Genomic DNA, 345,737 nt, shown 5'->3' on the forward strand with positions numbered 1-345,737 from the left:
CGCTGTCTGCTGGACCGGCTCGCCGCCGACCTGGACGCCGACGCGGTCATGCTCTACGCCCGGCTGCCCTCCGGCGGTCTGGAACTGGTCGGGCACGCGGGGATCGACGAGACGCTCGCCCTCCAGTGGGGCCGGGTGCCGCCGCTGGCCGGGATCGCCGCGCTGGACGCCCTGAGCGCCGGAGAGGCCCGCTGGCTGGAGGACCCGGCGGCGGACCGCAGGCGGTACCTGCTGATCGGGGACCCGTCCGGGCAGTGGGGCTCACGCGCCTGGCTGCCCGTGGGCACCGGGGAGCCGGCCGAGGTCGCGCTCGGCGTGCTGCGCCACCGCGCGGGTCCGTTCCCGGCCGCCGTCCGCGAGCATCTGCTGGCCGTCGCCCGGCTCTGCGCGGGCCCGCTGCACACGTTCGGGGTCCGCCGGGAACCCGCCGTCGGCGCCGCCGCGGACGCCGTGCAGACGGTGTTCGACCGGCTGCCGGTCGCCGCGGTGCTGCTCACCCCGGTGCGCGGACCCTCCGGTGCCGTCGAGGACTTCCGGATCGAGGCCGTGGCCGCCGGGACCTCCGACGCCGTCGGCCGCGTCGGCCGGGACCTGCTCGGGCTGCGCTTCCTGGAGTGCTGGCCCACGGCCGTGGACGAGCCGCTGTGGCAGGGGTGCCTGAAGGCGCTGGAGGGCGAGGAGCCGTACGAGAGCGAGCCGTTCGCCCGGCAGCAGAGCGTGGCCGGGGTCAGTGAACTGGCCACCTACGTGGCGCGGGTGGCACGGCTGGGCGACGGACTGGTCGTCAGCTGGGTGCGGCACGACCCCTCGGACCGCCAGGAGCAGCGGCTGGCGGAGGTGCAGCGGCTGGGCCGGCTCGGCTGGGCCACCTGGAACCTGGCCACCGGCGAGGGCAACTGGTCCGCCCAGGTCTACGCCCTCCTCGAACGCGACCCCGCGCACGGGCCGGTCCCGCTCACCCGGCTGCCCGGTTTCGCCCTGCCCGAGGACGTGCCCGCGCTGGCCCGTGCCGTCGGCGAGCTGGTGCGCGAAGGGCGGCCGTGCGACGTGCCGTTCCGGGTCGCCGCCCGGGACGGCGTCCGCCATCTGCGGGTGGTCGCCGAGGCGGTGACGGACGCCGAAGGCACCCCCGTCGAGGCGCACGGCTTCCTCCAGGACGTCAGCGCCCAGCGCAGCGCCGAACTCGCCCTGCTCGCCAGCGAACGCGCGATGCTCACCCAGCAGGGCGTGCTGACGGCGGAGCGCACCGTGGCGGCCCGGCTCCAGGACGCGCTGCTGCCGCTGCCGAAGCAGCCGGTACGGCTGGCCGGACTGCGCGTCGACATCGCCTATCTGCCCGCGCAGTCGGGGCTCAACGTGGGCGGCGACTGGTTCAGCGCCATCGAACTGCCGGACGGCGACGCCCTGTTCGTGGTGGGCGACGTCACCGGGCACGGCCTGGACGCCGTCGCCTCGATGGCCCTGCTGCGGTTCACCGCCAAGGGCATGGTCATCACCGGTTCCTCGCTGACCGGCGCGCTCGCCCGCCTCAACGCCCTCCTGCTGCACTCCCGTGACCCGCACGGCACGGCGACCATGGTCCTGGCCCGCTACAGCCCGGACGGGCGACGACTGGTGTGGGCGCAGGCCGGGCATCCCCCGCCGCTGCTGCTGCGCTCCGGCGAGGCCCGCTACCTCGAACGGCCGCACGGCATGCTGCTCGGCGCGTGCGACACCCCGCGCTACGCGGAGGCGGAGTGCCGGCTCACCCCGGGTGACCGGCTGGTGCTGTACACCGACGGCCTGGTGGAACGGCCCGGGGAGAGCATCGACCGGGGCCTGGAGCGGCTCGCCCGCGCCGCGTCGGCACCCCACCCCGGCGGACCGGTGCCGCTGGAGCGCCTGCTCGGCGCGCTACCGGAGCCGGAGGGCCGGGACGACGTGTGCGTAGTGGACATCCAGGTGCCCCTGGACAGCCCGTCGGTGTCATCCGCGTCATCCGCCGGTTCGTGACTCCAGTGCCTCGCGGGTGTCGTCGCCGTACACGCCGTCCTCGTCGCCGCGGATGCCGTACCAGAGCTGGAAGCGGGCCACGGCCTCCGTGAGGGTGGCGTTGTACTGACCGTCGGTGGCTCCGTCGCGGTACACGTCGGGGATCTTCAGCAGCCGCTGCTGGAGGTCGGTCACCTCGGGGCCGCTGTCGCCCTCGCGCAGGGTGCCGGCGCCGTCGGGGTCGGCGGACGGCGAGGTGGTCTCCGGCTGGGTGGCGCTCGGCTGCGGCTGCACGGTCTCCGCCGCCGCCTCACCGCCGCGGCCCGGCACCAGGAGGGCACCGGCGAAGCCGACGAGCGCCGCGGCGCACACGCCGATCGTGATGGCGGCCCGGCGCAGCCCGTTGCCGGACCCCTCGTCGTCGCGCCCCCGCGCGCCACGCGGAGCGGACGCCGCCGGATACGCGCCGCTCGGACGCCGGCCGGCGCGGGTGCGCCCCGGAGGGGGGCCGTGGGGGCGGCCGGCGGGTCGGCCGGGGCGGGATCCGTACGGGGCCCGCTCAGCCGGACCCGACGAGGCCGGGGCAAAGGCGTGCTCGCCCCACCCGGGCCGGGGCGCGGTGTCCTGCCCCGCGGCGGACTCGTGGACGTGCCCGTGAACGTGCTCGCCCCACCCCGCAGGAGCTGCGGCGTCCCCGCTCTGGGCGGGCCCGTGGGCCTTGGGACCGTCCCAGTCCGCGGCGGGCTCGTACGGGGGCTGTGCGTCCGCCCAGTCCTGGCCGACGGCCGGTTCCGGCGCCGGTCCGGCGGGATCGTGACCGTCCGCCCGGTGGCCGTCGGCGTCGGGCGCGGGGACGGTGTCGGTCCAGTGCCCCACCGGGGGGAGTTGCTCCGTCGCCGCCTCGTCGGTGGCGCCCGGCAGTCCCTGCATCGGGATCGACTCGTAGGAGACGGGCTCCTTGGTCAGTTCGGTCATCTCGCGGAACAGATCCGCCAGGGCGTCGGTGTTGCGGGGCCTGAGGACCCGGATGGGCTCCACGACCTTGCGCTCCTGCGGCTGTCCGGGTTCGGCCGGTATCGGCACCCTGGTCTCCCTCCGTTCCGTGTCCCCGGGGAGAGATACGGGCGGACGGGCGGACGGGTTCAGCCGGTCAGGAAGCGGCGCAGGGAACGCGTGGTCGCGGCCACGAAGGCGTCCCGTCCGCCGTCGTCGAGGACGTCCAGGGAGAGATAGGGGTTGAGGTCCTCCAGTTCGACGAGGAGCAGCTCACCGCCGGGGGCGCGGCAGGCGTCGACGCGCTGGATGCCGTACGCCAGCGTGTTCCAGTCGATGAAGCGGCGGGCGAACTCCAGGTCGGCGGGGGTGGGGTCGTACGGCTGGAGCTCCCAGCGGCGGGCGGGGTCCGGGGCGTACAGGGCGTACTGGAAGTCGTGGTCGACGAAGTAGAAGGAGACCTCGTAGGCGAAGTCGACGCACGGCTGGACGAGGACGGCACCGTCGGCCAGGGCGGGCAGCTCGTCCGCGGTGACGATCCTGAGGCCCAGGGAGTCCGCGCCCAGCTTGGGCTTGACGACGTACCGGCCGGTCTCGGGGAGCCGGTGCAGGTCCTCGGCGCGGTCGACCGTGGGGATCACCGGATACCCCTCGGCGCCGAGGTCCAGGAGGTACTGCTTGCCGGCCATGTCGGCGCGCCCGGTGAGCGGGTTGTAGACCCGGACGCCGTCCCGCAGGGCGCGCTCGCGGAAGGCGTCGTAGGCGTCCTGGTAGCCGAGGACGGGCCCGCTGTTGCGGACGACCACGGCGTCGAAGCCGTCCATCAGGGCCGCCGCGTCCAGGGGGTGGCACAGGGCGAGGTCGAAGTCGGCGCGCAGCCGGGAGGTGAGCAGGACGTCCTCGTCGCCGTAGCGCCGGCCGCGGGCCGGGTAGGCCAGGTCGGTGACGTAGAGGAGACGGGGGCGGGCGGACGGCACGGAGGGCTCCTCGGGCTGGCGGCGGTGCGGAAAGGTTACGCCGGGGCGGTGGGTGCTCCTGCGGGGAGGGTGACGGAGGGGTCGTACGATGACAGGACCGTCGTTTCTCTCCCGAAGGGCTCGTCCACTCCGTGACCACCGCAACTCTTCTCGACGGCAAGGCCGCCGCGGCCGACATCAAGAACGAACTCGCCCTCCGCGTCCAGGCGCTGAAGGAGCGCGGCATCACCCCCGGTCTGGGCACGATCCTCGTCGGCGACGACGCCGGCAGCCGTTCCTACGTGGGTGGCAAGCACCGGGACTGCGCTCAGGTCGGCATCGCCTCGATCCGGGTGGAGCTGCCCGCCGACGCCTCCCAGGCCGATGTCGAGGCCGCGGTGCTGCGGCTGAACGCCGACCCGGCGTGCACCGGCTTCATCGTGCAGCTGCCGCTGCCCGCCCACATCGACACCCATGCCGTGCTGGAGCTGATCGACCCGGTCAAGGACGCCGACGGGCTGCACCCGACGAACCTGGGCCGGCTCGTGCTGGGCATTCCCGGGCCGCTGCCGTGCACCCCGCGCGGCATCATCGATCTGCTGCGCCGCAACAACGTGGCGATCACCGGGCAGCAGTTCTGCGTCATCGGCTGCGGGGTGACGGTCGGCCGTCCGCTGGGCCTGATGCTGACCCGTGCCACCGAGCACGCCACGGTGACCCTGTGCCACGAGGCGACCCAGGACACCGCCGCGCACGCCCGGGAGGCGGACGTGGTGGTGGCCGCCGCCGGGGTGGCCCATCTGGTGCGGCCGGACTGGATCAAGCCGGGCGCGACCGTGCTGTCCGTGGGCCTGACCCGCACGGTCGAGGGCGTCCTCGGTGACGTCCACCCCGATGTCGGCGATGTCGCCGGCTCCTTCGCCCCGCCGATCGGCGGCGTCGGCCCGATGACGCGGGCGATGCTGCTGACGAACGTCGTCGAGGCGGCCGAGCGGCTCTGAGCCCCCGCTTTCTCCCGGCACTCCGTGCCAGGTACTCAGTTCCCCGCTCGGAGGGAACTGAGTGCCATCGGAGGGTCTCAGGTGTTACGTTCCCGCCCATGAGCGCCACTGAGAAGGCGGAGGCCAAGCCGCCCATGCGGGACGCCCTGGTCGCGGCGGCTTTCCAGCTGTTCCTGGAGCGGGGCTACGAGCAGACCACGGTCGACGACATCGTGGCCCTCGCGGGCGTCGGCCGGCGGTCGTTCTTCCGGTACTTCCCCTCCAAGGAGGACGTGGTCTTCCCCGACCACGAGCGGTGCCTGGCCGACATGACCGCCTTCCTCGCCGCGAGCGAGGCGGACGCGGAGCCGGTGCGGCGCGTGTGCGACGGCGCCCGGCTCGTCCTCAGGATGTACGCCGAGAACCCCTCCTTCTCGGTGCAGCGCTACCGGCTCACCAAGAAGGTGCCGGGGCTGCGCGCGTACGAGCTGTCGGTGGTGTGGCGCTACGAGCGCGCCCTCGCCGAGTATCTGCGGGGCCGCTTCACCGGCGGGTCCGACGGCAGTCTGCGGGCCGATGTGATCGCCTCGGCCGTGGTCGCCGCGCACAACAACGCCCTGCGGTCCTGGCTGCGTTCGGACGGCGAGGGCGACGCGACGGCCACCGTGGACCATGCGCTGGGCTATGTGCAGGCGGCGTTCGGAGCGGCGCCCGCGCCCCCGGCCGACGAGCACCCCGAGGACGTGGTCGTGGTGGTCTCGCGGCGCGGGGCGCCGCTGTGGCGGGTGGTGCAGGAGATCGAGACGACGCTCGGCCGGAGCTGAATCCGCTCCACATTGGGGGTACGCAGTACCTTTACCGCTGGCACTGAGTGCCATACGCTGAGCCCGTGCACGGTGGCACGGTGACCGGGCACGTCCGTGCACGGGTGAGCCGCGCACGGGGGATTCCGGCCCGGGGCAGGGAGTTGACCAGCGTGTACCACCACTCAGGAAGCGCCGTTCAGCGGGCCGCCGGCTCCTCCGCGGGGCTGCTCGACCGCGCGAAGGCCGACGGTGAGGCGATCCTCTTCCAGCGCTGCACCTGGTGCGGCACCGCCATGTACCACCGGCTGCTGTGTCCGGTGTGCCAGGGCAGCGAGCTGCGGACGGAGCGCAGCGAGGGCATCGGGACGGTCCGCCACGCCACCGTCGTCCACCGCAACACGCCCTCCGCGCGCAATGTGTCGCTGGTCGAGATGGCCGAGGGGTTCGTCGTGCGCGGCCGGGTCATGGGCCCCCTCATCGGCATCCACAGCGGTGACCGCGTCCGCCTCTCCACGGTGAAGGACCCGGTACGCGGCGAGCCGGTGTTCCAGCTGGTCGACGAGCCGTACCGGGGCTGGCACCGCTAGACACCCCCGGACGTCGCATCCGATGGCTCAATTCCGGTCATTCGCGGGCCGATTCGATCGTCACAGGCAACCCACAGGTCCCTGATCGCCTCCTTCGAGGCGTGAGGTGCTCCCGGTACGGACGGGGCGCCCACGCGCGAAGTGTGAGGAGGGACCCTTGTTCCATGCCCGGCGCATAGGTGTCACCGCCGTGGCCGTGCTCGCGGCACTGGCGGGAACACCCGGGCTGGCCCAGGCCCAGCAGCCGTCCGGTACATCGGCGTCGGCCGCTTCCGACGGCGGACTGCCACCGGGATGGCGCGTCACCGGCGAGGGCGCGTCACGTCAGCTGGTGTGGCGCGCGGACCGGACCGTGCCCATGGGGGACGCCCGGGTGGAGTTCCACGCGGGCGGCCGGCTGCTCGGTGTGCCGAAGGCGGCCAAGGACGGCCGTACCTTCCGGCTCCCCTTCGACCGGGCCACGTCGCTGACGGACCTCCAGGTCCTCGCGGCCGGACGCCGGCTGGACGAGGCCGGCGCGGACTCCGGTGCGCCGTCGAGGAGTTCCCTGGCGGCCGCGCGGCCACCGGCCGCGCTCCCGGCGAACTCCGTGGACCCCGGCAGGCCCGGCGCGTACCGCACGGTCACCGGTGAGTACGACCTCGCCCCGGTGAAGCTGCCCGGCTTCGCCCAGCCGGTCGAGATGCAGGCCGTGGTGGTCGCGCCGAAGGGCGCCACCGGCAAGCGCCCGTTGGCGCTGTTCCTGCACGGCCGGCACGCCACCTGCTACAAGCCGGGCGGCGGTGACGACGGCGTGACCGGCGACTGGCCCTGCCCCGCGGGACTCAAGGCGATCCCGAGCTACCAGGGCTATCTCCAGGACCAGAAGCTGCTGGCCTCGCAGGGCTATGTGACGGTGTCGATCTCGGCGAACGGCATCAACGGCCAGGACTGGGCGGCCGAGGACGGCGGCGCACAGGCCCGTTCCTCGCTGGTGCGGCAGCACCTCGCGAAGTGGGCCGGCTGGACCGCGCACCCCGGCGACGCACCGGCGGCCGTACGGAACGCGAAGGCCGACCTGAACCGCGTCCTGCTCGTCGGCCACTCGCGCGGCGGCGAGGGCGTCGACCGGGCCGCGATGGACAGCCTCTACCCGGCGCCCGCCGCGCAGGACGGCTACCGGGGCCCGGTCCGCTGGAAGATCCGCGGCACCGTCCTCATCGGCCCGACGGTCTTCGGCCAGAACCCGGTCGCCGACGTCCCGTCCGCGACGATCCTGCCCGGCTGCGACGGCGACGTCTCCGACCTCCAGGGCGAGGTGTACGCCGACGGCACGCGCGGCGTCAGCAAGGGCGCCGCCCTGCACAGCGCCGTGTACGTGGTGGGCGCGAACCACAACTTCTTCAACACGGAGTGGACGCCGGGCAAGGCCCAGGCGCCCGCGAACGACGACTTCTGGGACGACCCGGAGAGCACGGACCGCGACCCGGTGTGCTCCACGGGCACCCGCACCCGGCTGACCGCCGACCAGCAGCACCGGGCCGGCGCCACCTACATCGCCGCGGCCGCCCGGCTGTTCGTGGCCGGCGACGACCGGGTGCGCCCGCTGCTCGACGGCACCGGCCGGCGCGCGCCCTCGGCCGACCCGGCCCGGGTGCTGACCCACGCCGTCGGCGCCCGCCGTACCGGCGGTTTCCTGCCGGACGCCGGGGTGAAGGTGTCCGGCGCCAGGCTGTGCGCGGCGGTCGACCCGGCCCCGGCCAGGGCCTGTCTGGGCGCGGCCGCCCACGGCTCCTCCCCGCACTTCGCCACGTGGGCCCTGGAGAAGGAGGCCGGCCGCAGCGCGGTCGCGCTGAAGTGGTCGGCGCCCGGCAGGGCGACGAAGGTCACCCCCGCCAAGCCGCTCTCCCTGTCCGGCGCCAGGAACCTGACGCTGCGGGTCTTCGTGCCGCCGAACACCACCGGCACCAAGCTGGACGTGTCGCTCACCGACTCCGCCGGTCACCGCGCCACGCTCGGCCGGGTGAAGGTCGACGGGCTGCCCGGCACCGAGCGCACCGCCTCCTACTGGGCGCGCGAGGTACGGGTGCCGCTGACCGCGGCCACCCGCGCCGGATTCGACCTCAAGCACGTCAAGTCGCTGGAACTGACCCCGCGTTCACGCTCCGGGCGCGCCTGGCTGATGGACGCCTGGGGCTGGGCCCCCGGCACCCCGGCGGTCACGGCGGCCCGGCTGCCGCGCGTCGACATCGGCCGGCTGTCGGTCGACGAGGGCGACTCCGGCACCCGCACCTACCGCATCCCGGTCGAGGTCTCCGGACACGGCACCGGCAAGGTCCGCTTCACCGTCCTGGACCCGGACACCGGCCGGACCGTGGACAAGCTGGTCACGGTCCGGCCCGGGTCGACGCCCGTCGACGTGCCGGTCGTGGTGAAGGGTGACACCCGCTTCGGCTACGACAAGCAGTACGACCTCGTCGCCAAGGCGGTCCGCGGTGCCGTCGTCGGCTCGTACCTGGGCGGCGTCATCGCCCGCAACGACGACCCGGCGCCGACGGCGTCGCTCACGCCGATCGCCGACCGGGTGACCGAGGGCGGCTCGCTGAGCTGGCGGATCTCGCTGTCCGAGGCGGCCGGCGTGGACATCTGGACGCCGGTGCGGGTGCTGCCGGTGACCGAGGGCACCGAGCTGTCCACCAAGGACGTGGACCCGCAGTGGCTGGCGGACCACGCCGACGGCCCCGCCGACCCGGAGCGCCCGCTGTCCCAGGCGGACGTGTGGGCGTGGATGAACATCCCGGCCGGGGCGACCACCGTCGACTTCACCGTGCCCACGGTGAAGGACCAGGTGGCCGAGCCCGCCGAGTCGATGCGGCTGGCGCTGACCGACGAGAACGGCGAACCGGTTCCCGGCCAGCAGGCGCTGACGGGGACGGTCGTGGACACGCCGTAGGACGGGGAACAACCATCAAGAGGGGGGCGTGGGCCGTGCGGTCCACGCCCCCCTCTCCGTGCTCACAGCGTGATGCGGATCCCGACCGTCCCGTCCAGCCCGCGCCGCAGCCGGCTGCCCAGGAGCGTCAGCCGCCCGAGGATCCCGTACTTGCGGGCGAGCAGCGTGCGGTAGCGGGCGGTGGTCGGCGCGTCGCAGATCTCGGCGGTGGCCGGGACCGGCTCGCCGGTGGGATTGCCGCGTACGTCACAGGGGCCGACGAGGACGTCACCGCGGGCCCGGATCCGCTTCACCTTCCAGGCGTCGGCGGCCGACCAGGCCCCGAGCGTGTCCCCGTCGCGCACCACCCACACCGGGGTCGCGACCCCGGTGCCGTTCTTGCGATAGCTGGTGATCAGCAGGTACTTGCCCGCTCCGAGCCGGTCGAGCGCGTTGTCGTCCATGCCCGCAGTCTAGGCACGGGGATCACCACCTCGGCAGCCTCGGCTCGTCGTCGGGGTCTCCCCCGTCCAGGCGGTGCCGGGGTCCAGGCGCAGGGGCCGGCCGGGGAAGGCCTCCAGCCAGCACGCGGTCTCGACGGCGGAGGTGTCCAGCCGCGTTCGTGGGAGCCGGGCACGGTCGGCAGCAGCAGGGCTTCGTGGACGCCGTTGGAGTTGAGCAGCGGCGGGTCGGCGAAGGCGATGGCGGTGACGACGCGTGCGCGGATCCGGGTGCTCGTGCGGCGACCGCCTCCCGCGTTCATATCGGTGGTTCAGCGCAGGGCGGCCGCCATCCGGCGCACCCCCTCGGTGAGGATCTCCGGCGAGGTGGCGAGATTCAGCCGTACGTGCCCGGCTCCCCCGGTGCCGAAGTCGGGTCCGTGGCTCAGCGCCACCCGGCCGCGCTTCAGGAAGACCGCGGCCGGGTCGTCCCCGAGACCCAGGGCGCGGCAGTCCAGCCAGGCCAGGTACGTGCTCTCCCCCGGCCGGTACCGGACCCCGGGGAGGTGCTCGGCCAGCAGCTCCGCGAGCAGCAGCCGGTGTGCGTCGAGCGCCGCCAGCAGCGCGTCCAGCCAGGCCGTCCCCTCGCTCAGCGCGGCGGTGTGGGCGAGCACGCCGACGTGGCTCGGGCCGTGGGAGACCTCCTCGGGCAGCCGGGCCAGCTCGGCGGCGGCCCCGGGGCCCGCCACGGCCAGGGCCGCCTTGAGACCGGCCAGGTTCCACGCCTTCGAGGCCGACATCAGCGACAGCCCGGACCCCGCGCCCGGCACGCTCAGATACGGGACGAAGTCCACGCCGGCGGCGGTCAGCGGGGCGTGGATCTCGTCGGCGACCACGCGCACGCCGTACCGCTCGGCGAGGGCGGCGACGGCAGCCAGTTCCTCGGCGGTGTGCACGGTGCCGGTCGGGTTGTGCGGGCTGCACAGCAGATGCGCGGCCCGCCCGCCTCCGGCGACCGCCCGCCGGTACGCCTCCTCCAGGACCCCGAGGTCGAGCCGTCCGTCCGCGCCGAGCGGCGCCTGCGCGATCCGGCGGTCCATATGGGCGAGGAACTGGAAGAACGGCGGATACACCGGCGGGTTCACGACGACCGGGTCGCCGGGCCCGGTCACCAGCCTGACCATCTCGACGACACCCATCATCACGTCCGGCACGATCGCGCACCGCTCGACCGCGAGCCCGTGCCAGCCCCAGCGCTCGGCGGCGAACCGGGCCAGCGCCCGCGCGTAGGCCGTGCCCGCCGGATAGCCGGTGTCGCCGAGCGCCAGGGCGTCCGTGACCGCGCGGACGACGGGCTCGGCGAGCGGCACGTCCATCTCCGCGACCCACAGCGGAAGGACGTCGGCCGGATAGGTGCGCCATTTCATGCTCGTACGGCGGCGCAGCCGGTCCAGGGTGACGGACCGAAAAGGGTTTGGCTCACCGGACGTTTCGTGCGGGATCCTGTTCATGGGGCACAAGATAGGGGGCCGTGGAGTGACCTGGGATCGGGTGAACGGGACATCCCTGGAAGTGGCGTGCGACGAGTCCGGTTCGGACGGCGAGAATCTCACCGGCGGCAACACGGATGTGTTCGCGCACGCCAGTGTGCGGCTCACGGAGGAATGCGCCGCCGCGCAGGTACGGGAGATCCGTGGCCGCATCCGCTCCCCCGCCGAGCAGTACAAGGCGAACCACCTTCTGCGGGAGAAACACCGGACGGTCCTGGAATGGCTGCTGTCGGAATCCGGGCCGCTCTTCGGGCACGCCCATGTGCATCTGGTGGAGAAGACGTTCTACGTGGTGGACCGCACCGCGGACCTGCTGCTGGGTGATCCCGGGGCGGCCGGCGCGCTCTTCCGTGCGGGGCCCCGCACCTTCACGGAGGAGGAATGGCGGGAATTCCTCACGGCGGCCAACCGATTGCTGCGCGTACGGTCCGCGGAAGGCCCCGAGGAGCCCGTGGCGGGGTTTTTCCGCACGGTCGACGGACTGCTGCGGGCGTATTCCGGAACGCCCGCGGCGGACGTTCTGGCGCGACTGGCGACCGAGCGGCCCCGGGCGGTCGCCTATCGGGACGGAATCGATTCCGCGGGGCCCCCGCTCGTCCCCCTCCTCAATCCGCTGCTCCCTTCCGTCGTGCGCACGGCGGCGCACTGGAGCCGCGGCGGACGGCCGGTCCGGCTCGCCCACGACCGGCAGAACATGCTCACACCGGAGCGGATCGCCTGGATCGAGCGCACGGCGCGGCGGCAGGGCGTCGGACTCGCCGGGCTGCGTCTCGTCGTCTCCCGGTACGACGCCCGGGTGCAGCTCGCCGACTTCCTCGCCGGGATCGCCCGCAGCATCGCCTCCGACGAACTGAACGGCCGCGGCGACCCTGCGCTCGCCGCACTCCTGCGCCCCTACACCGGTGCCTCGGCGGTGTGGGGCGACGCGCGCAGCTGGGCCCGGCTCAGCCCCGCGGCGATGGAATCCGGGCATCCCGCCATGGATTCCGCGGGTCCCGCCACGGGTGTCAACTCTCCTGCATAGATTGCTTGTTGATCGCGCACATGCCCCCTTCCGCCCCCTCCTGCCGTCGGAGCCGGACCCATGACATCCCTGACACCCACGCCAGAGAACTCCCGTATCGACATCACCCAGCCGCACACCGCCCGCATCTGGAACTACTGGCTGGGCGGCAAGGACAACTACGAGGTCGACCGGGCCGCCGGCGACCGGATCCGGGAGTTACACCCGGACATCGGTGAGTACGCCCGCGCCGACCGGCTCTTCCTGGGCCGTGCCGTCACGCATCTGGTGACCGGGGCCGGGATCCGCCAGTTCCTCGACATCGGCACCGGGCTGCCCACCGCCGACAACACCCACGAGGTGGCCCAGCGGCTGGCCCCGGACGCCCGGATCGTCTACGTCGACAACGACCCGCTGGTCCTCGCGCACGCCCGGGCCCTGCTCACCAGCACGCCCGAGGGCCGCACCGACTACCTCGACGAGGACCTGCGCCACACCGACGCCATTCTGGAACACGCCGGTAAGACCCTGGACCTCACGGAGCCGGTCGCGCTGATGCTGCTCGGCGTGGTCATCTTCGTCGGCGACGACGAGGACCCGTACGGGCTGGTGCGGCGGCTGCTGGACCGGCTGCCGCCGGGCAGCCATCTGGTGCTGTCGCACACCGTCACCACCCCGGCGATGCCGGACGTGGACGAGGCCGTGCGGTTCTGGAACGAGCACGGCACCCCGAAGCTGACCCAGCGCACCCCCGAGCGGGTGGCCCGTTTCTTCGACGGTCTGGAGCTGCTGGAGCCGGGCGTGGTGTCGTGCTCGCGGTGGCGGCCCGAGCCGCGGGGCTCCGGCCGGCCGGAGCCGGCGGAGGTCGCGATGTTCGGCGGAGTGGCGCGCAAACCCTGACGCCCGGCGCGACAGCGCGGTGCACGGTGGCTCGAAAGGGCTGGGGCGGCGGCGGATCCGCGAGGTGATCACTTCCGGGCTGAACATGACCGGGCCCCCGCACGTATGGGGGTGAGGGCACTCAACGACCGGAGCGCCCCGCGGTGTTGGAGCCGCACAACCGGGGTTTTCGGGAGCTGGGCATGAGGCACGCACGACGACGGATCGTCCGGCGAGTGACACGGCTGGCGGCAGTCGGCGGACTCCTCCTGGGCGGGACCATGGTCACCCAGGCGGCCATGGCCACCGAGACGCCCGCCACCTCGGCGACGCCGCGCACCACACCGGAGTCCGTGGTCACCAACCCCGGTACGGCGCTGGTCAAGGAACTCGGCACCGCGCGCACCGCGGGGACCTGGCTCGACGACGAGGGGCGCCCGGTCGTGGCGGTCACCGACGACAGGTCGGCCGCCACCGTGCGCAAGGCGGGCGCCGAGCCGAAGCTCGTGGACCACAGCATGAACGAGTTGAAGTCGGCTGCGGCGACCCTGCGTTCGGCCCCCAAGGTGCCCGGCACGGCGTGGGTGACGGACTACAAGACCAACGAGGTCATCGTGCAGGCCGACAGCACGGTGTCGGCCTCCGACTGGGCGAGCCTGACGAAGACCGCGACGGGCATCGGCAGTTACGTCCGGATGGAGCGCACCGCGGGTAAGTTCACCACCCGGCTCAACGGCGCCCAGCCGATCCTGTCGACCGGCGGGCGCTGTTCGGCCGGGTTCAACGTGACCAACGGGACGAACGACTTCATCCTCACCGCCGGGCACTGCGGGCCGACCGGGTCGACCTGGTTCGCCGACAACACGGCGAAGCAGCAGGTGGGCCAGACCGTCCAGCAGAGCTTCCCGGTCAACGACTTCTCGCTGGTGCAGTACGCGAGCGGCAAGGCCGGCGACGGCGCCGACGTCGTGGCGGTCGGCAACGGCAACGGGGTGCGCATCACGGGCACGGGAGACGCGGCGGTCGGTCAGCGGGTGTTCCGCAGCGGCAGCACCACGGGGCTGAAGGACGGGCAGGTCACCGGGCTCGACGCGACGGTGAACTACCCGGAGGGCACGGTCAGCGGGCTGATCGAGACGAACGTGTGCGCCGAGCCCGGCGACAGCGGCGGGCCGATGTTCTCGGAGGGCATCGCGCTCGGCATCACCTCGGGCGGCAGCGGTGACTGCACGACGGGCGGTACGACGTTCTTCCAGCCGGTGACGCGGGCGCTGGCGCAGCTGGGCGTGACGCTCATCGTGGCCGCCCCCTCGGGCAACGGGCAGGGCGGCGGCACCTCGCCGTCCGGTGCCCCCCAGCCGTCCCTGTCCCCCACCCAGGCGGCGATCGCGCCGGGTTCGACCTCGCCGGGCTCGACGACCCCGGTGACGGGCATCGGCGGCGGGACGTCCCTCGCCGCCCGGCTCACCGACCCGAACGCCATCGGCCCCGGTCTGCTGGTCATCGGCGGCAGTCTGATCGCCCTGGTCGCCACCCGCTACATCCGCGCCGAACAGGACCGCAAGGCCTACCGCGAGTACTACTCGGCGACCTGGGGCTGAGCGGGGCAAACGAAAAGGGCACCCGGTCGGGGTGCCCGCTTCGGTCTACGAGGCTCAGACCGCGTTCAGCGGCTGCGGGGCCGCGGCGGCCCACTCCAGGACGAGGCGCTGGTACTCCGCGCGCTGCTCGACACTCAGTGTCCCGCCCGACCGCAGCCACAGGGCCCGGATCTCCTCGTTGACCTCGTCAGCCGAGCGATCGGAAACGGTTTCAACAGTGGTGGACATGGTGTGAAGCATACGGCTCCCGAGGTGAAGGCCGCGTGAGTAAGTACGGATAATTCGGGCATTCTGTACCGTGTTACTGATCACGTCCCCTTGTCCACCCCCATCTGTCAACCCCCATCGGTCAGTTCACCCCTCCCGGCCCCCAACACCAGTACCTGGATGGCCAGAACGGCGGCACCGCGCGCCCAGTCGTGGAAGTCGGACACCTTGGTCTCCAGGTCGACGGGGGCGGCCAGCGGATGCCGGTGGGAGCGGACGGTCTCCTCGACCGTGACGCCGGCCACCTCCATGAGGCCGACCCCTTCGCCGGCCAGGAGGATCTTCTGCGGCATGGCGAAGTTGGCGATCTGGGCCACCAGCGTGCCCAGGGCGCGGGCCGCCTCCTCGACGACCCGGGCGGGCAGGGGCTCGCCCTCGGCGGCGCGGGCGAGGATCTCCTCGTACGTCCACGTGCGGCCGGTGGCGGCCTGGACCTGGTAGCGGATACTCGGGATGGTCAGCAGCGAGACCGCGCTGCCGCGTTCGCCGTCGGGGGTGAGCGGCCCGTGGGGGTTCACGATCCAGTGGCGGCCGAAGCCGCGGTCCTCCTCGGCGCACGGGACCCGTCGGCCGCCGAGGACCAGTCCGTAGCCGAGGCCGGCACCGATGGTCAGGACGGCGAAGCGGTCGAGATCGCGGCCCGCGCCGAACCAGGTCTCGGCCTCGACCAGGGCGGCGACGTCGTTCTCGACGACCACCGGCAGACCGGTGCGCTCCTCGGTGAGCGCGGCGAGCGGCACGTCCCGCCAGCCGAGGAAGACCGACTCGCCGACCACGGCGCGGTCCCGGACAAACCCGCCGACCCCGATGCCGATACCCGCGATCCCGGGGTGCGCGCGGGTCAGCTCCTCGGTCATCTCGCCGAGGAGGGCGACCACCTCGGCGGGCTCATGACGGGTGAGCGTGCGGTCGTGGCGGGCGACGATGTCGCTCCTGAGGGTGGTGACGACGCCGTACACCATGTCCGCGGTGATCTTGAAGCCCAGGAAGGAGCGGGAGCCCGCGACCACGTCGAGCGGCTGCGAGGGGCGCCCCTGCCGCACCTCGGCCGGGGCTCCCGCTTCGGCCACCTCGACGAGCAGACCCGACTCGATCAGCGGCTTGGTCAGCCGGGTGAGGCTGCCGGCGGAGAGGTTCAGCCGGTGCGCGAGATCGGTGCGGGACAGCGGCCCGTGGACGAGCACCTCGATCGCGACCGAGCGCTCTCCGGGGCTCAGCGGCAGCCAGCTGGCGGTACGTGCGGTCATGCGGGTCAGTCTCCCCCAGGGCCGGAGGCGGGATCTTTCTTTCGCTGCAAAAGTATCAGGCCCTCCTCGACTGCGGGGCCGCCCCCCGGAAGGGCACAGAATCAACCCCCTTGACGACTCGATTCTTCTGCAACGAAAGTAAGTAAGCCCAGCCTCCCCCGACCCGCTCCCCAGTGAAGGGCACCCCTCCCATGACGTTCTCGCTCGGCATCGTCGGCGCCGGCCAGTTCTCCGGCCAGTTCGCGACACTGTTCCAGGCCCACCCCGACGTCGGTGACGTGTACGTCACCGATCTGCTGCCCGAGCGGGCCGAGCAGCTCGCCTCCGCGCAGGGGCTGGCCGGCACCTTTCCCTCGTACGAGGCGATGCTGGAGTCCCCGGCGGTGGACGCCGTCGCGATCTTCACCCAGCGCTGGACCCACGGCCCCCTGGTGCTCCAGGGCCTGAACGCCGCCAAGCACGTCTACTCCGCCGTCCCCATGGCGATCAGCACGGAGGAGATCGCGGCGATCATCGACGCGGTCAGGGCGACCGGGCTGACGTACATGATGGGCGAGACCAGCCAGTACAACCCGGCGACCGTGCACGCCCGCAACCAGATCGCCGAGGGCGCCTTCGGGCGGCTCTTCTACGCCGAGGGCGACTACGTCCACGACATGGATCTGGGGTTCTACGAGGCGTACCGGTACAGCGGCGGCGAGAACTGGAAGGCCACCGCCAGCTATCCGCCCCTGCTGTACCCGACGCACTCGGTGGGCGGGGTGCTCGGCGCCTGGCGGACGCACGCGGTGAGCGTCTCGGCGATCGGGGTGGTGGACGGGCGCGGCGACGGCGTGTTCGACAAGGACGTCAGCCAGTTCGGGAACGACGTCTCCAACGCGACCGCGCTGTTCGAGGTGGCGGGCGGCGGCTCGTTCCGTACCAACGAGTTCCGGCGGGTGGGCTACCCCTCGCACATCCGGGAGTCCCGGTTCCGCTTCTTCGGTACGGAGGCGAGCATGGAGCAGCTCGCCACGGTGGCGCTCTGGCAGGACAAAAAGGGCGTCAAGGACATCAGTGAGCTGCTGGAGCCCAAGCCCACCCTGTCCCCCGACGATCCGTCGCTCCAGCACATCGCGCCGGATCTGCGGGCCGCCTTCACCTCCGGATCGGCGCCCGTACACGACCGCTCACGGCTGCCGCGGGAGTTCGACCACCTGCACAACGGGCACGAGGGCAGCCATCACTTCCTGGTGGACGACTTCGTGACCGCCGTCACCACCCGCACCCTGCCCTCGGTGAACGCCTGGGTCGCGGCCCGCTACACCCTGCCGGGCATCGTCGCGCACGAGTCGGCACGGCAGGGCGGGGTACGGCTGGAGATCCCGGACTTCGGAGACGCGCCGGAGAGCTGAGCCGGCGGCCGGGTGCCGTCAGGTGCCCGGCTTGCGGCCGTAGACGAAGACGTCGTCGCCGTTCTTCAGCAGCGACCAGTACTTCTTGGCGGTGGTCGTGGTCATGTTGACGCAGCCGTGGGAGCCCGGCGGGTTCCACATGCTGAGGTTGACCGAGTGGAAGGCCTGACCGCCGTCGAAGAACTGGCTGTAGGGCATCGGCACGTTGTAGATGTTCGACACGTGGTCGATGTCACGCCAGTAGATCTTCTTCAGCCCGGTGCGGGTCTCGTACCCGTTGCGGCCCGTGCGGACCGGGACGGGACCGTAGACGAGCCGGCTGCCGTCCTGGATCCAGCTGAGCTGGAGGGTGAGGTTGACGCAGGCGATCCGGCCCTTGTTGGTGGGGCACCGGCCGGCCGCGTTGGGGTGGTTGCCCACCGCCTTCTGCTTGTTCATGAGGTCCATCACGCCCCAGGTGACGGAACCCGCGTAGCCGATGTTCGGGGTGATGCCGTGCTTGTTCTGGAAGGCCTGGATGGCCCGGCAGTCGGCGGCCGACTGCCTGCCGTCGACGGGCCGGCCGAGGAACTTCTCGACCTGCTTCTGGTACGGCCCGGCCTGCGTGGTACAGGTGGCGGCCTGGGCCGGCGCGGCGCCCAGCACGAGCGTCAGCGGGGCGAGCAGCCCCGTGACCCCGAGCGCGACGGCTCCTCTTCTGCGTATGTCCCCCATGGGTGCCCTCTTTCCGGCGCGGTTGCGATCTCGACAACCTAGACCGGTGGGCGGGGTCCGTGGTTGTGGTCCGGGGCAGGCTGTGACGAATCAGTGAAGTACACCGGGTCAACGAAATGGAGTTCGTTCACGTATGTCCGATTTCATCCAGCAACTTCCCGCTCTCATAGGTGTGGTGATCGGTGCCCTCGGCTCGTATCTGGCGGTCGTGCGCAGCGACCGGGCCCGGTTCGGGCGGGAGCAGGCGGCGCGGTGGGAGGAGCGGCGGCTGTCGGTGTACGCCGACTACGCGCAGGCGTTGAAGAGGTCGGTGAACCTGACGTACCGCGTCGCCGCGCACCTCGGCAACGACCCGCATCCGCATCCGCTGGCGCCGACGGAGGCCGAGCCGCTGCTGGCCGAGGCCTCCGACGGGCGGGACCCGGCCGGGGAGGCGCTGATCATGCTGGGCAGCCGGCAGGTGGTGGACCGGGCCCGGGTGTGGGTGCGGGTGGTGATGGACATGGAGGCGTTCCTGCGGGCGGGGACCGTGGACGCCGAGGCCTGGCAGGGCCTGCTGGAGCGGCAGCGCGCCGGCCGTGAGGGCTACTACACGGCGGTGCGCGAGGACCTGGCGCTGCCGCCGGGGCATCCGGCGCGCTGGCCCTCGATGCCGGTCTCGGGCGGGTGAGGGGTCAGCGGTAGCCCGTCACGTCCGCCGGCTTCCCCGCGTCCTGGACCTCCACCAGATAGCGCCAGGCGTCGGGGCGGCTGCCGTCGAGGTCGGTGTAGCCGTAGACCGGGGCGAGGCCCCCGCTGGAGAGGGACCGGCCGTTGAAGCGGGCCACGTCGGGGTCGGCGGCGAGGGCGGCGACGGCCCGGCCGACATAGCGGGGTGTCTCGGAGATCGCGAAGTGGGGTTCGGCGGCCAGCGCGTCGCGCCAGGTGTCCTCGGTGACGCCGAACGCGTCGAGCATGATCTCCGAGCGCATCCAGCCGGGGGTGAGGGCGACCGCGGTGGCGCCGCGCGGGCCGAGTTCATGGCCGAGGGAGAACGCCATGCGCAGCACGGACGTCTTGGCCAGGTCGTAGAAGAAGCTGTTGCGGTAGGTGTCGCGGTTGTACTCGGCGGTGCCGTCGGTCATCTCCACGACCAGGCCCCCGGGGTGCCGCAGCAGGAGCGGGAGGGCGTGGTGGCTGGTGATCGCGTGGGTCTCGACGGCGAGGCGGAGCAGCCGGAGGCCCTTGGCGAGGTCGTGCTCCCAGACGGGGGTGTCCCACGCGAAGAGGTGCTCGGCGCCCCAGATGTCGTTGACGAGGACGTCCAGCCGGCCCTGCTCGGTGTCGATGCGCTCGACGAGCGCCCCGACCCGGTCGGGTTCGAGATGGTCCGTGGGGACGGCGATGCCCTGCCCGCCGGCCTCGGTGACCAGGTCGGCGGTGTCCTCGAGGGTCTCGGGGCGGTCGTACTCGGAGCGGCGGTCGCGGGTGGTGCGTCCCGTCACGTAGACGATGGCCCCGGCCGCGCCCAGTTCGACGGCGACGCCCCGTCCGGCGCCCCGCGTCGCCCCCGCCACCAGTGCGACCCTGCCCTCCAGCGGACCTGACATGTCCGGCCTCCTCGTGTGTTCCCCGGTGTGGATTCGAGGCTCGCGTGGAAGCCGGACATCTTCTGTCGCCTTTTCCGGCGGGTTCGCCGGCGGTCACCCGGTGGGGCGCAGCCGTTCCGCCAGTTCGCCCTCGTCGGCCACGAACCAGAGCTGGCGGCCCCGGTTCGACTCGTACACGAAGTCACGGAGCGCGGAGCTGTCGGCCAGGTGCCGGGAGATGTCGCCGACGACGGCCAGCCGCAACCGGTAGTTCGCGAACTTCTGCACCACCGCGCCCGCGACCCCCGACCGCAGCCGGAAGAACTCCGTCCCGCACCGCTCGGCGGGGACCGCGACCAGCTCCGCGTCCTGTCCCATCGCGTCACCGACGAGATCGAGCGCGGCGCGCTCCCCGTCCAGCGCCGGCCCCTCGGGGGCGCAGCGCAGGACGCGGGTGGCGTGCAGGGTCGTGAGCGTGCTGGCTGTGGTCATGGGCGTGATCGTAGGCGTGGCGTACGGCCGTGGGCTCGCCCTTTTCCGCCTTCCGTCGGCGCGGGGTCAGTGACCGCGCGCGATCCACTCCTCCAGGTGGGGTGCCTCCGCGCCGATGGTCGTGGCGTCGCCGTGGCCGGTGAGCACCTTGGTCTCGGGCGGGAGGGAGAGCAGCCTCTCGCGGATCGAGGTGATGATCGTCGGGAAGTGGGAGTAGGAGCGGCCGGTGGCGCCGGGGCCGCCCTGGAAGAGGGTGTCGCCGGTGAACAGGACGCCGAGCCCGGCGTCGTACAGGCAGACCGCGCCGGGCGCGTGCCCGGGGGTGTGCAGGACGGTGAGGTCGGTGCCGGCGGCCTCGATGACCTGGCCGTCGGCCAGATGGGCGTCGGGCTCGCGGTCCGGGTGGGTGAGCTTCCACAGCGGCAGGTCGTCCGGGTGCAGCCAGATGGTCGCGCCGGTCAGCTCCGCGAGGGCGGGGGCCGCGCCGATGTGGTCGTTGTGGGCGTGGGTGCACACGATGGCGGTGAGCCGGCGGTCACCGACGGCCTCGGCGATGGCGGCGGCGTCATGGGCGGCGTCGATGACGATCGCCTCGTGGTCGTCGCCGACGATCCAGACGTTGTTGTCCACGTCCCAGGTGCCGCCGTCGAGGCTGAACTGCCCCGAGGTGACGAGTCGTTCGATACGCGCGGCCATCACAGCACCACCACCGAGCGCAGGACGTCGCCGTGGTGCATCCGCTCGAACGCCTGCTCCACCTCGTCGAGGGCGATGGTCTCGGTGACGAACGCGCCGAGGTCCAGGCGGCCCTGCTGGTGCAGGTCGATCAGCATCGGGAAGTCGCGGGAGGGCAGGCAGTCGCCGTACCAGGAGGACTTCAGGGAGCCGCCGCGGCCGAAGACGTCCAGGAGCGGGAGTTCGAGCTTCATCTCCGGGGTGGGGACGCCGACCAGGACGACCGTGCCGGCCAGGTCGCGGGCGTAGAAGGCCTGCTGGTACGTCTCCGGGCGGCCGACCGCCTCGATGACCACGTCCGCGCCGAAGCCGCCGGTCAGCTCGCGGATCGCCTCGACGGCGTCGGTCTCCTTGGAGTTGACCGTGTGGGTGGCGCCCATCTTCTTCGCGGTCCGAAGCTTGCGGTCGTCGATGTCGACGGCGATGATCCTCGCCGCACCGGCGAGGTTCGCCCCGGCGATCGCCGCGTCACCCACGCCACCGCAGCCGATCACGGCGACCGTGTCCCCGCGGCCCACGTTGCCGGTGTTGATCGCGGCGCCGATGCCCGCCATCACACCGCAGCCGAGCAGCCCGGCCACGGCGGGCGACACCGACGGGTCGACCTTGGTGCACTGTCCGGCCGCCACCAGCGTCTTCTCCGCGAAGGCACCGATGCCGAGCGCCGGGGACAGCTCGGTGCCGTCGGTGAGGGTCATCCGCTGCTTCGCGTTGTGGGTGTCGAAGCAGTACCAGGGGCGCCCGCGCAGACAGGCCCGGCACTGGCCGCACACCGCACGCCAGTTCAGGATGACGAAGTCGCCCGGCGCGACGTCCGTGACGCCCTCGCCCACGGACTCCACCACGCCCGCCGCCTCGTGGCCGAGCAGGAAGGGGAACTCGTCGTTGATTCCGCCCTGCTTGTAGTGCAGGTCGGTATGGCACACGCCACAGGCCTGGATCTGCACGACGGCCTCGCCGGGGCCGGGGTCCGGGATCACGATCGTCTCCACGCGCACCGGCTCGTTCCTGCCCGGCGCGATCACTCCGCGTACTTCCTGCGGCATGGTGCTGCCCCTTTCTTCGGCGGTCATCCGTCCCAGGTCCGACCCTACGTGTGACGGAGCGGTTAGGGCACGGCCGACTGCCCCGGAACCCCTCCTTCCGGCCACGCTCGGCGACCGCCGCCGTAGCCTGAGGGCTCCGTTCCAGCGCCGAGGAGCCCCGTGAGCAACGCAGAGACAGCCGGCATACGACCCCCGTGGCGGCTGCTGCTCGACTATGTACGACCACACCGCTGGACCCTGCTGGCGGGGGCGGTGCTGTCACTCGTCACCGGGGCGACCGGGCTGCTGCTGCCGCTCGTGGCACGGGGGTTGATCGAGGACCTGTCCCACGACCGCGCGATCAGCGGGGCGTTGCTCACCCTGACGGGCCTGGTCGTCGCCAACGCGGCCGTGGGGGCGCTGGGTTCGTATGTGCTGCGGCGCACCGCCGAGTCCGTGGTGCTGGGTGCGCGGCGGGCGCTGTCGTCGTATCTGCTGCGGCTGCGGATCCCGGCCGTGGACCGCAGCGAGCCCGGCGACCTGATGGCCCGGGTCACCTCCGACACCACCCTGCTGCGCGAGGTCACCACCGACTCGCTGGTGGGCCTCGGCACCGGAGGGCTCACCCTGGCCGCGACGGTCGTGATGATGGCGCTGGTCGATCCGGTGCTGCTGGGGGTGACCCTGGCCGTGATCCTGGTCGCGGGGGCGATCCTCGGGGTGATCGTGCCGCGGATCAACCGGGCCAGCCGGCAGGCGCAGGACGCGGTCGGGGTGATGGGGGCCTCGCTGGAGCGGGTGCTGGGCGCGCTGCGCACCGTGAAGGCGTCCGGCGCCGAGCCCCGCGAGGAGGAGACGCTGCACGCGGCGGCCGAGGAGTCCTGGCGGCAGAGCGTGCGCGCGGCCAAGTGGTCGGCGGCGGCCGGGAACACGGCCGGGCTCGCGATGCAGAGCGCGTTCATCACCGTGCTGGCGGTGGGCGGGGCGCGGGTCGCCACGGGCGCGATCGGCGTCGGCACCCTGGTGGCGTTCCTGCTGTACGTCTTCTATCTGATGGCGCCGATCCAGCAGGTCGTGGGGGCGATCACCCAGTACCAGACGGGCGCGGCCGCCCTCGGCCGGATCCAGGAGGCGCTGGCGCTGCCCGCCGAGCCGGCGGCCCGGCCCGCCCCGCTGCCCTCCCCCGCCGCCGAACCGGCCTCTCTCTCCTTCACCGACGTCCGCTTCCGGTACGCCGACGATCTGCCGTACGTCCACCACGGGGTGACGTTCGACGTCCCGGCGCGGGGCATGACGGCGTTCGTCGGCCCGTCGGGCGCGGGCAAGACCACGGTGTTCTCGCTCATCGAGCGGTTCTACGACCCCGAGTCCGGCACCATCAGCCTCGACGGGCGCGCCCTCGCCGACTGGGAGCTGCCGCTGCTGCGGTCGTCCATCGGGTACGTCGAGCAGGACGCGCCCGTGCTGTCGGGCTCGCTGCGCGCCAATCTGCTGCTGGGCAACCCGGAGGCGGACGACGACACCGTACGGCGGGTGCTGAAGACGACCCGGCTGGACGGGCTGGCCGACCGGCTGCCGCAGGGCCTGGAGACACGGGTCGGGCACCGGGGGACGAAGCTGTCCGGCGGGGAGCGGCAGCGGGTGGCCATCGCCCGCGCCCTGCTGCGCCGGCCCCGGCTGCTGCTGCTCGACGAGGCGACCTCGCAGCTGGACGCGGTGAACGAGGCGGCGTTGCGGGACACGGTGGCCGATGTCGCCCGGACGACGACGGTGCTGGTCGTCGCGCACCGGCTGTCGACGGTGACGACGGCCGACCGGATCGTCGTCATGGACTCGGGCCGGGTGCGGGCGGTGGGGACGCACCGCGAGCTGGTGACGGGCGATCCGCTCTACGCCGAGCTGGCGGCGACCCAGTTCCTGGCGACGGCCGAGTGAGACGAGGGGGACGACGCCGAAAGGGGCCGTCGCCCGGCGGGAAGCTCCGGGCGGCGGCCCCCTCTTTCGTGGGGCAGCCGGCGGCTCAGGTCTGGATCGCGGGGAGCAGCCCGGTGACGGGGGCGGCGAGGTCGGTGACCTGGTGCAGTTCGTTCAGCTTGTTGAGCTGGTGCACGTTGTTCAGCTCGGCGAGCTGGCGGGAGACCGGCGGCAGCTCGGCCCGGTGCTCCGCCGGGATCCCGTCGGCGACCAGCGAGTCGATCATGGTCATCGGGTGGATCCGGCCGTCGGACGGGGCTTCGGCCGCGTTCGCCAGGGGCGCGGCGAGGCCCGTGACCCCGGCGGCGAGGGCGGCGAGGGCGGCGATGCGTCGAGTGGAGATCATGCCTTCAGCAACGCGGCGGGCGCCGTCACGGACACGGGTGGCGGACCCGGCTCACTCAAGAGGCGGAGCCGCGGCTGCTGCGCTTGCCGAGGCCCGCGGGGCGGAGGACGCTCGAAGGTGAGGGACCGGCGGCCCGGCTCTCCACGGTCCGCGGCCCTCCTAGGAGGTCACCATGGGCACCGCGGCAAGTTCCGGCTTCTCCACCGACACCCTGCGCAGGGGGGTCGAGGGATCGACCGCCTCGGATCTGTTGTCCCTCTACGCGGACGACGCGCAGCTGCGCATCGTCGACCGCAACACCCAGCCCAGCAGCCCCCGGGTGCTGCACGGCAGGGCGGAGATCGGCGAGCTGCTGCAGGACGTGTACAGCCGCGACATCAAGACGCACAAGGTGGACGAGTGCATCGTGCAGGGCGACCGTGCCGCCTTCACCGAGTCCTGCGAGTACGCGGACGGTGTGCGGGTCCTCGCCGAGTCGATGATCACTTTGCGGGACGGCAAGATCGTCGACCAGACGATGATCCAGGCATGGGACGAGTAGGGAGGAAGGTCGGAGGGGTCCAGGTCACCTCCCGGCTGACCTGGACCTTCTCGGCCCGGCTGGGGCGGTCGCGGGGCCACCGTTCCGCCCTGCCGGGGCCGGCGTCGGCGGCGGGCCGGAAGCTCTCCGTCGCCCTGCTGCGCACGGTCCTGGGGGCGGCGCGCCGGCCTCGCCCGCTTCCTCCCGCGCACCGGCATGCGCCGCGCGTACGGCGCCGCCGGAGCCCGTGACGTCCGGCCGGACGGTCAGCCGGTCAGCCGGTCAGCCGGTCGGCAGGTAGCGGGCCGGGACGGTGTGCCAGTCGGGGGTGATGCCGTTCGTGTCGGAGGGCTGGGTGTCACCGGTGTAGGTGTAGAGGGGGCCGCCGTCGTAGGTGAGCTGGAGGCTGCCGTCGTCGGGGCGCAGAAGGGTGCCGAGGGTGCCGTCGATGCCCGGGGGCAGGGTCGGGAGGGTGTCGGCGCCGGTGCGCAGGGGGTGGCGGGTGTCGGTGCAGGGGCCGGTGCACAGGGCGCCGTCGTGGACGTAGAGGGTCTGTCCGGCGGTGTCGGTCAGGACGTGGCCCTGGGTCTCGGTGGAACCGACCAGGACCGTGGGGGCCGGGGCGGCGGCGAGACAGGCCAGGGCGGCCGTGACGGCGAGCAGGGATGTCGTCGGGGTGCGCATGGGAGTTCCTCGGGGTGCCTCAGTAACCGATCCTGACGCCGGTCACGGTGTGGGTGTCCGTCCGGGTGCCGGTGGCGCCGGAGAAGCCGACGAGCACGTTCGGCGGCAGGGTCACCGCCCGGTCGATGACCTGGGTGCCGTCGACGCTGACGACCAGGTGCCCGGCGTCGGTCACGTTCGCGTCGATCGTGTGCGAGCCGGCGCGCAGGGCGGGGACGGCGGTGGAGGTGGCGATGTAGGCCGGCCGGCCGCCGGTGCTGCCGTCGGCGATGCCCACGAAGTTCGCGGACGGCTCGGTGCCGTTCTTGTAGGTGTCCAGGGCGACGGCGAGGCCGGGCAGTCCGGCGTAGCCCAGGCCCATGCCGCCCCCGCCGAGCGCGGTCGCGGTGGTCTTCGAGGCGTCGAGGAGCAGCAGGGCGAGGCCGTCGGCGCCGGTGCCGCCGCCCAGGGTGGCGGTGAAGCGGGCGCGCAGCCGGGCGGACGGGACGGCGGTGCTCTGGAGGCTGCTGCCCCGGCGGTCGGCGAGGGCGGGTGTCAGCACCAGATCGGTGCGGTTGTAGAGGATCGTGGAGCCGTTGTAGCGCCAGCCGTTGGGGCCGGGCGGCGGTACGGCGTAGGAGGTGGCGGTGACGGCGACGTCCCGGACGGTGTGGATGTCGGTGCGTGAGCCGGTGCCGCCGGTGAAGGCGGCGAACGCGGTCGGCGGGAGGGCCGGCACGGTGGTCCGCAGGAGTTGCGCGCCGTCCATCGACACGGTGATCGTCCGGCCGGAGACGGACAGGGCCACGGCGTGCGGGCCGGTGCGCAGGTCGGGCACGGCGGTCGTGGTGGCGGCGTACGTGATCGACGAGCCGCTGCCGGTGAGGGCGACGCCGACGAAGTTGGCGGAGGGGTCGCTGCCGTTGCGGTAGGTGTCGACGGCGACCGCGATGCCCGGCAGCCCGGTCCAGCCGAGGCCGCCGCCGGTGCCGCCGAGGGCGGTCGGGGTGGCCCCGGCGGGGTCGACGAGGGCGAAGGTGAGGCCGTCGGCGCCGGTGCCGCCGCCGATGACGGTGGTGAAGGTGGCGTTCAGGCCGTCGGTGAGGACCGGCACCGGGAAGACCGCCGAGCCGGCCTGGCCGGGGGTGGCCTGGGTGAGCTGGAGGTCGTCGCCGGAGAGGGCGGCGGAGCCGTTCAGCTGCCAGCCGCCGACGCCCGGGGCGGGGAGGGTGACTCCGCTGCCCGTGGTGCCGGTGCCGGTGAGGGCCTCGTTGTGGGCGCCGCTGCCGTCGTCGGAGGTGATCTCGTAGATGCCGCTGACCGCGCCGACGGAGGTCGGGGAGAAGGTGACGGACTGGTGGACGACGTCCTCGGGGCCGATGACCTGGCCCTCGCCGATCGGGTTGCTGACGTGGAACGGGGGAGCGGGGGCCTTGGCCTTGGTGATGGTCAGCGGGATGTTGCCGGTGTTGGCGATGTCGAAGGTCCGGGTGACGGACCGGCCGACCCCGACCTGCCCGAAGTCGGTGGAGGTGGGGGTGATCGTCAGCTGGGCCTCACCGGTGACGGCGGAGCCGGTCAGCTCCACGGTGACGGTGCCGTGCAGCCCGGTGACGGAGAGGGCCGAGGTGTCGTCACCGGCCTCGGTGGGCGCGTAGGTGACCTGGACGGTGACGGACTGCTTGGGCTGGACGACCGTGCCGTCGGCGGGCAGTCCCCCGGCTGTGAAGGGGGAGTCCGGGGCGTCGGTGGCGGTGATCGTCTCGGGCTGGGTGCCGGTGTTGGTGAAGGTGACGCCGAGGGTCTTGGCGGTGGTGGTGGGCACGGTGTCGAAGGCCAGGGAGGGCGGGGAGGCGAGCAGGCCGTCGCGGGTGGCGTAGCCGGTCAGGCCGAGGCCCGTGGTGCCGAGGTCGGTGGCGAGGCTCAGTACGGCGTTGTCCGGTCCGGGCGATGTCGGCGCGTAGCTCACCGGGACGGAGTAGGTGTCGCCGGTGTGCAGGGTGCGGGGCAGTCCGGTGGCCGCGGCGGAGAAGGCTCCGCCGGGCGGGGTGGTGACGGCGTCGATCCTGACGTCGCGGGTGGCGGTGACGGTGGCGGTGGCGTGCCCGGTGCCGCCGACCGGTACGTCGCCGAGGTCGACGGTGTCGCCGATGAGGGCCGCGTTGGAGGGTCGGCCGAAGGCGAGGACATGGCCGTCGCGGGTGCCGACGTAGATGCGACCGCCGTCGGTGGCGGGCACGGAGAACTTGGCGGCGACGCCGATCGGGGCCGACCACAGCTTCTTCAGGGTGCCGTTCACCGGGGTGGCGCTGTAGGCGCGCAGCTGCCCGCCCGTGCCGCCGGCGCCGTCGGAGTACACCGCCCAGACGACCGCCGAGCCGGGGGTGGTGCCGGTGGAGGTGATCACCGGGGAGCCGGAGGTGTAGCCGAAGGTCTCCGTGGAGCGGCCGGTGTTGGTCAGCGCGGGCAGCCCGGCGCCGGTGACGCCGTACTGGAACACCCGCAGCGGGCCCCGGCTGCCGGTCGTGTAGACATGGCCGCCCTCGCCGCCGTAGACACCGGGATGACCCCAGACACCCTCGTAGGGGCCGAAGGTGCCCACGACCTTGTCGGTGCCGCCCGGGCCCTGGCTGCGCCCGCCGAGGTCGTCGCGGTCGAGGAGGAAGAGCCGGCCGTCCTTGCCGATCTGCACCAGGAGGTGGGGGTGCTGGGCGGTGCCGAACGCGTTGTCCGGGAGGGCGACCGGGCCGCCGGAGCCGAGGTCGGTGTCGTTCTGGTCCAGGGTGGGGGCGTTGACGGGGCTGAAGAAGTCCTGTGCGGACATGGTGCCGTCGCTGTTGACGCCGATCCGGACGACGGCCTCGGCGAGCTGGCCCGGGGGCCTGGAACCCGGGCCCGGGGCCGGGGAGATGCCGTTGCCGGTGGAGAACAGGATGCGGCCGGGCCCGTCGGAGACCAGCCCGCCGCCGCTCATCCAGATGCCCGCCATGCCGTTGGCGGAGGAGTTCTCGGTGGCCCACAGGGTCTGCTTGCGGGTGGCGGTGTCGACGCGCAGGACGTGACCGACGTACGGCGTGTGGTCGCAGTGGGAGGCGAAGCCCGCGTAGACCGCGCCGCCCATCAGCAGCAGTCCGGGGCGCTGCATCGCGGTGTAGGCGTTGAAGGGGCGGCCCGGGTCGTTGACGGGGGCGCCGGCCACCTTGACCGGCCAGCCGGCGCGTTCGGCGCCGGTGGTGACGTTCAGGGCGTGGACGTACCAGCTGGGGTGCTGGGGGTCGGCGCCGTCGTCGACCTTGGAGGTGAGGTAGGCGGTGCCGGTCGCGGCGTCGTACACGGGCGTCCCGGTCACCCCGATGTCCGGGACGAGGTCGCCGCAGCCGATGGCGGACGCGGGCCAGGCGGCGCCGAGGTTCCGGGTCCAGGTCTGTGCGCCGGTGGCCGAGTTCAGGCCGTAGACCTTGTTGTTCTCCGTGGCGACGACGAGCGTTCTCCCCACGACGAGGGGCTGGGCGTAGACCTGTCCGTCGACGGTGGCGGAGAACTGCTGTCCGAAGTCGGAGCTGGCGACCTGGTCGGGGGCGAGGCCGGGTTCGTTGTCGTCCCAGCCGGTGCGGTAGGTGTCCCGGGAGACGGTGGTGACGTCGGCGGCGCGGGCGCGCCGGTCGTCGGGGGCGGCCAGGGCGGGCGCGGAGAGGGTGCCGGTCAGCAGACAGGCCGTCACCAGCGGGGCCAGGAAACCGAACCTGCTCTGCATGCGGCGCTCCGCCCGGGTCGTGAGGGGGCGGGCGTGTCCCGCCGATCGTCATGATCGGCGGGACAGTGTGATCTCCATACTATTTTGTGCGGGTGGCGGTGCCCGATCCACCCGTACGGGGGGACGGAGGGGCCGTCAGTTCAGTGACCAGCTCTGGTTGTCGGCACCGCCGCACGACCACAGCACCAGTACGGAGCGGTTGGCGGTGGCCGCCCCGTTGACGTCGAGGCACAGGCCCGCGTTGACGTTGGTGATGGTGCCGTCGCCGTTGACGTTCCACTTCTGGTTGTTCTGGCCGTTGCAGTCCCAGATGACGACCTTGGTGCCGTTGGCGGTGCCCTGGTTGTAGGCGTCCAGGCACTTGTTGCCGTACACCACGAGTTCCTTGCGGGAGGTGTACGTCCAGGACTGGTTCTGGCCGCCGTTGCAGTCCCAGATCTCCGCCTGGGTGCCGTTGGTGATGGTGTTGTTGTAGACGTCCAGGCAGCGGCCGGACTGCTTGCCGACGACCTGGGTGCCGTTCACTCCCGCCAGGGGTTTGACGGTGATGTCGGCGAGGGTCGGGGCGTTGCTGAAGGTCAGGGTGTTGGCCGAGCCCTTGGACAGGCCCACCAGGAGGCTGATCGTGCCCTGGCTGGAGCCGGTCGGCGGGAAGGAGACCGTGGTGGTGCCCTGGCCGTTGACCTTCAGGGTCGCGGTCTTGGCCGTCGAGGCGGTGTTGGTGTAGGCGACGTCCACGATCTTGGTGCCGGTGGCGCCCGCGACCACGCCGGAGAAGCTCGACGTACCGGTGTAGGTGCTGCCGGAGGCCTCGGTGCCGCCGGTGACGGTGAGCATCACCGAGCCGCCCGCCGGGACGCTCTGGGTGTAGCCGGTGCTGTACGAGCCGACGTCGGACCGGGACCACAGGTCACGCACGGTCGCGGAGGCGCCGGTCAGACCCAGGTCGGACCAGCGGACGGTGATGTTCGCGGCGGCGGAGGTCCGGTTGAGCAGGACGACGGCCCGCTTGCCGGTGCCGGAGAGGACCTTGCCGTACACCTGGAGCCCGGTGGTGTCCTCGGCGACCTTGACGCCCTGGAGTCCGCGCGCGTCCTGGTCGACGGCGATGACCTCGGGGTTCTTGAGGATGTTCGCGGTCTCGGTGGTCATGGTGGTGAGGTCGTTGCCGGCCAGCAGCGGGGCGCCGGAGACGGCCCAGAGGTTCATATGGGTGCGGTTCTGGGCGGCGGTGAAGCCGCTCATGCCGACCATCAGCATGTCCGGGTCGTTGTAGGAGCCGGTGTGCTGGGCGAGCGGGTGCAGGCCCTGGTCGAAGTTGGACAGCAGGTTCGTCATCGACGGCGAGTTGCCGTAGTAGATGATGTCGGTGCTGGTCCGGTACATGGGGGCGAGACCCGGGGCCCAGTTCCAGGTGTTCTGGTAGCCCCAGTTGCAGATCGAGAGGGTGAGCGGACGGCCGGTGGCGGCGGTGGCCTTCGTGACCGCCGCGCTGATCGCCGTGTACGCCGTCGCCGCGTCGAGGCCCTCGGCGTCACCGCCGCACCAGTCGACCTTCACGAAGTCGAAGCCCCACTGCGAGAACTGGAGCATGTCCTGGTCGTAGTGGCCCTCGCTGCCGCTGCCCGGCGCGGCGGGGCGGCCGGTCGGGTAGTAGTAGCCGCAACCGTCCTTGCCGGCGTCCGTGTAGATGCCGGCCTTGAGGCCCTTGCTGTGGATGTAGTCGGCGATGGCGCTCATACCGCCGGGCCACTCGGACTCGTCGACCGTGATGTTGCCCGCGCTGTCGCGGGTGCCCTGCCACCAGCCCTCGTCGATGTTGACGTACTGGTATCCGGCCGCCGGCAGGCCCGCCGCGACGAACGCGTCGACCTGCCCCTTGATGACGCTGTAGTCGATCTTCGCGGCGAAGCTGTTCCAGGACGCCCAGCCCATCGGGGCGGTGGGCACCGCGATCTGACGAGTCGTCGCCGCCTGGGCGGGGGCGGGGCCGGCGAACAGGAGAGCGGCTGTCGCGGTCAGCGCCAGGGCGAGGAAGCGCACGGCTGCGGTTCTGCAGCGCCTGAGAAGGCTTGAGCGCGGTGGGGGATACATGCGGCGACTCCGAGGGGATTCGATATCTCGAACGAGGATCGGCAAACCGAACGGTTGCGGGCCCGAAAGTAGAGCCGCCGGAGGGGCAAGTCAACGGCTGCGACAGAAGTCATGTGACCGGTCTCAGGAGTGAAGTGACCCCGCCCCCGGGATCGTTGGCCCCGCTCCGGTCCGGACGCCGCCATACTGTCCGACGTGCGAGTGGCGATCATGACGGCGGGATCCCGGGGCGATGTCGCCCCCTTCACCGGCCTGGGGCACGCCCTGGTGCGCGCGGGCCACGAGGTCACCCTGGTCACCCATGAGCGGTTCGCACCGCTGGTGACCGGCTCCGGGGTGGCTTTCCATCCACTCCCGGTCGACCCGCGGGCCGAACTGGAGTCGGAGCGCGGCCGGGGGCTGCACCACAGCGCCAGCGGGCCGGGCAAGCTGCTGCGGGCGATCCGGCTGGCGCGGGCGGTGGTCGGCGACATGACCGACGGTCTCCTGAGCGCCGCGCGCCATGCCGACGCCCTGCTGGCGGCGGCCCCGCTCGCTCCTCTGGCACACACCATCGCCGAGGGACTCTCCCTGCCGATCCTCGGCCTCCACCTCCAGCCCATCGCGCCCACGCGGGAGTTCGCCCCGCCCATGCTCGGCGGCGGCTCCTGGGGCGCCCTCGGCAACCGCCTCGCCGGGCACGGCGTCGAACGGGCCGTCGACCAGGTCTTCGCCCCGGTCCTGCCCGCCGTCCGCGCCCGGCTGGACCTCCCGGCCAGGGGCCCGCGCTCACGCGACCGCCGGATCCCCTCGGTGCTGCACGGATTCAGCCCCCTCCTGGTGCCCCGGCCCCACGACTGGCGACCGGGGCTCGACATCACCGGCTACTGGTGGCCATACGAGCGCGAGCAGCAACTCCCCTCCGCCCTGCGGGAGTTCCTGGACGCGGGACCACCGCCGGTCTTCGTCGGCCTGGGCAGCGCGACGGTACCCGATCCCCATCGGCTGAGCGCCGAGATCGTACGGGCACTGCGGCTGGCGGGGCTGCGTGGGGTGATCCAGCGCGGCTGGGCGGGTCTCGCGGCCGACGGCGACGACATCCTGACCGTCGACGAGGTGCCGCACTCCCTGCTCTTCCCCGAGACGGCCGCGGTGGTCCACCACTGCGGCGCGGGCACCACGGCGGCCGGGGTCCGCGCAGGCGTCCCGGCCGTACCGGTCCCGATCCAGTTCGACGAGGGCTTCTGGGCCGACCGCCTCGTGACGGCGGGGGTGGCTCCAGGGACGGTCCCCCTGCGCCGACTGACCGCCGAGCCCCTGGCAGCGGCCCTCACCCGCGCCACCCACGAGCCCCGATACACCGAGCGGGCCAGGGAGTTGGGCGCACGAGTGCGGGCGGAGGACGGGGCGGGGCGGGCGGTGGAGGCGGTGAACCGGATGGAGTGAGGAAGGCCCGGACGCCCAGCACACCGAGCCCGTGCCCACCGACGGGGACGGCCCACCGGGACAGCCCCCTACGCCGACTGACCGCCGAGCCCCTGACAGCGGCCCTCACCCGCGCCACCCACGAGCCCCGATACACCGAGCGGGCCGGCGAACTAGGCGCACAGGTGCGGGCGGTGGAGGCGGTGAACCGGATGGAGTGAGGAAGGCCCGGACGCCGCGGTATACCGAGTCCGTGCCCACCGACGGGGACGGCCCCCGGCATACCGAGCCCGTGCCCACCGACGGCGACACGCTCCGCCGGACAGGCCCTAACGCCCCTCCGGCACCCACCCCGGTGGGCGCAGTATGCCCAGCAGTTGGCGGACCAGTTCGTCGACCACCTCGTCGAGGGTGGCGTCGACCCAGCCGGCGGTCCAGTCGTGGAGGAGGCCGTTGACGCTGCCGATGAAGGCCGTGGCGGCGAGGCGGTAGTCGCGGGGGGCCGCCTCGCCGCGTTCGACGGCGGCCGTGGCCTCGGCGCAGATCAGCTCGATCCAGCGGGCACGGCGGGCCAGGCGCTGCTCCTCCAGACGGGGACTGACACCGACGATCTCGACGAAGGTGATCCGGATCCGGCTCGGGTCCGCGGTGACGTTGCCCGCGTAGGCACGGAAGATCACGGTGACCCGTTCGGCCAGCGGCAGGCCCGCCGCCGCCGCGGCGAAGGCGGCCACGACCGCCTCCTCCGCCCAGTCGTTGACCCGGAGGTGGAGGGCCGCGAGGACGTCCTCGAGGGTGCGGAACTCCTCGTAGAACTGACGCGTCGACAGCCCCGCGGCCTCGCAGAGCGCCGCGACCGTCGTGCCCCGGTAGCCGGGGGTGCCCCCGAACAGCTTCAGCGCCGCGTCGAGGAACCTCCCGCGCCGCTCCGCCTGCCGCTCAGCCGCGGTCTTGCCGCCGTACCGGCCGGTCGGCGCCCTGAGCCTGCCCGTCACTGCACCCTCCCGAGTCGCTCCGTGCTCCCCCGTGGCCAATTTTGTCGTGCACGGAGTCTTGTGGCGAAGGGCACCCCTTCCTTACTTTCCAGTAAGTACAGTCTGAACGCAGCCGTGTTCAGATTCGGGCTTCTTCGAGCCGCTCAGCCCTGCCCCACCCGTTTCCCCACTCCGGAGGAGTGAGCACTCATGGCCGCCTTCAGACCCGGGCACCTCTGTGCCGTAGCCGCAGCCCTCGTCCTGTCCGTCACCGCCCCCGCGACCACGGCCCAGGCCGCGTCCGGCGCCGCACTGCGCGAGGTGCTGTTCGTCGGCAACAACTGGGAGGGCACCGCGGACGTCATCAAGTCCACCGGTGACTTCGCGAAGGTCGGCCGGATCAATGTGATCCCCGACAAGGACGCGCGGATGGCGGAGATCAACGCCGACCCGATCAAGTGGATCTACTTCATGGCCATCCGCAACGGCGTCGGCGAGGGCCACGACCAGTTCGTGGACGACATGTACTCCACGCCGGACGGGAAGTCCGTGGTCGTCTCGCGCCCCAGCTTCGCCGACGTCGTCTCCATCAACCTCTCCACCGGCGCCATCAACTGGCGCTTCCCGGTGTCCGGTTACCGCTCCGACCACATGGCCGTCTCCCCCGACGGCACCCGGGTCGCGGTCTCCGCGTCGACCGCCAACACGGTGCACGTCCTGGACATCAACACGGGCAAGCAGGTGGGATCGTTCGCCACCGGCGACAAGCCGCACGAGAACATCTTCACCAAGGACGGCAAGTACATCTACAACATGGCGATCGGTGACGTGAACACCTCTCTCGACGCCCCGTGGCTGGACTGGACGAAGGGCGACCGGCACATCACGGTCGTCGACGCGACCACCTACAAGCAGGTCAAGATCATCGACATGCGGGCGAAGCTGGACGCGATCGGCCTCACCGACTACTCGGACGCGGTGCGCCCGGCGGTGTTCTCGCCGGACGAGTCCAAGCTGTACTTCCAGGTGTCGTTCTTCAACGGCTTCTTCGAGTACGACCTCGCCAGCGACAGCATCACCCGTACCAAGACCCTGCCGAAGAACCCGGCGACGAGCGACGACCGCACCACGTTCGTCAACGACTCCCGCCACCACGGCCTGTCGATGAGCCCGGACGGCAGCAAGCTGTGCGTCGCGGGGACCATGGACGACTACGCGACGGTCGTCAACCGCAGCACCCTCCAGGAGGGCCCGCTGGTCACCGCGTCCAAGCCGTACTGGGCCACGGTCAGCGGCGACGGCAAGGACTGTGTGATCTCCGAGAGCGGTGCCGACCAGGTCACCGCGATCGACTTCGCCACCGGCCAGAAGGTCCTGTCGATCCCGGTGGGCGACCACCCGCAGCGGGTGCGGCTCGGCCATGTCGCCACCGACTGGACGGGCACCGGCAGCTGACCCGACCGGCGACCGGCAGACAAGGAGAAAGGGGGAGGGGGGCGGGCGCCGGGCGCCCGCCCCCCTCCCCCCTTTTTCGTCATCCGATCTTCGAGGCCACCCACGCCGCCAGTTCGCTGCGGGCCGCGGCCAGCAGGGTGGCGGACGGCGAGGTCGCGCCGTTGGTCACCAGCGCGTAGTGCAGGACGCCGGAGTCGGTGGTGCCGAGCAGCAGTCGGCGGCTGCCGGTCCCACCCGGTTCCACGGCGGCGGCGATCTTCGTGGAGGAGGTGTAGGCCGGCGGTCCGTACACCGCGCCCAGGTCGGAGACGACCGTGGTGGACGCGGTCGGGAAGGACGCGGGCAGATGCAGCTCGGTCGGCGCGGTGCCCCCGTTGGAACGCCACACCAGGACGCTGTACTGGCCGGAGCCGACCAGCGAGGCCACGTTCGGCAGGCTGCTGGGGACCGGGTTCCAGGTGAGCGTGGTGGAGCCGTCCCGGGAGCGGTCCTCGTAGGTGAAGGCGACGGTGGAGCCCGACGTGGCGCTCGGGTACACCCGGTCCAGGAGGCGGGCATCCTGACGGAGCGTCACCACACCGCTGTCGTCGAGGCGTACGGCCGAGAGGTCCTCGTCGTTCCAGGCGTCGCCGGAGGTCTTCACCTTGTCGGCGTTGCCGTTCATCAGCTCGTGGTGCCGGCCGTTGTAGATGTCCCACTGCCACTGCGAACCGGACAGGACCGGGCCCGAAGTGGCGGGGGTGGTCCACCAGTTGGCGCCCTTCACCCGTGAGTCCAGGGCCTGGTACATCGCCTTCAGCACGGTCGGCGCCTTGCCGGCGGTGCTGCCGTTCAGCGGGTGGCCGAACTCGCTGACGATCGCCGTCGTGCCGAGGGCCGAGGCGCGGTCGCGGGCCGTGCCGAAGTCGCTCACGTACTGGCCGTCCTCGGCGTTGCCCCACATCAGGATCCCGGAGATCGCCTTCTGGTCGTAGAAGTGGGTGTTGAAGACGTACCGGGACCCGAGCGTGCCGGCGTCGAGCAGGCCGCCCTCCTCCTTGCTGACGTTGCCGTTCCAGAAGAGGTTCGGCTCGACGAAGGCGGGCTTGTCGGTCCAGCCGGCCGCGTCCATCCGGGCCCGGAACTTCACATAGAAGGGCCACAGCAGGTCGCGTTCCCAGGTGCGGCTGGCCTGACCGGAGTCATAGGTGCCGGCGTAGGGCTCGTTGTAGGGGTCGAAGCCGAGGACGCCGGTGAACTCCTCGGTGGTGAGGTTCGCCTTGATGTACGCCATGGTCTTCTGGGCGGTGGCCAGGAAGTAGTCCTGGAGGCCGTAGTTGTTGTGCCAGAAGTCGTACTGGGCCTTCGTCACCGCGCTGTTCTGGGTGATGTTCTGGCCCCACATGAAGCAGATGCCGCAGGACTCGGTGGGGTAGCCGCCGAGCGCGACCGCCCACGCGGGGGCGCCGTCGCCGGTGTACCAGCTGCCCGAGTTGAACAGGTAGCGGGAGTACAGGTCCTGGTGGAAGTCGGGGTAGACCCGGATGCCCGCGTCGAGGAAGGCCTGCATCTGGGCGGTGGCGGAGGCCAGGTAGGCGGTGTCGACCTGGCCCTTCACCGGTTCGGCGTAGGCCCAGGAGAGCAGGAAGCGCACGGAGTTGCCGCCCCCGAGGGCGCGCAGGGCCGTAGCCGACTTCTTGGCGTCGGCGACCGAGGCGAAGGGCAGGCCCTTGTTCTCGGCGAGTTTCGTCTCACCGGAGACGTTGTAGCCGCGCAGTACCACCTCACGGCCGTTCGCGTCGACGAAGCGGCCGTTCGACACGGTGAGCGCCGTGCCGTCGAACGAGAGGGAGTCGGGGACGGTGGCCGCGGCGGCGGGCGTGCCCGCCGCCGTCAGGAAACCGCAGAGTCCGCAGAGGACAACCAGAACAGCGAGCAGACGTGCCCGGACATTCGGCATGTCCACTACAGTCGGGCGCTTTCCGGACACCGTCAATACATCTGACTCACCAGTAAGGTTGAACGTTGTTCACCTCTTGCGTCCGTCGCTCACCTCTGGCGTACGCCGCTCCCCTCAGACGCCCGTCCGGCCGGTCACGTTCAGGAGGTACTCCTTCCTGTCGAGCGGGTTGAGATCGGTGCGCGGCCGCTCGGGGACCGTGCCGTGCAGCACGGGCGCGTAGTGGTCGAAGGCGCTCTCCCACTCCCCCTCGCCCCTGGTCAGCCCGGGGATACGCTGCTCCAGGCCGTGCACCCGGGCGGCCGGCACCGCTCCCTGGAGCAGACACCGGCCACCCCGGCTGTCCGTCGACCCCGGTACGGCCCGCAGCGCGGCCAGCACCGGCAGCAGCGCGCCCAGGGTGTCCGCCGGTACCTCCAGCCGGAAGCGGTGCATGGGCTCGTACACCCGGGTGCCCGCCCGGCGCAGCGCCTCGACCAGGACCAGCGGGGTCAGGCCCCGGAAGTCGTACCCGGTGCTGGACATGCTCTTGTCGAAGCCCTGGTGGGCATGGCTCTGGCGGGGCCAGTAGCCGGAGTGGGTCATGGTGACCGCGCAGTCGGTGACCTGCCAGCCGTGCAGGCCCTGGCCGAGGGTGGCACGTACGGTGTCCTCCACCGCCTTGAAGAAGGCGTACGGCATCGCCCCCAGCTCCACCTCCAGGCCGAAGGCGACACCGGTGCCGGGCGGGGCGGGGTCGACGCGCAGGCCCACCGTGGCGAGGAACGGGTTGGCGTCCTTCTTGATGAACTCGGCGGCGGCCCCGGTCCCGGCCGGGCGTTCCACGCACAGCGGTGTCGTCCCGCGGAAGGTGACCTGAAGGCCGTAGTCGTCGGCGAGGGTCGCCTGGACGACCTCCTTCTGCACCTCCCCGTACAGGGACACCGAGGTCTCCTGGCGGACCTCGTCGTGGCGCAGGCCGATCAGCGGGTCCTGTTCGGCCAGCTGGGTGAGGGCCAGGTGCAGGGAACGCCGGTCGGTGTCCGGTCCCGGTACGACGACCGTCTCCAGGGTCGGGGGTGCGAACACCTGGCCGTGCTCCCGGTGCGGTACGCCGAGGCTGTCGCCGATGCGGATGTCGGTCAGTCCCCACAGCCGGGCGATACGGCCCGCCGCGACCGCCTCCTCGCGCACGTCGGTGCCGTGGTCGAAGACGCTGATCGCGGTGACCTTGCCCGTGGTGTCCCCGTACGGCACCCGGTCGCGGGTGTGCAGGGTGCCGCAGAACACGCGGGCGTAGGCGATCTTCTCGCCGGCCGGTCCCCGCTCCACCTTGAAGACCGATCCGGACAGCGGACCGTCGGGGTCCCCCTCCGCGCGGGGCAGCAACTCCTTGATGCCGGCGATGAGTTCGGGCGCCCCGGCGCCCGTCGCGGCGGAGCCGAACCAGACCGGGTGGACCAGCGCGCGGCGCGTCCGGTCGAGGAGGGCGGCGTGGATCCGCCCGGGGGTGAGGGTGCCGTCGACATACGCGGTGAGCAGGTCGTCGTCGTGCTCGGTGAGGACGTCCACCGGCACCGGGGCGGGGTGGAAGGCGGCCTCGCGCGTCCCGATCCCGCTCACGGTCCCCATCGGGACCACGGGCACCGCCAGCCGCTCGGTGAGTTCCCGCAGCACACCGTCCTCGCGGGCGCCCCGCCGGTCGATCTTGTTGACGAAGACGAGCGTGGGGATGCGCAGCCGGCGCAGGGTGCGCAGGAGGATCCTGGTCTGCGCCTGGACACCCTCGACGGCGGACACCACGAGAACGGCCCCGTCGAGAACACCGAGGACCCGCTCCACCTCGGCGATGAAGTCGGGGTGGCCCGGGGTGTCGATGAGGTTGACGGTGACGTCGCCGACCGGGAAGGAGACGACGGCGGACTTGATGGTGATGCCGCGCTGCCGCTCCAGCGCGAGGGTGTCCGTCCGGGTGCTGCCGTCGTCGACGCTGCCGAGCTCGTCGATGATCCCGGCGGAGTGCAGCAGCCGCTCGGTGAGGCTGGTCTTACCGGCGTCGACGTGGGCGAGGATCCCGAGGTTGAGCAGATGCACGAGGTGTCATGTCCTTTGGAGTGGGGGTCGTTCCTTCCGTGGTGGACATGAACGCAGTGCGCATCTCTCGCTCCTGATCCTTCGGGGCCGTTACCCGCGCAGTGCACCAGAGCGGCGGGCGGGTCGGCAACGGATTAACGTGCACACGTGCGCGAGATTCTGCCGGTGCTGAGCGGGTGGTACGGCGCCGGTGTGCCGTTCGGGCTCGCGACCGTGGTCGCGGTCAGCCGCAGCGCGCCGCGGGCGCCGGGGGCGGCGATGGCGGTGGGGCCGGACGAGGAGGTCGTGGGCAGTGTGTCCGGGGGCTGTGTGGAGGGTGCGGTGTTCGAGCTCGCCCGGGAGGTCGTGGCGACCGGGACGGCCCGCCTGGAGACGTTCGGGTACAGCGACACCGACGCGTTCGCGGTGGGGCTGACCTGCGGCGGGGAGCTCACCGTGCTGGTACGGCCGGTCACTCCCTCACGGGATCCGGCCTTCGGCACGCTCGCCGCCTCGGTCGCCGCGGGCGAACCGGTGACGCTGGCGACCGTGACCGACGGCCCGGCCGCGCTCGGTGCCGCCCTCGCGGTCCGGCCGGACCGTGTCGCGGGCTCGCTCGGTACGGCGGGCCTGGACGCGGCGGTCACCGCCGACGCACGCGGGGAGCTCGCCCTCGGCGCCACCGGCCTGCGGCACTACGGGCCGCGCGGGCAGCGGCGCGAGGACGCGGTCACGGTGTTCCTGCACTCCTTCGCCCCGCCGCCGCGCATGCTGGTGTTCGGGGCGATCGACTACGCGGCGGCCGTGGCCCGCATCGGTGACTTCCTCGGCTACCGGGTCACGGTGTGCGACGCGCGCCCCGTGTTCGCGACCCCGAGCCGCTTCCCGGAGGGCGTCGAGGTGGTCGTGGACTGGCCGCACCGCTATCTGCGCGGCACCCGGACGGACGAGCGCACGGTGATCTGCGTCCTCACCCACGACCCGAAGTTCGACGTGCCGCTCCTCGAGGAGGCGCTGCGCCGGCCGGCCGCGTACATCGGGGCGATGGGCAGCCGGCGCACCCACGGCGACCGTCGGCGGCGGCTGGTCGAGGCGGGGCTGGGCGAGCCCGAGCTGGCCCGGCTGCGCTCCCCGGTCGGGCTCGACCTCGGCGCCCGTACGCCCGAGGAGGTCGCGGTGTCGGTGGCCGCCGAGATCGTCGCGCTGCGCTGGGGCGGCACGGGCGCCCCGCTGACGGGGACGGCGGGGGCGATCCACGGCCACCCCCCGGAAAATCGGTCAAATTATCCTTAAATGGGGTGTGTGGGACACGGGGAGGGTGGGTAGTGGCTCTTTCATCCATCCCCGCAAGGGAAGGAGGTCCGTGAAGCACAGCAGACTCACAGCAGCCGGGCCGCCTCCGACCGTTTCGGCCGGGCGCGGCCCGGTTCCCGTGTTCAGCGGGGCGGCAGCCGGTGCAGGACGACGTCCGTGAGCCTGCCGTCGGCCACCGTGGCGGTGAGGTAGGTGCAGTGCGGCTGCCGGCGGCGGTCGGTCGGGGAGCCCGGGTTGAGCAGGCGCAGTCCACCGGGGGCGGTGCTGTCCCAGGGGATGTGGCTGTGGCCGAAGACGAGGACGTCGAGCTCGGGGAAGCGGGCGGCGCAGCGGGCCTCGCGCCCCTGGGCGGGGCCGGTCTCGTGGATCACGCCGAAGCGCAGCCCGCCGAGGTCGGCACGGGCCACCTCGGGCAGCCGGGCGCGCAGACCGGGGCCGTCGTTGTTGCCGTACACCCCGATCAGCCGACGGCTGCGGCTCTCCAGCAGATCGAGGGTGGCGGTGTCGACCCAGTCGCCGGCGTGCACGACGACATCGGCCTCGGGAAGCGCGGCGAGCAGCGGGGCGGGGAGTTCCCTGGCGCGCTTGGGCAGGTGGGTGTCGGACATCAGCAGCAGTCGCACGGGGCCAGGCTACGCGCGGCCGGGCCGCGCCTGACCCGACCGGACCAAGGCCGGAATCCGGCTCTGCGGCCCCTCGACCCCGCAACCGGCGGGCATCGGCGGGCAACGGCTCATGAACGCTCGGGAACAGGACAGGTGGCCGAGGGGCCGCGGAGTTAGAGTCGGGGCCACGCGCATCCGCCCTACGGCACAGATCCACGGCACAGATCCAAAGGGGGCCAGGAGCCCGATGCCGGTCAAGGTCAGCGTCATCGTCCCCGTCTACAACCCCGGTCCCTACATCGAGGACTGTGTCGCGTCGCTGCTCAGGCAGTCGCTGCCGCCCGACGCATACGAAGTGATCTTCGTGGACGACGGCTCCACCGACGCCACCCCCGCCCGTCTCGACGCGCTCGCCGCCGAGGATCCCCGGGTGCGGGTCATCCACCAGGAGAACTCCGGCTGGTCGGGCAAGCCCCGCAACGTCGGCATCGACGCCGCCCGCGGCGAGTACGTCATGTTCGTCGACAACGACGACCACCTCGGCGACGAGGCCCTGGAGCGGATGTACGCGTACGGGGTCGCCAACGACGCCGACGTCGTCGTGGGGAAGATGGTCGGCCGGGGCCGCGGGGTGCCGGTGGAGCTGTTCCGGGTGAACCGGCCGAAGGCGAGCGTCGAGAACGCGCCGCTGATCGACAGTCTCACCCCGCACAAGATGGTCCGCCGTGCGTTCCTGGAACGCACCGGGCTGCGCTTCCCGGAGGGGCGGCGGCGCCTGGAGGACCATGTCTTCGTCACCGAGGCCTATCTGCGCGCGGACAACGTCTCGGTGCTCGGCGACTACGTCTGCTACTACCACGTACGGCGCGACGACGACGCGAACGCGGGCTTCCAGCGCTTCGACCCGGCCGGGTACTTCAAGAACCTCCGTGAGGCCCTCGACGTCGTCGAGAGGTACACCGAGCCCGGCCCGCTGCGCGACCGGCTCTTCCGGCGCTGGCTGCGCGTGGAGATGGTGGAGCGGCTGCGCGGCCGACGGTTCCTGAACCTGCCCGAGGGCTACCGCAAGGAACTCTTCGAGGAGATCCACGCGGTGGTCGTCGAGCGGTTCGGACCGGGCGTGGCGGCACCGCTCCAGCCCACCCAGCGGGTGGTCGCCGCACTGGTGACGGACGGGCGTTACGACGAGGTCGTCGCGTTCGCCGAGTGGGAGTCCGGGGTCGCGCTCACCGTGGACCCGGAGGACGTCCGCTGGCAGGACGGGGTGCTGCGGATCGCGTTCGCCGCGGAGCTGACGCACGACGGCGGGCCGATGACGTTCCCGGCCTCCGGGGGCTCCCCGCAGTGGCCGCCGAAGGACGTCGGCGAGGCGGTGCGGTGGCTGGGCGAGGACACGGTCGGCCGCTTCGGCAGGGCCAGACCGGATCTGCTGCTGCGCGACCGGGCCAGCGCCGCGCAGTACTTCCATCCGGTCGAGGTGGTCCGCGAGACGGTCCCGGCCGGGGACGGCAGCCGGGTGCGGCTGGTGCTGCGGGGGACGGCCACCGTCGATCCCGCGGACCGCGCGGTGCTGCCGGGCGACGGTCTCTGGGACGCGTACGTACGGGTCGGGCTCGGCGGCTGGACGAAGGAGCTGCGGCTCGGCCCGGCGCCCCGCCACGACCGCCCGGAGCCGCCGGCCGCCGTCGTCGCGGGCCGCGTGGTGCTGCCGTACTGGACCGACCGGCACACCAGTCTCGCGCTGGACATCGGCCGGGCGGGCAAGCGGCTGGGCCTCGGCCGACCGGTGCCCGGGGACGTCACGGTCGCCGGGGAGCGGATCGGGGTGGACCTGCGGCTGCATGTGCCCGTGCGCACCGGGGTGCTGCTGCGGCTGAGCGGGCCGGGTTCCCACGACGTGCCCGCAGTGCTGCTGCCCGGCGGGCGGCTGGAGGCCTCGCTGCCCGTCGCCGACCTCGCCGGCCGCACCTGGCGCACGGCGCTGTGTCTCACCCCGGACGGGCCGCAGGCCCGGTTCCATCCGCTGGCGGTGGCGCTGCGGGTCGGGGCGGACGGGGTGCGGGCCGTACCGGCGCCGCGGCCCGGCGGGCTGCGGAGGCTGGGGCGCCGGGTGCGGCGTGCGGTGCATCGGGTGCTCGGACGGGTGGTGCGGGGCGGGGGGCGCGGGGGGCGCTGAGGCGTCGTCCGGCTGCGGCTGCGTCGTGGCTGGTCGCGCAGTGCCCCGCGCCCCTTGAAAGCAGCGCACCTTGAAAGCAGCGCCCGTTGAGAGCAAGGGTCAGTGGCCGACCGACACCTGGGCCAGCGCGCCCCGCAGCGCGTCCCAGCCTCGGCCGCGGGACAGGCCACGGTTGCGGGCCCGGGTCAGGGGACGCCAGAAGCCGGCCTCCAGCAGGGTCTCCGGCGGGACCGCGCGGACGCGGTCGAGGACGGTCTCCGGGACCTTCTGCGGGTCGGGCACGTCGAACTCGGCGAGGATCTCGTCGTAGCGCTGACTCAGTACCCGGCTGCGCGGGTCCGCGCCGAAGACGAGGAGCTGGCCGGTGGGCTCGGTGTCGACGAGGACGGTCACGAGGTCGGGGCGGTACCGGTCCAGGATCTCGGTGATCTTGAAGACGTCCCCGGTCCAGGCGGTGGTGTGGCGTTCGCGGGCCGCCTCGTCGACGTTGCGCGGCAGCATGTCGTCGAAGACGATCACGCTCGCCCAGTCGGAGTGCCGCTCGACGTTGATGAAGTCGCGCAGCGCGTACTCGAACAGGTGCATGCCGTCGATGAAGGAGAGGTCGAGGGCGGGGCGCCGCCAGTGGCCGAGGGCCGGGCGGCCGCGGCGGAGGTTGCGCCAGGGGTGACGGCCGCCCCTGAGGTGCTGGAGGGGGTTGTCGCGGGCGAAGAAGTCGTCGCTGGTGGCCTTCACCAGATGGACGTCGCAGCGGATCTCGGAGGTCACCTTGAACGCGGGATCGACGGCGATGCTGGGCACTCGGGACAGCCGCAGGCTGCGGCCGTCGTTGACGCCGATCTCCAGGTAGGTGCGGTTGGCGGTGACCTTGTGCAGTTCCCGGAGGAACTCATGGCGTTTCACGAACGGACTCCTTGGGTCTCCTTGCGGATCAGCGGCAATGCTGTGTGCAGCGCGGCGCGCCAGTCCCGCAGCGGGCGCAGGCCCGTCTCCCGCCAGCGGGCGTGGCCGAGCACGCTGTAGGCGGGGCGCGGGGCGGGCCGGGGGAAGGCGTCGCTGGTGGTGGGGCGCACCCGGTCGGGGTCGGCGCCGATCAGCCGGAGGATCTCCCGGGTCAGCTCGTACCAGCTCGCCTCGCCGGCGGCGGTGGCGTGCAGGATCCCGGTGGCCGTGCGGCCGGTGCGCGGTCCCAGGTCGGCGATGCGGGCGGCGACGTCGGCGCTCCAGGTGGGCTGGCCGCGCTGGTCGTCGACGACGTCGAGGGTGTCGCGGCGGGCCTGGAGACCCAGCATCGTACGGACGAAGCTGGGGCCGTGGACGCCGTAGAGCCAGGCCGTGCGCAGGACGACGCAGGCGTCCGGGAGTTCGGTGAGGACGGCGCGTTCCCCGGCGAGTTTGGTGCGGCCGTAGGCGGTGCGCGGGGCCGGGGGGTGGTCCTCCGGGTAGGGGACGGTGGCGTCGCCCGCGAAGACGTAGTCGGTGGAGACATGGATCAGCCGGGCGCCGTGCGCGGCGCAGGCCCGGGCGAGCAGGCGGGGGCCGTCGCCGTTGATCCGCAGCGCCCTGGCCTCGTCGGTCTCGGCGTCGTCGACGGCGGTGTACGCGGCGCAGTTGACGACGAGGTCGGGCCGGTGCGCGGCGACGGCCCGCTCCACCTGGTCCGGGCGGGTGATGTCCAGGGCCGCGTGGTCGAGGCCGGTCACCTCCTCGCCGCGCCGGGCCAGTTCCGTGACGGTGTCGCGGCCGAGCAGGCCGGCGGCGCCGGTGACGAGCCATCTCATACGGTCCGCGCTCCCCGCTTCAGCGGCTCCCACCAGTCACGGTGGTCCCGGTACCAGGCCACGGTGTCGGCGAGGCCGGCCGTGAAGTCGTGCCGGGGCCGGTAGCCGAGTTCGGTGCGGGCCTTGGTCCAGTCGACGCTGTAGCGCAGGTCGTGGCCCTTGCGGTCGGGCACGTGGTCGACGCGGTCCCAGTCGGCGTCGCAGGCCTCGAGCAGCAGCCCGGTCAGCTCCCGGTTGCTGAGCTCGGTGCCGCCGCCGATGTTGTAGACCTCACCGGGGCGTCCCTTGGCGCGCACGAGGTCGACGCCCCGGCAGTGGTCCTCGACGTGCAGCCAGTCGCGGACGTTGCGTCCGTCGCCGTAGAGGGGGACCCGCTCGCCGTCGAGGAGGTGGGTGACGAACAGCGGGATGACCTTCTCGGGGAACTGGTGCGGGCCGTAGTTGTTGGAGCAGCGGGTGACCCGCACGTCCAGGCCGTGGGTGCGGTGGAAAGCCAGCGCGATCAGGTCGGAGGACGCCTTGGACGCGGAGTACGGGGAGGTGGGGCCGAGCGGGTGGTCCTCGGGCCAGGAGCCGGTCTCGATGGAGCCGTAGACCTCGTCGGTGGAGACGTGCACGAACGGTCCGACGCCGTGCCGCAGGGCCGCGTCGAGCAGCGTCTGCGTGCCGAGCACATTGGTGCGTACGAACGTCCCGGCGCCCTCGATGGAGCGGTCCACGTGGGACTCTGCGGCGAAGTGCACGATCTGGTCGGCGCCGGCGGCCAGCTTGTCGACGAGGTCGGCGTCGCAGATGTCGCCCTGCACGAACTCCAGGCGGGGGTGGCCGACCGGCAGGTTGGTGAGGGTGCCCGCGTAGGTCAGCTTGTCCAGGACGGTGATGTCGAGAGCGGTGTCGCGGGCGAGGAGGCCGCGGACGTACGTGGAGCCGATGAAGCCGGCGGCTCCGGTGACGAGGAGGTTCATGTGTGGATCTGTACCTTGCTGTGGTCGCCGAGGACGAGACGGTGGGCACTCGGCACGCCGGGCGCCGGGGTGACTTCCACGTGTCGGCCGATCAGGGAGTTCTCGATGCGGCCCACCCCGTCGATGGAGGAGTCGCGCAGCACGATGGAGAACTCCAGCTCGCTGTCGGTGATCCGGCAGTTCTCCGCGACGGAGGTGAACGGTCCGACGTAGGAGTCGCGGACCTCGGTGCCCGCGCCGATGACGACGGGGCCGACGACGCGTGAGTTGACGATCCTGGCGCCCGCCTCGACGACCACCCGGCCGACGGTCTCGGAGGCCTCGTCGACCTCGCCGTCGATCCGGGGTTCGAGGCCCTCCAGGACGGTCCGGTTGACCTCCAGCATGTCGACGACGTTCCCGGTGTCCTTCCAGTAGCCCTTGATGATCGTGGAGCGGACGTCGGCGCCGTCGTCGATCAGCCGCTGGATGGCGTGGGTGATCTCCAGCTCGCCGCGCCGGGAGGGCCGGATCGTGTGCACGGCGGCGTGGATCGCGGGGGTGAACAGGTAGACGCCGACCAGGGCGAGGTCGCTCTTGGGCCGGTCGGGTTTCTCCTCCAGGCCGACGACCTGTCCGTCCGCGTCGAGTTCGGCGACGCCGAAGGCGCGCGGGTCGGGGACCCGGGTGAGGAGGATCTGGGCGGCGGGGCGGGTCCTGCGGAACTCGTCGACGAGGTCGGTGATGCCGCCGACGATGAAGTTGTCGCCCAGGTACATGACGAAGTCGTCGTCGCCGAGGTAGTCGCGGGCCACCATGACCGCGTGGGCGAGGCCGAGGGGCCGGTCCTGCGGGATGTAGGTGACGGCGAGGCCGAAGCGGGAGCCGTCGCCGACGGCTGCGCGGATCTCGTCGGCGGTGTCGCCGACGATCACCCCGACCTCGGTGACGCCCGCCGCGGCGATGGCCTCCAGGCCGTAGAAGAGCACGGCCTTGTTGGCCACGGGGACGAGCTGTTTGGCCGAGGTGTGGGTGATCGGCCGGAGTCGGGTACCGGCGCCGCCGGACAGCACGAGAGCCTTCATCGCCTCACCTCGGCCTCCGGAGCCCCGGATGCCTGGATCGTGGTGGTCGGGTGTCTTTCGGTCCTCACCCCTGACGATGTTCCATTCCGGGCCGGAGCGCATCCCGGGCGCCGGGTACCCGCCCGCGCCGCGTGGACGCACCCGGCGGTCAGCGGTCCAGGGGCCCTTCGGCCCACACCTGTTTGCCGCCGCTGACCGGGAGCGTGCCCCAGGTCTCGGAGACGGCCTCCACGAGGAGGATGCCGCGGCCGCCGGTGGCCTCCCAGCCCACGTTGGGTTTGACGGGGGTGCGGGGCGAGGCGTCGGTGACGGCCACCCGCAGCCGGTTGTTGACCAGGGTGAGGTCGAGGCGGACCCGGCCGTCGGTGTGCACCAGGGCGTTGGTGACGAGTTCGGAGACCACCAGCAGGGCCGTGTCCATGGCGTCCCCGGACACGGCCCAGGAGCGCAGCGTGCGCCGGGTGAACCGGCGGGCCTGGCGGGCGGCCTCGGGCACACGCCACACGGTCCAGCCCTCGCGCAGGGGTTTGACGGCCATGCCGTCGTAGCGCATCAGCAGCAGGGCCACGTCGTCGGCGCGGTGGGCGCCGGCCAGCAGCGCGTCGGCGACGAGGCCCAGGTCGGCGGGGTCGGAGACGGACAGTTCATGGGCGAGCCGGGCCAGTCCGGTGTCGATGTCGAGCTGGGCGGACTCCACCAGGCCGTCCGTGGTCAGCGCGATCACCGTGCCGGGCAGCAGTCTGAGCGCGGTCATCGGGAACTCGGCCCGGTCGAGCACGCCGAGCGGCGGGCCGCCCTCGCCCTCGGCGACTTCGGTTGCGCCGTCCGGGTGGCGCAGCACCGGTGGCGGGTGTCCGGCGCGTACGCACCAGCCGGTGCCGGACTCCATGTCGACGTCGACATAGGCGCAGGTGGCGAACAGGTCGGTCTCGAGCTCCGTCAGCAGCCGGTTGGAGTGGGAGACGACCACGTCCGGCGGGTGGCCCTCGGCGGCGTAGGCGCGCAGGGCGGTGCGCATCTGGCCCATCAGGGTGGCGGCGGCGGCGCTGTGGCCCTGGACGTCGCCGATGACGAGGGCCACGTGATGGTCGGGCAGCGGGATCACGTCGTACCAGTCGCCGCCGACCTCCAGCCCTGCGGTGGCGGGCAGATAGCGGGCGACGGCGACCCCGCCGGGGAGCGCGGGCAGCCGGCGCGGGAGCAGCTGGCGCTGGAGCATGCCGACGAGTTCGTGCTCGGCGTCGAAGGCGTGGGCGCGCAGCAGGGCCTGTCCGGCGAGCCCGGCGGAGGCGGTGAGCAGGGCGCGTTCGTCGGGGCCGAAGTCGTGCGGGCTGTCCCAGCCGATGAGACAGGCGCCCGCCATCCGGCCGGCGGCGGGCAGCGGCAGGACCGCGAGGCCGCCGGGGCCGACCTCGGCGAGGGCGGGTTCCAGGACGTCGCTGCCGGCCGGCCAGATCCGGGCACGGCCCTCGCGCAGCGCGGCGGCGAGGGTGGGCATGGCGCGCACGGGTGCGTCGGGCCATTCGCCGCGCCATTCCGACCGCCACAGCTCGGGCCAGGCCTCGGGGTCGGGCGGGTCGAGGACGATGACCACGAGCCGGTCGTTCTCCAGCTCCGCGAGGGCGATCCGGTCGGCGCGCAGCGGCTCGCGCAGGGCGGTGACGACGGCCTGGCTGACGTCCCGTACGGTGCCGGCGGTGGCGAGGGCGGCGGCCAGTCGCTGGACCCGGGCCACGTCGGTGACCTCGGTGCGCAGGCTGGAGGCGTCGGCGACGGTGCCGACGAGCCGGGGCGGCCGGTCCTCCCCGCCGGGCAGCAGCCGGCCGCGCAGCCGCAGCCAGCGGGGCGGGCCGTCGGGCCGGAGCACCCGGAACTCCAGCTCGCGGTCGCCGATCGACATGTGGTCGGCCTCGACGACGGACATCAGCGAGGGCAGGTCCTCGGGGACGGTGCGGGCGAGCAGGGTCTCCACACGGCCGTCGAAGTCCTCCCGGTCCATGCCGAACAGGTCCAGGAGCGCGTCGCCGACCTCGACCCGGCCGGTGTCCATGGCGAGGCCGAAGGAGCCGGTGCCGGGTTCGCCCTCCGGGGCGGGGGCGGGGGGTGCGGGCGCGGCGAGGGCCTCCGCGACAAGGGCGAGACAGGCGCGGTCGTCGCCGTCGAAGCCGGCGGGACGCTCGCCGACGGCCAGCAGCAGACGTCCCCCTTCGCCGGGTACCGGCAGCGCGGCCAGCTGGACGTCCCGGACGGACATCCGCCACTCCGGGGCGGCCTCGGCGAGGTGCTCCGGGCCGAGCCACACCGGCCGACCGGTGCGGTGGGCGTCGGCGACCGGGGAGCTTCCGTCGGCGGGGTAGCTCTCGCGCAGCCCGTACAGGGCCCCGGGCACGCCCGCGGACTCGGTCAGCCGGAGCGGTCCGTCGTCCTCGCCGGGCGCGTACACGGCCGCGAGGGACGCCCCCGTGAAGACGAGCGCCTGTTCCAGGACCCGCCGTACCCGGTCCGGGGCGGCGGGATCGGCCGTGATCGTCTTGAGGGCGACTTCGGCGCGCACGGGTCCCGCTCTGCGCCCCGCAGCACCCTCACTGACCACGTCCGCAATTACAGCGCGTATGAGACCTCGGCGCAGCCCCTCCGCGCGGCGGAGCCGTCCGCGCCCCCGCCGCGCCGCGTTCGCCGTGCGCCCTCGCCCGGTAGGGGGCAGATTTGGAGCCGGAACCCGGGGTGGCCGGTGGGCCGAGGAGGTGGGCGCCGTGTCCGACGGGACGCAGGCCGGTCAGACGGCGGCCGCCGTGCGGACGCCGGTCGGCAGGCCGCTGCTGTCCCTGGCGCTGACCTCGATGATGGACGCGGTCGGCGCGCACTCGGGTGCGGTCTACCTGCGGCCGGGCGAGGAGCCGGTGCTCCAGATGGCGGTGACGGCCGGGCTGCCCCGCGCGTTCTCGGCGCCCTGGGAGCGGGTCGGGCTGAACGCGCCGATCCCGGTGGCGGAGGCGGTCCGGGAGCGGCGGCTGGTGTGGGTCGGCGGGGAGGAGGACATGGCCCGCCGCTATCCGCGGATCGCGGTCGTCCTGCCGTATCCCTTCGCACTGGCGGCGCTGCCGGTGGCGACGGAGTCGCGGGTGTACGGCGCGGTGTACGTGACCTGGCCCGGTTCGCATCCGCCGGAGCTGTCCGAGCGGGAGCGCGAGGAGCTGACGGCGGGCTGCGAGCGGCTGGCGGCACGGCTGGAGCGGGCGGCGGCGGAGAACCTCACCCTGCGGGTCGAGTCCGATCTGATGGACGCGTGGTCGATCGGCGGGACCGCGGACACCCTCGGCACGGTGGAGGCGGCGCGGATGGTGACCCGGCTGCCGTACGGACTGTGTTCGCTGGACCTGAGCGGCCGGGTGGGCTTCGCCAACACGGCGGCGGCGGATCTGCTCGGGGTGCCGGTGCGGCGGCTGCTGGGGGCGCAGCTGTGGGCCGCGGTGCCCTGGCTCAACGACCCCTCGTACGAGGAGCGCTACCGGGCGGCGCTGATCGGGCAGGCGCCCGTGTCGTTCGTGGCGCTGCGGCCGCCCTCGGACTGGCTGTCGTTCCGGCTGTACCCGAGCACCACCGGCATCAGCGTCCGGATCACCCGGGCCCGGAACGTGTCGGAGCCGAAGCCCTCGCCGGCCCGGCCGGGGGACGCGCCGACCCGGCTGGTGTCGATGTCGCAGGCGCTGAGCCTGGCGGGGGCGCTCACCGAGACGGTGACCGTGCAGGACGTGGTGGGGCTGGTCGCGGACGAGATCGCGCCGACCGTGGGCAGTCAGGCGCTGGCGCTGCTCGGGGCGCGGGCCGGACGGCTGCATGTGCTGGGCCAGCACGGCTATCCCGACCCGCACGTGGTGGAGCGGTACGACGGGATGCCGCTGTCGGCCGCGTCGCCGGGCGCGCACGCCGTCGCGCACGTCGTCCCGTCGTTCTTCGCGTCCCGGCGGCAGCTGGAGCGGCTGTATCCGGCCGAGCGTTCCGCCCCGGACGGCTTCGCGGCCTGGGCGTATCTGCCGCTGATCGCCTCGGGGCGCCCGGTGGGCGCCTGTGTGCTGGCGTACGCCCGGCCGCGCGAGTTCTCCACGCACGAGCGGGCGGTGCTGGCCAGTATGGCCGGGCTGATCGCGCAGGCCCTGGACCGGGCGCTGCTGTACGACGTCAAGCACCAGCTCGCCCACGGTCTCCAGGCAGCGCTCCTCCCCCACTCGCTGCCGCGGCTGCCCGGGGTGCAGGCGGCCGCCCGTTATCTGCCGGCCACCCGGGGCATGGAGATCGGCGGCGACTTCTACGACCTGGTGCCGTCCCGGCCGCTGGCGGCGGCGGTGATCGGGGACGTGCAGGGCCACAACGTGACGGCGGCGGGGCTGATGGGGCAGCTCCGTACGGCCGTACGGGCGTACACGACGGTCGGGCAGGAGCCGGCGGAGGTGATGCGCAGCACCAACCGGCTGCTGATCGACCTGGGGTCCGATCTGTTCGCGAGCTGTCTGTATCTGCGGCTGGACCCGGCGCACGGGCGGGCGGTGATGGCGCGGGCCGGGCATCCGCCGCCGCTGCTGCGCCGGGCCGACGGACAGGTGCGGGTGCTCGACCTCGCGGGCGGTCCGCTGCTGGGCATCGACGCGTCGGCGGCGTATCCGACGACGGAGGTGGAGCTCTCTCCCGGCTGTGTGCTCGCCCTGTACACGGACGGGCTGATCGAGTCGCCCGGCGTGGACATCGAGGACGCGGTCGCCGAGCTGGGCCGGCGGCTGGGCGAGGGCGGTGACCGTCCGCTGGAGGAGCTGGCCGACGACCTGGTGGGGCCGTACGCGGCGGCGGAGCAACGGATCGACGACGTGGCGCTGCTGTTGCTGCGGGCCGGGGATTCGGATTCCTGACGACACGAGATGACATGAGATGACATGAACGGTCCGGCCCCCGCCGGAGGGCCGGACCGTTCAGTCGGTGCCGGTGATCGGCTGCTGCCGATGCGGTGTCAGTGGGACTCGGTCACGCCCGAGCCGCCCTCGAGACCGTTGTCGTTCTGCTCCTGGGCGCCGTTGTCGTTCTGCTCCTGGGCGCCGTTCTGGTCGTCGGCTCCGTTGCCGGCCTCGTCACCGGCGCCGGCCTGCTGGCCGTTGCCGTTGATGGCCTCGCCGGTCTGGTCGTCGATGCCGTCGCCGTTCTCGTCGACCGCGCCGGCGCCCTGGCCGTTGCCGTTGCCGTTGCCGTTGATGGCCTCGCCGGTCTGGTCGTCGATGCCGTCGCCGTTCTCGTCCACGGCACCGGCGCCCTGGCCGTTGTCGCCGACGCCGTCGTCGGCGCCCACGCCGCCGCCGTCACCGAGGGTCGCGCCGGTCGCCTGCAGGGCGGTGGTCACCGGCTGGAAGAAGGTCTCGCCGCCGGCGGTGCAGTCACCGCTGCCGCCGGAGGTCAGACCGACCGCGAGGCCGTCCTGGGTGAACAGGGAGCCGCCGCTGTCGCCGGGCTCGGCGCAGACGTCGGTCTGGATGAGACCGGTGACGGTGCCCTCGGGGTAGTTGACCGTGGCGTCGAGGGCGAGCACGGTGCCGTCGTTGAGGCCGGTGGTGCTGCCCATCCGGAAGACCTGGGTGCCCACGACCGCGTCGGCGGCCTGCGAGATCGCGACGGTCTGCTGGCCGACATTGACCTCGCTCGGCGCCTGGGTGTTCGGGTCGTCGTACTTCACGAGTGCGAAGTCGCCGTCGCCGGGGAAGGTCGCCTGGTCGACGGTGGCGATCGGCTGGCCGTCCTCGGAGTCGGACCACTGCTCGGCGGCGACGCCGCAGTGACCGGCCGTCAGGAAGGCGGGCGAGCCGTCCTGGGCGGTGACGTTGAAGCCGAGGGAGCAGCGGGCCCCGCCGCCGAAGATGGCGTCGCCGCCGGAGACCTTGGTGGAGAAGGTGCCGGTGGACTTCTTGACGGTCGCCATGCCCGAGCCGAGGCTCTGGACGGTGGACTCCAGCTGGTCCCACTTGGCGCCGGTGACGGTGGAGTCGGCGGTGACCAGGATCTGGTTCGTCCGCGGGTCGACGGCCCACGCGGTGCCCGCGATGGTCGCCTTGGTCTTCAGGGTCTTCGCGGCCGCCTCGAGCTCGGCCGCGCTGTTCTCGACCTCGCGCACCTTCGCGCCGGCCTTCTCGGCCTGGACGACGACGTTGTTCTTGTCGCCGGAGACGTTGACGACGTTGACCACCAGCTGCTGCTGGCCGGAGTCGTAGTAGGAGCCGGCGAAGGCGTCACCGAGCAGCTCCTGGAGCTGTGCGGCGAGGTCCGAGGCGTCGCCCGCCTTCAGGGCCTTCACCGAGGCGGCGTTGTTGGAGCCGTCCTGGGAGGCGTTGGCCTGGGGAAGGAGGATGGCCGCCGCTCCGAGCGCCGCGACACCACCGACCGCGATGATGGCCTTGCGCTTCGTAACTCGCTTGTGACTCAAAAAACTCGACCTCCTGGGGGACGGGGTCTGGCTGCCGGTCGTCGGCAGCTCCGTACAGCGGCGCCTGGTTGGCCTTGAGTACGCGGGGGGCGCGGGATGCGTTCAATCGCGTTTGCCAACTTCCTTTGCGCAATGCGGAATCGGCCATGACCGTGCCCTGACCGGGCCAGGGGGAGAGAAGCGCCCATACCGCGACGACCACCGCTGAAGCGGACGGGATCCTTCCAGGACACGGGCGTCGAAATCCCGCCAGGCGCACAGCCGCCCCACAGTCACCCGGCGGATCGGATGTCTCGATCGCAGCAGTTCCGGTCACCCCGCGGGACGCACCGTCGGTGAGCGTGCCGTCACGGCGCGCACCCGTCGGAGAATCTGCACATCGATTGCCCAAGGGAGTCACCGGAGGCGGGGATTCTGCACAACTCCCGGGCGCCGCTCACGTCATTGGGGCGAGAGTGTCGGATTCGCCGTGACGGCCCCCGCCGCTCATCCGAGCGAATCCGGCCCGAGTCGTGAAGGAGTCGGCGACAAGTCGTGCGCGCGCCTGCACGGTTCACCCCTCCCGTGCCGCAAGTTCCCAGGTGAGGGCGGTGATTGAGTGGAACCGCGCCCGGCGGACCTGCTTTCATCCATCGCACCGCAGGGCTCGGACGCCTCCCGGAAACGGGTGGTCCGGCCCTCACGGTCGCGGCCGTCATCTGTCCCCAGAGGGGGCCGCTCCCCCCCTTGTGAGATATCCATATGAAGGGAAGTTCCCCCATGAACTCCACCCCCCAGGTTGAGACCGTCGAGATCTCCGACGCGGACCTCGACAACGTCTCCGGCGGTCTGTCCGTGAACGCCCTCGGCACCGTCACCGGCCTGGTGGACGGCGTCGCCCCGGTCTCCGGCCTGGTCGACACGGTCGTCGGCACCGTCGAGGGTGTCACCGGCCTGAACACCGCCCCGGTCACCAACCTGGTCGCCGGTCTCTGATCGCACCCCGTGTGACCTTCTGAGTCCCGGAGCCCTCACCCGGCTCCGGGACTCGTCGGCGTCCCGACCCCCGGAAGAAGCCCGTGCAGTTCCGCCAACAGGCCCTCACCAAGCTCCAGTCACCGGAGGAACTCGACCTCCCGGTACGTTTCGCGCGCCCTCAGGGCCGGCTGGTGCTGGCCGTGACCGTCGCCGTCATGGCGGCCGCCTCCGGGTGGGCGGTGACCGGCTCGGTCGCCTCCACGGTGAGCGCGCCCGCCGTGCTGACCCACGGCGAGGGCAGCTACATCCTCCAGAGCCCGGCGGCCGGCCAGGTCACCGCCGTCCTCGCGAAGGAGGGCGAGCGGCTGCCCGCCGACTCCCCCGTGCTGAAGGTCCGTACGGCCGACGGCGAGACCGTGGTCCGCACGGTCGCCGCGGGCCGGATCACCGCGCTGGCCGCCGCCCTCGGGCAGATCATCGCCACCGGCGCGAACGTCGCCGCCGTGGAGAAGGTCGCCGGCGCCGACGATCCGCTGTACGCCACCGTGTACGTGCCGGCCGAGAACGCCGCGTCGATCCCCGAGAACGCGGCCGTCGACCTCACCGTGCAGACCGTGCCCGCCCAGGAGTATGGCGTGCTGCGCGGCCATGTGAAGTCGGTCGACCGCACGGCCCAGTCGGCGCAGCAGATCTCCGCGTTCCTCGGCGACAGCGGGCTCGGCGAGCAGTTCACCGAGCACGGGCGTCCGGTCGCGGTGCTCGTGCGGCTCGACAGGTCGGCGTCCACGAAGAGCGGTTACCGGTGGTCCTCCGCCGACGGGCCGCCGTACAGGCTCAGTTCCCTGACCATGGCCACGGGTGCGATCCGGCTGGCCGACCAGCGTCCCGTCGATTGGCTGCTTCCGTGACCGCCGCCGAGCAGACCCGGGGCCGGAGGCGAGCGGCGCCGCCCCGGCGCACGGTCCCCCGGGCCGGGGCGAAGAGCGTCCGCACCCCCACGGTCCTTCAGATGGAGGCCGTGGAGTGCGGCGCCGCCTCCCTCGCGATGGTCCTCGGCCACTACGGCCGGCACGTCCCGCTGGAGGAGCTGCGGATCGCGTGCGGGGTCTCGCGGGACGGCTCGCGGGCCGGCAACCTGCTGAAGGCGGCGCGCGGTTACGGCCTCACCGCCAAGGGCATGCAGATGGATCTGGCGGCCCTCGCCGAGGTGAAGGCGCCCGCCATCCTCTTCTGGGAGTTCAACCACTACGTCGTCTACGACGGCATGGGCCGCCGCTTCGGCCGCCGCGGCGTGTTCGTCAACGACCCCGGCAAGGGGCGGCGGTTCGTGCCGATGGAGGACTTCGACGGCAGCTTCACCGGGGTCGTGCTGGTGCTGGAACCCGGCGAGGGGTTCGAGCGGGGCGGGCGCCGGCCGGGGGTGCTGGGCGCCCTGCCGGCCCGGCTGCGCGGCACGGCGGGCACCCTGCCGGCCGCCGTGCTGGCGAGTCTGCTGCTGGTGCTGGTCGGTGCCGCCGTCCCGGCGCTGAGCCGGACCTACATCGACATGTTCCTGATCGGCGGTCAGACCTCGCTGCTGGAGGTGCTGTTCACGGCCATGGGCGCCTGCGTGCTGCTGACCGTGGCGCTGACCTGGCTCCAGCAGGCCAACCTCCACCACGGCCGCATCATCTCCTCCACCCTCTCCAGCGCCCGCTTCCTGCGCCATCTGCTGCGGCTGCCGGTGACCTTCTTCTCCCAGCGCAGCCCGGCCGACCTGGTGCAGCGGCTCCAGTCGAACGACGCCGTCGCCGAGACCCTGGCCCGCGATCTGGCCTCGGCGGGCGTGGACGCGATCGTCGTCGTCCTGTACGCCGTCCTCCTCTACACCTACGACCCGCAGCTGACGTTCGTCGGCATCGGGGTGGCGCTGCTGAACATCGTCGCCATGCGGGTCGTCGTCCGGCTGCGCGCGACGCGTACGGCGAAGCTGCGGGCGGACACCGCGCGGCTCACCAACACGGCGTACACCGGGCTCCAGTTGATCGAGACGATGAAGGCGACCGGCGGAGAGGACGGCTACTTCCGCAAGTGGGCCGGGCAGCACGCCACCACGCTGGAGGAACAGCAGCGGCTCGGGGTGCCGAGCGCCTGGCTGGGCGTGGTCGCGCCGACGCTCGCCACCCTCAACAGCGCGCTGATCCTGTGGATCGGCGGGATGCGGGCCATCGAGGGCCACCTCTCCGTGGGTCTGCTGGTCGCCTTCCAGGCGCTGGTCGTCCGTTTCACGGCCCCGCTGACCCGGCTGAACGGCGTGGCGGGCCGGATCCAGGACTTCGCGGCCGACGTGGCCCGGCTCAAGGACGTGGAGAGCTTCCGCGCCGACCCGCTCTACGACCGCCGCACCGGCGCCGACTCCACGCGCCGGCTCCGGGGGCACGTCGAGCTGGAGAACATCGCCTTCGGCTACAGCCCGCTGGACCAGCCCCTGCTGTCGGGCTTCGACCTGACCGTCGGCCCCGGGCAGCAGGTGGCGCTGGTCGGCGGCTCGGGCAGCGGGAAGTCGACGGTCTCCCGGCTGCTGTCGGGCCTGTACACGCCGTGGGAGGGCGTGATCCGGATCGACGGACAGCGGCTGGAGGACATCCCGCGCGGGGCGCTCGCCTCGTCCGTCTCCTTCGTCGACCAGGAGGTGTTCCTCTTCGAGGGCACGGTCCGCGACAACGTGGCGCTGTGGGACCCGTCGATCCCGGACGAGGCGGTGATCGAGGCGCTGCGGGACGCGGCGCTGTACGACGTCGTCATGCGCCGGCCCGGTGGCATCGCCGGGCGGGTCGAGCAGGACGGCCGCAACTTCTCCGGCGGTCAGCGGCAACGCCTGGAGATCGCCCGGGCGTTGGTGCGCCGGCCCAGCGTCCTGGTCCTGGACGAGGTGACCAGCGCGCTGGACGCGGAGACCGAGCTGGCCGTGATGGACAACCTGCGCCGGCGCGGCTGTGCCTGTGTGGTGATCGCCCACCGGCTGAGCACGGTCCGCGACAGCGACGAGATCGTGGTGCTCGAGCACGGCACGATCGTGGAGCGGGGACGGCACGGGGAACTCGTCGCGCGCGGCGGCGCGTACGCGGCGCTGGTCAGGGAGCGGTGACACCCGTGAACGACGGTGATGTCGTCCTCGCCGCGCTCGGACGGATGGGCGGGCGGATCGACTGCGCGGGCTTCGGGCGGCTGGACCTCGAAGGTCCGCAGGTGCTGTGGCTGGTGGCGTCCGGCGCGCTGGACCTGTTCGCGGTGGACGCCGAACAGCAGGGCCACTGGCACCACTTGGGCCGACTGGAGGCGGGCACGCTGCTGCTCGGCCCGGTGACCGGATCTCAGCACACGCTGGTGGCCCGGCCGCTGCGGGACTGCGTGGTGCACCGCATCGGCCTGCTCGAGCTGTACCAGCCGGCCGGCACCGAGACCTGGTCCTACGACGCGTACGGCAACCCCCAGTACGTGCCGCCGACTTCGAGCCCGCTGGAGTACGCGCTCGCCCTCGGCGTGGGCCGCGGCCTGTCCGTCCTCTTCCAGGCGCCGATGGCGACGGAGAAGCCCGCCGAAGTCACCGACGACGACGTGTTCTGGATGCAGGTGCCGCCGGGCAGTGTGCAGTACGGCTCGCTGTACGGGGCGGAGGCGGCCGCCGATCTGCTGATGGACCCGGCGGTGTGGCAGTCGATGGTCGATCAGCAGTACCGGCTGCTGACCACGCTGGACCGCTGGATCGAGCAGCTGGAGCGGACCCACGAGACCCGGACGGCCGCCGGAATCAAGGCCGGTGAGGCGGTGCGCGCCCAGGCCGACCGGAGCCTGCTGGCGTCGATCGGCCGCAAGCCGGGCCGGCGCACCACGTCGGCCGACGCGGACGCCACCTTCGCCGTGTGCCGGCTCGTCGCGCAGGCGGCGGGCATCACGCTCGCCGAGCCCGCGCACCTGGGCGCCGGCGACGACCGGCTGGACCCGGTCGAGCAGGTGGCCCTGGCCTCCCGGGTGCGGACCCGCGCGGTACGGCTCGACGGGCGCTGGTGGCGGGACGACGTGGGTCCGCTGGTCGGTCGGCGGGCGCTGTCCGGGGCACCGGTCGCGTTGCTGTGGCGGCGCGGCGGTTATGTCGCCGTACACCCGTCGACGGGGCGGGAGAGCCCGGTCGAGAAGGCGAACGCCGAGGAGTTCGAACCACGGGCCGTGATGTTCTACCGGCCGCTGCCGGAACACACGCCGAGCCCGCTGGGTCTGCTGCGGTTCAGCATGCGCGGCACCGGCGGCGATCTGACGCACCTGCTGCTGAGCGGGCTGGTGACGGTGGCGATCGGGGCGCTGGTGCCGATCGCCACGGGCAAGGTGCTCGGCGAGTACGTGCCGAAGGCGCAGTCGGGGCTGATCGTGCAGGTATGTCTGGCCGTGATGGCCGGCGGCGTGGTCGCGGCGGCGTTCACGCTGCTCCAGAACCTCACCATCCTGCGGCTGGAGGGCCGGATCGAGTCGGCCCTCCAGCCGGCCGTGTGGGACCGGCTGCTGAGACTGCCGACGAGGTTCTTCGCCGAGCGGTCCACGGGTGAGCTGGCCAGTGCCGCCATGGGCATCAGCGCGATCCGCCGGCTGCTGGCGGGGCTCGGTCCCTCGGTGGCGCAGTCGGTGACCGTCGGCGCGATGAACCTGGGGCTGCTGCTCTGGTACAGCGTGCCGATGGCGCTCGCGGCGATCGGCATGCTCGTCGTCGTCGCCGGGGTGTTCCTGGGGCTCGGGCTGTGGCAGGTGCGCTGGCAGCGGCGGCTGGTGGTGCTCTCCAACAAGCTGAACAACCAGGCGTTCCAGACCCTGCGGGGCCTGCCGAAGCTGCGCGTGGCGGCCGCCGAGAACTACGCCTACGCGGCCTGGGCGGAGCAGTTCGCGCGCAGCCGTGAGCTCCAGCGGCGCCTCGGCCGGATCAAGAACCTCACCACGGTGCTGGGCGCGGTGTATCTGCCGCTGTGCTCGCTGCTGATGTTCATGCTGCTGGCCGGTCCGGCGCGGGGCGCGCTGTCGGCGGCGGACTTCCTCACCTTCAACACGTCGATGACGATGCTGCTCACCTCGGTCGCCTCGCTGACCGGTGCCTTCGTCTCCGCGGTGGCGGCGCTGCCGCTGTTCGAGGAGATCCGCCCGGTGCTGGAGGCGACACCGGAGGTCCGATCGGCGAGCACCCGTCCGGGCCCGCTCTCCGGCGCCCTGGAGGCCCGCCGGCTCTCCTTCCGCTACTCCGACGACGGCCCGCTCGTCCTCGACGACGTGTCCTTCGAGGTCCGGCCGGGCGAGTTCGTGGCGGTCGTGGGCCCGAGCGGCTGTGGCAAGTCGACCCTGCTGCGCCTGCTCATCGGCTTCGACAGACCGGTCTCGGGCCAGGTCCTCTACGACGGCCAGGACCTCGCCGCGCTCGACCGGTCCGCCGTGCGCCGGCAGTGCGGGGTCGTGCTCCAGCACGCCCAGCCGTTCACCGGCTCGATCCTGGACGTCATCTGCGGCACCGGGGCCCACACCCCGGAGGAGGCGATGGCCGCCGCCGAACTGGCGGGGCTCGCGGAGGACATCCGGCGGATGCCGATGGGGCTGCACACCATCGTCTCCGGCAGCGGCTCGGTCTCCGGCGGCCAGCGCCAGCGGCTGATGATCGCCCAGGCGCTGATCCGCCGGCCGCGCGTCCTCTTCTTCGACGAGGCGACCAGCGCCCTCGACAACGACACCCAGCGCACGGTCATCGAGAGCACCCGCAAGCTGAACGCCACCCGGGTCGTCATCGCCCACCGGCTGTCGACGGTGCTGGACGCCGACCGGGTCGTCGTGATGGAGAACGGCAGGATCACCCAGCAGGGGCCGCCCGCCCAGCTCCTCGCGGACACGGGCGGACGGCTGCACGAACTGGTGCGGCGGCAGCTGACCTGACCCCGGGGTGCCCGGTCAGGACCGTCCGGGCACCGGCGCGCCGGACGGGAAGCCCGCCTCGACGCAGGCCAGGTAGGAGGACTCCCAGGAACGGGTGGCGCCGTTCGGCGGGGCCGGCGGGCCGCCCGCCGCCCGGGTGTCCAGTGCGGCCAGGCACACCTCCCAGCCCGCGGCGTTGCGCGCCGCGGTGTCGGCGCTCTCCAGGACGTCGGTGAGGGTGAGCCGGGTGCGTTCGTCGCCGTCGGGTTGGAGATCGAAGCGGAGTTCGTCGCCGCCCCAGGCGAAGGACAGATGGCTGAGCGCGTCCACCGCCAGGACCCGGCCGGTCGACTCCGGCAGACGCGGATCGCCGCTGAAGTGGATCGTGCCGCCGGGGCGCAGATCCATCGCCACCCGGGACGGGAACCAGTGGGCCAGTTCGGCCGGGTCGGTGACGAACCGCCAGACCCGGGCGACCGGATGGTCGTAGGTGCGGATGAAGCGGACGGCGGTCCGGCCGTCGTCCAGGGTCACAGGGGCCCCCGTGAGATCGGAGGGGTCCACGCCGCGCCGCTCCCTGCAACAGAGGTGGAGTGGGATGCCGTCGGGGTCGGCGAAGACCAGCAGCCGTCCCGGGGGCGCCTCGACGACCGGGGAGTGCGGGACGCCGAGCGCGTCGAGGTGGGCGGCCCAGGCGTCGACGGCGGCCCGGTCGCGCACCGCGAAGCTCACGGGGTCGAAGTCCCGGCAGCCGCGCACCGCCTCCGGGGCGACCCGCAGGGCGAGCAGGGTGTCCCCGAGGCCCGGGACCGGGCCGCCGACTCCGCGCAGCGCGCCCTCGGCGTCGGCGAACTCGTGCGTGACCTCGAGGCCGAGGACCCGGCCGTACCAGTCGCGGGCCCGGTCGAGGTCGGTGACGGGGATCTTCACCTGGTGGATTCCGGCGAGTTCCGGCATGAGGTCCACGGTACGACCGGCCCCGTGACCCCCCTAACGAAACTTTGCCGTTTCGCTCGAAGTGGTCTAGCCTCGATGTGTACGAAACCGTTTCGTTTACGCCCTCTTTACCTATCTCCCTGCTCCACCGCACCGATCTCCCTGGAGTGGTTCCCCATGTCCTCGAAGACCTTGACGGACGGCGCCCGCACGGGCACCGAGCCGGCGCCGCCCGCCTCCGCCAGGAAGTGGTGGATCCTCGCGGTCGTCGCCCTGGCCCAGCTGATGGTGGTGCTGGACGCCACCATCGTGAACATCGCCCTGCCCTCGGCCCAGGCCGACCTCGGGTTCTCCGACGGCAACCGGCAGTGGATCGTCACCGCCTACGCGCTGGCGTTCGCCTCGCTGCTGCTGCTCGGCGGCCGCACAGCCGACCTCTTCGGCCGCAAGACCGCCTTCCTCGTCGGGGTCGTCGGCTTCGCCGCGGTCTCCGCGCTGGGCGGCGCCGCCACCAACTTCGAGATGCTGGTCACCGCCCGCGCCCTCCAGGGCGCCTTCGGCGCGCTGCTCGCCCCGGCCGCGCTCTCCCTGCTCAACACCACGTTCACCGACGCCAAGGAACGGGCCAAGGCGTTCAGCGTCTACGGCGCCATCGCCGGCGCGGGCGGCGCGGTGGGCCTGCTGCTCGGCGGCGTCCTGACCGACGCGCTGGACTGGCGCTGGACCCTCTACGTCAACGTGGTCATCGCCGTCCTCGCCTTCGCGGGCGGCTGGATCCTGCTGACCAACCACCGCGACGCGGGGAACTCCAAGCTCGACGTCCCCGGCACCGTACTGGTCGCCGCCGGACTGTTCTCCCTGGTCTACGGCTTCTCCAACGCCGAGACGCACGACTGGGGCTCCCCCGCGACCTGGGGCTTCCTGATCGCGGGCGGGGTGCTGCTGGTGGCCTTCGCCTGGTGGCAGACCCGCGCCGAGCACCCGCTGCTGCCGCTGCGCATCCTGCTCGACCGCAACCGCGCCGCCTCGTTCTTCGCCGTGCTGATCTCCGGCGCGGGCATGTTCGGCGTCTTCCTCTTCCTCACCTACTACCTCCAGCTCAACCTGGGCTTCAGCCCGACGAAGACCGGTGTGGCGTTCCTGCCGATGGTCGGCGCGCTGATGGTGGCGGCCCAGCTCGGCACGACGGTCCTGGTACCCCGGATGGGCCCGAAGGCGGTCATCCCGCTGGGCTTCGCGATCGCCGCCGTCGGCATGGCCTGGCTGACCGGGATCGGCGTCGGCTCGGACTACGTGAGCACGGTGCTGCCGCAGCTGGTCGTCATCGGCATCGGACTCGGCCTGGTCATGCCGCCCGCCATGCAGATGGCCACCGGCGGGGTCGCCGCCGAGGACGCCGGGGTGGCGTCCGCGACGGTCAACGCCATGCAGCAGGTCGGCGGTTCGATCGGTACGGCGCTGCTCAACACCCTCGCCGCGAGCGCCGCGACCGACTACCTGGCCGGCCGGGACGCCACCAGCAAGCTGGTCCAGGCGCAGGCGACCATCGAGAGCTACACCACCGCCTTCTGGTGGTCGGCCGGCCTCTTCGCGGCGGGCGCGGTGATCGCGTTCCTGCTCTTCCGCCGCGGGGTGCCGCAGCAGGACGCGCACGCCGCACCGGTCGTCCACATGTGAGTCCGGTCGATCCGCGCCGGGAACGCCGGGGAACGGGGAACACCGGGAAGCGAGGAGCCACCGTCCGTCGCCGGACGGTGGCTCCTTTCGTACGGCGTCCGGCGTAGGGAATCGGCCCTCTGGGTACGCGCCGGGCCATGAGAATCAGCGTGCTGGACGTGGGGTCGAACACGGTACGGCTGGTGGTGGCGGACGCCGAGGGCGGGGTGCCGCTCCCGGTGCACACGGAGAAGTGGCGGCTGCGGCTCTCCGAACAGGTCGGTCCGGGCGCGCCCGTCCCGGAGGAGGCCGTGGAACGGCTGGTGACCGCGGTCGCCGCGGCGGCCCGGACCGCGGACCGGTGGCGGGCGGCGGGCCCGCTGGCCTTCGCGACCGCCGTGGTGCGCGCCGCCCCCAACCGTACGGAGGTGCTGCGGGCGGTCCGCACCCGGACCGGGGTCGCGCTGTGCACCATGCCGGGCGAGCTGGAGGCGGAGCTGACCTTCCTCGGCGCCCGCCGCTGGATGGGCTGGCGCTCCGGGCCGCTCGCGCTGCTGGACATCGGCGGCGGCTCGTTCGAGGTGGCGTTCGGCCGGGGCCGGCTGCCGGACTTCGTGGCCTCGCTGCCGCTCGGGGCGAACCGGCTGACCCATGACTTCTTCCTCGGCCAGGACCCGCCGTCCGCCGACCTGGTCCGGGCGCTGCGGCGCAGGGTCCGCCATCAGCTCAGGGACGTGGCCGCCCGGATCCGCTGGGAGGGCCCGCACACCGCGGTGGCCACCTCCCGCACCTTCCAGCAGCTCGGCCGGCTGTGCGGGGCCCTGCCGGGCCGGCACGGCCCGTTCGTGGACCGCACCCTGCACCGCCGTGATCTGCGGACCGCGATCGAACGGCTGGCCGAGCTGCCGGCGGCGGAACGCGCCCGGCTGCCCGGCATCTCCGCACCCCGTGCCGCGCAGAGCCTGGCCGGGGCGGTGGTGGGGCACACCGCGATGAAGCTGACCGGGCTGCGCAGGGTCACGGTCTGTCCCTGGGCCATCCGCGAGGGCGTCATGCTGCGGCACATCGAGGACGGCGCGTCCTGGTGGGCGCAGGTCAGCAGCCTCACCGACGGGGCCCCCGGCCCCCCGGAGCCGGTGCCGCTGCGCGTCGCGCGACACTGAAGGGCCCGAAGACGCCCGACCCGAGGAGCCGGCCATGTCCGACGACCGCGAACCGCCCGCGACCGCGCCCGAGACCGCGCTCGAGGCGGTCCTGCGGGAGATAGAGGACGCCGAGGCCCACGCCGACGAGCTCGACCACTTCGAAGACCACCCCGAAGACCACCCCGGACGTCATCTCAGAGCTCCGACGACAAGCGATGTGCCGGAAATTCACTGGGACGAGTGAACTAGATCTTGCGCCCGGCCGTGCAGGGATGCTCTGCGCCCCGACGGGGTAGCTACCGGCTCCGAAGGCGGTTCCCGCGAGCCGCCCGAAAGCCCCCTGCCGAGGTGGAGCGGACATGACGCCACCGGCCAATCCCCACGCCCGTACTCGTGTCAACGGCCCCTGCACCGTGGTGGAGCTGACGGGCGAGATAGACCTGGCGACGGCCGGGTTCGTCGCGGACCAGCTCGACGCGGTGACGGCCGCGGCGGCCGTCGACGTCCTGGTCGATCTGCGCGGGGTGGGGTTCTTCGACTGTTCGGGGCTGCGGGTGCTGTGCCGGGCTCAGGACCGGGCGGTACGCGGCGGCGGCCGCCTGCGGGTCGTCTGCGACCAGCCGTCTCTGCACCGGCTGTTCCGCGCGACCGGCCTGCTGGGCCGCTTCCCGCCGCTCGCCTCGCTCCCCGACGGTGTCACGGACAACCGTACGGAATGACCCCAGGGGCCGGCGGGCGGCCCCACTCCGCCCGTCCGGCCCCTGGGTTACGAGATCACGGTCGTCCCGTGTCCATTGGCCCGCACTCCCCACGTCACGGGCCGGTCACTGCGTCCACGGGAGCCACGCGATCCCGGTCTCAGAAGGCGAAGAGACTGCTCCCGGCAGCGTTCTTCACACATTCGTTGGCGAAGGTGCGCTCATAGGCGACCCGCCTGCCCTGCCACACTCCGTCGACGGTGACGACGACCGGGGAGTACTGCTTGGTGCACATCGCATCGCCCGGGCCCGCGAGGGCGTCCAGGTCGCCGCCGGCGGCGCGCAGTTCCGCACAGGCGAGCGCGGCCGCGGGGTGGGTGCCGGAGGGTCCCGGCGCACAGCTCAGGGTGACCGCACGGGCGGCACCCACCGTGGCGGCGCTCTCGCCGTGGGCCAGGGTCAGCACCAGGGCGGACGGGGCGTAGAGCGAGGCGGGGGCGGCGGCCGGGGCGGCGAGCGCGGCCCCGGTCAGGGGTGCGCAGACGGTGGCGGCCGTGAGGCCGAGGGTCGCCGCCCAGCGCGCGGTGTTCCGCATTGTGTGCATCCTTCCGCTCGATTTCGGGGGTGTGCCGGCCGGCCCGATCGGAGCCGAACCCGGCGACCGCGAGTCTGCCGAGTCCGCCGCCGAAACTCACATCGACCCCATGCGTTTCAGTAACCTTGCGTATTGAATCAGTGGCGTGAAGTCACGGAATTCGAACGTTCCAACCCCGGAAGCAAGCGCTTCATGATTTCTACGGCCGGCCAGATGGCCGGTTCCGATGGGTTCGTTAATCGGCCTGAAACATTCCGCTCCTGCCCTCTTTCCGCTCTCGGCTGACCCCTTCGCGACCCCTTGTGTTCATGGACCAGCAGAGTAATCGTCATTACATGATTACTTCGGAGCAGAGGGACAAGCTGAGGGGCTGGTTCGCCGGGCGGCTGCCCGACGACCTGTTCGAGGAACTCGTCGAGGTCGTCGTGGACCGCGAGGAGATCACCGTGATCGGCCGGGTGGCCGCGCCACGGCTCGCCGGGGACGCCCCGGCCGCCGAGCGGGAGGCCGCCGTCACGGCCCGGATCCAGGAGTTCCGGGAGCGCACGCGCGAGGCCCGGATGGCCGTGGCCCGGGACGCCGAGCACCGGTTCCGCCGCAAGGTGGCGTGGGGTGTGGTGTGCGACGGGGAGCGCGCCCTCTTCACGCATGTCGCGGCGCCGGTGATGACCCGGCTGCGCCAGCCCGAGCGGCAGGTCCTGGACACGCTGATCGCCGGGGGCGTGGCGCGCAGCCGCAGCGACGCGCTCGCCTGGTGCGTCCGGCTGGTCCAGCGGCACACCGACGACTGGCTCACCGAACTGCGCGAGTCGCTGGAGCACGTGCAGCGGGTACGGGCCCAGGGGCCGGACACGGGGGAGGCGGCGGACACCCAGGACGATTCATCCGCTCGGGACCAGGAAGAAGGATGATCCGCCCACGTCGCCCGGTGTTCCCGCGTCTGTCGCGGGTGCAGGCGACCGTGCTGGTCGGTGGGCTGCCGATCGCGTGCCTCCTCATCGGCCGGTTCGGCCCGGACCCCGTACGGTCCATCCCCACCCGGCCCTGCCGCGGCTGTCCCCCGAGCCCCCAGCGCTGTACGGCCCCGAGGGCGCGGCGGGTGCCGGAGGGGCGTTGTCAGACCCTGCCTCTACCGTGCGGGCATGACTCATTTCGTGCTGGTGGCAGGTGCGTTCCTCGGTGGGTGGGCCTGGGACGAGGTGGCGGCGGAGTTGCGCGCCGCCGGGGACGAGGCCCATCCCCTGACGCTGTCCGGGCTCGCCGAGCGGGCCGCGGAGCCCGCGGGGCAGCGGACGCATGTGCGGGACGTCGTGGCCGAGGTGGAGCGCCTCGGCCTGCGGGACGTGGTGCTGGTCGGGCACAGCTACTCGGGGATCCCGGTGGGCCAGGCGGCCGAGCGGATCGGCGACCGGCTCCGAAGGGTCGTGTACGTGGACGCGAGTGTGCCCTTCGACGGGGAGTCCTTCCTGTCGAGCTGGCCGAGCGACCACGTCCGTGCGTCGATCGAGGCGAACGACGGCAGCTGGCCCCCGCCCGGCGCCGACGACTACGCGGGCCAGGAACTGACCGACGAGCAGATCGCCGGGATACTCGCCCGGGGCACCGCCCACCCCGGCGCCACCCTCACCGAAGGGGCGGAGCTGAAGGGTTCCGCGGGCGATCTCCCCTCGACGTACATCAAGTGCCTGCTCGACGGGGACGCCCCGCCGCCGGCCGTGGCGGAACTCCTCAAGGGCGAGAACTGGGAGCTGGTGGAGCTGGACACCGGCCACTGGCCGATGTTCTCCCGCCCCCGTGAACTGGCCCGGATCCTGCGCGAGTCGGCCGCCGGTCACCAGGGCCTGTCCCAGCCCTCCTCCTAGGCGTATCGGCCCGTCTACGGCCTCGGCCCGGACGGACGGCCCGGCGTCGAGCACGTCGTCCGCTGTCCGCCGGCCGAGTTCGGCCTCACGCCGGCCCCTCGACCGCCCTCAGGCCGTCCCCTCCTCCAGGCCCACCGGCTGGGCCGACGGAGGGGCGTCCGTGCCGGTGACGGCGAGGGAGCCGGGGGTGGCGGCGGCCGTGTCGGGGAGCCAGCGCTGCGCGTCGGAGCGGTCGCGGACCTTCACCACCACATCGGCGCCCGCCTCGGTGCCGGCGGCGGTCAGGGCGAGGGAGTCGTCCCAGTGGGGCAGCAACTCGCCCTGGACGGTGAAGTCGTAGCGGACGTCGTCCGCCCGGGCGTCCCCCGCGTCCGCACAGGCGCCGAGGATGACCACACCGGCGTCGGCGTGGGAGTCCACGCACAGGTCGGGCTGCGCCGCGCTGCGCAGCTGGCCGTCCTCGGCGTAGGACCACTGCTGGCCGGCCCCGGTGCCGCACGCGGCGAGTTCGAGGGCCGCGCCGGCCTCGGCCTCGCCCCGGATGTCCAGGCAGAGGTCGGCGTCGGCCTCGCGCAGCCTGGTCCGCTGGGGTGCGGTGGGCAGTTGGACGGTGCCGGGGGTGGTCGGGGAGGCACCGGCGGCCGGGGTGTCGGTGCCCGGGACGACACCGCTGGTGGAGGCGGCCGGGTCGGCGCCGCCGTCGTCCAGCCACATCCCGGCGGCGAGCAGACCGGTCAGCAGCCCGGCGGAGGCGAGCCCCACACCCGTGAACAGGGCGCGCGGGGAGCGCGCTTCGCCGGATGCGCGGCGGCGCGGCGAGGGGATGCGGGAGAGCAGGGTCCCGCCGCGCGGCCGGCCACCCCGGTGCCGGGCGGAGCCCCTCAGCCGTACGGGCTGCTGGGCCCGGCCGGGGCGGGAGTCGTGGTAGCGGCGGGCGCCCCAGCCGAGGACGGCCTCGGCGAGCAGCACGCCGAGCGCGTTCTCGAAGTGCCCGAGCTGTTCGGCGGCGGCACGGCAGTAACGGCACTCGTCGAGGTGCCTGCGGACGTCCGGCAGCAGTTCGCCGCCGCGCCGGATGGGCACGTCGAGAAGGCGGTTGTAGAAGCGGCACTCCTTGCTCGGGGCGAGTTCCCGGTGGGCGCGGACCAGACCCTCGCGGAGCTTGTCCCGGGCCTGTTCGTAGGCGCCGGTGACCATCTCGGTGTCCATGCCGAGCAGTCCGGCGGCCGCCGGGATCGACTCCGCCTCGACCTCCACGTGCCACAGGACGCAACGGGCGACCGCGGGCAGGCTCTGGAAGGAGCGCTCGGCGAGCACCCGGTTGTCCGGGGTCATCGACTTCGCGGCGCGCATGCCCCGGGCTCCGGCGGGCTTCGTCAGCACGGGCAGCACGCCGGATATGTTCTCGTCGGCGGCCCAGAGCCGGGCCATGTCCCGCACGGTCACCAGCAGCCGGGGCCGCAGCGCGGTGCCCGGCTCGCCCAGCTTCAGCCGGTCGAAGACCTGGTGGACGGCGGCCGCGGTGAGCATGTTCGAGACATTCCCGGAGGACGCGAGGCAGATCACCGCGTACTCGTGGACCGGCCGCCAGTGCCGGGCGATCAGCACCGCGGTGGACTGGGCGACCTCGCTGTCCGTGCCGCCACGGATCCCTGCGGCGAGGGACTCGTCGGATTCTCCGGGGCCACCGCCGGGCGGCGGGTAGGGAGGGCGAGGCGGCTGGGCGGTCGGCACTGAGCGGTTCCTTTGGTACGTACCTGATGGCGCGACGGGGAGCGTGTACTCGCCCCACAGGCGTCACACAGAGACCCGGCCGTCACCCCCCGCTCGGAAGGTTCACCATTGCACAACTGAGTCGTGCGCAACAAGGCGCGGCGACATCCTGCCCGTTGTTGAAAAAATGTCGACGACAAGGGCACGTGAATGCCCCGCGGCACGCCTTTCGTCCGTTCTTGCGCCCCGTGTGAACCAGACACACGCGCCGGCCTCCCGCGCACCTTCCCGGGGAGTGCGGCGCAGTAGTGGACTGGAACCCGGCCACTTCCTCGGAGGCCCCGCGCAGGACGGCGGCTCTTCTGCGCGCCCCGGCCGCCGGCCCTGTTCCTCCCGCCCTGGGCCGGCGGCCCACAACCGTGCGGTACGGCTATATCTGCCAGGACCGCAGCCGGTCCGCCGCGCCGTACACATCGGTCTTGCCGTCGATGAGGTCACGGGCGAGGTCGACGAGCGCGCCGTAGGGCGGGTCGATGCCGACGCCGCTGACGAACATGTAGGCCACCGCGGTCGCGCAGGCGAACCGGGCGTTGGCCGACGGCAGGGGCTTGAGCAGGGCGAGGGTGTGCAGCAGGGCGGCGGCCCGCCAGGCCGGGTCGGAGTCGACGCCGAGCCGGGGCGGATCCACCCGGTGCCGGGCGACGGCCGCGACCAGGGCGGAGAAGTCGTTGACGGTGGGCTGGTCCGGCAGGACCTCTTCGTGGCGCTGGAGCAGCCAGGGCACGTCGATGTGGATGACGGGTGTCATCGGTCAGGCGACCCGCCCCTCGCCCTTGACGGCGGGTTCGTCGTCCGGGAACGCGGCCGCGAACTCGTCGGCGTGCGCGGAGAAGAACCGGCGGAACGCCTCCGCGCCCTCCTGGAGCGCCCGGTGCCGCGCGATGTCGGCGGCGGCCGCCTCCCGCACGAGTGCCTTCATCGACGTACCGCGTTCCTTGGCGATCTGCCGCAGGTCCTCCAGCTCGCGATCGCTGAACTCCACATTGAGGGCTGGCATGCCCTCACGGTACCGCCCGGGTACTTACTCGTAAATATCCCCAGGTCAAGTGAGTGTCCGGGCGGTACCAAAGGGGTGTCCGGGCTATGCCTGGCCCTGGTCCGCCACGAAGGACGCCAGCCGGGCCAGAGCCGCGTTCCAGTTGATCGCGGTCTCGTTCGTGGACCAGGACTGGATGTCGTCGATGTAGCAGAACTGGCCGACGCACCCCTGGAGTTTGCTCTGCGCGTAGGGGTCCTGGATGCTCGAGTTCGCGCCGCCCGCGAGGGTGCCCTTCGGCGGCTCCGGGAGGTTCGGGTCGAGCTGGTGGGCGTACCAGCGGCTGTGCTGGTGGTGGGAGGCGACCTCGCCGTAGCCGGTGACGTAGGAGAGGTTGAGCGCGTTGCGGCCGAGGACGTAGTCCATGCTCTCGACGGCTCCGTCGCGGTACTTCGAGGCGCCGGTGAGGTCGTAGGCGGTGGCGATGACGACCGCGTTGTTCAGCACCTGGTGGCTGGAGCCCCAGTCGTAGCGGTTGCCGTCGGGGGCGTAGGGCATGCCGTACGGCTGTGCGGCGAGCGTGGCCAGGTAGGTTTCGGCACCCCGCACCACGGACCTGCGCACCTTGTCGCGGCCGGGCAGCCGGTTGGGGACGAGCGCGAGGTCGAGGCGGCCGGCGGCGGCCGTGCGGGACCAGTCGAAGCCGGCCGGGACGAAGATGTCGGCGGTGTGCACCGGGGAGCCGAGGACGTGGTCGGCGAACTGCTTCTCGCCGGTGGTGAGGTACAGCTCGGCGGCCGCCCAGTAGAACTCGTCGGTCGCGTTGCCGTCGTCGTAGGTGCCGCCGCCGTTGCCGTCGTCGGGACTGGCGTGGACATCGGGGTGCGCCAGGGCCGCCGCCCAGGCCTTGCGGGCCACCGTCAGGGCCTTCGCCGCGAACTCCTTGTCGTAGGGCCGGTAGAGGCGGGCCGCCTGGGCGGCCGTGGCGGCGAGGTTGAGGGTGGCCGTGGTGGTCGGCGGGTGCAGTTCGCGCTTCTGCGGGTCGGCACTCGGCAGCAGGGGCAGGCCGGTCCACTGCTCGTCGTGGACCTTGTGGTGGGCCATTCCGGCGAGGGGCTGTCCGTCCGGTACCTGCATCCTCAGCAGGAACTCCAGTTCCCAGCGGGCCTCGTCGAGGATGTCCGGGACCTTGTTGCCGCTCTCGGGGAGGGCGAGGGTGCCGTCGCCCAGCGTCGAGGGCCGGCCGGTGCGGGCGTGCAGGGAGCGCTCGTAGGTGCTGAGCAGCTCCCAGGTGGCTATCCCGCCGTTGACGACGTACTTGCCGTGGTCGCCCGCGTCGTACCAGCCGCCGCTGACGTCGAGGTCGTAGGCGCAGACTCCCGGCTGGCAGGGAACGCTCGTGTCGCCCTGGTTGGGCGCGACGCCGACATGGCCGGCCGCCCTGCCGTAGCCGGGGCGCAGGTCGTCCCGGATCGCGATGCCGCTGCGCTGGGTGTAGTAGTACTTCACGGCGTCCAGCCGCAGCTGCTCGTAGGCGGCCGTGCCGATGTCGAACGGGCGGCTGGTCTCGCCGTCGGCGACCAGCGTGAGGCCCGTGCCGCGCCCCCGGTAGGCGCCGAAGTCGATGGAGTGGACGTGCTGCCCGGAGGAGACGTCGAGGCCGCGCGGCACGGTCCAGCCGTGGGCGACCGTCGCCCCGGCGGCGTTCTTCAGCTGCCAGGGCAGCTTCGCGGTCGCCTCGGTGACGAGCGTGGCGTTCTTCGGCCCGGCGGGCAGATAGGCGACCTGGTTGACGCGCACCCGCGGCCCGGTGTCCGGCTCGTAGACCTCCGGGGGCACCCCGCCGAGCAGCGACACGTCGTCCAGACAGAACCGCCACGGCTCGGCGCTGCCCCCGACCTGGAAGGCGACCTGCCCCTGGGTGGAGTCGACCGGCGAGGTGAAGGTGTAGGCGTACGAGTCGCCGGACGCGCTCAGCACCGGCGTCGCCTCGTACCAGGTGTCGTACGGGGAGACCCCGAGCCCCACGATCGCCCGCACCGTATGGCCCTCGGGCACCCCGGAGGCGGCGAAGGAGAAGCGGTACGAGGACCCCTTGACCAGGGTGATCGCGTTCTGCCCGAGCGCGGAGTCCCAGCGGTTGACGGTGCCGCCGGGGACGTCCGCGCAGAGGCGTCCGCCGGACAGGCCGGCGGTGACGTTGCTGGTCCACCAGGGGTCGGCGGTGGTGTCGAAGCCGCCGTTCCTGACCTGCTCGACCTCGTCGGCACCCGCCTGCCGCACGGGCAGCGCGGTGAGGGCGGCGCCCAGCAGGGCCGCGAGGGACAGCAGGGCGGTTCTGCGTCGTTTCACGTCCGGCTCCTCGATCCATGTCATGGGAGCGCTCCCAAACAGGCGCGGGGAATATGCTTGTCCCAGTCATGACACCGCGTCAACGGTCCGGACGAGAACGGAAAGCCCTCCCCCGCCCGGACCGCGGTCCCGGTTACGCCTCCAGCTTGCTGATCCGTACCGCCCCTTGGACCGTGCCGGGAGCGGCGCTGGTGAGCGTCAGCCGCACCCGGGAGCCGCGCACCGCGTCGAAGGTGACGACGGTCGGGGCGTCCGAGTCGGCGGCCCACTCCACGGCCGCCCCGGTGACCGGTGTGTACCGCTGCCCGTCGCCCACCGCGACCTCGACCGCCGCGGGCAGGCTGTGCGTGGCGTCCACGGTGAAGGAGACCGCCACCCGGTCGATGTCCCGGGTGCGCCCCCAGTCGACCGAGACCCAGTCCGTCGGCCGGGCCCCGCTGAAAGCGGGCAGCAGCGCGGTGGCCGGCTTGACGAAGGCGTTGGACCAGCCGGTGGCCGGGTTCCCGTCCAGCATCGCGGCGGGCAGGGTGTCGGTCCGGCCCGAGTAACTGGCGTCCGCGTAGGGGTGGTTCACGGGCTCGGGGTACGCGGGCGGGAACTCGGCGGCGGGCGTGGCGGCCACCGAGCGGGCGCGGGTGGTGCGCACGGTGGCGGTGCCCTCGCGCAGTCCGTCCACGCGCGCGGTCACCTTCAGCGGTCCCGCGTCGGTGCCCGAGCGCACGATCGCGAGCGCCTTGCCGTGGAAGGCGGTCCGGGTGCTCGCCTGGTACCGCTCGGCGCTCTCCTCACGCCCGTTGTCGAGCCCGGCCAGCGAACCGCCGCTCACCGCGAAGGAGATGAGGTGCTCGGCGTCCGGGACGACGACCCCGTGGGCGTCGACGACATCGGCGGTGACGAAGACGAGGGAACGCCCGTCCGCCGGAAGGGACGCGCGGTCGGGGGTGAGACGCACGGCGTGCGGGGCGCCGGCCGTGCGCAGGACGTCGGTGGCGACCACCTTGCCGCCGCGCCGCGCCACCGCCTTGAGCACCCCCGGTTCATAGGCGACCTCCCACGTCAGGTGCAGTTTGCCCGCGCTTCCGTTGGGGCTGGTGTAACTGCCCGGCCAGGGACCGGTGGTGAAGGTCCTGTCGTCGCCGGTGGCCTCGGTGGTCTCCAGGTAGGCGCGGCCGTCGACGGTCGTCTTGGTGTCGAACCTCCGCACGCCCAGCGACTTTCCGTTGAGATACAGCTCGACGGTGTCGACGTTGGCGTACGCCCACACCTCGACCGTGTCGCCCCGCTCGTGGTTCCAGGTGGCCGGCAGCAGATGGACCATCGGCTCGTCCGTCCACTGGCTCCTGAACAGGTGGTACATGTCCTTGGGGAAGCCGGCCGTGTCGACCGCGCCGAAGAAGGAGGCCTTCACCGGGAAGACGTTGTACGGGGTCGGCTCACCGATGTAGTCGATGCCGGACCACAGGAACTGCCCGGCGAACCACTTCCGGTCCCGGTCCTTCTTGTGGCCGTACTCGCCGCTCATCGTCCAGGAGGCGAGGTTGTTGTCGTAGGACGAGGTGGCCCGCTTGCCGGGGGTGTGGTTCTCGCCGGTGTTCAGGTGCTCCGGTTCCTGGTACGTCCCTCGGGTGGAGGTCTCCGAGGAGGACTCGGACTCGAAGAGGAACAGGTGCGGATAGGCGGCGTGCAGCACGTCCACGCTCTTCGCGGTGTTGTAGTTGAGGCCGAGGCCGTCGAGCCTGGCCAGCATCAGATCGGCGGCGGATCCCCTGGCGGGCGGGTTGCGGTACTTGTCGGAGCCGATGACCAGCGGGCGGGTGTCGTCGGCTGCCCTGATCGCGGCGATGATCCGGTCGGCCATGGCGAGACCGGCGGTGGAGGTGGAGTCGGTGATCTCGTTGCCGATGGACCAGAGCACCACGGCGGGCGAGTTGCGGGCGGCGCGGACCATCTCACCGGCGTCCTTCTCGCACCACTCGTCGAAGAACCGGCCGTAGTCGTAGCGCGTCTTTCCGGTCCGCCAGCAGTCGAAGGCCTCCACCATCATCACGATGCCCAGGTCCTCGCAGACCTCGGTCATCTCGGGCGAGGGCGGGTTGTGGGAGGTGCGGAAGGCGTTGACCCCCATCGACTTCATGATCGCCATCTGACGGCGGATCGCGTCCTTGTTCACCGCCGCGCCGAGGGCGCCCAGGTCGTGGTGGAGGTCCACCCCCTTGATCTTGGAGTGCCTGCCGTTGAGGAAGAAGCCCTCGTCCGGGTCGAAGCGGAAGGTGCGGATGCCGAAGGAGGTGCGGTAGGTGTCGGTGACCCGGCCGGCGACCCTCAGCTCGGTCTGCAGGGCGTAGCGGTGGGGCGCCGTGAAGTCCCACAGCCTCGGGTGGTCCACGGTGAGCCGGTGGGTCTCGGTGGCCCGCTCGCCCACGGTGACCGTGGAGGCGGTACGGGCGACCGTGCGGCCGTTCGGCGCGACGATCCGGGAGACGACCTCCACCTCCGCGTCCGCGCCGGAGGTGTTCTCGACGGCGGTCGCCACCTGGACGAGGGCGCGCTCGCCGGTGACCTCGGGGGTGGTGACGTACGTGCCCCAGCGGGCGACGTGCACCGGTTCCGTGACGACCAGACGGGCCTCGCGGTAGATACCGCTGCCGGAGTACCAGCGGCTGCTGGGGAGACGGTTCTGCACCTTGACCGCGATCACGTTCTCGGTGCTGCCGTCGGTGTGCAGCAGCCCGGTCAGGTCGAAGGCGAAGCCGGTGTAGCCGTAGGGGTGGCGGCCGGCCTCGGTGCCGTTGCAGTAGACGTAGGCGTCCATGTAGACGCCGTCGAACTCGACCGAGATCCGCTTGCCGGCGTGGGCGGGCGGCAGCGTGAAGGCGAGGCGGTACCAGCCGAGGCCGCCGGGGAAGAAGCCGGTGCCGCTGGTGGTGCCGTGCTCGGTGGTGGGGGTCTGCTCGATGCTCCAGTCGTGCGGGACCGCCACCTCGCGCCAGGCCGAGTCGTCGTAGCCGGGGGTGGCCGCGTCCGCGTACGCGCCGGTCGGGTCGGTGATCCCGCCCGGATTGACCAGCGCGAAGCGCCAGCCGTCGCGCAGGGCGACCGTGTGGCGGCCGGTGGTGTGCGCGGCAGCCCGAGCCGCCTCGGCCGGGCTGCCGAGGAGCGCTCCGGCGGCCGGGGCGCCCGCGGAGGCGATCAAGACGGATCTGCGAGTGACTGTCACTGGCGGCTCTCCCTCTCAGGACCCAGAAGTACTCACAACTGATCTGACAACTGATCGTGACCAAACAGAATCTGACGACGAGCCCCTCCTGCCCGTCAAGGGGCCGGAGGCGCCTTGACGCACCACGGGTGACCGCTGCATCCGGCGGGCCGGTTCGGCCGGAATTGACCCTTGACCTCGACCGGAACGCGACCGGCCGGCCCCCCGAGGGGGTTCCCGTCCGCGCGCGGGCGGGACGGACTAGGCTGGAACGGATGTGGCGCGCCTGTTCACTGTGAGTGTCCGCGATGGAGTGGCGACGATGAGCCCGGAGTATCCGTTCGACGAGGCCGCGACGGCCCGGGTGGTCGTCGACGACACCGGCACGGTCGTCGGCTGGAACGAGGGTGCCCGCTCCCTGCTGGGCTGGGCACCGCCCGAGGTCGTGGGCCGGCCCGTCGGCGAGCTGCTGGCCGGGGGAAGGCCTCCGGCGCCCACCGGGCCCCGCTGGGACGGCACACTCGCCCTGCGCCACCGGGACGGCCGGACCGTACGGGTGTGGCTGCTCGCCCACCACCGCCCGGCCCTCCACGACACCCCGGGCACCTGGCTCGTCGTGACGCCGCTCGCCTCGGACGGTCACCGCACCTCCGACGCCCCCCTGGACACGGCCGCGCTGGCCCAGGTGCCGTGCGCCGTGGCCGTCTACGACGAGCGGCTGCGGCTGGTCCGGGTCAACGACGCGATGGCCGCGGCGATCGGCCTGCCCGAGGAACGCATCCGGGGGCTCCGGCTCTCCGAGATCGGCGGCCGGCCGCAGAGCGCCGAGCTGGAGACGCACATGATCCGGGTGCTCGCCAACGGGCGGGCGGAGGACGTCCAGATCTACACCCGCACCGGCGGCGAGGAGCGGGCGCACGCCTGGCTGGCACGGTTCAAGCCGGTCATCGACGCCCGGGGCCGGGTGCGGGGCGTGTGCCTCGCCGCGCACGACTTCACCGAGAACTACCTCGCCCGCGAGCGGCTGCGGCTGGTCAACGAGGCCAGCGTGCGGATCGGCAGCACCCTCGACGTCACCCGGACGGCTCAGGAGCTGGCCGAGGTGTGCGTGCCCGCGCTCGCCGACTTCGTCAGCGTCGATCTGCTGGACCCCCACGACGGCGGGGATCCGCCGGCCCGGCTCGTCGCCCCGCTGGAGCTGCGCCGGGCCGCGCACCACTCCGTCAACCCCGGCAACCCGATGGCCGTGGCCAAGCCCGGGGACGTCCTGCTCTATCCGGCCGGCTCGCCGCAGGCCGACTCGCTGATCGCGGGCCGCACCATCGTCGCCTCCGTGGACGAGCTGAACGCCTGGCTGGCCTGGGACACCCTGCGCGGCGAGCGGGTGCGCGAGTTCGGCATCCACTCCACGATGTCGGTGCCGATCCGGGCCCGGGGGGCGACCCTGGGCGTCGCGGTCCTCACCCGCTACCGGCGGCCGGACCCCTTCACCCCGGACGACGTGCTGCTCGCCGAGGAGATCACCGCCCGGGCGGCCGTCTGCGTCGACAACGCCCGCCGCTTCTCCCGCGAGCGCGACACGGCCCTCGCCCTCCAGCGCAGCCTGCTCCCGCGGTCCCTGCCCGAGACGGTCGCCGTCGACGCCGCCTCCCGCTATCTGCCGGCCGCGCGCGCCGGGGTGGGCGGCGACTGGTTCGACGTCATCCCGCTGTCGGGGATGCGGGTCGCCATGGTGGTCGGGGACGTGGTCGGCCAGGGCATCCAGGCCTCGGCGACCATGGGCCGGCTGCGGACCGCCGTGCGCACCCTCGCCGACATCGACCTGGCCCCCGACGAGCTGCTCACCCACCTCGACGATCTCGTCGTACGGCTGTCCGAGGAGGCCGGCGGCGAGGGCAGCCCCGGCGAGGTCGGCGCGAGCTGTCTGTACGCGGTGTACGACCCGGTGTCCCGGCGGTGCACGATGGCCCGGGCCGGACACCCCCCGCCGCTGCTGCTGCGGCCGGGCGGCACACCGCACCGGATCGATCTGCCCGCCGGTCCCGCGCTGGGCGTCGGTGGGCTGCCGTTCGAGTCGGCCGAGCTGGAACTGGCCGAGGGCAGTGTGCTCGCGTTCTACACGGACGGGCTGCTCGCGTCCGGCGAGCGGGACGCGGAGGCCGGTCACCGGCTGCTCAGCGAGGCCCTCGCCGTGTACTCGGACTCCCTGGACGAGACCTGCGACCGGGTGCTGCACGCCCTGCTGCCGGCCGGGGGCGTCGCCGACGACGTGGCGCTGCTGCTGGCACGCACCCGGGGGCTGCCCGCGGCGCAGGTCGCGACCTGGGACATTCCCGCCGACCCGGCGCTGGTCGCGCCGATCCGCAAGCAGGTCGTCGAGCAGCTCGCGCGCTGGGAGATGAGTGAGGCGTCGTTCACGGCCGAGCTGGTGGTGAGCGAGCTGGTCACCAACGCGATCCGGTACGGGGCCCATCCGATACGGCTGCGGCTGATCCACGACGCCACGACGTTGATCTGTGAGGTGTCCGACACCAGTCACACCGCGCCGCATCTGCGGCGGGCGAAGACATGGGACGAGGGTGGGCGGGGATTGTTGCTGGTCGCGCAGCTCACGCAGCGGTGGGGCAGTCGGCACACCGCGGAGGGGAAGACGATCTGGGCGGAGCTGGGGCTCTTCGAGGAGGAATAGGGCGTACGTGGTGGTGGGTTAGGTTGGACGGCGCGTGCGGGCCCTCTCGGGCTGGTCGCGCCCGCGCGGCGGAGCCGCACATTCCCTGCGGCCCCGCGCCCCTTGGTGGGTGGACGGGCCCTGAACCGTCATCCGACCGTCCTCCGGAGTTTTGCCCTGAACACCCCGCTCGCCGAAATTCTGTCCGCCGCGCTGCTCGTCGCCTCCCTCGCGTGGGCCGTCCTGCGTCCTGCCGGGCGGTCGGAGGCGTTCGTCGCCGTTCCGGCCGCTGTCGTGGCCGTGGGGCTGGGGGCGATCTCGCCGGGGCATGCGCTGGCGGAGGCCGAGCGGCTGGGGCCGGTCGTCGGGTTTCTCGCGGCGGTGCTGGTGCTGGCGCACCTGTGTGATGTCGAGGGGCTCTTCACGGCGTGCGGGGCGTGGATGGCGAGGCGGGCGGCGGGGCGGCCCCGGCGGCTGCTGACCGCGGTGTTCGTGCTGGCCTCCGTCATCACGGCCGTGCTCAGTCTGGACGCGACGGTGGTGCTGCTGACACCGGTGGTGTTCGCCACGGCCGCCCGGATGGGGGTGCGCTCCAAGCCGCACGTCTACGCCTGCGCGCATCTGTCCAACACGGCCTCCCTGCTGCTGCCGGTGTCGAATCTGACGAACCTGCTGGCGTTCACCGCGAGCGGGCTGAGCTTCACCCGGTTCGCGGCGCTGATGGCGCTGCCGTGGCTGGTCGCGGTGAGCCTGGAGTACGCGGTCTTCCGGCGCTTCTTCGCCGACGACCTGCCCGCCGAGCCGTCCGACGCCGTGTCCGACGCCGTGTCCGACGCCGGTCCGGCGCCCGAGCTGCCGCTGTTCGCGCTGGTCACGGTGGGGTGCACGCTGGCCGGGTTCGTGGTGGCCTCGGCGCTCGGGATCGAACCGGCGTGGGCGGCGCTCGCGGGCGCGCTGGTGATGGCCGGGCGGGCGCTGGCGCGGCGGCGGGTGACGCCGGTGGCGGTGGTGCGGTCGGCGGCGCCCGGTTTCCTGGCGTTCGTGCTCGCGCTCGGGATCGTCGTCCGGGCGGTCGTCGACAACGGGCTCGCCGAGGCGCTGCGGCACGCCCTGCCGGACGGCTCGGGGCTGCTCGCGCTGCTCGGCGCGGCCGCGGTGGCCGCCGTGCTCGCCAACCTGATCAACAATCTGCCGGCGGTCCTGGTGCTGGTCCCGCTGGCGGCCCCGGCCGGGACCGGGGCCGTCCTCGCGGTGCTCCTCGGGGTGAACATCGGCCCCAACCTGACGTACGCCGGCTCACTCGCGACCCTGCTGTGGCGGCGGGTGGTGCAGGAGCGCGCGGAGCACGTCGAGGTCGGGGAGTTCACACGGCTGGGCCTGCTCACCGTGCCGGTCACGCTGGGTGCGGCGGTCGTGGCGCTGTGGGCGTCCCTCCAGGTGGTCTGAGACGGCCGCGGCCGGTGTCAGCGGCGTCCGCCGCCGCCGGAGTAACCGTTGCCGGAGCCGTACCCGCCGCTCCCGTAGCCGCCGCTCCCGTACCCGCCGCTCCCGTAGCCGCCGCTCCCGTAGCCGGAGCCGCCGTAGCCGTATCCGGAGCCGCCGTCCTTGCCGCCCCAGGTGCAGTAGTACCAGGAGGAGTACGAGCAGGAGGTGCCCGAGGGGGAGCTGCCCGACGAGGAGGTGCCCGAGGAGCTCTTCGTCGTCGGGGTGGCCGAGGGGGTCGGGTCGGCCGACTTGGGCGTGGCCGCCTTGGGGGTCGGCGTCGGGCCGGCGGACCCGGCGTCGTCGGCGCCCCAGTTGACGAACTCCATCTGCGGGTCGGGCTGTGAGGTGTCGATCACCCAGCGCTGGGAGGTGCCGTTCGCGCGGTTCTTCAGGACCAGGGCTCCCGAGCCGTCGGTGGCGGCGGGGGCGAGGGCCAGGTTCTGGTCGGAGCGCGGGACGAGCGTGCCCTGGAGGGTGAAGTCGTACCGGACGTTCTTGGCGGTTCCCGCGGAGGAGTCCGAGCACTCGCCGAGCCGCACGGCGTAGCCGAGGTGGGAGTCGAGGCACAGGTTCGGGTCGGCGGCGCTGCGCAGCAGTCCGTCGGTCTCGTACGTCCACTGCTGGCCGGCGTCGGAGGAGCAGGCGGCCAGCTCGGTGTCGGCGCCCTTGGCCGCCTTGCCGCCGGCGATCCCGATGCACAGCCCGGAGGCGACGTTGTGCAGCCGGCCGTGCAGGGTGCCCTGGGTCTCCTGGTCGGCGATCCAGGACGGGCTGTCGGTGGCGGTGTCGGTGCCCGCCGAGGGGGTCTTCGTGCCCTCGCCCGCGGTCGGGCCGGTGCCGCCGTCGGAGCCGAGGGCGGCCCACACCACGAGCGGGAGGACGACCATGCCGCTGACCGTCAGGACGGCGGCGGTGAGGTTGCGGCGGCGGACCCGGCGGGCCGCCTTCCGGTCCGAGCGGCGGGACGCGGGACGGAGCGCGAGCTCGGCCCCGGAGCCGGGACCGGCCGCCGGCCGGGGCGTCCCGGCCCCGCCCTGCGCACCGGACGCGAGGCCCTGAGCCGGGGCCTCGGCGGGCATCCGGGGCGTGGCCGGTTCGCCGTCGAAGGCCTCGCCGACGGCGCCCGGGTGGCGCTCCCGCGCGGGCGCCGCCGTCCGTTCGCGTCCGTCCGCGGTGGCCCGGCCCTCCAGGTAGGCGCCGGCCGCCCAGCCCAGGATGCCCTCGGCCAGGGCGACGCCGAGGAGGCCCTCGAACTGCAGGAGCTGGTCGGCGGTGTGCGCACAGTGCCGGCACTGCTCGGTGTGGCCGCGCAGGTCGGGGTCGATGTCCATGCCGCCACGGCGGCAGGTGACGTCCAGCAGGCGGTGGTAGCGGTGGCACGCGTCGTCGGTGGCCTGCTCGCGGTGGACCTGGAGGACCTCCTCGCGCAGCCGCTCGCGGGAGCGGCGCAGTTCGACGTGGGCGCCCTCCTCGTCGAGGCCGAGCAGCCCGGCGGGGATCGCGAGGGGTTCGGCCTCGGCCTCGGTGTGCCAGAGCAGACAGCGGGCCGACTGGGGCAGCCGGTGGAAGGCGCGGGCGATCATGCGCCGGTTGGCCGGCGGGAGCAGCCGGGCGGCGACCGGGGTGTCGTCGGCGTCCTGGACGCGCAGGGCGGGGTGGAGCAGGTCACGGCGGCCGTCGGCGTCCCACTCGGCGGCCAGCCGGCGGACGGTGGCCAGCAGATGGGGGCGCCAGGCGGCGGTCGGTCCGTCCTGGTGCTGGGTCGCGCCGAACAGCCGGGTGAAGGCGGCGGTGGTGAGCATGCCGGCCGCGCGTTCGCCGTCGGTGCACAGCCGTGCGTAGGCGAAGACCGCCTCCCAGTGCCGGTCCAGCAACTCACCGACGGGGTGCAGTGCGGGCGACTCCCCCGTCCACTGGGTCAGTTCCGCGCTCAGCTGTTCGTCCGTCGCGTCGAGGCGGCGAGCCGAAGGGGAATTCGACAGGCCTGCGTCATTCACGGCTGCATTCCTCCTGGAGGCATGTCCGGGGGGAACGGGACATGCGGCAATAGGCAGGGTTCGACACCTGTGAGGTCAGCGGAGGAGCTGGCTCTTGTGAAGCGTGGGGGTGTGACGGAACACAGGGGCCTCGCGCGCACAGAGGAGAAAACGTTGTCCGTGCGCCGACACGCCACACCTTCGCACAGCCGGACCTGGAGGAACAAGAGATCTCGCGGTTTCGTGCGCCGTGTGCGGGGCCCAGGAATTGACGAAACGTCAAGGCACTGGAGGAGTTCGGGAGGGTCCCGGCATCGGTGTCCCCTTTTGCCGTCGTATTCAGGGTCGGTTTCCCGGGACGTCCATTGTGGAGCGTATTCCGTCCCGGTACGCGCCCGGCGGACTGCCGTAGCGGGCGCGGAACACCCGGGTGAAGTGGAAGGGGCTCACGAATCCGGAGGCCGCCGCGACGCGTTCCACGGGGAGGTCGGTGCCCTCCAGCAGCCGGGCGGCGTGCCGCAGCCGTGCCTCGCGCAGGGCCCGCATCGGGGACTGGCCGGTCTGCTCGGTGAAGAGGTGGGACAGCCGGGAGGGGGACAGCGCGACCCGGGCGGCGAGCGAGTCGACGGTGTGCGGGGCGCCGGGGTCGGCGGCGAGGAGCGCCTGGACCCGCCGGACACGCTCGTCGAGGCCGGGCGGCGGGAGGGGCGCACGGGCGGCGGCCGTGGTGAGCAGGACGGCCTCCTCCAGTGCGCACAGGGCGAGTTCACGCGCGGTGGTGCCGTGTGCCACGACGATGCCGGAGCCCTCCGGTGCCTCCTCGGCTCCCCCGGTCCAGCCGGCATCGGCGTACAGGCGCCGGAACGCTGCCTCGACGCGCGGGTGCAGGGCCTCCGGTACGGGGGTCACGGCGTACAGGCCGTCGTCGGTGCCGTACGGGCGCAGCCAGGGCGTCCAGGAGGGGCGGGCCTGGCAGTGCGCCCACCAGAACCGCCAGTGGGGGGCCCCGGGTTCGACGGCGTAACCGTGCGGGACACCCGGTGCGAGGACGACCAGATCACCGGCACCGGCCCGGACCTCGCTCGTGCCCTGTCGCAGCCGGCCCCGGCCGCCGGTCGTCCAGGTGAACAGCCAACTGTCCGATCCCCCGGGCCGGTCGACGCCGTACCCGGGGCCCTCGTCGAAGTGGGCCGCCACCACCAGACCGGGCGGCGGCGAGGGGTCCCCGGTCCCGGCAGCGGTGGGCAGGTCGTCAGCAGGCATGGGCATCCTCCGGTGGGCCGGGTCCGCCTCACCATAAGGGGACCCGATCGAGGAGGACACACATGCTGCGGCAGTACGAGGAGGACGGCTTCACCGTGGTCCGGGGGCTGTTCGGACCCGACGAAGTGGAGCGCCTGCGGGCGGAGTTCGCGGGGCTCCAGGCGGCGGGGCGGGCGGTGCCGGGGCACTTCGAGCCGCGCTCCGGGGACGATCCGCTGGACCGGTTCCCGAGGGTGATGCATCCGCACGAGATCAGTGCGCTCGCCCGGCGGGTGCTGCTGGACGGGCGGTTGCGGGAGGTGCTGGAGACGCTGCTGGGCGAGGAGGTGCTGGCCGCGCAGAGCATGTTCTACTTCAAGCCGCCGGGGGCGCGGGGGCAGGCGCTGCACCAGGACAACTTCTATCTGCGGGTGGAGCCGGGCACCTGTGTGGCGGCCTGGCTGGCGTGCGACGAGATCGATCGTGGGAACGGGGGGCTGGAAGTCGTTCCCGGTACGCATCGGATGGAGGTGTTCTGTCCGGAGGAGGCGGATGCGGAGGTGTCGTTCGCGCGGGAGTATGTGGCGCCGCCGGCCGGGCTGGCGCCCGTGCCGGTCGATATGGCGCCGGGGGATGTGCTGTTCTTCAACGGGAGTCTGGTGCACGGGTCTCCGCCGAACCGCAGCGGGGATCGGTTCCGGCGGTCGTTCATCGGGCATTACGTGGGGCGGTCGGCGGAGCGGATCGGGCGGTATTACCGGACCATGTCCATGAGTGGGGCGCGGGTTCCCTTGGAGGAGAGTGAGGGGGCGGGGCCCTGCGGGACGGAGTTCGCGTCGCCGATGGGGCCGCATTAGTGGTGTGGCGGGTGCGGGTCCGTGGGGCCGGCCGCGCCCACGCGGCGGAGCCGCACATCGATACAGCCCCGCGCCCCTGAAGGGGCGCTTCAGTGGCCGGCGATCGGATGGGGGCTGTAGGGGCGCTCCAGTTCCTCCCGTTCCTCCTCGGTCAGCTGCAGTTGCACCGCCGCCACCGCGTCCTCGATGTGCCGGGGCTTCGAGGCGCCGATGATCGGGGCCGTCACCTGGGGCTGGTGGAGGAGCCAGGAAAGGGCCACCTGCGCGCGGGGGACGCCCCGGTCGGCCGCGATACGGGAGACCGCCTCGACGATGGTGTGGTCGCCCTCGAGGTAGAGGGTGCTGCCGAAGGTGTCCGTGGCGCTGCGCTCGGTGGGGACTCCCCAGTCGCGGGTGAGGCGGCCCCGGGCCAGGGGACTCCAGGGCAGGACGCCCACGCCCTGGTCGGCGCAGAGCGGCAGCATCTCGCGCTCCTCCTCGCGGTAGAGGAGGTTGTAGTGGTTCTGCATGGAGACGAATGTCGTCCAGCCGTGCCGCTCGGCGGTGTACTGCATCTTGGAGAACTGCCAGGCGTACATCGAACTCGCTCCGATGTAGCGGACCTTGCCCGCCTTGACGACGTCGTGCAGCGCCTCCATCGTCTCCTCGACCGGGGTGTAGGGGTCGTAACGGTGGATCTGGTAGAGGTCGACGTGGTCCGTGCCCAGGCGGGTCAGGCTGTGGTCGAGTTCGGACAGGACAGCCTTGCGGGACAGCCCGCCGCCGTTGGGGCCTGGGCGCATCCGGCCGTGCACCTTCGTGGCGAGGACGATCTCGTCGCGGCGGGCGAAGTCGCGCAGCGCCCGGCCGACGATCTCCTCGCTGGTGCCGTCGGAGTAGACGTTCGCGGTGTCGAAGAAGGTGATGCCGGCGTCCAGCGCCTGGCGGATCAGCGGACGCGAGGCCTCCTCGTCGAGGGTCCACTCGTGCGCGCCCCGGTCGGGAAGGCCGTAGGTCATGCAGCCCAGACAGATCCGCGACACGTCCAGGCCCGTCGAACCGAGCTTCACGTACTGCATCGATGCTGCTCCTGACTCGGTGGGGAGTACGAAGGGGAGCCTACGTCGGCGCGGGCCGCTCCCCCGGGTGACTCACTCCACCAGGTCCAGCGCCCGTTCCCAGCCGAACTCCCCGCCCTGGTGGGGAGGTCCGAAGCGGACGCCCGTACCGCGCAGCCGTATGAGGCTGTCCCGGTAGGCGGGGTGGGCGGCGAGGCCGGCGGAGACGCAGGTCAGGACGCCGACCGGGACGCCCTGGCCGGTCACCTCGCACAGGGTGCCGAGGGCGAGGGTGTCGGCGATGCCGGCCGCCCACTTGTTGACCGTGTTGAAGGTGGCCGGGGCGACGACGACCGCGTCCGGGTCGGGGAAGGGGCGCGGGTCCCCCGGGCTGCGCCAGGCGGAGCGGATCGGCCGGCCGGTCTGTGCCTCGACGGCGGCCGTGTCGAAGAAGCCGTTCATGGCGTGCGGGGTGGCGATGACCCCGACCTGCCATTCCCGCTCCTGGGCTGCGGTGATCAGCGTGCCGACGCCCGAGGCGATACCGGCGGCGCAGACGACGACGTAGAGGAAGGGCGGCTTCTCGTCCGGTGCGGTCACCCGGGAACCCTATGCGAGCGGGAAGGACAGCCCTCGCTCGGACTCGGGGCGCGGGCCGTGGAAGCGGCGGTCCCCCTCGTCGATCCGTACGTCGTGGATGCCGGCCTCCCGGCGGGTCATCAGGCCGCGCTCGTCGAACTCCCAGAGTTCGTTGCCGTAGGAGCGCCACCAGTGGCCGTCGGCGTCCCGCGACTCGTACTGGAAGCGGACGGCGATGCGGTTCCCGTCGAACGCCCACAGGTCCTTGCGCAGGGCGTACTCGCGCTCGCGGGCCCACTTGGCGGTCAGGAAGTCGACGATCGCGGCGCGGCCGGTGAGGAAGGTGTCGCGGTTGCGCCAGACGGAGTCCTCGGAGTAGGCGAGCGCCACGCGGTGCGGGTCGCGGGTGTTCCAGGCGTCCTCGGCGGCCTGGACCTTCTGTGCGGCGGTCTCCCGGGTGAAGGGCGGGAAGGGCGGACGGGGGTCGGACATGGGGCTCCTCCTGGGGGTGCGGCTGCGGCGGCACGCGGAGAACGTGCGTTCTCCGGTACGCTGCCAACGTAGAGAACGGGCGTTCTCCCCGTCAAGGAGGACCCGGCGAGGAGGATCAGGAGCACGGTGATGGTGGCCATGGACGGCGCGACGGCCCGTGAACAGGCGCTCGACGCCGCGGAGATGCTGTTCTACGGGCGGGGTGTGCAGTCCGTGGGAATGGACGAGGTGCGGGCCGCCTCGGGGGTCTCGCTCAAGCGGCTGTATCAGCTGTTCCCCGCGAAGGAACTGCTGGTGGATGCCTATCTGGAGCGCCGGGACCTGCGCTGGCGGGGGCGGCTCGCGGAGTTCGTGGCACGGCGGGAGGAGCCCCGGGAGCGCATCCTCGCGGTGTTCGACTGGCTGGCGCAGTGGTTCGCCGAGCCGGACTTCCGGGGCTGCGCGTGGGTCAACGCGTACGGCGAACTGGGCGCGACCTCCGAGCGGGTGGCGGAGCGGGTACGGGCGCACAAGCGGGCGTTCCGGGAGTATCTCGGCGCGCTGGTCGCCGACGCCGGGCTGCCCGGCGCCCTGACCGGGCCGTTGTTCCTGCTGGCCGAGGGCGCGATGGTGACGGCCGGGATCGACGGGGCGGCGGCACCGGCCGCCGAGGCGCGGGAGGCGGCCCGGTTGCTGCTGGGGTGAGGGTCAGGCGAGGGGCAGGGGATCGCGCAGGTCGACCGTGAATCCGGCGCGGTCGAGGACGCCGGCGCCGAGCACGCTCACCAGTGCCGGTACGAGGCGCCGGCCGTCGCCGGGCAGCGGTACGGCCTCCGTCGTACCGGCGACCGCCTCCAGGTCGGCCGGCCCACGCCCCGCCGGGAGTGCGATGCGGGCCTCGAACACGGGTCGTCCCTCCACCGCGGCGAGGGTGAGGACGGGGTGGGGTGCGGTGCGCAGCCCCGCCTGTGCGGCGAAGGCGCGCTCCCGGGCGTCCTCGCCGACGAACACGCATGCGTCGGCCGGCACCGCCGGGCCCCCGTCGCGGGCGGTGGCCGCGACGGCCCTTTCGAAGATCGCCGGGCTGTTCTTCGCACCCCAGAGCACCAGCGCCTCGTCGGGGAAGCGGCCCGGGAACGCGGCGTGCAGGGCGGCCCCGGCCCGGGCGACGGCGTCTTCGCCCGGGCCGGGGTTGGACACGATCCCCTTGCGCGTCCGGGCGAAGGCGTCGAGCACGGCCAGGACGCGCGGCCGGGGCCGGAGAGTCAGGGAGCCGTCGGCCTCGACGGCCGCGTCCGCGAGGGTCGCTCCGATGTCGAAGAAGAGCACGGGCATGTCGGGGCCTCCGCACGGTGATCCGGTTCCCCCGTCGACCCTGGCCCACTGGGCCGTGTGCAGCAACCCGGGCGGCGATCCGCCCGGGGCGCACGGAGGCTTGCCTTCTTGGCCGTTCACTCCCGGGAGCCCCCATGCCGCTGCCTTCCGCACCCGCCCGCCGCACCCCGCTCCGGCGGCGGCCGCGGGCCCTGTCCGTCCTCGCCGTCTGCCTGGGCGCGCTGGCCCCGGCCGCCGTGGCCGACCCGGCCGGTGCCGCCTCGGGGACCCCGGACGACCGTACGCTGCAGCGCCGGCTGGCGGCGTTCGTCGACGGTCCCGGTGGGCCGCCGGGGGCGATCGCCGTGCTGCGCGGGGACGGGAGGACACGGGTCGTCCGGGCGGGTGTCGCCGACCTCGGCACGGGCCGGGCACCCCGGACGACCGACCACATGCGGATCGCCAGCACGGCCAAGGCGTTCAGCGGGGCGGTGGCGCTGAGCCTGGTGGACCGTCACCGGCTGCGGCTGGACGACACCCTGCGCGCACGTCTCCCCCAACTCCCTGCCGCCTGGGGCAAGGTGACACTCCGGCAGCTCCTCAACCACACCAGCGGGCTGCCGGACTACACGGAGTCCCCCGTGTTCCGCGCCCAGGTGCAGGCCGACCCGCACCGCCGCTTCGACCCGCACCACCTGCTCGACTACGTGGCCGGCCGGCCCCTGCGCTTCTCGCCCGGGAGCCGGTACCACTACTCCAACTCCGACAACATCGCCGTCGCGCTGATGGCGGAGGCGGTCACCGGGACGCCGTACGAGAAGCTGCTGCGCACGCTGGTGTACCGGCCGCTGGGGCTGCGCCACACCAGCCTGCCGCAGGGCTACCGGCTGCCCGTGCCCCATCTCCACGGGTACGACGTCTCCCCGCCCGGGCCGCCGGTGGACGTCAGCGAGCTGCTGAGCGCCTCCGGTGCCTGGGCGTCCGGCGGGATCGTCTCCACGCCCGCCGACGCGACCCGGTTCGTCCGCGGCTACGCCGGGGGCGCGCTGTACGGCGAGAAGGTCGTGCGGGAGCAGCGGCGGTGGCGGTCCGGGGCCTCGGAGCCGGCCGGGCCGGGACGCAACAGCACCGGCCTGGGCATCTTCCGCTACCAGACGCGCTGCGGTGTGGTGCTCGGGCACACCGGCAACTTCCCCGGGTACACCCAGCTGATGGCCGCGACCCCGGACGGCCGCCGCTCCCTGACGTTCTCGGTGACACGTCAGATCAACGCGGCCCAGACGCCCGCCGTGCTGGTGCGGATGCGCGCCCTCCAGGAGGACTTCGTCTGCGCCCTGCTGCGGGGCAGGGGCTGACCCGGGGGCTCCTGCGGGCCACCCGGCCGGTCACCCCTCCGGTCCGGGCACCTTGATCGCGCCGACCGGACAGGCCCGCGCGGCCTCCCGGACCATCGGGTCCCCGGCGCCGTCCTCCCGGCCGGGCAGCAGCACGCTGAAGCCGTCGTCGTCCTGGGTGAAGACGCCCGGTGCGGCCAGCGCGCACTGGCCGGCCCCGATACAGACGTCCCGGTCGACGCGGATGTGCCCGCGGGTGGGTGTGTCGCCGTGCATGGCGGTGCCTCTCACCAGGTCACGGGGAGTTCGAGCATCCCCTGGATGGTGTCGCCGGGTTTCCAGCGGGCGTCCTCGGCCGGGATCGCGAGCCGCAGGCCGGGCAGGCGCGCGAAGAGGGTGCCGAGCGCGATCTCCAGCTCGGCGCGGGCCAGGTTCTGGCCGAGGCACTGGTGGATGCCGAAGCCGAACGCCACGTGGTGGCGGGCGGAGCGGTGCCAGTCGAGGGTGTCGGGTTCGGGGTAGGCGGTCTCGTCGCGGTTGATGACCGAGGTGGAGAAGACCACGCCGTCCCCGGCCCGGATGGTGGTGCCGCCCACCTCGATGTCCTCGGTGGCCAGCCGCAGCAGCCCGTCCGCGATGGACAGCATCCGCATCAGCTCCTCGACGGCGGCCGGCAGCAGCGCGGGGTCGGCGCGCAGTTCGGCCAGCCGGTCGGGGTGCCGGAGCAGGGTGTACGTGCCGAGGGAGATCATGTTGGCGGTCGTCTCGTGTCCCGCGACCAGCAGGATGACGGCCAGGGCGATCGCGCCCTCGCGGTCCACGGTGCCGTCGCGCAGCCGCTCGTGGACCAGGACGTCGAGGACGCCGTCGCCGGGCGGGCCGGCCGCCTTGCGGTCGATCAGCGCGCCGAGGTACACGTCGAGCCGCTCCCGGGCGTCGACCACCTCCTCGGGCACCCGGCTGCGCAGCATCCGCCGGGACTGCTCCTCGAAGAACTCGTGATCGGCGTACGGCACTCCGAGCAGCTCGCAGATCACCGTGGACGGCACCGGCAGCGCGAAGGCGGAGACCAGCTCGGCGGACGGGCCCTGGGCGAGCATCGCGTCGATCCGCTCGTCGACGATCCGCTGGATGGCGGGGCGCAGCGCGGCGGCGCGTTTCAGTGTGAAGTTCGCGACCAGCATCCGGCGCTGGGCGTGGTGTTCGGGGTCGTCGACGTTGAGGAGGGCGGCCCGGCGGTCGAGCAGCGCCGCGAAGCGCGGGGAGGTCGCCGGGTAGCCGGGCCGGGTGCGGTCGGTGGACAGCCGGGGGTCCGCGAGCAGGGCGCGGGCCGTGTCGTGGCCGGTGACCGCCCAGGCGGTGCGGCCGTCGTAGAGGGTGACGCGGGACAGCGGGCGGGCGGTGCGCAGGGGGTCGTAGGCCGTGGGCGGGTGGAAGGGACAGGTGCGGTCCTGGGGGAAGGCGACCGGCTTCGACAGTGGGGGGAGTTCCGACAGTTCCGTCATGAGAGACCTCGCAGACGAAGGGCGCGTCGTACCGATCTTCATTAGATGCCCTGGGCATCTATAGAACGACAGGGAGTTCGGCCAGATCGGCGAAAGGGACAAGATGGCCGGAACCGTCCACTCCGCTGGGCTCTGCGGGGGCTCTGCGGGGGCTCTGCGGAGGCTCTGCGGAGGCTCTGCGGAGGCTCTGCGGGGCGTGCGCCCGCCTCGCGACGGGAAAACCGCTTGCCGGCGGGTGGGGGTGGGGCGCAGGATCCGGCCATGTCTCGATACGCCGTTCCCCTGCCGCTGACGTCCGACGCCGTCCTTCCGGCACGGCTCCAGCAGCAGCCCGGCCGTCCCCGGAGGCCCGATCCCGCGCGTCCGTGACGGCCGCGCTCGTCGCGGGCCTGATCGCGGGCTACGGCATCGCCGTACCCGTCGGGGCCGTCGCGACCTATCTCGTCTCCCTCACCGCCCGCACCTCCCTGCGCACCGGCGCGTGCGCCGCGCTCGGCGTCGCCACCGCCGACGGGCTCTACGCCCTCCTGGCCACGGTCGGCGGGTCCGCGCTCGCCGCCGCGCTGCGGCCGGTGCTGGTGCCGCTGCGCTGGGCCTCGGCCCTGGTGCTGCTGGCCCTCGCGGCGCGCGGCGCCCTGACGGCCGTACGCCACTACCGGGCCCACCGGCTCGCCACCCGCTCCGTACCCACCCCACCCACCGCCGCCCGGGCCTACCTCGCTCTGCTCGGCATCACGCTGCTCAACCCGACCACCGTCGTCTACTTCGCCGCGCTGGTGCTCGGCACCGGCGGCACGGACGCCGTACACCCCCTGGAACAGGGCGTGTTCGTGCTCGCCGCCTTCGCCGCGTCCGCGAGCTGGCAACTGCTGCTGGCCGGCGGCGGCGCCCTGCTCGGCCGGACCCTGACCGGCCACCGCGGCCGCCTGGCGACCGCGCTCGTGTCGAGCGGGGTGATGACCGTGCTGGCCGTCGGGATGATGGTGTAGGCCCGGGTGGGTCAGGGGGTGAAGGCCCGCGCGACGGCCAGGCTGTCCTCGTAGACGTGGTGGCGGACGACCAGGCCGTCGGCGACGGAGAGGTGCAGGGCGAATCCGGCCCGGTAGGAGCGTCCGGTGGGGGCGGCGGTCTGACGGATCTCGCCCAGCACCACCGCGTCGGCACCGTCGACGAGGACGCGCTCCACGCGCGTGTCCGCCGCCCCGGGCGTGTGGTGGGCGGCCAGGGCCCGGAAGTGGTCGGCCGCCTCGGCGCCGGTGGCACGGTGGCGGATCCAGGGCGTCTCGGCGCGGCCGTGCTCGTCCTCGGGCCAGGACAGCCGCCAGTCGACGCCGTCGGCGTACAGGGCGGCGATCCGCTCCGGGTCGCCCTCGCCGATACGGCGCAGCAGCTCCTCGATCACGGCACGGGTGTCCGTCGTCTTCGTCATGGCTCCGAGTGTGCCGGTGGGGTGCGGACCGCGCGATGACCCGTGAGGTAAGGGGGTGCGGATGAATCGAGGGGGCGCCGGTGTTGAAGGGGTCAGCCGGTCGCGAACGACCATGTGACGAAGGGACGGATGCCATGCCCCTCAAAGGTGAGTACGAGCCCAGCCCGACCCAGTGGGTGCGCGAGCAGGTGGAGCTGTACGAGAGCTCCGGCGGCACCGAGGGGACGACACTGCAGGAGACGGGGCTCCCGGTCATCCTGCTGACCACCCGGGGCGCCCGCAGCGGCAAGCTCCGCAAGACCCCGCTGATGCGGGTCGAGCACGACGGACGGTACGCGCTCGTCGCCTCCCAGGGCGGGGCACCCACCCACCCGGTCTGGTACCACAACCTCAGGGCCGACCCGGAGGTGGAGCTCCAGGACGGTCCCGAGAAGCAGGACATGACGGTCCGTGAGATCAGCGGTGCGGAGAAGGCCCAGTGGTGGGAGCGTGCCGTCGCCGCGTATCCGCCGTACGCCGACTACCAGGAGAAGACCGACCGGGAGATTCCCGTGTTCGTCGCCGAGCCGCAGACCGGCTGACCCCACGGCGGCGGCGAACGCGTAGAAAAATCTGCCGCCGGGCCGCATGAACCGGCCCGCACCGGGCACCCGACAGTCAGGCCCCGCCGCGCTCCCCCGTCGCGGCGGGGCCCCTGCCTGCCCCGGGGACCGCGTCGCCGACGGCCGGGGCTCAGCCGGCCACCAGCCACTCCCCGTCCCGCATCACCTCGCACTCCCCGGTCTCCTCCTCGCGGGTCCGCCAGGAACGGATCCGCTGCGGACGGATGAGGAAGTACAGGTGGGGCGCGGCCAGTTCACGGGGGTCGAAACCGGTCTTGCCGGCGAAGATCTCGGCGTCCTCCTCCGGGAGGTCGGCGGGCGGGACGGCGACCGCCACGCCCTCGATCATGACCACGTCGTCGGCCGGGCCGACGGCGAGGCGTGCCACACCGGTGTCGTGCAGGGCACGGCCGGTGGGGGTGGTGACCGGAGCGGCGACCAGCAGGACGGCGCCGTCCCAGACGTAGGAGAGCGGGGCCAGCTGGGGGGCGCCGCCGTCCTCGGCGGCCGTGGCGACCCAGACGTCGACGTCGTGTTCCAGCCGGTGGAGCGTGTCGTGCTTGCGCTGCTGCGCGGTGCGTGCCGGTGCTCGGGTCATGTCTCCAGTGTGGCCACGGCCCGCACCCCCGCACCCCGGGACGGCCCCGGCCCCGCCCCTCGACGTCACACCCCCCTGGACTTCCTGGACAGGTGTCCGGTTATAGTGGACACCTGTCCAGGAAGTTGAGGGAGATCATGGAAATTCTGGCCGATGTGCTGGTCGCGCTGGTGGCGGTGCTGCATCTCTACATCCTCGTGATGGAGATGTTCCTGTGGCAGAAGAAGCCGGGGATGGGCTTCCACGGGTTCGACGCGGAGATGGCGCGGCGCACGGCCCCGATGGCCGCCAACCAGGGGCTGTACAACGGGTTTCTGGCGGCGGGACTGGTGTGGGGGCTCGTCGCCGGGGATCCGACCGGGTTCGCGGCACAGGTGTTCTTCCTGTCGTGCGTGATCGTCGCGGGCGTGTACGGCGCGGTCACCGCCAACCGGCGGATCCTGGTCGCCCAGGCCCTGCCCGGCGCGCTCGCCCTGGCCGCCGTGCTCGTCGCGCGGTGATCCGGGCGGAGGCCGAGGACCCGAGGGCGGCCCGGACGCGGGCCCGGTTGCGGGCCGCGCTGCTGGCGGAGTGCGCGGAGCGGCCGCTGGAGGAGGTGGGCGTGGCGGCGCTGGTGCGGCGGGCCGGTGTCGGCCGGGCCACCTTCTACGTGCACTACCCCGACCTCGAGGCCCTGGCCGTCGACGCGTGCGCGGATGTCGTACGCGAGGCCGTGGAGGCGTTGCACGCCTGGCAGGGGCGGCCGGACCCGGTGCGGGCGCCGGCCGCCCTGGCGGAGTTCTTCGCCTCGCTCACCCCGCACGCCCCGCTCTACCGCACCCTGCTCGCGCCGGGCGGCGGCGGTCCGCTCGGCCGGGTACTGCACCGGGACCTGCGGGCCTACAGCCTGCGGGAGCGTGAACGGGCGGGCGCGGCCGACGCCCCGCTGGTGGCCTCGGCCGTCGCCGCCACCTTCGCCGGCGTGCTGGCCGACTGGCTGCACGGCGACCTCGGCGGCTCCCCCGGTGAGATCGCCGACCAGGTCTGGCAGTTGCTGGTCGCGCTGCACGCCAGCCGCTGAACGGCGGTCACTTGCAGGCGATCGGCTCCTTCGCCAGCGGCCAGGCCTCGACGCCGTCGGAGGTGCGGACGTAGGCCGTCGTACGGTCCTTCGTCAGCCACAACCGCCAGTGGCCGTAGCGGTATCCGGTGTCCTGGGCGTCGGCCGGCATCCGGACGTCGTCGTCGTACGGGGTGGTGAGCAGGACGGACGCGAGCACACCGTCGGGGTCGCGGACGTACTGCCGATAGCCCTCGCCCCGGGCGATCCCCAGGAAGTGCGCCGTCTCCCAGCCGCAGTGCTCCGCCCCGGCGTAGCTGGTCAGGGTGGTGGTCGGGACGCGTTTCCCGGCACTGTCGGTCCAGATCTCGAGGCCGAGGGAGTCGGTGTAGCTCGCGGGGAGTTCGGCCGGGTCGCAGGAGGCGTTCGTCTCCGGGCCCCAGCCCGGTCTGCCCTTCTGGTCCTCGGCGACCACGACCGCGACCTTCGTCCGGCCGCCGACGTCGTACGAGTACAGGACCCGGCCGTCCGCCGAGCGCTCCACCCGGTAACCGGAGCGCGGCATCTGCGGATCGAACATGTCGAAGAAGAGCCGGAGCCCGTCCTCCGGGGAGTCACCGCCGTCGCCGCCGCTCCAGCCGTCGGGGCCGCCGCCGTCGTAGATCTCGCCGTCGCACTCCAGCGCCCGCCCCGCGGCACCGGACTCGGCGAGCAGGGCCTGCGGGGTGTACGTGTCGCGGGTCGTCGTCGCGATGTCCAGCGGTCCGGCGTACGGCGTCGCCGGCGGCGATCCCTCGACGACCAGGTCCGCCTTCTCCCCCGCCCCGCAGCCCACGGCCGCCACCAGTGCCGCCGTCACCGCCGCCAGCCCTCTGCGCATGCGCGTCCCCGTCCCTCCGGCCGATCCCGTGTCCCTACGACGCCGGAGCGGGCCGGTACGTTCAGCGGGCCGTCTGGAACGTTCGGCGGTAGGCCTGCGGCGAGACCCCGATCGCCGCGTGGAGGTGCTGGCGCAGCGAGGCGCCGGTGGCGAAGCCGACCCGGCCGGCGATCTGGTCCACCGGGAGGTCGCTGGCCTCCGGCAGGTGCCGGGCGTGCACCACCCGCTGCTGGATCAGCCAGCGGCCGGGGCTGACGCCCACCTCGTCCTGGAAGCGGCGGGCGAAGGTACGCAGGCTCATCCGGGCGTGCGTGGCGAGGTCGGCGAGGGTGAGGGGTTCACCCAGGTGCTCCAGGGCCCAGGCCCGGGTGGCCGCCGTGCTCGCCGGACCGGCCTCGGGCACCGGCTGTTCGATGTACTTCGCCTGACCGCCGTCACGGAACGGCGGCACCACACAGCGGCGGGCCACCTTGTTGGCGAGTTCGCTGCCGTGGTCCTTGCGGATCAGATGCAGACAGATGTCGACGCCGGAGGCGGCGCGGGTCGTGGTGTCGATCCTGCCGACGGGGTCGCGGGAGCTCGAGGAGGAGGCCGAGCGGCTCGGGGTGCGCGCGGTGCGGATGCTCGTGGACGCCGACCGGGCCGGGATGCGGACGATCGCCGAGCTGGTGGAGACGGGGCGGTTGCGCGCGACGATCGCGGGGACCTTCCCGCTGGCCGATGCCGCCGAGGCGCACCGGCTCGGCGACACCGGCCGGACCACCGGGAAGCTGGTCCTGACGGTGGACTGACGGCCCCTCGAAGGGGCACGTCCGTCAGAAGGTCAGCACCGGCTTGATGGTCTTGCCCGAGGTCATGTCCTGGACCGCCTGGCCGATGTCCTCGAAGGCGTAGGTGCCGATCAGCCGGTCCAGCGGGAGCCGCCCCGCCTTGACCAGCTCCACCAGGGCGGGGATGAAGGTCTGCGTCTCACTGTCGCCGAGGGTGAGGCCGACGACCCGCTTGCCGCCGAGCAACCCGTTGACGTCCAGGGCGACTTCGCTGCCGAACGGCGGTGCGCCCACGACGACCAGGGTGCCGCGGGCGGCGAGCGCGTCGACTCCCTGGCGCAGCACGGCCGTACTGCCCGTGGTCTCCACGATGCCGTCGGCACCCCGGCCGCCGGTGATCTCGGCGACGGCCTCGCCGAGCGTGGCCTGTCCGGCGTCCACGGTGTGGGTGGCGCCCAACTCCTTGGCGAGGGCCAGTCGTTCGGCGACCCGGTCGACGGCGATGATCGTGGTGGCGGGGCCGAGGGCGGCGGCCATGACGGCGGACAGGCCGACGGCTCCGGCGCCGAGGACGACGACCGTGTCACCGGCGGTGGGCTTCAGTACGTTCCAGACGGCGCCGACCCCCGTCTGCACACCGCAGCCCAGCGGGGCGATGGACGTCAGGGGTACGTCGGGGTCGACCTTGACCAGGCTGCGCTCGTCGACCAGGGCCCGCTCCGCGAAGGAGGACTGGCCGAAGAAGTGACCGCCGAGCGGCTCACCGTCACGGCTGATGGTGCTGCTGCCGTCGGCGCGGCGGCCCCCGATGAGGTTCAGCGGCAGCCAGGTCGCGCAGTAGGCGGGGTGGCCGCCGTGGCAGTTGCGGCACGCGCCGCAGGAGGTGAAGGACAGGACGACGTGGTCGCCGGGGGCCACCCCGGTGACGGCGGCTCCGACCGCCTCCACGACCCCCGCGCCCTCGTGGCCGAGGACACCCGGCAGCGGGAAGGGCAGCCCGCCGCTCTGCACGCCCAGGTCGGTGTGGCACAGGCCGGCCGCCACCAGCCGGACGACCGCCTCGTTCGGGCCGGGCTCGTCCAGGACGACCTCGGAGAGAGTGAACGGCGCTCCCGCGGACTCTACGACGGCCGCGCGTGTGGTGATGGACATCGGTGGAACTCCCTTTGCTGTACGGCGCGTTCAGTCGAGCGAGACGACGACGGACTTGACCTTGGTGTACGAGGCGAGAGCCTCGGGGCCGTATTCGCGCCCGAAGCCGGAGTCCTTGACCCCGCCGAACGGGACGGCCGGGTCGAGCATGGCCCAGTCGTTGACCCAGACGATGCCGGCCTGGAGGCGGTCGGCGACCCGGTGGGCGCGGGCCAGGTTGCCGGTCTGCACACCCGAAGCCAGGCCGTACGGCGTGGAGTTGGCGAGGGCGACGGCCTCGTCCTCGTCGTCGAAGGGCTGGACGGTGAGGACCGGGCCGAAGATCTCCTCCTGGATGACACGGGAGTCGCCCGGGAGGTCGGCGATGACGGTGGGCCGGTAGTAGTAGCCGCCGTCGAGGTCGAGACGCTCACCGCCGCAGACGATGCGGGCGCCCTCCTTGCGGGCGAGGTCGACGTACTCCTCGACCTTGCGCAGGTGCTTCTCCCCCGCCATGGGTCCGACGACGGTCTCCGCCGCGCGCGGGTCGCCCACGGGCACACCGGGGACGGCCTCGGCGAGGATGTTCAGCAGGGTGCTGTAGACCGGGCGGGCCACCAGCAGGCGTGGGCCGCCCATGCAGAACTGGCCGGTGTTGAAGACGAAGCCCTTGATGACCGCGCCGACGGCCTTCTCCAGGTCGGCGTCCTCGAAGACGAGGTGCGCGGCGTTGCCGCCGAGTTCCATGGTGACCTGCTTGAGGTTCTCGCCGGCGATGCCCGCGACGTGCCGGCCGATCGCGGTGGAGCCGGTGAAGGCGATCTTGTCGACGCCGGGGTGCCGCAGCAGCGCCTCGCCGGCGACCGGGCCGGTGCCGGTGACGACGTTGACGACGCCGTCGGGCACACCGGCCCGCTGGAGCAGGCCCGCCATGTACAGGGCGCTCAGCGGGGTCTCGTCGGCGGGCTTGTGGACGACGGTGTTGCCCGCGGCGAGGGCCGGAGCGAGCTTCGAACCGGCCAGGATCAGGGGGAAGTTGAAGGGGGTGATGGCGGCGACGACGCCGATCGGGCCGCGCTGGGTGTAGGCGAGGGCGTTCATCGGGGTGTCGCGGTTGCCGCCCTCCAGGGAGAAGGCGAGGGTGGCGTAGTACTCGTAGTCGTTGGCCGCGTTGGTGACGTCGACCGCGTGGGCCAGGGTGATCGGCTTGCCGACGTCCAGGCTCTCCAGCCGGGCGATCTCGTCGGCCTCCTCGCGGATCAGCTGGGCCACCCGCAGCAGGACCCGCCCGCGCTCACGCCCGCTGAGCCCGGACCACCGGCCGGAGTCGAAGGCCTCGCGGGCGGCCCGCACCGCGGCGTCCACGTCGGCGGCGCCCGCCTCCGCGACGGTGGTGACGACCGCGCCCCGGGACGGGTCGACCACCTCGGTCCGCGCTCCGTCCGCGGCCTCGCGCCACTGTCCCCCGATGAACAGTCGACCGGGGTCGATCTCGAAGGTGGTCATCGCCACTCCTCAGCATCGTCGCCAAGATTTCAACTAACAGGATTCCTGTTGGTCCGCAGTCTCATTACAGACAGGTTTCCTGTCAATGGTCTACGCTCGGACTCATGGCCGGCACCCAGACGACCCAGGCGGCGACTCCCGCGCGTCCGCCCCACAAGGCTCCCCCGTCCCTGCTCTACATGGTGAAGCAGGTGGAGCTCGTCGTGCGATCCCGGCTGGACGAACTCGTCAAGCCGTCCGGCATCACCGCCCTGCAGTACACGGCGCTGACCGTGCTGGAGCGGCACGACGGACTGTCCGCCGCCCAGCTGGCCAGGGACTCCTTCGTGACCGCCCAGTCCATCGCCGATCTGGTGCGCTCACTGGAGAACCGTGGCCTGATCCGCCGCGAGCGCAATCCGCGCAACCGGCGCGAGCTGCTGATCCTGCTGACCGACGAGGCGCGCACCCTGCTGGAGCAGTGCGCGCAGCCCGTGCGGGAGCTGGAGGAGCGGATGGTGCGGGAGCTCACGGCCCACCAGACGGAGCAGTTCCGGACAGCCCTGTCCAAGGCATGGCAGGCCCTCTCGTAAGCTTCTCGCACCCCTTCGCTCACGGCGCGAAAAAACTCGCTCAAGACACGCCCGAATTTCGAAGACATATGTCAATCGAACATGCTGAAATTCACTCTATCGGGGGTACCTTGCTGGGGCGGGGAAGTGCCGTGCGCTGCCCCGCCGTTGGAGGCTCCCGACCGGTGGAGCGGGTTGGAGGCGATGTCGTCGTGCAGCAGGAACCCGCCGCGGACACCCCGCACCTGTGCGTCCGGCAGGAGCGGGGGTACACGGTGCTGGAGTTCCACGGCGAGATCGACATCGTCGCGGCGACGGAGATCGGTCCGCGGCTCGACGAGGCGACCGCCGGGCCCGCGCCCCGGGTGGTCATCGACCTGTCGCTGATCGACTTCTTCGACTGCTCCGGGCTCCGCCTGCTGTACCGGGCCCGCAGCCGGGTGCTCGACCAGGACGGCGAGCTCCGTCTGGTCTGCACCCACCCGCTGGCCCTGCGCGTCCTCAAGGCCACCGGACTGCACCGGTTACTGCCGCCCGCCAGCACGCTGGACGCGGCCCTGGGGCAGCCCGAGGCCACGTCCGGCACCTTATGACCGCGCTCCGCGGCCACCCGACGGCCGTCGCGGCCGAGCGCCACCCGGCGGTTCCCGCTCCCGGCCCTACCGGACGATCTTCGTCACCTGTCCGGCCCCCACGGTCCGCCCGCCCTCGCGGATGGCGAACTTCAGCCCCTCCTCCATCGCGATCGGCTGGATCAGTTCCACGAGCATGGTGGTGTTGTCGCCCGGCATGACCATCTCGGTGCCCTCCGGCAGGGTCACCACGCCCGTCACGTCCGTCGTACGGAAGTAGAACTGCGGGCGGTAGTTCTGGAAGAACGGCGTGTGCCGGCCCCCCTCGTCCTTGGACAGGATGTACGCCCGTGCCTCGAACCGGGTGTGCGGGGTGACCGAGCCCGGTTCGATCACCACCTGGCCCCGCTCCACCTCGTCCCGTTTGACCCCCCGCAGCAGCAGGCCGACGTTCTCCCCGGCCCGGCCCTCGTCGAGGAGCTTGCGGAACATCTCCACACCGGTGACCGTGCTCCTGGTCTTCTGCCGGTGGATGCCGATGATCTCCACCTCGCTGTTGACCCGCAGCGTGCCGCGCTCGATGCGGCCGGTGACGACCGTCCCGCGCCCGGTGATGGTGAAGACGTCCTCGATCGGCATCAGGAACGGCCTGTCCACGTCCCGCTGCGGTTCCGGCACCGCCTCGTCGACCGCGTCCAGCAGGTCCAGCACCGACTGCGTCCACCGCGGGTCGCCCTCCAGGGCCCGCAGCGCGGAGATCCGTACGACGGGCACCTCGTCGCCCGGGAACTCGTACTCGGTGAGCAGTTCGCGCACCTCCAGCTCGACCAGCTCCAGGATCTCCTCGTCGTCGACCATGTCGGTCTTGTTGAGGGCGACGACGATGTACGGCACACCCACCTGCCGGGCCAGCAGCACATGCTCCTTGGTCTGCGGCATCGGCCCGTCCGTACCCGCGACCACCAGGATCGCGCCGTCCATCTGGGCCGCGCCGGTGATCATGTTCTTGATGTAGTCGGCGTGACCGGGGCAGTCCACGTGCGCGTAGTGCCGGCGCTCGGTCTGGTACTCCACATGGGCGATGGAGATGGTGATGCCGCGCTGCCGCTCCTCGGGCGCCTTGTCGATCTGGTCGAACGGGGTGAAGGGGTTGAGCTGGGGGAACTTGTCGTGCAGCACCTTGGTGATGGCCGCCGTGAGGGTCGTCTTGCCGTGGTCGATGTGCCCGATGGTGCCGATGTTGACATGGGGTTTGGTCCGCTCGAACTTCGCCTTCGCCACTGCGAGCCCTCCCTGGTCACATGGGTGACGACATGCGCGTATCCACTCCTTCCTGTCTATTCGCTGCGGGCCGCGTCGAACAGGGCGCTGACGGACTCACCGTTGTGAATACGGCGCACGGCCTCGGCCAGGGCGGGGGCGATGGACAGGATCCGCAGCTTGTCGGTGTGCTCCTCGGAGGGCACCGGCACGGTGTTGGTGCAGACGATCTCCAGGACGTCGGGCTGCTCGCTGAGCCGCTTGAGGGCCCCCGCCGCGAACAGGCCGTGCGTGCACGCCACCCGGATCGAGCGCGGCTGAAGCTCCCGCAGCCGGTCGAGGAGTTCGAGGACGGTACTGCCCTTGGCGATCTCGTCGTCGAGGACGATGACGTCCCGCCCGGTGACCTCGCCGATCACGGAGTTGATGCTCACCCGGTCGTCGGCGTAGCGCTGCTTGGCGCCGGCCGCCACCTGGGCGCCGATCATCCGGGCGAAGGCGGCGGCCTCCTTGGCGTTGCCGAGGTCGGGCGAGACGACCGTGGTGGAGGTCAGGTCGTAGCGGCGGAAGTGGGCGGCCAGCTCACGGCGGGCGTGCAGATGGTCCACGGGCATCGAGAAGAAGCCGTGCACCTGCGGTGAGTGCAGGGTCATGGCGAGGACCCGGTGGACCCCGGCCGCCGCCATCAGATCGGCGACCAGACGGCCGCCCAGGGAGATCCGGGGCGCGTCCTTCTTGTCGGAGCGGGCGTAGGAGTAGTGCGGCATGACCACGGTGATCCGGCCGGCGGAGGCGCCGCGGGCCGCGTCGCACATCAGCAGCAGCTCCACGAGGTGCTCCTGCACGGGCTTCACCAGGGGCTGGACCAGGAAGACGTCCCTCTCCCGGCAGTTGGCCTGGAGCTGGACCTCCAGGCAGTCGTTGGCGAACCTGCTGAGCCGGGTCGGGCTCAACGGCACACCCAGATGGGAACAGACCTCGGCGGCCAGCTCGGGGTGGGCGCTGCCGCTGAACACGGAGATGTCTCGCACGAAAGGACTCCTCGACCAGGCCCGACTGGAGGGGATCTCTCACGGGATCTCTCATGCTACGGACCCCGCCCGTTCCGCCCACCCTCAGGAGCCCCTCGGGCACCGCGGGCACCGCCGCCGGACGCCCGGGAATCCGGTCCCCGGCCGCCGGTGCGCCTCGCCGTGCCGTGCGGCCCGCCGACTGGGCCGGCCGGGTGAGGACGGCCGGGTGAGGACGGCCCGGTGAGGACCGCCTCCGTGATCGCGAAGACCCCGGCGGGCCGGGTGATCGTGGCCCACGGCCTCGCGTTCTGTCACAGGTCGTCAACAAGGGCGTCCGCCAAGGGCTTTGACGGGAATCGACGGGAATCCGTCCTGACAGGAAGGAGGGCCGTCGCCATGACGACTCCCGTCAAGCGCCTTCAGGGGCGCATACCCGGCTGGGCCAAGGTGCTCATCGCGGTCGTGGTCGTGCTCACCGTGATGTTCGCCGGGATCCGGCTCAGCCTGCTGCCCGGGCTGCGCGAGTTCTTCGGCACCGAGACCAAGGACCGCTCGGGCCCCGCCCTGCTCAAGTCCATCCAGGACATGAGCCGTTACGACGCCGCCTCCGGCAACTTCCAGGTCGTCGTGGACCTGGAGAAGGACGCCAAATACCTCCCGGACGCCCTCCGCGGCACCCGCACCCTGTACGTGGGGGCGGGCACCGTGGACGCCTATGTCGACCTCGGCAGGCTGGGCGACGACGACGTGACGGTCGACGGCGACCGTACGTCGGCCACGCTGCGGCTGCCGCACGCCCGGCTCGGCAAGCCGGCACTCGACCCGGACCGCTCCTACGCGGTCTCCAAGCAGCGCGGTCTCCTGGACCGCCTCGGCGATCTCTTCTCGGACAACCCCAACAGCGAGCAGGCCGTCCAGAAGCTCGCCGTGAAGCACATCGGCGAGGCGGCGAAGGACAGCGAGCTGACCGCGCGCGCCGAGACCAACACCACCGACATGCTGGAGGGCCTGCTGCACTCCCTCGGCTTCAAGGAGGTCAAGGTCACCTACGCGTCCTGACCGGCCGAGCGGGGTTCCCACGGGCCGTGCGCATCCTCGGGTCCTCAGCGGGTAACCGCTTTACGACGCAGGTAAGTTGCCGACTGGAGGACAGCATGGCCCGTGCAGCCTCACGCCCACGCACCGTGTTCCGCCTGCGCCCGCCCAGGGGCGAACAGCCGCCCGGCCCGGCCGCAGCCGAGACAAGGGCGGCCCCTGAGAAGAAGGCCGCGTCCGGGAAAAAGGCGGCACCCCGAGAGAAGACGGCCCCCCGGAAGAAGGCCGCGTCCGGCAAGAAGACCGCACCCGAGAACAAGGCCACACCCGAGAAGAAGAAGGAACCGGCGCGTTCCGGCCCCCGGCCGCTGCCCTTCCCACTGCGGCTCCTCGCGATGCTGTTCGCCTTCGCCTTCATGGTGGGGTTCGCCGTCGTGCTGGCACGGCTGACACTGGAGCCCTCGCCCGCCTCCGAGGCGCTCGTGCACTCCAACCTGCACCCGGGGCGGTCGCTGCGGGCCTATCTGGACCAGCCCGCGCTGCGCGACGCGGTCAAGCAGATCGGCGGGAACGTGCTGCTCGGGGTGCCCTTCGGCATCCTCGTGCCGGTGCTCGCGCCCAAGGCGCGCGGGGTGCTGCGCGTGCTGGTGCTGACGGCGTCCGTGATGCTGCTGGTGGAGTTCGCGCAGGGCGCGCTCATCACCGGGCGCGCCTTCGACATCGACGACGTCATCCTCAACACGACCGGCGCGCTCGTCGGATACCTGCTGCTCGGACGCCGTATGAGCCGCGCGGTGCACGCTCCCCGGCCCCGGCGGGGTGTCTCCTAGGGCGTGTGTCGAAAGTGGCGTCGTCCGTCCGGAGGCCAGACGGGACTTTCGACACACGCCCTAGGGGCGCGGCCTCCAGGTGTACTTGTCGCCGCCCACCCACCGCACGACATTGGGGTCGTCGAGGTCGTGGACGATGATGCCGAACGCGGCGGCCGTCTCCAGGACGTCGGTGAGGGTATGCGCCGAACCGACCACTTCGCCGTCGATTTCCACGATCCGGAACGGGGGTCTGCCCGGCTGCACCCCGAGCACGATGATCCGTGGCTGGTTCATAAAGGGGCTCGCGACTTCGGTCATGCCATAGAGCGTAAATCGCAACCGGTCGGTACGGATCGTCGGAAAACGACCACCGGGGCGTCCGTCGTGCGTCGGACGCCGTGCTGGGCAACGCTGGAGCCAGGAGGTGCCGATGGATCCCCTCGAGGCCCTGGACCGGATCGCCTTCCTGCTGGAGCGGTCCCTGGCGCCGACGTACCGCGTGAAGGCGTTCCGTACCGCCGCCCGGGTGCTGGCGGGGCTGCCCGAGGGCGAGGTGGCCGGACGGGCCGGGGCCGGCACGCTGGAGTCGCTGAAGGGCGTGGGGCCGAAGACGGCCCAGGTCGTGCGCGAGGCGCTGGCCGGCGAGGTGCCGTCCTACCTGCGGAAACTCCAGGACGAGGTGGGGCGGCCGCTCACCGACGGCGCCGGGGAGCAGCTGCGGGAGCTGCTGCGCGGCGACTGCCATCTGCACTCCGACTGGTCGGACGGCGGCAGCCCGATCGACGAGATGGGCCGGACGGCTGCCGCCCTCGGCCATGAATGGGCCGTCCTGACCGACCACTCGCCACGGCTGACGGTGGCCCGGGGGCTGTCGCCGGAGCGGCTGCGCGCCCAACTGGAGGTGGTCGAGGAGCTGAACGCGGCCTGGGCGCCGTTCCGGCTGCTGACCGGTATCGAGTGCGACATCCTGGAGGACGGCTCCCTGGACCAGGAGCCCGGGCTGCTCGACCGGCTGGACGTGGTCGTGGTGTCCGTGCACTCCACACTGCGGATGGAGAAGCGGGCGATGACCCGGCGCATGCTGAAGGCCGTACGGGATCCGCACGCGAACGTCCTCGGGCACTGCACGGGGCGGCTGGTGCGGGGGCGGGAGCGGCCGGAGTCGGAGTTCGACGCGGACGAGGTGTTCGCGGCGTGCGCCGCCGCGGGCACGGCCGTGGAGATCAACAGCAGGCCCGAGCGGCTGGACCCGCCCCGGCGGCTGCTGCGGCGGGCGGTCGGGGCGGGGGTGCTGTTCTCGGTCGACACCGACGCGCACGCGCCCGGCCAGCTGGACTGGCAGATCCTCGGCTGCGCGCGGGCCGAGGAGTGCGGGGTGCCCGCCGACCGGATCGTGACGACCTGGCCGGTGGACCGGCTGCTGGAGTGGTCCCGGAAGGACGCCTCCGCTTGACTTCGAGCGCACTCCAATTCGTAGCGTTTCGGACATGAGCAACAGCGACATGACCAACGGCAACACCGCACAGCACAAGATCGGCTCGGGCTTCGGCGCCACGAGCACCGCCGACGACGTCCTGCGGGGCATCGATCTGGGCGGACGCCTGGCGATCGTGACGGGCGGCTACTCCGGAATCGGCCTGGAGACCACCCGTGCGCTGGTGAAGGCCGGCGCCCGGGTCGTCGTCCCGGCGCGGCGCCCGCAGACGGCACGGGAGAACCTCGACGGCATCGAGAACGTCGAGGTGGACGAGCTCGACCTCGGTGACCTGGACAGCGTGCGCGCCTTCGCCGACCGCTTCCTCGCCTCGGGCCGCACACTCGACCTCGTGATCGACAACGCCGGCATCATGGCCTGCCCGGAGACGCGGGTCGGACCGGGCTGGGAGGCGCAGTTCGCCACGAACCACCTCGGTCACTTCGCCCTGGTGAACCGGCTGTGGCCGGCGATCGAGCCCGGCGGGGCGCGGGTGGTGTCGGTGTCCTCGCGCGGCCACCACTTCTCCGGCATCCGCTGGGACGACGTCCACTGGCGGCGGGACTACGACAAGTGGCTGGCGTACGGGCAGGCCAAGACGGCGAACGTGCTGTTCGCCGTGCACCTCGACGCGCTCGCCCGGGACCGCGGCGTACGGGCCTTCGCGCTCCACCCGGGTGGCATCCTCACGCCCCTCCAGCGGTATCTGCCGAGGGAGGAGATGATGGCGAACGGCTGGATCGACGAGGACGGCAACCCGATCCCGCAGCCGGGCTTCAAGACGCCGGAGCAGGGCGCGGCCACCCAGGTGTGGGCGGCGACCTCCCCGCAGCTGGACGGCATGGGCGGCGTCTATCTGGAGGACTGCGACATCGCCGAACCCGCTCCGGAGAACGGCGAGCGGACCGGCGTGAAGGGCTGGGCGACGGACCGCGAGCAGGCGTCCCGGCTGTGGGAGCTGTCGGCCGAGCTGACCGGGGTGAACGCGTTCGCCCCCTAGGGCGTGTGTCGAAAGTGGCGTCGTCCGCCCGGAGAGCGGGGCCCGCGGCGTCCGGTGCACTCCACGGCGTCCTCCCGCAGCTCGGCGAGCGCCTGCTCCGGGTTCACCCGAGGCGGGAGCAGCAGGCCGGGAGCCGCCCGGGCGTGCTCCTCCCATCGGTCCTGCCGGCACTCCACCGTCCAGCCGGGCCGGCGCGCGCCCATCTCCCCGGCCTCCGCCGCCGCGCTCATGGTCCACCAGCCGACCCGGCGCCGAACCGGGTCGAGGTGGACACCGGCCCCGGCCGCCACGGTGCAGCGGCCGTGGTCATGGGCGTCCGCGGGCCGGTCGAGGAGGGCCGGGCCCTCGGTCACCGGGTGGTCGTCGATCGCCGCCAGCAGGTGGCGGCGGCGGTCGCCGACCGTGACGGCGGTGACGAGCGGATCGCGTTCCAGGAACTCCTCGTCGTCCGGGCCGAGGGAGGGGGCCGGGTACACCTTGCGGTCCCGCTCGCGCACCTCGGCCGGGTCCAGGCCGAGGCGGCGGCGCGGGTCGGCGGGGCCGTCGTAGGTCCACCGCAGGTCCCAGCCGGGCCAGGCGCGGGCGATCGCCCGCCAGGTGACGGCGCGGTGCCGGAACTCCGTGACCGGGCCCTCGCTCGCGCGGAGCACAGCAGGAGGCGGCGGCGCAGGTCGAACAGGGCCGCCGCCTCGCACATCCAGTCCCCGCGCCACTCGTCCACGCGGCGGCGGGCGCGTACGGCCGGCAGGACGACATCGGGGCCGGCCAGCAGGTCGTGGTCGATGCCCACCGCTCCGAAACGCGCCTCGTCCACCTCGTGTGCGGCGTCGTGCGGCACCACGACGTACGTCGCCCACTTAGCCATGCGGCGATGGTCGCATCCGGGCCGGCGGCGCCGCACCCGTGTCTCGGCTCAGTCGGACGGCTCGTCGGGGACCGGCTGCCCCGGGCGGACGCCGGCCGGGCGGGGGGCGCCCCGGCGGCCGGTGCCGGCCTCGTCGGTGTCGGGGAGTTCGGTGTCGGGCAGATCGGGGGCGGTGACGTCCCAGGGGTCCTCGCCCGGGCGGGTCTGCTGGTCGGGCAGGTCTCGGGGGATCGGAGGGCCGGTCTCGCCGGGGCTCTCCTCGCGGTGGGCGGCCACGGTGTGCTCCCTTCGGGGGGGGCGGTGGCGGGTACCTCGGCCGCGGCCGGCGAAACCTCAGTGCGGGGTGCGCTCCTCCAGGGCCGTGTGCCAGGCCGGCCGGGGGAGATCGGGCCGCGGTTCGGGGCGTCGGCCGCCGTGCGCGAAGAAGTCCGCGAGCGGGAGGATCGCCGCGCCCACGGTGACCGCGTCGGGGCCGAGCCTGCCGAGGTCCACGGTGACCCTGCGGGCGGGGTGGCCGAGGGCGTAGGCGGTGGCGTGGCGGCGTACGGCGGGCAGCAGGCGGGCGCCCAGCTGGAGGCCCGCCCAGCCGCCGATGAGGATGCGCTCGGGCTGGAAGAGATTGATCAGGTCGGAGAGGCCGGCGCCCACGTACTCGGCGGTCTCCTCCAGGACGGCGCGGGCGACCGGGTCGCCCTCGGTGCCGTCGTCCGGGTGGGCGGCGGCGAGCATCGCGGCGAGCGCGCTCTCCTCGTCCGTGTCCGCGGGCGGCCGGCCGCCCTCCTCGCGCCAGCGGTCGAGGAGCGCCTCGGCCCCCGCGTACGCCTCCAGACAGCCGAGGGCGCCGCACCGGCAGCGGCGGCCCCGGACCCGCACCGTCAGGTGCCCCCATTCGAGGGCCCGGCCCTGTTCCGCCTCGGGGGTGACGAGGCTGGCGCCGACGCCGGAGCCGAAGAGGACCACGACGGCGTTGCGGGCCCCGCGTCCGGCGCCGAACCACATCTCGGCCTGACCGAGGGTCCTGGCGCCGTTGTCGATGAAGTACGGGACGGTGCCGGGCAGCGGGGAGCCCTCGCGCAGCAGCGCCTCCAGCGGGACGGCGTCCCAGCCGATCGTCTGTCCGTGCACGACGGCGCCGCCGTCCGGGGTGTGCTCGACGATGCCGGGGACGCCGATGCCGACGCCCAGGAGCCGTCCGGGGGCGAGGCCGGCTGTCGCGAGCACCTCGGCGACACCGTCCCGGATGTGGCCGACGATCCCCTCGACCTCGTATCGCTGCGCCTCCAACGGGCGCTCCGCGCGGGCGAGTTCGGTGAGGGTGAGGTCGAACAGCTCGATCCTCACCCGGGTCTCGCCGACGTCCACGCCGATCATGTGGCCGCTGCCGGGGGCCACGCGCAGCAGGATGCGGGGGCGGCCGCCGTCGGAGTCGACGCTGCCGGCCTCCTCGACCAGTCCGTCGGCGACCAGGTCGGCGACGACGTTGCTGATGGAGCCGGAGCTGAGGCCGGTGGCGGGGCCCAGCTCGAAGCGGCTGAGGGGGCCGTCGAAGTAGAGCCGTTGCAGGACGGCCGTGCGGTTGGCCCGCCTGAGATCGCGTACCGTACGCCCGTTCCGCCCCGTCATGACGCTCCTTTCGCACCCCTGCCCGATCTGCAACATACCCTCAGGGACGGGCCGGGCGCGACTTCCTCCAACCCTTAGTTCATGATGCGAGACAAGAGTGCGGGCTGCCGCTGCGGTGCGGTGCGGTGAGGCATGGCGCAACAACTGCCTTTCGCCGTAAGGGCGTACGGGATGTGGCGGGAGATCTCCGCCCGCTCCGGGTTACTAGGCTGGCCCGATGACCCCCACCCCGGACGTGCTGTCGATCGCCCTGGACGAGACATCGGATCCGCCGCTGCGGCCCCTGCCGGCGGGCGTCGCCGGGCTGCTCGGCGACCTCGGGGCGCCGCCCCGGCTGGTCGCCCATCTGCGGGCGGTGCACGAGGTCGCCGCCCAGCTCGTGGCGTGGATCGGGGAACACCGTCCGGAACTGGCCGTGGACGGGGCGGCGGTGCTGTTCGGCGCGGCCACGCACGACATCGGCAAGGTGCTGCACCCCGGCGAGCTGTCCGGTCCGGGCGCCCGGCACGAGGAGGCGGGGCGGGAGCTGCTGCTGGCGCGCGGGGTGGCTCCCGGGCTGGCGCGCTTCGCGGGCAGTCACGCCTCCTGGCAGGCGCCGGGCGTCGAGGTCGAGGATCTGCTGGTGAGCCTCGCCGACAAGGTGTGGAAGGACAACCGGGTGGCCGACCTGGAGGACCTGGTGGTGGCGGAGCTGTCGCGGGCGGGCGGCCGGCCGGTCTGGGAGGAGTTCCTGGCGCTGGACGAGTTCCTCACCGCTGTCGGCGCGGGCGCGCAGCGCCGGCTGGCCTGGCAGGCGGCCCATCCCGTCGGCTGAGGGCGGGCGTTCCCTGGCCGAGGAGACCGACGGTGTACGGCCATGTCCTGCGCCGCCCGGGAGACCGGCCTATGCGCCGGGCGCACTGGCGACGGGGGTGTGGCCACCCGAGCCCGGTGCTCCCGTCGGCGGCGTGCGGGGCCGGGTGGTGTCGGCCAGGTGGCGGGCGACGGCACCCTCGGCCGTCTCGGCCGTGCCCGCACCCCGGGGTGCGCCGAAGCGGGCGAGGGTGTGCCAGACCATCTTGAGGTCCTGCGGGGCGGCCCGTCCGTCGCGGACCGCGTCGCCGATCACGCGCGGGTCGACCACCGCGTCCTCGGCGATCCGGGCACCCAGCTCGGCGTACGCACGGCCCCGGTACTCGGCGCACCGGTACAGCTCGGCGACGGTGATGCGGTAGCCGGGGTGCCACTCGACCGGGCAGGGCAGGGCGCCGGCCGCCTCCTCGACCGGGGTGCCGCGGTAACTCGGGTCCAGGACCAGGGCCTCGACGTCCCGGGCGAGATCGACGCCCCCGTGGACATGGGCCTCGACGTAGTCGTTGAGGGCGTCCCGCTCGTCGGCCTCGGCCAGGGCGATCAGGGGCATCGCGGCGGCGACGCCGAAGTCCTCGGGCTCGGCCGCGCTGTCCGGGTAGCAGAAGGTGGCACGGGTGAGCGCGCCCGGGCGCAGCCGCAGGTGCGAGGAGCCGAACCTCGGTGCGGCGCCGACGACTTGGCGGCGGAAGTCGAGCGCGCCGTACACCGGTCGCTCGCGTGGGTCCGCGTCGTCGTACGCCCCGCCGAAGATCCGGCTCTCCCAGCGCCAGCGGTCACCGCCGGGGTGTGCGGTGAGGCCGCCGTTGCTCGTGCCGGTGACGAACTGCGAGCGGTAGGCGCCGTCCCGGGCGAGCGCGGCGAGGACCGGCAGACCGTCGGCCTCCCGGTCCGGGTGGAAGTTCAGGGTGATCCGCAGGTCCGGGCCGAGGGCGGGGCCGGTGGAGCGGGCGGCGACATGCCGCAGGGCCGTCCGGGCGCGCGGCGACGGAGGGACGTCCTGGAAATCCACTGGCTCTCCTCGGTGAGGCTATTTACCCTAGGCCAAAACCTAGGGTTCCTAGGTTGTTGTTCACGGACAGGCACCACAGGAGGCTCCCCCATGAGGTCGCTCACCGAAAGCGATATCCGCACCTCGTTCGTCAACTGCTCGAAGGGAGAGGCGCAACGGCTGTCCGTACCCCGGGACCTCGGTCAACTCCCCTGGGCCGACCTGGACTTCCTGGGCTGGCGCGATCCGGGGGCGCCCGACCGCAGCTGTCTGGTCGCCGAGTGGCGGGGCGGGCTCCTGGGCGTGACCCTGCGTTTCCCGCCTTCGCGGCGCGGGCTGCGGCACCGCAGCATGTGCTCGCTGTGTCTGACCACCCACCCCGGCGGCGGGGTCTCGCTGATGACGGCCCGCAAGGCGGGCGCGGCCGGCCGCGAGGGCAACTCGGTCGGCCTGTACCTGTGCACGGACCTGGCCTGCTCCCTGTACGTGCGCGGCAGGAAGGTCCCGGAGTCGGGCGGCCGGCTGGAGGAAAGCCTCACCCTGGACCAGCAGATCGCCCGTACGACGGGCCATCTGTCGGCCTTCCTGGACAAGCTGTACGCGTGAACCGGCGGGGAGCGGTCCGCCGGTGGCCCCGCGGCCGGGCCGCCGGCAGCCGGCCGCGGGCCGGTTCACCGCCGGACCGCAGGCCGACGGCGTGGTCGCGGTACCCCACCCGGGTCGGGCGTCGCCCCGTCGGTGCCGGGGCCGGCGGCCCGGACGGTGGTCGGCGACGCACCGGGTGACCTTCGACCGGATGGCGGAACACCCGGTCCTCGAGGACGACGCGCTCGTGCGAGCCGTGGGCCGCCTCCCCGAGCCCGACGACACGGGCGTCGCCGGTCATCCGGTCGACGGGCGGGCGCGGGCACGGGCCGCGGGGGCCGCGGCGGTGACGGTCGAGGCCGTGGTGACGCAGAGCAGGGAGAGGACGACGGGGATACCGAGTCGGATGGTGTGGTCTCATGAACCGAGCGTCGCCCCGCGGCACCCGTGGAAACCATCCTGGGGGCCGCCGTCCCGGGGGTGCGGATGCCCCGAGGAGTGGGACGGGGAATTCCCCGCACCGTGTTCCCGACGGCACCCTGGGGTACAGAAGAAACGTTCGAGCACCGTGGGGAAGGGGAACTGGTCCGGGAATGCGAGAGGCAAGTCAGCGAGCGGCGCCGTTCGTACGGTTTCTGCGGCGTCATCGGGAACCCGCGGTGGTCCAGGCGTTCCGCTCCGCCGCGGCGGCGACGATCGCGTATGTCGTCGCCCTGCGGCTCAGCCCCGAGGCGGCCCCCCTCACCGCACCCCTGACCGCGCTGCTGGTCGTCCAGGTCACCCTGTTCGCCACGCTCACCAACGGCGTCCGGCGGGTCAACTCGGTGGTGGCCGGCGTCCTGGTCGCCATCGCCTTCAGCCAGCTGGTCGGCCTGACCTGGTGGAGCCTCGCGCTGCTGATCGTGGCCTCGCTGGCGGTCGGGAACCTGGTCCGGGTCGACGAGTACGTGCCGGAGGTGGCGATCAGCGCCATGCTGGTGCTGGGCGTGACCACCGTCGGCGACACCGCCTGGGCGCGGATCGTGGAGACCCTGATCGGCGCGGTCGTCGGCCTCGCCATCAATCTGCTGCTGCCGCCCCCGGTGTGGATCGAGGAGGCCGGTGAGTCGATCGAGGGACTGGCCCGCCGGCTGCGGCAGCTGATGCTGCGGATCGGCGAGGAGGCGGCCGGCCGCCCGGCGGTCGAGGAGGCGGCCGCCCGGCTGCACGAGGCACGCCGGCTCGACCACGACATCGTGGAGGTGGACGCGGCGCTGCGGCAGGCCGAGGACAGCCTGCGGCTCAACCCCCGGGTCCGGGAGGGCCTGCTGCACCGGGTGGTGCTGCGCACCGGTCTGGACACCCTGGAGATCTGCACGGTCGTCCTGCGGGTGCTGGCGCGCACACTGACCGACCTCGCCAAGGAGCGCGAGCCCGATCCGCTGTTCCCGGAGGAGACCGGCGAGGTCGTGGAGCGACTGCTGTCGGAGCTCGCCGACGCGGTGGTCAGCTTCGCGGTGCTGGTCACCACGCATGTCAGCCTCAACGCGGACGCCGCCGAGGCCCGGCTCACCGCGGAGCTGCGGCAGGCTGTGGCCACCCGCGACAAGCTCGCCCAGCTGCTGCTGGAGCGGCTCCAGCGCGACGCCCGGCAGTGGCAGCTGCACGGCGCCCTGCTCACCGAGGTGAACCGGATGCTCGACGAGCTCGACACCGAGCACCGCTCGCGCCGGCTCCTGGAGGAACTGGACCGGGTCTCCTCCGAGCAGCGCGCGCGGATGCCGCGGCTCACCCGGCTGCGGGAGCGCCTCGGCATTCAGGAGGAACTGTGGCGGAACCGTACGGGGATCGGCCGGCGTTCTCTCTGAGGGAGCGCCGGGACGGGGCCGGCGCCGGATGCGAGGGAGCGCGCCTGTGGCCGGCACCGCCGTACGGATCGACGGGGACACACTGAGGCTGCCGGGCGGGGTGGCCGTGCGGTTCATGCGGACCCTGCGGCTGCCGGAGAGCGGCGAGCACGACCTGCCGCCCGGGCTGGGCACGTTCCCGCTCCGCCGGGTCGCCGACCACCGGGACACCGTGCCCGCCGAGTGGCTGGCGCGCGGTGGCGTGATGCTGCCGATGTATCTCCGCGAGGCGATGTGGCTGGGCTTCGCGGGCTCCACGCGGCCGGCCGCGCTCCAGGTCGGGGCGGGCAAGGTGTGCGCGGTCTCCGGCAAGGCGTGGAGCGACCGGCTCTCCCGCGACCCGCAGAACTACCTCGCGCTGCCGCGTCAGCCCTGGCTGGACGGCATCAACTCCGGGAAGGGCACGGTCCGCCAGTTCGTGGCGGTGCCGCTCGGCCTGGGCGCGACCGTGGAGGGCCAGGTCACCGGCGAGGAGGTGTGGGGCGGGATCCAGCTCCAGTCCTTCCCGCTGAACGAGGAGAAGCACGCGGAGTGGGAGGAGGCGCAGCGGGTCCTCTCCCTGGAGACGCGGAGCGTGAAGTCGGTCGGGGGCGGGTTCGGCGCCGTGCCCGCGGCCCCCGGGGCGATGCCCCCGCAGACGGCGATGCCCATGATGCCCGCCGCGGTCCCCGCCCCGGGTGGCGCGCCCCGGGCCGCCGCGGCGATGGGCCTGGGCGTGGGCGGTTCGATGCGGCAGGAGGTCTACCGGGACACCCGCCCGGTCGAGGACTACACGCGGGAACCCGGCGCGCGGGTCTTCGTGCACCTGGTCACTCCCCCGGAGTGGCGCCGCATCACGGGCGAGGAGCCCCCGCCCTCCCCGGTGGACCGCGCCGCGTACACCAAGGCCGGGCTGCCCTGGTTCGACTACTACGACGAGGGCGCGCAGGACCTCGCCCCGAGCGACACCCTGTCCGGGGTCGAGCCGGTCGGCGACTGGCTCGGCGACGACCTGGACCCCTGGCAGCAGCCGGCGCCCGGCCAGGTGCACCAGCTCAAGGACGCACCGGGGACGCCGGTGCAGGACGGCGACTGGTAGCCCGGCCGGGGCTCGCCGCTTTTGCATTCGAGGGTCTTTCCGCGTCAAGGTGCTGTGGACGACGGGGTGCGGGACGACCTGAGGTGCACGGCATGAACGGTGGGACGGCAGGGGCTCGCGGCAACTGGAGCAGGCGGCGGTTCGTCGCGGTGCTCGGCGGCGCGGCGGTGGCACCGGCCGTGGCGGGCTGCGACGGCGACGGCTCGTCCGGGGCGGCGCGGGAGGCACAGGAGGCACAGGAGACCGCGACGCCCCCGCGGCCCTCGTCGTCCACGTCCGCCTCGCCCGAGCCCGCGCCGAGCCCCTCCGGCCCCCGGCCCCTCTACCTGGGCACCTACACCTCCGCCGAGGGCGGCGGGAAGGGCATCGGTGTCGCCTCGTACGACCCCTCGTCGGGCCGGATCACCGGCCGGGGCACGATCACCGGCGTCCCCGATCCGTCGTACCTCGCGATCCACCCGGACGGCGGCACCCTGTACGCGGTGAACGAGCGGGCGAAGGGCACGGTGACCGCCGTACGGCTGTCCGACCGGAAGGTGCTCGGGAGCCGGGCGACCGGTGGGGCGCACCCGTGTCATCTGTCGGTGCATCCGGGCGGGCGCTGGCTGCTGAGCGCCGACTACGGCTCGGGCACGGTGGCCGTGCACCCCGTCGAGGCCTCGGGGGCCCTGGGCGAGCGCACCGCGACGGTCCGGCACAACCGTCCCTCGCCGGGCCCGGGGCAGCAGGGACCGCACGCGCACCAGTTCATCACCGCGCCGGACGGCGGGCACGTCCTCGCCGTGGACCTCGGCACGGACACGGTGTACAGCTACCGCCTGGACGAGCGGAAGGGCACGCTCACCGAGGTCGCGCAGGCGCACACCCGGGCGGGCGCGGGGCCGCGCCACCTCACCTTCCACCCCGGCGGGCGGTACGCCTATCTCGCGAACGAGGCCGACGACTCGGTCGCGGTCTGCGCGTACGACGCCGGCAGCGGCCGTGTGACGGTCGGCGCGCCGCAGTCGACGGGCGCGAAGGCGGACCCCAGCTATCCGGCGCAGTTCGCGGTCACACCGGACGGCGCGTACGCGTTCCTGGCCAACCGGGGCGACAACACCCTCGCCCGGTACGCGGTGGAGGCGGACGGGGCCCGGCTGCGGCTGCTCGGCACGGTCCCGGTGCACGGGGACTTCCCCCGGCAGATCGCCCTCTCGCCGGACGGTGGTCTGCTGTTCGCGGCGAACCAGCGCTCCGGCACGGTCAGTGTCTTCGAGGTGGACGCCGGCAGCGGTGCACTGCGGCTCGCGGGCGAGCCCTTCGGGTCACCCGTCGCCGTCTGTGCGCTGCCGCTGTAGGGGGCGCGGGCAGGACGCGGTACCCGCCCGGGTGAGCAGGACGTGCATGCGCTCGGTGAGCTGGCCGACGTCGTCGGCGGGCGTGTGGAAGGGCAGCCGTACGTCGCCGTGGGCGCGGGCGCGTTCGATGCGCAGCGTCAGTCCGTGCCGGTCGACGGCGAGCGGCTGGACCCGTACGGCACCGTGCAGGCTCTCGTGCCGGACCAGGCGGGTGAGCCGCTCGACGGCGTCGGGGTGGGCGTCGGCGAGATGGGTGAGCAGCTGGGCCTCGGCGGTGGCGAGAGGGTCGGGGCGGGCCTCGGCGAACTCGTCGAGGCCGACGACGACCGCTGCGGTGGCCTGTTTGAGGACGACCCGGGTGGCGTGGAAGACGAGGTGGTCGTCCTCGGGGGCGAACCAGCCGGCGAGCCAGAGCCGGCCCCGGATACGGTTGCGCACGGGGACGGGCGCCACGTCGGCGAACTCCAGGACGGCGGACGGCTCGCCGCGGGGGGCGCAGATGGCCGCCGTGAGCAGGGCGCTGTCGTCGGGCACATGGAGGTGCACCCGGCCGTCCTCGTCGACGGTGTGCGCGCCGAGGAACTCCTCGCGTCCGCCGTCGGCGGTCACCGCGCAGGACCACGAGGCGGCCAGCACCGACCGGGCCCGCTCGGCCGCACCGGGCACCGCCGTCCAGCCGTGCCCGTCACGCATGTGCCCGTCACGCATGTGCCCCTCACGCATGTGGCCGTCACCCATGTGGCTGTCCCCCATGTGGCTGTCACCCATCCCAGAACCTCCTTAGGTAAGCCTTACCTAACCTATCGGAGATCGGGGCGCACGCCAACCGGCACAGGTGATCTTTCGCGACGACCGTGCGACCGTCAGCGCGCGATGACCCCGAGCAGCGCCCGCGCACACAGGTCCCGGACCTGCTCCCTCGTCAGATCGGGGCCCCGCAGCCACTCCAGGCAGACGGCCGTGGTGAACGCCAGCCAGCCGCGCACCGCGAGCCGGACGTCGGCGCGCTCCTCGAAGAGCGGACCGAACTCCGGGTCGGCGCCGAGGGCGGCCAGGATCTGCTTCTCCTGCGCCGCGAGGGCCCGCCGGTAGACCCGGCGCACGGTCCGGTCCCCGGCCGCGTCGGCGCGGTGGAAGGCCCGGTAGCCGTGCGCATGGGTCTCGACGTACTCCAGATACGTGCCGAGGCCCGCGGTGAGCTGCTCGCGGACCGGGACACCCGGCACCGCCGCCGTCATCCGCAGCATCCGCTCGCTCTCGCGCTCGACGACCGCCGCGAAGAAGTCCCGCTTGGTCGGGAAGTAGTGGTAGAGCAGCCCGCGCGAGACCCCGGCGATCTCGGCCACCCGCTCGATGCGGACCTCGTCGTACGGACTCTCCGAGAACAGACGCGCGCCCACCGACAGCAGCTGCTCCCTGCGCTCCTCGGTACTGAGTCGGCGCCGGGTGCGCTCCCCCTGGTTCGCGGCCATGCCCGCACTTTACTTGACGCCGGTTCAACGGCCGGACGAGACTGGGCGCGCTATTGAACGCACGTACAACAGGTCCAACCTGCCGCTGGATCAAGGGAGATCGCGTCATGGCGGAGACGGTGTCGACGACGACCGGGGACGTCCTGCCCAAGGGCTTCCGCAGCGCCGAGCTGGGCTGGCCCGAACTGCGGCGCATCCCGCACCCCCCGCACCGGATCCCGCTGCTCGGCGACCTCCTGGGCGCCAGCCGGCGCACTCCCCTCCAGGACTCCCTGCGGTACGCCCGGCAGCTGGGCCCGATCTTCCGGCGCAAGGCCTTCGGCCGGGAGTTCGTGTTCGTGTGGGGTGCGGAGCTGGCCGCCGACATGGCGGACGAGTCGCGGTTCGCCAAGCACGTGGGGCTGGGCATCGCCAACCTGCGGCCGGTGGTCGGGGACGCGCTGTTCACGGCGTACAACCACGAGCCCAACTGGCAGCTCGCGCACGACGTCCTGGCGCCCGGGTTCAGCCGGGAGGCCATGGCGGCCTACCACCCGATGATGCTGGACGTCGCCGGGCGGCTCACCGCGCACTGGGACGGGGAGGCCGCCGCCGGACGCCCGGTCGACGTGCCCGGGGACATGACCAAGCTGACCCTGGAGACGATCGCCCGCACCGGGTTCGGGCACGACTTCGGCTCGTTCGAGCGGGCGCGGCTGCATCCCTTCGTGACGGCGATGGTGGGCACCCTCACCTACGCCCAGCGTCTCAACACCCTGCCCTTCCCGGGGCTGTTGAGGGAGGCCGCGCGGCGGAACGAGGCCGACATCGCCTATCTCAACCGTACGGTCGACGCGCTCGTGCACCGGCGGCGCGCCGGGGGCGGCGGGCAGGGGGACCTGCTCGACCGGATGCTCGACACCGCGCACCCCGGGACCGGTGAGCGGCTGTCCGTCGAGAACGTACGGCGGCAGGTCATCACCTTCCTCGTCGCGGGCCACGAGACCACCTCCGGCGCGCTCTCCTTCGCCCTGCACTACCTCTCCCTGAACCCGGGCATCGCCGCCCGGGCCCGGGCCGAGGTGGACCGGGTGTGGGGCGACACGGCGGTGCCCGGGTACGACCAGGTGGCGAAGCTGCGCCATGTACGCCGCGTCCTCGACGAGGCGCTGCGGCTGTGGCCGACGGCGCCCGGATTCGCCCGGGAGGCCCGCGAGGACACGGTGCTGGGCGGGGAGCATCCGATGCGGCGGGGCGCCTGGGCGCTGGTCCTGACGGCCATGCTGCACCGGGACCCCGAGGTGTGGGGCGAGGACGCCGAACGGTTCGACCCGGACCGCTTCGACGCGGCGGCCGTCCGGGGACGCGCCCCGCACGCCTTCAAGCCGTTCGGCACGGGCGCCCGCGCCTGTATCGGACGCCAGTTCGCCCTGCACGAGGCCACCCTCGTCCTCGGCCTGCTCCTGCGCCGCTACGACCTGCGCCCCGACCCGGCCTACCGGCTGCGGGTCACGGAGCGGCTGACGCTGATGCCGGAGGGGCTGCGGATGGGCCTGGAGCGGCGTGCCGCGGCCGGAGCACCGAAGGAGCCGACGGAGGCGCCGGCAGCGCCGGCAGAGGCGCCGGCTCCGGAGCAGGACGCCTCAGCGCCCCGCTGTCCAGTGCACCGGGCGGGTGACTGAGCCCGGGAGTCGGGTGCCCGCGCCGCCCCGGGCCGCGGTCACCTGGGGCTGGGTGAGGAAGAAGGCGCCGGTGAGGTCGGCGTCGGTGAGGTCGGTGTCCCGCAGGTCGGCCCCGATCAGATCCGCGCCGCGCAGATCGGCGCCGGTGAGGTCGGCGGCGATCAGACAGGCCCCGCGCAGATTCGCCCCGCGCAGATCGGCGCCCTTGAGCCGGGCGCCCATCAGATCGGCGCCGCGGCGGTCCTTCCCGCGGCCGCGGACACCGGCACGGGCCAGCTCGCTGGTCCTCAGCAGCAGGACGTTGACCTCCTGGCGGTGGGCCGGGACGTCCAGGGCGGCCAGCTCCCCGGGGGTCTGCCGGGTGAGCGCCTCGGTCCGCTCCAGGGCCCGGCGCAGCTCCGGGTGGACCGGGCGGGCGGCGGGCAGGCCGAGCGCCTCGGTGAGGTACCAGAGCAGTTCGTGCAGCTGGCGGACCACCGGGAACACCTCGAACATCGCCCGGGAGTGCTCGGCGGGGGCGCCCCGCCAGTCCCGCCCGCCGAAGGTGACCCGCGAGACCTGCTGGCCGGCGCCGAAGCAGTCGTAGACGGTGCAGCCGGTGAAGCCCTTGCGCCGCAGCCGGTCGTGGATGCCGCACCGGTGGTCCTCCGCCAGGTTGGGGCAGGCCCGCCCCGCGGGCTTGTCGAGCGCGAAGTCCGCGGAGCGGGCGAAGGGCAGGGCCACACAGCACAGGCCGAAGCAGTTCGCGCAGTCGCCGCGCAGTCCGTCCCGGTCCACGGTCTTCTCTCCCATGCCCTCCACCCTACTGACCTGCGCTCACAGCCCTTCCGGCACGTCCAGGGCGGCCACCCGCTCCGGGTCGGCCAGGATGTGCAGGGCGACGATCCGGCCGTCGGCGACCGTGATGCCCATGACCGAGCGCACCTCGCCCTCGGGACCGTTGAGGATCCCGACCGCGCCGCCCACCAGCGCCAGCCGCCCGGCCGGCGCGAACTGCCGGAAGAGCACGGCCTGTTCGGCCACCGCCTTCGCCCCGTGCACGATCTTGGAGGCCGCCGCGCCGCGCACCAGCGCCCCGGAGTCGGCCCGCAGCACCACATCGGGGTGGAGGACGGAGACCAGCGCCTCGAAGTCCCCGGCGCGGGCGGCGGCCAGGAACGCGGAGACCACCTCGCGCTGCCTGCCGAGGTCCGGCTCCGCCGACGGCGTGGCCCCCTGGACCCGGCGGCGGGCCCGGCTGGCGAGCTGCCGGGTCGCGGCCGGGGTGCGCTCGACGATCGGCGCGATGTCGTCGAACGGCACCGCGAACATGTCGTGCAGCACGAACGCGAGCCGCTCGTCGGGCTCCAGGGTCTCCAGCACGATCAGCAGGGCGAGCCCCACCGCGTCGGCCTGGAGCACCTCCTGCTCGGGGTCGGTCCGGGACAGGGGCGCGATCACCGGATCGGGGACGAAGGCGGCGTACCCCTCGTACCCCTCGTCCATCGGCAGTTCACGGCGGGCGGTGCGCGAGCGGAGCAGGTCCAGACAGACCCGGCCGGTCACGGTGGTCAGCCAGCCGCCCAGGTTGCGCACCTCGTCGACGTCGCTGCGGCCGAGTCTCAGCCAGGTCTCCTGCACGGCGTCCTCGGCCTCGGCGAGCGAGCCGAGCATCCGGTAGGCCACGGCCTTGAGATGGGCGCGGTACTCCTCGAAGCGTTGCGCGAGTACGTCGGTGTCGGTCATCACGCCACTCCCCCTCGGGCGTCGGTGTCCCTCGCCGTCGAACGGCGTCGATCGGCGTCTATCGGCGTCTATCGGCGTCTATCGTTGGAAGAGCTCGAAGGCGACCGCCGGCCGGCCGCCGAAGCGCTCCCCGACGGAGTGCGCCACCCCGGTCAGGAAGCCGCGCACATACGTCTCCGGGTCCTCGTCGGTGAGGGCCTCGATATAGGCGCGGTGTTCGAGCAGCGAGCCCACCGCCCGCTCCAGGCCCGCCGAGGCGTCCACGGCGTGGGTGGGCGTGGCGGATCCGGCGACCGCGACCCAGCGCACGCCGTTCCAGGGCTGGAGGCCCTGTTCGGCCAGTTCGGGGAAGATCCAGCGGTTGCCGGCGTCCCCGGCGGCGTCGAGCGTGGCCCGGCCCACCGCGACATGGTCGGGGGTGTTCCAGGCGACGCCGCCCCAGGTGTCGCGGTGGTTGAGGGTGATGACCAGTTCCGGGCGGTGTCTGCGGATCGCGGCGGCGATGTCGCGGCGCAGGGCCGGACCGTACTCGATCACCCCGTCGTGGTGGTCGAGGAACTCCACCGCGGTGACGCCCACGACGGCCGCGCTCGCCCGCTGCTCCCGCTCCCGCAACGGGCCGCACTCGGCGGGCGCGATGGTGTCGATGCCCGCCTCGCCGCGGGTCGCCAGGACATAGGCGATCTCGCGGCCGGCGTCGGTCCAGCCGGCGACGGCCGCGGAACAGCCGTACTCCAGGTCGTCCGGGTGTGCCACGACGGCCAGGGCCCGTCGCCAGTCCTCGGGCATGGGCTGGAGCTGAGGGATCGCCGGCACGGTCATGCCCGAAGACTAATCGGTGACACCGACATCACGCTTCGTCACGGACGAGGGCGAGCAGCCGGTCCAGGACGCGGGGGCCGCCGGCCCGGACGCCGTCGTGCTCGAACTCGTCGGTGACCCAGGTGCGCAGGCCCCGGATGGCGCGGGCGGTGCGCAGGGAGTGGGCGGTGTCGACGTAGAGGTCGTCGTGGTAGATCGCGGCCGCCACCGGGACCTCGTTGGCGGCGAGGCGGGCGGGGTCGTACAGGGGCGTCCAGTCGGTGCGGGCGGCGAGGAGTTCGGCGGTCTCGCGCAGGGGGCGCAGCGCGGGGTCGGTGTCGAACATCCAGGGGTGGATCGTTTCGCCGGTGAGCAGCAGCGGTCCGTCGCCGGTGAGCGTCTTCGCGGCGTCGAACTGCGGGAACTCGGCGCGCACCCGTTCCGCCGACCAGGCGGTGGGGCGGTGGTCCTGGCCGTAGATCGCCTCGTGGACGAGGGCGTAGAGGGGGTGCCCGGCGAAGGAGAGCTGGTGCTGGAGCTGCTCCTGGAAGGCGTCGGACAGCTCGGGGCCGTGCGGGGTGGGGACGAAGGCGTCCTCGAGGAGGTGGTGCAGGCGGTGGCTGCCGTCGCCGGTGCCGAGCAGGATGCCGAGGGTCTGGAACGCCTCGACCGTGAGCCGGTGGCCGCCGGGGAGGGTGACCTCGTGCTGGAGGAGGTGGTCGGCGATCCGGCGGACCCGCTCGACGTCCTGCGGGTAGCGGGCGTAGTGCGCGGCGTTCTTGCGCTCCATGCGCGGGTAGGCGGCGCGGTAGACGTCGTCGGCGTGGGCGTCGAGGGCGGGCAGACCGCCGGTGAGCAGGGCGGCGGACAGGCCCTCGGGGGCGAGGGAGAGATAGCTGACCGTGCAGAAGCCGCCGAAGCTCTGGCCGAGGACGGTCCAGGGGGCGCCGCCGGTGACCTCGCGGCGGACGGCCTCGCAGTCGCGGACGATCGAGTCGGCGCGGAAGTGCGTGAGGTAGTCGGCCTGGGCCGCGGGGCCGCCGCGCAGCGGGAGGGTCTGGCGGTTGGCGGGCGTGGAGGCGCCGGTGCCGCGCTGGTCCAGCAGGAGGACGCGGTACTCCTTCAGGGCGCGGCCGAGCCAGGCCGGTCTGCCGACGAACCGGTTGGCGCCGAAGCCGGGGCCGCCCTGGAGATAGAGCAGCCAGGGCAGGTCCTGGCCGGCCTTCTCGCTCGCGACGACCTCACGGGCGTACAGCTCGATCGTCTCCCCGGCCGGGTCGGCGTGGTCGAGGGGGACGGTGAAACGGCGGTCGGTGAGTACGACGCCGGGCTGGCGGTAGCTGAGGGACAACAGGGGTCTCCTGGGACGCTCGGTGTACGGGCCGCGTCCCAGTTCAGCACATGTCCGGGCGGGCGTGGAGCCCGGGGGATCATGAACGGCTACTGAACGGCGGCTCAGCGGGCGGAAAGGCTGGAACGCCGCACCACCAGCTCGGGCTGGAGCACGACCCTGCGGTGCTCGTGCCGTCTGCCGCTGCCCTCCTCGGTTTCCTCCAGCAACATCTCGGCGGCCAGGGCGCCCATGGTGACGGCGGGCTGGCGGACCGAGGTGAGCGGGACGGCGGCCGCGGCGGCGAACTCGATGTCGTCGTAGCCGACGATGGCGAGGTCGTCGGGGACCCCGACGCCGGCCGCGTACATGGCCTGGAGCACGCCGAGGGCGAGCAGGTCGTTGGCGCAGAACACGGCGGTGGGGCGGTCGGCGAGGCCGAGCAGCCGGGCGCCCGCGTCGCGTCCGGCGGCCACGTCGAGCCGCTCGGTGGGCAGCTCGCGCAGGCGGTCGGGGCCGAGGCCGGCCTCGGCGAGCGCGTTCAGGGCGCCGGTGCGGCGGTCGCGGACCTGGTTGAAGCCGGGCGGGCCGCTGACGTACGCGAGGGAGCGGTGCCCGGCGTCTATGAGATGCCGGACGGCGAGCGCGCCGCCCGCGACGTCGTCCACGGACACCGAGCACTCGGTGGTGCCCTCGGAGACCCGGTCGACCAGGACGAACGGGATGCCGTGGCGGCGGAAGGACTCGATGTTGCGGCCGGTCGCGTCGGCGGGGGTGAGCAGCACGCCCCGCACCCGCTGTTCGGCGAAGAGCGAGAGGTACTCGGCCTCCTCGCCGACGCTCTCGGCGCTGTTGCAGACCATCACTCCGAGCCCGGCGTCGCGGGCGGCCCGCTCGGCGCCGCGCGCGACGTCCACGAAGAACGGGTTGCCCATGTCGAGGACGAGCAGCCCCATGATCCGGCTGCGCCCGGCCCGCAGCTGGCGCGCGGACTCGCTGCGGACATAGCCGAGCCGGTCGATCGCGGACAGCACTCGGGCCCGGGTCTCCGTGGCGACGGTGTCCGGGCGGTTGATGACGTTGGAGACCGTGCCGACGGAGACTCCGGCGGCACGGGCGACGTCCTTGATTCCCACCGGCTGGGCCATCAGGCGGGGACCTCCAGGTGAACGGGGTACGGCGGGACGGGCTTCACATTACCGTCACGCCGTCCCCTGGCCGTTCTTGTCATGCGGGCAGTGCGAAGTCGATGACGTGGAGCGCCGAGGGGGTCGTCCCGCTCGACTTCTCCTGGTACATGAACGACAGCGTGTTGTCGGCCTTGACGCGCGCTTCGTCGAGGACGACCTCGCCGAAGGCGTTCAGTCCGCTGCCGTCGAAGAGCACGGTCCAGTCGGTGTATCCGGAGGACTTCGAGGCACCGGCGATCCGCCCGAAGGGGAAGATCGCGTAGGCGTTGTCGTACGCGTCCAGGATCAGCTTGGTGCGCTGGCTGGAGCCGAGGACGACGGGGATCTCCGTCTTCTGCCAGGTGCCCGAGGAGTTCTTGCGGACGTGGAAGGCGCGGCCGTTGGCGGTGCGGTCGCTGACGTAGTTGGTGGTGCACTGGCCGAAGCGGCCGGGGACGTAGCTGATGATCGCGTGCGGCAGGCCGGCGGAGTCGGTGGTCTGGCTCTCCTGGTTCATCAGGGAGTGATCGGGGTTGAGCGAGTCGACGACGAGCCCCGCGTCGGTGACGGCGACCGTGTCCGAGCTGCCGGTGGTGCCCACGAGCGTGCCCGCGTTGTTGCGCCAGGTCCGGCCGCGGTCGTCGGAGTACACATAGCCGGTGTCGTGGTTGGTGATGCCGCCGCTGCTGCACATGACGGCCGCGGACTGCTCGCGCCAGGTGAAGAACGAGTGCAGCCGTCCGTTGACGTCGTAGTCGATGCCGTGCAGGTACATGTTGCGGGCGGTGCTGGAGCCGTGCGAGCTGGTGTAGGTGCCGGTGGAGCTGCTCCACTCCCCGAGCGCGGTCCAGGCCGAACCGTCGTACTCGGCGAGGGCGTTGCGCCCGTTGCCGGAGATCCCGACCCGGTAGCTCAGCTGGAGCCTGCCCTCCGGCGTGGAGACGAACTGCGGGTAGGTGAACTGCGAGGTGAGCGCGAGCCCGTCGAGGCTGGTCTGCACGGCGCCGAAGACGGAGGAGGTCCAGGAGGTGGAGGCCGGGCTGTCCAGGAGCCCGGCGACGGACTTCACGTAGAAGAAGCCGTCGCTGTGGGAGTCCATGTTGAGGTGGAGGCGGCCGTCGACCTTGGAGACGCCCATGGAGATGACGTTGTGGGAGTCGCTGTACTTGAGGACGTGCGACAGGGTGACCGTGGACCACGTGGTGCCGCCGAGGACGCGGCGGGCGACGACCGCGTTGCCGGTGGAGGTGTACCAGGCGGCGTACTGGTAGCCCTTGTAGGTCAACAGGCCGTTCTTCTGGAAGGAGTTGTTGTTGACCAGGCCGTCGTAGGACACGAAGAACAGGGCGGTGGCGTCCAGTTGCGTGGTGCCGTTGGCGGTCACGGACGGACCGGGGTCGGCGGCGCGGGCGGTGCCGGCGGCGAGGACGGGGCTCGCCGCGGCACTGAGGAGGGCGCCGGCCAACAGGGTGCGTCGTCTCATCTCGGGGGACTCCGTTGTCGTACGAGAGGGGCTACGGGGTGGTGTCAGGCGAGGTGGAACACTTCGGTGAGGGGCTTCATGGCCTCGTCGGGCCGGGCGCCGTCCAGGGACTCGAAGAACGGTGCCATCTCGGCCTGCCAGCGGGCGTTGACCTCGGCGGCCTCCATCCCGGCCTGGGCGGCCGCGAAGTCCTCGGTCTCCAGGTAGCCGACGAGCAGGCCGTCGTCTCTGAGGAACAGGGAGTAGTTGTGCCACCCGGTGGCCGAGAGAGCTTCGAGCATCTCCGGCCACACGGCGGCATGCCGTTCGCGGTACTCGGCGAGTCGGTCCTCACGGACCTTGAGCAGGAAACAGACGCGCTGCATGGACGTACCGCTCCCGGTGGGTGGGGGGATGGGGCGTGGGGGTCAGAAGTTGAACTGGTCGATGTTCTTGGCGTCGAACACGGTCGGCTTGCCGAGGCTGATCACCCCGTCCTTGCCGATGGTGTACGACGTCCCGCCGGCCGTGAAGGTCTCGCCCTCCTTGCCGGTGATCTGGCCGGAGACCAGCGCCACGGCGGTCTGTGCGGCGAGGGCGCCGAGCTTGGCCGGGTCCCACAGCTCGAAGCCGTCGACGGTGCCGTTCTTGACGTACTTGCGCATGTCGTTGGGGGTGCCGAGGCCGGTCAGCTTGACCTTGCCCTTGTACTTCGAGCCCGAGAGGTACTGGGCGGCCGCCTTGATGCCGACGGTGGTCGGGGAGATGATCCCCTTCAGGTTCGGGTACTCCTGGAGCAGGCCCTGGGTCTGCTGGAAGGACTGCTGGGCGTCGTCGTTGCCGTACGCGACCTTGACGAGCTTGATGTCCTTGTACTTGGCGTCCTTGAGTTCGTCCTTCATGAACTCGATCCAGGTGTTCTGGTTGGTCGCGGTCTGCGCGGCGGACAGGATCGCGATCTCGCCCTTGTAGCCGATCTGCTCGGCGAGCAGCTGCACCTCGGTGCGGCCGAGGTCCTCGGCGGAGGCCTGCGAGACGAAGGCGTTGCGGCACTCGGGGTTGGTGTCGGAGTCGTAGGTGACGACCTTGATCTTGTTGCTCATGGCCTGCTTGAGCGCGGTGCACAGGGCACCCGGGTCCTGCGCCGACACGGCGATCCCGTCGACCTGCTGCTGGGTGAGGGTGTTGACGTACGACACCTGCCCGGAGGTGTCGGTCGCGCTGGACGGACCGACCTCCTTGTAGCTGGAGCCCAGCTCCTTCAGCGCGGCCTCGCCGCCCTTGTCGGCGGAGGTGAAGTACGGGTTGTTGACCTGCTTCGGCAGGAAGCCGACGGTCAGGCCCTTCTTGGTGGCCGCGTTCGGGTCGGCCTTGCCGGCGGAGGCGGCCGAGCCGGTGCTCTCGTTCTTCACGTCCTCCTTGGTGGTGCCGCCGCAGGCGGTGGCGGCGAGGGCGAGGGAGGAGACGGCGGCGAGGGCCGCGCAGGCACGACGGAGGGATGACTTGCGCATGGTGGTGTGGGTCCTTCTACGAGGAGGGCTGTTTCTCAGGCCGTCGAGGTCGAGGCGGCGGATCTACGGCCTGCCCTCGCGACGGAGATCTGGCGTGCGACCCGGGGGCCGAGCACGGAGACGACGAGCAGGACGCCGGTGACGACGATCTGCGACTGTGCGGACACGTCCTGGAGGCTCATCACGTTCTGCGCCGCGCCGAGCAGGAAGACTCCCGCGATCGCGCCGCCGAGCGTGCCCTTGCCGCCGTCGAAGTCGATGCCGCCCAGGAGGACGGACGCGATGACGGAGAGTTCGAGGCCGGTGGCGTTGTCGTAGCGGGCGCTGGCGTAGTGCAGGGCCCAGAAGACGCCGGTGAGGGAGGCCATCAGGCCGGTCACGGTGAACAGGATCAGCTTCTGCCGCTTGACGCGGATGCCGGCGAACCGGGCGGCCTCCTCACTGGCGCCGATCGCGAACAGCGAGCGCCCGAACGGCGTGGCGTGCAGGACCACGAAGGCGATGGCGAGGAGCACGACGAAGGGCAGGAAGGCCTGCGGGAGGAAGCTGTCCCCGATCCGGCCGGCCGCGAAGTCCAGGTACTGGGTGGGGAAGTCGGTGACCGCGTCGGAGCCGAGCACGATCTGCGCGATGCCCCGGTAGGCGGCCAGGGTGCCGATGGTGACGGCCAGGGACGGCAGCCCGAGCCGGGTGACGAGCAGGCCGTTGACGAGCCCGCAGACGACACCGAGCAGCAGGCAGATGGGGATGATCGCCTCGATCGTCAGGCCCTGGTTCCACAGGGCGCCCATCACCGCGCCGGACAGGCCGGCCGTGGAGGCGACGGACAGGTCGATCTCCCCGGAGACCACCAGCAGGGTCATCGGCAGGGCGACCAGCGCGACGGGGAGGGTGTTGCCGATCAGGAACGACAGGTTCAGCGCGTTGCCGAAGCCGTCCACGGAGGTGAAGGAGAACAGCAGCAGGACGATCAGGAGGGCGCCGACGACAGTGTCCCAGCGGATCGCCCGGTTGAGGGACTCAGGCACGAGCCTCCCCCTTCTCTACGGCCGGCTTGGCGGACGCCGACTTCTTCTTCAGGGCGGTCGCCACCCGCAGGCCCACGATCCGGTCCACGGCGATCGCGAGGAGGAGCAGGACGCCGTTGATGGCGAGCACCCACACCGAGCTGACGCCGAGGGCGGGCAGGGCGCTGTTGATGGAGGTCAGCAGCAGCGCGCCGAGGGCGGCGCCGTAGACGCTGCCGGAGCCGCCGGTGAAGACGACACCGCCGACCACGACCGCGCTGACGACGGTCATCTCGTAGCCGTTGCCCGTGCTGGAGTCGACGTTGCCGAACCGGGCCAGGTACATCGCGCCGGCGAGTCCGGCGAGTCCGCCGCAGAAGGTGTACGCGGCGAGGATCCGCTTGCGCACGGGGATGCCGGCGAGGCGGGCGGCCTCCGGGTTGGAGCCGAGGGCGTACAGCTCCCGGCCGCTGCCGAAGTGCTTGAGGTAGTACGCCGTGGCGATCAGCACCGCCAGGGCGATGAGCGCGAGGTACGGCACGGCGGAGAGGCCGCCGGAGCCGAAGTCGACGAAGCCGCCGGGCAGGTCGGCCGCGGTGATCTGCCGGGAGCCGACCCAGATGGAGTCGATGCCGCGGATGATGTACAGCGTGCCGAGGGTGACGACGAGGGCGGGCACCTGGCCGAGGCTGACCAGCAGGCCGTTCAGCAGCCCGAAGCCGACGCCGAGCAGGACGGCCAGGACGATCGCGATCACCGGGTTGCCGCCGCCGTGCAGATAGGTGCCGGCGGCGAAGGCGCTGATGCCGAGGGTGGAGCCGACCGACAGGTCGACGTTCCTCGTGATCACCACCAGGGACTGGCCGGTGGCGACCAGCACCAGGATGGTCGCGTTCAGCAGCAGGTCCTTGATGCCCTGCTCGGAGAGGAACTCGCTGTTGCCGGCCTGGGTGACGGCGATCATCACCAGGAAGACGGCCAGGATGGCGAGTTCGCGCATCTTGAAGACGCGGTCGACGAGCCGGGTGCCGCTGGACTGGGGCGCCTCGGCGAGGGGGGCCTGTTCAGGAGTGGCGACCGTCATGCGGCGGCCCTCCCGGTGGCTGCGGCCATCACGGTTTCCTCGGTGGCGTCGGAGCGGGGGATCTCGGCGGTGAGCCGGCCCTCGTGCATCACCAGCACGCGGTCGGCCATGCCGAGGATCTCGGGCAGGTCGGAGGAGATCATCAGGACGGCGACCCCGTCGGCGGCCAGCTCGCTGAGCAGCCGGTGCACCTCGGCCTTGGTGCCGACGTCGATGCCGCGCGTGGGCTCGTCGACGATCAGCACCTTGGGAGCGGTGGCCAGCCACTTGGCGAGGACGACCTTCTGCTGGTTGCCGCCGGAGAGCGTGTTGACGGTGTCGGCGATCCGGGCGTACTTCACCTGGAGCTTGACCGCCCAGTCCAGGGACCGGCTGCGCTCGGCGCCCCGGTCCATCAGGCCGGCCTTCACGGTCGTCCGCAGACCCGTGAGGCCGATGTTGCGCTCGATGGACATGTCCATCACCAGGCCTTGGGCGCGCCGGTCCTCCGGGACCAGGGCGAGGCCCGCGGACATCGCGGTGGAGGGAGCGCCGTTGACCAGCGCCTTGCCGTCCACGGTGACGTCACCGGCGTCCCAGCGGTCGATCCCGAAGACCGCGCGGGCCACTTCGGTGCGCCCGGCGCCGACCAGTCCGGCCAGGCCGACGATCTCGCCGCGCCGTACGTCGAAGGAGACGTCGGTGAAGACGCCCTCACGGGTCAGCCGGCGCACACTCAGGGCGACCTCGCCCGGGGTGACGTCCTGCTTGGGGTAGAGCTCGTCGAGGTCGCGGCCGACCATACGGCGGACCAGGTCGTCCTCGGTCATGCCGGCGAGGGGCTCGCTGGCGATCCAGGCGCCGTCGCGCAGGGTCGTCACCCGCTGGCAGATCTCGAAGATCTCCTCCAGCCGGTGGGAGATGAAGAGGACGGCCGCGCCCTGTTCGCGCAGGGTGCGCACGACTCCGAAGAGGCGGGCGACCTCGCTGCCGGTGAGGGCGGCGGTCGGCTCGTCCATGATCAGGACGCGGGCGTCGAAGGAGAGCGCCTTGGCGATCTCCACGATCTGCTGGTCGGCGATGGACAGTCCGCGGGCCGGGCGGTCCGGGTCGAGGTCGACACCGAGCCGGGACATCAGGGCCGCGGTCGCCGCGTGGGTGGCCTTGTGGTCGATCCGGCCGAGGGCGCGCCGGGGCTGGCGGCCCATGAAGATGTTCTCGGCGATCGAAAGGTCGGGGAAGAGCGTCGGTTCCTGGTAGATCACGGCGATACCGGCGTCGCGGGCGTCGCCTGGTCCGTGGAAGACAACGGGCTCGCCGTCGAGCAGCACCCGGCCGGTGTCCGGCCGGTGCACCCCCGCGAGGGTCTTGATCAGGGTCGACTTGCCCGCGCCGTTCTCCCCGGCGAGGGCGTGTACCTCGCCGGGGAACAGCTCCAGGGAGACGCCCCGCAGGGCGCGTACGGCACCGAAGGACTTGGCGACGTCCTTGAGCGCCAGCACCGGGGCCGGTCCCGGGTCGGACGGGTGGGTCATGGGTGGCTCCTCGACGAACGTCCGCGGCGGTGCCCCTGGGGCCCGTCACGGCGTCGTGAAAGGTTTCAACTGGATTGCCGGGACGTTAGGCACGCCGGGCATGTCGCGTCAATGGGTCCGTCTCGAAAAGTTTTCGATAGCCGAAGGTCACGCGGCGGTCACGAAAAGGGGGCGCGGTCGAAAGGGTTGACACTGCCTTCGCGGCCTCATAGCTTCCCGTTCTGAATCGTTTCATCCGGGCCTGGTCCCGGACCGATGTCACAGGAGCCCGAAGTGACCGACCTCGCCGCGGTGAAGGCCGCGCTGAAGACCCAGGCCGTCGAGACACCGTCGTGGGCGTACGGGAACTCGGGGACCCGCTTCAAGGTGTTCGCCCAGCAGGGCGTTCCGCGCACCCCGCAGGAGAAGCTGGACGACGCGGCACAGGTGCACGCGGTCACCGGCGTGGCCCCGACCGTGGCGCTGCACATCCCCTGGGACAAGGTGGACGACTACGCGGCGCTGGCCAAGCACGCCGAGGACCGGGGGGTGAAGCTGGGGACGATCAACTCCAACACCTTCCAGGACGACGACTACAAGCTGGGCAGCATCTGCCATCCCGAGGCGGCGGTGCGCCGCAAGGCCGTCGGCCATCTGCTGGAGTGCGTCGACATCATGGACGCGACGGGATCCACCGATCTCAAGCTGTGGTTCGCGGACGGGACGAACTATCCCGGCCAGGACGACATACGAGCACGGCAGGACCGGCTGGCGGAGGGGCTGGCCGAGGTGTACGAGCGGCTCGGGGACGGGCAGCGGATGCTGCTGGAGTACAAGTTCTTCGAGCCGGCGTTCTACACCACCGATGTCCCGGACTGGGGCACGGCGTACGCGCACTGTCTGAAGCTGGGGCCGAAGGCACAGGTCGTGGTGGACACCGGGCATCACGCGCCGGGGACCAACATCGAGTTCATCGTGGCCACGCTGCTGCGGGAGGGGAAGCTCGGCGGGTTCGACTTCAACTCGCGGTTCTACGCGGACGACGACCTGATGGTCGGGGCCGCGGATCCCTTCCAGCTGTTCCGGATCATGTACGAGGTCGTGCGCGGGGGCGGGTTCACCTCCGAGGTGGCGTTCATGCTGGATCAGTGCCACAACATCGAGGCGAAGATCCCGGCGATCGTCCGCTCCGTGATGAACGTGCAGGAGGCCACGGCGAAGGCGCTGCTGGTCGACCGGGGCGCGCTGGCCGCCGCTCAGGCCGCCGGGGATGTGCTCGAGGCGAATGCCGTGCTGATGGACGCGTACAACACGGATGTGCGGCCGCTGCTTCGTGAGGTGCGGGAGGAGATGGGGCTGGACCCCGACCCCATCGCTGCCTACCGGGCGTCCGGGTGGGCCGAGAAGGTGGTCGCCGAGCGTGTCGGGGGGGAGCAGGCGGGGTGGGGGGCCTAGGACGTGCTTCGGCAGTGGCGTCGTCCGCCCGGAGGGCGGGGCCCGCGGCGTCCGGTGCGGTGCGTCGCACGGCGCAGGGTCGTCCGCGTACTGGGCGTACGCGGACGATCCCGACAACGCGGCGAGGCGCCGTGCCAGGCGTCGCGGGCCGGACGGGACTTTCGACACACACCCTGAGCGTCTGCCTGGTTCCGTCGTCCGCGGGGCGCGGGCCCGTCGTGACCGGTCGCGCCCACGGGGCGGAGCCGCGTGTCGATGCGGTTCCGCGCCCCCAAGGGAATGCACTCACCCTCTCTTTGAAAGTAAGGAATCTCCATGTCCACCCATCCCGAAGCCGCCGCGTTGCTTGCTCGGTCCCATCGGCTCGGTGCTGACCCCCGCAATACGAACTACGCCGGCGGCAACGCGTCCGCCAAGGGCACCGACACCGACCCCGTCACCGGGGGGGACGTCGAGCTGATGTGGGTGAAGGGGTCGGGAGGCGACCTCGGCACGCTCACCGAGAGCGGGCTGGCCGCGTTGCGGCTGGACCGGCTGCGCGGGCTCGTCGACGTCTATCCGGGGGTCGAGCGCGAGGACGAGATGGTCGCCGCGTTCGACTACTGCCTGCACGGCAAGGGCGGGGCGGCGCCGTCCATCGACACCGCCATGCACGGACTCGTCGACGCCGCTCATGTGGATCATCTGCACCCGGACTCGGGGATCGCGCTCGCCTGTGCGGCGGACGGGGAGAAGCTGACCGCCGAGTGCTTCGGGGACACGGTGGCGTGGGTGCCGTGGCGGCGGCCCGGGTTCCAGCTGGGGCTGGACATCGCCGCGATCAAGGCCGCCAACCCGCAGGCCGTCGGGGTGATCCTGGGCGGGCACGGGATCACCGCCTGGGGGGACAGCGCCGAGGAGTGCGAGCGCAACTCGCTGCACATCATCCGCACCGCCGAGAAGTTCCTCGCCGAGCGGGGGAAGGCCGAGCCCTTCGGGCCCGTCGTCGAGGGGTACGAGGCGCTGGCCGAGGGCGAGCGCAGGGAGCGGGCCGCCGCGCTCGCGCCGTATGTGCGGGCGATCGCCTCGCAGGACCGGCCGCAGGTCGGGCACTTCGCCGACCCGGACGTCGTCCTCGACTTCGTGGCGCGGGCCGAGCACCCCCGGCTCGCCGCGCTGGGGACGTCCTGCCCGGACCACTTCCTGCGGACCAAGGTGCGACCGCTGGTCCTCGACCTGCCGCCCACCGCTCCGCTGGAGGAGGCCGTCGCGCGGCTGAAGGAACTGCACGCCGCGTACCGGGAGGAGTACGCCGCCTACTACCGGCGGCACGCCGAGCCCGACTCCCCCGCCCTGCGCGGCGCCGACCCGGCCATCGTGCTGGTGCCCGGCGTGGGCATGTTCTCCTTCGGCAAGGACAAGCAGACCGCCCGGGTCGCCGGCGAGTTCTACGTCAACGCCATCAATGTGATGCGGGGCGCCGAGGCGGTGTCCTCGTACGCGCCGATCGAGGAGCGGGAGAAGTTCCGCATCGAGTACTGGGCGCTGGAGGAGGCCAAGCTCCGGCGGATGCCGAAGCCGAAGGCGCTGGCCACGCGGGTGGCGCTGGTGACGGGCGCGGGCAGCGGGATCGGAAAGGCCATCGCGCACCGGCTGGTCGCCGAGGGGGCGTGTGTCGTCGTCGCCGATCTGAACGGGGAGAACGCCGCCCAGGTGGCGGAGGAGCTGGGCGGGGCCGACAAGGCCGTGGCCGTGACCGTCGACGTGACGGACGAGGAGCAGATCGCCGGGGCCTTCAAGGCCGCCGCGCTCGCCTTCGGCGGTGTCGACCTCGTCGTCAACAACGCCGGCATCTCCATCTCCAAGCCGCTGCTGGAGACCTCGGCCAGGGACTGGGACCTCCAGCACGACATCATGGCCCGGGGATCGTTCCTGGTGTCGCGGGAAGCGGCCCGGGTGATGATCGCGCAGGGGCTCGGCGGGGACATCGTCTACATCGCCTCGAAGAACGCCGTGTTCGCCGGGCCGAACAACATCGCCTACTCCGCCACCAAGGCCGACCAGGCCCACCAGGTGCGGCTGCTCGCCGCCGAGCTGGGCGAGCACGGGATCCGCGTCAACGGTGTCAATCCGGACGGTGTGGTGCGGGGATCGGGGATCTTCGCCGGCGGGTGGGGGGCCCAGCGCGCCGCGACCTACGGCATCGAGGAGGAGAAGCTGGGCGAGTTCTACGCCCAGCGGACCATCCTCAAGCGGGAGGTGCTGCCCGAGCATGTCGCGAACGCGGTGTTCGCGCTGACGGGCGGGGAGCTGACCCACACCACCGGGCTGCATGTGCCCGTCGACGCGGGTGTGGCAGCCGCGTTCCTCCGGTGACCGGGGTGCGGTCGTACGCCGCGGTCGACCTCGGCGCGTCCAGCGGGCGCGTCATGGTCGGCCGGGTCGGACCCGACTCCCTGGAGCTGGCGGAGGCGCACCGGTTCGCGAACCGGCCGGTGCGGGTGCCGGAGGGGCTGCGCTGGGACGTGCTGTCCCTGTACGCCGGCGTCCTGGACGGGCTGCGCGCCGCGGGTGCCCAGTGCGAGGGAGGACTCGACTCCGTCGGCATCGACAGCTGGGCCGTGGACTACGGGCTGCTGGACGGTGACGGGGCGCTGCTCGGCAACCCGGTGCACTACCGGGACGCGCGGACCGACGGGGTCGCGGAGAAGGTGTGGGCCGGTGTGCCGGCCGCGGAGCTGTACGCGGCGACCGGCTTGCAGTACGCGCCCTTCAACACCCTGTACCAGCTCGTCGCCGCCCGCGAGACGCGTCAGTTCGCCCATGCCGAGCGGTTGCTGCTCATTCCCGATCTGCTGGCGTACTGGCTGACCGGGGAGCAGGGCACCGAGCTGACCAACGCCTCCACGACCCAGCTGATCGATCCCCGGACGCGGACGTGGTCGTACGACCTCGCCGCCCGGCTGGGCATCGGCCTGGAGCTGTTCGCGCCGCTGCGCCAGCCGGGCGATCCGGCCGGGGTGCTGCGCGCCGAGGTGCTGGAGGAGACCGGGCTGACCGGGCCGGTGCCGGTGACCGCCGTCGGGTCGCACGACACCGCCTCCGCGGTGGCGGCCGTGCCGGCGACCGGGGAGCGGTTCGCCTACATCTGCACCGGCACCTGGTCCCTGGCCGGGCTGGAGCTGGCGGCGCCCGTGCTCACCGAGGAGAGCCGGGCCGCCAACTTCACCAACGAGCTGGGGCTGGACGGGACGGTCCGCTACCTGCGCAACATCATGGGGCTCTGGCTGCTCCAGGAGTGCGTACGGGCCTGGGGGGACCCCGATCTGGGGGTGCTGCTGCGGGAGGCGGCCGCCGTGCCCGCGCTGCGGTCGGTCGTGGACGCGGGGGACGCCGTGTTCCTCGCGCCCGGGCGGATGCCGGAGCGGATCGCCGAGGCGTGCCGGGCCACCGGACAGCCGGTGCCCGGGACCCGCGGCGAGATCACCCGCTGCATCCTCGACTCGCTCGCCCTCGCCCACCGGCGGGCGGTCGAGGACGCCCAGCGGCTCGCCGGGCATCCGGTCGACGTGGTGCACATCGTGGGGGGCGGCACCCGTAACGCGCTGCTGTGCCAGCTCACCGCCGACGCCTGCGGGCTGCCGGTGGTGGCCGGGCCGACGGAGGCCGCCGCGCTCGGCAACGTCCTGGTGCAGGCGCGGGCCCACGGACTGGTCGGCGACCGCGCCGACATGCGGCGGCTGCTCGCCCGCACCCAGCCGCTGACGCGCTACGAGCCGCAGGGCGGCACCGAGCGGTGGCGGGAGGCGCAGGCCCGGCTCGCCACCCGGTGAGCCGGGGTCTCCCCAGCGGCCCTGTGCCGGACTACTCTGCACTCATCCGATGACCAACCCCCAAGGAGCCGCGATGCGTGTCGCCCTGTTCCTGACCTGTGTCAACGACACGCTCTATCCGGAAACCGGCCGGTCTGTGGTGAAACTGCTGACCAGGCTGGGTGTCGAGGTCGACTTCCCGATGGCTCAGACCTGCTGCGGACAGGCTCACTACAACACCGGCTACCGCCATGAGGCCGAGCCGCTCGCCCGGCATTTCTCCGATGTCTTCGGGGAGTACGAGGCGATCGTCACGCCGTCGGGGTCGTGCGGGGCGATGGTGCGGGAGCTGTATCCGCGGATGGGCGAGCGGGCGCGGGCGGAGGGGCGCGGCGGGGGTCTCGCGGCCACCCTGGCGCCGGTGGTCCCGAAGACGTACGAGCTGACCGAGTTCCTGGTGGACGTGCTCGGGGTGACGGACGTCGGCGCCTACTACCCGCACACGGTGACCTACCACCCGACCTGTCACGGGCTGCGCGGACTCGGGCTCGGGGACCGGCCGAGGCGGCTGCTTCAGGCGGTCCGGGGCCTCGAACTGGTGGAGCTGCCGGGCGCGGAGGAGTGCTGCGGCTTCGGCGGCACGTTCGCGCTGAAGAACGCCGACGTCTCGGCGGCGATGGGCGCGGACAAGGTGCGCAACGCCGCCTCGACGGGGGCCGAGGTGCTGTGCGCGGCCGACAACTCGTGTCTGATGCACATCGGCGGGACCATGACCCGGCTGAAGGCGGGCATCCGTCCGGTGCACATCGCGGAGATCCTGGCGAGCACGGAGGAGGAACCGGCCGTATGAACGGGACGTTCGTGGGCATGCCCGCGTTTCCGCAGGCTGCCCGGGAGGCCGTCGCCGACGCGACCCTGCGGGGCAATCTGCGGCACGCCACCCACACCATCCGCGCCAAGCGGGCCAAGGCGGTCGCCGAGGTGTCCGACTGGGCCGAGCTGCGGGAGGCCGGCAAGCGGATCAAGGACCATACGCTCCGTCATCTCGACCGCTATCTCGTGCAGCTGGAGGAGTCGGTCACGGCGGCGGGCGGGACCGTGCACTGGGCGGCCGACGCCGAGGAGGCCAACCGGATCGTCGCCCGACTCGTCAAGGAGACCGGCGAGTCGGAGGTCGTGAAGGTCAAGTCCATGGCCACCCAGGAGATCGGGCTGAACGAGGCCCTCCTCGAGGAGGGCATCCACGCCTACGAGACCGATCTCGCCGAGCTGATCGTGCAGCTGGGCAAGGACCGGCCCTCGCACATCCTCGTCCCGGCCATCCACCGCAACCGGGGCGAGATCCGGGACATCTTCCGCCAGGAGATGGGCGAGTGGGGGCGCGCGGCACCCGAGGGGCTCACCGACACGCCCGCCGAGCTGGCGGAGGCGGCCCGGCTGCATCTGCGGGAGAAGTTCCTGCGGGCCAGGGTGGGCGTCTCCGGCGCCAACTTCATGGTCGCCGAGACGGGCACCCTGGTGGTCGTGGAGTCCGAGGGCAACGGGCGGATGTGCCTGACCCTGCCCGAGACCCTGATCTCCGTCGTGGGCATCGAGAAGATCGTGCCGACCTGGCGGGACCTGGAGGTGTTCCTCCAGACCCTGCCCCGCTCCTCGACCGCCGAGCGCATGAACCCGTACACCTCGACCTGGACGGGTACGACGGACGGCGACGGACCGAGGACCTTCCATCTGGTGCTGCTGGACAACGGCCGCACCGACACCCTCGCCGACGAGGTCGGCCGCCAGGCCCTGCGCTGCATCCGCTGCTCGGCCTGTCTGAACGTCTGCCCGGTCTACGAGCGGGCCGGCGGACACGCCTACGGCTCGGTCTACCCGGGCCCGATCGGCGCCATCCTCAGTCCCCAGCTGCGGGGCACGCAGAGCGAGATCGACGCCTCGCTGCCGTACGCCTCCTCACTGTGCGGTGCCTGCTACGAGGTGTGCCCGGTCGCCATCGACATCCCCGAGGTGCTGGTGCATCTGCGGGAGCGGGTCGTCGAGGGCGGGCCGGTGGTCCGGGACGGCAACCGGGTGGTGCTGAAGCCCGCCAAGGGGCACGCCGCCGAGCGGGCGGCCATGCGGGCGGCGCGCTGGGCGTTCGCCCGCCCCGGCGCCCTGCGCACCGGGCAGCGGCTCGCCTCCCGGACGCGCCGGCTGCACCCTCGTACGCTCCCCGGACCGGGGAAGGCGTGGAGCGCCAGCCGGGACCTGCCGGCCGTACCGGCGGAACCCTTCCGTGACTGGTGGCAGCGGACGAACGGCGGGAACACCGGCGAAGGGAGCGCGAAGTGAACAGCAGGGAACGGATCCTGGGACGGGTGCGGCGCGCACTGGCCGACGCGCCCGAGGACGACAAGCCGGTCGAGCGCGGCTATCTGCGCGTGCACGGAGACCGCGGCGCCGAGGAGACGGTGGAGCTGCTCGCGGAGAACCTGGCCGACTACCGGGCGCTCGTGCACCGCTGCTCGCAGGACGAACTGCCGTCCGTGATCGGCCGGTTGCTGGCCGAGCGCGGGGCGAAGTCGGTGATCGTGCCGCCGGGGCTGGACGCGGCGTGGCTGTCGGCGACCGAGGCCGACCGGGTCGAGGACACCGCCCGGAGCACCCCGTACGAGCTGGACCGGGTCGACAGCGTGGTCACGGCCTGCGCGGTGGCGATCGCCGAGACCGGGACGATCGTGCTGGACGGCGGGCCGGACCAGGGACGGCGCCGGATCACCCTCGTCCCGGACCACCATGTGTGCGTGGTGCGGGTGCCGGGGCAGGTCGTGTCGTCCGTGCCGCAGGCCCTCGAACGGCTGGACCCCGCGCGGCCGTTGACCTGGATCTCCGGCCCCTCGGCGACGAGCGACATCGAACTGGACCGGGTGGAGGGCGTGCACGGTCCGCGCACCCTCGAGGTGATCCTGGTCGGCTGAGCGGGGCCCCACGCGGGTATGGGCCTGGTGCCGTGCGCGGACCCAGGGGGCTCCCATGCAGTTCATCGAGGTGACCGGCCTGGCCGGGGTGCGCTCCGCCGTGATCCGGTTCACCGGACCCGGAACGGGCCTGTCCTTCCTGCTCTTCCCGATGATCCACCTCGGGGAGCCGGCCTTCTACCGGGAGGTGGCGGACCGGCTGCGCCGCTGCGACCTGGTGCTCGCCGAGGGCGTCGGCCGCAAGACGCGCTCCCCCGGCGCGGAGGCCCTGGTCGCGTCGTACGAGCAGCTGGAGTACAACGAGCGGCTGGGGCTGGTCGTCCAGGACATCGACTACCGGGCGCTCGGGGTGCCGGTGGTGTGCCCGGACATGTCGGGCGGGGAGTTCGAGTCCGGCTTCCGGCGGCTGCCGCTGCGCGAGCGCCTGCTGATCGCCACGCTGGTGCCGGCGATCAGCGCGGGCATGCGCATGTTCGGCACCCGCCGCTATCTGGCCCGGCACATGGCCACCGAGGATCTGGTGAGCGACACCGAGCAGGCGGTGGCGGACGGTATGCCCGGCCTGGACGACCTGGTGATGCGCCGCCGCGACCGGCTGCTCGTGCGCGTGCTCACCGAGTTCCACCAGGCGTACACGAGCCGCACCGGGCCGTTCACGGTCGCCGTGGTCTACGGCGCCGAGCACATGCGGGCGGCCTCGGAGGCCCTGGTCGGGCTGGGCTATCACGCGGCGGACGCGGAGTGGCTGACGGTGTTCCTGGTGGAGCCCGCTCAGGAGTAGGTCATCGGGCAGCGGTGGCGCAGCGCGTACTGGGCGGCGCGCAGATACAGCGCCGTGAAGAACGCGGTGTCGAGGCCGTCGGCCCAGGGGCCGGGGCGGGTCGCGGCGGCCTTCTCCGCGTCACCGTCCAGGAACCAGGCGCCGAGTGCGTGCGGGCCGGAGGGCTCCGGTACCAGGTCGAGCGGCAGACGCAGGGCGGCGGCGAGCCGCTCGGCGAGGGCGAGGACGCAGGGCGCTCCGACGACCAGGGTCTCGGTGTCGTGGGTGTTCTCCAGCGGCAGCAGGACGGGCTCCTCCAGCGTGCAGGGGACCAGGAACGACCAGCCGAGGAGGGTGTGCCGCTCCTCGGGGGTCAGACGGGCCCGGCACAGCGCGTCGAAGCCGTCCATCGGCGGGCTCGTCTTCTCCGCGAACCGGCCCGGCTCCGGCGGCCGGCCCGGCCGGTACGGCGGCAGGCCGCGCCACGCCAGCCGCTCGGCCAGGGCGGAGGCGACATCGCCGTAGCCGTCCTCACCGGGAACCGACCAGTCCTCCGGAGTGACGCTCACGAGATACATCCCCATGGGCACAAGGTATCCGGCGCCACCGACAACATCGACAAGGTGGGTGAACAAGCGCTTAGATATGTGCTCGGACCTGTCCGTCCTCGACCGATCCCCGGAGGGCCCGTTGTTCACGTCCGTCGACGACGTCTCCGCCCGACTCGCCGAGACCGGCTATCTTGCCGCTCCCGCGGTCGCCACGACCGTGTTCCTCGCCGACCGGCTCGGCAAGCCGCTGCTCGTGGAGGGCCCGGCCGGGGTCGGCAAGACGGAACTCGCCAAGGCCGTCGCCCAGGTGGCCGGGGCGCGGCTGGTACGGCTCCAGTGCTACGAGGGCGTGGACGAGTCCCGCGCGCTGTACGAGTGGAACCACGCCAAGCAGCTGCTGCGCATCAGCGCGGGCCGCGACGAGACCTGGGACGAGACCCGCACCGACATCTTCAGCGAGGAGTTCCTGCTCCCCCGCCCGCTGCTGACCGCGATCCGCGGCGACGAGCCGACGGTGCTGCTGATCGACGAGACCGACAAGGCCGACGTCGAGGTGGAGGGGCTGCTGCTGGAGGTGCTCAGCGACTTCCAGGTCACCGTCCCGGAGCTGGGCACGATCACCGCGAGCCGCCGGCCGTTCGTCGTCCTCACCTCCAACGCCACCCGCGAGCTGTCGGAGGCACTGCGCCGCCGCTGTCTCTTCCTGCACCTCGGCTTCCCCGACGAGGAGCTGGAGCGGCGGATCGTCCGGCTGAAGGTGCCCGGTCTGGACACGGCGCTCACCGAGTCGGTGGTCCGGGTGGTGGCCGCGCTGCGCGCGATGGACCTGCGCAAGGTGCCGTCCGTCGCCGAGACCATCGACTGGGCGCGCACCCTGCTCGCGCTGGGCGCCACCACCCTGGACGAGACCGTGGTACGCGACAGTCTGGGCGTGATCCTCAAGCACCAGGACGACATCCTGAAGGCCGGGGCGAAGCTCGACCTGGACGCCGTGTGAGCGGCGACGCCGCCGAGCGGCTGACCGGGTTCGTGGCCGCGCTGCGCGCGCACGGCGTCCGGATCGGCACCGGCGAGACCGTGGACGCGGCCGAGGCGGTGGCCGCGCTCGGGTTCGCCGACCGGGGGCTGCTGCGCGAAGGGCTGGCCGCCACCCTGCTGCACACACCGGACCAACGGCGGCTGTTCGACACGGTCTTCGACCTGTACTTCCCCTACGGCGTCGGCGCGCCCGCGGGCGATCCCGGCGACCGGGACTCCCTGCGCGACCGGCTCGCGGACGCCCTGGCCGCCGGCGACCGTGCCCTGCTCGGCCAGTTGGCGATCGAGGCGGTCGACGGGCTGGGCGGATACGGGAGTTCTCCGGGGGCTGACGGCTGGTCGTCGTACCAGACCCTGGACCGGCTGCGCCCGCAGACGCTGCTGGCCCGGGTCCGGGACGAGATGCGGCGGCAGGGCGGCGGATCCGGTTTCGCGGGGCGGCTGCTGGAGGACGAGATCCGGCGGCGCATCGAGGAGTTCCGGGGGCTGGTGGCGGCGGAGGCCCGGCGCCGGGTGGCGGAGCGGCGGGGCCGGGACGAGATCGCGCGGCGGGCGGTGGCGCCGACCGCGGACCGGGTGGACTTCCTGTACGCGGGGCGCGACCGGCTGGCCGAACTGCGGCGGACCGTACAGCCGTTGGCGCGCAAGCTGGCCACCCGGCTGGCCGCGCGCCGCCGCCGTGCCACGCGCGGCACGATCGATCTGCGCCGCACTCTGCGCGGCTCGCTGTCCACGGGCGGGGTGCCGATGCGGCCGGTGCTGCGCCGCCGACGGCCGGCCCGTCCCGAACTGGTCCTGCTGTGCGATGTGTCGGGCTCGGTGTCCGGCTTCTCCGACTTCACGATGCTGCTGGTGCAGGCGCTGCACGACCAGTTCAGCAAGGTGCGGGTGTTCGCCTTCGTCAACCGGATCGACGAGGTCACGGGGCTGCTCGAGCACGGCCGGGCCGATCCCGAGGGGCTGGGCTCCCGGATCCGGGCCGAGGCGCGGCTGACGGGCTATCACGGCAGCAGTGACTACGGCGTCGCGCTGGGCGAGTTCGCGCAGCGGTACGGCGCCGCCGTGGGCCCGCGCACGACGGTGTTCGTGCTGGGGGACGCGCGCACGAACATGAGCGACCCGAACCTGGCGGCCCTCCGGGAGATCTCCGCCCGGGCCCGCCGTCTGTACTGGTTGAACCCGGAGCCCCGCCCGCTGTGGGGCACGGGCGACTCGGCCGCCCCCGAGTACGCCGGGCTGGTCGCGATGCACGAGTGCCGCAACGCGCACCAACTCGGCGCACTGGTGGGGCGGTTGCTCCCGATCTGAGCTCTGCTCACCGGCTCATGCGCGGAAGTAGTGCCCCTTCTCCAGGTCCTCCAGGAGTCCCGGCCGCAGGGGGCGCCAGTCGAGGAGTTCGCGGGTGAGGGCGCTGGAGGCGGGGAGGTCCTGGCCGATGAGGCCGGCCAGCCAGGTGAAGTGGGCCGGGGCGTCCTCGGGGGCGATCGGGGCCGTCGGGACGTCCAGATGGCGGCCTATCACCTCCGCCACGGCGCGGATCTCGACGCCCTCGTCGGCGACGCCGTGCAGCACGGTCGCGGCCGGCGCGCGCTCCACCGCCAGCCGGAACAGCCGGGCCGCGTCGAGGCGGTGGACGGCGGGCCAGCGGTTGGCGCCGTCGCCGAGGTAGCCGGAGACGCCCTTGGTGCGGGCGAGGGCGACGAGGGACGCCATGAACCCGGCGTCCCCGTCGCCGTGGCAGGTCGGCGAGAGCCGTACCACCGACGAGCGCACACCCCGCGCGGCCGCGTCCAGCACCGCGGCGGCGGTGGCGGCGCGGCCGGACAGCGCCGAGTCGTCGGCCGTCGGCATGTCCCGCTCGGTCGCGGGGCGCCCCGGGGGGAAGCCCATGAACCCGCCCGCGACGGCCAGGGGACGCCCGCTGCCCGCCAGCGCGTCGACGAGGGTGTCGACCGCCCGGCGGTCGGCCCGCGCGGCGCCCGCGAAGTCGCCGGTGAAGGCGATGTCGTGCTTGAAGGCGAGATGGACCACGCCGTCCGACGCGGCGGCGGCCGTGCCGAGGACGTCGAGGTCGTCGATGGTGCCCCGCACCACGGCGGCCCCGGCGCCAGAGAGCGCGGCGGCGGAGGTGTCGGAGCGGGCGAGGCCGGTGACCTGGTGTCCCGCGTCGAGGAGATCGGGGACGAGGGCGGAACCGAGCCAGCCGGAAGCGCCGGTGACGAAGATGCGCATGGGAGTACCTCGGACGACTAGTGAGTCGAATGCCGTCGGGCGGCATCGAGTGATGTCAGTGACTGTCGTCATCGACGCTAGCACTGATGTCAGGGACTGTCATCGCGTAGGATCCGGCCATGGGCAGATGGGAGCCGAACACACGGGAGCGCCTGGCGCGGGCCGCGCTGGAACTGTTCGGCGAGCGCGGATACGAACAGACCACGGTGGCGGAGATCGCCCGGCGGGCCGGGCTCACCGAGCGCACCTACTTCCGGCACTACGCCGACAAGCGCGAGGTGTTGTTCGGCGGTTCGGACGTGCTGCGGAAGGTGTTCGCGACGGCGGTCGCCGAGGCGCCCGCGTCCGACGCGCCGATCGACGTCGTGGCGGCGGGGCTGGAGGCGGTCGCGGCGGTGTTCCCGGGGCGCGAGACCGCCCGGCAGCGGCAGTCCGTCGTCGGCTCGCACCCGGAACTCCAGGAACGCGAACTGATCAAACTCGCCACGCTCTCCGCCGCCGTGACCGAGGCCCTGCACGCCCGAGGCGTCGCGGACCCCACCGCGGCCCTCGCCGCCGAGGCCGGGATCGCCGTCTTCAAGATCGGCTACGAACGCTGGATCGCCCCCGCCGAACACCGCGAACTGGCCGACCTGCTGCACGCGTCACTGACCGAACTCAAAGCCGTGACGGCGGGGAGCCGGTGACCGGGGAGCAGGCCTCAGGGCCGGAGCCGGGCCGTCGCACGGCGACGCGCCCAGGTCCTCCGGCCCTGCTCCGACGACAGATCTCCGACTCGGGTCGCTGGTGCCGCTGCAGGCGACGTTCGCCCCGTCGCGACGCCCGGCACGCACTCTCGCCGCACCGGACGCCGCTCCTTGACGGGCAAACGTTGCCTGGCGCGGCACTAGTCGGCCTTCGCGTACTCCTTGGCCATCGCCCCCGCGAAGTCGTAGACCACGCACTGCTCGTCCCCCACGACCCAGGCGTCGTGTCCGGGTGAGATCACGAAGACGTCGCCGGGGCCCACCTCGGTCTCGCCGCCCTCGTCCATGGTGATGTGCATCCGTCCGCTGACCACATAGCCGTTGTGGTGGATCTGGCAGGTCTCGGTGCCCGCCAGCGGTGCCACCGACTCCGTCCAGCGCCATCCGGGCTCGAACGTCGCCATGGCGAAGTCGAGCCCGCTCATGTGGACGGCCTCCAGGTGGCCCCGGGGGAAGTCGCGCCGCTCGTCCGGCTTGTCGAGTGTCTTCACTTCCAGCATGGCGTCCTCCTTCCGGCCGCGCTGCACCACGGCCGGGGCCGGTCTCCCCGGCGGCCCGGGACGTCACCGGTGGGGGCCGCACCCCACACCTCCATCGTCCGCCCCGCCACCGGGGTACGCCATTCGGCGGACCGGGCGTCAGGCACCGCCCGCGCACAGCTCGGCGAAGCGGCCGGTGTCGATGTTGCCGCCGGAGACGATCACCCCGACACGGCGGCCCGGCGCGCCGGCCCGGCCCGCGAGCAGGGCGGCCAGCGGGGTGGCCCCGCTCGGCTCCACGACGATCTTCAGACGCTCGAAGGCGAAGCGCATGGCGGCGCGGATCTCTTCGTCGGAGACGAGGGCGATCTCGTCCACGAGGCGCCGGTTCACCGAGAAGGTCAGCTCCCCGGGCGTGGACAGCGCCTGGCCGTCGGCGATGGTGCGCGGCACCGGGATCGCGATCCGCCGGCCGGCCTCCAGGGAGCGCCTGGTGTCGTCCCCGGCCTCCGGTTCGACGCCGACGATCCGGATGCCGGGCCGCAGCCCCTTCGCCGCGGTGGCGCTGCCGGCGATCAGCCCACCCCCGCCGACCGGGGCGAGGAGAGAGTCCAACTCCCCTACCTCGTCGAGGAGTTCGAGCGCGGCGGTGCCCTGGCCCGCCATGACGTGCGGATGGTCGTAGGGCGGGATCAGGGCGAGGCCCCGCTCGGCGGCCAGGGCCTGGGCGACGGCCTCCCGGTCGCCGGTGTAGCGGTCGTACGTCACGATCTCGGCGCCGTAGCCCTCCGTGGCCGCCCGTTTGGAGCGCGGGGCGTCCTCGGGCATCACGATCACCGCGGTGGTGCCCAGTTCCCGGGCGGCCAGGGCGACGGCCTGGGCGTGGTTGCCGGAGGAGTAGGCGGCGATGCCCCGGGCGAGCTGTCCGGGGGTCAGCCGGGAGGCCGCGTGGTAGGCGCCACGGAACTTGAAGGCGCCGACCCGCTGGAAGTTCTCGCACTTCAGGAACACCTCGGCACCGACGGCCGCGTCCAGGGTGCGCGAGCGCAGCACGGGGGTGCGTCGGGCGACCCCCTTCAGCCCGGCGGCCGCGTCACGGACGTCGTCGAGGGTGATCGGCGGGGGTGCGGTGGTCACGGAGGGGCTCCCTCGGAAGAGTCGGTGGGCGTGGCCCTCGCCTGCGCCAGATAGTGGTAGGCGGAGGCGCGGGAGATGCCGAGGCGGGCGGCGACCTGTTCGACGGCTCGGCGTACGGCGAAGACGCCCCGTTCGTCCAGGCCGCGGAAGAGTGCCAGGCGGCGGGTCCGGTCGAGGCCGGGCCAGGTCTGGTCCTGGCGCCGCAGATGCTCGTCGAGCAGGGCGTCCACGACGGAGTCGATGTCGTCGCCGAAGGTGGTCACCGGGGCCTGGGACGGTCCGGCGGCGGCGGTGCCCGCGAGCGCGGCAAGCAGACCCTGGACGCGGTCGACCTCGGTGACGTCCACGTTGACGCAGAGGGCGCCGAACACCGCGCCGGTGGAGTCGCGCAGCACCATCGTGGACGACTTCACCCGTCTGCCGGTGCCGGTGCGGGTGACGTAGTTCAGCTCGCCGCGGGCCTCGTCGCCGCGGGCCAGGACGCGCAGGCCGATCTCACTCATCGCCCCGCCGACCGTCCGCCCGGTCACCGACCCGGCGACGGCGACCACGGACTTCTCCGGCCGTCGGTAGTCGTGCAGGACGGCCTCGCACACCGGCCCGAAGGTGGCCGCGATCCCGTCCACGACGGGGGCGAGCGCCCGCAGGATCGCGTCCCGCTCCGCTTCCCTCTCCCTGGATCCCATACCCACGATTAGACCATACGTCCAGCCACTGGATCACCGGTCCAAGTCCGGCTTGGTGCGCCCACTCCCGCCGGGCGACCGGTCGATCAAGGGGTGGCGTCGCCAATCACCGTTTCCCTAGGATGTGTTACCGACCGCGACGACGCGGCCACGGCCGGGAGCTGGGGGAAAAGACATGCAGTCCGGGAAGCCTCTGTCCACGGAGATCGACGCCACGGTCCCGACAGCCGCGCGCATGTACGACCACTATCTCGGCGGCAAGGACAACTACGCGGCCGACCGGGCCGCCTGCGCCGAGCTCGACAAGGTCGTCCCGAGCACCCGCGTCCTCGCGCTGAACAACCGCCGCTTCCTCCAGCGGGTCGTGAAGACCCTGACGCAGGAGTACGGCATCCGGCAGTTCCTGGACCACGGCTCAGGCCTGCCCACCCAGGACAACGTCCACCAGGTCGCCCAGCGGATCGACCCGACGGCCCACGTCGTCTACGTCGACAACGACCCGATGGTCCTCGTGCACGGCCGCGCCCTGCTGGAGCAGGACGAGCGCACCACCGTGATCCACGCCGACATGCGCGAGACCGAGGCCATCTTCGCCCACCCCGACACGGAGCGGCTGATCGACTTCTCCCGGCCGGTGGCCGTGCTGTTCAACTCGGTCTTCCACTGCATCCCCGACAGCGAGACCGACGGCCCGCCCGCCGTGGTCCGCCGGGTGGCCGAACGCCTGGCCCCCGGAAGCTATCTGGTGATGTGTCAGCTGGTCAGCGAGGACCCCGCGGTACGGGAGTTCGTGACGGACTTCATGGACAAGGCCACCCAGGGGCACTGGGGCCGGGTGCGGGAGCAGAAGGACGTCGCCGGGTGGTTCGAGGGGCTCCAGATCCTCGAACCGGGGCTGGTGGAGGTCTCCACCTGGCGGCCCGACACCGAGGTCGCACCCCGCCAACTCACCCAGGAGTGGATCGAGTTCGGCGGCGTGGGACGCCTGGGCTGACCGGGCCCCGGCCCGGCCGTCAGGCGTAACGCTGCCGGATGGTCCCTTCGAGCATCCTGAGCGACTCGCGCGGCTGGAGCGCCTGGTCGGCCAGCCGGTCCAGGGCGACCCGGTACTCCTCCGTCTCGTCCCGGTCCTCCAGGAAGGTGGCGCTCCTGATCTGCTCCAGATAGACGATGTCGGGCAGATCGGCGCCGCCGAACCGCAGATACGTGACGGGAATGGCCGGCGCCGAGGCGTGCGTGACGTCCAACGGGACGACCTGCACGGTGACATGGGGCAGCCGGGCCAGCTCCACGAGATGGGCGAGCTGCTCCCGCATCACCTCGCGGCTGCCGAGCACCCGCAGCAGCACCGACTCGTCGAGGATCGCCCACACCCGCGGGGCGTCGGCGCGGTGCAGCAGCTCGGTCCGCCGGGTGCGCAGCTCCACCCGGCGCTCCACCTCCCGCGGCGAGGCCGAGGGCAGTCCGCGCTCCACGACGGCCCGGGTGTAGGCGGGGGTCTGGAGCAGACCCGGCACGTACTGGATCTCGAAGGTACGGATCGCGGTGGCCGCCTCCTGAAGTCCGACCAGCCGATCGAACCACTCGGGCATCAGCCGTTTGTCGTACCGCTGCCACCAGCCGGGCTCCCCCGCCTGCCGCAGCAGTTCCAGCAGCACCGAGGCCTCGTGCTCCTCGGCGCCGTACAGCGTCAGCAGCGCGCGGACGTCGCCCTCCGTCGGAGGGCGGCGCCCCTTGCCCGCCTCGATGCGCGACAGCTTCGCCGGGCTGAACCGCACCGCACGCGCGGCCTGGTCCTGGGCGAGCCCGGCGTCCTCCCGCATACCCGTGAGCTGAACCCCGACCAGCATTTTGAGCAAGGTCGGGGCGGGCTCCGCGCGGTTCAGATACGGTTCGAGGCGGGAGACTCGAGGCGACTCGGCAGACATGCTGTGACTCCCCACGGACCGGCAGACGACAGACCCCAGTATCGCATCGGACGGCCTACGACCGTATGGAGCACGGGAATTGAAGAGGGTGCCGGGTCCGACGGCACCCTCCCGCCGGACGCGTTCACAGCAGGTGGTCGAACTCCCCGTCCTTCGCCCCCGCCAGGAACGCCGCCACCTCGGCCGGCGTGTAGACCAGGGCCGGGCCGTCGGGGTCCCGGGAGTTGCGCATCGCCACGCCACCCCCGTCCAGCGCCGCGACCTCGACGCAGTTGCCCTCCGCGTTGCTGTGACTGCTCTTGATCCAGCGGACGCCCAGCGAGCTCGCCCGTACTCCGTTCGACACCGATCCGGTTTCTGACGACACGGCAACTCTCCTCGCTTCGTACGCGCAATTTCCCGTGAAATTGCACGAGGACATCGTCAGCGTGGATAATAACCATGCCGTCAACCGCACTTCCGGCAACCCGTCCTGACCTCGCCTCAGGGAGATGCCCCGTGTCATCACCTGCGCAGTTCCGGAGCCACGAGTCCGTCCTCGACTCGTCCAGCACCGCAAGCCTGCACCTCGGGGGCGACCGGGAGGGATTCGTCGAGGCACGGGACTTCACCCGCCGCACGCTCGGCGGCTGGTCCCTGGACCACCGCACGGACGACGCGCTCACCGTCGTCACCGAACTCGCCTCCAACGCCGTCCTGCACGGCCTGCCGCACCTCCCGACGGATCACTTCGACGTACGGCTCAGACTCACCCTGCGCCGCTCGCACCTGATGTGCGCCGTCACCGACCCCAGCGACAGCCCGCCCCTCTACCCGCACCCAGGCGACGACCTGCTGGAGCACGGCCGCGGACTGCACATCGTCGAAGCCCTCTCGGAGCACTGGGGCTGGACCCGCCGCTCCCCGGTGGGCAAGACCGTCTGGGCCATGCTGCCGACCCGCACCTCCATGACATGACCGCCACGAAGAGAACCCCGCCCCTCAAGGACCTGGGACATGTGCCCTGGCCCGAGATCCAGGACACCACCGGATCCGCCGCCGGCATCCCCGCCCTGCTCACCACCGTCGCCCGCGGCGACGCCGAGACCGCCCAGAGCGCGCTCGGGCAACTGCGCCGCCGTATCTGCCGGTACGGCTTCGTGGTGGACCAGGCGACCGCGGCCACGGTGCCGTTCCTCTGGGAACTCGCGCGGCTCCCGCAGGTCACCTGCCGGGTGGCGATACTGCGTCTGCTGAAGAGCATCGCCGACGCCCGCCAGTGGGAGACCACGGCCGCCGCCTACCCCAAGCTGCTGCGCCACCCGGACAACCACGTGGCCTGGGAACGCGAGGCCCGCCACGCCGTCCGGGCCCAACGCGGCCTCCTGGAGGACCTCCTCACGGACCGGGACAGCGAGATCGCCGAGGCCGGCCGGGAGCTCGCGGCGACGCTGAACGACTGAAGAACAGGCGGCGAGTCGGCCCGTCCGGGGTACCCGGCCGCTAGGTTGACCGCATGAGCAACCTTGACCGCGCGCCCGTGCCGAGCGTGTGCGGCGGGCGTGGATTCGTCGTCGCCGAACCCGTCCGCGAGCTGCTGAGCCCCCGCAAGGTGAAGCTCGGCGAGTCGACCGAGGTACGCCGGCTGCTGCCGAACCTCGGCCGGCGCATGATCGGCGCCTGGGCCTTCGTCGACCACTACGGGCCCGACGACATCGCCGACGAACCCGGTATGCAGGTGCCGCCGCACCCGCACATGGGGCTCCAGACCGTCAGCTGGCTGCACGAGGGCGAGGTGCTGCACCGCGACTCCACGGGCAGCCTGCGGACCATCCGCCCCAGGGAACTCGGGCTCATGACCTCGGGGCGCGCCATCAGCCACTCCGAGGAGAGCCCGAGGACCCACGCGCGCTTCCTCCACGGCGCCCAGCTCTGGGTGGCCCTCCCCGACGCCCACCGCCACACCGAGCCCCACTTCGAACACCACGCCGCGCTGCCCACGGTCACCGCCCCCGGCCTCACGGCCACCCTCGTCCTCGGCGAACTCGACGGCTCCCGCTCCCCCGGGACGACGTACACCCCGATCGTGGGCGCGGACCTCGCCCTCGCCCACGGCACGGACGTACGCCTGCCGCTCGTCCCCGACTTCGAGTACGGCGTCCTGTCGATGTCCGGCGAGGTCCACGTCGACGGCGTCCCGGTCCTCCCGGGCTCCCTCCTCTACCTCGGCTGCGGCCGCACCGAACTCCCCCTGCGCGCCGCCTCCGACGCGGCCCTGATGCTCCTCGGCGGCGAGCCCTTCGAGGAGGAGCTGATCATGTGGTGGAACTTCGTCGCCCGCACCCAGGAGGAGATCGAACAGGCCCGACAGGACTGGACCCACGGCACCCGCTTCGGCGAGGTGCACGGCTACGACGGATCCCCCCTCCCCGCCCCCGACCTGCCCCCGACTCCCCTGAAGCCACGGGGGAGGGTGCGCTGACCCGGGCGAAGGGGAGCGACCACCGAAGGACCCGTGCCACCCCTGTCCGGTCCGGACGGGGCGGGGTCCTCCGCAGGCGCAGTCCGGTCGACGGAAGGCCGGGGCGTGCGTCGGGGGCGGCCCAGGGTGACACCGGACAGGACCAGGGCGAGGCCGGCCAGTTGCTGGACGGTCAGGGCCTCGCCGGCGATCGCCGTGCCGAGCAGTACGCCGGTCACCGGGTTGAGCAGGCCGATCAGGCCGACCGTGCCCGCGGGCAGGTGCCGTAGACCCGTGAACCAGGCGACGAAGGCCAGGGCCGTGGCGATGAGGGAGACGTACGCGAAGGCGAGGAGGGTCGGGGTGGAGGCGGCGGGTGGAGGGCCCTCCACCGCTGCCGCGGCCGGGAGCAGGAAGAGGCCTCCGGCCGTGAGCTGCCAGGCCGTCGACGCGAGCACGTCCGTGCCGGCGCTCCAGCGTTTGGCGAGGATGTGGCCGAAGGACGACACCAGCAGGGCGGCGGCCGAGGCGAGGATCCCCGGCACGCTCACCGCCTCCGCCCCCGTGAGCAGCATGAGGCAGACCCCGACCAGTCCGGTCGCGGCGCCGGCCAGGTGCGTGGCCCGGGGCCGCTCGGACACCAGGGGCCAGGCGATGAGCATCATCGTGAGCGGGGACAGTGCCATCACCGTCGAGGCGACGCTCGTCGCAAGGAGCTGGGAAGCGGTGTAGACGAGGACGAAGAACACGCTCATGTTGAGCAGCCCGAGCACGGCGGAACGCCACCACCACGCGGCGTGCGGCCGGCGTCGGCACACGGCCAGCAGGACCAGCCCGGCGGGCAGCGCCCGCAGGGCGGCTCCCCAGAGCGGGCGGTCGGCGGGCAGGAACTCGTGCGTGACGAAGTAGTTGGCGCCCCAGGCCACCGGCGCGACCGCGGTCAGAGCCGTCAGGGCCACCCGGCGCACATTGGCTTCCATGGAAGCCAATATAGCTTCCCGGGAAGCTAATATGGGCGCATGGAGCAGACCGGTGAACCGCTGGACCGCGTGGCCCGCATCCAGGCCGACTGGCGCCGGGAGCGCCCCGACGTGGACGTGAGCCCCCAGGGAGTGATCGGCCGGCTGCACCGGCTGGCCGGCCGGCTCACGGAGGAACTCTGCCTCGTCTACGGCCGCTACGGCCTCGGCGAGGGGGAATTCGACGTGCTGTGCGCGCTGCGCCGCGCCGGGGAGCCGTATGAGCGGGCGCCCGGTGAGCTCGCCGCGCACACCATGGTCACCACCGGCGCGATGACGAAGCGGATCGACCGGCTGGAGCGGGCCGGGCTCGTCACCCGCCGCCGTTCCGCCGACGACCAGCGCGGCCGGATCGTCGCCCTCACCGGGCCCGGCCGCGAACTGATCGACCGGGCCTTCACCGACCACATGCACAACGAAGGCCGGCTGCTGGACCTGCTGACGCCCGCCGAGGCCGCGTCGCTCGAAGCACTGCTCACCGCGTGGCTGGGCCGGATGGAGCACCCGGGCGCCGCCGGAGCCGGGTGACGGGATCCGCGCACGGGTCAGTTCCGGGCGGACGGGTCAGTTCCGGGCGGACGGGGCCGTGGCGGGGGGCGAGGGGCGAGGGGCGGGCGGATAGTAGCCAAGTAATCTATCGGCCATGAGCAAGGGTTCCGAACGGGCCACGCCCGGCTTCCTGGTGTGGCGGCTGTCGACGAAGTGGCGGGTGGCGGTGGACCGGGCGACCGCCCCGCTCGGGCTCACCCACGCGCAGTACTCCCTGGTGTCGTCGCTGTACGGCATGCAGCGCGCCGGCGAACGCCCCAGCCAGCGCCGGCTCGCCGACCACACCGGTCTCGAGCCGCTCTACGTCTCGAAGCTCGCCCGCGCCCTGGAGTCCGCCGGCCTGATCGAGCGGACCCGGGACCCCCGCGATCCGCGCGCGGTGCAACTGGCGCTCACCGGGCGGGGCGAGGAGGTCACCCTGGAGGCCGTCAAGGTCGTACAGGGGCTGCTGGAGCAGTTGCTGGAGCCGCTCGGCGGGCTGGACGGCGAGCGGACGCGGGCGTTCGGCGAGGAACTCGCGCTGCTGCTCGACGTACCGCTCGGACCGGGCGAACCCGGCACCGAAGGGTAGTGGAATATTCAACCACTACCCCCGGTTGACGGCCTCGAAGGAGGTCACGAGTGAACATGACATACGGCACGGGGTACGACGCGACGAGCGAGTCCGCGTACTACGCCCACGGGACCCCGGCCGAGCGCTGGGAGCGCGCGCAGCTGTTCTTCGACGCACGGGACTACACCGCCGCGGCGCGGGTGCTGGCGCCGCTGGTCGACGAGGTGCCGGAGCAGACCGGACCGCGGCTGCTGCTGGCCCGCGCCTACTACCACTCGGCCCAACTGCGCCGCGCCGAGAACGAGTTGCGGCTGATCGTGGAGCGCGACCCGGTGGAGCACTACGCCCGGCTGATGCTGGGCCGCACCCTGGAGCGGCAGGGGCGGCACACGGAGGCGGAACCGCATCTGCGGATCGCCTCGGCGCTGGCCGGCGACTTCCCAACGGACTGATCCGGCCCAGGACACGGGAGCGGCCCGGCGGTGGACCTCACCGCCGGGCCGCTCCCGTGCGCGCATGGGCTCAGGCCTGCGCCGTCGCCTTCGTCTGCCGTCGGTGGGCCAGCTCGCCGAGGATGACGTCCACCACCAGGAACCCGGCGAGCGGGATGCCGAGGAGCGGGACGAAGTAGCCGAGCACGGCGACCGCCGCCATCAGCGGGACCAGGACGTACGGCGGGACCTGCGCCCAGGCTCCGCGCGGGATCGGGCGGCCGAAGGCGGAACCGCGGCCGCGCTGCCACCACATGCGGTAGCCCCACACGATCAGCAGGATCAGGGAGAGCGCGAGCAGCATCAGCGCGATCTGGTTGACCAGCCCGAACAGGGTGCCGGTGTGCAGGTCGATGCCCCAGCGGGTCAGCTTGGCGAGCACCGGGTAGTCGGCGAACCGCACGGTGTCGGTGACCTCGCCGGTCGCCGGGTCGATCGCGACGGCGTCCTGCTTCTCGGGCCAGCTGCGCTGCACCTGCTTCACGATGTACGCCGAGGAGGCGTCGGCGGGCGGGACGATCTCGACGGGGTCGCCCAGCCCCTCGGCGCGCGCGGCGGCGAGGACCTTGTCCAGGCCGACGCCGTGCTCGCCGTCGCCGCCCGAACCGGAGGCCGCTTCATGGCCGGCGTGCTCGCCGCCGCCGCTCACCGCGGCCGAGACGGACGGGGTGGCCTGCTTGAGGGAGGTGCGCAGCTCGTCGATGTTGGCGCCGGCGTAGGTGGACCAGGTCAGTCCGGTCGCGGACAGGAAGAAGAACCCCGCGGCGGCCCAGACGCCGACCGTGCCGTGCAGTCCGAGGGTGCGGCGACGGCCGCTGGTGCCGCGGACCTTGCGCAGCGCGCGGCGGCGGGAGAACCACAGCGCGATGCCGCCGGCCGCGATCACCCAGAGCCAGCTCGCGGCGAACTCGCTGTAGAGACGGCCGGTTTCGCCGAGGTGGAGGTTGCGGTGGAGCCCGGAGATCCAGGTGCGCACCGGCAGGGCGCCCGTCGAGCCGTACTGCTCCAGCGCGCCGCGCACCTTGGCGGTGTACGGGTCGACGAAGACGGCGAGGGTGTGCTCGGGGTCGACTCCCTCGACGCCGGAGAGCATCACGCGGGTGGTGCCGTCGTCCTGCGGGGAGGGCCGCACGGCCGAGACGGTGCCTTCGGGGTGGGCCTTGCGGGCGGCGGCCACCTGCTCGGATATCGGCAGCTCGGTGTCGCCGACGGGCACGGTCATCTCGTGCGCGTAGAGGAGCTTCTCGGCCTGGAACGAGCCCGCGTACAGGAGGCCGGTGACGGCGGCGACCAGCAGGAACGGCGCGACGAGGACACCCGCGTAGAAGTGCAGGCGCAGGACCAGGGGGCGCAACGGGGCCCACAGGCCCGGGGACTTGGACGCCGGGGCCGGGGCTGCCTCGGGGGCCTCGTCCGTGGTCGTCGAGGGAGCGGTGGTCATCGGCGGGCTACTCCGGGGTCGGGGGGACGTGTTGAGCCGGGACGGTCCAGTAGTCGGATCGCGCACAGGCCGAGTTCCCGCGAGTTCTCGTGACCTGCGTCACACGGGCGTCGCTCGTGTCATGCTGGCCCGATGGCAGCTCCCAGTCCCCGTACGCCCCTTGCCGACCGCATCGAGGAACTCCTCGCCCCCGGCGGCCCGTTGCCGATCGTCGCGGCCGGCGACCCGGTCCTGCGCGCCGGCACCGAGCGCTACGACGGTCAGCTCGGCCCGGCCCTTCTGGCCCGGTTCGTCGAGGCGTTGCGCGTCACGATGCACGCGGCACCCGGTGTCGGGCTGGCCGCGCCGCAGGTCGGCGTGGGGCTGCGGATCGCGGTGATCGAGGACCCGGCGCCGGTACCGGAGGAGGTGCGGGTGACCCGCGGCCGGGTGCCGCTGCCGTTCCGGGTCCTGGTCAACCCGGCGTACGAGCCGGTCGGTCCGGCCCGTGCCGCGTTCTTCGAGGGCTGTCTGAGCGTGCCCGGCTACCAGGCGGTGGTGACCCGGGCCGCCGAGGTGCGGCTGACCGGCGAGGACGAGCACGGGCGGCCGCTGGACGAGGTGTTCGGCGGATGGCCCGCCCGGATCGTCCAGCACGAGACGGACCACCTCGACGGCATCCTGTACCTCGACCGGGCCGAACCGCGCTCGCTGTCCGCCAACCAGGCGGTGCTGGAGCGGTGGGCCCAGCCGACTCCGTCGGAGGCGGCCAGGGCCCTGAACTTCGAGCTGCCGTAGATCAGTTGTCCCGGAACGCCTCCAGCAGGCGCAGCCAGACCTCACTGAGGGTCGGGTAGGACGGGACCGCGTGCCACAGGCGGGAGACGGGGACGCGGCCGGCGACGGCGATCGTGGCGGAGTGGATCAGTTCGCCGACGCCCGCGCCGACGAAGGTGACCCCGCGCAGGATCTCCTCCTCCAGGTCGACGACCATCCGGGCGCGGCCTTTGTAGCCCTCGCCGTACAGGCCCGCCCCGGACACCGAGGACATGTCGACGTCGACGGCGCGCACCCGGTACCCGGCCTGTTCGGCCTCGGCGAGCGAGAGGCCGACCGCGGCCGCCTCCGGGTCGGCGAAGACGACCTGGGGGACGGTCTCGTGGTCGGCCGTCGCGGCGTGCGCGCTCCACGGGTCGGCGCCGTCCAGAAGGGTGCCGGCGGCGCGCGCGGCGATCGCGGCGCCCGCGATCCGGGCCTGGTACTTGCCCTGGTGGGTGAGCAGGGCGCGGTGGTTGACGTCGCCGGTCGCGTACAGCCAGTCGGTGCCGGTGACGCGCAGGCTGTCGTCGACGGTGAGCCAGGAGCCGGGTTCCAGGCCGATGGTGTCGAGGCCGATGTCGTCGGTGCGCGGGGCGCGGCCGGTGGCGAAGAGGATCTCGTCGGCCTCGATCCGGTCGCCGGCGCCGGTGACGACCGTGACGGTGCCGTCCGCGCGGGTCACCGACTCCACCGACGTCCCGGTCCGGACGTCCGCGCCGGCCTCGGTGAGCGCCTCGGCGACGAGTTCGCCGGCGAAGGGCTCCATGCGGTTCAGCAGGCCCTTGCCGCGCACCAGGACGGTGACCCGGGAGCCGAGGGCCTGGTAGGCGGTGGCCATCTCGGTGGCGACGACCCCGCCGCCGACCACGACGAGCCGGCCGGGCACGGTCTGGGAGCTGGTGGCCTCGCGGCTGGTCCAGGGCCGTACCTCGGCGAGGCCGGGCAGCGGCGGCAGGACGGCGCGGGTGCCGGTGGAGACGACCACGGCGTGCCGGGCGGTGAGCGTCCGGTCCCCGACGGTCACCGTGCGCGGGCCGGCCAGTCTGCCGTGGCCCCGGTACAGATCGGCGCCGATGCCGGCGAGCCAGTCGGCCTGGCCGTCGTCCGTCCAGTCGCCGGTGAACCAGTTGCGGCGGGCGAAGACAGCGTCCGCGTCCAGCGGGCCCTGGACGGCCTGGCGCAGGCCGGGCAGCCGGCGGGCGTCGGCCCGGGCGATGACCGGGCGCAGCAGGGCCTTGCTGGGCATGCAGGCCCAGTACGAGCACTCGCCGCCGATCAGCTCGCTCTCCACGACCGCGGTGGTGAGGCCGGCCGCGCGGGTGCGGTCGGCCACGTTCTCCCCCACGGGCCCGGCCCCGAGCACCACGACGTCGTAGGCGATGGTTTCCGATTCCGTCATGGGGTCAGTCTGGTGGGTGGTGTGCGCGGTGGCCACACGGGTAGGGGCGCGGAATACGCGATCGTCCGGCCGTGTTGTGCGGACGGTTTCACCCGACACCGGGAAGCCCCACACCAGGAAGAAGGTTTCAGGCCATGAGCAGCACCGTGGAGCTCACCAAGGAGAACTTCGACCAGACGGTCACGGACAACGACTTCGTCCTGATCGACTTCTGGGCGGCCTGGTGCGGCCCGTGCCGTCAGTTCGCGCCGGTGTACGAGAAGGCCGCGCAGGACAACCCGGACCTGGTGTTCGGCAAGGTGGACACCGAGGCGCAGCCGGAGCTGGCCGCGGCCTTCGGTATCCAGTCGATCCCCACACTGATGATCGTCCGTGACCGGGTCGCCGTGTTCGCCCAGCCGGGCGCGCTGCCCGAGGCCGCCCTCGCGGACGTGATCGGGCAGGCGCGCAAGCTCGACATGGACGAGGTCCGCAAGTCGGTGGCGGAGCAGCAGGCGGCCAAGGCCGACCAGTAGGCCTCAGAACGGGTAGGGCGCCACGTCGCCGCGCACCGTCGTCCAGCGCAGGTCGGTGAAGGCCTCCACGTTGGCCTCGCCGCCGAAGCGGGCGCCGGTGCCGGAGGCGGCGACACCTCCGAAGGGGGCCACGGCCTCGTCGTTCACCGTCTGGTCGTTGATGTGGACGATGCCGGTGGGGATGCGTTCGGCGAGGTCCAGGCCACGGGCGGCGTCACGGGTGACGATGCCCAGGGAGAGGCCGTAGGCGCTGTGGGCGGCGAGCGCGGCGGCCTCGTCGGGGGTGGTGAAGGAGCGGACGGGGGCAACGGGGCCGAAGACCTCCTCCGCGTAGGCGGGGGTCGTCTCGTCGACGCCGGCGAGGACGGTCGGCCGGTAGAAGAGGTCCTCGTGGGTGCCGCCCGCGGCGAGTTTCGCACCGGCGGCCGTGCTGGCCTCCACCAGGCCGTGCACCTTGGTGAGCTGGCCCCGGTCGATGAGCGGACCGAGGTGGACCTGGGCGCGGTGCGGGTCGCCGACGGCCAGGGACTCGGCCTTGGCGGCGAGCCGTTCGACGTACTCCTCGTAGAGCGAGGCGTGGACCAGGTGACGGCCGGTGGTCATGCAGATCTGGCCCTGGTGGAAGAACGAGCCCCAGGCGGCGGTGGAGATCACCGCGTCGAGGTCGGCGTCCTCCAGCACGATCAGGGCGGAGTTCCCGCCGAGTTCCAGATGGGCGCGCTTGAGGTGGCGTCCGGCGGCCTCGCCGACCGCGCGGCCCGCGGCGGTGGAGCCGGTGAAGGAGATGACCGGCACGCGCGGGTCGGCGACCAGGGCGGCGCCCGTCTCGGCGCCGCCGGGCAGCACCTGGAGGAGGCCCGCCGGAAGGCCCGCCTCGGCGAAGACGGCGGCCAGCGAGAGCCCACCGCAGACCGCCGTGCGCGGGTCGGGCTTGAGGACGACCCCGTTGCCGAGCGCGAGGGCGGGCGCGACGGAGCGGATGGAGAGGATCAGCGGGGCGTTGAACGGGGAGATCACGCCGACCACGCCGACCGGGATCCGCCGGGTGTACGACAGCCTGGGCGCCTCGCTGGGCAGCACCTGGCCGGCCGGACGGGAGGCGAGGGCGGCGGCCTCGTAGCACTCCTGGGCGGCGACGTGCAGTTCGAAGTCGGCCTTGCCCGGGATGGAGCCGGACTCGCGGACGAGCCAGTCGCGCAGCTCGTCGGCGTGCGCGGCGAACAGGTCGCCGGCCCTGCGCAGCACCCCGGCGCGGACGAAGTGCGGGAGGCGGGCCCATTCGCCCTGGGCGGCGCGGGCGGCCTCGGCGGCCGGGGCCACGTCGGCGGCGGAGGCCAGCACGACGGTGCCGAGCGGGTCACCGGTGGCGGGCTCGGTGACGGTGTGCCGCGGGCCCGTCAGGGCGCGGGACTGCGAACTCTGCCAGGTCTGGGGGTCGAGCAGCGGCATGGATGGCTCTCCGATCGGTGACCCGCGGGACGCACTGCTCAGGGGGCGCACACGTCCCATCTAGTTGAGCATTTAACAGCCAGTTCCGCTCGGGCGCACCCTCCACGGATCAACTGGACTCGCGGTGCACCACAGTTGCGCCGGACAGGGGGTGCGACTCGGGCTCCGCGCCGGGGTTGCGCACCGCCCGGTCGACCAGTGCCGCGAGTTCGCTGCCGGAGGGCAGCGCGATGCGCACGGTGCTCAGCGTAGGCCGCAGCAGCCGGCCCAGCATCAGGTCGTCGGCGCCGATGACGGCCGTGTCCTCGGGGATCCGCACCCCCGCGTCCGTCAGGGCCCGCATCAGCAGCATCGCGTACTCGTCGTTGTAGGCGAACACGGCGTCCAGGCCCAGGTCGGCCCAGCGGGCGGCGAGGGCGGCGGCGGACTTCTGGGTGTAGGCGAGGCGCAGTTCGACGACGGTGGCGTCGGTGCCGCGCAGGGCCTCGCGGGCGCCGGTCAGCCGGGGCCCGGAGAAGATCTCCATGCCGGGCTCCTCGGGCACGACGACGCCGATCCGCCGTCTGCCCCGCGCGTGCAGATGCTCGGCGGCGCTCTGGCCGACGCGGGCATGGTCCAGGAGCAGCGCGTGGGCGCCCTCGACGGGCACGGGACTCAGGGTGACCACGGCCCGCGCACCGGACCGTTTGAGGACGGCGACGCCCTCCGGACCGATGCCGGGGGTGGGCACGAGCACGGCGACCGGCCGCAGTTCGGCCCAGGCCCGGGCCGCGTCGTCGCCGCGCAGTCCGGAGGTGCCGTACTGGACGACGGTGTAGTCGAGGCGGCTGAGGGCGCCCTGGAAGTCGTGCACGAACTGGCTGTAGAGGGGGCCGGCCGGGACGGGCAGGGTGGGCATCAGGACGACCCGGCTGTGTCCGGCGCGCAGGCTGCGGGCGGCCGCGTGCGGCACGTACCCCAGTTCCCTCGCGGCCTCGTGGACCCGGCGGCGGGTGGGCTCACTGATGCGTACGGCGCTGGTGTTGTTCAGCACGTAGGAGACGGTCGCGCGCGAGACTCCGGCCAGACGGGCCACGTCGGCGCTCGTGGGCACGGGGCGCGGCGCCGGCGGCTTCGTCGGCGCGGGCGTGTTGGGTATCTGCACCATGACGTACGGCATCTTGGCAGAAGCTGTGGACGGGCTTTCGGGCGGGGGATGCCCCATTTTGATGCAGCATCAAATAATTGCAGGGGCCATCGGTACGAGCCGCAGCCGACCGAACATGTTCATCACGAACTTGTTCGCAACGAACATGTTCGTTACGCTCGACGCGTGACAGCACGCCCCGACACCCCCCGCAGCCGCCGCGAACGGCCCGCCAAGCCCGCCCTGAGCAGGGAGGGCATCGTCGCCGCCGCGGTGGCGGTGCTGCGCGCCGAAGGCCTGGAGAAGGTGACCATGCGGCGCCTGGCCCAGGAGCTCGACACCGGCCCGGCCTCGCTGTACGTGTACGTCCGCAACACCGCCGAACTGCACGCGGCGGTGCTGGACGAACTGCTGGGCACGGTCGGGCCGGCCACCGGGGAGGGGAGCTGGCGGGAGCGGCTGGAGCAGGTGCTCATGGCCTACGCCCGCATGCTCTTCGCGCACCCGAGCCTCGCCCGCTCGGCGCTCACCGCCCGGCCGAGCGGCCCGCACTATCTGCATCTGATCGAGACCCTGCTGGCCCTGCTCGCCGAGGGCGGGGTGCCGCCCGCACAGGCCGCCTGGGGCGTCGACGTGCTGCTGCAACTGCCCACCGCGACGGCCGCCGAGCATGTCGACGAGGCGCCCGAGGAGGACTGGGACGCCCTGCGCCGCGCCGTGTCCGAGGCGTCGGCACACGATCGCCCGCACCTCGCCGCGCACGCCGGGCACCTGCTGTCGGGCGGCTCGCCCGAGGACCGGCTGTCGTGGGCGCTCCGGGTGCTGATCACCGGCATCGAGCGGACCGCCGTACCCGCGTGACCCCGAGGAGTTCACCATGACCACCCACCACCCCGTCGCGGTCGTCGGCGCCGGCCTCGGCGGCCTCACCCTGGCCCGTGTCCTGCACGTGCACGGCGTCCGGGCGGCCGTCTTCGACCTGGACGCCTCCCCCGCCGCCCGCACCCAGGGCGGCATGCTCGACATCCACGACGACTCCGGCCAGGAGGCCCTGCGCGCCGCCGGTCTGCACGAGGCGTTCCGCTCGCTCACCCACCGGGGCGGCGAGGCCCTGCGCGTCCTCGACCAGGACGCGGTGGTGCGCATGGAGCAGACGGACGACGGCGGCGGCCGCCCCGAGATCGACCGCGGCGACCTGCGCGCCCTGCTGCTCGGCTCCCTGCCCGAGGGCGCGGTCCGCTGGGGCGCCAAGGTCACCGGCGCCCGCCCGCTGGGCGACGGCCGGCACGAGGTGACGCTCGCCGACGGGCGCACCTTCACCACGGATCTGCTGGTCGGCGCCGACGGGGCCTGGTCGAGGATCCGCCCGCTGCTCTCCGACGCCCGGCCCGTCTACACCGGCGTCTCGTTCGTCGAGGCCGATCTCCGGGAGGCGGACGTACGGCATCCGGTCAGCGCCGGGGTCGTCGGCGGCGGCATGCTGTTCGCGCTCGGCGCCGGCCGCGGCTTCCTCGCGCACCGCGAGACCGACGGCGGCCTCCATGTGTACGCCGCGATCGAGGCCCCCGAGGACTGGCTCGACGGCATCGACTTCACCGACACCGAGGCGGCGCGGGAAGCGGTCCTGGAGCACTTCACGGACTGGGACGAGAGCCTGCGGGCGCTGGTCGCGGACGCCGACGGCCCCCTCGTGCCGCGCCGCATCCACGCCCTGCCGGCCGGGCACCGCTGGCAGCGCGTCCCGGGCGTCACCCTCCTCGGCGACGCCGCGCACCTGATGTCGCCGTTCGCGGGCGAGGGCGCCAACCTCGCCCTGCTCGACGGGGCCGAACTGGGCCTCGCGCTCGTGGCCCACCCCGGCGACACCGAGGCCGCGCTCACCGCCTACGAGGAGAAGCTGTTCCCGCGCAGCGAGCGCTCGGCCACCGAGTCGGCCCGCGGCGGTGTCCTGCTGTTCCGCGCGGACGCCCCGCAGGGCCTGGTCGAGGCGTTCGCCGCGTTCGGCTGAGCCGCCACCGGAACGCGGCTCAGGCTGCCGTGATCCGGTCCACCAGATCGTTCCACCCGTTCTCCAGCCGGGCCATGGGCACCCCGCACTGCCGGGTCAGATGGTGGACCAGGACCGGGTTGAGGTAGCCCATCAGGGTGTGGGCCAGGAGTTCGTGGTCGGCATGGGGCAGTGTCTGGCGCAGCAGCAGCACCACATGGCTGTGCTGGACGCGACGGGCGGGCACCGCGTAGCGGCGGTCCGCGGCGGCCTCGGCCGCCAGTTGCAGGTCCAGTTCACCGGCGAGGCGGCGCAGCAGGGCGATACCGAAGGCCCGCAGCCGCTCCACGGGCGGCGCGCCCGGTCCGAGCGGCGGGGGCCCGCCGAGGAACGCGGCCTGCATCTTCTGCTCCGCGTGGTCGAGCAGCGCCATCAGCAGACCGGTGCGGTCGCCGAAGCGCCGGAAGACCGTGCCCTTGCCCACGTTGGCGGCCGCGGCCACCGCCTCCATCGTCACCCCGGCCGCGCCGTGCTCGGCGATCAGCCGGGCGGCGGCGTCCAGCAGCCGCGCACGGTTGCGGGCCGCGTCCGCGCGCAGACACGGCTCGTCGCCGGCGGCCCCCAGCTGGATCAGTTGCTGGGGCTCTCCGATCTTCTCCTCGGGTTCCGGACAGGGCGGCAGAAGGCTGGACATGAACTCAGCGTAAAGCACCGGAATGAAACTGGACCACGGTCCGTTTAGGGTGCTAGAACTTAAGCGGACCTAGGTCCGGATCGTAAACGCCATGTTTCAGCCCCTGGGAGTTCCCATGTCTGTCCGCATCCTCGCGCTCGTCGGCAGCCTCCGCGCCGGTTCGACCAACCGCCAGCTCGCCGAGGCGGCCGTCAAGGTCGCTCCCGAGGGCGCCGAGGTCGAGCTCTTCGAGGGTCTGGCCGAGATCCCCTTCTACAACGAGGACCTCGACGTCGAGGGCAGCGTCCCGGCCGCCGCCGCCAAGCTGCGTGAGGCCGCCCAGGCCGCCGACGCGTTCCTGCTCTTCTCCCCCGAGTACAACGGCACGATCCCGGCCGTCCTGAAGAACGCCATCGACTGGCTGTCCCGCCCGTACGGCGCCGGCGCCTTCGGCGGCAAGCCCGTCGCCGTGGTCGGCACCGCGTTCGGCCAGTTCGGCGGCGTATGGGCGCAGGACGAGGCCCGCAAGGCCGTGGGCATCGCCGGCGGCAAGGTCCTCGAGGACGTCAAGCTCTCCATCCCGGGCTCGCTGACCCGCTTCGCCGAGACCCACCCGTCCGACGACGCCGAGGTCGCCGCCCAGCTGACCGAGGTCGTGGCCCGGCTGCACGGCACCGCGGGCGAGGTCGCCGCCTGATCACGGGGACGAACCCCGGCGCAGGACACGCCACCAGGGGGCCGCGGCACGGTTGCCGCGGCCCCTCGCCGTGTCCCCCGAGTTTCCGGTACGTCCGTGTTTCCGGTACGTCGCCACCGCGTCCAAAGTCGTTCAACCCGCAGACCGCCGCCCGTACGGTCTGATAAGGCTGGAGGATGCAGACCCTTTTTCGACGACTGCTCCGGCTGATGCCCCATGTGGGTGTTCAGGTGACCGATCTCGGCCCGGGGGCGGCGGTGGTGTCCCGGCGGGGCGGACCCTACGAGGTGACCGACGTGGACGCGGGCACGAAGGTCCTCTCCCGGCGCGGCGGCCCGTACCGGGTGACCGGTGTCGACAAGGACACCTGGGTCCTGCGGCGCACCCGCGGCGGCGCGCGGACGGCGGTCGCCGAGCAGGGGGTCGTACCGCTCGGCGACACCGGGGCCGTGCTCCTGATAGAGGACCCGGAGCACCAGGACGAGCGCAGGATCCAGCTTTCCGCTGCCGAATACCTGTGCGTCCAGCATGTGACCGCCATGCTCGAGCTGTACGGCGTGAACTGCGTCTTCGACGTCGGCGCCAACACCGGCCAGTACGCCAAGCGGCTGCGCAAGGCCGGGTACACCGGCCGGATCGTGTCCTTCGAACCGACCTCGGAGACGTTCGCCCGGCTGGCGAAGGCCGCCGAGAACGACCCCGACTGGCAGGTCCACCAGTGCGGACTGGGCCGCGAGGAGACGACCGCGGAGATCCACAAGAGCTGGCTGACCATGAACTCCCTGCTGCCGCCCAGCGACTACGGCAAGGGCCGCTACAGCCGGTTCAAGAAGTCCGACACCGAGGAGATCCGCATCCGCCGGCTCGACGAGGTGATGGACGAGGCGCTGGCGGGTCTCGCCGACCCCGTCCCGTACCTGAAGATGGACACCCAGGGCTACGACCTGGAGGTGTTCGCCGGGGCCGGCAAGCGCGTCGCGGACTTCGTGGGCATGCAGTCCGAGGTCGCCTGCCTGCGGCTGTACGAGGGCAGCCCCACGATGAGCGAGGCCGTCGCCGCGTACGAGGCGGAGGGCTTCGGCATCACCGGCATGTACCCGGTGACCCGCGAGGCGACCACCGGCCGCGTGATCGAGTTCGACTGCGTGATGATGCGCGCGACGTCGGCCCCCGAGGGGGCCGCCTAGGCCGTGGCCGGCGGGTGCGGCTGCACGGCGGAGGAGGGTGTCGACGCGATGCGGTCCCCTCCCGCGCGAACGCAGCCGCGCACGGGGAGTCGGCAACCGACCACACCGCCGCGGCCGCCCGCAGGCTGCTGATCGTCGTGATCGTGAGGACGAGCACGATGAAGCCGAGGGAGAACGGGATGCCGATCTCGGGGACGTGCACCCCGGACTCGCGCAGTGCGTGCAGCACCAGCGCCGTCAGCACGCCCACCATGAGCACCCGCTGCTGGTACTGCGAGGGCACCGCGAACTTCCCCATGATCAGGACGAAGACGAAGAGGTTGTCGACGCTCAGCGACTTCTCCGTGATGTACCCGGCGAAGAACTGGCCGGTAGGCCCGCCCCCGCCGAACAGGAACAGCCCGAGACCGAACAGACAGGCCAGGACGACCCAGACGATCGTCCAGGTCCCGGCCTCCTTCACCGAGACGTCATGGGGCGTGCGTCCGACGAGGAAGTCCACGCCGACCAGGGCGCAGAGGGCCGCGAGGGTCAGCAGCCAGACGGCGAGAGAGACGTTCACGGTGGTACTCCTGGTGCCTGTGGGGTCCCGACATCGTTGTCTCCCTCAGGGCGCCGGGGCCGTGGAGTGTGTCACCCGCCGGATGGCGGGGAGGTTCCGCCGGACGGCGGTGCTCCTGACGGCGGCGGACGGCTGAATCATGTCCCCATGAGCCGCCGCGTTCTCTTGTGAGGAGAAGCCATGACATCCGTTCCGCCGCCGTTCGACCCCGAGCTCGCCGCCGCGCTGGAGCTGATCAAGGAGGTGATCCAGCCCGGGATGGCCCCCGAGGACATCGAGACCGTCCGTCAGGGGCCGGGCATCGCGCTGCTCGCCGACCTGGACCTGACCGCGGGCGGGGCCTTCGAGGTCGAGGACCGGTCCGTGCCGGGACCCGAGGGCGCCCCCGAGATCTCGCTGCTGATCTGCCGCCCGACCGCTCCGGCCCCCGACCGGCCGCGGCCGGTCGTCTATCACGTGCACGGCGGCGGCATGGTCATCGGCAACAACCGGGTCGGCGTCGACGTGGCCCTGGACTGGGCGCGGGAACTGGACCTGGTCGTGGTGTCCGTGGAGTACCGGCTGGCGCCGGAGCACCCGCACCCGGCGCCCGTCGAGGACGTGTACGCCGGCCTGCTGTGGACGGCGGAGCACGCCAAGGAGCTGGGCGGGGACCCGGAGCGGATCGTGATCGCCGGCACCAGCGCGGGCGGCGGGCTCAGCGCGGCGCTCGCCCTGCTGCTGCGCGACCGGGGCGGCCCGCGGCCGATCGGCCAGCTGCTGTTGTGCCCGATGCTGGACGACCGCAACGACACGGTCTCCTCCCACCAGATGGCGGGCCTCGGCGTGTGGGACCGCACGGCCAACGAGACCGGCTGGGGCGCCCTGCTCGGCGAGCAGCGCGGCGGCCCGGACGTCTCCCCGTACGCCGCGCCGGCCCGCGCCGAGGACCTGTCCGGGCTGCCCCCGGCCTTCCTCGACGTCGGCTCCGCGGAGACCTTCCGGGACGAGGTCGTCGCCTACGCCTCGCGGATCTGGCAGGCGGGCGGAGTGGCCGAGCTGCATGTGTGGCCGGGCGGCTTCCACGGCTTCGACGGCTTCGCCCCCCAGGCGACGCTGTCCAGGTCGGCCCGGGCGGCCCACCTGGACTGGCTGCGACGGCTCCTCGCCGAGTAGACCTGCTCCGGGCCGAGGGGGCGGGCGCCAAGGCCGAACGGACCCGCTCCAGCACCGAATGAGCCGACGCCGGAGCCGAGCGAGTGGAGGGGGGCTGGCACGACGCGCAGCAAGCCCGAAAGAACGGCCAGCTCGCCGGTACCGAACGGCTGCTGCTGCGCATCCTGTCGCTCGCCGCCCTGCACGACCGGCCGCAGACGGTCCAGCAGACCCTGGAGGAACTGGAAACCCTGCACGAGGAGGCAGCCACACCCATGACCCACGAAGCCCTCCTCCTCGCACGCGGCATCGCACATCACGACGCGGACAGCGCGCTGACCGCCCACCGCTCGATCCAGCACCGGGGCGACGTCCACCTGAGCGTCATCTCCGGCCTGTGCCTGACGCACCTCGCCGACGACCCCCGGCGCTGGCTGACCGAAGCCATACGCAACGCCCACACCCTCGGCCTGGGGCGCCCCTTCCGCACCGCCGTCACCCGTGCCGCACAGCACCGCGACATCCCCGTACCGAGACTCCGCCAAGCCCGCAGGGAGCTGACCGAACTCGACATCAGACTCGTGCGCAGGGTCAGTGACGGCGCGAGCAACCGGCAGATCGCCGCAGAACTCGCCTGCAGCCCCAAAACCGTGGAACAGCGCCTGACACGACTGTTCCAGCGCACCGGTTCCCGCTCCCGCAGGGAACTCGCCGCCGCCTGGCTCAACGGAAGCCTCACCCGGAACGCCTCCGGCCCGGACGACCACTGACCCCGCGGACACCAACCCGTGCTCCCGAGCCGACCCACACTGCCCTGTTCGGGCGCACAGCGGCCCGCGCGGGTGGCGTCGGGGCCGCAGCTCTCCTGACCGGTCATAGCCCGCACCTCGATCAGCCAGGTCACACCCCGACAGTGTCTCCTCCGGCGGGGCGCCGCGTCATCGGCGGATCGGCGGCCGTCTACGGGAGCGCACCCTTCTCCAGCATGCTCGCGCGGACCGTGAGCGAGGCCGTATTCATGTGCGTCCGGTGTGCGACCTCGACGGGACCCGCGCGGCGCCCGACCTCGACAGGACCGGCGCGTGGACCGACCTCGACGGGACCGGCGCGTGGATCGATGCCGCCGGTCCCGTCCCGGGCGCCGTGCTCCTCGACGTGCCGGATCGCCTTCGCCGCCCGGTCGGCGGAGCCGAGGCCGACGACGCGCCGGCGATGGATGACGCCGGCCACATGCGTCGGGGCCGTGGCCTTCTCGCCCCTCTCCCCGCGCGAACGGATCCGACCGGCCATGCGCGATCTTGATCACGAGCGGCGGTCCCGCGCTCCTCGGCTCTCCTCACCGGCGTGCGCGTGGCGCATGATGGCCGTATGAAAGAGCTGGCCGGGCGCCTGACCGCGCTGGACCCGGACGCGGGTGCCGCCGTGCGGGTGATCGCCTACTTCGACCGGCTGGCCGAGGCCCGGGCCGGGGTGGAGGCGCTGGTGCGCGGGGCCGCCGTACTCGCCGGGGTGCCCGCGCGGCTGGTCGACGCCGAGCGGCGGGTACGGGTACGGGTCGAGGCGGACGGCACCCGACGGGACTCGGACCTGCCGCCGGACCCGGAGTGGCCGTCCGCGGCGCTGACGGCCGAGGGCGCGCCCGCGCTGTGGCTGGAACGCGCGGGGGCGGCGCCCAGCGTGGTCGACGCGGTGATCCTGGAGCGGGCCGCCGGAGCGGCGCGGCTGGTCCTCGACCGCACCCGGGGGCGGGCCCCGCTCGACGATCCCGCCCTGGTCGAGACGCTGCTGGACGCCACGGCCGGCGAACCGGCCCGGCTGCACGCGGCCCGGCGGCTCGGCCTCGACCCGCTGGCCGCCGCCCGCGCCCTCGCCACACCGTCCGGACGGCCCCGGGTGATCGCCGCCGAGGGCCCGGTCACGGAGGCCGCGGGCCTGCGGACCGGCGTCGGCTCCGCCGTCCCCGTCCTGGACCTCCCCCGCTCCTGGGCCGCCGCCCGCACCGCACTGAGGTTCACCGCCGAGGGAACGGCGCAGGATCCCGGGCCCCGGGTGGTGTACGCCGACGAACTGGGCGGGATCGCCCTGCTCGCCGATGTCGTCCTGCCGGGGGCCGAACCGCCACCGGACGTCCAGACGCTGGAGGCGGCCGCCGCGGACGCGCCCTGGCTGCTCACCACGCTGTACGCCGTCGTCGCGACGGCGAGTCTGCGGGCGGCCGCCGCCGAGGCGAACGTGCACCACTCCACGCTCCAGGACCGGCTGACCCACGCCGAGCATCTGCTGGGCTGGCCGGTGCGCACCCCACAGGGCCGGCTCCGGCTGCACCTCGCGCTGACGACACGGCGCCTGACACGGTCGTAGAGCCACTCCTGTCCCCACTCCTCTCCGAGCGCGTTCAACCGATCGGTTGAACGCGGGTTCCATCGGACGCCCGGCATCGGGGCCGTCCGGACGACGCGCCGCGCTGCCGGTGCGGCGCAGAATCGGGATCGACCGCGGCGCCCGGTCCCCACCCCCCTCAGAGATCAGAGAGGTCTGAGCATCATGCCCAGCTCCCCCAGCAGAAGGCGTCTCCTCACGACCGGCGCGGGTGCCGCCCTCGGCCTCGGCGCCCTCGGCGCCTCCCCCGCCTCCGCCACCCCCGCCGCCGCCCCCACCGCCACGCGGACCGGCTCCGGGGCCGAGGAGACGCGGTCGCTCGACGAGCTGTACCGGGACGCCCTCGCGGAGGGCGGCAGACTCGTCGTGTACGCGGGCGGGGACACCCCGACCCAGCAGGACGGCACCAAGGCCGCCTTCCTCAAGCGCTTCCCGGACATCGACCTGAAGCTGATCGTGGACTACAGCAAGTACCACGACGTCCGGATCGACAACCAGTTCGCCACCGGCACCCTCGTCCCCGACGTCGTCCAGTTGCAGACGCTCCAGGACTTCGTCCGCTGGAAGTCGCAGGGCCGGCTGCTGCACTACCGGCCCGCCGGATTCGCGAAGGTCCACGAGAAGTTCAAGGACCCGCAGGGCGCCTGGGTCGCGATCGCCGCGATCGGATTCAGCTTCATGTACGGCCCCAACGCGGTCGGCGCCGACGCGCCGCGCACCCCGCTGGACCTGCTCGACGCCCGCTGGAAGGGGCGGATCGCGTCCTCCTTCCCGCACGACGACGACGCGGTCCTCTACCTCTACTCGCTGTACGTCAAGCACTACGGCTGGGACTTCGTGGCCCGGCTGGCCGCGCAGGACGTCCGGTTCGCGCGCGGCAGCAACTCCCCCGGTGACGCGGTGCGCGCCGGACAGTACGCGATCGGCGTCGGCGGCTCGGGCGCGCACCTGGCCACCGGCCCGGTGAAGTGGGTGCTGCCGGAGAGCGCCCCGTTCATGGCCTGGGGCCAGCGGGCGGCGATCCTCAAGGCGGCCGCGAACACCACGGCGGCGAAGCTGTACCTCAACTGGCAGCTGTCGACGGCCACGCAGCAGAACGCGTTCAACGGCTGGTCGGTGCGCACCGACATCACTCCCCCGGCCGGGCTGAAGCCGGTCTGGGAGTACCGCAACGCCCACATCGACGGCTTCCCCCGCTTCATGTCCGACCGCGCCGAGGTGGAGCGGCTGAAGCAGACCTTCGCCCTGTACTTCGGCGAGGTGAAGGGCGATCCGACGCCGGGCTCCCTCGGGCTGCGCCCGGGCGCCTGACAGCGCTCGCCGAGCATCCTCACCTCGCCCCTACAGCCGCCGGATAGACTCGGCTCCCCTGTTCGAACGGATCATCGTCCAAGGGGATTTCGTGTCCGACCGCGCTCCCGTCCGTACCGCTGTGAGAGCCGTCCTCGGGAGCCGGCCCGGTCTGGGCCACCTCACCCATCTGACGTTCTTCCTGGTCGTCGGGGCGGGTCTGGTGAGATTCGCGCGGCTGGGGGTCGGGCCGTGCTGGGACGTGATGACGGTCAGCACCCTGCTGGCCGTCGGCTATGCGGGCGGGCTCGCCGCCGGGGACCGGCTCGGGCGCTCCGGGCACTGGGGCCGGTACGGCCGGCATGTGTGGGTCGCGGCGCTGCTCGGGCTGTGGGCCCTGCTGATGCATCTCGCCCCCGCGCTCGTCTCCACCTACACCTGGTGTGCCGTCCCGCTGGCCTGCGCGGCGCTGCGGGTGCTCGGCCGACGGGCGGCCGGGGTGGCGGTGGGCGCGCTGACCCTCGTACTCGTCGCCCAACTCGCCTACGGCACCGGGCCGTTCGATCCGGAGGTCGTACTGATCCCGGTGGCGGCCGTGTGGGGCACGGTCGCGCTCTACCGCACCCAGCAGCGGGACGCCGCCGAACGGCTGCGGCTGGTGGAGGAGTTGCGGGGCACCCGGGACGTCCTGGCCCGGCAGCAGCGGCAGGCGGGGGTGCTGGCCGAGCGGGCCAGGATCGCCCGGGATCTGCACGACACACTGGCCCAGGAGCTCTCCGGCGGTGTCCTGCTGCTCCAGGCCGCCGAGCGGGACTGGGACGCACGCGCGGACGTGGCCCGCACCCGGGTGCGGGCCGTCGCGGACGGGCTGCACACCACGCTCGCCGAGACCCGGCGGATCATCCGCGATCTGACGCCGTCGGCCGTGGACGAGGCCGGGCTGGAGGGCGCGCTGCGCCTGCTGTGCGCACGGGCCGAGGCGGAGGGCGCGGCGGCACGGGTCCGGTTCCGCACGGCGGGCGGACGCGGGACGGCCCTCGACGGGCAGGCCGCCGCGACGCTGTTCCGGGTCGCGCAGAGCACGCTGGCCAATGTGCGTGAGCACGCGCACGCGGTGAACGTGCAGGTCACCCTGCGGACCGGGGCGGACCGGGTGGAGCTCGAAGTGCGGGACGACGGCGCCGGGTTCGAGCCCGGCCGGGTCACCGGCCCCTCCCCGGCGGGCCGGGGGCTGGGGCTGCCGGCCGCCCGCGCCCGGTTGCGGGAGTGCGGCGGCGAGCTCGCCGTCGGCAGCACTCCGGGCCACGGCACCTGTGTGCGGGCCACGGTCCCCACGGCCTCCTCGGGCCGCCCGGCGCCGGTGGCCGCGCGATGAGCGGTGGGCCGTTGCGGGTACTCCTCGCCGACGACCACGCCGTCGTACGGGCCGGGTTGCGGGCGCTGCTGGAGGGGGAGCCGGACGTCGAGGTGGTGGCGGAGGCGGGCAGCGGGGAGGAGGCCGTGGGGCTCGCGGCGCGGCTGCGGCCCGATGTGGTGCTGATGGATCTGCGGTTCGGGGGCGGGGGCGGCGTCGACGGGATCGAGGCGGTGCGCCGGCTCGCGGCCGAGGCGCCCGGGGTGCCGGCGGTGATGCTGACGAGTTACTCGGGCCGGGCGGACGTGGTGCGCGCGCTGGAGGCCGGGGCACGGGGTTACGTGCTGAAGGCGGGGCCGCCCGAGGAGCTGTTCCGGGCGGTGCGCGGCGCGGCCGCCGGGGCGTTGGGGCTCGCGCCGGAGGTCATGAACGAGCTGGTGGGCCAAGTGGTGGCGCCCGAGCGGGAGTTGAGCGGTCGGGAGGTGGAGGTGGTGCGGCTGCTGGCCGAAGGGCTGAGCAACCGGGGCATCGCCGAGGCGCTGTTCCTGAGCGAGGCCACCGTCAAGACGCATCTGGTGCGCCTCTACCGCAAGCTCGGCGCGGACAACCGCGCGGCGGCGGTGTCGGAGGCGGTGCGGCGGGGGGTGCTGGACCTGGGGTGACGCGAGGGGCGCCCGGTGGAGGGGCGCCCCTCGGGGTGGGTCAGACCTTGGCGGGCTGCTCCGGCTCGGTGGCCGGGTCCGTCGTCTCCTGGCCGGCGGCCGCGGCGCGGGCGGCCGGGATGACGGCGGCGATGGCGCCGGAGATCAGGGCGAGACCGCCGCCGACGAGGAGCGCGGTGCGGAAGCCGTCCTCGGAGGCGAAGGTGTAGCCGCCCATGGTGGTGGTCATCTGGGAGAGGATCACCCCGATGACGGCGGAGCCGATCGAGGTGCCGAGCGAGCGCATCAGGGTGTTGAAGGCGTTCGCGGCGGCGGTCTCGGTCAGCGGCACCGAGCTCATGATCAGCGCGGGCATGGCGCCGTAGGCGAGGCCGACGCCGCTGCTGATGATGACGGTGGCGAGCATGACGCCCCAGGCGGAGCCGATCAGGGCCAGGGAGGCGAAGTAGCCGGCGGCCAGCACCAGGGCGCCGCAGATCAGGGTGGACTTCGGGCCGCGGGCGTTGGTGAGCTTCCCGCCGAGCGGCGAGACCACCATCATCATCAGACCGCCGGGGGCCATCCACAGACCGGCGGCGAGCATCGACTGGCCGAGGCCGTAGCCGGTGGCCTCGGGGAACTGCAGCAGCTGGGGCATCACCAGCATGCTCGCGTACATGCCGAAGCCGATGAAGACCGAGGCGAGGTTGGTGAGCAGCACGCGGGGGCGGGCGGTGGTACGCAGGTCGATCAGCGGGTCGGTGGTGCGGATCTCCCAGAATCCCCAGCCGAGCACCACCACGAGGGCGGCGGCGAACAGCCCGAGCGTGGTGCCCGAGGCCCAGCCCCAGTCGGCGCCCTTGGAGACCGCGAGCAGCAGGCAGACCAGGCCGACGCCGAGGCCGATCGCGCCGGGCAGGTCGAAGCGCTGGCCCTTGGCACCGGCGGGGACGTCCGGGACGAGCAGGTAGATCAGGACGGCGACGACGGCGGCCAGCGCCGCCGAGCCCCAGAACAGGGTGCGCCAGTCGGCGTACTGCGCCACGGCGGCGGCCAGCGGCAGTCCGATGGCGCCGCCGATGCCCATGGAGGCGCTGACCAGCGCGATGGAACCGCTGAGCTTCTCGGCCGGTACGACGTCCCGCAGCAGCGCGATGCCGAGCGGCACCATGCCCATGCCCATGCCCTGGAGGCCACGTCCGACGATCATCGTCACGACGTCGGAGGCGAACGCGCACACCACCGAGCCGACGACCAGCGGCACGGAACAGGCGAGCAGCATGCGCCGCTTGCCCACCAGGTCGCCGAGACGGCCGACGACCGGGACGCACACCGCCGCCACCAGCAGCGTGACCGTGATCACCCAGGCCGCGTTCGAGGACGAGGTGCCGAGGATCTGGGGCAGCTCGGCGATGAGGGGCGTGACCAGCGTCTGCATGATCGCCGCCGTGGTGCCGGCGAAGGCCAGCGTGGCGATCACGGCTCCTGGGCGGGCCGTGGGCTGGGGAACGGGGGCGTCCATGGAGGGACTCCTCGACTTTCCGAAGGTGTGGGTGAGTGTGGGTGAAGACCCGGCAAGGATGTGCATCGTACATGCCATATGTATCAAGCACATGCTGTGGCTGATACATAGCCGTATGCCAGGATGGAAGCATGGACACGCCCACCCATGAGGTCGAGTACGAGCAGCTGCTGCTCAGCCGTCATACGTTCCTGAACCAGCGGGGCGGCCGCCGCAAGAACAGCCTCCTGGAGCGCAGCGCGTACATCCTGCTGAGCCGGATCCAGGTCCAGGGGCCGATGTCGATCGGAGAGCTCAGCGACGCCTTCGGCCTGGACGCCTCCACGCTGAACCGGCAGACGGCGGCGGCGATGCGGGCGGGCCTGATCGAGCGCATCCCCGACCCCGCGGGCGGCATGGCCCGCAAGTTCCGGCTCACCGACGAGGGGCTGCGGCTGGTGGACGCGGAGCGGGAGGGGATCGTCGACATCCTGGACCAGGTGATGCACGACTGGTCGGAGGACGACATCGCCGCCTTCGCGGGCTATCTGCGCCGCTTCAACCACGGCATCGAGGCCATCGGCGGCCGCCCCTGGCCACGCCCGTAGAGCGCTTCCCCCAGGTTGGCCGCGGGTTCCTCGCTCTGCCATCATGAGCAAACGGAACGGCGTCTCGCTTGATGGACCCGGATACGGACCCGGATGTGGAGGCAGGGCGCGGTGAACGACGGCGAGGGCGGCACGGGGCAGGCGGGGCGGCCGCAGCGGGCGGACGCACGGCGCAACAAGGAGAGCCTGCTCGACGCGGCGGCCGCGATCTTCGTGGAGTCGGGCGTGGAGGCGCCGGTGCGCGACATCGCGGCGAAGGCGGGCGTCGGCACGGCCACGATCTACCGTCACTTCCCGACCCGGGCCGATCTGATCATCGCGGTCTACCGGCACCAGGTCGAGGCCTGCGCCGAGGCGGGCCCGGCGCTGCTGGCGGCCGGCCCGACCCCGTACGCGGCGCTGGGCCGGTGGATCGACCTCTTCACCGACTTCCTGGTCACCAAGCACGGGCTCGCGGCCGTGCTCCAGTCCGACGAGGCCGGCTTCGAGGGCCTGCACCGCTATTTCCTCGACCGGCTGATGCCCGTGTGCACCCGGCTGATCGAGGCCGCCGTCGCCTCCGGCGAGATCCGCTCCGGCATCACCGCCTACGAACTCATGCGCGGCGTCGGCAATCTCTGCATCGGCGCGGAGCACGACTCCCGTTACGACGCCCGCCGCCTGGTCGCCCTCCTCGTCGCGGGACTGCGCGAGCCGCAGTGACCTCCGGCCGCTCCCCGGGCCCGGAGGACCCCGGCGGGACGGTACGGCCGCTCGGCGAGAGACCCACCGAGCAGACCGTCACCGTCAGCCTCTCCCTGGCCCGCGGCTACGGCGTGGACGGCACCGGCCGACGGGCGCTCAGGCCCAGGCCGTCACCGGGGTGAAGGAGCTGTCCTGCCGGAACAGGTCCGTCCCGTCCGACGCCACCACGCTCAGCTGGTAGTTGTAGTGCCGCAGGTAGTAGCCCGGATAGTTGTACGACTCGAAGCGCACCGAGCCGCTCGCCGTGCCGGTACGCGCGATGAACGTGGCGTCCTTGGCGAAGGTCGTCGTACCGTCGTTGGCGTCGAAGCGGGCACGGAAGTTGTAGTGCCGCAGGTAGTTGCCCGAGGAGTCACGGAACGAGTAGCCGGCCGAATCGGCGAGGCCCGCGACGACCGTGAAGGTGGACGCCGTCTTCTCGCCGCTGGTGCTGGAGCTGGTCACCACCGGGAGGTTGAGCAGCGAGGACTGGGTCTGCCAGTACCGCGTCGTGTAGTTGGCGGACTGGAAGGAGCGGGTGGCGTTCTTCGTGATGCTCGGGCCGCCGGACACCGTCTCCTTGATGACGGTGAAGTGGCGGGCGGTGCCCGAGATCGCCGGCAGGGCCTTGGGCGTGCTCCAGGTGGCGAAGGAGTCGGTGCTGTCGCTGTAGTAGTAGTTGCCGTCGCCGTAGCCGTCGAAGAAGATCCGCCAGGTGCCGTTGTCGAGCTGGATCACCGAGGGGCCCTCGCGGTAGCTGCCCCAGCCGGCCCAGTCGCCGGTCCTGGAGATCGTGTAGGGCCCGGCGAGGCTGCTCGCGGTGGCGTACTCGATGTACTTCGTCGTCTCGTTCTTGGTGAAGGCGTGGTAGGTCGAGCCGCCCTTCACGATGTACGTGTCGATGTGGTTGGAGCCGATGCCGGACAGGGCGACCGGTGAACTCCAGGCCGTCAGGGCCGTGTTGGTGGCCTTCAGCAGATACGGGGTGAAGATCCACTCGTCGCTGGTCAGCGAGCAGGACACGATGACGTTGACGCTGCCGTCGCTGTCCACGAACCACTCCGGCGCCCAGGCCCGGGAGAGGTTGGTGATCGGGACCGTGTAGTCGTACAGGAACGTCCAGGTGACCCGGTCGGAGCTGCGGGCGAAGCCGATCGTGGTGCTGACGTCCTGCCAGGTGTGCGTGGTGTAGGTGAGGTAGTAGTAGCCGTCGGTGTGCTTGAAGACGCTCGCGTCGCGGATGCGGTTCGCGGGCGGGGTGTAGGCGGAGGACTGCACCAGCCGGAAGTCGGTGGCGTCGTCGGACTGGTAGACGTTGACCGTGCCGTCGTTGCTGTTGAGGAACGGCACGATGGTGTACCGGGTGGCGGAGCCGGCGGCCGGGGCGGCGGCGAGGGCGGTACCGAGCAGGCCTGGCAGCTCGCCGAGGACGAGTGCCGAGGCGGGCAGGACGGCCATCGCGCGCAGCAGGGCTCGGCGGGACGGGGACGCGGCGGGGCGGGGTGAGGTCATGGTCGGCTCTCTTCACTACGGCTCAGTAGTCCGACATACCGAACAAGGTTCGGAAAGTCGGTCAGAAGCTAGGCGTGAGACAGGAACACGTCAATGCTTTGCGCAGGAACGGGCGATGCCTGTGTTGCCGCTGTGACGGCCCGTCAAGCGCCGCTCCCCGCGCGCCGTTCCGCCATCCGCCCCCGAGACGTTACCGTTCGGTAGTGTCAGACGACGTCGTCCCGGAGGTGCCCGTATGACGCCCGACCGTGCATCCGGCCTCGCCGAGACCGCCCGGGCGCTGGCCGCGGGCGAGGTCTCCTCGCGCACGCTGGTCGAACAGACCCTGGCCCGGATCGAGGCCACCCAGGGCACCCTCAACGCCTTCCGGATCGTCCGCGCCGAGGCGGCTCTCGCCGAGGCCGAGGCCGCCGACCGGGAGCTGGCGGCCGGATCGCGCAGGCCGCTGCTGGGGGTGCCGGTCGCCGTCAAGGACGACATGGACGTGGCGGGTTCACCGACCGCGTTCGGCTGCGCCGGCGAGCACCCGCCGGCCGCCCGGGACGGTGAGGCGGTACGGCGGCTGCGCGCGGCCGGGGCCGTCGTCGTCGGCAAGACCAACACCTGTGAGCTGGGGCAGTGGCCGTTCACCGAGGGCCCGGCCTTCGGCGCGACCCGCAACCCGTGGAGCACCGACCACACCCCGGGCGGCTCCTCGGGCGGCTCGGCGGCCGCGGTGGCGGCGGGCCTGGTACCGGCCGCCCTGGGTTCGGACGGGGCCGGTTCGGTCCGCATCCCCGCCTCCTGGACCCATCTCGTCGGCGTCAAGCCGCAGCGGGGCCGGGTCTCCACCTGGCCGCGCGGCGAGTCCTTCCAGGGCATCACCGTCAACGGCACCCTCGCCCGCACGGTCGCCGACGCCGCCCTGCTCCTCGACGCGGCGAGCGGCAACCACGACCTCGATCCGCACCGGCCCGCCGCGATCGACGCCTCGGCGGCCGTGCGCCGCGACCCCGGCCGGCTGCGGATCGCGCTCTCGCTGAAGCCGCCGTTCACCGCGGTGCCCGCACGGCTGACGCCCGAGGTGCGGGCTCGGGTCGTCGAGCTGGCCGGGCACCTCGCCGACCTGGGACACGAGGTCGAGGAAGCCGACCCGCCGTACGGGCGGATCGGGCTCACCTTCGTGCCCCGGGCGACCGCGGGCATCGCCGAGTGGGTGGCCGACGCCCCCTTCCCCGCGCTCCTCGACCCCCGCACCCGGGACGCCGCACGGCTCGGCCGGCTGCTCGGCGGCGCCCCGCTCAGGGCGGCCCGGCGCGCGGAGGCGGTCCTGCACCGCCGTATCGGCGGCTTCTTCGCCTCGTACGACGTCGTCCTCGCGCCGACCACGGCCGCGCCCCCGCCGCGCATCGGCGCCATGCTCCACCTGAGCGGGTTCGCCACCGACCGCGCGATGATCGCCGCCTGCCCCTACGCCTGGCCGTGGAACGTGCTGGGCTGGCCCGGTGTGAACGTCCCCGCCGGCTTCACGCCCGGCGGGCTGCCGGTCGGCGCGCAGTTGCTCGGCCCGGCGCACAGCGAGCCGCTGCTGCTCTCCCTCGCGGCCCGGCTGGAGGCGGAGCTGCGCTGGCACGAGCACTGGCCCGAGCCGCTCGCGGCGGACTCCCCGGCCGCGTGACCCTGCCGTTCCCGCCGACCTGCGGCCCTTCCGCCCGTACGCTGTGACCATGGACGATGCGTCGATGGTCGGGCTGATGGGGCGGGTCACCGGGACGATCGGGCCCGGGCTCGTCGGCGAGGTGATCGTCCGGGTGCGCGGCGGGGCCGAGCACTTCCTCGCCTACGCCGCGGACGGCACCGGCCGGATCGAGCGCGGCAGGGTGGTCATGGTGGTGGAGTACCTGGCCCCGAGGACCGTCTACGTCACGGAGGCGTACGACAGTTGAGCCGGCTGCGGCGCAGGTGAGAGCGGTGACGGCCATGTGTGCGTCAAGATTGCAACAAGGATTCGCCTGTGTCTTCACCAGGGGCGCGCACAGGCGCAGACTCCCTTCGTTCGGTGCCGAAAGGGCACCATGCAAAGGGGGCGTATGCCGATGGTTGTCGGCGTCGTTGCGGGGATGGCGGTTGCCGCCGTTCTCGTTCTGATCGGTCTGTTCAAGTTGATGTGGCGGGTCGCGGAACCCAACGAGGCACTCGTCATCTCCGGCTCCAAGCACCGTGTGGAGGGGCTGGAGGAGGGCATGGGCTTCCGCATCGTCACGGGGCGCGGCACGCTGGTGATGCCCGGTGTGCAGGTGGTGCGCAAGCTGTCGCTCGACCTGAACGAGACCGAACTGCACGTGGACTGCGTGACGCACCAGGGCATTCCGCTGAAGGTGCGGGGCGTGGTCATCTTCAAGGTGGGCGACGACTTCGTGTCGATCGCCAACGCCGCCCGGCGCTTCCTCGACCAGCAGAAGATGATGTCGGAGCGGGTGCACAACGTGTTCGCCGGTCATCTCCGCTCCATCGTGGGCGGGTTGACGGTCGAGGACATGATCCGGGACCGGGAGAAGCTCACGGGGCAGACCCGCGCCGCCTGCGGCACGGAGATGGAGAAGCTCGGTCTGATCGTGGACTCCCTCCAGATCCACGAGATCGAGGACCCGACCGGGTACATCCAGAACCTGGCGATGCCGCACGCGGCGGCCGTGCAGCGGGACGCCCGCATCGCGCAGGCGGAGGCGAACCGGCTCGCCACGGAGGCCGAGCAGGCCTCGTTCGCCCGGATGGCCGAGGCCACCCGGGACAGCGAGATCCTCCAGGCCGGCTACCAGGCCGAACGGGACAAGGCCGCCGCCAAGGCCCGCCAGGCGGGTCCGCACGCCGAGGCGGCGGCCCGCCAGGAGGTCGTCGTCCAGGAGACCCGGGTCGCCGAACTGGAGGCGCACCGGCGCGAACAGCAGCTCCAGGCCGACGTCCGCAAGCCGGCGGACGCGAAGGCGTACGAGAAGCGCACGCTGGCCGAGGCCGAGCGCGACGCGCGGATCTCGGCGGCCGAGGCGAAGGCGAAGGAGACCGAACTCGCGGCCGCCGCCGAGGCGACCCGGGTGAAGGCCGCCGCCGGCGCCGAGGCCGAGGCCACCAAGGCCCGGGGTGCGGCCAGCGCGGCGGCGACCCGGGCGACCGGTGAGGCCGAGGCGGCCGCCGCCCAAGCCCGGGGTCTGGCGGAGGCCGAGGCGACGAAGGCGCAGGGTCTCGCCGAGGCGGAGGCCATCGCGGCACGGGCCTCGGCCCTCGCCGAGAACCAGGAGGCCGTCGTCGCCCAGCAACTCGCGGAGAAGTGGCCGGAGATCGTCCAGGCGGGCGCGTCCGCGTTCGGCAACGTCGACAACATGGTGCTGCTCAACGGTGCCGACGGCATGGCCGAACTGTTCGCGAAGGCGCTCACCATGGGCGGCACCGGGCTCGGGCTCGCGCGTCAGCTGCTGGCGTCCATGAACCAGAACGGGCAGGCCCCGGCCGGGACTTCGCCCCTGAACGGGTCCGTGGCACCGCCGTCGCAGAAGGTGCCGGTCGAAGGGAACTGACCCGCAGGTGAGCGGCTCACGGGGGCACCGCTTAGGGTGCCCCCGTGACCGCTTTCACCGATGAGAACGTCCCGGGCCGCTTCGGCCCCTCCGCCACCACCGAGGCCGACCCGCGCGAGGTGGGCCGGGTCCGCACCGAGTACTCCCCCGCGCACGACGGCGACCCGGACCCCGGTGAGATCGTCTGGACCTGGGTGCCCTTCGAGGAGAACGACGGCCGGGGCAAGGACCGCCCGGTGCTCGTCGTCGCCCGCGAGGCGGCCGGCACCTTCCTCGCGGTCCAGCTCTCCAGCAAGCGCCACGACAACGACCGGGAGTGGGTCGGGATCGGCAGCGGCCCCTGGGACCGCACCGGACGGGACTCCTGGGTGGACGTCGACCGCGTCCTGCGGCTCCACGAGGACGGCATGCGCCGCGAGGCCTGCGCGCTGGACCGAGGCCGGTTCAACCTGGTGCGTCAGCGGCTGCACGAGCGCTACGGCTGGACCTGAGCCTTACGGCCCCCGTTCTCGAACACCCGCTCGAAGGCGGCCCGCACCACAGCCCCCGGCGTACGGTCCAGCACCCCGAACACCACCTGCTCGAACGTCCGCTCGAAGGGCCCGCCGGGGCCGAGCAGCGCCCGGAACGCCCCCGCCACCTGCGCGGGGTCGTTGCGGAACACCCCACAGCCCCACGCCCCCAGCACCAGCCGCCGGTAGCCGTGCGCGGCGGCCGTCTGCAGGACCCGCTCGGCACGGACCGCGAGGGCGCCCGGCAGCTCCGGCGCCCGCCCGGGCACCGTCCGCAGCACGACGCCCGCGTTCGGCGCGGCGGAGGTCAGGAACCCGGCGGTGAACGGCTCGTCCAGCAGCCCGCCCCGGTCGTCGCGGAAGACGGGCACGGCCGGCGAGTGGATGACCCGATCCGTGTAGAACGGATCACGGTGGGCGCGGTGGTGCTCGTAGAACGCACGGGCCTCGAGCAGGCAGGTGTACAGCGCGGAGGCACGGCACAGGGCCTCCTCCTGCGCCTGGGCGCCGTTCAGATAGCCGCCGCCGGGGTTGCGGGCGGAGGCGAAGTTGAGGACGGCGACCGGTGCGCCGGCGAGGCGGCGGGCGGCCTCGGTGCTGCTCTCGCCGGTGACCTCGACGGAGGTGACCACGGAGGGTGCCCGCGGGACCGGAACCGGCTCCGGTCCCACCATGCGGGTCCCGGCCCGGGCGGTCTCGATCAGCGCCGCCAGCTCCACCTCGCGTCCGCCGGGCGAGCGATAGCACCCGGCCGCGACGATCTCCTCGGTCTCACGGGCGATGCCGCGCAGGCGCGCGCTCATGGCGCCACCCCCGTGGACGCCATGACCGTGCGTGATTCCCCCGTCGCCGTGCTCATGTAGGCATCGTGGGCGACGGCGGACCGGCCGTGCAACGAAATTTTCCGGCACCGGGAACACCCGGGGAATTTCCAGGTAACACCCCGCATCCGGCACGGAATCGAAGGCTCCCTGAGTTTTATGCACCGTTTTGCACCCTTGTGCGTTTCGAATCGAGGGTCTTGGCTGGGACAGATGTGATGCCGGTCCGGCGGCCCCGACACCGGTCCGGTGGCATGGTGGAACCTCAGGAGGATCCCGACATGTCCGATTCGGTCAGCGACTGTACCGACAGCCCAGACAGCCCCACCGACTGTACGGAGCACCGCGACAGCCTCTCCGAAGCCGAGGTGGAGGCCCTGGTCAGGGGCATCTGCTTCAAGACCGGCCCGCCCAGGACGGTCGGCGTCGAACTCGAATGGCTCATCCACGAGCTGCGCGCCCCGCGGCTCCCCGTGACACCCGAACGACTCGCGGCGGCCTACGCCGCACTGGAGAACGTGCCCCTGCGGTCGGCGCTCACCGTCGAGCCCGGCGGCCAGCTGGAGCTCAGCTCCCCGCCCGCCGCCTCCCTGACCGAGTGCGTGGGCATCCTCTCCGCCGACCTGGACGCCGTCCGCGCGGTCCTGCGCGAGCACGAGCTCGTCCTCGCCGGCCTCGGCACCGATCCCTGGCACACGCCCCGCCGGTTCCTCCACGAGCCTCGCTACGACGCCATGGAGGCCTGTCTCGACCGCACCGGCCCGGCCGGCCGCGCCATGATGTGCACCTCGGCCTCCGTGCAGGTCTGCCTGGACGCCGGCTACGAGGGGTCCGGCCCGCTGGGACACGGACGCCGCTGGTGGCTCGCGCACACCCTGGGCGCGGTCCTGGTGGCGGCCTTCGCCAACTCCCCGCTGCTGCGCGGTGACCCGACCGGCTGGCGCTCCACCCGGCAGCTGCTGTGGATGGAGATCGGCGCGGGCCGCGCGGGCGCCCCCGCCCTGGACGGCGAACCCCGGGACGCCTGGGCCCGCCATGTGCTGGACGCGCCGGTGATGTGCGTACGGCGCGACAGCGGGCCGTGGGACGTGCCCGAGCGGATGACGTTCCGTGAGTGGACCCGGACCGGGCGGCCGACCCGGGCCGACCTCGACTACCACCTGACCACGCTGTTCCCGCCGGTCAGACCGCGTGGCCACCTGGAGCTGCGCATGATCGACGCACAGCCCGGCGACGACGGCTGGATCGTGCCGGTCGCCGTGACGACGGCCCTGTTCGACGACCCGGAGGCCGCCGAGGCCGCCCGCCGGGCCGTGGAGCCCCTGGCCCCGCGGGGTCTGCCGCAGCCCGCCCCGCACAATCCGCTGTGGATCGAGGCGGCCCGGTACGGCCTGGCCGACCCCGGACTGCACACGGCCGCCGTCGCCTGCTTCGCCGCGGCCCTGCGCGCCCTGCCCCGGCTCGGCGCCCCCGCCGCGATCGTGGACGCCGTCGCGGAGTACCGGGACCGCTATGTGCTCAAGGGCCGCACCCCCGCCGACGACCAGCTCGACAGCCTGCGCGGCACGGACACCCGCGCGTACGGGAAGGACCCGCGCCCATGACCACCGAGCACCTCCCGGACGCCGACACGCTCCGCGAGCGCGCGCTGGCCACCCTGACCACCGCCCGGGACCGCACCACCCTGCTGACCTCCTGCGTCGAGGACCCGGACCTCACCGCCCAGCACTCCCCGCTGATGTCCCCGCTGGTGTGGGACCTCGCGCACATCGGCAACCAGGAGGAGCTCTGGCTGCTCCGCACGGTGGGCGGGCTGGAGCCGATGCGCCCCGAGATCGACGGCCTGTACGACGCCTTCGAGCACCCGCGTTCCGCACGCCCCTCGCTGCCGCTGCTGCCGCCCGCGGAGGCCCGCGCCTACGCGGCGGAGGTGCGCGGGCGGGTGACGGACGTGCTGGAGTCGGCCGACTTCCACGGCACCCGGCTCACCGAGGCGGGGTTCGCCTTCGGGATGATCGCCCAGCACGAACAGCAGCACGACGAGACCATGCTGATCACCCATCAGCTGCGGCTGGGCCCGCAGGTCCTCACCGCTCCCGACCCGGAGCCGGCGCCGCTGTTCACCGGCCCGCCCGAAGTCCTCGTCCCCGGCGGCCCGTTCACCATGGGCACCTCCGCCGAGCCCTGGGCGCTGGACAACGAACGCCCCGCGCACCGGCGCGAGGTGGCGCCCTTCCACATCGACACCACCCCGGTCACCAACGCCGCCTACCAGGCGTTCATCGACGACGGCGGCTATGACGACCGGCGCTGGTGGACGAAGGAGGGCTGGGCCCACATCCGCCGGCACGGCATCCACGCCCCGCTGTTCTGGCACCGCGACGGCGGCCAGTGGCTGCGCCGCCGGTTCGGGACCACCGAGGTCGTCCCGCCGGACGAGCCGGTCCTGCACGTGTGCTGGTACGAGGCCGACGCCTACGCCCGCTGGGCCGGGCGCCGGCTGCCCACCGAGACGGAGTGGGAGAAGGCGGCCCGCTTCGACCCGGCGACCGGCGGCTCGACGCGCTACCCCTGGGGCGACGCCGACCCCGCGCCCGAGCACGCCAACCTGGGCCAGCGCCATCTGCGCCCCGCCCCCGCCGGCAGCTACCCCGCGGGCGCGTCCCCGCTCGGCGTACGCCAGTTGATCGGCGATGTCTGGGAGTGGACGGCGAGCGACTTCCTCCCCTACCCCAGCTTCAGCGCCTTCCCCTACAAGGAGTACTCGGAGGTGTTCTTCGGGCCCGAGTACAAGGTGCTGCGCGGCGGTTCGTTCGCGGTGGACCCGGTGGCCTGCCGGGGCACGTTCCGCAACTGGGACTACCCGATCCGGCGGCAGATCTTCTCCGGCTTCCGCACCGCCCGCTCAGGGGCCGTCTGATGTGCCGCCATCTCGCCTGCCTGGGGCCCCCGGAGCCGCTCGGCCGGACCCTCGTGGACCCCCCGCACGGTCTGTACCGGCAGTCGTGGGCGCCCAGAAGGCAGCGGTTCGGGACGGTGAACGCCGACGGTTTCGGCGTGGGGTGGTACGCCGAGGGCGATCCGGTCCCGGCCCGCTACCGACGCGCCGGGCCGATCTGGGCCGACCTGTCCTTCGCCGACCTGGCGCGCGTGGTGCGCTCCGGCGCGCTGCTGGCCGCCGTACGGGACGCGACGCTCGCCGGGGCCGACGCGGAGGCCGCCGCGGCGCCGTTCGCGGGCGGGCCCTGGCTGTTCAGCCACAACGGGGCGGTGACGGGCTGGCCCGACTCCCTCGCGGTCCTCGCGCACACCCTGCCCGCGGCCGATCTGCTGTCGATGGAGGCCCGGACCGACTCCGCGTTCGTCTGGGCGCTGGTCCTGGCCCGGCTGCGGGCCGGCGATCCCGGTGGGCAGGCCCTGGCCGACACCGTCCCGGAGATCGCCGCGGCGGCCCCCGGCTCCCGGCTCAACCTGCTGCTCACCGACGGCGCGACCATCACCGCCACCGCCTGGGGCGACTCCCTCTGGTACCGCACCGACCCCGGCCGGCGCACGGTCGTGGCCTCCGAACCGTACGACGACGACCCGCACTGGCTGGAGGTCCCCGACCGCACCCTCCTCACCGCGAACCGCACCGAGGTCCTCCTCACCCCGCTCAAGGACCCGGTATCCGCACCACCCAAGGAGCCCCGCACGTGAGTCCGTTCCAGATCTCCCGCACCCTCCCCGAGGACGCCACGGACGCGGCCCTGCGGGCCGACGTCCTGCGAGGCCTGACCACCACCCCGAAGACGCTCCCGCCCAAGTGGTTCTACGACGCCCGCGGCAGCGAGCTGTTCGAGCGCATCACCGAACTGCCGGAGTACTACCCGACGCGCGCCGAGCGCGAGATCCTCGTGGACCGGGCCGGTGACATCGCCCGCGCGGCCGACGCCCGCACGCTCGTCGAACTCGGCTCGGGATCCTCGGAGAAGACCCGCCTTCTCCTCGACGCGCTGACCGGCCTGCACACCTACGTGCCCGTCGATGTCAGCGAGAGCGCGCTCGCCCAGGCCGGGCACGCCCTGATCGCCGAGCGGCCCGGGCTGGACGTGCACGCCCTGATCGCCGACTTCACCAAGGAGGTCGCCCTGCCCGGCACGCCGGGCCCGCGTCTGCTGGCGTTCCTCGGCGGCACGATCGGCAATCTGCTGCCGTCCGAGCGCGCGGTGTTCCTGGGCTCACTGCGCGCCCTGCTGTCCCCGGGCGACACGCTGCTGCTCGGCACGGACCTCGTCAAGGACGAGGAGACGCTGGTCCGGGCGTACGACGACGCGGCCGGGGTGACGGCCTTGTTCAACAAGAACGTCCTGGCCGTCGTCAACCGCGAGCTGGGCGCGGACTTCGATCCCGGGGCCTTCGACCACGTCGCCCTGTGGGACGCGCGCAACGAGTGGATCGAGATGCGGCTGCGCTCGCGCGCCGAGCAGACCGTGAAGATCCCCGCGCTGGGCCTGGCCGTGGACTTCGCCCCCGGCGAGGAACTGCGCACCGAGGTGTCGGCGAAGTTCCGCGAGGACGGCGTACGGGCCGAACTGGCCGCCGCAGGGCTTGAGTTGACCCACTGGTGGACGGACGGCGCGGGACGGTTCGCGCTGTCCCTGAGCACCGTCCGCTGACCTCACGGCATCACGCGGGCGGAGGCGTCTGCGCCGGGGCCGAGGGCGGGCTCGCGGTTCCGGCCGGACCGGTGGGCGCCGTCCCGGGGCCCGCCGGTGCCGCTGATTCCGCAGGGGCCGCAGGGGCCGCAGGCGGGGCGTCGTCAGGCGCCTCCGGGGCGCGGGCCGGTGCCGGGTCGGTGGTGCCGGCTCCGTCCAGGCAGTCGACGAAGCTGACGAAACCGGGCTTCGCGGTGCCGTCGGTGACGGCGAACTCCTCCTGCGGATGGCTGCGCAGCAGACACATGTCGTAGCGGGCGACGGTCGGCAGGGAGTCGCGCGCGCCGTCCGTGCGGTACTCGTGCCGGCCCACCAACTGGCAGGAGTCGTACCGGATCAGCGGCCCGCGCGGTCCCACGACATAGCGGTGCGGCCGCACTTCGGGCGCGAAGTCCTTGAAGGCCAGCCCGGTGTCGTCGCAGTCGCTGAAGTGGACCGTGCCGCTCTTCCACACGCAGTCGATGACCCGCGCGTCCGGGTTGCGCACCTCGAACCGGATGTCCTGGGCGTGGAAGCGCTGCACCGAGTCGTGGTGCTGGGCGACGGGGAACCGGAAGAACGTGCTCGTCGTGCCGTACTCCTGGCTCTGCGGCCGGGTGCCGGTGATGATGTACGAGCCGCCGCGGCAGGTGATGGAGCCCCCGTAGGGGAACTCCAGGAAGTTGCCCCAGTCGTACTCGACCTTCATGTCGGTGAACCAGTAGTTGAGGAACTGGTCCTGGTCGTTGGGCTGCTGCCGGCGGCCGGTGAGGCCCGAGTAGAGGAACGCCCTGCGGTAGGCGCCGCCGACCCGGCACGCCTCCCAGCGCATCTCGGAGTTGGTGTCGGTGCCGTCCAGGGCGATGCCGTACTCCCACTCCCCCATCCACTCGCACTCCGAGAACCGGTAGTCCTGCGCCTGGCCGGTGGAAGTGGAACTGAAGAAGGAGGCGCCCGGGGTCGCCGAGCGGAACTGGATGCGCTCGAAGGACAGGTTGGACCAGATGTCCTCGTTGCGGCACAGATAGGAGCCGGGGCCGACGGGCGGGCGGAAGACGAGGGTGGTCATGCGCTTGCCCGAGCCGGAGAAGCGCAGCCCGTTGGCCGGGCGCAGCGGTGCGGCCCCGTTCAGGAGGGCGTTCGGGCGGGTGATGAGGAACTCACCGGGCGGGATCTCGATCACCGTGCGGCCGATGCCCCGGGAGACCCGGGCGGCGGCGAGCGCGTAGGCGTACTCGAACGCCGCGGTGTCGTCGGCACGTCCGTCGCCCACCGCGCCGAGGTCGCGGACGTTGATCACCCGGGAGAGCAGACCGGCGGAGGCCGGCGCCCGCACCGCACCGGCGGGGCCGACCGGGGCGCCGGGGCCGCTTCCCGGTCCCGACGCGGCGGACGCGCTGTGGCCGGTGAGGACCGTCGCGCCCAGCAGGGTCACCCCGCCACGCAGAAGCTGCCGACGGCTCACACGGGACATCCCGCCTCCCCGCTCTGCCATAATTGCCTTCTTTCCAGAGATTTGTAAGTCATTCGGTCAATTTGCATGAATAGATATAAATAAGGAGGGAAATGGCCGAGTTCGTCGAGGTTCTCAGGCATCTGTCGGCGGCACAGAAGCCCGCGAAGGGGGTCTCGCTCTACACCCGGTTCGTCAACCGCCCGGCCGGGCGGGTCCTGGCCGCGCTGGCCTATCAGGCGGGGGCGACGCCCAATCAGCTGACCGTCCTCGGCGCCCTGTTCACCTTCCCGGCGCTGGCCGCGGTGGCCCTGCTGCCGCCCACGCCGTCGATGGCGGCCTGCGTGGGCGCGGCCCTGGCCGTGGGGTTCTTCCTGGACTCGGCGGACGGTCAGCTGGCGCGGGGCCAGCGGTCGGGGAGTCCGTCGGGCGAGTGGCTCGACCATGTCCTGGACTGCGTCAAGATCCTCGCCCTGCACCTCGTGGTACTGGTGTCGTTCTACCGGTTCTTCGCCCTGCCCAGCCCGCTCTGGCTGCTGGCGCCGATGGTCTTCCAGCTCGCGGCCGTGGTGATCTTCTTCGCCGGGATCCTGACGGAGAAGCTGAAGCGGCGGACACCGGGCGAGGTTCCGCCCGGTGCGCCCCCGGCCTTCAGGGCCGTCCTGCTGCTGCCCGTCGACTACGGCCTGACCTGCCTCGCCTTCCTAGTCCTGGGCAGTCAGGACGTCTTCCTTGCGGTGTACTGCGCGCTGCTGCTGGCACACGTCCTGTTCATGGCCGCCTTCCTGGTGAAGTGGTTCCGGGAGCTGCGCTGAGGGGATCGACGGCGGCTCGTGGGCGGCCAGCATCCTGAGGGCACTGCGCAGCAGGGTGCTGGAGGTGTGCATGGTGTACGGGAAGTAGACGACCTCCACGCCGACCTCCCCGAACCGCCGCTCGTACTCCAGCCACTTGGGGGTCCCGCGCCAGTCGTCGCCCTTGAAGATGACGTGGAAGCCGACCCGCTTCCAGGTGATGAGCTTGTCGACCTCCGTCTCCACGATGGCGTCGTCGACGTACTTCACACTGCGGACGATGTCGAGCCGTTCGGCGAGCGGGACGACCGGGACCTTGCCCTTCAGCCGCGCCGTCATCTCGTCGGAGCTCACCCCCGCGACGAGACGGTCGCAGTGCCGCCGGGCCTCACGGAGGATGTTGAGGTGGCCGATGTGGAACAGGTCGTAGACGCCCGGGGCGAATCCGATGCGGGTCATCCCCTGCCACCTCCTCGTCGGTGCGCCGGCTGGGCCGTCGGCGCTGTCTGTGCCGTCTGCGCGCCCTGAGCGGGGGCGCCCTGAGCCGGCTTGGCCGGTGCGCTCGTGGTCTGCGCCGGCTTCCTGGGCACGTTCACGGTCAGGGAACGGGACCTGGCCGCGCTGTTGGTGCCGTCCGTGACCTCGATGGCGTACTGGTGGCGGGAGCCGGCCGGTACCGAGTCGGTCCAGGTCATCTTCGGGCGGTCCCAGAAGGCGGAGGACTTCGCCTTGCTCACGACGAGCTTGCCGTCGCGGTAGATCCGGTACGTCAGCACGGCGTCGTCGCGGTCCCAGGCGGCCCGCCAGGCGAGGGTGACCTTGCCGGGCTCGGACGCCGCCAGGGACAGGGTGGGCGGCTCCTCCGGAGCGCCGGTGTCCTTGTCGCCGAAGCGGGTGAGGCCCTGCTGGGGCGCCTCGTTGACCTCGGTGAACTCACCGCCCGCCCACAGGACGCCCCGCGACACCGCCAGGACGCGGGGGCCGACCTGCTCGCCGAGGCCGCCGTCGGTGTCGGGGAACCAGTGCAGGATCCTGCGGTCGTCGACCCGCTGGGCCAGGAAGTGCTGGCGGTCGCCCCGGTCGGGGAAGCCGCCGGGCGTCTCGTTGCAGTCGTGGGCGTGCGAGGCGCTGTAGAGCACGCCGTTGTAGGGCAGGACGGACTGGGTGGCGCCGCGGCAGGTGTCGTTCCACACCATGAGGCCGGTGGCGGTCCGGCCCGCGATCCGGCCGTCGTAGATGCCCGGCCCGTGGCCCTCGGCGCCCACGAAGAAGCGGGAGTTGTCCTGGGCGATCGTCTTCACCGACGACTGGCTCGGGAACCAGCCCGGGTAGGCGAGCACCGTGGCACCGGTGACGGGGTTCAGGGTGACCAGGGAGCGGGCCGACTGTCCGTTGACCCGCTCGAAGTCGCCGCCGACGAAGAGGCGCCCCTGCGCGATCGCGGCCGACAGGGCGCGCACCGGCTGGTCGAGTTCGGCCCTGAAGGGCAGCAGCGCGCCCTTGGGCGTGACGGCGGCGATACGGCTCCTGGTCTCGCCGGAGACCCGGCCGAAGTCACCGCCGAGGTAGATCGCCCGGTCCGTGGGCTCGACGGCCCGCACGGTCGAGGACACGGTCGGCTTGAACTCCCTGCGCACCGAGCAGTCGGCGGTGTTGAGCGCGACCACGTTGGCCGCCTTCTCGGATCCGACGGTGTCGAAGGACCCGCCGATGTACAGCACCCGGCCGTCCGCGGAGGCCTTCATGGCCCGCACGGTGTGGTTGTGCCCGGTGAAGGACGGGGCGCAGGGCAGGAGTTTGCCGGTCACGGCGTCGAACGCGGCGAAGTTGCGGCGGGCCACCAGCTTCCGGCCCGGCGCCGCACCCGGCGGGCGGACCGCCTCGAAGGATCCTCCGACGTAGACGACGCCGTTCGCGGCGGCCATCGACCAGACGATGCCTTCGGTCTGCCAGGTCGGCAGCGCATCGGCGGAGAACGTCTTCGGGCCGCTGTCGGCGGCCGCGGCGAGGGAGGCGTCGAGCAGGGCGGCGGAGCACACGAGGGCGGTGACGGCGACCCTGGTGACCGGCTTCGAACGGAGCTTTCTCAGGTGCAAGGGAACCCCGGGTGGCAGTGGTGGGAGTGGTTCGGAGTCGGAGGACGCCCGACGAGTGGGCCGGAACGCTGCGGCCGGGGCCGGCCTCATGCTGCGCGGCGGCGCAGCACTCCGGCCAGCTCGTTCACTCTCAGCGACGTCCGATATCGCCACAAACTAATAGCAAATACACACATTCCCAAGACCATCCCCACGGCGAGTCCTGATGGAGTGTCACCTTCCCTCGTACGGGCGGCTCCCAGCACCACGGAGACGGTCAGGGCGACGCCGAGGGCGGTGGCATAGCCGCGGTCCACGGTGGTGAAGCCGAGGCGCCACCGGATCAGCAGGGCCGCCGCGAGGTTCTCCACGACGATGGCCGCGCCCCAGGACACGGCGGCGCCGCGCACGCCCCAGGCCGGGACGGCGAGCACACCGACGGTCAGCTGCACCGTGAACGCGACCGCGGTGACGGCTAGATGCCAGGAGCTGCGGCCGGCCATCAGCAGCACGGTCTGGGCGTTGCCGACCGCGACGTTGACCATGGCGGCGGCGCACAGCACGACCAGGGCGGGGGCGCCGCGGACGAACTCCGGCCCGAAGGCGGACAGGAAGGTCTCGGGGAAGGCCGCGAGGAGGGCGAACAGCGGCCAGGAGAACAGCACGATCCAGCAGGTCGACACACGGTGCAGGGAGTGCGCCTCGGTGTCCTCGCCGAGGGCGAGCAGCCGGCTGACCTCCGGGGCGACGGCGAGCCGTACGGCGAGCTGGAGGAGCGTGCCCGCGGTGACGACCCGGCCGATCGCGGTGTAGACGCCGGCCTCCCCCGCGGTGGCCATGGCCGACAGCAGGATGACGCCGACCCACACGGCGCTGATGTCGAAGACGGAGGAGACCGCGCGGGGCGCGGCGAAGCCCCAGAACGTCCGCCAGGACACGGACCCGCCCTCGGCCGGGGGCGTCGGGCCCCGGCCCGCCCGGCAGCGGCGCAGGGCGAACCAGGCGGCCACGGAACCGGCCAGCGCCGGCAGCAGCCATGCCGAGGCCAGTGCCGTCAGACTGGGCAGCAGGAAGGCGACCGGGAGGGCGATCAGCAGCCGCAGCACCGGCTTGCCGATCTGCTCCACGGCGACGAACGGGACGACGGTGCCGTAGGCCCGGGTGGCGCCGAGCAGGACCATGCCCACGGTGGCGACGGGCAGGAAGACGCCGAAGAGCCGGACCAGTGAGACGGCGTCCGCCGGGGGCAGTTGGGGCAGCAGCAGACGGGCCGCGGTGGACGACAGCAGCAGGGGCGCGGCGGCCGCGGTGGAGACCACGGCGGCGGGCAGTACGGCCATGCGCAGCAGGTCGGGGACCGAGCGGCCGTCGTGCAGGGCGAGGTCCCGGGGGACGAAACGAATCAGCCCGGCGTCGGCGCCGAGCTTGCAGGTGTTGCTGAGGATGGTGAACAGGGCGACGCCGGTGAAGACCACGCCCGAGCCGTCCGCGCCCACGGCACGGGTGAACAGGCCGACCAGCAGGAAGGAGAAGACCGCGTTGGCGGCGGAACCCGCCATCCCCCACCATCCGCCCCGGGCGACCGCCGCCACCGCGCGCGGGGCCTTGGCCCCGGCGCGGAGGGGAGCGGTCGTGTCGGCAGCGGTCACCGCCGGGAGACGGAGAAGGTGCCGTCCTGCACGGGAAGTTCCATCGGCGCGGCGGGGTGCGACGCCGGACGGTACTTCGGGCGGCGGCGCGGCAGCCGCAGGCGCCGGCGGGGCCGGGCCGCGTCGAGGACGGTGCCGAGGAGCCGTCCGCCGGAGCAGTCGACCAGTTCCTGCACCTGGCGGAGGTCGTCCTGCCGGGTGGCGCCGAGGCCGACGACCAGCAGGACGCCGTCGACGCGCTGGGCCACGGCGAGCGCGTCGGCGTGCGTGAGGAACGGCCCGGTCACGACGACGGTGGTGGACTCGGCACCGGGCCGCAGCCGGTTGGCCTCGGTCGACAGGCTCGAGCGGGTGTGCGCAGCGATCCCGCCGCCGGAGCGGAAGGCCAGCCGTCCGCAGACGTCGGCGTCGACGAGCACGCTCCCGCTGGGCAGGAACGCCTCCTCCAGGGTGGGTGCCTCGTACGGCATCAGCGGCAGCCGGTCCGAGAGCCCGGAGGCGTCGGAGTCGGCGTCGACCAGCAGGACCTCTCCGCCGTACTCGGCGAGGGCCGCGGCCAGGTTGGCGGCGACCTCCTCGGCGGCCTCGGCGTCGCGCGGGGCGACGACGAGCACCTGGCCGGGGCCCGAGGGGCCGTCGGCCTTGCGCAGCCGGAAGGCCAGGGCGCGGAACGCCTCCGCTCGGACGCCGCCGGTGCGGCCGACCTTCAGCAGGTCGTCGCGGGTGTCCTCGTCGTCGGGCAGGATGCCGAGGACCGGGGTGCGCAGCGCGCCGCGCAGTTCGCCGACCGAGCGGATCCGGGAGTCCAGGGCGGAGCGCAGCCAGGCCAGCACCACGCCGAGGAGCAGCCCGCAGACCAGGCCGAGGGCGAGCAGGGTCCGCAGGCCGGGGCCGACCGGCATGTGGGGGGCAGAGGCCCGGCGGACGACGTCGCCGGCGTCGGTGTCCCGGGACTTGATGTCCAGGACGCGCTTCTGGAGGGTGTAGAGCTGGCTCTGCGCGGCGGTCTTGGTGTCCTGCCGCTCCAGCTGGTCCTTGGCGAGCTGCTGGTTGAGCACCTGGATCTGCTGGCCGAGGGCGTCGGTGGCGCGCCGGACGGCGGCGTCGTTGCGGCCCTTGCGGTCGGCGAGGTAGGCCTCGGCGAAGGCGTTGGCGCCCTCCGCCGTGCGCTGGGGGCTGCCGGCGGTGAACTCGAAGCGCAGCACCCGGGACTTCATCGGGTTGGTGACCCGCAGCCGGGAGGCGAGTCCGTTCGCCTGGCTCTCGGGCAGGCGCAGGGTGCGGGCCACGCGGCGGGCGACCTCGGCGCTGGTGGCGACCTGCTGCTCGGTGGTCATGCTGACCTGGTTGTCGGCGGAGACCCCGACCGCGCCGAACGGGTCGGCGGTGGAGCGCACCAGGACCTCAGCCGTGGCGGAGTAGGTGTGCGCGCGGTACTCGGCCAGCGCCAGCCCGCCGAGCAGTCCCAGGACCAGGCCGAGCGCGATCAGGGCGCGATGGCGAAGGATGCGGCGCAGTTGGTCGCGTAGTTGGTCCGGCTCGTCGTACCGGTCGTCGAGATGGATGGGGCCGGTCACGGGTGCCCTCCTGTTCCGGGGATCGATGCGTGACGGGGGGATGCGGCCGGCATCGCCGATGAGCGGAACCGGGATGCCCGGGCGACGGGGGTGGTGATGAGCAGCGGTACGGCCACCAGCAGGGTCAGCGGACCCGCGATGGCGAGCAGGCTGCCGCGCAGGAAGACCATCTGGTAGAAGGCGAACGCGGGGACGAGCAGGGCGGCGAGGGCGCCGGGGCTCTCGCGCAGCCGGTGGCGGATGTCGTCCACGCGCCGGCCGAACGCGCCGAGCAGGAGGAAGACGAGGATCACCGCGAGGGGGCCGGCCCACAGGTAACTCTCGATCCACAGGGGCGCGGAGAGGTTGTGGAACTCGTATCCGGCGTACTCGGCCAGGGAGATGCCGGTGTCCTCGGGCTTCTCCGGCCACATCGCGCGCGGCACCATGAACAGCGGCGGGCCGAGGACGTTCTGCGGGGAGAACCCGTGGTCGTGGGCGTAGTCGACGCCGGTCTGCATCTGCTGGAAGGCGTCGTAGTCGCCGTTGGAGGTGAACTGGTCGGCGAGGGAGGCGACGGTGAGGGTCTCCCGGTCGCTGTAGCGGAAGTAGTCGCTGTAGGGGAAGACGAACAGCAGTGCGGCGAGGATCGCGGCCGAGGTGACGCGGAAGGCCCGGGGCCGGCACAGCCGGGGCACCGAGAACACCAGGGTCAGCAGGACCATGCCGGCCCAGAACCGCGGCTTGCTGATGGGGTTGTTGACGACCACGTTGAGGGCGAGCAGCACCGGCAGCAGCAGCCAGCGCACCGCGCGCAGCCAGCGGTCGCCGCCGGGGCGGCACGGCACCCTCAGCAGTCCGAGCAGGGCCCAGAACGCGGGCACCGACAGCGACCAGCTGAGCAGGGAGCGCAGCGAGGCGTCCTCCCCGCCGGCCTCGGTGATGGCCTGCCGGCTGGTGAAGTACGCGCCCAGTCGGCCGGGTTGGCCGGCGATCAGCACGGCGGCGAGGCCGAGGGCGAGGCCGCACAGGGCGAGCAGACGCCAGGGCGCGACTCGGCGGGCGAGGACGCGTTCCAGGCGCCCTGGCGGGGCGGCGTCCCCGCGGGCGCGTTCCCGGCGGGCGGCGAGGGCCGCTCCCGCGCTGTGGGCGAGGAGGCCGAGTTCGACGAGGGCCACGGCCACGAGCGCGGTGGTCTCGTCGGTCCGGTACGGCCAGGGGTACGCGTCGGCGGCGAGCATCGCCAGGCCCGCCAGCCCCAGCCAGATGTAGGCGAAGACCCAGAAGCCGAGGGCGACGAACCGTACCCGGGACGCGGTGAGCACCCGGGCGAGCGCGCCGCCGCTGTGCGCCACGACGACGCACTGCAGGACGAGCGCGGCCGACGGGTGCGCACCGTGCGACTGGAGGATCAGCCCCGGCAGCAGGACCGTCAGCACCACGGCCCAGAGGGAGACCGCAGCCACACTGCGGACGCGACCGTCCTGCATCCCGGCCTCTCCGTCGAGCGAATATTTAGGCTGAAACATCACTGAAGGATATATAGCGCTTAGATCGCCCTAATCAGACCAGGCGCGCAGAAATCAAGAAATTCTCGGCGTGCCAATTACCCCAAATCATGACAAGTCTGCATAGCTTATCGGCCATCAGATCTCCCGGATCACAGAGGAGTTGTGCATGAGCCAGCAGGTAGACGTAGTCGTCGCCGGGGGCGGGGGATTCATCGGCGGTCACCTGGTGGGCGACCTGCTCGCCCAGGGACTGACCGTCCGTTCCGTCGACATCAAGCCGCGCCAGGACTGGTACCAGGTCCACCCCGACGCCGAGAACGTGGTCGCCGACCTCTCGCTCCTGGACAGCGCCCGCGCGGGCGTCCGGGGGGCGCGCCAGGTGTACATGCTGGCCGCCGACATGGGCGGCATGGGCTTCATCGAGAACAACAAGGCCGCCTGCATGATGTCGGTGCTCACCAGCACCCACATGCTCCAGGCGGCCCATGAAGCCGGTGTGGAGCGCTACTTCTACTCCTCCTCCGCCTGCGTGTACGCCGCCGCCAAGCAGACCGACCCGGACCTCACCGCCCTCAAGGAGGAGGACGCCTACCCCGCGCAGCCCGAGGACGGCTACGGCTGGGAGAAGCTGTTCTCCGAGCGCATGTGCCGGCACTACGCCGAGGACTACGGATTCGTCACCCGCGTCGCCCGCTACCACAACGTGTACGGCCCGCACGGCACCTGGACCGGCGGGCGGGAGAAGGCGCCGGCCGCGGTGTGCCGGAAGGTGGCCGAGGCCGTCCTCAGCGGCGACCACCGGATCCAGATCTGGGGCGACGGACTCCAGAGCCGTTCGTTCATGTACATCGACGACTGCGTGCACGGCAGCCAGATGATCCTGAACGGCGACAGCGGGATCCCGGTCAACCTCGGCTCCTCGGAACTGGTCACCATCAACCAGCTCGTCGACCTCGTCGAGGAGATCGCCGGTGTCCGCTGCGAGCGCGCGTACCGCCTCGACGCCCCGCAGGGGGTGCGCGGCCGCAACTCCGACAACACGCTCATCCAGGAGATCCACGGCTGGGAGCCGTCGGTGACCCTGCTCGACGGTCTGGAGACGACCTACGCCTGGGTCTACGACCAGGTCAAGCGCTCCCAGCAGTGAGCCGCGGGCGAGCAGAGGAGACGGTGAACCCATGAGGATCCTCGTCCACGACTACAGCGGCCACCCCTTCCAGGCCCAGCTCAGCCGTGAACTGGCGCGCCGCGGTCACGACGTCGTCCACTCGACCTGCACGGCCTACGTCTCCGGCAAGGGCAACCTCGCCGGGGACACCCCCGGGCTGCGCTTCGTCACCATCGGCGACGGCACCGCGCTGCGCAAGGACGCCTACTTCCGCCGGCTGCGCCAGGAGACCCTGCTGGGCCTCGAACTGGCCCAGCAGGTACGGCGGGAGAAGCCCGACGTGGCGCTGCTGTCGAACATGCCGATCCCGGTGCTGGTGGTCGCGGCGGGGGTGCTGCGGCGGATGGGCGTCCCCTGGGTGCTGTGGCACCAGGACGTCACGGCCGAGGCGCTGAAGAGTTTCGCCGCCGAGAAGGTCGCGCGGTCCATGGGCGTCGCCGCGAAGGTGTTCGGGGCCGGCGAGAAGTGGTCGGCGCGGCAGGCCGCGGCCGTCGTGGTGATCGCCGAGTCGTTCCTGCGTGTGCACCGCGAGTGGGGCACGGCCGACAAGGTCACCGTCATCCCCAACTGGGCGCCGCTGGACGAGATCGTGCCGGTGGACCGGGCCAACGCGTGGTCGGCGGAGCAGGGCCTGGACGGTGTACGGACGGTGCTGTACTCCGGCACCCTGGGCCTGAAGCACAACCCGGAGCTGCTGGTGCGGCTGGCCGAGCGGCTGGGCGCGCGGGGCACCCCGGTGCGGCTGGTCGTCGTCAACGACGGCCCGGCGGTGCCGGTACTGCGCAGGGCGGCGGCCGAGCGGGGTGTCGACCTGACCCTGCTGCCCTTCCAGCCGTACGGGCGGCTGCCCGAGGTGCTGGGCTCGGGCGATCTCCTCGTGGTGCTGCTGGGCGCGGACGCCGGGGAGTTCTCGGTGCCGTCGAAGACCCTGTCGTACCTGTGCGCGGGGCGCCCCGTGCTCGGTCTGATGCCGGCCGGCAACCTGGCGGCGCAGCTGCTGCGCCGGGCGGGGTCGGCGGTGTTCCCGCCGGAGGAGATCTCGCTCGACGAGGCCGCCTCCTGGGCGCGGGAGATCCTGTCCGACCCGGCGCGCGCCGAGGCGCTGGGCAAGGAGAGCCGGGCCCTGGCCGAGCGGGAGTTCGCCCTGGAGGACTGTGCCTCGCGCTTCGAGGACATCCTCCGTACGGCGAGCCGCGCGCGGCGGCGCTGAACCGGCGGCGGTTCGGCCGCGCCCGGCGGCCGAACCGCTTCCGTCACCCTTCCCGGTACAGCTTCTCCAGCCGGTCCACGACCGCGCGGATGGAGAAGACCTCGTCGATCGCCCGCCGGCCGGCCTCGGCGAGCCGGTGCCTCAGCTCCGGGTCGGCGAGCAGCCGGCCCACCGCGTCGGCCAGCGCCTCCGGGCTGCCGTCGGTGACCAACGCCGCTTCCCTGCGGGCCAGTTCGGCCGCGATGCCGTTGCTGTCCGTGCACACGACCGGCGTTCCCTCGGCGAGCGCCTCCAGGACCGTCATCGGGAACGGCTCCTGCACACTCGGCAGGACGTACACCGCCGCCCTGCGGTACGCCGCCAGGGCCGCCGCGTGGTCGAGCGCGCCGCCGTAGGAGACGACGTGGCCGATCCCCCGGTCCTCGATCAGCCGGCGTACCGCGGGCAGCGAGCCCTCGTCGGCGCCGTAGAGCGTGAAGCGGGCCTCGTCGGACTCCTTGTGGACCAGGGCGGCCATCTCGACGAACGCCTCGGGGCGTTTGCGCGGGTGCAGTCTGGCCAGGAAGACCACGTCGTGGCCGGTGCGCGTCCGGTCGGCGTCCGTCACGGTGGACACCCGCAGGCCGTTGGGCAGGTCGACCAGCGGGGGGCCGTCCGGGCCGAGGACCGCGCAGAGTTCGCGGCGCTCCCGCTCGGTGAGCACGAGACAGGCGCGGGCGCCGCGCAGCAGGGGCACGAACAGCCGGTCGAAGACCCGCGCCACGGGAGCGGTGCGGGGCTCGACCATGCCGTGGGTCTGTGTGACGTAGTCCCTGCCCCGCAGCCGGGCCACGGCGAGCGCGGCGAGGGAGACGAGGTCGCGGCCCGCGTGCAGATGCACGGCGTCGGCACGGCCGGTCTCCCGCCACAGGTCCCACAGCAGCAGCGGGTGCATGAGCCCGAGACAGCCCCGGCCGGGGACGAGGCGCCGGGCCGGGCGGGAGACGAAGGGGACGGTCCCGACCCGCCGCGGGGCCGGGGCCGCGCCCTTGCCCCGCCACAGCGACACCAGCCGGACGTCGTGGCCGCGGGCGGCGCACTCCTCGAGCTGGGCGGCCGCCACGCTCGTGGGGCCGCCGAAGGCCCCGTCGTCGCTGACGAGCGTGACCACATGGAGCAGTCTCATGCGGCCCCTCCCCTCGCGGGCGCCGCGCCCGTCGTCAGCACCGCGCCGGCCGCGAGGTCCTGGTGGGCGACGGCGCCCGCGCCGACCACGGCGCCCCGGCCGACGGTGACCCCGCGCAGCACGACCGCGCGGGCCGCGACCCAGCTGCCCGGCTCCAGCCGGATGGGGCCGTTGTCGAACTCGAAGGTGGCGCTGCGGCGGCGGTGGCTGCCGGTGCACAGCAGGGCGCTCTGGGAGACACAGCAGTCGTGGCCGATGGTGACCGGTTCGAGGTTGAGGATCCAGGCGTCCTCGCCGATCCAGACGTCGTCGCCGACGTCCAGTTTCCACGGCCAGTGGACGCGTACCCCGCGCCGGATCAGCACTCGCCGGCCGACCCGGGCGCCGAAGGCGCGCAGCAGCGGCGGCCGCCAGCGGGCGGGGAACCACCACTGGGTGAACAGCAGATGCTGGGCGGCGTACCAGGCGGCCTGCACCAGCGGGGGGCGGCCCTTGTCGTATCCGGCTCCGGTGAAGCCGCGCAGCCGGCGGGCCACGACGGGCCGGTGCGCCGGGTCCGCGACGGAAGTGGTCTGTACCATGACGCGATCCTTCACGGCGGCGGGGACGAAGGAGCCGCGCCGGCCGCGTGTTGGCGGCAGACCTGCCCGGATGGCGGACGCGGCCCCCGGCCGGAACCCGGGGACCGCGTCCGTTGTTGCCGAACTTCCTGACGGACGCCCTTCTAGTAGGCGCCCTGGCCGTTCAGGACGGCGCGGACGGTGCGGGCCATCACGTTGACGTCGCCGGACAGCGACCAGTTGTCGACGTAGCGCAGGTCGAGCGCGACCGTCTCGCGCCAGGACAGGTCCGAGCGTCCGCTGACCTGCCACAGGCCGGTCAGGCCCGGTCGGACGTTCAGCCGGCGCATCTCGACGCCGTTGTACTTGACGACCTCCTCGGGCAGTGGCGGGCGGGGGCCCACCAGGGACATGTGGCCGAAGAGGATGTTGAAGAGCTGGGGCAGCTCGTCCAGGGAGTAGCGGCGCAGGACGCGTCCGACCGGGGTGACCCGGGGGTCGCGGCGCATCTTGAACATGTGCCCGTCGTTCTCGTTCTGCTGCTCCAGCCCGCCCTTGAGCCGGTCCGCGTCGACCACCATGGTGCGGAACTTCCACATGGCGAACCGCATTCCGTGCCGGCCGACCCTGGTCTGGCGGTAGAGGACCGGGCCCGGTGAGCCGAGCCGGACGGCCAGCGCCAGCAGGAGCAGCAGCGGTGAGAGCAGCAGGAGCAGCAGCAGGGCGCCGGTCCGGTCCACCACCGTCTTGGCGGCGGTGTGCGCACCGCGCTGGAGGGGCGGGGCGATGTGCAGCAGCGTGAGACCGGCCGCCGAGGTCAGCCGCACCCGGCGGCGGGCCACGTCGGTGATGCCGGGCAGCACCATGAGCGAGCGGCCCCGGTCGTACAGCGCCCAGGACAGCCGGCGCATCCGCTCGCCGTTCAGGTGCGGGCCGGGCGCCACGAAGACCAGGTCGGCGCCGAGTTCGTCGGCCGCGCCGAGGACGACGGCGGCGTCCGCGTCGGGTGCGTCGGGTGCCTCACGGGTCAGCTGCGCGCACACGGGGACGCCCGAGGTCACCTCGTCCTCACCCACCGGGCAGGCGCCGACGATGACGTACTCGTGGTCCGTGCGCTGGGCGAGCTGTCCGACCACGGCGTCGAGGGCCGAGGCCTCGCCGACGACCAGGACGTGGCGCAGGGCGCGGGCGTCGCGGCGGGCGGCCAGCAGATGACGGTGGATCAGCTTCTGGCAGACGCCGGTGGCCACCAGGGCGGGGATGAGCGCGGTGAACGCCTCGGCGGGCACGCTCTCCAGTCCGCAGACCACCCGCAGCGTCGCCAGGGCGCCGACCAGGACCAGCCAGTCCCGGGCCACGGCGCGCAGCCCGCCTCCGTCGCCCCAGGCGACGGGGGTGTACCGCTTGCTCGCCACCCCGATGAGCGGCCACAGCAGGGCCGCGGCGGCCGCCAGCCGCAGGGGGTGGGGCTCATGGACCTCCACGATCGTCGCGGCGACCGGCAGGGCCGCGGCGGCCAGGTCGACGCAGACGGAGAACGGGCCGTACCAGCGGGCCCGGGGCCGTACACGCCGGACGGGGTGGCGCGCCACGGGCATCGGCGCCTGCCGGGACATCGCGATTCTGAACCGGCGCATGGTTTCCTTCGAACCCCCACTCGCGGATCGCATTCCTCACATGATCCTTATATCACCGCATGGGTAAGAAAATAGGCTTTTATCGAGTGGTGTGGCATGGCGGTGCGTCGCGGGTTGGGGCACGGTGGAATGACGACGCGACAGCCGTGACGACCCCGTCACGGCCGAGAGGAGCACCCGATGTCGAACCACACCTACCGGGTCACGGAGATCGTCGGCACCTCGCCCGACGGCGTCGACCAGGCCATCCGCAACGGCATCGGCCGCGCCTCGCAGACACTGCACAACCTGGACTGGTTCGAGGTCACCCAGGTGCGCGGGCAGCTCGAGAACGGCGACATCGCGCACTGGCAGGTGGGGCTGAAGGTCGGCTTCCGCCTGGACGAGTCGGACTGACGCGCCCGTCAGGTACGGCCCTCCCCCTCCTGCGCTTCGCGCAGTACCGGCGACGGCGCGCTCCAGCGTGCGAGAACGACCCGGAATCCCGCCCGTTCGGCGTCGTCGCACACCAGCGCGTCGTCGTCCACCAGCATCCGCACCCGGCGGGACCGGGCGAGCCGGCGCAGGATCTCCAGCTTGGTGCGGCGGGCGGGCCTGCGGTCGTCGTTGCGCCGCATGTACACCCGCCCCTCGGGCAGCCCCTGGGCGGCGAGCCATTCCAGCGTGTCCCGTCGGCAGCGCTCCGGCCGGCCGGTGAGGTAGACGACCTCGCACTCCTCGGCCTGCGCCAGCGCCAGGGCGACGCCCTGCGGGATCGGCGGGTCCTCGGGCGCGGCGGCGAAGAACGCGTCCCAGTCGCGCGGCCTGCTCTCCAGGAACCGCTGGCGATGGGCCGTGTCGGCGAGGGTGTTGTCCAGGTCGAACACGGCGATCGGCCGTCCGCTGCTGTCGATCATGACAGCATTTTCCCGGGAATCCCGTGGGCCGTCAGGCGTTGAACGAGGTATGAGCTCCGTGATCGCCTCGGCCCGCTTCTCCGTCCTCGACCGGTCCCGGATCCGCGAGGGCCACACCGCGGCGGAGGCGCTGCGGGACACCGTGTCGCTGGCGCGGGAGGCCGAGAGGCTCGGCTTCCACCGGTTCTGGGTCTCCGAGCACCACGGTGTCCCCGGCGTCGCGGGCTCGGCGCCCACCGTCCTCGCGGCCGCCGTCGCGGGAGCGACCCGCACCATCCGGGTCGGCACCGGCGGGGTGATGCTGCCCAACCACCGGCCCCTGGTGGTCGCCGAGCAGTTCGGTGTCCTGGAGTCCCTCTTCCCGGGCCGGATCGACATGGGGCTGGGCCGGTCCGTGGGCTTCACCGACGGGGTGCGCAGGGCGCTCGGCCGCGACAAGGACGACGCCGGCGACTTCGCCACCCAGCTCGGGGAACTCCTCGGCTGGTTCCGCGGCACCTCGCCGACCCGGGTGCACGCCTACCCGGCCGAGGGGCTGACGGTGCCGCCGTTCGTGCTGGCCATGGGCGAGGGCGCGGCGATCGCGGCCCGCGCGGGCCTGCCCCTGGTGATCGGCGACCTCGGGAACCGCGAGAGGCTGCGGCGCGGCATCGACACCTACCGTGCGCTGTTCCGCCCCTCCCCCTGGGCGCCCGAACCGTACGTCGTCGTCTCCGGCACGGTCGCCGTGGCCGCGGGCCCCGCGGAGGCCCGGCGGCTGCTGCTCCCGGAGGCCTGGTCGATGGCGTACTCCCGCACCCACGGCACCTTCCCGCCGCTCCCGCCCGCCGAGACGGTCGAGACGCGCAGGATGACCGCGAAGGAACGCGGCTTCTACGAGTCCGGCCTGACCGGCCACATCGCCGGCACCGAGGAGCAGGTGACGCACGAGCTGGAAACCCTGTTGAAGGAGACCGGCGCGCAGGAGATCCTCGTCACGACCAGCACGTACGACCGTACGGCGCTGCTGGACTCCCACCGGCGACTGGCCGGGATCGTGAACCGGGGGAAGAACACCGAGTGACCGTCGCGGAACTGCTGTCCGCCCACGACGGGCAACTGCGCGGCCGGGTACCCCCGGACCTGCGCTGGGGCACCGTCGCCGTGGAGGACGGGCCGGTGGCGCGCGTGCACCACGGCACGCATGCCGTCGTGGAGCACCGGGAGCTCACCGGTGCGGACCTGCCGGACCTGGTCCGCCGGCAGCAGGAGGAATGCGCGGCGCGGGTCGAGCCGCTGGAGTGGAAGGTGTACTCCCACGACACCCCGCGGCTCGCACGGGCCCTGGCCGAGGCCGGGTTCACCGCGGGCCCGGCCCGCAGCCTGCTGGTGGCCGAGACCGCGGGCCTGCCCGCCCCGCAGCCTCCTTCGTCCGTACGACAGAACTGGCTGGGCCGCTCCGCCGCCGAACGCGAGACGATCCGCCGGCTGGCCGCCGCCGCTCCCGGGCAGCGCAGGCCGCTGAGCGAGTTGGTGGCCGACGGGGTCGGGCGGGTGATCGGGGCCGAGATGAACGTCCTGGTCCTGGAACGGCACGGGCGGCTCGTCGACGAGGTCTGGCTGGAGCGTGTGCCCGGCACGGACTTCGCCTCGGTCGGCGGGATCACCGGTCCCCGCCCCGAGCTGCTGCACGCGGCCGGGCAGTGGGCGGCCCGGGGACCGTGGGGCCGGCAGGCGGCCCGGTACCTCGTGGCCGAGGCGGGCGGCGAGCTGGTCGACGCCCATCTGGCGGCCGGTTTCCAGGAGATCGCCGAGGTGACGACGTACCGCTGGGCCCCGCCCGGCGAACCGGCCCGGGAACGGCCGGCCGCGCAGTTGCTGAGCGACCCGGAGCACGACGAGATCTGGGAACGGTTCAAGAAGCGCTTCGAGGTCACGTACGAGACCGCCTACGACGGGATCGCCGAACCGCCGGGCTCGGTCACCTGGTACATGGCCGCGGTCGACCACACGCGGCGCGACCCGCTGCTCGCCGAGGTGGAGGAGGTGATCACGCGCGGGCTGCGGGCCTGCGGACGCCCCGGGGACCGGCTGTACCGACTGAAGTGGTACATCAGCGGCTCGCGCTGCGACCCCACCCGGGTCGGCGGCCCCGGACAGCCCCGGTGGCCGGGGTACTCCTACCTCGTCGACGAGAACGTCATCCAGGTCACCGCCGATCTGCGCATGGGCACCCACGGGAACTTCGTGGAGGAGTCCCTCTGTGTCTTCGGCGCCGATCTCGTCGCCGAGGTCGAGGAGGACCTCACCGCCCTGCTGGGCACGGTCCTGCGGCGGGACGGCAGACCGGTGGGGAACGTGTGGAGCTTCGGCCCCTAGGACGCGGCCGGCCGGCGGCGCCGCTGCTCGCTCCAGGACCGGTGGTGGTCCAGGAGGGTCTCCTCGATCGGGCGGTAGACGAGGCCCAGTTCCTCGGTGCTCCTGCGGTTGTCGACGCGGAAGCGGATGCCCAGATGCTTGCGGATGTAGTCCTGGGAGAGGCCGAACGCGGGGCCCAGGACACGGACCGGCCAGTGCGGCAGGGCGGTGCGGGGCAGGCGCAGATCGCGCGGGTGGTGCCTGCGGAGCAGCTGCGCCATCTGGTGGAAGGAGGTCATCTCCTCGGCCGCGAGGATGTACCGGCCGTGGGCGTCCGGGTGTTCGGCGGCGGCGATGTGGGCGGCCGCCACGTCCCGGACGTCGACCGTGGTGAAGCTGAAGTCGGGGGCGCCGTAGAAGAAGTAGCCCTTGAACAGCTCGTCGAGGAGGAACAGGCTGCCCGAGTCGGAGGCGGGGGTGAGGGAGGGGCCGAGGATCAGGCCGGGGTTGAGAGAGACCATCCGCCAGCGGCTCTGCGCGGCCTCGGCGTCCCAGGCGGCCTGCTCGGCGACCGTCTTGGCGTAGTGGTACGGGTTGTTCTCCACCGTGCTGGTGGTGTTGACGTACTTCTCCGACAGGACCCGCCCGTCCATGTGGTCGACGTCCGCGTAGTCGCCGAAGATCGCGCCCACGGTGGAGGTGAACACCAGGCGTTCCACCGTCTCCGTGCGGTCGACCGCCCCGACGACGTTACGGGTGCCGTGCAGGGCCGGGTCCACGACGTCCCGCTGCCCGTCCTTGATCTTCTCCGGCATCAGGAAGGGCGAGGCCACGTGGAAGACGACCGAGCAGCCCTTCGCCGGCTCGTCGAAGGAGCCTTCCCGCAGCAGGTCCGCCTCGAAGACGTCGAGCCGGCCGGGGTGGGCGTCCTGGAGGGCGCGCAGCGGGGCGAGCTTCGCCGGGTTCGCCGGACCGCGGACCGTCGTGCGCACCCGGTGGCCGCGCTCGAGGAGCTGCCGCACCAGGTGCGCCGCGACGAAGCCGCTGCCTCCGGTGACCAGGACCGTTCTGCCGGGCGGGCTGGTGCTCACGCGCGTGCTCCCCTCAGGTCGTCGGAACGCGCGCCATGATCCCATCCCGTACGCCCGACGGCCCCCCGCTTGCGGGGAATTCATGGGCCGCGCGACGGTCTTCGTGGGACCTGCGCCGATGCTCGTGGGGACCGGCCAGGACCCGCGCCGCGGCCGCCGACGCGAGCGCCTTGCGGTCGGCGGCGCCGCCCGGTGCGAGCAGCGGAAGCACCTCGACCTCCGCGACCAGACCGCGCGCCGAGGTCACCCGCCACAGCGAGGCGAGCAGCGAGTCGTCGCCGACGTAGGCGGGCGCGGTGCTGGCCGCCCCGGCGGCGTCCCGGTAGCGGATCCGGACCGGCTGGACCGGGACCTCCGCGTCCAGCGCGGCCTGGAAGACCGCGCGCCGGAAGTGTCCCTGGGCGCGACCGCACCAGGTGCTGCCCTCCGGGAACACCGCGACCGCCTGCCCGGACCGCAGCACCCCGGCGATGGTGGCGACCGTGCCCGGCAGGGCGCGCAGCCGGTCCCGGTCGATGAACAGGGCGCCGTTCGCGGCCATCGCTCCCACGACCGGCCACGCGCGGATCTCCTTCTTGGCGAGCATCCGGGCCGGGCGGACCCCGGCCAGCAGCGGGATGTCCAGCCAGGAGACGTGGTTGGCGACCAGGAGCAGTCCGCCGGTGGCGGGCGCGCTCTCGCCGGTCACCCTGATCCGCACCCCGGCCGCCCGTACGACGGCCCGGCTCCACCGCCGTATCGCGCCCGCCGGGATCCGCCGCCCGAGCGGGGACAGGGCGACCCCGGCCAGCACCAGGACGACCACCGCGACGAGCCGCGGCACGGCCCGCGGCAGGGCCGTCCAGGACGCCGTACCCTCCACGCACGCCCGCGGGGTGCAGGGCGCGCCGGGCAGCCAGACGCTCATCAGGCGCTCGGCACGAGGGAGAGGAAGTGCCGCAGGTAGCGCGAGTCGACCCGGCGCATCGACAGCAGCACGAACAGGTCGGCGACACCGAAGTCCGGGTCGTGCGCGGGCTCGCCGCACACCCAGGCGCCGAGGCGGACGTAACCGCGCAGCAGGGCGGGCAGTTCGGTGCGGGCGGCCGGGGCGGCGGCCTCCTTCGGCACCCACGGCAGCAGCGGGCGCACCCGGAACTCCTCGGGGGCCAGGTACTTCTCACGGGCCCGGTCCCAGGTCGCGGCCGCGAGGGCGCCGCCGTCGGCGAGCGGGACCGAGCAGCAGCCGGCCAGCCACTCGTGGCCGCGGTCCACCATGTAGCGGGCGATGCCGGCCCAGATCAGGCCGATGACGGTGCCGTCGCGGTGGTCGGGGTGGACGCAGGAGCGGCCGACCTCGACCAGGCCGGGCCGGATCGCGTCGAGCCGGCTCAGGTCGAACTCGGCGTCCGAGTAGAGTCGCCCGGCGACCGAGGCGCGCTCGGGGGGCAGCAGCCGGTAGGTGCCGACGACCTGGCCGGTCTCCGTGTCGCGCACCAGCAGGTGGTCGCAGTAGGTGTCGAACGGGTCGGCGTCGAGGCCCGGCTGCGGGGAGGACAGCAGGGCGCCCATCTCCCCGGCGAACACCTCGTGCCGCAGCCGCTGCGCGGCCCGTACGTCGGCCTCGTCGCGGGCCAGGGTGACGGTGTAGCGGACGGGTGCCGTGGACTGCTGGGGACGGTCGAGGGTGGAAACGCCGGTCATGGCTCACTCCTGGGCACGGGCCACATCGGGGACGGTGGCGCTCCCCCTGTTTCTCCCGACCCCGGTTGGCGTGTACGTGTCCGGTGCCGGGAGCAGGGATGTGGGAATGTTGAATGCCAGGCGCTCCGGCGCTGTTCGGGGTGTTACCGCTTGACCTTCCGCGCGGCTCGCAGCCACTCCTTGTTCATCGCGGTGATGGACACCAGCGGAATCCCCTTCGGACAGGCGGTGGCGCACTCCCCCGCCAGCGTGCAGCCGCCGAACCCCTCCTCGTCCATCTGCGCCACCATGTCCAGCACCCGCGTCTCCCGCTCGGGCGCCCCCTGCGGCAGCACGTTGAGATGGTTGACCTTGGCGGAGGTGAACAGCATCGCGGCCCCGTTGGGGCACGCGGCGACGCACGCCCCGCAGCCGATGCACTCCGCGTGCTCGAACGCGAGGTCCGCGTCCGGCTTCGGCACCGGCGTCGCATGCGCCTCGGGCGCGGCCCCGGTGGGCGCGGTGATGTAGCCGCCGGCCTGGATGATCCGGTCGAAGGCGCTCCGGTCGACCACCAGGTCCTTGATCACCGGGAACGCCGACGCCCGCCACGGCTCGACGTCGATCGTGTCGCCGTCCGCGAAGGACCGCATGTGCAGCTGGCAGGTGGTGGTGCGCTCGGGCCCGTGCGCATCGCCGTTGATCACGAGGGAGCAGGCGCCGCAGATGCCCTCGCGGCAGTCGTGGTCGAAGGCGACCGGGTCCTCACCGCGCAGGATGAGGTCCTCGTTGAGGGTGTCGAGCATCTCCAGGAACGACATGTCGGGCGAGACGCCGTCCACCTCGTACGTGGACATGGCGCCGTCGGCTTCGGCGGTGCGCTGCCGCCAGACGCGCAGGGTGAGCTTCATGCGTAGCTCCGCTGGGTGGGGTGGACGTACTCGAAGACCAGGTCTTCCTTGTGCAGGGCGGGGGCCTCGCCGGTGGCGGTGAACTCCCAGGCGGCGGCGTACGCGAACTCCTCGTCCCGGCGCGCCGCCTCGCCGTCCGGGGTCTGGGACTCCTCGCGGAAGTGGCCGCCGCAGGACTCGGCGCGGTGCAGCGCGTCGAGGCACATCAGCTCGGCGAGCTCCAGGTAGTCGACGACCCGGTTGGCCTTCTCCAGGGACTGGTTGAACTCCTCGCCGGTGCCGGGGACCTTGACGCGGCGCCAGAACTCCTCGCGGATCTGCGGGATGCGCTCCAGTGCCTTGCGCAGTCCCGCGTCGGTGCGGGCCATGCCGCAGAACTCCCACATCAGCTCGCCGACCTCGCGGTGGAAGGAGTCGGGGGTGCGGTCGCCGTCCACGGACAGCAGCAGGTTCAGCCGGTCCTGGGTCTCGGCCAGCACCTCCTGCGCGGCCGGGTGGTCGTCGGTCACCTCGTCCTGCTTCGGGTTGCGGGCGAGGTAGTCGTTGATGGTGGCCGGGAGGACGAAGTAGCCGTCGGCCAGGCCCTGCATCAGCGCGGAGGCGCCGAGCCGGTTCGCCCCGTGGTCGGAGAAGTTGGCCTCGCCGATCGCGAAGAGGCCGGGGATCGTGGTCTGGAGGTCGTAGTCGACCCAGAGGCCGCCCATCGTGTAGTGCACGGCCGGGTAGATCCGCATCGGCACCTGGTACGGATCCTCGTCGGTGATCCGCTGGTACATGTCGAAGAGGTTGCCGTACTTCGCCTCTACGGCTTCGCGCCCCATCCGCCGGATCGCGTCGGCGAAGTCCAGGTAGACGCCCTGCCCGCCGGGACCCACGCCCCGGCCCTCGTCGCAGACGTTCTTCGCGGCGCGGGAGGCGATGTCACGCGGGACCAGGTTGCCGAAGGACGGGTAGATGCGCTCCAGGTAGTAGTCGCGCTCGTCCTCGGGGATCTGGTGCGCGGGCCGGGTGTCGCCCTTGGCCCGGGGGACCCAGATCCGGCCGTCGTTGCGCAGCGACTCGCTCATCAGCGTCAGCTTGGACTGGTGGTCGCCGGTGCGCGGGATGCAGGTGGGGTGGATCTGGGTGAAGCAGGGGTTGGCGAACCAGGCGCCGCGCCGGTGCGCCCGCCAGATGGCGGTGGCGTTGGAGTTCATGGCGTTCGTCGACAGGTAGAAGACGTTGCCGTAGCCGCCGCTGGCGAGGACGACGGCGTCCGCGTAGTACGTGTCGATCTTCCCCGTGATCAGGTCCCGGGCGACGATCCCGCGCGCCCGGCCGTCGACGACGATCAGGTCGAGCATCTCGGTCCGCGGGTGCATCTCGATGTTCCCGGCGGCGATCTGCCGGCTGAGTGCCTGGTAGGCGCCGAGGAGGAGCTGCTGGCCCGTCTGGCCGCGGGCGTAGAACGTACGCGACACCTGGACGCCGCCGAAGGAGCGGGTGTCGAGCAGGCCGCCGTACTCCCGGGCGAAGGGCACGCCCTGCGCCACGCACTGGTCGATGATCTCGACGGAGATCTGCGCGAGCCGGTGGACGTTGGACTCCCGCGCCCGGAAGTCGCCGCCCTTGACGGTGTCGTAGAACAGCCGGTGGACGGAGTCGCCGTCGTTGCGGTAGTTCTTCGCCGCGTTGATACCGCCCTGCGCGGCGATGGAGTGGGCGCGGCGCGGCGAGTCCTGGTAGCAGAACTGGACGACGTGGTAGCCCTGTTCGGCGAGGGTCGCGCCCGCCGAACCGCCGGCGAGGCCGGTGCCGACGACGATCACCGTGTGCTTGCGCCGGTTGGCCGGGTTGACCAGCTTGGCCTCGAAGCGGCGCGTGTCCCAGCGGTCGGCGATCGGTCCCGCGGGGGACTTGGTGTCGGCGACGGGCTCGCCGGCCGTGTAGTCGGTGTAGGTCATCTTCAGCTCACCACTCCGGTCATGACGCCCACGGGTACGGCGATGAAGCCGGCCGTGAGCAGCAGCGCGAGGACGTTGGCCGTGGTCTTCAGGGCGCGGTCGCGGGTCCGGCTGCCGGCGCCGAGGGTCTGGGCGGCGGCCCAGAAGCCGTGCCGGACGTGCAGGCCGAGGGCGAGCATCGCGACGATGTAGATGACGTTGCCGTACCAGGTGGAGAAGGTGTCCACGACGTTCTGGTACGGGTGGCCCTCCTGGAAGCCGCCGCTGTGCACGGTGCCGGTCGTCAGGTCCAGGATGTGCCAGACGATGAAGAGGCCGAGGATGATCCCGCCCCAGCGCATGGTGCGCGTCGCGTAGCTCGCCCGGGGCTTCTTGTGCGCGTACTTGCTGGGCCTCGCCCTGATGTCGCGCCGGCTCAGCTGGTAGGCGGAGGTGGCATGGGCGACGACGGCGACCACCAGCGCGACGCGGATCAGCCACAGCGTCCACTCGTAGTGCATGAACGGTTCGCCGACGATGCGCAGCCAGTGCGCGTAGTGGTTGAACTCGCCCGGCCCGAAGAAGATCTTCAGGTTTCCGATCATGTGGACGACCAGGTACAGCAGCATGATCAGGCCGCTGACGGCCATCACTGTCTTCTTGCCGACGGAGGAGTCCCACACGGTGCGCGCCATCGACGGCCGTCGGTCCGTCCGTGTTGCCAGAGCCATGCCTCCAGACGCTAGGGCCGTTCGGCCCCATCGGTCCAAGACATGAAACGGCTCGTTTCGATAGGCAGCTTCTATCGGGACGCCTATCCTGGGGGGATGCAGTTCCAGCAGCTCCAGTACTTCGTGGCGGTGGCCGAGACCCGGCACTTCACCCGGGCCGCCGAGCTGGTCCATGTCGCACAGCCCTCGCTGTCGCAGCAGATCAGGGCGCTGGAGCGGGAGTTGGGGGCGGATCTGTTCCTGCGGGCGCGCGGCAACATCACGCTCACCGACGCGGGCGAGGCGCTGCTGCCGCTGGCCCGGCGGATCCTCGCGGACACCGAGACCGCGCGGTACGAGGTGCAGGAGCTGGTGCAGCTGCGCAGCGGGCGGGTGCGGCTCGGGGCCACCCCGAGTCTGTGCACCGGTCTGCTGCCGGACGTGCTGCACGCCTTCCACGACCGCTACCCGGGCATCCGGCTGCTGATCGAGGAAGGCGGTTCGCACGATCTCGTACGACAGCTCGCTCGCGGTGCCCTCGACCTCGCCCTCGTCGTGCTGCCCCTGCCGACGCCCTCCCCCGCGCTGACCACGGTCGAGCTGCTGCGCGAGGACCTGGTCGTGGTGTCCTCCCCCGAGGCGCCGAAACCGGGCGACGGGCGGCGCACGGTCAGGATCGCCGATCTGGAGGGCGAGCGTCTGGTGATGTTCCGGCACGGCTACGACCTGCGGGAACTGACCGTGGCCGCCTGCCGGGCGGAGGGGTTCGAGCCGGATTTCGCGGTCGAGGGCGGGGAGATGGACGCGGTCCTCGGCTTCGTCCGCGCCGGTCTCGGGGTGGCCGTCGTGCCCCGGATGGTGGCCGCCCGGTCCGGCCGGGGCCTGCGGGTCACCCCGCTCGCCCGGCCCGGTCTGCGCCGGACGATCGCCCTCGCGCACCGCAGCGACGTGGCACCGCCGCGGGCGGCGCGCGAGTTGCAGCGGATGCTGCTGGAGCGATGAGTCCCGGCTCAGCCCTGGAGGGCGGCCGGCCGGAACACCTCCTCGCACCACTGGCGGAAGCCCGTGGGCGCGGTGTCGGGGGTGCTGGGCTGCGCGACGCCGTAGAGGCCCTGCGTGTTCTGGGCGTCGACCATGTCGGCGAAGGCCTGCACCCATGCCTCGGTGGCGCCGAGACGGATCCACCGCGCCGCGAGCTCCGCGGGGGTGGTGAACTCCACGCGGACAGGACGGTCGAGCACCTCGGAGAGGACGCCGGCCATGCCTTCGGGGGTCAGGTCGTCGGGACTGGCCAGCGGAACGTCCTCCTGCCCGCTCCAGGAGTCGTCGAGCAGCAGGCGGGCGGCCGTGGCACCGACGTCGCGCGTGGCGCACAGGCGCAGCACACGGTCGGGAACGAGCGACGTGGAGAAGACACCCGCGTCGCGGATCGAGGCCAGCTGGCGGAGTTCGTTCTCCATCAGTGAGGGCGGGCACAGTGCCCGGTAGTGGACCCCCGTGGCGGCGATCGCCTCGTCCATGGCCAGCCCCGCGGAGATCAGCCCGGCGTTTCTGGCGACACCACGGCCCAGGGTGGAGACGGCCACGACCCGCTCCAGGCCCTGCGCCCCGATCACCTCGCACAGCGGCTCGGTGAAGGCCCGGAAGTGTCCTTCGACACTGTCGGCGGCGGGGTTCGGCGGGACCAGCCAGAACACCCGGTCGGCGCCCTGGCAGGCCTCCTTCAGCACCGCCGGGTCCGCGTGCGACCCCTGGACGACCTCCACGCGCTCCCGCACGTCGGGGGCGAGGGCGGCCGGGTCGCGGACGATCACCCGGACCGGTGCGGAGCCCTCGGGGGCGTCGAGGAGGCGGGCGACGACCTCACGGCCGATCTGCCCGGTCGGAGTGGTGACCACGATCATGAACTACTCCTGGAAGAAGACTCGCCTGGACACAGCTGAGCCTGCCGCCACGGTCCGGTGAACTGAAGGTCCGCTTCGCTCGGGCTTGTTACCCTCAGGGCAATACCGGTCGTCGGGGTCGCAGAGGAGCGCAGGCCGCCATGGAGTCCCGTCCGCTGCGTTACTTCGTCGCCGTCGCCGAGGAGCTCAACTTCGCCCGGGCCGCGGAGCGGTTGGGCATCTCGCCGCCGCCGCTGTCGCGGGCGATCCGCGCGCTGGAGGAGGAGCTGGGGGCCGTACTCCTCGAACGCACCACGCACAGCGTGACGTTGACACCGGCGGGTGAGGTCCTGCTGCCGGAGGCCCGGTTCGCGCTGGAGGCGCTGGAGGCCGCCGGGCGGCGGGCCCGGCGTGCGGCCGCCGCCGGGCCGCAGCTGGCGCTGGCCGTGAAGGCCGACGGCGACGGCGGGCTGCTGGAGCCGATCCTCGCGCGGTACGCCGCCGACCCTGCCGCGGTGCCGGTCTCCGTCCGGCTGTGCGCCTGGCACGAGCAGTCCCGGCTGCTGCGGCGGGGCGAGGCCGACGTCGCCCTGGTCTACGAGCCGTACGACCGTGCCGGTCTCGACGCGGAGGAGCTGGCCGTCGAACCGCGTATCGCCGCCCTCGCCGCGAGCCATCCGCTGGCCGGGCGGGCCGGACTGTGCCTGGCCGACCTGGGGCTGCGCGCCGACACGGTGTACGCGTACATCGACGCGGTCCGCGGCAAGGGCGCCGACCTCGCGCAGCTCCTCACGCTCGTCGCCCTCGGCGAGGCCGTCCCCCTGCTGCCCGCGTCCGTCGCCGGCCGCTACCCCCGCCCCGGTGTCGTCTACCGCCCGGTCCGTGACGCGCCCCCGGCCGTCCTGGCCGTCGCCTGGCCCCAGCAGTCCCGCTCCACGGCGACGGCGGCGCTGGTACGGGCGGCGGTGGCGGTGGCGGACGAGCGCGGGGCACGGGCGGCGGGGTGAGCGGTGTCCCTCGGGGGGAGTCCTTCTGCTCGGCGCGGACCTCGGTGACCAGGTCGCGGTGGCGACCCCGACGGGGGACGGAACGCCTCGGCGGCGGTGTCCCGGGTCCGGTCGGGGTCGGTGCCCGGCCGGAGGCGGGCGAGCAGGAGCCGGCGGGCGCCGGCCCGGCGGGCGTACTCGCCGATCAGACCCGCGGTCGGCAGGTACGGGGCGTCGGCGGCCGGCACCCGGTGGAGGTACGCGGCCTCCGACGGGAACAGGTCGGCGTCGCGGGCGAGCTGCTCGAGGTCCGGGCGGGGCCCGATCGAACCACTCACCGGGGCGGAACTCGTGGAGGCGGCAGGCGGGCGCGAGCATGGCGGGCTTGTCGAGGGCGAGGACGGCGTCCAGCGCGCCGTGCGGGGCGTACACGGGCAGCGCGCGGGGCGTACACGGGCAGCGCGGGCGGCGGGTCGTCGCTCAGTCACGACCACGGAGAACGGTCGGTCACCCTGGGTCCTGCCGGAAGCAGGGCGGGTGTCGGCTGTTCGTCGGGAACGGGCTGCGGGGGGCCGATCGGGCGTGGGCCCCCCGTCTCCCTTCCGGGGCGGTCAGCCCGTCGCGTCCGCCAACGCCAGTTCGTGGAGGCGTTCCGGTGGGCCCGGGCGGGCGTAGTACCAGCCCTGGGCGGTGTCGCAGCCGAGTATGCGCAGTTGTTCGGCCTGGGCGCCGGTCTCCACGCCCTCGACGGTGACCGCGAGGTCGAGGCTGTGGGCGAGCGAGACGATCCCCTCGACGATCTTGAGGTCGACGGGGTCGGCCGGGAACTGCTGCATGCCCTGGGTGAAGGAGCGGTCCAGCTTGAGCACGCTCACCGGCAGCCGGCGCAGGTTGGCGAGGTTGGAGTAGCCGGTGCCGAAGTCGTCCAGGGCGATGTCGATGCCCATCTCCGCCAGTCGGCGCAGCGGTTTGAGCAGGTCGTCGTCGGCCCCGATCAGGGCGGACTCGGTGACCTCCAGGCACAGGGCCTGCGGTTCGACACCCGCGCGTTCCAGGATGTCGACCGTGTCCTGCACCAGCCCGGGATGGGTGAGCTGGCACGGCGAGAGGTTGACGTTGATGCGCACCGGGTCCGTGTCCCCGCCCCGTTCCCGCCAGGCGCGGGCCTGCCGTACGGACTGTTCCAGGACCCAGCGGCCGAGGGGCACGATCAGCCCGGTGTGTTCGGCGAGCGGGATGAACCGGTCGGGGCCGAGCACCCCGTGCTGCGGGTGCAGCCAGCGGACGAGGGCCTCCGCGCCGCGGACGCTGCCGTCGCCGAGGTGGACCAGCGGCTGGTACTCGATGAAGAACTCGCCGCGTTCCAGGGCGGCCGGCAGCGCGGTGGTGAGCCCGTGGCGGGTGATCGCGCGGGCGTCGGCCTCCGGGTCGGCGAGCTCGAAGCGGTTGCCGCCCGCCGACTTGGCCCGGTACATGGTGATGTCGGCACTGCGCAGCACCTCCGCCGCGTTGTGCTCGCCCGCCCGCCCCTCCACGATGCCGATGCTGCCGCGCACGGTCAGCTCCCGGCCGTCGATGCGCACCGGCGCGACCAGGGCGTTCTGGATGCGCGTGGCGAGTTCGTCGACCTCGTCGCGGGTCTCGGTGCCGGTGGTCAGCGCCACGAACTCGTCGCCGCCGAGGCGGGCCACCATCTCACCGGGCGCGGTCGCGCAGGACTGGAGCCGGTCGGCGACCTCGACGAGCAGCTGGTCGCCGGCCGCGTGACCGAGGCTGTCGTTGATGGTCTTGAAGCCGTCCAGGTCGAGGTAGCACAGCCCGAAGCCCTGCTTCTCGCCCGCGCCCAGCACCTTCTCCAGACGCTCGAAGAACAGCGTGCGGTTGGGCAGGCCGGTGAGGGCGTCGTGGGTGGCCTCGTAGCGCAGCCGCAGGTTGAGCAGCCGGCGCTCGGTGGTGTCCTCCATCAGGGCCAGCTGGTACTGCGGTTCGCCGTCGGCGTCCCGGAGCAGGGACACCGTGAGGTTGGTCCACAGGACCGTCCCGTCGGGGCGGTAGAACGCCTTTTCGAGGTGGTAGTGCTCGCGTTCGCCGCGGACGAGTTCGTCGTAGAGCTTCCAGGTCTGCGGGGCGTCCTCGGGGTGCGTCCACTCCCTGACGTTACGGCCGTGCATGGTCTGCTCGGAGATGCCGAACATGCGCAGCAGCGCGCCGTTGACCTGGAGGACGTTGCCGTCGAGGTCGGCCATGCCGATCCCTATCGCGGCGCCTTCGAAGACCGTGCGGAAGCGGGCCTCGCTCGCGTGCAGCGCCTGCGCCACCACGCCCTGGGCCCGGAGTGCGGCCTGGGCGATGGCCTCCTGCTCGGCGAGCGTGCGCTCGCGCAGGGCCTGCGCGTATCCGGCGGCCATGGCGTGCTGGAGCCGGGACGCCCGGGTGCGCAGCTCCTCCTGGGGGCCGTCCTCGCCGCAGTAGAGCACCAGATAGGCGTCGACGCAGTCGAGGGCGCGGCTGAGCGCCTCGGGGTCGGTGCAGTGCGCCTCGACGAGGGCCGCGCCGACCGCTCTGCCGGTGTCCGCGTCGAAGGCCCTCGCCAGCAGAGCCTCCCGCAACCGCCGGGCCGACGGGAGGAGTTGCTCCTCGAACTCCGGCCGGGTCAGCGACGTCGACGTCACCGGGAACACGGCCCGGCTCCAGATCGTCGCGAACCGGCGCAGTCTGTCCTCCGGCCCGTCCGGCGCGGCCATCACGCGGTACGCCCCACGCCGGCGAACCCGCAGAACGCGTACGGATCCTCGTCCCGGGGGTCCGTCTCCGGCCGCCAGCGTGGCATCGGCACCAGTCCCGGTTCCACCATGTCGTACCCCTCGAAGAACCGCGCGACCTCGTCACGCGTGCGCATGATCAACGGGAGGCGGATGTCCTCGTACACGTCCACCATCGCCTCGGTCTGTTCGCGGGCCACCGGCATTCCCTCGTACGAGGCATGGGTCAGGACGAGCACACTGCCGGGCGCCAGCGCCTCGGTCAGCTCGGCCACCGCCGCGTACGGGTCGTCCGCGTCCTCCACGAAGTGCAGTATCGCAACCAGCAGCAGCGCCACCGGCCGGTCCAGGTCGAGCAGGCTCCGCACCTCGGAACTGCCCAGGATCTCCTGCGGCTTGCACAGGTCGGCGGCGACCACGCCCGCGTCCTCGTCGCCCTCCAGGACGGCCTGGCCGTGCGACACGGCCACCGGGTCGTGGTCGACGTAGACGACCCGGGCGCCGGGGCTCGCGGCCCGGGCGACCTCGTGGACGTTGCCGAAGGTGGGGATGCCCGAGCCGACGTCGAGGAACTGGGTGATGCCCTCGCCGGCCGCCCAGCGCACCGCGCGCCGCATGAACGCCCGGTTGGCCTGCATGATCTTCGGCAGTCCGGGGGTGAACTCCATCGCCCTGCGGGCCGCTTCCCGGTCGACCTCGAAGTTGTGCGAACCGCCCAGGAAGTAGTCGTAGATCCGCGAGACGCTCGGCACCGAGATGTCGATGCTCCGAGGGGCCCAGGCGGGACGCTCCATCTCTCTCTCCAAGGCGTAGGCGATCCGGTGTTCGAGCTGAGGCTACTGATCGCCCGCCAAAGGGGCGAGTGGAAACGGAAATTGACCGTCCGTTCCCGGTCACTGCCTGCGGCACGTGCCGGATCGGCCGCTCGAAGGGCGGCGAAAGTCTACGCATAGGCGGCATGAACGGGGAAACGGCGATCCGCCCCCTCCGTGCGGCGTGGAGGGGGCGGACCTGTGGTCGGACGCGCGTTCAGCAGGTGCGGGGATCAGCCCTGGGGAGGTGATCTCTACTGCTTGGGCGCGCCGACCAGATCTCCGTTCGGGGCCACGGCGTACCAGGTGCCGCCGACGCCCTGACCGTTGATGTCCCCGGGGGACTTGTCACCGGAGAAGGTGTAGATCGGGAAGCAGTTGATGGTCTGCTGCTTGTCGCCGTCGGACCGGGTGAAGTTCATGTAGCCCTTCTCCTGGATCCCCTTGGTCTGGGAGAAGTCCACCGGGTCGACGATGGGCCACTTGTCACGGCAGGCGTCGTTGCAGTTCGACACCGGCTTGGGCCACGCCTTGTCCTTGACGAAGCGGTAGACCGTCATGCCGTTCTTGTCGACGACGATCTTGCCCAGGTTGGGGTCGTTGCGGACGGAGAGTCCCGCCGAGGCCGACTCCGCCTTGGCCTTCTTGCCGTCGGGGGCCAGCACGAACCACTTGTTGCCCACGCCCTGGCCGGTGATGTCACCGGGGTTGGCGTCCTTGGCGTAGTGGTAGACAGGCCAGCCGTCGACGGTGAGCTGCTTGGTGCCGTCGGACCGGGTGACCTCGCCGAGCAGCGACTTGTCGATGCCGTCGCCCGCGGAGACGTCGTCGGCGGAGACCGGCGGCCAGGTGGTGGCGCAGTCGCCGTCGCAGTTCGACTTCGGCGGTTCGGCGGTGTCCGCGTCGAAGCGGTAGAGGGTCATCCCCTTCGAGTCGGTCAGGATATTGCCGAGTTCGGCGTTCGTGCTGATCGCCAGCTCGCCCGCGGTGGCGCCCTGGGCGCCGGCGCCGGCTCCGGCTCCGGCCGCGTCGGTCGCACTCGCGCTCGCCGAGGCACCCGTACCGGTACCGACGCCGCCGATGCCGCTGCCGACACCCGCGATACCGCCGGCCTGGGCCGTCGCGCCCACGTTCTGGCTGGACGCGGACGTGCCGCTTTCCTGACCGCACGCCGTCGTCAGCGCCAGTACGCTCACAGCGCACGCCACGAGTGAGGCGCTCCGCCAGGAGGTCTTCATCGTCAACAACTCCCCGATAGTCCTAAGGATGTTGCAGCGCCCTGCTGCGCCGCCGCACGGCACTGGGTACGCATGGCGGCGGTCGTTGTGTTCAAACGCGGCACAAAAATCTTTCCGGCGCCTGTGGTCGGGCGGTCCGTGGGCCGCTTCGCGCCGGACGCCGGCACCGGTCACGGAGTCGTACATCTGTACCTGGGGTGGACGCGCGAACACCCGCTCGCCAAACCTTCGGGCGCGGACTTCCCCCGTTCGGGGCAATCCCGGCCATCGGGTGCGTAGGGGGACGCGGCGGACCGCATGATCTCGGTCGTGCATGGACCCGAACCGACCCGATCCGCCCTCGTCACCCGGGCGTTGTCCCTGACGGCGGCGGCCTGGATCCTCGCGGCCGCGCCGGCCGGGGTGGCCGCGGCCGACGCGTGCGCGTACGCCTCCACGGGCCAGGGCGGCACCTCGGCGGTGGCGGTCGCGGGAGGCCGAGGCCACTCCTGGCCGACGCCGCCGACGTCACCGGACTTCCCGGAATCACCGGACTTCCCGAAAGCGCCGACGTTCCCGAAGCCCGCGATGCCCACGGCGTGCCCGGTCCCGACGCCGACGCCCCCTCCCCCGCCTCCTCCTCCGCCTCCTCCCCCGCCGAAGCCCAAGCCCACCCCGACGCCGAAACCGACACCCAGGCCGACCCCGCCCCCGAAGCCGAGCCTCGGACCGAGGCCCGCACCGACGCCCCCGCCGCCCGCACCCGCGGCACCTCCGCCCAGGCCGGCCCCCACGCCGAAGCCGAAACCGACACCGGCCAGGCCCACCCCGCGCCCCTCGGTGACCCCCGTGAGCTACCCGGAGTACCACTCGAAGCCGCGCCCGCGACCGGCCGGTGACCGCACCCCTCCGGTCACCTACGTCCTGCTCATCACCGTGCCCGCGCTGGCCGCCGTCGCCGCGCTGCGGCCGCGCTAGTGCCGCCCCAGGAGGCATGTCTTGCCGGAATGGCTTGTTCTCACCCTCGCGATGCTCGCCGCCTGCGCGGTCGTCGTCGCCGTGACCTTTCTGCGGCACCGCTCGGCCGCCGAGGACGAGGACCCGTCCGAGACCCCGGACGTCATCGAGTACATGACGATGTGGATCGGCGTGGTGTACGCCATCGTCCTGGGCCTGGCCATCGCCGGGGTCTGGGACGCGCGGGGCGGCGCCGAGGACCACGTCCAGGCGGAGGCCCAGGCGCTGCACGAGATCTCGGAGCGGGTGCGGGTGTACCCGCCCGATGTCCGCGACCGGATTCGGGCGGATGTCAACGCCTATGTCGGACACGTCGTCACCACGGAGTGGAAGGCGATGGCCGACAAGGGCGAGGTGACCGAGCGCGGGGACGCGCTCCTGCAGAAGGTCCGGGTCGACGTCACCGACTACCGGCCCGCGAACGACTTCCAGGCGCAGGCCTACCAGCCGGTCCTGGACCAGATGGCCGCCGCGGACCAGGCGCGCAACGCCCGGGCCGGCTCGACCGGGGCGACCATGCCCGGGGTGGTGTGGTTCGGGCTGCTGGCCGGCGGGATCATCACCATCGGCATGGTCTTCGCGCTGCAGATCCGGCGGACGCCCCGGGAACTGGTCCTGGCCGGGCTGTTCTCCGCCCTGATCGCCTTCCTGCTCTTCCTCATCTGGGACTTCGACGCGCCCTACAGCCGGGGCATCGCGGCATCCGCCGAACCCTTCCTGCACCTGTTCCCCCACGCCGGGGGCTGACGCACCGCCGGGGGGACGGATCCGGCCGCCACGCCGGAGCCGTCCCCCGCCAGCGGGAACGGCTGTCCCCTGGTCGGCCCACATCCGTGCCCCATTCGCGCTGCTGCGATCGCGCGGGCGCACACCCGTTCCTAGCGTTTCGGTCATCGAGGTGCATTCACGGCACGAGCGGAACAGGTCCGCCGCGGCTCCTCGAAGACCGGAGGAACCACCATGCGCGCGATACGCGTCGCTTCGGCCGCTCTGCTGGGCCTGACCGCCCTGACCCTCACCGTCCCGGCCGCCGTCGCGAGCGACGACGGCCACTACGTCATGTCCGAGGGATACCGGGTGCTTCCCTCCACCGTCGCGGCGGGCGGCCAGGTCACGCTGCTGGTGGACCGCGAGGTCAGCGGCTGCAAGGGCTCGGTGACGGTCACCTCGGGTGTGTTCGACGCGGTCACCGTCCCCCGGGGGTCCTCGTCGGCGGTGACGCTGGTCGACCGGGACGCGAAGCCCGGGGCGGTGTACCGGGTGACGTTCACCTGCGGCGGTCTCAGCGCCGTCAAGGAGCTGACCATCGCCGCCGGTCACGGGCCCCTTCCGACGCCCTTCCCGCTCCCCCACGGCGTCCAGGCCGGGGAGGGCGGCACCGTCGCCGGGTTCGACCTGAAGCAGATCGGGCTGGGGGCCGCGCTGATCGCGGGATCGGTCGGGACGGCGTACCACCTCGCGCGCCGCCGCAAGGGCGCGGACACGGCCTGACGGCACCGCCCGGGTGGGCGGTGCCGTCACGGACCCTGTGCGCCACGGTGTGTGAGCGCGCCTCAGATACGGCGTTCGGCCCGGCGGCGCATCCAGAACACCCCGCCGCCGGCCACCGCGGCGGCGACCAGCCCGCCGCCGATGGCGATGTCGGTGGGCGTGGCACCGGTGGAGCTGCTGCCGCCGAGGCCGCCGCGGACACCGCCGAGCACGGTGAAGGCGCGCGGGCTGACCAGGGTGCGGCCCGAGCAGGTCACGGTGAGGTCGTAGCTGCCGGGGCGGGCGTTGTCGCTGATGGTCGCGGTGCCCCGGGCGCTCTGGTTGGTGCCGCTGATCGAGGTGAGGGTGGCCGTCCCGAAGGCGTCCGAGGTCATGGTGCCGCCCTGCGGGCAGCCGTCGACGGTCACCGTGATCTGGCCGCCCCGGGCGATCACGCTGGGCTGCACGACGATATTGCTCGGGCTGACGTTCATGCCGTCGCGCGCGACGGCCACGGGGGCGGCGAGGCCCAGGGCGGCGACCGCGGCGGCCGAGACCGCCGCGGCCGTCAGAAGACGAGTGGTGCGCATGTGATCCTCCGCGGAAGGCGCCCCGGGTCCCGTCCCCGGTCTGTCGGCGAGAGAACGCCTCCCGGAACGACCCTCAGATGCCGTGCACGCGCCCGCATTTCGGGAATGGTCCGTCCTGGTGAGCGGACACGCCGGGGGAAAAGCGCGTGATCACCCATCGCCGCAGGTCACGGACCGTCAGAAAAATCCTCCGGGCGGCGACCCGGATGGCGCACCGAACGGCGCGCCGGACACCCGTTCGCCCGTGAGCCGTCGCCGGTTTCCGGTACGGGACTTAGCGTTCTGATATGCGCGAAAGGGACGCGGCGACGGCCGTGTCGAAAGGGGATGCGGCATGTCCGGTTACGACCTGTCCGAGCGGGCGGAAGAGGAGGAACGGCAGCGGAAGCGTGCCCCCTGGGGGGTGATAGCGCTTGTTCTGCTGACCGGTCTCGCGCTCATCCGGAACGGTTCGGGGGAATTCGACATCGGCCCGCCACAGCCCGCCGCGGCGGCGGCTCCGGACAGCCGCACCACCGCCGGCACCTTCGGCCGGACCCCGGCCGCGCTGCCGTTCGCCCAGCCGGACCGGGTCGTGATCCCCGCCATCTCGGTGAACGCCCCGGTGATGCCGGTCGGGCTGGACGCGGACGGCTGGGTGGGGGCCCCGCCGCCGGAGGACCCCCACCTGGCCGGCTGGTTCACGGGGGGCGTGTCGCCGGGCGAGAAGGGGACGGCGGTCGTGGTCGGCCACGTCGACAACAAGCTGGGCCCGGCCGTGTTCTACGGACTGGGCGCCCTGAAGAAGGGGAATCGCGTCGAGGTCACGCGCCAGGACGGGAAGACGGCGGTCTTCGAGATCTACGGCATCGAGGTCTTCGCGAAGAACAATTTCCCCGGCGACCGTGTCTACGCCTCCAAGGGCGCCCCCGAACTGCGGGTCATCACCTGCGGGGGCGGTTTCTCGAAGGCGAACGGGTACGACGGGAACGTCGTCGCCTTCGCCCGCCTGGTCGAGGTCCGCTGAGCGGTCCCGGCCGGGCGGGCGGCCCGGTTCAGGTGTGCTGCCGCCGGGGGACGGTGATCTGGTAGCCGGAGTCCAGCAGCTGGGGCAGGTAGCGGCGCAGGGCCTTGACGCTCTGGGTGCGGTCGCCGCCGGCGTCGTGCGAGAGGATCACGACCCCGGGGGCGGCGCCCTCCCGGACCCGGTCGACGATGCTGCGGGTGCCGGGGGTGGTCCAGTCGAGGGTGTCGACGGTCCAGGCGAGGGGTTCCATGCCGAGTTCGGAGCCCAGTTGGAAGGCGGCGCGGTTCCAGGCGCCGTAGGGGGCGCGGAACCAGCGGGGGCGCTCTCCGTAGCCGGTCTCGATGACGTCGCTGGTGCGGGTCATCTCGGAGCGGATCCGGCGCCGGGAGAGGGTGGTGAGCAGGGGGTGGGACCAGGTGTGGTTGCCCACGACGTGGCCCTCGTCGGCCATCCGGGCCAGCAGGTCCTGGTGGTCGACGGCCATCTCCCCGCACACGAAGAACATCGCGCGGACGTCGTAGCGGCCGAGGGTGTCGAGGATCTGCGGCGTGTAACGGGGGTCGGGGCCGTCGTCGAAGGTCAGCACCATGCTGCGGCCACGCCCGGACAGGCTCATCAGCGGTTCGCGGCGGACCGGGACCCGGTCGGGTGCGGCGCTCGGGGGGCCGTATCCGGTGAGGGGCTGGAGACGGTACGCGGAGGCCTTCCTCGCGGACCGGGCCGGGGCGCCGGCCGCCGGACCCGCTGCGCCGCCGGCCGGTTCGTCGTCCCCCGGGGCGAGCAGTCCGGCGGCTCCGGCCGCCCCGGCCGCGGCGGTGGCGCCGACGAGCAGGATCCGGCGCCGTGTGAACAACTGATCCTTCTTCATGCAGTCATCAGTCGCCCGTCCGGCCCCGCGCGCACCGCACCGGTCACACGATTCCACCCTCCGGCGCAGCGCCGGTCAGTCCCGGGCGTCGCGGTGGCGCACCGGGCACGAAGGAGAGCGGGGTGAGGAGGCGTCCGTCCTCGCTCTGGGCCTCGACGAGGAGACAGTCGCCGTCGGCGGGGTCGCCGAGGCGGTCCAGGGCCATGGAGGAGGTCGCGAAGCCTCGGGCGTCCGGCCGGGGAAGCGGTCCGCGGGCCGTCGTATCGGGCCCGTGGAGTCCTTGGCCGTGGCGCTGTCCACGGTGGCGCTCATGTACCGACGGCAGGAAGACCGGGGTGGGGCCGCCCGTCGAGCGGGCGGTGCGCGGGCCGGGCGGTGGGCGGATCCGGCGGTTCCGATAGCCTCGGGCCGTGACGGAACAGCATGCGCAGCAGCCTTCGCGGGAGCCCTCGCAGCGGTTCGAGCGGGGCACCGACGGCCCCAAGGTCGTCCTGGTGGGGGTCGACGGCTCGGAATCCTCCCTGCGGGCCGCGGCCTACGCGGGCGGTCTGGCCCGCCGCCAGCACGCGCTGCTCGCCGTGGTGTACGTGCAGCCGGTGATGGCGGCGGGGGCGGCCTTCGGGGTGCCGGTCGCGGAGACGACCGGGGAGATCGCCGAGGACCTGGTCGCGCAGATCCGGGAGGCCGCCGAGCGCACGCGCGGGATATTCGACGTGCGCTGGGAGTTCCACACCTTCCACGGCGACCCGTACACCGGTCTGGTGAAGGCCGCCGACGAGCTGAAGGCCGACGCGGTGGTGGTGGGCGCCTCCGAGCAGGCCGGGCACCGGATCGTGGGTTCGGTCGCGGTACGGCTGGTGAAGGCGGGGCGCTGGCCGGTGACGGTCGTCCCGTAGCGGTCCGGCTCAGAGGGACTTCAGGAAGTTCCTGATCGCCGCGGTGAACTCCGCCGGCTTCTCCATGTTCAGGTAGTGCCCTGTGTCGTCGATGAGTTCGGCGCGCCCGTGCCGGGCCTCGTCGGCCAGCCGCTGTGCCGAGGCGATCACGTCGGCGGTGTCGAGGGCTCCGTTCAGGGTGAGGAGCGGGACGTCGATCTTCGGTACGCGGGACCAGGTGTCGGTCACCGGCACGAGCCAGTCCTTCTCGCCGGGCGTGTGCTTGGAGAGGGTGTGGAGGGCCATCTCGCGCAGTCGGCGCGGGATGTCCGGGTCGACGTCGTCGAGGGTGCGGTGGGGGCCGGGCACGTAGCGGAGGAAGGCCTTGAGCCAGCCTTCGAGGTCCCCGACCGCGAGGGCGCGGGCGATCTCGGCCTGGATCTCCCGGTGCCAGGGGTCGGAGTCCTGGAAGTCACCGGTCGAGGCACCGCAGACGACGGCGGCCCGGACCAGTTCCGGATGTTCCAGCAGGGTGTCGCTGACGACGCGACCGCCCATCGAGACGCCGACGAGCACGGCGGGGCCCGCGTCGAGGTGGCGGAGCAGTTCGGCGACGTCGTCGGCCCAGCGGAACGGCCCGGTCGCGTTGGCGGAGGCGCCGTGGCCGCGCACGTCGGCCGCGATCACCCGGTGGGTCTCGGCGAGGGCGGGGATCTGGGCGTCGAAGACACGGTGGTCGACGAATCCCGAGTGGACGAGGACCACGAGGTCGCCCGCGCCCGCCTCGTGGTACGCGAGGTCGCCGTCGGAGGACGTGAAGAACTTCGGTTCCGTAACAGCAGTCATGACAACCAAGGTGTCATCTTCGCGCGATTTTGACAACCCGGTTGTCATGCCGTCGGGCGTGCATGATGTGGGGATGAACGACGCGCCCCTCCCGCCCGATGAACTCGGCCACCGCCTCACCGAGGTCTTCGACCTCGTCGGACCTCTGTACCGGCGCGCCCTGCGCAAGGTGGAGCAGGGCGAGGCGGTGGAGGGGGCGTCCGTGGGGGTGCGCTCGGTGCTGGACCTGCTGCGCAGGAAGGGGGACATGACCGTCCCGCAGATGGCCCGCGTCATGGCGCTCAGCCGGCAGTTCGTCCAGCGCATGGTCAACGACGCGGCGGAGCGGGGGTGGGTGGAGGGCGTCCCGAACCCCGCGCACCAGCGCTCGTCCCTGATCCGGCTCACCGAGGAGGGCCAGCGGCTCGTCACCCTCGTCCTCGGCCGCGAGCACATGCTGAACCGCCAGGTCGGCGGAGACCTCACCGAGGCCGAGGTAGAGGCCTGTGTGCGGGTACTGCGGGAGATGCTGAAGACCTTCGACCACGTCGACGTCGAGGACTGACGCCCACCGGCACCGCGGGCGTCGGCTACTCCCCCATCACCAGCCCGTCCTTGGCCGCGCCCCGGCTGAGGACGACGTCCCGGATCCGGTCGCGCACGCCCTGCACCCCGGCGCCCCGGGCGAGCGCCTTGTTGAGGTTCACCACCCGGCCCGCGTCGACGTCGAACATCTGCGGCAGGAACTCCGCCCTGGCCACCTCCCAGCGGCCGCCGGGCTTCGCGGGCGGGGCGAAGGTGAAGCGGGCGACGGTCGACTCGTTGCCGCGCGGATCCTCGACGCCCTGGGGGTTGACCATCTCACCGGCGATCTGGTCGCCCATGCCGTACACGACCCAGGTGCCGTTGACCTTCTCGTACGCCTGCGGGACAGGGGCGTGGGCGCCGAGGAGGAGGTCGATGTCGGGGCGGCCCGCGGTACGGGAGGCGGTGAGGGCGCGGGCCAGGGCGAGTTGGCGGTCGTCCGGGGCGTCCTGCCATTCCGTGCCCCCGTGCACGGAGACGACGACCACGTCGGCGCCCGCCTTCCGGGCGGCTCGGGCGTCGGCGAGGATGCGGTGCTCGTCGACGAGGCCGACGCTCCAGGGCTGCTCCGCGGGCACCGGGGAGTCGGTGCCGTAGGTGTAGGAGAGATGGGCGACCTCGGCGGAGCCGGCGTGCAGCAGGGCGACCGCGTCGGCTTCGGCCTCGGCCTGGGAGCGGGCGGTGCCCGCGTGGCGTACGCCGGCGCCGTCGAGGGCGTCCAGGGTGCGCCGCACTCCGGCGGCGCCGTCGTCGAGGCTGTGGTCGGAGGCGGTGGCGCAGCCGTCGTAGCCGGTGGCGGCGAGGGCCTGGGCGATCTCGGGCGGGGACCTGAAGACGGGGGAGCCGCTGTAGAGGCCGTTCGCGCCGTACACGGTCCCCAGGTGGCACAGGGCCAGATCGGCCCGGGAGACGACGGGCGCGATGTCCGCGAACATGGGGCGGAAGTCGTAACCGGTGCCACCGGCGTCGAACTGGGCGCGTTCGATGACCGAGCTGTGCGGCAGGATGTCGCCGGAGGCCACGAGGGTGAAGCCGCGGGCGGCGGAGGCGGCCGGGGGTCCGGGACGCTGGGGGTGCTGCCGCTCCCGCTCATGGGCCTGACATGCGGCGCCGGCGGCGAGGAGGGCGGTCACCGCCAGGGCCACCGCGTGCCTGCGTGCGACGAGCATGGGTCACCCCACTTCGGATGGATTGTCATATTTACGCACGCCCCACTCCTAGCGCATGCCCCCGGACGAACCGCTCCGCCGCTCCCTACGGGCCGCCCGATCGGCGTAGCCCCGACCGTTCGTCGAACCGTTCGTCGACGCGATCGACCGTCCGCCGCAGAGCCGTGTCCGCGCCCTGTCCCGAACCGGTGCCTTGCGGTGCCATACGCCCATGACCGCCGGAACCGCCCTCGCCGCCACGAAGACGACCGCCGAACACGAACTCGCCGCGCTCCAGCGGGAACACGGCCGGCCGCTCTTCGCGCTGCTGCTGCGGCTCTGCGACGGCGACCGCCAGCGCGCCGAGGACCTCGTCCAGGAGACCCTCGTCCGCGCCTGGCAGCATCCCGAGGCCCTGCGCACCGACGCCTTCGACTCCGTACGGCCCTGGCTGCTCACCGTCGGCCGGCGGCTCGCGATCGACGCGCGGCGGGCCCGGCAGGCGAGGCCGCCGGAGGTCGGGGACGCGGTGCTGGAGAACGCGCCGGTCTGCGCCGACCACGCCGAACGGGCCGCCGCGGCCCTCGATGTGCGCGAGGCTGTGAAGACACTCACTCCCGAACACCGCGAAGTCCTGGTGCTCGTGTACTTCCAGGGGGCCAGTGTGGCGGAGGCCGCCGAAGCCCTCGGCATCCCGCCCGGTACCGTGAAGTCCCGCGCGTACTACGCGCTGCGCGCCCTGCGCCGGGTGCTTCCCGGATACGCGCCCGACCTGGGCTGAAACCCACGGCTGAGTCAAGCCTTCGCAAAGCGCCTTGCCGAGGACCCCGGTTGAGTAATCGGGTGTCCTTATCCGTGTTCCGGTCTGGGGGCCGGCCACCGGACTCCAGGGGCCCGGCGACGGGCTGCGCGCACGCACCGGAGGAAGGCAGGAAGGGATGCTGCACAGAGGTCATCAGAGCACGGACGGCGCCGACGGCGGTGAACTCACCGTCCCCATGGCCTGGTTGTACGCCGAGTACATCGCCGACGAACTGCTGCGGACCGGCGATCTCATGCCGCCGACGTCCTTCGAGTTCCGCGCCGGGCGCGACGCCCTGGCGCTCACCATCTTCCTGTCCGACACCGACGGCGAACTCCCCGGCATCCGGGTCGTCACCCAACTCGAGACCTGGCTTTCGCTCACGGCGTACGACCAGCCGTGGCAGGACTGGGTCGACGACCGTATGTCCCAACTGAGCGCCGAGGCGAAGCAGTCGGACGGCCCCTCGCCCGACCTCGAACTGGCCGAGGCCGCCTGGCGCTGGCTGGAGGAGACCGAGCTGCTCGCCCCCGACCTCAACGCGGTCCCGGGTGGCGCTCCGGGGGGCGGCGAGGACGAGGGACCCAAGGTCTGGACGCCCGCGTGGCAGCTCGGACTGCCCCTCGGACACCTCGCGATCCATCTTTTCTAGAATCCGACCAATCCGCGAGCCCGGCCGCTCCGAACATCTGGGTCACGATTCGGTACGCGCCTTGAGTGATTCGTGTGCCTGGTCCGTACCGGTGGGAGCAAGGAGTAACCCCACTGGCACTCAACGGCACGAGGTTTCGGCATGAGGTCCCTGGAGAGGCATCGCGACGTCGGCGCGTACGCGCTCGGCGTGCTGGACGAGGCGGAGGCCTTCCGCTTCGAGGACCACCTCATGGAGTGTCCTCAATGCGCGGCACAGGTCACCGAGTTCGGCCCCACCGCTCGGCAGATGATGCTCTACCGGCGGGCCACCCCGCGCAGCGTGCACCCGTTCGCGGGTCCCGGGCCGCGGATGCTGGACAAGCTGCTCGCCGAGGTGGCGGTCCGGCACCGGGCCGCCCGCCGGCGGGTGATGTTCGCCCTGGCGGCCTCCGTGGTGATCGCGCTCGTCGGCCCCGCGGTCGCGATGATGGCGGGCGGCGGTGACGACGGCCAGGACGCGGTACGGGTCACGGCCACCGACGAGAAGTCGGGCGTGTGGGCGCAGGTGACCATCGAGGACGAGGCCTGGGGCAGCGACATCGAGCTGAAGGTGAAGGACGGCGCGGGCCCCCGTGACTGCCGGCTGATCGCCGTCGGCCACGACGGCTCCGAGCAGACCGTCACGAGCTGGAACGTTCCGCTGCACGACGCCCGGCCCAACACCATGAAGGGCGGCACCGCCTACCACCCCGAGGAGGTCGCCCGCTACGAGCTGCGCACCGCCGAGGGCGAGCATCTGGTCACCCTGCCCTCCAGCTGATTCCGGCCCGAAGTGAGTTCAGGTCACTTCGGTGTCGAATTCAACCTCATTCCCGGACAGTGATTCCAGCGCCTTTCCCGGCAGATAAATCGCTGCGATATCGCGATTTGCGACGGCGCGCGTTTCGGTAGAAAATGTTATCGAGACGTGGAGCCACCGATGGAAAAGACTTTGCGAATCCTCCTGTCCGAGGAGGGCGCGGGGGCCGAGGACATCGCGGAACTGACCGGCTTTCTGCGCGAAGAACTGCTGCAGCTCGACGTCGACGACGTCAGGGCGGTCACCGGCGAGGAGGCACTCCCACCGGGTGCCCGCGCCGTGGACATCACCACGATCGGAGCCCTGCTGGTCAGCCTGGGCAGCTCCGCCACCGGACTGTCCCAGGTCATGAACGCCATCCGGGAATGGCGCGGCCGCTGCCGGGGCACCCGCCCCACCCTGCGACTGACCCTGGACAACGACCAGCTGGAGATCTCCGAGGCGACGACCGAGCAGGTGTCGGAGGCGTTCGACCTGTTCGTCCAGCGCCATTCCCCCATCGAGGCGTGAGCCATGACCACCACCCGGCATGCGCTGATCATCGCCAATGACCGGTACGACGACCAGGGCCTCGGACAATTGCGGGCACCGGCGCAGGACGCCGTGTCCCTCGCGGAAGTCCTGGGCGATCCCGAGGTCGGCGATTTCGATGTGGAAGTGTTGAGAAACGAACGGGTGGACGCCATCCGGCGCGGCATCGAGCGCTTCTTTTCCGAGGGCGGGCGCGAGGACACACTGATGCTGCACTTCTCGTGCCACGGCCTCAAAAGCGAATCCGGATCCCTGTATTTCGCGGCCCGGGACACCGAACCCCGGCTGCTGGAGGCGACGGCGGTCTCGGCGCAGTTCGTCCGGCACTGCATGTTCCGCACCCGGGCCAGGCGGACCGTGCTGTTCCTCGACTGCTGCTACGGCGGCGCGTTCTCCCGGGGTGCGTCCTCGGTCCGTGCCGCGGGGGACGTCCATGTGCTGGAGTCGTTCGCCGGGGAGAAGCTCGGCGGCGGACGGGGCTGGGCCGTGATCACCGCCTCCAACTCCATGGAGTACGCCTTCGAGGGCTCCCAGCTCACCCGGACCGCCGCACCACGGCCCTCCGTGTTCACCCACGCGGTCGTGGAGGGGCTGACCACCGGCGACGCCGACCTCGACGCGGACGGCGAGGTGTCCCTGGACGAGCTCTACGAGTACGTCTTCGACCATGTCCGGCAGCAGAGCCCGCACCAGACGCCGGGCCGCACCGTCGACATGCAGGGCGACATGTACCTCGCGCACAGCCGGCGCCGGCGCATCGTGGCCAAGCCGGTGCCGCCCGCCCTGCGCAAGGCCATGGAGGCCGCCAACTTCTACACCCGGCTGGGTGCCGTGGCGGAGCTGCGCGCCTGGATGGAGAGCACCGATCTCGCCAAGGCGCTGGGCGCGTGCGACGCCCTGGAGGAGATCGTCCAGAACGACATCCGGGTGGTCTCGGACGAGGCGCGCAAGGCGTTGGCCGACGCCGAACTGCGGCCCGATCCGGTGCGGATGGACTTCGGCCGGGTGCCGCAGGACTCCGAGACCCCGCACCGGCCGGTCCATCTGCTCGGCCCGCCCCTGGCCCGCGCCTGCACCCCCCATCCCGCCCCCGAGGCGAGCGGCTGGCTGCGGGCCGAGGAGTCGCCCGAGGGCCTGGACATCAGCGTCGACACCTCCAGGCCGGGCCGGCTGAGCGGGGAGCTGCTGCTGAAGGGCGTCCTCACCAGCGAGGTGACCCTCCACGTGGAGGCGGAGATCGTACCGGCCCCGGCCCCGCTGCCGGCGCCCGAGCCGGAGCAGCCGCCGCCACCACCGCCTCCGCCGTCGGCGATGCGACGGCCGCGGGAGAAGACCCGGCCTGCCGAGCAGGAGGAGCGGGAGCGGGGCGACGGGCGGAGCGGGATCCACACGGCGCCCGAGGTCACCGGGGTGTCGGAGGGCGCCGGTACCGGCCAGGTCGTGCCGGAGGGCACCGCGGAGGGCGGGCACCCGGCCGTTTCGGACAGCCTCGGCACGGCCGGAATCCCCACGGCCCCGGGGACCGGCGGCGGGGCCGGGCTCCATGCCCCGCCTAAGAGCGGTGCCGCCCAGAGCCGTCCGGGTGCGGCCGCCACGCCGGTCCACGCGACCCCGCCCCTGCGCGAACCCGCGCCGGTGCCCGGGCCCGCGCGCGTGCCGGAGCTTTCGTCCGGCCCCGCGGAACCCGCCACCCGGCGCGCACCCGTGGCCGAGAAGTCCCGGCCCCCGGTACCGGCCGGCACCGGGGGCCGGGAGCGGGGGCAGCCCCCGCAGCGGGCGCCGGTGCTCGCCGGGGTCGCGCTGGTGCTGGCCGTCGCCTCGGTGGGCACCGCGGCGCGGGCCGTGTACAAGGCGAAGACGGCGGTGCAGGCGCTGCACGACGTGAAGGGCGACCTCGGACAGCACATCAGCGACTCGGGCATGCTCCCCGCGCTCGTCGTCTCGCTGGTCACGGCGGCGATGGCGCTGCTGCTGTGCACCCTCGCCCGGCGTGACCTGACGGCCCGCCCCCGCCGCTACCCGGCGTCCACGGAGAGCACCACGACATCCATGGTCTGGACGGCGCGGCTGCTGGCCGTCCCGGCGCTGGTCGTGGGCGTGATCATGGCGATCGCGTATCCGATCGGCAACAGCATCTGGTGAGCCGTGTCCTGCCACCGCCCCGTGTCACTTCAGCAGCCGTGTCACTTCAGCAGCCGTGACATCCGCCGGTCGGCGAGCGGCTTGCCGCCGGTCTGGCAGGTGGGGCAGTACTGGAGCGAGGAGTCGCTGAAGGAGACCTCGCGGATGGTGTCGCCGCACACCGGACAGGCCTCGCCGGTGCGCCCGTGGACCCGCAGCCCGCTCTTCTTCTCGGCCTTCAGCCGCCCGGCGGCCAGCCCCCGCGACCGCTCGACCGCCTCGGTGAGGGTGGTGCGCAGGGCCTCGTACAGGGTGTGGATCTCCGGCGGGGTCAGCGAGGCGGCGAGTTTGAACGGGGACATCCTCGCCGCGTGCAGGATCTCGTCGCTGTAGGCGTTGCCGACGCCCGCGAGCAGGCTCTGGTCGCGCAACGCGCCCTTGAGCTGCCGGCGTTCACCCGTGAGGAGCCCGGCGAGGCGGGACTCGTCGAAGTCGGCGGCGAGCGGGTCGGGGCCCAGCCGGGCGACCCCGGGGACCTGCCGCGGATCGTGGACGACGTACACCGCGAGCCGCTTCTGGGTGCCGGCCTCGGTGAGGTCGAAGCCCTCGCCCGTCTCCAGGGCGACCCGCAGGGCGAGGGGGCCCCTGCCGGGCTTGGGCGGGCCGTCGGGGAGGCGGTCCTTCCAGTGCAGCCAGCCGGCCCGGGCCAGGTGGGTGACGAGATGGAGGCCGGCGTCCGTCCCCAGGTCGAGGAACTTGCCGTACCGGCGCACCGCGGTGACCTCGTGCCCCTCGACGGCGGTGACGGGTGGGTCGTACGTCTTCAGGACGCTGACGGCGACCGGCAGGACGCGCACGATCTCATGCCCGACGACGTGCTCCGTCAGGAAGTCCTTCAGCGCTTCGACCTCGGGAAGTTCCGGCATGGGTCCAGGGTGCCACGCGAGGTCAGTCGCGCTCGCGCACGACGAACTCGCACCACACGCACTTGCCGCCGCCGCGCGCCTCCACGCCCCACACGTCGGCGAGCAGGTCCACCAGGAGCAGCCCGCGTCCGGAGACCCCGTTCTCTCCTGCCTCGCGGCGGCGCGGCAGGGCGCTGGAGGAGTCCTCGACCTCGACGCGCAGCCGCCGGTCGCCGCCGGTGAGGACCCGCAGGGTGACGATCGCGGCGCCCTCGGTGTGCATCAGGGCGTTGGTGATCAGTTCGTCGGCGACGAGTTCGATCTCGTCGGCGCGGTCACGGGCGCCCCAGGCGCGCACGGCGGCCCGGATCATGTGCCGGGCGGCGGTGAGCGCCTCCGGGTCGCCGGGCGCGACATGCTGCTGGAGCCGTCCGCCGGTCTGCGGGGTGTCGAGTCCGCGCCGGCGCAGCAGGAGCAGCGCCACGTCGTCGTCCCCGCCGCGCTCCTCGGCGACGTCGATCAGCTGGTCGGCGAGTTTGCGCACGTCGTCGGGGCCTGCGGCGACGAGGGCGGCGAGGCCCCGCATGCCGTCGTCGAGGTCGGTGCCGGGCTGTTCGACCAGGCCGTCGGTGCACAGCAGCAGGGTGTGGCCGGGGTCGAGCTCGATGGTGCCGACGGGGTACTCGAGGCTGCCGAACTCGGCGGACAGCCCGAGCGGCAGCCCGCCCGGGACGTGGACGCGACGGCAGCTGCCGTCGGCGGCGCGCAGCAGGGGGTCGATGTGCCCGGCGCGGACCAGTTGGACGACGCCGGTGGACAGGTCGGCCTCCGCGTACAGGCAGGTGGCGAAGCGGTCGGTGTCGAGTTCGTGCAGGAAGACGGAGGCGCGGGCCATGACGGTGGCCGGGGTGTGGCCCTCGGCGGCGTAGGCCCTGAGGACGATGCGGAGCTGGCCCATGACGGCGGCGGCGTGCGTGTCGTGGCCCTGGACGTCCCCGATGACGGCGCCGACCCGGCCGCCGGGCAGCGGGATCAGGTCGTACCAGTCGCCGCCGATGTCCCGGCCGAGGGTGCCGCCGATGGTGGCGGCGCGGTAGCGGACGGCGACGTCGGCGCCGGGCACACTGGGGATGGTGCGGGGCAGCATGGCCTGCTGGAGGCCCTGGGCGATGTCCTTCTCCTGCTCGTAGAACATCGCGCGCTGGAGGCTCTGGGCGATGCTGCTGCCGAGGGCGACGAGGATGTTGCGCTCCTCCTGGGTGAAGCCCTCGCGGTTGCTGTAGAGCAGGCCCATGGCACCGATCGGGCGGGCCTGGACGATCAGCGGCAGATAGGCCGCCGAGGTGATCCTGAGGTCGGTGATGTGCGGCCACAGCACGGGGTAGCCGGCCGCGAACTCGTCCGCCGACTCGATGAAACGGGGCGTGAGGGTGCGCACGACCTCGCTCATCGGATACGGCTCGTCGATGCGGGTGACCAGGGTGCCGGGGACGAAGCTGCCCTCGGGGCCCTCGGCGACCAGCCGGATCCGCCCGGCCTCGACGAGGCCCATGACGAGGCTGGTGGCGCCGAGGTGGGTGAGGCCCTGGGTGTCCTTCAGGACGTCGATGACGTCCTGCACCGTCCGGGCGTGCGCGAGGGCGGCCGTGGTGAGCTGGACGACGTTGGTCTGCTCGCGGCGGGCGTCGTCGAGGGCGGCGGCCTCGTCACGGACGGCGAGGTCGCTCAGCTCGTCGGTGGCGTCCCGGACGATGCCGACGATCCGGCGGGGGCGGCCGGTGTCGTCGCGGCGGATGTAGCCCTGGGTGTGGGTCCAGCGGAGGGTGCCGTCGCGCAGCCGCATCCGGAAGTAGGCGCCGTAGTTCTCGCTGCCGTCCTTGATGGCCTGGGAGACCAGCTCGTCCAGCCGGATGCCCTCGTTCGGGGGCACCCGGATCGCGAGGGAGGCGGGGTCGCCGTCGTATTCGTCGGGCCGCAGGTCGAAGATCTCGTGGGCCCGGGCGTCCATGTGGAACAGCCCCGAGTCCAGGTCCCAGTCGAAGCTGCCCATGCGGTTGAGCGCCAGGATCGGATCCGGGTGGGCGGGCCAGTCGTCCGGGAGTGACAGGGCGCTCGCTCCCCGATCAACCATGGGGCCACCTTGCCAGGATTCGGCCGATTCTTCGACCGGGGAGGGGTGGACCGGGCGGCCGGGTCAGTTCAGGGCGACGCCGTCGACCAGTTCGGTGGTGTCGGACTCGTCGAGCCCGTCCGGGACCAGCCCGCCGCCGTCGGGCAGGTCGGGGATCTCGGGGACGGTCTCGGGCCCGATGTCCTCGACGGAACCCTGGTCCGGCTGGACGACTCCGGCGTCCGGCGATGTGCCGCTCTCCTCCGCCTCCCCCGCACCGGCACGGCCGGTGACGAGGAGCACGGCCGAGAGCGCGCAGGCGGTGACGGTCGCGACGGGTACTCGCACCTCGTGCCTCCTCCATGACAGGGTCATTTCGCCACCATTGTCTGCTTCACTCACGGGGGTGACGCAAACGGAGCCGGGGGCCACGCACCGTCACGACGACCGCGACGGAAGAGAGCGCAGGAGAGCGCAGGAGAACGGAAGAGAACGAGGGACACCGAAGGAGCGCACCGCCGTGGACTGGTTCACCGCACCCGAATACTGGCTGAGCCGGCTGCTGTTCCAGCGGGCGCTGGCCGGTGTGTATCTGGTCGCGTTCCTGACGGCGGTCCTTCAGTTCCGTGCGCTGCTGGGCGAGCGCGGGATGCTGCCGGTCCCCCGTTACGTCGAGCGGGTGCCGTTCCGGGCGGCGCCCAGCCTGTTCCAGTGGCGTTACTCCGACCGGCTGTTCGCGGGCTGCGCCTGGGCGGGGTGCGCGGTGTCGGCGGCGCTGCTGGCGGGGCTCGACGGGCTGCTCCCGCTCTGGGCGGGGATGCTGCTGTGGCTGGTGCCGTGGGCGCTGTATCTGTCGATCGTGAACGTCGGCCAGACCTGGTACTCGTTCGGCTGGGAGTCGCTGCTGCTGGAGACCGGTTTCCTCGCGGTGTTCCTCGGCAACGACGAGGTGGACCCGCCGGTCGTGGTGCTCTTCCTGGTGCGCTGGCTGCTGTTCCGGGTGGAGTTCGGGGCGGGGCTGATCAAGATGCGGGGCGACGCGTGCTGGCGGAAGCTGACCTGTCTCTACCACCACCACGAGACCCAGCCGATGCCCGGTCCGCTGAGCTGGTTCTTCCATCATCTGCCCAGGCCGCTGCACCAGGTGGAGGCGGCCGCCAACCACCTCACCCAACTCGTGGTGCCGTTCCTGCTGTTCGCGCCCCAGCCGGTGGCCACGGCGGCCGCGTCGCTGATGATCCTGACCCAGCTGTGGCTGATCCTGTCGGGCAACTTCGCCTGGCTGAACTGGATCACGGTGGTGCTGGCCGTGCCCGCCCTGGACCTGCCCACCGGCCACCGGCGGTCGGCCGGCCCACCGCTCTGGTACGAGGTGGTGGTCCTCGCCGCGGCGGCGCTGATCGTCCTCCTGAGCTACCACCCGGTGGTCAACATGGTCTCCCGCCGCCAGGTGATGAACCGCTCCTTCGACCCGCTGCACCTGGTCAACACCTACGGCGCGTTCGGCAGCGTGAGCCGGATCCGCTACGAGGTGGTGGTCGAGGGCACGCGGGACGACGTCCCCCGCGAGGACTCGGACTGGCGGGAGTACGAGTTCAAGGGCAAGCCGGGTGATCCCCGGCGCTGGCCGCGCCAGTTCGCCCCCTGCCATCTGCGGCTGGACTGGCTGATGTGGTTCGCGGCGCTCTCCCCGGCGTACGCCGGACCATGGTTCGGCGCGCTGGTGGAACGGCTGCTGGAGGAGGACCGCGACACGCTGAGACTGCTGCGCCGCTCGCCCTTCCCGCCCGGTGAGCCGCCGCGGTACGTCCGCGCCCGTCTCTTCCGCTACCGGTACACCACCTGGCGGGAGCTGCGGGAGACGGGCGCGTGCTGGGACCGCACCTACGTACGGGAGTACCTGCCGCCGACCCGGCTGACGGCGACGGTTCAGGCGCCGTGACCGGAGGGGGGATCCGACGGCCGGCCGCGGTTCTCCTTCCCCGGCGCGTACGCCCCGGCGAAGCCGTCGTGGTCGTTCAGCCGGGCAGCCGCTGGTCGAGGCCGTAGACGCGCAGGGCGGTGCTCTCGAGGAGCTGCCCGCGTTCGGAGGGGCTCACCAGCTCGGCCGTGACGGCGACGACGTCCTCGTACGGGGCCGCGAGCGTGCACACCGGCCAGTCCGAGCCGAACATCAGCCGGTCCGGGCCGAAGGCGTCGAGGACGGTGTCGGCGTACGGGCGCAGGTCGTCCGCCGTCCGGTGGGCGGGGTCGGCCTCGGTGAGCAGGCCGGAGAGCTTGCAGACGGTGTTGGGGAGGGCGGCGAGGGCGCGGATGCCGGAGGCCCAGGGTTCCAGGGCGCCGGAGGCGACGGGGGGTTTGCCCAGGTGGTCGAGGACGAAGGTGAGCTGCGGCAGGGCGGCGGCGGCCTTGGCGCAGGCGGGCAGCTGGTGCGGGAGGACCACCAGGTCGTAGACCAGGCCCGCCGCCGCCACGGCGGCCAGGCCCCGCTGCACGTCCGGGCGCAGCAGCCAGCCGGGGTCGGGTTCGCCCTGGACCTGGTGGCGGACGCCCTTGAGGTAGCGGCCGCCGGGGAGTCCGCGCAGCCGGGCGAGTTCGTCGGCGGTGTCCGGGCGGGTGAGGTCGGTCCAGCCGACGACGCCCGCGATCAGCGGGTGCGTGGCGGCGAGCGCGAGGAACTCGGGGGTCTCCTCGGCCACGGTGACCGTCTGGACGAGGACCGTGCGGTCGACTCCGGCGGCGCGGGCCCCGGGTTCCAGGTCCGCGAGGGTGAAGTCGCGGCGGAGCGGGCTGCCCGCCTCGATCCAGTCCTGGTCCCGTACGGACAGGTCCCACACATGGTGGTGGGCGTCCACGGTCACGGCAGCTCCCCTACGACGGGCAGGGCGGTGTCGGCGCCCTGGCGGGTGTGCGGGGCGACCCTCATGCCCCCTCCTCCGGCGGCAGCAGTCCGCTGTCCCGCAGCTCCTGCCAGAAGGCGGCGGGGACCGGGGTGGCGAACTGCTCCGCGCAGTCGTCGGCCTCCGCCGCCGAGCGGGCGCCGACCAGGACGCTCGCGACCGCCGGGTGGGCGGCGCAGAAGGCCAGGGCGGCGGCGCGCAGTGTGATGCCGTGCCGCTCCGCCACCGCCTTCATGCGCCGCGCCTTGTCGAGCAACTCGGGCGGGGCGGGCGCGTAGTTGTACGTGGCGGAGGGGCCGGGGTCGGCGAGCAGCCCGGAGTTGAAGGCGCCGCCGATGACGACGGACACGCCCCTCTCGACGGCCGCCGGCAGCAGCTCGGCGGCGGCGCGCTGGTCGAGCAGGGTGTGGCGGCCCGCGCAGAGCACCACGTCGACGTCCGTCTCGCGGACGAACCGGGTGAGCATCTCGGCCTGGTTCATGCCCGCGCCGATGGCCCCGACCAGGCCCTCGGAGCGGAGCTTCTCCAGGGCGGGGTAGCCCTCGCGGAAGGCCTGTTCGGCGTGGTCGTCGGGGTCGTGCAGATAGACGACGTCGACGCGGTCGAGGCCGAGGCGTTCGAGGGAGGCGTCCAGGGAGCGCCGTACACCGTCGGCGCTGAAGTCCCAGACGCGGCGGTGGGTGGCGGGCACCGCGAAGCCGTTGGCCAGGTCGTCGCCGCCGTCCGCAGAGGGCTCCAGGAGGCGGCCCACCTTGGTGGACACCGTGTACGCGGTGCGCGGGTGGGCGCGCAGGGCGGCGCCGAGGCGGCGCTCGGAGAGGCCCAGTCCGTAGTGCGGTGCGGTGTCGAAGTAGCGCACGCCGTGGCGCCAGGCGGCGGCGACGGTGGCGTGGGCCTGTTCCTCGGACACCTCGGTGTAGAGGTTGGCGAGGGGGGCGGTGCCGAGGGCCAGGCCGGTGACCTGGACGGGGCTGCGGCCGAGGGCGGTCACCGGGTCGCCGCCGGGCGCAGGCGCAGCCCCTGCATGCCGCCGTCCACGGCGAGGGCGGTGCCGGTGGTGGCGCCGGAGAGGGGGCTCGCCAGATAGGCGACGGCGCCGGCGACCTCGGCGGCGCTGACGAGGCGGCCGCTGGGCTGGCGGGCCTCCAGGGCGGCGCGTTCGGCGGCCGGGTCGGCGGCCGCGTCCAGCAGCCGGCCGATCCACGGGGTGTCGGCGGTGCCGGGGTTGACGCAGTTGACCCGGACGCCCTCGCGGACGTGGTCGGCGGCCATGGCGAGGGTGAGCGAGAGGACGGCCCCCTTGGTCGCGCTGTAGAGCGCCCGTTGGGGCAGGCCCGCGGTGGCGGCGATGGAGCAGGTGTTGACGATCGCGGCGTGTTCCGACTGCCGGAGGTGGGGCAGGGCGGCGCGGGCCACCCGGACCATGCCGACCACGTTGACGTCGAGGACGCGGTGCCATTCGGCGTCGTCGTTGTCCTCGACGGTGCCCTGGGCGCCGATGCCCGCGTTGTTGACCAGGACGTCCAGCCCGCCGAGGTCGGCGACGGCCGCCGCGACCGCCGCGCGGACGGAGGTGTCGTCGGTGACGTCGGCGCGGTACCCGAGGAGGGGCTTGTCGACGCCGGAGGGGTCCAGGTCGAGGACGGCGACCCGGGCGCCGCGCTCGGCCAGCAGTGCGGCGGTGGCCCGGCCGATGCCGGACGCGCCCCCGGTCACCAGGGCACTCAGCCCCGCGAAGTCGCTCACGCCTCGTTCTCCTTCCGTGCAGCGAGATCGGCGGCCCAGAAGGTGCCGCCCGGGTAGGTGTAGCGCTCGATCGACTCGGGGCGCATGGCCGCCGAGAACCCCGGCGCGGTGGGCGCCGCGTAGTGCCCCGCCCGCATCACCACCGGGTCGAGGAAGTGGTCGTGCAGATGGTCGACGTATTCGATGACGCGGTCCTCGGTGGTGCCGGTGAGGGCGACGTGGTCGAACATCGACAGGTGCTGGACGAGTTCGCACAGGCCGACGCCGCCCGCGTGCGGGCAGACCGGGACGCCGAACTTGGCGGCGAGCAGCAGGATCGCGAGGTTCTCGTTGACGCCGCCGACGCGGGCGGCGTCGAGCTGGAGGACGTCGAGGGCGCCGGCCTGGAGGAGCTGCTTGAAGACGACGCGGTTGTGGACGTGTTCGCCGGTGGCCACCTTGACCGGGGCGACGGCCCGGCGGACGGCGGCGTGGCCCAGGATGTCGTCGGGGCTGGTGGGTTCCTCGATCCAGTAGGGGTCGAACTCGGCGAGGGCGCGGGTCCAGCGGATCGCCTCGTCGACGTCCCAGCGCTGGTTGGCGTCGATCGCGAGCCGGATCCCGGGGCCGACGGCGGCACGGGCGGCACGGCAGCGCCGTACGTCGTCGGCGAGGTCCGCGCCGACCTTCAGCTTGATCTGCCGGAAGCCGTCGGCGACGGCCCGGACGGCGAGCCGGGTCAGCTTCTCGTCGTCGTAGCCGAGCCAGCCGGCGGAGGTGGTGTAGGCGGGGTAGCCGCGCTCCAGCAGGTGCGCGGTGCGCTCGGCGGCGCCCTCCCTGCCGTGCACCAGCAGGGCCAGGGCCTCGTCGGGGGTGAGGGCGTCGGTGAGGTAACGGAAGTCGATCTGGCTCACGAGCCAGGCGGGGTCGGCCTCGGCGAGCAGCCGCCACAGCGGTTTGTCCGCGCGCTTGGCGGCGAGGTCCCAGGCGGCGTTGACGACCGCGCCGATCGCCATGTGCATCACGCCCTTCTCGGGGCCGAGCCAGCGCAGCTGGCTGTCACCGATCAGGTCGCGGCTCAGGGTGCCGGGGTCGGCGCAGAGCGCGTCGACGGACCGGCCGACCACATGGGCGCGCAGGGCCTCGATGGCGGCGACCTGCACGTCGTTCCCCCGGCCGATGGTGAAGGTGAAGCCGTGCCCCTCGTGGCCGTCGGCGGCGTCGGTGCGCAGCACGACATAGGCGGCCGAGTAGTCGGGGTCCGGGTTCATCGCGTCGGAGCCGTCGAGGTCGCGCGAGGTGGGGAAGCGGATGTCGTGGGTCTCGACCGCGGTGACACGGGCGGTGGTCGGCGGCGCCATCGGCCGGCTCCTCATCTGGCGTGCTTCGTGCGACAGCAGCTGACGTGCTTGGTGCGACAGCCGCAATATTTATCAGACCACTTCGGCCCCGCAACAGCCCCCGACCGGGGCCAAGGGGCGGTATTGACCCAAGTGGTCCGACCACATCCATGGTTAGACTGCGCGGCACCGGCGAGGAGGAGAGTGCACGTGGACGAGCCGCGGCAGGGCGGGGGCGCCGCCCCCAAGGGCACGGTGACGCAGCGCGCCATCGAGCGGATCAAGGCGATGATCGGCGAGGGGCTGCTGGAGCCGGGCCAGCGACTGCCGACCGAGCGTGATCTCGCGGCCCAGCTGGGGATCTCCCGCAGTTCGATGCGGGAGGCGATCCGGGCGCTGACGGTCCTCGGCGTGCTGGAGGCGCGGCACGGCTCCGGGATCTACGTCACCCAGCTCCAGGCCGGTGATCTGCTGGAGACGTTCGGGGTGGTCGCCGATCTCTCGCGCGGGCCGCGGCTGGTGGAGCTGCTGGAGGTGCGGCGGATCCTGGAGTCGACGGCGACCGCGCTGGCCGCCGCTCGGATCACCCCCGCCCAACTGGCCGTGGTGGAGGGCCACTTGGCGGCGATGAACGCGACGGAGGACCCGGAGGAGATCCTCGCCCACGACCTCGCCTTCCACCGGGCGATCGCCGAGGCCGCGGGCAACGAGACGATGGCGGCGATCCTGGAGGGCCTGTCCTCGCGCACGTTCAGGGCCCGGGTGTGGCGCGGCTACCGCGAGGAGGGGGCGTTCGACCGCACCCGGCGCGAGCACGCCGCGATCCACCGCGCCCTCGCCGCGCACGATCCGGAGGCGGCCCGCGCGGCGGCGGCCGCGCATGTCGGCGAGGTGGAGGAGTGGCTCCGGGCGCAGGTGGGTTCCTGACCGATTCCCCGGCGGCCTCTCGACTCGGGCCGCCGGGCCGGGCATGGTTTCTCCCTACGTACTCACCAGTAGCACCAAGGAGTCGCCGTGACCACCTGGGTCGGCAGGACCGCCGTCGAGATCGCCGCCGCCGTGCGGGAGAAGCGGGTCACCCCGCGTGAGGTGGTGGCGGAGCACCTCGCCCGGATCGCACGCCTGGACGGCCGGATCGGGGCGTTCCGGGTGGTGCGGGCCGAGGCCGCGCTCACCGAGGCGGACGAGGTGGCGGCCCGCTCCGATCTGGCCGAACTGCCGCTGGCCGGGGTGCCGGTGGCGGTCAAGGACAATCTGGCGGTGCGGGGCGAGTCGACCCGGGTCGGCTCGGCCGCGACCCCGGACACGCCGGCCGGTGCCGACCATGTGACCGTGGCCCGGCTGCGGGAGGCCGGTGCGGTGGTCGTGGGGCTGACGAACGTGCCGGAGCTGTGTGTCTTCGGCACCACCGAGGGCGTGCACGGCACGGCCCGCAACCCCTGGGACACCTCGCGCACGGCGGGCGGCTCGTCCGGCGGCAGCGCGGCGGCGGTGGCCGCGGGGATGGTGCCGATCGCGCTCGGCAACGACGGCATGGGCTCCCTGCGCATACCCGCCGCCAACTGCGGTCTGGTGACCATCAAGCCGGGGCACGGGGTGGTGCCCGCGGGCATAGGCGACGGCGACTGGTTCGGGATGTCGGAGAACGGCCCGCTGGCCACGACGGTCGAGGACGCCCGGCTGATGCTGTCGGTCCTGGCGGACGACACGGGGGCCGTACGGCAGGACGACGAGCCCGGCGCGCTGCGGATCGCGGTGTCGGTGCGCAGTCCGCTGGCGGGGGTCACGGTGAGCGCCCCGTACGCGGCCGCGGCGCGGGACGCGGCCGGGGTGCTGATGAAGGCGGGCCATCAGGTACGGCGGGCCGACCCGAGCTTCCCGCTGTCGCTGGGCGTGACCTCGCTGGCCCACTGGACGGCGGGCACGGCCGTGGACGCGGCGCCCCTGGACGCCCGGCTGCTGACCCGGCGCACCCGGGTGCACGCGGCGCTCGGCCGGCGCTTTCTGAACGGGGTGCGGGGCGGCTCGGCGCGGGAGGAGCTGCGCCGGCGCCTGGAGCCGTTCTTCGAGGAGTACGACGTCCTGCTCACGCCGGCGCTGGCGCGGCGTTCGCCGAGGTCACAGCCGTGGCACGAGCGGGGCTGGCTGCGCAATGTGCTGGCCAACACGAACTACTCGCCGCTCACGCCGCCGTGGAACCTGACCGGGTGGCCCGCGATGGCGGTGCCGTTCGGCACGCTGCCCTCGGGGGCGCCGGCCGCCGTGCAGCTGGTGGGGCGGCCCGGGTCCGAGGCGGAGCTGCTGCGGGTCGCGGAGCAGCTGGAGGGGCTGCGCCCATGGACGCGGACGGCGCCGCTCGACTGAGCGCGAGCGGCCGGGGCCGCATGGGCGTGGCCCGCGGAGTGCCACGTCCATGCGGTCGGCGGATCGCGAGGGTGGGCCGGGCGGCTCAGTCCACGCTGGGCAGGATGTGGTCCTCGGCGAGGTCGTCCTCGTAGCCGGCCAGGCGGATCGGGGCGGAGCGCGCCCACACGTCGAGGCTGCCGATCTCGCCGGGCCTGCGGCCGGCGCGCTCCGTGCGTTCCTTGGGGCGTTGTTCGCGATTCGTCTTCTCCGGTGTCACCGCGCACTCCTTATGTGTCGGGTCACCCTCGGGGCGTGCCGGCCAGTCTGCGGTCCGGCGCTTAACGCTCCCTCGGGTCGGGCTGGAGTCGATGGCGACGCGGTGGTGCCGGTGACTCCCAGGAGAGCTGGCCGTTGTGAACCGGCGCGTCCCAGACGGACGGTGGGTGTGGGTGGCACTCCGTCCTGCTGTCCGTCGATACAGACTAACCAAATGAGCGGGGTGCCGCTCGATAGCGCCGAAAATTTGAGGTAACCATGGCGTGTCACCTACGGCACCGTGTAGGTGAATTGAACCCTTTTCGGTGGTTTCGCACCTGTCGAGTTCACCCGTCCGGCGTAGGCGGCCCCGTCCGGGCGACGGTCGGCCGCGTCGTTCAAGTGCCGTTCGCCCCGTCGCAAGCACGCCATGATCTGCTGAGGTACCGAACGGCTGTCTCGCGGGAGGACTGACGCATGGAGCTGCGCAGCGTCGAGGAGCTGATGGACCTGCTGTACGCGTGCCGGGGCGTGCCCGAGTCCCCGGGCGGGCCGGCCCACGGGGTCGACCTGCACGACCACGCGCTCCAGACGGCGGCGCTGCTGCGCCGAAGTCGGCCCGCGGACAAGGAACTCCAGCTGACCGGCCTGGTCCACCCCATCGGCCGCCTCCTGCGCCCCGCGGACCCCACCGGCCGCGCCGAGCGCACCGCCAAGGCCGTACGCCCCCTGCTCGGCCCCCGCGTCGCCCATCTGCTCCGGCTGCACCCCTGGCGCGGCACCGACGACGACCTGGCCCGTCTCCACCAGGCCGACGAGGACGGCCGCTCCCCCGGCGTCGACGCGGGGGTCCTGGAGGACTGGCGCACGGTGCTGGAGCTGATCGCGGCCCGCAACTCCCGTCTCGGGGCTGTCGATTGAGCGCCCGCCGTGAGACCGTACCCCGATGACCTCGTCGTACGGCTTGCACGGCAGGGCCGCCGTCGTCACGGGCGCCACCCGGGGCATCGGCCGGGCGGTGGCACGGACCCTGGCGGAGGCGGGGGCGCAGGTCTGCGTGAGCGCCCGGAACCCCGACGAGGTCCGGCGGACCGCCCGTGAGCTGGGCGGGGTGGGCCTGCCCGGGAGCATCGCGGACCCCGGGCACCCCGAGGCGCTCACCGACCTGTGCCTGAGCACGTTCGGCCGCCTGGACGTCCTGGTCAACAACGCGGCGACGAACCAGCCGTACGGCCCCCTCATGGACGCGGACCCGGCCCTGTGGCGCGAGGCCTTCACCGTCAACGTCGAGGCTCCGCTACGACTCGTGCAGTGCGCCTGGCACGGCTGGATGCGCGAACACGGCGGAACCGTGATCAACATCTGCACGGAGGGCGCGGGCCACGTGGGCCCCGGCGTCGGCGCCTACGGCACCAGCAAGGCGGCCCTCCTCCACCTCACCCAACAGCTCGCGGGCGAACTCGGGCCGGCGGTCCGGGTCAACTCGGTCTCCCCCGGCCTGGTACGGACGGAGATGGCACGGTTCGTGTGGGAGCCGGGGGAGGACGAGATCGCGGCGGGCCTGCCGCTGGAGCGCATCGGCGAGCCGGAGGACGTGGCCGGAGCGGTCCTCTGGCTGGCCTCGGACGCCGCAGCGTGGATCACCGGAGCAGACGTGCTGGTGGACGGCGGTACGCGTGTGAGAAGGGCACGCACAGCACCCCCCACGACCCGCACCACTCACCACTTGCCCGGCGCGTAATCCTTCAGGAAGACCCCGTACACGTCCTCACCGGCCTCACCCCGCACCACCGGGTCGTACACCCGGGCCGCCCCGTCGACCAGGTCCAGCGGCGCGTGGAACCCCTCCTCGGCGAGCCGCAGCTTGTCGAAGTGGGGCCGCTCGTCGGTGATCCACCCGGTGTCGACGGAGGTCATCAGGATCCCGTCGGTCTGGAACATCTCCTGCGCGCTGGTCCGCGTGACCATGTTCATCGCGGCCTTGGCGGCGTTGGTGTTCGGATGCCCCGCGCCCTTGTAGCCACGGCCGAAGACGCCCTCCATCGCCGAGACGTTCACGACGTACGACCGCCCGCTCCCCGCCCGCCGGGCCGCCTCGGCCATCGCCGGCCGCAGCTTGCTGATCAGGATGAACGGCGAGGTGTAGTTGCACAGCTGGGTCTCCAGCAGCTCCACCGGGGAGATCTGCTCGATGGTCTGCACCCAGGTGTTGCTCTCGACGACGTCCGGGACCAGCCCGCCCGCGTCGATGGCGGTGCCGTCGAGGTGCCGGGCGACGCTGGCGTTGCCCGCGACCAGGGCGAGGTCGGCGACCTTCTGCGCGTCCAGGCCGCTGGTGCCGACGGGCAGCGCGGCCAGTCCGTCGACCGCGCCGGAGTTGAAGGCCCCGATGACATGGTGGGCGGGCAGCTCACCGGCGGGCAGCGGGGCGCTCTCGCCGTCGACCAGCGCGGCGTAGGCGGTCGGCAGGCGCCGTACGGTCTGCGTGGCGTTGTTGATCAGGACGTCCAGCGGACCCGCGGCGCCGACCTGGTCGGCGAGGGCCACGGCCTGCGCCGGGTCGCGCAGGTCGATGCCGACGACCTCCAGCCGGTGGATCCAGTCGGCGGAGTCGTCCATGGCCGTGAAGCGGCGGATGGCGTCCTTGGGGAAGCGCGTGGTGATCGTGGTGTGCGCGCCGTCGCGCAGCAGCCGGAGCGCGATGTACATGCCGATCTTGGCGCGGCCGCCGGTGAGCAGGGCCCGCTTGCCGGTGAGGTCGGCGCGGGCGTCGCGCTTGGCACGGTTCAGCCCGGCGCAGTCGGGACAGAGCTGGTGGTAGAAGTAGTCGACCTCGACGTACCGGGTCTTGCAGGTGTAGCAGGAGCGCGGGCGCTGGAGTATCCCGGCGATCCGGCCCTCCTCGGTGACGGACGACGGCAGGATGCCCTCGGTCTCGTCGTCGATGCGCTGCGCGGAGCCGGTCGCGGTGGCCTCGGTGACCGCCTTGTCGTGGGCGGTCTTGGAGGCCCGGCGCTCCTGGCGGCGGCGCTGCTTCACCGTGCGGTAGATGCCGGCGGTGGCCCGGCGCACGGCGATCGCGTCCGGGTGGTCGACCTCCAGCTTGTCGAGTTCCTCGAGCACGCCGAGGCAGACGGCCAGCCGCTCGGGGTCGATGCCGGGGCCGTACACCATCTCCTCGGTGGCGGCCGATCCGTCCTCTGTCACCGTCATCGCGCTGCTGTTCCCTGCTGAGAAGTGCGGCGCTCCGACCGCGCCCGCTTTCGAACGGGGAAGTCTACGGAGCGCCGGGCCTCTCCTCCAAACCCGTTCCGGTCAGGAACCGCAGGCCGTGATGAGTGTCTCCACCTCGGTGATCAGCGCGTGCGCGAACCGGTCGAGGTCGGGGACGGCCGCGCCGTCGGCGACCAGCCCGTAGTGGACCCGGCCGCGGTACGTCGAGACGGCGACCGCCAGGGACTGGCCGCGGGCCAGCGGGGCGTACGGGAACACCTCGGTGACCGGGTTCCCGCCGAGCTTCAGACCGAGGCTGGGCAGCGGGACGCTGGTGACGAGGATGTCGAACCAGAGCCGGGCGGCCTGGCTGACCAGCGGTCCGCCGAGCCGGTGGCCGAGCGCCGGGACATGGTCGGCGAGCAGGGCGACGGCGCCCGCGCCCCGGCCGGGCCCGGCGTCCTTGTTGGCGTCCATGGCGGTGCGGACCTGGGCGAGCCGGCCGAGCGGGTCGGGGTCGTCGACCGGAAGCCGTATCAGGTACCCGGAGAGCCGGTTGCCCTGCGGGTGCGCGGTGCGCGGGCGGCGCTTGGAGACCGGGATCAGCGCCCGGGGGCGTACGCCCTCGCTGCCGTCGCCGCGCTCGTCCAGCCAGCTGCGCAGCGCCCCGGCAACCACGGCGATCAGGACGTCGTTGACGGTGCCGCCGACGACCTTGCGGACGCGGTGCACGTCGTCGAGGTCGAGGACCACCCCGGCGGTGCGGCGGGTGCCGGTGGGTGGGGCGGCGAGCGCGGGGGTGGACCGTACGCCCAGCCGCGACACGGCGACGGAGGCGCCGATGTCGAGGGCGCGCCCCACGTCGGAGACGGCGCCGCGCAGCATCCCGGGGAGTCTGCGCACATCGGGGATCAGACCCCGCGCGGGCTCGGCGGGGCGCGGCCGGGACGCGGGCAGGTCCATGGGGTCCAGGACGGCGGCGGCGAGCGCCAGGGCGCGCAGTCCGTCGGCGAGGGCGTGGTGGAACTTGAACAGCACCGCGAAGGACAGGCCGTCCTCGCCCGGCAGGACGTGCGCCTCCCAGGGCGGGCGGTCGCGCTCCAGGGGGCGCTCCATGAGCCGGCCGGCCGCGGTCTGGAAGTCGGCCGTGGCGGCGTGCAGCCGGACGTGCCGGTGGGGGTCGAAGTCCGGGTCGGCCTCACGCACCGCACCGCCCAGGGCGAGCGGGCGGCGCAGATCGAGCGGCAGGACGGGGTCGAAGGGCCGCCACACGTCCCGGATCCGCATGCGCAGCCCGGGGACGGCCGCCGCGCGCGCGGCGAGCAGGTCGGCCCCGTGGGCGCCCGCGCTGGGCGACTGCGCGGCGAAGACCCCGAGAGCACCGAGGTGCATCGGGTGCTCGGGGGACTCGATGTTCCAGAACGCCAGGTCGAGCGGTGCCAGGAGATCATCAGCAGACAAGGGCTTGCCTCGCGTCGTCGACGGGTGAGGCAGCAGTCAACCCCTTGGAGGTGATTACGGTCAAGCATGTCCAGGCTACGTACAGTTAACAGCCGATTAAGTTCATGACACCCGCTGTCCCTTCCCGAGGGCGATGACCCCGTTCTCGGACACGGTGTACAGCTCTCCGTCACGCTCGGGGTTGACCCCGATGGTCGCGCCGGGCGGGACCTCCACGTTCTTGTCCAGGACCGCGCCGCGCACCACCGCGCCCCGCCCGATGTGGACGTTGTCGTGCAGGATCGAGCCCTGGACGACCGCTCCCGGGTCGACCCGGACACCGGGCGAGAGCACGGACCGGGTGACCTGGCCGCGGATCAGGCAGCCCGCGCTGATGATCGACTCGCTGGCCATGCCGCCCGCGTTGAAGCGGGCCGGCGAGAGCTGGTAGGAGTGGGTGTAGATGGGCCAGCTGCGGTTGTACAGGTTGAAGGCGGGCCGCTCGGCGATCAGGTCCATATGGGCGTCGTAGTACGCGTCGAGCGTGCCGACGTCCCGCCAGTAGCCCTGGTCGCGGGTGGTCTCGCCGGGGATGTGGTTGGCGCTGAAGTCGTACAGCTGGGCCTCGCCCCGCCGGGTGAGCTGGGGCAGGATCGAGCCGCCCATGTCGTGCACCGAGTCCTCCTCCTCGGCGTCCCGCTGGAGGGCCTCGATGAGGGCCTTGGTGGTGAAGAGGTAGTTGCCCATGGAGGCGAACACGGTGTCGGGGTCGTCGCGCAGACCGGGCGGGTCGGCGGGCTTCTCCAGGAAGTTCTCGATCGTCTGGCCGTCCGAGCCGGGGGTGATCACCCCGAAGGAGGACGACTCGCCGCGCGGCACCCGGATCCCGGCCACCGTGACCCCGGCGCCGCTGTCGATGTGCTGGGTGAGCATCTGGCGCGGGTCCATGCGGTACACGTGGTCGGCGCCGAACACGGCGACGTACTCGGGCCGCTCGTCGTAGACCAGGTTCAGCGACTGGAGGAGGGCGTCGGCGCTGCCCAGGTACCAGCGCTTGCCGAGCCGCTGCTGGGCGGGTACCGGGGTGACGTAGTTGCCGAGCAGGCTGGACATCCGCCAGGTGGTGGTGATGTGCCGGTCCAGCGAGTGCGACTTGTACTGCGTGAGCACACAGATGCGCAGGATGTCGGCGTTGACGAGGTTGGACAGTACGAAGTCGACGAGCCGGTAGGTGCCGCCGAACGTGACGGCGGGTTTGGCCCGGTCCGCGGTCAGGGGCATCAGTCGCTTGCCCTCGCCGCCCGCCAGCACGATGCCGAGCACAGAAGGTCCACCACGACGCATTGGTCGCTCCCCTCACCCTGGTTGGTACCCATGGATGCCCCGCCGCGGGGCCCGCTACGCCTGTTTGAGGATCTCCTCGTACAGCCGGACCGTCCGCCGGGCCACCGCGTCCCAGCCGAACTCGTCCACCGCGCGCACCCGCCCGGCTTCCCCCATCCGGCGTCCGGCCCCCGGATCGCCGAGGACCGCGTCCAGCGCCCGGGCGAGTCCCGCCTCGAACACGGCGTCCTCCTCGTCGACCGGTACGAGGACACCGGTCACCCCGTCCTCGACGACCTCCGGTATCCCGCCGACCCGGGAGGCGACCACGGGGGTGCCGCAGGCCATCGCCTCCAGATTGACGATACCGAGCGGCTCGTACACCGAAGGGCAGACGAACACGGCCGCGTGGGTGAGGAGTTGGATCACCTCGGGGCGCGGGAGCATACGCGGGATCCAGTGCACGCCGTCGCGGGCGCGGCTCAGTCCGGCGAACAGGTCGCGGAACTCCTGGTCGATCTCCGGGGTGTCGGGGGCGCCCGCGCAGAGCACCACCTGGGCGGCCGGGTCGATGTCCCGTACGGCACGCAGGAGATGGGGCACGCCCTTCTGGCGGGTGATGCGGCCGACGAACAGCACGTAGGGGCGGTCCGGGTCCAGTCCGATCCTGGCCAGGGCGTCGGTGCCGTGGTCCGGGCGGTAGAGGCCGGTGTCGATGCCGTTGTGCACCACGTGCACCAGCTCCGGGGCGAGCGCGGGGTAGCAGGTGAGGATGTCCTCGCGCATCGCCGCCGATACGGCGATCACCGCGTCGGCGGCCTCCAGCGCGGTCCGCTCGGCCCAGCTCGACAGGGCGTAGCCGCCACCGAGTTGCTCGGCCTTCCAGGGGCGCAGGGGCTCCAGGGAGTGCGCGGTCACCACGTGCGGGACGCCGTGCAGCTCCTTGGCGAGATGGCCGGCGAGGTTGGCGTACCAGGTGTGCGAGTGGACGAGTTCGCGGCCTTCGAGGGCGGCGGCCATGGCGAGGTCCACGGAGAAGGTGCGCAGCGCGTCGTTGGCGCCGTCCAGGGCGGACCAGGGGCGGTGGCGCTGGACGCCCTCCGCGCGTTCCCGCAGGGAGCTCTCGCCCCAGCAGTGCACGTCGAGGTCGACGAGCCGGTGCAACTCCCGGGCGAGGAACTCGACATGGACGCCCGCGCCGCCGTACACGTCCGGGGGGTACTCCCGGGTCAGCAGTCCCACTCGCACCCGGAACCCCCCATTCTCAACGGCTGGTTCCCTTCATGGTCACCCAGACGGGGCGCGCGGGGAAGAGCGCGGGGGTCGTGTGAAGCAACAGTCGCCGCAGACTCCGCCGCCGGGCACCCGGTAGTAGAGACAGCAGCTGCTGCGGCGGAAGGCGGTGCCGGCCGGGGTGCCGGTGCGGATGCCGGTGTCCGCGAGGAGCGGGTGGGTGAACAGTTCGGCGGTGAGGGCACGCGCGCGTGCGGCGGTCCCGGGCCGGCCGTGCGTGTGGGCCCACTGCTCCAGTTGCCGGGCGGCGCCGGCCAGGGCGGAGGCGGCGTTGCCCCGCAGCAGGCCGGGTGCGACCCGGTGGTGGGCGCGCAGGGCCGCCGACAGCGGTTCGAGATGACCGTCCAGTACGACGGCGGCGAGGGTCGCGGCGTCCGCGGGCAGCGCCCCGACCTCGGTCAGCCAGAGGTCGTCGGGGGCGCTGCCGTCCGGGTCCCAGCGCAGCAGCCGCGGATCCAGGTCGGGGAGCGCGCCGTACAGGACGGCACAGCCGAGGGCCGCCGACCACAGCCGGGCCGCGAGCCCCTGCTGGGCCACGGAGGCCCCGATCCGCTCCTCGGGGGCCCGCAGTGCCCGGTTCACCTTCCGGACCCGGAAAGTCAGGGAATTCCCGTAAACATCCGACGACAGGTTTTCGTAGGTGTGCGCGAGGGTCGGCAGCGGGCGCGGCGGTTCTGCGGCCACGCGTAGGAGGAAGAAGCCGCCGAGCGGGCGCAGCGCGGCGAGTTCGGGGTCGAGGTCCACGACGTGCAGTAGTACCAAGGGCGGCCGTAGCGGAGATCAGGGGGATCCCTCAGACGTCACCCGTCTGAGGGAGGACGGTGGTCCCGTCGTACTCCATCGGCAGTAGGAGGCATTGAGTGCTCAGGTACGACGACGGGAACAGATCGCCAAGGCATCGTGTTGGTTATGAGAGCCCACCGTTCGCCGCGCCGGGTCCCGGGCCCCGGCCTCACGCAGAGGAGCAGCTCATGAGCGCCCTCGCGTTGTCCGTGGTCCTGTCGCTGGTCTCCGCCGTGGCGTACGCCTCCGGCGCGATCGTGCAGGAGCAGGTCGCGGTGTCGTCGCCGGACGGGGAGTACGCGCCGCTGCGCCGCCCCGGCTGGTGGGCGGCGGTCGTGCTGAACGGGCTCGGCGGGCTGCTGCACGTGGTGGCGCTGGCCTACGGCCCGCTGAGCCTGGTGCAGCCGCTGGGCGCGCTGACCATCGTGTTCGCGCTGCCGATGGCGGCGCTGTTCGTCGGCCGCAGGGCCGGGGCGACGGCCTGGCGGGGCGCGATCATGGCGACGGTGGGTCTGGCCGGTCTGCTCTCCCTGGTCGGCGCCTCCGACGCGCAGTCGCTGAGCACCGCGCAGCGGGTGGGCGTGGCCCTGGTGACTGCCGGTGCGGTGGTGGCCCTGATGGCGGCCGGGCGGGCCGCGCACCGGCATCCGGCGGTGCGCAGCATGCTGCTGGCGACCGCGTCCGGCATAGCCTTCGGCATGTCGTCCGTCTTCACCAAGACCGTCGCGGTCGACTGGACCGGCGGTGTCTCGACGGCCGACGTGCCCTCCCTCGCCGTGATCGGCGTACTGGCCACGGCGGGCATGCTGCTGTCGCAGGCCGCCTACCGGGGCGCGGGCCTCGCGGCGCCGCTGGCCACACTGACCGTGGTCAACCCGGTGGTGGCCGCCGCGGTCGGCATCACGATGTTCGGCGAGACGTTCCGGTACGGCACGACGGGCACCGTGCTCGCCCTGGGCTGTGGAGTGGTGGCGGCGGGTGGGCTCATCCTGCTGACCACCGAGCGTCTTCAAGGAGGATCCGCTGTGGCCGGGGCTGTGGCCGCACCGGCACAACCGGCGGGGCCGGCCCTGACGGCGGCGGACACCGCGTCGGCACCGCTCATGGCGGACCTGCCGGAGGAGCTGCTGGCCGCCGTGGAGATGCGGGACGGCATGCGGCAGGAGCGGCTCGAGAAGCCGCTCGTACCGGTCCAGGCCGGGGAGCCCCTCGACGACCTCGACGACGACCTCGACCAGGCGCCGGACCCGGCCGGCCGGCCGATGGTGTTCCTCCAGAGCCCGCTCTGGAGCGCGACGTACATCCCGATGCCGGCCGTCGACCGGCACCGGGTGCGTGTCAAATCCTGACGCCGCCGGCCCGCAGATAGGCCAGCGGGTCGACGTCCGAGCCGAAACCGGGCCCCGTCCGCACCTCGAAGTGCAGATGCGGGCCCGTGCTGTTGCCGGTGGAGCCGGAGCGCCCGATGCGCTGCCCGCCGCCCACCGACTGCCCGTCCCGCACGGAGATCGCGGACAGATGGGCGTACTGGGTGTAGCGGCCGTCGGCGTGCCGGATGACCACCTGGTAGCCGAAGGACCCGCCCCAGCCCGCGCTGACGACCGTGCCCGCGGCGACCGCCTTCACGGAGGTCCCGGTGGGGACGGGGAAGTCGACGCCGGTGTGGTAGCCCTTCGACCAGGAGGAGCCGGTCGCGTGGTACGGGGTCCCGGTGGCCGCGGCGACGGGGGCGACCAGGGAATGGCCGGTCTGCGCCTTGTCGTCGGCGTCGGATTCCTTCTCGGTACGGGATCTGGACGTGCTCGGGCTCGTCGTGGGGGCCTTCGTGCCGGCCGGAGCGCGCAGTTTCAGCCGCTGGCCCGGCAGGATCAGGTCGGGATCGGCGCCGATCGTGGTCCGGTTCGCGGCGTAGAGCCGCCGCCAGCCGCCCTGGACGTCCTCGGTGTCGGCGATGCCGGAGAGGGTGTCGCCGCGGACGACGGTGTACATCTCGGCGGTACCGGCCCGGGACTGGGGCGTGGCCTGCGGCTGCACGTCCTTCAGCGTTGTCCTCGCCGACTTCGCCGACTTCGCCGACTTGGTGGAGGTGCTGCCGGAGGTGCCGTTCGGGTGGATGTCGGGGGTGTCGCCGCCCCGGGCCAGTCCGGCCCGTACCGAGCACACCGGCCAGGCGCCGGGCCCCTGGCCATCCAGGACCTTCTCCGCGACGGCGATCTGCTGGTCCCTGGTGGCCAGGTCGGCGCGCTGGGCGTACCGCTTGCCGCCGTACGCCTCCCAGGTCGACTGGGTGAACTGGAGGCCGCCGTAGAAGCCGTTGCCAGTGTTGATGTGCCAGTTGTTGCTGGACTCGCAGGCGGCGACCTTGTTCCAGGTGTCCACGTCGGCCGCCTGGGCCGCGCCGGCCCCGATGAGCGGTATCGCCATACCGGCGCCGCCCGCGGTGACCGTGAGTGAGGCCCGGTTGATCCTGTTCGGCTGGTACCGGCGGTGCCGGCCGCGTACGGCCATGGAGTTCCCCCTCGACAAGCGTCAGGAGGGGCAAAAGTACGGGCCGTTCACAGCCCGTGACAAGACCGCAATCAGCCGCTCCGGGTTCGCCCACGGGCGCGGGAAACCCGTAAGGATGGGCACCAGGACGAAACAGACCGGCACCACCCCTAGGAGCCAGCCCTATGAGCACTACAGCGCAGATCGGTGTGACGGGACTCGCGGTCATGGGCCGCAATCTCGCCCGCAACTTCGCGCGCAACGGTTACACGGTGGCGCTGCACAACCGGACGGCGGCGCGCACCCACGCGCTGGTGGAGGAGTTCGGGCACGAAGGAGCCTTCGTGGCGGCGGAGACCGCCAAGGACTTCGTGGCGGCGCTGGAGCGGCCCCGCCGACTGGTGATCATGGTGAAGGCCGGGGAGCCGACCGACGCGGTCATCCGGGAGTTCGCCCCGCTCCTCGAACCCGGTGACATGATCATCGACGGCGGCAACGCGCACTTCGCGGACACCCGGCGCCGGGAGCGCGAACTGCGTGAGCAGGGCCTGCACTTCGTCGGCACGGGCATCTCCGGCGGCGAGGAGGGCGCGCTGCACGGGCCGAGCATCATGCCGGGCGGCTCGACGGAGTCGTACGGCTCGCTCGGACCGATGCTGGAGAGGATCTCCGCGAAGGCGGCGGACGGCGCGCCCTGTGTGACGCACGTCGGGCCGGACGGCGCCGGGCACTTCGTGAAGATGGTCCACAACGGCATCGAGTACGCCGACATGCAGCTGATCGGTGAGGCGTACCAGCTGCTGCGGGACGTCGCCGGGTACACGCCGGCGCAGATCGCGGAGATCTTCCGCACCTGGAACCGGGGCCGGCTGGACTCGTATCTGATCGAGATCACGGCCGAGGTGCTGTCGCACGGGGACGCGGCGACCGGGAAGCCGTTCGTGGACGTGGTCGTGGACCAGGCCGAGCAGAAGGGCACCGGGCGCTGGACGGTCCAGATCGCGCTCGATCTGGGGGTGCCGGTGTCGGGGATCGCGGAGGCGGTCTTCGCCCGGTCGCTGTCCGGGCATGCCGCCCTGCGGGAGGCGTCGCGGGGCCTGGCCGGGCCGAAGGCGGCCCCGCTGGGCGAGGCGGAGGCGGCGGCGTTCGCGGACCGGGTGGAGCAGGCGCTGTACGCCTCGAAGATCGTGTCGTACACGCAGGGCTTCCACGAGATCGCGGCGGGCAGCGAGGAGTACGGCTGGGACATCGACCTCGGCGCGGTCTCCGCGATCTGGCGGGGCGGCTGCATCATCCGGGCAGCGTTCCTGGACCGGATCCGGGCGGCGTACGACGCGCGGGCGGATCTGCCGAGCCTGCTGTCGGACGAGACGTTCGCGGCGGAGATCGGGGCCGCGCAGGACGACTGGCGCGAGGTGGTGGTGGCCGCGGTGTGGCAGGGGGTGCCCACGCCCGGGTTCGCCGCGGCGCTGGCCTACTACGACGCGCTGCGGGCCGAGCGGTTGCCCGCGGCGCTCACTCAGGGGCAGCGGGACTTCTTCGGGGCGCACACCTATCGCAGGGTGGACCGGGAGGGGGCGTTCCACACGTTGTGGGGTGGGGACCGGTCCGAGGTGGGCGCGTAGCGCCTGTTGAGGGGCGTGGGGCTGACGAAGCGCGCGTGCGCGTGGGTGGGGGCCGGTCGCGCGGCTCCCCGCGCCCTGACGGGGTTGCGGTGGGCGGTGTCTTCGAGCACCGCCCACCGGCCTCCGGGTCAACCGGCCCCCGGGTCCGCCGGCCGCCGGGTCCGCCGGCCGCCGGGTCCAGGTCCGACCTCCGCCGGATTTCAGGTCAACGGCGGGCCCGGTTCCGGGGTCGGGGGTGGTTCTGGGCCTGGCGGGATGGGGGACGGGGACGGTTCGGGGGGTGGGCCCGGGATGGGTGGGGGCTGGGGGGCTGGAGGTGGTTCCGGGGATGGGACCGGGCTGGGGTAGGGATCCGGTGGGCCCGGGAGTGGGACGGGGTCGGGGGGTGGGGTGGTCATCGTGTCCTCCGGCCAGTCGTGTCGCTCGGCTCTGGACTACTCCCCCGCGTACCCGGCACCGCCCCGGACACTCACCCGGGTGGGTCCGCCCGGCGGTCAGAAACGGCCGGGATGGGCGCGCAGCCAGTCCTTGGCGGCGGCCAGCAGGGCGGGGTCGGCCGGCGGGGCCTCCTCCGGATGGCGGGCGGCCCACTTCACGACGTACGGGCAGAGGGGGGCGACCGGGATGCCCTCGCGCGCGGCGATGCCGTACAGCTCCCGCGCGAGGGAGCCCGCGATGCCCTGGCCCTCGTGGGCCGGCTCCACGATGGTGTGCACCGGGACGAGGGCACGCGCGGGCGACTCCAGGACGAAGTACTCGATGCGGCCCACGACCTCGGCCCCCTCGCCGAGGGCCTCGAGACGGCCCGCCGTCCGGTCGTCACGGATCTCGATGTCGCTCATGGGCACTCCCGGTTCGATGGGTGCGGTCGGTACGGCCGACGCCTCGCTCAGACGGACACCGCCTGCGGGCTGCGCCGCTGGTCGGAGCCCGGTACCGGCTCCGAGGCGTCGGCCCCGAGGGCCACGATCCGGTTGTCGCCGTCCACGTGCACGACCCGCGGCTTCAGCGCCCTCGCCTCGGCGTCGGTGACCTGAGCGTAACTGATGATGATCACCAGATCCCCGGGGTGGACGAGATGGGCGGCGGCACCGTTGATCCCGACCACGCCCGAGCCTCGTTCGCCCTCGATGACGTAGGTCTCCAGCCGCGCCCCGTTGGTGATGTCGACGATGTGGACCAGCTCACCGGGCAGCAGATCGGCGGCGTCCAGCAGTTCGGCGTCGATGGTCACCGATCCCACGTAGTGCAGGTCGGCCTGGGTGACGGTGGCGCGGTGGATCTTGGACTTGAACAGAGTACGCAGCACTTTGGACTCCTGGAAGACGGCTCCCTGCCTGCCCTCTGCAGGTCAAGGGCGGTCTTCACTCTACGACGGCATGCCAGGACCCGATGCTTGTGAGAAACATCAGGTCACACCTTCTTGACCACACCCGACTCCAGCTGCAGTCGATCACGGAGTCACCGTCCCGCAGAACGTTGCCGACAGCATCCCTGACATCGTGCTCGGCGGGAGCACCGGAAGGGACGGGGAGGCAGGTTCTCGATCACCCCGCCAGGCTGTCCGGCGCCACGCCTGCGCCGACTGAGCGAGAAGGACCCCTCAGCCCGGCTCGCCGCGGTCGTGATGAAGAAGGCGTCCGGCCCGGCCGGGGTGGGCGCCGCGTGGTGCCCACCCCGGTGCGCGGTCGAATGGATCAGGCGGCAACGGGACGCGGGTCGGCGGCCGGAGTCGCCAGACGCCCTGTGCGGTGCAGGCCGTACAGGGCGGCCGCGCAGCCGAAGCCGAGCACGCACAGGGAGATCCACGGCAGCGCGGGCATCCCCGCCTCACGGGCCGCGTCGAGTGCCGCGCCGGTGAGGAGGTTGCCGAGGGTGATGCCGATCCCGCAGATGGTGTTGTAGAGCCCGTAGTGCGTGGCGACAAGGCGGTCACCGGAGAGACGGACGATGGTGTCCATCTCGAAGGGGTACGCGATCATCGTGCCGACCGCCAGCAGGAGAGCCGCGAGCGCGGGCGGTACCGCCGCCAGCAGCCACAGGCCGGCACCGGACTCGGGGACGGGCAGAGCGGCGGCCGTCAACAGGGGCACGAAGGCCAGGCCCATGGCAGCCAGTCCTCGGGCCAGTGCCTGGCCCGCCTGGTATCGGGCCTTGCACCAGGCGGTCACCCTGGTCTGGCCGACGATCGTGCTCAGCCCGGAGACGGCGAAGAGCATCGCCACCGCCGCCGTGCCGAACTGCCCGTCCCCGCCGACCCGTCGTACTTCCAGCGGCAGTGCGAGATAGACCTGGAAGGAGAGGACGTAGCAGCCGATCATGGCTCCGGAGAAGAGCAGGAACGGACGGTTGGCGATGATGCCGCGCCACTGGGTGAGGACGCCCTCACGGTCCTGTTCTTCCTCGTCCTTGGGGTGGTCGGCGCGCCGCGTGGGCAGCGCACGGATCTGCACGACGCTGAGCAGTGCGAAGATCCCGGCGGCGACCAGGCAGGTGATGCGGAAGTCCACCCCGGTCAGCACCATCCCGACGAGCGGGCCGAGCAGGATTCCGGCCTGGTAGAAGACGTTGAACAGTGCGAACGCCTCGACCCTGCGCTCCCCCGCGTCGGCGGCGAGGTACGCCCGGACCGCCGGGTTGAACAACGCCCCGGCGAGCCCGGTGGCGGCGGAGGCCGCGATCAGCGCGACCAGCGAGTCGACCAGGCCGAGCGTCGCGAAGCCGGCCGTGCGCAGCACGCAGCCGGCGACGATCAGCGGCTTGTAGCCGAACCGGTCGGCGAGTGTCCCACCGACGAGGAACATGCCCTGCTGGCTGAAGTTCCGTACCCCGAGGACGAGTCCGACGACCCAGCCGGCCAGCCCCAGCGTCCCGGAGAGGTGAGCGGCCAGGTAGGGCATCAGCATGTAGAAGCCCAGGTTGATGGTGAACTGATTGACCATCAACAGCCGGACGCTGCGTTCGTAGGTGCGTACCTGTGCGAGGGCGCTCTTCACCGGCTCTCCTCCACGGACTCCATGGTGAGCGGATCGACCACGGTGGCGCACCGCGTCCAATGAGCCACTTCCTTCTCGTCCACCCGCCCGATCACCTCGGGTTCGGGAGCGGGAGGGCCGTCGAGCAGACCGTGGGCGGCGCAGTAGTCGTCGTCGAACACCGTCCCGAGGTAGCGCTGCGGGCCGTCGGGGAAGATGGCCGCGATCCGGGTGTCGGCGGGCAGGGTACGGGCCAGCCACCCGGCGACCAGGGCGACCGCGCCCACGCTCCATCCGCCGGTGGCGTAGTGCGAGCCGGCCAACTGGCGGCAGGTCCACACCGCCTCGGCCGGGGCCACCCAGTGGACCTCGGAGAAGGCGTCGTAGGCGACGTTGCGGGGATAGATGCTGGACCCCAGACCGCGCATCAGCCGTGGCCGGGCCGGCTGGCCGAAGATCGTGGAGCCGATGGTGTCGACGCCGACCACCTCCAGCTCGGGATAGAGCTGTTTCAGCACCCGGGAGACGCCGGCGGAGTGCCCGCCCGTGCCCACGCTGCACACCAGGACGTCGAGGTGGCCCAGCTCGGTGGCCAGTTCCAGGGCGAGCGGGGTGTAGGCGGTGGTGTTGTCCGGGTTGTTGTACTGGTCCGGGCACCAGGAGTCGGGGTGCTGTGCCATCAGCTGCTGGACACGCTCGCGGCGGGCCTGCTGCCAGCCGCCGGTGGGGTGCGGCTCGGAGACGACATTGACCTGGGCGCCGTAGGCGGTGAGCAGCCGGGTCATGGACATCTCCAGGCCCGGGTCGGTGACCAGGGTGACCGGGTGGCCGTAGACCATGCCGGCCAGTGCGAGGCCGAGTCCGAGGGTGCCGCTGGTGGATTCGATGATCCGGGCGCCGGAGCGCAGGTCGCCGCGGGCCCGGGCCCGCTCCACCATGTGCAGACCGGGCCGGTCCTTGATGCCGCCCGGGTTGAAGCCCTCCAGCTTCGCCCAGAAGCCGCGGTCCGGGGGTGTCAGCGGCTGGGACACCCGAAGCAGCGGCGTGTTGCCCACCAGCGCCGAAAGGGCGGACCGGTCCGGCGTGGCGGTGGTGTTCGTCAGTGACTGCATGTCTTTCGCTCTCGCTCGATGAATGCGCGGTGCGTGCTCATCTCGCGCCACGGCCGTACGGCGGACGGGTCGTGGTCCGTCCGAGGTTGTGGAGCCGTGGCGCGGCAGCCGTGCGGTGTCGGCTGCGGGCGGGAGGTCTAGATGCGCCACCGCGCGGTGCGGGCGAGCGCGGATCTGCCCGTATGCCGGGTGCGGAAGCGATACGGCCGACGGTGAGCGGGCAGAGCGCCCAGAGCCCCGAAGACGCCGGCGGGCAGGGTCGCCCCGGTGTCGGCAGGGGGATGCTGGGCGGGCTGGGCCGTCGTGCGGGCGGCCCCGTCCAGGGCACAGTGCTCGTTCCCGTGGTGTCGGTGCGGCCCGTGGGGCATCACATCGCCTGTCACCGCCGGTCTGGCCGGCGCCGTGGCCGCGGCGGGTGCCGTGCGGTCCGGCTCCGCCGACTGCCCATGGGCAACGGCGCACAGGCCGATCACCACGAGCAGGACGCCGGACAGCAGAGCGACGATCGGCTGCGGCAGGCGGGAGTCGGGCACGGCCCGCAGGGGGTGCGCGGGCGTACGGGAATGGTTCGGCACAGGTCCTCCGTGCGCCGGCTCCCTCTTCGGTCATGGCGGCAGCCACGGCAGCGGAAGCGGCAGGCAGGGGTGGGGGCAGGACGGCATCGACGTTCCGGAGCCCGCGTCAGCAGTGGCGGGTGGGGACCGGAACAGCCGGAGGATGCGGAGGACTCGGCTTCTAGACCTGCTGAACCACGGACGATCTCACGGCTGTCGACGACGTGACAGACAGCACCGACTCGCTGGAACCCGGCTTGTCCAGGACGCGCCCGCCAGTGGCCGATTCACTGACCGACACCGCACAGCACGGCGGCGGCAGCACCGGTCCCTGCTGCGGCTGCCCGGAAACGCATTGCTCGCTCGGATGCGAGGAGCCGTGGCCGTCGTCTGAGTCACCTATCGCGACCAGCCGGGACACCGCCCGTTGGCCCTCGCACTCGGCCTTGGCCTCGAGAGCCCTTTCGTGCGCTGTCGCAGCAGGCGCTGCCGCGCTGGTCACCAGGTGCCCTGTGACGCTCTCGGCACTCATCCCGTGCGTGAACACGACGCCGAACAGCAGTACGGCCATGGCCGACACACGGAGCAGCGAGCCCGCGGAAACACGGGCCCGCACCATGCGCGGGAGTGACCAGGCCGTAATCACGCCGTGATACTAGCGGTTCATAGACCTTGATCCGCCGACTCCCGCGCACCGTCGCGTTAACGAGCCAAGCACATGACCGGTTTGCTTCGGCGAGTACTCCGGAGGGGCACCCTCGACGGGCCCGGGCACAAGCTCGAACACTAATCTGCTTAGCAGATACTGAGTCCTTCCCCGCCCTGGTGCGTACTAGGTCCTGGCCGCGGAACACCTGCGCGGCCCAGCGGGACGCACATGGAAGGTGGACATGGGAACTCTGGCTCTGAGCTGGTCCATAGCGGGGGTGGCCGCGCTGGTCGCCGCCGTGAGCGCGGTCCGGGTCGTGACCACGAGCGGCGCGGGCCGGTACGCGGCGGGTGGTGATCTGCTGATGGGGGTGTGCATGGCGATCATGGCCCTGCCCGCGACGGCCGCCTGGTACGGGGGGTACGGGATGTGGTGGGCGACGGCGTTCACCCTGCTCGGCCTCGGCACGGTGGCACTGGCCGTCCAGCACGCGCGCGAACACGGCTGGAAGGAAGGCCGCCACTGGGTGCACCTCATGGTCGGCAGCGCCGGCATGGTGATCATGACGTTGGCCATGACGACGACCTCGTCCGGGCCGGTCCTCGCGCTGGGGCACGGCCATGGTTCCTCGATGCCGGGCATGCCGGGGACGGAGGACACCGCGAGCATGCGGCACACCGGCGGGATGGAGAGCATGGCCGGCGTGGAGTCCATGCCGGGGATGGACATGACCGGCATGAGTGCGCACACGTCTGCCGCCGGAGCGGACGCGTCGTCGTCGCCTTCCGTCTGGCGTCTGGTGATCGCCGCGCTTGCCGTCTACTTCCTGCTGTCGATCGCCGCTTCGGTCTGGGCGCGCCTCCGCGGCACCGAACGGAGCGGTCTCACGACCAGCCGCGAGAACGGTCGGCGCCGCGGCTGGAGCCACTGGCTGCTCTCGATGCCGGACACGGTCGTGGTGTTTCTCGCCTCGCTGACGCTCTCCGTCTGGGACAAGGCGCGCGCAGCGGAACGGGGCCGCCACGGCGGTCGTCGCCGCAGGGCCGGCGCCACCCCGGAAGCCGCCCTCGCGGCCCATATCGGCATGGGCGGAACCATGTCCGCCATGCTGCTGATGATGGTCGCGTAACGGTCGCGGCTCCCCCGGAACTCCGCAGCGGCCACCAGGGGCCGGGAAGTCGTGGGCGGCTCCACAGCTCCTGAATACCCCTGGGGGGTATATGTCGGACTCGCCCGGGAGGAGCGGGACGGGCCCCCGGCTCCGGTCGCGCGCGCTGTCGGCATCGACGAAGTGATCGCCGAAGTGCTGGCTCAGGACAAGGTCGACGCGGTCAAGCCCCTGGCCACCATCAAGGGCGACCTCTTCTGGGCCTCGGCTACAACGTCGCGGTACTGCCGCTCGCCGCCGCCGGCATGCTCAACCCGATGACCGCCGGTGCCGCGATGGCCTTCTCGTCGGTCTTCGTCGTCACGGACAGTCCGCGCCCGCGGTCCTTCGAGCAGGCCCTTCGAACCGCCCACCCCGCCGCCTGGTCTCTGCGGATCAGGGCCCGCACGCCACCACGAGCGGAAGCAGGGGCGCCACGACAGTGGCCGCGACCACGCCCAGCGAGGTCGCCCGGTGCGGCCGGGGCTGCGGTGTGAGCACGCGCCGCAGCCGGACCAAGGCACCTGCGCCGCCGGCCCCCAGAGCCACCGGCGGCACCCGGCCTGCCGCCACCTCGCACATCGCGGTGGCCAGGGTCTCCCGAGGATGGAGCCGCAGGGCACGGTCGTCCGCGATCATCTCCACCAGCAGCGCCGTCTGCTCCTTGGCGTGGCGGGCCAGCGGCAGACCGGGGAAGGCCCGGGAGAACGCGTCCGCCAGGAGGTGGAGCAGGTGGTGCCTGCCGTCGATGTGCGCACGCTCGTGCGCCAGGACGGCCCACAGCTGTTCCTCGGACAGGGCGTCCAACGCGCCTCGGGTGATGACGACCCGGCAGTGGCGGCCGGGCAGGCAGTAGACGGCCGGGGTCGTGTGGTCGACGACGGTGGCACCGTACTCAGGTGTCGGGTCGCCCACCAGGGTGAGCAGGTCGAGGTGGCGCTGCCGTGCCCTGCGTGCCCGCCAGGAACAGGCGACGAGCCAGCCGAGCGGCAGCAGCACGATCGCAGCGGGCGTGGCGAGCGCCAGGGCCTGAGGCAGGGAGGGTACGGGCCCCGCCCACGGTGCGCCCACGGCGAGACCGCAGGCACTGAGCAGCCCGACGAGGCCGCCGTGCACGTGATGATCGGCGAGAAGCAGGTGGTACACCGCGAGCGTGGCGGTGAAGACGAACGTGACCATGAGCCCCTGCCACGCGAAGACCGCGAGGACCGGAGCGCGATGCGCCCACGCCGCCCGGGACAGCAGGGACGGCACGAGCGCGCCCACCACAACGGCGTATCCGACGAGGACCGCGGCTGTGGTCATGCCTCGCTCCGCCTCTTGACCGCTCGAAGCGCCGAGCGCAGGGCGTCGGCCTCGTCGGGCGTCATCCGTTCCACGAAACTGACCAGAGTGCCGGCCGGGTCCGGATTGCTGCCGAGGGCCTGCTGCATCAGCGCCGCCGTGTACTGCTGCCGGGTGCAGGTGGGCTCGTACACCCAGGCTCTGCCCTCCTTGTGCCGCTCGAGCATCCCCTTGTGGTGAAGGATGTCGGCCACGGTCTTGACGGTGCTGTAGGCGAGCGGCCGCTGTTTGTTGATGTCGGTCAGTACGTCGCGTGCGGTCGCCGGACGCCCCCAGGCCCACAGGCGATGCATGATCTCCGCCTCCAGCTCACCCAGCTGACGCACGGCCACTCCCCTCCAGCGCTCTGAACACCAATCAGCTTAGTGGCTCAGCGGAAGCAGGGCGCGTCCGTCGACCTTCCAGGCGATATGCATACCCGTATGGGGTATACTCGGTCGCCCGCGACGGCAGGAAGTACGGACGCTCCTGATGACGGTACGAAAGGTGCCCCGACCCCAGACCGGCGGTGCCGCCCGCTGGGTACGCGGCCTGCTCGTCACGCTGTGCGCCGTGGTCGCCGTACTGCTCCACCACGAGCTCCCCGACTCGCCGGTCACGACGATGCCGATGGCCGCACCGCACGCCATGTCGGGACCTGTGTCCGTTCCCGCCGCCCACCCTCACCGGGGCTCACCACCAGCAACCGGCGCCATGGCACACGGTCCCGACGGCGCCGCCTGCCCGTGCATGGCCATGCAGCTCTGCGCAGCCGCCGGCATCACCGCCGTACAGCTCACGGCACCACCCGAATCGCCGGTTCCGACCGTCCCAGCCCGGATCACGGTGCTCACGGGCGTGCACATCGCAGGCTCCGCGAGTCGTGCGCCACCCGACCTGTCTCTCCTCTCCCCACTGCGCATATAGGCCGCCGTCCCAGGGCTTCCCCGCGTCCCCGCGACGCCGGCGAGCCGTGTCCGGACCACCCGAACGCCTATCGCGCATCAAGAAGAGGACCTTTCGTGAACAGCATCAACCGTCGCTCCGTCCTGCTCGCCGGACTGGGTGCGGCAGGTACCGGCCTGCTCGCCGCCTGCAGCGACGACGCCTCCAGCAGTCCCTCCCTCCTGAGCCCTTCCGGTTCCCAGGTCGCCCGCACGGAGAAGAAGCGGAGCGGTACCGGCAGGGTTCACCGTCTCCACCTGACCGCCGCTTCCGGGATGCTCGACCTGGGCGGCGGCACCATGGCCAAGTCCTGGGCCTTCAGCGGCCAGGCTCCCGGCAAGGAGATCCGGATCTCCGCCGGCGACACCCTCGCCGCCGAGCTGTCCAACCAGCTGCCCGGCCGGACCGAGACCTCCATCCACTGGCACGGCATCGCGCTGCGCAGCGACATGGACGGCGTACCGCCGGTCACCCAGACGGCGGTGCGCGCCGGGTCCGGCTTCACGTACCGCTTCATCGCCGACGCGCCCGGCACGTACTTCTTCCACCCGCACGTGGGTGTCCAGCTCGACCGCGGCCTGTACGCCCCGCTGATCGTCGAGGACCCCAGGGAGCCGCTGCCGTACGACGACGAGTGGGTCGTCGTCCTCGACGACTGGCTCGACGGCGTGACCGGCACCCCCGACGAAGCCTTCGCCGAGCTCGAGCGGGGCATGGGCGGCATGGACATGGACGGGATGGACATGGACGGGATGGACATGGACGGGATGGACATGAGCGGCTCCGGCATGGACGGGACGGCCTCGCCGTCCTCGTCCGCCTCCTCCGGGGACGGCATGTCGATGAGGTTCATGCTCATGGGCGCCACCAGCGAGCTGCTCGGCGGCGACGCGGGCGACGTCCGGTACCCGTACCACCTGGTCAACGGGCGAGTCCCGACCGACCCGGCCGTCTACACCGGCAAGCCCGGCAAGCGTGTCCGCCTGCGGATCATCAATGCGGGCGGCGACACCGCCTACCGGGTGGCGCTCGGCGGCCACAGGCTGACCATCACCCACACCGACGGCTTCCCCGTCGCACACCGGCAGGCCGACGCGCTGCTGATCGGCATGGGCGAGCGATACGACGTCCTGGTCACCCTCGGCGACGGCGTCTTCCCGCTTGTCGCGCTCGCCGAGGGCAAGGACGGCGGCGGCATGGCTCTGATGCGCACCGGGTCGGGAAGCGCGCCCAGGTCGACCGTACGACCGGCCGAACTCGACGGCCTGATCGTGACCGCTTCACAGCTGAACGCCGCCGAAGACGTACGGCTGGACGCGAAGAAGGCAGACCAGGTCCACCGCATCGAACTGACCGGCAGCATGGCCAGGTACGACTGGGCCATCAACGGCAAGCGGTACGACATGGCCGACCCGACCGCGAACCCGCTGCTCGTCGAGGAGGGCCAACGCGTCCGCCTCGACTTCGTCAACAGCAGCGACATGTGGCACCCGATGCATCTGCACGGCCACACCTACCAGCTCGGCAGCACCGGCCCCCGCAAGGACACCACCGTCGTACTGCCCAAGAAGAAGGTGTCCGTCGTCTTCGACGCGGACAACCCCGGCCAGTGGATGCTGCACTGCCACAACGCCTACCACGGCGAGGCCGGGATGATGGCGCTCGTGGCCTACAGGGCCTGAGCCTCGGGCCCCGGTCCGGGGCCGGGATCCGGCAGTCCCGGCCCCGGACGGACCGGAGAACTCGGGGAACATGTCCACCCGGCTGCGCGCAGGGCGCCGGCGACGGCCGGGTGGTGACCCTCCGGACCGTGTCCGTGCCAGGCCCGTCCGAGTTCGGGGAAGCGGTGCTGTTCGGCGGCGACCAGGGTCACGTGGACCCGGTGCTCGTACGAGCGTGTGACGACGTCCTGCGGTCCCCGTCGGGCGCCGGGTCGGCCGGTCCGGGCAGCCCGCCGGAACCGGCTCCGGGGACCGGGCGTCCGAGGGCCGACTCGGTGCTCTCGCCGAGGAAGCCGCCCGACTGGTGCTGCCACAGCTTGGCGTAGGCACCGCTCGCCGCGAGCAGCTCCTCGTGGGTGCCCTGCTCGACGACGCTTCCGCGGTCGAGGACGACGAGACGGTCCATGCCCGCGACGGTGCTCAGACGGTGGGCCACCACGAGGGCCGTACGTCCCTCCATCAACCGCCACAGGGCGTCCTGGACGAGGAGCTCGCTCTCCGAGTCCAGGGCGCTGGTCGCCTCGTCGAGCAGCAGGATCGGGGCGTCGCGCAGGATGGCCCTGGCGAGGGCGACGCGCTGGCGCTGACCGCCCGAGAGTTTGACTCCCCGCTCCCCCACCAGAGTGGCGAAGCCGTCGGGGAGTTGGTCGGCGAACTCCGTGACGTGCGCGGCCGCGGCCGCCGCGTGGATCTCCTCGTCGGTGGCGCCGGGCCGGGCGAAGGCGATGTTGTCCCGCAGGCTGCGGTGGAACATGGCGGGTTCCTGCGGGACGTAGGCGATCAGTGAGCGCAGGTCGCTCTGGCGCAGCCGGCTGATGTCCTGACCACCGATCAGGATGCGTCCGTCCTCGATGTCCGACATCCGCAGCAGGAGCCGGGTGAGCGTGGTCTTGCCGCCGCCGGACCTGCCGACCAGACCGACCCGTGCGCCCGGGGGCACGTCCAGGTCGAGTGCCTGGAAAATCGGCTTCGCGCCCGCGTGGGCGAAGGCCACCGACTCGAAGCGGATGCCGGTGTCCCGTGGTGCGGGCGGTTCGGGTTCCGCCGGGTCGAGCACGGTGGGCGGATCCAGCAGCAGCTCCGTGAACTGCGCGGCCTCGGTCATCGAGCTTTCCAGACGCCGGTAGATCTGGTTGAACTCGAACATGATCTGGGTCGCGTTGGAGTAGTAGGTGAAAGCGACGACGACCTCCTCCACTCCCCGGCCCGGGCCACCGAAGGCGATGGCGACCAACAGGCCCAGCACGTTGGTCAGCACGGCCATGGGGGCGATCAGGGTGTCGACGCGCAGATTGCCGTAGTCCCACGACCTCAGCGTCAGGCGCCGGGAGTCCGCGACACGGCTGCGGTGTTCATCGGCCTCCCGCGGCTCGGCCGCGAACGCGCGGATGGTCTCCATGTTCATGAGGCTGTCGGCGACGTGGCCGGAGACCCTGGCGATCGCCGCCTCACGGTCGTTGACGAGCCTCTGCCGGCGACGGACCAGAGGTGTCGCGGCGACCACGGTCAGCACGATCATCGCCAGAAGGCCGGCGACGAGCATCGGTTCGTAGCTCCACAGCACCACGGCGCCGAACACCAGGGGGACGAGACTGCCCACGATCCGGTACGTCACCGTGTCGACGAAGTCCTCGAAGCGCTTCCCGAAGCTCAACACCCGTTTGGTCAGGGAGCCGGCGAAGTTGTCGTGGAAGAATGCCGCGTCCTTGGCGAGGAGTTCATCCATGCCGCTTACGTACAGGTGTTCCATGCCGAGGGCGTCCACGCGGTTCAGGCAGTGCTGCCCGACCCGCCACACGGCCTCGGCGAGCAGCAGCGTCACGCCGAAGCCCAGTACGTACGGCAGCGCCGAGGTGAGGGTGAGACCGCTGCCGTCGGCGGCCTGCCCTGCCAGTTTGGCGATCAGCAGGGGGGCGACATAGCGGATGCCGATGTTGCCCATGGCCGGCAGCAGCAGCGCGGGCAGGGCCAGCCGTCGTAGTCGCATCACTTCTCGGACGTAGCGGCGCAGTGCCAGAACGACCGCGCTCCTGCCCGGCGTCGGCCCTCGCGTATCTGTGGTCCCCATCACGCTCCCGGAGGTTCGGAAGTCGGAAGTTTCCCGTCAGGGGAGGTTCCCGGTCCAGGCATTTACCGCTAACGGGTGACAACCGGACACTTCCGTGAGGTGCGGAACAGCGCCGCCGGACCGCCGACTCGGCCCGCTCCAGGGACGATTCGGGACTGGTGCCCCCGCCCGCGCAGCTCCCCCCGTACGTCATCGACGGCGTCGGCGGCACGGACCGGCGCGCGAGCGCTGTCGTGATGCCCGCCCCAGTGGTCCCGACGGCAGCCTCGGCCGCGGGCCCGCCGGGCGGGCCCGCGGCCGAGGGGCGGTCACTTCGCCAGGAAGGCGAGGAGCGCGGTGTTGACCTCCTCGGCATGGGTCCACAGCAGTCCGTGCGGGGCGCCCTCGATCTCGACGTAGTCGGCGGACGGGAGCGCCTTGTGGAAGGGCCGTGCGGTTCCCTCGACGGGCAGGATGCGGTCGCCCGTGCCGTGCAGAATCAGGGCGGGCACGTCCACGGCCGGGATGTCCGCGCGGAAGTCGGTGTACCAGGTCGACGGTGCGGCAGCGGCCGCGAAGAAGCCGCCGCCTGCGGCGACGTCCCAGCTGCGGCGGACGGCCTCCTCGCTGATCCGGGTGCCCAGGTTCTCATCCAGGTTGTAGAAGTCCTGGTAGAAGGCGGTGTAGTAGGCGTATCGGTCCGCCTTGACGGCCGCGACCACGCCGTCGAAGAACTCCTTCGGGGCGACTCCGTCCGGGTTGTCGTCGCTCTTGAGCAGGCAGGGTTCCAACGAGGCGAGGAAGGCGACCTTGGAGACACGGGCGGTGCCGTAGGCGGACACGTACCGGGCGACCTCGCCGGTGCCCATCGAGAAGCCGACCAGGACGGCGTCGGTCAGGTCGAGGGTCTCCAGCACGGTGTTGAGGTCGGCGGCGAAGGTGTCGTAGTCGTAGCCGGTCGTCGGCTGGCTGGACTGGCCGAAGCCGCGGCGATCGTAGGTGATCACACGGTAGCCCGCGTCGAGCAGCACGGCGCTCTGCCGCTCCCAGGAGTGGCCGTCGAGCGGGAAGCCGTGGATGAGGACGACCGGCTGCCCGGTGCCGTGGTCCTCGTAGTAGAGGTCGATGGTGGTGGAGTTCTCCTGGCCCACGGTGATGTACGGCAAGGTCTCGTTTCCTTCGTCCGGAGTGACTGGCCGCGCAGGACCACGCTCCGTCTCGATGAGGCAGGGCGCTGCACGGACGGCATCGGCGTCCGCGCGTGCGCGGCAGGGATGGCACCACGCTAGGGCGGGCGTCCCGCCGCCTGTTGTCCTCGAGCGCACCGCTTCTGGCCTGGAAGTGCCATGAAGGGACGGGTCCCGCCCTGAGGGGACGAACGGCCCCTTGTGGCGCGGCCAGGCCCAAGACGCAGACTGGATGACGTGGGGCGTAGCCGATCCCACCGTCCGAAGGCGGGTCTGACGCATGAACGGGCAGGTCGCGGGATTGACCGAGGAGACGCGGGTGCTGGTCGTGGAGGACGACCGCAGCATCGGGGAATCCCTGGTGCGTGGCCTGCGGCAGGCCGGATACGCGGTCGAGGGGGTGCGTACCGGCCGGGCGGCCCTGTCGGCCGCGTCCCCCGACGTCGTCCTGCTCGATCTGGGGCTGCCCGACATCGACGGGGTCGAGGTGTGCCGGAGGCTGCGCGCCCGGTCGGATGCCGCGATCATCGCCGTCACCGCGCGCGGTGAGGAGGCGGACCGGGTGGTCGCCCTGGACGAGGGCGCCGACGACTACCTGGTCAAACCGTTCGGGCTGGCCGAGCTGCTGGCACGGATCCGGGCCGTCCTGCGCCGCAGGCGCCCCGCAGGTCCGGAGATCCTGCGGCACGGGCCGCTGGCGCTGGACCTGCGCACCCGGCAGGTCTCGGTGGACGGCCGGCCGATCGCACTGACGCCGAAGGAGTTCGGGATTCTTGAGTGCCTGGCCGCCGATCCGGGCAGGGTGGTGAGCCGTCAGCAGATCCTGGAACGGGCCTGGGACGCCCACTGGTACGGCCCCACGAAGGTCCTGGACGTGCACATCGCGGCGCTGCGCCGCAAGCTCGGCGTGCCGGGACTGATCGAGACGGTCTACGGGCACGGTTTCCGGCTCGGTGCGGCCGAAGGGGCGCGGGAGCGGCCGTGACCCGGCGCATCACCTGGACGCTGCTCGCCCTGACCACCGTGCTGCTGGTGCTGGCGCTCGTGCCACTGGCCGTGCTGATGACGGCACGCGAGCGCGTCGCCTTCCGCGACGATCAGCGGGCGGCCACCCGCGTGATCGCCACGGCGGCCGAGGAGCACCTCTCCGACCACGAGCCGCCGATCCGCATGCGCCGGGAGCTGAACGCCGCGGCACGGGCGGGGGACTGCGCCGCCGTGTACGACGCCTCCGCGCGCCTGGTGGCGAGTACGCCCTGTACCGCGGCCCAGGGTGAGGAGGCACAGGAGCTGGTGGGGGATGTGCTGGCCGGGCACGAGCCGGAACCGCCGGAGAACGAGGGCCGACTGGTGGCCGCGGAACCGGCCGGTGAGGTCCGGCGGCCCGCCGGCGCCGTCGTCCTGGCTCGCTCCGCGGCCCCGCTCGATGGCCGTACCGCCGCGATCTGGGGGTGGTCCGCAGCGATCGGCGCCGCGGGGCTCACCGCGTCCGTGCTGCTGTCCGTCCGCCTCGCCCGCTGGGTGAGCCGTCCGTTGTCCGCGCTGGACGCCACCGCCCGGAAGCTGGGCGAGGGCGCTCTGGACGAGCGGGCGGACGTCGGCGGCGGACCGCCGGAAGTACGCCGCCTGGCCGCCACGTTCAACACCATGGCGGCCCGCACGGAGGCTCTGGTGCACGGCCACCGGGCGGTGATCGCCGACGTGTCCCATCAGCTGCGCACCCCGCTGGCCGCGCTGCGGCTGCGGCTCGACGTCCTGGGTGCCGGGGCCGAGGGCGACACCGGGGCGGAGCTGGACGCGGCCCAGGAGGAGGTCGCACGGCTGTCCCGGTTGGTCGACGGGCTGCTGGCGGTGGCGCGCGCCGAGCAGGCGACGCCCCGGCCGACCGCGGTCCGGGTCGACGAAGTGGTGGCGGAGCGGGTGGCCGCGTGGTCACCGGTGGCCGAGGAGCGTGGCGTCCGGCTGACGGCGTCGGAGGGGCGTGGCCTGTCCGCCTCGCTGGGCGCCGGTCACCTGGAGCAGGTCCTCGACAACCTGATCGCCAACGCCGTGGACGCCGTTCCCGACGGGGGGAGCGTGACGGTCGACCACCGGACGACGGGTGGTTCGGCCCGGGTGCGGGTGCGGGACGACGGCCCCGGGATGACCGCCGAGGCGAAGGAGGTCGCGTTCCGCCGGTTCGGCAATCCGGCGGCCGGGGGCACGGGGCTGGGGCTGGCCATCGTCCACCGGCTGGTCACCGTCAACGGGGGCGACGCCCGGTTGGAGGACACGCCGGGCGGCGGGCTGACCGTCGTACTGGACCTGCCCCTGTGGACGGGAGGGCCCTGAGATCTTTACCGGTTCTGAAGACGACGTGAGCAGGTTTCCGGGTGCTCCGCGCACAGCCTGGAGATGCACGCAGCCGATTCCGGGCCGCCGATCCACCAGGAGCCGCTGCCATGTACCCCTCGCCCGACGACTTCGACCAGCCCCTGCCCCCGCCCGACCCGGCACGCGCACGCGATCGCGATCGCGGCCTGCGGCGGGGACGCCGGCTCACCCGCTGGATCGCCGTCGCCGCCGTAACCGGTGCCGCAGCCCTGGGCAGCCTCTACACCCACCTGCTGCCCGGGAGTTCGGCGTCGCCCGTGCCGTCGGGCCCGCCCCTCCAGAATCCCACGGCGTCCTCCTCCGTCGTCCCGAAGTCCAACGGTGGCGAGGACCAGGGCAGCACGGCCCGTCACGAGGCCGACGACGGTGGCGACGAGGGCGAGGACGACGCGGGAGCGGCCCAGGCGTCGCAGCCGGCACCGCGACCCCCGGCGCAGCCGCCCGCTCCCACCCAGCAGCCGCCCCACACCACGACGGGGGCGTCATGACCACCCGCGCTCCCGCACCGCCCCCCGCCGAGGCCGTGTTCCCGGCGCTCGGCACCACAGCCGTACTGCTCGTGACCGGCCCGAAGGCCCTGCCGGCCGCGGAGGCCGTCCTCCGGGCCGAGCTGGCCGCCGTCGACCGCGCCTGCAGCCGTTTCCGGCCGGACTCCGAACTCACCCGCGTCAATCGGAACGCGGGCGACCCGACGACGGTGAGCGAACGCTTCGCCGAGGCCCTCCAGGCCGCTCTGCGTGCCGCCCGGCTCACCGACGGCGCCGTCGACCCGACCGTGGGACGCGCGATGACCGCCCTCGGCTACGACCGCACCTTCGCCGCCCTGCGTCCCGAGGACACCCGTCCGCTGCCACCTGCCCCGGCCGTCCCCGGATGGCGGCGGATCGTCTTCGACCCGCGCCTCCGGAGGCTGCTTCTGCCTCCGCACACCCAGCTCGACCTGGGCGCGACCGCCAAGGCCCTCACCGCCGACCGCGCCGCCCGCCATGCCGCCGCGGCCACCGGCTGCGGGGTCCTGGTCAGTCTCGGCGGAGACCTCGCGGTGGCCGGTCCGGCCCCGGACGGGGGCTGGCGGATCGCCCTCGCCGACGACCACGCCCGGCCCGCCACGGACGACGGTCCCGCCGTCGCGGTGACCGGCGGAGCGCTGGCGACCTCCGGCGTCCGGGTGCGCACCTGGCGACGCGCCGGGCGCACCCTGCACCACATCGTCGACCCGGCCACCGGCGAACCCGCCGCCCCCGTCTGGCGCACCGTCACCGTCGCGGCCGCCACCTGCGTGGACGCCAACACCGCCAGTACGGCGGCGATCGTGCTGGGCGGCAGGGCGGTCGACTGGCTGCGCGGCACGGCTCTGCCCGCCCGGCTGGTGGACCTGGACGGCCGCGTCGTGTGTCTCGGCGGCTGGCCGTCCGACTCCGCCGCCACCCGCGGAGCCACCCTTGGAGATCCGCGATGACGACCCTCGCCCTGACCGGAAGCCCGCTGTGGTACGCCAGCCGCGCGGGCGGAACCCTGGCACTGCTGCTGCTCACCGCCACCGTGGTGCTCGGCATCGCCTCGGGCGGGCGGGCCCGCCCCCGTCGGATCGGCCGCTTCGAGCTCGGTGTGCTGCACCGCAACCTGTCCCTGCTCACGCTGGTGTTCCTCGTCGTGCACGTGGTGACAGCGGTGCTCGATCCGTTCGTCCACCTGGGGTGGGCGGTGTCCGTGGTGCCGTTCGGGGCGTCCTATCGTCCGCTGTGGCTCGGACTCGGCACGGCCGGGCTGGATCTGCTGCTGGCCGTCGCGGTCACCAGCGCGCTGCGGCGGCGCCTGGGAGTGCGCCGTTGGAAGGCCGTGCACTGGCTGGCGTATGCCGCCTGGCCGCTCGCTCTCTTCCACGGGGTGGGCACCGGCACCGACACCCGGCTCCCCCTCCAGCTGTGGCTGTACGCCGGGTGTCTCGGCACGGTGGTCGCGGCCGTGTGGTGGCGGCTGGTGAAGGCCGGTCCCGGGCGGGTCGCCGGGCGCCTGACGGCGGCCGTGGCCACGACCGCCGTACCGGTGGTGCTCACGGCCTTCCTCGCCTCCGGACCGCTGCAGCCCGGCTGGTCCCAGCGCGCCGCATCGACGGCGGTCCTCCTCGGGGGTGGACGGTGAACTCCTCGGCCGCGGCGCGTTTCACACCCCACCGTCTCTCCCCCGGACCGGGCGGTCCGGCCGCCGCCCGGCTGCTGGCGGGCTGGTACGCCACCGGTCGACCGGCCGGCCTGACCGATCATCTGAGGCGCTACGGGCCACCCCCCACCGGCGACCGCGGGTCCCTGCCGCTGGTGGACGCCGTGGCGGCGGCCGGGCTCACCGGGCGCGGCGGCGCCGGGTTCCCGACCGCCCGCAAGCTGGGCGCGGTCGCCGCACGGCGGGGCCGCTGCACGGTCGTCGTCAACGCCATGGAGAGCGAACCGCCGAGCCGCAAGGATCAGTTCCTGATCGCCGTCGCTCCCCATCTCGTCCTCGACGGCGCCGTGCTGGCCGCCACGGCGGTGGGCGCGGACACCGTCCACGTGTGTCTGCCCCGCGACCGCGCCGCCCAGTACCGGCGGCTGAGCGCCGCCGTGGAGGAGCGCCGACGCTGTCGTCCGGACCCCGTGCGGCTGCGGCTGCACGCCCTCCCGCACACCTACGTCTCCAGCGAGGCGACCTCTCTGGTGCGCTGGCTCGACGGCGGCCCGGCCCGGCCCCGGGGCGGCCCGCCGCGCGCCCACGAGCGGGGCGTCGGCCGACGTCCCACGCTGGTCCACAACGCCGAGACCCTCGCCCATCTGGCCCTGATCGCCCGCTACGGACCGGCCTGGTTCCGGCAGGCCGGCACGCCGGACGAGCCGGGCACCCTGCTCGTCACCGTCTCCGGTGCCGTCCGCGCCCCCGCTGTGCTGGAGGTGGCCCTGGGCACGCCGCTCGCCACGGTCCTGGACCAGGCCGGCGGCGCCACGCAGCCGCTCCGGGCGGTCCTGCTCGGCGGCTTCGCCGGAACCTGGCTCCCCGCCCGGCATCTCCGCACCCCCCTCACCCGGCACGATCTGGCCCCGCTGGGCGCCGCACCCGGCGCCGGCGTGCTCGTCGCTGTGTCCGAGGCGCTCTGCGGCCTGACCGAGACGGCCCGCATCCTCGCCTATCTGGCGGCGCACAGTGCCCGCCAGTGCGGTCCCTGCCGTCTCGGTCTGCCCGCCGTGGCCGAGGACTTCACCGCCTTGGCCACCGGACGTGCGGACGCCGCCCTGCTGTCCCGTCTGCGCCGCCGCGCCGGCCTGCTGCCGGACCGGGGCGCCTGCCGCCATCCCGACGGCGCCGCCCGCCTGGCGGCCTCCGCCCTGCAGGCCTTCGCCGACGACGTCGACCACCACCTCGCGCACGGCCCCTGCCCCGCCGCCCGGCAGCCGCCCCAGCTCCCCGTGCCGCCCGCCACCGCCCCGGAGACCTGGCGATGAGCCGCACCCGCACGCTGCGCGTCGACCGCATCGCCTGCACGGGGCAGGGCCTGTGCGCCGAACTCCTCCCAGAGCTGATCGACCTCGACGAATGGGGATACCCGGTCCTCAAGGACACGACCGTCCCCGACCGGCTGCGTGCCCATGCCCGCCGGGCCGTCGCCGCCTGCCCCGTCCTCGCCCTGCACACGGACGACGACCGGACCTGACCGGCAGGCGTCCCCACCGTCGTTCGGCCCTGACATCGGGCCGTTCGTCCCCTGCCGGATCCGCCGCCGTCACGATGTGATGGACGGGGAGCGGAGGTCGCCGCGACAGACGGACCGAGGTGCGCCATGGACCATCCGACCAGCCCCACTCCCGCCGCGCGGCTGAGCCGCCTGGCCGGCTCCGTCGTCTCCCCTCGGCTGGAGCCTGCGTTGCTGGCCGTCACCGCAGCGGCGCTGACGGCCGGCGGCGTCGCCTGGCTCGTCGGGGACGACAGCCTCGCGGACCTGTTCTGGGGCCTGGGCACGGTGTCCGCCGTCGTACCGGCGGTGGGATGGGTGCTGGCCGCGCTGCGGCAGGGGCACGCGGGCGTGGACCTGATCGCCGTGCTGGCGCTCGGCGGCACCCTGGCCGTGGGCGAGTACCTGGCCGGGGCGCTGATCGCGCTGATGCTCGCCACCGGCCGCACCCTCGAAGCCGCCGCCCAGCGGCGTGCCTCCCACGACCTGCGCGCCCTGCTCGAACACGCACCGCGCTCGGCACGCCGCCGTACCGATGTCGGGGTGGACACGGTGCCGCTGGCCGAGGTCGGTGTCGGCGACCTGCTCGTCGTGGGACCCGGCGAGGTGGTCCCCGTGGACGGCCGGGTGGAGAGCACCGCCGCCGTCCTCGACGAATCGGTGCTCACCGGTGAGCCCCTCCAGGTCGAACGGCCGCAGGGCGAAACGGTCCGCAGCGGCGTGGTCAACGCGGGCGGCGCCTTCGAACTGCGCGCGACCGCGACCGAGCGGGACAGCACCTACGCGGGCATCGTGCGGCTGGCCCGGCAGGCCGGGGCGGAGTCCGCGCCCGTGGTGCGGCTCGCCGACCGCTACGCGGCCTGGTTCCTTCCGCTGTCCCTCGTGGTGGCGGGACTGGCCTGGCTGATCAGCGGCTCCGCGGTACGGGCGGTCGCCGTGCTGGTGGTCGCGACGCCGTGCCCGCTGCTGCTGGCCGCGCCGGTCGCGATCGTCTCCGGCCTCTCCCGGGCCTCCCGCCTCGGCGTGGTCATCCGCGACGGCGGCGCCCTGGAGAACCTCGGCCGCGCCCGCACGCTCCTGCTGGACAAGACCGGGACCCTCACCGGCGGCCGCCCCCGTGTCCTGGACGTGACAGCAGCTCCCGGCCGTAGGCCCGCGGAGGTGCTCCGCCTGGCGGCGTCCCTCGACCAGTACTCGCCGCACGTCCTCGCCCGGGCCATCGTCGACACGGCCCACGAACGCAAGCTGGAGCTGTCGGTTCCGTCGGACGTCACCGAGGAACCCGGACGGGGCGCCTCGGGCACCGTGGACGGGCACGAGGTCTGCGTCGGCCGCGTCGACACCTCGGAGGTACGGCCGTCCTGGGCCAGGGCCGTCGACAACCGCGCGCTTCTCGACGGGGCGGCCGTCGCCTGGCTGACCGTCGACGGAAAACCGGCCGGCGCCGTCCTCCTGCGCGACCCCGTACGCCCCGACGCGCCCCGCACCCTGCGCCACCTGCGGGCGGCGGGCATCGAACGGCTGCTGATGCTCACCGGCGACCGCGCCGAACCCGCCCACGAGGTCGCCGCGGTCCTCGGCCTCGACGCCGTGCGCGCCGAGCTCGGCCCGGCCGACAAGGTCGCCGTCGTGCGCGCCGAACGCGAACGCGCGGTCACCGTGATGGTCGGCGACGGCGTCAACGACGCCCCCGCCCTCGCCGCGGCCGACATCGGGGTGGCCATGGGGGCACACGGCTCCACCGCCTCCTCCGAGGCCGCCGACATCGTCCTGACCACCGATCGCGTCGACCGCCTGGCCGACGCAGTCGCCATCGCCGTTCGAGCCCGGCGCATCGCCGTGCAGAGCGCGCTGGGCGGCATGCTGATGTCGCTGGCCGCCATGGCCGCGGCCGCGTTCGGCCTCCTCCCGCCGGCCGTCGGCGCCCTGCTCCAGGAAGGCATCGACATCGCGGTCATCCTCAACGCCCTGCGCGCCCTGCGCGTCGAGCAGACCGTGCGGCCGGCCCTCACCCCCGCAGCCGAGGCACTCATCCACCGCTTCGCGGCAGAGCACGACGACCTCCAGGACGTGCTCGAAGCCGTACGCGACGCCGCGGACCGGCTCTCCGACAGCCCCGGCTCCAAGGCCCTCGCGGCCGTCGAGGAGACCCACCGGCTGCTCACCGAGCGGCTGCTGCCCCACGAATACGCCGAGGAGCACCAGCTCTATCCGGCCCTCGCCCCCGCCCTGGGCGGACCCGAGGCCACCGCCACCATGAGCCGTGCGCACACCGAGATCGAACGCCTCTCCCGCCGCATCGCCACCCATCTGCGACTGGCCCACGCCGACGGCGGCCTCACGCCCGGCCAACTCGACGACCTGCGCTCCTGCCTCTACGGACTGAACACCGTCCTGCGGCTGCACTTCACGCAGGAAGAGGAGAACTACTTCTCGCTGGCCCCGTGAGAGCGCCCTGGCCGCCCGGCGACCGCGTCCAGGCGCAGCCCTCGCGGTCACGGGGCCGGGACGGGGCCGGGCACGGGGCCGGGCACGGGGCCGGGCATGGGGCCGGGGCGGCGGGGGGCGCGAACAACCAGGTGCGTCCCTCCACCACGGTCCGTTGCGTGTCCGGCAGCAGCCGGTCGAGGATTCGGGCGTCGGACGGCCGGTCCGTCCCGGTGCGCCATCCCGTAGAGACCCCTTCGCCCCAGGGGGGCCGCGCTCATGAACGCCGGTGCGGCCGGCCCGAGGGCGACCGGATACAGTGCGCGAGAAGGCAGCCCGGTCAGGGAGGGGAAGCGTGACCGACACCAGCGACACCCGACCCGTCGACAGCGAAGCGCAAGCGCCGCGGCGGAGCCGACTGAGCCGCCTGATGCGCTACATCCCCCTGGTCGCCCCCGTGCTGCTGTGGACCGTCCCCTGCTGGGTGCTCCTGTACACCGGCCAGCACTGGCCGCTGCCCGTCACCCTCGCCGGCACCGCCCTGTTCGCCCTCGGTCTCGTCGGTATGCCGCTCGCGATGGTGCGCGGCCACGGCCGGCGCCAGCAGGACCGGGCGGCGATCTTCGGTGACACCCTGCTGGGCACCAGCTGGGTCCTGTTCACCTGGTCCGTTCTGCTCGGCGTCCTGCTGCGGATCGCCCTGGCCGTGGCCGGCGTCGGCGCGGGCCAGGACCGGGCCCGAATCGTCACGTGGGCCGTCCTCGGCACCACCGCCGTACTGCTCACCTGGGGGTACGCCGAGGCCCGCCGCGTGCCACGGGTACGCCGGCTCGACGTGCGACTCCCACGGCTGGGTGCCGGGTTGGACGGCCTCCGCGTCGTCCTCATCACCGACACCCACTACGGTCCCCTCGATCGCGCGCGCTGGTCGGCACGGGTGTGCGAGACCGTGAACACCCTGGAAGCCGACCTGGTCTGCCACACCGGCGACATCGCGGACGGCACGGCCGAACGCCGCCGCGCCCAGGCCGCCCCACTCGGAACGGTGCAGGCGACCCGGGCCCGGGTCTACGTCACCGGCAACCACGAGTACTACAGCGAGGCCCAGGGCTGGGTCGACCTGATGGACGAGCTGGGCTGGGAGCCGCTGCGCAACCGCCATCTGCTGCTCGAACGCGGAGGCGACACCCTCGTGGTCGCCGGCGTGGACGACGTCACCGCCGAGTCCTCCGGCCTGGCAGGCCACCGCGCCCACCTCGCCGGAGCCCTGAACGGCACGGACCCCGACCTACCCGTCCTGCTCCTGGCCCACCAGCCCAAGTTCATCGACCGGGCAGCAGCCGCCGGCATCGACCTCCAGCTCTCCGGCCACACCCACGGCGGCCAGATCTGGCCCTTCCACCATCTCGTCCGCATCGACCAGCCCGCCCTCGCCGGTCTCACCCACCACGGCCCCCGCACCCTCCTCTACACCAGCCGCGGCACCGGCTTCTGGGGCCCGCCGTTCCGCGTCTTCGCCCCCAGCGAGATCACCCTGCTCGTCCTCCGCTCCCCGCACCCGCCCGCCTCGCCGTAGCAGTGCGCGGGCCGCCCCAGCCACTGCGCTTCGCCGTGCTCGCGGGCCAGGAATCGGTGGCCGGTCCCGATGATCGTCCAGCGTGACCATGTCAGTCGGGGCCGCTCCAGTCGAAGGGGAAGTACTTGCTGGACCTGCCGCTGCGGCTCCAGCTGAAGCCGAAGGCGTCGGCCTGATCGGCGGTGGACCGGCCCCAGGTGGCGATCTGTCCCGGGCCGACCTCGGCACCGGGGGCGTTGTGGACCTGGACCCGTGCCCCCTCGGCCGTGGTGGGACCGGTGAGGGCCTCGGCGCGGGCGGTCACCCGGCCGGGAATCTCAGCGCGCCACGCCCCCAGGTCCTCGTCCACCTCGACGGTGATCGGAGCGACGTCCATGCCGCGTATCTCGGGTCCGAAGACCTCGACGAACTGCTGTGGCCAGCCGCCGGCCTCCCCGCCGAAGATCGCGCCGAGTGCGGCGCGCTGCTGGTCGTCGGCGCGCTCGTCGACGAAGACGGCGGCATACGGGTCCGTGTGCTCGCCGGTCCACACGTTGCCGGTGAAGGACCCGAGCATCAGGACGTTCAGATCGTCGAGCCGGACATCCCCGAACCGTCCCTCGCGGATGTGCCAGGCCAGCACGCCCTCGCAATCGCCCTCGGACGGGGGCTGGGCGAATGTGCACGGGCAGGGTATGGCGCAGTTGCAGGTGTCGAACCAGTCGCCGACCACGTGCCAGGGCGGGCTGCTGGTGGTCTGCTCAGCCATCTCGCTCCTCCTCTCCGCTATACGGAGCGGCGTCACTTCCAGGGTGCTCCTCGCCGGCGCGAAAGCGAAGCGGCCATCGGAGGCGGGCAAGGGGAGCCGGGAGGCGCTGATGGGGACGCCGGCACGCGTACGCCGCCCGGGTCCCGGTCCTCCGGCTTTTGAGGCCGTCGATTCTGTGATCTGCTGGAGATGTCCTCGAAAGTGCTCATCGCGGTCACCGAAGCGGCGGGGGTCCTTGGGAGGCATGCCGTGCCGCATCTCCGGCTCGCCCCGCCGGAGCCCACCCGGCCCGGGGTCCTGCTGCCGAGGCGTGATCTGGCCCTCGGCTGGCTTCTCCTGACCCTGCTCGCCGTTCTGGCGTGGGTGCTCACGGCCGCGCAGTCCCGTGACATGGGGACGGAGCCGGGCACCATGGGTCTGGCGCTCCCGCTCTTCCTGCTCCTGTGGGTGGTCATGATGGCGGCGATGATGCTGCCGTCGCTGGCACCCGTGGCTCTCACCTGGGTACAGGCGATCAACCGCGGTACCGCGGGCCGCGTCCGCGCGCTGCGCCTCACCGAATTCGTCGGCGGCTATCTGCTGGCCTGGGCCGGCTTCGGACTGCTGGTGTACGGGGCCCTGGCGGCGACGGGGCACCTGGTCGACGCGCACCCCGAGTCGGGGCGCTGGATCGGCGCGGGCGCGTTCCTGCTGGCGGGAGTCCAGCAGTTCGGGCCGCTGAAGCGGGTCTGTCTGCGGCACTGCCGCAGCCCGATGTTCCAGCTGATGCGGTACGCGCGGTTCCGGCCGTGGGCGAAGGATCTGCGGGTGGGCGCGCACCACGGGCTCTACTGCGTCGGCTGCTGCTGGGGGCTGATGATCGTCCTGATCCCGCTCGGCGTGATGAACGTGGCGGCGATGGCGGGACTGGCGGCGGTGATCTTCCTGGAGAAGCTGTGGCGGGGCGGCCCCTGGCTCAGCTGGGCGGTGGGTGTCGCCCTCCTCGTCCTGGCCGTGCTCGCCCCGTTCCAGGACTGGCTGCTGCCGGGTCTGCAGATGTCGGGTCCGTCGATGGACCAGATGCTGGGTGCGGCGCCCTGACTGGCTGTCGATCAGTCCTGGTGAGTCCCTTCCCCCTCAAGCGCGGGCACGCCGAGGACCCCCTGGGCAATACCCCCTGGGGGTAGGGTTTCGGCCGACACCAGAGACACCTCGGGAAGGGGTGGGTCCATGGAGGCGATCGGGCACGCGTTGTCCATTGCCGGGTCGATGACCTGGGAGGTCACCTGGGCGCTGATCCTCGGCTTCACGCTCTCCGCCGTCGTGCAGGCCGTGGTGCGCCGCTCCACGGTCGTACGGCTGCTCGGTGACGACCGGCCACGCACCCTCGCCGTGTCCGCCGGGCTCGGCGCGGCCTCGTCCTCCTGCTCCTACGCGGCCGTGGCCCTCGCGCGCTCCCTCTTCCGCAAGGGCGCGGACTTCACGGCGGCGATGGCCTTCGAGATCGCCTCCACCAACCTGGTGATCGAACTCGGCGTGATCCTGGCCCTGTTGATGGGCTGGCAGTTCACGGCCGCGGAGTTCGTCGGCGGCCCGGTCATGATCGTCGTACTCGCCGCGCTGTTCCGGATCCTCCTGCGCGAGCGGCTGCTGCGCCAGGCCCGGGAACAGGCCGAACGCGGCGTGGCGGGATCGATGGAGGGCCATGCGGCGATGGACATGTCCTTGCGGGGCGAGGGCGGCTTCGCGCGCAGGCTGTTCTCGCGGGACGGCTTCACGTCCGTCTCGCACATCTTCGTCATGGAGTGGGCGGCGATCCTGCGTGACCTGGTGGCCGGACTCCTGATCGCGGGGGCGATCGCCGCCTGGGTGCCGGACGAGTTCTGGCAGACGTTCTTCCTGGCGGACCATCCGCTCGCCGCCAAGCTGATCGGGCCGCTCGTCGGACCGCTGGTGGCGATCGCGACGTTCGTCTGCTCCATCGGCAACGTGCCACTGGCCGTAGTGCTGTGGAAGGGCGGGATCAGCTTCGGCGGCGTGATCGCCTTCATCTACGCCGACCTGCTGATCCTCCCGATCCTCAACATCTACCGGAAGTACTACGGCATCCGGATGGCCGTGTTCCTCCTGGTCACCTTCTTCGCGGCGATGGCGGTCGCCGGGTATGCCGTCGAGTTCGTCTTCGGTGGACTGGGTCTGGTCCCCGACCAGGCGGACGCGAGGATCCCCGAGGAAGGGATCACCTGGAACTACACCACCTGGCTCAACATCGCCTTCCTGCTGCTGGCCGCGGCCCTGCTCGTACGGTTCTGGCGCACCGGGGGCCCGGCCATGCTGCGGATGATGGGCGAGGCGCCCGACGGCACTGGAACCACGGGGAGATGATCTCGCGGTAGTCGTATGCGCCGCCGACGAGGTTCGCGGCCACCGTGGCGGACTGGCCGAGCACGATGGGCGCGGTCGGGGAGACGTACATGACCTTGTCGTACGAAGCGGCGCCCCGCCCTCACTGTCCCCGTCGGGACTCGCCGGAGTCCTGTCGGGTCCACATGCGCCGCGGAGGGAATTGAGGTACTTCTCGAAGGGACAGAACGCCGCGGACCCGGCATGTCGACGACGATGTCGCACCAGGTGCGCCACGGGACTCGCTCACCGTCGTATCCAGCTTCGTACGAGACGGAGGCCGCCGCCATGCAACCTGTCATCACCGTGGGCCTCGACGGTTCACCCGAGAGCCTCGCCGCCGCCCGCTGGGCGGCCGACGAGGCCGAGCGGCGCAGGCTCACCCTGCGACTGCTGCACGCGTGGCCGCTGCTGGCGCCGGAACCGCCCCGGGTCGCCTCGGAAGTCGACCAGAACTACTGGGCGAAACGCCTGGTCCACACCGCGCAGGCCGAGTTGCAGGCCCGGCATCCAGGGCTGTCCGTCATCGGGAACCTGGTCCCCGAGGACGCTCAGGAGGCCCTGATCAAGGCGGCCGCGGAGTCCGAGATGCTCGTGCTCGGCTCCCGGGGGCTGGAGGCGGTCGAGAGCTACTTCATGGGCGATGTCAGCTTGCCGGTCGTGGCACGGGCCGGGAGGCCCGTCGTCCTGGTCCGCGCGGAGCCGGCGGACGAGGCACGGACCTCCGCACCCGGGGGCCCGGTGGTCGTGGCGCTGAAACTGCACGCGCCCAGCGACGAGTTGCTCGACTTCGCGTTCCACTCCGCCGCGGCCCGGGGCGTTCCCCTCCTGGCCGTCCACGGCCGCAGCCTGCCGCTCCACGCGCACACACCCTGGGGTGCGGACCACGCCGTCACCGAGGAGATGACGAAGGACGCGCACAAGGAGCTGAGCAAGACACTCCGCCCCTGGCACGAGAAGTACCCGCAGGTGGAAGTGGACGACAGCATCCGACTCGCGAGCCCGGCCAAGGCCGTCGTGCAGGCGGCGCAGGGAGCGGGGTTGCTGGTCGTGGGCCGACGCGCGCACCGGCACGGCAGGGGACACCACCTGGGGCCGATCGCCCAGGCCGCCCTCCATCACGGACGCTGCCCCGTCGCCGTCGTTCCCCATGACTGAGCCCGGTCCCCTCGCCCCCCAGCCGCCGCGGGCGGAGGTGTGCGAGACCCACACCGCGATCCTGTTCTTCGCCGGGAACCGCGCCTACAAGGTCAAGAAGCCCGTGAACCTGGGTTTCCTCGACTACACCGAGCGGGCGGCGCGCCGATCGGCGTGCGAACGCGAGGTCGCCGTCAACCGCCGCTTCGCGCCGGACGTCTACCTGGGGCTGGGCGAGGTCTCCAGCCCTGACGCCGAGGCACCGGAACCCCTCGTGGTGATGCGCCGCATGCCGGCGGACCGACGCCTGTCCCGGCTGGTGCGTACGGGCGCGGCGCTCGACGACGTCCTGCGGGCCGTGGCCCGGCGGCTCGCCGCGTGGCACGCCGAGGCGCCCCGAGGCCGGGACGTGGACGAACAGGGAACCCGGGACGCGCTGTCATCGCGCTGGGAGGCGAGCTTCGCCCAGATCCGCGCGCTGACCGGCGAGGGCTCCGTGCCCGACGGCGTGCCCGACGGCGTGCCCGAGGTCGAGCGGCTCGTGCGCCGCTACCTCGCCGGGCGCGAGCGGCTGTTCGATGCGCGGATCGAGCAGCGGCGCGTGGTCGACGGCCACGGCGACCTGCTCGCCGAGGACGTCTTCTGCCTCGACGACGGACCCCGCGTCCTGGACTGCCTGGAGTTCGACGACCGTCTGCGGTACGTCGACGGTCTGGACGACGCCGCCTTCCTCGCCATGGACCTGGAACAGCTCGGCGCGCCTGAGGCGGCGGCCTCCTTCCTCGCCGCCTACAGCGAGTACTCGGGCGACCCCGCTCCTGCGTCCCTGTGGCACCACTACGTCGCCTACCGCGCGTTCGTCCGGGCCAAGGTGTCACTCATCCAGGCGCGGCAGGGAGCGCCGGGAGCGGAGCCGGCGTCGCGGCGGCTGGTCTCGACGGCCTTGCGCCACCTGCGCACCTCCGCCGTCGGACTGACACTCGTCGGCGGACTGCCCGGCAGCGGGAAGTCCACGCTCTCCGGTGCGCTCGCCGACCGGCTGGAGGCCACGCTCCTCAGCAGCGACCGCCTCCGCAAGGAACTGGCGGGCATTCCCCCGGAGCGGTCGGCGGCGGCCGGTTACGGGGAGGGGCTGTACACCCCCGAGTGGACGGCGGACCTATGCCGCCCTGCTCGACCGCGCGGCGGCCCTGCTGGCGTCCGGCGAGTCCGTCGTGCTGGACGCCACCTGGTCCACGGCGGAGCAGCGTACGGCGGCGCACCGTGTGGCCGAAGGCGCCGACGCCGATCTGATCGCCCTGCACTGCCGGGTTCCCGACGAGATCTCCGCGGCCCGTCTGAGCACGCGGGCCCCCGGGGCCTCCGACGCCGACCTCGACATCGCCGCCGCCATGGCGGCGAGGGAGCCGCCATGGCCCGAGGCCGTCACCGTCGACACGAGCGGGCCGCTGGAATCCGCCGTCTCGCGGGCGCTGGCCGCCGTACGACCATGGGGCACCGGCCAGGCACCGGTCTTCCGCCGCCCCTACATGGAACCGGACTAGACGGGCAACCGGGAAACCGCCTGCCCTCTCGGGGTGAGTCAGTCGTCGCCCCCGCCGCCCGACGCCGTCTTGGAGAAGCCGTCGTGCCACGCGGCCTTCGCCCCCGAGTCGCCGATGCGGTAGACGTCCACGACGGCTCCCGCGGCCACCACGAGGGACAGCACCGCAGCCGCGACGCGCACCGGTGCGGCGGGCCGCCGCGTGCGGCCCGCGGCCCCGGACGCGGCGGTACGGCCCGACGCCCACCAGACGAGGGCGGCCAGGACGAACAGGCCCCCGGCCCAGGGGAGCAGGCCATCGCCCAGCTCGGCGTGCCGGCGCACCAGCGCGTTGCCGTCGACGTGTCCCTCCAGCCATTCGCCGGCCTCCGCGGTGAGCGGAACGCTCACGAGGGTGACCAGGGCGAGCAGGGGCAGCACGACGCCCATGCGCTGTGCCGCCTTGGGCCAGATCACACCGACCACGAGTGCCAACGCGGTCAGGGGAACGAGGACGACAACGAAGTGCACGAGCAGTATGTGTGCGGGCAGGCCGTTGACCAGGCTCATCGGCGACTCCTCCAGAGATGTGGGCACCCACTGTGTCGATCGGGCGCGTCAGACTGGCACAGGAACCTCTCAGCTTCCTCTGAGAACCACGCGGCTGGTCCCGGCAGTTGACGACCGCATCGCGCGGCGCGGGCGAGGCCGCGCGGGAGGGACCGCCCACGACGTGGCCGGCCGTGGCTCACACCGCTCGCAGTCCGTGGTGCCGGAACTGTTCACGGACCCGCTCGACGAGGTCCCGGTCCGGCGTCGGGGTGTCCTTCAGCGGGAAGGGGATGCCGAGGGCGTCGTACTTGTGGGCGCCGAGCTTGTGGAACGGCAGGACGTCGACCCGCTCCACGGTGCTCAGGCCCGCGAGGAAGGCGCCCAGGCCGTCCACGGCCGTCTCGTCGTCGGTCCAGCCGGGGACGAGGACGTAGCGGATCCGCACGGGGACGCCGAGCCGGTCCAGGCGGGTGGCGAAGTTCAGGGTGGGGGCGAGTGCGCCGCCGGTCAGCTTCCGGTAGGTGCCGATGTCGAAGGACTTGATGTCCAGCAGGACCAGGTCGGTTTCGGCGAGGAGCGCGTCGTCGGCGCGGGCGCCGAGGAAGCCGGAGGTGTCGAGGGCGGTGTGCAGCCCGGCCGCCTTGCAGCGCCGCAGGATCTCGCCGGTGAAGGCGGACTGGAGCAGGGGCTCGCCGCCGGTGATCGTCACCCCTCCCCCGGCCGTGGTGAGGAAGGCGCGGTACTTCTCGATCTCCGCCATCACCTCGTCCACCGTGGTCTCCCGGCCGTCGCGCATGTGCCAGGTGTCGGGGTTGGCGCAGTACAGGCAGCGCAGGGGGCAGCCGCTGACGAAGAGGACGAACCGGGTCCCGGGACCGTCCACGCCGGTGGACAGGTCCCAGGAGTGGATCCGGCCGGTCGCCGTCATCGTGCTCACAGCGATCCGTGGAAGGTGCGGCTGATGACGTCGAGCTGCTGCTCACGGGTCAGCCGGACGAAGTTGACGGCGTATCCGGAGACCCGGATCGTCAGCTCCGGGTACTTCTCCGGGTGCTCCATGGCGTCCTCCAGCACGGCCCGGTCCAGGACGTTGACGTTCATGTGGAAGCCGCCGGCCGACATATAGGCGTCGAGGATGCCGACCAGGTGGCCGGCCCGCTCGGCCGGGTCGTGCCCCAGTCCCTCCGGGGTGATCGTCGTGGTGAGCGAGATGCCGTCCCGGGCCTGTTCGTACGGCAGCTTGGCGACCGACAGCGCGGAGGCGGCCACCCCGTGCCGGTCCCGGCCGTTCATCGGGTTGGCACCCGGGGCGAAGGGCTGTCCGGACCGGCGTCCGTCGGGGGTGTTGCCGGTGTGCTTGCCGTAGACGACGTTCGAGGTGATCGTCAGCACGGACTGGGTGTGTTCGGCGTCCCGGTAGGTGGGGTGCCGGCGGACCTTGGCCATGAAGGACTCCACCAGGCCGACGGCGATGGCGTCGGCGCGGTCGTCGTTGTTGCCGTAGGCCGGGAAGTCGCCCTCGGTACGGAAGTCGACGGCGAGCCCGGTCGCGTCCCGGAACACCTTGACCCGCGCGTGCTTCACGGCCGACAGGCTGTCCGCCGCGACCGACAGCCCCGCGATGCCGCAGGCCATGAAGCGGTGCACGGGGTGGTCGTGCAACGCCATCTCCAGGCGTTCGTAGGCGTACTTGTCGTGCATGTAGTGGATGACGTTGAGCGTGTTGACGTATGTCTCGGCCAGCCAGTCCAGTACGCGGTCGTAGGCCGCCGCGAGCTCCTCGTAGTCCAGGTACTCGCCGGTCAGCGGAGGCATCGCGGGGGTGACCTGGTCGCCGGTCATCTCGTCCCGGCCGCCGTTGACGGCGTACAGCAGCGCCTTCGCCAGGTTGACCCTGGCGCCGAAGAACTGCATCTCCTTGCCCACCGCCATGGCGGAGACGCAGCAGGCGATCGCGGTGTCGTCGCCGTTGCGGGGGCGCAGCAGTTCGTCGGACTCGTACTGGACGGCGCTTGAGTCGATGGAGACCTGGGCGCAGAACTCCTTGAAGCCCGCGGGCAGTCGGGGCGACCAGAGCACGGTGAGGTTGGGTTCGGGGGCGGGGCCGAGGTTGTGGAGGGTCTGCAGGAAGCGGAAGGAGGTGCGGGTGACCAGGGGGCGGCCGTCCGTGCCGATGCCGCCGATCGACTCGGTGACCCAGGTGGGGTCGCCGGAGAACAGGGCGTCGTACTCGGGGGTGCGCAGGAAGCGCACGATCCGCAGCTTGATCACGAAGTCGTCGATCAGCTCCTGGGCGCGGGTCTCGTCGATGGTCCCCTCGTCCAGGTCGCGCTGGAGGTAGACGTCGAGGAAGGTCGAGGTGCGGCCCAGCGACATCGCGGCGCCGTTCTGTTCCTTCACGGCGGCGAGGTAGCCGAGGTAGAGCCACTGCACCGCCTCGTGCGCGCCGGCCGCGGGGCGGGAGACGTCACAGCCGTAGGACGCCGCCATACGGGTCAGTTCGCCCAGCGCGTTGATCTGTTCGGCGAGTTCCTCGCGGTCGCGGATCACCTGCTCGGTCGACGGCTCGGCGTCCAGCCGGGCGCGCTCGGCCCGCTTGGCCCCGATCAGCCGGTCGGTGCCGTACAGGGCCACCCGCCGGTAGTCGCCGATGATCCGGCCCCGGCCGTAGGCGTCCGGCAGTCCGGTGATGATGCCGACCTTGCGGGCGGTGCGCATCTCGGGCGTGTAGGCGTCGAAGACACCGTCGTTGTGGGTCTTGCGGTAGGTGCCGAAGACCTTCGTCACGAACGGGTCGGGTTCGTAGCCGTACGCCTTCAGGCCGTTCTCCACCATGCGCAGGCCGCCGTTCGGCATGATCGCGCGCTTGAGCGGGGCGTCCGTCTGGAGGCCGACGATCAGTTCACGGTCCCGGTCGATCCAGCCGGGCGCGTGCGAGGTGATGGTCGAGGGGGTCGTGGCGTCCACATCGAGGATGCCCCGCGCCCGCTCCTCGGGGAACAGCGAGGCGACCTTCTCCCAGACGGCGCGCGTACGGTCCGTCGGGCCGGTCAGGAAGGACGCGTCACCCTCGTACGGCGTGTAGTTGGCCTGGATGAAGTCACGCACGTCGATCAGCTCGCGCCAGCGGGCCCCGGCGAAGCCTCTCCAGGCGGCCGGGGTGACCCGTTCAGCGGCTGTCACGGTCGCGGTCATCGCCGTTCCTCTCCTCGGTCCGTGTCCTGCGCTTCGATGCTCGTCGACCGCGATCGCCACGGGGAGTGCCGGACAGCGCCTTCACCCGGGCCGTCCGGCCCTCGGCCACCGGGCCGGACGGTCCGCCGCCGCCCGCCGCCCGCCGCCGGCGGTCAGGCGCCCGAGCGGCCGCGCACGATCTCGTACGCCGCGTCCAGGGTCCCGATGTCGAGCAGTCCGTGGACGCGTTCACCGCGGTGCAGCAGGGCGTTGCCGCCGAGGGCGACGACGATGCGCATGGCTGTGCTCCTCGTGCTCCTCGTGCTCCTCGTGCTCCTCGTGCCCGCCGGTGCCGAGTGGCCCCGGCTTCGGACCGGACGACCCATGGTCGTCGCGGGACCGTGGGCACACGCTGGTCCTGGCTCTTCACGCCCCTCGGCCCCACCGCCCAGTCACCGGACGAACCTCGAAGGAGTGGCCATGCACGGCACCCCGCACATCGTCAGCGATGTCATGACCCACACGGTCGCCGCGGTCGGCCGCAAGGCGGCGTTCAAGGACATCGTGCGGATGATGCAGGACTGGAAGGTCAGCGCCCTGCCCGTGATCGAGGGCGAGGGCCGCGTCGTCGGGGTCGTCTCGGAGGCGGATCTGCTGCCCAAGGAGGAGTTCCGCGACAGCGACCCGGACCGGTACACGCAACTGCGGCGCCTGAAGGACCTGGCCAAGGCCGGCGCCGTGAGCGCGGAGGAACTCATGACCTCCCCCGCGCTCACCGTCCGCGCGGACGCCACACTGGCCCAGGCCGCCCGGACCATGGCCCGGGCGAAGGTCAAGCGGCTCCCGGTGGTCGATGCCGTGGGCATGCTCCAAGGGGTCGTCAGCCGTGCCGACCTGCTCAAGGTCTTCCTCCGCGCCGATGAGGAGATCGCCGAGGAGGTACGGCGCGAGGTCGTGTCCTACCTGTTCCCCCTGCCGGGCTCCAGCGTGCGGGTAGCCGTGCGCGACGGCGTGGTGAGGCTCGTCGGCCAGGTCCGGGACACCTCACTGGTACCGGTGGCGGCGAGACTGGTCCGCGCCGTCGAGGGTGTCGTGGACGTGGACTTCGACCTCTCCCGCGGCACAGCGCCGGGGGACACGCCCGCGGCGGACACCGAGAGCCTCGGTTCCCCTTGACGCCTCCCCGCTCGTCGAGGGTCGTCGACGCCCCGGTCCACGAGGCGATGCGCGCCTCCACCGACGGCATCCTGTGACGGGTATCGCGGGCGTATCGGAAATCGCATACGCCACCGCAACCGGCCTCCGTGTCCCATGGGCGCATGAACCCCGACGCATCCCTGGCAACACCGTCCCGCCGCAGGCGCGGGACCGTGCTCCCCGGCCCGCCGCGGTCGCCGAGCGGGGCCCCCTAGGGCTTGGGCCTGGGCCTGGACGGCCGGCCCCGCGGGCATCGGTCCGATCCGGGCGAGGTGCCGGCGCAGGAGAACGTGTGTGCCGTTCACCGGTGTGGAGGGCGCGCGAAGCGGGCCGCCCCGGCGTCGGGTGTGCTCGGCTACGCTGGACGCGGAGGTGCCAAGTGGCGGCAGATCAGCGGGAGTTGCGCGAGGCGCCGGAGTCCACGACCGTCGTGGTGATCGGTGCGGGTCCGGCCGGGCTGACCGTGGCCACGCTGCTGCGCAGATGCGGCATCGACTGTGTCGTCCTGGAGCGCCGCAGCCGCGAGTACGTCGCGCAGCGGCAGCGGGCCGGCATCGTCGAGAGCCGTGCCGTCCGGATGTTCGCGTCCTGGGGGCTGGCCGACCTGGTGCTGGGCGGCCCGCCGCACGACGGCATCCTGGAGTTCAGGGTGGACGGCGAGAGCCACCTCGTCGACGACCGCGACGGCTCCGAGGGCCCCGGGGCGCGGCTGTGTCCCCAGCAGGTCCTGGTCCAGAAGCTCACCGCCGCCTGTCTCGCCGACGGCGGCGACCTGCGCCACGAGGCGGCCGACGTCTCCCTGCACGACCTGACCGGCGACCGCCCGACCGTCCGCTACCGCTCCGCCGACGGCACCCTGCACACGATCACCTGCGACTTCGTCGCCGGCTGCGACGGTGATCACGGCGTCACCCGCACCGCCGTCCCCGACGGCGTCCTCACCGCGCACACCCACGACCACGGCATCGGCTGGCTCACCGTCCTCGCCGATGCCCCGCCCCCCGCCCACCCCCTGCTCGCCGTCAGCTCACAGGGCTTCGCCGCACACTTTCCCCGCGGACCGCACAGCAGCCGCTACTACCTCCAGTGCCCGCCCGACGACCACCCCGACGCCTGGCCCGACGACCGCGTCTGGGACGCGCTGCGCACCAGGCTCGCCGACCCCGCCCTCGTCGCGGGCCCGATCACCGACCGCGAGACCTTCCGGCTGCGCAGCCTCGTCCACGACCCGATGCGGTACGGCCGGCTGTTCCTCGTCGGGGACGCCGCCCACATCGTGTCCCCCATGGGCGGCAAGGGCATGAACCTCGCCCTGTACGACGCCGACCTCTTCGTCCGTGCGGTTCGGGACCATGTCCGCGACCAGGACGACACCGGGCTGCGCACCTACTCGCAGCGCTGCCTGCGGCGTGTCTGGAACGACCAGGAGTTCTCCCACTGGCTGACCCGGACGGTCCACGACGCCGGCGACGACACCGACTCCGGCCCGTTCCTGCGCCAACTGGCCCGCTCCCGCCTCGACCGGCTCTTCACCTCCCCGACGGCCGCGCAGGCCTTCGCGGAACTGATGACCGGGCTGGACCCGGCCTGAGCCCCGCACCGGCACCTGCCCCGTGGTCGTCGCCGACACCGCCGGTGCCGGAGCGCCTCATCGGGGCTCCCTGACGACGAGCGGGCTACTGGTTCTTGAAGTACTTCCTGGCCAGCGACTTGCCCAGAGCGGTGAGGACGAGCCCCTGCCCGTTGATCTGCACGAGGGGCTTGGGGGCCGTCTCCTTCGCCTTCAGGACGGCCATGCCCTCCTCCAGCTGGTCCGGCGTGAGCTCCAGCTTCGCGGCGAGGTCCGCGTTGTCGGCCCCCCGGTCGAACGCGAGGGGCGACTGCCCGTGGAGTCTGGTCATGATGGCCAGCGCGATCGGGTGCCGCGCCCACACCGGCTCCGCCGCTGGGGGCAGGACGTTGACGGCCGCGGACGTGGACGGGCCCGCCTGAGGCAGGCTCTTGAAGGCGCGTTCGCCTTCGTTCTTCCAGTACTCGGCCGCCTCCGTCTGCTGGTGCGTACGGTAGCGGTCCAGGGTCCGCCGGATCAGATCCGTGTAGTCGGTGCCGGTCACCGGGTTGCGCGGCGCCCGGTAGGGGTTGTACGGGACACCGAAGTTGGCCGCCATATCCATGACGAAGTGGTAGCGGTGGATGTCGGTGAGGTCCCGGCGGTAGTCCGTGTACCACAGCGCCATCAGCGCGTAGGCGATGCTCTCCTTCATCTGCGCGTCCGCGCCGGTGACATGGGCCAGCTTCATGAGCTTGCCGGTGGTCCGCGAGGGGCCGAGCGAGACCGGGTAGCCGAGCCGGCCCGCCGTGTCGACCTGCGGGTTCCTCTGGTTGGGGGTGGCCTTGTCGCCGCGGAAGGTCTGGTCCACCGGCTGCCGCTCGAGCTCGGGGCCGGTCCCCGGGCCGACGCCGTCGAGGGTCCAGCCGGGCAGGTTCACCTCGGCGGAGGGGTTCTCCTGGCCCTTGAGGACGTACCCCTTGAACTCCTCCTGCGTCACCTCGACGTGGTTCTGCATCCCCTCGATCTTGTAGAGGATCTCGGCGACGTCGTGGACGGCGCTGATGAGCGTGGCGAACCTCTCGGGTTGGGGCTCGGCGAGGATGCCGGCGAGCGTCTTCTCGCCGTACTCGACGAAGGGGAGGTACAGGCGCCCCAGGGCGGCCAGTTGTGCCGTCGTGGAGTCGAGCTGCCCGGCCAGTTGCTCGCTCTCGGCGCGCCGCTCCGCGAGCCACGGGGAGAGGCGGGTCTCGATGAACTCGGCGAGTTTCTGGCGGATCCTCTCGTCCAGCACGACCGACTGGGCGATCTGCTGCTCGACATCGGCGACGGGAAGCGCCCTGACCCGGTGCAGGACGGCGGAAGCGGCTTCCTCGGGCGTCTTGTAGTGGCGCCACAGGGCGTCCTTGGCGCCCTCGGGGCGAGGGGAGCCGTTCGCCTGCGGGTTGGTCTGCTTCGGCGCGGCCATCCACTCGTCGAGCACCCGGATGATGGCGGGCCTGGTCTCCCGGTCCTCCCAGGCATCGCCCAGCGGGGTGCTCTGCACGGCGAGGCGGATCCTGTCGTAGGTGGTCTCCGCGTCCTGCTCGCCGTCGGCCTCCCTGGCCTTGGCGCCCAGCGTCAGCACCCGCTGCACCACGGGCCGTCCGGAAGCCTGCCCGCCGGGACCGGCGGGTGCGTCGACCGCCTCGCCGCGCGGCGGGCCGCTCATCACCCGCCGGGCCGTGGCCTCGGCCTCCTGCTCGAAACGGTCGGACGGGTCGGACAACCGCGTTCCGTCGCCCGTGTCGGTACCCGCGACCGGGCCACGCCGCTGCTGGATCACATGGGTCAGCTCGTGCGCGAGGGTGTGCCGGTCGGCCCCGCCCGCGCCGATCACCACATGGTTGCCGGACGTGTAGGCGCGGGCCCCGATCTCCGCCGCCGAGCGCTGGGCGGCGCCGTCGGTGTGCACCCGTACGTCGGCGAAGCCGGCGCCGAGGCGCGCCTCCATCTCCGTGCGCAGCGGGGTCTCCAGCGGCCGGCCCGCCGACCGCAGGACCTCGTGCACGGCCGAGCGCTGCACCGCGGGGCCGTGACCGCACTGGGCGTCGTGCGTGTGCCGCTGCTCCTCGACGGCCTGGGCCACCGCAGCGTTGCCCGCCAGGCGCTGGAGCGCCAGCAGTGTGGCGCCGGGCCCGGGCGGTACGTCCGTACGGCGCGCGGAGCCCGTCGTACGGACCTTGCCGCTCCCCTGCTCCTGCGCGCGCACCGGGCTCCCTCCCACATGACCACGACCTCTCATCCTTACCTCCCGGACCGCACCTCCGAAAGGACCAGGAGGGCAGCCATGAGGGCACCCACGTGGACGACCGGCCCGCGGCCGTCGCAGCCACGACCTTCGACCGCGGCCCGGAGGAGCCGGCGCGGCACCCCTGGGCGGCCGGCTGCCGGAGAAGCGCCGGTTCGGCCTACCGGGCACCGGGCAGGCGCTGCCGCGCGGCTTCCAGGGCGGAGCACCGGCGGTGCGGTGCCGAACTCCGGGAAGACCGGCCGCCGCGGGCTCATGTGAACCGGCGGGGCTACGGCGCTGATCTGCTGCGGGCGGGGGCGACGCTCGCCGCGGGCAGCGACTGGCCGGTCAGCAGCCCCGACCCGCTCCAGGCCGTCCATGTCGCCGTCAACCGGGTCTCCCCCGACGCCCCCGAGGGCACCCCCGAGTTCCGACCTCGTCGTCCTGGACCGGGACCCGTTCGCGGGGCCGCCCGAGGAGATCGCGAGCACCCGGGTCCTTCAGACCCTCGTGGCCGGTGAGCGGGTCCACGCGGCCCCCGACGCCTGATCCGGCTCAGGAGACCGGGGCCGGTTCGCGCGACGGGATCCAGCGCAGATGGACGCTCCGGTCGGCGGAGTCGGAGCGGAGCAGCGACAGCCGGGGGCGTACGGCGTCGGTGCGCGAGGCCGGCGGCCTGCGGCGGCCCGCGGCGAACGGCAGCGGCCACTCTGCTCCCGGCCCCCGGTACTCCTGCTCGGCGGCCGCGTGCAGCGTCCAGTGCGGGTCGTACAGATGGGTGCGTCCCACGGCGCACAGGTCGGCGCGGCCCGCGAGCAGGAGGGAGTTGACGTCGTCGTAGGAGGCGATGGCGCCGACGGCGATGACGGCCGTACCGGTGGCGGCGGCGACCTCGTGCCGGATGCGGTCGGCGAACGGGGTCTGGTAGGAGCGGCCGAAGGCGGGCCGCTCGTCCTTGGTGACCTGGCCGGAGGAGACGTCGATGGCGTCCGCGCCGTGCGCGATGAAGGCGCGGGCGATCTCCACGGCGTCGTGCTCGGTGGTGCCGTCGGGCACCCAGTCGCTGGCGGAGATGCGCACGATCACCGGGCGCCCGGCCGGCCATGCCGCGCGCACGGCGTCGAAGACCTCCAGCGGGAAGCGCAGCCGGTTCTCCAGCGGGCCGCCGTACTCGTCGGTGCGGCGGTTGGCGACCGGCGAGAGGAAGGAGGACAGCAAGTAGCCGTGGGCGCAGTGGAGTTCGAGCAGGTCGAAGCCCGCCTCGGCGCCCCGGTGGGCGGCGGCGGTGAAGTCCTCGAGGATCCGGTCCAGGTCGGCGCGGGTCAGCTCGCGCGGCACGGGCGAGCCCTCGCCGTACGGCAGCGGGGACGGCCCGACCGTCTCCCAGTTGCCCTCGGGCAACGGGTCGTCCATGCCCTCCCACATCAGCCGGGTCGAGCCCTTGCGTCCGGAGTGGCCGAGCTGGAGGCCGATACGGGCGGTGCTGCGCTCGTGGACGTACGACACGATCCGCGCCCAGGACGCACGCTGTTCGTCGTTCCACAGGCCGGTGCAGCCGGGGGTGATGCGGGCCTCGGGCGAGACGCAGACCATCTCCGTCATCACCAGTCCGGCCCCGCCCATCGCCTTGGAGCCGAGGTGGACGAGATGGAAGTCGCCGGGCACACCGTCCACGGCGGAGTACATGTCCATCGGGGACACGACGACCCGGTTCTTCAGCTCCAACTGCCCCAGCCGGTAGGGCTGGAACATCGCCGGTGCGGTGCCGTCGAGCCCCTGTGCCCGGGCGAAGGCGGTGTCCACCCGGTCGGCGAACTCCTGGTCCCGGGTGCGCAGATTGTCGTAGGTGATGCGGCGGGAGCGGGTGAGGAGGTTGAAGCAGAACTGGGTGGGCTCCTGGTGGACGTACATGCCGATGTTCTCGAACCACTCCAGGGACGCCTGCGCGGCCCGCTGGGTGGACTCCACGACGGGGCGCCGTTCGGTCTCGTACGCCGTCAACGCGGCCTCGGTGTGCGGGTGTTCGTGCAGGCAGGCGGCGAGGGCGAGGGCGTCCTCCATGGCCAGCTTGGTGCCCGAGCCGATGGAGAAGTGCGCGGTGTGGGCGGCGTCGCCGATCAGGACCAGATTGCCGTGGTGCCAGCGTTCGTTGCGCACGGTCGTGAAGTTCAGCCACTTGGAGTTGTTGGCGAACACCTGGTGGCCGTCGAGGGCGCCGACGAACACCTCCCGGACGCGGGCCACCGACGCGTCGTCGGAGACGCCCGGTGGGAAGACGACGTCCTCGGTGGCGTCGAAGCCGGCCCGCCGCCAGACGTCCTCGTGCATCTCGACGATGAAGGTGGAGCCGGTGGCGGAGTAGGGGTAGCCGTGGACCTGCATGACGCCCCACTCCGTCTGCTCGACGAAGAACTGGAAGGCTTCGAAGACCCGGTCCGTGCCGAGCCACATGTACTTGTTGGGGCGGCGGTCCAGGGAGGGGCGGAAGACGTCCGCGTGGGCGGCCCGTACGGCGGAGTTGACGCCGTCGGCGCCCACCACCAGGTCGTGCGAGGCGCACAGGTGGGCGGTGTCGGGGGCGGGGGTCGAGAAGTGCAGGGTGACGCCGAGGGCGCGGCAGCGGTCCTGGAGGAGGCGGAGGAGCTCCTTGCGGCTCATGGCGGCGAAGCCCTGGCCGCCGATGGTGTGGGTCTCGCCCCGGTAGTGGATGTCGATGTCGGTCCAGCGGGCGAAGCGGCGGGACATGGCCTCGGCGATGTCGGTGTCGGCGTTCCCGATGCCGCCGAGGGTCTCGTCGGAGAAGACGACGCCGAAGCCGAAGGTGTCGTCGGGGGCGTTGCGTTCCCAGACGGTGATGTCGTGGGCGGGATCGAGCTGTTTCATCAGGGCCGCGAGGTAGAGACCTCCCGGGCCACCGCCGATGATCGCGATTTTCAAGGGAGTTCCTCTCACTGCCCGCCGGCCTGTTCGGCCTCGACGATCCTGCGGAGTGCGAACCGCTGGAGTTTTCCGCTGGTGTTGCGCGGCAGGGCGCCGTGGAAGCGCACGTCACGCGGGTACTTGTAGGGCGCGAGGACCTGTTTGACGTGGTCCTGGATCTCCTTGGCCTTCGTCTCGTCGCCCTTGACGCCGTCCCGCAGCACGACGAACGCGCAGACGACCGAGCCGCGTTCGGGATCGGGCCGGGCCACGACCGCCGATTCGACGACGTCCGGGTGGGTGTCGATGGCGGCTTCCACCTCGGGGCCGCCGATGTTGTAGCCGGAGGAGACGATCATGCTGTCGCTGCGGGCGTGGTAGTGGAAGTAGCCGTCCTCGTCCCGGTGGAAGACGTCCCCGGTGATGTTCCAGCCGTTCAGGACGTAGTCACGCTGGCGGGGGTCGTCGAGGTAGCGGCAGCCGACGGGGCCGATCACACCGAGTCGGCCCGGTTCGCCGGGGCCGAGTTCCGTGCCGTCCACGTCGAGGACGGCGGCGCGGTAGCCGGGGACCGCGCGGCCGGTGGCGCCGGGGCGGATGTCGTCGCCGGCGGCGGAGATGAAGATGTGCAGCAGTTCGGTGGCGCCGATGCCGTCGACCACCTTCAGCCCGATGCGGCTGTGCAGGTCGTCCCAGGTGGAGCGGGGGATGTGCTCGCCCGCCGAGACGCCGACCCGCAGTCCGGTCAGTCCGCTCTCCGCTCCTTCGCGCAGGATGGCCCGGTAGGCGGTGGGCGCGGTCGCGAGGACGGTGACGCCGTGCCGGTGCACGAGGTCGGCGAGCTGGAGCGGGGTGGCGGACTCGGTGAGCAGGGCGCAGGCGCCGGCCCGCAGCGGGAAGACGACCAGCATGCCGAGGCCGAAGGTGAAGGCCAGGGGGGCGGTGCAGGCGACCAGGTCGTCGGGGACCAGGCCGAGGGTGTGGCGGCCGAAGGTGTTGTCGATGGACAGGATGTCCCGGTGGAAGTGCATGGTGATCTTGGGGACGCCGGTGGATCCGGACGTCGGGCCGAGCAGCGCCACGTCGTCGGCGGCGGTGTCCACGTCGGTGAACTCGCCGGACTTGGCGGCGGTCCGGGCGAGGAGGTCCTCGGGGCCGGTGCCGCCGTACTCCACGACGGTCAGCGAGGGCAGCACGGTGTCGCGCAGGGTGTGGACGTCCTCGGCGAACCGGTGGTCGACCAGGGCGACGCAGGGCCGGGTGCGTTCGGCGACCGGGGCGAGTTCGCGGACGCGCAGGGCGGCCATGGTGGTGACGACGACTCCGCCGGCCTTGAGGACGCCGAGCCAGCAGGCCACCGTCCAGGGGGTGTTGGGCGAGCGGAGCAGGACGCGCCCGCCCGGTATCAGGCCGAGGTCCTCGGTGAGGACCTGGGCGACCTGGTTGGCGCGGGTGCGCAGCTCGCCGTACGTCCACAGGTCTCCGGCGGGGGTGCGCAGCGCCGGGCGGTCGGGGCCGTACCGCGCGACGGGGACGTCGATCAGCTCGGTCGCCGCGTTGAGGCGGTCCGGGTAGGCCAGTTCCGGCGTGGTGAACTCGATCGCCGGCCACTGGTGCGCGGGCGGCAGATGGTCGCGGGTGAAGGTGTCGACGTGCGCCGAGGGCGCGAGAGCGCGGGGTCTGGGAGGTGGGAAGGGAGGGGTCAACGGACGTGTTCCTTCCGGGATCCCGCCCGGTCACGGGGCGGGTCAGGCGGGGCGGATCAGGCCCTCCTGGACGACGGTGGCCAGGTGGCGGTGGTCGCGGGTGAAGAAGCGGCCCGTGCCGAGACCGCGGCCCGCGTCGGCGGCGGCCGCTTCCTGGACGTAGAGGAGCCAGTCGCCCATCGGTGCCGGGCGGTGGAACCACATGGCGTGGTCGAGGCTCGCGGTGACCAGCCCGGGCTGCGACCAGGGCAGGTCGAGGACCCGCAGGACGGGTTCGAGGATCGTGTAGTCGCAGACGTACGCGAGGGCGGCCAGGTCCCGTTGGGCGTCGGTGAGTCCGTCGACGGGGCGCAGCGGGTCGTACGGCCTGATCCAGACCGCCTGGTGCGGCAGGCGGTCTCCTTCGACGGTGAGGTAGACCGGGCCCGGGACGTGCCGCATGTCGAAGCCGCGGCCGCCGGACCAGTAGGTCCTGACGTCCTCGGACAGGGGCGTGTCGGCGTGCCGGGCGAGGTACTCGGCCGAGGTGGGCAGGCCCTCGGGGCCGGGCACCTCCTCGGCGAGGGTGGCGTGGAAGGCCGAACCGGCCTCGCCCGTCGCGAAGTTGGCGAGGCAGACGTAGAGCGGCTTGCCGTTCTGGTGGCCGCGCACCTGGCGGGTGCTGTAGCCGCGGCCGTCGCGCAGCACCTCCACCTCGTAGCGGACCTCGGCCCCGATGTCGGCCGGGCGCAGGAAGTAACTGTGCATCGAGTGCAGCGACTTGCCGTCGGCGACCGACCGCATGGCGGCCGCGGCCGCCTGGGCGACCAGGTCGCCGCCGTAGGCCTTGGGCCAGGGGCAGGGCTGGGTGACGGCGGTGAAGGCGAGGTCGAAGTGCTCGGGCTCGGCGGGCTTCAGGGTGACGGCGGCGGTGAAGACGGCCGAGGTCGGTGCCGGGCCGGTCATCGGTCGAGCCAGTCGCGCAGCTCGGCGTCGGCGATGTCGGGCAGGTTGACGACGATGTTCTCCGGGGTGCGGGTCGTCATCCAGGTCAGGGGCTTGGTGCGGGAGAGGTTGCACTCGACGTGCGGCATGAAGGGCGGCACGAAGACCCAGTCGCCCTCCTCCATGTCGACGTAGTCCTCGAACTTCTCGCCGAAGTAGATCCGGGCCCGGCCGGACAGGACGTAGCCGCCGGTCTCGGCCTCGCCGTGGTGGTGGGAGACGGAGCGGTAGCCGGGCTCGTTGCTGACCTTTCCGAACCACAGACGGGTGGCGGGGGTGTGCTGGATGCTCACGCCGGAGACCCGGACGGCGCCGCCCGAGTCGGCGGTGTCCGCGTTCTCCAGTCCGCCGCGGGTGACGACGGGGGCGACGATGCCGCTGGGCAGGCGGTACATCGCGTTGTCGCCCTCCAGCCGGTACTTGCTGAGGTCGGGCTCCATGACATGGGCTCCGTTCGGTCGGGGCGGTCGGGTCCGGGATCCGATGTCTCGTATTTTTCACCGTCGTCAATTAAAGTCAATACATCGGTCCGATCGTGGACCCTGCCAGCACCCGACGCTCCGGAGGCCGTATGCCCCCCGTCCCCGTCAATCCGGACTCCCTCCCTCAGCCCAGCGGCTACGCGCACGGCACGCTGGCGGGGAACACGCTGTACCTGGGCGGACAGACCGCACTGGACGCCGATATGAAGATCGTTCCGGGCGGTGTCGTGGAGCAGTTCCGGCAGGCGTTCGGGAATCTGCTCACCACCCTGCGGGCGGCGGGCGGCGAGCCCGGGGACCTGGTCAGCGTGACGCTGTACCTCACCGACATCCCCGACTACCAGGCGCACGGCAAGGAGATCGGCAAGGTCTGGCGCGAGCTCGCCGGACCGGTCTACCCCGCGATGGCCGGCATCGGCTGCACCGCGCTCTGGCAGCCCGAGGCGGTGATCGAGATCCTCGGGGTCGCGGTGATCCCGGAGGAACGACTCGTCACCCCGCGGCCGTAGGGGGCCGGCATGAGACTCGCGTCCTTCACCCTGGACGGCGTACGGCGGGCCGGCGCCGTGGACGAGCCCGAGCAGACGGTCACCCTGCTGCCCGGCACCGTGGACGACATCGTGCGCGGCGGCGCCGAGGCCCTCGACGCGGCCCGCGCGGCGCGCGGCGCGACCCTGGAGCTGTCCCGGGTCCGCCTGGAATCGCCGCTGCACCGCTTCCGCCGCGACATCCTGTGCACCGGCTGGAACTACCTCGACCACTTCGAGGAGTCACGCGGCAAGCGCGAGGGCCAGGACCCCGCGAGCCTGCCCGAGCACCCGGCCTTCTTCACCAAGGGCCCCGACACCGTCATCGGCCCGTACGACGCCATCGCCTACGACCCCGGCCTCTCCGCGCAGTGGGACTACGAGGCGGAGATCGCCCTCGTCATCGGCCGCGACGGACGCTCGATCCCCGAGGAGAAGGCGCTGGACCACGTCTTCGGCTACCTGGTCGCCAACGACGTCTCCCAGCGCGACCTCCAGCGCGCCCACGGCGGCCAGTGGCTCAAGGGCAAGAGCATCGACGCGACCATGCCGCTCGGCCCCTGGCTGACCACGGCCGACGAGATCGACGACCTGACGGCCCTGCGGGTGCAGTGCGAGGTCAACGGCCGGCTGCTCCAGAACGCGACCAGCGGCCAGATGGCCTTCCCCTTCGCCCGGATCATCGCCGAGCTGAGCCACGGCATGACCCTGCGCGCCGGGGACGTGGTCCTCACCGGCACCCCCAGCGGCATCGGCAACGCGCGCGAGCCGCAGATCTTCCTGGAGGACGGCGATCTCGTCGTCACCCGGGTCAGCGGGCTGGGCGAGCTGCGCAACACCGTGACGCGGACCCGGCTGACATAGGGTGCCGGGAATGACCGCGCAGACGACCTCGGCGAGCGCCCCGGCGGGCGACCGCGAGTCCCGCCACGCCCCGCTCATCCTCACCCTGTTCGGGCTCTACGCCCGTGACGGGCGCCACTGGCTCTCGGTCGCGTCACTGATCGCCCTGATGGCGGACCTCGGGGTGGAGAGCCGGGCCGTACGGTCCTCGATTTCGCGGATGAAACGCCGCGAGGTGCTGCGCGGCGAGCGCCTGGCGGGGGTCGCCGGGTACACGCCGGCCGACGCGACCCTTCAGACACTCGCCGAGGGAGACGTGCGCATCTTCCGGCGGACCCGGGCCTCCCGTGCGGACGGCTGGGTGCTGGTGGTGTTCTCCGTGCCCGAGTCCGAGCGCGAGAAGCGGCACGAGCTGCGCACGGTCCTGACCCGGCTCGGCTTCGGCACGGCGGCCTCGGGGGTGTGGGTCGCGCCCGGGAACCTGGCGGCCGAGACGCGGCGCACCCTGGAACGCCGGGAGCTGTCCGCGTACGTGGACCTGTTCACCGGTGACCACTTCGCCTTCGGGGACCCGCGGGAGAAGATCCGCTCCTGGTGGGACCTCGACGAACTCACCGAGCTGTACGCGGACTTCCTGCGCCGCCACGGCCCCGTCCTCGACGCGGCGCTGGAGCGCGCGCCGGAGCCCCTGGAGGCGTTCCGGACCTATGTGCCGATGCTGACCCAGTGGCGGCGGCTGCCCTACCGGGACCCCGGCCTCCCCCTCGACCTGCTGCCGCGGGACTGGAAGGGGGTGGCCGCGGCCGAGCTGTTCGAGCGGCTCGACGCCCTGCTCAGACCCGCCGCGGCGGCCCATGCCGCGGCGGTGGTCACGGCCTGAGGCCGCTCGCTCGCCCGGCGGTTCACGCTCAGAGCGTGAGCAGCTCCTCGTAAAACCCGCCGAAACCGCGTTCGCGGTCGACGAGGTGGATCTCCAGGATCCAGTGGCAGCGGCGGCCCGCCTTGTCGGTGCGGCGCAGTGGGGTGTCGTTGGCGGGGGTGACGTACGACTCGACGTCCGCGCCGTCGATCCACTCGTGCGGGAACTCTCCGACCAGATGGCCGGCGTGCCAGCCGCCCAGCTCCCAGCCGGCCTCGGCGGCCAGCCGCTCGACCTCGGCGTACAGCCGCTTGCCGGTGATGTCGGGGTCGCCCTCGAAGAAACGGCGGCCGGCCGCGAAGACCTTCGGCAGGTCGTCGCGGAGCCGGTGCTTGACCGGGTCGTCGCCGAGGACGAAGGTCCGGCCGAAGTCGGCCTCGTACTCCTCGAAGATCGGCCCGAAGTCGGCGAACACGATGTCGTCCGCGCCGATCAGCCGGTCCGGCGGGTTCTCCTTGTACGGCTTCAGCGTGTTCGGGCCCGAGCGCACGATCCGCTTGTGCCAGTGACGGGTCGTGCCGAACAGCTCGTTCGCCAGGTCACGGATGCGGTCGCTGACCGCGCGCTCCCCCTGGCCCGGCACGACGAGGGCCCGCTCCTCGATCTCCGCGAAGAGCCGAACGGCCTTCGCCTGAGCATCCAGCAAGCGCGCCGCGCGGGTGGCTTCGTCATCCGTCATACCCGGGAGGGTACAAGTGACCATGCTCGGACCGACGCCGAGGACCGCGGTCGGCGGCGGCAGTCCTCCGCCGGTGCGGCGACCGGCGCCGGGGTCAGCCGCCGACGGCCGCCAGGCGTTCGCTGATCCGTTCGGCGGTGGCGACGCCGCGGACGCCGACGCGGACGGTGCCGACGCCCACCCGGATACGGGTAATTCAAGGAGGCCGAAACGTGAACTACGGGTGCCGGTCCAGGGCGGCGCGGGTCATCAGGCCGGCCAGGGCCGAGCGGGACGGAACCGAGGTCTTGCGGTAGATGGCCGACAGGTGGGTCTCGACGGTGCGGCGGCTGAGGAACAGCTTGGTGGCGATGGCCTGGTTGCTCAGCCCCTCGGCGACGAGTTCGGCGATCTGCCCTTCTCGTGGGGTGAGTTGGTCGAGTTCGGTGGGGGCGGGCGGGGGTTCCTCGGTCCGGGGGCGTACCAGTGCGGCGAGGTCGGTCAGGAGGTGGGCGCCGCCGGTGTCGGCGAGGCGGCGGCCCCGTTCCCACAGCGTGGCGGCGTGCGGGTGGTCGCCCGCCGCCTGTGCCTGGGTGGAGGCGAGCAGCAGGGAGTACGCCTCCCACAGGATGGCGCCGGAGGGGGCGTAGGCCTGGGCGGCGTCCTCGAGGAGGCGGGCGGCGGTGCTCGGGTCGCCATGGTGCTGGGCGAGCGCGGCCCGGGCCCGCAGGGCCGCCCCGCGCTGGCCGTTCAGCCCGATGCGGTCGGCTTCCTGCGCGGCCCGGGCGGCCCAGTGCGCGGCCTGTTCGGGGTCGCCGGTGGCGAGGGCGGTCGCGACGAGGGTGTCGAGCTGCCCGGGGCGGGTGGAGGGTTGCAGGCCGTGCAGGTCGGGGCCGCCGGCGCGCAGGATGGCGTCCTGGGCGCGGTGGGGGTCGCCGCCGACCAGGGCGATGTGGCCGAGGACGCAGCCGGCCAGGGAGGCCCACCAGTGGCGGCTGGTGCCGGCGGCGGCCACGGCCTCCTCGGCCGTCGCGAGGGCCTGGGTGTCGCCGAGCGGGCGGCGCAGCAGGAGGATCAGTGCCTTGAAGCTCAGGGTGAAGGCGAGCAGGTCGCCGCTGGCGACGGCGCGGGCCACGGATTCCGCTTCCTCGGCCGCGGCGAGGGCGGTGGGCAGCCGGCAGGTGGTCAGGTGGAGGAAGGCCCGGGCGGTGAGCAGATGGGGCAGGACGTGGACCTGCCCGGCGCGGCGGGCGATGTCCAGTCCTCGGTCGGTGTGGCGTTCGGCGTCGGCGTGGCGTTCGAGGAGGGCTTCGGCCCAGGCCAGCCAGACCAGCGCCTCGGAGAGTTCGGTGAGGTCGGGGTCGGTCAGTGCGTCGGCGATGGCGGCGGCGGCCCCGGCCGACCGCGTCGCCGCCGCCGTGTCGCCCTCGTAGGCCTCGCCCAGCGCGGCCAGCGCCAGCGCGCCCAGTTCTCCCATCAGGTCGTCGTGGGAGCGGGCCACCGCGAGCGTGCGGTGGATGTCGTCGCGGACGGCCGGGTAGCTGACGGTGTTCAGGGCGGCCATGCCGAGTGCGAGGCCCAGGGAGACCGCCTGACGCGGCCCGGGGCCGGGCTCGCGGGTCAACTCCCGCTGGAGCAGGGCGGTCGCCTCCGGGGAGTGCCCCAGATGCCGTTCCATCATGGCGCACAGCGCCGTCGCGTCCCCGCGCAGTACGGCGTCGTCGGGGCCGCAGCGGCTGATCAGCGTGTGGAGCAGGTCCCGGCTCTCGCGCAGAGCGCCGCCGACCGCGAGCGCCCTGGCGCGGGCCAGTGTCAGCTCGTCGCGCCGGGCCGTGTGGGCGGGGGTGTCCGGCATCAGCCGCAGGACGACCTCCAGCAGATGGGCGGCCGTCGCGGGCGCGGTGTGGGCGTACCCGGCGGCCGCCTCGGTCAGTACGGCCGCCGACACCGGGTTCCAGCCCGTCAGCGACCGCTCGACATGATGGGCGCGCTCGGCGGCGCGGGCACCGGTGCGGGCCAGTTCCTCCGCGACGGCGCGGTGCAGCTCGGCGCGGCGCGGCGCGGGGGTGTTCTCGTAGACCAGCGCCCGCAGCAGCGGATGACGCAGCATCCAGCGGCCGTCGGACCCCGTGCGCAGCAGATCCCGCCGTACCGCCGCACCGGTACGGGCCTCCAGCTCCTCCGCCGTGGGGTTTCCGGCCACCAGCCGCAGCAGGGCGGGCGTGGCCTGCTCCCCCAGGACCGCCACCGCCTCGACCGTACGGCGCTCCTCCCCGCTCAGTGCCGTCACTTCCTCCAGGAGCAGCGCCGCCAGCCCGTCCGGCACCCCGGAGGCGGTGATCCCGCCGGCCGGGGGCAGGGCCTCTCCCTGCCGGTGGGCGTGCAGCAGGCACCGCAGGTAGAGGGGATTGCCCTCACCGGCCGCGTAGACCCGCCTCGCGTCCTGCGGCGGCAGATCGGGGGCGTGCGCCTCGGTCCACTCCCGCTCGGGCAGCGGCCCCAACGGCACCCGCAGCACGGCCCCCCGGTCCGCGCCCCGGGCCAGCGCGGCGGCGAGCGGGTGCGGGGTCTGCCGCTCCCGCCGGGCGACGGCCAGCGCCACCCGCCCGCGCACCGGATGCCGGATCAGCTGGTCCAGGAGTTCCAGGGACGCCGGGTCCGCCCAGTGCAGATCGTCCAGCGCCAGCACCACTGCGCCCTGTTCCGCGAGGCCGCTCAGCACCTGCGTGACGGCACGGTGGAGACCGAAACGGTCACGGCCCTCGCCCCGCACCGCCGCATCACGCACCCCGTACAGCACCGCGGCCGCCGCCTCCGGCACGGCGCCGGAAGCCAGGAAGGCGGGATCGGCATCGGCGAAGGCATCCGTGAACGGCTGGAAGGGGGTGTACCGCTCGAACTCGGTGGCCGTCCCCCGCAGCACCGTCAGCCCGCGTCGCCGCGCCCGCGTGCCGAGTTCGTCCAGCAGCCGGCTCTTGCCCATGCCGGCGTCCGCGGAGATGTCGACCACGGCGGGAACGCCGTCCCGGCCGAGGCCTGCGATCACCTCGTCGAGCCGCGCGAGTTCATCGGTCCTGCCGACCAGCCGTGTCGCCGTCTCGTCCCGCTCCGGCACCGATTCATCTCCGTCCGTCCGTGTCGTACCGCTTGCGGCCATCATGCCCAAAACGGCGTCCGACCAGGTCTGGCAACCGTCCGGGCCGCCACCGTCGTCCCTTCTGCGGAGCCCTGGTGATCGTCGCCCGGGCGCCCCGGAAGTGGAGGACGGTGGATGTTCGCCCTGCTCGTGGTGCGACTGACGGGACTGGACGCGGGAACCGTGTTCGCGGTTCCGGTGGTGCTCTTCCCGTACGGCGCCGTGCTGAGCGTTGTGCTGCTGGTGGCCGTTGTCGCCGTGCCCGCCCTGCGCTCGCGCCGGACGGTGGCCGTGGTCGCGCTGCTGGCGGTCGCGCAAGTCGCCGTGCTGGTACCGCGCTTCCTGCCCGGTGAGCGGCATGTCCCGGCCGGGGCGGCCGAGTTGCGGGTGGCCACGCTCAACGCGCATGTGGGCAAGGTGGATCCGCGGGCGGTGCTGCGGCTGGTGCGGGCCGAGCGGATCGACGTACTGGCCGTGCAGGAGCTGACCCGGGCCGGGGTCGCGGCGTTCGCCGAGGCGGGTCTGGGCCGGCTGCTGCCCCACCAGGAACTCCACCCCGAGAACGACTCCTCGATCTACTCACGGCTCCCGCTGACCCACGCCGGCCCGCTGGACGCCGGCACCACCTGGCCGCAGACCACCGCGGAGGTGACCGTGGGCGGCCGGACCGTCCGCCTGGTGGCCGTCCACACGTACTACCCGCTCGGTGACGCCGACCGCTGGACACGGGACTTCACCGCGCTCACCGCCGTCGCCCGGGACAGCGGCCCGGACACCGTCTTCCTGGGCGACTTCAACGCCTCCCTCGACCATGCGCCGATGCGCTCCCTGCTCGCGGCGGGGCTCACCGACACGCACGCCGAGCTGGGCCGCGGCTGGGCCCGCACCTGGCCCGCCGACAGGGCGCCGCTCCCGGCCCTGGTCCAGCTCGACCACGTGCTGCACGGCTCCGGCCTGACGGGGGTCTCCGCCGGCGAACGGACCCTGCCGGGCACGGACCACCGGGCGGTGGTGGCGGTGTTGGCGGTACGGCCCGGCGGATGAGGGGTAGGGGCGCGCAGTCCGTCTCGTACCAAAGGTCCCGCCGGACTCCCCGGGAGACGGTCTGCCGATCTCCCGACCCTTTTTCGGCGATTCGTAGCCGAATTCGCCAAACAGTTGAGCGATTGTCGTCCGCTCTTCACGCTTTCCCTGTCAAGTGCCCGACGGCCAGGCCTCGGGCCCCCCGCTGCGGAAGCGAGTCGAGCATGGTGCGTGTCCGTGCGTCTCTGTCCCGGTTGCCCTCCTACGTCCCGGGCCGCAAGCTGCCCGGGGCCGTGGTGCTGGCCAGCAACGAATCCCCCCACGGGCTGCTGCCGGGGGTGGCGGCGACCCTCGTGGAGTCCGCCGGCGGTGTGTCGCGCTACCCGGATCTGCACGCCTCCTCGCTGATCGAGGCGCTGGCCGCGCACCACGCGGTGGAACCGGACCGGATCGCGGTGGGCGCGGGGTCCTCCGAGGTGTGCGGGCAGTTGCTGCACACGGTCGTGGGTCCGGGTGACGAGGTGGTCTTCGGCTGGCGGTCGTTCGAGGCGTACCCGATCCTCACCACCGTCGCGGGCGGTACGGCGGTGCCGGTGCCGTTGCGGGACCACGCCCTCGACCTCGACGCGATGGCGGCGGCGATCACCGCCCGGACCCGGCTGGTGTTCGTGTGCAACCCGAACAACCCGACCTCCACGGCGGTCGGCGCGCGGGCGCTGACCGCGTTCGCGGACCGGGTGCCGCGGGACGTGCTGATCGTGGTCGACGAGGCGTACCGGGAGTACGCCGATCCGGCGCGGGTGCCCGACGGGCTCGCGCTGCTCGGCGACCGGCCGAACGTGGCCGTGCTGCGGACCTTCTCGAAGGCGTACGGCCTGGCGGGTCTGCGCGTCGGCTACTGCGTCGCGCCGCCCGGGATCGCCGCGCATGTGCGGCGCACGCAGGTGCCGTTCAGCGTCAGCGGGCTCGCCCAGCGGGCGGCCGTGGTGGCGCTCGGCGAGCGGGCGGAGGTCGCCCGGCGGGCCGCCCTCACGGTCGCCGAACGCGACCGGGTCGCCGGGCGGCTGCGGGAGCTCGGCCACGACGTGCCGGACTCCGAGGCCAACTTCGTCTGGCTGCCGCTCGGCGCGGACAGCGGGGACTTCGCCCGGCACTGCGCGGACGGGAAGGTCATGGTCCGCCCGTTCCCCGGCGAGGGCGTGCGGGTGACGATCGGCCTGCCGGAGGAGAACGACGCCCTGCTCGCGCTCGCGGCGAGCCGGCGAGGCTGACGGTCGTGCGCCCCGGTCCCTACGAACGCCACCGCGAGCTGCTGCACGGCATGGTCCGCGCGCTCGCCGCCGGTGAGTGCCGGCGCCCCTTCACGGAGGCGACCGGCCAGGACGCGGCCGACGCGGGCATGAGGTCGCCCCGCACCGCGGGCAAGGTGTTCCACTCGCTGCTGGGGCGGCCCTTCGAGCTGGGGCAGCCCGGCGAGGCCGGCCGGGTGCGCACGGAGTCCTCCCCGTACGGCGTCGGGCCGGCCGTCTCCTATCCGCGCTGCGAGCCCGCCGAGCTGGTCGCGGCGGCCGGGCGTGCGGCGGCCGACTGGCGGGCCGCGGGGCCGGGCCGGCGCGCGGGGCTCGCCGTGGAGATCCTGCGCCTGCTCAACACGCGCAGCCACGAACTGGCCCTGGCGGTGCACCACACGACCGGCCAGACCCTCCCGGCCGCGTTCCGCGCCGCCGGACCGCGCGCCCAGGACCGGGCCCTGGAAGCGGTGGCCCGGGCCTTCGCCGAGTCCGAGCGCGTCCCGGCGGACCTGCGCTGGGAGAGCGCCGTACGGGGCGGTCGGCCGCGTGCGCTGCGGGGCACCTGCACCCTGGTGCCCCGAGGGGTGTCGCTGCTGGTCGGCTGCCCCGACTTCCCGCTCTGGAACGGCTGGCCGGGCCTGTTCGCGAGCCTGGTGACCGGCAACCCGGTGATCGTGGCCCCGCATCCGCGCGCGGTGCTGCCGCTGGCGATCACGGTGCGGGTCGCCCGGCAGGTGCTGGCGCAGGCCGGGCACTCCCCGGACCTGGTGACACTGGCGGTGGCGGAGCCGGAACGGCGGGTGCACCGGCGGCTGGCGACGGACCCGGCGGTGCGCATCGTCGACTTCACCGGCTCCGGGCGCTTCGCGGACTGGCTGGAGCGGCATGCCCGGCAGGCGGTGGTGTTCGCCGACCGGACGGGGCTGAACACCGTGCTCGTGGACTCCACCGACGACTACCGGGGGCTGGTGCGGGGGCTCGCCCTGGCCGCGTGTCTGTGCCAGGGCACGGTGCGCACCACCCCGCAGAACATCCTGGTCCCGGAGCGGGGCTTCGCCACCGACGAGGGGCACAGGACGCTGCGGGACCTCGGGGCCGACCTCGGCGAGGCCGTGGACCGGCTGCTCGGGCATCCCGCCCGGGCGGCGCGGCTGCTGGGGGCGATCACCGGCGAGGAGGTGCGGGGCGCCCTGGCGGAGGCCGCGCGCTGCGGTCCGGTGCTGCACTCCTCCGGCGCCCTGGCCCACCCGGACCATCCGGGGGCCGAACTGCGCGGCCCGCTCCTGGTGCGGCTGAGCGCCGCGGACGAGCGGGTCTACACGCGCGAGTGGCCGGGGCCCGTCACCTTCCTGGTGGGCACCGGGTCGACCTCGCAGGGCCTGGACCTCCTGCGCCGCACGGTGGGGCGGCACGGGGCGCGGTACGCCTCGGTGCACTCCACCGATCCGCTGGTGCTGGCGGCGGCCGAGACGGCGGCGCTGGACGCGGGGGTGCATCTGGTGGAGAACCTCGACGACCTGCCCGCCGACCCGTCCTCGGCGTTCGCCGACCTGCCGGGCTCGGGCGCCGACTTCATCACCGGACGGTTCCGGGTGGTGCGCTCGCGCCGGCACGCGCCGCCGCAGGTGCCGGCCCGCCTCGACGTCGCCGCCGAGCTGGTCGATGTATGACCGGGTTCAGTCGGTCCAGGTGGCGCCGCGCCCGCGCACCTCGTCGAAGACCAGCCAGGTGCGGGTGGAGCGCACCCCGGGCACCGCGTGGATCCTCTCCAGGACCACCTTGCGCAGCGTCAGGTTGTCGGGGGCGCGCACCAGCACCAGGGCGTCGAAGTCGCCCGTGACCAGGGCGACATGCTCGACGAAGGGGATCGCGCGCAGTTCGCGGGAGATGTCCCGCCAGGCGTTCTGCTCGATGCTCATCGTGACGTAGGCACTCGTGCCGAGGCCGGCCCGCTGGGGGTTGAGCCGCGCGGTGAAGCCGGTGATGACGTCCTCGGCGACGAGCCGGCCGATCCGGGTGTAGGCGTTGGCCCGGGAGATGTGCACCTGCTCGGCGAGCGCGCGGACCGAGATACGGCCGTCCTCCAGGAGGCGGCTCAGGATCTGCCGGTCGATGTCGTCGAGCGGGACGGCAGATCGTCCGGCCATCGACGCCGACGGCGAGGTTTCCTCGGACACATTGTCCTCCCAGGCACTTCGATCCGGCAGTTCATCGCCGGTTCAGCCGAGCTATTGAACACATATTCCGCGATGTCCACCATTCTCCTGTCAAGTGTCCAGAGAAAGCGAGTGCCCTCCATGTCCGTGAAGAGCCTCCGCCAGACGGTGCAGGGACTCCTGCCGTCGCTGACCCCGGTGCGGTTCGTGGCCGAGGACGGCGCCCCCGTGGCCGGACCGCCGGCCGGCTACACCGAGCCGCCGGTCGGGACCCTGCGCGAGGCCTACCGGCGGATGGTCCTGGGCCGCCGGTTCGACACCCAGGCGACCGCGCTGACCAAGCAGGGCCGCCTCGCCGTCTATCCGTCCAGCCGCGGCCAGGAGGCCTGCCAGGTCGGCGCGGTGCTCGCGCTGCGCCCGGACGACTGGCTGTTCCCGACCTACCGCGACTCGGTCGCCCTGGTGACCCGCGGCATCGACCCGGTCGAGGTGCTGACCCTGCTGCGCGGCGACTGGCACTGCGGCTACGACCCCGCCGCCACGCGGGTCGCCCCGCAGTGCACCCCGCTGGCCACCCAGGTGCTGCACGCGACCGGCATGGCGGAGTCCCTGCGCCGCAAGGGCGCGGACGGGGTGGCGATGGCGCTGATCGGCGACGGCGCCACCAGTGAGGGCGACTTCCACGAGGCGCTGAACTTCGCCGCCGTGTTCCGCGCGCCGGTCGTGTTCTTCGTGCAGAACAACCAGTACGCGATCTCGGTGCCGCTGGCCCGGCAGACCGCGGCGCCCGCGCTGGCGTACAAGGGCATCGGCCACGGGGTGCGCTCCGAGCAGGTCGACGGCAACGACGCGGTCGCGGTGCTGGCGGTGCTGGCCTCGGCCGTCGCGCACGCCCGCGCCGGACACGGCCCCGTCCTCGTCGAGGCGCACACCTACCGCATGGACGCGCACACCAACGCCGACGACGCCACCCGCTACCGGCGGGACGAGGAGGTCGAGCGGTGGCGGGCCGCCGACCCGGTCGAGCGGCTGGAGACGTATCTGCGCTCGCGCGGCGCGCTCACCGACGCCGACACGGCGGCCCTGCGGGAGGAGGCCGAGGAGCTGGCGGCGGCGCTGCGCGCGGGCATGAACGCGGACTCCGTGCTCGACCCGCTGGAGCTGTTCGACCACGTCTACGCCGAACCCACCCCGCAACTGCGCGAGCAGCGAGACCGTTTGGCGGCCGAGCTCGCCGCAGCCACCCAGGCCCAGGAGGACTGACGACCATGGCCAAGGTCACGATGGCGCAGGCGCTCAACACCGCCCTGCGCGACGCGCTCGGCGAGGACGAACGGGTCCTCGTCTTCGGGGAGGACGTCGGCGCGCTCGGCGGGGTCTTCCGCATCACCGACGGGCTGACCCGCGACTTCGGCGAGGAGCGCTGCTTCGACACCCCGCTCGCGGAGGCCGGCATCGTCGGGCTGGCGGTCGGCATGGCGATGGGCGGGTTCCGGCCTGTGGTGGAGATGCAGTTCGACGCCTTCGCGTACCCGGCGTTCGAGCAGATCGCCTCGCACGTCGCCAAGACCCGCAACCGCACCCGGGGCCGGATCGGTCTGCCGATGGTGATCCGCATCCCGTACGCGGGCGGGATCGGCGGGGTGGAGCACCACTGCGACTCCAGCGAGGCGTACTACGCGCACACACCGGGCCTGAAGGTGGTCACCCCGGCCACCGCCGAGGACGCCTACTGGCTGCTGCGGGACGCGATCGCCGACCCCGATCCGGTGGTCTTCCTGGAGCCGAAGAAGCTGTACTGGTCGCGCGAGGAGGCCGCTCTGGAGACACGCGGGGCGCCGCCGTTCGGGCGGGCGGCGGTCCGGCGGGCGGGCCGGGACGCCACCCTCGTCGCCTACGGCCCGTCGGTCCCGGTGGCGCTGGCCGCGGCGGAGGCCGCCGCCGAGGAGGGCATCGAACTGGAGGTCGTGGACCTGCGGACGCTGGTGCCCTTCGACGACGGGACCGTCGTGGAGTCGGTGCGCCGGACCGGGCGCTGTGTGGTCGTCCAGGAGGCCCAGGGCTTCGCCGGGGTCGGCGCGGAGATCGCCGCTCGCGTGCAGGAGCGCTGCTTCCACTCGCTGGCCGCGCCCGTGCTGCGGGTGACCGGCTTCGACATCCCGTACCCGCCGCCGAAGCTGGAGCACGCGCATCTGCCCGGCGTCGACCGGATCCTGGACGCGGTCGACCGCCTCCAGTTCACCGACGAGCCCGACACCCTGCACCTGCCCAAGGGGGTGGCCGCATGACCGCCGTGACACTGAACGAACAGCTGTTCAGGCTGCCCGACCTCGGCGAGGGGCTGACCGAGGCGGAGATCGTCGAGTGGAAGGTGTCCGTCGGCGACACCGTCACGATCGACCAGGTCGTGGTCGAGGTGGAGACCGCCAAGGCCGCCGTCGAGGTACCGGTGCCGTACGCCGGGACGGTGCTGCGTCTGCACGCCGAGGCGGGGACGGCCCTGGCGGTGGGGGCGGCGCTGATCACGGTGGGCCCCGCGGCACCCGCCCCGGGCGAGTCCGCCGCCGAGCGCCACCGCGAGGAGGAGCGGGCCGGATCCGGCAACGTGCTGATCGGTTACGGCACCGGACACGACCCGGCCCCACGCCGTCGCCGCCGCCGTACCGGCTCTACGGCGAACAGCGCGCCGGTGACCCGTCCGGCACCCCCGATCGAGCCGCACGCCCCCCGCGTCATCTCCCCTCTGGTGCGCAAGCTCGCCCGGGACCACGGCATCGACGTCACCGCGCTGGTGCCGTCCGGCCCCGCCGGGGTCGTCCTGCGGCGGGACGTGGAACAGGCCGTCGCCCGCAACGCGGTCACGCCGGTGCCGTCCCCCGAAGGCCCCACCCGCATCCCGCTCCGGGGCGTGCGCAGAGCCGTCGCCGACAAGCTCTCCCGCAGCCGCACCGAGATCCCCGACGCCACCACCTGGGTCGACGTAGACGCGACCGGGCTGCTCCAGGCCAAGAAGGCGCTGGAGGCCGCCGAACCCGGCCGCCGGGTGGGCCTGTTGGCCCTGCTGGCCCGGATCTGTGTCGCCGGTCTGCGCCGCCACCCGGAACTCAACTCGGCGGTGGACACCGAGCGTCGGGAGATCTTGCGGTACGACGAGGTGCACCTGGGCTTCGCCGCGCAGACCGACCGCGGCCTGGTCGTCCCCGTCGTCCGCGACGCCCACCGGCTGACGACGGTCCGACTGGCGCAGGAACTGGCCCGGTTGACCGAGCTGGCCCGGACCGGGGACCTGCCGCCCGACCGGCTGACCGGGGGCACCTTCACCCTCAACAACTACGGCGTGTTCGGCGTCGACGGCTCCACGCCGATCATCAACCACCCCGAGGCGGCGCTCCTCGGTGTGGGCCGGATCGTCGACAAACCCTGGGTGGTGGACGGCGAGTTGACCGTCCGCAAGGTCACCCAGCTCTCGCTCAGCTTCGACCACCGGGTCTGCGACGGCGGCACCGCCGGCGGCTTCCTGCGGTTCGTGGCCGACTGCGTGGAACGCCCGGCGATCCTGCTCGCCGACGTCTGACACCCGGCTTCCACGGAGCTTCCCTGCCCTCCCGACCAGCATTCGCGACCATGAGGAGAACGCCGATGTCCGCCGAGGTGTATCTGATCGACGGGGCCCGTACCCCGCAGGGCCGCTACGGCGGTGCGCTGGCCTCCGTACGCCCCGACGACCTGGCCGCTCTCGTCGTCGGCGAGGCCGTGCGGCGGGCCGGGATCCCCGGCGAGGCCGTGGACGAGGTGGTCCTCGGTGCGGCGAACCAGGCCGGTGAGGACAACCGGGACGTGGCCCGGACGGCCGCCCTGCTGGCCGGGCTGCCGCACACCGTGCCCGGGTACACCGTGAACCGGCTGTGCGCGTCCGGACTCACGGCCGTCGCCTCGGCCGCGCAGGCCGTCCGGGCCGGTGAGGCGGAGCTGGTGGTGGCGGGCGGGGTCGAGTCGATGACCCGGGCGCCCTGGGTCATGGCCAAGCCGGGCACCCCCTGGGCTCGGCCGGGCGAGGTCCACGACACCTCGCTGGGCTGGCGGTTCACCAACCCCCGTTTCCCCGCCACGACCACGCTGTCGATGGGCGAGACCGCGGAAGAGGTCGCCGCCCTGGACGGCATCACCCGGCTGGAGGCGGACTCCTTCGCACTGCGCAGCCACCGGCGCGCGGTGGCCGCGCGGACGGCGGGCCGGTTCACTGCGGAGATCGTCCCGGTGCCGGTGGCGGACGGGGAGGTGACCGAGGACGAGGGGCCGCGCCCGACGACCACCCTGGAGAGGCTGGGCGCACTGCGCCCGGTCTTCCGCGCGGGCGGCATCGTCACCGCGGGCAACTCCTCGCCCCTGTCCGACGGAGCCGCCGCCCTGGTGGTGGCGAGCGCGGCGGCGGTTCAGCGGTACGGACTCACGCCCCGGGCCCGGGTGGTCACCGCCGCCTCCGCCGGGGTGGAGCCGCACCTCATGGGGCTCGGTCCGGTTCCGGCCACCGCCCTGGCGCTGGAGCGGGCCGGCTGGACGGCGGACGACCTCGACGCGATCGAGCTGAACGAGGCCTTCGCCGCCCAGGTCCTGGCGGTCGTACGGCGGCTGAAGCTGGACCCGGACCTGGTCAACGCCGACGGCGGCGCCCTCGCCCTCGGCCATCCCCTGGGCTGCTCGGGCACCCGCATCCTGCTGACCCTGCTGGGCCGGCTGGAACGGGAGGGCGGCCGGCGGGGCCTGGCGACCCTGTGCGTCGGGGTGGGCCAGGGCGTGGCGATGCTCGTGGAGCGCGTATGAGCAGGCGGGAGGACGCGGCGTACGACACGCTGGTGGTCGAGGAGCGGGCCGACCGGATGGTGGTCACCCTGTGCCGGCCGGACGCCCGCAACGCCATCAGCGGCCGGATGATCGCCGAACTGCACCGGGTGTGCGAGGAGTTGGAGCGCACGCCGAGGCTGCTGCTGCTCACCGGGCACGGCGGGGTGTTCGCCGGCGGCGCCGACATCGCGGAGCTGCGGCGGCGCGGCCGGGACGAGGCGCTCCAGGGCATCAACAGCCGGCTGTTCGAGCGGGTGCGCCGGCTGCCCCTGCCGACCGTGGCGGCCGTGCCGGGCTGGGCGCTGGGCGGCGGCGCCGAGCTGGCGTACGCCTGCGACCTCAGGATCGCCGGTCCGGACGCGGTGTTCGGCAACCCCGAACCGGGCCTCGGCATCCTCGCCGCCGCCGGGGCGTGCTGGCGGCTGCGTGAGCTGGTCGGCGAGTCGGTGGCCAAGCAGGTGCTGCTCGCCGGCCGCACCCTCGACGCGCGGGCGGCGCTCGGCTGCGGGCTGGTGCTGGACGTCGTACCGGCGGACCGGCTGCTCGAGGAGGCGCATGCGCTGCTCGACCGGATGGCGCGTTCCTCGGCGCTCGCGCTGCGGCTCACCAAGCTCGTGACCGACGCCTCGGGGGCACATCCCGTGGCCGACGACCTGGCGCAGGCCGTCCTGTTCGAAAGTCCCGGCAAGCAGGAGCGCATGACGCGGTTCCTGGAGAAGAAGGGAGGCCGGGCATGACCTCGGCTCCGACTGCGCCCCCGGTGGTGGGGGTGATCGGCGGCGGCCGGATGGGCGCCGGTGTCGCGCAGTCCTTCGCGGCCGCCGGTTCCCGTGTGGTCGTCGTGGAACGCGACGGCGGCGCGGCGGCCGCCGCGCTGGAGCGGATCGCTCGGGGCCTCGGGAAGGCGGCCGAGCGCGGGGCGCCCGCCGTCGCACCGGATCTCGGCGTGCCGGACCGGGTCACGGTGGTGTCCGCGATCGCGGGACTGCCCCGCGACTGCGATCTGGTCGTCGAGGCGGTCCCCGAGGACGCCGCCCTCAAGGCGGAGGTGCTCGCCGCCGCCGAGCAGGTGGTGACCGACGGGTGTGTGCTGGCCAGCAACACCAGCTCGCTGTCGGTCACCGAGCTCGCGGCGGTCCTGAAGCACCCCGGGCGTTTTCTCGGGATGCACTTCTTCAACCCCGTGCCCGTGTCCGCCCTCGTCGAACTGGTCCTCGCGCCCGCCACCGGCGCGACCGCCCTCGGCGCGGCGATCCGCTGGACGCACGCCCTCGGCAAACAGGACGTCGTGGTGCGGGACTCCCCCGGGTTCGCCAGCAGCCGGCTCGGGCTCGCCCTCGGTCTGGAGGCGATCCGCATGGTCGAGGAGGGCGTCGCCGACCCGGAGGCCATCGACACGGCCATGCGCCTCGGCTACCGGCACCCGCTGGGGCCGCTGCGCCTGACCGACATGGTGGGCCTCGACGTACGGCTCGCCATCGCCGAGCACCTGCACGCCACGCTCGGCGAACGGTTCGCACCGCCGCGGCTGCTGCGCGACAAGGTCGCCCGCGGCGAACTCGGCCGCAAGAGCGGCCAGGGCTTCCATCGCTGGTGACCGCGGAGGAGCCCCTGCTCGGCGGCCGAGCCCCTCGGCACCGATCGCGTGTCACAGGCCGAGGTGGCGGAGGGCGCGGGCCGTGTGTCCGCGAAGGGGGCGGGACCAGCCCGGGACGCTGCCGGGGACTTCGGCGGCGTCGGCGTGGACGAGGATCGTCAGGGCCTCGTCCGGCAGTGCCGTCGGCCGGCGGCGGGCCGTCGCGATGGCCGCCGTGAGACGGACCGTCGCGTCCGGGGACCCCAAGCACGCGCTCAGGGCGCCGCGTTCGGCGCGGGTGAGGGGGCCGGGGAGGTGGGCCAGGGCGAGGTTGGCGGACGCCCTGGCGGGGGTGCGGTCGTGGGGGACGGCGGTGAGCGCCTCCGGCAGGCCGGGCAGGTGCGGGTACCAGACCGCCAGGGCTGCCGCGTGGGCCGCCACGGTGGGGTCGGGGTCGGGGAGAAGGCCGAGGAGGGACCTCGTATGGCGTGCGGCCGCGCGGTAGGCGTCGGCGGCCCAGCGCAGGGCCACCGCGTCGGCCACGTCGGCGACGGAGTCGAGGTCGGGGTCGTCCTCCTCGAACAGGACGCGGATCACCGCCCGTTCGTCCGCGGGGCCGATCCGGTCGGCCTCGGCGAAGGCCTGTGCGGGGTCGAAGGGGAGCCGGTCGTCGGGCAGGTCGCCGACGGCGACGGCGCGCAGGAGCCGCAGGACGGTGACCCGGTCCGGTGTTCCGGGGGTGTCGAGGAGCGTGACCAGGGGTGCGACGACGTGTGCGCTCGCGGGCCAACGGGTGCCCTGGTGGTACACGTTGCCGGTGAGAGCCGACACGGCGGCGTGGCGGACCGCGGGATCGGGGTCCGCCAGCCCGGCCAGTTGCCCGGGTACGTCCGTCGCCCGGCCGTAGGCGTGATGGAGGCGGCTCCAGTCGGCCGGGGGCGGGATGCTCACGGGGCCGGAGCCTACCCGCCCCTCAGGTGACGGGCAGTCCGTAGACCCGGTCGAAGTGCTGGGCCACGAGGTGCCCGGCTCCGTCGCAGGAGAGCTGCCAGTCGTTGACGCCGGTCTCGCGGCCGTCGGTGAAGTTCCACAGCAGCCGGCCGGAGGCGGTGTCGATGGCGTAGAAGCCGTCCTTGTTCTCGTACGCCGGGACGTAGACGGCGTGCGCGCCGACCGCGATCGGGGTGTCGACGTTGAGGCGGGGTGTCTCGCAGAACCAGCGCCGGGTGCCGTTCGCCGCGTTGAAGGCGTGGACGCCGTGCGGATCGGTGCCGGTGGCGTAGACCGTGTTGCCGCCCGCCCCGAGGGAGGCGAACATGCCGCGCTCCGCCTTGGCCTGCCAGCGGATCCTTCCGGTGGCCAGGTCCAGGGCGATGAACTCGGAGCCGATGGCGAACACGGTCCGGCCGAGCACCGCCAGTCCGGGCCGCAGGTCGTAGCCCACCTGGTGCCGCCAGCGCAGGGTGCCGCCGTCCCGGGTGCCACGGGCCGCGACGTTGCGCAGTCCGTCGGCGTAGACGAAGTAGTCGGAGGTGATGACGGGTTGCAGGGGTACGCCGACGTCCTCGGGGTCGATGGGGATGACGAGGGCCTGGCGGGTCCGGAGGTCGACGCCGAAGACCGTGCTGGTGGAGGTCGCCACGCCCTGCTCCCCCGACCGGCGGTGCAGACTGGCGCCGAGGACCGAGACGGAGTAGTCGTCGTAGCTGCCCAGCAGTTGGTCGAACTGGTAGTCCTCGCCGAAGTCGAGGGTGAACTTCTCGGTGCCGCCGGCCGGGTCGACGCCGATCAGGGTCGCCCCCGTCCCGCCGAGCGCGACCGCCGCGCCGTACGTCAGCAGCACGGGCGTGGGCGAGAGGCTGATGCCCTGGTAGGCCCAGGTGGGCTGGGCGCCGTTCGTCACGTCGAGGCCGATCATGGTGCCGGGGCGGGTCTTGAGCAGGGCGGTGCCGTTCTGGAACACGGCCGGGGCCTGGAGCAGCGGGCCGCCCCGGTAGACCCAGGTCGGTTCGGGGGCCGGGCCGGCCGGGCGCACCCCGGGTCCGCCCGGCCTCCTTCGCGCGGACACGACGGCCGCGCCCCCGATGAGGGCTGTGCCGACGGCCGCCGCCGTGGTGAGGAGGGTGCGCCGGGAGACCCGGGAGCGGGTGCGGGCGCGGTGCGGGGTGGGGGTGGCGGAACGTTCCGGCGCCGGGGTGTCCGTCCCTTCCCCGGGCCCTGTCCGCACCGGGTCGAACGCCGTGGTCCGGCCGGGTCCGTGCTGCGGTCGCCGTCCGGGGCCGTAGGGCCGCGCCTCCCGCGCCTCCCGCGGCTCGGTGGCGAGGGCTCCGGCACCGTCCACGCGGTCGGCCCCGTCGCCCGGCTCACCCGCGCCGGAGGGCCCGGCCGCGCCAATCCCCGCGGGACAGCCACCGGCACCCGCACCGTCCTGGTCACCGGCGACGGCGGTGTCGTACGCCGACCATCCGACCGTCGCATAGGCCGATCCGGGCCGGCCGGACCGGTACGACTCCGGCTCGGGCACGTCGGCGGAGGCGGCCGGTTCCGCGGCCCGCGCGCCGTCGTACGCGCCCGTGGCACGGGCGAGGTCCGTCGCGACCGCCCGGCGCTCCGCGAGCGCCGCGGCCGCCCGGCGCGCGGCGACCATGTCGGCCACCGGTCCCGGCAGCCACCCCTCGGTCAGCACCTGTTCGGCGCCGCCGGGCGCGCAGGCGGCGGAGAGCCGGTCGGGGTCGATCCGCAGGGCCGGGTCCTTGGCGTGACAGAGGCTGATGATCTTGTCGAGCGGCTCGGGCACCTGGGTCAGATCGGCCGAGCCGTGCACCACCTGGTAGAGCATCGCGGCTCCGGCGGCCCCGCCGAAGGGCGGGTGGCCGGACGCGGCGAACGCGAGCACCGAGCCGAGGCAGAAGACATCTCCCTCCGGGCCCATCTGCTCCCCGGTGGCCTGCTCGGGGCACATGTAGTCGAGCGAGCCGAACAGGGAGCCGTCGCCGGTGAGTTCATAGCCGTCCCGGGCGCGGACGATGCCGAAGTCGATGACGCGCGGGCCGTCGGCGGCCAGCAGCACGTTGGACGGTTTGAGGTCGCGGTGCACCAGCCCCTCGGCGTGCACCGCGATCAGCGCCTCGGCGATCCCGGCGCCCAGCGCGAGGACCGTCTCCACCGGCAGCGGCCCGTGTTCGGCGACGGCCTCGGCGACGGTGGGGCCGGCCACGTAGGCGGTGGCGAGCCAGGGCGTCTCGGCGTCCGGCGCGGCGTCCACCACCGGTGCCGTGTAGACACCGCCGACCGCGGCGGCGGCGGCCACCTCACGGCGGAAGCGGATGCGGAAGTTCCTGTCCTCGGCCATCTCGGGCCGGATGACCTTGACCGCGACGGTGCGGCCGTCCGAGGACCGCGCCAGATAGACCCGGCCCATGCCGCCTGAACCGAGCCGGGCCAGAAGGCGGTAGGGCCCTAGCTGCTCGGGGTCTTCTGGGCGCAGTGATTTCATGCCCTCGGCCGCCTGTTCTCGGGGATGGCGGGCGGGAGTCCCGCCCACGCTGCGGTGGAAGGCCCTGTGGGGGGTCTGGCACCAGACTAAAGGCAGGAGTGCCGGACGGAGCGCTTGGTTCCGCCGCCCGCGGCCTACCCGAAGGTCGGGGCGAGTCCCGTCTCCTGCTTCCCGAAAGCAATATGACGCGACGTCAGAGGTCGGGTGACACGTGCTCGCCCTGCGGGAACAGTGCGCGATGAGCAACAAGTGCAGAATGAAGCCACTTGCTCCGGCACAGACGTCCGATGTGTTGAAGGTCACCTCGACACCGCGCGATAGGGTCGCCGCATGACCGATTCCACCGCGGGTCCCGGGAGCCGGCCGTCACGCAAACGGCTCCAGTACGGCGAGGGCCGCGAAGCCCTGCTGAACGCCGCCGTACGCGTGGTGGCACGGGGCGGACTGCGCAGACTCACCTACCGGGCCGTCGCGGAGGAGGCCGGCGTCACCCACGGCCTCGTCGTCCACCACTTCGGCTCGCGCGACGCGCTGATCGAGGAGGCCCTCGCCCACACGATCCGCACCTCGCTGAGCACCAGCTCCCTCGAACCGGGCACGGGCAGGGTCGCGGACTTCTCGACCGGCCTGTCGGAGATGGTCACGGCGGACCCGGACACCCAGGCGTTCCAGTACGAGCTGCTGCTGGAGTCGCGCCGCAGGCCGGAGCTGCTGCCCCAGCTCCGCGCGCTCTACGACCAGTACTTCGACGCCACCCGGCGCGAGCTGGGCCGGATGCTGCCGGCCGGCGCGGACCGGGCGCTGACCCGGCTGGTCTTCGCCGCGCTCGACGGACTGGTCCTGCACCAGCTGATATTCGGCGAGCCCGAGGTCACGGACTCCGCCGTGGAGGAGCTGCGCTCCCTGCTGCGGCTGCTCGACGCGGACGGCGACACCCCCGGCGACGCCCTGCCGTAACCTTCCGACCTGCTCTTTCCCCAGCCCCGGACGTGCGACGTCCGGGGCTTTCGCGCGTCGTACGGCCAGAAAACCCGCCGCACCCCCTTGCCAAACGGATAGTTCCCGCCCACCATGAGGCAACTCGTTTGACCTAAAACGAACTCCCATCCCTCCCCGTCCCCCGACAGGTGATCCGAGTGGACAGTCAGACGGCGGTCGCCCCGCACTCAGCGCACGATTCCTCCACCACAGGCAGGCTCAAGCCCGACTCGCTCGGCGTCCTGGGCATCCTCTTCTTCGTCCTTTCCGCCCAGGCACCGCTGACCGGTATCGCCGGCGCGGTCCCCATCGCCATCGCCATCGGCAACGGGGCCGGCGCCCCCGCCGCGTATGTCGCGGCCGGTGCCGTGGTCCTGCTCTTCTCCATCGGTTTCGTCGCCATGGGCCGCCATGTCGTGGACGCCGGGGCCTTCTACACCTACATCGGCAAGGGCCTCGGCCGCTCGACCGGCTCCGGCAGCGCCGGTGTCGCCCTCTTCGCCTACTGCGCCGTCCAGGCCGCCATGTACGGGCTCTACGGCGCCACGGTGAGCGCTCTGGTCGACCACTACGCCGGCGTGCGCGTCGACTGGTGGGTGTGGACGCTGGTCACCATGGTGATCGTCCAGTTCCTCGGCGCCTCCGGCATCGAGATGGGCGCCAAGGTGCTCACCGTGTTCGTCCTCGCGGAGTTCAGCATCCTGATCGTCTTCGCGCTCGTCACCCTGTTCAAGGGCGGCGGCCCCGAGGGGCTCGGCCTCGGCGACAGCTTCTCCCCGCACGCCGCGCTCCAGGGCGCACCCGGCGTGGCGCTGATGTTCGCCGTGGCGTCGATGTTCGGTTTCGAGGCCACCGCCATCTACGGCGAGGAGGCGCGGGAGCCGAAGAAGACCGTCCCGCGCGCCACCTATCTCTCGGTCGCCGTGGTCACCGGCTTCTTCGCCTTCACCTCGTGGATGCTGGTCTCCGCGCACGGCGCGTCCCGGGTCACCGACGAGGCGGGCAAGGCACTGGCCTCCGGTGACGCCACCTCCTTCGTCTTCGCCCCCATCACCGCCCAGTTCGGGTCCTGGGTGGGCGACGTCCTGCCCGTCCTGCTGGCTACCTCGCTGTTCGCGGGCATCCTCGCCTTCCACAACTCCGCCAACCGCTATCTGTTCTCGCTGGGCCGCGAGGGTCTGCTGCCGCACCGGCTCACCGCGCTCAACCGGCGCCACTCCCCCTGGGCGGCCGGTATCGTCCAGACGGTGATCGCGGTGGCGCTGGTGATGCCGTTCGCGGTCCTCGGCAAGGACCCGGTGCTGACGCTCTTCTCCTGGTTCAGCGGGGTCGCCGTGCTGGCCGCCATGCTGCTGTACTTCCTGACCTCCGTCTCCGTGGTCGTCTTCTTCCGCCGATCGAGGGCCGACACCCGGATCTGGAACACGGTGGTCGCCCCGCTGCTGGGCACGCTCGGCATCGCCGGGACCATCTGGCTGATCGTGCAGAACTTCACCACGCTCATCGGCGGCGACTCGGCCACCGCCCTCTGGCTCCAGCTCACCGTCCCGGCCGTGCTCGTCCTGGGGCTGATCGTGGCCCGGCTGACCCGGCGGCCGGCCGTCGCGGCGACCGCGCCCGTGATCGGTTCCGGCGCCATCGATCCCGGCGGCATCGACTCCCGTGGCATCGACTCCGGCGCCATCGGTTCCGGCGACCAGGAGGAGAACCACTGATGGCGGCCCTCGCCCACGACGACCTGCTGCGTCGTGCCAAGGACCTGGCTCCTCCCACCCTGCACCACGTCGACGGGCGGGAGGAGCCGGGCGGCGGGTCCACGTTCCCCGTCGTCTCGCCCCGCGACGGACAGGTCCTGGCCGAGGTCGCGGACGCCCGGCAGGCCGAGGTGGACCTGGCCGTGGCCGCCGCCCGCCGCGCCTTCGACTCCGGCCCCTGGCCGCGCCTGGCGCCCGCCGACCGCGGCCGGATCCTGCTGCGCGTCGCCGACCTCCTCGAAGCACACCGCACCGAGCTGGCGCTGACCATCAGCCTGGAGATGGGCAAACCGATCAGTGACGCGTACGGCATCGAACTGCGGGCCGCGATCAGCACGTTCCGCTGGTACGGGCAGCTCGCCGACAAGCTCACCGACGAGTCGCCCCACACGGCGCCGGACGCCCTGGCCCTGGTCACCCGGGAGCCGGCCGGGGTCGTGGGCGCCGTGGTGCCGTGGAACTTCCCGCTGACCCTGGCGAGCTGGAAGGTCGCCCCGGCACTGGCCGCGGGCTGCACCGTCGTCCTGAAACCGTCCGAGAACTCACCGCTGTCGGCACTGCTGCTCGGCCGGATCGCCACCGAGGCGGGACTGCCGCCGGGCGTGCTGAACGTGGTGACCGGCGACGGGCCGGTGGCCGGCCGGGCGATCGGCCTGCACCCCGATGTGGACGTGCTGGCCTTCACCGGCTCCACCGCCGTCGGCCGGCACTTCCTGCGGTACGCCGCCGACTCCAACCTCAAGCGGGTCTGGCTGGAGCTGGGCGGCAAGTCGCCGAACATCGTCCTGCCCGACGCCCCCGACCTGGAGAAGGCCGCCGCCACCGCCGCCTGGGGCATCTTCTTCAACCAGGGCGAGATGTGCACCGCCCCGTCCCGGCTGCTGGTGCACTCCTCCGTAGCCGAACGCGTCACCGAGGCGATCGTGGCCCGGGCCGGGGAGCTACGGGTCGGCGATCCCCTGGACCCGGCGACCGAGATGGGCGCCCTGGTCGGCGAGGCCCATCTGGAGCGCGTCCTCGGCCACATCGGCACCGGCCTCGACGAGGGCGCGCGGCTGCGCACCGGCGGCGGCCGGACCCTCGCCGGGACCGGCGGCAGCTTCCTGCGGCCCACCGTCTTCGACCGGGTCGACCCCGGGACGCGGCTGGCCCGGGAGGAGATCTTCGGGCCGGTCCTGTCGGTCCTCGCCTTCGACGACCTGGACGAGGCGGTCCGGCTGGCCAACGCCACCGAGTACGGCCTCGCCGCCGGCCTGTGGACCTCCGACCTGTCCACCGCCCACCGGGTGTCCCGCGCGCTCAGGGCCGGCACGGTCTGGGTCAACTGCTACGAGGAGGGCGATCTGACGGTCCCCTTCGGGGGCATGAAGCAGTCCGGCAACGGCCGTGACAAGTCCGTCCACGCGATCGAGAAGTACACCGAACTGAAGACCACCTGGATCCAGCTGTGAGCCGTACGAGCAACCCCACGCGCCCGCTGATCGCCGTCCCGGCCCGCTTCTCCGCGACGACCTCCGCACTGCGGTACGCCGCGGAGGTCAACGCCCGCGCCCTGATCGAGGCCGTCTGGCGGGCCGGCGGCGAACCGGCGACCGTCCACCCCGCCGCCGGGGAGCTGCCCGGACGGCTCACCCGCTTCGACGGCGTGCTGCTCCCCGGCGGCGGCGACCTCGCCCCGCACCGTTACGGCGCCAGCGACACCCACACCAGCGTCTACGACGTCGACGACACCCAGGACGCCTTCGACCTCGCGCTCGCCCGGCACGCCCTCGGCCTGGGCCTGCCGCTGCTGGCGATCTGCCGCGGCCTCCAGGTCGTGAACGTCGCCCTCGGCGGCACCCTGGAACAGGACATGGGCGGCCCCGAGCGCGAGCACCGGCACCTCGTGCACCCGGTGCCGGTCCGGCGCGGCTCCCTGCTGGAACGGGCGCTCGGCACGGAGAAGGCCGAGGTGTCCTGCTATCACCACCAGCGGGTGGACCGCACCGGCACGGGACTCACGGTCACGGCGCGGGCCGCCGACGGCACCGTGGAGGGCCTCGAACTCCCGGGCGCCCCGGGGTGGTTCACGGCCGTGCAGTGGCACCCCGAGGACACCGCCCACGAGGACCCGGCCCAACAGGGCCTCTTCGACGCCCTGGTGCGGGCCTCCGCGACATCCCGGTGACAGGCCCGGCACCCGAGACGACCGGTCAGGTGTCGAGCCCCCCGCGTTTCACCAGCTGGCCCGCGATGACGTTGCGCTGGATCTCGTTGGTGCCCTCACCGACGATCATCAACGGGGCGTCACGGAAGTAGCGTTCGACGTCGAACTCGGTCGAGTAGCCGTAACCCCCGTGGATACGGACGGCGTTGAGGGCGATCTGCAGGGCCGTCTCGGAGGCGAACAGCTTGGCCATGCCGGCCTCCATGTCGACCCGGCGGCCGGCCTCCGCCTCCCGGGCCGCGTACAGGGTGAGCTGACGGGCGGCGGTCAGGGAAGTGGCCATGTCGGCCAGGTAGTTGCCGATCGACTGGTGGCGCCAGATCGGCTTGCCGAACGACTCGCGTTCCTGGGCGTAGGCGAGCGCGTCCTCCAGCGCCGCCCGGCCGACGCCCAGGGCGCGGGCGGCGACCTGGAGACGGCCGGTCTCCAGGCCCTTCATCATCTGTGCGAACCCCTTGCCCTCCACGCCGCCGAGCAGGGCGTCGGCCGGGGCCCGGTAGTCCTCGAAGGACAGCTCGCAGCTCTCCACACCCTTGTAGCCCAGCTTGGGCAGATCACGGGAGACGGTCAGGCCCGGGCCGTGCTCGGCGAGCAGGATGGAGATGCCCCGGTGGGCGGGGGCGGCGGCGGGGTCGGTCTTGCAGAGCAGGGCGATCAGGCCGGAGCGCCGGGAGTTGGTGATCCAGGTCTTCGCCCCGTTGACCACGTAACCGTCCGCGTCCCGGCGGGCGACGGTGGTCATCGCCTGGAGGTCCGAGCCGCCCCCGGGCTCGGTCAGCGCCATCGTCGCCCGCAGCTCGCCGGTGGCCATCCTCGGCAGATACCGCCGCCGCTGCTCCTCGGTGCCGAAGTGCAGCAGCAGCTTGGCGACCACCGTGTGGCCGCCCATCGCACCGGCCAGGCTCATCCAGCCGCGCGCCAACTCCTCGGTGACCAGCACATAACAGGGCACGGAGACCGGCGTGCCGCCGTACTCCTCGGGGACGGCTAGACCGAAGACACCGAGGTGTTTCATGCCCTCGATGAGGGCCTCGGGGTAGGTGTCCGTGTGCTCCAGCTCCCGGACGACCGGTTTGACGTCCCGGTCCACGAAGTCGCGGACGGTGCGGACGACGAACCGCTCCTCCTCGGACAGGATGTCCAGGGTGCTCATGCGGTGCTGCTCCTTGCCGGTGGGAGGCCGAGTTCGGCCAGGATGGCGTCGGTGTGCTCGCCCTCGGCCGGGACCGCGTCCATCCGGGGGACCACCCCGGCCAGGTCCACGGGCGGAACGAGGGAGGGGACCTCGGCTCCGCCGGGGAGCGTCACCTGCCGCCAGCGGTCCCGGTCGGCGAGCACGGGGTGGGCGAGGAAGTCGTGGACGTCGTTGACGCCGGCGTTGGCGATGCCCGCCGCGTCCAGCAGGTCCCGCACCTCGCGGCTGTCCGACGCGGCGAACCGCTCCGCGACGATCGCGTTCAGTTCGTCGCGGTGGGCGACCCGGGCCGGACCGGTGGCGAAACGGGGGTCGTCGGTGAGGCCGGGGTCCCCGAGGAACCGCTCGCACAGGGCGGCCCATTCGCGTTCGTTCTGGATGGAGAACAGGACGTCCTTGCCGTCGGCGGCCGTGTAGGCGCCGTAGGGGGCGATGGTGGCGTGCTGGGTGCCGACGCGCGGGGGCTGGGTGCCGCCGAAGCGGGTGTAGTGGGCGGGCTGGCCCATCCACTCGGCGAGCGCCTCGAACAGCGAGACCTCGACGGCCCGGGCGACACCGGTGGTGGCCCGGGTGAACAGGGCGGTGAGGATGCCCGAGTAGGCGTACATGCCGGCGGCGATGTCGGCGATGGAGATGCCCACCCGGGCGGGTTCCGCGGGGCCTCCGGTGAGCGAGACCAGGCCGGTCTGGCACTGCACCAGCAGGTCGTAGGCCTTGCGGTCGGCCCAGGGGCCGTCGGAGCCGTAGCCCGTGATGGAGCACGGGATCAGTGCGGGGAAGCGCGCGCGCAGCGCCTCCGCCCCGAGGCCCATCCGCGCGGCCGCCCCCGGGGCCAGGTTCTGCACGAACACGTCGGCCCGGGCCAGGAGCCGCTCCAGCACGTCCCGGCCGTCCTCCGTCTTGAGGTCGAGGGTGAGGGATTCCTTGGAGCGGTTGAGCCACACGAAATAGCTGGACTCACCGTGCACGGTCGTGTCGTAGCGGCGGGCGAAGTCACCGCCTCCGGGGCGCTCCACCTTGATCACACGGGCACCGAGGTCGGCCAGCTGACGGGTGGCGTAAGGGGCGGCGACCGCCTGTTCGACACTGACGACGGTGATGCCGGCGAGCGGCAGCGGGACTTCGGACGGCTCGGTCATGCGCTGACCTCCGGGGCTTCTTCGGCGCTTTCGACATCATGAGCGGTCATGGCAGGTGCGGTGAAATAGTAGTTCCTGATGGCACCATGCCGGGTGGGGATGACGGGAGAACGATGGACCTCAAACAGCTCAAGGCGCTTGTCACGGTCGCCGAGGTGGGCAGTGTCACCCGGGCCGCCGAGCTGCTGCATCTGGTGCAGCCGGCCGTGACCCGGCAGATCCGCACCCTGGAGGAGGAGCTGGGTGTCACGCTCTTCGAGCGGACCCGCCAGGGCATGCGGCCCACCGAGGCCGGGACGGTGATGGTGGAGCGCGCCCGGCGGGCGCTGCACGAGCTGGAGCGGGCCCGCGCCGAGGTGCAGCCCGCGCCGGGCGCGGTGACCGGGATCGTCACCGCCGGTCTGCTGGAGAGCACGGCGGACCTGCTCGCCGAGCCCCTGGTGTCGGCGCTGGCCCAGGAGCATCCGGGCGTCGAACTGCGGCTGATGACGGGCTACTCCGGGCATCTCCAGCGCTGGCTGGACGACGGCGACCTGGATCTGACGCTGCTCTACAACCTGGACAGCACGCCCTCGCTCAACGCCCGTCCGCTGGTACGGGAACGCCTGTGGGCGGTCGCTCCCCCGGCGGCCGGGCTGCGGGCCGACCGTCCGGTGCCGTTCGCCGAGGTCGCGGCCCGTCCGCTGGTCATGCCCGCGTCCGGTCACGCGCTGCGGGCGCTGATCGACGGCGCGGCGGGACGGGCGGGGGCCGCCATGGACGTGGCCGTGCAGACCAATTCCCTGCGGGTGCAGAAACAGCTGGTCCTCGCCGGGCACGGCTGGACCGTGCTGCCGGGTGTCGGCATCGCCGAGGACGTGGCGCACGGCACCCTGAGCGCCGCGCCGCTGTGCGAGCCCGAGGTGTGGCGCTCGATCGTGCTCGCCACTCCCCGGGCGGGCCGGACCCCGCCCGCGGTCCAGGTCGTCGCCGGTGAGCTGGTCCGGCAGATCGAGGAGGCGGTCGGACGCGGCAGCTGGCCGTCCGCCCGGCCGGCCCATGCGGGCTGAGCATGGATGGATCACATTTTTCTATTGTTCAAGCCTTGCCATCACCATCCATGATGAATGGCATGAGCCAGACCCACGCCCCCGCACCGCCCTCCTGGCAGGAGGACGTCTTCACCGCGCTGAAGAAGTACGACGTCCGGCAGATCGCCTACGTCCCCGACGCCGGCCACTCCCACACCCTCCGCGAGGCCCGGCGCGACCCGGCGATCCACGACGTGGTGCTGACCACCGAGGAGGAGGGGGTCGCCGTGACCGCCGGGGCCTGGCTGGGCGGACAGCGAGCCGTACTGCTGATGCAGAGCAGCGGTGTCGGCAACTGCGTCAACATGCTCTCCCTGCCGGCGATGTGCCGGTTCCCCTTCCTGACGCTGGTGACCATGCGCGGCGAGTACGCGGAGTTCAACCCGTGGCAGGGCCCCATGGGCCGCACCACCCGGCAGGCGCTGGAGCTGATGGGCGTCACCGTGCTGCGGGCCGACCGCCCCGAGGAGGTCGCGGAGACCGTCGAGGCGGCGCTGGACGCGGTGTTCGGGGCGGGCGGGCGGGTCGCCGTGCTGCTCGGACAGAAGCTGATCGGCCGCAAGAAGTGGGAGCGCGACTGATGACCACCGCCCTGCCGCGGCTCGACCGCCGCCGTTTCGTCGCCGACCTGGTCGGCCGGCTGCCCGAGGACACCCTCGTCGTCACCGGTCTCGGCTCCCCGAGCTACGACGTGTTCGCCGCCGGGGACCGGCCCGGCACCTTCTATCTGTGGGGCGCGATGGGCGCCGCCGCCCCGCTCGCCCTCGGACTCGCCCTCGCCCGGCCCGACCGCCCGGTCGTGGCGGTCACCGGGGACGGCGAGCACCTCATGGGCATCGGCACCCTCGCCACCATCGGCGCCCGGCTGCCGCCGAACCTCACGCTCGTGGTCCTCGACAACGCCCACTTCGGCGAGACCGGGATGCAGCCCAGCCACACCGGTCTGGGCACCGACCTGGTCGCCGTGGCGCGCGGCTTCGGCATCCGGGACGCCGTACGGATCACCGACCCCGCGCAGGCCGGGGACCTCGCCGGCCGGGTCGCGGCGCGCTCCGGGACGACATACGCCCAGGTCCTCATCACCACCGACGAACCGCCGCGCGCCCTGCCGCCCCGTGACGGGGTCGCCAACAAGAACGCCTTCCGCGCCGCACTCGGCCTGCCCACCTTCTGAGCGGCCGGCCTTCCACAAGGAAAGGCATCTCGCATGTCCCTCGCCTCCCATGTGGAGTCCTGGCGTCCCGGGCCGGTCACGGACGAGGACGCGCCGGCTGGGCCTCGTAGGTGAACTCCTTCATGACCGGGCCGGGTTCCGCACGAGGTCGAAGCGGGCGTGGGTGGTGACCGGGGTGTGTCCCTCGGCGGAGGCGATGAAGAGGATGTGGGCCGGACGGCAGGGGTGGCGTCCGGTGGCCTTCAGCAGCTCGCCCACCGGGCCGTCGGTGGGAATCGGGTAGGGGCTCGGCACACAGGTGCGGAACCAGAAGCGGCCCTCCTCGTCCGCCGTGAACAGTCCGCGCCCACTGCCGGCCGGCTGGACTCCGGGCTGCTGGACGTCGTAGTGGCCCTCGGGGTTCGCCTGCCAGACGTCGAGGACCGCGCCGGGCAGCGGGGTGCCGTCCGAGGACATCCGGGAGTTGGTCACCGCCCTGGCGCCCCGGCCCGCGCCGGGGCAGCCCCCGCTGACCTGGACCCTGGACGCCCTGCGCGCCCTGGAACGGCACCCGTGGGCCGGGAACGTCACCGAACTCGCCCATCTGGTGCGGGCGTTGGCCGAGCACCGGCGGGCGACCGGGCCGGTCCGGCGGGCCGAGCTGCCGGACCCCGTACGGGAGGGTCCGGCGTCCCGGCCGCTCAGTCCGACGGAGCACGCCGAGCGCGCCGCCATCCTGGAGGCCCTGCACGCGCACGGCGGCAACAGGGCCCGGACGGCGGCGGCCCTGGGCATCGCCCGCGCCACGCTGTACCGGAAGCTGCGGGGCTACCGGGTCTGAGGTGCAGGTGCCCGGCGCAGCCGCTCAGCCGAGTCCGGCGAGGAACGGCGTGAGGGTGCGGGTGAGCGTGTTGTGCGGCTCTGCGGCGAACAGCGGATCGAGGTGGTTCATCCCTTCGTCGGTCGCGTAGGCGGCGTACGGGATACGGGAGTCGGCGACCACCCGGCGGGCGGACGACACGATCGTGCCGCGGGCGTAGCTCGTCTCGAAGGCGTACAGCGGGGTGTCCAGACCCGTGCCGTGCCGCAGCCGCAGTCCGAGCGAGCGGGCCAGGCCGGTGTCGGCGTAGGCGTCGGTGACGTCGAGGTCCACCGACAGCCGGGCCGGCCAGTACCACTCCCACACGGCCGGTGCGGGCCCGCCCGCGTAGGCCTCCGCGACCCGGGCGAGCGGGGTGATGCCCTCGTCGGCCCAGCCGCGCACCTCGCCGCTCCCGGAGAGATGGCCGGAGTGCACACTGATGTCGTTCGGCCAGCCGAATCCGGCGTCCACCAGGGCGCCCAGCAGGGCGGCGTTGGTGACCGGCACCGAGGGGCGCAGGGCCTCGGGCATCCGGGGTTGCAGGACCGAGCGGCCGTCGGGGTCGTGGTGCGCGTACCAGCCGGCGAGCTGGTACCAGATCTGGGTGGACTCGGCGCGGGCGCCCAGTCCGACCCCGCTGAGGGTCAGGTCGAAGACGGCGCCGCCGTCGATCGCCGCGAGCCGCTCCCGCACCTCGTCGGGCGAGTCGGACACGGGCGCCCCCGTGCCGTCGAACGCGCCGCGCACCCCGCCGTCGACCAGCACCAGGCCCGCGAGGCCCCGGTGCCCGGGCCGGCCGTCGAAGTCCCAGGCCGCGTACGCCATCGCCGTCGTCGCGCCCCAGGAGTGACCGCCGAGCACCACCCGGCGCCGGCCGCCGCAGGAGGCAGCCCGGACGACGGTGTCCAGGTCCTCCAGGGTGCGGGCCAGGCCCCAGTGCGCGGCGAAGGCGGAGGCGGCGGGGTCCTGCGCGCGGTAGTGGCCGTCCAGGTAGTACGCGACCGGGTCCGGGCCCGCGAACCCGGAGCGGTCGGCCAGGTTCTCCTCGCGCCGGTCGAACGCCCACACCTGGACACCGGGCACGGCGGCGACGAGATCGCGGGCGAGCAGCCGGAAGTCGTTCGCGGCGCCGAACATGCCCGGGACCATGACCAGCACCGTGGGCGCGGAGTCGGCACCGACCTTCAGCACCCGCACCCGGTCCGTCCCGGCCGGCCCGCCCCCGGCGCCGACGGCGAACGGGACGTACGGCTCCCGGACGCCCGGTGCGGCGTACGGCCTCGCGGTGGCCGGTCCGGCCACCGTCGGTGCCAGGGCGAGCCCGCCGGCCACCCCGCCGAGCAGCGCCCTGCGCGAGATGCCCCGGCTCATGCGGCGCACCCGCCCACACGCCGGGTGCTCAGCGCCACGTCGTCCATGCGGAGGTCGTACGACGTGGGCGTGGGGTCGGCCTGGTAGAGCTGCCAGCCCAGCTTGAGCCGGTCGAAGGCGGGGAAGACGAAGTCGTCGGCCGTGCCGCCGTGCTCCTCGGTCGAGACGGTCAGCTCGGGCCGCTCGACGCCGTCCAGGTAGACGGTGACGCGGTTGTCGGTGGCGTCCAGATGGAACTCCACGCAACTCCACCGGCCGGCGGTGGCCGGGGCGGAGGTCCGCCAGGCGGTCCAGTCCCCGGTCGGTCCGAGGTCGGAGCCGACACCCCAGAAATTGGCCTTCTCGGTGGGGACGTACTGACCGCCGAGGGGGCGTACGAGGGTGGGGGCGTCGGAGCCGGAGGCTTCCGCGAGGGTCCAGTGGGCCCAGTCGGGGGCGGTGGGGAAGGCGTCCACGCGCAGCCGCAGTCGGGCCCAGAAGCTGTTGCCGGCGGGGGCGAGGTCGTCCAGGACCAGGAAGGCGCGGCCGTTGCCCTCGGTGTGCAGCCGCAGTTCACGGCCGTGTCCGGTGGCGCTGGGCTCGACGGTCAGCGAGCCGTGGGAGGTGTCGGAGGTCCAGCCGTGGCCTGCGGTGACCGGACCGAGGGGGAGGCGGTCGAACGTCTCCCGGAACAGGGGGCGGTGGGGGGTGGGGGTGGCCGAGGCGGTGGGGGGTGTCGCGAGCAGCACGGCCGAAGCGGCTAACAGCGCGGCTGCGAACTTCCTCATGCGTATCATGCGCCCAGTCTGCAACACCCGTCACAGCGGTCACTCAGCAGGGACCCTCACTGGTCACACCGGCTGGTCACCCAACACCAGCCCCCCGCACGCCGGTTGGGGAACGACCGGAACGTCGGCGGCCGGTTTGCGAATGAGCAGCAGCGCCGCGTCGTCGTGCAGCCGGCCGCCCACGTGCGCGAGCAGCTCGTCCTGGAGGGCGTCCAGGGTGCGGGCGGGCTCGTCGGTGACATGGCGGCCCAGTCCCTCGACGAGCGGATAGAACTCCCGCCCGTGGTCGCGGGCCTCGGTCACCCCGTCGGTGTAGAGCAGCAGTTGGTCGCCGTCACCGAAGGGGAGCACCTGGAGGGCGGGGGTCTCGCCGGCGAGGGCGCGCAGGCCCAGGGGCGGTGCGGGGCGCGTGGGCTCGACCGGGGTGACGGTCCCGGCGGCACCGACCAGCAGCGGCGGGGCGTGTCCGCAGTTCACCACTTCCAGTTCGCCGTCGCGCGGGTGGCCGGCGACCACGGCGGTCACGAAGTCGTCGGGGCCGAGATTGCGCGCGAGGCTCCGCTCGATGCGGTCGACGACGGCCAGGAGGTCGGGTTCGTCGTGGGCGGCCTCACGGAAGACGCCGAGCACCAGCGCGGCCGTCCCGACGGCCGGCAGTCCCTTGCCGCGCACGTCGCCGACGAGCAGCCGGACCCCGTACGGCGTGGGGACCAGGGCGTAGAGGTCCCCGCCGATCCGGGCCTCGGCGGCGGCCGCGCTGTAGCGGACGGCCACCTGGAAGGGGCCGACGATCTCCGGCACGGGCAGCAGCAACGCGTGCTGGGCGGCCTCCGCGACCGAGCGGACGGCCGCGAGGACACGCTCCCGGCGCCCCCGCAGGGCGCTGGCCAGCCCGCTCGCCAGGGTGACGGCCCCGAGGGCGGACAGGACTGCGGCGAGTTCCCGGGCCGGGACGGCGTCCCGGATGCCGAGCACCGCGCCGAGCACGCCGGCGAGCAGACCGACGTACAGGACACCGCGCGGGCCGTTGGTGGTGGCGGCCAGCGCGGGGCCGGCCGCGAGCAGGGGCAGCCAGGACGTCCCGGCACCGCCGACGAGGTCGACCAGGATCACGCCGAGAACGATCAGCACGGGCAGGACGGGTCCCGCCACCACATGCCTGAACAGGTGCGTCGGCCCGCGGTCGGCGCCACGGTGTCGGGCCAGGTTCATGTCGCGTCCGCAGTCCTCGTCTGTAGTCGGCGTCGGGGTCCGTGCCCCGGAATGTCCGTTTGGTATAGGAAAACGGGTTCGACTCCGGTGCCACAAGGTGCGGGATTTCAGATAGTGAGCGACAGTCCCCTGGTCACCCGGTTCGCCGTCGGGATCAGCCGGTCCCGGATCTCCTGGAGCCTCGGCAGCCGGTCGGCCGGCAGGGACACGCCGAGCGAGCCGAGGATGTCGCCGCTGTAGACGGGGACGGCGACACAGACCGTGCCGAGCGCGTACTCCTCCAGGTCCGTGACCGCCGGGGCCACGGGTGAGGCGTCGAGCTGCCGCAGCAGCTCCGGGGGGCTGGTGATGGTCCTCGGGGTGAGGTCGGCGAGGTGGTGGCGGGAGAGGTAGTCCTTGCGGGCCTCCTCGTCCATCTCCCGCAGCACGGACTTGCCCAGCGCCGTCGCGTGTCCGGCGTCCTCGAAGCCCACCCAGAGGTCGACGCGGGGTGTCCGGGGGCCGTCCACGATCTCGGCGACGCGGATCTCGCCCTCCTCGTAGAAGGTGAGGTAGGCGGCGGTCGCGAGCTCGTCCCGCAGGGCGGCGAGGGTGGGCCGGACCCGGCTGAGCAGGGCCTGGCCCCGGCCCGAGGCGTGCAGCGTGCGCAGCTTGTCGCCCAGGACGAAGCCGCCGTCCTGCAGTTTGCGCACGTATCCGTCGTGGACCAGCGTGCGCAGCAGATGGTAGGCGGTGGCCAGGGGCAGCCCCGTCTCCCGCGCCAGCTGTTTCGCCGGCGCGCCGTTCTCGTGCGCGCTCACCGCCTCCAGCAGCCGGAAGGCCCGCTGCACGGACGTGATGAGCGTGGGGCCGTCCTGCCCAGCCATAGGACCAGCGTGCGCCGGGCGCGGGCGGCAGGCAAGGCGTGCGCCCCGCGCCCCTACGGCACGACGGTGGGCCGTGCGGCGCGGGCCGCCTCCAGGGCGGCCGCCGCCCGGTGGGCGTCCGCGGTGAGGTGCGGGGAGCGCCAGGCCTCTGCGGTACGGGCGGCCAGGGCGTAGTGCTCGGCGGCCGACCGGTCCTCGCCGAGCAGCCGGTGGAGATCGCCCAGGGCATGGGCGACGGGACGGCTCGCGTACGCCGTTCCGGCCGCGCCCGCGAGCTGTTCCCGGAAGGGCCGCATCCGCTCGATCAGCGCGGCCGCGGTGGTGTGGTCGGCCCGCAGGACGGCGAGCTGGGAGCGGAAGTCGAGCTCGATGCCGTAGAGGTGGTCGGCCACCGGTTGCGCCGGGAAGCGCACCTCGCTCGCCTCGTCGGGTCTGCCGAGGCGGGTCAGGGCCAGGGCGAGCAGGACCCCCACCGAGGGGCCCGCGACGTCGTACACCGAGCGGATCATCCGTTCGACCTCGGTGAGCCGGCCCTGTGCGAACCGGACGGTGATCAGGCCGAGCGTGCGCAGTCCCGTGGCGTGGTGCGCGCCGACCCGCTGGAGCAGGCCGTCGGCCTCGGCGTATCCGGCCTCGGCGGCGTCGAAGCGACCGGCGACGTTCGCCAGCATGGCCGAGGCCGCGGCACCCAGGCCCTGCGCCCAGAGCATTCCGTAGCGGTGGGCGAGGGCCAGCCCGTCGGCGGTGCGGCGGCGGACCGTCTCGGGATCGTTGCGGGCGGCGGCGGTCATGCCGTCGAGATGCTCGCAGATCCAGCGGTAGGCGGGCAGGTCATGGGCGCGGGCCAGCTCGCGCAGCTCGGCGACGAGCGGGCCGCGGGCGGTGCCCTGGACCTCGTTCGGCAGCAGCCGGGCGGAGGTCATCAGCGCGGCGGCGAGGAGCCGGGGGTCGCCTCCCTCGCGGGCGAGCCGGAGCTGGGTGCGGGCCGCGTCCAGGGCCCGTGGCGCGTCCTCGGCGGCCACCGCGTCGACGAGGACGTGCAGCACGCGGCCACGGGTCGCGTCGTCCAGGCCGGGATCGGCCGCGAGCCGCTCCAGGCGGGCCAGCGAGGTGCGGTCGTAGGGGCCCTCCAGTCTGCTGCGCCACCCGGAGGGCTCGGTCCAGGCGCCGTAGACCGCCGCGACCAGGTCACCCCGGTCGGCCTGCTCGGCCAGCTCGACGGCCCGCTGCCGGGTGCGCCGGGCCGCGTCCGTGGAACCGGCCCGGATCTGCGCCCCGAGCAGCCGCACCAGCAGTGCGACGGTGCGTTCGAGCCGCCCGTGCGGGTCGCGTACGGCGGTGGTGTGCACGTCGATCGCCTGCTGGAGCAGGTCCACGGCGATGTCGTGGGCGTAGCGCCGCTCGGCGACCTCGGCGGCGCGCAGGGCGTAGTCGACGGCGAGGGGCGCGTCGGCGGGGCTGCCGGAGCGGGCGAAGTGGTGGGCGAGGGCGGCGAGGTCGTCGGGGCGGTGGTGGCGCAGGACGCGGGCGATCCGGCCGTGCAGCCGGGCGCGCCGGACCCCGGACAGGTCGGTGTAGACGGTGTCGCGGACCAGGGCGTGCACGAACCGCACCCGGCCGGGTCCCGGCTCGGTGAGCAGGTCGGCGGCGAGGGCGGCGTCGAGCCCCTCCAGCACCGCGTCCTCGTCGGCGCCGGCCACGTCGAGGAGCAGCGCCACCTCGGCCTCCAGCCCGACGGCCGCGGTGAGCCGTACGGCGGCGCGGGCGCCCTCGGGCAGCAGGGCCAGCCGTCGGCGCAACACGTCCCGGACGCCCTGCGGCACCTCCGACACGGCGACCAGGGCGCCCTCGCCGGCGAGCAGCCGGGCGCTCTCCAGGACGTAGAAGGGGTTGCCGCCGGTGCGCTCGGCGAGGGCGGCCACGGTCCTCGCCTCGACGGGTTCGCCGCAGACGGCGTGGACCACGGTGGCGACGTCCGCCGGGGGCAGCCCGCGCAGCACGACCCGGTGCGGGGCGCCGGGGGCGAGCTGGGCGAGGGTCTTGACCAGGTGCTCGCCCACCTCGGCGGGGCGGTAGCTGGCGACGGTGAGCAGGGGGACGCCGGTGACCGCGGCGGCGGCTTCGAGCAGGGCGAGGGTCTCGCCGTCCGCGCGGTGCAGGTCCTCCAGGACGACGGCGAGCGGGGCGGCGCCGGCGGCGGCCCGCAGCCAGGCGGCGAACGCCCGGTGCATACGGAAGCGTCCGGCGGTCGCCTCGTCGCGGGTCGCGGCGGCGGTGCGCGCCGGCTCCCGCAGCAGCACGTCGAGTTCGGCGGGCCGGGCCGGGGGCAGGTCCCGGGCCAGCGCGCCCAGCGCCTCCACCCAGGCCCAGGCGGGCGGCGCGCCCTCGTACTCGGGGCACCGCCCGACGACCACCGCCCATCCGTCGGCCCGCAGCCCGCGGACGAACCGCTCCAGCAACGCCGACTTCCCGGCCCCGGCCTCCCCGCTCACCAGCACCACCCCTCCCCCGTACCGGGCACTCCCCGCGGCGGCCTCCAGGGCGCGCAGCTCCCCGGCACGGCCGACGAAGGGGGCGCTCCCGGGGCGGGGGTCGGCGGGGTGCGCGGCCGGGTGTGCGGCGGCGGGTACGCCCTCGCCGACACCCCCGAGGGCGGGCAGCAGCGGCACACCGGCCGCCGGTGCTGTCGCGGACGGCACGGGCACGGGCGGGGCGGGCGCGGGCGGGGTGGCCACGGGCGGCACGGACACGGGCGGGGCGGACACAGGCGGGGTAGGCGCGGGCGGGGCGGACACAGGCGGGGTAGGCGCGGGCGGGGCGGGCGCGGGCGGCACGGACACGGGCGGGGCGGACACAGGCGGGGTAGGCGCGGGCGGGGCGGGCGCGGGCGGCACGGACACGGGCGGGGCGGACACAGGCGGGGTAGGCGCGGGCGGGGTCCTCGGTGGCGGTGCGGAGTCGTGCAGCAGCTCCAACCGCTGGGCGAGTACGGCCCGTTCCAGTGCGGTGAGGGCCGGGCCCGGGTCGCAGCCCAGTTCCTCGCGGAGGACGTGGGACGCACGGCGCAGGGTGGCGAGGGCGTCGGCCTGCCGGCCCAGGGCCCAGTGGGCGAGGGCGAGCAGCCGCCAGCCCTCCTCGCGCAACGGGTTCTCGCGGACGAGGACTTCGGCCGCCGGGACCGTCTCGGGGGCGCGGCCGGTACGCAGGTCGGCCGCGGCGGCGAGTTCCCGGGCCTCGGTGCGCAGTTCCGTCAGTCGCGCGACCTCCGACGCGGCCCAGCTCTCGTCCGCGTGCTCGGCGTAGGCGGGCCCCTGCCACCAGCCGAGGGCCTCGGCGAGCAGGGCGCGGGCCTCCTCGGCCGGCGCCCGGCGGGCCCGGCGCACCGACGCCTCGAAGCGCCAGGCGTCCACGGCGTCCTGGGGCAGCCGCAGGGCGTAGCCGGGCGGGGCGGTGACGAGGACGGTCGCCGGGGTGCGGGGCGGCCGGCCGGGCTCCAGGGTGCGGCGCAGGTGGGAGACGTAGGTGTGCAGGGACACGGTGGCCTTGGCGGGCGGTTCGCCGCGCCACAGGGCGTCGGTCATGCGGTCCACCGGTACGACGCTGCCCCGGGCCGCCGTCAGCAGCGCCAGCACGGCCCGTTGCCGGGGCGCGCCCAGCCCGACCGGTGTGCCCCCGACCTCGGCACCCAGCGAACCCAGGACTCGAATACGCAGCACGCCGCGGGAATCTACCCGAGCCGCCCCTCGATCCCGTCAACAGACGATAAACGCGCCAAGCGGACGCCAAGCAGACACCAAGCGGCGGCGGGACCCTGGGAGACCGTTGCCGGTACCCGAGCGTTGGAGCCTCAGAGCGTGTCCCCCAGCAGTACGACTGACGAACTTCCCCCGGCCGAGCGGCCGTACACCCACGAGATGGTCGTGGTCCACCGTGTCTTCCGCCGCGAGTCGGCGCTGCTGCCCCGGCTGGTGCGGGCGGTGCCGGACGGCGGCACGGCCCGTGCGGAGCAGGTCGCCGGGCATCTGCGCGAGTACGTGGACGGCCTGCACCACCATCACGCGCTGGAGGACGAACTGGTCTGGCCGCTGCTGCACGCCCGCATCGCGCGGGACCGCGCACTCGTCGACCGGATGGAGGAGCAGCACCGGCGCATCGACAGCAGCCTGGAGGCGGTCGGCGCGTGGGCGCCCGTCTGGGAGCGGGCGGCGGACCGTATCGCGGGTGAGGAACTCGCCCTGGCGCTGGACGCGCACCGGATCGTGCTGCTGGAACACCTCGACGACGAGGAGAGGCTGGTGCTCCCGCTGGTCGCGGAGCATCTGTCCGTGGCCGAGTGGGATCTGGTCGGCACGCGCGGTCTGGAGCGCATACCGAGGAACAAGCTGTTCATCGCTCTCGGCGCGCTGCTGGAGGAGGCGACGCCGCAGGAGCGGCGGTTCTTCCTCGGCAAGGCCCCACTGCTCGGCCGGCTGCTGTGGGCGGCGGTCGGCAGACGCCAGTACGCCGCCGCCGTCCGCGCGATCCGCGGTCCGCTGGAAGGACGGTAGGGACATGGCCGTACTCGACTCCGCCCCGCTCGACGTCCTGGACGCCTACCGCACCTGCGAGTTCGTCACGCTCGCCAAGGACGGCACGCCGCTGGTCTGGCCGACGGCGGTCCGGCGGCGCCCGGACGGGACGCTGCTGCTGTCCACGTCCCTGGCGTTCGCTCAGAAGGCGCTGAACATCCGCCGCGACGGCCGGGTGGCGCTGCTCTTCTCCGACCCGACCGGCAGCGGTCTCGGCTCCGCCCCGGAGGTGTTCGTCGGGGGCCGGGCCGAGTGCCCGGACGAGATCAGGACGGGTCCGCAGGGCGCCGAGGACTACTGGCGGATGCTCTTCGAACGGCAGCCGCACAGCAGGGCGTACGTCTCGCTCCCGCTGCGCCGGATGATGGCCTGGTACTACCTGCGGCTGCTGATCACGGTCACGCCGGAACAGGTGCTCGTACGGGAGCCGTTCGTGCCGCCGGTCGCCCCGCCGGTGCCCAGCGATCTGCCGGGTGCCGACCGGCTCGCCCGCCACGCGAGCGCGGTACTGGCCGCGCGGGACGCCTCCGGAGCGCCGGTGCTGGCCCGGACCCGCCCCGTCCCGGCGGACGGCGGCTTCGCCTTCACGGTCCCCGCCGACTGCGCCGCCGCCCCCGGCCCGGCCTCGCTGCTCGTGCACCGGCACGACGAGAAGATCAACAACATGCGGAACGCCTTGGTGCGGGGCGAGTTGAGGAGGGCCGGGGCGTCCTGGCTGCTGGTGCCGGAGCGGGTGGTGGAGCCGATGGGTTCGGGGCGGCCCACCGACGCGTTCAAAGTCCTCCGCCACACCAGGCGGGCCACCGCCCGCTATCTGGAGCGGCGCGGGCTGGCGCGACCGCCGGTGCAGTGGGCGGAGTTCAGGGCGCTGGCGGCGCAGGCCGAGGCCCGCTGACCCGCACCATCCCGGCGACATGGGCGGTGACCATGTCGAGGACGTCCGTACCGGCGGCCGCGTCACCGAGGACCAGGTAGTTGAGGGTCAGCCCGTCGGTCGTCGCGGCCAGATAGCGGGCCAGGACCGGGACGGGGACGCCGAGTTCGAGGTCCATGCCCCGGCACAGCTCCCCGATGAGCTCGGCGTAGGCCTCCTCGTAGAGCTCGTACTGCCGGCGTGCCAGGTGCGCGAAGCCGGGCTCGCGCAGGGCGTACTGGGTGAGTTCGTAGGTCAGCATGTGCTCCTCGGGGTGGGCGCGGACGTGGTCCCAGTACGCCTGGAACCCGGCCCGGACCGTCTCCCCGAGGGTGGCCCTGGGCAGGAGCGCCTCCTTCACGACGCTCACCGAGTGGGCGGTGAGCGTCGTGATGACGGACTCGACGAGGGCCTGCTTGGAGTCGAAGCAGTAGTGGAAGACGCTCAGGGAGACACCGGCCTCGGCGGCGATGGACCGGGTGGTCGTCTTCGGGACGCCGTCCCGGGCCATCGCCCTGATGGCCGCCTCCGTCAGCTGCCTGCGCCGCTGCGCCGACGGCATCCGTGCCATGCCTGTCCCCCGTTGTCGTACGTCAGGCGCTGTGCACGCCCACCTCGTACAGCGAGTATCCCCAGTCGGTGCCGCGGTCCAGGCCGTGGATCCGGACGTAGCGGGCCGGTGTGCCGGTGAACGTGGCCGTGTCCAGGCCTCCGTCACCGGAGGTGGTGGACCAGGCGGTCGTCCAGGTGGTGCCGTCCGTGGAGAGTTCGACGCGGTACGACTTGCCGTAGGCGCGCTCCCAGTCGAGGGTGACACGGGAGACCAGGTGGGTGGAGCCCAGGTCCACCTGCCAGTACTGGTCGTCGCTCCAGTCGCTGGCCCAGCGGGTGGAGTCGTCGCCGTCGACGGCCCGGCCGGGCTGGTAGCTGGTGAACGGGTTGGACTCGGACGAACTGGCCGTGGCCGTCTGCCCCTTGGCGAGGTTGACCGAGGCCTGGTGCTGCTCGGTGGCGCCCCAGGTGTCGAGGTAGGTCTCGGCGCCCCGGAAGAGGTCGTCGACCACGTCCTGCCCGCCGACCTTGCGGATGTCCTCGATCCAGTCGGGGATCATGCCGACCTGGGCGGCGCCGTCGGTGTTGAAGTCGAAGGTGCGCGAGCCGGTGGTCTGCTTGTCGATGACCGAGCCGCCGTCGACGCTCTTGAAGGGGTACGTCACCTTGTTGGCGGCGTCGGCGCCGCGCGGGGCGGGGTGGTCGCCGATGCCGTTGAAGTCGGTGCCGAAGCCGTACCCGACGCCGTACTTCTCGCGCAGCGCCTCGGTGCGCCCGGCCTCGGTCACGAAGTCCGTGGAGCCGTGCATGTACTGGGCGACGAAACCACCGAGGGAGTAGACCCGCTCGGTCCAGTTGAGGTCCATCCAGCTGTGCGAGGAGAGGACGCCCGGGTAGCCGGCGGCCTCGAAGATGTCCAGGGCCTGGCCGGTGGCCTTGACGCTCATGTGGTCGATCTCGAGCATCATCTTGCGCTTCATCATCCCGCGCACGGCGTACTCCCCGAGGGAGGTGAGCCCGCGGGTGTTGCACTGGGCGTTCTCGTCGTACTCCGGGACCTCGGTGCCCGCCGGCAGGTCGGCCTCGGCATCGGAGGCGGCGGTGCCGATGGGGTTGTCGTGCATCGCGGTGGTGCACTTCTCGGTCTGCCAGAAGGTGCCGGTCGACAGGAACTGCCCGACGTTGATGGCCGTGCCGAGGCCGCCCTCGTCGAAGCGGACGCCGCACAGCGCGTTGTCGAACTTGTGGCACAGGAACATGCTGCGCACACCGAGGGAGTACAGCTCGTCGAGGCCCTTGTCGATGTCGGCCTTGCTGCACTGGGCGATGTCGAAGACCTGCTTGCAGCCGAACGGCTCGGAGGTCTCGACGCCCAGGATCACGGCCAGCTTGCCCGCCTTGATCACCTCACGGGCCTGCGCGCTGTCGGTGACGATGCGGAACCAGCCCTTGCCGGTGCCGCCGTACATCTTGTCGATGTAGGCCTGGAGGTCGTACGTCAGCTTCGCCTGGAGCCGGATCGAGGTCATCTCGTCACAGCTGCGGTCCTTGAAGGGGTAGACGGAGCAGATCATGCCGTTGGTGACGAGGTCGTTGACCAGCACCCGCTGTCCGCCGCGCCAGGCACGCTCCACCCAGGCGTAGTAGTTCGCCTGGTGGGTCATGGAGTCGTACGCCGGCCAGTCCGCGAACGTCGGCCAGCCGACCGGGTCGTGCTTCCCGTCACCGCCGTGGGTGATGTAGTCGAAGAGCGCGAGGGTGCCGTCGGGGTAGTGCTCGGGACAGTCCTTGAGCGCGTCGGCGACGCCGGACTCGGAGAACACCTTGCCGCAGATCAGCCGGCCGCCGAAGGCCTCGTTGGAGAACAGGTGGTTGTGCGCGTCGACGAAACCGCGCACCTCCCCGGCGGAGTTGGTGCCGGTGAAGGGCTCCCCGGTCACATTGATCCGGGAGTCCGGGGACGGCCGCGAGGTGGGCGTCCACCAGTCGGTCCCGGCCGCGGAGCTCTGCGCGGGGCCGAGGATCGAGGCCAGTACGAGAAGGAGCAGCGAGACGACGGTGACGTCGCGGCGTCTGCGGTACGGGCGTCTGGTCATGGTCACAGCCCACGTCCCTCGGTCGGCGGGTCGCGCGGTCGACGAGGACGCTTTGATCGCCCTTGGTGTTGTCATGACCGACGCAAGATAGTGGGTCGAGAATGCGGACTGACGCCTTTCCGAGTCAAGAGTCCGGGACGCTTGACCTGATGAGCGGGGAAGGACGGCGGCCCCGGTGAACTCCGCGGCGACGGACAACAGTTGAACAATCGGGCGGTGATTCCCTTCCTTCTGGAACATTCCCGAACGAAGGGCAGAACCGTGATGCTCGAGCGAATCGTCCGACGAGCCGCCGTACCCGCGGCGATGACGGCCGCACTGGCCGGCGGCGCACTGGCCGCGGCCCCCTCGGCGAGTGCCGCCGCGAGCGACTGCCCCGCGGCCATGGTGTGCATCTTCCAGAACGTCAATTTCACGGGACGCTGGATCGGTCAGACCGATCCGTACCGGTCCAACGTCGGTGACTACATGAACGACCGGACGAGCTCCATCGTCAACAGGACGGACCGGGACATCTGTTTCTACCAGGACGCGGATTACGGGGGAGACATGCTGATGTGGATCCCCGCGCGCTCCGCGGCCGACGTCCTGGTGGAGGGGGCCAACGACCGCATCAGCTCGTTCAAGCCCTGCTGGTAGCCGACCGAGGCGGGTTTTGAACACGTTCAAAATGGAGTAGGCTCCCTGGCACACAGCGAGGGGAGCCTGCTCGTGAAGTTCGTGTTGCCCGGGGGGACCGGGCAGGTCGGGAGTGTGCTGCGGCGGGCCCTGGTGGCGGGCGGGCACGAGGTCGTCGTGCTGAGCCGGCGGCCGTCCGGGCCCGGTGAGGCCGAGTGGGACGGGCGGACCACGGGGCCCTGGACCGAGGAGGTCGACGGCAGCGATGTCGTGATCGGTCTGGCCGGGCGGAGTGTGAGTTGCCGATACACCCCGGAGAACCTCAAGGCCATGAGGGATTCCCGGGTGGACTCGGCGCGCGTCGTGGGCGAGGCGATCGCCGCCGCCGCGCGGCCGCCGAAGGTGTGGCTCCAGATGAGCACCGCGACGATCTACGCCCACCGCTTCGACGCGGCCCACGACGAGGACACCGGGGTGATCGGCGGTCACGAGCCCGGCGTGCCGGGCTACTGGGGCTACAGCGTCGACATCGCCACCGCCTGGGAGCGGGAACTGGAGGCGGCCGACACCCCGCACACCCGCAAGGTGGCGCTGCGCTCGGCGATGGTCATGAGCCCGGACCGGGGCGGGGTGTTCGACGTACTGTCCTGGCTGACCCGGCTGGGTCTGGGCGGACCGGTGGCGGGCGGCGCGCAGTACGTGTCGTGGATCCACGACCGGGACTTCGTGCGCGCGGTGGAGTTCCTCGTCGAGCGGGACGACCTCGCCGGACCGGTGAACCTGGCCGCCCCCGCTCCCCTGCCGCAACGCGCCTTCATGCGGGCGCTGCGCTCCGCCTGGGGCGTCCCGGTGGGGCTGCCGGCGACGAAGTGGATGGCGGAGCTGGGCGCCCTCGCCCTGCGCTCGGACACCGAACTGCTCCTGAAGAGCCGCCGTGTCGTCCCCGGCCGGCTCCTCGCCGCGGGCTTCACCTTCGGCCGGCCGCACTGGCCGGAGGCCGCCGACGATCTCGTACGACGCCGTCGGCACCGCCCGCCGATGCCGTGACGTGGGTCCTGTACAGGCGAACGTCAGTGTTCTGACGGGGAGTTGTCAGCCGGCTGCGGTTGCATGACCGGGGATGTTCCCCCCACCAGGAGTGCCATGACCCCCCTCCTCGCGCACGACCCGTCCGAGTCCGTCCCCGACTTCCCCATGCCGAGGGACCCGGCCTGTCCCTTCGCGCCGCCCCCGGAGATGACGCGCCTGCACGACGAGCGGCCGGTCTCCAAGGTCCGCCTCTGGGACGGCAGTACGCACTGGCTCGTCACCCGCTACGACGACCAGCGCGCCCTGTACGGCGACGCGAGGCTCAGCGTCGACGTCACCCGGAGGGGCTTCCCGTACCTCAGCGCCGGGTTCAAGGAGACCGCCGGGAAGACCCCGCCGTCGTTCCTGAACATGGACGACCCCGAGCACGCCCGGATCCGCCGGATGGTCACCGCGCCGTTCACCATCAAGCGGATGGAGGCCCTGCGGCCCACGGTCCAGCGCATCACGGACGAGCTGATCGACGCGATGCTCGCCGGGCCGAACCCGGTCGACCTGGTCGGCGCCCTCGCGCTGCCGCTGCCGTCCCTGGTGATCTGCGAACTGCTGGGCGTCCCCTACGAGGACCACGACTTCTTCCAGCGGCACAGCAAGGTCGGGGTGAGCCGCGAGTCGACCGCGCAGGAGTCCCGGGCCGCCAACCTGGCCCTCTACCGGTACCTGGAGCGGCTGCTCGGCCTGAAGCCCGCCGACCCGGCCGACGACATGCTCTCCGACCTCGCCGCCCGCACCGCCTCCGGCGATCCGACCCGCCACGAGGCGGCGATGCTGGGTGTGCTGCTGCTCGGCGCCGGGCACGAGACCACCGCCAACATGATCTCCCTGGGCGTGCTGGCGCTGCTGGAGCACCCCGAGCAGCTGGCGGTCGTCCGGGACACCGACGACCCGAAGGTCCTGGCGGGCGCGGTGGAGGAACTCCTGCGCTATCTGACCGTGGTGCACAGTGGTCAGCGGCGGCTCGCCCTCGAGGACCTCGAGGTCGGCGGGCAGCACATCCGCGCCGGGGAGGGCGTCATCATCCCGGGCGCGACCGGCAACTGGAGCCCGGACCGCTTCCCCGACCCCGGCCGGCTCGACGTACGCCGCGACGCCCGCCGGCACATGGCGTTCGGCTTCGGCATCCACCAGTGCCTGGGCCAGCCCCTGGCCCGGATCGAACTCCAGGTGGTGTACGGCACGTTGTTCCGCCGCGTGCCCCACCTGCGGGGCGCGGCGACGCTGGAGGAGATCCCGTTCAAGGACGACGGGATCGTGTACGGCGTCCATGAACTGCCGGTGCGCTGGTAGCGCACCGGAGCCGACCCGGGACCGCGCGGACGCGCTCAGGGGGGCGCCCGCGCGGTGTTCGGGAGACCGTCAGCTCGTGGCGCGCACCGCGTCACGGATCAGGTCGGCGACCTCCTTGGGGCGCGAGACGGCGACGGCGTGCGAGGCGCCCTCCAGTTCCACGACGGTGGCCCCGGCCCGCTTGGCGCCGAACCGCTCCACCTCGGGGTTGATGGCCTCGTCCGCGGCGGCGACCAGCGCCCAGGACGGCTTGGTGTGCCAGGCGGCCGCGGCGGCCTTCTCCTCGAACGCGGCGGCGGCCAGCGGGCGTTGGGCCGCGGCGAGCACCTTGGTGACCTCCGCGGGAACGTCGGCGGCGAAGACCGAGGGGAAGGCGTCCTCGGCGATGGTGACCTCGACGGCGGACTCGCCGCCCGGAGTGGGGTACGTCCACTCCTTGAGGTTGCTCACCAGCGGGGACAGCGGGTAGCGGCCCTGGAGCTCACCGAGGCTCTCGCCCTCCTCCAGGGCGTAGGCGGCGACGTAGACGAGACCGACGACGTTCTCCGTGACACCGGCGACCGTGATCAGGGCGCCGCCGTAGGAGTGGCCGACGAGGACGACCGGGCCGTCGATCTGGGCGGCGACGGAGGCGACGTAGGCCGCGTCGGAGGCCAGGCCGCGCAGGGGGTTGGGCGGGGCGATCACGGGGATGCCGTGTCCCTGGAGTTCCGTGATGACGCCGGACCAACTGGTGGCGTCGGCGAACGCGCCGTGGATCAGGACGACGGTGGGGGTGGTGGACATGGTGACGCTCTCCCGGGGTCAGGCGTGCAGGGCGTCGCGCAGGGTGCCGACGGCGAGGGTGATGGCCGCCTCGGCGGCGTGGGTCGGACGCAGGGCGTCGAGCATCACGAAGTCGTGGATGATGCCCAGGAACCGGACGGCGGTGACGGGGACACCGGCCTCGCGCAGCTTGTTCGCGTACGCCTCGCCCTCGTCCCGCAGGACATCCGCCTCACCCGTGACGACCAGCGCCGGGGGCAGATCCTTC

312 protein-coding genes and 8 pseudogenes (1 of these 320 cut by a window edge) are annotated in these 345,737 nt (G+C 72.8%); 159 read left to right on the forward strand and 161 right to left on the reverse strand.

The window, feature by feature from the left end; all coding sequences use genetic code 11:
• Window positions 1-1,992: the 3' portion of a SpoIIE family protein phosphatase gene (locus AQJ64_RS09060; protein WP_055632085.1), read on the forward strand. The gene continues 372 nt to the left of window position 1, outside the view; 1,992 of the gene's 2,364 nt are visible here — the last part of the coding sequence; its start codon lies off the left edge, out of view; its stop codon occupies window positions 1,990-1,992.
• On the opposite strand, the gene AQJ64_RS52240 is transcribed toward AQJ64_RS09060, so the two are convergent.
• Both AQJ64_RS52240 and AQJ64_RS09070 read right to left on the reverse strand, forming a co-directional pair.
• Window positions 1,975-3,054, reverse strand: a complete 1,080-nt coding sequence (locus tag AQJ64_RS52240; protein ID WP_420876517.1) for a peptidoglycan-binding protein — start codon at window positions 3,052-3,054, stop codon at window positions 1,975-1,977. The two genes, AQJ64_RS09060 and AQJ64_RS52240, sit on opposite strands and share 18 nt — an antisense overlap.
• Window positions 3,055-3,113: 59 nt before the next feature.
• Window positions 3,114-3,941, reverse strand: coding sequence for an ATP-grasp domain-containing protein (locus AQJ64_RS09070; protein WP_055632084.1), 828 nt, complete (start codon window positions 3,939-3,941; stop codon window positions 3,114-3,116).
• Between the two features lie 131 nt (window positions 3,942-4,072).
• Between AQJ64_RS09070 and AQJ64_RS09075 the strand changes: the two genes are divergently transcribed.
• From AQJ64_RS09075 to AQJ64_RS09090, 4 genes are all read left to right on the forward strand, one after another.
• Window positions 4,073-4,921 carry a bifunctional methylenetetrahydrofolate dehydrogenase/methenyltetrahydrofolate cyclohydrolase gene (locus AQJ64_RS09075; RefSeq protein WP_055632083.1) on the forward strand — a complete coding sequence of 283 codons (849 nt, stop codon included), beginning with the start codon at window positions 4,073-4,075 and terminating at the stop codon, window positions 4,919-4,921.
• 134 nt (window positions 4,922-5,055) lie between these two features.
• Window positions 5,056-5,724 (forward strand): TetR family transcriptional regulator, encoded by a 669-nt coding sequence (locus AQJ64_RS09080; protein WP_397799638.1) that lies wholly within the window; start codon window positions 5,056-5,058, stop codon window positions 5,722-5,724.
• A gap of 152 nt (window positions 5,725-5,876) precedes the next feature.
• Window positions 5,877-6,293, forward strand: coding sequence for a Zn-ribbon domain-containing OB-fold protein (locus AQJ64_RS09085; RefSeq protein WP_055632081.1), 417 nt, complete (start codon window positions 5,877-5,879; stop codon window positions 6,291-6,293).
• Window positions 6,294-6,450: 157 nt separating this feature from the next.
• Window positions 6,451-9,225, forward strand: a complete 2,775-nt coding sequence (locus tag AQJ64_RS09090; protein WP_055632080.1) for an alpha/beta hydrolase — start codon at window positions 6,451-6,453, stop codon at window positions 9,223-9,225.
• A gap of 62 nt (window positions 9,226-9,287) precedes the next feature.
• Here the strand turns inward: AQJ64_RS09090 and AQJ64_RS09095 are convergent, their stop codons facing one another.
• Both AQJ64_RS09095 and AQJ64_RS09100 read right to left on the reverse strand, forming a co-directional pair.
• A complete protein-coding gene (locus AQJ64_RS09095; protein WP_055632079.1) occupies window positions 9,288-9,668 on the reverse strand; it encodes a PPOX class F420-dependent oxidoreductase in 381 nt (126 codons plus the stop codon).
• A gap of 308 nt (window positions 9,669-9,976) precedes the next feature.
• On the reverse strand, window positions 9,977-11,155 hold the full coding sequence (locus tag AQJ64_RS09100; protein WP_055632078.1) for an aminotransferase class I/II-fold pyridoxal phosphate-dependent enzyme: 1,179 nt from the start codon (window positions 11,153-11,155) through the stop codon (window positions 9,977-9,979).
• Between AQJ64_RS09100 and AQJ64_RS09105 the strand changes: the two genes are divergently transcribed.
• From AQJ64_RS09105 to AQJ64_RS09115, 3 genes are all read left to right on the forward strand, one after another.
• Window positions 11,154-12,218, forward strand: coding sequence for a hypothetical protein (locus tag AQJ64_RS09105; protein WP_055632077.1), 1,065 nt, complete (start codon window positions 11,154-11,156; stop codon window positions 12,216-12,218). The two genes, AQJ64_RS09100 and AQJ64_RS09105, sit on opposite strands and share 2 nt — an antisense overlap.
• A 60-nt stretch (window positions 12,219-12,278) precedes the next feature.
• Window positions 12,279-13,097: an SAM-dependent methyltransferase gene (locus tag AQJ64_RS09110; RefSeq protein ID WP_055632076.1), complete on the forward strand. Its 819-nt coding sequence runs from the start codon at window positions 12,279-12,281 to the stop codon at window positions 13,095-13,097.
• Window positions 13,098-13,312: 215 nt separating this feature from the next.
• Entirely contained in the window at window positions 13,313-14,677 is a 1,365-nt protein-coding gene (locus tag AQJ64_RS09115) for a S1 family peptidase (RefSeq protein WP_455431720.1), read from the forward strand.
• Window positions 14,678-14,731: 54 nt separating this feature from the next.
• Here AQJ64_RS09115 and AQJ64_RS09120 read toward each other — a convergent pair whose 3' ends face one another.
• Window positions 14,732-14,917 carry a hypothetical protein gene (locus AQJ64_RS09120; RefSeq protein WP_055632074.1) on the reverse strand — a complete coding sequence of 62 codons (186 nt, stop codon included), beginning with the start codon at window positions 14,915-14,917 and terminating at the stop codon, window positions 14,732-14,734.
• 95 nt (window positions 14,918-15,012) lie between these two features.
• On the reverse strand, window positions 15,013-16,191 hold the full coding sequence (locus AQJ64_RS09125; protein ID WP_055632073.1) for an ROK family transcriptional regulator: 1,179 nt from the start codon (window positions 16,189-16,191) through the stop codon (window positions 15,013-15,015).
• A 191-nt stretch (window positions 16,192-16,382) separates the two neighbouring features.
• Between AQJ64_RS09125 and AQJ64_RS09130 the strand changes: the two genes are divergently transcribed.
• On the forward strand, window positions 16,383-17,585 hold the full coding sequence (locus tag AQJ64_RS09130; protein WP_055632072.1) for a Gfo/Idh/MocA family protein: 1,203 nt from the start codon (window positions 16,383-16,385) through the stop codon (window positions 17,583-17,585).
• Between the two features lie 18 nt (window positions 17,586-17,603).
• Here AQJ64_RS09130 and AQJ64_RS09135 read toward each other — a convergent pair whose 3' ends face one another.
• Window positions 17,604-18,299: a L,D-transpeptidase family protein gene (locus AQJ64_RS09135; RefSeq protein WP_055632071.1), complete on the reverse strand. Its 696-nt coding sequence runs from the start codon at window positions 18,297-18,299 to the stop codon at window positions 17,604-17,606.
• A 133-nt stretch (window positions 18,300-18,432) separates the two neighbouring features.
• Between AQJ64_RS09135 and AQJ64_RS09140 the strand changes: the two genes are divergently transcribed.
• On the forward strand, window positions 18,433-18,969 hold the full coding sequence (locus tag AQJ64_RS09140; protein ID WP_055632070.1) for a hypothetical protein: 537 nt from the start codon (window positions 18,433-18,435) through the stop codon (window positions 18,967-18,969).
• 4 nt (window positions 18,970-18,973) lie between these two features.
• On the opposite strand, the gene AQJ64_RS09145 is transcribed toward AQJ64_RS09140, so the two are convergent.
• From AQJ64_RS09145 to AQJ64_RS09160, 4 genes are all read right to left on the reverse strand, one after another.
• Window positions 18,974-19,888: an SDR family oxidoreductase gene (locus tag AQJ64_RS09145; protein WP_055632069.1), complete on the reverse strand. Its 915-nt coding sequence runs from the start codon at window positions 19,886-19,888 to the stop codon at window positions 18,974-18,976.
• A 93-nt stretch (window positions 19,889-19,981) separates the two neighbouring features.
• Window positions 19,982-20,359, reverse strand: coding sequence for a DUF4180 domain-containing protein (locus AQJ64_RS09150; protein WP_055632068.1), 378 nt, complete (start codon window positions 20,357-20,359; stop codon window positions 19,982-19,984).
• Window positions 20,360-20,425: 66 nt separating this feature from the next.
• Window positions 20,426-21,055 (reverse strand): MBL fold metallo-hydrolase, encoded by a 630-nt coding sequence (locus AQJ64_RS09155; RefSeq protein ID WP_059202553.1) that lies wholly within the window; start codon window positions 21,053-21,055, stop codon window positions 20,426-20,428.
• The gene (locus tag AQJ64_RS09160; protein WP_059202554.1) at window positions 21,055-22,140 is read right to left on the reverse strand and encodes an S-(hydroxymethyl)mycothiol dehydrogenase; all 1,086 of its coding nucleotides are present in this window, start codon (window positions 22,138-22,140) and stop codon (window positions 21,055-21,057) included. Before AQJ64_RS09160 ends, AQJ64_RS09155 begins: the two co-directional genes overlap by 1 nt.
• Window positions 22,141-22,299: 159 nt before the next feature.
• Between AQJ64_RS09160 and AQJ64_RS09165 the strand changes: the two genes are divergently transcribed.
• Window positions 22,300-24,054: an ABC transporter ATP-binding protein gene (locus AQJ64_RS09165; RefSeq protein ID WP_059202555.1), complete on the forward strand. Its 1,755-nt coding sequence runs from the start codon at window positions 22,300-22,302 to the stop codon at window positions 24,052-24,054.
• A gap of 85 nt (window positions 24,055-24,139) precedes the next feature.
• Here the strand turns inward: AQJ64_RS09165 and AQJ64_RS09170 are convergent, their stop codons facing one another.
• Window positions 24,140-24,439, reverse strand: coding sequence for a hypothetical protein (locus tag AQJ64_RS09170; RefSeq protein WP_055639107.1), 300 nt, complete (start codon window positions 24,437-24,439; stop codon window positions 24,140-24,142).
• A gap of 172 nt (window positions 24,440-24,611) precedes the next feature.
• Between AQJ64_RS09170 and AQJ64_RS09175 the strand changes: the two genes are divergently transcribed.
• Window positions 24,612-24,980, forward strand: coding sequence for a nuclear transport factor 2 family protein (locus AQJ64_RS09175; RefSeq protein WP_055639108.1), 369 nt, complete (start codon window positions 24,612-24,614; stop codon window positions 24,978-24,980).
• Window positions 24,968-25,210, forward strand: a complete 243-nt coding sequence (locus tag AQJ64_RS48955; protein WP_157881226.1) for a hypothetical protein — start codon at window positions 24,968-24,970, stop codon at window positions 25,208-25,210. The genes AQJ64_RS09175 and AQJ64_RS48955 overlap by 13 nt, the downstream gene beginning before the upstream one ends.
• Before the next feature lie 31 nt (window positions 25,211-25,241).
• Here the strand turns inward: AQJ64_RS48955 and AQJ64_RS09180 are convergent, their stop codons facing one another.
• The 3 genes from AQJ64_RS09180 to AQJ64_RS09190 form a co-directional block, all read right to left on the reverse strand.
• A complete protein-coding gene (locus AQJ64_RS09180; protein WP_059202556.1) occupies window positions 25,242-25,643 on the reverse strand; it encodes a COG4315 family predicted lipoprotein in 402 nt (133 codons plus the stop codon).
• 19 nt (window positions 25,644-25,662) lie between these two features.
• On the reverse strand, window positions 25,663-29,376 hold the full coding sequence (locus AQJ64_RS09185) for a choice-of-anchor D domain-containing protein (protein WP_059202557.1): 3,714 nt from the start codon (window positions 29,374-29,376) through the stop codon (window positions 25,663-25,665).
• Window positions 29,377-29,511: 135 nt separating this feature from the next.
• A complete protein-coding gene (locus AQJ64_RS09190; RefSeq protein ID WP_055633443.1) occupies window positions 29,512-31,470 on the reverse strand; it encodes a ricin-type beta-trefoil lectin domain protein in 1,959 nt (652 codons plus the stop codon).
• A gap of 210 nt (window positions 31,471-31,680) precedes the next feature.
• On the opposite strand from AQJ64_RS09190, the gene AQJ64_RS09195 reads away from it, so the two are divergent.
• Window positions 31,681-32,895, forward strand: coding sequence for a glycosyltransferase (locus AQJ64_RS09195; RefSeq protein WP_055633445.1), 1,215 nt, complete (start codon window positions 31,681-31,683; stop codon window positions 32,893-32,895).
• 308 nt (window positions 32,896-33,203) lie between these two features.
• On the opposite strand, the gene AQJ64_RS09200 is transcribed toward AQJ64_RS09195, so the two are convergent.
• Entirely contained in the window at window positions 33,204-33,869 is a 666-nt protein-coding gene (locus tag AQJ64_RS09200; protein ID WP_055633442.1) for a TetR/AcrR family transcriptional regulator, read from the reverse strand.
• Window positions 33,870-34,058: 189 nt separating this feature from the next.
• Here AQJ64_RS09200 and AQJ64_RS09205 point away from each other — a divergent pair, with 189 nt between their 5' ends.
• Window positions 34,059-35,303 (forward strand): YncE family protein, encoded by a 1,245-nt coding sequence (locus tag AQJ64_RS09205; RefSeq protein WP_055633441.1) that lies wholly within the window; start codon window positions 34,059-34,061, stop codon window positions 35,301-35,303.
• A gap of 79 nt (window positions 35,304-35,382) precedes the next feature.
• On the opposite strand, the gene AQJ64_RS09210 is transcribed toward AQJ64_RS09205, so the two are convergent.
• Window positions 35,383-37,242: a cellulase family glycosylhydrolase gene (locus AQJ64_RS09210; RefSeq protein WP_055633444.1), complete on the reverse strand. Its 1,860-nt coding sequence runs from the start codon at window positions 37,240-37,242 to the stop codon at window positions 35,383-35,385.
• A gap of 114 nt (window positions 37,243-37,356) precedes the next feature.
• Window positions 37,357-39,315 (reverse strand): elongation factor G, encoded by a 1,959-nt coding sequence (locus AQJ64_RS09215; RefSeq protein WP_055633440.1) that lies wholly within the window; start codon window positions 39,313-39,315, stop codon window positions 37,357-37,359.
• 147 nt (window positions 39,316-39,462) lie between these two features.
• Between AQJ64_RS09215 and AQJ64_RS09220 the strand changes: the two genes are divergently transcribed.
• Window positions 39,463-40,587, forward strand: a complete 1,125-nt coding sequence (locus AQJ64_RS09220; RefSeq protein WP_055633439.1) for an XdhC family protein — start codon at window positions 39,463-39,465, stop codon at window positions 40,585-40,587.
• Between the two features lie 143 nt (window positions 40,588-40,730).
• Here AQJ64_RS09220 and AQJ64_RS09225 read toward each other — a convergent pair whose 3' ends face one another.
• On the reverse strand, window positions 40,731-41,231 hold the full coding sequence (locus AQJ64_RS09225; RefSeq protein ID WP_055633438.1) for a metallophosphoesterase family protein: 501 nt from the start codon (window positions 41,229-41,231) through the stop codon (window positions 40,731-40,733).
• A gap of 229 nt (window positions 41,232-41,460) precedes the next feature.
• Between AQJ64_RS09225 and AQJ64_RS09230 the strand changes: the two genes are divergently transcribed.
• Entirely contained in the window at window positions 41,461-43,389 is a 1,929-nt protein-coding gene (locus tag AQJ64_RS09230; RefSeq protein ID WP_059202558.1) for a glycosyltransferase family 2 protein, read from the forward strand.
• Window positions 43,390-43,488: 99 nt separating this feature from the next.
• Here the strand turns inward: AQJ64_RS09230 and AQJ64_RS09235 are convergent, their stop codons facing one another.
• The 5 genes from AQJ64_RS09235 to AQJ64_RS09255 form a co-directional block, all read right to left on the reverse strand.
• Entirely contained in the window at window positions 43,489-44,292 is an 804-nt protein-coding gene (locus AQJ64_RS09235) for a class I SAM-dependent methyltransferase (protein WP_059202559.1), read from the reverse strand.
• Window positions 44,289-45,170, reverse strand: a complete 882-nt coding sequence (gene rfbD / locus AQJ64_RS09240) for a dTDP-4-dehydrorhamnose reductase (protein WP_059202560.1) — start codon at window positions 45,168-45,170, stop codon at window positions 44,289-44,291. Before rfbD ends, AQJ64_RS09235 begins: the two co-directional genes overlap by 4 nt.
• The gene (gene rfbB, locus AQJ64_RS09245; protein ID WP_055631603.1) at window positions 45,167-46,135 is read right to left on the reverse strand and encodes a dTDP-glucose 4,6-dehydratase; all 969 of its coding nucleotides are present in this window, start codon (window positions 46,133-46,135) and stop codon (window positions 45,167-45,169) included. Before rfbB ends, rfbD begins: the two co-directional genes overlap by 4 nt.
• The gene (locus AQJ64_RS09250) at window positions 46,132-47,199 is read right to left on the reverse strand and encodes a glucose-1-phosphate thymidylyltransferase (RefSeq protein WP_055631604.1); all 1,068 of its coding nucleotides are present in this window, start codon (window positions 47,197-47,199) and stop codon (window positions 46,132-46,134) included. The genes rfbB and AQJ64_RS09250 overlap by 4 nt, the downstream gene beginning before the upstream one ends.
• 148 nt (window positions 47,200-47,347) lie before the next feature.
• Entirely contained in the window at window positions 47,348-49,792 is a 2,445-nt protein-coding gene (locus AQJ64_RS09255; protein ID WP_055631605.1) for a SpoIIE family protein phosphatase, read from the reverse strand.
• A 160-nt stretch (window positions 49,793-49,952) separates the two neighbouring features.
• Between AQJ64_RS09255 and AQJ64_RS09260 the strand changes: the two genes are divergently transcribed.
• Window positions 49,953-52,100: a SpoIIE family protein phosphatase gene (locus AQJ64_RS09260; RefSeq protein WP_055631627.1), complete on the forward strand. Its 2,148-nt coding sequence runs from the start codon at window positions 49,953-49,955 to the stop codon at window positions 52,098-52,100.
• A gap of 98 nt (window positions 52,101-52,198) precedes the next feature.
• Here the strand turns inward: AQJ64_RS09260 and AQJ64_RS09265 are convergent, their stop codons facing one another.
• On the reverse strand, window positions 52,199-53,656 hold the full coding sequence (locus AQJ64_RS09265) for a S1 family peptidase (protein ID WP_055631606.1): 1,458 nt from the start codon (window positions 53,654-53,656) through the stop codon (window positions 52,199-52,201).
• A 759-nt stretch (window positions 53,657-54,415) separates the two neighbouring features.
• On the opposite strand from AQJ64_RS09265, the gene AQJ64_RS09270 reads away from it, so the two are divergent.
• From AQJ64_RS09270 to AQJ64_RS09285, 4 genes are all read left to right on the forward strand, one after another.
• Window positions 54,416-54,631 carry a hypothetical protein gene (locus tag AQJ64_RS09270; protein ID WP_055631607.1) on the forward strand — a complete coding sequence of 72 codons (216 nt, stop codon included), beginning with the start codon at window positions 54,416-54,418 and terminating at the stop codon, window positions 54,629-54,631.
• A gap of 83 nt (window positions 54,632-54,714) precedes the next feature.
• Complete coding sequence (locus tag AQJ64_RS09275) at window positions 54,715-55,521, forward strand: HlyD family efflux transporter periplasmic adaptor subunit (protein ID WP_055631608.1); 807 nt, start codon at window positions 54,715-54,717, stop codon at window positions 55,519-55,521.
• Window positions 55,518-57,740: an NHLP family bacteriocin export ABC transporter peptidase/permease/ATPase subunit gene (locus tag AQJ64_RS09280; RefSeq protein ID WP_055631609.1), complete on the forward strand. Its 2,223-nt coding sequence runs from the start codon at window positions 55,518-55,520 to the stop codon at window positions 57,738-57,740. The genes AQJ64_RS09275 and AQJ64_RS09280 overlap by 4 nt, the downstream gene beginning before the upstream one ends.
• 44 nt (window positions 57,741-57,784) lie before the next feature.
• Window positions 57,785-60,553 (forward strand): NHLP bacteriocin export ABC transporter permease/ATPase subunit, encoded by a 2,769-nt coding sequence (locus AQJ64_RS09285; protein WP_420876516.1) that lies wholly within the window; start codon window positions 57,785-57,787, stop codon window positions 60,551-60,553.
• A gap of 15 nt (window positions 60,554-60,568) precedes the next feature.
• Here AQJ64_RS09285 and AQJ64_RS47835 read toward each other — a convergent pair whose 3' ends face one another.
• Window positions 60,569-61,096 (reverse strand): SRPBCC family protein, encoded by a 528-nt coding sequence (locus tag AQJ64_RS47835; RefSeq protein WP_055631628.1) that lies wholly within the window; start codon window positions 61,094-61,096, stop codon window positions 60,569-60,571.
• Window positions 61,097-61,135: 39 nt separating this feature from the next.
• A pseudogene (locus AQJ64_RS47840) lies at window positions 61,136-61,489 on the reverse strand (VOC family protein); the annotation flags it as partial.
• A 156-nt stretch (window positions 61,490-61,645) separates the two neighbouring features.
• Between AQJ64_RS47840 and AQJ64_RS09300 the strand changes: the two are divergent.
• The 4 genes from AQJ64_RS09300 (at window position 61,646) to AQJ64_RS09315 (ending at window position 64,988) form a co-directional block, all read left to right on the forward strand.
• Window positions 61,646-63,145 (forward strand): MFS transporter, encoded by a 1,500-nt coding sequence (locus AQJ64_RS09300; protein ID WP_055631611.1) that lies wholly within the window; start codon window positions 61,646-61,648, stop codon window positions 63,143-63,145.
• 137 nt (window positions 63,146-63,282) lie between these two features.
• The gene (locus AQJ64_RS09305) at window positions 63,283-64,287 is read left to right on the forward strand and encodes a Ppx/GppA family phosphatase (RefSeq protein WP_055631612.1); all 1,005 of its coding nucleotides are present in this window, start codon (window positions 63,283-63,285) and stop codon (window positions 64,285-64,287) included.
• Window positions 64,288-64,321: 34 nt separating this feature from the next.
• Window positions 64,322-64,513: a hypothetical protein gene (locus AQJ64_RS09310; protein ID WP_055631613.1), complete on the forward strand. Its 192-nt coding sequence runs from the start codon at window positions 64,322-64,324 to the stop codon at window positions 64,511-64,513.
• 115 nt (window positions 64,514-64,628) lie between these two features.
• Window positions 64,629-64,988 (forward strand): anti-sigma factor antagonist, encoded by a 360-nt coding sequence (locus AQJ64_RS09315; protein WP_055631614.1) that lies wholly within the window; start codon window positions 64,629-64,631, stop codon window positions 64,986-64,988.
• A 139-nt stretch (window positions 64,989-65,127) separates the two neighbouring features.
• On the opposite strand, the gene AQJ64_RS09320 is transcribed toward AQJ64_RS09315, so the two are convergent.
• Window positions 65,128-65,562, reverse strand: a complete 435-nt coding sequence (locus AQJ64_RS09320) for a protease inhibitor (protein WP_055631615.1) — start codon at window positions 65,560-65,562, stop codon at window positions 65,128-65,130.
• A gap of 335 nt (window positions 65,563-65,897) precedes the next feature.
• Here AQJ64_RS09320 and AQJ64_RS09325 point away from each other — a divergent pair, with 335 nt between their 5' ends.
• The gene (locus AQJ64_RS09325) at window positions 65,898-66,473 is read left to right on the forward strand and encodes a hypothetical protein (RefSeq protein ID WP_055631616.1); all 576 of its coding nucleotides are present in this window, start codon (window positions 65,898-65,900) and stop codon (window positions 66,471-66,473) included.
• Window positions 66,474-66,704: 231 nt separating this feature from the next.
• Window positions 66,705-67,424, forward strand: coding sequence for an alpha/beta fold hydrolase (locus AQJ64_RS09330; RefSeq protein ID WP_055631617.1), 720 nt, complete (start codon window positions 66,705-66,707; stop codon window positions 67,422-67,424).
• A 108-nt stretch (window positions 67,425-67,532) separates the two neighbouring features.
• Here the strand turns inward: AQJ64_RS09330 and AQJ64_RS09335 are convergent, their stop codons facing one another.
• From AQJ64_RS09335 to AQJ64_RS09355, 5 genes are all read right to left on the reverse strand, one after another.
• The gene (locus tag AQJ64_RS09335; protein ID WP_055631618.1) at window positions 67,533-69,158 is read right to left on the reverse strand and encodes an RICIN domain-containing protein; all 1,626 of its coding nucleotides are present in this window, start codon (window positions 69,156-69,158) and stop codon (window positions 67,533-67,535) included.
• 409 nt (window positions 69,159-69,567) lie between these two features.
• Complete coding sequence (locus tag AQJ64_RS09340) at window positions 69,568-69,945, reverse strand: hypothetical protein (protein WP_055631619.1); 378 nt, start codon at window positions 69,943-69,945, stop codon at window positions 69,568-69,570.
• A gap of 3 nt (window positions 69,946-69,948) precedes the next feature.
• On the reverse strand, window positions 69,949-70,194 hold the full coding sequence (locus tag AQJ64_RS09345; protein WP_055631620.1) for a hypothetical protein: 246 nt from the start codon (window positions 70,192-70,194) through the stop codon (window positions 69,949-69,951).
• Between the two features lie 84 nt (window positions 70,195-70,278).
• Complete coding sequence (locus AQJ64_RS09350; RefSeq protein ID WP_055631629.1) at window positions 70,279-72,525, reverse strand: glycoside hydrolase family 9 protein; 2,247 nt, start codon at window positions 72,523-72,525, stop codon at window positions 70,279-70,281.
• A 133-nt stretch (window positions 72,526-72,658) separates the two neighbouring features.
• Window positions 72,659-75,742 carry a glycoside hydrolase family 2 TIM barrel-domain containing protein gene (locus AQJ64_RS09355; RefSeq protein WP_055631621.1) on the reverse strand — a complete coding sequence of 1,028 codons (3,084 nt, stop codon included), beginning with the start codon at window positions 75,740-75,742 and terminating at the stop codon, window positions 72,659-72,661.
• A gap of 301 nt (window positions 75,743-76,043) precedes the next feature.
• On the opposite strand from AQJ64_RS09355, the gene AQJ64_RS09360 reads away from it, so the two are divergent.
• Complete coding sequence (locus AQJ64_RS09360; protein ID WP_055631622.1) at window positions 76,044-78,410, forward strand: SpoIIE family protein phosphatase; 2,367 nt, start codon at window positions 76,044-76,046, stop codon at window positions 78,408-78,410.
• A 156-nt stretch (window positions 78,411-78,566) separates the two neighbouring features.
• Complete coding sequence (locus AQJ64_RS09365; RefSeq protein WP_206189600.1) at window positions 78,567-79,835, forward strand: SLC13 family permease; 1,269 nt, start codon at window positions 78,567-78,569, stop codon at window positions 79,833-79,835.
• A 17-nt stretch (window positions 79,836-79,852) separates the two neighbouring features.
• Here the strand turns inward: AQJ64_RS09365 and AQJ64_RS50040 are convergent, their stop codons facing one another.
• Together AQJ64_RS50040 and AQJ64_RS09375 are read right to left on the reverse strand one after the other, a co-directional pair.
• On the reverse strand, window positions 79,853-81,871 hold the full coding sequence (locus AQJ64_RS50040; RefSeq protein WP_055631623.1) for an RICIN domain-containing protein: 2,019 nt from the start codon (window positions 81,869-81,871) through the stop codon (window positions 79,853-79,855).
• Window positions 81,872-82,189: 318 nt separating this feature from the next.
• Window positions 82,190-83,113, reverse strand: a complete 924-nt coding sequence (locus tag AQJ64_RS09375) for a helix-turn-helix domain-containing protein (protein ID WP_055631624.1) — start codon at window positions 83,111-83,113, stop codon at window positions 82,190-82,192.
• A gap of 62 nt (window positions 83,114-83,175) precedes the next feature.
• On the opposite strand from AQJ64_RS09375, the gene AQJ64_RS09380 reads away from it, so the two are divergent.
• Window positions 83,176-83,949 carry a phytanoyl-CoA dioxygenase family protein gene (locus AQJ64_RS09380; protein ID WP_055631625.1) on the forward strand — a complete coding sequence of 258 codons (774 nt, stop codon included), beginning with the start codon at window positions 83,176-83,178 and terminating at the stop codon, window positions 83,947-83,949.
• 89 nt (window positions 83,950-84,038) lie between these two features.
• Here AQJ64_RS09380 and AQJ64_RS09385 read toward each other — a convergent pair whose 3' ends face one another.
• From AQJ64_RS09385 to AQJ64_RS09395, 3 genes are all read right to left on the reverse strand, one after another.
• Window positions 84,039-85,007 (reverse strand): aldo/keto reductase, encoded by a 969-nt coding sequence (locus tag AQJ64_RS09385; protein WP_055631626.1) that lies wholly within the window; start codon window positions 85,005-85,007, stop codon window positions 84,039-84,041.
• A 72-nt stretch (window positions 85,008-85,079) separates the two neighbouring features.
• A complete protein-coding gene (locus AQJ64_RS09390; protein WP_059202561.1) occupies window positions 85,080-85,586 on the reverse strand; it encodes a flavoprotein in 507 nt (168 codons plus the stop codon).
• Between the two features lie 9 nt (window positions 85,587-85,595).
• A complete protein-coding gene (locus AQJ64_RS09395; RefSeq protein WP_059202562.1) occupies window positions 85,596-86,057 on the reverse strand; it encodes a nuclear transport factor 2 family protein in 462 nt (153 codons plus the stop codon).
• A 138-nt stretch (window positions 86,058-86,195) separates the two neighbouring features.
• Between AQJ64_RS09395 and AQJ64_RS09400 the strand changes: the two genes are divergently transcribed.
• Window positions 86,196-86,741: a TetR/AcrR family transcriptional regulator gene (locus AQJ64_RS09400; RefSeq protein WP_055638843.1), complete on the forward strand. Its 546-nt coding sequence runs from the start codon at window positions 86,196-86,198 to the stop codon at window positions 86,739-86,741.
• Window positions 86,742-86,744: 3 nt separating this feature from the next.
• Here the strand turns inward: AQJ64_RS09400 and AQJ64_RS47850 are convergent, their stop codons facing one another.
• Window positions 86,745-87,371 carry a hypothetical protein gene (locus tag AQJ64_RS47850; RefSeq protein ID WP_055638835.1) on the reverse strand — a complete coding sequence of 209 codons (627 nt, stop codon included), beginning with the start codon at window positions 87,369-87,371 and terminating at the stop codon, window positions 86,745-86,747.
• 134 nt (window positions 87,372-87,505) lie between these two features.
• Between AQJ64_RS47850 and AQJ64_RS09410 the strand changes: the two genes are divergently transcribed.
• Window positions 87,506-88,705, forward strand: coding sequence for a serine hydrolase domain-containing protein (locus tag AQJ64_RS09410; RefSeq protein WP_055638836.1), 1,200 nt, complete (start codon window positions 87,506-87,508; stop codon window positions 88,703-88,705).
• A 30-nt stretch (window positions 88,706-88,735) separates the two neighbouring features.
• On the opposite strand, the gene AQJ64_RS09415 is transcribed toward AQJ64_RS09410, so the two are convergent.
• Together AQJ64_RS09415 and AQJ64_RS09420 are read right to left on the reverse strand one after the other, a co-directional pair.
• On the reverse strand, window positions 88,736-88,960 hold the full coding sequence (locus AQJ64_RS09415; protein WP_055638837.1) for a ferredoxin: 225 nt from the start codon (window positions 88,958-88,960) through the stop codon (window positions 88,736-88,738).
• Window positions 88,961-88,971: 11 nt separating this feature from the next.
• On the reverse strand, window positions 88,972-90,189 hold the full coding sequence (locus AQJ64_RS09420; protein WP_055638838.1) for a cytochrome P450: 1,218 nt from the start codon (window positions 90,187-90,189) through the stop codon (window positions 88,972-88,974).
• A gap of 365 nt (window positions 90,190-90,554) precedes the next feature.
• On the opposite strand from AQJ64_RS09420, the gene AQJ64_RS09425 reads away from it, so the two are divergent.
• Window positions 90,555-91,178, forward strand: a complete 624-nt coding sequence (locus AQJ64_RS09425) for a LysE family transporter (RefSeq protein WP_055638839.1) — start codon at window positions 90,555-90,557, stop codon at window positions 91,176-91,178.
• Between the two features lie 11 nt (window positions 91,179-91,189).
• Here the strand turns inward: AQJ64_RS09425 and AQJ64_RS09430 are convergent, their stop codons facing one another.
• On the reverse strand, window positions 91,190-91,618 hold the full coding sequence (locus AQJ64_RS09430; RefSeq protein WP_055638840.1) for a nuclear transport factor 2 family protein: 429 nt from the start codon (window positions 91,616-91,618) through the stop codon (window positions 91,190-91,192).
• A 134-nt stretch (window positions 91,619-91,752) separates the two neighbouring features.
• Here AQJ64_RS09430 and AQJ64_RS09435 point away from each other — a divergent pair, with 134 nt between their 5' ends.
• Window positions 91,753-92,199, forward strand: a complete 447-nt coding sequence (locus AQJ64_RS09435) for a nitroreductase family deazaflavin-dependent oxidoreductase (protein ID WP_055638841.1) — start codon at window positions 91,753-91,755, stop codon at window positions 92,197-92,199.
• A 151-nt stretch (window positions 92,200-92,350) separates the two neighbouring features.
• Here AQJ64_RS09435 and AQJ64_RS09440 read toward each other — a convergent pair whose 3' ends face one another.
• Window positions 92,351-92,818, reverse strand: a complete 468-nt coding sequence (locus AQJ64_RS09440; protein ID WP_055638842.1) for a hypothetical protein — start codon at window positions 92,816-92,818, stop codon at window positions 92,351-92,353.
• 137 nt (window positions 92,819-92,955) lie between these two features.
• Between AQJ64_RS09440 and AQJ64_RS09445 the strand changes: the two genes are divergently transcribed.
• Both AQJ64_RS09445 and AQJ64_RS09450 read left to right on the forward strand, forming a co-directional pair.
• Window positions 92,956-93,318, forward strand: coding sequence for a DUF1304 domain-containing protein (locus tag AQJ64_RS09445; RefSeq protein WP_055635290.1), 363 nt, complete (start codon window positions 92,956-92,958; stop codon window positions 93,316-93,318).
• Window positions 93,315-93,878, forward strand: a complete 564-nt coding sequence (locus AQJ64_RS09450; RefSeq protein WP_055635291.1) for a TetR/AcrR family transcriptional regulator — start codon at window positions 93,315-93,317, stop codon at window positions 93,876-93,878. The genes AQJ64_RS09445 and AQJ64_RS09450 overlap by 4 nt, the downstream gene beginning before the upstream one ends.
• Before the next feature lie 7 nt (window positions 93,879-93,885).
• Here AQJ64_RS09450 and AQJ64_RS09455 read toward each other — a convergent pair whose 3' ends face one another.
• Together AQJ64_RS09455 and AQJ64_RS09460 are read right to left on the reverse strand one after the other, a co-directional pair.
• Entirely contained in the window at window positions 93,886-94,737 is an 852-nt protein-coding gene (locus AQJ64_RS09455; RefSeq protein ID WP_055635292.1) for a hypothetical protein, read from the reverse strand.
• Window positions 94,738-94,798: 61 nt separating this feature from the next.
• A pseudogene (locus AQJ64_RS09460) lies at window positions 94,799-95,299 on the reverse strand (GlxA family transcriptional regulator); the annotation flags it as partial.
• Here AQJ64_RS09460 and AQJ64_RS45500 point away from each other — a divergent pair.
• Window positions 95,280-95,528, forward strand: a pseudogene (locus tag AQJ64_RS45500) (zinc-binding dehydrogenase); the annotation flags it as partial. The pseudogenes AQJ64_RS09460 and AQJ64_RS45500 overlap by 20 nt on opposite strands.
• A gap of 24 nt (window positions 95,529-95,552) precedes the next feature.
• Here AQJ64_RS45500 and AQJ64_RS09465 read toward each other — a convergent pair.
• The gene (locus AQJ64_RS09465) at window positions 95,553-96,659 is read right to left on the reverse strand and encodes an NAD(P)-dependent alcohol dehydrogenase (RefSeq protein WP_055635293.1); all 1,107 of its coding nucleotides are present in this window, start codon (window positions 96,657-96,659) and stop codon (window positions 95,553-95,555) included.
• Window positions 96,660-96,689: 30 nt separating this feature from the next.
• Window positions 96,690-98,144, reverse strand: coding sequence for an aldehyde dehydrogenase family protein (locus AQJ64_RS09470; RefSeq protein ID WP_055635294.1), 1,455 nt, complete (start codon window positions 98,142-98,144; stop codon window positions 96,690-96,692).
• Window positions 98,145-98,248: 104 nt separating this feature from the next.
• Here AQJ64_RS09470 and AQJ64_RS09475 point away from each other — a divergent pair, with 104 nt between their 5' ends.
• Together AQJ64_RS09475 and AQJ64_RS09480 are read left to right on the forward strand one after the other, a co-directional pair.
• Window positions 98,249-98,716, forward strand: coding sequence for a MarR family winged helix-turn-helix transcriptional regulator (locus AQJ64_RS09475; protein ID WP_055635295.1), 468 nt, complete (start codon window positions 98,249-98,251; stop codon window positions 98,714-98,716).
• Between the two features lie 191 nt (window positions 98,717-98,907).
• Window positions 98,908-99,288 (forward strand): anti-sigma factor antagonist, encoded by a 381-nt coding sequence (locus AQJ64_RS09480; RefSeq protein WP_055635296.1) that lies wholly within the window; start codon window positions 98,908-98,910, stop codon window positions 99,286-99,288.
• Window positions 99,289-99,354: 66 nt separating this feature from the next.
• Here the strand turns inward: AQJ64_RS09480 and tuf are convergent, their stop codons facing one another.
• Window positions 99,355-100,548, reverse strand: a complete 1,194-nt coding sequence (gene tuf, locus AQJ64_RS09485; protein ID WP_055635297.1) for an elongation factor Tu — start codon at window positions 100,546-100,548, stop codon at window positions 99,355-99,357.
• A 56-nt stretch (window positions 100,549-100,604) separates the two neighbouring features.
• A complete protein-coding gene (locus AQJ64_RS09490) occupies window positions 100,605-101,558 on the reverse strand; it encodes a ribose-phosphate diphosphokinase (protein ID WP_055635298.1) in 954 nt (317 codons plus the stop codon).
• A gap of 378 nt (window positions 101,559-101,936) precedes the next feature.
• On the opposite strand from AQJ64_RS09490, the gene AQJ64_RS09495 reads away from it, so the two are divergent.
• Together AQJ64_RS09495 and AQJ64_RS09500 are read left to right on the forward strand one after the other, a co-directional pair.
• Window positions 101,937-102,599, forward strand: a complete 663-nt coding sequence (locus AQJ64_RS09495; RefSeq protein WP_055635299.1) for a DUF4230 domain-containing protein — start codon at window positions 101,937-101,939, stop codon at window positions 102,597-102,599.
• 95 nt (window positions 102,600-102,694) lie between these two features.
• Window positions 102,695-103,405, forward strand: coding sequence for a VanZ family protein (locus AQJ64_RS09500; protein ID WP_055635300.1), 711 nt, complete (start codon window positions 102,695-102,697; stop codon window positions 103,403-103,405).
• Window positions 103,406-103,465: 60 nt separating this feature from the next.
• On the opposite strand, the gene AQJ64_RS09505 is transcribed toward AQJ64_RS09500, so the two are convergent.
• Window positions 103,466-103,705, reverse strand: a complete 240-nt coding sequence (locus AQJ64_RS09505) for a hypothetical protein (protein ID WP_055635301.1) — start codon at window positions 103,703-103,705, stop codon at window positions 103,466-103,468.
• 112 nt (window positions 103,706-103,817) lie between these two features.
• Between AQJ64_RS09505 and AQJ64_RS09510 the strand changes: the two genes are divergently transcribed.
• Window positions 103,818-104,840, forward strand: coding sequence for a PHP domain-containing protein (locus AQJ64_RS09510; RefSeq protein ID WP_055635302.1), 1,023 nt, complete (start codon window positions 103,818-103,820; stop codon window positions 104,838-104,840).
• A 34-nt stretch (window positions 104,841-104,874) separates the two neighbouring features.
• A complete protein-coding gene (locus tag AQJ64_RS09515) occupies window positions 104,875-105,861 on the forward strand; it encodes an SDR family NAD(P)-dependent oxidoreductase (protein ID WP_398683738.1) in 987 nt (328 codons plus the stop codon).
• On the opposite strand, the gene AQJ64_RS09520 is transcribed toward AQJ64_RS09515, so the two are convergent.
• The 3 genes from AQJ64_RS09520 to AQJ64_RS09530 form a co-directional block, all read right to left on the reverse strand.
• Window positions 105,858-106,511 carry a hypothetical protein gene (locus tag AQJ64_RS09520; RefSeq protein WP_055635304.1) on the reverse strand — a complete coding sequence of 218 codons (654 nt, stop codon included), beginning with the start codon at window positions 106,509-106,511 and terminating at the stop codon, window positions 105,858-105,860. The two genes, AQJ64_RS09515 and AQJ64_RS09520, sit on opposite strands and share 4 nt — an antisense overlap.
• Window positions 106,512-106,774: 263 nt before the next feature.
• Complete coding sequence (locus AQJ64_RS09525; RefSeq protein ID WP_055635305.1) at window positions 106,775-107,002, reverse strand: hypothetical protein; 228 nt, start codon at window positions 107,000-107,002, stop codon at window positions 106,775-106,777.
• 57 nt (window positions 107,003-107,059) lie between these two features.
• Window positions 107,060-108,349: an ROK family transcriptional regulator gene (locus AQJ64_RS09530; protein ID WP_055635306.1), complete on the reverse strand. Its 1,290-nt coding sequence runs from the start codon at window positions 108,347-108,349 to the stop codon at window positions 107,060-107,062.
• 217 nt (window positions 108,350-108,566) lie between these two features.
• Here AQJ64_RS09530 and AQJ64_RS09535 point away from each other — a divergent pair, with 217 nt between their 5' ends.
• Complete coding sequence (locus tag AQJ64_RS09535; RefSeq protein ID WP_055635307.1) at window positions 108,567-109,163, forward strand: HD domain-containing protein; 597 nt, start codon at window positions 108,567-108,569, stop codon at window positions 109,161-109,163.
• Window positions 109,164-109,232: 69 nt separating this feature from the next.
• On the opposite strand, the gene AQJ64_RS09540 is transcribed toward AQJ64_RS09535, so the two are convergent.
• A complete protein-coding gene (locus AQJ64_RS09540; protein WP_079061556.1) occupies window positions 109,233-110,210 on the reverse strand; it encodes a DUF3626 domain-containing protein in 978 nt (325 codons plus the stop codon).
• A gap of 90 nt (window positions 110,211-110,300) precedes the next feature.
• Between AQJ64_RS09540 and AQJ64_RS09545 the strand changes: the two genes are divergently transcribed.
• From AQJ64_RS09545 to AQJ64_RS09560, 4 genes are all read left to right on the forward strand, one after another.
• Window positions 110,301-110,795 carry an FBP domain-containing protein gene (locus tag AQJ64_RS09545; RefSeq protein ID WP_055635308.1) on the forward strand — a complete coding sequence of 165 codons (495 nt, stop codon included), beginning with the start codon at window positions 110,301-110,303 and terminating at the stop codon, window positions 110,793-110,795.
• A gap of 572 nt (window positions 110,796-111,367) precedes the next feature.
• Complete coding sequence (locus AQJ64_RS09550; protein WP_055635309.1) at window positions 111,368-112,621, forward strand: FUSC family protein; 1,254 nt, start codon at window positions 111,368-111,370, stop codon at window positions 112,619-112,621.
• 46 nt (window positions 112,622-112,667) lie between these two features.
• Window positions 112,668-113,738, forward strand: a complete 1,071-nt coding sequence (locus AQJ64_RS09555) for a hypothetical protein (protein WP_099054010.1) — start codon at window positions 112,668-112,670, stop codon at window positions 113,736-113,738.
• Between the two features lie 92 nt (window positions 113,739-113,830).
• A complete protein-coding gene (locus tag AQJ64_RS09560) occupies window positions 113,831-115,075 on the forward strand; it encodes a lactonase family protein (protein ID WP_055635311.1) in 1,245 nt (414 codons plus the stop codon).
• On the opposite strand, the gene AQJ64_RS09565 is transcribed toward AQJ64_RS09560, so the two are convergent.
• Entirely contained in the window at window positions 115,043-115,768 is a 726-nt protein-coding gene (locus tag AQJ64_RS09565; protein ID WP_055635326.1) for a DUF2470 domain-containing protein, read from the reverse strand. The two genes, AQJ64_RS09560 and AQJ64_RS09565, sit on opposite strands and share 33 nt — an antisense overlap.
• Before the next feature lie 170 nt (window positions 115,769-115,938).
• Window positions 115,939-116,547 (reverse strand): TetR/AcrR family transcriptional regulator, encoded by a 609-nt coding sequence (locus AQJ64_RS09570; protein WP_055635312.1) that lies wholly within the window; start codon window positions 116,545-116,547, stop codon window positions 115,939-115,941.
• A 107-nt stretch (window positions 116,548-116,654) separates the two neighbouring features.
• Here AQJ64_RS09570 and AQJ64_RS09575 point away from each other — a divergent pair, with 107 nt between their 5' ends.
• Window positions 116,655-118,208: a cytochrome P450 gene (locus AQJ64_RS09575; protein ID WP_055635313.1), complete on the forward strand. Its 1,554-nt coding sequence runs from the start codon at window positions 116,655-116,657 to the stop codon at window positions 118,206-118,208.
• On the opposite strand, the gene AQJ64_RS09580 is transcribed toward AQJ64_RS09575, so the two are convergent.
• The 11 genes from AQJ64_RS09580 to AQJ64_RS09630 form a co-directional block, all read right to left on the reverse strand.
• On the reverse strand, window positions 118,170-119,000 hold the full coding sequence (locus AQJ64_RS09580) for a pentapeptide repeat-containing protein (protein ID WP_055635314.1): 831 nt from the start codon (window positions 118,998-119,000) through the stop codon (window positions 118,170-118,172). The genes AQJ64_RS09575 and AQJ64_RS09580 overlap by 39 nt on opposite strands.
• Window positions 119,001-119,024: 24 nt before the next feature.
• On the reverse strand, window positions 119,025-119,933 hold the full coding sequence (locus AQJ64_RS09585) for a sigma-70 family RNA polymerase sigma factor (protein WP_055635315.1): 909 nt from the start codon (window positions 119,931-119,933) through the stop codon (window positions 119,025-119,027).
• 78 nt (window positions 119,934-120,011) lie between these two features.
• Window positions 120,012-120,755 (reverse strand): PIG-L deacetylase family protein, encoded by a 744-nt coding sequence (locus tag AQJ64_RS09590; RefSeq protein ID WP_055635316.1) that lies wholly within the window; start codon window positions 120,753-120,755, stop codon window positions 120,012-120,014.
• Between the two features lie 28 nt (window positions 120,756-120,783).
• Complete coding sequence (locus AQJ64_RS09595; protein ID WP_055635317.1) at window positions 120,784-122,085, reverse strand: alpha/beta fold hydrolase; 1,302 nt, start codon at window positions 122,083-122,085, stop codon at window positions 120,784-120,786.
• Between the two features lie 104 nt (window positions 122,086-122,189).
• On the reverse strand, window positions 122,190-123,212 hold the full coding sequence (locus AQJ64_RS09600) for a LacI family DNA-binding transcriptional regulator (protein WP_055635318.1): 1,023 nt from the start codon (window positions 123,210-123,212) through the stop codon (window positions 122,190-122,192).
• Between the two features lie 79 nt (window positions 123,213-123,291).
• Window positions 123,292-124,716 (reverse strand): BNR repeat-containing protein, encoded by a 1,425-nt coding sequence (locus tag AQJ64_RS09605; protein ID WP_055635319.1) that lies wholly within the window; start codon window positions 124,714-124,716, stop codon window positions 123,292-123,294.
• Window positions 124,717-124,760: 44 nt separating this feature from the next.
• Window positions 124,761-125,081, reverse strand: coding sequence for an L-rhamnose mutarotase (locus tag AQJ64_RS09610; RefSeq protein WP_055635320.1), 321 nt, complete (start codon window positions 125,079-125,081; stop codon window positions 124,761-124,763).
• Window positions 125,082-125,123: 42 nt separating this feature from the next.
• Window positions 125,124-126,206 carry a rhamnose ABC transporter substrate-binding protein gene (gene rhaS / locus AQJ64_RS09615; RefSeq protein WP_055635321.1) on the reverse strand — a complete coding sequence of 361 codons (1,083 nt, stop codon included), beginning with the start codon at window positions 126,204-126,206 and terminating at the stop codon, window positions 125,124-125,126.
• Between the two features lie 35 nt (window positions 126,207-126,241).
• Window positions 126,242-127,234 (reverse strand): ABC transporter permease, encoded by a 993-nt coding sequence (locus AQJ64_RS09620; RefSeq protein WP_055635322.1) that lies wholly within the window; start codon window positions 127,232-127,234, stop codon window positions 126,242-126,244.
• Window positions 127,227-128,297: an ABC transporter permease gene (locus AQJ64_RS09625; protein ID WP_055635323.1), complete on the reverse strand. Its 1,071-nt coding sequence runs from the start codon at window positions 128,295-128,297 to the stop codon at window positions 127,227-127,229. The genes AQJ64_RS09620 and AQJ64_RS09625 overlap by 8 nt, the downstream gene beginning before the upstream one ends.
• On the reverse strand, window positions 128,294-129,811 hold the full coding sequence (locus AQJ64_RS09630) for a sugar ABC transporter ATP-binding protein (RefSeq protein WP_055635324.1): 1,518 nt from the start codon (window positions 129,809-129,811) through the stop codon (window positions 128,294-128,296). Before AQJ64_RS09630 ends, AQJ64_RS09625 begins: the two co-directional genes overlap by 4 nt.
• Window positions 129,812-130,084: 273 nt before the next feature.
• Here AQJ64_RS09630 and rhaI point away from each other — a divergent pair, with 273 nt between their 5' ends.
• The 7 genes from rhaI (at window position 130,085) to AQJ64_RS09665 (ending at window position 138,777) form a co-directional block, all read left to right on the forward strand.
• A complete protein-coding gene (rhaI, locus tag AQJ64_RS09635; RefSeq protein WP_059202563.1) occupies window positions 130,085-131,245 on the forward strand; it encodes an L-rhamnose isomerase in 1,161 nt (386 codons plus the stop codon).
• Window positions 131,246-131,560: 315 nt separating this feature from the next.
• The gene (locus AQJ64_RS09640) at window positions 131,561-133,600 is read left to right on the forward strand and encodes a bifunctional rhamnulose-1-phosphate aldolase/short-chain dehydrogenase (RefSeq protein ID WP_055634869.1); all 2,040 of its coding nucleotides are present in this window, start codon (window positions 131,561-131,563) and stop codon (window positions 133,598-133,600) included.
• A gap of 5 nt (window positions 133,601-133,605) precedes the next feature.
• Window positions 133,606-135,057: a rhamnulokinase gene (locus AQJ64_RS09645; protein WP_055634871.1), complete on the forward strand. Its 1,452-nt coding sequence runs from the start codon at window positions 133,606-133,608 to the stop codon at window positions 135,055-135,057.
• Window positions 135,058-135,130: 73 nt separating this feature from the next.
• Entirely contained in the window at window positions 135,131-135,886 is a 756-nt protein-coding gene (locus AQJ64_RS09650) for a (Fe-S)-binding protein (protein WP_055634868.1), read from the forward strand.
• Window positions 135,883-137,370, forward strand: a complete 1,488-nt coding sequence (locus tag AQJ64_RS09655; RefSeq protein ID WP_055634867.1) for a LutB/LldF family L-lactate oxidation iron-sulfur protein — start codon at window positions 135,883-135,885, stop codon at window positions 137,368-137,370. Before AQJ64_RS09650 ends, AQJ64_RS09655 begins: the two co-directional genes overlap by 4 nt.
• Window positions 137,367-137,996 (forward strand): LutC/YkgG family protein, encoded by a 630-nt coding sequence (locus AQJ64_RS09660; protein WP_055634866.1) that lies wholly within the window; start codon window positions 137,367-137,369, stop codon window positions 137,994-137,996. The genes AQJ64_RS09655 and AQJ64_RS09660 overlap by 4 nt, the downstream gene beginning before the upstream one ends.
• 55 nt (window positions 137,997-138,051) lie before the next feature.
• Window positions 138,052-138,777: a hypothetical protein gene (locus AQJ64_RS09665; RefSeq protein WP_055634865.1), complete on the forward strand. Its 726-nt coding sequence runs from the start codon at window positions 138,052-138,054 to the stop codon at window positions 138,775-138,777.
• On the opposite strand, the gene AQJ64_RS09670 is transcribed toward AQJ64_RS09665, so the two are convergent.
• Entirely contained in the window at window positions 138,768-139,340 is a 573-nt protein-coding gene (locus AQJ64_RS09670; RefSeq protein ID WP_055634864.1) for a hypothetical protein, read from the reverse strand. The two genes, AQJ64_RS09665 and AQJ64_RS09670, sit on opposite strands and share 10 nt — an antisense overlap.
• A 106-nt stretch (window positions 139,341-139,446) precedes the next feature.
• On the opposite strand from AQJ64_RS09670, the gene AQJ64_RS09675 reads away from it, so the two are divergent.
• A complete protein-coding gene (locus AQJ64_RS09675; RefSeq protein WP_055634870.1) occupies window positions 139,447-140,304 on the forward strand; it encodes an AAA family ATPase in 858 nt (285 codons plus the stop codon).
• Entirely contained in the window at window positions 140,301-141,653 is a 1,353-nt protein-coding gene (locus tag AQJ64_RS09680; RefSeq protein ID WP_055634863.1) for a vWA domain-containing protein, read from the forward strand. The genes AQJ64_RS09675 and AQJ64_RS09680 overlap by 4 nt, the downstream gene beginning before the upstream one ends.
• 15 nt (window positions 141,654-141,668) lie before the next feature.
• Here AQJ64_RS09680 and AQJ64_RS09685 read toward each other — a convergent pair whose 3' ends face one another.
• Window positions 141,669-142,577: an SDR family oxidoreductase gene (locus AQJ64_RS09685; RefSeq protein ID WP_055634862.1), complete on the reverse strand. Its 909-nt coding sequence runs from the start codon at window positions 142,575-142,577 to the stop codon at window positions 141,669-141,671.
• Window positions 142,578-142,696: 119 nt separating this feature from the next.
• Here AQJ64_RS09685 and AQJ64_RS09690 point away from each other — a divergent pair, with 119 nt between their 5' ends.
• On the forward strand, window positions 142,697-143,263 hold the full coding sequence (locus AQJ64_RS09690; protein ID WP_055634861.1) for a TetR/AcrR family transcriptional regulator: 567 nt from the start codon (window positions 142,697-142,699) through the stop codon (window positions 143,261-143,263).
• A gap of 200 nt (window positions 143,264-143,463) precedes the next feature.
• Here the strand turns inward: AQJ64_RS09690 and AQJ64_RS09695 are convergent, their stop codons facing one another.
• The 3 genes from AQJ64_RS09695 to AQJ64_RS09705 form a co-directional block, all read right to left on the reverse strand.
• On the reverse strand, window positions 143,464-143,823 hold the full coding sequence (locus AQJ64_RS09695) for a cupin domain-containing protein (protein WP_059202612.1): 360 nt from the start codon (window positions 143,821-143,823) through the stop codon (window positions 143,464-143,466).
• 138 nt (window positions 143,824-143,961) lie between these two features.
• Window positions 143,962-144,939 (reverse strand): threo-3-hydroxy-L-aspartate ammonia-lyase, encoded by a 978-nt coding sequence (locus AQJ64_RS09700; RefSeq protein WP_059202564.1) that lies wholly within the window; start codon window positions 144,937-144,939, stop codon window positions 143,962-143,964.
• Window positions 144,936-145,625: a helix-turn-helix transcriptional regulator gene (locus tag AQJ64_RS09705; RefSeq protein ID WP_055632486.1), complete on the reverse strand. Its 690-nt coding sequence runs from the start codon at window positions 145,623-145,625 to the stop codon at window positions 144,936-144,938. Before AQJ64_RS09705 ends, AQJ64_RS09700 begins: the two co-directional genes overlap by 4 nt.
• A gap of 175 nt (window positions 145,626-145,800) precedes the next feature.
• Between AQJ64_RS09705 and AQJ64_RS09710 the strand changes: the two genes are divergently transcribed.
• Window positions 145,801-146,619: an SAM-dependent methyltransferase gene (locus AQJ64_RS09710; protein WP_055632487.1), complete on the forward strand. Its 819-nt coding sequence runs from the start codon at window positions 145,801-145,803 to the stop codon at window positions 146,617-146,619.
• A 19-nt stretch (window positions 146,620-146,638) separates the two neighbouring features.
• On the opposite strand, the gene AQJ64_RS09715 is transcribed toward AQJ64_RS09710, so the two are convergent.
• Both AQJ64_RS09715 and AQJ64_RS09720 read right to left on the reverse strand, forming a co-directional pair.
• Window positions 146,639-147,553: a helix-turn-helix domain-containing protein gene (locus AQJ64_RS09715; protein WP_055632488.1), complete on the reverse strand. Its 915-nt coding sequence runs from the start codon at window positions 147,551-147,553 to the stop codon at window positions 146,639-146,641.
• A gap of 124 nt (window positions 147,554-147,677) precedes the next feature.
• Window positions 147,678-147,899 (reverse strand): DUF397 domain-containing protein, encoded by a 222-nt coding sequence (locus AQJ64_RS09720; RefSeq protein ID WP_055632489.1) that lies wholly within the window; start codon window positions 147,897-147,899, stop codon window positions 147,678-147,680.
• Between the two features lie 152 nt (window positions 147,900-148,051).
• Here AQJ64_RS09720 and AQJ64_RS09725 point away from each other — a divergent pair, with 152 nt between their 5' ends.
• The 3 genes from AQJ64_RS09725 to AQJ64_RS09735 are packed head-to-tail and all read left to right on the forward strand — an operon-like array spanning window position 148,052 to window position 150,014.
• Window positions 148,052-148,510: an ATP-binding protein gene (locus AQJ64_RS09725; protein ID WP_055632490.1), complete on the forward strand. Its 459-nt coding sequence runs from the start codon at window positions 148,052-148,054 to the stop codon at window positions 148,508-148,510.
• On the forward strand, window positions 148,507-148,995 hold the full coding sequence (locus AQJ64_RS09730; protein ID WP_240512510.1) for a hypothetical protein: 489 nt from the start codon (window positions 148,507-148,509) through the stop codon (window positions 148,993-148,995). Before AQJ64_RS09725 ends, AQJ64_RS09730 begins: the two co-directional genes overlap by 4 nt.
• Window positions 148,996-149,048: 53 nt before the next feature.
• Window positions 149,049-150,014 carry a pirin family protein gene (locus AQJ64_RS09735; RefSeq protein ID WP_059202565.1) on the forward strand — a complete coding sequence of 322 codons (966 nt, stop codon included), beginning with the start codon at window positions 149,049-149,051 and terminating at the stop codon, window positions 150,012-150,014.
• Here the strand turns inward: AQJ64_RS09735 and AQJ64_RS09740 are convergent.
• Complete coding sequence (locus tag AQJ64_RS09740) at window positions 149,942-150,973, reverse strand: EamA family transporter (RefSeq protein ID WP_079061560.1); 1,032 nt, start codon at window positions 150,971-150,973, stop codon at window positions 149,942-149,944. The genes AQJ64_RS09735 and AQJ64_RS09740 overlap by 73 nt on opposite strands.
• Before the next feature lie 39 nt (window positions 150,974-151,012).
• Between AQJ64_RS09740 and AQJ64_RS09745 the strand changes: the two genes are divergently transcribed.
• The 3 genes from AQJ64_RS09745 to AQJ64_RS09755 all read left to right on the forward strand — a co-directional run bounded on the left by AQJ64_RS09745 (window position 151,013) and on the right by AQJ64_RS09755 (window position 152,566).
• Window positions 151,013-151,540, forward strand: coding sequence for a MarR family winged helix-turn-helix transcriptional regulator (locus AQJ64_RS09745; RefSeq protein WP_055638914.1), 528 nt, complete (start codon window positions 151,013-151,015; stop codon window positions 151,538-151,540).
• Window positions 151,541-151,655: 115 nt separating this feature from the next.
• Window positions 151,656-152,132, forward strand: a complete 477-nt coding sequence (locus AQJ64_RS09750; RefSeq protein WP_059202566.1) for a MarR family winged helix-turn-helix transcriptional regulator — start codon at window positions 151,656-151,658, stop codon at window positions 152,130-152,132.
• 56 nt (window positions 152,133-152,188) lie between these two features.
• On the forward strand, window positions 152,189-152,566 hold the full coding sequence (locus AQJ64_RS09755) for a tetratricopeptide repeat protein (RefSeq protein WP_059202613.1): 378 nt from the start codon (window positions 152,189-152,191) through the stop codon (window positions 152,564-152,566).
• A gap of 70 nt (window positions 152,567-152,636) precedes the next feature.
• Here AQJ64_RS09755 and AQJ64_RS09760 read toward each other — a convergent pair whose 3' ends face one another.
• Complete coding sequence (locus tag AQJ64_RS09760) at window positions 152,637-154,046, reverse strand: PepSY-associated TM helix domain-containing protein (RefSeq protein WP_055636001.1); 1,410 nt, start codon at window positions 154,044-154,046, stop codon at window positions 152,637-152,639.
• A gap of 132 nt (window positions 154,047-154,178) precedes the next feature.
• On the opposite strand from AQJ64_RS09760, the gene AQJ64_RS09765 reads away from it, so the two are divergent.
• A complete protein-coding gene (locus tag AQJ64_RS09765) occupies window positions 154,179-154,823 on the forward strand; it encodes a peptide deformylase (RefSeq protein WP_055636000.1) in 645 nt (214 codons plus the stop codon).
• A gap of 1 nt (window position 154,824) precedes the next feature.
• Here AQJ64_RS09765 and AQJ64_RS09770 read toward each other — a convergent pair whose 3' ends face one another.
• Complete coding sequence (locus tag AQJ64_RS09770) at window positions 154,825-156,243, reverse strand: dihydrolipoyl dehydrogenase family protein (protein WP_055636002.1); 1,419 nt, start codon at window positions 156,241-156,243, stop codon at window positions 154,825-154,827.
• A 134-nt stretch (window positions 156,244-156,377) separates the two neighbouring features.
• Here AQJ64_RS09770 and trxA point away from each other — a divergent pair, with 134 nt between their 5' ends.
• A complete protein-coding gene (trxA, locus tag AQJ64_RS09775; RefSeq protein WP_055635999.1) occupies window positions 156,378-156,758 on the forward strand; it encodes a thioredoxin in 381 nt (126 codons plus the stop codon).
• Between the two features lie 3 nt (window positions 156,759-156,761).
• Here trxA and AQJ64_RS09780 read toward each other — a convergent pair whose 3' ends face one another.
• Both AQJ64_RS09780 and AQJ64_RS09785 read right to left on the reverse strand, forming a co-directional pair.
• On the reverse strand, window positions 156,762-158,207 hold the full coding sequence (locus AQJ64_RS09780; RefSeq protein ID WP_055635998.1) for a benzaldehyde dehydrogenase: 1,446 nt from the start codon (window positions 158,205-158,207) through the stop codon (window positions 156,762-156,764).
• A gap of 109 nt (window positions 158,208-158,316) precedes the next feature.
• The gene (locus tag AQJ64_RS09785; protein ID WP_099054032.1) at window positions 158,317-159,366 is read right to left on the reverse strand and encodes a LacI family DNA-binding transcriptional regulator; all 1,050 of its coding nucleotides are present in this window, start codon (window positions 159,364-159,366) and stop codon (window positions 158,317-158,319) included.
• Between the two features lie 153 nt (window positions 159,367-159,519).
• Between AQJ64_RS09785 and AQJ64_RS09790 the strand changes: the two genes are divergently transcribed.
• Together AQJ64_RS09790 and AQJ64_RS09795 are read left to right on the forward strand one after the other, a co-directional pair.
• A complete protein-coding gene (locus AQJ64_RS09790) occupies window positions 159,520-160,194 on the forward strand; it encodes a TetR/AcrR family transcriptional regulator (RefSeq protein WP_055635995.1) in 675 nt (224 codons plus the stop codon).
• Window positions 160,195-160,210: 16 nt separating this feature from the next.
• Complete coding sequence (locus tag AQJ64_RS09795) at window positions 160,211-161,341, forward strand: FAD-dependent oxidoreductase (protein WP_055635994.1); 1,131 nt, start codon at window positions 160,211-160,213, stop codon at window positions 161,339-161,341.
• 19 nt (window positions 161,342-161,360) lie between these two features.
• On the opposite strand, the gene AQJ64_RS09800 is transcribed toward AQJ64_RS09795, so the two are convergent.
• Window positions 161,361-162,014, reverse strand: a complete 654-nt coding sequence (locus AQJ64_RS09800) for a TetR/AcrR family transcriptional regulator (RefSeq protein ID WP_055635993.1) — start codon at window positions 162,012-162,014, stop codon at window positions 161,361-161,363.
• Window positions 162,015-162,129: 115 nt separating this feature from the next.
• Between AQJ64_RS09800 and AQJ64_RS09805 the strand changes: the two genes are divergently transcribed.
• Entirely contained in the window at window positions 162,130-162,690 is a 561-nt protein-coding gene (locus AQJ64_RS09805) for an NAD(P)H-dependent oxidoreductase (RefSeq protein WP_055635992.1), read from the forward strand.
• A gap of 230 nt (window positions 162,691-162,920) precedes the next feature.
• Complete coding sequence (locus AQJ64_RS09810) at window positions 162,921-163,877, forward strand: FkbM family methyltransferase (RefSeq protein ID WP_244902643.1); 957 nt, start codon at window positions 162,921-162,923, stop codon at window positions 163,875-163,877.
• Here the strand turns inward: AQJ64_RS09810 and AQJ64_RS51685 are convergent.
• Complete coding sequence (locus tag AQJ64_RS51685; protein WP_055635990.1) at window positions 163,774-164,439, reverse strand: TerC family protein; 666 nt, start codon at window positions 164,437-164,439, stop codon at window positions 163,774-163,776. The genes AQJ64_RS09810 and AQJ64_RS51685 overlap by 104 nt on opposite strands.
• Window positions 164,440-164,619: 180 nt before the next feature.
• Here AQJ64_RS51685 and AQJ64_RS09820 point away from each other — a divergent pair, with 180 nt between their 5' ends.
• Both AQJ64_RS09820 and AQJ64_RS09825 read left to right on the forward strand, forming a co-directional pair.
• Window positions 164,620-165,594 (forward strand): alpha/beta hydrolase, encoded by a 975-nt coding sequence (locus AQJ64_RS09820; RefSeq protein ID WP_055635989.1) that lies wholly within the window; start codon window positions 164,620-164,622, stop codon window positions 165,592-165,594.
• An 83-nt stretch (window positions 165,595-165,677) separates the two neighbouring features.
• Window positions 165,678-166,343 carry a helix-turn-helix transcriptional regulator gene (locus tag AQJ64_RS09825; protein WP_055635988.1) on the forward strand — a complete coding sequence of 222 codons (666 nt, stop codon included), beginning with the start codon at window positions 165,678-165,680 and terminating at the stop codon, window positions 166,341-166,343.
• A 190-nt stretch (window positions 166,344-166,533) separates the two neighbouring features.
• On the opposite strand, the gene AQJ64_RS09830 is transcribed toward AQJ64_RS09825, so the two are convergent.
• Window positions 166,534-166,863, reverse strand: coding sequence for a hypothetical protein (locus tag AQJ64_RS09830; protein ID WP_055635987.1), 330 nt, complete (start codon window positions 166,861-166,863; stop codon window positions 166,534-166,536).
• Window positions 166,864-166,941: 78 nt separating this feature from the next.
• On the opposite strand from AQJ64_RS09830, the gene AQJ64_RS09835 reads away from it, so the two are divergent.
• The 4 genes from AQJ64_RS09835 to AQJ64_RS09850 all read left to right on the forward strand — a co-directional run bounded on the left by AQJ64_RS09835 (window position 166,942) and on the right by AQJ64_RS09850 (window position 171,258).
• Complete coding sequence (locus AQJ64_RS09835) at window positions 166,942-167,934, forward strand: helix-turn-helix domain-containing protein (protein WP_055635986.1); 993 nt, start codon at window positions 166,942-166,944, stop codon at window positions 167,932-167,934.
• Window positions 167,935-168,117: 183 nt separating this feature from the next.
• A complete protein-coding gene (locus tag AQJ64_RS09840; protein WP_059202568.1) occupies window positions 168,118-169,263 on the forward strand; it encodes an ABC transporter substrate-binding protein in 1,146 nt (381 codons plus the stop codon).
• 91 nt (window positions 169,264-169,354) lie between these two features.
• Window positions 169,355-170,617, forward strand: a complete 1,263-nt coding sequence (locus AQJ64_RS09845; protein WP_059202569.1) for a sensor histidine kinase — start codon at window positions 169,355-169,357, stop codon at window positions 170,615-170,617.
• Window positions 170,614-171,258 carry a response regulator transcription factor gene (locus AQJ64_RS09850; protein WP_059202570.1) on the forward strand — a complete coding sequence of 215 codons (645 nt, stop codon included), beginning with the start codon at window positions 170,614-170,616 and terminating at the stop codon, window positions 171,256-171,258. The genes AQJ64_RS09845 and AQJ64_RS09850 overlap by 4 nt, the downstream gene beginning before the upstream one ends.
• Before the next feature lie 40 nt (window positions 171,259-171,298).
• On the opposite strand, the gene AQJ64_RS09855 is transcribed toward AQJ64_RS09850, so the two are convergent.
• A complete protein-coding gene (locus AQJ64_RS09855; RefSeq protein ID WP_059202571.1) occupies window positions 171,299-172,759 on the reverse strand; it encodes an MFS transporter in 1,461 nt (486 codons plus the stop codon).
• A 131-nt stretch (window positions 172,760-172,890) separates the two neighbouring features.
• On the opposite strand from AQJ64_RS09855, the gene AQJ64_RS09860 reads away from it, so the two are divergent.
• The gene (locus tag AQJ64_RS09860; protein ID WP_055636013.1) at window positions 172,891-173,346 is read left to right on the forward strand and encodes a MarR family winged helix-turn-helix transcriptional regulator; all 456 of its coding nucleotides are present in this window, start codon (window positions 172,891-172,893) and stop codon (window positions 173,344-173,346) included.
• A gap of 93 nt (window positions 173,347-173,439) precedes the next feature.
• Entirely contained in the window at window positions 173,440-174,048 is a 609-nt protein-coding gene (locus AQJ64_RS09865) for a TetR/AcrR family transcriptional regulator (protein WP_079061562.1), read from the forward strand.
• 138 nt (window positions 174,049-174,186) lie between these two features.
• Here the strand turns inward: AQJ64_RS09865 and AQJ64_RS09870 are convergent, their stop codons facing one another.
• On the reverse strand, window positions 174,187-175,581 hold the full coding sequence (locus AQJ64_RS09870; protein ID WP_055636014.1) for a glycoside hydrolase family 43 protein: 1,395 nt from the start codon (window positions 175,579-175,581) through the stop codon (window positions 174,187-174,189).
• A gap of 235 nt (window positions 175,582-175,816) precedes the next feature.
• Between AQJ64_RS09870 and AQJ64_RS09875 the strand changes: the two genes are divergently transcribed.
• The 4 genes from AQJ64_RS09875 to AQJ64_RS09890 all read left to right on the forward strand — a co-directional run bounded on the left by AQJ64_RS09875 (window position 175,817) and on the right by AQJ64_RS09890 (window position 179,623).
• On the forward strand, window positions 175,817-177,238 hold the full coding sequence (locus tag AQJ64_RS09875) for an amidase (RefSeq protein ID WP_055636015.1): 1,422 nt from the start codon (window positions 175,817-175,819) through the stop codon (window positions 177,236-177,238).
• Between the two features lie 49 nt (window positions 177,239-177,287).
• Window positions 177,288-177,506 (forward strand): hypothetical protein, encoded by a 219-nt coding sequence (locus tag AQJ64_RS09880; protein ID WP_206189786.1) that lies wholly within the window; start codon window positions 177,288-177,290, stop codon window positions 177,504-177,506.
• Between the two features lie 144 nt (window positions 177,507-177,650).
• Window positions 177,651-179,132, forward strand: a complete 1,482-nt coding sequence (locus AQJ64_RS09885; RefSeq protein WP_055636017.1) for a flotillin family protein — start codon at window positions 177,651-177,653, stop codon at window positions 179,130-179,132.
• Window positions 179,133-179,176: 44 nt separating this feature from the next.
• The gene (locus AQJ64_RS09890) at window positions 179,177-179,623 is read left to right on the forward strand and encodes a type II toxin-antitoxin system PemK/MazF family toxin (protein WP_055636018.1); all 447 of its coding nucleotides are present in this window, start codon (window positions 179,177-179,179) and stop codon (window positions 179,621-179,623) included.
• Here AQJ64_RS09890 and AQJ64_RS09895 read toward each other — a convergent pair.
• Window positions 179,608-180,447, reverse strand: a complete 840-nt coding sequence (locus AQJ64_RS09895; RefSeq protein WP_055636019.1) for a TIGR02452 family protein — start codon at window positions 180,445-180,447, stop codon at window positions 179,608-179,610. The genes AQJ64_RS09890 and AQJ64_RS09895 overlap by 16 nt on opposite strands.
• A 299-nt stretch (window positions 180,448-180,746) precedes the next feature.
• Between AQJ64_RS09895 and egtA the strand changes: the two genes are divergently transcribed.
• Genes egtA through egtD form a run of 4 tightly spaced genes read left to right on the forward strand, consistent with a single transcriptional unit; the run spans window position 180,747 to window position 185,123 of the window.
• Entirely contained in the window at window positions 180,747-182,069 is a 1,323-nt protein-coding gene (gene egtA, locus AQJ64_RS09900) for an ergothioneine biosynthesis glutamate--cysteine ligase EgtA (protein ID WP_055636020.1), read from the forward strand.
• Entirely contained in the window at window positions 182,066-183,385 is a 1,320-nt protein-coding gene (gene egtB / locus AQJ64_RS09905; RefSeq protein ID WP_055636021.1) for an ergothioneine biosynthesis protein EgtB, read from the forward strand. Before egtA ends, egtB begins: the two co-directional genes overlap by 4 nt.
• Entirely contained in the window at window positions 183,385-184,164 is a 780-nt protein-coding gene (gene egtC, locus AQJ64_RS09910; RefSeq protein WP_055636022.1) for an ergothioneine biosynthesis protein EgtC, read from the forward strand. The genes egtB and egtC overlap by 1 nt, the downstream gene beginning before the upstream one ends.
• Window positions 184,161-185,123, forward strand: coding sequence for an L-histidine N(alpha)-methyltransferase (gene egtD, locus AQJ64_RS09915; RefSeq protein ID WP_055636023.1), 963 nt, complete (start codon window positions 184,161-184,163; stop codon window positions 185,121-185,123). Before egtC ends, egtD begins: the two co-directional genes overlap by 4 nt.
• 10 nt (window positions 185,124-185,133) lie before the next feature.
• On the opposite strand, the gene AQJ64_RS09920 is transcribed toward egtD, so the two are convergent.
• Window positions 185,134-186,615: a glycosyl hydrolase family 28-related protein gene (locus tag AQJ64_RS09920; protein WP_079061563.1), complete on the reverse strand. Its 1,482-nt coding sequence runs from the start codon at window positions 186,613-186,615 to the stop codon at window positions 185,134-185,136.
• A gap of 92 nt (window positions 186,616-186,707) precedes the next feature.
• Between AQJ64_RS09920 and AQJ64_RS09925 the strand changes: the two genes are divergently transcribed.
• The gene (locus AQJ64_RS09925; RefSeq protein ID WP_055636024.1) at window positions 186,708-187,409 is read left to right on the forward strand and encodes a CDP-alcohol phosphatidyltransferase family protein; all 702 of its coding nucleotides are present in this window, start codon (window positions 186,708-186,710) and stop codon (window positions 187,407-187,409) included.
• A 21-nt stretch (window positions 187,410-187,430) separates the two neighbouring features.
• Here AQJ64_RS09925 and AQJ64_RS09930 read toward each other — a convergent pair.
• The 5 genes and pseudogenes from AQJ64_RS09930 to AQJ64_RS09950 all read right to left on the reverse strand — a co-directional run.
• Window positions 187,431-187,847 (reverse strand): annotated as a pseudogene (locus AQJ64_RS09930) (FAD synthase family protein); the annotation flags it as partial.
• Entirely contained in the window at window positions 187,844-189,484 is a 1,641-nt protein-coding gene (locus tag AQJ64_RS09935; protein ID WP_063788792.1) for a PQQ-binding-like beta-propeller repeat protein, read from the reverse strand. The gene AQJ64_RS09935 and the pseudogene AQJ64_RS09930, both read right to left, overlap by 4 nt.
• 86 nt (window positions 189,485-189,570) lie before the next feature.
• Window positions 189,571-191,112 (reverse strand): oligosaccharide flippase family protein, encoded by a 1,542-nt coding sequence (locus AQJ64_RS09940; protein ID WP_055636025.1) that lies wholly within the window; start codon window positions 191,110-191,112, stop codon window positions 189,571-189,573.
• On the reverse strand, window positions 191,109-192,689 hold the full coding sequence (locus AQJ64_RS09945; protein ID WP_055636026.1) for a hypothetical protein: 1,581 nt from the start codon (window positions 192,687-192,689) through the stop codon (window positions 191,109-191,111). The genes AQJ64_RS09940 and AQJ64_RS09945 overlap by 4 nt, the downstream gene beginning before the upstream one ends.
• A complete protein-coding gene (locus AQJ64_RS09950) occupies window positions 192,686-194,158 on the reverse strand; it encodes a hypothetical protein (RefSeq protein WP_240512764.1) in 1,473 nt (490 codons plus the stop codon). The genes AQJ64_RS09945 and AQJ64_RS09950 overlap by 4 nt, the downstream gene beginning before the upstream one ends.
• Before the next feature lie 187 nt (window positions 194,159-194,345).
• On the opposite strand from AQJ64_RS09950, the gene AQJ64_RS09955 reads away from it, so the two are divergent.
• Both AQJ64_RS09955 and AQJ64_RS09960 read left to right on the forward strand, forming a co-directional pair.
• Window positions 194,346-195,326: an NAD-dependent epimerase/dehydratase family protein gene (locus AQJ64_RS09955; RefSeq protein ID WP_055636027.1), complete on the forward strand. Its 981-nt coding sequence runs from the start codon at window positions 194,346-194,348 to the stop codon at window positions 195,324-195,326.
• A gap of 31 nt (window positions 195,327-195,357) precedes the next feature.
• A complete protein-coding gene (locus AQJ64_RS09960) occupies window positions 195,358-196,557 on the forward strand; it encodes a glycosyltransferase family 4 protein (RefSeq protein ID WP_055636028.1) in 1,200 nt (399 codons plus the stop codon).
• A gap of 43 nt (window positions 196,558-196,600) precedes the next feature.
• Here AQJ64_RS09960 and AQJ64_RS09965 read toward each other — a convergent pair whose 3' ends face one another.
• The 3 genes from AQJ64_RS09965 to AQJ64_RS09975 form a co-directional block, all read right to left on the reverse strand.
• Window positions 196,601-197,722 carry a glycosyltransferase gene (locus tag AQJ64_RS09965; protein WP_055636029.1) on the reverse strand — a complete coding sequence of 374 codons (1,122 nt, stop codon included), beginning with the start codon at window positions 197,720-197,722 and terminating at the stop codon, window positions 196,601-196,603.
• The gene (locus AQJ64_RS09970) at window positions 197,719-198,303 is read right to left on the reverse strand and encodes an LbetaH domain-containing protein (protein WP_055636030.1); all 585 of its coding nucleotides are present in this window, start codon (window positions 198,301-198,303) and stop codon (window positions 197,719-197,721) included. The genes AQJ64_RS09965 and AQJ64_RS09970 overlap by 4 nt, the downstream gene beginning before the upstream one ends.
• Window positions 198,304-198,446: 143 nt before the next feature.
• A complete protein-coding gene (locus AQJ64_RS09975) occupies window positions 198,447-199,919 on the reverse strand; it encodes a sugar transferase (protein ID WP_240512765.1) in 1,473 nt (490 codons plus the stop codon).
• A gap of 180 nt (window positions 199,920-200,099) precedes the next feature.
• On the opposite strand from AQJ64_RS09975, the gene AQJ64_RS09980 reads away from it, so the two are divergent.
• Window positions 200,100-200,315, forward strand: coding sequence for a dodecin (locus tag AQJ64_RS09980; RefSeq protein WP_055636031.1), 216 nt, complete (start codon window positions 200,100-200,102; stop codon window positions 200,313-200,315).
• Window positions 200,316-200,323: 8 nt separating this feature from the next.
• On the opposite strand, the gene AQJ64_RS09985 is transcribed toward AQJ64_RS09980, so the two are convergent.
• On the reverse strand, window positions 200,324-200,815 hold the full coding sequence (locus AQJ64_RS09985) for a phosphatase domain-containing protein (RefSeq protein WP_055636032.1): 492 nt from the start codon (window positions 200,813-200,815) through the stop codon (window positions 200,324-200,326).
• A 49-nt stretch (window positions 200,816-200,864) separates the two neighbouring features.
• Between AQJ64_RS09985 and AQJ64_RS09990 the strand changes: the two genes are divergently transcribed.
• Window positions 200,865-201,878, forward strand: a complete 1,014-nt coding sequence (locus tag AQJ64_RS09990; protein WP_055636033.1) for an LLM class flavin-dependent oxidoreductase — start codon at window positions 200,865-200,867, stop codon at window positions 201,876-201,878.
• Window positions 201,875-203,173: a DUF2716 domain-containing protein gene (locus tag AQJ64_RS48960; protein WP_055636034.1), complete on the forward strand. Its 1,299-nt coding sequence runs from the start codon at window positions 201,875-201,877 to the stop codon at window positions 203,171-203,173. The genes AQJ64_RS09990 and AQJ64_RS48960 overlap by 4 nt, the downstream gene beginning before the upstream one ends.
• On the opposite strand, the gene AQJ64_RS10000 is transcribed toward AQJ64_RS48960, so the two are convergent.
• From AQJ64_RS10000 to AQJ64_RS10025, 6 genes are all read right to left on the reverse strand, one after another.
• Window positions 203,170-204,243, reverse strand: coding sequence for an NAD-dependent epimerase/dehydratase family protein (locus tag AQJ64_RS10000; RefSeq protein WP_055636035.1), 1,074 nt, complete (start codon window positions 204,241-204,243; stop codon window positions 203,170-203,172). The genes AQJ64_RS48960 and AQJ64_RS10000 overlap by 4 nt on opposite strands.
• Before the next feature lie 13 nt (window positions 204,244-204,256).
• Window positions 204,257-205,150 carry a lysophospholipid acyltransferase family protein gene (locus AQJ64_RS10005; RefSeq protein ID WP_055636036.1) on the reverse strand — a complete coding sequence of 298 codons (894 nt, stop codon included), beginning with the start codon at window positions 205,148-205,150 and terminating at the stop codon, window positions 204,257-204,259.
• The gene (locus AQJ64_RS10010) at window positions 205,150-205,926 is read right to left on the reverse strand and encodes a GNAT family N-acetyltransferase (RefSeq protein WP_055636037.1); all 777 of its coding nucleotides are present in this window, start codon (window positions 205,924-205,926) and stop codon (window positions 205,150-205,152) included. Before AQJ64_RS10010 ends, AQJ64_RS10005 begins: the two co-directional genes overlap by 1 nt.
• A 143-nt stretch (window positions 205,927-206,069) precedes the next feature.
• Entirely contained in the window at window positions 206,070-206,816 is a 747-nt protein-coding gene (locus AQJ64_RS10015) for a succinate dehydrogenase/fumarate reductase iron-sulfur subunit (protein ID WP_055636038.1), read from the reverse strand.
• On the reverse strand, window positions 206,813-208,759 hold the full coding sequence (locus AQJ64_RS10020; protein ID WP_055636039.1) for a fumarate reductase/succinate dehydrogenase flavoprotein subunit: 1,947 nt from the start codon (window positions 208,757-208,759) through the stop codon (window positions 206,813-206,815). The genes AQJ64_RS10015 and AQJ64_RS10020 overlap by 4 nt, the downstream gene beginning before the upstream one ends.
• A 2-nt stretch (window positions 208,760-208,761) precedes the next feature.
• Window positions 208,762-209,433 (reverse strand): succinate dehydrogenase, encoded by a 672-nt coding sequence (locus AQJ64_RS10025; protein ID WP_055636040.1) that lies wholly within the window; start codon window positions 209,431-209,433, stop codon window positions 208,762-208,764.
• 132 nt (window positions 209,434-209,565) lie between these two features.
• On the opposite strand from AQJ64_RS10025, the gene AQJ64_RS10030 reads away from it, so the two are divergent.
• Entirely contained in the window at window positions 209,566-210,450 is an 885-nt protein-coding gene (locus AQJ64_RS10030; protein ID WP_055636041.1) for a LysR family transcriptional regulator, read from the forward strand.
• Window positions 210,451-210,458: 8 nt separating this feature from the next.
• Here the strand turns inward: AQJ64_RS10030 and AQJ64_RS10035 are convergent, their stop codons facing one another.
• Entirely contained in the window at window positions 210,459-211,352 is an 894-nt protein-coding gene (locus AQJ64_RS10035) for an NAD(P)H-binding protein (protein ID WP_055636042.1), read from the reverse strand.
• A 140-nt stretch (window positions 211,353-211,492) separates the two neighbouring features.
• Here AQJ64_RS10035 and AQJ64_RS10040 point away from each other — a divergent pair, with 140 nt between their 5' ends.
• Entirely contained in the window at window positions 211,493-212,338 is an 846-nt protein-coding gene (locus AQJ64_RS10040; RefSeq protein ID WP_059202572.1) for a LysR family transcriptional regulator, read from the forward strand.
• A gap of 590 nt (window positions 212,339-212,928) precedes the next feature.
• On the opposite strand, the gene AQJ64_RS10045 is transcribed toward AQJ64_RS10040, so the two are convergent.
• The 3 genes from AQJ64_RS10045 to AQJ64_RS10055 all read right to left on the reverse strand — a co-directional run bounded on the left by AQJ64_RS10045 (window position 212,929) and on the right by AQJ64_RS10055 (window position 217,129).
• On the reverse strand, window positions 212,929-215,064 hold the full coding sequence (locus AQJ64_RS10045) for a putative bifunctional diguanylate cyclase/phosphodiesterase (RefSeq protein WP_055636611.1): 2,136 nt from the start codon (window positions 215,062-215,064) through the stop codon (window positions 212,929-212,931).
• The gene (locus AQJ64_RS10050; RefSeq protein ID WP_055636610.1) at window positions 215,061-215,873 is read right to left on the reverse strand and encodes an SAM-dependent methyltransferase; all 813 of its coding nucleotides are present in this window, start codon (window positions 215,871-215,873) and stop codon (window positions 215,061-215,063) included. The genes AQJ64_RS10045 and AQJ64_RS10050 overlap by 4 nt, the downstream gene beginning before the upstream one ends.
• Before the next feature lie 272 nt (window positions 215,874-216,145).
• Window positions 216,146-217,129, reverse strand: coding sequence for an SCO0930 family lipoprotein (locus AQJ64_RS10055; RefSeq protein WP_055636609.1), 984 nt, complete (start codon window positions 217,127-217,129; stop codon window positions 216,146-216,148).
• A 578-nt stretch (window positions 217,130-217,707) separates the two neighbouring features.
• Between AQJ64_RS10055 and AQJ64_RS48965 the strand changes: the two genes are divergently transcribed.
• The 3 genes from AQJ64_RS48965 (at window position 217,708) to AQJ64_RS10070 (ending at window position 219,616) form a co-directional block, all read left to right on the forward strand.
• Complete coding sequence (locus AQJ64_RS48965; protein WP_063808078.1) at window positions 217,708-218,007, forward strand: hypothetical protein; 300 nt, start codon at window positions 217,708-217,710, stop codon at window positions 218,005-218,007.
• Window positions 218,008-218,107: 100 nt separating this feature from the next.
• The gene (locus AQJ64_RS10065) at window positions 218,108-218,872 is read left to right on the forward strand and encodes a bestrophin-like domain (RefSeq protein ID WP_055637531.1); all 765 of its coding nucleotides are present in this window, start codon (window positions 218,108-218,110) and stop codon (window positions 218,870-218,872) included.
• 213 nt (window positions 218,873-219,085) lie between these two features.
• Window positions 219,086-219,616, forward strand: a complete 531-nt coding sequence (locus AQJ64_RS10070; protein ID WP_055637532.1) for a hypothetical protein — start codon at window positions 219,086-219,088, stop codon at window positions 219,614-219,616.
• A 62-nt stretch (window positions 219,617-219,678) separates the two neighbouring features.
• Here the strand turns inward: AQJ64_RS10070 and AQJ64_RS10075 are convergent, their stop codons facing one another.
• A complete protein-coding gene (locus tag AQJ64_RS10075) occupies window positions 219,679-220,185 on the reverse strand; it encodes a hypothetical protein (protein WP_055637533.1) in 507 nt (168 codons plus the stop codon).
• A 334-nt stretch (window positions 220,186-220,519) separates the two neighbouring features.
• Between AQJ64_RS10075 and AQJ64_RS10080 the strand changes: the two genes are divergently transcribed.
• Entirely contained in the window at window positions 220,520-221,191 is a 672-nt protein-coding gene (locus AQJ64_RS10080) for a class F sortase (protein ID WP_055637534.1), read from the forward strand.
• A 28-nt stretch (window positions 221,192-221,219) separates the two neighbouring features.
• Here the strand turns inward: AQJ64_RS10080 and AQJ64_RS10085 are convergent, their stop codons facing one another.
• Both AQJ64_RS10085 and AQJ64_RS48970 read right to left on the reverse strand, forming a co-directional pair.
• The gene (locus AQJ64_RS10085) at window positions 221,220-222,059 is read right to left on the reverse strand and encodes a polysaccharide deacetylase family protein (protein WP_055637535.1); all 840 of its coding nucleotides are present in this window, start codon (window positions 222,057-222,059) and stop codon (window positions 221,220-221,222) included.
• A 43-nt stretch (window positions 222,060-222,102) separates the two neighbouring features.
• Window positions 222,103-222,264, reverse strand: coding sequence for a hypothetical protein (locus AQJ64_RS48970; RefSeq protein WP_157881120.1), 162 nt, complete (start codon window positions 222,262-222,264; stop codon window positions 222,103-222,105).
• Window positions 222,265-222,469: 205 nt separating this feature from the next.
• Between AQJ64_RS48970 and AQJ64_RS10090 the strand changes: the two genes are divergently transcribed.
• Complete coding sequence (locus AQJ64_RS10090; protein WP_055637536.1) at window positions 222,470-222,955, forward strand: universal stress protein; 486 nt, start codon at window positions 222,470-222,472, stop codon at window positions 222,953-222,955.
• Between the two features lie 9 nt (window positions 222,956-222,964).
• Here AQJ64_RS10090 and AQJ64_RS10095 read toward each other — a convergent pair whose 3' ends face one another.
• Window positions 222,965-223,780: an alpha/beta fold hydrolase gene (locus tag AQJ64_RS10095; protein WP_055637537.1), complete on the reverse strand. Its 816-nt coding sequence runs from the start codon at window positions 223,778-223,780 to the stop codon at window positions 222,965-222,967.
• A gap of 73 nt (window positions 223,781-223,853) precedes the next feature.
• Here AQJ64_RS10095 and AQJ64_RS10100 point away from each other — a divergent pair, with 73 nt between their 5' ends.
• The gene (locus AQJ64_RS10100) at window positions 223,854-224,324 is read left to right on the forward strand and encodes a MarR family winged helix-turn-helix transcriptional regulator (protein ID WP_055637538.1); all 471 of its coding nucleotides are present in this window, start codon (window positions 223,854-223,856) and stop codon (window positions 224,322-224,324) included.
• Window positions 224,325-224,349: 25 nt separating this feature from the next.
• On the opposite strand, the gene AQJ64_RS10105 is transcribed toward AQJ64_RS10100, so the two are convergent.
• A complete protein-coding gene (locus tag AQJ64_RS10105; RefSeq protein WP_055637539.1) occupies window positions 224,350-225,513 on the reverse strand; it encodes a CapA family protein in 1,164 nt (387 codons plus the stop codon).
• A gap of 211 nt (window positions 225,514-225,724) precedes the next feature.
• Here AQJ64_RS10105 and AQJ64_RS10110 point away from each other — a divergent pair, with 211 nt between their 5' ends.
• The 5 genes from AQJ64_RS10110 (at window position 225,725) to AQJ64_RS10130 (ending at window position 230,459) form a co-directional block, all read left to right on the forward strand.
• The gene (locus tag AQJ64_RS10110) at window positions 225,725-226,273 is read left to right on the forward strand and encodes a sigma-70 family RNA polymerase sigma factor (RefSeq protein WP_055637540.1); all 549 of its coding nucleotides are present in this window, start codon (window positions 225,725-225,727) and stop codon (window positions 226,271-226,273) included.
• A gap of 157 nt (window positions 226,274-226,430) precedes the next feature.
• Window positions 226,431-226,946 carry a hypothetical protein gene (locus AQJ64_RS10115; protein ID WP_055637541.1) on the forward strand — a complete coding sequence of 172 codons (516 nt, stop codon included), beginning with the start codon at window positions 226,431-226,433 and terminating at the stop codon, window positions 226,944-226,946.
• A gap of 141 nt (window positions 226,947-227,087) precedes the next feature.
• Window positions 227,088-227,747 carry a zf-HC2 domain-containing protein gene (locus AQJ64_RS10120; protein ID WP_055637542.1) on the forward strand — a complete coding sequence of 220 codons (660 nt, stop codon included), beginning with the start codon at window positions 227,088-227,090 and terminating at the stop codon, window positions 227,745-227,747.
• Window positions 227,748-227,906: 159 nt separating this feature from the next.
• Window positions 227,907-228,296: a hypothetical protein gene (locus tag AQJ64_RS10125; protein ID WP_063788845.1), complete on the forward strand. Its 390-nt coding sequence runs from the start codon at window positions 227,907-227,909 to the stop codon at window positions 228,294-228,296.
• A gap of 3 nt (window positions 228,297-228,299) precedes the next feature.
• Window positions 228,300-230,459 carry a caspase family protein gene (locus AQJ64_RS10130; protein ID WP_055637544.1) on the forward strand — a complete coding sequence of 720 codons (2,160 nt, stop codon included), beginning with the start codon at window positions 228,300-228,302 and terminating at the stop codon, window positions 230,457-230,459.
• A 41-nt stretch (window positions 230,460-230,500) separates the two neighbouring features.
• Here the strand turns inward: AQJ64_RS10130 and AQJ64_RS10135 are convergent, their stop codons facing one another.
• The 3 genes from AQJ64_RS10135 to AQJ64_RS10145 form a co-directional block, all read right to left on the reverse strand.
• A complete protein-coding gene (locus AQJ64_RS10135; RefSeq protein ID WP_055637545.1) occupies window positions 230,501-231,364 on the reverse strand; it encodes an Fpg/Nei family DNA glycosylase in 864 nt (287 codons plus the stop codon).
• Window positions 231,365-231,386: 22 nt separating this feature from the next.
• Window positions 231,387-233,474, reverse strand: a complete 2,088-nt coding sequence (locus AQJ64_RS10140) for a SpoIIE family protein phosphatase (RefSeq protein ID WP_055637546.1) — start codon at window positions 233,472-233,474, stop codon at window positions 231,387-231,389.
• 63 nt (window positions 233,475-233,537) lie between these two features.
• Window positions 233,538-233,801 (reverse strand): hypothetical protein, encoded by a 264-nt coding sequence (locus AQJ64_RS10145; protein ID WP_055637547.1) that lies wholly within the window; start codon window positions 233,799-233,801, stop codon window positions 233,538-233,540.
• Window positions 233,802-233,973: 172 nt separating this feature from the next.
• Between AQJ64_RS10145 and AQJ64_RS10150 the strand changes: the two genes are divergently transcribed.
• Window positions 233,974-235,395 carry a lipase maturation factor family protein gene (locus AQJ64_RS10150; RefSeq protein ID WP_055637548.1) on the forward strand — a complete coding sequence of 474 codons (1,422 nt, stop codon included), beginning with the start codon at window positions 233,974-233,976 and terminating at the stop codon, window positions 235,393-235,395.
• Window positions 235,396-235,471: 76 nt separating this feature from the next.
• Here the strand turns inward: AQJ64_RS10150 and AQJ64_RS10155 are convergent, their stop codons facing one another.
• The 4 genes from AQJ64_RS10155 to AQJ64_RS10170 form a co-directional block, all read right to left on the reverse strand.
• Complete coding sequence (locus tag AQJ64_RS10155) at window positions 235,472-236,314, reverse strand: amidohydrolase family protein (RefSeq protein WP_055637549.1); 843 nt, start codon at window positions 236,312-236,314, stop codon at window positions 235,472-235,474.
• A gap of 61 nt (window positions 236,315-236,375) precedes the next feature.
• Window positions 236,376-237,344: an aldo/keto reductase gene (locus tag AQJ64_RS10160; protein WP_055637550.1), complete on the reverse strand. Its 969-nt coding sequence runs from the start codon at window positions 237,342-237,344 to the stop codon at window positions 236,376-236,378.
• Window positions 237,341-238,099: an SDR family NAD(P)-dependent oxidoreductase gene (locus AQJ64_RS10165; protein ID WP_055637551.1), complete on the reverse strand. Its 759-nt coding sequence runs from the start codon at window positions 238,097-238,099 to the stop codon at window positions 237,341-237,343. The genes AQJ64_RS10160 and AQJ64_RS10165 overlap by 4 nt, the downstream gene beginning before the upstream one ends.
• Window positions 238,096-239,439 (reverse strand): enolase C-terminal domain-like protein, encoded by a 1,344-nt coding sequence (locus AQJ64_RS10170; RefSeq protein ID WP_055637552.1) that lies wholly within the window; start codon window positions 239,437-239,439, stop codon window positions 238,096-238,098. Before AQJ64_RS10170 ends, AQJ64_RS10165 begins: the two co-directional genes overlap by 4 nt.
• 267 nt (window positions 239,440-239,706) lie before the next feature.
• On the opposite strand from AQJ64_RS10170, the gene AQJ64_RS10175 reads away from it, so the two are divergent.
• Window positions 239,707-240,345: a FadR/GntR family transcriptional regulator gene (locus AQJ64_RS10175; protein ID WP_240512891.1), complete on the forward strand. Its 639-nt coding sequence runs from the start codon at window positions 239,707-239,709 to the stop codon at window positions 240,343-240,345.
• Between the two features lie 87 nt (window positions 240,346-240,432).
• Entirely contained in the window at window positions 240,433-241,782 is a 1,350-nt protein-coding gene (locus tag AQJ64_RS10180; RefSeq protein WP_055637554.1) for an amidase, read from the forward strand.
• Between the two features lie 85 nt (window positions 241,783-241,867).
• On the opposite strand, the gene AQJ64_RS47865 is transcribed toward AQJ64_RS10180, so the two are convergent.
• Complete coding sequence (locus tag AQJ64_RS47865) at window positions 241,868-242,041, reverse strand: hypothetical protein (protein ID WP_107103433.1); 174 nt, start codon at window positions 242,039-242,041, stop codon at window positions 241,868-241,870.
• Between the two features lie 455 nt (window positions 242,042-242,496).
• On the opposite strand from AQJ64_RS47865, the gene AQJ64_RS10185 reads away from it, so the two are divergent.
• Window positions 242,497-242,940, forward strand: coding sequence for an inositol oxygenase family protein (locus tag AQJ64_RS10185; protein WP_055637555.1), 444 nt, complete (start codon window positions 242,497-242,499; stop codon window positions 242,938-242,940).
• A 25-nt stretch (window positions 242,941-242,965) separates the two neighbouring features.
• A complete protein-coding gene (locus tag AQJ64_RS10190; RefSeq protein WP_055637556.1) occupies window positions 242,966-243,760 on the forward strand; it encodes an SDR family oxidoreductase in 795 nt (264 codons plus the stop codon).
• Here the strand turns inward: AQJ64_RS10190 and AQJ64_RS10195 are convergent.
• From AQJ64_RS10195 to AQJ64_RS10215, 5 genes are all read right to left on the reverse strand, one after another.
• On the reverse strand, window positions 243,739-245,232 hold the full coding sequence (locus AQJ64_RS10195; RefSeq protein WP_055637557.1) for an SDR family NAD(P)-dependent oxidoreductase: 1,494 nt from the start codon (window positions 245,230-245,232) through the stop codon (window positions 243,739-243,741). The two genes, AQJ64_RS10190 and AQJ64_RS10195, sit on opposite strands and share 22 nt — an antisense overlap.
• Window positions 245,233-245,334: 102 nt before the next feature.
• A complete protein-coding gene (locus tag AQJ64_RS10200) occupies window positions 245,335-246,693 on the reverse strand; it encodes a wax ester/triacylglycerol synthase family O-acyltransferase (RefSeq protein ID WP_055637558.1) in 1,359 nt (452 codons plus the stop codon).
• Between the two features lie 102 nt (window positions 246,694-246,795).
• On the reverse strand, window positions 246,796-248,016 hold the full coding sequence (gene glgC, locus AQJ64_RS10205) for a glucose-1-phosphate adenylyltransferase (RefSeq protein ID WP_079061566.1): 1,221 nt from the start codon (window positions 248,014-248,016) through the stop codon (window positions 246,796-246,798).
• Window positions 248,017-248,070: 54 nt separating this feature from the next.
• Window positions 248,071-249,243: a glycogen synthase gene (gene glgA, locus AQJ64_RS10210; protein WP_055637560.1), complete on the reverse strand. Its 1,173-nt coding sequence runs from the start codon at window positions 249,241-249,243 to the stop codon at window positions 248,071-248,073.
• Window positions 249,244-249,282: 39 nt separating this feature from the next.
• Entirely contained in the window at window positions 249,283-250,050 is a 768-nt protein-coding gene (locus AQJ64_RS10215) for a (2Fe-2S)-binding protein (protein ID WP_055637561.1), read from the reverse strand.
• Window positions 250,051-250,259: 209 nt separating this feature from the next.
• Between AQJ64_RS10215 and AQJ64_RS10220 the strand changes: the two genes are divergently transcribed.
• The gene (locus tag AQJ64_RS10220) at window positions 250,260-251,420 is read left to right on the forward strand and encodes a DMT family transporter (RefSeq protein WP_055637562.1); all 1,161 of its coding nucleotides are present in this window, start codon (window positions 250,260-250,262) and stop codon (window positions 251,418-251,420) included.
• Here the strand turns inward: AQJ64_RS10220 and AQJ64_RS10225 are convergent.
• Window positions 251,410-252,579 carry a transglycosylase family protein gene (locus AQJ64_RS10225; protein ID WP_055637563.1) on the reverse strand — a complete coding sequence of 390 codons (1,170 nt, stop codon included), beginning with the start codon at window positions 252,577-252,579 and terminating at the stop codon, window positions 251,410-251,412. The two genes, AQJ64_RS10220 and AQJ64_RS10225, sit on opposite strands and share 11 nt — an antisense overlap.
• Window positions 252,580-252,743: 164 nt before the next feature.
• Here AQJ64_RS10225 and gndA point away from each other — a divergent pair, with 164 nt between their 5' ends.
• The gene (gndA, locus tag AQJ64_RS10230; protein WP_059202573.1) at window positions 252,744-254,183 is read left to right on the forward strand and encodes an NADP-dependent phosphogluconate dehydrogenase; all 1,440 of its coding nucleotides are present in this window, start codon (window positions 252,744-252,746) and stop codon (window positions 254,181-254,183) included.
• Between the two features lie 494 nt (window positions 254,184-254,677).
• On the opposite strand, the gene AQJ64_RS10235 is transcribed toward gndA, so the two are convergent.
• The 6 genes from AQJ64_RS10235 to AQJ64_RS10260 form a co-directional block, all read right to left on the reverse strand.
• On the reverse strand, window positions 254,678-255,025 hold the full coding sequence (locus AQJ64_RS10235) for a GNAT family N-acetyltransferase (RefSeq protein ID WP_059202574.1): 348 nt from the start codon (window positions 255,023-255,025) through the stop codon (window positions 254,678-254,680).
• Window positions 255,026-255,072: 47 nt separating this feature from the next.
• On the reverse strand, window positions 255,073-255,492 hold the full coding sequence (gene panD, locus AQJ64_RS10240) for an aspartate 1-decarboxylase (protein ID WP_055636657.1): 420 nt from the start codon (window positions 255,490-255,492) through the stop codon (window positions 255,073-255,075).
• A gap of 388 nt (window positions 255,493-255,880) precedes the next feature.
• On the reverse strand, window positions 255,881-257,179 hold the full coding sequence (locus tag AQJ64_RS10245; RefSeq protein WP_055636656.1) for an MDR family MFS transporter: 1,299 nt from the start codon (window positions 257,177-257,179) through the stop codon (window positions 255,881-255,883).
• Complete coding sequence (locus tag AQJ64_RS10250; protein ID WP_055636655.1) at window positions 257,176-258,270, reverse strand: PLP-dependent cysteine synthase family protein; 1,095 nt, start codon at window positions 258,268-258,270, stop codon at window positions 257,176-257,178. The genes AQJ64_RS10245 and AQJ64_RS10250 overlap by 4 nt, the downstream gene beginning before the upstream one ends.
• Before the next feature lie 137 nt (window positions 258,271-258,407).
• Entirely contained in the window at window positions 258,408-258,845 is a 438-nt protein-coding gene (locus AQJ64_RS10255) for a hypothetical protein (protein ID WP_055636654.1), read from the reverse strand.
• A gap of 160 nt (window positions 258,846-259,005) precedes the next feature.
• Window positions 259,006-259,395, reverse strand: coding sequence for a hypothetical protein (locus AQJ64_RS10260; protein WP_240512811.1), 390 nt, complete (start codon window positions 259,393-259,395; stop codon window positions 259,006-259,008).
• A 463-nt stretch (window positions 259,396-259,858) separates the two neighbouring features.
• Between AQJ64_RS10260 and AQJ64_RS10265 the strand changes: the two are divergent.
• Window positions 259,859-260,970 (forward strand): annotated as a pseudogene (locus AQJ64_RS10265) (hypothetical protein); the annotation flags it as partial.
• A gap of 46 nt (window positions 260,971-261,016) precedes the next feature.
• Here AQJ64_RS10265 and AQJ64_RS10275 read toward each other — a convergent pair.
• Together AQJ64_RS10275 and AQJ64_RS10280 are read right to left on the reverse strand one after the other, a co-directional pair.
• The gene (locus AQJ64_RS10275; protein WP_055636651.1) at window positions 261,017-261,925 is read right to left on the reverse strand and encodes a M56 family metallopeptidase; all 909 of its coding nucleotides are present in this window, start codon (window positions 261,923-261,925) and stop codon (window positions 261,017-261,019) included.
• Complete coding sequence (locus tag AQJ64_RS10280; protein ID WP_055636659.1) at window positions 261,922-262,290, reverse strand: BlaI/MecI/CopY family transcriptional regulator; 369 nt, start codon at window positions 262,288-262,290, stop codon at window positions 261,922-261,924. Before AQJ64_RS10280 ends, AQJ64_RS10275 begins: the two co-directional genes overlap by 4 nt.
• 160 nt (window positions 262,291-262,450) lie before the next feature.
• Between AQJ64_RS10280 and AQJ64_RS48975 the strand changes: the two genes are divergently transcribed.
• Window positions 262,451-262,870, forward strand: a complete 420-nt coding sequence (locus AQJ64_RS48975) for a DUF6153 family protein (RefSeq protein ID WP_157881069.1) — start codon at window positions 262,451-262,453, stop codon at window positions 262,868-262,870.
• Between the two features lie 95 nt (window positions 262,871-262,965).
• Window positions 262,966-264,570 (forward strand): multicopper oxidase family protein, encoded by a 1,605-nt coding sequence (locus AQJ64_RS10285; RefSeq protein WP_055636650.1) that lies wholly within the window; start codon window positions 262,966-262,968, stop codon window positions 264,568-264,570.
• A gap of 187 nt (window positions 264,571-264,757) precedes the next feature.
• Here AQJ64_RS10285 and AQJ64_RS10290 read toward each other — a convergent pair whose 3' ends face one another.
• Window positions 264,758-266,677: an ABC transporter ATP-binding protein gene (locus tag AQJ64_RS10290; RefSeq protein WP_055636649.1), complete on the reverse strand. Its 1,920-nt coding sequence runs from the start codon at window positions 266,675-266,677 to the stop codon at window positions 264,758-264,760.
• Between the two features lie 308 nt (window positions 266,678-266,985).
• Window positions 266,986-267,822 (reverse strand): alpha/beta fold hydrolase, encoded by an 837-nt coding sequence (locus AQJ64_RS10295; RefSeq protein ID WP_055636648.1) that lies wholly within the window; start codon window positions 267,820-267,822, stop codon window positions 266,986-266,988.
• Between the two features lie 301 nt (window positions 267,823-268,123).
• Here AQJ64_RS10295 and AQJ64_RS10300 point away from each other — a divergent pair, with 301 nt between their 5' ends.
• The 9 genes from AQJ64_RS10300 (at window position 268,124) to AQJ64_RS10340 (ending at window position 277,916) form a co-directional block, all read left to right on the forward strand.
• A complete protein-coding gene (locus tag AQJ64_RS10300; RefSeq protein WP_055636647.1) occupies window positions 268,124-268,828 on the forward strand; it encodes a response regulator transcription factor in 705 nt (234 codons plus the stop codon).
• A complete protein-coding gene (locus AQJ64_RS10305; RefSeq protein WP_099054056.1) occupies window positions 268,825-270,174 on the forward strand; it encodes a sensor histidine kinase in 1,350 nt (449 codons plus the stop codon). The genes AQJ64_RS10300 and AQJ64_RS10305 overlap by 4 nt, the downstream gene beginning before the upstream one ends.
• 110 nt (window positions 270,175-270,284) lie before the next feature.
• Complete coding sequence (locus AQJ64_RS10310; RefSeq protein ID WP_244902644.1) at window positions 270,285-270,704, forward strand: hypothetical protein; 420 nt, start codon at window positions 270,285-270,287, stop codon at window positions 270,702-270,704.
• Window positions 270,701-271,675 carry an FAD:protein FMN transferase gene (locus tag AQJ64_RS10315; RefSeq protein ID WP_059202576.1) on the forward strand — a complete coding sequence of 325 codons (975 nt, stop codon included), beginning with the start codon at window positions 270,701-270,703 and terminating at the stop codon, window positions 271,673-271,675. Before AQJ64_RS10310 ends, AQJ64_RS10315 begins: the two co-directional genes overlap by 4 nt.
• Window positions 271,672-272,358, forward strand: coding sequence for a ferric reductase-like transmembrane domain-containing protein (locus tag AQJ64_RS10320; RefSeq protein ID WP_059202577.1), 687 nt, complete (start codon window positions 271,672-271,674; stop codon window positions 272,356-272,358). Before AQJ64_RS10315 ends, AQJ64_RS10320 begins: the two co-directional genes overlap by 4 nt.
• The gene (locus AQJ64_RS10325) at window positions 272,355-273,686 is read left to right on the forward strand and encodes an NADH-ubiquinone oxidoreductase-F iron-sulfur binding region domain-containing protein (RefSeq protein WP_079061570.1); all 1,332 of its coding nucleotides are present in this window, start codon (window positions 272,355-272,357) and stop codon (window positions 273,684-273,686) included. Before AQJ64_RS10320 ends, AQJ64_RS10325 begins: the two co-directional genes overlap by 4 nt.
• A complete protein-coding gene (locus tag AQJ64_RS10330) occupies window positions 273,683-273,895 on the forward strand; it encodes a ferredoxin (RefSeq protein ID WP_055637068.1) in 213 nt (70 codons plus the stop codon). The genes AQJ64_RS10325 and AQJ64_RS10330 overlap by 4 nt, the downstream gene beginning before the upstream one ends.
• Before the next feature lie 126 nt (window positions 273,896-274,021).
• Window positions 274,022-276,361 (forward strand): heavy metal translocating P-type ATPase, encoded by a 2,340-nt coding sequence (locus AQJ64_RS10335; RefSeq protein ID WP_099054077.1) that lies wholly within the window; start codon window positions 274,022-274,024, stop codon window positions 276,359-276,361.
• A 334-nt stretch (window positions 276,362-276,695) separates the two neighbouring features.
• Window positions 276,696-277,916 (forward strand): metallophosphoesterase, encoded by a 1,221-nt coding sequence (locus AQJ64_RS10340; protein ID WP_055635106.1) that lies wholly within the window; start codon window positions 276,696-276,698, stop codon window positions 277,914-277,916.
• Between the two features lie 91 nt (window positions 277,917-278,007).
• Here AQJ64_RS10340 and AQJ64_RS10345 read toward each other — a convergent pair whose 3' ends face one another.
• Window positions 278,008-278,664 carry a DUF1326 domain-containing protein gene (locus AQJ64_RS10345; protein ID WP_055635107.1) on the reverse strand — a complete coding sequence of 219 codons (657 nt, stop codon included), beginning with the start codon at window positions 278,662-278,664 and terminating at the stop codon, window positions 278,008-278,010.
• Between the two features lie 249 nt (window positions 278,665-278,913).
• On the opposite strand from AQJ64_RS10345, the gene AQJ64_RS10350 reads away from it, so the two are divergent.
• From AQJ64_RS10350 to AQJ64_RS10365, 4 genes and pseudogenes are all read left to right on the forward strand, one after another.
• Window positions 278,914-279,744, forward strand: a complete 831-nt coding sequence (locus tag AQJ64_RS10350; protein ID WP_055635108.1) for a DUF2182 domain-containing protein — start codon at window positions 278,914-278,916, stop codon at window positions 279,742-279,744.
• A gap of 129 nt (window positions 279,745-279,873) precedes the next feature.
• Window positions 279,874-281,028, forward strand: coding sequence for a permease (locus tag AQJ64_RS10355; RefSeq protein WP_055635109.1), 1,155 nt, complete (start codon window positions 279,874-279,876; stop codon window positions 281,026-281,028).
• Window positions 281,029-281,334: 306 nt separating this feature from the next.
• Window positions 281,335-282,204 carry a universal stress protein gene (locus AQJ64_RS10360; protein WP_055635110.1) on the forward strand — a complete coding sequence of 290 codons (870 nt, stop codon included), beginning with the start codon at window positions 281,335-281,337 and terminating at the stop codon, window positions 282,202-282,204.
• A pseudogene (locus tag AQJ64_RS10365) lies at window positions 282,197-283,727 on the forward strand (bifunctional aminoglycoside phosphotransferase/ATP-binding protein). Before AQJ64_RS10360 ends, AQJ64_RS10365 begins: the two are co-directional and overlap by 8 nt.
• Window positions 283,728-283,765: 38 nt before the next feature.
• On the opposite strand, the gene AQJ64_RS10370 reads toward AQJ64_RS10365, so the two are convergent.
• From AQJ64_RS10370 to AQJ64_RS51690, 4 genes are all read right to left on the reverse strand, one after another.
• The gene (locus AQJ64_RS10370; RefSeq protein WP_055635111.1) at window positions 283,766-284,275 is read right to left on the reverse strand and encodes a DUF2231 domain-containing protein; all 510 of its coding nucleotides are present in this window, start codon (window positions 284,273-284,275) and stop codon (window positions 283,766-283,768) included.
• 178 nt (window positions 284,276-284,453) lie between these two features.
• Complete coding sequence (gene pflA, locus AQJ64_RS10375) at window positions 284,454-285,185, reverse strand: pyruvate formate-lyase-activating protein (RefSeq protein ID WP_055635114.1); 732 nt, start codon at window positions 285,183-285,185, stop codon at window positions 284,454-284,456.
• 5 nt (window positions 285,186-285,190) lie between these two features.
• Entirely contained in the window at window positions 285,191-287,452 is a 2,262-nt protein-coding gene (gene pflB, locus AQJ64_RS10380) for a formate C-acetyltransferase (protein WP_055635112.1), read from the reverse strand.
• 152 nt (window positions 287,453-287,604) lie between these two features.
• The gene (locus AQJ64_RS51690; protein ID WP_276206672.1) at window positions 287,605-287,730 is read right to left on the reverse strand and encodes a hypothetical protein; all 126 of its coding nucleotides are present in this window, start codon (window positions 287,728-287,730) and stop codon (window positions 287,605-287,607) included.
• A 181-nt stretch (window positions 287,731-287,911) separates the two neighbouring features.
• Here AQJ64_RS51690 and AQJ64_RS10385 point away from each other — a divergent pair, with 181 nt between their 5' ends.
• Both AQJ64_RS10385 and AQJ64_RS10390 read left to right on the forward strand, forming a co-directional pair.
• Window positions 287,912-288,607 carry a CBS domain-containing protein gene (locus AQJ64_RS10385; protein WP_055635113.1) on the forward strand — a complete coding sequence of 232 codons (696 nt, stop codon included), beginning with the start codon at window positions 287,912-287,914 and terminating at the stop codon, window positions 288,605-288,607.
• A gap of 400 nt (window positions 288,608-289,007) precedes the next feature.
• A complete protein-coding gene (locus AQJ64_RS10390; RefSeq protein ID WP_059202578.1) occupies window positions 289,008-290,219 on the forward strand; it encodes a 4-hydroxybenzoate 3-monooxygenase in 1,212 nt (403 codons plus the stop codon).
• 85 nt (window positions 290,220-290,304) lie between these two features.
• Here AQJ64_RS10390 and AQJ64_RS47880 read toward each other — a convergent pair whose 3' ends face one another.
• Window positions 290,305-292,428 (reverse strand): eCIS core domain-containing protein, encoded by a 2,124-nt coding sequence (locus AQJ64_RS47880; protein WP_055635206.1) that lies wholly within the window; start codon window positions 292,426-292,428, stop codon window positions 290,305-290,307.
• Between the two features lie 320 nt (window positions 292,429-292,748).
• Between AQJ64_RS47880 and AQJ64_RS45535 the strand changes: the two are divergent.
• Window positions 292,749-292,998, forward strand: a pseudogene (locus AQJ64_RS45535) (amidohydrolase); the annotation flags it as partial.
• A 6-nt stretch (window positions 292,999-293,004) separates the two neighbouring features.
• Here the strand turns inward: AQJ64_RS45535 and AQJ64_RS10400 are convergent.
• Genes AQJ64_RS10400 through AQJ64_RS10415 form a run of 4 tightly spaced genes read right to left on the reverse strand, consistent with a single transcriptional unit; the run spans window position 293,005 to window position 298,498 of the window.
• Window positions 293,005-295,386 carry a bifunctional salicylyl-CoA 5-hydroxylase/oxidoreductase gene (locus AQJ64_RS10400; protein WP_055635205.1) on the reverse strand — a complete coding sequence of 794 codons (2,382 nt, stop codon included), beginning with the start codon at window positions 295,384-295,386 and terminating at the stop codon, window positions 293,005-293,007.
• 11 nt (window positions 295,387-295,397) lie between these two features.
• Entirely contained in the window at window positions 295,398-297,074 is a 1,677-nt protein-coding gene (locus AQJ64_RS10405) for an AMP-binding protein (RefSeq protein ID WP_055635204.1), read from the reverse strand.
• A gap of 42 nt (window positions 297,075-297,116) precedes the next feature.
• Window positions 297,117-298,019, reverse strand: coding sequence for an acyl-CoA thioesterase (locus tag AQJ64_RS10410; protein ID WP_055635203.1), 903 nt, complete (start codon window positions 298,017-298,019; stop codon window positions 297,117-297,119).
• On the reverse strand, window positions 298,016-298,498 hold the full coding sequence (locus tag AQJ64_RS10415) for a cupin domain-containing protein (RefSeq protein ID WP_055635202.1): 483 nt from the start codon (window positions 298,496-298,498) through the stop codon (window positions 298,016-298,018). The genes AQJ64_RS10410 and AQJ64_RS10415 overlap by 4 nt, the downstream gene beginning before the upstream one ends.
• A 131-nt stretch (window positions 298,499-298,629) precedes the next feature.
• On the opposite strand from AQJ64_RS10415, the gene AQJ64_RS10420 reads away from it, so the two are divergent.
• From AQJ64_RS10420 to AQJ64_RS10430, 3 genes are read left to right on the forward strand one after another with little or no spacing between them, the layout of a single operon-like run.
• Complete coding sequence (locus AQJ64_RS10420) at window positions 298,630-299,049, forward strand: RidA family protein (RefSeq protein ID WP_055635201.1); 420 nt, start codon at window positions 298,630-298,632, stop codon at window positions 299,047-299,049.
• A 9-nt stretch (window positions 299,050-299,058) separates the two neighbouring features.
• Entirely contained in the window at window positions 299,059-299,931 is an 873-nt protein-coding gene (locus tag AQJ64_RS10425; protein ID WP_055635200.1) for a fumarylacetoacetate hydrolase family protein, read from the forward strand.
• Window positions 299,932-299,941: 10 nt separating this feature from the next.
• Complete coding sequence (locus AQJ64_RS10430; protein ID WP_055635199.1) at window positions 299,942-300,790, forward strand: PaaX family transcriptional regulator; 849 nt, start codon at window positions 299,942-299,944, stop codon at window positions 300,788-300,790.
• Between the two features lie 28 nt (window positions 300,791-300,818).
• Here the strand turns inward: AQJ64_RS10430 and AQJ64_RS10435 are convergent, their stop codons facing one another.
• Window positions 300,819-301,508: a M24 family metallopeptidase gene (locus tag AQJ64_RS10435; protein ID WP_055635198.1), complete on the reverse strand. Its 690-nt coding sequence runs from the start codon at window positions 301,506-301,508 to the stop codon at window positions 300,819-300,821.
• Window positions 301,509-301,725: 217 nt separating this feature from the next.
• Window positions 301,726-304,602, reverse strand: coding sequence for an ATP-binding protein (locus tag AQJ64_RS10440; protein ID WP_244902645.1), 2,877 nt, complete (start codon window positions 304,600-304,602; stop codon window positions 301,726-301,728).
• Between the two features lie 156 nt (window positions 304,603-304,758).
• Between AQJ64_RS10440 and AQJ64_RS10445 the strand changes: the two genes are divergently transcribed.
• From AQJ64_RS10445 to AQJ64_RS10455, 3 genes are all read left to right on the forward strand, one after another.
• Entirely contained in the window at window positions 304,759-305,667 is a 909-nt protein-coding gene (locus tag AQJ64_RS10445; protein ID WP_055636814.1) for an endonuclease/exonuclease/phosphatase family protein, read from the forward strand.
• 203 nt (window positions 305,668-305,870) lie between these two features.
• Window positions 305,871-306,917 carry a histidinol-phosphate transaminase gene (locus AQJ64_RS10450; RefSeq protein WP_055636815.1) on the forward strand — a complete coding sequence of 349 codons (1,047 nt, stop codon included), beginning with the start codon at window positions 305,871-305,873 and terminating at the stop codon, window positions 306,915-306,917.
• Between the two features lie 50 nt (window positions 306,918-306,967).
• Window positions 306,968-308,608 (forward strand): aldehyde dehydrogenase family protein, encoded by a 1,641-nt coding sequence (locus tag AQJ64_RS10455; RefSeq protein ID WP_079061607.1) that lies wholly within the window; start codon window positions 306,968-306,970, stop codon window positions 308,606-308,608.
• A gap of 6 nt (window positions 308,609-308,614) precedes the next feature.
• Here the strand turns inward: AQJ64_RS10455 and AQJ64_RS10460 are convergent, their stop codons facing one another.
• On the reverse strand, window positions 308,615-309,085 hold the full coding sequence (locus AQJ64_RS10460; protein ID WP_055636816.1) for an Lrp/AsnC family transcriptional regulator: 471 nt from the start codon (window positions 309,083-309,085) through the stop codon (window positions 308,615-308,617).
• 150 nt (window positions 309,086-309,235) lie between these two features.
• Here AQJ64_RS10460 and pdhA point away from each other — a divergent pair, with 150 nt between their 5' ends.
• The 6 genes from pdhA (at window position 309,236) to AQJ64_RS10490 (ending at window position 315,533) form a co-directional block, all read left to right on the forward strand.
• A complete protein-coding gene (gene pdhA, locus AQJ64_RS10465; RefSeq protein ID WP_055636817.1) occupies window positions 309,236-310,357 on the forward strand; it encodes a pyruvate dehydrogenase (acetyl-transferring) E1 component subunit alpha in 1,122 nt (373 codons plus the stop codon).
• Between the two features lie 5 nt (window positions 310,358-310,362).
• Window positions 310,363-311,382 carry an alpha-ketoacid dehydrogenase subunit beta gene (locus tag AQJ64_RS10470; protein WP_055636818.1) on the forward strand — a complete coding sequence of 340 codons (1,020 nt, stop codon included), beginning with the start codon at window positions 310,363-310,365 and terminating at the stop codon, window positions 311,380-311,382.
• Entirely contained in the window at window positions 311,379-312,668 is a 1,290-nt protein-coding gene (locus AQJ64_RS10475; protein ID WP_055636819.1) for a dihydrolipoamide acetyltransferase family protein, read from the forward strand. Before AQJ64_RS10470 ends, AQJ64_RS10475 begins: the two co-directional genes overlap by 4 nt.
• 65 nt (window positions 312,669-312,733) lie before the next feature.
• On the forward strand, window positions 312,734-313,915 hold the full coding sequence (locus AQJ64_RS10480; protein WP_055636820.1) for a thiolase family protein: 1,182 nt from the start codon (window positions 312,734-312,736) through the stop codon (window positions 313,913-313,915).
• The gene (locus tag AQJ64_RS10485; RefSeq protein WP_055636821.1) at window positions 313,912-314,673 is read left to right on the forward strand and encodes an enoyl-CoA hydratase/isomerase family protein; all 762 of its coding nucleotides are present in this window, start codon (window positions 313,912-313,914) and stop codon (window positions 314,671-314,673) included. The genes AQJ64_RS10480 and AQJ64_RS10485 overlap by 4 nt, the downstream gene beginning before the upstream one ends.
• Window positions 314,670-315,533, forward strand: coding sequence for a 3-hydroxyacyl-CoA dehydrogenase family protein (locus AQJ64_RS10490; protein ID WP_055636822.1), 864 nt, complete (start codon window positions 314,670-314,672; stop codon window positions 315,531-315,533). Before AQJ64_RS10485 ends, AQJ64_RS10490 begins: the two co-directional genes overlap by 4 nt.
• A 51-nt stretch (window positions 315,534-315,584) precedes the next feature.
• On the opposite strand, the gene AQJ64_RS10495 is transcribed toward AQJ64_RS10490, so the two are convergent.
• Together AQJ64_RS10495 and AQJ64_RS51695 are read right to left on the reverse strand one after the other, a co-directional pair.
• Complete coding sequence (locus tag AQJ64_RS10495) at window positions 315,585-316,463, reverse strand: hypothetical protein (protein WP_055636823.1); 879 nt, start codon at window positions 316,461-316,463, stop codon at window positions 315,585-315,587.
• 22 nt (window positions 316,464-316,485) lie between these two features.
• Window positions 316,486-319,008, reverse strand: coding sequence for a protein kinase domain-containing protein (locus tag AQJ64_RS51695; protein ID WP_055636824.1), 2,523 nt, complete (start codon window positions 319,006-319,008; stop codon window positions 316,486-316,488).
• A gap of 330 nt (window positions 319,009-319,338) precedes the next feature.
• Here AQJ64_RS51695 and AQJ64_RS10505 point away from each other — a divergent pair, with 330 nt between their 5' ends.
• The 4 genes from AQJ64_RS10505 (at window position 319,339) to AQJ64_RS10520 (ending at window position 323,907) form a co-directional block, all read left to right on the forward strand.
• A complete protein-coding gene (locus AQJ64_RS10505; protein WP_055636825.1) occupies window positions 319,339-319,965 on the forward strand; it encodes a TetR/AcrR family transcriptional regulator in 627 nt (208 codons plus the stop codon).
• A 179-nt stretch (window positions 319,966-320,144) separates the two neighbouring features.
• A complete protein-coding gene (locus tag AQJ64_RS10510; protein ID WP_079061572.1) occupies window positions 320,145-321,701 on the forward strand; it encodes an APC family permease in 1,557 nt (518 codons plus the stop codon).
• Window positions 321,701-323,191 (forward strand): aldehyde dehydrogenase, encoded by a 1,491-nt coding sequence (locus AQJ64_RS10515; protein ID WP_055636826.1) that lies wholly within the window; start codon window positions 321,701-321,703, stop codon window positions 323,189-323,191. Before AQJ64_RS10510 ends, AQJ64_RS10515 begins: the two co-directional genes overlap by 1 nt.
• Complete coding sequence (locus AQJ64_RS10520; protein WP_055636827.1) at window positions 323,188-323,907, forward strand: gamma-glutamyl-gamma-aminobutyrate hydrolase family protein; 720 nt, start codon at window positions 323,188-323,190, stop codon at window positions 323,905-323,907. The genes AQJ64_RS10515 and AQJ64_RS10520 overlap by 4 nt, the downstream gene beginning before the upstream one ends.
• A 25-nt stretch (window positions 323,908-323,932) precedes the next feature.
• On the opposite strand, the gene AQJ64_RS10525 is transcribed toward AQJ64_RS10520, so the two are convergent.
• Entirely contained in the window at window positions 323,933-325,099 is a 1,167-nt protein-coding gene (locus AQJ64_RS10525) for an acyl-CoA dehydrogenase family protein (protein WP_055636828.1), read from the reverse strand.
• A complete protein-coding gene (locus AQJ64_RS10530; protein ID WP_055636829.1) occupies window positions 325,096-326,280 on the reverse strand; it encodes a CaiB/BaiF CoA transferase family protein in 1,185 nt (394 codons plus the stop codon). Before AQJ64_RS10530 ends, AQJ64_RS10525 begins: the two co-directional genes overlap by 4 nt.
• A gap of 113 nt (window positions 326,281-326,393) precedes the next feature.
• Here AQJ64_RS10530 and AQJ64_RS10535 point away from each other — a divergent pair, with 113 nt between their 5' ends.
• The 3 genes from AQJ64_RS10535 to AQJ64_RS10545 all read left to right on the forward strand — a co-directional run bounded on the left by AQJ64_RS10535 (window position 326,394) and on the right by AQJ64_RS10545 (window position 328,524).
• Entirely contained in the window at window positions 326,394-327,329 is a 936-nt protein-coding gene (locus tag AQJ64_RS10535; protein ID WP_055636830.1) for a LysR family transcriptional regulator, read from the forward strand.
• Between the two features lie 62 nt (window positions 327,330-327,391).
• Window positions 327,392-327,931, forward strand: a complete 540-nt coding sequence (locus tag AQJ64_RS10540; protein WP_059202579.1) for a thiamine pyrophosphate-binding protein — start codon at window positions 327,392-327,394, stop codon at window positions 327,929-327,931.
• The gene (locus tag AQJ64_RS10545) at window positions 327,931-328,524 is read left to right on the forward strand and encodes a thiamine pyrophosphate-dependent enzyme (RefSeq protein ID WP_055638819.1); all 594 of its coding nucleotides are present in this window, start codon (window positions 327,931-327,933) and stop codon (window positions 328,522-328,524) included. The genes AQJ64_RS10540 and AQJ64_RS10545 overlap by 1 nt, the downstream gene beginning before the upstream one ends.
• Window positions 328,525-328,683: 159 nt before the next feature.
• Here the strand turns inward: AQJ64_RS10545 and AQJ64_RS10550 are convergent.
• Window positions 328,684-328,977 (reverse strand): annotated as a pseudogene (locus AQJ64_RS10550) (dioxygenase family protein); the annotation flags it as partial.
• Between the two features lie 10 nt (window positions 328,978-328,987).
• Here AQJ64_RS10550 and AQJ64_RS10555 point away from each other — a divergent pair.
• On the forward strand, window positions 328,988-329,344 hold the full coding sequence (locus tag AQJ64_RS10555; protein ID WP_420876588.1) for a helix-turn-helix domain-containing protein: 357 nt from the start codon (window positions 328,988-328,990) through the stop codon (window positions 329,342-329,344).
• A gap of 24 nt (window positions 329,345-329,368) precedes the next feature.
• Here the strand turns inward: AQJ64_RS10555 and AQJ64_RS10560 are convergent, their stop codons facing one another.
• The 5 genes from AQJ64_RS10560 to AQJ64_RS10580 all read right to left on the reverse strand — a co-directional run bounded on the left by AQJ64_RS10560 (window position 329,369) and on the right by AQJ64_RS10580 (window position 337,288).
• A complete protein-coding gene (locus AQJ64_RS10560) occupies window positions 329,369-330,736 on the reverse strand; it encodes an alpha/beta hydrolase (RefSeq protein ID WP_055638822.1) in 1,368 nt (455 codons plus the stop codon).
• Window positions 330,733-331,512, reverse strand: coding sequence for a LamG domain-containing protein (locus tag AQJ64_RS10565; protein WP_059202580.1), 780 nt, complete (start codon window positions 331,510-331,512; stop codon window positions 330,733-330,735). The genes AQJ64_RS10560 and AQJ64_RS10565 overlap by 4 nt, the downstream gene beginning before the upstream one ends.
• Window positions 331,513-331,566: 54 nt before the next feature.
• Window positions 331,567-332,715, reverse strand: coding sequence for a PP2C family protein-serine/threonine phosphatase (locus AQJ64_RS10570; RefSeq protein ID WP_211286473.1), 1,149 nt, complete (start codon window positions 332,713-332,715; stop codon window positions 331,567-331,569).
• Between the two features lie 107 nt (window positions 332,716-332,822).
• On the reverse strand, window positions 332,823-333,581 hold the full coding sequence (locus AQJ64_RS10575; protein ID WP_055638809.1) for an IclR family transcriptional regulator: 759 nt from the start codon (window positions 333,579-333,581) through the stop codon (window positions 332,823-332,825).
• A 53-nt stretch (window positions 333,582-333,634) separates the two neighbouring features.
• Complete coding sequence (locus tag AQJ64_RS10580; RefSeq protein ID WP_059202618.1) at window positions 333,635-337,288, reverse strand: ATP-binding protein; 3,654 nt, start codon at window positions 337,286-337,288, stop codon at window positions 333,635-333,637.
• Window positions 337,289-337,435: 147 nt separating this feature from the next.
• On the opposite strand from AQJ64_RS10580, the gene AQJ64_RS10585 reads away from it, so the two are divergent.
• Together AQJ64_RS10585 and AQJ64_RS10590 are read left to right on the forward strand one after the other, a co-directional pair.
• Window positions 337,436-338,128: a hemerythrin domain-containing protein gene (locus AQJ64_RS10585; protein ID WP_055635471.1), complete on the forward strand. Its 693-nt coding sequence runs from the start codon at window positions 337,436-337,438 to the stop codon at window positions 338,126-338,128.
• A gap of 4 nt (window positions 338,129-338,132) precedes the next feature.
• Complete coding sequence (locus tag AQJ64_RS10590; RefSeq protein WP_055635470.1) at window positions 338,133-339,044, forward strand: pyridoxamine 5'-phosphate oxidase family protein; 912 nt, start codon at window positions 338,133-338,135, stop codon at window positions 339,042-339,044.
• On the opposite strand, the gene AQJ64_RS10595 is transcribed toward AQJ64_RS10590, so the two are convergent.
• Both AQJ64_RS10595 and AQJ64_RS10600 read right to left on the reverse strand, forming a co-directional pair.
• Complete coding sequence (locus AQJ64_RS10595; protein ID WP_055635469.1) at window positions 339,010-339,633, reverse strand: TetR/AcrR family transcriptional regulator; 624 nt, start codon at window positions 339,631-339,633, stop codon at window positions 339,010-339,012. The genes AQJ64_RS10590 and AQJ64_RS10595 overlap by 35 nt on opposite strands.
• A gap of 22 nt (window positions 339,634-339,655) precedes the next feature.
• Window positions 339,656-341,710, reverse strand: a complete 2,055-nt coding sequence (locus AQJ64_RS10600; protein WP_055635473.1) for a galactose-binding domain-containing protein — start codon at window positions 341,708-341,710, stop codon at window positions 339,656-339,658.
• Between the two features lie 264 nt (window positions 341,711-341,974).
• Between AQJ64_RS10600 and AQJ64_RS10605 the strand changes: the two genes are divergently transcribed.
• The 3 genes from AQJ64_RS10605 to AQJ64_RS10615 all read left to right on the forward strand — a co-directional run bounded on the left by AQJ64_RS10605 (window position 341,975) and on the right by AQJ64_RS10615 (window position 344,704).
• Complete coding sequence (locus AQJ64_RS10605) at window positions 341,975-342,349, forward strand: peptidase inhibitor family I36 protein (RefSeq protein WP_055635468.1); 375 nt, start codon at window positions 341,975-341,977, stop codon at window positions 342,347-342,349.
• A 72-nt stretch (window positions 342,350-342,421) separates the two neighbouring features.
• Window positions 342,422-343,375 carry a DUF1731 domain-containing protein gene (locus tag AQJ64_RS10610; RefSeq protein WP_055635467.1) on the forward strand — a complete coding sequence of 318 codons (954 nt, stop codon included), beginning with the start codon at window positions 342,422-342,424 and terminating at the stop codon, window positions 343,373-343,375.
• A 96-nt stretch (window positions 343,376-343,471) separates the two neighbouring features.
• On the forward strand, window positions 343,472-344,704 hold the full coding sequence (locus AQJ64_RS10615; RefSeq protein ID WP_055635466.1) for a cytochrome P450: 1,233 nt from the start codon (window positions 343,472-343,474) through the stop codon (window positions 344,702-344,704).
• A gap of 69 nt (window positions 344,705-344,773) precedes the next feature.
• On the opposite strand, the gene AQJ64_RS10620 is transcribed toward AQJ64_RS10615, so the two are convergent.
• Entirely contained in the window at window positions 344,774-345,490 is a 717-nt protein-coding gene (locus AQJ64_RS10620) for an alpha/beta fold hydrolase (RefSeq protein WP_055635465.1), read from the reverse strand.
• 18 nt (window positions 345,491-345,508) lie between these two features.
• Window positions 345,509-345,737 (reverse strand): alpha/beta hydrolase (locus tag AQJ64_RS10625; protein ID WP_159060281.1); only part of this gene is annotated, 229 nt, incomplete at its 5' end.

The organism is Streptomyces griseoruber (assembly GCF_001514205.1).
Lineage (GTDB): Bacteria > Actinomycetota > Actinomycetes > Streptomycetales > Streptomycetaceae > Streptomyces > Streptomyces griseoruber.

What these genes read in the sequence shown, in the direction of transcription:
- AQJ64_RS09080 (WP_397799638.1), top strand. Translation starts at nt 5,056, where the DNA reads ATGCGGGACGCCCTGGTCGCGGCGGCTTTCCAGCTGTTCCTGGAGCGG.
- AQJ64_RS09095 (WP_055632079.1), bottom strand. Translation starts at nt 9,668, where the DNA reads ATGGACGACAACGCGCTCGACCGGCTCGGAGCGGGCAAGTACCTGCTG.
- AQJ64_RS09105 (WP_055632077.1), top strand. Translation starts at nt 11,154, where the DNA reads ATGGGGCACAAGATAGGGGGCCGTGGAGTGACCTGGGATCGGGTGAAC.
- AQJ64_RS09100 (WP_055632078.1), bottom strand. Translation starts at nt 11,155, where the DNA reads ATGAACAGGATCCCGCACGAAACGTCCGGTGAGCCAAACCCTTTTCGG.
- AQJ64_RS09110 (WP_055632076.1), top strand. Translation starts at nt 12,279, where the DNA reads ATGACATCCCTGACACCCACGCCAGAGAACTCCCGTATCGACATCACC.
- AQJ64_RS09120 (WP_055632074.1), bottom strand. Translation starts at nt 14,917, where the DNA reads ATGCTTCACACCATGTCCACCACTGTTGAAACCGTTTCCGATCGCTCG.
- AQJ64_RS09125 (WP_055632073.1), bottom strand. Translation starts at nt 16,191, where the DNA reads ATGACCGCACGTACCGCCAGCTGGCTGCCGCTGAGCCCCGGAGAGCGC.
- AQJ64_RS09130 (WP_055632072.1), top strand. Translation starts at nt 16,383, where the DNA reads ATGACGTTCTCGCTCGGCATCGTCGGCGCCGGCCAGTTCTCCGGCCAG.
- AQJ64_RS09135 (WP_055632071.1), bottom strand. Translation starts at nt 18,299, where the DNA reads ATGGGGGACATACGCAGAAGAGGAGCCGTCGCGCTCGGGGTCACGGGG.
- AQJ64_RS09140 (WP_055632070.1), top strand. Translation starts at nt 18,433, where the DNA reads ATGTCCGATTTCATCCAGCAACTTCCCGCTCTCATAGGTGTGGTGATC.
- AQJ64_RS09145 (WP_055632069.1), bottom strand. Translation starts at nt 19,888, where the DNA reads ATGTCAGGTCCGCTGGAGGGCAGGGTCGCACTGGTGGCGGGGGCGACG.
- AQJ64_RS09150 (WP_055632068.1), bottom strand. Translation starts at nt 20,359, where the DNA reads ATGACCACAGCCAGCACGCTCACGACCCTGCACGCCACCCGCGTCCTG.
- AQJ64_RS09155 (WP_059202553.1), bottom strand. Translation starts at nt 21,055, where the DNA reads ATGGCCGCGCGTATCGAACGACTCGTCACCTCGGGGCAGTTCAGCCTC.
- AQJ64_RS09160 (WP_059202554.1), bottom strand. Translation starts at nt 22,140, where the DNA reads ATGCCGCAGGAAGTACGCGGAGTGATCGCGCCGGGCAGGAACGAGCCG.
- AQJ64_RS09170 (WP_055639107.1), bottom strand. Translation starts at nt 24,439, where the DNA reads ATGATCTCCACTCGACGCATCGCCGCCCTCGCCGCCCTCGCCGCCGGG.
- AQJ64_RS09175 (WP_055639108.1), top strand. Translation starts at nt 24,612, where the DNA reads ATGGGCACCGCGGCAAGTTCCGGCTTCTCCACCGACACCCTGCGCAGG.
- AQJ64_RS48955 (WP_157881226.1), top strand. Translation starts at nt 24,968, where the DNA reads ATGGGACGAGTAGGGAGGAAGGTCGGAGGGGTCCAGGTCACCTCCCGG.
- AQJ64_RS09180 (WP_059202556.1), bottom strand. Translation starts at nt 25,643, where the DNA reads ATGCGCACCCCGACGACATCCCTGCTCGCCGTCACGGCCGCCCTGGCC.
- AQJ64_RS09185 (WP_059202557.1), bottom strand. Translation starts at nt 29,376, where the DNA reads ATGCAGAGCAGGTTCGGTTTCCTGGCCCCGCTGGTGACGGCCTGTCTG.
- AQJ64_RS09190 (WP_055633443.1), bottom strand. Translation starts at nt 31,470, where the DNA reads ATGTATCCCCCACCGCGCTCAAGCCTTCTCAGGCGCTGCAGAACCGCA.
- AQJ64_RS09195 (WP_055633445.1), top strand. Translation starts at nt 31,681, where the DNA reads ATGACGGCGGGATCCCGGGGCGATGTCGCCCCCTTCACCGGCCTGGGG.
- AQJ64_RS09205 (WP_055633441.1), top strand. Translation starts at nt 34,059, where the DNA reads ATGGCCGCCTTCAGACCCGGGCACCTCTGTGCCGTAGCCGCAGCCCTC.
- AQJ64_RS09210 (WP_055633444.1), bottom strand. Translation starts at nt 37,242, where the DNA reads ATGCCGAATGTCCGGGCACGTCTGCTCGCTGTTCTGGTTGTCCTCTGC.
- AQJ64_RS09230 (WP_059202558.1), top strand. Translation starts at nt 41,461, where the DNA reads ATGCCGGTCAAGGTCAGCGTCATCGTCCCCGTCTACAACCCCGGTCCC.
- rfbD (WP_059202560.1), bottom strand. Translation starts at nt 45,170, where the DNA reads ATGAGATGGCTCGTCACCGGCGCCGCCGGCCTGCTCGGCCGCGACACC.
- rfbB (WP_055631603.1), bottom strand. Translation starts at nt 46,135, where the DNA reads ATGAACCTCCTCGTCACCGGAGCCGCCGGCTTCATCGGCTCCACGTAC.
- AQJ64_RS09250 (WP_055631604.1), bottom strand. Translation starts at nt 47,199, where the DNA reads ATGAAGGCTCTCGTGCTGTCCGGCGGCGCCGGTACCCGACTCCGGCCG.
- AQJ64_RS09270 (WP_055631607.1), top strand. Translation starts at nt 54,416, where the DNA reads ATGAACTCCACCCCCCAGGTTGAGACCGTCGAGATCTCCGACGCGGAC.
- AQJ64_RS09285 (WP_420876516.1), top strand. Translation starts at nt 57,785, where the DNA reads ATGGGCGGGCGGATCGACTGCGCGGGCTTCGGGCGGCTGGACCTCGAA.
- AQJ64_RS09300 (WP_055631611.1), top strand. Translation starts at nt 61,646, where the DNA reads ATGTCCTCGAAGACCTTGACGGACGGCGCCCGCACGGGCACCGAGCCG.
- AQJ64_RS09305 (WP_055631612.1), top strand. Translation starts at nt 63,283, where the DNA reads ATGAGAATCAGCGTGCTGGACGTGGGGTCGAACACGGTACGGCTGGTG.
- AQJ64_RS09310 (WP_055631613.1), top strand. Translation starts at nt 64,322, where the DNA reads ATGTCCGACGACCGCGAACCGCCCGCGACCGCGCCCGAGACCGCGCTC.
- AQJ64_RS09315 (WP_055631614.1), top strand. Translation starts at nt 64,629, where the DNA reads ATGACGCCACCGGCCAATCCCCACGCCCGTACTCGTGTCAACGGCCCC.
- AQJ64_RS09320 (WP_055631615.1), bottom strand. Translation starts at nt 65,562, where the DNA reads ATGCGGAACACCGCGCGCTGGGCGGCGACCCTCGGCCTCACGGCCGCC.
- AQJ64_RS09325 (WP_055631616.1), top strand. Translation starts at nt 65,898, where the DNA reads ATGATTACTTCGGAGCAGAGGGACAAGCTGAGGGGCTGGTTCGCCGGG.
- AQJ64_RS09330 (WP_055631617.1), top strand. Translation starts at nt 66,705, where the DNA reads ATGACTCATTTCGTGCTGGTGGCAGGTGCGTTCCTCGGTGGGTGGGCC.
- AQJ64_RS09340 (WP_055631619.1), bottom strand. Translation starts at nt 69,945, where the DNA reads ATGACACCCGTCATCCACATCGACGTGCCCTGGCTGCTCCAGCGCCAC.
- AQJ64_RS09345 (WP_055631620.1), bottom strand. Translation starts at nt 70,194, where the DNA reads ATGCCAGCCCTCAATGTGGAGTTCAGCGATCGCGAGCTGGAGGACCTG.
- AQJ64_RS09360 (WP_055631622.1), top strand. Translation starts at nt 76,044, where the DNA reads ATGAGCCCGGAGTATCCGTTCGACGAGGCCGCGACGGCCCGGGTGGTC.
- AQJ64_RS09375 (WP_055631624.1), bottom strand. Translation starts at nt 83,113, where the DNA reads ATGCCTGCTGACGACCTGCCCACCGCTGCCGGGACCGGGGACCCCTCG.
- AQJ64_RS09380 (WP_055631625.1), top strand. Translation starts at nt 83,176, where the DNA reads ATGCTGCGGCAGTACGAGGAGGACGGCTTCACCGTGGTCCGGGGGCTG.
- AQJ64_RS09385 (WP_055631626.1), bottom strand. Translation starts at nt 85,007, where the DNA reads ATGCAGTACGTGAAGCTCGGTTCGACGGGCCTGGACGTGTCGCGGATC.
- AQJ64_RS09395 (WP_059202562.1), bottom strand. Translation starts at nt 86,057, where the DNA reads ATGTCCGACCCCCGTCCGCCCTTCCCGCCCTTCACCCGGGAGACCGCC.
- AQJ64_RS09400 (WP_055638843.1), top strand. Translation starts at nt 86,196, where the DNA reads ATGGACGGCGCGACGGCCCGTGAACAGGCGCTCGACGCCGCGGAGATG.
- AQJ64_RS47850 (WP_055638835.1), bottom strand. Translation starts at nt 87,371, where the DNA reads ATGCCCGTGCTCTTCTTCGACATCGGAGCGACCCTCGCGGACGCGGCC.
- AQJ64_RS09410 (WP_055638836.1), top strand. Translation starts at nt 87,506, where the DNA reads ATGCCGCTGCCTTCCGCACCCGCCCGCCGCACCCCGCTCCGGCGGCGG.
- AQJ64_RS09415 (WP_055638837.1), bottom strand. Translation starts at nt 88,960, where the DNA reads ATGCACGGCGACACACCCACCCGCGGGCACATCCGCGTCGACCGGGAC.
- AQJ64_RS09420 (WP_055638838.1), bottom strand. Translation starts at nt 90,189, where the DNA reads ATGACGGAACTGTCGGAACTCCCCCCACTGTCGAAGCCGGTCGCCTTC.
- AQJ64_RS09430 (WP_055638840.1), bottom strand. Translation starts at nt 91,618, where the DNA reads ATGACGAAGACGACGGACACCCGTGCCGTGATCGAGGAGCTGCTGCGC.
- AQJ64_RS09435 (WP_055638841.1), top strand. Translation starts at nt 91,753, where the DNA reads ATGCCCCTCAAAGGTGAGTACGAGCCCAGCCCGACCCAGTGGGTGCGC.
- AQJ64_RS09440 (WP_055638842.1), bottom strand. Translation starts at nt 92,818, where the DNA reads ATGACCCGAGCACCGGCACGCACCGCGCAGCAGCGCAAGCACGACACG.
- AQJ64_RS09445 (WP_055635290.1), top strand. Translation starts at nt 92,956, where the DNA reads ATGGAAATTCTGGCCGATGTGCTGGTCGCGCTGGTGGCGGTGCTGCAT.
- AQJ64_RS09455 (WP_055635292.1), bottom strand. Translation starts at nt 94,737, where the DNA reads ATGCGCAGAGGGCTGGCGGCGGTGACGGCGGCACTGGTGGCGGCCGTG.
- AQJ64_RS09465 (WP_055635293.1), bottom strand. Translation starts at nt 96,659, where the DNA reads ATGTCCATCACCACACGCGCGGCCGTCGTAGAGTCCGCGGGAGCGCCG.
- AQJ64_RS09470 (WP_055635294.1), bottom strand. Translation starts at nt 98,144, where the DNA reads ATGACCACCTTCGAGATCGACCCCGGTCGACTGTTCATCGGGGGACAG.
- AQJ64_RS09475 (WP_055635295.1), top strand. Translation starts at nt 98,249, where the DNA reads ATGGCCGGCACCCAGACGACCCAGGCGGCGACTCCCGCGCGTCCGCCC.
- AQJ64_RS09495 (WP_055635299.1), top strand. Translation starts at nt 101,937, where the DNA reads ATGACGACTCCCGTCAAGCGCCTTCAGGGGCGCATACCCGGCTGGGCC.
- AQJ64_RS09500 (WP_055635300.1), top strand. Translation starts at nt 102,695, where the DNA reads ATGGCCCGTGCAGCCTCACGCCCACGCACCGTGTTCCGCCTGCGCCCG.
- AQJ64_RS09505 (WP_055635301.1), bottom strand. Translation starts at nt 103,705, where the DNA reads ATGACCGAAGTCGCGAGCCCCTTTATGAACCAGCCACGGATCATCGTG.
- AQJ64_RS09510 (WP_055635302.1), top strand. Translation starts at nt 103,818, where the DNA reads ATGGATCCCCTCGAGGCCCTGGACCGGATCGCCTTCCTGCTGGAGCGG.
- AQJ64_RS09515 (WP_398683738.1), top strand. Translation starts at nt 104,875, where the DNA reads ATGAGCAACAGCGACATGACCAACGGCAACACCGCACAGCACAAGATC.
- AQJ64_RS09530 (WP_055635306.1), bottom strand. Translation starts at nt 108,349, where the DNA reads ATGACGGGGCGGAACGGGCGTACGGTACGCGATCTCAGGCGGGCCAAC.
- AQJ64_RS09535 (WP_055635307.1), top strand. Translation starts at nt 108,567, where the DNA reads ATGACCCCCACCCCGGACGTGCTGTCGATCGCCCTGGACGAGACATCG.
- AQJ64_RS09545 (WP_055635308.1), top strand. Translation starts at nt 110,301, where the DNA reads ATGAGGTCGCTCACCGAAAGCGATATCCGCACCTCGTTCGTCAACTGC.
- AQJ64_RS09550 (WP_055635309.1), top strand. Translation starts at nt 111,368, where the DNA reads ATGCGAGAGGCAAGTCAGCGAGCGGCGCCGTTCGTACGGTTTCTGCGG.
- AQJ64_RS09560 (WP_055635311.1), top strand. Translation starts at nt 113,831, where the DNA reads ATGAACGGTGGGACGGCAGGGGCTCGCGGCAACTGGAGCAGGCGGCGG.
- AQJ64_RS09565 (WP_055635326.1), bottom strand. Translation starts at nt 115,768, where the DNA reads ATGCGTGACGGGCACGGCTGGACGGCGGTGCCCGGTGCGGCCGAGCGG.
- AQJ64_RS09570 (WP_055635312.1), bottom strand. Translation starts at nt 116,547, where the DNA reads ATGGCCGCGAACCAGGGGGAGCGCACCCGGCGCCGACTCAGTACCGAG.
- AQJ64_RS09575 (WP_055635313.1), top strand. Translation starts at nt 116,655, where the DNA reads ATGGCGGAGACGGTGTCGACGACGACCGGGGACGTCCTGCCCAAGGGC.
- AQJ64_RS09580 (WP_055635314.1), bottom strand. Translation starts at nt 119,000, where the DNA reads ATGGGAGAGAAGACCGTGGACCGGGACGGACTGCGCGGCGACTGCGCG.
- AQJ64_RS09585 (WP_055635315.1), bottom strand. Translation starts at nt 119,933, where the DNA reads ATGACCGACACCGACGTACTCGCGCAACGCTTCGAGGAGTACCGCGCC.
- AQJ64_RS09590 (WP_055635316.1), bottom strand. Translation starts at nt 120,755, where the DNA reads ATGACCGTGCCGGCGATCCCTCAGCTCCAGCCCATGCCCGAGGACTGG.
- AQJ64_RS09600 (WP_055635318.1), bottom strand. Translation starts at nt 123,212, where the DNA reads ATGGCCCAGCCGGTGGGAATCAAGGACGTCGCCCGTGCCGCCGGAGTC.
- AQJ64_RS09605 (WP_055635319.1), bottom strand. Translation starts at nt 124,716, where the DNA reads ATGAGACGACGCACCCTGTTGGCCGGCGCCCTCCTCAGTGCCGCGGCG.
- AQJ64_RS09610 (WP_055635320.1), bottom strand. Translation starts at nt 125,081, where the DNA reads ATGCAGCGCGTCTGTTTCCTGCTCAAGGTCCGTGAGGACCGACTCGCC.
- rhaS (WP_055635321.1), bottom strand. Translation starts at nt 126,206, where the DNA reads ATGCGCAAGTCATCCCTCCGTCGTGCCTGCGCGGCCCTCGCCGCCGTC.
- AQJ64_RS09625 (WP_055635323.1), bottom strand. Translation starts at nt 128,297, where the DNA reads ATGACGGTCGCCACTCCTGAACAGGCCCCCCTCGCCGAGGCGCCCCAG.
- AQJ64_RS09630 (WP_055635324.1), bottom strand. Translation starts at nt 129,811, where the DNA reads ATGACCCACCCGTCCGACCCGGGACCGGCCCCGGTGCTGGCGCTCAAG.
- AQJ64_RS09640 (WP_055634869.1), top strand. Translation starts at nt 131,561, where the DNA reads ATGTCCACCCATCCCGAAGCCGCCGCGTTGCTTGCTCGGTCCCATCGG.
- AQJ64_RS09650 (WP_055634868.1), top strand. Translation starts at nt 135,131, where the DNA reads ATGCGTGTCGCCCTGTTCCTGACCTGTGTCAACGACACGCTCTATCCG.
- AQJ64_RS09655 (WP_055634867.1), top strand. Translation starts at nt 135,883, where the DNA reads ATGAACGGGACGTTCGTGGGCATGCCCGCGTTTCCGCAGGCTGCCCGG.
- AQJ64_RS09665 (WP_055634865.1), top strand. Translation starts at nt 138,052, where the DNA reads ATGCAGTTCATCGAGGTGACCGGCCTGGCCGGGGTGCGCTCCGCCGTG.
- AQJ64_RS09670 (WP_055634864.1), bottom strand. Translation starts at nt 139,340, where the DNA reads ATGGGGATGTATCTCGTGAGCGTCACTCCGGAGGACTGGTCGGTTCCC.
- AQJ64_RS09685 (WP_055634862.1), bottom strand. Translation starts at nt 142,577, where the DNA reads ATGCGCATCTTCGTCACCGGCGCTTCCGGCTGGCTCGGTTCCGCCCTC.
- AQJ64_RS09690 (WP_055634861.1), top strand. Translation starts at nt 142,697, where the DNA reads ATGGGCAGATGGGAGCCGAACACACGGGAGCGCCTGGCGCGGGCCGCG.
- AQJ64_RS09695 (WP_059202612.1), bottom strand. Translation starts at nt 143,823, where the DNA reads ATGCTGGAAGTGAAGACACTCGACAAGCCGGACGAGCGGCGCGACTTC.
- AQJ64_RS09705 (WP_055632486.1), bottom strand. Translation starts at nt 145,625, where the DNA reads ATGGGATCCAGGGAGAGGGAAGCGGAGCGGGACGCGATCCTGCGGGCG.
- AQJ64_RS09710 (WP_055632487.1), top strand. Translation starts at nt 145,801, where the DNA reads ATGCAGTCCGGGAAGCCTCTGTCCACGGAGATCGACGCCACGGTCCCG.
- AQJ64_RS09715 (WP_055632488.1), bottom strand. Translation starts at nt 147,553, where the DNA reads ATGTCTGCCGAGTCGCCTCGAGTCTCCCGCCTCGAACCGTATCTGAAC.
- AQJ64_RS09730 (WP_240512510.1), top strand. Translation starts at nt 148,507, where the DNA reads ATGACCGCCACGAAGAGAACCCCGCCCCTCAAGGACCTGGGACATGTG.
- AQJ64_RS09735 (WP_059202565.1), top strand. Translation starts at nt 149,049, where the DNA reads ATGAGCAACCTTGACCGCGCGCCCGTGCCGAGCGTGTGCGGCGGGCGT.
- AQJ64_RS09740 (WP_079061560.1), bottom strand. Translation starts at nt 150,973, where the DNA reads ATGGAAGCCAATGTGCGCCGGGTGGCCCTGACGGCTCTGACCGCGGTC.
- AQJ64_RS09745 (WP_055638914.1), top strand. Translation starts at nt 151,013, where the DNA reads ATGGAGCAGACCGGTGAACCGCTGGACCGCGTGGCCCGCATCCAGGCC.
- AQJ64_RS09750 (WP_059202566.1), top strand. Translation starts at nt 151,656, where the DNA reads ATGAGCAAGGGTTCCGAACGGGCCACGCCCGGCTTCCTGGTGTGGCGG.
- AQJ64_RS09755 (WP_059202613.1), top strand. Translation starts at nt 152,189, where the DNA reads ATGACATACGGCACGGGGTACGACGCGACGAGCGAGTCCGCGTACTAC.
- AQJ64_RS09760 (WP_055636001.1), bottom strand. Translation starts at nt 154,046, where the DNA reads ATGACCACCGCTCCCTCGACGACCACGGACGAGGCCCCCGAGGCAGCC.
- AQJ64_RS09765 (WP_055636000.1), top strand. Translation starts at nt 154,179, where the DNA reads ATGGCAGCTCCCAGTCCCCGTACGCCCCTTGCCGACCGCATCGAGGAA.
- AQJ64_RS09770 (WP_055636002.1), bottom strand. Translation starts at nt 156,243, where the DNA reads ATGACGGAATCGGAAACCATCGCCTACGACGTCGTGGTGCTCGGGGCC.
- trxA (WP_055635999.1), top strand. Translation starts at nt 156,378, where the DNA reads ATGAGCAGCACCGTGGAGCTCACCAAGGAGAACTTCGACCAGACGGTC.
- AQJ64_RS09780 (WP_055635998.1), bottom strand. Translation starts at nt 158,207, where the DNA reads ATGCCGCTGCTCGACCCCCAGACCTGGCAGAGTTCGCAGTCCCGCGCC.
- AQJ64_RS09785 (WP_099054032.1), bottom strand. Translation starts at nt 159,366, where the DNA reads ATGCCGTACGTCATGGTGCAGATACCCAACACGCCCGCGCCGACGAAG.
- AQJ64_RS09795 (WP_055635994.1), top strand. Translation starts at nt 160,211, where the DNA reads ATGACCACCCACCACCCCGTCGCGGTCGTCGGCGCCGGCCTCGGCGGC.
- AQJ64_RS09800 (WP_055635993.1), bottom strand. Translation starts at nt 162,014, where the DNA reads ATGTCCAGCCTTCTGCCGCCCTGTCCGGAACCCGAGGAGAAGATCGGA.
- AQJ64_RS09805 (WP_055635992.1), top strand. Translation starts at nt 162,130, where the DNA reads ATGTCTGTCCGCATCCTCGCGCTCGTCGGCAGCCTCCGCGCCGGTTCG.
- AQJ64_RS09820 (WP_055635989.1), top strand. Translation starts at nt 164,620, where the DNA reads ATGACATCCGTTCCGCCGCCGTTCGACCCCGAGCTCGCCGCCGCGCTG.
- AQJ64_RS09830 (WP_055635987.1), bottom strand. Translation starts at nt 166,863, where the DNA reads ATGGCCGGTCGGATCCGTTCGCGCGGGGAGAGGGGCGAGAAGGCCACG.
- AQJ64_RS09835 (WP_055635986.1), top strand. Translation starts at nt 166,942, where the DNA reads ATGAAAGAGCTGGCCGGGCGCCTGACCGCGCTGGACCCGGACGCGGGT.
- AQJ64_RS09840 (WP_059202568.1), top strand. Translation starts at nt 168,118, where the DNA reads ATGCCCAGCTCCCCCAGCAGAAGGCGTCTCCTCACGACCGGCGCGGGT.
- AQJ64_RS09850 (WP_059202570.1), top strand. Translation starts at nt 170,614, where the DNA reads ATGAGCGGTGGGCCGTTGCGGGTACTCCTCGCCGACGACCACGCCGTC.
- AQJ64_RS09855 (WP_059202571.1), bottom strand. Translation starts at nt 172,759, where the DNA reads ATGGACGCCCCCGTTCCCCAGCCCACGGCCCGCCCAGGAGCCGTGATC.
- AQJ64_RS09860 (WP_055636013.1), top strand. Translation starts at nt 172,891, where the DNA reads ATGGACACGCCCACCCATGAGGTCGAGTACGAGCAGCTGCTGCTCAGC.
- AQJ64_RS09865 (WP_079061562.1), top strand. Translation starts at nt 173,440, where the DNA reads ATGTGGAGGCAGGGCGCGGTGAACGACGGCGAGGGCGGCACGGGGCAG.
- AQJ64_RS09870 (WP_055636014.1), bottom strand. Translation starts at nt 175,581, where the DNA reads ATGACCTCACCCCGCCCCGCCGCGTCCCCGTCCCGCCGAGCCCTGCTG.
- AQJ64_RS09875 (WP_055636015.1), top strand. Translation starts at nt 175,817, where the DNA reads ATGACGCCCGACCGTGCATCCGGCCTCGCCGAGACCGCCCGGGCGCTG.
- AQJ64_RS09880 (WP_206189786.1), top strand. Translation starts at nt 177,288, where the DNA reads ATGGACGATGCGTCGATGGTCGGGCTGATGGGGCGGGTCACCGGGACG.
- AQJ64_RS09885 (WP_055636017.1), top strand. Translation starts at nt 177,651, where the DNA reads ATGCCGATGGTTGTCGGCGTCGTTGCGGGGATGGCGGTTGCCGCCGTT.
- AQJ64_RS09895 (WP_055636019.1), bottom strand. Translation starts at nt 180,447, where the DNA reads ATGAGCGCGCGCCTGCGCGGCATCGCCCGTGAGACCGAGGAGATCGTC.
- egtA (WP_055636020.1), top strand. Translation starts at nt 180,747, where the DNA reads ATGTCCGATTCGGTCAGCGACTGTACCGACAGCCCAGACAGCCCCACC.
- egtB (WP_055636021.1), top strand. Translation starts at nt 182,066, where the DNA reads ATGACCACCGAGCACCTCCCGGACGCCGACACGCTCCGCGAGCGCGCG.
- egtC (WP_055636022.1), top strand. Translation starts at nt 183,385, where the DNA reads ATGTGCCGCCATCTCGCCTGCCTGGGGCCCCCGGAGCCGCTCGGCCGG.
- AQJ64_RS09920 (WP_079061563.1), bottom strand. Translation starts at nt 186,615, where the DNA reads ATGTCCCGTGTGAGCCGTCGGCAGCTTCTGCGTGGCGGGGTGACCCTG.
- AQJ64_RS09925 (WP_055636024.1), top strand. Translation starts at nt 186,708, where the DNA reads ATGGCCGAGTTCGTCGAGGTTCTCAGGCATCTGTCGGCGGCACAGAAG.
- AQJ64_RS09950 (WP_240512764.1), bottom strand. Translation starts at nt 194,158, where the DNA reads ATGCAGGACGGTCGCGTCCGCAGTGTGGCTGCGGTCTCCCTCTGGGCC.
- AQJ64_RS09955 (WP_055636027.1), top strand. Translation starts at nt 194,346, where the DNA reads ATGAGCCAGCAGGTAGACGTAGTCGTCGCCGGGGGCGGGGGATTCATC.
- AQJ64_RS09960 (WP_055636028.1), top strand. Translation starts at nt 195,358, where the DNA reads ATGAGGATCCTCGTCCACGACTACAGCGGCCACCCCTTCCAGGCCCAG.
- AQJ64_RS09965 (WP_055636029.1), bottom strand. Translation starts at nt 197,722, where the DNA reads ATGAGACTGCTCCATGTGGTCACGCTCGTCAGCGACGACGGGGCCTTC.
- AQJ64_RS09970 (WP_055636030.1), bottom strand. Translation starts at nt 198,303, where the DNA reads ATGGTACAGACCACTTCCGTCGCGGACCCGGCGCACCGGCCCGTCGTG.
- AQJ64_RS09975 (WP_240512765.1), bottom strand. Translation starts at nt 199,919, where the DNA reads ATGCGCCGGTTCAGAATCGCGATGTCCCGGCAGGCGCCGATGCCCGTG.
- AQJ64_RS09980 (WP_055636031.1), top strand. Translation starts at nt 200,100, where the DNA reads ATGTCGAACCACACCTACCGGGTCACGGAGATCGTCGGCACCTCGCCC.
- AQJ64_RS09985 (WP_055636032.1), bottom strand. Translation starts at nt 200,815, where the DNA reads ATGATCGACAGCAGCGGACGGCCGATCGCCGTGTTCGACCTGGACAAC.
- AQJ64_RS09990 (WP_055636033.1), top strand. Translation starts at nt 200,865, where the DNA reads ATGAGCTCCGTGATCGCCTCGGCCCGCTTCTCCGTCCTCGACCGGTCC.
- AQJ64_RS10005 (WP_055636036.1), bottom strand. Translation starts at nt 205,150, where the DNA reads ATGAGCGTCTGGCTGCCCGGCGCGCCCTGCACCCCGCGGGCGTGCGTG.
- AQJ64_RS10010 (WP_055636037.1), bottom strand. Translation starts at nt 205,926, where the DNA reads ATGACCGGCGTTTCCACCCTCGACCGTCCCCAGCAGTCCACGGCACCC.
- AQJ64_RS10015 (WP_055636038.1), bottom strand. Translation starts at nt 206,816, where the DNA reads ATGAAGCTCACCCTGCGCGTCTGGCGGCAGCGCACCGCCGAAGCCGAC.
- AQJ64_RS10020 (WP_055636039.1), bottom strand. Translation starts at nt 208,759, where the DNA reads ATGACCTACACCGACTACACGGCCGGCGAGCCCGTCGCCGACACCAAG.
- AQJ64_RS10025 (WP_055636040.1), bottom strand. Translation starts at nt 209,433, where the DNA reads ATGGCGCGCACCGTGTGGGACTCCTCCGTCGGCAAGAAGACAGTGATG.
- AQJ64_RS10030 (WP_055636041.1), top strand. Translation starts at nt 209,566, where the DNA reads ATGCAGTTCCAGCAGCTCCAGTACTTCGTGGCGGTGGCCGAGACCCGG.
- AQJ64_RS10035 (WP_055636042.1), bottom strand. Translation starts at nt 211,352, where the DNA reads ATGATCGTGGTCACCACTCCGACCGGGCAGATCGGCCGTGAGGTCGTC.
- AQJ64_RS10040 (WP_059202572.1), top strand. Translation starts at nt 211,493, where the DNA reads ATGGAGTCCCGTCCGCTGCGTTACTTCGTCGCCGTCGCCGAGGAGCTC.
- AQJ64_RS10050 (WP_055636610.1), bottom strand. Translation starts at nt 215,873, where the DNA reads ATGGAGCGTCCCGCCTGGGCCCCTCGGAGCATCGACATCTCGGTGCCG.
- AQJ64_RS10055 (WP_055636609.1), bottom strand. Translation starts at nt 217,129, where the DNA reads ATGAAGACCTCCTGGCGGAGCGCCTCACTCGTGGCGTGCGCTGTGAGC.
- AQJ64_RS10070 (WP_055637532.1), top strand. Translation starts at nt 219,086, where the DNA reads ATGCGCGCGATACGCGTCGCTTCGGCCGCTCTGCTGGGCCTGACCGCC.
- AQJ64_RS10075 (WP_055637533.1), bottom strand. Translation starts at nt 220,185, where the DNA reads ATGCGCACCACTCGTCTTCTGACGGCCGCGGCGGTCTCGGCCGCCGCG.
- AQJ64_RS10080 (WP_055637534.1), top strand. Translation starts at nt 220,520, where the DNA reads ATGTCCGGTTACGACCTGTCCGAGCGGGCGGAAGAGGAGGAACGGCAG.
- AQJ64_RS10085 (WP_055637535.1), bottom strand. Translation starts at nt 222,059, where the DNA reads ATGAAGAAGGATCAGTTGTTCACACGGCGCCGGATCCTGCTCGTCGGC.
- AQJ64_RS48970 (WP_157881120.1), bottom strand. Translation starts at nt 222,264, where the DNA reads ATGGCCCTGGACCGCCTCGGCGACCCCGCCGACGGCGACTGTCTCCTC.
- AQJ64_RS10095 (WP_055637537.1), bottom strand. Translation starts at nt 223,780, where the DNA reads ATGACTGCTGTTACGGAACCGAAGTTCTTCACGTCCTCCGACGGCGAC.
- AQJ64_RS10100 (WP_055637538.1), top strand. Translation starts at nt 223,854, where the DNA reads ATGAACGACGCGCCCCTCCCGCCCGATGAACTCGGCCACCGCCTCACC.
- AQJ64_RS10105 (WP_055637539.1), bottom strand. Translation starts at nt 225,513, where the DNA reads ATGCTCGTCGCACGCAGGCACGCGGTGGCCCTGGCGGTGACCGCCCTC.
- AQJ64_RS10110 (WP_055637540.1), top strand. Translation starts at nt 225,725, where the DNA reads ATGACCGCCGGAACCGCCCTCGCCGCCACGAAGACGACCGCCGAACAC.
- AQJ64_RS10115 (WP_055637541.1), top strand. Translation starts at nt 226,431, where the DNA reads ATGCTGCACAGAGGTCATCAGAGCACGGACGGCGCCGACGGCGGTGAA.
- AQJ64_RS10120 (WP_055637542.1), top strand. Translation starts at nt 227,088, where the DNA reads ATGAGGTCCCTGGAGAGGCATCGCGACGTCGGCGCGTACGCGCTCGGC.
- AQJ64_RS10125 (WP_063788845.1), top strand. Translation starts at nt 227,907, where the DNA reads ATGGAAAAGACTTTGCGAATCCTCCTGTCCGAGGAGGGCGCGGGGGCC.
- AQJ64_RS10130 (WP_055637544.1), top strand. Translation starts at nt 228,300, where the DNA reads ATGACCACCACCCGGCATGCGCTGATCATCGCCAATGACCGGTACGAC.
- AQJ64_RS10135 (WP_055637545.1), bottom strand. Translation starts at nt 231,364, where the DNA reads ATGCCGGAACTTCCCGAGGTCGAAGCGCTGAAGGACTTCCTGACGGAG.
- AQJ64_RS10140 (WP_055637546.1), bottom strand. Translation starts at nt 233,474, where the DNA reads ATGGTTGATCGGGGAGCGAGCGCCCTGTCACTCCCGGACGACTGGCCC.
- AQJ64_RS10170 (WP_055637552.1), bottom strand. Translation starts at nt 239,439, where the DNA reads ATGGCGCCGCCGACCACCGCCCGTGTCACCGCGGTCGAGACCCACGAC.
- AQJ64_RS10175 (WP_240512891.1), top strand. Translation starts at nt 239,707, where the DNA reads ATGATCGGCGAGGGGCTGCTGGAGCCGGGCCAGCGACTGCCGACCGAG.
- AQJ64_RS10185 (WP_055637555.1), top strand. Translation starts at nt 242,497, where the DNA reads ATGGAGCTGCGCAGCGTCGAGGAGCTGATGGACCTGCTGTACGCGTGC.
- AQJ64_RS10190 (WP_055637556.1), top strand. Translation starts at nt 242,966, where the DNA reads ATGACCTCGTCGTACGGCTTGCACGGCAGGGCCGCCGTCGTCACGGGC.
- AQJ64_RS10195 (WP_055637557.1), bottom strand. Translation starts at nt 245,232, where the DNA reads ATGACGGTGACAGAGGACGGATCGGCCGCCACCGAGGAGATGGTGTAC.
- glgC (WP_079061566.1), bottom strand. Translation starts at nt 248,016, where the DNA reads ATGCGTCGTGGTGGACCTTCTGTGCTCGGCATCGTGCTGGCGGGCGGC.
- AQJ64_RS10220 (WP_055637562.1), top strand. Translation starts at nt 250,260, where the DNA reads ATGAGCGCCCTCGCGTTGTCCGTGGTCCTGTCGCTGGTCTCCGCCGTG.
- AQJ64_RS10225 (WP_055637563.1), bottom strand. Translation starts at nt 252,579, where the DNA reads ATGGCCGTACGCGGCCGGCACCGCCGGTACCAGCCGAACAGGATCAAC.
- gndA (WP_059202573.1), top strand. Translation starts at nt 252,744, where the DNA reads ATGAGCACTACAGCGCAGATCGGTGTGACGGGACTCGCGGTCATGGGC.
- AQJ64_RS10235 (WP_059202574.1), bottom strand. Translation starts at nt 255,025, where the DNA reads ATGAGCGACATCGAGATCCGTGACGACCGGACGGCGGGCCGTCTCGAG.
- AQJ64_RS10250 (WP_055636655.1), bottom strand. Translation starts at nt 258,270, where the DNA reads ATGCAGTCACTGACGAACACCACCGCCACGCCGGACCGGTCCGCCCTT.
- AQJ64_RS10260 (WP_240512811.1), bottom strand. Translation starts at nt 259,395, where the DNA reads ATGGCCGTACTGCTGTTCGGCGTCGTGTTCACGCACGGGATGAGTGCC.
- AQJ64_RS10275 (WP_055636651.1), bottom strand. Translation starts at nt 261,925, where the DNA reads ATGACCACAGCCGCGGTCCTCGTCGGATACGCCGTTGTGGTGGGCGCG.
- AQJ64_RS10290 (WP_055636649.1), bottom strand. Translation starts at nt 266,677, where the DNA reads ATGGGGACCACAGATACGCGAGGGCCGACGCCGGGCAGGAGCGCGGTC.
- AQJ64_RS10300 (WP_055636647.1), top strand. Translation starts at nt 268,124, where the DNA reads ATGAACGGGCAGGTCGCGGGATTGACCGAGGAGACGCGGGTGCTGGTC.
- AQJ64_RS10310 (WP_244902644.1), top strand. Translation starts at nt 270,285, where the DNA reads ATGTACCCCTCGCCCGACGACTTCGACCAGCCCCTGCCCCCGCCCGAC.
- AQJ64_RS10315 (WP_059202576.1), top strand. Translation starts at nt 270,701, where the DNA reads ATGACCACCCGCGCTCCCGCACCGCCCCCCGCCGAGGCCGTGTTCCCG.
- AQJ64_RS10320 (WP_059202577.1), top strand. Translation starts at nt 271,672, where the DNA reads ATGACGACCCTCGCCCTGACCGGAAGCCCGCTGTGGTACGCCAGCCGC.
- AQJ64_RS10330 (WP_055637068.1), top strand. Translation starts at nt 273,683, where the DNA reads ATGAGCCGCACCCGCACGCTGCGCGTCGACCGCATCGCCTGCACGGGG.
- AQJ64_RS10335 (WP_099054077.1), top strand. Translation starts at nt 274,022, where the DNA reads ATGGACCATCCGACCAGCCCCACTCCCGCCGCGCGGCTGAGCCGCCTG.
- AQJ64_RS10345 (WP_055635107.1), bottom strand. Translation starts at nt 278,664, where the DNA reads ATGGCTGAGCAGACCACCAGCAGCCCGCCCTGGCACGTGGTCGGCGAC.
- AQJ64_RS10355 (WP_055635109.1), top strand. Translation starts at nt 279,874, where the DNA reads ATGGAGGCGATCGGGCACGCGTTGTCCATTGCCGGGTCGATGACCTGG.
- AQJ64_RS10360 (WP_055635110.1), top strand. Translation starts at nt 281,335, where the DNA reads ATGCAACCTGTCATCACCGTGGGCCTCGACGGTTCACCCGAGAGCCTC.
- AQJ64_RS10370 (WP_055635111.1), bottom strand. Translation starts at nt 284,275, where the DNA reads ATGAGCCTGGTCAACGGCCTGCCCGCACACATACTGCTCGTGCACTTC.
- pflA (WP_055635114.1), bottom strand. Translation starts at nt 285,185, where the DNA reads ATGACGGCGACCGGCCGGATCCACTCCTGGGACCTGTCCACCGGCGTG.
- pflB (WP_055635112.1), bottom strand. Translation starts at nt 287,452, where the DNA reads ATGACCGCGACCGTGACAGCCGCTGAACGGGTCACCCCGGCCGCCTGG.
- AQJ64_RS51690 (WP_276206672.1), bottom strand. Translation starts at nt 287,730, where the DNA reads ATGCGCATCGTCGTCGCCCTCGGCGGCAACGCCCTGCTGCACCGCGGT.
- AQJ64_RS10385 (WP_055635113.1), top strand. Translation starts at nt 287,912, where the DNA reads ATGCACGGCACCCCGCACATCGTCAGCGATGTCATGACCCACACGGTC.
- AQJ64_RS10410 (WP_055635203.1), bottom strand. Translation starts at nt 298,019, where the DNA reads ATGACCGGCCCGGCACCGACCTCGGCCGTCTTCACCGCCGCCGTCACC.
- AQJ64_RS10415 (WP_055635202.1), bottom strand. Translation starts at nt 298,498, where the DNA reads ATGGAGCCCGACCTCAGCAAGTACCGGCTGGAGGGCGACAACGCGATG.
- AQJ64_RS10420 (WP_055635201.1), top strand. Translation starts at nt 298,630, where the DNA reads ATGCCCCCCGTCCCCGTCAATCCGGACTCCCTCCCTCAGCCCAGCGGC.
- AQJ64_RS10425 (WP_055635200.1), top strand. Translation starts at nt 299,059, where the DNA reads ATGAGACTCGCGTCCTTCACCCTGGACGGCGTACGGCGGGCCGGCGCC.
- AQJ64_RS10430 (WP_055635199.1), top strand. Translation starts at nt 299,942, where the DNA reads ATGACCGCGCAGACGACCTCGGCGAGCGCCCCGGCGGGCGACCGCGAG.
- AQJ64_RS10435 (WP_055635198.1), bottom strand. Translation starts at nt 301,508, where the DNA reads ATGACGGATGACGAAGCCACCCGCGCGGCGCGCTTGCTGGATGCTCAG.
- AQJ64_RS10445 (WP_055636814.1), top strand. Translation starts at nt 304,759, where the DNA reads ATGTTCGCCCTGCTCGTGGTGCGACTGACGGGACTGGACGCGGGAACC.
- AQJ64_RS10450 (WP_055636815.1), top strand. Translation starts at nt 305,871, where the DNA reads ATGGTGCGTGTCCGTGCGTCTCTGTCCCGGTTGCCCTCCTACGTCCCG.
- AQJ64_RS10455 (WP_079061607.1), top strand. Translation starts at nt 306,968, where the DNA reads ATGGTCCGCGCGCTCGCCGCCGGTGAGTGCCGGCGCCCCTTCACGGAG.
- AQJ64_RS10460 (WP_055636816.1), bottom strand. Translation starts at nt 309,085, where the DNA reads ATGGCCGGACGATCTGCCGTCCCGCTCGACGACATCGACCGGCAGATC.
- pdhA (WP_055636817.1), top strand. Translation starts at nt 309,236, where the DNA reads ATGTCCGTGAAGAGCCTCCGCCAGACGGTGCAGGGACTCCTGCCGTCG.
- AQJ64_RS10470 (WP_055636818.1), top strand. Translation starts at nt 310,363, where the DNA reads ATGGCCAAGGTCACGATGGCGCAGGCGCTCAACACCGCCCTGCGCGAC.
- AQJ64_RS10475 (WP_055636819.1), top strand. Translation starts at nt 311,379, where the DNA reads ATGACCGCCGTGACACTGAACGAACAGCTGTTCAGGCTGCCCGACCTC.
- AQJ64_RS10480 (WP_055636820.1), top strand. Translation starts at nt 312,734, where the DNA reads ATGTCCGCCGAGGTGTATCTGATCGACGGGGCCCGTACCCCGCAGGGC.
- AQJ64_RS10485 (WP_055636821.1), top strand. Translation starts at nt 313,912, where the DNA reads ATGAGCAGGCGGGAGGACGCGGCGTACGACACGCTGGTGGTCGAGGAG.
- AQJ64_RS10490 (WP_055636822.1), top strand. Translation starts at nt 314,670, where the DNA reads ATGACCTCGGCTCCGACTGCGCCCCCGGTGGTGGGGGTGATCGGCGGC.
- AQJ64_RS51695 (WP_055636824.1), bottom strand. Translation starts at nt 319,008, where the DNA reads ATGAAATCACTGCGCCCAGAAGACCCCGAGCAGCTAGGGCCCTACCGC.
- AQJ64_RS10505 (WP_055636825.1), top strand. Translation starts at nt 319,339, where the DNA reads ATGACCGATTCCACCGCGGGTCCCGGGAGCCGGCCGTCACGCAAACGG.
- AQJ64_RS10515 (WP_055636826.1), top strand. Translation starts at nt 321,701, where the DNA reads ATGGCGGCCCTCGCCCACGACGACCTGCTGCGTCGTGCCAAGGACCTG.
- AQJ64_RS10525 (WP_055636828.1), bottom strand. Translation starts at nt 325,099, where the DNA reads ATGAGCACCCTGGACATCCTGTCCGAGGAGGAGCGGTTCGTCGTCCGC.
- AQJ64_RS10530 (WP_055636829.1), bottom strand. Translation starts at nt 326,280, where the DNA reads ATGACCGAGCCGTCCGAAGTCCCGCTGCCGCTCGCCGGCATCACCGTC.
- AQJ64_RS10535 (WP_055636830.1), top strand. Translation starts at nt 326,394, where the DNA reads ATGGACCTCAAACAGCTCAAGGCGCTTGTCACGGTCGCCGAGGTGGGC.
- AQJ64_RS10540 (WP_059202579.1), top strand. Translation starts at nt 327,392, where the DNA reads ATGAGCCAGACCCACGCCCCCGCACCGCCCTCCTGGCAGGAGGACGTC.
- AQJ64_RS10545 (WP_055638819.1), top strand. Translation starts at nt 327,931, where the DNA reads ATGACCACCGCCCTGCCGCGGCTCGACCGCCGCCGTTTCGTCGCCGAC.
- AQJ64_RS10560 (WP_055638822.1), bottom strand. Translation starts at nt 330,736, where the DNA reads ATGAGCCGGGGCATCTCGCGCAGGGCGCTGCTCGGCGGGGTGGCCGGC.
- AQJ64_RS10565 (WP_059202580.1), bottom strand. Translation starts at nt 331,512, where the DNA reads ATGATACGCATGAGGAAGTTCGCAGCCGCGCTGTTAGCCGCTTCGGCC.
- AQJ64_RS10570 (WP_211286473.1), bottom strand. Translation starts at nt 332,715, where the DNA reads ATGAACCTGGCCCGACACCGTGGCGCCGACCGCGGGCCGACGCACCTG.
- AQJ64_RS10575 (WP_055638809.1), bottom strand. Translation starts at nt 333,581, where the DNA reads ATGGCTGGGCAGGACGGCCCCACGCTCATCACGTCCGTGCAGCGGGCC.
- AQJ64_RS10590 (WP_055635470.1), top strand. Translation starts at nt 338,133, where the DNA reads ATGGCCGTACTCGACTCCGCCCCGCTCGACGTCCTGGACGCCTACCGC.
- AQJ64_RS10595 (WP_055635469.1), bottom strand. Translation starts at nt 339,633, where the DNA reads ATGGCACGGATGCCGTCGGCGCAGCGGCGCAGGCAGCTGACGGAGGCG.
- AQJ64_RS10600 (WP_055635473.1), bottom strand. Translation starts at nt 341,710, where the DNA reads ATGACCAGACGCCCGTACCGCAGACGCCGCGACGTCACCGTCGTCTCG.
- AQJ64_RS10605 (WP_055635468.1), top strand. Translation starts at nt 341,975, where the DNA reads ATGCTCGAGCGAATCGTCCGACGAGCCGCCGTACCCGCGGCGATGACG.
- AQJ64_RS10615 (WP_055635466.1), top strand. Translation starts at nt 343,472, where the DNA reads ATGACCCCCCTCCTCGCGCACGACCCGTCCGAGTCCGTCCCCGACTTC.
- AQJ64_RS10620 (WP_055635465.1), bottom strand. Translation starts at nt 345,490, where the DNA reads ATGTCCACCACCCCCACCGTCGTCCTGATCCACGGCGCGTTCGCCGAC.